The following is a 461,373-nucleotide window of genomic DNA, read 5'->3' on the forward strand; positions in this document are numbered from 1 at the left end:
CTTATGGTGATTATGACAAATGGGAAGGGGTTGTAACGGAAAAAGGCGATGACTTACTTTCTTATATATATTCTCAAAAAGCAAGAGCCTTAAGTAAATTAGAAAAATTTAATGAGGCGCTAAATTATTATGAAAAAACAATTCACCTTGTGGGAGAAAGTACTATTTATTTAAATTCAATGGCTGAAATACAATATAATCTTAAGAAATATAATGAAAGTATAAGCCTTAGTGAAAGAAGCTTAGAAATTAATGATTATCAAACAGAGGGGTATATAAATAGGGCAAAGGCGTACATGAAAATTAGGTTTGACAGAGAAGCCCTAGATGATACTTATAAGGCACTATCTGTTTATCCTTATATTATTGAGCCATATATAATGCAATTAGAGTTATACATTAAATATGAGGATTACGACTCAGCTTTTGACGTAATTAAAAAGGTAGAGAGTATAGGATTTAATGATGATAGGATTTCTATATATAAAATAAAAGCTTTAATTGGTGCAAATAAATATGATGAAGCTAAATTGAATTGTATGAATGAATTAGAAAGAGCAAGTAAGGGTGAAATTTTAGATAAAGAAATAATTGCTGAGATAAATTATCAGATGGCTATTGCTTATAGTGATACTGGGGACTACCTTAATGGGATAAATTATATTGAAGAGGCTATAAAGTTTAATGATGAGATATATGATTATTTCTATTTTAAAGCATATGTATATCAAAATATGAATGAGTTTAATAAGGCTTTGAAGATATATGATGACATGGCTTTAATAGATGAGGATTCAATATATTCTTTAAGGTGTAAGGGGAAATTACTAACAAAATTAAAGAAATATGATGAGGCTATTGAAACTTTCCAAGAGATAAAAAGAATTGATCCTCAAAGTGATTTTGCTAATGGTTCTATTTATGGAATCTATAGGGAACAAGATAATATTACCCAAGGACTTAAATATTTAGATATGCAGCTTGAGGTAGCACCTAGTTCTTATTACTACATTGAAAAGGGAATTATACTTGCAGATAAGGATGACTTTGAAGAAGCAAAATTAAGTTATGAGAAGGCATTAGAGATTGAACCAGATAATAAGTATGCTTTAAATAATATTGCAGTATTATATCAGAACAGACATGAGTATGAAGAAGCAATTAGGTATTATGAACAAGCTATTGATTATGATTCAGAAAATGAATTTAGCGATTGTGTTGAAAATATTGTTAGATGCTATGAAAGATTAGATAATAGGGAGAGAGCAGTAGAAGTTATTGAGAAAAATCTTAAGGATTATAATGAAGCTAGTCTATATTCTAGCCTTGGAAAACTATTTTATAAAGAAAAGAGATATGAAGAAGCTATAAGGACCTATAATAAAATAATTTATTCAGAAGATTTTATTATAAATGATGAAGAGAAAGCAAATCACCTTGTAGAGATGGGCGAATGCTTTGAGCTACTTGATATGTATGAGAAATCTATTGAGGCATATTCTAAAGCTATTAAATTCCATGAAAGCCATAAGTCTGCATATGAAAGATTAGCTGATGTATATGCTTACCTTGGAGATTCAAAAAAGGCTATTTTCTATATGGAAAAACAAATTAAGGTATCGCCTGAGGATACTACATGCTTAATGAAGATGGGGGAGATATTAAAACTTCTTGGTAAGTCATGGAGAGCTAAGAAGTATTTTAGAAGAGCTTTAGATGTATATAAAAAGTCTGGAGAAGATGATGCATGTACAAATAATTATATTGGTCGTTGTTTATGTGGTTTAGGTAATGTTGATAATGGAAATAAGTATTTAAATAGGGCTATAACTTTAGGTAAGGATTGTGAGGATTGCCCTCATGAAGAGTGTTTTGAAGCCTATTGGACATTGGGAAATAATTTGGTGTTAGAAGGTGACTACATAGAAGCACTAAAGACCTTTGAATCCGCAAATACCTTTAAGGGTGAAGAGGATATAGATGTAGTGAGAGCCATTAGAATGCTAAAGAAAAAGATGAAATAAAACTAGGGGGAAAGGGTATGATTATAGGAATAGACCTGGGTACAACTAATAGTTTAGTGGCATATTTTACGGAAGATGGAGCTAAAATTATTCCAAATAGATTAGGAGAAAACTTAACACCATCAGCTATAAGTATTGATGAAGATGGACATGTTTATGTAGGTAAGATTGCAAAGGAGAGAATGATAACCCACCCTGAATCTTCTGCAAATCTATTTAAAAGAAGTATGGGAAGCAAGAAAACCTATATGCTTTCAGGTAAAGAGTACAAACCTGAGGATTTATCATCTATGATAATAGCTTCTTTAAAGGAAGATGCAGAGAAGTTTTTAGGAGAAGAAATAACTGAAGCTGTAGTTAGTGTTCCAGCTTATTTTAATGATTATCAAAGAAAGGCAACAAAGATTGCAGGACAGCTTGCAGGTCTTAATATTGAGAGGATTGTAAGTGAACCAACTGCAGCGGCAATAGCCTATGGACTTAATCTTAAAAAGTTAAATACTAAGTTTATAGTTTTTGACTTGGGAGGTGGAACCTTTGATGTATCTATTTTAGAACTTTATAGAAACATAATGGAAGTTAGGGCTGTTGGTGGTGATAATTTTCTAGGTGGAGAAGATTTTACAGAAATAATATGTAGTTTATTTTTAAGAGAGAAAAATCTAGATATAAATGATCTAGATATTAAAACAATAGCACATTTAAAAAAGCAAGCAGAACTTTGTAAGATGGGATTTACAAATAGCAATATATCTAAAATGACTTGTAAGATAAATGATGAGATTATAGAATATGAACTTACTTTAGATGAGTATGAAAGAGGATGTCAACTTTTACTTGAAAAATTAAGAAGACCAATAGAAGGAGCCCTTAGAGATGCTAAGATTAAAATCAGAGAAATTGATGAAATAATTTTAGTTGGAGGGGGAACAAAACTTAAGATTGTAAGAAACTTTGTTGCAAAACTATTTGGAAGACTGCCGAGTATAAGTATAAATCCAGATGAGGTTGTTGCTTTAGGAGCCTCTATTCAAGGAGCTATGAAGGAGAGGAATGAATTTATAAAAGAAACTATATTAACAGATGTTTGTCCCTATACATTAGGAACAGATGTAGTTAGAGATTCTTTTAATGGAAGGAAAGAAGGAGGACACTTCTGTCCAATTATTGAAAGAAATACTGTCATTCCTGCAAGTAGAACTGAAAGACTTGTAACAGCACATAACAACCAAACATCTATAAAGGTAGAAATACTTCAAGGGGAAAGTAGATTTTCAAGAAATAATATATATTTAGGTGAAATAGAGGTTCCAGTTCCAAAGGGAAAAGCTGGAGATGAAGGAATTGATGTAACCTATACTTATGATATTAATTCAATGTTAGAGGTTCAAGTTAAAGTTATATCAACAGGATTCCAAAAAAAGCTTGTAATTAAGAAGAATGATTGTGTAATGACAGAAGAGGAAGTAGAGGAGAGATTTAAAGAATTACAAGAACTAAAGATTCCGCCTAGGGATAAGGAAGAGAATAAATTACTTCTTGCAAGGGGAGAAAGACTATATGAAGAAAGCCTTGGAGATATAAGAAGAGAAATTGCAGAAAAGATTAATATATTTGAGGGGATTTTAGAGAAACAAGATAGACTTGAAATAGAAATGGCTGCAAAAGAACTTAGAAAGTTTTTTGAGGATATTGAGGAACTTTAATATTAGTATATATGATAATATCTACCCAATGTACACGAAGTTATTGATGGGTTTTAAACCATAAAGAGTCATATAGAAATGTAGAATAAATAGGAAAATGGTGTAGAAAATACAATGATATTATGGTATTATATGGATAAATAAGTATTATATGGTTTAACTTAAAATCAAATCCTTTATATGTTAATAAAATTGAATTTATTAAACTAGTTTAGATAATAAAAGAGGTGAGGACGATGAATGAAATTCATACAATTAGAGTAGAGTGTGTTGGATTTATTAATTATGTAAATATAATAGTAGATTTAGCAACAAAGGAAGCTGCTATAATTGATCCAGCCTGGAATTTAAGTGAAATAATTCAGAAAATAAATGAAATAGGCTGTGAAATAACTACGATACTGCTTACTCATTCTCATATAGATCATGTTAATTTAGTTAATGAATTGATTTTAAGAACTAATGCAAAGGTATATATGTCGGAGAAGGAAATAGAAGTATATAATTTTAGTTCACATAATTTAAATAAGCTTTTGGATAAAGAGATTATTGAAGTTGGTAAAACTAAAATTATTGCTTTATTGACACCAGGTCATACAGAAGGAAGTATGTGTTATTTAACAAGTAAAGCTTTATTTACAGGAGACACTGTTTTTATCGAAGGATGTGGTATTTGTAACAGTATTAAAGCCGCTTCAGATATGTATAACAGTCTTAATAAAATAAGAACCTATGTAGATGAAAATATACTAGTATATCCAGGTCATTGTTATTACGAATCTTATGGATATCCGTTGAAAAAGATAAATAAAGATAATATATACTTTCTAATCGATAATGAACAGGAATTTATAAAATTTAGAATGCGTAAAAATCAAAAAAAATTATTAGATTTTATATAAATAAAAAGGTCGTAAATAGGCAGGATGAAATTAGGTATAGATGCATGTAGACCCTTACTGGAAGAAGTTAATTTAAAATTATTTATAAAAATATAACTAAAATAAATAGAGAAATAGAAGAGTAGATAGGTTTTTTCACATTAACCTATCTACTTTTTTGCACTAGTTAATGAAAAAGACATTAATTACAAATAACATTTATTTCTTTATAAGAATTAAAAGGATCTTTTTTGTTATAGATTTGTTTTCTTTTGAATCTGTAAAATTTTTATTAACGATTAAGTCATAACTCCAAGGAAAATTAGTTTCTAAATTATATCAAGATTTAATAAAATAATCAAATTTGATGAATAATCAATTATAATTGCAAATAAACAGATATTTAAAATTCAGATATAAAAGCAATAGTTTAATAAATGGAAAAGTATAAAAAATATACAAAGGCATATAATATATGAAGTAATTGGTATTAAATATCAATTGATAGAGATTATAATTTTCAAACTGGGGGTAAAAAAATGTTATTAATTATTCAATGTATTATTTTATGTATAGTATTTACTTTAGGGGTTGTTCCAAAACTATATAAGAATCCATTAAATTGTATAATGTCATATCCTAAAGAAATTAGAGAAAGGGTAGAAAACTTACCTGAATATAAAAATAAAATTAAAAAATATAAAACTAAACATATGAAGTCAAAGTTAATATCAATATTAGTTTTAATTATAATTATGTCGATAATAGCTTGGATATCTGGAGCAAAGACATTTACTGAAGCATTTGTTCACGTATTTATATTATTTATGGCTATTAACCTTTATGATTTACTTATATTAGATATTTTAGTATTTTGTCACAGTAAAAAGGTGATCATTTTAGGAACTGAAGATATGGTAAAACAATATAGATCTCCAAATCATCATATAAAAAGTTCAATAATTGGTACCATAATAGGATTAATAATTGCTTTATCAGCTGGTGGCCTTATTATATTATTTAATTTTTATTTATAGAGGAACAAAAAATTAATTTTAATATTGATTTTTATAAATTTATTAATTTAATAAAAAATGAAATCTTATCTAGGTATATTTTGATGAATTGCAATTACAAGCAAAGTCATAAGAACTGTAGGAATAGTTTAAGATAAAAAGCTAGATAGAGGATTTGTAGATAAGATAATAGAAGGATAAAGATCAACTAAGAACAAGAAAAGGGGTCCACTAGTACAGCAAATATATCATTAATTGCTGTAACTTGTGGACTCAGACTTTTATATAGTGGATTATTTTTATTAGGAGATATTAATGAAAAAAAGAGAAAAATAAATATTTTTTTAGGTTGTAAGTAAGTATATGGTAAGATAATTTCAGAGATGCATTTACATAATGTGATATATATGTTAAAATAATACAGAAATTTAAATATATGTTTATAGATTTAAATGATAAGAATCTGTTAAATTGTTATGAAAAAATAACTTAATAAATTATAAATTTTCACGTCCTTTGAAAATTATATAAGATTTGATACTTTTTTGTATGGGAAATAGGCCTACGTATTCCTACCAAACTTATATAATTCACTCGAATGGCAGCGGGGACATTTTATATTTGTTTTGTCCATTGTTATACTTTTCTTGCCTAATAGGGTAAGTTAGTTGTAGTAAACTTATTGTATTTCCTTAGGTTGAGAAGAGAAATGTTCATATAAGTTAACAGATTGAATAATAATATTAGGAGGAAATATGAATAGAATTTTGGTTACCGGTGCTAATGGTTTTGTGGGAAGTAATGTGTGTATAGAATTGCTTAAAGACGAAAGTAATATTATTTATGCTATTGCAAGATCAAAGGGAAAGAATAGCGCAAGAAATAGAGTTATACAAGAGATATCTAAGGGATTACATGAATATAGTGAAGATAATTGGAAAGATAGAATAGTAGTATTAGAAGGTGACATAAAGGGAATTAATTTAGGATTAAATGAGGAGAATTATAATTATATATGTGAAAATATAACATCAATATATCATTGTGCAGCTTCTATAAAGTTTTCATTAACATATGAAGAGGCAAAACAAATTAATTGTGGTGGCACAATTATCATGCTTAAGTTACTTGAGGATATTAAAAACAAGAATTTTGATAGGCTAAATTATATTAGTACAGCATATATTTCAGGTAGTTGTGTTGAGGGTTTTAAAGAAATAGATTTAAATAAGAATCAAAGTTTTTCTAATACATATGAAGAAACTAAATTTGAATGTGAAAAACTATTAGATAGTTATATTAGTAAAGGATGGCCAATTACTATTTATAGACCATCTATTGTGAACAGTAGTAGTGAAGATGGATCAACTCATGAAAATAATATTATCTATAAATTTATAAAATTTTTTAATAGAAAGAGAATTAAGGAATTTTATTGTAATGAATCATCATCTGTAAATATAGTTCCAGTAGATTATTTTGTAAAAGCAATGTTAGAACTATCATTAAGGGGTGAGTCAACAATAGGTAAGACCTATAATCTGGTAAATAAGATAAATACACCGGTTAAAAAGTTAGTAACTAATATTTGTAGCATATTAGATGTAGATGAACCCCAATTTATAGAAATAGAGGATAGTAATATGGGAATAATGATGAAAAATTCGTTAGGCCATTTTTTTAATTATGTATATATGTCTCATCATTTTGATGATGAGTGGACAAGGAGTCAATTGGAAAATACAAATATAGTGTGCTCAGAAATAACAAAAGAATATATAAGAAAAAATATTGAGTATTGCAATAGTATAGGAATACTATAGAGCATAATGGAATAATAAGGAATATACAATAAATATAAAAGATGATAAAGCTGTTAGATCTATAATTGAAAGTACTAAAGAAATTTCAGTTCTAGTTAGCTTAAAGGCTAAATAAAAAATTGGATGAAATACTAAAAGAATGAATAAAGGGATAAAGTGTGAAATTGATTAATTAAACTATTAAAAGAGTATATACTATTTTATGAATATGAGAAATCATAATCTGAGTCTGTCAAGAGAGTTGTCAATATAAATTTTTGGGAAAATTTATATTGATGACTCTTTTTAAGTTTATATATTTTATAAACAAAGTGGAAGGTAATATTGATATGAATTTAAGTTAGTATACACAATTTTATATGTTTAACCATTATAACTACTATTAGGTGGCATAGTCTTCATTCAAAACCTCCCAAGAACTATCTTTCTACTAAGATATTAATAATGATATAGAATTTGTAATAAATTTCTCGGGTATATTTATTTAAGCAAGTAATATACAAAGTACAAACTTGCTTTGAATCATCCTTCCATTCACTTTTAATTTACTACAATTCTTAGTTGAATACTAAGAAGAAATATTAAATACTTTGAAAGACTAATTTCTATTAAAAGTTAAAAATTAAACTTACTTTTCTAATTTACGACAAGAACTTGACAAAAAAAAAGAGAATGATAAAATTATACTTAAATGACAAAAAAAGTATACTATTCATAATTTAACCAATGCAGAATATATAAATAAATTGAGTTAATATTTTGGCAGGCTACATAATAAAGAGAAATATGTATCAAATAAGGTTATTATTTTAAATTTGGAGATGAGTATTTTATTAATAAATAAGTATATTAACTGTGAGAAAAAAGGGGGGGGCTTTTTGAAAACATTTATAGAGATTTCTAAAAAAGCAAAAGAGAAAGTAAAGCATGATAATGAATTCAAATTGGCAATTTTAGGAGATTGTTCTACTCAGCACTTAGCTAAGGCAATTAAGGGACAGGGTAATATTGAAGATATTGGTATAAGTGTATTAGATACAGATTATAATCAAATAAATGTTCAGATTATGTCTCAGAATTCGGAAATGTACTGTTTTAATCCAGATGGAATATTAATAGTTATGTGTACAGAAAAATTATATGATGAATATTGTAATACAGGACTAAGTGAGAGGAATCAGTTTGCTACGAAAGTATATACTAGGATATCTAATTATTGGGATTTGATAAACAAAAGGCTTAAAACTAATATAATACAATTTACATTTGCTGAAATGGACGATAGGGTAGTGGGTAATTGTGGATTAAGAATTAAGACCTCTTTTGCGTATCAACTAAGAAGGTTAAATTATCTTCTTATGGAAGCTTGCACAGAATATAAAAATATTTTTTTATTAGATATAAATCATAGTTTTTTCTTAGCTGGTGGAGATCAAGCTTGTGATTTTAGATTGTATTATCTTGCAAGGATGGCGTTTTCTGAAAAGGTATTACCTATAATTGCAAAAAATGTTACTGATATCATAAAGGCAACTTTAGGAAAAATTAAGAAGTGTATTGTTATAGATTTAGATAATACATTATGGGGAGGCATAATAGGTGAAGATGGAATAGAAAAGATACAGATTGGTGAACTAGGAATAGGACGTGTATTTTCAGATTTCCAAATGTGGCTTAAAGAATTACAAAAGCGCGGAATATTACTTGCAGTTTGTAGCAAGAATGATGAAGATAAAGCAAAAGATCCTTTTATTAATCATCCAGATATGATATTAAGGCTAGAGGATATATCTTTATTTGTAGCAAATTGGGAGAATAAAGTTGAGAATATTTTGTATATTCAAAAAACACTAAATATTGGTATGGATAGTATTGTTTATATTGATGATAGTCAATTTGAAAGAAATCTTGTAAGAAATATGATACCGGATATTGAGGTGCCAGAGTTACCAGAGGACCCAGCGTTGTATTTATCTTTTCTTAAGAAAAACAACTACTTTGAAACAATTTCATTTTCTGAAACAGATAAAGAGAGGACAAAACAATATAAGACAGAGATGCTAAGAAAGTCAAAAGAAAAAATGTTTGAGTCTTATGATGAATATCTTAAAGAATTATTTATGAAAGGAGAATGTACTCATTTCAAACCATTTAATTATGCACGTATTGCACAGTTAATTCAAAGATCTAATCAATTTAATTTGAGGACAATAAGGTATTCAGAAGAAGAAATTAGCAGAATAGCCGGGGATAAAAATTATATAACTTTAAGTTTTACATTGAAAGACTGTTATGGTGAATATGGTCTTGTGAGTGCAGTAATACTGAGAAGGAAAGATAATGAAAGTTTATTTATTGATTCTTGGGTAATGAGTTGTAGAGTATTAAAAAGAGGTATGGAGGAATTTGTGATAAATGAAATTTTTAAAGTGGCTCAAAAGAATGGCTATAGATTTGTAATTGGAGAATATATAATCACTCCAAAGAATTCTATGGTAAAAGATATATATATGAAGATGGGATTTAGAGATAATCTAAACGGAACATTTATTGCTGATGTAGAAAAATATAAAATTAAGGAAACTTTTATTAATTAATATGAAAAAGGAAAATGTTATTTATGTATGATAAAGAAGATATAAATGAGTATCGATTTAGTGAGATAAGTATTGGAATGAAAGAAAAATTTAATGTGATTATTACAAAAGAAAAAATGGAGCAGTTTAGAAAAATTACAGGTGACAATAACCCTATGCATACTGATGAAGATTTTGCTACCAATAGAGGATTTGATAATGTATTAGTTTATGGGATGCTAACAGCATCATTTTTTTCAACATTAGTAGGGATGTATTTACCAGGAAAATATTGTTTATTCCAAAGTGTGGATAATATATATTTTCATAGACCGGTTTATATTGGAGATAATTTGACTGTCCAGGGGACAGTAATAGAAATAGATGATAGGTTCTTTAGGATTGGAATTAAAGGAGAAATTTTTAATTCTCAAAGAAAAAAGGTATGTACAGGTATTTTATATTTAAAGGTTATGGAGGAATAAATATGGATATTTTTCTTATTACTGGTGCTGCTTCAGACATAGCAAGTAATGTAATACATTTATTAGGTGCTGGAGATACAAGAAAAGTTGTAATTGCGTTAGATAAAGATCCAATAGATGTTTCGCAATACAAAAAGTATTCTAATATGGAAGTCATTTATTGTGAATGTGATTTAGCAAATAGAGAAAGTATAATTAATACCATTAATTATATGAAGGAAGAGGATTTTCACCCTAATTATATTATTCATTTTGCAGCTATGAAGTATAGATTTGATAGTATACGAAAATTTGATTATTACAGAACAAATAAGGATATGCAAATACAAGTTTTATCAATATCAGAAATATGTAAAGTATGTTTACCAGATATGATAAAAAAACGAAATGGTAAAGTATTGTTTATGATTTCTTCTGTAACAGATGGTGAGCCACCAAATAGATTATGCCAATATACTATGGTTAAGTATGCCTTGCTTGGATTAATGAAATCAATAGCTGTAGAGTGTAAAGGGAAAAATGTTTCAGTATGTGGATTATCACCGGAAATGGTTAATACGAAATTCCTCAGTGAAATAGATGAGCGTATCCTTGAATTAAATGCAATGAAGAGTATAAATGGAAAACTATTAGAAGCAGAAGACATAGCAAAAGCGTTAATTGATTTATTGAGTCATGAAGCAGAAGAGTTAAATGGAAATAATTATCTATTTTCTTCTAATTCAAATTGTTAAGTGACTAACGGAGATGGACAATAACCATAGCAAAGGAGATTAAGGTGACCTTTATTACCTTCTTATCGTAGAAACATTCATGAGGAACACCACACTTAGAGTATTTTATTTTTTATGAAAAAACTTGTGAAACCTTGATATATAAAGATTTAAATAGAAAAGTACTGTAAAGAAAATTTACACTAACATGTTTAATGTGGGGGGATTAGTATGAAGCGATGTGACATTATAAAAAAAGTAAATGAGATTTTTGTGGAAGTGTTTGATGATAATGATATAAAAATCAATGAGAGTACATGTGCGGATGATATCGATGATTGGGATTCTCTTATGCATATTACACTTATAAGTGTAATTGAAAAAAAATTTAATATTAAATTTAGTATGCAAGATGTTTTAGGGATGCAATCAGTAGGCGAAATGCTAGATATTATTGAAAATATCAATAAATATAAGGATATATCAATATTATATGGAAAAAGCAGTTCAAATGAAAAAAAAAATATAATTGAACTATTTGAATGTGTAGCTAAGCAGAATAGTGAAAAAATAGCTGTGAGAAGTATTGGAGTATCATTATCATATATAGATATGCTTAATGCTGTGAATTGTCTATCAAATAAACTTATTAGAGCTAATATAAAAGATAATGATCGTATTGGGGTATTGACCAAAAATAATGTTGAAACTATAATTTCTATTTTTGCAATACTAAGAGTAGGAGCAGTATATGTACCGCTAGATGCAAATTTACCACAGGAAAAAATGGATTACATTCTTCAAGATAGTAAAGCTAGATTATTGTTAATTACGGATAATAAGAGTAAGAATAATAGTAAAATTGAAAGTTTAGGAGTAGATTATTTAGAGTTATCAAAATTTAAGGAAAAAGTAGACAAGCCATATCCAGCAAGTGATGTGAATTCATATGTAATTTATACATCTGGAACTACAGGTTATCCTAAAGGTGTAGAAATAAAGAATGATTGGATAATAAATTTATGCAATTGGAACAAAGCTGAAGCTCATATAAGTGAAAATTCTAAAGTAATGATGCTATTTTCATTTGCTTTTGATGCATCAATAAAAAACATATTTACACCTTTAACAACAGGAGCAGAACTTATTTTAGGACCAGATTTTTTATTCGATATTAATGAGATTTTAATAATTATTGAAGAAAATAAAGTAACGCATTGTAATACTAGTCCAGGATTATTTTACTCATTATTAGAGTATTCTGAGAAAAAAGAATTCTTAGCTTTAGGTAGCCTGAGATATGTTATGCTTGGCGGAGAAACTTTAGAAAAAAAACCATTAAAAAAATGGGCAGATTCTAAATTAGAGTTTATTATAATAAATTCCTATGGCCCAACAGAAGCTACAAGTATTACAACTTCATATATAGTAAAAAAGGAAGATATAAAAGAAGAGAAAAGCATTCCAATTGGAGTTCCAATTAATAATAAAGTTATATTGATTATTAATGAGAAAGGTGAAATTTGTGCTAATGGAGAAATTGGAGAAATCTATATAGGTGGATTAGGTGTTATTAATAAATATATAAGCAAATCAGAAGCATTAAGCAATGCGTTTATCGATAATGTAAATGGGATAGAAGGTAATTTCTATAAGACTGGAGATATGGGAAGAATAAATGAAAATTTACAATTAGAATTCTGTGGTAGACGTGATAATCAAATAAAAATAAGAGGGCATAGAGTAGAATTAAAGGAAATAGAAGAAGTTTTAAATAGAAGTGATTATGTTTATCGAAGTGTTTGCATTTATTTAAATAAAGATAATAAAGAAGAAATTGTTGCTTTTTTACACTTGAAAAATGCACTTTTATGGGATGAAAAAGCATTAAGAGTATATTTAGAAAATAAAATTTCAGATTTTATGGTGCCACAAAAATATATTATTTGCGAAGAGTTCCCCAAAAACATAAATGGAAAAATAGATAAAAAAGAATTAATTAAATTTTATTATTCAAAAATAAATGATGAAAAATTGAATAGAGAATCTAAAAGTTTAGATGAAATAATAAATAGAAATGATGTAGAAAAAAAACTGACCCAGGTATGGAAAGATATTCTTGGAATTGATTGTATAGGTCTAGAGGAAAACTTTTTTGATGTAGGTGGATATTCGTTGTTATTGACTAAACTTTCAAGAAAAATAGAGGGGAATTTAGATTGTAAAATTACTATTTTAGATCTGATGACCTATACAAATATAAAAAGTTGTGCTGAATTTATTTGTAATGGTAAAAACAATATTGAGATGAATGAGAGTAATATTACAAAAAATGGTAAATCTGTTGAAAAGCTTAAAAAAAGACTAGAAATGATAAATAAAAGAAAACAAAGAAGAGTGGAAAGTAGGTCAAGAATCAGTAATGAGCAATAAATGGATATTAAAATCAAAAACAAATGTAGAAGGAAACTATAGGTTGTTTTGCATTCCATATGCAGGTGGAGGAGCAAGTATTTATAGAAGTTGGCAGAAAAATTTTAGTCATGATATTGAGATATGTCCAATACAATTACCAGGTCGTGAAAATCGTATAGAGGAATTTTTGATTAATGATGCTAGATTGTTAGCACGTAGGATATATGGAGGAATAAAACAATATTTAGATAAACCCTTTTCTATTTTAGGCTATAGTGCTGGTGGCGTTTTAGCATATGAGTTAACAAGCATAATTTATAGAGAACTAGGAAAAATGCCTGATTTTCTTTTTATGGGAGCAACAACATTAGATTTTAGCTTTAAAACTAAAAAGGTGCATGGTTTAGATGAGAAGGAGTTTATTGAGTATATTGAAAGTTCTGGAGGAACAGAAAAAGTTATATTAAAAGATCGAGAATTTAGAAATGTATTTTTCCCAATAATAAGAAATGATTACAAAATGATTGAAAATTATTGCTGTAATAAGGATTTAGTTCCATGTCCAATTATAGCAATTGCATCTAAAGAGGATGAAGAAGTTCCATTTACAGAAACGTTAAAATTAGAGTCATATACTGATAATTTTAATATTAAATATTTTGATGGAAATCATTTTTTCTTAAAAAAGCATGAAAAGGAAATATGTCAATTTATAAATAAAGAAATATTAATTAATAAAAAATAGCGGTGTGGGAGAATTAAGTTATGAGAGATGAAAATTATAGTATGAATATTGCAATAGTTGGAATGGCAGGTAAATTTCCTAAGGCAGATGATGTTAATGAATTCTGGAATAACCTACTTAATGGTAGGGATTGTATTTCGCGTATTAATGTTGAAAAAGAAAATGAGGATATTTTGTATGCATATGGTGCAATAAATAGGCCTTTTCACTTTGATTATAGTTTTTTTGGAATCTCTAAAGGAAGGGCTAAAGAGATAGCTCCTCAAGAAAGGGTATTGTTAGAAGTATCTTATCAGGCATTGGAAGATGCTGGATGTGTAGCTGATAATTATAAAGGCAAAATAGGTATTGTCTGTGGAGCGCCTGAAAATGAGTATCGTACTAAACTTGCAGTAGCGGCTGGATTACGTAGGGGGTTAAGTGATAAGGAATATACTGGTTCATCTTTGGCTAGTAGAGTTTCTTATAGATTAAATCTTACTGGTCCAAGCTTAATGGTTGTAGCTGCATGTGCAACATCAATGGTATCAGTACATGAAGCTTGTCATATGCTATTAAATTATGAAGCAGATGTTATGCTAGCTGGGGGCTCAAATATATATACAGATCAGGAGAAATATGTATCAGTTGAGAATTTAGTATCAAAGGATGGATTTGGTAGAGCATTTGATAAAAATTCTACAGGATTAATACCAGGTAATGGAGTAGCTATGGTAGTACTAAAAAGATTAGAAGATGCTATTCAAGATTCTGATCATATTTATGCGGTAATAAGAAGTAGTGCCACTGGAAATGATGGAAATAGGAAAGTTGGATTTACAGCACCTAGTATTCAGGGGGAAAAGGAAGTAATTCAAGAAGCAATGATGTATGGAGGAATTACTAGTAATGATTTCTCTTTTATAGAAACACATGGAACAGGGACTAATCTTGGTGATGCAATAGAATTAAGGGCATTAAATGAAGTACTTTCTTATGATAGGACTTTAACTCATAAAATACCAATTGGTGCATTAAAAAATAATTACGGACATTTAAATATGACTGCAGGAATAGCAGGAATCATGAAAACAGCACTAGTATTAAAGACTCATTTAATACCGCCTATCATTAATGTAACTGATCCTAATGAAGAATTAAATGAAGATAGTTTAGTATACATTAATCAGGAAGTTAGTGAAATACCATTGACAGAAAATACAGTTATTGGTGGGGTAAGTTCATTTGGATTTGGTGGCATTAATGCACATATGATTTTAGAGGAGTATAGGGAAGAAAACAAGGAAGTTAAAGAAGATGAAGAAATGTATTTATTACCAATATCAGCAAAGAGTAAATACTCATTAAAGAGAATGGTAGAAAGGTATAAAGAATGGGTGCCTAATAATAAGGCGATATTATCTAGAGCTTCTAATATGTTATTCAAATATAGGAATAATTTTGATAATAGAGGCTATTTAGTTGTATGTAAAGGTGAAATTTTACATTCTTCTGAATTAGTGGAAAATTATTCAGAGTGTAATTTAAGGAATAAAGGTGTGGTATTTGATTTTGATAAGATTAAGTCTATCAAAGTTGAAGAATTTAGAAAGTTTTATACTTATTGCAAGACTTTTCGTTTTTACTTTGACGAATGTATGAGTATCATAAAAGCAGCGTCAGAAAAAAATTATGATGTAGAAGATGTAGTGATGCTAAGTATTGTTTCACAGTATTCATTAGCTAAAACTTTTGAATCATTAGGTATAATACCCGAAAAATTATATTATGAAAAAGATAGTATAATTCCTATGGCTTTGTTTAACAAAACTATTGATATAGAAACAGCTGTAGAATATTTAAAAACTAATAATGTGGCGGAATTAGAAAGGTTTATTCTAAATGAGACAAGTAATAAAGGTAAGTATATTTATTGTCTAGCTTCAGATGTTGACACAGAGAATGTAAGTTATAAGATATCTCTAAATATCTTTAAAAATGATATTATACTTAATTTCTTAAAACAATTAGGCGAATTGTGGGTTCGTAAAAATGACTTTTCAACAGATTTTATGTTTTCAGATGAAGAGCTTAAAAAGGTTAGTTTGCCGACATATTGTTTTGATGGTGAATATTTGAATATATTAGATGAATATTATCCACAAACTGTAGCATTTGATATAGATAAAAATGATTTTGAATATTTTAAGCATATTGAAAAAGAAGCAGATGCTGAATTAAATATTAAATCCCTTAGAGATTATAATGGATTAACTGAAGCCTTTGATGAAATATGTAGAGCGACAGCATTAGCGTACTTCAATGAAAACAGGATTAAATTAAATACTAAGTATTCTTTAGTAGAGTTAGAAGAATTGTGTGGTGTTACTAATTACTATAAACCATATGTCAAGTTCCTTTTGGGAATATTATGCAGAAGTAATGATGCTGTATATTCAAATAATAAATATATAATTAATAATAAGTATTCTTATAAAGAACTAATAGGAACATTTGAAAGTAATAAAGTAAAATTTTGCGATTTCAACCAATATATAGATATTGTTCAAAAGTGTGTGATGCAAATGGACTCAGTTCTTACGGGAAAAGTTTTTGGAAACTCAATAATATATCCTGAAGGTAATTTTGATATGTTATCAGAAATACATGATAATACACCAGAAGTAAGTTTGAGAGATTCTTATATTAAAAGTATGACTAAGGTATTAAAGAAGATTGTAGACAAATCCAACAAACGATTAAGAATTTTAGAGGTAGGATCAGGAACTGGGGCATTAACATGGGAGGTTTTAGAAGCACTAAAAGATGCAGATATAGAATATTTTATTACAGATATAGGACGTAGCTTTGTTACCATTGCTGAAAAAACTGCAAAAGAAAAGGGATATAAAAATGTATACTTTAATGTCTTTGACATTGAAAAAGATTTTAAAGAAGCAGGCTTTAGAGAAAATACCTTTGATATAGTTTTAAGCTTAGATGTATTGCAAGCAACTTCTAATATTACAAATGCATTAAGTAATATAAATAAATTATTAAAACCATGTGGTTGGATGATATCAGTTCAGACTTTATTGTTGCAAGATTTTACTCAATTAATATTTGGTTATGCACCAGGCTGGTGGAACTATGGTAACGATCCCTTGAGAAAAGATAAATCAATATATGTAGATTTTAATGTTTGGAAGAAAGCATATGAAGATGCTGAATTTGAGAATGTATCTTGTATAACAGGTGGTTATAATGACAGGAGGAAAGAAGTATCATTAATTTTCGCTAAAAAACCATACGCTTTAGTAGAAGACGATATTCCTTTTAGCATGGCTAAAAACCACACTAGAGAAGCGGTTAATGTAGTAGTTGCTAAGACTGGTGAAAAGCATACAGGAATGATAGGTGATTTAGTAAATATAATAAAAGAGGTAATTGGAGTTGAAGAAATTAACTTAGATGATGATATTTATTCTGCGGGAATAGATTCACTATCATTACTAATAATACGTTCAAAAATAAAAGAAAAATTTAATGTTAATTTTAGCATTAATGAATTTGATCAATGCGAATCAGTTAGGGAAGCTATAAATAAGATAATCAATTTAAGAATAGATAATAAAAATGAGAATACCAATAACTTAGTTAAAGAATCAACAGAAAAAAACGATATAAGTAAGTTATTTGAATTAATTCAATATAAATAATGAGGTGAGAGAAATGGATTTTAAAAATCTACGTTTAGATATTGATCATGTATTATCTAAGGAGAATAGAGCTTTTGAACTGATTTCAGATAAAGATTTTAAATTTTTTTGCGAATTAAATGATACAGGAAAGGATATATATTATTCCTCCTTTTCTAAAATGCTTGATAGCAGCAGCAAGAAAAATCCAACTAAAACAGCAATAATTACAACAGAGAAGAAATACACATATCTTGAATATTATAGTTTAATAAAAAGATATTGCAGTTCATTAAAAATGTTAAATAATGAATTTCCATCAAAGATAGCTATTATGCTTGAAAAAGGTATCTCACAAGCTGTTGCTGTTATAGGTACAGTTTATGCTGGTTCGTCATATATTCCTCTTGAATATGATTTGCCTATTTCAATGATAGAGTATTCTTTCCAAGCCGCAGAGGCGGATATTCTAGTTACTGATTTAGAAATGAAAGAAAAATTACTTAATAGTAATTTAGAATTTAAAGATCGAATATTTTCTTATGAAGAGATAATAAAGAATGAAGTAGATTCTAATTTTGAACCAGTAGAAACTTCTTCTAAAGATATATTTTCAGTAATTTTTACTTCAGGGTCATCTGGAAAAGCAAAAGGGGTTAAGATTAGTAATGCAGGTATGTATAATTGCTTACAATACTTTATTGAATATCATTCAATAACAGATAATGATACCATGCTAAGTGTATCAAATATTTGTCATGATATGAGCATTTTTGAAATATTTGTCCCATTACTTGTTGGTGGGAGTGTAATTATGCCAGATAAGGACAAGAGCAATGATGCAATGCATTGGTGTGATTTAGCTATTAATCACAATGTAACAATTTGGACCTCAGTTCCAACAATATTTAGCATGTTATTATACGCATTTGAATCAAATTATAGAAAGCAATTCTTTAATTCATTGAAAACTGTAATGCTTGCAGGAGAAGTGATTCCAACAGTTTTATATAAAAGATTAAATGAGATAGCACCACTAGCAAAGCTTTTTGCTTCAGGGGGGCCAACTGAGACTACACTACTAAACATTATACATCCAGTTAGTGAAGATGATGTTGAGAATGGAATAATTCCGTATGGTGTGCCTATATGGAACACACAATATTTAATATTAAATGAGGAATTAAAGGTTTTACCAATAGGTGAAGTTGGAACAATTTACAATTGTGGAACATGTCTAGCAGAGGGCTATTTAGATGAAAGTCTAACTAAAGAAACGTTTATTGTTCATCCAGATTTGCATATTCGTATGTATAATACTGGTGATTTAGGAAAGTACAATGAGCAGGGATTTATAGATATATTAGGTAGAGCAGATAATCAAGTAAAGATAAATGGTAAGAGAATTGAATTAGAGGAAATTGAAAAATCAATTGAACAAAACAAGAATGTAATGAAATCGATAGTTTCTGTTTATGAGGATCAAGAATTAGGTAAAAAATTAGTAGCTCAAGTAATGTTGAATGATAATTTTAATGATTCTAGTAACAATATAGAGCATTGGAAAACTGTATTTGATGAAACATATAGTGAAGAACGAAATAAAAATGAAAGTGAATCTGACTATAGTGGATGGCATAGTACCTATACAGGAAAGCAGATTCCAATTCCAGAAATGCAAGAATGGACGAAAAATACAGTTTCTAACATTGCAGATATATGTGGTGATAATGTATTAGAGATTGGTTGTGGAACCGGATTATTAATGTATAGACTAGCTAAAAAAACTAAAAGCTATGTTGGATTAGATATTTCTGATGAAGCAATTAATACATTACGTCATGATCTTAAGAACAAAAGAGTGGAATTTGATAATGTAGAAGTTTTTCAATCATCGGCAGATGATTTAAGTTGTGTTGCAGGAAGAAAATTTAACACAATAATTATTAACTCAGTAATAATGTTCTTCCCATCAGCTGATTATTTAATAGATGTAATAAAAAATTGTATGGAATTACTTGATGATGGTGGAACTTTATTTCTAGGTGATATTCAGGACTTTGATTTAATGAAAGTGTTTCGTTCATCAGTATTCTTATTTAGAAGTAAAGATGGAGAAATTGGAGAATTAAAAAATGTAATAAATGAAGATTGTAATAAGTTAAAAGATTTATATGTTTCTCAAAGATTTTTTGAAAATTTGCATAATATTATTCCGGAAGTTGCTAGAACAACAATTATGCAAAAGAACATGACTTGCGTTAATGAAATTTCTAAATTCCGATATGATGTGGTACTTTCTAAAAACAATATAGTTTCTAAAAACATAATAAATGAATATAAATTTACAAGTCTTGAGGCGTTAGATAAAGATATAGATAGTTATGATCTTAATAATGGAAATGTAATTGTAATTAAAGATATAATAAATGAAATGATTTATGAGGATTATTATATAAGTAATGAATTAGTAAAGTGTGATGAATCAGAATCCATACAAGAATTTAAGAAAAGATTAATGAATGAATTTAAGAGGGGTTTTTATCCACATGAGTTTTATAGTCTAGCTAAAAGGCATCAACTAAGGTGTGTTGTAAAAAACACTAAATTAGGTATGTTTAATGTATATTTTAGTAAGGGAGATATTAATAATATTTCTAATGAGTTTGAAGAGAATTGTGGAAAGTTTACAAATGAAATAGTGAATGAAGATGTTTCAGAAGGAATAATTGAAGGCTTAAAAGAAAGTTTGTATAAATTATTACCAAAGTACATGATTCCAGATATATGGAAAGTAGTTAGGGATATTCCAAAGTTAAACAATGGTAAGATTGATCGTAAAAAAGCAATAATTAATGTGAATAGTATAATAAACAAAGAAGATTTTGAAGTTACAAATATAGATGGAAGTTTATCATTAATTGATGAAATAAAAAATATTTGGCAGAGAGTTTTAAAAGTTAAAGAAATACAAGAAAGTAATTCATTTTTTAAGATTGGTGGACATTCACTGCTAGCTATGAGGTTGTTAAGTCAAATAAATAAAAAATATCATACTCTAATTAGGTTTTCTGAGTTCTATAAAAATCCAACATTACTTGATATGAAAAGAATGGTGGAAGAAGAAAGAGAAGAGAATATTAATGATGAAGTTGAAATAACTATATCCAAAGAAGAAGATCGATATTTAAAATTCCCAACTGCAGGGTTACAAAGGTCCTATTTAATGGGGAGGCAGTCAAATGTTCCATTAGGAAATTGCGCAACTCATTTATATTTAGAATTAGAAATAAAGAATCCAGATATAAAAAGAATTAACGATGTAATTACATTTATGATTAAAAAACATGATGCTTTTAGAACTGTATTTACAGATGAATATGATCAGTATATTTTGAATGAGGTAGAGGAAATAAATATAGAAATAGACGATTTTTCGAAGTATTCAGATGAAGATAGAGAACTATATTTAATTAGTAAGAGGAATAAAATTTCAGAAGCACTTCTTGATTATAAAAAAGCACCTTTAGCTGTATTTTCATTATCTAGGATAGATAATACTTCTTATATATTTCATATATATTTAGATGGATTAATTATTGATGGTTGGTCATGTCATATGTTCCTAGCTGAATTTGATGACTTATATACATCTGATAAGGAATTGATAGATTTAAATATGGGTAATCAAAGATCAGAAATATCTTTTAGAGATTATGTTTTATATCTTGAGAAATTAAGAGATACAAAAAAATATTTAAGAGCAAAAGATTTTTGGATGAGTAAAATTCCAAGTCTATCTGGAAACCCTGAGCTTCCTATGATTATGAATCCAGATGAAGTTATATCAATATCAAATATAAAGATAAGCAGGAATTGTTCAAAAGAACGATTAGAATTATTAAAAAATAATGCTAATAAAGTTGGTGTATCTGTTTTTGATGTAATGCTTACAGCCTTTGCACATACAGTAGCATTATATAGTAAAACACAAAATTTCTTAATAAATATTCCTTATACTTATCGTCCCGATATTGCCAAAAATATTGAATATATGCTTGGAGAATGTGCTAATTTCTTTTTGTATGACTTCAATAGAAATAAAGATGAGTCCATTAAGGATACATTAAAAAGAGTGCATAATGAAATAATTGATTTACAAGATAATATTAGTTTTCCAGGTGAAGAAATTGTTCGTGAAAGAATAAAACGTTCTAAAAGTTATGAGGGACAAATATCGACTGTAGTATTTACAAGTTTGTTAGATATACCTTACAAGAAATTAGAATCATTTAGACAAAAATATATTGATACTCATACAAGTCAAATCTGGATAGATGCAGTTGTATTTCGTGGAGATAATGATGATTGTATTTTTAGTTGGGATTGTGTTAAGGGATTATTTGATGAAAAATTACTTAATAATATGTTTGATACATTTATGTGCTTAATAAATGGATTTATTGATTCTATAGACAGTTGGAATGTGTTAAAAAGACCTAATTTATTAGAGTCTGATTTAGCGATTATTGATAATATAAAACCGGATATTGATGTTAATGTTGATGAATTAGTAACAGTAAGTGATATGATAATAAATCAATTTGAAAAAAGAAAAAATGATTTAGCAATTATTACTATGGATAATGACTATACCTATAATGATCTTAAAAGACGAACAATTAGTATAGCTACAGAACTAAGTAAATATATAAACATTGAAAATAATAGGGTAGCTATTCTTTTAGGTAAAAGCTTTAATCAAATAGCTTCAATATTAAGTGTTACATTAAATAGCGGATGTTATGTTCCAGTTGAACATAGTTATCCCCTAAAAAAAGTTATAGAAATATTAAAGATATGTAATGTTAAAGCTATATTAACGGATAATGAAAATTATAATTCGGCATTACAAGTAGCTACAGGTATAGGAAATATTGAAGTAATAAATGTTGATTCAATTAAAGATATATCAAATATAGATTTTAAATTCAATAGTAAGATAAAAGAAGATTCAGATATTTGTATTATACACTCTTCAGGGACCACAGGAACTCCTAAAGGAATGGTAGTTAAGCAAATAGGATTATCAAATGTTCTTATGTATACAAAAATAAAATGGAAAATAGATGAAAATGATTCAGTGGTAGGAAATACTAATTATTGTCATGATATATCTTTGTTCCAAATTTTTGTACCATTAATTTGTGGTGGGAAGATAGCATTACCATTAGAAAAATATTGGATGGACCCTAATTATATTGCAAAACTAATGTATAAAGCTAGTGCGACAATTTGGTTTACAGTTCCAGTAATGATGGAAATGTTAATTGATTCAAGAGGAGATATTCTTAGCAAGGCAATGAAAAAATTACGTTTAGTAATGCTTGGTGGAGAATGCATGAATATGTCTACGCCAAATAAAATTTGGAAATTCTCAAAAGATATAGAAGTTTATAATGTTGGTGGTCCATCAGAAGCGACAAATCTTAATATTGTACACAAGGTAGTACAAAATGATATAGAAAAAGGAATTATTCCTTATGGAAAACCAATAGCAAATTCAGAGTATATGATATTAAATGAATGGCATGAGCAATGCCCTATTGGCGTAGAGGGAAGGTTGTTTATTGGTGGTATTGGTTTAGTAGATGGGTATATAGGGTTGCCAGATCTTACAGAAAAGAAATTTATTAAAAATATTTGTGGGAGAGAAGTATTATATGACACAGGAGACTTAGGAAAATATGATAGGAATGGAGAAATTATTTTCCTTGGTAGAAATAATAATCAAATAAAGTTAAATGGTAAGAGAATAGAATTAGATGGAATAGAATCTGTAATTACAGCATACGAGGGCATAGATTCAGTAATTGTGAAGTTAGGAAAAAATAAACAATTAATGGCTTACTATGTATCTGAAAATGAAATAGATCAGAGCTTATTAATAGAGCATTTAGAAGAAAATTTACCTAAATATCAAATTCCATATTTATATAAAAGGATTGATAGTATACCAGTAACTCAAAATGGTAAAAAGGACAGAAAGGTATTAGAAGATATTGAATTTGAAGGTAAATATGATAATCAACCAATAGTTAATGATGAAATAAGTGAAGAAATAAAAGCTATTTGTTGTAAGATTTTAAAGTTAGATAACATTGAACTAGATAGTAACTATATATATATAGGTGGAAATTCAGTACATGCTATTCAGGTTTTATCAGAAATAAGGTCACGATTTGGAGTAATGTTGGAATTATATGATTTATTCAACAATCCAGTTATTTCTGTATGGTGTGATTTAGTTAGAAAAGCTATTAAAGCAAAGGATCAAAATAATAGTTCAATAGTTTTAGCGGATGTTTCAGAGAAAAAAGAAAACTACCTTTTATCGTATTCACAAGAGGGAATATTATTCCGCATATTAATGGACAATGATACTGAAAAATTTATAGTAGGTGTATCAGAAATTAAAGGTGAAATTAATATCGAAGCTATTAAATATGCATTTAAGAATATTTTAATAAATAATAATATTCTTCGTAGTAGAATAACTGAAACAAAAGATGGAGAGTTTATCCAATCTAATGTAGCAATAGATGAAGAAGTAATAGAAATAATACCATTTGATAATATTACTGATGAAGTAGTCAAGGAATATTCTTCTATAATAGGTGAGAAAAAGTTAATGAATCTTGATGAAAAATATTATAAATTCCAATTGCTTTATAGCAAATCAAAAAGTTTCTTAATTTTAGGGATTCACCATATTATTTCTGATGACGAAACATTTGGCATATTAATGGATGAACTTGTAATGTACTATGATGATTATTGTAACGGAGTAGTAAATTCTATTGGAAAAGATTTACAATATGAAGATTACGTAAATTGGCAACGAGGAGTTTATGAAGAAAAATTAAAAAAATCAGATATTTATTATTGGATTAATAAATTACAATCTTTAAAAGAGGGAACTCCAAATGAAAGTATTGCAAAATGTACTGATATAGGTGTAGCAGGAAAATATTACGACATAAATTTGAGTAGGGAAGATATTGAAAAAGTAAAAGTTATTTGCGGTACTAATAATATATCTATTTATTCTTGTTACACTATTATTTATGCAATTTCAGTAATGACTATTATTGAGGAAAAAGAAATATGGATGGGTATGCCAATTTCTAATAGAAGAAATATGGCGAATTCTAATGTATGTGGATTATTTGTAAATATAGTTCCAATAATGATAAATATAAGGAATGGAGAAAGCTTTTTAACTGCAATGAAAAGAATATTTAAAGAGGTTTTGGAAGTAACAAAACATTCTACGCTACCATTTGAATATATAGTTAGAAAATTAGGTTTACCAAATGAATATTCACAGTTGCCATTTAATATATTAATTAATTATTTAGGAGCAACAGGCAAAAGTAGAAAAATAGATGATATTACTTTTGGAGATACTGATTTTGTAAAAAATGAAGTTTTTCATAATTTAGGATTATTAATAGATGAAAAAGATGATGGTAATTATAAAATTTCAGTTTCTGCAAATGAAAATTTATTTTCAGAAGAGATAATGGATGTTTTTTGTGATACTTATAGTTATTTAGTAAAGGAATTTGTATCTAATCCTGAATATATAATAGATGGTTATTTATTTGATTAACAAATAGGAATACAGGAGTTTTATCACATATTATTATCAGTAGCTATTAATACAAAATATGGGGGCGGTGCAATAAAGGAGTGGTTTTACAACTAATAGATGAAATGGATGTAGTTTGATTTTCGGTAAATTCATTTAATTGGGGTGTATATAAAAAATTAATTGAAATTATTAAGAATAAGTAATAACCCACTATTTGTTATTTGTGGTGGAGTTTAGTTTAGATAAGGGGAAGAGTAATTATGAATGAGTATATAACAGACGATTTGGGTAGATTTGAGTTTCCAATAGAGGGTTTTACATCAGTGGTATTGGACCATTTTGACAATGATGATTTAGAAGATTGTACATTCAATTTAACATTTGAAATTGAATTACATGGTAAGTTAGATTTAAAAAGATTTGAAAGAGCTATGAATAAGGTAATAGCAGCCAATGATAGCATGAGAAGTAGTTTTAGAAGAGATGAAGATCAATACTTTATTAGAGTACGTAAAAAATACGAGCTAACTTTAAATGAAGTAGAAATACAGGGGACTACAGTGGAAGAACGAAAAGAAGAGGCATATGTGCAATCCAAAATAGTATCTCAAAGAGTTTTAGATATTTATAACAATGTTGGATATAGGGTAAATATTTTTAAAATTGATGATGATGAGCATTTAGCGGTTTTTGCTTTTCATCATGCTTTAGCAGATGGTGCAACACTAGCAATGTTTATAGGAACACTTTTAGCTTGTTATGAACACGAAGAAATAGAATTAAATCAAACTGGGGGGACATTCTTAGAATATTTAAGGGAAGAGTATGAATATTTGAATTCTGATAATTCTAAACAAGAAGTCGAATACTGGCAAGATAAATTTGAATCTTATGAATGTCCAGTATATGAAATTAACGAAAATGAAGAACTTCTTGAATCATGTGATGTATCGCCTATTATCTTAGATAAAAATGCATTATTAAAGGTTGCTAAAGAAAATAAAACTAGTTTATTTAATGTGGTAGCACTTATATATGAAATGGCAATAGCTAAAATTGAGAAAAGAAATGATGTGGCACTTAGTTTTTTACTTTCTGCACGTAACGATCCTAAGTATAAAGATACATTTGGATTTATTACTAGAGCTACAAATATTAGATATAAGTTTAATAACGATGAAGCTATTTGCGATATTCATAAGAAAATTAGAAAACAAGTTGCAACCGCTGCATTAAACTATAAGCAAGCATATCCTTATGTAAGAGAGAATTATATTTTAGCATATCAAAATCAAAGTACTGGTATGGCTATACCTACTTTTGAAGGAAAAGAAATTGATGTAAATTTTGTAAAGCTTAAAAGAAAACCATATTGGATGCTTATACGAATTAATGAGGATTTAGATAAAGTAATTACAGCTAACGAGTGTGATACAAGAAAATACACTAAAGAATATCTTGAGCAATTAAGAGTGGCAAGTATAGAGGCTCAAGAAATGATTCTTTTTAATCCAAGTGGCACTTTTAAAGAATATCTGCAAATGGGAAAAGAAAGTAACTATGAGAATATTATTACTTTTTAATAATTTTCTTCATAAAGCTATGTAAATTAGCAAAGGGGTATAAAATTATGAATGATTTTATAGATAATCTAATGAAGTTAAATGAGGAAGAAAAGATAAAAATGCTATCTATTATTCGTGAGAGGGGGGATGAGTTTAATATTTATCCACTTTCAGCAGAGCAAAGTAGACTTTGGTTTTTATATAAATTAAATAAAGATGATAGTAGTTATAACGTTACTTATAATATTTATATTGAAGGTAGACTAGAAAAAGAAATTTTAGAGAAAGCATTAACTGAGCTTGTAGAAAGGCAAAAGGTTTTTACAACTACTATCTTTTCATTAAATAGTGAACATTTTCAGCTTGTGAATAAAATTGAAAATATTAAACTTGATGAAATTGATATTAGCAAAGAGATTGATAAAGAAAAAGAATTTAATAAACATGTTCAAAAAATGTATAATAGTTCTTTTTCTTTGGAAAATGAATTTCCATTTAGAATGAAGTTGATTAAAACAAATATAGAAGAAAATAATTTAATAGTAGTTTTACATCATATATTTTGTGATGGTTATTCTATGGGGATATTTTATAAAATGTTGAAAGAACTTTATAAAAAATATTCTGGTGAAAAATACGATGATAGTATTTTAGAAAATATTAATCAATATCACATGTATATAAAAGATAAACAAAATTATGATTACTCTAAGAGTAAGAAATATTGGGGAAATAAAATGAGGGGAGCTAATTTGAAAACAACACTTCCCAATTCTTATCCTTCAACAATTTGGAATGAAGAAAAAGCGATAATAAAAAAGAGAGAGTTAAACAAACGTGAGGAAATAATGTTTTATTGTAAAAAGCAAAAAATATCTTTGTTTAGCTTTATGCTTGGAGTCTATGGATTATTATTAAAGCAGTTCAGCAATGAAACAAATATTACTGTTGGTACTCCAACATTAAATAGAGATGATGATAAGTGGAGAAATACAATTGGTTTTTTTGCAAATACTATGGCAGTTAATTTTAAAATAGATGAGAACTTAGATATTAGCCATTATTTAAAAAATATAAATAAGATAGTACTAGACAGTTTAGATCATTCTGACCTTCAATTTGATGATTTAGTAGACAGCCTATCAGTAAGAAGAAATCAAAAAAGTAACCCCGTGTTTAGCTCTATGTTTGCATTACAAAATAATATTCTATTTGGTAAAAATGATACTAGTTCTGTGGGCAATATAAAAATGAATATGAAATCACCAGAACATGAATATACTATGCAGTTTGATCTAATGGTTACTGTTATTGAAACAAATGAAAAAATAGTATTAGATATTGCAGCTAAAAAAAGCATTTTCTCAGATAGAAGAGTAAATGAAATGCTTGAAATGTTTGAAATTATTATAGAAAAATTATGTAATCAAGAATTAAATTTTATTAGGGAAATAAAGTTAGAAATACCATTAGAGGATATGGAAGAGTCCAATATCAAAAATATAAAAGAAAAGTGTATGGTTGAAATAATAAATAGTTGTTCCGATGCCCCAATAGATAAAATTGAATTCTATAGGGATGTGACATATATTTATTGCAAAGATGATAATGAAAAAGTATTACATGAAGTAAATAGTGTAATGAGAAAAATAACCAATACAGCTGTTGTATTTGTTAAAAAGATTGAAAAAATAGGTGAGCTATCAGGGATAGAGAAGTGTGAATTATATAGAGATATTTACAATAAAATAAAATCATTATTAATGAAATGTGAAAATGATAGTTCATTAGATGAATTCTATTTTATTTATAATAATGAAGATATAGAATTATACGTATTAGGTGAGTCAATTAATGAAAATTATTATGATTATGGTGATGAAATAAAAGTTCACATGTCAATTAGTTGTGAAACAAATGATAATTATAATGAAGATGAGTATAGTGAAAGCGAAGAAAGAATGCTTGTAATTTGGAAAAGCATATTGGGAATTAAAAAAATGACTAAGTATGATGATTTCTTTGCGCTAGGTGGAAAATCCATAAAAATGATTGAATTATTTGATAAAGTTAATCAAATATATCCAGGAAAAATAACAATAAATGATCTCTTTTCTTATTCAACAGTGTATAAATTAATTCAATTTATTGAAGGTAATGAAGTAAGCGACACTGATGAAGAATTTATAATGATATAGGGGTGAACTTATGAAATACAGTAGAATAGCAATAATAGGTACTAGTCTAAAATTTTCTGATGCAAATGATATCTATGAATTCAGAAATATTTTAAAGAACAAAATAGATTGCATAGGAAATATACCAGAAAGTAGGAGGAAATTATTAGGTCTTGAGTCAGACAAAGAATATATGCAGTTAGGATATATTGATGATATTGAATATTTTGACCATGAATTTTTTGGAATATCATCATTTGAAGCAGATATGATGAGTCCAGAACAAAGAATTAGCTTACAATTAGCTACTAAGGCTATTAATAATGCAGGCTATTCACTAAAAGAATTTAAAGGCAAGAGATGTGGAGTTTTTATGTCGTGGTCAGAGAATGAATATGACAGTAAAATTACTAAGTCTAATAGTATATCAAGTATAGGAAGTTTACCTTCTATGTCAGCAGGTAATATCTCTTATTATCTAGATTTACATTCAGCATCTGCCATGTATGACTCATCATGTTCTTCAGCACTATATGCTATACATGAGGCTTGTATGAAATTAACAGTTGGTGAAATTGATTGTGCACTTGTAGGTGGAGTGAAGCTTTATTTATCTGCTGTTGAAGTAAGTAATAAAAATTATGATGCAATGGGCCTATTATCTAAAGACTTTAGAAGTAAGCCATTTGATGATAGTGCTAATGGTGTTGGTTTAGGCGAAGGTGGAGGTTTTGTTTTATTAAAGCCTTTGGAGGAAGCAGAAAAAGATAATGATTATATATATGGAGTAATTGAATGTGGTGCAGTAGCAGGTGATGGAGGAAGAAGTAGTTCTCCAACTTTTCCAAGTGTACAAGGTCAAAGTGAAGCATTTAATTTTGCTTGGAAAGATATTAATGTATCTGAAATTACTGAAATTGAAGCACATGGAATAGGAACTGTTATCGGTGATAGTGTTGAAATTAATAGTATAAAAAATAGCTTAAAAGAATCTGGAGAATCAAATAATAATATAAAAATTGGTTCAGTAAAATCTAATATTGGACATCTATCTTATGCTGCTGGAATCTCTGGAATTATTAAAGTATTAACAGGTTTTTACTTTAATGAATCCTATGGAATTGTACATTTAAAAAGTAATAACAAGTTAATAGATATAAATAATACCAATATAGAGCTATTAAAAGATACTTATCATTGGGAAAAGGATAAAAAAAGAGTTTCAGGAGTTGATTCATTTGGACTAAATGGAACAAATATACATCTTGTTGTAAGCAATTATATTGAAGAACAAAAGAAGGATAAGGAAATAAAGCCAACTATTTTAAAGATATCTGCTAAAACTAGAACAGCATTTGAGGAGTACAAATATAAATTATTAGAGTATCTTAAAAATTCAGATGATAACTTAGAGGACGTTATTTATACATTAAATAGAGGAAGAGATGATTTTGAATACAGAAGGATGTTTAGAGTAAATGATTATGAAGATTTGTTAGAAAAACTAGATATGGTTTCACCTGCCAAATCTGATGAGGATAGTAAGATTTTCTTTACGATGGTATATGATGATGAAAAATTGTATGACAAAGCAGTACTAGATAAATTTTTTGAGTATTATCCAAGTAGCAAGAAGTATTATAAAGATAATATTGTAAGTGAAGATGGTAATTTTAAAAATTTTAGCTATTCGTATTGTAAGGCTTTGGGGATTAATGCTAATGCAATTTTAGCTGATGTTCAAAGTAAATCAATAGTGGAATATGCAAATGGTAATATAGCAATTGAAAATTTGCATGATAAATTGTCAGAAGAGGGAAATCGTAGCTACAACAAATTAATTGATTATTTAAACAAGACAGTAACTGTAACAAAGGCAATAGTAGTTAACTTTGGAGATACGGATATTCTAAAAAATGAGATAAATAATAAAAATATTACAATTTATAATATTACAGATGTAAAAGATTTTACTAATTTTTTAATTACTTATTATAACATGGGAAATGAAATTGATTGGAATATATTCTATGATAATAGCAATTTAAATCGTGTTGCATTACCGACTTATGTATTTGATAAGATATTACACTGGGCTGAAATGAAGAAAAATAGAGTATTAGATTCAGAAGAGATTAACAAAGGTAATCCAAAAATTTTAGAAGGTGTTAGTAGTACTAAAAAAGAATATAAATCTGATAACGAGCAGGAAAAAAATAAAAGGATAATAGAAATAGAAAACACTATAGAAAATATTTTGAGATATGGATTAGAGTATGATGAGGAAATTGAGCATGATGAAGATATTTTTGACTTAGGTATAACTTCTATATTAATTCAAAAAATGTCTGGTCAATTTAAAGAGGAATTAAATACTACTGTTGACTTATATGAAATATATGAATATGAAACCATAGAAAAATTAGCAGAAAGAGTTTACGAATTACAATAGTTTTTATTTTCATTAATAATGAGAATTTTATCTTATTAAATGAGAGGAGATTTCCAAAATGTCATTAATTGATACAATGGTATTGAACAAAAAGAAGTACGCAACAAAGACAGCTATTGCTACAAAAAGTAATAAATATACTTATGAGGAATTATATTATTTAGTTGAAAAAGCTGCTACTTATTTATATAAGAATGGTATTAATAAAGGGGATAGAGTTGTTATTACATCTTTATCCCAAATAGAGTATGTTGTTATTTTTTTAGCACTACATTTATTGCATGCAGTTACTATACCCGTAGAGAGAGGCATATTAGTAGATTCTTTGGAGTATATTATTGATGTTACCAAATCAAACTACTATATTACATCTGGAAAAAAGAAGTCAGAAAATGTAAAAACTTTTAGATACAATGAAATACTTCAATCTGAAGAAAAATTAAATTTATTTGATAACTATAAACAACTTCCAAATGAATTATCTGAAATAATTTTTACAACTGGAACAACAGGAAAACCAAAAGGAACAATGCATAATGAGAAGGCAATTGAAGCGAATACAAATAACACTATTAATGGGATTAGTATGCTTTCGGATGATGTGATATTACTATCGCTACCACTTCAGCATTCATTTGGACTTCGTGTGCTTCGTTCAGCATTAACTAAAGGTGCAACCATAGTATTACAAAGTAGTGCGATTTTTGCAAATGAAACTGAAAAAAATATTATCCAATATAAATGTACCGGATTTGTTTGTGTTTCCACTGTAATGGAGAAGATGCTTCAAGAAATGGGTGAGGAGAAAGTAAAGAAGGTATTTCAAAATTTACGTTACATTGAATTTAGTGCAGGTGCTGTTTCAGAAGAGCTTCGTAGACGGATTACTAATTTATTATCGAATGTAGATATATATAATACATGGGGGTCTAGTGAAACAGGTGGATGTTTATTTATTAATATTAGCAAAAGAAAAGAAAAAATAAATTCTCTGGGAAAGCCTTGCGAAAGTTGCGAGGCAGTATTATTTTATCAAGATGAAAACAGAATTATTGAGAATCCAGATCATGATAAAATAGGTAGATTAGCTATTAAAGGTGATATGTTAATGAGTGGATATATTGGGAGAGAAGAATTAACCAAAAGGACATTAATAAATGGTTGGTTTCTAACCAATGATTTAGTAAAAAAGGACAATGATGGATATTTTTATATGATTGGTCGTTCAGATGATATGATTAATTCTGGTGGTAAGAAAATTTCTATTTTAGAAATTGAGCAAATAGCTAATATGTATGATGGAGTAATTGAAACAGCATGTATCGGTATAGATGATAATGAAAATCATTTAGGTAAAGTGCCAGTGTTGTTTCTTGTTTCTAAAGAGACATCAATTAATTTAGAAGATGGAATGAAAAAATATCTGTTAAAGAAACTAATGAAATATAAAATGCCAGTTGAATATATTATTATTGATAAAATACCTAGAAATACAATTGGTAAAATCAATAGGATTGAATTAAAAAGGGTTTATCAAGAAAAAAAGAATAAGCAATAAAGTATATAATTTATTATATACACTATAAAAAGGTAGATAGAATTATATGAAGTTCAAAAAAATTTGAATTTATGTGGTATTATTAATAATAGATTCAATATTATGTAATAAATTCAAATAATTTATATATAAATAAATTATTTGAGGATTTATCAAGTAAAAGTAATTAATATTTAAAAAAAGTACTATTTAGTATTAGTAATATAAAATCAGTTTATAGGATATACAATTTTTTAATATTATATATTTCAGACTAATTATATAGTTTTGGAAGTGGTCTTTATTGTAAATATAATTTATTGATAAAAATAGTGACTAGTACTAATAAAAAGAAAATAATAATAAAGCTAATAAGAAGGAGAGAAAGAAGTATGTTAATAGAAGTAAAAGGAGCTATAAAGAAATATGGTAAGGGAAGCGCAACAGTATATGCACTTAATGATGTTAGCTTTTCATTAAATCAAGGCGAAATATGCGTAATTTTAGGACCTTCGGGATCAGGAAAAAGTACATTATTAAATATGTTAGGCGGACTTGATAATCTTGATTCTGGTGAAATAAACATTGCGGGGTGTAGAGTAGATAATCTTGATAAATCAAAATTGACTGATTACCGTAGAGAGAACTTAGGTTTTATTTTTCAATACTATAATTTGATTCCAGATTTGACCGTTAGAGAAAATGTGGAAGTAGTTACAGATATATGTAAAGATTCGTTAGAGATTGACGAAGTGTTGTCAGCTCTTGAAATTATTGATTTTAAAAATAGATTTCCTAAAGAGTTATCGGGAGGTCAACAACAACGTGTTGCAATTGCTAGAGCTATGGTTAAAAAACCAAAATTGCTTTTATGTGATGAATTAACAGGTGCATTGGATTCCAAATCATCACTAGAGGTATTGAAATTTGTGATAAAAATGAATGAAAAATACGGAACAACAACTATAATTATTACACATAATGAAGCTATCCAAGACATTGCTGACAGAATTATTAAAATTAAAGATGGTAAGATAATGAAAAATGAATTAAATAAGAATAAGAAACCTGTCGAGGAGGTTGAATTATAGTGCAGTTAAATAAAAGATTAAAAAGAAACATTAAGAAAAACTTATCATTTTATTTTGTATCGAGTCTTCTTACAATTTTAACATGTATATTAATAATTGCTTCAATGTCAACAGGTACAACAATGACAACAGTATTTAATGATTTCTTTGATAAAAATAATGTTGAAGATGCCCAAATTTATACTGCATTACCGATACCAAGAAATGAGATAAATGAATTGGAAGAGACTTATAATGTTAAAATGGAGGAAGTAAGATACCATGATGAAGAGTATGATGATTATACTCTTAGATTATTTAGTAATAATGAATCAATAAATATATATGAAGTTACAAAAGGAAATGATATTAGAAATAATAATGAAATTTTAATTTCTCAAAGGTTTGCGGAAGCAAATAATTTAGATATTAATGATAATATAAAAGTTGGTAAAGATACATATAATATTGTAGGTTTTATGGTAAAACCAGATTATATGCATATGTTAAAGTCTTTATCTGATGCATATTTTGATTATAATTCTTTCGGAATAGGGGTAATGTCTAATGATGAATTAGATAAATTTAATGATTATGTAGGATACTATTCTACTTTATATGAAGATGATAATATTTATGATTTTAGAAATGCAATAAATGATAAATATAAGGTACGTTCCTATGTAGCAGCTTCTTCTAATAATAGAATTAAGACTGCTGCAGACCAAGGTGAAAAAGTATCAGAAATGGCATTTAATTTTGCACCAGTGTTATTTATTATTGTTATGGCAGTTATAGCATTAGTACTTTCTAGAAAGATAAAAGATGAACAAAAAGAAATTGGTACACTATCAGCACTAGGTTATAGAAAAAAAGATTTATTAAAGCACTATCTTACTTACTCATCAGTACCAGCAGTTTTAGGTTCAGTATTTGGTATTATATTTGGATTAGCTTTAACTAAGCCATTTAGTAATTTCTACTTTGGTGATTATGAAACACTACCGCATACAATAAATATAAATGTACCATCACTATTAGTTTGTATAGTTGCACCTATTATATTATTCTCATTTGTAACAATTATTGTTGTTATTTCATTATTAAGACATAATACAATAGATTTGCTTAGTAGAGTTGTGGGAAAGAAAAATAAAAAAGTTAAAAGATTATTAGTTAATAGCAAACTTAATTTTAAAACAAAATTTAAAATAAGATCTATTATTGGAAATCCCTTTAGGTCTATTGTAGTAGCGTTTGGTATTGTTTGTGCATCAATTTGTATGATTCTTGGATTTGGATTGTTAGATGCTTTAGACACTGCTATGGAGCAGGTTAATAAGGAAATTAAATATGAAAATTCATATAGTCTAAATACTTTTATAAATAAAATACCTAGTAATGCAGATGGAGTTATTTCTAATAGTTGTGAAGTAAAAGGTAATTCAAAACTATTTGAAGTTTGGGGTATTGATAAGGAAAATGACTTTATAGATTTAGAAACAATATCAGGAGCTAAAATAGAGTATGGGGAGTATTATTTAACAGCAGTTGGAGCTGAAGCTTATGGGGTTAACGCAGGCGATGAACTAGAATTTTATGATGTTTTAACTACTAAGAAATATAGTATTAAAATTAAAGATATAATAGATGAAAAAACAAAAGCTATTCTTTATACTAGCAAGGAAAATGCAGCTGAATTATTTGGTTGTAAACCTGATGAGAGTAACTTCGTTATAAGTGATGAAAACTTGGATTTTGAAAATAATTCGGTAATGATAAAATACTCCAAAACACAAATGTTGAAAGCTGCTGAAGAATTAGTTGATATTTTTAAAGCTATGTGTTATGTAATCATTGCAATAGGGGTTTTATTAAGTATTAACATTATATACTTAATTTCCAATATGTTAATAAATGAAAATTTATCAAATATTAATATGCTAGGAGTATTAGGATATAAGGGAAAAGAGATCAATAATATGATACTTACTACTAATCATGTATTGGTTGTATTAGGTTTTATTATTGCCTGTCCACTAACATTATCCATTTGTAAAGTAGCGTTTGCTGATTCAATAACCACTATGGGAGTATATATACCAGCAGTTCTTTCAATTAAAAGTATCATTTTAAGCTTTGGAATTACTTTAGTATCATATTTTATTACTTTGTTTAGCTTAAGGAAAAAGGTAGACAATCAGAATATTGTTGAGAGTCTTAGCGATAATAGAGAGTAAGAGTAATATTTCAAGGAGTGGTAGCAATGAAAAGAGTACTGTACTATTTTCCACATGCTGGAGCAGCAGCAGCAAATTTTAAACATTGGAATAATTCTTTATCTAAAGATTTAATATTTATTCCTATTGATTATTCTGGAAGAGGGACAAGACATAAATATAAATATTATAGTTCAATAAATGAAGCTGTTGAAGATATTTATTCAAGGATAAAGCAGCATGCTTCTAATACTGAAGGATATTATTTCTGCGGACAATGTTTAGGGAGTATTATTGCATATGAATTATATTATAAAATTTTAGCTGAAAAAGAAATATCACTACCTAATGGATTAATATTTATTGGACAGGGGGCACCAGATTTAATTAAGTGTGAAAAATATAGTTCTATGAAAAATAAGGATATTTTACAACTTCTAAATGAACAAGGTAATATAGATAAAGGTATGTTAAATGATAATCTTGCAGACTTAGTTGAAGCTTTGGTAATAAACCCTTTAAAAGCAGATTCTTTAATTTATGAAAACTATTATCATTCATGTAAAAAAGAAAAAATATCCGTGCGAACTCATATATTATATGGTGAAGAAGATAATCATTACAGCAAAGAAGATATAGAAAGATGGGACCAATTTATAAAATTAGAGCCATATTATTATTGTTATGAAGGTGCGCACAATATTTGCATAAACCATTTGGATATTATTCTTAAAGATATAAAAGAAATAGTACTTAAAGGTTAGAGTTATTATCAATGAAGAGACTGTCTCGTAAGTGATTTATAAACGTACTTACGTAGACGGCTCTTTTTTATTTAAGGAAAAAATATGAATATAGAAAGTATAAATATATAGTGAAGATTTTGGTAGAGCTTTTATTAAAATCTTTATTTACCACTAGAAACATTAACTGCATCAGATAGTGAATTAAGCTTATTTGTCTGCACTTTTGGATTAGTATAAGATAGTATTTCTTCATTTGAAGATTGATCAGCAATTTTAATATTATCTAAATCTTTAGTAAGAGCAGATATCATATCTTTACCACTAGATTCAGCTACATGGGTTTTTACTAAATGTGCTAGTACACCTACATCTTTGCTATTTTCATCTTTCATTTAAATTACCTCCTTACCTTAAATTTATTATCTGCATTAATAAACATTTAATCCATGGTAAATATAGTGGAAAGTTATTATGTTGTTAATAGCAAATAGGTAAGTCATTAGTTTGACAAAAATAGAATGCAAGATATATAATGTTAGCAAGCTAACAATATTGAATGAGGTGAGTTTTTGAAGATGCCTAGATCTATTGGATTTGAAGTTAAGTCCATTAGTAATTTAATCAAAAGAAATCTAGCAGAAGAATTTACTAAAAGAGGCATGCATGATTTAACAGGTATGCAGGGATGGATATTAAAGTTCATAAACACAAAGAGTAGTAAAGATATTTTTCAAAAGGATGTAGAAAAAGAATTTAGAATAAGACGTTCAACTGCTACAGGAATGCTTAAACTTTTAGAGAAAAACGGCTATATTAAAAGGGAAGCAGTAGAATCTGATGCAAGACTAAAAAGACTTATTTTGACACCAAAAGCTACTATAGCTTTAGAGAAGTTAGATAATATTATAATGGAATTTGATAAACATCTTCATGAAGGAATCAGCGAAGAAGAAAAGGAAATATTTTTTACCATCGTGGATAAGGTGAAAAAGAATTTAGATTAATAGATAGATTCCTAGGTATTGTAGTAATTTACAATTCAATATTTATAAAGTGATTCTTAGCTTCAGGTGGAGTTTTCTTAATAGGATGCCTACTCCACCTGAAGCTTAGAAGAACTAATCCAGGCGCGTAGCAGTGCTTAACGACTACTTGTAGAAGATGGGATTATTAGCAATGGTAGCGATCGGATAACTGAATAGTTAGGAAACTTACATAAGAAGAAATTTTAACAGGAGGTATATATGTTAAAGACTTTAATAGGAGAAATTAGGGAATATAAAAGAGATAGTTTATTAGCACCTATTTTCATGGTTTTAGAAGTAGTTATGGAAATAATAATTCCACTAATGATGGCAGCAATTATCGATAATGGGGTGGAAAAGGAAAATTTAAAATATGTATTTATATTAGGTGGCTTAATGATATTAACTGCAATGTTATCACTAACATTTGGTACTTTGTCCGGTAAGTATGCAGCTAGTGCAAGTGCTGGTTATGCAAAGAATTTAAGAAAAGCTATGTTTGAAAATATTCAAACTTTTTCATTCTCAAATTTGGACAAGTACTCTACAGCAGGACTTGTAACAAGACTTACTACAGATGTTAGTAATGTACAAAATTCATATCAGATGATAATACGTTTATGTGTTAGAGCACCAATTATGCTTATAGGTGCCATGATAATGGCTTTTAGTATAAGTTCAAAATTATCAACCATATTCTTAGGAGCAATTGTTTTCTTAGGATTAGTTTTATTTTTTATGATTAAAAAAGCTTTCCCTGTTTTTGAAGAAGTATTTAAAAAGTATGATAATTTAAATTCAAGTGTTCAAGAAAACATTAATGCAATTAGAGTAGTTAAGGCATATGTGAGAGAAGATCATGAAATTAAGAAGTTTGAAAAGGCAAGTAAGAATATTCATAATATGTTTGTAAAAGCAGAAAAGATAGTAATTATGAGTACTCCAGCAATGCAATTTGCAATGTATGCATGTGTTCTTTTAATTTCATGGTTTGGAGCAAAGATGATAGTAGGTGGCACTCTTACAACAGGAGAGCTAATGAGCCTATTCACATATGTAATTAATATTTTAATGAGTTTAATGATGATATCAATGATGTTTGTAATGATAACAATGTCTAGTGCATCAGCTGAACGTATTGTAGAAGTTATTAATGAAGAAACTGACATAAAAAATGGAGAAAATCCTATAAGGAATATAAAGGATGGATCTATTGAATTTAATAATGTTAATTTTGCTTATAAAAAAGATAGCAAGAATTATGTTTTAAGTGATATAAACTTCTCTATTAAATCAGGAGAAACTATTGGAATAATAGGGGGAACAGGTAGCTCAAAATCTTCTCTAGTTCAACTTATTCCAAGACTTTATGATGTTAGTACAGGTGAAGTAAAGGTTGGAGGAATAGATGTAAGAAACTATGACTTAGAATCTTTAAGAGATGAAGTATCTATGGTACTTCAAAAGAATGTATTATTTTCAGGAACAATTAAAGAGAACCTAAGATGGGGAGATGAAAATGCAAGTGATGAAGAAATCGAAAGAGTATGTAAATTAGCTCAAGCTGATGAATTCATTCAAAAATTCCCTGGGAAATATGATACATATATAGAACAAGGTGGTTCAAATGTATCAGGTGGACAAAAGCAAAGATTATGTATTGCTAGAGCTTTATTAAAGAAACCAAAGATATTAATTTTAGATGATTCAACAAGTGCAGTAGATACAAAAACAGATTCTTTAATTAGAAAAGCATTTAAGGAAGAAATTCCTGATACAACAAAGATTATAATAGCCCAAAGAATATCTTCTATAGAAGATGCTGATAGAATTATAGTTTTAAACGAAGGTGCTATAGAATCAATGGGTACACATGATGAGCTTCTTATTAATAGTGAAATATATAGAGATGTATATGAATCACAGGTAAAGGGGGTTAATAAGAATGAAGAATAAAATGGCAGGTAAGCCTAAGGTTAAAAATCCAATGCTAATTTTTAAGCGTTTATTAAAATATATGGGTAAGGAATATGCAATTCATTGTATAGCTGTGTTTGCTTTAATTATAGTAAGTTCAATTACAAGTGTTATTGGAACTTTCTTTATGAAAAGCTTAATTGATGTATATATTATTCCATTTTTAAATACACAAAATGTTGACTTTGGTCCATTATTTATTGTTTTATGTAAAATGGCAGCAATGTACTGTATTGGTGTTGCAGCAACTTGGGGATATAGTAGAATTATGATAAATGTATCTCAAGGTACTATGAAGAAAATAAGAGATGACTTATTTAAGCATATGGAAACTCTTCCAATAAAGTATTTTGATACTCATGCTCATGGTGATATTATGAGTATTTATACAAATGATATTGATACTTTAAGACAAATGATGAGTCAAAGTATTCCACAGCTTATTGCTTCAGTAGTTACTATTGTAAGTGTATTTTTCTCAATGATAGTACTAAATATACCACTTACAATTTTAACCCTAGTAATGGTTGCCCTTATGTTTTTTGTTACTAAAAAGATTGCAGGAAAGAGTGGTAAGTACTTTGGAGAGCAACAAAGAAATATTGGTAAAGTTAATGGCTATATAGAAGAAATGATTGAAGGTCAAAAGGTTGTTAAAGTTTTCTGTCATGAAGAGAAGAATATAGAGGACTTTAATAAGATTAATGAAGAGTTAAATCATAGTGCTAATAATGCAAATAAGTTTGCTAATATTTTAATGCCTATTATAGGTAATATGGGACATATGAGTTATGTTATTACTGCAATAATAGGATCAGCTTTAGCAATTGCTAAGATTGGAGGCTTTACTTTAGGTGGACTTGCTTCCTTCCTTCAATTTAATAAAAGCTTCAATCAACCTATTGCTCAGATTTCTCAACAATTAAACTCAGTAATTATGGCCCTTGCAGGTGCTGAAAGAGTATTTACTCTTTTTGATGAAAAATCTGAAGATGATGAGGGGTATGTTACTTTAGTAAATGCTAAAATAAATGAGGATGGCTCTATAACTGAGGTTAAAGAAAGAACTGGAGTGTGGGCTTGGAAGCATTATCATAAGGAAGATGATACAACAACTTATTCTAAATTAGAGGGTGATGTTGTATTTGATCATGTTGACTTTGGATATAATGATGAAAAGATTATTCTAAAGGATATTGAAATTTATGCAAAGCCTGGAGAAAAAATAGCCTTTGTTGGGGCAACAGGAGCTGGAAAAACAACAATAACTAACCTTATTAATAGATTTTATGATATTCAAGATGGAAAAATTAGATATGATGGAATTAATATTAATAAGATAAAGAAAGATGATTTAAGACGTTCTCTTGGTATTGTTCTTCAAGATACACATCTATTTACTGGAACAGTTATGGAGAATATTAGATTTGGTAAGTTAGATGCAACTGATGAAGAGGTAATTGCAGCGGCTAAATTAGCTAATGCTGATTATTTTATAGATCACTTACCAGATGGATATAATACTATACTTACAGGAGATGGAAGTAACCTTTCTCAAGGGCAAAGGCAATTACTTGCTATTGCAAGAGCAGCTGTTGCTAATCCACCTGTATTAATTCTTGACGAAGCTACTTCTAGTATTGATACTAGAACTGAAAAGATTGTTCAAGAGGGAATGGATAAGCTTATGGAAGGAAGAACAGTTTTTGTTATTGCCCATAGATTATCTACAATTAAAAACTCTGATGTTATTATGGTTCTTGATAGTGGAAGAATTATTGAAAGAGGAAGTCATGATAAACTAATTGATAGAAAAGGAGTTTACTATCAACTTTATACTGGAATGATAGAACAAGAATAGTATATGTGATGTAAACTAACTATAGATGTGATGTAAACCAAAAACATCTTGAATGAATTGATTCCGCCTGGACTAGTTTGATTTCGGGAAGTATCTCTATCTTTTATAAAATTATCTGCGCTAAGGGTTCGCAACTCACGTTCGTTCAGACAGCTTACCCTTTTTATGCTCCGAAAATTTTATAAAAGATGAAATACTAGTCCCTTATCAAAATGCCAGGCTCTATTCAATTAATACAAGATGTTTTTTTGTTATCTCACAATAGTTACTTAACCTTTTTTTATGTCTTTAATATTTGAAAAATAATAAATTATTAATAGAATCATTTATAGCTAAAGATATGAACAAGGAATTCCAATAGGATTTAGAATAATAGAATAGTTAATTATTGGATATTTAACCGGTTAAAGTAATTATAATTTAATTAAATATTAATGAAGAGGAATAATATGGGGAGATAAAAAAATACCTAATTGGGTAAATAATATATTACAAAAGTAGCTAGTAAAAAATAAAAGTTTTACTAGCTATTTTTTTATCTTAAAGTAACATATCATAAGTAAGGTTATATTTACAAATTATGTTATAATAAATTTTAAGTGAAAGGCAAAATAGGAGTTTGTGAGGTGAATAGTTATGGAAATTAGACGAATGATTATTGATGATTATAATGAAGTATATAGACTTTGGCTATCATGTGTAGGTATGGGATTAAATGATATAGATGATTCAAAGGATGGCATTGAAAGATTCTTAAAAAGAAACCCTAATACTTGTTTAGTAGCAGAAGAAAATGAAAAAATAGTAGGCTTAATTATGGTTGGTAATGATGGGAGAAGAGGATATATATATCATACAGCTGTAAGTCCAGTTAAACGTAGTAAATGGGTAGGAACTGAACTTGTTAATAGGGCATTAAGGGAATTAAAAGAGTTAGGAATTATTAAGGTGGCATTAGTAGTCTTCAAGAAAAATGAAATGGGAAATAGTTTTTGGGAAAAGAGAGGATTTGTAAAACGAGAAGATTTGGCATATAGGAATAAGACAATTATTGAAATGGTAAGGATAGATACATAAATTCCAATTGGCAGGAGTGTTAGATATAAAAAAATATTTATGTTTATTTTTTTTGATATCTTATCTAAAAATATAAATATAGAGATAAATTACAAATTGGAAAGAGATGGATAAAATGAAGTTACCAACTAAGATAGGAACAGATGAAAAGGTTATATAATGAAGTTTACATCTAAAGATAATATTAAACCTGACTATATAGTATTAATAGAACAATTAAAAGTAGATTTTGATATTGGGGTAATATGTGATGTGTTAAATCCAGAAAACTTATTTTGTTGGGGGTTTTGGATAAAGCATATATGTGATTGTTTATATGGAGAAGATTTATCAGTAAAATTCCCTAGAATGAAACCAAATAAAAAAATGTGAATCGTTAAATAAGGATATTATAGAAACACTTTTAGATTATAGAAAGAAAATAGTAAAAGATAATTTAGATGAGGTTATTTTAAAATCTATATTAAAAAGAATTATAAGAGGAGCATATTGTTTAGTATCAGCAGAGGATAAAAGTTGGGCAATTAATACTAAAGATATATTAGATATACTTAAGTTTTATTTTCCTAATGAAGAAAAGTTTAAAGAAATAGAATCAATACTAAGGGAGCAAGAAGAAGTTTCGTTTACCAAAGTTCTTGTTATTGTTGATTATTTTATAGTTTGGTTTAAAAATAATATAGTTCAATGATTAATTTATCTATAATTATAATTGGAATGTAACAGTTCTAATAAAAATAATTCACTAGTAAATAGTAATATTAAAACGTCATTACTCATTAAGTATTACCTGCATTTATAAAATAGGTAAGTGATAGCAGTAGCCCACTTTTAGATATAAAATTGTACTTTAGAATTATATCATATTTATGTAGAATATATACACAAGATTAAAAAGGAAAAACCTCACTTGCAGATGTTACGGAGAAGCTTATCATAAGTAATGTTATATTTACAAATCATGTTATAATAAATAAGTAATAAACTTAAAGTGAAAGGTAAATAGGAATTTGAAAGGAACAGAATATTATGATAGATATTCAAAATTATAATTATTGTCCAGACATAGATGAAATAAGAGAATATATTAGAAATCCACTATTTGATGATTTCTTCTCAGAAATAATTAAAGAATATAATGCAAAATATAAAGTTGACTTTAGTAAATGCTCATGGGAACCAGGATGGAATATTAAGTTTAAAAAATCTGGAAAAACCTTGTGTACAGTATATCCAAAAGAAAATTATTTTACTGTGTTAGTGGTAGTTGGAACGAAAGAGAAAGAAATTATAGAGGAATTGTTATTTAATTTATCACCAGTAATTCAGAGGATATATAATGAAACAAAAGAGGGCATGGGGCAACGTTGGTTAATGATAGATTTAGAAGATAAGGATAAAATATTTACTGATGTACTAAAACTTATTGATATTCGTGCAAAAGCTAGATAAGCAGATAGCTAGTATTTACTATCTGCTTTTGTTATATTAAAGAACTTCTTTAGATTAGTAATAATAGAGAGGTATGATAAATATTATTTATCAATCTTCTTTTATGTCTTTAATATTTGGGAAATAGTATAATTGTGTAAAAGGGGGGAGGTATATGTGTAAAGATGAAAGATCCAGAGAAGGAGATAGTGGATGGATATTTTATGAAGGTACAGAGTCAGAAGAATATTTAAAGGATACAAATAATATGGGAGTATATTCTCTTAATACAATTGCTAATTATGATCCTGATATTATACTCCTATTAAACTCACCAGAAGATAAAAGCTTCTATAGAGATAGGAATGGAAGGTTTTATGAGGATAATTAGTTCTATAGAAACAGCACTTAGTATTGGTTGAATGGAGTGCTGTTTTAATATTTGGGGGAGGATACATGCAATGTGGCATATAGTGTTTATATAAAGAAATTACTAACAAATATCAATGCTCTGAAATGTGCTCAATTTTTTGTGAAAATGAGTACAATATGAAGCAAGAGAAAAAGTCGTCATAACTGTAACGGGAAGGGCGACCTTTCAATTAAAATAAATCTTAGCTAGAAGACTATAGGATATATTTAAACTTATTCTGATACAACAGAAATTCTTTCCTGAATATGGCTACCTTTAGTAGCTTCATCTACCATAGCTATAGCATAGTCAGCATAGCTGATTACACTTTCACCTTTGGAATTTAAAATTAACTCTTCTCCACCTAAAATATATTTGCCTGTTCTTGTACCATCAGCTTGAAAATCGCAAGCAGGGCTTAAAAATGTCCATTTTACATCATTTCTTAAACGAAGTTCTTCCAGTGCCTTTCCTTGTGCAGCAGCTAATGGTTTGAACATTTCAGGGAAATCAGATCCATCTATAACCTGTTCTGTGTGTTCAGGGTTTACATATAGACTTCCAGCACCACCAACAACAAGAAGCCTTATATTTTTACCACTTAATAGGTCACATAAATGCTTTAAAGAAGTGCTATGCTCAGGCAATGTTTCAGGTGTCCATGCACCAAATGCATCAATTACAATATCAAAGCCTTCTAAATCAGCGGTAGTCAATTTAAAAAGATCTTTTTGAATTACTTTTTTAGCCATAGTCATATTATCTCCACGTACCACAGCAGTAACATCTAAGCCTCTCTCTATTGATTCCTTTACAATAAGTTTTCCTTGTTTTCCATTTGCACAAATAACTGCAATTTTCATAATGATTACCTCCATTACTTTATGTTTTTACAGGATTGTTTTTTCCTGAATCTAAGAATATAATATAGCTGTAAAGTAATAATGTAAAGTAAGCACTTTTTTGTGCTATAGTTACCTTAAAGATACTATTGGGAGGAGTATGAGTATGAAAAAAGATTTACCATCATGCCCTGTAGAAACAACATTGATGATGATTAGTGATCGTTGGAAGGTTTTAATTTTAAGAGATTTATTAGATGGAACTAAACGTTTCGGTGAATTAAAAAAATCCATTGGGAGTATATCACAAAAGGTATTAACTTCAAATTTACGTTCTATGGAAGAAAGTGGACTTTTAGTACGTAAGGTATATGCAGAGGTACCACCAAAAGTAGAATATACTTTAACAGAGGATGGGTATAGTTTAAAACCAGTTTTAGATGCCATGAAAGAATGGGGTAAAGAATATCAAAAAAATCATGGTTAAACTATGAGAAATATAAGTACTTATATATTATAAAAAATAGTAGGCAGAGTTGTTTTTATATAAACAACTCTACCTACTTTTCTGTAATAATCTCAAGTATAAACAATATTTTAAGATTTTCTTCCACTTTACAGTTTCTTGAGTGAAATATTTAATGAGTTTAGCTATTGACCTGGAGTTAACTCCAAGTACTATACTTATTATAAAAGTACTTAAACAAGTAAATGGACAACTTATAGTACAACATGGAGGGAAGAGGATAGAATGAAAAAAACACTTTATTTAATGAGACATGGACAAACATTATTTAATTTAAGAAGAAAAATTCTATAGAATTTGATCATGCATATTCATCAACTCAAGAAAGAGCATGTGATACCTTAGAAATAGTTACAGATTTAGATTATGTTAGACTTAAAGGATTAAAAGAATGGAACTTTGGAACCTTTGAAGGGGAAAGTGAAGATTTAAATCCAAAAGTAAATAAAAAAGGTGGTACATATGGAGATTTCTTTGTTCAGTTTAATGGTGAGGAAGATATAGAAGTTCAGGAGAGAATGAATAAAACTCTTTCAGAAATTATGAATAAAGATGATCACCAAACAGTACTAGCTGTAAGTCATGGAGGGGCTTGTTTCATATTCCTTAGAAAGTGGGAGGATATTACTAATAGAAGTGATATACATTTTTCTAATTGTTGTATCTTAAAGTTTGAGTTTAAAGATGATAAGTTTATTGAGATAATTGATCCACTATCTAATTACTAAATGAAATAGATTAATCAAAAGATAATGATAAAATAGAATAATGTATAGGATATTAACACCGGAAACTAATATTTCTGGTGTTTTATTTTTAGCAAATGGGGTGTCTTGCCAGGGTTACTACTATTACGCCTAAAAGTGATGAAGAATTAAGGGATTTATATGAGCTAGGTTATGAAAGAATTACCATTGGAATGAAGATGGTGATGAGGAAAACATTGAGTTTATGAGAAAAGTTATAAGCTAGAAAAGTTATACCTACTTAGAAATAGCAAAGTAAATCTAGGTTTACAAAATATGTAAAATGTGATATGATTCCATTAAAAGGAATATAAGTTATTATATGTAATATTGTTGAGTATAAAAGTAAGTCAAAAACATTTTACTTATAATATATAGCTAGAAAAACAAAAAAATATTTTCTAAATTAAAAGAAGGTAGGTAATAGTTATGTTAGAAAAGTTAAAAACAATTTTATCAGAAGAGCTAAATTTAGAAAAGGAGAGTATTAAAGTTGAGACATTAATTTATGATGAATTAGGAGTAGATTCTCTTAGTTTATTTAGTATTATGGAAACAGTTGAAAAAGAATTTAAGATAACAATACCAGATGATATAGAAATAGTTACTGTTGGGGATATGATTGATGTTATAAAAGAATTAAAAAATTAATATTGTAAGGAGGTTAGTATGAAGAGAGTTGTAATTACAGGTGTAGGAGTGATTACGCCTGTAGGAAATGATGTATGTAGTTTTTGGGAATCTATAACAAAATCAAAATCAGGTATAGACTATATTAAATCATATGATACAACAGATACTCCAATAAAGGTAGCGGCAGAGGTGAAAAATTACGATTGGAAAGACTATTTTAAGCCAATTGATATAAAGAGGCTTGACAGATTTACGCAATTTGCTTTGATTTCATCACAAGAAGCATATAATGATTCAAGGCTAAATGAAAGTATAATTGATCATGAGCGATTGGGTGTTGTGTACTCTTCAGGGATAGGCGGAAGTTCTATAGGAACTGAATACAATAGAATGATTGAAAAAGGATTTAAATATGTTTCAGCATTAACTATCCCTTTTAATTTAGTTAATATGGCAGCTGGAAATATAGCAATAAAATTTAAAGCATATGGATCATGCTCATCATTAGTTTCAGCATGTGCAACCGGAACAGATTGTATAGGACAAGCATACAGACAAATACAGAGAGGGGAACAAGATGTAATAATTGCTGGGTCATCAGAATCTGGTATTAATCCACTGCTTATAGCAGCTTTTTCATCTTTAAAGGCATTATCAAGAAGTGATAATCCTGAAAGGGCATCAATTCCATTTGATAAGGAACGTAATGGGTTCGTAATGGGAGAGGGAGCAGGAACTCTTATACTTGAGGAATTAGATCATGCTATAAAAAGAAATGCTAAAATATATGCTGAAGTAGTAGGATATGGTTCTACTTGTGATGCATATAACATAGTATCACCTGCACCAGATTTGAAGCAAGGAATAAGAGCAATAAAAATGGCACTTTCGGATGCAAACATAGAATACAAGGATATTTCATATATAAACGCTCATGGAACAAGCACTATATATAATGACAAATTTGAGTCGAAAATAATTGAAGAGGTTTTTTATAAAGATGGAAACTTAGTTCCAGTAAGTTCAACAAAATCAATGACTGGACATTTATTAGGTGCAGCAGGTTCGGTAGAAGCAGTAATTTGTGCAAAGTCATTAGAGGATAATTTTATTCCAGCAACAATAGGCTATAAAGTTAAAGATGAAGAATTCAACTTGAATTATATAACTAATGAAGGAAAAAGAGAAAAATTAAATTATGTTTTATCAAATTCTTTAGGTTTTGGGGGACATAACTCCGCCTTGATCTTTAAGAATAAGGATTTAATTTAAATATTTAATGTGATAAGTTAATAAATAATAATGGGGGCTAGATAAGAAATATGAATAAAATAAAGTTATTTGCTGTCCCATATGCTGGAGGATCAGCTTTAGCATACGAAAAATGGAGGAAAAATCTAAATAAAGATATTAAATTAATTTCAATAGAACTACCAGGTAGAGGTTATAGGAGTAAAGAGAAGCTTTGTGAGACTATGAAGGATTTAATAGCAGATGTAATATTAACTATTAGTGGAAATTTAGATACAGAAGATGAATATGCTTTATATGGTCATAGTATGGGAGCTTTGATTATTTATGAAGTTTATTTTAATCTTAAGAAATTAGGGTATAAGTTACCGAAGCATATGTTTTTTTCAGGGAATAATCCACCAAATAGACAAATATCGCAAAATATAGATTATAAAAATTTATCACTTAAGGAATTTAAAGAAGAGGTTTTTCAATATGAATCAACTCCTAAAGAGATTTTTGAAAAAAAAGAATTAAGAGATTATTTCATCCCAATTTTAAGAAGTGATTATATGGTTATAGAGAATTTTTCATATAAAGAAGAAAATACTAAATTGGAGTGTGACATAACTGTAATTAATGGAAAGGATGATAATCATATTAAATTGGATCAATTAGGAGGTTGGTTAGATTTAACCAAAGGGATATGTCAAACATATTTTATGGAGGGTAAACACTTCTTTTTATTTGATAATGAAGAGGAGATAAATGAAATTATAAATAAAACTTTAATTGCTCGCAATATATTAAATGCATAGAAATGTTAGGGATTGTATTTGAAGGGGGCTATATTATGAAGTATAAAACGTTAGTTGAATCATTAAAAGAGAACATAAAATTAGAGGGTATAGGGATAAATATCATAAAAACTGAAGATATAGAAAAAAAAATAACCTATCAACAATTATATAACAGAGCTTTGAAGATGCTGGGGGGATTGCAGGCACAGGGAATTAAAGCAGGGGACGAACTTGTTTTTCAAATTGATAGTATAGAAGACTTTATAAACGTTTTTTGGGCATGTATATTAGGAAAGATAATACCAGTTCCTGTTGCAGTAGGAAATAATTACGAATCTAATTCAAGAATGTTTAAAATTTTTTTCACATTAAATAATCCTTATGTTTTAACAAGTAATAAAAATTCATTTCGATTAAAATCATTTGCAGAAAAAGAACATCTTATTGAGGAATTTCAAAAAATAAATGAAAAGACAATATTAATAGAAAGGTTTAATGAGAATAGTATATTTGGTAAAGAAGAGATAGTAAACAGTAATGATATTGCATTTATACAATTTTCATCTGGATCCACTGAGGAACCGAAAGGTATAATGCTAACTCATGAAAATATAATGACTAATATTAAAGCAATAATAAAGAATTCTCAAATAACAAGGGAGGACTCTTTTTTTAGTTGGATGCCGTTGTTCCATGATATGGGGCTAATTGGATTTCACTTAGTTCCTAGTGTAGTAGGAATTAATCAAAATATAATGCCTACTAAACTGTTTATCAGAAAACCAATGGTATGGCTGAATAAAATTAATGAATATAGAAATACAATAACATCATCGCCTAATTTTGGATGTAAATACTTTATATCTAATTTTGATGAGAAGGATGCAAGGGAATGGGATCTATCATGTATTAGACTAATATTTAATGGGGCGGAACCTATTTCAAGTGAAATTGCTAGTGAGTTTACAAGTCTATTAAAGGATTATAAATTAAAGGAAGAATGTATGTATCCAGTATATGGGATGGCAGAAGCAACATTAGCAATTACCTTTCCACCAGTTTTAGAAAAGATAAAAAGCGTTAATATTAAGCGAAATAGTTTAATTATAGGCAAAAAGATTGAAGTTATAGATATTAAAGAAGATGATAGCTGTATAAATTTTGTTGATGTTGGATATGCAGTAGATAATTGTAAACTAAGAATAGTTGGAGATAAAGGTCAAGAACTAGGGGAAAATTATATTGGTCACATTGAGATTATAGGTAAGAATGTAACACGTGGATATTACAATAATTCTAAAAGAACTAAGGAATTAATAAAAGAAGATGGGTGGTTATCTACCGGAGATTTAGGCTTTTTAAGAAATAGTAGATTAATAATAACAGGAAGACATAAAGATATAATTATAGTTAATGGGATTAATTATTATCCACAAGATATTGAGGCTATTGTTGAAAGAATGGATGAGGTTACCAATAAAGGGGTTGTTGCCTGTGGCGTTTATAACGAGAATTTGAATAATGATGATATTGTCTTATTTATAAAATTAAATAAGACAATATCTGAAGTTGCAGAATTAGCGTTAAAAATAAAAGAAAGAGTAAATTCATGTACAGGCATTGAAGTCAAATCAATAATCCCAGTAAGGTTAATTCCCAAAACCACTAGTGGCAAAGTACAAAGATTTAAATTAGCACAAAGATATATTAATTGTGAATTTAAAGAAATAGAAGAAGAAATTAATTGGATTTTAAAGAGTATTAAGAAAAATGATAGAAATATAGAAGAGAAAAATATGGATCCAAATTCAATACAAGTAAAATTACTAAATATAGCACGTGAAATATTAAGAAAGGATGACTTAAATATAAGTGATAATTTTATTGAGGCAGGCGCCAATTCAATAATAATTACAAGATTTCAACAAATATTAGAGGCGAATTTTAATATAAAAGTATCTGTTGCACAGATATTTGCAAATCCAACTATAATTTCATTAAGTAAATATATCGAAAATCAAGAGGAGATTATAGAAGAAGAAAGGCATATATCAAATATAGATGAGAGTATGGAAAGTTATTTTGATGATTTAGAAAATAAAATCAAATGCATTGATTATGAAAAAACTGCAGTTTTAGCAGATGATATAAGAGGTGGTTTGATATGAGAGAAGCTTTAAACTATATATTAGAAGGTGCAAAAAAAGGAAATATACCAAAAGAGGATGCATTAGAAGTTGTAAGTAGATTGAAAAATAGTTATAAAGACGAAAATGATGATATTGCTATAATCGGAATTTCCGTAAGAATGCCGAATTCTAAAAATGTAAATAAATTTTGGGATAACATAATAAACGGAGTTGAAAGTATAGAAGAATTTCCTGAATCTAGGAAAAGAGATATTAATAGATATTTGAATTTTAAAAATACAGATACATCTAAAGTAGCTTTTTCTAGAGGCGGGTATTTAGATGAGATAGATAAATTTGACTATGATTTCTTTAAGATAACACCAATTGAAAGTTCACTAATGGATCCTAATCAAAGAATTTTCTTAGAAACAGCCTACGAAGCAATAGAAGATTCAGGATATGGAGGGGAAAAAATATTAGGAAGTAATACAGGATTGTATTTGGGATATTCAAGAGATTTACTATTTAATTATAGTTCTATTATAGCAGATATGAATCCGGAATCTTTATCATTAGCAGCGGCTGGAAATATTCCATCAATTATTGCTAGTAGGTTATCATATGTTTTGGATTTAAAAGGTCCGGGAGTTATTATTGATACAGCTTGTTCATCATCATTAGTAGCAACACACATAGCATGTAATGCATTAAGGAATGGGGAGTGTGATATGGCTATAGCTGGGGGAATAAAGCTCAATCTACTTCCTTTAGTAAATTCAACTGGAATCGGAATTGAATCCCCAGAATTTAGAACAAAAGCATTTGATAATGATGCGGATGGAACAGCTTTAGGAGAAGGATCAGTTGCAATTATTTTAAAACCTTTATCTAAAGCATTAAGAGATAAAGATAATATTTATTCTGTAATTAAAGGAAGTGCGATAAATCAAGATGGAACTACGGTAGGTATTACAGCACCAAATGTTAATGCACAAAGAGATGTAATCCTAGAAGCATGGAAAAATGCTAAAATTAATCCGGAAGAGATATCATTTATTGAAGTTCATGGTACAGGTACTAGGTTAGGTGATCCTATTGAGATTGAAGGAATAAGTAATGCATTTAAAAGATATACAGATAAAAAGCAATTTTGTTCTATTAGTTCAGTAAAAACTAATGTTGGACATTTATTTGAAACATCAGGAGCAATTAGTTTAGTAAAGGCTATATTAGAATTGCGGCATAGAAAATTAGTACCATCAATAAATTTTAATTTTCCTAATAGTAATATAGAATTTGAATCATCTCCTGTATATTTAAATGATAGAGTAATTGATTTAAAACAAGAACCAAAGCCATTAATATGTGGAGTTAGCTCCTTTGGAATAAGTGGTGTTAACTGCCACATGATTTTAGAAGAATTTATTCAAAAAGAAAGTTCTTATAATGTGGTGAATAATAATAAAGTCTTAACAATTTCTGCAAAAAGTAAAAAAGCATTTGAAGAGCTAATTAAAGAATATAAGGAATTTGTATCTAGCGTCAATGAAGATAAATTAGATGATAGTGCGACACGTTGCAATATGAAAAGTATTGCCTAATAGAATTAACTATTAAGAACTGATAGTTTGAAAAATTAAATGATAGGGTAACGCCTTGAAGAATTTTCTCTAATACTCCGAATAGCAAATTTCTTTATAAGGAGAAATTGGTTATAAGCTCGGTAAAGTCGGCTGAGGTTATCTCCTAACAGGAAAGCTGAGGAAATGCGAATAAGAAATTATCGAGGATAATATAGGTCGGGAGTCCATAAAATATCTATGATAAGAATGTTATTGTAACTGACGAAATTCCGAATGAAAGGGTCTATAAAGTTATGAAATAGAAATGTTTTACTTATTAAATAATAAGGTGTGTGAGGGGGAGTAAATTTATCATTATGAAAGCCCTTATACTATTACAGGTAGTATTTTGCACACAGGCTCAAAGGAATTATCTAAGGATATATGTGAAGGATAAAACTATTGGAACGTGGTAAGCTGATAACACGGAAGTCTTATAGCTAGTGAAGTGGTAGTAAGGAAAGCAATGTATAACTTACTTTTATATCAGTGAAAGTAGTGGCGTAGTACCTTTGAAGTTTAGTAAAGTAAATGGAGGGATGGCCACGAGTTAATAAATTATATATTTAGCTATATCTTCTGATATTAAATATATAATTTATTAATGGAACGCCGTATGCGGTGAAAGTTGCATGTACGGTGTGGAGGAGGGGAAAAGATGGAGATTGCATCAAAATTTTACCTATTCCTATTGTGTTATACAGCTAGTACGGGAAGAGGTCACTATTCTTATAGATTAGCTATAATCTTTAAGAATAAAAGTGATCTAATTGATAAATTATGTCATGCATCTAATGTGCATAAGGAAGAATTGGAAGAAAATAATATCTTTTTACAAAAGCATAAAATAATTGTTGATAAAAAGAAAGCGGAGAAGTATGAAATTAGCGAGTTAGAAAAAAGAAAGCTTAATAGTGAAATACAACTAAAGGTTAATGAAGCTAATAAAAATCAACATAATGATATAAGTATAATAAAAACAATTTGTAGGTTGTATGTTAAAGGTGCGGATTTAAATTGGCAGAATTATTATACTAATAATAATAGTAAAATAAGTATTCCTGTTTATCAATTTGATAAAGAAAGATGTTGGATTTGTGATGAAACAAAGAAGAATATAAATGTTATTACGGATAAAAAATTAAATGAAAAAGAAGAGCAATTATGTATTATATGCGCTGAAGTAATTGGATTATACGAAATAAATATTGAAAAAAGTTTCTATGAATTAGGAGTAGACTCGATAATTGCAGCTAAAATTGTGAATATTATTAATAAGGAATTATCTATTAATATCAAATTAAGAGATATTTTAAGTGCAAGAAATATTATGGAGTTTGTTAATTCTGTTTCATCAATATATTTAAATAATAATTCAATTGCTACAGTGGAGTACAAAAAAATTAATGTTTTACAAAATAAAGAATATTATGTATCATCTTCAGCTCAAAAAAGAATGTATGTAATGCAAAAGAGTAATGAAGATAGTCTTATGTATAATATTACTGGCGTACTTGAGATAAATGGAAAACTTGATGAAAGAAGGCTTGAAGAATCTTTCCAAAAATTAATAGCTAGACATGAATCATTGCGTACATCATTTAAATTAATAGATGGGGACATATATCAGAAGATAAATAAAGAATTAGACGTGAGCATTATTAAATTAGAAGTTTCAGAAGAAATGTTAACTGATAAAATAAAGGAACTAATAAGAAAATTTGATTTAGAGCTTGCTCCACTATATAGGATATATTTAACTAATATATCAGAGAATAGGAATATATTGATATTTGATATTCATCATATAATATCTGATGGAATGTCTAATAGAATTATTATTAATGAACTATTAGAGTTATATAACGGAAATACATTATCTGAAATAACAGTACAATATAAAGATTATGCAGAATGGCAGAATAAGTATTTGATGTCAAGTGAAATTATTGAGCAAGAAAAATATTGGGTAGATAGATTCTCAAATGAAATACCTCTCTTAGATTTACCCCTTGATTACAAAAGAGGTAGGTTTAGGACTTATGAAGGGAAGGTAATTAATTATATCGTTAATGAAGAGTTAACTAAATTAATAAAGGAGCTAGCTATAAGCTGTAATACAACATTATATAATGTATTGTTATCAGCCTTTTATATCTTATTATATAAATATACTGGCCAGGAAGATATTATAGTAGGCTCTCCTGTTTCAGGCAGAAGTACTTATGAACAAGATATGATTGTAGGCATGTTTATAAATACATTAGCAATGAGAAATTATCCATCAGGAAATAAAAATTTCTTGAGCTTTTTAAAGGAAGTTAGTGACAATACAATAAGTGCTAATAGTAATAGCGAGTATCAATTCCAGATGTTAATTAACAAGATAAATTTAAGGCGAGATACCAGTAGAAACCCATTATTCGATGTAATGTTTATTCTACAAAATATAGATATTAAAAGTATAAAAGTAGGAAACTTAGAATTTAGACCAAGAAGTTTTAAAAATGATACTAGCCTCTATGATATAACATTAGAAGCTATAGAAGAAGATAATAAAATAAATTTCTCTATGGAGTATTGTGTAGATTTATTTAATGAAAGTACAATAAAAAGATTTTGTAATAGCTATATTAACATTTTAAATGAAATAAGCCAAAATCCTAACAAGCTAATAAATAATGTAGATATACTATCAGATAATGAAAAGGATAAAATATTAAATCAATTTAATAATACAGAAGTGAAATATGAAGATGATAAGACGATACATGAACTTTTTGAAAGAACAGTAGAAAGAATACCTAATAAAATAGCAATAAAATTTAAGAATATCAGCCTGACATATTCTGAATTAAACAAGAGAGCAAATCAATTAGCAAAATTATTGAGAATAGAAGGGATACAAAGAAATGATATTGTTGCATTGATGGTTGAAAGATCAGTTGAGATGATAGTAGGGATTTTAGCAATACTAAAGTCTGGGGCAGCATATTTACCAATAGACCCAGAGTATCCGATAAGTAGAATTCAGTATATGTTGGTAAATAGTGAAGCTAAATTATTACTTACTAGTAAAGCATGTATAAACAAAATTAACTTTCAAGGCAAGTATATTCAATTGGACGATGAAGAAATTTATACTGGAGCTAATGTTAATTTACAAAATGTAAATACATCAGATGATTTAATTTATGTGATTTATACGTCAGGTTCCACGGGAAATCCAAAAGGAGTAATGCTATCACATAAAGGTGTAAATAATTTTGCGATAGCTATGTCTGAAATAATAGATTTTCATGAATCAAAAGTAATATTAAATCTAACTACAATTTCATTTGATATATTTGTTCTTGAAACTTTAGTTCCATTAATTACAGGTGTACAGATTGTAATAGCTGCTGAAGAGGATCAAATAGACCCAAAAAGAATAAGTAATTTGATTGAGAAAGAGAAAATAAATATGTTGCAACTAACTCCTTCAAGGATGCAGTTATTATTGAAAGGTGTATCTGATAAAAGTACATTTTTAGGTATAAGTGAAATTATGATAGGTGGAGAAAGCCTATCAAGTACTTTATTAAATTCCATAAAAAAGGTTACAAAAGCAAGAATTTATAATATGTATGGGCCAACAGAAACAACAGTATGGTCGACGGTAAAAGATTTAACGGATAGTGATAAAATAACTATTGGAAAAGGAGTAGCAAATACTAAAATTTTCATAGTTGATAGATATAACCGAATTGCGCCAATAGGGGTATCAGGAGAATTATGTATAGCGGGTGATGGACTAGCATTAGGATACTTAAAAAATAAGGAGCTAACAGATACTAAGTTTATTGAAAATCCTTTTGAAAGGTCAGGCAAAATGTATAGGACTGGGGATTTGGCTAAATGGTTACCTAATGGAGAAATTGAATTCTTACAGAGAATAGATCATCAAGTAAAGATTAGAGGATATAGAATAGAACTAGGTGAAATAGAAAAAACTTTAGAAAGTATTCCCAAAATAAAAAATTCCGTAGTAGTTCCAGTTGAGGAAGAAGATGGGAATAAGTATTTGGTAGCATATTATGTTCTAAATGAAAAGAAAATTTCAAAAGAAGAAATTAAGAACTATTTATATAGTAAATTACCTGATTATATGGTTCCATCATTTTATGTTCAGTTGATTAAATTGCCACTTACTCCAAATGGAAAAGTAGACCGTAAATTATTACCCGATGTAAAAATAGAAGTAGCTGAAAGTGAGGAGAAAAGTAAATTAAAACTACCTAAAAATAAAATTGAAAGAAATATTTTGGGAATTTGGAGAGAGGTGTTAAAGCATAATAGTATAGGAATTGATGATAATTTTTTTGATGTAGGTGGAAATTCCTTGTTATTAGTACAAATGCACTCAAAGATAAACACACTTTATCCAGAGGTGATTGAAGTTGCAGATATATTTGCTTATCCAACAATTCATAAATTATCAGAGTTGATTATTAGTAGAAGTTGCGAGAATAAGATTAAAGGTATAAATTTACCGAAGGAGTATTTAAATCTTGAGGATAATGAAAATTTAGAATCGTTTGTTGAATTTAAAATAGATGGACAAAGCTCAGAAAAACTAAAGAATTTAGGGATTAAATATGAGGTAAGCGTAGATAGTATAATGAAGGGTATTTTTATATATTTAATTCATGAGATAAGTAATATGAATGAAATAAGTATACAGGTCCAGTGTGATGATAAGGAAGAATTGTTTAAATTAGATGTGGAATTTAATAATATAAATACAATTGAAAATTTATTTAGTATTGTTGAAAATAAAACAAAAAATCTAGATGGGATATTTATAAGCAGAAGCGAGATAAGTAATAGTACAAAAGATATAATATTCATATTTGTCCCAGATGGGAAAAAAAGCAGTAATTTACTTGAATTTGGGGATATAGTTTTAAAAGTTAATTGCTTTAAAGAATATATAGGTTGTTCGCTGGAATATAACGGATCTAAACTTAATAAATCAAAAATGGAACAACTAGTATATTCGTATCTAAAACTTATCCAAGTAATAATTAAAAGAAGCTAATTGCAGAAATCTGATTATGGGGGTGGGGGTTTGGAAAATTTAAAAAAATATATTTATGAGCAAGTAGCTAAGAAAATGCTATCTAAAGAAGATGCTAAGAGATTGCTTTTAGAAATAAAAGATAAAAATAGTGGTATTAAAGAGGAAATTGCTATTATCGGAGTATCATGTAAATTACCAGGGGCAAAAAACCCACAAGAGTATTGGGAAAATATAGAATCTGGCAAGGTGTGTATTGGGGAGTTGTCTAAACAAAGGAAGAAGGATAATGAAATATTATTCGAAGATTCTGTGATACAGTTTTTGGCAGGTAGGACAATACAAAAGGAAGAAAGAGATAAAGAATTTATTATAGCTGGTTTTCTTGAAGAAATTGATAAGTTTGATGCCGGCTTTTTTAAAATAGGCCCAAAGGAAGCTACGTATATGGATCCATATCAAAGGCTACTTTTAGAAAATGTATGGGAAACAATAGAAGATGCGGGGTATTGTAAAGAAGATATTTATGGAAGTAAAACAGGAGTTTTTATTGGTAAAGATTATACACCGATGTCTTTATATAAATTTATAACAAAAACAGATGCTATGCACCTAACAGGGTCATGGACTGGAATTTTAGCAAGTCGAATATCTTATATTTTTAATTTGCGTGGACCAAGTATGGTTATTGATACAGCATGTTCTTCTGGTTTAGTCTCTATACACAAAGCATGTGAGGCGTTAAGAACCAGTGAATGTGATATGGCTATAGCTGGAGGAATAAATTTAAATTTTACTCCAATAAAAACTATATCCACTTCATATGATATGGTAATGGTAGAGTCAGATGGAGGATCTGTTAGGCCATTTGATAGCAAAGCAAGTGGAACTGTGTGGGGAGAGGGTGTTTGTACAGTTCTTTTAAAGCCTTTAAAAAAGGCGCTAAAAGATGGTGATAATATATATGCAGTAATTAAAGGCAGTGGCATAAATAATGATGGAAAGTCAAATGGATTAACAGCTCCAAGCGTAGAAGCACAGGAGGAAGTAATAACTAGAGTATGGAGAGAGTCTAAGATTAATCCAGAAACTATATCTTATACGGAAGCACATGGTACTGGTACTTTGTTGGGAGATCCTGTAGAGATTAAGGGGTTGACCAATTCATTTAGAAGATTTACAGATAGAAAACAATTTTGTTCTATTGGTACTGTAAAACCAAGTATAGGTCATACAGTGGCTGCTTCAGGGATCGCAGGTCTTATTAAGGTAATACTTGCGATGAAAAACAAAAAGATTCCAGCAAGTTTAAATTTTGATGAACCAAATCCGTATATAAATTTTACGGAGTCTCCAGTATATGTTAATGACAAAACGAGGGAATGGGAAACTGGTGATATACCAAGGCGTGCAGGGGTTAGTTCCTTTGGATTTAGCGGGACAAATTGTTATATTTTACTTGAAGAACCAAGGGTTAGTCAAAGTGATAAAAAGTACGAGAGTTCAGTATCGAATCATATAATTACACTTTCCGGTAAAAGTAAGAGAGTGATGCGAGAACTTATAGAAAATTATCAAAAATATCTAAGTAGAGATATTAAAATTGATATAAGTGATATATGCTATACTGCAAATACTGGACGAGGACACTATAATTATAGAATAGCATTAATAGTAAAGGATATTGATGATCTTAGAAAAAAGATTGAGCTATTACTGGAAAGGGAAAGTTTTGAAGAGTATGATGATATTTTTGTAGGTAGCTTTAGTATAGTTTCAGTTAACAAAAAAAATAGAGACAATAATGAATTTACTGATATAGAAATAATGGAAAAAAGTAAAATTTTTAATAATAGCTTAAGCAAATATAATAATGAAGAAATTCTTAATGTTATAGGTGAGAATTACGTTAATGGAATTGATATTGATTGGAAGTTACTGTATAAAGATAAGAAACTAAAAAAAGTCAGTATTCCGGTATACCCATTTGAGAGAAAAAGATATTGGGCTGAGATAAAGTCTTTTAATAATATTAATAAACAAGAAAAAAGTACAGGTGTCTTAATTAACAAAAAAATGGTTGATAAACATATTATTGATACCAAAGATGAGAGAATATATACTACAGAATTAAATCCAGATAAGCATTGGGCTTTGAAAGAACACAAAATTGAGGATATATATTTACTACCAGGTACTGCATTGTTGGAAATGGTTATAGAAGCATATTATGATTTTACTGGATCCTATAATGTGAAAATAGAGAGTATGAATTTCTTAAATGCAATAGTTGTTAAGAATGATAGTGATAAGGAAGTACACATTATTTTAAAAAGAGAGGGAGACTCAGTAAGGTTTGAGGTTATAAGTAATAGTTCAGAAAGTTCTAGAGAACTTATTGGAATAGAAGTAGTACAAAATTGGGTTACACATACAGAAGGTTGTTTAGTACCAAATCAGTCCAATGAGAGTAGCATAATTAATGTTAATGAGTTAAGAAATAACTGTAATATAAATGAGATATTAGTAACACCGGAATTTTTTAATGGCACTTTAAATATGGGCAAAAGATGGATGAATGCAAAAAAAATATACCAAGGTGAAAATGAATTATTTGTTGAATTGGAAGTGCAAGATGAATTTGAGAAAGATGTAAGTGAATTTATTTTATATCCTTCAATAATGGATAATGCTTTAAATATAGTTAGTCAAGGAATTGATGAGGGAACATACTTACCATGGACATACAAAAATATGAAAATATACTCAAGGATACCAAAGAAGTGTTATAGTCATATAAAAATGCTAGATTCAACGGATATAAATTTAGGGATAATAGAATTTCAAGCAGTTATGATGGATCAGGATGGAAATAAATTGGTTGAAATTGAAAATTATAAACTAAAAAAAGTAAAAATAGAAGATTTAAAACAAAAAAACTCAAATCAAAATAATATATATCATTCAATAAAATGGGTTGGAAGTGAGATTACATCACAAGAAAAAGATTTTAATAGTGGAGATATTTTAATCATTAAGAACAAAAATAAGCCTATAATAGATGAGTTAATTGCAAAATTAAAAGGTGAAGGTAAGAATATTATAGAAGTAGAAATCTCTGAGAAATATAATAGGATATCAGATAAAGAATATACTGTGAACAACTTCGTGGATCATTTTACTTGTTTATTCAATGATTTAGAGAAATATAATATTTCTGAAATTATTCATTGTATATCAATAGATGAGATATACAATCCATATAATGTTAATGATATCGAAGCATTAATTAATAATGGAGCAATAAATTTATTTAATATAGTAAAATCTATTAATAGTTTAAAGTTTAAAAGTAAAATATCAATAACTATTATTACAAGTTATGCAAATAAGGTATTAAATGATGAACTGAATATTAATCCAATAAATGCTGCGTTATGTAGTATGGGGAATGTTATAAATAACGAATTTGATAACATTAAATGTAGAAGTATAGATATTGATAAGTATACTGAGGCTGAGGATATCTTATTAGAGTTATATAATAAAGATGAATTAAAAACAATCTCATATAGAAATAGGAAAAGATATGTAGAAGAGTTTGGTGATATTGATGTAGATAAATTATGTGAGAATAAAGTTGAATATACAGATGATGATATATTTATTGTTACAGGTGGATTAGGTGGAATTGGGTTAAAAATTAGTATGTATCTATCCTCTAAATGCAAAGCAAATATTGTATTGATAAGTAGAACAACAATGCCAGCAAAAGAGGAATGGGACAATATTTTATTAGAAAACACAAATGAAAGACTATGTGAAAAAATAAAAGTAATACGAGATATAGAAGAGAGTGGTTCTAATGTGTATTGTTATAGTGCAGATGTAACCAATATGGATCAAATTAAAAGGGTATTAGAGAATGTTAGAGGAAATATTGGTAGAAATATTAGTGGAGTAATTAATGGAGCTGGTATATCAATTGGAAATTTAATTGTAAATAAAGAAATTAATGAGTTTAAAAGTGTAGTAAATCCAAAGATAATAGGTACTTATATTATGGACAAGCTTACAGAGGATGATGATTTAAAGTTCTTTATCATGTTCTCTTCTTTAGCATCATTCTTAAGAGGTGGAGGACTGAGTGATTATGTATTTGGAAATACATTCTTAGACTTATATGCTGACTATAGAAATGCAAAGGGAAAGAAAAGTTTAACTATAAATTGGCCTGCTTGGAAAGATGTTGGAATGGCTGTTGATCAAAAAACAAATGTTGATATTGGAATATTTAAAAGTATAAACTCGTCTAAAGCAATAGAGGCATTTGACTTTATTATGAAAAAAGATGTTCCAAGAGTAATAATTTCTGAATTAGATTTTTCTAAAAAGTCTAATATAGAGGTTGACCAATTATATTTTAAGCTAAATGAAAAAATAATAAATAAACTAAATGTTGATAGAAATTATTCTAAAACCAATAAAGTAATGTTAAAAGGAAAGGATGATGGAAACTATACAGAAACAGAAAAAAGACTTGCTGAAATATGGTTAGAGATTTTAGGGGTAACTGAAGTAAGTATTTATGATAACTTTTACGATGTTGGTGGGGATTCTATACAAGCAATAAAAATAACCAATAGCATTAATATGAGTATGTCAAAAAAAATTGATATGAGTGATATTTTTAAATATATAACAATAGATGAATTAGGAAGATTTTTAGATAGTGAGTCAATAAGCGAAAATGTTTCAGTGAATAGTAGAATTAGTGAAGTTATAGACATAAATGATAGTAAAGTTAATGGAAATAGAAAAGAGTACGAGTTATCGAATGCTCAGAAAAGAATATGGTTTTTGCAAAAGCTTGATCCAAAATTATTTGCATACAACTTAGTCACTAGAATAGAATTTAATGAAAATATAAATATCGATATACTAAATAGGGCTGCAAACACCATAATTTCAAGATATGATTCATTGAGGACAATATTTATTGAGGAAAATGGAGTTCCTAAACAAAGGGTTTTAGACAGTATAGAATTCACTGTAAATGTTGTTGATATTTCGAGTAGAAACGATAAGTATACCAGGTTAGAGGAGATGATAGATGAGTATACCAAAACTAGTTTTGATTTATCTAGACCTGTTATAAAAATGTATGTATTTAAATTAGGTGAAGAGGAGAATATATTCTTTGCCAATATTCACCATATTGTTATTGATGGGTGGAGTTTTGGAATGATAATGAATGAATTAATTTACATTTATAGATCATATCAAAAGAACCTCATACCAGATTTAAAACCAATAGAAAAAACTTATTTTGATGTAGTTAATAAGGAGAATACATGGAAGAATACAGATCAGTTTAAGAAGGCAGAAGAATATTGGTTAATGAAGCTGGCTAAGCCACTACCAGAATTAAATTTACCTATAGATTATAAACGGACTGAAAAACAAACTTATAATGGTAACTTTATTAAATATAAAATGAATCTAGAAGATTCAAAAAAAGTTAAAAGATTAGCGGCTAAGTTTAATGTAACACCACATATATTATTACTTTCAATATACTTTTTTGTATTAAATAGTATTACGTTAGATAATGACATTATTGTAGGAGTACCAATATCTAATAGAGATGATAAGGAGTCAGAAAAAATTGTTGGATTGTTAACGAACTCTATTGGAATAAGAATTAACTTTTCAAATTTAACTACTTTTGAGGAGTTGGTTGATTCTGTAAAAATAAATAGCTTAGAAGGATATAAAAATAGTAAGTATCCATTTGATTTATTGGTTGAGAAAATAAATCCAGAAAGATTATTAAATAGAAGCCCAATATATTCAACTATGTTCCAGTATTTTGAGAATATACCTCAAGAGAGTAAGGGGATTAGCCAATATGAATTAAGTTTATTATGTAGAGATATTGAAAATTGCATTGAATTAAGATTAGAGTACAATACAGATTTATTTAAAATAGAGACTGCTAAAAATATCTTATCCTATATCCAAAATGCAATTATTAATATAGAACTAGAAAGTGATGTAAGGTTAGAAGAAATAAAAATTCTTTCGCAAGAAGAAAGAAGAAGTATTATTGAAGATTTTAATTCGACAAAAATCGAATATGATCACGATAAGAGTATTGGAAAAATATTCGAACAACAAGTGGAGAGAACACCAGAAAATGTTGCAGTTATTTATAAAGATTGCAGTATTAAATACAAAGAAATAAATAAAAAAGCCAATCAATTAATATCTTCATTTGAAAAGTATGGATTAAAACAAGGAGATATTATAGGGATTTTAATGGATAGAAAACCAGAAATGATAATTGCAATATTAGCTGCTTTAAAATATGGTGTTGCATATGTACCAATAGACCCAACCTATCCAATTGACAGAATAAGATACATGCTAGATGATAGCAATAGTAAATTATTATTAAGCAGCAAGGAGATTATAGATAGACTTGACATAAATAGTGATTATATAGATATACTTGATAGCACACAGTATTTTGGAAATGGTAAAAATATAAATCATGAGTTTTCCTCAGATAATTTGGCATATGTTATTTATACATCTGGATCTACAGGGAAACCTAAGGGCGTAATGATTCATCATAAGGCAGTAAATAATTTTATAAATGGTGTTTCAAAGGTAATAGATTTTTCAGAGGGAAAAAGGATATTAAATTTAACAACTATTTCATTTGATATTTTTGTATTAGAAACTTTATTACCACTTACAAAAGGAATGGGGATAGTTCTAGCAGATGAAGTAGATCAGATAGACCCAAATAGAATTTGCAATTTAATAATAAACAATAATGTTAATATGATGCAGATTACTCCTTCAAGAATGCAATTAATAATTAGTGGAAAAGGAAATTTAGAATGCTTTAAGAATATTGAGGAATTTATGGTAGGGGGAGAACCTGTTTCTGAGGAGTTACTAAAAAATTTAAAATCATTAACATTCGGGAAAATATATAATATGTATGGGCCTACTGAGACAACTGTATGGTCTACTATAAAAGATCTTACAAATTCAGAAAAAGTCACAATAGGAAATCCAATAGCTAATACTCAAATTTATATACTAGATAAAAATAATAATATTCAACCTATTGGTGTAGTTGGAGAGCTTTGTATAGGTGGACATGGATTAGCAAAGGGCTATTTAAATAATGAAATACTAACAGATGAAAAATTTGTTAATAATCCATTTATAGAAGGTGGAAAAATTTACAAAACGGGAGATTTAGCAAGGATTTTACCAGATTATGAGATAGAGTGCCTAGGAAGAATAGATTATCAAGTGAAATTAAGAGGATACAGAATAGAGTTAGGTGAGATAGAGAACCAATTAAAGAATATTGATTTAATCGAAAATTGTGTTGTAATTTTAGGAGGAAATTCTGAAGAAAGTTGTTTAGTAGCATATTATGTTTCAAATCAAGAGCAAGAAGCAATGTATTTAAGAAATAAATTGAAGAAAAGCTTACCTAATTATATGATTCCAGATGGTTTTGTTAGAGTTAAGGAATTACCATTAACACCAAATGGAAAAATTGATAAAAAAAAGCTACCACAATATAACAATAGTAAGATGATTAGTAATAATTCATATATTAAGCCAAGGTCTGCAATGGAAATTTTTTTAGCTAATATATGGAATAAAATTCTAAAAAATAAACAAATTGGAATTGATGATAATTTCTTCGATATAGGTGGAAACTCATTATTATTAGTACAAATGTTTAATAAAGTTGATAGCATATATCCAAATAAAATAGAAATTTCAGATATATTTGCTTATCCAACAATTAGAGAAATGACTAAGTTATTAGATTCTAAAGATAAAAATCAAGTTGAACAAATAGAACTAAGAAGTGTATCTTTTCCAAGTAGCTTTATCACAGATATAGAAGAAGAAAGTTCAGATGCTATTCTAGCATTTAAATTAGATGAGGATATACTTTATAATTTACAATCGATATCTAAAAAGTATTATATAAAAACTCAGTCATTAATGTTGGGTGCGTATATATACTTAATCTCAGAAGTTATAGGTGAGAATAAGATTTATATACAAACAATATTAGGAGAAAGCTCAGAAATATCATTATTGAGTATTGACATAAAATCTGCGGATACATTCTTAGAGTATTTCAGGTATATAGAAGAATATATGGAAGATAAAGAGTTAGATAAATATCCTCTGGAAGATGTTAGGAGAGGTAGTGATGATACAAAAACAAGTATTAGATTACTATTTACAAATAACAATGAGTTGGATTATGAGAAGTTTGATATCTTCGATTTAATTATATTGCTTAGAGATAAGAATGATATGAGTGAGGCAGAATTTTATTATAATTCCCAGAAAATCAAAAAAGATAAAGTAGAAGTATTAATTTATGCGTATATAAAAGTAATAAAAAGAATTATAGAGAGGATGATATAAAATGAAAAAAGTTTCGTTAGTATTTCCAGGTCAAGGATCACAATATATAGGAATGGGAAAGGATATATGCTTAAATAGTTCAAAAGCAAAAGAAGTATTCAGAGAAGCAAATGAGGTATTGGGATTTAATATGGAACAACTTTGCTTTGAAGGAGATATAAATAAATTAACGTTGACTGAAAATACACAGCCAGCAATATTAACAGTAAGTGTAGCAATGTATAAAGATTTAGAGGAGAGGATTGGAATAAAACCAAGTTTCCTAGCAGGTCATAGTTTAGGAGAAATAACTGCATTATGCATTTCAGGAGCAATAAAATTTAAAGATGCGGTACAGATAGCTAGAAATAGGGGGAAGTTTATGCAAGAAGCTGCAACTATGGGAGTAGGGGGCATGTGTGCAATAACAGGGGTATCTAAGGAAGTGATAGAAGAAATATGTATAAAAGTATCGTCAATAGATAATGTTGTTGTTATATCTAATTACAATTCACCCAAACAAATAGTTATATCAGGTCATAAAGAAGCTGTTGAGAGAGCGCGTGAAAAGCTAAATAATATAGGGGCAACGGTGGTACCATTAAAAGTAAGTGCTCCATTTCATAGCCCATTAATGAAGGATGCAGCTATAGCATTAAGGGAAGAGTTAAGTAAATATAAATTTAATGATTTCTCAATACCGGTATTATCAAATGTTGATGCTAGACCATATGAAGATAAAAATAGTATTATTGATAATTTAACAAAACAATTAGTTAGTCCAGTACAGTGGGTAAAGACTTTTGAGTTTTTAGATAGAGAGAATATGGATTACATTATAGAAGTTGGTCCTAATAAGGTACTCAGAAATTTAACAAAAGATAATAGCTCCCAAATTACAGCTTATTCTTATGATAATGAAGTTGATAGAGTAGAATTAGAGAAAGTTTTAGGCGTGGGAAAGAAGATGGATAACGAAATAAAAAAGGTTAGAGGAACAGTTGTTACAAGGTGTATGGCAGTTGCTGTATGCACAAAAAATAGTAATTGGGATAATGAAGAATATAGAAGAGGGGTAATTATGCCCTATAAGAAAATTCAAGAAATGCAAATGGCTATTGAGGGTGGTGGAAATAAGCCAACACTAGAGCAGATGTATGAGGCTCTTAATATGTTGAAGTCCGTATTTAACACAAAAGGAACACCAATTAGCGAACAGATTGAAAGATTTAATCAAATATTTGACGAGACAGAAACTAGAGAATTGTTATCAGATTTTAAAATACCAAGTATGTAGTTTATGTATAAATCTTGATACGGGGGTGTAATATGATAGAAAAATTAGTTGATTTTGGTGACTTATTTACGGATGACACAGCTATAAAAGAAAAGTTTGATATAAAAACAACTTCAAAAAAGGATATTGCTATTATTGGGGCAAATGGTAGATTCGCAGATGCAAATAACTTGGAGGAGTATTGGGAAATATTAAGTTCAGGGAAATGTTGTATAACAACTTTCCCTGAAAATAGGGCAAATGAAATAAGAAACTATATGGATGAGTTTAAAAAAATGGGTCTTTCTAAAGATGAAATTGATTTTATTGAGGGTGGTTTTCTTACTGATATAGATAAATTTGATTGTGATTTTTTTAATATTTCACAAAGAGAAGCAGATTTAATGGATCCAAATCAAAGACTATTTTTGCAATCAACATGGAATACAATTTATGATGCGGGATATAGTACTAGTTCTTTAAAGGGAACTAAAACAGGAGTATATGTAGGATTTAGTAATGATTTTTTTGAAGATTATAAAAAGTATGTGCAAAAAGTAGATCCAGATAGTTTAGGAATTGCAACTGCTGGAAATATTAAGTCTATAATAGCTAGTAGAATTTCATATTTACTTAATTTTAAAGGACCAAGTGTTATGGTTGATACAGCATGCTCATCATCATTAGTTGCAATTCACCTAGCATGTCAAGCTATAAGAAATGGTGAATGTGAAATGGCAATCGCTGGTGGGGTAAAGGTTATATTAACTCCTGTAAAAGGAAGTGAGAATTGGGGTATTGGAATACAATCAAGTGACTATAGGGCAAAAACATTTGACAGTGAATCCGACGGAACTGGCTTAGGGGAAGGAGTTGGGACAATATTATTAAAACCATTATATAAAGCAATAAATGATGGGGATAATATTTATGCAGTAATAAAAGGAACGGCTGTAAACCAAGATGGAAATTCAGCAGGACTAACAACTCCGAATCCAAGAGCTCAGGAAGAAGTAATAGTACAAGCTTGGAAAGATGCTAAGATTGATTTAGGCACAGTATCATATATTGAAGCACATGGTACTGGAACTAAGCTTGGAGATCCTATAGAAATAAATGGAATACAAAGGGCCTTGAGAAGATATACGAATAAAAAACAATTTTGTGCAGTAGGAGCAGTTAAAACAAATATTGGACATTTAGATAGTGCGGCAGGTATCGCTGGAGTTATTAAAATAATACTGTCAATTAAGAAAAAGAAGATACCAGCATCACTACATTTCCAGTATCCAAATTTGAAGATTAATTTTGAAGATAGTCCAGTGTATGTAAATGATAAATTAAGTGATTGGAAGAGAGAAGAATCTCCTTTGAGATGTGGAATTAGTTCATTTGGATTGAGTGGGACAAATTGTCATATTGTTATTGAAGAACCAGAAGAGATAACACATAAAATAAATAAGGATATAATCAACAATCTAAATATATTAACAATTTCAGCTAAGAGTAAGGGTTCATTAATAGAACTATCTAATAATTACTATACCTACATTACAGAATTGGAAAATGAGGAGCAGTTTACTGATATATTATTTACTATTAATGTTGGTAGGGATCATTTTAATCATAGAATAGCAATTCTATTTAATTCTAAAGAAGAATTATTAGAGAAATTAGAAGTAATAAATAATTCTAATTTTATAGACTCAATAAATGATAATAAAGATATGTACTATGGAAAATTTAAAATAATAGGACATGGAAGCAAAGATATTAATAATGGAGAGATAGATCAATCAGATAAGAATTTGTTAGATAATGAATGTAGTAAATTAGTAGATGAACTTACGAATAGTAAATTTAAGTCAGAGGATCTTTGGAAGAAAATATGTAGCCTATATATAAAAGGTGCTGATGTAGAATGGAAGAGTATATATAAGGAAAAGGATAATATTAGGATTTCTATACCTACCTATTCTTTTGTTAAAAATAGATGTTGGGTAGATAAAAATATTACTGAGAAAAATAAGAATTATTTTCATCCACTATTAGAAGAAAAATTAGTTAAATCTAATAAAATTGAAATTTATAATACAAAATATAATGCTAAGGATTTTTGGGTTTTAAGTGAACATGAAGTAAATGGAAAATATGTTATTCCAGGTGCAACATATTTAGAAATTGCTAGAGCGGCATGCTCAAATTATTTCAATGAACCAATATTAGAATTAGAGGACTTTATATTTTTATCTCCATTCATGATGGATTATGAAGATGAAAAGAGTATTCATACAATAATTAAGGAAAATAATAATGAATGTGAAGTATCATTTGTGAGTAAATCTGATGATGATAATTGGATAACTCATGCAGAAGGAAGAGTAAGAGGTATTACAGATGATAATAAGAATAATGATAAATATGAAATTAATCTTCTAAAAAATAAATTTAATGAAGAAAAAGAAATAGACTATTACAATCTGCCTCCATCTTATATAAAAACTGGAGAAAGGTGGAACAACCTAAAAAAGGTTTATATAGGTGAAAATGAGGTGTTAGGGGAATTTAAAATCTCTGATCAATTAGAAAAAGATCTAAATGAGTATCCATTGCACCCAGCATTAATAGACGTGGCTATGAATGTATTAATTAGGAATGTAGGAGAGGGATTATACCTTCCATGGTCATATAAGAAGTTGAGGATTTTTAATAAATTTCCTAGGGAATATTATAGTTATATAAAAGTTAAAAATAGCAATGAAATAACTAATGAAACAGCAACTTTCGATATAGATTTAATTGATAGGGATGGAAATATATTTGTACAAGTTAAAGACTATACAGTAAAAAAAGTTCATAAAGTAAGCAATAAATTTAATAGTTCTGAAGACTTTTATAAAACATCTTGGGTAGAAAAAAATATAGAATATGTTAATAATAATGCCTTTGATAAGGAAGAAAGTATTATTATTTTAAAGTCTGAGAATGATATTAGTAATGAAATTACTAAAGAAATAGTGAAATATTCATCGAATATTATACAGGTCTCATTAGGAACTAAGTATGATAAATTATCTAATAACGAATATATAGTTACTTCTAGTGAAGAAGATTTTATACGCTTATTTAATGATGTTAAAGAAAGAAATGTTAATAAAATATTTAATTTAATGAGTCTAAAAGATAATAGAGCTATGAAAAATATAAATGAATTAGAGAAAGCATTAGATAGAGGAATTTATAGCTTATTTAATATAGCTAAAGCTTTACTTAAAAGTAAAGTTAATAATTTAGAATTAATAATAGTGGCAAATAATGGTATTTCAGTAACGGGAGAAGAGAAAATTATTAATCCGCATAATGCTAGTTTATACGGATTAGCTAAAGTAATTTCAAATGAGTACTCTAATATTAAGTGTAAAAGTGTGGATATAGATGAACTAAGTGATAATAGAAATATTATTTTTGAAGTAATAGATGATAATAAGGAACAAATAGTATCATACAGAAATAATAAAAGGTTTGTTGAAGAGTTTGATATATTTAACATTAAAGAAGTAAGTCAAAATAAGATTGATTACAAAGATAATGGAGTTTATATTATTACAGGCGGAACAGGTGGACTTGGTATAGAGATTGCAAAGAGAATATCTTTAGATAAAAAAGTAAATTTAGCCCTTATAACAAGGGGTGAATTCCCAGATAGAAAAGAGTGGCAATCAATACTAAACCAAGAGAATGATAATAAATTATATAGAAAAATAAAAGAAGTACAACTAATTGAGAAAAATGGAACAACTGTAGAGTTTTATAGTTGTGATATATCATGTTATGAAGATATGAAAGATACAATTTCCAAAATTAAAGATAATTATAGCAAGATAAATGGAGTAATACATGCAGCAGGAGTTGCAGGAGATGGATTTATTATAACAAAAGATAAAGAAAGATTTGATAAAGTAATACGCCCTAAAATACAGGGAACTTGGATAATTGATAATTTAACTCAAGATCAGGAGTTAGACTTTTTTATAGGATTTTCATCAATAAATACATTATTTGGTGTTCCTGGACAAGGTGATTATACAGCAGCAAACTCATATTTAGATTCCTATTCAGAAATGAATGCTAAAAATCGAATGAAAGTAATTAATTGGTCTGCGTGGAAGGAAACAGGAATGGCAGTTGATTATGAAATAAACAATAATGATTCAATATTTAAACCACTATCTACAAGTAACGCTATAAGATTATTTGATGAAGTAGTTGAGAGGGATATCAAGAGAGTTATAGCTGGAAATTTAAATTACGATTATATTACAACTAATATAAGTGATGCTCAAATCAATTTAAGTAATGAGATTAAAACTGAAATACAAAAAAGATTAAATATTTCAAGTAGTAAAAGTAGAGAGCGTAATACTAATAATGTAAATCACAAAATTGTTCAAATTACTGGTAAAGCTGAGGATGAGATAAATGAAATAGATAAAAAGTTAGCTGATATTTGGGGCAATGTACTTGGGAGAGATACAATTGGGGTTAATGATAGCTTTAATGAACTAGGTGGTGATTCTATTTTAGCAACTTATTTGTTACGTGCATTAGAATCTGAATTTGAAGGATATATAGATATTTCAGATATATTTACCTATTCCTCATTAGCTGCAATGTCAAAATACCTAGATGATAAAATAAACAAAAAAAACGCTATAGTAGTAGAAGAATCAGAAGAGGAAGTAATCGATGATGAAGATTTGGATTATATATTAGAACAGCTAGCAAAAGGTGAATTAGATCCTAGCCAAGTAAACAAAATCATTAGTTTAGAGGGTGATGAATAGTGGAATTTACAACAATGTATATTTATGAACAGGTTGCACAAAAGAAGTTGAGTCAGGAAAATGCTAAGAAGATGCTTAAGGAATTGAAAAAAGTAAAAAAAGTTCAAAATGATGATGTTGCTATTATTGGTATGGCGTGTAAACTACCAGGTGCAGATAATATTAATGAATTTTGGAGCAATATAGAGAATTCAATAAATTGTATTGATACTGTTCCAATAGGAAGAAGAGAGGATCAGAAATCATTACAGAAGGATTCAGTTATGAAATTCCTTACAGGAAAAACAATTCAAGAAGAAGCAGAAGGTGATGATATTTTTATTAGGGGAGGATTTTTAAAGGAGATAGATAAATTTGATGCAGATTTCTTTAATATCCCACCCAAAGAAGCAACTTTTATGGATCCATATCAAAGATTATTTTTAGAAACGGCTTGGGAATCTATTGAAGATGCTGGCTATAATAATAAAACAATTCATGGGACAAGAACCGGTGTGTTTGTAGGGAGAGATTATTCACCAACATCTCTTTATAAGTTCATTACAGAAGAAGACCAGATGCATTTAACAGGATCATGGACAGGAATTTTGGCAAGTAGAATTTCCTATTTATTTAATTTGAATGGACCAAGTATGGTAGTTGATACAGCATGTTCATCAGGATTGGTATCTGTACATTTAGCCTGTAAATCAATGAAAAATAATGAATGTGAAATGGCAATAGCCGGTGGAATAAATTTAAGTTATCAATTATTAAAAGCACTATCAGAAACTATGGATATGAGTATGGTTGAGGCAGAGGATAGTTTAGTAAAAACATTTGATAAAGATGCAAAGGGAACGGTTTGGGGGGAAGGGGTTTGTTCCTTATTGCTTAAGCCGCTAAATAAAGCAATATCAGATGGAGATAATATACATGCAGTTATTAAAGGAAGTTCAATAAATAATGATGGAACATCAAATGGAATTACTGCACCTAATGGAGAGGCGCAGGAGGATGTGATTTTAAGAACTTGGAAAGATGCCAATATTAATCCAGAAACTATAGCCTATACAGAAGCACATGGAACAGGAACTGTATTAGGTGATCCAATAGAGGTAAAAGCGTTAAAAAATTCATTTGAGAAATTTACAAATAAGAAACAGTTCTGCGCAATAGGAACGACAAAAACAAATATAGGTCATACTGTGGCAGCATCAGGTGTGGCAGGATTGATTAAGGTAGTATTATCAATGAAAAATGAAAAAATTCCTGCTATTTTGAATTTTAATGAGCCTAATCCATATATAAGTTTTTGTGATTCACCTGTATATGTAAGTGATAAAACTAAGTATTGGGAAAAGAAGGATTATCCAAGAAGAGCTGGTATAAGTTCATTTGGTTTTAGTGGAACTAACTGTTATATGGTCATAGAGGAAGCTCCAGAAAAAATAGTTCATGATGATATAAGTGGTAAAAATTATATTATAACCATATCTGCTAAGAAGAAAGAAATTTTAAAGGAATTTTTAGAGAAATATTTAAGATTTTTGGATGATGCAAAGGGGAGTATTGCAGATATATGTTATACAGCTAACGTAGGAAGAGGAGATTACAATTATAGAATGGCATTTATAGTTAATGGAATTGATGATTTTAGAACAAAGCTTCAAAAGGTGCTGCATGGTAATTTAAAAACATTAAAAGAAGATGGAATATATTATGGATATCATAAAATAATAGCCAATAATAAAAATGCTGTAGATGGGTGTGAAATTACAGAATCAGAAATAAGTAAAGAAAGTAAATTATTTAACAAAAGGATAGAAAGAGATATTCAAGATAAAGACTTTCTTGAAAGTGTTTGTGAAAGTTATGTTAAAGGCTTAAATATTGATTGGGAGTTATTTTATATAGGAAAATCTTTGAAGAAGGTTAGTGTTCCTGTATATCCTTTAGAAAGAAAAAGATTCTGGGCTAATCCAAAAGTAATGGATGATACAAAAAACAATTATTACAAAGAGATAGATCATCCTTTACTAGATAGAGTTTTATCAGATTCTATGGATAGTACTGTGTATGTAACGAATTACAGTGTTAAAAGGCAATGGATGTTAGATGAGCACAAGTTAGAAAATAATTCAGTAGCTCCTGGTGTATCATATATAGAATTAATTAGAGAAGCATGTACACAGTATTTGGGTACAGATAAATTTGAAATTGTAGATATGATGCTATTAGCTCCTTTAGTAGTTTTAAAGGATGAAATAAAAGAGGTGCAAACGGTAATAAATAGAAGTGGTGAGAAGATTTCATTTAAAGTTATAAGTAGGAATGGAGATAATACTGGTATAAAGTCCCAATGGATAATACATGCTAAAGGAGAAATAATTAAGGTTCCTTCCTTTGAAACTTCTTATTATGATATAAATGAACTATTTGAAAAATGTAATGATATCATAGAAGGTAGTGAATCTATATTTTCAGATGAAACTATATCCGGGCCATTTAGATTTGGACCAAGATATAATAATATTATTAAAATTAGAACTAACCAAGAAAAAAATAATGTATTAACTCATCTTAAATTACCAGAGAAATTTGACGAGGACTATGAAAAATATAATGTTCATCCTTCGTTATTAGACAATGCAATCAACATTCAAGTCTCTATGAATGATTTGGGCAGTATATTTTTACCATTTATATTTAAAAAAATAAAAATATATGGAAAGATGCCAAAAGAATTTTATAGTTATTCAATTATGGTTAATAGTAGTAATGAAACAATGACATACAATATATACTTGATAGATAAAGATGGCAAGATATTTATGGAACTAGAAAACTATTCTACTAAGGTTCTAAATGATAAAGAAAGATTATTAATAAAAAATAGTAGTAAAGATTCATATTCTTTATATAAAGCTAATTGGATTAATGAAGAAGTATCTAAAATAAGTTTAGAAGAAATAACTCAAAAAATCTCAGAATCTTCAATATTAATATTTAATAATAAATCACTTATTACCAAGAATATTATCAATGAATTAAAAGATCAATGTATGGAATTGATAGAAGTAGAATTTGGGAATGAGTTTAGGAAGATAGATGATTTAAGATTTGTTATAGGAAATAAAGATGAAGATTACTTAGCTCTTGCTAAGGAAATAGAAAAAAGAGAAATAAAAAGAATAATATATACGGATAATGGTTTAGATAGCTTTAAAGATATAGATTTATTTAGGGAATCGCAAGAAAGAGGTCTTATATCATTATTTATGCTAAATAAAGTATTATTTAAGAAAAAAATGACAAATAGTATCGATATATCAATAATTGGAAGAAATATTAGTGAAGTAACCGGAAAAGAAACATATGTCAATAGTGAGAACTCTACAATGCTTGGATTAGGAAAAGTAATAAATGAAGAAAATACTAATTTAAAGTGTAGAGTAATAGATATTGACGAACTTATTGATGTAAAAAAAATACTGAATAGTATATATAGTGAAAATGAACCTTATTATGTTGCGTATAGAGGTGAAAAAAGATACGTAGAGGAATACTCTAGTGTGGTAATTAGAGAAGATAATTATGAGAAGATTAAAATACAAGAAAATTCAACTTATATAATTACTGGAGGATTAGGAAGTCTAGGACTAGTTTTTGCAAGATACTTATCATCAAAAGCAAAAGTTAATATATCGTTAATTAATCGTTCAGAATTTATAGATAGAAAGAATTGGGACAAAATATTACAAGAAGGAAAAGATATTAAAAATATAAATAAAATAAAGCAAATACGAGATATAGAAAGGAATGGAAGTAAGGTATCTTGTTATTCTGCTGATATTTCAGATCAAAGAAGTATGAAAAAGGTACTTGAAAAAATAAGAAGTATCTATGGAGAAATTAATGGTGTAATACATGCAGCAGGTGTTGCAAGTGACAGCTTATTAGTATTAAAAGACACAGAAGAATTTAGGAATGTACTATCTGGAAAGGTAGAAGGAGCATTTGTTTTAGATAAGTTAACAGAAAATGATAACCTAGAATTCTTTATAAACTTCTCATCAGTTGTAACTATTTTAGGAATGCAGGGGCAAGGGGACTATACTGCCGCAAATTCATTTTTAAATTCATTTAGTAGTTATCAAAGAAAGAATGGAAAAAATTCTATAACTATAATATGGCCAGCATGGAAAGAAGTTGGGATGGCTGTAGATTATGAACTAAGTAAAGAAGGTACTCTTTTTGAGATGATAAAGACTGAAGAAGCTTTAGAAGCTTTTGAAGAAATCTTAGATAATATGTTAACGAACATTATACCAGCAAAGTTTAATTACAGCTACCTATCGCAGGTTGATAGTACTGTGAGGCCATTTAAATTATCTAAAGAGTTAGAAGTTGAAATAAACAAAAAAAGTAAAAGTATGAATGCTTTTGTTACTAATAAAAATAAAAAATCAATTGAAGAGATTAGTGTAATTGGTAAGCCAGAAGAATTGTTAAGTAATATAGAGAAAAGTTTGATTGTAATTTGGGCCTATGTGCTGGGTGTAGATGAAATAGATATCTTTGAAAGTTTTAATAATATGGGTGGAAATTCAATATTAGCAATTCAAATGATGAAGGAATTGGAAGTAGAATACCCAGGTGTTATAGATATATCAGATATATTTGTATATTCTACAATTATTGATATGGCAAATTATATTAATGAAAATATAAGTGAAAATATAAGTGAATATGAAGAAGAAACTAAAGAATCTTATGAAGATGAACTATTAGGGTTATTAGATAGCTTAGAAACAGGTGATACATCTTTAGATGAAGCTTTAGAGGTAATTAAAGATAGGAGGGAGTAGGGATGAATGTTGATGAGTTAAATAGGTATATCCTTAGTTTAGTTAAATCAGGAAGCATAGATAAAGATAAGGCAATTCATTTAATCAAGAGATTGAACACAAGAGTTAATGAAAAACAAGATGATATTGCCATTATTGGAATGTCATGCAAATATCCTGGGAGTGATAATTTAGAAGAGTTTTGGGAGAATCTGAGAAAGGGACAAGTTTCTATTAAAGAATGCTCAGATCAGAGAGTAGAAGATATACTAGAAGCTTTTCCTCACTTACTAGAATCAAGAAAAGAGAAAAAGAAATTTGGTTTATTGGAGGAAATCGATAAATTCGATGAATCAATATTTAGACTCTCTCATAAGGAAGCATGTCTTATGGATCCATATCAAAGACTAATGCTTCAGAGTGCATATGAAGCATTGGAAGATGCAGGTTATAGTGGTAAATCAATTGCGAATACAAAGACTGGTGTATTTATAGGCCGTGATAATTCAACAAAATCTTTATATTCTATGGAGTTACAAGATGAAGATTTTTTAGCAGTTACAGGAGCATATCCAGGAATATTATCGAGCCGTATTTCCTATTTATTGAACCTTCATGGACCAAGTATAGTAGTTGATACAGCATGCTCATCATCGTTAGTAGCATTGCACATGGCCTCTAATGAAATAAAAAATAAAGGCTGTAATATGGCTATTGTTGGAGGTATCAATCTATTTGTTAACTCATTTCCTATCGATGGAAATGGGTCTAACATGGATAGTATAGAATCAAATACTGGGGAGCTAAGGGCCTTTGATAAATATGCTAATGGGACTGTATGGGCTGAGGGTGTTGGTACAATTATTATAAAGTCATTAAAAGATGCAATTAATGATAAAGATAATATATATGGAGTAATTAAAGGAAGTGCAATAAATAATAATGGAACATCAAATGGAATCACGGCACCAAGTGCAGATGCTCATGAAGAGGTTATTTTGGAAGCTTGGAAATCAGCAGAAGTTAATCCAGAAACTATAGATTATATTGAAGCACATGCCACAGGTACAAAATTAGGAGATCCAATTGAAATTAAGGGATTAACTAGAGCTTTTAAAAAATATACAAAGAAAAAACAGTTTTGTGCAATAGGATCACTAAAATCAAATATTGGACATTCTATGAGTGCATCAGGAGTCGCTGGTATTATAAAAATATTATTATCGATGAAGAATGAGATTATCCCTCCAAACATAAACTTTGAAGAACCTAATCCATTCATAGATTTTTGTAATTCACCAATATATGTTAATGATAAGGAGATTAAGTGGCAAAAGGGAGAAAAAATAAGAAGAGCTGCCGTAAGTAACTTTGGATTAAGTGGAACAAACTGTCATATTATTATTGACGAATATAAAAAAAGTAGTGTTGAACAAAGTGAGGACAATATTAATAAAAGTTATTTTATTACAATGTCAGCAGCAAGTAAGGATAGTTTAAGTGAATTGATAAATAATTATATTAGATATATTGAAAGAAATAATAATATAAATTTAAGTGATTTATGTTATACAGCTAATATAGGAAGAGGACAATATAAGTATAGAATGGCTGTTATATTCAAAGATTTAGAAGATTTAAAAGAGAAACTTCTATGCATATCAGCTTCTGAGTATACTGAACTTAAGAATATAGATATTATGTATGGAAATTATAGAGTTGTAAGCTCCAAAAGTACGGAATTAGATAGTGAAACAATAACTGAATATGAAAAAAGTACTATTACGAAACAAATAAATTCATATGTTAAAGAATATTGTGAAAGTAATAAAAAGAATTTTCATTTAGTATACAAAATATGTGAGTTGTATGTTAAAGGAGCTGATGCAGATTGGACTGAATTATATAAAGATAAGAGTAATTTTAGGATAAGCATACCTGTATATCCTTTTGAAAGAAGAAGATGTTGGGTAAGTAATAATCAGAAAAATGGTAATAGAAATGAAAGAAAAGATTCAATTAAGGCAGAAAGACAATTGGAATTGAGAGGCAAAAAAAGTAGAGATTATACTAAGATGGAAGAGTATGTAGCAGAGATTATTGCAGAAGAAGTAGGTATAAATGAAATAAATATATATGATTCCTTATATGATCTAGGAATAGACTCTATCCACTCAATGCAAATTGTTAATAAATTAGGTGTTAATTTGTCTATTTCAATAAAAATAGAAGAAATGGAAAAGATTGAATCAATTGCTGAACTTGCAGAGTATTTAGCTATTAAAGAGACAAAACAAAATGATGATGTTTTATCTGTTATGGAAAATAGGGAAGAGAAAAGAAGTAATAAAAAGCAAGAGTTCATTAAAAAGAAACTTGAAGGGTATAAAGAGCCTAGAGTGGTGATAATTGACGAGAATGGAAAGTATATTGAAGAAACTATAAAGCAAGATAAAGTTTCTTCAAATTGTTACATTTTAATAAAATCAGGCAAGGGTATTATTGTGGATCCAAGTATAGACAGAGAAGACTTATTAAGAATTATAAGTAAGATTGATATAAAAGTAGAGTATGTTTTATTAACACATGCACATGAAGATCACATTAACTCAATTGAGTATGTTGTAAATGATTTGGGAGCTAAGGTTGTACTTCATGAGAAAGGAATAGTAACTCTTGAGAAATTAGGCAGTATTTCTAGAGAGGATATGATAAAGTACCCTGAATTAAAAAAGGAATTTGACCTAAGTGGAATTTCATTTAAAGTAGTAGATTTTAAAGGACATACAGAAGATAGTGTTTGTATAATAAGTGATAAAAACATATTTACTGGTGATTCATTATTTAAGAATTCTATAGGTAATCCTGATACAAGTATAGGGTTCAGTTATGATGATATTATAAATAACATTAGGGACGGACTATTTCATTTAGATGATAACTATATTATATATCCTGGACATGGTGAACTTACTACAATTGGAGATGAAAAAAGAAACAATCCATTTTTGAAAAAATAGGAGATGATAATAAAAATGAATATTAATACAGGAAAAAATCTTGCAAGTGGAAATATATTCAACAATCTTATATATACAGCAGTTCCAATTTGTATTGCTTTAGTTCTAAATATGGGATATGGAATAATAGATAGAATGTGGATAGGAAATATGTTAGGAGAAAATCATCTTGCAGCGGCTACAATGATAACGCCAATTATAAACTTAATGATATCAATTATTTCAGGTGGTACATTAGGGATATCCATAATTATATCTCAAAGTTTTGGTGGAGGTAAATTAGATTATTTAAAGAAAGTAACAGGTACATCTATTATGTTTTATTCTTTACTAAGCATAGTAGTTATTGTTATTGCATTTATTTTTAGCAAGAATATTTTAATAGGACTTGATACACCAGATAGTATTTTTAATATTACATTGGAGTATCTAAGAATATCATTAATAGGGATGATAGCTGTTTATCTATTTTACATTATAAATTCTATCCTAAATGGCGTAGGTGATGTAAAGACACCAATTAAAATTCTTTTAATAGCAATTGTTATAAATGCTATTCTTGATCCTATATTGATTAATATATTTGAATTAAAGGGAGCAGCTATAGCAACTTTAACTGCTCAAGTAATAGCTTTTATTTATGGTGTAGTTTATCTTTGGAGGAAGAAAATAATTGACTTAACTACAATAAGTATCAAGATATTTGATTATGACATAGTAAAACAACTACTTAGAATAGGAGGTCCAGCAATAATACAGCAATGCTTATTACCAATCAGTAACATAGTAGTAACTTCATTGGTGGCCAATAAAGGAACCTATGCAATTGCAGCATTTGGAATATGTGGTTTAATTGATTTTCTTGCTATTATTCCCACAATGGCAGTAGGAAATGCAACATCATTAATAACAGGACAAAATATTGGTGCTAGAAAGGATGAGAGAATAGATGAAATATATAAGTCTGGAATATGTGTAAATTTAGTAATTAACATTATATTAGCAATAATAATATTTTCAATTCCACAAGTCATACTAGGAATGTTTACAGATAAGAAAGAGGTTATAGAAATTGGGGTAAATTATCTAAGAATAATGGTTGTAGGATATATATTTTTTGCACTATCATTCGTATCAAATGGTGTGATAAATGGTTCAGGTAAAACTGTAGTTACAGCAATAATATCATTTTTTTCACTGTGTATCGTAAGAGTACCAATAGCTATGATTTTAATAAAAACAAGTTTGGGTTTAACTGGTATATGGGTTGCTATACTATTAAGTTATATAGTTACAATGATTATTAGCTTCATATATTATAAATCAAAGAAATGGGTTAAAGAAGATGATTTAGAAGTAATTGAATCGATTAATTAAAAAATTCATGGTCACTAGATTTAGAATAGGTTGTAAATCAGAAAATTTAGATTTAATAGTGACAAAAGGAGGGGAATATGAATAGTATAAAACTTGTTTTGAAAAATATTATGAAAGATAAGAGGTTTAACTCATTTCTTATAGTTTTTTCTATAATGATGTCTAGCGCACTTTTTTTCGCAACTAGTTCGATAAATGCTATTATGAAAAAAAACTACGTTGATCAAATAAGGAAAGATGTTGGCTCAACAGAAATACAAATTAAGGAAAGAAATACTACAGAGGGAGGAATACTAAATAGTGAAAATTTATTATTTAGTATAGATTTACCATTAGATTATGATAAATATATAGATTATAAGGTTGGGGTAGTTAAAAAAGCAGCTTTTTATAAAGAATCAGAGGAAGGCAATTTAACAGCAATGAATTTGAAAGGGATCGACTATACAGAACTGGAAAAGTTCACATCACTTTCATTTACTGAAGAGAAAGATGTTACTCCATTCGAGGATAATAAGATAATTATTAGTGATTTAGCTCGAGAAAAATATGGACTAGAAGTTGGAGATAAGATTAAAGTAAATATTGATGGTAGTGAACATGAGTTTAGTATAGCGGCGGTGAATAGAAATACTGGTATATTTATGGGAGAAGGAGATAGTATTACTGCTGTAGTACCGGCAAAAATGCTAAATAAAATACTTGGAAAAGAAGGGGAAATAAGCACCCTTTATATTAAGTTGAATGATTCAGGAGATAAAGAATATATAATAGATAAACTAAGGGGAGAGTTTCCGGATAAAAAAGTTGGAGAGACTATTACAGAGGGTGAATTAGACGTTCAAACTAAGACAATGTCTACATTATTTTCATTAACATCTATTATTGTATTTTTTATTAGTATATTTTTAATATATACATCTTTTGCAGTTATTATTGCGGAGAGATTACCCGTATTAGGAACATTAAGAAGTATAGGCGCAACAAAGATAAAAATAAATACAATATTAATTATTGAAACTGTAATATATGGGGTAATAGGTAGTGCGTTAGGAGCTCTATTAGGAATTATCATATTAAAGTTAATGGTATATGGAATTACTCCAAGTAATGCGAGAAGTAATTTGCCAGCAGTTGAAATTAATAAAATATATCTATTAGCATCATTTGCTATGGGTGTGATCTTATCTTTAGTCAGTTCTATAGTACCAATATTAAAAGTAATTAAAATTTCAATAAAAGATATCGTATTGAATAATATGGAAACTAACGAAAGTAAAATAAGTGCATGGAAATATATATTGGGGATATTATTTATTATCGTATCAATTTTTTTACCCTCAAAAGTAGAAGGAAAGATAAGCTTACCAATAATTATTATATGTATATTTATAACAATAATAGGTATCGCGTTAGTTGTGCCTATGATAAAAGGTTTATTTATTAAGATATTTGAAAAAATAAACTTACTGATATTGGGGAATGAGGGGTATATAGCAGCAAGTAACTTGAGAGATAATAAGAGCATACAAAATATTATTATTTTATTAAGTATAGGTATCGCGTGTATATTTATGATTAATGTTTCAACTACAAGTACTGTAAAAGGAATTGTAAACTCATTTACAGATAATATTCTTTTTCAAGGAACATTATCTTTGACAGATATTAATAAAGAACACGAAGATAGATTGAAAGAGATAACTGGAGTAAAAGAAATAACGAAGGTATATTCAGCAACTAATGTAGAGGTTGAGGGTTCAGAAACAGCAATATCTCAGGTTCAAGGTATAAATAATGATTCATTTAGCAAGTTTTATAATGTTGATATTGTTGGTGATGATAATGAGGTGTTGGACAAGTTGAAAGAGGGGGATAATATCATATTAAGCAATATACTTAAAAATAGATATAATGTTGAAAAAGATGATTTTATTAGTATTTATTGCGGAAATAAGAAGGTGAAATTTAAAGTTGTAGGTTTTATGAATACATTGATTTGGCGTGGTGATTATGCATTAATATCCAGTGAGAATTTTATAAAATATTATGGTAGTCAAAATCATACAGTGCTAGATATAAAAATAGATGATGACAATATAGAGAACACAATAGAATTAATCAAAGATGAATTTGAAGATGAGAATGCAATTGTGATATCAATGGAGGCATATGCAGATAGTATAACATCAGATAATTTACAATTATACTCAATATTAGATGGATTCTCGATATTAACTGCAGTAGCAGGTATATTTGGGTTAATAAATAATTTAATACTTAATCATATAAAAAGAAAGCATTCTTTAGCTGTATTAAAATCAATTGGTATGAGTAAGAAGCAGGTAATAAAAATGCTAATTATAGAAGCTTTAACAACGGGGGTTGTAGGAAGTATAATTGGAATTATAGGAGGACTATTACTATTAAGGATTATTCCATATTTCATTATTGCTATTGATTCTCCCCCTATAACAATACTATACGAAAGCAATTATATTATTGGAATATTCTTGGCAGGTATTATTATAACGTTAGTAGCATCAGTACTACCAGCTTTAAAGGCATCTAAATTGAATATTGTTGAAAGTATAAAATACGAGTAGTTGGGGAGGAAACAATAATGAATAATGTAATAGAAGTAGTTGATTTATGTAAATCATATATACTTGATGGAAATAATGAAACAAAGGTTTTAAAAAAAATAAATTTAACTGTTAAGGAAGGGGATTTTTTATCAATAATGGGACCATCAGGCTCTGGAAAAAGTACTTTATTATATTTATTAGGTGGATTAGATAAACCATCAAGCGGAAAGATAAATATTGATGGTAAGGATATTGCAATAATGAATGATAAGGAAGAAAGTATAATGAGGAGAAGAGAAATTGGATTTATATTCCAATTTTACAACCTTGTACCTAACTTAACAGTAGAAGAGAATATTATCTTGCCTTTAATGTTAGATGGAAAGTCAATTAGTAGTTGTAAAAATAGTTTAGAGGAAATATTAGAAATTGTAGGACTTATAGAAAGAAGAAAGCATAAACCAAGGCAGTTATCAGGTGGACAGCAGCAAAGAGTAGCTATTGCAAGAGCTTTAATATCTAATCCTAAAGTTATTTTGGCAGACGAGCCTATAGGAAATCTAGATTCAAAAATGGGAGAGGAAATAATGATTTTACTAAGAAAAATAAACGAAGAACAGGGTAGAACAATTGTACAAGTAACACATTCTACTAAGTCATCGGAATATGGAAATAGAGTTGTTAGTATGCAAGATGGAGTAATATCTGAAATGAAAATATAAAATTATTATTTTGAATTAATAGTAGCTTCAAATTTGGAGCTACTATTTTATAGTTTTCAAATAATATAGTAATAATTAGAAGTTAGAGGAATTAAATATACATTTTTTAAATTTATAGGAGAGAATAAATGAGAGTTGAAGTTATAAAAATATCAGATTTACTTAAGGTGTACTATAAAGTACAGGGGATAATAGGAGTTACATAATGCTAATCAATCATATTGTCTTATGAATGTAACAAGGTAATTATTTCAGACAAGGGATTTAACAATCAAAAGAATTTTTAAATGGTATTTAAGGAAGTAGATAAAAAAAATATATAAAGCAGAAGTTCTGTTATTAAATATAACCATAAAGAAATGTAGGTTTTAAGAGGAAATAACAATATTCTCAGAAATAATAAGTGTACTGGTATTTTTAGTAAATATAATACAAATCCGGGAGAGTAGCAACGGCAAGTATAGGAGGGATGTTATGATAACAATTAGAAAAATGAAAGCTGAGGAAGGGCAAGGAGTAAAGAAGATTGGGTAAAAAGCTTTTGTTGGGGCAGAAAGACTTTTCGTAAGTAACCCCAAAGAGGAAATGGTTAAGGATGAAAATGACTTAGGTTGCCCTATAAAAGTTAGGGATGGAAGACGATGGCTAGATAATATGTTTAGAGATAAGGAAGTTAAAATTGATTATATAGAAGAAAAGAATGAAAGAGTTAATGAGGTAGCTAAACTATTAGACCTTGATAAGCTTTTAGATATGCATCCATATGATTTAAGTGGTTGGTAGCAGCAAAAAGCAGCATTAGGAAAAATTCTTCTATTAAATCCTAAGATTATATTTCTTGATGAGCCAACAAAGGGAATAGACAGTCATTTTAAAATTAAATTAGGAAATGTTTTAAAAAAACTAAATAATACTGGAGTCACTATAATCATGGTTACTCATGATATCGAATTTGCTGCTATGTTTTCAAGTAGATGTGGTATGTTCTTTAATGGAAATATAGTGGTAAGCGGATCACCGAGAGATTTTTTCGGAGAAAATAATTTCTATACAACATCAGCTAATAGAATGAGTAGACATTTGTTTAAAAACGCTATTACTTATGAAGATGTGATTAAGTTATGCAAGATGAATACATAGATAAAAAGTTATCTAAAAGAACTATTACATCGGCTATAATTATTTATACTATGATTCCATTTTTTATGATTTTTGAAGAGAGAAAACCTAAAGCAAGAGAATTAATTATTATATCTATGCTTTCTTCAATAGCAGTAGTTGGTAGGGTAGCTTTTTTATACTTCCACAATTTAAGCCAGTTGTAGCTATTGTAATCATTACAGGGGTATGTTTTGGTGGAGAAGCTGGATTTTTAACAGGTGCTATATCGGGATTTGTATCCAATTTTTTCTTCTGACAAGGACCTTGGCCCCCTTGGCAGATGTTTTCATTTGGAATTATAGTTTTTTTGGCAGGAGTTCTATTTAAGAAGGCAAATAAAAAAATTAAATTATGCATATTTGGTGGAATAAGTAGATTCTTCATATATGGATTCTTAATGAATACAAGTTCTATGTATATGTTTGGTTAAGATATTTCTTTAAAGGCTTTAATTTCATTAATTATATCTGGTGTTCCTTTTAAGAAGAAAGATTCAAGGAGCATGTGATTCACCTTTAACATCAGAAGGAATGAAACAAGCAAAATTAGCTAGGGAGTATTTCGAGAAAAATTCTATAGAATTTGATCATGCATATTCATCAACTCAGGAAAGAGCATGTGATACCTTAGAAATAGTTACAGATTTAGATTATGTTAGACTTAAAGGATTAAAGGAATGGAATTTTGGAACCTTTGAAGGAGAAAGTGAAGATTTAAATCCAAAAGCTAAGAAAAAAGGTGGAACCTATGGAGATTTCTTTGTTCAATTTAATGGTGAGGAAGATGTAGAAGTTCAGGAGAGAATGAATAAAACTCTTTCAGAGATTATGAATAAGGGTGATCACCAAACAGTACTAGCTGTAAGTCATGGTGGAGCTTGTTTCATGTTCTTAAGAAAATGGGAGGATATTACTAATAGAAATGATATACATTTTTCTAATTGTTGTATCTTAAAATTTGAATTTGAAGATGATAGGTTTAAATTTATTGAGATAATTGATCCACTATCTAAGGAGATTTAATAAACAAGGACTTCCTGTGTAGGAAGTCCTTATTTTTAACAGCATAACAACATTCTGAACTAGTATCTATCTTGCTAAGCTTGTTAAATATTCAACTGTTTCTTGATCATAATGTGAGAAGAATAAACTTTCTTCTTTGTCTAAGGTAGCAATCAAGTTCATATCCTCTGCTGTTAATTCAAAATTAAACACATCAAAATTCTCCTGCATTCTTTCCTTACTAACTGTTTTTGGAAGAACTGATACTCCTCTTTGAATAAGATATCTTAAAGCAACTTGAGCAATTGATTTATTATATTTATCTCCAACAGCTTTTAATGTTTTATTAGTAAATAAGTTATTTTTACCTTCAGCAAAAGGTGCCCAAGCTTGAGTATGAACTCCATATTTCTTCATTATTTCTTGTGCCTTTACTTGTTGATTAAATACATGTGTTTCAACTTGATTTACTGATGGAACAATTTTATTGAATTTTATAAGATCGATTAATCTGTCTGGATAGAAGTTACTTACACCGATTGCTTTAATTTTACCTTCTTTATATAGTTCCTCCATTGCACGGTAAGTTCCATAATAATCGTTAAATGGTTGATGGATTAATAGTAGGTCTAAGTAATCCAATTGAAGTTTTCTCAATGATTCCTCCATAGATTTCTTTGCATTTTCATATCCAGCATTGGAAATCCATACTTTTGTAGTAATAAATAATTCTTCTCTTGGAACACCACATTTTTTTATAGCATTTCCAACTGCTTCTTCATTTCCATAGGCTTGAGCAGTATCGATTAAGCGATAACCTACACCTATTGCATCTAGTACACATCTTTCACATTCCTCCTGATCTGCAATTTGAAATACTCCATACCCTAAAATTGGCATTTTAATACCGTTGTTTAATTCTACATACTTCATAATAATTTCTCCTTTATTATAATTTTTTCTCTGCTGTTTGTTATCTCATTGAGCAGGGTTACATTTACACAACTGAATTTATTGTGATATGATTAGTCTAAAGTGTTCGAGTAACTCGAAGTCAAGGATGTAATAAAAAAGATTTAATATTTAAGGATGAAAGGGCGGGAAATATGTATACAGTAAAAGAGATTGCAAAATGCCTTAATATGACTGAACATACAGTTAGATATTATACAGATATGGGATTAGTACCTACTTTAAAGCGAAATAAGAATGGAAACAGACTCTTTGATGAGAATTCTAAGAATTGGCTCATTGGCATAAAAAATCTTAGAGGATCTGGTATGTCCATACAAGCAATTAAGGACTATGTTGATCTGTGCTTAGAAGGAGAGTCTACTTTAGAAAAAAGGTATGAAATTATTTTAGAGCAAAAGAAAAAAGTAGAGGAGCAATTAAGGGAGATTAATGAAAGATATAAATATATTGAGTATAAGGAAAAGTGGTATCTTGATATTATGAATAATCGTATACCAGATAACAGTAATCCTGGAACATGGAGCACTTCTGGTTCTGAATCAGAAGGTAGGAACTGTGAATCTTTGGTTTCAGCTCAGGATTAAGATTTATAAGGAAGATATCCAGTTATATTCAATGTTTTGCGGTAGATCATTTGTATATGTTCTACCGCTTTTCATAATCTTAAAATTAGAATTTGCTATTTAGAATGCTTTAGAAATATATATTATGAAAAACCTTTTTAAAGTCATGCCTGCAATATACCCCTTAAAATATCCAATCTTTCAAATAATTATCTGTTAGTAATATTTTACAATAAGTGTATTTTAAATTAATTCATTTTATACTTTGGAAATATACCAATTAGTACTTAGTTATGTTAACGTTGTTTCTCAAATCATATATACTGTAGATAGAAAATAAATTGATAAATTTTACATAATTAAGCCTTTTATGATAGAAGTGAATTTAAGTTACGTATATATTTAGTGAAGAGCTCTTCAAAGGGGGAAGTAAAATGACTATAAATCCAGATAATTTCATCAAGGAGCTAAAAAAGAAAAATGAAAAAGCTCTAGATTATGTCTACAAAAGTTATAGTGGACTTGCTTATAAAATGGCATTTGATGTGCTAAAAGAAGTTGGTACAAAAGAAGATGTTGAGGAATGTGTAAGTGATATATTTGTTGGGGTTTGGAATAACATAGCCAAATATGATAATAATATCACCACTTTTAAGCAGTGGTTCATAGCAGTAAGTAAATACAAGGCTATAGATTACAAAAGGAAGCTTTTAAATAAGAATACCAATGTTGAGTTAGATGAAGAAAAGCTTACTGAACCTTGTACTACAGAGGAAAGAATAATAATGGCAGAAGATATGGATACATTAAGGAATATTATTAATGAAATGAAAGATGTTGATAAGCAGATATTTATAAAACGTTATATCTTAGATGAAAGCATATCTGATATATCAGAGGCCTTAGGTCTTTCAAGGGGAGCTCTAGATAACAGATTATCTAGGGGGAGGAAGACTATAAAGAATAAATGGATAGAAATTATGGGGAGGTAATACTATGAATAAAAGTAATAATGATGATTATATATATGAATTATTAAACTATTATAATATAGAAGATGAAGTAGAGGCTGATCCTTTAGATGACTTAACTGCTAAAAGGATAGAAGGAAAAATAAAGACAAAAATTAAAAAGAAGAAAATTATACCAAATAAGGTTAAGGTGGCAGTAGCTGGGGTATTTATTGCTACAAATATGATTTTAGTATTCACAAATGGACAAGAGGTTTATGCTAATATTGGAAAGTCTATCATAAAGACATTTAAAGAAATAGTAGGAGATCATGCAGATTATGAAAAATATTCAACTAGTGTTAATTTATCTACTTATGATAAAGGAGTTAAGGTTGAAGTTAATGAAGTAGTGACAGATGGAAGTGAAATCAATATTGCATATTCCTTAATTTCAGATGGGAAGTTAAAAGACATAGTGGGAAATCCTAATATTTTTATGGCTCAGTTTACTGTAGGTGGTAAAGATATTGGGGGCTATGGTAGTTCTGGGGAAATGGTAAATGATAATAGGTATGATGGATATTTAAGTATAAGAAATAGTAGTGGAATTACGCTTCAAGATACTTTTACTTTAGATATGAAAGCTAATTTTATAGGCACCCTAGAGGGAAATTGGGAGCTCAAGATAAATGTAGACAAGAATAATATTAAAGATAAAATAAAAGAGTATAACGTAGGTAAAGCCATTGATTTAGGCGATGGAGATAGGCTTAAAATAAATAAGATAAGTACCAGTCCATTATCAATATCAATGGAAATATCCGGTGATATGTGGAAGTATAGTTACTTTTTGTTTGATGACAAAGGAAATGAAATCATCGCAAAAGGTGGGGGTTCACAAAATGATAAAGGAAGTATAAACTTTAGAAGCTTAATAAATGATGATACTAAGAGTTTAACATTTATACCATATAAAATTAGTGATGATTACAAGGTTGATCCTCGTATATATGATATAAACACTCTTCCACTAGAGCTATCACAAGGAAGTATTGGAAAGCTTATAGTTAATGAATTAGAGTGGATAGGTGATGATACTCTTAAAGTGCACTATAATGCAGAAGGGATGATACCAGTTACTCAATCTCATAGCATAATATTGATTGATGAAGATAATAATATGATAATTTCAGAAGATAAATATAATACTCAAAGGAATATCTTTGACCAAAAGAATTTTGAAATGGTATTTAAGGGAGTAGATAAAAATAAGAAATATAAAATAGCTGGTGCTAAAATAGATGAATTTTATGAAATAAGGGAAGATTTAAAGTTTACAATAGATTTAAAATAAATGTCAAAGTTTTAGATTTAGAGGTATAAAAGGTTGGTAGCATTAAGGCAATCAACCTTTTATTTTCTTTATGTGAAATACTAGGGCTTAGGATTAATAGAATTGGTATAGGAATGCTATGCAAGCAATAAGAATATATAAAGCAGAAATTCTGTTAATTAAATATAACCATAAAGAAATATAGGATTTAAGAGGAAATAACAATATTCTCTAGAAATAATAAGTATACTGGTATTTTTAGTAAATATAATAAAAATCCAGGAGAGTAGCAATGGCAAGTATAGGGGGGATGTTATGATAACAATTAGAAAAATGAAAGCTGAGGAAGGGCAGGCAGTAAAGAAGACTGGGGCAAAAGCTTTTCTTGGGGCAGAAAGACTTTTCGTAAGTAAACCTAAAGAGGCAATGGTAGCTATTATTGATGAAAAAATTGTTGGTGGCATGGTTTTTAAATACACAATAGCTAAGGATAAAAAGATTGCATATATAGATTTTGCTTATGTAGATCCAGATTATCATAATCAAAGTGTTGGAAGGCAGTTATATAAAGAAAGCTTTGAATATTTATGGAGTGAAGGTTGTACGGCTATAATAACAATGGTTAAGGATGATAATGTTGCTTCATGGAAGTCTCTTCTAAATAATGGTTTCTCACAAGTTAGTTTGCTAGAAGCTACAAAAGAGCTAGGAGTAGAGCTAATGCTAAAGGAATATTTTGCTACTACAGCTTTTATGTCTAATGGGATGGAATTTTACTTAATGGTTAAAGGAAAGGAAGTTAAACCTAAAAAGGTTGAAACAATAACTCAAATTGGATTTTATCTTTTAGCAAATTTTTTATTATTGATATTAGGCTTTTTACTTAACAATAGAAGTAACTGGGGAATGTATATCCTTGCATATATTGGGTTACTAGCAAGTGGTGTATTTATTAGTTACTTAGGAAGCTTACTTTCTAAAAGAAAGTGGAAATTTAGGGTTAATAGCTGTGGAGCAGTAGTGGTTGCCTTTATAAATATAGGAGCAGCTTATCCTCTAATAGGGAATTGGTATCCTGAAAGCTATGAAAATACAAAGGAATTTAAAAGAGATATGGGAATTCCAGCTTTATTAGAATGGATATTTCTTTTAGTTATACTAGTAGGCTCAAAAATAATTATGCCACAACATATATTAGTTAAATATCTAAGCCAGATTGCAAGTACATTTATAATGTATCGTATTTTAGCAATATATCCATTTGAATCCTTTGGTGGTGGTAGAGTATATAGATGGAATAAGCTTTTGTATTTGATGATGAGCATAATTTCAGTTATTTTAATTATGATATAATTTATGTCTTAAAAAACAAGATAGGACTTTAATCCTATCTTGTTTTTGTGTAAACAGATAATTAAGTTTAAAGATATTTAAAATAATTGTACTAATAACAGTAATGATACAGAAAACATTAAAGAATCAAATATAACATGTATTACCCAAGGTACAATAATTGAATTAGATTTCACACCAGCACTATTGAAAACTAAACGTGATACACCTTGTAGTGCAAGCACATGAAGAAGAGTTATAATAATATTTCCATCCCAGTATGTTGGAACATGAAGTAGTGCAAATACTATAGCGCTGCCAAAGCTTGCGATAAGTAATTGTTTATTATTATTTTTAAATAAACTTGCAATAATAGCAAAAACAAAGAAGCTTATTAATTCTTCACCTAAAAGCATAAAAGGAAGGCTCAACCAAGGAACATTACCTACAGCTGGATTTCCAGTTAAATCTAATTTTAAAACATACATTAGGAAGAAACTAGTCAACATAGAAACAACTACTGCAAGTAAGAAAAAGGTAAAAAATGTTTTTATAGTTTTTTGAGGTTTACTAAATAACATTTTGATTGATTCAAGCCCGAAGGTTACTGCAAATGCAGCAAGTCCAGTTATTGCTAAAGAGAATGGTGCTAGAATTGGAATCCAGTCATATGATAGGTTAAGAAATCCAAGTGCTAAAATAATAATGCCGATAATAGTATTAATAGTTTTGATAGGTTTATTAAATATTTTGTCCATTTTATGGCCCCCTTAAAATAATTATTTATCCATATCTACGACAGAAGTATTTATTATTTAAATAGGCCTTTCGTATAATATATTTCATCATTATAGTACCAACAAAAGCCATTGTCAAATAAATCTATTTAATGTAATAATATGTCATATTAGATATTTTAGCTAAATAAAGTTATACTAATCTTAATAAACCTTAATAAATTTTAGGCGGATTTTTTAATATCTAATTTCTATAATTGTGCTATTAATCTAATTATGGAGGGGTTTATTGTGAGTAATAGATTTTTAAGACAATATATTTTATTTTCAAAACCATTCTCTCCTTTAATTATAATAAGGGTATTGTACCGGAGAGAGTCTAAGATTCTATAAGAAAAGTTATTAAGATTTATTAAGAAAATTAAGTTTATAAAAATGAAAACCTCCACAATATAATTTACTGTATTGTGGAGGTTTATTTTTTATTAAATAAGACTTTACTTTTAAATTAGCAGAGTTCTATTACCTGAACTTTATAAACTACAGTAATAATTTGACCTGGCGTCATTGTATTTAAGGCAAATCCCGCCGAAGGATTAAAGTCAGGATAGGATATACCATTTATATTTACAGATCCAATTACAAAGGTTGAATTGTGAGGAGTAGGATCTAGAAATACTACATTATTAGCATCAATATTGCCTATATTTACAATAGTAATTGTATAGGTTATTTCTTCCCCAATAGTAGCAAAATCCTTATTAGTAGCCTTAGTAACAGTTAAGTTTCCATAAGCTATATTAGTTGTTACAGTATTTGAGTAGGTTGTGTCATTGTATGGTGGTTGTTTTGGATCTACTACAAATTTAAAATTAACAACAGCTTGGTTTACTACAGTGTTAGTAGGGGGAACTGATACTACTGTTGCTACAAATATAATGGTTATAACATTACCTACACCTATATCCCTCAGGTTAAAACCAACTATTGGATCAAAGGTTGGTTGATTTACATTATTAACAATTACACTATGAGCTTTAAAGGCTAGGCCTGAAGGGAGAATATCCTGGAAGAAAAGACCACTATTAACTACAGTACCAACATTGGTTAATGTTAGCGAATAAGTTAATTCATCTCCAATAGTAGCAATTGATTTATCAACATTTTTTAATACAGTTAATTTTCCTAAAACCACATTAGTTGTTACAGTGTTACTTGATTGAATATTAGTATTTACAGGGCCTGTTGGGTCTAACTTATAACTAAAATTAACATTTGAAGTATTTGTTACTGATGCATGAGTTGGTAATGAGTTTATCTTAGTGCTAAAACCTACAGTTACATTTTGTCCCGGAGCTAAATTAGATAAATTGAATCCTATTATTGGGTTTAATGAAGGATATACTACACCATTTATGGTTACAGTTCCAGATACAAAGGTTAAAGCAGACTGTAATATATCTGTAAAGAATAAATTAGTTACATTTACGTTACCTGTATTAGTAATTATTGAAGTGTAGTTTAGGGTATCATCAACTTTAGCATACATCTTATCTACTGATTTAGTATTAGATAAGCTACCAAGATTTATATTAGTTGATACAATATTTGAGGTTGCAGTTATTGGGTAAGATGGTCCCTGAGGATCAACATAATATATACCATTTGATACAGCATAGTTTGTAATTTGTGGTGGTTCAGGAAGTGTAGTTACAGTGCTTTGGAACTCTACTAAAGCAGTATTACCTGCAATAAGATCTGACAAATTAAATCCAGTAATTGGATTGTAGGTTGGGAAGTTTGTTCCATTAACCTTTACTGTTCCTGACTGAAAGATAGCCCCATTTGATAAGTTATCAGCAAAAAATATTTGAGAAATAGTTGTATTACCTTCATTTTTAACTAATACACTATAGTTTAAATTATCTTGAAGTGTAGCATAGCTCTTATTAACTGTTTTAGTGGCACTTAAAGCTGGTTTAATAATTATAGTTGAAACGATATTAGAGAGACTAGATTTACTATAATATTGACCATTTGGATCTATTTTGTATGAGAAGGTTCCTATACCATGGTTTAGGATAGAAGAATTAATTGGATTTTGAATAACTGTTGCTGTAAATACTATAGTTATATTATTAAGAGTTTCAATATTACCTAATGAAAAACCTTGATTAGGATCATAATCAGGATGGGTTGTTCCATTTACTTTTACTGATCCTTGGTTAAAGTTTATATCACTTTGAAGATTATCTGTAAATATTACATTCTCAGCTGTAATATTACCATTATTTGAAACTATAATTGTATAGGTTATAACATCACCTATAGTTACATAACCTTTATTTACAGTTTTAGCTAAATTCAATGATCCTGAATTAACTTGAGTTGTAACTGTATTAGAATTAAGGGTAACTGGTATATCTTCACCACTTGGATTAACCTTATAAAAGAAGGTGATATTTGCTGTATTACTTACTAGTGATGGATTTGGTAAACTAATTATTTTAGCCTGAAAAGTAACTACTACAGTATCTCCTGATATAATATTTCCTAAGGTAAAACTATCAAAAGGATTAGCATTTGGATAGGATATTCCATTTATTTGTACTGAACCTGTTATAAAACTTATACCTATTGGCAAAACATCTCTAAAGTTTATATTCTTAGCAATTGTATTTCCTGCATTAAATATATTAACAGTATAAGTTAATATATCATCAATAGTGGCATAGGATTTACTTACTGTCTTTGTAGGAATTATTTTACCAACATTAATTATAGTTTGTACTGTATTACTTTGTTTTTCATCCACTATAGGAGGATTAGTAGGATCTACATAATATTTATAGCTACTTGTAGCAAAGTTATAGATAGTATAATCCTGTGGTAAGCTTTGAACTGTTGCTGAAAAAGTTACAACTGAGACTCCAAAACCAGGGATATCACTTAAAATAAATCCTGTATTTGGATTGTAATTTGAATAAGTTACACCATTAATTTTCACAGATCCAGTTACAAAACTAGCATTGGACTGAAGAATATCTCTAAATAATACATCAAAACAATTGGAATTTCCTGTGTTATTAACTGTAATTGTATAATTTAGAGTATCCCCAATAGTAGCATAAGTCTTATCAACTTCTTTTGTTGATACTAATACGCCAATTTTAATTAAAGTTGTAACAGTATTTGAATGGGTAGTTGTAGTTACTGGAGGATCTATTTCAGTTAATTTATAAGTGAAAGTAAGATCAGCAGTATTATCAACTTTACCACTTTGAGGTAATGAACCCACATGAATATTAAAGCTTATTGTATGAAAAGCATTAGGAGCCAAATCGGACAAGGTAAATCCAGTATTAGGATTTAAAGTTGGCCTAGGAGTACTATCTACTACTACAGTTCCTATATTAAAGGAAGTTGCAATTGGAATTAAATCTTTGAAAATTAAGTTTGTTGCATTTACTGAGCCGGTATTTTTAATTATAACTGTATAGTATAAGTTATCATCTACAGTAGCATAAGAATTTGTTACAGATTTAGTAACAGTTACTTCTCCTACAGCAATATAGGTTTCAGTAGTATTCGTGTTAATAGTAGCATATTGTATATCTGAACCTACAAGATAGTCATAATTAATATTGGCAAAGTTAGTTATTATATTGTTAATTGGTCTGCTATTAACTTTAGCTGAAAAACTAACAGTTGTAGTTGTATTTATGCCTATATTACTAAGGTTAAATCCAACATTAGGATCATAGCCAGGGTTCTGAACTCCATTTATATATACAGAGTCTGTAATGAAAGATATATTAGTATCTAATAAATCTTTGAAGATAACATGTTGAGCTGGAACATTACCCTCATTTTTTAGAGTAATTACAAAGTTCAAGGTTTCTCCAAGTTTTGTTACTGCTTTATCTACAGTTTTATTTGCAGAAATTATAGTATCGTAGACATAAACTGTAGTTGTATTTGAGGTTTTAGTTTTAGTGGTGATAGAACCATTAGGATCTACATAGTAACTGTAGCTTATATTAGCGGTATTTAGTAATTCATTATTGTTAGGAATTGAATTAGCAGTTACTTGGAAAGTAATAGTAACATTTTCTCCAATGGCAAGATTATTTAAATTTAAACCTGTATTTGGATTATAGTTAGGATGGTTTACTCCATTTACATAAACTGTGCCTAAGTTAAAGGAGGATTCTAATTGTACTATATCTTTAAATAGTAGATTTTGAAGTAAAGTATTACCTGTATTAGATATAACAAAGCTGTAGGTTATTATATTAGTTAATCTTACAATATTTCTGTCAGAAGCTTTAGTTACTGTTAAATTTCCTAAATTAATATAAGTGGTAACATTATTACTTGTTACATTAGATCTAATATAAGGGGCATTAGGATCTATTTTATATTCGTAATTTAAATTTGATGAGTTAGTTATAATACCATTTGGAGGCAAGGTTTTAACTGTTACATCAAAGGTAACTGTGACATTAGAATTTGGATTTATTGTCCCTAGAGTAAATCCAATATTAGGATCATAGTTAGAGTAAGATACTCCATTAATTTTTATAGATCCAGGAACAAAGTTTATATTATTATCAAGGTTATCAATAAAACTTGTATTATTTAAAGATACATTACCAGTATTAGATATCACAGAAGTATAAGTTAAAGTATCATTTATTGTTGCATATGCAGTGCTTACACTCTTAGTATTGCTAACTGACATCTTTCTAATATTAGTGGTGACTGTATTACTAGTTAAGCTACCATCAAGGCTTGGAGAGGTTGGAGTTAATTGATATTTGAAGTTTATATTAGCTGTATTGTTAATTTGTGGAGTAGTTGGAATTGAAGTTATAGCTGCTTTAAACATTACAACTACATTTCCACCAGGAAGTACATTACTTATTTGAAAACCTAAGTTAGGATTAAAAGTTGGTTTGCTTACACCATCTATAATTACAGATTCATCAACAAAGGTAGCTCCAGGAGGAATTAAATCCTTTAAAGTAACATTTGTTAATGTTACTGTTCCTGTATTGGTAGTTGTAATTGTATAGGAAAGAATATCTCCAATAGTAGCATAAGTCTTGTCAACAGCTTTACTTAAGGTAGCAGAATAAGAATTAATAATTGTAGTTACTATATTTGAAGTAGAGGTTTGTGTTACAGGCTGCTCAGCTGGATCTACATAATAGCTGTAAGAAGCAGTAGCATTATTTTTAATGGTATTAGGATTTGGAACAGAATTAACAGTAGCTTTAAATTCAATAGTAACAACTTTTCCTGTAGCCATTGAACCTAATGGGAATCCTATATTTGGATTGTAATTAGCTTTATTAACCCCATTTATTAAGACAGAGCCTGGAAGAAAGCTAACCTCTTCTTGAAGAATATCTGTAAAAAAAGTATTTATAGCATTGCTATTGCCACTATTAGTTGCAGTAAATGAATAAGTTAAAGTATCACCTAAATTTGAATATAATTTATCTACAGTTTTAACTAAATCAACTTTAGCAATTGGTATATAGGTTTTAACAATATTTGAATATACTGTTTTAGTTATTATAGGACTATTAGGATTTTGTTTATAAGTGAGTGTAACCTCTGACATATTTTGAACATAACCAATTGGAGGGTAACCAATTATTTTTACACCAAATACTATAGTAGCTGTATTTCCTGGATTCATATCTGGAATTGGAAATTGTTCATTAGGATCATAGCTTGGGTAGTGAATACCATTAATATAAACTGTTCCTTCAACGAATTCTAAGAATATATCTGTAAAATCTGCAAACTTAATATTAGTTAGAGGTACTGTACCTGTATTTTGAATAGTAGTTGTATAAACTAAATAGTCATTTAGATGGGCATATATATTATCTACGGTCTTTGTAATAGAATATTTTGCTTCATTAATTATTGTTTCTACAGTATTAGTAAATACATTGTTAGTTAGTATACCTCCATTTGGATCTGGTTGATAGTTATAAACTACACTTCCATTGTTGTATATTACATTTGGTATAGGACGACTATTTACATTAGCTTGGAAAGTAACTTCTACAGTCTCATCAGGACAGATAGTTCCAAGGGTGAATCCAATTGTTGGATTATATGATGGATAAGGTATTCCATTAATAGCAACTGAACCAGATATAAATGAAAGGTTAGATTGTAAACTATCTAAAAATACAGTATTTGTTGCATTGATATTACCACTATTTGAAGTTTGAACTTTGTAATACAAGGTATCTCCAATTTCAGAATAAGCTGTATTTACACTTTTAATTGAATTAATACATACATAGTTAGTTACTGTATTAACTGTATTTGAGTTCTTCTGAGAGTTTATAGTAGTTCCACCAGGTACTATTTGATATTTAAAAGGAATATTAGCAGTATTTTGAATTAGGCTTTCAGGGTTTAGACTGTTTATTAATACTTTATACTCTACTTTACTAGTTTGTAGTGGTTGTATGGGAGTATTTAAACTAAAGCCTTCAAATGGATTTAAGCTTGGCTGGCTTGTAGAATTAATTTTCACACTTCCATTTACAAAGGTAGCACCAGGTATTATTGGTTCTAATACTTCAACAGCTATTGCAGGGATATTCCCCATATTTGTTAAGCTTAGAGTATAAGTTACTGTATCATTAACCTTAGGATAGTTATTATTATTGCATCTTTCATCAATAATACTTACATGTTGTACTGTTATATTAGTGGAATTACTAACAACTGTCTTTTTTCTTAAATATACATACTGATCAAAAAGATATCCAAAGGTAACGAAGCATAGATTACTTATTTTACTTGATATAGGTAAAGAGTTAACTTTTACTTGGAAAACTATTTGATTAGTGTAACCTACAGACATATCAGGTAAAACAAAGCCAGTAAATGGATTATATTCAGTGTAAGGTACTCCGTTAATAATCACTGTTTCAGGAATAAAAGAAGAATTCACATCCATTTTATCTTGAAATAATATTTCCTTTGCTACTTCTGTACCTATATTTTGAATAGTAATGGTATAGGTTACAGTATCATTTATGAATAATGAGGATTTAGAAGCTACTTTTGTAACAGTTAGATTTCCTTCTTGTACAATTAGACTTATTGTGTTTGTTACTCCAGAATTAGTTATAATATCTAATCCAGAAATAAATTGATAACTATAATTTACATTTTGATATAAAAGCCCGCCAGATGGGAGTGAATCAACTCTAACTGTAAATAAAATAGTTACAATACCTCTAGCATCAATAGTTCCTATATTAATACCATTAATAATATTTGCTGTAGGATTATTTATTCCATTTATAATAACAGAGCCTGGTATAAAGGAAGTTGATGAGTTTAGTATTGATGAAATAATCATATTGTTAGCATCTACATCACCATCGTTTTTTATTTTAATTACATATACCTGAGTTTCTCCAACTTCAACATTATATTCAAGGTCACCATCAATATCGTAAGCCTCTAAAGTAGTTATTATATTTGGTGCTTTAGAATATACCTGAGTTCCTATAGATACTAATTGAATACCATCTCCAGAGGCACCTGTTGTTATCTGCCCACAAATTAATGTTTGATTTGTAACTAAGGTATTAGATATATCTACATTAGTAATATCCCATTTATTTCTTGCACCAATTAGTTGTGTTGGCACAAATCCATCATTATTACTTATTCCCTTTGTTCCATTTATATTTAATAAACCATTACTTTGATTTAGTGGATCTGCTACATTTATTGTTCCTGAAAAGAAACTATTTCCAGGATTATTTGGGGTGGTTCCAGGATTGGGGTTAGGACTTAAAGTGCTATTACCAATATTAATTAAATTTGCAAAAGATGTACCTGCCATTGCATATTCATTTCCGTTTAAAGGCTCTCCATTAGCGCAGATCATAGTGATACTACCATTTAGGAAGTTAGGATCCGAACTGGTAGAAAAACCTGTAAGGGTTGTTTGGAATGGGATACTTGGAGTGGCTACAGATATACCTGAATTATAAAGGATTTTTTGTGGTTTAAATGAATCATTTCTATAAATAACTGATAATGACCAACCACCTCTTGAATTACTTAAACCTGTACTAGGCAGACTTATTGGAACCTTTGATACTGAATAATTTCCTGATAAAGCTGCTTGTACATAACTTGTTACATCTGTGGCTCTATATCTATCAACGGTTCCAGATATTCCTGTATAACTATCTGTATATTGTGGTGAGATTTGATAACTACCTTTAGGTGTAGTAAATGTTATCTGATTATCTCCTATGCTTCTAAGATCTAAAGAACCAGATACATTACTAAATACTGTAGAATACCATATAAGCTCTGCATAGAGTACAGTACTGTCTGCTAAAATATTTAAGATAGCTTCACTCCCACATTGACTCCAATTCCTGGTGGTTGTTCCGTCTATCTTTATTAAATCAGAGGTATTTACATCTGGTTCAGTAGAGCTTCCACATACCATAAAACTATTCCCAGTAGATACTAGGATAGCTTTATCTATTGCAGAAAACCTTTGAGTTATTGCCATGTTATTATCTCCTTTTTAAATGGTTTTTTGGGTTCCTATTAAGGAATATTTAATACATAATATATACTATTAAGGTAAATAATATCAGTTACTAACTTTTATTTTAGGCTGGAAAATAAATATTTATAGAGCAACATAATAGAAATAATGAATATATTATATTATGAGATTTCTAAGGAGTGATATAATTGTGACTTCTAATATATTAATAGCAAGTATTGATAAAACAGATAATGTACCTATTATAGTAGGGAGTACATCTTCATTTGATATAAATATTAAAAATATAAGCTCTAGTCAAAGATTATATAATTTAAATATATCCTTAACAGTTCCAGATGGTATGGCTCTTTCAACAGCTACATTATCTCAGACCTCTAGTGTAACTAATGCTGATAATAGTATTAGTTATTTTTGGGTAAATATTAAGGACCTTGCCCCTATGGAAATAAACTTTAAATTTAGTATTACCGTAAAATGTAACACTAAGTTTAAAAATGGAATAACTATACCTTTTGGATATAATTTTTCTGGAATAAGTCTCTCTTGTCAATGTGATACTATGCCTAGAGGTAATTATGACATAGGTAATGAAGTAATTACTCAAAAGATATCTATGACTTATTTAACTGTGAGATTTACAAGCAATATATTAACAGCAGGAAAGGTTCTTAAGGGTGCTGGAACATCTATAGCTTTAAATGATTATACTCAAGTAAATGTAGCAACTTGTAAATTTATTAATAACTCTATTTCTACATCTTTAGCAAATATAACTATATTATTAGAGGATGGTATAAGATATATTGGAAATATTACTACTTCAGGTACAGATTCCTCTAAATTCTTAACCCCTACTATTAGTACAGTAATGATTAACAATAAGCTTTACACACAGCTTTATTACGGTAATATTAACCTTTCAATTAATAGCAATACTACAGTGACTTTTAGTTATGCAGTATGGAATAAATATAATAGTAATCAAGGTAACTTTATCCTTCATGGAAGTAAAATAAATATGTTGATAAATATGAGCTCAGCTGATCCACTTATTATTTCAACTTCAGATAGTAGTACTAGCTTTGCTGCAATGGACTTAATAATAACAACCTCTGAAAGTAAAACAATAGTAGATGTTCAAACAAATATAACATATACCTATGTATATAAAGTGGGACAATACTATAATATTCAAGATATAGTTGTTCATTATTTTTTGCCAGATGGAATTTTCTATATTTCAAGTTCATCTACGCCAACTTCAGTTGTAAATAACCCTACAATGGAAGGCTATTATCTAACTTATAATTTTCAGTTAGCAACTCAAAACTCTAGCAAAACAGTAACTATTACTGCAAAAATAGATAGTTATTATAGGTATAAGAAAGATAGTGGATCTTTGAATTTACCAGTAGTTGCAGCAGATACATTCTTAGCTACTACAGATATTTTGGGTACCCTTATAGGGCCTTTAATTCAGGTTTCAGATAATGCTAATATTAGCTCAAGTATAGCTGTAGGGAGTATAACAAAGGAGTTTATTAAAGGTTATTATAAGGATGGGACAGCTAAGACAATAAATTCACTAGCCCCTGGGGATCTAGCAGAATATATCTTAACTTATAATGCCTCGACGTTAAAAGCTATACAGAAGCAGGTATATATTGATGACTTTTTTCCATTATCTGCTGAACCTATAGATAATTTAAGCTATATATAATGGGATATTTCCAATTACCTCTCCCAAATTAATTAGTCCTCATGGGGTTGATTTTTATTATGGAGATATTCCTGGTTTATCCTCTGGTACAATTAGATTTAAGATTCCTATTGCTTTACTTGGCTCTTCAACTCAAAATGCTAATTTAATGAAATTAAAAGGAATAAATACCTATGGAAATGCATACAGTAATCGAAGTCAAGTAAATATAAATATAGGCTCTCCAAACTTAACTTTAACTAAAACTTTATCAGGGCCAAATAAAAATGCAATAAAGTCAAATGAGATATACGACTATACTGTTACAATAAGTAATTCTAATAATCTAGGTACTGAAACAGATGCTTTTGATTTTACTATTAATGATACTTTATCTGATAATTGGTTTACAATTGACCAAAGTAGTGTAAAGATTACTGGTACAGGTAGTTATAATAATCCAATAATTCAAGGAAATAATATAGCTGTTTATATAAATAAATTATCACCAGGTAACTCATTAACCTTAAATTATAAAGTAACTATAAGCTCTTTTCTAGCACCTGGTATTACAATAACTACCACTGCTACAAATACTAATCCTTATTCTCAAGTATATGATGGAAGTTCATCTAATTTTCAATATAGCAATTTAAATAAAAGTGCATCTGTAAGTATGAATTCCTTGGCTATAGCTCTTACAAAAAGTAATTTTGCAGGCATATTTAAAGTTGGAGATTCAATAACTTATATGATAACAGTTACTATACCACAAGGAACAATTGCTTATAGTTTATATGTAAAAGATACTCTACCTAGTGGAGGACAAGTCTATTTAGGACCTTCCTTTAGAAATGGAGTAAATATAACTCCAATAGTTTCATCAAATATAGTTACTTTTCCTACAGAGGGAACTATAGATGGGAGGGTATCATCTCAAAGCATAACCTATATAATAACAGCTAAAATAAGTAATGCTAATAAAGTGGTTAATGCTACAACATCAACACAAACTGATACTGCCCAAGCCTTATATGAGCAAAGGCAAGGAAGTGGATATACTACAATTAGTAGAAGCTTAATATGTACAATAAATCATCCTAATATTCTAATGAGTCTAAGTGCTACAGACAAAAACAATTCTATAAGTTATCCACAAAGTGCTAATATAAATATCAATTCTATTATGCAATTTAAATTAATTTTCCAAAATAATAGTGCTATAAACTTAGTTAATGGAACCATAGAAATTCCTATAGATAATAACTTCTTATTTTCTTCAATAGATGTAAAATTCTTATGTAATGCCACATATAATATTTCATCTAAGAAAATTATTATAACTGTACCTCAGCTAGGCCCCTCAGTATCAGGATATATTACATTTACTTTAATACCTTTATCAACTTTAAGGGCTGGAGCTTCTATAAATACTCAAGCTACTGCTATTTCTTATTACAATGATATTTCTCCTAGTAAGGTATATAGTGGTGAAAAGAGCAATGTATTAACTTGTGTACTACCACCAGGGGTTTCACTAGTTCCAAACCCTTTGTACAAGATAAATGAATCAACAGCATTTATAGTAACACCACCTGGTAATACAGCAATTATAATTGACTACTTTAAAAATACTGGTGGGGGATATGATGATTTTAATTTAAGAATAGAAAAAGTTTTAATTCAATATTCTTTATATATTGATAATATTAAAGTAGCTGATGTACCAGCAAATAAGCTTTATGAGGCTGACTTAGTAGAAATGAGAAATTTACAGCCTAATACTACTAAGATTATAAAAATAACTACAGTAATTCCTTTAAATGAACCTTTAGGGACTAGATATGACTTTATAGTTAGGGTAAAATCTAAAACAAGTCCTTATCCTGAAAGTACAGTATTAAATATAGATCCAAATCCATTTTAAAAAAAGCAGAATATTCATATAAGAACCCTATAGAATAGACCATTAGTTGTTGTCTACTCTATAGGGTTCATTTTATCTCTAAAATCAGATGTGAACTTATATATAATTTAGATTTGTAAATTATATTAAAATAAATATTTTCTACATTAATATTTATATCAAATTCATCTGTATAACTAATACCAATTGGAACTGGGATATTAGTTGAAAAAAACTCTACATGATTATATTGAAAGTAGTCAGGAATATTTCTATTTTTTAATTGATAGATTATTTCATATTTCATACAGCCACTTACTACTAGAGTGCAGAGGCTATTTTCTAGATCTTCTATGTTGTTGATTTCTGGAGGTTGGACTAGTGTACAATTTATAATATTAGCCTTAGCTTTTATGTTAATAATTTTATAAACTCTTTTACAATAAGGCATATCAACAATGCTTTCTAGATTAAAACATTTAAATAAATTATTATTTATTTTAGTTATTACTGTATTTGTAAATTCCTTTAACTGCATAGGAGGTTCTTCCACATTATAAAGATAATCAAAATATATTGTTGAAGAATTTTCTGCTAAACAGGATGTATCAGTTTTTATAACTAAAGATTTAAATGAAATTAGGGTTGTATTATTTGGAGGAATATCAGCTAATTTAATATAATCATTTGGATTAAGACAGATTAATCTTTTATCATTAATAATAAGAGTATTACTTATGAATTTTAAATTAGTAGGAAGGATATCTTGAAAATATATATTAGTAACTTTAGAATTGCTAATGTTTGTTATGGTTATTGTATAAGTTAAAGTTTCAAATAGAGTAGCTCTAACTTTATCTGTATATTTTCTTGATTGTAACATACCCGGAATAATACTTGTTTTAACTTTATTACTTAGTATTGTCTTTTGAATAGTTGGTGACTTTTGTGATAATTTATATTCAAAATCCGTTCTAGCTTGATTTACTATTTGCATAAAACATCACCTTTAAATTATATTATTTTAATGATATTTACTTTAAATATAGGTCATAGTATTTAAATGAACTCATAATTACTTCATTTTGCTCTTTTTATAATTAATATATGCATTTAATTAGAAGTAGATAATTAAATTGTTTTACAAAAATAGACCTAAAAGAAGACATGAAGAGGAAATAATTCTCCTTCATGTCTTAAATATAAGTTTAAACTGAATATTTTTAGTGGAAATTATAATCTACTTTTCCTTTTCTTCTTTTTGATAAATTCTATCGTATTCATTTTGTTCTTCGTTCATATTAGTTACAATTTCCTTTGATTTTTCTGCTCTACATTTTTTACTAAGTGCACATGCTATTCCGTCCATTTATAACACCTCTTTCACTGTTATTTCTTAATACTATTATACTATATAACAAGAAATTAATCTATACTAAATATTAATTAATAGTAATTATTATTTAGTATACCCATATTTCAATAAAATATACCTGACATTTATTCAAATAACCATAGATATATTTAATATATAGTAAATATATGTAATAATCATAATTTAAGAGTTATAGAGGAAGAAATAGGAACTTATCTTCAAGTGTATTATAATAGTATATATTAAGATAAGTTCTATTTATAAATTCCAGATTTATATTGGAGGTATATCAGTGTTTAAAATTGGTGAGTTTTCAAAATTGACTCAAGTTTCTATTAGAATGTTAAGATATTATGATGAGATTGGAATATTAAAACCTGCAAAGGTTGATTTATTTACAGGATATAGAATGTATTCTGCAGATCAAATAACAACACTTCAAAAGGTTGTTTTATTAAGAGATACTAAATTCACTACATTAGAAATAAAAGATATAATACAAAGATGTAATGAAGTAGAGATATTAGAGGAATTAGAGAAAAAGAAAATACAGATTAATAAAGAAATAGCAATAGAAAAACAGCGAATAGAGAAAATCGATAGTGCAATAAAAGAGATTGAAGTGAAAAATTTTAAAATCCATTGCAATATAAACTTCAAAAAAGTAGATAAGATGTTAATTGTATCTTTAAGAGATAAAGTGCCCTCATATTTTCATGAAGGAATTTTATGGGACAGGTTATGCAAATTTATTAAGAATGAAAGTATTTCTTCAAAGCAGGATATGTACAATAATATTGCTATTTATCATGATATAGAACATAAGGAGGAAAATGTAGATATTGAAATTGGAATGGTTGTACATAAGATTGGAGAAAACAAGGAAGGATTTATATATAGAGAAGTAGAGTCTGTTGAAAAAATGGCCTATGCAATGGTATATGGACCATATATTAATTTAGCAAAAGCATATGAAGAGCTTGCCTATTGGATTGAAAATCATAATGAGCATATGGCAGATAAACCTTCTAGGCAGATATGCCATATAGGTGTTGAGGATGTAGATAATCCAGAAGAATATCTTACTGAAATACAAATTCCATTAAAATAATTATATTGACTCTCACATTATGTGAGGGTCTATTATTTATTTATAAGATAAATAGGAGGTATTAATTATGGAATTAAAAGAAATTGGTAAGATTAAAGTGGAAAAAGAAACTATGTTTCTTCAAATTAATAAGGAGTATATAAAGGGATTACAGGGATTAGAAGGTTTTAGTCATATTGATGTATTGTGGTGGTTTGATAAATGTGACAATAGCAAGAGTAGAAAGGTTGTAGAAACAAAGAAACCTTATAAAAAGGCACCTGAAAAGCTGGGGATTTTCTCAACTAGATCACCGGAAAGACCTAATCCAATAGCCTTGTCTGTTACTCAAATAACACATATAGATTATGAAAAAGGGATAGTATATATTACCTACATTGATGGGATGAATGATAGTAGTATTTTAGATTTGAAACCTTATACTCCAAGTATAGATAGGGTAGAAAAGCCTAGTGTTCCAGAATGGTGTAGTCATTGGCCAGTATGTTGTGAAGAGTCTGGAGATTTTAATTGGGAAAATGAGTTTTTATTTTAATAAAGAAAGAAGCGCTAATTTTTGAAAGATTGGTGCTTCTTTTATTATTTCAAATTGATGAGGAAGATAAAGTTATAGAAGTATTATTAAATTAAATACTAATAGGGCTAATTATTAAAATACAAGTGATGTAATAATAATCTTACTTTTTTTTAGTTAGTATGATAGAATTTAAGCAGGCGGTGATGGAATATGGAAAAATATCATATGTGTCCCAAATTTGAAAATGCTTTTGAATTATTAGGAAAAAGATGGACTGGGTTAATTATAAGAACACTACTTAATGGACAAAAGCGTTTTTCTGATATAGCAGATGCAATTCCTAATATGAGCTCTCGTATGCTTACGGAAAGATTTAAAGAGTTAGAAGCTGAAGGAATTGTTAATAGGAAAGTTTATCCGGAAACCCCTGTGCGTATAGAATATGAACTTACAGAAAAAGGACGTGAACTTGAAGTTGCTATGGAGGAAATTCAAAAATGGGCAGAAAAGTGGAATTAATTATAACAATACATAATAGTTAGTAGAAAAAAATATGTAAATATATGGTTATTTATAAGCTGTACTTTGTAATTAAAGCAAAGTGCAGCTTTTTTATATATTAAAAAGCTATTGACTATTTATAAATAGTATGTGATAATGATTTTAAAGTTAGTTACTTAAAATAACTAAGTAACTTTTATTCAGGAAGATAAATAAAAGAAATCGAAATATTTAAAAATAAATTAATTGATTGGAGATAGAGAAATGTTAAGAAAAATAGAGAGCAAAAAAATGGGGAATAGTAACCTTGGATGGCTGAAAAGTAAATTTCACTTTTCATTTGCAGAGTACTATAACCCTAATAATATAAATTTTGGAGTTTTAAGAGTTATAAACGATGATTTAGTTCAAGCTGGTACAGGATTTGATATTCACCCTCATAGAGATATGGAAATAATATCTTACGTTGTTGATGGGGAGCTTACACATGGAGATAGCATGAGTAATAAAAATACTATATCACGTGGACATGTTCAATATATGAGTGCAGGAACAGGAGTTTATCATAGTGAGCATAATCTTGGAAAAGATACATCGAGATTTTTACAGATATGGATTTTCCCAGATAGAGAGGGATATAACCCTAATTATGGAGACTACAGATTTGATTGGGATCATAGGCAAAACAAGTGGCTTCATATGGTATCAAGCAAAGAAGGCGATGCACCAATAAAAATAAATCAGGATGTAAATATCTATTCTTTAGAGCTTGAAGAAGGGAAAGAAATTAGCTTCCAGGTGAAGGAAGGAAGACAAGCTTATTTAGTTCAAATAGAAGGAAGTTCTGAAGTTAATAAAATTGAATTAAATGAAAGAGATGGTATGGAAATAGTTGAGGAAGATCTTTTAATTAAATCAAGAGAAACTTCTCATATTTTAGTTATAGAAATGAAAAAAGAAAACTAGTATTAAAATATATTAAAGAAATAAGGATTATACTAGTATTAAAATATATAAAAAAAGAATTATATTGGAGGTAAAATATATGTCAAAAGAATTTTTAACTGCAGTTGCAGAGAGAAGATCATATTATGGAATAAGTAAGGAGTCGGTAATTTCTGATGATAAGATAAAAGAAATAATAGAACATGCTGTGAAATATACACCATCAGCATTTAATTCCCAAAGTGCGAGAGTAGTTTTATTATTAGGAAAAAGTCATGATAAACTATGGGATATTACAAAAGAAGCATTGAGAAAGGTCGTACCAGCAGATAGCTTTAGTTCAACTGAAGATAAAATAAATTCATTTAAAAGTGGATATGGTACAGTGTTATTCTTTGAAGATAATAGTGTAATTGAATCCCTTCAAGAACAATTTGCTCTTTACAAAGATAATTTCCCAGTATGGGCTCAACAGTCAAGTGGAATGCATCAATTTGTTATTTGGACTGCATTAGAAAATGAGGGATTTGGAGCATCACTTCAACATTATAATGAACTTATTGAAGAGGAAGTAAAGAAGGAATGGAATATACCAAATAATTGGAAGATAATTGCACAAATGCCATTTGGAAAACCAACAGTAAAACCAGATGAAAAGCAGTTTCAAGAATTAGAAAATCGTATTAAAATATTTATGTAAATTTTATTTAATAAAATTATAGAGTAGTTATAGGTTAGATATGATAATGTTATATCTAACCTATTCTTTTTGGAGTAGATATTTTTAAGTAGGTGGAGGAAAATATGTATTTAGTATCTTTATATTTTGATGATAAAACAGCAAGAAAAATACAGGGGTTAATAAATAAAGTATCAGTGGTAAGTGGTAATGATTTTATGACTAATAATAATGTGCCACCACATATTACTATTGCAGCATTTCAAAGTGATGAAGAAGATAAAGTTATAGAATTATTAGATAAAAGAATTAAAGATATTGATAGAGGAGAAATAATCTGGGCATCAATTGGAGTATTTAAATCATCTGTTATATTTTTAGCACCAGTTTTAAATGAATACTTGCATAATCTATCAGTTAATATATATGAAGGTATATCTTCAGTAGAGAATATATCTATTAGTAAATTTTATTTACCCTTTAATTGGATGCCACATACAACTATTGGAAAGAAATTGACTAAGGAAGAGTTGATGTTAGCATTTCAAGAGTTAGAAAAAAATTTCACAACATTAAGTGGTTTGGTAACTAAAATTGCACTATCTAAGACGAATCCCTATGAAGATATTATTGTATGGCACTTAGATAAGAGGTAGTTCATTATTAGGAAAAGCCGAATAATCTAAGGCCCTTTTCGTCTATGATTTTTACTTTTTTATATCCAAGGGATACTAAACCATCTTCTTGAAACTTATTTAAAAACTTAGTTACAGTTACTCTACAGCTACCAATAAGTTGAGCAATTTCTTCATGGGAATAATCAATAATATATGTAGGATCATTCTTATCTATTTTGAAATATACTCCTAAGCGTATTAATAGTTGAGCAAGTTTTTTATCAGAAGGTAAAAATGCCATACTATTAACTTGAATGGATAAGTTTTGTATGGATAATGACATAAGATGAAACATCTGAATCATTAACTCAGGGTATTTTGTGAGATAAGGATATAGATTATTTAAGTTTACAGAGATTAATTCTACATCTGTTGCAGCACTAACAGATGTTAATCTAGAACCATAACTAAAATATGAGGATTCACCAAATAGTTTTCCCTGTCTTAATATTTCAATTGTAAGCTCAGTTCCTTTATTTGATATTAAAAAAATTCTAACACGGCCAGACCTTATTAAGTAGAAGTTATCAGCTTTATCATCTTGAAAATATATAATCTCATCTTTTTTATATTTTTGTATTCTACCAGCATCTTCAAAGATTTTATAAAATTCAGATGTAATATCTATTGTAGAGCCAGGTAAAAATTTAAATTTATCACTCATTCTGATCACCATCAATATAAAAATTTATTTAATAGATTGTAGTATAAACTACAATCTATTTTTAATTATATCATTAAAATAAATAATGTAAAAAAAATAGAATGGAGAGAGAGCAGTGGAAACTAAGGAAAAGTTATGGACGAGAGACTTTATATTAGCTTTAGTTATTACAATAGGTGTGAACCTTGCATGTAATTTGTTATTATCTACAATTTCAATTTATGCAAAGGAAATTACGAAGGTTGATACATATGCAGGAATTATGACTGGAGCATTTACTTTAGCGGCATTATTTATAAGATTAGTAGCAGGTAAGATGCTAGATAAAATTGGAAGAAGGAAGGTATTAGTTTTAGGTGTTGGAATTACGGTATTATCAACTATTGCATATTTACTTACAAATAATATTTATATAATTATTGTATTAAGGGTGATGCAAGGGTTAGGTTTTGGTATATCATCAACAGCAATTGCTACAATTGTAACAGATGTTACTCCAGAGTCTAGAATGCTTGAAGGAATCGGTTATTCAGGGGTTGGTATAACTATTACAACGGCTATAGGACCATCAATTGCTTTAGCTTTAGTTGGTAAGGAATATGATAATTTTAATTTATTATTTATAGTAACAGCAGCTGTGGCACTATTAACTATTTTACTTTCATCTAGATTATCCTATAAGGAAAATGTGGTTGTTAAAAAAGAGGTAGCTAGTGATAGTGAAGGGATTAGTATTAGAAAAATCATTATTCCAGCAACAGTATTATTTATAGCTGCAATTGCTGAAAGTACAATTTTAGCCTTTGCAGCATTATATGGAATTGAGCTTGGCTTTAGCAATATTGGTTTATTTTTCACTATAAATGCTATAGGTATACTTGCATCAAGATTATTTATTAATCAAATAGTCAATAAATTAGGAACTAACATTGTAGTATCAAGTGGAGTTCTTATATTTGCAGCTTCTATATTTGGAATGGCTGTAGCAAAAACTTATGGAATGTTAATACTTATGGGATTCTTATGTGGAGTTATGGTTGGATCATTATTACCAATAGTTAATCTTTTGATTTTAGATTCTGTAAGCAAAAGCAATAGGGGGATGGCAAACGCTATATATTATGCATTAATAGATGGAGGATATGGTGTAGGCTCAATAATGTGGGGACAAGTTATTGTAGCTTCTGGATATAGATCAATTTATGGATATTCAGCTATTGCTTTGATTGGGGCATTCTTAATATTTATGATAGGTATATTTAAGAGTAAAATAAAAAATAATGAAGCGTTAGATTATTGATAAAACTTTGACAATATTAGCAGTTTAAGATAGAATGTTTAATGAACTTCAAATTATTACAAAAAAGATGCCAAAATGATAAAGTAAAAGGGCGAAAATTAGTGAAATACAAAGCAAGGGTGGAAATATTGAATAAAGCAATTAATTTAACCAAAAGACTAGTAATATTTTTTATAGGAATGAGTATTATTCAGCTAGGAGTAGCATTATTTCTAAAAACCAATATTGGTTCAGATCCATTTACAGTTTTTACTCAAGGATTAGCAACCTTTCTAAATAAGACAAGTTTAAAGAAATTTTCATTAGTACAATTAATAGCAGGTAAGGCAGAAGTAACCCCTGGAGTAGCTAATATGATAATATTAATAGTACTATTTACTATTATAATTTTAGTAGACAAAAAACGAATACAGATAGGTACTTTAATATGTGTTATTGGGGTTGGTCCAATAATAGATCTCGGAGTAAAGATAGTTTCTTACTTTCCAGTGGAATCATATAATTACTTAGTAAGGGCTTTATTAGTATTGTTAGGATGTTTTATTATTGCCGTAGGATTTTCAATAATGTCTGAAAGTAAATTAGGAGTAGCACCTAATGATATTGTTCCATTTATTATTCAAGATAAAATTAAAGTAGAATATAGATGGATAAGAATTGCTGTTGATGGAGCATTCTTACTATTAGGGTTTATTTCAGGTGGAAAAGTCGGAGTTGGAACTATAATTGCAATGCTAAGTACAGGACCTTTTATACAATTCTGCTTACCTTATGGAAGAAAAGTAGTTAGTTTTATAGTTAATACTGATGAAAATATAAGTGAGGAAACTATTATTACTGCTTAAGATATTATTTTATAAAAAGTTTTATTTATATAAGATTCCAAGGTGAGGAACTTTGAGAGCAACTTAAGTCCACTACAGAAATGTAGTGGATTTTTTTATATTAGTATAGTAGGTTGAAAAGGAAATAGTAGGTTGAAAAGGAAAGTTATAGTAGATTAATAGTTTTCTCTATCACTAATATAGCCTATAATTTATAAGGGGGGTGTTTAGATGTATACAGTGGGGCAGGTAGCAAAAATTTTAGGAATATCAAGGGATACTTTAAAGTTTTACGAAGAGAAGAACCTAATAAATCCTAAACAAGATGAGGAGAATGGTTATAGGCAATATACAATTACTGATATTAATGAGATAGCAACAGTTAATTTTTATAGGGATATAGATATAGAAATAAAGAAAATACAAGAAATTCAAAAAAGTGATGGTATAGATACAATAGAATCTATATTGGAGGAAAAACAAAAAAATATTGAAGAAGAAATAGAATATAAAAAGTTACTTTTAAAACGGATTGAAGATATTAAAGAGGCTTGTAAATCAATAAAAGAAAGTTTAAATAAATTTACTATTAAAGAAATGAAGCCAGTAGTAGTAAGAAATGAAATAAATATGAAAGATAGTATTACTAAAGCCTTTAGTGAAATATTAGAAAAGTATGATTACTCTACAAGATTAAAAAAAGCTGTAAACTTGTCAGGATTATCAAGAATAGTATATTTTAATAATGAAGTTATAGAAAGTGAAAGATATATTCTATTTGAAAAGTTAGAAGAGGACAAGGATGAAAGAGGAGAAGTAATATACTATCCAAAGTGTTTATATATAGTAATAGCAGTTGGTATTGATGATGAAGAGCAAGATAACATAGATGAGAATATGGCTACTGCTATATTAAAAAATGCAAAGGAATTAGGCTATGAAACTATGGGGGTAGCTTATGTAAATTTACTACTTAATGGATATAAAAATGAGAATAATTTTGAATATTTAGAGATATATACACCAGTAAAATAGAAGTGGATTTATTCCACTTCTATTTTTTAAAAAAACTATTGACCTAGGAGTTACACCTACCTTTAAACTAAGTCTATAGATACAAAATATTCCAGGAATTATAAGGAGAGATTTTAGCAATGAATATATTAGAGGTTAGTGGTTTAAAGAAAAAATATACTGATAACTATGTAGTAAATGGAATTTCCTTTGAAGTAAATAAGGGTGAAATATTAGGCTTTTTAGGGCCAAATGGAGCAGGAAAAAGCACAACAATAAATATTCTTTCAACAGCTCTAAGATCCACTGAGGGGAAAATACAATTTATGGGTAAGGATATTTCAGAAAGTAAATTAGAGTATAAATCCTCTTTAGGAATAGTTCCACAGAGCTTGGCTATATTTGAAAATATACCCGCCATAGAAAATATAAAATATTTTGCAAGTTTTTATGGATTAAGAGGAGAAGAACTAAAAAGAAAGTCGGAAGAGGCACTAGATATGGTAGGACTTTTAGATAGGGGAAAGGATTTACCAAAGACTTATTCTGGTGGTATGAAAAGAAGATTAAATATAGCTTGTGCATTGGCACATAGTCCAAAGATTCTAATATTAGATGAACCTACTGTTGGAATTGACCCACAATCTAGAAATCATATTTTAGAATCTATTAAGAAACTAAGAGAAAGAGGCACAACTATCATATATACAACCCACTATATGGAGGAGGTTGAAGCAATATGTGATAGGGTTCTAATTATAGATAAAGGGGTAATTATAGCAGAGGGAACCTTAGAAGAATTAAAAAAGAGCATGGAAGAAAGTACAGTTTATAATATTTCAGGAGAAGGAATTGAAAATATAGAAAAGACTATATTTGAGTCAATTGAAGGAGTAAATAAGGTAGAAGTAGGAGAATCATTAAAAGTTAGTACAATAAAGGATGCAAACAACTTAGATAAGATAATATTAAAGCTTATAAATGCTAAAGTAAAAATCAAAAATATGGTTACTGAAGAGCAAAACTTAGAAACTACCTTCTTAAATCTAACAGGAAGAAATTTAAGGGATTAGGTGATAAATATGAATATGGTAAATATGATAAAGTTTCAACTTAAATTAATATGGAAAGCCAAAGAAATGTTTATGATGTTTTTTATTTATCCAATAGTACTAACAGGAATTATAGGCTATTTAACACAAAGCACCTTTAGTGGAGGCCTGTCTTCTTATGAATATTACTCAGTAGGGATGATGATTTTTATATTTACAAGTTCAGGGCTTATTAGTTCATTTAACTTTCTTGATAATCATAAAAAGTCAGGAAATTTAAGAACTATGTACACACCAATTAGAAATTTAGGAATATATCTTTCTCAAATAATAAGTGGAACAATTTATTCTTCTGTTGCTATTGCATTTGCAATGATAACTTTTAGCCTTCTATTTGGAGTTAACTATAATGGGAATGGAATTCTAATCTATATATCTTTTTTAATACTTTCCTTTATGTCAAACGCTTTAGGAATGTTTTTATGTACAGTAATAAAGAATATCGGGGTTATAAATATAGTATTTAATATAGTGGAGTCAGTTCTATGTGTACTTGGAGGGGCCTTCTTTTCATTAGAAGCATTAGGGGGAGTGCCTGCAATGTTATCAAAAATATCACCAGTAAAATGGTTAATGGATGGACTTTTAAATAGTATGTATGATGATAACAACACTATTCTTTTTGTAACCATAGGAATTACTATTATTATTTCAATAGTACTTCTTGGATTAACTTCTAAGACATTTAAAATTGAGAAGTATTTATAGAGGGGGAAGCTATGAGAAATATATTATTAGTAATGAAAAATAATTTATATAGAATTACAAAAGAGAAGGGTATGCTAGCAATGATAATTGTAGTTATGCCAATAATAATTTGCTTGGGGGTATATTTTAATGGAAGTGATGGTATAAAGGGTAAAATAGCAGTTGTAGGTGCAAAGGGAGAAGAAAAAGGGATAGTTGAAAACTCTATGGTAAGTAATGAAAAAATTAAAGTGGAATTTCTGGAGGAATCTCCAAGTAAAACTGAACTTATAAAAGGAGTTTATTTAGCAGAAATAAACTTAAATGGTGCTGAGGCTACTGTTATTTCCTATAGAGGTGAGGAAATAAAAAAAGCTCTAGAAGCAAGCTTAAAAGGGGAGGTTTGTGAGGGGGAAAATGAGAATACTACAGTCCAAGGAAAAGTAATTGGATTTTTAATAATGTTCCTCTTTATGGGGGCAACTACAATGGTTATGGACTTTTTCTTAGCTGATAGGGAAAATGGAACTTATACTAGGGTACTAAGTGGACGAATTTCATATTTCCAATATATTCTAGGACAAATGTTATATTCTATGATCATTTTAAGTATACCAAGTACAATATGGTCAGTTGCAATTTTAAAGATTTTAAATGTTAATTTAGATATAAGTTATTCACTATTAACCTTCTTATTATTTTTAGTAGGGATATTAAGTAGTAGCTTTGGAATGTTTATTGCAACAATTTTTAAAGATAGGGAATCAGAATCAATGGCAGGTTCAATAATTGCCATGATTACTAGTCTTTTAGGTGGATGCTTAATAAGCTTTACGGATACCAATAAGGTTATTGGATTTATCAGAAATATTATACCACAAAAAAGATTAATAGATTTATCTAATTGTTTTAATTATGGAGATTTAATATTTGTAATATGTACTATTTTAATTTTTCTTTTGGCCAGTGTAATTATAGGAAAAAGGCAATATGAAAATGGTGATTTTATTTAGTGAAATTAGTAATAAGCTCAAATAAGTTGTATAAAATTAGGGTCTCTGAAAGAGGGGTTGTCGAAAGACAACCTCTTATTTTTTGTAAACATTTTATATTATGTTAGGTATTTAAGAAAAAATACTAATAATGAGTGAATATATTATCATATTGAAGAATATAAATATGGAAGGACATAGTATCTATGGTGAGGTTTCAAGCAAGTTAAGGGATGGGGTAATTTAATGATTAGTAGAAAACACAGAAAAAAGAGGAGGTTTTACTAATGAATAAAGGTAGGGACAGAAAGTTAAGAAGACTTAATAAAAAGCAAATAAGGAAGCCAAACTCATTTTTTATTACTTTAATACTTTCTTTAACCTTTATGCTAGCAACTTCACTATTTTCTGGTAGCTCAGTTGAAGCGATAAATAGTAATCTGTTTACACCTGAAACAGATAATACAGAGACTAAAGTAAAGTTATCAGATACTTTTGATAAAGATAGCCCAGTGGAGGCTTATGATAAGGATGAAAAAGGTAAGGAGGATGATAGGAAGCAAGATAATAAGGAAGATATAATATCATCAGAACAAGAAGAATCTACTTTAGTAAGGGCAATAGGTTCTAGAATTCCAACTAATGATACATTTACTTCTCTTGGTGGTTCTTACACCATTAAGCATATATTAAAGAATTATAATATATTTGCTTTTGATGATATTGAAGGAACACATGTAGTTGGTCCAATAGTTACTAAAAATAAAGCATATAGAACAAGTGGCTATGGAATAGGTGTAAATTCTACTTTTATTGCTTCAGATTATTCTAAAGGTGTGCCTTCATATGTAGGAATATTGGAACCAATTATTAATAGTGATAAAGCTACAGTTAATTTTAATTATGGCTTTGATTTTAAGAAGAATCCTAGTTTTAAAGAGCCTAATTTATATATAAGCTCATTTAATGATTTAGAAAAAAATCAAAACTCAGGAAAGCATACTGTTTACTCAAAGGATGGCAAAGCCTTTACTGGACCAAGTAATTCAGGGTATGGACCAATTTTTCAAAATGATAATTTTATTAATTTTGAAGATGCAAGAAGTAAGATATTAAATGAATCAAGTAATTTAGCAAGTAGACCAGATTCTATTGAAGTATCTCCTGAAGCTGATACTGGATATTTAAAAATTGATGCAGGAAAAAGCTATCTTATAAAAGATGCAAGTAAACTTAGATTAGTTGATATTCAATATCCAGCAGGATATGACCCAGTAAAAAATCATTATCCATATCCAACAATTATAAACATTGTAGATGATACATTAGCTATGAGTGGAATAACTTTTAAGGAAAAAAATATTATTGCACCTGATGGAACTAGTTTTTATGTGGGAAAACAAACTCTTAATAAAATAGAGGGAAAAGATCATCAATTTTTCCCAGCCCTATGTGTTAATGGAAAACTATTTAATGGAGGACAAGGAGCTGGAGAAGGATTTGAGTATGGTGATGATAATGGAGTAATCTGGAATATGCCTAATATCAAAACTAAAAATGGTGGATATAGAGTTGTTACAGATGGAAATTACGATATTTTAGGACATATAATAGCTCCAAATGCTGAGATTTGGAATTACAGTGAAAAATCACCTGGGCAAGTTACCTGGAGTGGGGGAAATATGAATGGATGTGCTATTGTTGATGCTTGGCATGGTGGTACAAGAGAAAGTCATATGTGGCCACTTGCGCTAACAGATATTGATCCACCAATTAAAAAGGATTTGTTATTAGTAGGTAAAAAGAATTTTTCAGGTGGAAATTTAAAAGATTATAATTTTAAATTTACTTTAGGTTTATTAGATGGAGGTAGCATCCCAGATGGGGTAGTGAATAAAGATATTCCACAGACAGTTTCATCAAAAGAAGATGGAAGTATAGAGTTTTTACCAATTACTTTTAATAAGGAAGGAAGTTACACATTTAATATAAAGGAAGTTATAGATGAAAAAATAGATAAAGAAATAATATATGACAAAAGTGAGTATAAGGTTGATGTTACAGTAAAGAAAAATGCTGAAACAAATACATTTGATATTACCTATATAATTACAAAAATTAAAGACTCAAATGGAGAGCTGTTGTACAAACCAGAAACTGTAGATATATTAATATTCAACAACAGCAAACCAGGATATATGCTCCCAGCAACAGGGGGGATAGGAAATATGGTTTTTATAATTATTGGTACAGCAATGATTTTAATTTCTATATCAGTATTAATTAAAAGTCGATATAAATTTAATCAATAAGAATTAAATTGGTTCTTTTTGGTAAATTAATATAATTAAAATAATAGGGGGATTTAAACAATGAAAAAAATAACTAAAATATTTGTGTCACTATTATTAGCTTTAGTAATGGTGTCACCAGCACTAGTAAATGCAGCAACAGGAAATGGAAGTATTACAATTAAGAATGATCCAGCTATTACTGGAGTTTCAATGAAAGATCATAAATATAGTGCATATAAGGTTTTTGATGTAATTACAGGTGGAACAGGTAATTATAATTATACATTAGATTCTGATTTTAAAGATTTCTTTAAGGGGAAAGCTAAACCTTCAGATGATATAAGTACAGATGTAAAATTAAATAAATTTGCATATGATTATGTTAATGGTTCAGATATAAACGCTTTAGCAACTGAATTAAAGAATTATATTCTTACAAAGGGTGTTACCTTTGAAGCTAAAAGTGGTGCAGTTAATGTTGCAGTAGACAAAACAGAAGATGTTAAAATAAGCAATTTGCCATTAGGGTACTATATAGTTCTTGATGATGGAGATGGAAGTATAGCTCCATCATTTATAGCAGCAGCAGCACTAGGAACAACAGATTCTAACTTAGTTATTAATTTAAAAGCATCAGCGCCAACAATAGATAAGCAAATCAAACACAATGAATCAGGGCAATGGGGCATTGTTGGAGATAACCAAATTGGTGATAAGGTTGAATATAAATTAATATCTAAAGTGCCAAGCAATTTAACTGGTTATAAAACTTACACTTATAATATTCATGATAGTTTATCAGCTGGTTTAACTTTTAATAATGATATTGAAATATATGTCGGGGATAAAGGAACAGGAACAAAGCTTGATTCATCTTATTACACAGTAAATAACAATACTAATGCAAATAAATTTGATATTTCTGTAGATATTTTAACTGCTATTAGTGCAAATAAATTTAAAGCAGGAGATATATTAAATATATATTATTCAGCAACATTAAATGAAAATGCAGTAGTTGCAAGTAATCATAATGATAATACAGCATATTTAGAATATAGTAACAATCCATATGAAGACTCTAAAGAAGAAACTATAAAAGTAACTGTTAAGGATTATACCTTTAAATTAAATGGATTAAAAACTAAAGAGGATAAGATAACTGCACTTCCAGGAGCAAAGTTTGAAATAAGTAGAGAAGGAAAAGCAATTTACTTTAAAAAAGATGCGTTAGCAAACAAGTATACTGTTTGTGCAGAAAAGCATGAGCATGGAACAGGTTGTACTACAGAAATAGTATCTGGAGAAAATGGCAGATTTGAAATAGTTGGATTAGATGATGCAGTAGAATATACATTAAAAGAAACAGAAGCACCAACAGGATATAATGCAATAGATCCAATTAAATTTACAATTACTGCTACTTATGATGTAGATGGCAATATTATAGATATTACAACAAGTGCTAATGGAATTACTAAGGAAAATAGTACTTTTGAATTAGCAACTACTATTGTAAATACAACTGCCAGCAAGTTACCTGAAACAGGTGGTATAGGTAGAACAATATTTACTGTTATTGGTGGATTATTAATGATTTCTGCAGCAGGTTTATTAATAGTAAAGTTCAATAAAAAGACTGTATAAAATATAAAAGTTAGATAGAGGGTAGCCATGAAAAAAAAGTTTTCTACAATTATACTGTGTGTTATTTTTCTAATTGGGCTCACAATTCTTATATATCCAACAGTTAGCAGTTATTATAATGAAAAGATAAGTTCTTACGCAATAGCAGAATATAGTGAAAAAATAACGGACTTAAATGTGGATGAAACAGAAGCAATCTTAAAAAGAGCTGAGGAATATAATAAAGAGTTATTAAATAAATCAGTTCATTTTATAAATGGTGAGCCTAGTAGCCCCGATTATTTATCTGAGCTTAATGTGGATGATAATAATATGATTGGAGTAATAGAAATTAAAAAAATAAATGTTTATTTACCAATATATCATGGAACTGCTGAACCTGTTTTACAAAAAGCAATAGGTCATTTAGAAGGTTCATCATTACCAATTGGTGGAATTGGAAATCACAGCGTATTAAGTGGACATAGGGGATTACCCTCTGCTAAATTATTTACTAATCTTGATAAGCTTGAAGTAGGAGATATGATATCAATAAAAGTTTATAAAAAAACTATTTATTATAAGGTTAAAGAAATAAGTGTTGTAGAGCCTCAAGAAATAGAACTTTTGAAGCCAGAAAGTAATAAGGACCTATTAACACTAGTTACATGTACCCCTTATGGTGTAAATTCTCATAGACTTCTACTAACAGCAGAAAGAAGTGAGGATATTGAAGAGGAGAGTATAGATGTAATTAGTAATAAAAATGAATGGAAATCAGCTCTAATTATTTTAATAAGTATAATATCAATTATTTTAATAGCCTTAAAGATTAGAAAAATAAATAAAAATAGAACTTGAGGGGGATAAAATGTGGAAGCTAAAGGCAAAGCAAATAATTTGTATAGTTTTTATAATCCTTTCTTTAAGTAGTGGTTATGTGACTAATGCAAAAGAAAGCCTAGATATAGGTAAAAAAGCCTCTTTAGAAATATATCATTCATATATGGATAGACCTTTGAAAAATGTTGAGTTTAATATATATAAAGTTGCAAGTATAAAGTCATCATCAGAATTTGAAATAACAGAGGCCTTCAAAAACTATCAAATAGACTTTAGCTCTTTAAAGGATGAGTCTGATTGGTATCTTTTATTTGATACATTGGCTACCTATGTTAAGGTAGATGGAATAAGATCAGATAGAAAATTAGAAACAAATACAGAAGGAAAAGTTAAATTTTCAAATTTAGATGTTGGAATTTATTTAGTACTAGGAGAAACAAGTTCATTTAATAATAATAAATATGAAATGAAACCATTTTTAGTTTCAGTGCCAATAATAGATGAAATTACAGATGACTATAACTATGATGTAAAAGTAACTACGAAATGTGAAGAGATTCAAAATAATAAAACAAGCTTTATAGTACAAAAAAAATGGAGCAATGATAAATTTGAGGAAAGACCAACATCAATAAATATAAATTTATATAGAAATAATTCTGTATACAAAACTGTAACTTTAAGTGAAGATAATAATTGGAAATATCAATGGAATGATTTAGACAACAATGTAGATTGGACAGTTAAAGAAGAGAATGTTCCATTAGATTATACTGTAACTTATGAAAAGTATAATAATACAGTAATTATAGTTAATACCTATAAGAAAGATCCTAATATTCCAAGTGAAATTAATACTTCAAAAACTGGTGATCAGAGGCAAATGATCCCTCTTATTAATGTATTATTAATATCAATGGCAATTTGTATAATTATCTTAGCTAAAAGAAAAAAGGCATAATTTAAATAGTGAAGTTTGGACTCCATTAAAGAAGAAATAGGAATAGATGATGGTACTGAAAAAATCAGAGTTTTCAGTATCATCTTTTTATTTGTGATAAGGTAACGCCTATTATGAGTAATTATAAATTGACAAATTATGTTATTATAAAAGGGGAAAATAATTTTCAATATAGAAATGACACATTATTTACGTAAGTATAAATTTAAGGGGGAGAGAATGAATAATTTTTGGGATAGACTTAATAATTACAAAGGAATATTAATGGAAGGAGCATTAGCAGAAAGATTAAAAAGAGAATATAACATACCAATAGATGAGGATGTTGCATTAGCATCAATAATATATAACAAAGAATATTCAAAAGCTTTGAAAGATATATTTATGGAATATATAGATATAGCAAATAGATATAACCTACCTATTATGATAACAACACCAACTCGTAGAGCCAATAAAGAGAGAATTTCAAAGTCAAAATATAATAAGGAAATTATAAAAGATAATGTGTTATTTTTAAAAGAAATAAGAAAAACCTTTAATAATGATGTATTTATTGGTGGGCTAATGGGCTGTTATGGAGATGCGTATAGTGCTAATGATGGATTAGGTATAGAAGAGTCAATTGAATTTCATTCATGGCAAGCTAAATTATTCAAAGAGGCAGAAGTTGATTTTTTATTTGCTGGTATTATGCCAACACTTAATGAAGGAATTGGAATGGCAAAAGCAATGGAGAGTACAGGATTACAATATATAATTAGCTTTATGATAAGAAAAGATGGTAAGTTGATAGATGGAACAACTATTAATGATGCTATAAGAATTATAGATGAATCAGTTGATAGAATCCCCCTATGCTATATGACTAATTGTGTTCATCCAGATATAGTGTATGAGGCATTATATAAAGATTTTAATCAAACAGATATTGTTAAAAATAGATTTATAGGTATTCAAGCTAATGCAGCTTGCTTATCACCAGAGGAGTTAGATAATTCTCATGACTTAGTTTCATCAGATCCAATTAGTTTAGCTAATAGTATAATGAAATTACGTAATGACTTTAATTTGAAAATATTAGGTGGTTGTTGTGGAACAGATGATAAATATATTGAAGAGATAGCAAAGATATTAATATAAAAGTCTATCCTATTTTTCACAAGAAACCTAATTAAAACTTCGATATAAGAAATAAATTCTAAAATATGGAATTTATGGTATAATAATTGGAATGATTTTGGTTGATAAGATTAATTGAAATACATATTATTTATAATTTTGGGGGGTAGTTTTGAACATAGATAAGTTTTGGAAAAAATTTTTAGAGGTTAATAATAAGGATAGCTCAACAGAGTACATAGAAAGTTTTCATTTTGAGATGACAGAAAAGTTAGCAAATGAATTATTAGAATTAGTATTGTGCGGTAAAAAGCAAGCAACGGCAAGCAGCTTGTATGCTTATGAAATTGAAGGTAGTAGAATTCCACAGGTAGGAGATTATAGCATTGTAACTGATTGGGAAGGAAATCCTCGCTGTGTAATTGAAACAATTGCTGTGACAATAGTACCATTTAATCAAATAACCTTTGATATTTGTAAGCGTGAAGGTGAAGATGATACACTAGAATCTTGGCAAAAAGGACATAGAAACTTTTTTTGTGCAGATGGAAAGGAACTTGGATATGAGTTCACAGAAGATATGCCAGTAGTTTTTGAAGACTTTAAAGTTATATTCTCAAAATAAGACTTAGATAAATATATTAAAAGAATCCAATGATATGAAGGTATCATTGGATTTTTTTATATTTATTTTAGTAGTAATTTCAGGAGGATATTAGATTATTATTGAGAGAAATCAATGTGAAGAATCCTAATAAGGAGGAATTTTAATAGAAAAGATAATTTTTTAAGTATTATAAAAGGATACCAAAAAATACATATTTTGAGGTATTGACAGTGAAAAAAAGCGATAATAAAATAAAAATAAAAAAACTGAGGTGTGTTAAGGAATATGAAGAAAAAACCAGTAAAAGTTGCTATGTTTTTGATGATGATTTTAGCAATTGGACTAATTTCAATAGGTAAGACAGTATCATTTTTCACATCTCAAGATCAAGTGAAAAATCAATTCAAAACAGGAAATATAAATATAGAAATAGTTGAAAAAGAAGAAGATGGCAGTACAGATTGGATAGATAAGGATAATGTAACCTTAGACTCAGAAAACTATAAAAAAGTTTCTGTAGAAAATAAAGGTACAGTTAACTCCTATATAAGAGTAGCCTTGGAACCTAGATGGGTTGATGAAGGTGGGACGACCTTCTTAGGTGATACAAAGGACATTACTTTTATACTTAATGAGGGTTCTACAAAATGGACAGGCTTACAAGAAGATAATTATTACTATTACACAGAAACCTTAGGACCAGCTCAGGTTACAGAGGAATTATTAGAAAGTGTAACTATTAGTGTTGAGGAAAAACTAAAGGAAAAATACAAAGGGAAGAGGCTTATAGTTGATGTAATTGCTGAGTCAATAGTATCAGGACAATATGCAAGCTATATAGATGCTTGGAAGAATGCTAAATCAAGTAGTTAGGAGATATAAATGAGTAAAGGTACACAGAAGAAAAAAGGCATAGTCAAAATAATCGGAAATCTATTATTTTATCTAATATTAATATTCTTATTAGCTCTTTCTTTTTCAGTTTTAAAAGCAAAGAAAGAGGGTAAACAACCAGAATTCTTTGGGTATAAGTTCTTTGTTATTTTAACAGGAAGTATGAGTCCTACTATTGAACCAGGAGATTTAATTGTAGTTAAGGATCTGCCTAAGGATGAGATTAAGGTTGATGACATAATAACTTTTGGGAAAACTACGGATAGTATTACTACCCATAGGGTTAAGGAAGTAAGAGCAGAAGACAGAATAAAATTTATAACTCAAGGTGATGCAAATAATATTCAAGACCCAGCCCCAGTATTTGAAGAAAATGTACAAGGGTCAGTTGTTAAGATAATACCTAGAGTTGGAGGAACAGTTAAGTATATTCAAGAGAATATTTTAATGATTATGATTATTATTCTTATCTTAATTTTAGCAGGTATAGCAATAAAAGAGATAATTAAAAACAAGTAAAAAGTTTAATTTTTTTCAATATATTAAATAGAATTTTTGGAGGATTTTATAATGAATAAAAAGAAAATTATAGCTTTATTAATTGTTGGAGGCTTAACTATAGGAGCAGTAGGAGGATCATTTGCTTGGTTTACCTCTAGTGATTCTGTAATGAACAAATTCTCTACTGTTGGAGTAAAAGATCCACTAGATTTGAATGAAGATGCTGGAGTCAAGGTAGATGAAATATTTACTGAAGCTTTCAATGTATTACCAGGTGAAGCAGTAAATAAGGATGTAAGAGTTGAAAGTACAGCAGGATATAACCAATATGTTAGAGTTAAGTTTGAAAAAAGCTTTAATACTGAGGAATTAAATACTGATGATAATCTAAAACTAATAGAATTGAACTTTAAAGAGGATGCATTTACTACTGGAAATTGGTTTGATGGTGGAGATGGATATTACTACTATAAAATCATAGTAGAGGCTGAAAATGAAGTTGAGAATGAAGATAATAAAGAGGATGTGGATGTTACTAAATATCTTTTAGACTCTGTTACTTTAAGTTCAAAAGCAGGAAATGATATGAAGAATGTAAGATTCACTGTAAATGCAATTGCAGAAGGTATCCAAGCAACTAAAGAAGCAGTAGAGGAAGTATGGGGAGTAACTGTTGATGGTAATGGACAGTTAGCACCAAAGTAATAAGAAAATTGAAGGCGGCTTCTTAGGAGGCTGCCTTCAATAATATAGGAGAGATTAGATGAAGAATTACCAAAAAATATTAACCAGCACACTAATATTTATATTTATAACTGTAACTGGTGTAAATCCTTCAGCTGTGAGTAACACCCCTCCTAATGTTAAGTTAGATGGAAATGCTTCTGGAATTGTATATATTCCAGAAGATGAACCCTTCCTAATGAAAAATAATATGCTACCAGGGGATAGAATTACAAGAACTTTAGAAATAGAAAATAATTATAATGTGCCATATAAACTTTATCTTAGAGCTGAAAGAGTTAGTCCTGAAGATGATCAAAACTTATTAGATAATCTTAATCTTGTAATTACTTATAATGAAGAAGTTATTTATGATGGTAATGCAACAGGCCAGGATGGGTTATCTAGTGATATTGATTTAGGGGTCTATAAACCAGGTGAAAGAGGGAAGCTTGTTGCTAATGTTGTTTTAGATGGTCCATCAACTGGCAATGAATATAAAAATAAACATCTTTATGTTAATTGGGTTTTCACGGCTATTAATACTCAGAAGGATGAGGATAAGAATTGGAACTTAGATAAAAATGAAGATAATGATGGATTAGTGCAAGGTAAACCGGAAAGAACTAGTGATAGTTATAATGTAAAGTTATATACTTTAGTCTTTATTGTAAGTGGATTATTACTATTTATAATTTACATAATTGCAAATAAAAGAGGGAAGAAGTGGTGACATGAGAGAAATAATATTGGGAATATTAAAAAAAGTTAAACTTCTTTCAATCTTCTTTGTACTGGGCGGATTACTTATATTTATTGATGCTATACTATCAGAGGGTACTCCAGATATTCTTGTTAATAATATAACTGGAGATATTACTGAATATATTACTGGTAATAAATCGGCAGAAGTAGTTGAAGGAAGAAATGTAAAGATAACTTTTAATGTAGAGCAAACAAAGGAAATCATAAAAACTAAAGGTGCAGATGTAATACTAGCATATAACAAGACTGGTGAAGCAGAGGATGGTACTGGGGATATTCAACGATTTACAAAGGGATTTATTAATGAAGTGTTGGATGGTACAAATGATAATAGGGTTGCATTGATACCATACTGTGCAGATTACGGAAGTGATCAAGATGCAACAGATATTGTGCCTGGGATTTCAAGATTAACATCTGAAAAGGATATTTTACTTGAAAAGGTAGATAAGTTATTTGGTGGCGGATCAAATAATACTGAAGCAGCTATGCATGTTATTGCTAACGAGATAAAATTCTCAAAGGAGACAAATCCTGAAGGTCAAAGAATAGTCTTTCTGTTTAATGATGGATTACCAACACGTTCAAATGGAAATGAACATAGTACTCATCCATATTTAGATGAGAATATAAAAAAGGCTCAAAAAGCATATAACGAAATAACAGGTAATCTACAAGGGGTTGGTGGTATTGCCTTAGATATTGACAATAATTATAACAGAACAGAAGGTAAATATGAATTACTATCAGAGGATATTATACCGCTAGATGAAGATACATTATGCTTTTCGGTTGGGTTTTTTAGTAAGAGTTATGATTTTACATGGTTAGATCCATCCACAGAAGAACCGGAAATAGGTGAAGAAAAGTGTATAGAATATTTAAGTACAATGCAAAATGCTATCAATATGCATGATGAAAGAAAGCCTGAAAATTTAGATGAAAGAATTGATCAAGCAGCACATGAAGAGGCTTTGAAAGAGTATAAAGAAAGATATTATGCAAGTAATAAATATGAGTTATCAGCAAAGTTCCAAAATGTTTATGAGGATATAATTAAAGCAATAAATAAACCAGTTTACCTAGAAACAACTATTACTGATAGATTATCAAAAGATTTTAAATTCCCTGTAAATGCTGATGGAACTGTGGATTATACAAAATTATCAATTGAAGTAAATGGTAGGTTAGTTTCTAAAAAGGAGATTTCAAAATATATAAAATCAATAAATGTAGAAACTAAGGAAATAGAGCTAAACTTAGGTAAGATAGAGGAAAGAACAAGAGTATCCTTCATAGTTGAGCCAGAAGATGAATACTTTTATGGAAGTGATATCCCAACTAATGCTGAAGCAAAAATAATTGCAAGTAGTAGTGCTCTATCAGAATCACCTATTAATGGAGGTTTCCAGAGTCCTATAATAAATTTAGATCCAGTAATAGGGAAGTTAAGTATTTCTAAAAAAATAGAAGAGGGAACTATTTTAGATGAGAATCAAATATTTAATATCCAAATATCAGGAGCTAATGGTAACTTTAGATTTGGATTAAAAGCAGGTGAGGAATTAGAATTTGACTTTATTATGAAGGAAAAGGATACTAATTTAGAATTTGCAAACTTAAGTGATAATCGAATGTTTATAAATGTAGGGGAGGATTATACTGCAAGGGAAGTAGTTCCTTTAGAATATATTCAAATTGATATCAGGGCAAATTATAAGGGGAATATAAATGACCTAGATTGGATAAATTACACTGATAAAATTATAGTAGATAAAGATCATCAAGCTATTAATATTGAAGTAATAAATAAGTCTAATCCAGTAAATACATGGTATGATTATGAAAAGGTAGAAAATAAGTTAAATATGATAAAATGATTTTATTAATTAAGGGATTGCCAATGCAATCCCTTAATTTTGTTGTATGAAATTTTTATAGTAATGAATGTGTAGAAAAGTAATAGCCTTTTTTATTTAAAGAAGAAGTGGTAGAGGCTAATATCTTTAATTATGAAATAATAGTAAATTATATGATAGAATGTGGAGGAGAGAGAATAGGATGAAATATAAAAATTCGGATAATAAGAATACAGGTTATAAATAAAAAAAATATATTTAATAAGTCTTATAGTATAGAATGAGGAGGTGAAATTCAGTGGCTAAAATTGATAGTATGATGGCAATTATTTGGATGTTGAAATCTGGAGAGAAAATTACTGCAAAAGAAATATCTGAAAAGTTAGAGATTAATATAAGGACTGTTTATCGTTATATTGATACACTTTCAGCTAGTGGAGTGCCCATTATATCGGATACAGGTCATAATGGAGGATATACTTTATTGAATAATTTTATTGAAGCTCCTTTATTTTTTGATGTTGAAGAGCAAACAGCACTACTTCACGCTGCTATTTTTGCAAAAGAAGCAACATATTTTTATGATGAAGCATTAGAAAGAGCAACATGGAAGCTGAAAATGCATTCAAATCAAGAGCAAGAAAGAATTCTTAAGAAGTATTTAGAAGGAGTTGAAGTAATAAGTTCAATTGGAAAACCCCATATAGAACCAGTGTTGAGTAAGCTTGAAGATAGTATAGTAAATGAGTTACCCATAGAAATTGAATATCATACAAGTAAAGAAGAACAATCAAAGTGTAGAACTATTGATCCATATGGACTAGTTTACTGGAGCAATAAGTGGTATGTAGTAGGTTTTTGTCATATGCGAAATGAAATCCGTAGTTTTAGAGTAGATCGGATTTATAATATTACCCAAAGAAAGATTAACTTTAATAGACCAGAAGATTTTTCAGCAAGTAAATTTTTTATGGAAAAACTATTGGCTTCAGTAGAAGATAAGAAAAAGTTTATTTATTTAGTAATTGGGGGTAAGGCAAGTTCATTAGATAATTTATGTCAACATTGGTTTTTGGGACATTATTTTAAAGAGCGAACTTCAAATCAAGCTACATTTCTACTTGAAGAGGAAATGATTTATACCTATGTACCAAATTTACTTTTACCATATGGTCAATCTATTCAAATAATTGAACCATTAAGTCTAAAAGAAAAAATTATTGAAAATTTACTAGAATTAATTAAATACTATAAAGTTTAAGAACTTCACTGACCATAACTGTCAGTGAAGTTCTTTTATAATAAGTTAAGTAAAGAGCAAAGTTATTTTAAATAAGATATAAAAGGAGCATATATTATGAATACAAAAAAAGTTTATCTTTATGTTTTTGATACTATGTCAGACTGGGAAATAGGTTATTTAACTGCAGAATTAAATTCAGGAAGATATTTTAAAAAAGGAGTACAACCTATACAAGTAATTACTGTAGGAAATAATAAAAGTCCTATTACCACAATGGGGGGGCTAAAGGTATTACCAGAAATCTCTATTGATGAATGTAATCTTAAAACTACAGATGTTTTAGTTCTACCAGGTGGGTTTACATGGACAGAATCAATCCATGATACTGTATTAGAAAAAACCGAGAAAGCCTTAATGGAAGGTACTATAGTTGCAGCCATTTGCGGAGCAACAATAGGACTTGCAAAGAGAGGATTATTAAATTCTAGAAGCCATACAAGTAATGATTTAGAATATCTTAAAATGGTAGTTCCTAATTATATTGGCGAAAAATATTATAAGTTTGAATCAGCAGTTACAGATGAAAACTTAATTACTTCATCTGGAATAGCACCATTAGAATTTACTATGGAAGTATTGAAAGTGTTGGATGTATTTAAATCAGAAACATTACAGCCTTGGTTTAATCTTTATAAAACTCAAGATCCAAAATATTTCTTTGAGTTAATGAATTCAATGAAATAAATAAGGAATAAATAGAAGATATTTAGTGAAAAGTAAGTATATAATGATTACTAATAAAATGTATTGACAAATAATGGTCAAGGATATAGAATTAAGAGGTAAAATTTAATAGATCTTCAGGGCAGGGTGAAATTCCCTACCGGCGGTAAAGCCCGCGAGCCTTATGGCATGATTCGGTGAAATTCCGAGGCCGACAGTAAAGTCTGGATGAAAGAAGATAAAGTTATGTAAATCTAAAGACAAGTGTACTAGATTGTTTGTTATGCTCTGAAATATTATATATTTCAGAGCTTTTTAGATTTAGTAAACATAATTTGTATACCTATATTTATTGCTATTCTGTAAATTATGGAAGCTATAGGTTTATTTACAATATTATGAAAAGCATAAGCCCTGAGTTTTAACTCAGGGCTTTATTTTATTCAAAATTGAGATTTATTAAATTTAAATTTTAAGATTGAGAGATGATGATATTGAATGAAGAGTACATGAAATTAGCCATAGAAATGGCTAAAAAAGGTGTTGGATTTGTTAATCCCAATCCAATGGTTGGTGCAGTTATTGTTAAAGATAGGAGAGTTATAGGACAAGGGTATCATAAATGTTATGGAGATAATCATGCAGAAGTAAATGCTTTTGAAAATGTATGTGAAAATCCAGAAGGAGGAACTATTTATGTGACTTTAGAGCCATGTTCACATTATGGAAAAACACCACCTTGTGTAGAAAAAATAATTAAAAATAGGATAGCTAAGGTTGTTATTGGAACATTGGATCCAAATCCAATAGTTGGAGGATCAGGAATTAAAGCACTTGAAGCAGCTGGAATAGAGGTTATAACAGGTGTTTTAGAGGAAGAGTGTAAAAAACTTAATGAAGTATTTATGAAATATATTGTTTCCAAAAAGCCTTTTGTACTTTTAAAAACAGCTATGACTTTAGATGGGAAAATAGCTACAGCAGAAGGAGAATCTAAGTGGATTACAAGTGAGAAATCAAGGCAAGAGGTTCATAAATTAAGAAATAAATTAGCCTCTATTATGGTAGGTGTTGATACAGTCATTAAAGATAATCCCGAATTAACTTGTAGATTAGATGGTGGTAGAAATCCCATAAGAATAATTGTAGATAGTAAGCTTAGAATTCCTATGGAGGCTAAGGTAGTTGTAGATAATTTAGCACAGACAATTATTGCTACAACAGATTTTGCTCATGAGGAGAAGATATTATCTTTAGAAGAATTAGGGGTAAAAGTGCTGAGAATTAAATCTAAAAATCAAAGAGTAGATTTACAAAGTTTAATGATTAAACTAGGAGAATTAAATATAGATAGTATTTTTTTAGAGGGAGGCTCAACATTAAGCTTTTCAGCATTAGAAGAAAATATAGTAGATAAAATACAAGTTTATATAGCACCTAAGATTATAGGTGGAGAAAAGTCTAAAACACCAGTAGGTGGAAAAGGAGTAAAAAAATTAAGTGATGCAATAATGTTGGATAATATGACAGTAAGAGATATTGAAACAGACTTACTAATAGAAGCTTATCTGAGAGGAGATGGGAAATAGGGTGTTTACAGGAATTATTGAAGAAATTGGAGTGATTCAAGGGATTAAAAATGGCAAAAAATCTTCAAAGCTTGTAATAAAGGCTAATAAGGTCTTAGATAAAACAATATTAGGAGACAGTATATGTACAAATGGAGTTTGTCTTACTGTAACAAATATAAGGGGAAATATATTTGAAGTTGATGTTATGTCAGAAACCCTTGAAAGAAGTAATATTGGACAGCTTTCAATAGGTAGTAAGGTGAATTTAGAAAGGGCTTTAACCTTGGAGACTAGACTTGGAGGTCATATAGTAAGTGGTCATATTGATGGAATAGGCGAAATCATTTCTTTAGTTAAGGATGATAATTCAACAGAGGTAAGTATAAAAGCATCATCGGATATTTTAAAGTATGTAGTTGAAAAAGGATCTATTGCAATAGATGGAATAAGCTTAACAGTTGCTTATATTGATAATGAAATATTTAAGGTGTTTATAATACCTCATACAAGCCAAGAGACTATTTTATTAAATAAAAAGCCTGGGGAAACAGTAAATCTTGAGTGTGATGTTATAGGTAAATATGTTGAAAAATTTTTAGACTTAGAAAGTAAAAATAGGGTAGTGAAAAAAGAATCTATAGGAGAAGCTTTTCTTAGAGAAAATGGATTTTTATAAAATTGGAGGAGAAAAAATGTTTAGATTTAATACAATTCAAGAAGCTATAGAAGATATAAGAGAAGGTAAAATGATAGTTGTAATCGATGATCCTGATAGAGAAAATGAAGGGGATTTATTGATGGCAGCAGATATGGTTACTGGAGAGGCTATAAACTTTATGGCAAAGTACGGTAGAGGTCTTATATGCATGCCTATAGAAGAAAAAAGAATGAAAGAATTAAATATTAATCCAATGGTTACCAATAACACTGACAATCATGAGACCGCCTTTACAGTGTCTATTGATTATATTGATACAAAAACAGGGATATCAGCATTTGAAAGAGCTTTAACTATTAAGAAGGTTTTAGAAGATAGTAAAGCAAAAGATTTTAGAAGACCAGGACATATATTTCCATTAATAGCTAAGAAAAGAGGGGTATTAGAGAGAATTGGTCATACTGAAGCTGCAGTAGATTTGGCTAAACTTGCAGGATTAAAGCCGGCAGGCGTTATATGTGAGATTATGAGTGAAGATGGAACTATGGAAAGAACACCAGAACTTATGGAATTTGCTAAAGTTCATAATTTAAAAATTATTACTATAGCAGATTTAGTTGAATATAGAAAAAAAGAAGAAGCAAAGAAAAATTTAGTTGAAAGAGTTGTTGAAATAAAAATGCCAACAAGATATGGGGATTTCAAGATGTTTGGATTTATAAATAAATTAAATGGAGAACATCATGTTGTACTAGTTAAGGGAGAAATAAATGAAGAAACACCAATCCTAACAAGGGTTCATTCCGAATGTTTAACTGGAGATGCATTAGGCTCAAAAAGATGTGATTGTGGAGAACAATATGATGGGGCTATGAAGAGAATTTCTGAAGAAAAGTCAGGAATACTACTTTATATGAGACAAGAAGGTAGAGGAATAGGACTTATAAATAAAATGAAAGCTTATGCGCTTCAAGACCAAGGTTATGATACAGTACAAGCAAATGTTATGCTTGGATTTCCACCAGATCTTAGAAGATATGATGTTGCAGCAGCAATTTTGAAAGATTTAGGTGCTAAAAGACTGAAGCTTATGACAAATAACCCCCAAAAAATAAATGGTTTATCAGAGTATGGAATAGAAGTAGTAGAGAGAGTTCCAATTAATATGAATCATAATGATAAAAATGAATTTTATTTAAAAACTAAAAAAGAAAAATTAGGCCATATGTTAAATTAGTAAAATTAAAATAAATAATAAAATATTAGGAGGAAAGTAAATGAAAATTATAGAAGGAAATTTAGTAGCAGAAGGTCTAAAAGTAGGCATAGTGGTAGGAAGATTTAATGAATTTATTGTTTCAAGGTTATTAGGTGGAGCCTTAGATGGATTAAAGAGACATGGAGTAGAGGAAGACAATATAGAAGTAGCATGGGTACCGGGAGCATTTGAGATTCCTTTAATAGCTAAGAAGATGGCTCAAAATGAAAAGTATGACGCTATAATATGTTTAGGAGCAGTGATAAAGGGATCAACTCCTCATTTTGATTATGTATGTGCTGAAGCATCAAAGGGAATTGCCACAGTTTCATTACAAACTGAAAAACCAGTAATATTTGGAGTATTAACAACTGATACAATTGAGCAGGCAATTGAAAGAGCAGGAACTAAGGCAGGAAATAAAGGCTATGATGCAGCGGTAACAGCAATAGAGATGTCAAATCTTTTAAAGAACTTATAATACTATTGGTGGAATAAAATAATAATAGGTATTTGTTGATATAAAATTAATATCAAGCCAATAATAAAACATAGTAGAATTCGATTATCATATAAAATACTAATCCTAAATATGAATTATGTTTTTTATAAATCTTAAACTCATTGAAGTTTGGGATTTATTTTTTTGCCAAAAATGAAGTTGTACACTAATTACTTAGTCTGATACCCCCTAATAACTAAATATATATAAAATTTTGCTGAGAATGTCTTGCTAAAAGCATACAAGTAATATAAAAACTGGATTATTATTGATAATCCCTAACTGACTAAATTTACCAATTTTTCTTGTGATTAACAAAGCTATATTTATTATATAATGTAATATTTAGGTTAATTTAAAAAAACATTGCAAAATAACCCTAAATATGACATAATAATTGCGTATATTAACCATATTAGGATCGAATTTCATAGAATTTAGGAGGTGAGATCTTAAGCATATGCTTTTTATAATTAATAATGATAAAAGCTTTTCTTATATGGTTTATAGATTACTAACAACTATTAGATAAAGGAAGTGACGGATAATGAAAAAAAATAAATTTATGGTTGCAATTATAGTTATATGTGTTTTTGTTATTAGTGGAGGTATATATCTATTAAACAAAGAAAAAGCTAGTGAAAAGTTTACTCAGGTAATTGCATTTGGAGACAGTTATTCTGACAATGGACAAGCAAAAGAAATCTCAGCACAAATTATGAAAAGCGCTAATAGACCTGAGGATGCATATTTAAAACCTTCTGATGAATTATATTGGCAAGGTAGATATTCAAATGGACCTACAGCTGTTGAAGGTTTAGCAAAAAGTTTAGATGTACCATTAGTTAACTATGCTACAGGTGGTGCAACTACTGGAGAAAAAAACTATTCTGAGTGGATGGATCACTTAGGGAATACAGGGGTTCTTGGACAAATTAAAAAATTCGAAAATACTTTAAAGGATGGTAAGGCTGATCCTGATGCATTGTATTTTATTTTCGCTTCTGCTAATGATTATTTTACATTCATGGATTATTCATTACCAGGTAAGGTTGAAGAGGTGGCAGATAAAGCTGTTGATAATATAAATGATGGAATTAAAAGGTTAGCTACACTTGGAGCAAAAAAGTTTTTTGTAGTAAATAGCAGTGACTTAACACTTGTACCTTATGAAATTACTAACAATAGAACAGAATCGGCTGAAGCTTTTGTAAAACAGATGAATAAAAAACTTCCTGAATCCATAAAAGAATTACAAAAAAACTCGGAAATAAAAATAATGATGTTTGATCTACCTAAAGTTAGTGACAATATAGTGAAAAATCCAAGCAAATATGGATTAGTTGAACTAGAGAAAGAGGCTCAAAGTACTTATCCAGAAGTTAAACCAGCAAGTGATAATCCAGAAGAATATTATTTTTGGGATGAATGGCATTATACTGAGACTGTACATAAAATCTTGGGAGAAGAAATGTATGATAAGGTGAAAATGTTTAAATAAACAAACATAATGAAGGGAGGTAATTACTCTGCTTAAGAAATTTAAAAGTATTAAAACTCAATTTTTAGTTATTACTATATTTATTATAATATTAGCATTAGCAATTGTTGGTATTAGTATTAGCTATCAAGCAAATACACAAGCTAGAAAGGATTATCTTAATAATTCTCAAGAACAGATGAAATTGGCTGAGCATTCTATCCAGACTTTTTATGATCAAATTGATAAAAATATAGATATGCTAGCCACTAATCCGTTAGTAGTTCAAGCAAACGAAAGTAATATTACCAGTTATGTAAATACTACGGAAGATACTAAAATGACACCATCAAAGAATGGACCAATAGAACGTGAGATTTATAATATATTTGATCAATATGCAAATTCACATCCAGGTACCCTGTATGTTTATTTAGCTACTAAAGATGGTGGTTATCTAAATTGGCCAGAAACTAATATATCAAAAAATTATGATCCAACTTCTAGAGAATGGTATCAAAAAGCCATAGAAGGAAATGGGAAAATAATAAGAACGGCTCCATACAAAGCCGATGTTGGTACAATGGTTATAAGTAATGCCCGTTCATTAACTGATTCCAATGGAAATATATTAGGTACAATAGGAATTGATGTTGAACAATCTGTTATTAGTGATATGCTAAGTAACATGAAAATAGGTAATACAGGTTTTTATATGCTTGTACATAATACAGGAATGATTATGGCAGATGGAAATAATGCTGATAATAATTTTAAAAATATAGATGAAATTAATATACCAGGAGTAGAAAAAATATTGTCAAAAGATTTAAAGTCTTTCGATATAAATATTAATGAAGAAAAATATGTTGGTAATACATATGAAATAAAGGGTACTGACTGGGTTTTAGCATCTTTTATGTCAGAAAATGAATTAATAGCAAGTGCTAAAAAAACATCTTTTATAGTCTTAGTTATTTCAATATTAATGTTAATTCCAACATTTATTTTAATTAATATTAGCACAAGGAGAATTACTAATCCCATAATTAAATCCTCTGAATATTTAAAAATACTTGCAAATGGTGATTTTTCTCAAGAGCTTGATTATGAATTATTATCAAGAAAAGATGAAATAGGGTCCATTACCAATGGTATTAATAATATGAAAAGTTCATTAGTGAAGTTAGTGGATAGTATTAAGTTAGAGTCCTCTGCTATGGAAGAGAAAGTTAATAATATTGTAGATGATGTTCAGATATTAAATAGTGACTTACAAGAAATATCTGCAACTACAGAAGAATTAGCTGCAAGTATGGAAGAAACCTCAGCAGCATCTGAACAAATGGCAGCAACTTCACAAGAAATGGAAATAGAGATTAATTCCATATCGCAAAGATCAGAAAAAGGTGCTATTGCTGCTAATGAAATTAGTAAAAGAGCAACTTCTATTAAAGAAAATGCCACTATTTCTCAAAAGAAAGCTGCTGACTTACTTCTTCATACAAAAATGCAACTTGAGCAAGCAATAGCAGATTCAAAGGTAGTTGGCGAGATTGATATCTTATCTAAAGCTATCATGGATATAAGCGAAAAAACTAATTTACTTGCATTAAATGCTGCTATTGAGGCTGCAAGAGCTGGTGAATCAGGAAAAGGGTTCTCTGTTGTTGCTGAAGAAATAAGAAAGCTTGCAGAACAATCAAAAGAGACAGTGCTAAAAATACAAGCTGTAACAACAAACGTTATATCTTCAGTAAATAATCTTTCTAATAATTCTAATAACTTATTAACCTTTGTATCTACAGATGTTTCTAATGATTATCAGGTGATGTTAGATGTTTCAGAAAAATATAACGAAGATGCTAAGTTTATAGACGAACTTGTAACAGAAATTAGTGCTACTTCGGAGGAACTTTTTGCTTCTGTTAAAGAAGTTTTAGGAGCTATAAATAACGTGGCTTTGGCCGCTAATGATGGAGCTTGTGGAACTACAAATATAGCAGAGAGGGTTGCCAAAGCAAATGATAAATCAACTAATGTTATGCAGGAAGTTTTAAGATCAAAAGAAAGTACTGATAAATTAGAAAAAGAAGTAAATAGATTTAAAATATAATCTATTTTAGAGGGTGTAAATTTCTTACTAGATTAAATATAATAAAAGATTTGAGAGGAAACTGAAAGGTTTCCTTTTTCTTTTGAAAATAATTGTAATTTAAGATATGGGGTAATTATGAGTAGAGGATTAGAGGCTGTTTATAGGTTATTAGCAATTATAACTGTAAGTAATATTTTAAGAAAATATAGAGAAACATGTGAAACACCAAAAGGAGTTTTTGTTAAAAGATATACCTGTTGATATAATTGCAGAAAGAACTAAATTTACAAGAGTCCTTCCTAGGAATTACCTAGGAAGGACTCTTTTTGCATTTGAATATGATTTAAAATACGGAATAAAATAATAATTTATAATTAAGCTTTATTCCAAAGTGCAGGTACTACATCAGGTGTCCAAACTGATAAGGAAGTGTGACCTTGTAAGCAGATATAGGTAACATTTTTATAGATTACTTTATCACCTGTCTTATATAAAACATTCTCTTTCCAAGTGTCAGTTGATGGTATAGATTGTTTTACAGTTACTTTTATTGTAGATGACTTAGTTGTTATTCCATCTGAAACCTCAACTCTATAATCATAGGTGCCTTCAGGTTTATTAGTGAAGGCCTTTGTTAAAGTTATCGGATTTTGTAATACATTTACTGATTGAGTTAATATAGGAGTTGTTGAAAGGTTTTCAAAAAGACTTACTTTTGTGGCAGAATTATTACTAGGTAATTTTATGGTAAGGGTATAGTTTCCACTATTAGTAGCATTATCAGCTGAAACCTCTGCAGGTTGCAATATTGGATTTTGAGTAGTGCTAACTGTTATTTTAATCTGCGAAGTTAAAGTATTTGTGCCATCACTAACTTCAGCAACATAGTTATAGATTCCTTCTGATTTATTTGAGAATGCTTTATTGATAACTATATCATTTGCTGAAGCATCAATAGCTTGAGATAGAATTACAGTTGAGTTGTTCTCAGTTAATTTTATTGTTTTGGCAGTATTATTTTTAGGAATTGTTAAAGTTAAGTTATAGTTTCCTGTATTATTAGGATTGTCTGATGAAAGCTGTGCAGCTTTTAATGACTGAGTTTCACTAGGGTTTTGCCCAGGGTTTCCTCCAACTCCAACATCGTAGAACCCCTTACTAACATTCCATTTTTCATTTGCACCGTATAGATCATTAGCTGCTTTTTCAACAGCTGACCTAGCATCTGCGAAATTTGAAGAAGAAAATAAATAAGTTGTTAAAGCCCTATAATAAATTTTAGTAGCTTTTTCGGTTCCCATAGAAGTTGCTATGTTATAGAAGGCCTTATTAGGGATACCAGAATTAGTATGAACTCCACCAGAATCTGCAGTTGTATATACATATTGAGCCATATTGTCAGGTTGACCGTATAATCTAGGGTTAGAGAGGCTTCTAGCTAATTGTAAAGGTTGGCCTGGAATCCCTAAGTCTTCTCCCATAGTCCAAAGATCGTTAGTTTTATTTTCTATAATAACACCAAAAACATCAGAAAAAGATTCATTTAATGCTCCACTTTGATCTCTATAAGTTAATCTAGCTGAGTTTGTAGTTACTCCATGAGTAAATTCATGAGCGGCAACGTCAAAAGCTTTCGCAAAGTTTCCAGCTACTCGACCATCTCCATCGCCAAAGACAAGTTGATTATATCCATCAAAATATGCATTTACACAGTTTACGTCAAAATGAACTGCTACATTTAATGCGCCACCTCTTCCATCAAAGCCTTGCCTACCAAAATTATTTCTAAAGAACTCTGCAGATTTGCTAACATAGTAATGAGCATCTACAGCAGCACGTCCTCTATCTGTATTAAAATTAGTAGTAGAGGATTGAACTACTGTGCCGGGAACTGCCGTTCTGTTATTTGCATCAGTAGTTACAATTTTTCCTGGATTGGAGATATTTTCTAGAATGTAGCCATTAGTTGTACTATTTATATCTAAAGTTTTTGTATCCCCACGTAGGCCTATGCCAGTACCAGTAGCTGCAGCATGAGCTAAATTATTATATTTATCTATTGTTTTACCAGTAGCTCCATCAATAAAGACCATCCAGTTAAAACCTAGACCACTTAGATTAACTTGATATGCAGAAGACCAAGTTTTATTATTTTCATATATAACCGAACTAACATCTTTTCTAGTTATTGCATCCTTTTTCAAACCTGTTTCTGCAATTGAATTATCTATAGCTTCATCTTTAGATATTTTAAAATTTTGAGAATATTTTAGGATAGGAACAGATGGTTCTGTTTGACCATTAATTGCATCGATAACGCCATCTTTATTAACGTGAACTATAACTTCAGAACCGTAAACAGAAATACCGTCTACTTCAAATTGATATTTGTAGTGCGTAAAGCCAAGGTTGTCTTTTTCTGTGTTTATTAGTTTAAATTCTCCACCCTTTAGATTAAATGCATCTAAATTTTCCTGTAAATATTTTTGAGCCCTATCACTTGAAGTCACAGGAGATTGACTTAATTTCCCGGAAATGAATCGTGGTACTTCTTGAGATTCATCCCATTGAATGAACAACTTGTTATCCCCTGTATAGGATTTTGCTTCAATTAATGATTTTAGATACCCTTTCTTTTCTTGAGCACTTGCACTAATTGGTGTAATCATTGTTGTGGCAAAAAATAATGCCACTAGAAAAATGGCTTTTCTTTTCATGGCTAGTCCCCCTTTTTTATATTATTAATTTATTTAAAAACCTTAAAATTATAAGATTTTAAATACATATTTTTACCATAAATGATTTGAAGTTATAGCTTTTATTGTATTATTACTGAGTCGTGGTTAATATTTAATTTAAGCAAGGAATCTTTGAGATGTAATACTGGGATTAATTAGTGAAAATAAGTTGAGAAGTTTAGATAATTTATTTAAGTTATAGAAAAGAATATTAATATAATATTTAATGGGAATTATTATAATTTACATATAATTTCTTCATTCACACTAGAAATATATGTAAATTAAAAGGGTTTAAGAACAACTAAAGTCAACATTATAATTATTATTAATAAATTTTTTTGTTAAATCTATTATATCTGGAGTTTAGTCTTTAGCTTCAGTAAAGTGAAGAAGTTTTTTAGGATAAAATAAAGCTAAGGTAAGAATTAAAAGGGTATAACTAATGATCAAATCAAGGCAGTAGTAGATTTTTGTATTTTTAATGAGAGGGTTGCAAGTTCAGAAACCAGATTATCCACTAAGTGATTCTGCTGTACAGTAGATAGTGAGTGATTATCAAGACATAATAAATTTGTGTAAATAAAAATAAAGTTGCCATTTGTTATATTAGCTAAGAAGAAGGTTGTATGTTAGATGCTTTATGGAAATATTAAAATAAAATTTCAATAAAATAATAAAAATACTAAAATTATATTGCAAAACCTTTAAAGATAAATTATACTATGGATAGAGTAGATGGGATTATTATGAAAGTATTCCTTGTTTGGTCACAAGAGATATATAATTACATTGCTGTAAAGGGTTTAAAAGGGAAGCTGAAAAAATAAAGTTTAAATGAAGGTATTAGATAAAGTAAAGAGTAAATAAATAAGTTGAGTTTTTTCTCTTATTAAATTAAGGGGGAAAATTTTAACTTGAATTTAAATACAAATCAGGTCAATCATGATAACGTTTAAAATATTTTTTAGCATAAGGAGGATTTATTAAAATGAAGAGGAAAAAAATAGTATCACTTTTAGTAGTGGCGGTTTTAGGAATTCAGTCTATGTCAACTATAGGTGCAAAAGCAGTAGGAGGGGAAGCACCATTATTTGCATTTAGGAGTTATGATTTTGACACAAAGGAGGCAACCTATGATGAAACTAATCCTGTTTTAATACACAAGGATGGCCCTCAAGTAACAATACCAGAAACTTTTAGTAGTCCAAAGGAACAATTTAGGACAGCCTGGGTATCTACAGTTTTTAATATTGATTTTCCTTCAACAGATGCACTAGCTGATAAAAAGATAACAGAAGAGGAATTTAAAAGAGATTATAACAAGGTGTTAGATAGATATGATGAATATAACATGAATGCAGTAACCTTCCAAGTAAGTCCTATGCTAGATGCTTGGTATAAATCTGAAATAGCACCATGGTCCCAATATCTTCACGATGGTGCTTATACATCCCAAGGGAAGACACCAGCTTTTGGTGAAAACTTTGATCCTATGGCTTGGATGATAGAAGAAACACATAAGAGAGGAATGGAATTCCATGCTTGGTTTAATCCTTATAGGGTAACTAATAATGTAGATACTAGATCAAAAGAGGAAAAACTTGCTGAGTTAGCAGATAATAATTTTGCTAGATTAAATCCAAATCTAGTTTATGAATTTCAAAATAAATTATTTTTAGATCCAGGTAGACCAGAGGTAGTTCAATATGTAGTGGATAGAGTAGAAGAAGTAATCAATAAATATGATGTAGATGCAATACATTTTGACGATTATTTCTATCCATATAAGTACACAAAGACATTAGAAAATGGAAGTACAGTGGATGTTGTATTTAAAAATGAGAATATAGATATAGATACTTTTAACAATTATAGTAGGGGTATAACAGATATTAATAAATGGAGAGAAGATAATATTAATGTATTAATAAAAGCTGTAAGTGAAAAAATTGATGGTCATAATAAAGCTAATAAAACTTCAATACAGTATGGTGTCTCACCCTTTGGAATTTGGGGACATGAAGAGGATATGGCAGGTGGATCAAAGACTCCTATTGGGTCAACATCTAGCTTAAGAGATCAATTTGCTGATACTAAAAAGTGGGCTGAAAAGGGATGGATAGACTACTTAACACCACAAGTTTACTGGGCATTTGGAACAGCTGCTGCTCCATATGGAGAACTAGTAAAATGGTGGGATGAGCAATTTGAAAATATCAATGAATCACATTTATATATTGGACATCCAAACTATAAGTACATAGATGCATCATGGGATAGCAACTTTAAAAATCCTGAAGAATTAGGAAACCAACTAAGATACAATCAAAAATTCTCTAATGTAAAGGGAAGTGGATTCTTCTCATTAAACAAGTTTGATGAACAAAAGGTTGTATCAAAAGGGGACAAGTTTGATATTTTAAATAACACAAATATGATACTTAAGAATGATTATTTAAATGAAAAGTCAAATGTACCAGCAAAACCATGGTTAGATAAAGTAGATACAAAACCTGTAGCATTTTCAAGTATTACAAAGGAAAATAATCAAATTAAGATAGCATGGAATGATGATAACACAGATAGTAAATTCTATGCTGTTTACAGAGAAGAAGGAGATTTGACTGAAGTTAATACTAATGATCCTAAAAATATGATTGCTCGTTTTGGTATAAAAAATGGTAAGGAATTTATAGATACAACAGCCGAAGAAGGAAAAGTTTATACTTACGCTGTTACAATAATTGATAATGCTGGAGTGGAAAACAAAGCAACAGTATTTAATTTAACAGAAGAAAAAAAAATAAGTAAGGTGATAGATGTAATAAATAATCTTCCAGAAGCAAAGGATATTAACTTAGAACATGAAGCTATGATAGTAAATGCTAGAAAATTAGTTGGTGAATTAAAGGATTCTAGCAGAGTAACAAATTTAAACAAGCTTCTAGAAGCAGAAGATGCATTAGCTAAATTAAAAGAAGATAATAATAAGCCAGAAGAAAATAACCAAGGAGAAGATAGTAATACAGAAACAGATAATGGAAATAAGGAAGGAACAAAAACAAAGTCAGCAGCAACTGGAGACGTAACCTCAATTGGAGCATTAGGAATGGTAGCCTTAGCATCAGGAGCAGGTGCTGTAGCTTTTAAAAAGAGAAAGAAATAATTAAAGACTTTAGCTAAGGAAATGTTTCAGGAAGCTTATTCATAGGCTAACCAAGAATATATAAACTATGCTTGTAGAAAGTCAGGTTGATTTGCTTTCTGACAGAGAGGTAAGATACCTCTCTCCTCCACCATAAAACCCCGGGCAATACATAAAAGTGTTGTTTGGGGTAATTTATTTTAGTAATAATGGTTTTAAAAACAAAGCACGAGAATAATAATTATTCTCGTTTACTTTATATAGTGACAACTAGGATTAAGTATTAAAATACATGATGTTAATTTTAAATAGAAAGGCTATTAAGTATTTAGAAAAATATTTAATTTGTTAAATTGAGAAAATATATCTAATAGCTCTACTCATACTAGTTATTACTACAGAACCATGGTTTTCTTCTGGTGCGATATAAAGATTACAGTTATTATTAAAGCTTGTAATTTTGTTATATATTTTTTGAGCTCCATCAACCATATAGCCTTCTTTTTCCCCAACACCTATAAATATATTCTTTTCACCATTTTCTAAATTAGGAAAATCTAAGATTTCGTAGTTATTCCACCATACTGAAGGGCTAAAGGAAATTATATTTTTATAGATGTTTGATCCTTTTAATAAATTCCATAATACATAATATCCACTTAAAGAATGGCCTATTATAGTCATATTATTTTTATCGAAGTTTAGATTAGTTTCGATTATTGGTAGAAGTTCTTTTTCTATAAAAGAATTAAAATCTTCGCTACCACCAAGCTTATCAGGTATCATAAATTTCCTTTTTTCATCCTCAAAGTATTTTTCAGAGGGAGCTGTAAAGTCCAAAAATCTTTTATCTTTTTTTTCGTATTCTTGATGAGATATTCCAACAACTATTGAAGGCTTGACCCCTGTTTTAATATATAGTTGACCTTGTTGTTTTATACAAGATTTAACTACTTCAAAATAATTACCACCATCTAGGACTATTATTAACGGCAAATTATCTGTTTTTGATTCTTCAGGAATATAGAAATTAATATCATAAAAACTATTAGTATGATTTGATTTTATTTTAAAGTCATTCATAAATTTACTCCTTTATGCTAAGATTTAGTAACAAGTATAAAATAATAAAAGGAAAAGGTCAACGACTATGAAACAAAACATTAATTGGCTAATTGAATATTTTTCTCAAAGTTCTATGGAGTTTGTTGATATTTTTAAGAGTAGCTTATTACCTAAAGAAATAGATATTAATAGAAAAACTGCAAAAAATTTATGTGGAATAGTAATACCTATTCGCGGGGAATGCTCATTTTCTGTAGGTGGGAAAAAATATAGGTTAAATCAAAACACAGTATTACATTGTGGGTCAAGTATGAATATAAAAGTAGAAACAGATAATGTAGGTATAGAATACTATGTAGTACATTACAAAAATATTTTGACTACAGAAAAATTTAAAAACATAGAAAAAGAATCTTTTTATTTAGAAATTGAAGATAGGGTATCTTTATTAAAGTATTGTGAAACTATTCGTGATAAATCATTAAGTCCAGATAATTTCTTCAAATTTTCTTGTAAAGTTGAATTTATAAATTTAATTAATTCCTTAGTTGAAAATGTAAGAGCAGTACAATACAATGACAAATTGAAATTAGTTAATAAAGGAATTGAATATATAAATAAAAATTTTGCTGAGCCAATGTTAGTAAGTGAAATATCTGAAATGTTAGATACGGATAGAAGAAGGTTTAGTGATGTTTTCCAAGAGGTAACAGGATTATCACCAATAAAATATCTAACAGAGTATAGACTAAAGGAAGCTAAGAGGTTATTAAAGTTTTCTAGTTATACAATTTCTGAAATAGCAGATATGACAGGACATAATGATTGTTTCTATTTTAGTAAAACTTTTAAAAGAAATGTGGGGATGTGCCCTAGAAAATATAGAGAAATTAATACTGATAAAGTAACAAGTTTAGTACTGAAAAAGTAGATTCGGCAAAAGTACAAAAATTTCTCCAGAAAGTCTATTTTACCTTCCAAAAGATTCTGATAAAATAATCATGAATTGAAAATGATTATCAATAGCGATGGAGGGACAAATATGAAAAGATACTTAAATTTATTTTTATCAGTAGTTTTATCAGTGGTTTTATTTGCAGGCTTAGTGGGCTGTAGCAAGAGTGATGCTTCAGAAAAGAGTGTTGCAGAGAATAATGACAAGCCATTTACAATAAATTATTTAGGAAAAGAGTATTCCTTTGATAAGAAGGCTAAAAATGTAGTACTTGCAAGTTTAGAAGGAATGGAGGATGCAGCAGCTCTAGGAGTTGAAGCAGTAGGAGTGTTAGATGTTGCTGGTAAAGTACCTAAATATTTAGAAAAGGACTTTAAGAATGCAACTTTAGTAGGAGACAAGATGAATCCTAACTCAGAAGTTATATTAGGCTTAAATCCTGATGTTATTATAGGGAGTTCAAAACTTGGAGAAGAGGCAACGAGTAAATTAAATAAGATTGCAGTAACATTACCCTATTCACATATATCAGCTAACTGGAAAGATAATCTGTTAGCTCTAGGAGAGATAACAGGTAAGACGGATGTAGCTAATAAATTAATTTCAGATTATGAAGAGAAAGTTTCAAAGACTAAAAAAGAACTTTCAAGTGAATATAAAGATAAAAATGTTTTAGTTATTAGAATTAGACGTGGAACAATGTATGTATATCCGGCAGATGTATATTTAAATCCAGTTTTATATAATGATTTAGGAATAAAGGTTCCTGAAATAGTTACAAATTCAAAAGCACAAGCAGAACTTACTATAGAAACTTTATCAGAAATAAATCCAGATGCAGTCTTCTTACAATTTGATAATTTTGAGAATACAGATGCACCTGAGGCTTTAAATCAGCTATTGGAAAATCCTATATTCAAGAGTATAGAAGCTTCTAAAAATAACAAAGTATTTGTTAATACTGTTGATCCTTTAGCTCAAGGTGGAACAGCTTGGTCAAAGGTTAGATTCTTAGATTCAGTTGTGGATAACTTATTAAAATAGAAAGAGTGAGCTGTCTTTGTGACAGCTCAATTTTTTAAGGGGATAAAGATGAAGGGTTTAAATAAAAAAAATTTGATAATATTTGCAATATGTATAGTAGGAATAATTACTGTAACTATTTTATCGGTTACTTTAGGAACTAAAACTATACCAAAAGAAGTTGTTTATGATGCTGTATTTAAATTTGATGTAAATAATGTAGATCATTTAATAATTATGAATAATAGATTACCTAGAGCAATAGCCGTATTAGTTGTTGGAGGATTTTTAGCTGTAGCTGGTGCAATTATGCAAGGTATAACAAGAAATTATTTGGCTTCGCCTTCATTAATGGGTGTAAATGATGGATCGGCTTTTTTTATTACTATAGCTATGGTTTTCTATCCTGGACTTTCAAATGGAAGTTTAATTTTAGTTTCTATAGTTGGATCTGTAGTTGGAGCATTATTAGTTTTAGGCATAGGCTCATCTATAAAAAATGGATTGTCACCAGTTAGACTTGCTATTATAGGAACAATAGTAGGAAGCTTTCTAAGTAGCTTGGGATCAGCAATTGCAATGTACTTTCAAGTATCTCAAACTATTTCAGCTTGGTATAATACAAAAGTCAATACTATAAATAGTGATTTATTAAAAATGATTATACCCATAGGAATTGTTGGAGTTGTAATAGCAATTATGATAGCTAAGGATATAACAATAAGCTCATTAGGAGAAGATATGGCAATTAGTTTAGGGCAAAGAACAGATATAGTGAAGTTTTTATCCATGGGTGCAGTAGTTTTACTTACAGCTACTTCAGTTGCATTAGTTGGAAAGATTGCTTTTGTTGGACTAGTAATACCTAATATAATTAGAATTTTAGTTGGACATGATTATAAATACATAATTCCTTATTCTTTAATTGGAGGAGCCTTCTTCTTAAGTTTATGTGATCTAATAAGTAGATACATAGAATATCCTTTTGAAACACCAATTGGAACAGTAACTGCTATTATTGGAGTACCTTTCTTTTTATATATGATAAAAACTAAAGGAGGGTCAAAAAATGCATAAAAGAGAACTTAAATATTCTTTTATAGTAATAGCATTATTATTACTAGTTGTAGTAGCATTTTATTTACATTTAATTAATGGGATGTTTGATATTAGTATTGGAGAAGTATTTCAAACATTATTTAATTTAAACGATAATGAAAAGTTTAGATTAGTAGTATTTGAATTTAGACTTCCAAGAATAATAATAGCTATTTTAGTTGGAGTAGGCTTATCAATAGCAGGGCTTTTTCTACAAGGAATTACTAAAAATGAATTAGCTGATCCAGGGATACTAGGAATAAATTCTGGAGCGGGGGCTGCTATTATTATATACATGTTTTTTGTTCAGTTTAATTCATCAGTATCAGATGGAAGCAATTTTTTAAGTATATTTGCTATGCCTATCTTTGGTTTTATAGGTGGTATGGCGGCAACAATATTAATATTATTATTCTCAAAAAATAATAACAAGATGGATATGCAAAGGCTTATCTTAACTGGGATAGCTATAAACAGTGGCTTTTCAGCTATTTCTATGCTTTTTTCGATGAAAATGAATGCTTCTGATTTTGAATTTGCTGCTATTTGGCAGGCAGGATCTATATATAATGCAAACTGGACTTTTATTTATATGATGCTTCCTTGGATAATATTTTTAGGATTATATCTTTATAGAAAAGTTCATTTACTAGATTATTTTCAATTAGAAGAAGGTAGCATAGTTAGCCTGGGTATAAACTTAGAAAAAGAAAAAAGAAAATTACTATTTGCTTGTGTTGGGTTAATTAGTTCTTGTGTATGTGTTGCTGGGAATATTGGTTTCATTGGATTAATGGCACCTCATATAGCAAGGCAACTAGTAGGAATAAAACATAGAAAACTTATGCCTGTAACAGCTTTAATTGGAGCCTTTCTTTTAGTAATATCAGACTTTATTGCTAAAACTGTCTTTGCTCCTTCAGAGTTAGCTGTAGGAATAGTAGTATCTATTATTGGTATTCCTTATTTTGTATATTTATTATTTAGATCATAAAGAGGTAAGATATGAAGAATGCTATTAATATAAAAGATTTAAAAATAGGATATGATAAAAAGATAATAATAGAAGAGTTAGATTTAAGCATTGAAGCGGGAAAAGTAACAAGTATCATTGGCCCAAATGGATGTGGTAAATCAACCTTATTAAAAAGCATAGGAAGAATACTTAAGAAGGAAAAAGGGCAAGTATTTCTTCTAGATAAAGATATGGATAATATGAAGAGTAGGGAAATAGCAGAAAAGCTTGCTATACTATCACAAAATCCTACAGCTCCTTCAGAATTAAAGGTAGAAGAGTTAGTTTCTTATGGAAGATATCCTCATAGATCTAATATAAATAAACTATCCAGTAAGGATAAGGAAAAGATTGAATGGGCCTTAAAGGTAACTAATACTATTGACTTTAGAGAAAGAGACTTATCAGATTTATCTGGAGGACAAAGACAAAGAGTTTGGCTAGCAATGGCATTAGCACAAGAAACAGGCATATTATTATTAGATGAGCCAACTACTTTTTTAGATATGTCTCACCAGCTTGAGGTACTTAATATTGTAAGAAATCTAAATGGAAGACATAAGTGTACCATAGTTATGGTTTTACATGATATTAATCATGCAGCAAAGTATTCTGATTTCATTATTGCAATGAAAGATGGGAAGATACTTTATAAGGATAAACCAAATTTAATAATGAATAAGAAAGTATTAAAAAATATTTATAATATAGATGCAGAACTTATAATAAATGAAAATTATAATGTTCCTTTATGCTTGAATTATGAATTATTGTAAGTGAGGGAATGGGAGTGGAGTTTCATTCTGAATTATGGAAATTAGATTATAACTTAATAAATTATTTAAGTAATGAAGAAGGCGTATATAAGAAGTGTACTCCTTCTTCATTTATGTTAAGAAATGTTGGAGTAAATATGCTAAATTTAGATAGTTATATATAAGCTGAAATGGTATTATTATGTCATAAGAATGATTTAAATATTTATTATTATAAAAACAGATATTCATAACAATAAAAATAGAGTTAGATATAATATGAATGAATTTGTAATAAGTGTAGGTATATATGTATAAGAGTTAAATGAAATAGCTTTGGAAGTTGCTGAAGATATAGGTAATGTTAAAATTTCATTAAGTTCTAATTTATGTGGGTAAGTATATTAAAAGATGTATAGGTAATATGGAGGGTTTATGAGAGAATATATAGTAGATGATAAGAATAACAAGATAAGGTATCATGATTTACCAGGAAAAGATACTCCAATATTATTTATTCATGGGTTAGGTTGTGCTGGATCCTTTGATTATCCTGAAGTAGCTGCACAAACTGAGTTGATTGAACACAGACGAATATTAATAGATTTGCTAGGCAGTGGCTTTAGTGATAAACCAGATGATTATTTATATACAGTTAAAGAACATGCAAATTATTTATATAATTTTGTACAAGACTTAAAGATTAATAAGTTTATTATTTTCGCACATAGTTTAGGGGGCCCTATTGCACTTGAACTTGCAGAAAAATGTAGAGATAGCATTGAAACAATTATTCTTAGTGAGGCTAATTTAGATAAAAGTAATAAGGGATCATCAAGCTATGACTTTGGAACTTGTAAGGAAGAGGATTTTATAAATAGTGTATTTGATGAAACTATTAATGAAAACACCATTGGAAATTCTATGTGGTCAGCTGCATTATCAGTTTGTTCCCCTAGAGCAATTAGTAGAATTTCTAAATCAGCAGTTGCTGGAGGAGATCCATCATGGCGCGGAATATTATATTCATTACAATGTAAAAGGACTTTTATTTTTGGTGAAAAATCTTTACCGGATAATGATGAAATCCAGTTAGAAAGAGAATTGATAAATATTGAAATTGTTAAATCAGCGGGACATTCTATGGCTTGGGAAAATCCAAAGGGATTAGCAGAAGCAATTAAAAAGGGGATTATTTATGCAAGAGAACCATAGCCATAAGAGAATCTTTCATGTAACTATACTTAACACTAAAATATAGATTTAATAGGAAGCTATATGGATAAGAACTTATAACAATGATGGAACCTAAAAAGATGATTCCTAAACAAAATAGGAATCATCTTTTTATATACTCTATCTACATCTTAATTATACCATATACAAGAAGACAATTACAGACTGGTAATTTCAGGTGTATATGATAAGATATCAATACTAATTTAAAATCCTAATGCTCATTACAAGGAGGAGATATCTTGTCAATAAATAAATCAGAATTGTTAGTAGAAAAGTTATGGTTAGAGACTGTACTTAGGGAAGTAAAAAGGCAATTAGAAGAAAAGAAAAATTTCAAAGATAATTTTAAAAAAGAGGCTATTGAGACACAAAGAGAGTTGTGGGACAATGTTGGGGCAGTTTCAGTAGAAAATGGATTGCAACATGTTGTAGATTTCATGCAATTTATTAATACTATGAAAATTCAAAAGAGAAGCCATGAGTTTGAAAGAAAATTAGTTGATAAATATGAGAATATGATTTCATCTCCTTACTTTGCAAGAATGGATTTCAAGGAAGAGGGACAAGAAAAATTTGAAAAGTGTTATATTGGAATTTCTAACTTAATTAATGAAGATTATGATTTTCTTATATATGATTGGAGGGCTCCAGTTTCTAGTATGTTTTATGATTATGAAATTGGAAATGCTTATTATAAATGTCCTGAAGGGATTATAAATGGAAGAATATCAATGAAAAGACAATATAAGATTAGTGATGGCAAAATTGATTATATCTTTGACAGTAATATAAAAATAGATGATGAAGTCTTGCAAGATATATTAAGCAAAAGTAGTGATAATAAAATGAAGGCTATTATAACTACAATTCAAAAAGAGCAAAACAAGGCAATTCGTAATGAAAAATATAAGAACTTAATTGTTCAGGGGCCTGCTGGAAGTGGGAAAACTTCTGTGGCTCTTCACAGGATTGCCTATTTATTATATAAGCATCGTGATATTATAACAGCTAATAATATAGTTATATTTTCCCCAAATAATATTTTTAATGATTACATTTCAAATGTTCTACCACAGCTTGGTGAAGATAATATGCTACAAACTACCTTTAAAGAATATATGCATAAGGTCTTAGAGGGGGTAGAAGGTAAAGAAGATTATTGTGAAATGATGGAGAATATTTTTGGTGATAAAAGTGAAGTATCTTTTGATTCTAGAATAGAAAGCTTAAAGTTTAAGTCTTCTGCTGACTTTGTTAATTTATTAAAAGTATATATAGAGTACCTAGAAAAAACCAGCTTGGATTTTCAGGATATTAAATTAAGAGGGGATATTATAATTTCAGCATCAGAAATACAGGAATTGTTTTATAAGGACTATGAGAGCCTACCCCTTAAGAGAAAACTAGAAAAGCTAAAACAAAGAATTTTATATCTTATAGAACCCTATGAAAAAAGACTAGTTGATAAAACAGTGAAAGAAGTAGAAGAAGAAGGTGGATATTTAGAAGGGGATGAAATAATTAAGGTAAGTAAAGCCTTAGTAGCTGGAGAAATTAAAGCTATAGTTAATGAGATAGGTGAGAAAACTAAATTTGACCTAATGGACTGCTATAAAAGCTTTTATGAAGATTTAGAAGGCTTCTTAGAAATGGCAGATATTAAATATGATAGAAAAATTATTAGAGAAATAAAAAGATATACCCTGGAAAATTTAAGGGCTAAAAAGATAAATTATGAGGATCAAATAGCTCTACTATTTATAATAGGAGCTGTAGGTGGTATTCCTAAAACAGAAGAAGTAAAGTATGTAATTATTGATGAGGCACAAGATTATTCGCCATTACAGTATGAAATTTTCAATCAATTATTTAATACAGCAAATAAAACAATCCTTGGTGATATATCTCAATCCATTAATCCTTATATGAATGTTGGAAGCTATAATAATGTCATAAAGATACTTAAACCAGAGGATACTTCAATAATAAATTTAACTAAAAGTTATAGATCAACAATGGAAATAACTAAGTTTTCACGAAAAATATTAAGTGAAGAAATTAGTGATGAATATGTGGAAAGAAATGGGGACTTGCCTAAATTAGCTGGTTTCTTAGATGAAGAAGATATAATTGAAAGAATAGTGGAAGGGGTAAAAGTCCATAAGGCTGATGGACATAAATCCATAGGAATAATAACAAAAAATATTCATGAGGCTAAGAGGGTTTATAATTATTTAAAGGATAGGATTAATGCTAAAATCATTGTAAGTGAGGATGATGAGTATATTAATGATATTTTAGTTATCCCTGCATATCTAGCTAAGGGCCTAGAATTTGATGTGGTTATGATATATAATGCCAGTGATTTAAGATATAAGGATGAAGAGGACAGGTTGCTACTTTATACAGCTTGCACAAGAGCCTTACATCGCTTGGAGATATTTTATTTAGGGAATTTATCACCATTATTAATGTAATTAAATGTAGTGAAGGAGTTACTTGGACTTCTTCACTATTTTTACTTTCAACTGACTTTTTAAATGTAGTAGTAATAATGGTCCCATTATAGGAAGCTTTTAGGGCTAACTAGAATAATAAAGAGGTAATTTGAGGATAATAAGATGACAACAAAGATTATTGGAGTTGATTATATGGGATATAGGTTAGAAGTTAACCAGTTTAATGATTTACTAAAAGCTCTAGAAAAAAAATACGAGATATGGGGTCCTAAAAGGTTTGTTGGAAAAGGGAATTTTGCTGATACAGATTATATTAGATATGAAAAAGTTCATAATTATGCAGAAATTGAGTTTAAAGAAAAGTCTAACTCATCAGCTAAGGAAGTTGTATTTCCAATAACACAAACAATACTATATTTTAATGAGGATGAATTTAGGGTTCCTAAAGATAAATTAAGAGAAAAGCTTGTTATAGCTAGAGCCTGCGATATTACAGGAATACATAGACTTGATACCTTGTACTATAGGAATGGAGAGCCAGATTTTTATTACAACAGATTAAGAGAAAAAGTAAATTTCATTATTTTAGAATGTCCACATTCTTATAGAAATTGTTTTTGTGTTTCTATGGGAGGAAACAAAACAGATGATCATGTAATGGGTATGAAAGTAGATGAAAAAGATATATATATGGAAGTAGATGAAGAAAAATTTAATAAGTTTTTTACTGATTTAGGGCTAGAGGATGTGGAGTATAATTTTCACTATGTAGATCAAAATGAAATAAAGCTTGATGTTCCACATGTTGTAGAAATTCCCATAGAGGTAACAACGGATGAAAGAATATGGGGAGATTATAAAAGATGCATTAGATGTGGTAGGTGCAATCTAAATTGCCCAACATGCACCTGCTTTACAACTTCAGATTTATTTTATTCAGAAAATAGTAATGTGGGTGAGAAAAGGAGAGTATGGACCAGTTGTCATTTTGATAGCTTTTCACTTATGGCTGGTGGTCATACCTTTAGGAAAAGTGATATGGAAAAAGGTAGATATCATGTATTACATAAAGTATATGACTATAAGAAACTCTTTGGAGAAGGAAATATGTGTGTAGGTTGTGGTAGATGTGAAGATACTTGTCCACAATATATTTCATATATAGCAACAGTTAATAAACTAACTAAAGTACTAGAAGAGGAGCATCCAGAAGTGGTAAAGGAGGTTTGTAATAATGAATAATAATGTACTTCCACAATATTATGAACTAATTGAAATAATAGAGCAAACTCCAATAGAGTATATATTTCAGATAAGATATGATAAGATTGATGAAATAAATTATGGTCAGTTTTTACAAGTATCTGTTCCTAAGGTTGGAGAGGCTCCTATATCTGTAAGTGATTTTAATAAAGAAGAGGGGTATATAGAGCTTCTAATAAGAAAAGTTGGTAAGGTTACAGATGCTATATTTGCTCTAACTCCAGGAGATAAAATAGGATTAAGAGGCCCATATGGTAATGGATTTCCTTTTGATAAGTATAAAGGAAAAGATCTAATTATTATTGCAGGGGGTTCAGGTGTAGCACCTGTTAGGTCAATGATACAAGAGGTTTATAAAAATATGTCTTCAGTAAAAAATATAGAGTTATTATTAGGATTTAAGGATAGAGAGTCAATATTATTTGAAGATGATATAAAAAAGTGGAAAAAACAAATGAATGTAGTTGTCACTTTAGATAAAGGTGAAGAGACAGACTGTAACTATATTGGTTTAGTAACTCAACATTTAGATAAATTAACAACTTTACATAATAGATCCCAAAAAGATAATTTGAATATTGTAATAGTTGGACCACCAGCAATGATGAAATTTACTGCTTTAGAGGTTAAAAAGTATGAGATTCAAGATGAGAATATATGGTTAAGTTTTGAAAGAAATATGAGTTGTGCAGTTGGTAAGTGTGGTCATTGCAGAATAAATGAAACTTATGTATGTCTTAAAGGACCAATTTTTAATTATGAAAAGGCGAAGAGTCTAATTGACTAAGAGGTGAAGTATTATGATAGGAAATTTAGATTTAAAATCATTAAGGAATAATGAGTATAGGGAATCTAAAGTTAGAGGAAAGTTTATGGTTAGCATAAGGGTTCCAGGTAGTATTTTCCCAGCTAAATTATTACCAATAGTTCAAGAGATAGCAGAGAAATATGGTAGTGGCAAGATACATATGCAAACAAGACAAAAGCTATCAATTCCAGATATACTATATAAAGATGTGAATGCAGTAAATAAATTACTTGCACCTATAATTGAGGAGTTAGAAGTAAATATATGTGGCATTGAATTACCAACAGTTGATGAGGGCTATGCAACTATTGGAGCAAGAAATATTATGAACTGTATAGGTTCATATCATTGTACATTTGCTAATGTAGATACAATATCGCTTGCAAGAAAATTAGAAAAGGATATATACCCTAACGATTATCACATAAAAATTGCAGTTTCAGGATGTCCTAATGATTGCTCAAAGGCTAATTTTTCTGATTTTGGAATAATGGGAATATCAAAAATAGATTATAACTACGATAGGTGTATTGGTTGTGGAGCTTGTGTTAGAGAATGTAAGCAACATGTTACATCCGCTCTTTATGGTGAAAATGGAAAGGCTGCAAAACAAGTAGATAAGTGCATAGGATGTGGTGGTTGTGTGAAAGTATGCCCTACTATGGCTTGGTCAAGAAATAATAAAAAATATTACTGGGTAAAAATTGGAGGTAGAACAGGAAAACAAACACCAAGGGCTGGTAAAACAATGTTTATGTGGATTACCGAAGAGCCTTTACGTCAAATAGTAAGAAATATATTTATGTTTCAAGATTATGTTCTTGATGGAAAACCAATATATCGCCATTTTGGTCACCTTATTGATGAATCCTCATACAAGGTTTTTAGAGATTTCATAATGGGAAATAGTAAAAAGGCAGAAGAATTACAAGTACCTAAGGTGATTTTAAATGATGAGGCTTTGGTAGCAGATAGGATTTACTGGGATGAGGATGAAAGTGTTGCAAGAATTCATCTGAAAAATTATTAATAAAAAGTAATTTTATGAAAAAAGTACAATTACTTATGATAAAGTAGTTGTGTTTTATTGTATTTAGAATGCTAGAGCTTATGCGGATGGTTCGGGCAATTAACAAAGTATTATAGAAGGAGTTTGATAAAAATATATAATTAAAAGTTGAAAAGGAGGTTATAGAGTCAAATATAGAAAGCTTAAAATAAATATAAATTGCAAGTTTAAAAATAGATGGATTTTAAATGTTAAGATGAAACCCTCTACTAATTTCATTAGTGGAGGGTTTTCTTTATATATAAGTTAAGAATATTATTTTAGATTTGATTAATTTATGAAAAGGTATACGAAAGAGCTTGAAATGGATTTATTAATATGCTAGTATACTAGTATAGAAGAAAATAAAAAATAGAAGTAGGTGGGTATATGAATAGTGTTTTAGATAAATTTACCTTGAAGAAGCCCTTTCTAATTTGTATAGACTCTGATGGATGTGCAATAGACACTATGGATGTAAAGCATATAAAATGCTTTGGACCAATTATGGTAGAAGAGTGGGATTTACATAAGTGGAAGGAAGATATATTAACTAGTTGGAATGAGGTTAATTTATATACTTTAACAAGAGGTATTAATAGATTTAAAGGGTTAGCAATTGCTCTTACAGAAATAAATGAAAAGTACATAAATATAGAAGGTCTTGAAGAATACTTAAGTTGGGTAAAAGAAACTAAGGAGCTGTCAAATGAATCCTTAGAAAGAGAAATTAAAAAAGCTACTGGAAATGTTACTTGCATAAGAAAAGCCTTAGAATGGTCAAATTCAGTTAATAATTCTATTAAAGCTTTAAATTCAGAGGAAAAGAAGTCTTTTGAAGGAGTAAAGGAAGGAATAATTAAGGCTAGGGAAGTAGCAGATATTGCAATAGTATCTTCAGCAAATGAAATAGCAGTATTAGAAGAATGGCTTGAAAGTGAACTTCTTGAATATGTTGATATCGTTCTTGCTCAAAATGTTGGAACAAAGGCATTTTGTATAAGTAAACTTTTAGAAAAAGGATATAAAAAAGATAATGTCTTAATGGTTGGAGATGCTATTGGAGATTATGAATCAGCTAAAGTTAATGATGTTTTATATTATCCCGTACAAGTTAAAAAAGAAAAGGAATCTTGGTCAAGATTTGTTGATGAAGCATTAGTTAAACTTATAGATGGAAGTTATAAATCTGAATATGAAGAAAAGATTGTAGCAGAATTTAAAAGTAATTTATGTAAAGATAATAAAGAAATATAAAGGAGAGAGAGCTTTGGATAAATTAGAGTTTAAAAGTAAAAAGGTCTTAGGCTTTGGAGAAATAATGCTAAGACTTACTCCTCCTAACAACCAAAAGATAATGCAAGCTACTTCCTTTGAGGCAGTTTACTCAGGGGGGGAGGCAAATGTTATTGCAAGCCTTGCTATCTTTGGCAATGATACTAAGTTTGTAACTAAACTACCTAATAATTATTTAGGACAAAAAGTAATAAATAAGTTTAGAGGGTATAATGTTAATGTAAACGATATACTGATTGGAGATGGAAGGCTAGGTGTATATTACTCTGAAATAGGACATGGAGTAAGGAGTACAGAAGTTATTTATGATAGGAAATATTCAGCTATTTCCATGGCTAAAAAAGAAGAATTTGATTTAGATAAAATCCTTGATTCAGTAGGACTAATACATTTATCTGGAATTACACCAGCTTTAAGTCAGGAATTATATGACTTTACTATAGAGGTAATAAAGAAGTGTAAAGAAAAAGGAATTATAGTATCCTATGATTCTAATTTTAGAGAGAAACTTTGGACTATTGATAAAGCAAGGATTTTTTTAGAAGAAATATTACCTTATGTAGATATAGCCTTTTTAGGTACTTTGGATATGGTAAATATTCTAAAATATGAAAATCCTAATAATAGCTTTGAAGAGGATCTTGAAACCTTGTATAAAAGATTATTTAAGAAGTATCCTAACTTAAAATATGCAGCATGTACCAAGAGACAAGTAAATTCAATAAATAATAACTCATTAAAAGGATATTTATTTAATGGAGAAAAATTATTGAAATCTAATGAATACACCTTTGATATTTTAGATAGAGTTGGCGGAGGAGATGCATTTACAGCAGGTGTACTTCATGGAATTTTAAAAGATATGGATGAGGAAAGAATTATTGAGTTTGGAATATGTGCAAGCTCCTTAAAACATTCAATTCAAGGAGATATAAATTTAGTAGATGAGGAAACTGTCAATACATTAATAGACAGTGGACTTTGTAATATAAAAAGGTAAATTATTAAATATAAAAGGAGAGGATTATATGAAGAAGGTAGATTTAAAGGCAAAACCATTTTATTTATCAGAAGAAGATGTGAATTGGGTAGAAGAAACAATAAAAGGAATGACAATTGAAGAAAAAATCGGACAATTATTTGTAATAATGGACAAGTCTCCAGATGGAGGAAGAACAGCATCAGAACTTATAAAGAAATATAAGCCCGGCGGAGCAAGATATATGGGAGGAAATGCTTCACAAGTATATGATCAAATAAAATTATATAAAGAAGCTTCAAAGCTACCACTACTAGTTGCTTGTAACTGTGAAGCAGGTGGAGATGGTGCAGCTCAAGGGGGAACCTACATAGCAGCTCAAGCCGCAGCAGGAGCGGTAAGTGATGATAAGGTTGCATATAATCTTGGATATGTTTCTGGAAGAGAATCAGCAGCTATAGGATGTAACTGGGCTTTTGGACCTGTTTCAGATATTTTCCTAAATTGGAGAAATACAATAATAAATTCTAGATCTTATGGAGATGATCCAGATAAAGTGCTAGAATATTCAAAGGCCTATATTAGAGGACTTGAAGAAAGTAAAATGTCAGCATGTACAAAACATTTCCCAGGAGATGGTGTTGAGGAAAGAGATCAACACTTACTTATGGGAGTAAATGATCAAAGTATTGAAGAATGGGACAAGACCTTTGGAAAGGTATATAGAGGACTTATTGAAGAGGGAATAAAGAGTATGATGGTTGGACATATTGCATTACCAGCATATTCAAGAAAGTTTAAACCTAATATAACTGATGCAGAAATTATGCCTGCAACTCTAGCTCCAGAAATACTTCAAAATCTATTAAGAGAAGAATTAAACTTTAATGGATTATTAGTAACGGATGCATCTCATATGCTAGGTATGACAAGTGCAATGCCAAGAAATAAACAAGTACCAACAGCTATTGCAGCAGGATGCGATATGTTCTTATTCTTCCATCATGCTGAAGAAGACTTTAAATACATGATGGATGGTTATAAGGAAGGAATAATAACTGAAGAAAGATTAGAAGATGCATTAAGGAGAATATTAGGCTTAAAGGCATCAATGAATTTACATAAGGATTTATTAGAAGGAAATTTAATGCCAGATAAAGAAGGCTTAAGGATTTTAGGTTGCGAAGAGCATAAGAAAATGGCTGAAGATGCAGCAAAGAGAAGCATAACTTTAGTTAAGGACACAGAAAACAATTTACCAATAACACCAGAAACTCATAAGAGACTAAAGGTGTATTATGTAACAAATCCGCAACCTATGGATATGATATTTGGAAATAATGGGACAAAGGCTGCAATTAAAGAAGAACTTGAAGCAGCAGGATTTGAAGTTGATATGCATGAAAATTATCATGATTTATCTGCAAAGGAAGGTCATACATATCAAAGTATGATGAAATCAACCTTTAGTGACAGTGTAGAAAAGTTAAAGGAAAACTATGATGCTGTATTAATGTTTGTAGAGATGAAAGGATACTGTCAAGAAAATGTTGTTAGAGTTCAATGGTCTATAGGACATGGAAGTGAAATTCCTTGGTATGTAAGAGAACTCCCAACTATCTGTATATCATTAAGTCAAACAACTAATTTATTTGACTTACCAATGATGAAGACCTATATTAATGCCTATGGCTCAACAAGAACAGTTATAAGAGAAACTGTTAAGAGAATAAAGGGTGAGGAAGAATTCCAAGGAAAACATAATGAAACTGTATTTTGTGAAAGATGGGAAACAAGATTATAAAAAAATTTAAAATATTTAAAATATATGGAGGTTTAAAATATGTTATATCCAATAATTACTGAAACAAGAAGTGTAATAGATCTAAGTGGGATTTGGGATTTTAAATTAGATAAGGGAACAGGTTTTTCAGAAAAGTGGTATGAAGGAAAATTAAAGGATACATTAAATATACCAGTACCAGCTTCATATAATGATTTAGTAGAAACAGAAGAAGTAAGAGATCATTTAGGGTGGGTATGGTATCAAAGAACTTTTGAAATAAATAAATCCTTATTAAATGAAAGAATTGTATTAAGATTTAGTTCAGCTACACATGAAGCTAAGGTGTACTTAAATGGAAAGTTCTTAATGGAACACAAGGGAGGCTTCACACCATTTGAAAGTGAAATTAATGAGTATTTAGTAAAGGGAGAAAATATATTAACTGTTGCAGTTAATAATATCATTGATGAGACTACACTTCCAGTTGGATTAGTAAAGAAAGATGAAAATGGAAAGATAGTAAAGAACATAGTTAATTTTGATTTCTTCAACTATGCTGGAATACATAGACCAGTTAAGATTTATACAACTCCAAAAAATTATGTAAATGATGTAGAAATAGTAACTGATTTTAATGGGAATGAAGGATATGTAGATTATAAAGTATCTATTGCTGGAGAAGGGGATGCTAAGGTAAGGATTATTAATGAAGATGATTCTGTAGTAGCAGAGTCTACTGGATTAAAAGGTAGAATCATAATTAATGATGTTAAGCTTTGGGAACCAATGAATGCATATCTTTATAAGTTAAAAATTGATTTAGTTGAAAATGAAGAATTAATAGATACATATACAGAAAATTTTGGTGTAAGAACTGTTACTGTAGAAGATGGAAAGTTCTTAATAAATAAAAAGCCATTTTACTTTAAGGGATTTGGTAAACATGAAGATTCTTATGTAAATGGAAGAGGAATAAATGAAGCTGTAAATGTAAAAGACTTTAATTTAATTAAGTGGATAGGGGCAAACTCTTTTAGAACAGCACATTATCCATACTCAGAAGAAATAATGAGACTTGCTGATAGAGAAGGAATAGTAGTTATTGATGAAACTCCAGCAGTTGGATTGCACTTAAACTTTATGGCTACAGGATTATTTGGAGAAGGTGCAAAAAGAGATACATGGAAAGAAATCGGAACTAAGGAAGCTCATGAAAGAATATTAAGAGAGTTAGTTGAAAGGGATAAAAATCACCCTTGTGTAGTTATGTGGTCTGTAGCTAATGAACCAGATTCAGATTCAGAAGGTGCAAAGGAATATTTTGAACCATTAATAAAATTAACAAAAGAACTAGATCCTCAAAAAAGACCTGTTACAGTTGTAACATATCTTATGTCAACTCCAGATAGATGTAAAGTTGGAGAAATCGTAGATGTACTATGCTTAAATAGATATTATGGATGGTATGTTGCAGGTGGAGATTTAGAAGAAGCTAAGAATATGCTAAGAGCTGAATTAAATGGTTGGAATAAGAGATGTCCTGGAAAGCCAATAATGTTCACAGAATATGGAGCAGATACTGTTGCAGGAATGCATGATACTGTACCTGTAATGTTTACTGAAGAATATCAAGTAGAATATTACAAAGCTAACCATGAGGTAGTAGATGAGTTTGAGAACTTTGTTGGAGAACAAGTTTGGAATTTTGCAGACTTTGCTACAAGCCAAGGGATAATTAGAGTTCAAGGAAATAAAAAGGGTATATTTACAAGAGAAAGAAAGCCTAAGATGATTGCCCATTCTTTACGTGAAAGATGGACTAATATACCTGACTTTAATTATAAAAAATAATTATTAAAGACAAAAGCTGCCTATAGGTAGCTTTTGCTCTTTATATAAAAAATATAAAAATTAAAATACAAGTATACTAATATTCTTTATATTTGTGATATAATATATTATGTAAAAATACTTACAAAAGTGTTAGGAGGATATATAAGTGATTCTTTATGATAAGTTAGAGAAAGAAACCAGTAAGGAGTATACATATAGGGTTCTAAAGGATAATATAATGGCTTTAGAATTAAAACCAGGAATGTTATTAAGTGAATCAGATCTGGCCCAAAAGCTTAATGTTTCAAGAACACCTATAAGGGAAGTATTAATTAGATTAAAGAGTGAAAAACTTATTGAAGTTAAACCTCAATCAGGTACTTTTGTATCTTTAATTGATTGGAATTTAATTGATCAGGCTATTTTTATGAGATATAACCTAGAAAAAATGGTATTAGAAGAAGCTTGTGATAACTTTCCAGAAGATGATTTAATGGAAATGGAAAAATGTTTGTTTGCTCAAAAATTAATAATAGATAAAAGTGATAATTTGATAGAGTTCCATAATTTAGATAAACAATTTCATAGGCTTCTATTTAAAGGTACTGATAAAAACGATATTTGGGAAGCTATAAGCAACATAAGTACTCATTATAACAGAATGAGGTTATTATCTGAGATTAACTCTGAAAAGGGATGTATTATTGATCAGCATATAACATACTTAGATATTATAAAAGAAAAAAAGAAGAATATTATAGAAGAGGTAGTTTCTAACCACATTAAGAAACCTATGGATGGATGGGTGAAATTAATAGAGAACAATCCAGAAATTGCATCTTATATTAAAAATAATAATTAGTAAAAATCTTTTAAAAGATTATTCCAAAATAGTCTTTTAAGGGATTTTTTTATTTTATAGGTAAAAGAGAAGAATATAAGAAAAATCAATATGAAAATGTATACAAAAACTGTTGCAATTCATATTCTAATATGCTAGTATACAAGTATAGCAATTATACAGGAGGGATAGTAAATGAAATTACCATTTAATATTGAGCTAAAAGATAAGGTTTGTGTAGTTACAGGTGGAACAGGAGTATTATGTGGAGCAATGGCAGATGCATTAGCAGAATGTGGAGCCAAGGTAGCCATTTTAGCATTAGGACAGGAGGCATGTGATAATAAAGCAAAATCCATAAATGATAAGGGTGGTATTGCAATAGGAATTGAAGCAAATGTTCTAGATAAAGAAAGCTTAAGAAAGGCACATGAAGTAATACTAAAAGAATTTGGGAAAGTAGATATTCTAATAAATGGAGCTGGTGGTAACCATCCTAAAGGAACAACTACTAAAGAATATTTAGATCCAGAAGACCTAGAAAATGAAGATTTAATAACATTCTTTGATTTAGATCCAAAGGGAGTTGAGTTTGTTTTTAATTTAAACTTTTTAGGAACATTACTTCCTTCACAAGAATTTAGTAAAGATATGATAAATAGAGAAGGTGCAACTATTATCAATATATCTTCAATGAATGCATTTACACCACTAACTAAAATTCCTGCTTATTCAGGTGCAAAGGCATCAGTTAGTAATTTCACTCAATGGCTTGCGGTACATATGTCTAATGTAGGGATAAGGGTAAATGCAATAGCACCAGGATTCTTTGTTACAGATCAAAATAGAAAATTACTATTTAATGAAGATGGAACAGCAACTCCAAGAACTGAAAAGATATTAAATAGTACACCAATGGGAAGATTTGGAGAAGCAGATGAGTTAATAGGGACATTATTATATTTAGTTTCCAATGAAGCTTCTGGCTTTGTTAATGGAGTAGTTATTCCTGTTGATGGAGCATTTTCAGCATACTCAGGTGTATAAAGGAGAGTATAAAATGGTTTTAGAAGAATTAAAAGAAAATGGTATTGTTGCTGTAGTAAGAGGTAAGAATCATGAGGAGGCAATTTCTTATATAGAAGCTTGCTTAAGTGGTGGTATTAAAGCAATTGAGCTTACTTATACAATACCAAATGTAAATGAGTTAATAGAAAAGTATAGAGATAATGAGAATATTTTAGTGGGAGCTGGAAGTGTACTAGATGGTAAGATGGCAGTTCAAGCTATTAAATCAGGTGCAAAGTATATAGTAAGTCCAGGATATAATGAGGAAGTAGATATAGTTTGTAAGTCTTATGAAGTTCTTTATTTACCAGGATGCATGACTGTAAGTGAAATGATGAAGGCAATGGAGCAAGGTAATAAAATGATTAAGCTTTTCCCAGGGGATCTATTTGGACCTAAGTTTGTAAAAGCTGTAAAGGCACCAATACCTGGAGTTGAAATAATGCCTACAGGTGGAGTTACCCTAGAAAATATGGAAGAATGGTTTAAAAATGGAGTTTCATGTGTTGGAGTAGGAAGTTCACTTTTAACAGGTAAGATAAGTGAAATTGAAGAAAGAGCAAAAAAATTCGTGGATAAATTTGAAGAAATTAAAGATAGGAGGTAACTATTATGAAGATGACATTCAGATGGTATGGTAAAGAAGACCCAGTTAAAATTGAATACATAAGGCAAATACCAGGAATGAAGGGTATAGTAACAGCTATATATGATATTCCAGTTGGAGAAGTATGGCCATTAGAAAAGATTTTAGAGTTAAAAAATGAAATAGAAAGTCATGGATTGGAACTTTCAGTAATAGAAAGTGTACCAGTTCATGAAGATATTAAGCTAGGTTTACCAACTAGGGATAAATATATAGATAACTATATTGAAACAATTAGAAACTTAGCAAAGGCAGGAATTGAAACAATTTGTTACAACTTTATGCCGGTATTTGATTGGACAAGGTCTGATTTAAGTTATGAATTAGAAGATGGCTCAACATGTTTAATTTATGATGAAGAGCAAGTTAAGAAAATGGATCCAGCTTTGGGGGAGTTAGAATTACCAGGATGGGATACTTCTTATGGAGAAGGGGGATTAAAAGGATTACTAGAAAAATATAAGGATATAGATGAAGAAGCTTTATGGAATAATCTTAGTTATTTCATTAAAAGAATAATGAAAGTTGCAGATGAAGTTAGAATGAAAATGGCAATACATCCAGATGATCCACCATGGGGAATATTTGGACTTCCAAGAATAATTACGAACTTTGATAACTTAAAAAGGTTTATAGATTTATATGATAGTCCATATCATGGAATAACATTATGTACAGGCTCTCTAGGATGCACTAAGACAAACGATATGGTAAAGATGATTAACTATTTTGGTAAAGAAAGAAATAGAATTCATTTTGCACATCTTAGAAATGTTAGGATAACTGGAGAACATAGCTTTATGGAAGTTGCACATCTATCAGAAGCAGGGTCCCTTGATTTCTATGAAATAGTAAAAGCTTATTGTGATTATGATTTTGATGGACCTTATAGACCAGATCATGGAAGAATGATTTGGGGAGAAACAGGAAGACCAGGATACGGATTATATGATAGGGCCTTAGGGGCAGTTTATATAAACGGATTAACTGAAGCGGTAAAAAAGAGTAAAAGGGAAGAATAGGAGAATTATTATATGAAGAAGTTTATGGGCAATGACTTTTTATTAGAAACAGAAGTAGCTAAAGTATTGTATCATAATTATGCTTCAAAGGTGCCAGTATTTGATTATCACTGTCACCTAGTTCCCCTTGAAATAGCTACAGATCATAAATTTAAAAATATAACAGAAATGTGGCTATATCATGATCATTATAAGTGGAGAGCTATGAGAAGCTATGGTATTGATGAAAAGTATATAACTGGGGATGCAACGGATTATGAAAAGTTCTATGAATTTGCTAAGATGATGCCATATTTAATTGGTAACCCTATTTATCATTGGTCTCATTTAGAACTTAAGAGATTCTTTGGAGTTGAAGAAGTTTTAAGTGAAAAAACCGCTAAATCTGTTTGGGAAAAGTGTAATAATGCCATAGAAGAAAATAATTTAACTGCTAGAAAACTTATAGAAATGGCAAATGTTGAGTACATAGGAACAACAGATGATCCAATTGATGATTTAAGATATCATAAGAAAATAAATGAAGATGAAAATTTTAAATGTGAAGTAAGACCTTCTTTTAGACCAGAAAATGCTATGAAGATTGAAAATCCAATGTTTATAGATTATATTAATCAATTATCCATAGCAAGTAATATAGCAATCGAAAATTTTGAAGGTTTAAAGAAAGCCTTAGAAGTAAGATTAGATTATTTCTATGAAAACGGTTGTTTAATAACTGATCACAGTTTGGAAAGAGTTAAATTTTTAGATTATAGCTATGAAGAAGTAAATGAAATATTAAGAAAAGCACTAAATGGTGAGAAAATTACAATGGATGAAGCTGCTAAATATTCAACAGCAATATTAATAGCATTAGGTGAAATGTATCATGAAAGAAATATGGTGATGCAACTTCACATAGGAGCATTAAGAAATAATAACACTAGGATGTTCAATAGAGTTGGAGCTGACGCTGGATTCGATAGTATGGATGATGGTGAAATTGCATATTCCCTATCAAGAATACTAGATGAACTAGATAAAAATGAAAAATTACCTAAAACAATATTATATTGTTTAAATCCTAAAGATAATGAAGTTATAGGTACTATGATTGGAAACTTTCAAGATGGTACTATTGCAGGAAAAATCCAATTTGGTTCAGGATGGTGGTTTAATGACCAAAAGGACGGAATGGAGAGACAAATGACTGCATTATCCCAATTAGGTCTTCTTAGCCAATTTGTTGGGATGGTAACTGATTCTAGAAGCTTTTTATCTTATACAAGACATGAATATTTTAGAAGAATACTATGTAACTATGTTGGTAAGTTAGTAGAAAGTGGACAATACCCATACAATGAAGAAATACTCGGAGAAATAATTGAAAATATTTGTTATAAAAACTCTAAAAATTACTTTACTAAATAATAAAAAATAAAATGTGAGGGGAGCAAAAGATAGTGAGTTTTTTAAATTTATTCGAGAAAAAGGAAGATCAAGTTAAAGGTTTTAATATGGGAGACAAAATAGGATATGCATTAGGAGATGTAGGTTGTGGGATGATTTTTCAGCTTATAACAACTTATTTAATGTTATTTTATACTGATATACTTGGTATAAGTCCTGCAGCAGTTGGAACATTGTTTGTAGTAGCTAGAATTTGGGATGCAATAAATGATCCAATTATGGGGTTAATAGTTGATAGAAATAATCATACTAAGTTTGGTAAATTTAGACCTTATTTAATTTTATTTGGAATACCAATGACAATAGCAGGAATTTTATGCTTTACATTTATTCCATCAATACCAGAATCAATGAAAATACCTTATGCATATGTAACATACATAGCTTTTGGAATGCTTTATACAGCAGTTAACATTCCATATGGATCATTATCATCAGTAATGACAAGCGATCCTGTGGAAAGAACTTCACTTTCTACATTTAGAAATATAGGTTCTTTAATTAGTGGAGTAGCAGTTATGGTATTAGTTCCAAATATAATATTCACAGATGGAGTAGTAACTGCAAGAGGATTCTTAATATGCTCAATAATATTTGCAATAATTTGTTCAATAAGTTTTATTTTTACTTTTAGACTTACAAGAGAAAGAATACACTTTAAGAAATCCACTGAAGAAAAAGTTACATTAACTCAAACAGTAAAGACACTGCTTAAAAATAGAGCATTTATAGGAGTAACATTAGCTTCCTTTGCTTTATCGGCAGCCATGTTTACTGGAATGTCATTAAATACATATTTATTTAAAGAGTATTTCCATAAACCAGAGCTTATAACTTTAGCTGGTATGGCAGGTATGATACCTATGCTTTTCGTTATGCCATTGATTGGAAGTTTGGTAAAGAAGTTTGGTAAAAAGGAAGTTTCAATAGTAGGTACTGTTTTAGCAACAGTAGTATACGGAATCCTATGGATGTTACCAATAACGAATCCATATATTTTTATAACTTTAACTATGATAGGTGGAATTGGAACAGGAATAGTTAGTGTACTTACTTGGGCATTAGTAGCAGATGCTATAGATTATCAAGAATACATAAGTGGAGAAAGAAGTGAAGGTTTAGTTTACTCTTCATACTCTTTATTTAGAAAATTAGCCCAAGCTATTGCTGGAGGAGTAGGTGGATTTGCCCTAGGGATATTAGGATATGAAGCTGGTGTTACAGAACAAGCAGTAGAAGTTGGAATTGGGATAAAAAATATAATGTGTGGATCTTACTTTATTGGACTAGCATTATCATTAGTAGCCTTACTATTCATATTTAATCTATCCAAGAAAAAGCTAGCAGAAGTAAATGAAAGCTTAAAGACAATGAGAGAAAATAGATAATTATATGGCTTGTGAAAACGTTTCCTAAAAACTAGTGAGTTTTGAAAGTCACGATTCCCATACTCTATATAACCCTGGATAATACAGTTTGTGTTGTTCAGGGTTATTTATTTTTAAGAATTTTTTTCCTATGTAAATGAGGTAGTTCAATAAATCCTACTTTTAGGTAAGCCGTCTAACTTAAAAGTGCGTACTTGTTAATTGAAATAGCTATTCATATAATAAGGACATAGGTGGGGAAACAAATAATGAATTTAAGGAGATATATTTATGAAGGTAGTTGCTTTTAATGGAAGTCCTAAAAAGAATGGGAATACTTATAAATCAATAGAGAGTGTAGCAAAAGAATTAGAGAAAGAAAACATTGAGGTGGAGATTATTCACGTGGGGAATAAGGTAATACGTGGATGTTTAGCTTGTGGGGGATGTAGTAGAAATAAAAATGAAAAATGCGTAATTGATAATGATGAAGTTAATGAATGGATTGGAAAGATGAAGGAAGCTGATGGAATAATATTAGGATCACCAGTTCACTATTCGGCTATTGCAGGAACTATGAAATCATTCTTAGACCGTGCTTTTCTTGTAACATCAGTAAATGATGGTATGCTTAGACATAAAGTTGGAGCAAGTGTTGTTGCTGTTAGAAGATCAGGTGGAGTTCCGGTATTCGATCAATTGAATAATTATATTAATTATTCAGAAATGTTAATGCCTACATCAAATTATTGGAATGTTGCTTATGGTAGAACTGGTCATGAGGTTCTTCAAGATAGTGAAGGAATGCAAATAATGAGAGTGCTAGGTAAGAATATGGCTTGGTTAATGAAACTTGTTGAATTTGGACAAGATAAGATTAAGGCACCAGAAAGAGAAAATAAGAATTTTATGAGTTTCATAAGATAAAAATGATAAAGATTTTAAGGAGAAGAATTAATATGACAGATAATAAAAATAGTAGAATTACTTTAAATAATGGAGTTGAGATGCCAAGATTAGGACTTGGAGTTTTCAGAGTAGAAGATAGTGAAGAATTAGTAAATGCAGTAAAGATTGCAATAAAAAATGGATATAGAAGTATAGATGGTGCAGCTATATATGGTAATGAAGAAGCTATGGGAGAGGGAATAAGAGAAGGTATAAAAGAGGCAGGAATTTCAAGAGAAGACTTATTTATAACTTCTAAGGTTTGGAATGCTGATTTAGGATACGAATCAACTATAGCGGCTTATGAAGAAAGCTTAAAGAGATTAGGTGTGGATTATTTAGACCTATACCTTATCCATTGGCCAGTAGAAGGAAAGTACAAAGAAGCTTGGAAAGCATTAGAGTATTTATATAAAGAAGGTTCTGTTAAAGCTATAGGAGTAAGTAACTTCCAAGTTCACCATCTTCAAGATTTATTAGCTGATGCTGAAATAAAGCCTGTTATAAATCAAGTAGAATTACATCCATACTTAAGCCAAGAAAAGGTTAGAGAATTCTGTAAAGAAAATGATATTCAAGTTGAAGCATGGTCACCTTTAATGGCTGGTAATGGATTATTAGAAAATGAAGTATTAAAGGAAATAGCTAACAAGCACAATAAAACAGTAGCTCAAGTAGTTTTACGTTGGGATTTACAAAGTGATGTAGTAACTATTCCTAAGTCAACAAATGAAGGAAGATTAATTCAAAATATAGATATATTTGATTTTAACTTAAGCAATGATGATATGGCTAAGATAGATAGCTTAAACAAAGATTTAAGAGTAGGACCAGATCCAGATAATTTTGATTTTTAATCTATATAAAAGGGCCTTCCAATTGTAATAATGCAATTGGAAGGTCCTTTAAAATATTATAGATCTTCAACCAGAATTTCTATTTTTACACAATACTGCTTATCATCTATAGTAGAAAGTTCATTTAGAGGATATTCCTCATAGGCATCACCACAAAGCCTTAATTTATTTTCTTCTATAAATGTAATGAGCTTTTTATAGAGATCATCTGATTCCCCATAAGCACATCTTCCATAGAGAATTACATATTTACCTTCTGGCTTATATGAATTGTTATCATTTTCAACCTTAAAATAATATCGTGCAGCTAATAATTCATCTCCAGATTTAAGATTCTCTTCAGATATAATAGCCCCAAGTGGATAACCAAGATCAAAGCCATTTTCAGCAGCAAAATCGTAAAAAGAGATAACAGAATCATATACATCATCACTAGGAATTAATGGGCCTATAAAAATAGGTTCTTTTTCTTTATATTCTATACGAATTATATTCTCATCATACTTCAGAGCATCCTCTGCCATACCCACATATAAGTCCATGATTTCAAGAGTACGTCTAAGTCTTTTCATTTCCTTTAATATATTTTTTTTCTGTGAGCTAAATAAAGAAAACATCTCCTCAGGACTACGTCTATCTACATATTTTTTAATTTCTTCTATACCAATACCAAGTTCTCTGAGAGAAAGTATTAGATATGCACTGGTAAGTTGTCTTTGAGTATAATATCTATAACCATTTTCACCACGGTATTCTGGAGATAACAACCCAATTTGATCATAATATCTTAAGTTTTCACGTTTTATACCAGTAAGACGTGAAAATTCCTTGATTTGCATATAAGAATTAGTGTTCATAGCGACCTCCGAATAAAAAAAGTATTGACATTAAAGTCACTTTAACCTTTATACTAACACTTGAGAAAAATTTCTGCAAACTTATTGACATAATGGAGGTAAAATATGAAATATTTAAAAATCTTCCTAAAAGAAAGAAAAGAAAAAGTAGCAATAACATTGCTTATGCTTTTAGGTCAAGCGGTAGGAACATTACTAATTCCATTTCTAATTGCTGGTATTGTAGACAATGGAATTTTAAAAGGTGATATGGATGCAATTCTTAATATAGGATGGAAAATGTTAATAGTTGTACTAGCAACAACTGTTGCAGCAGTTCTTGGAAGCTATTATTCAGCTGATTTAGCAGCAGTTTTTGGTTATGACATGAGAGATAAGGTTTTCCGTAAGAGTCAGGAATTATCTATTCGTGAATTTGATACTATTGGTGTTTCATCAATGATAACACGTACAACTGCAGATATTTCTAATCTTCAACAGACACTTGGATTGATCTTTCAATTAATAGTACCAACGCCACTAATTATTGGGGCATCTATTGTTATGACATCATATACTAGTGTGCCACTATCATTAATACTCATTTTAAGTGTGGTTATTTTTATTTTCTTTGCTGGAGTGGTACTTAAGAAATCAAATTATATTTCTCAAAGAGTTCAGGCAAGATTAGACCGTATTAATCAAGTAGTTAGAGAGGCGATAACTGGTATACGTGTTATACGTGCTTTTGGGAATGAAAAGTATGAGGAAGGTAGATCTAGTAAAGCTTTTGAGAAGTATGCTGGAGATATGATAAAGCTTAATAAGCTATTTGCTGTTTTAAATCCTAGCATATGGTTGATAATTGGATTATCTATGGCATCTATGATTTGGTTAGGTGGAGTACTATCTATGAAAGGTACTATGGAAATAGGACAAATTACAGCAGTTACAGAGTATTCTATTATTACATTAAGTTATCTAATACTAGCTACAACAACTAGTGTTACCCTTCCAAAAATGAAATCATGTTTGGATCGTATTAAAGAAGTATTAGATATGAATTCTGAAATACAAGATTCAAAGGCAAAACAAGGAGAAGTAAAAGTTAATGCACCAGTTGTAGAATTTAAAAAGGTATCATTCTTCTATCATGGAGCAGAGGAACCAGTTATAAAGAATCTATCATTTTCTTGTAATGAAGGTCAAACAATAGCTATTATTGGAAGTACTGGTTCTGGTAAGAGTACTATAGCGAATCTTCTTCTTAGATTGCATGATATAGATGAGGGGGAGATTAATTTATGTGGTGTAGATATACGAAGCTTACCACAAGAAGAATTAAGAAATAGAATTGGTTATATTCCTCAGAAGGCATTCTTGTTTAGTGGAACAATTGAGGACAACCTTAGAATGGGTGATAAAGAAGCAACTATAGAAGATATGAAGAGAGCATTAATGATATCTCAATCAGAATCATTTGTAGATAAATTACCTATGGGTCTAGAAGCACCAGTTTCGCAAGGTGGATCTAACTTCTCAGGTGGACAGAAACAACGTTTGGCTATTGCAAGAGCACTTATAAAGAAAGTACCAGTGTATATTTTTGATGATAGTTTTTCTGCTTTAGACTCAAAAACTGATTCTGAACTTCGTAAAGCATTAAAAGAAAATATGAAAGAAGCAGTTAAGATAATAATTGCTCAGAAAGTAAGCACAATTATGGATGCAGATCAAATCCTTGTAATGGATGAAGGAAAACTTGTGGGTATTGGAAATCATGAGACACTAATGAAAAATTGTTCTGTATATCAGGCTATTGCAAACAGTCAGATGAAGGTAAAGGAGGTTTAAATCTATGAAGAAAAATGATGAGAAAGATAAGGATATATTATCCAGTGAAGATATTCCTCAAAATACAAGAAAGACAATTAAGGGATTAGCAAAGAGATTAGGTAGCCAGTATAAAAAGCTACTAGTTGTAGGTATATCAGTAATACTTAGCAGTGCAGCTTATGCAGCCATACCACTTATGATTGGAAAAGCTATTGATAACCTAGTAAATGCAATACGTGTTTTTGATGGATCTATGAGCATTTTATCAACTGTGACTAATGCATTAGCTATGCCAATTTTAATATTAGTAGGACTTTCTATATTTAATACCTTACTAACATATATGCAACAGTATATAATTGCTAGCGTTGGTGAAAATTTAACACTATCTCTACGTAGGGAGATAAGTGAAAAAATAAATAAACTTCCACTTAGTTATTTTGATACTCACAAAACAGGAGAAGTTATGAGTAAGGTTACAAATGACCTTGAAAAAGTATCATTAGTTATGCAAGTAGGATTCATGCAGTTTATAACTTCTGCTTTAACAATTACATTTACTATTATTGCTATGTTTTTATTAAATCCCAAATTAACTATTTTAGTTCTTATATTCTTAGCAATCAGTACTATTGCAACAAACTTTGTATCTAAACTTAGTCAACGCTATTATGCAGAGAACTTTGCGGCAATGGATACATTAAGTGGTAAAGTTGAAGAAGTTTATTCAGGTAATTCTGTTATTAAGGTGTTTAATCAACAGAATGATACTATTGAAGAAGTTTCTAAGCTTAATAAAAATCAGTTTGAAGCAAATAGAAAAGCACAGTTTGTTGATTTTGCAATATATCCAACTATAAGACTTTTAAATCAATTAGGTTTTGTTACAACAGCAATTGTAGGGGGGATTATGACAATTAATGGTCATATTTCCTTAGGTGGTATTCAAGCATTTTTACAATATGTAAACCAAGTTTCTGAACCTATTACTGTAGCAGCTTATGTTATTATGTCACTACAATCTGCTATAGCTGGAGCTGAGAGAGTTTTTGAATTCCTAGATGAAGAGGAAGAAGTTAAAGATAAGGAATCTAGTAACCTTACAATATCTCATGGAAGAGTGAAGTTTGAGAATGTAAAATTCGGATATACACCAGAGAGAACTTTAATTAAGGATTTGAATTTAGAAGTAAAACCTAATGAAATGGTAGCTATTGTTGGACCAACTGGTGGAGGTAAGAGTACATTAATTAATTTAATTATGCGTTTTTATGAGTTAAATGGTGGAGCAATCTCAATTGATGGTGTTAACATTACTGATATTCCTCGTAGTGAATTACGTAGACAAATTGGTATGGTACTTCAAGATACTTGGTTATTTAAAGGAACAATAGCTGAAAATATTTCTTATGGTAAGATGGATGCTACAAGAGAGGAAATTGTAGAAGCAGCTAAAGCAGCTTGCTGTGATCATTTTATTCGTACACTTCCAGATGGGTATGACACTGTAATTTCTAGTGAGACATCTACTATATCTCAAGGACAGATGCAACTATTAACTATTGCTCGTGCAATGCTGACAAGTCCTGCAATTATGATATTAGATGAAGCTACCTCTAGTGTAGATACAAGAACAGAGGTGGAAATTCAAAAGGCTTTAACAAGACTTATGAAGGATAAGACAAGCTTTGTTATAGCTCATAGATTATCAACTATCCAAAATGCAGATATGATTTTAGTTGTAAGAGATGGGGATATAGTGGAGAGAGGAAATCATGAAAGTCTTCTAGCCCAAGATGGATTCTATGCTTCTCTTTATTACAGTCAGTTTGAAGTAAGTAAAGATGTAATATAAAATAGGACTCTTATATTTCTTTGAAGGCTAAAGCTCCCAGAGGGAGTAGGCTTAAAAAGAGATATAAGAGTCTTTGTTTTAGGTTACATTAGATATACTTATTTTTTATTTTTTGATCTAAAAGTTAAAAGTGTTGAATTATCTTCTACTTCAATTAGTTTACTTTTACTAATTCCAATTTTCTGTGAAAGATATATGCCAGTATGGGCAGAAAACATATAGCTAACGGCACAAGTAATAAATACAAAAATAAGTCCTTTAGAACCAAACATTTCTAAACTTAATACAAAGGAAGCCATTGGAGTATTGGTTGCTCCAGCAAAAACTCCTATTAGTCCTAGTGCTGCCAAAAATGAAGGAGACATATGGAGTAAATTTGATAAAGAATTTCCAAGAGTTGAGCCAATTACAAACAATGGGGTAACTTCTCCTCCTTGAAAACCAGTTCCTAAAGTGATAGAAGTAAATAAAAGTTTTCCTAAGAATGTAAGAGGAGGAACATGGCCAGTAAATGACTCAGAAATAAGTGGTGTACTTAATCCAAGAAAGTCTCTTGTTCCAATTAAATATACTAAACCTATAAGGAGTATACCTCCAATAAAGCTCTTTATTACTGGATTCTTGAATCTTTCTGAAAATAATTCTTTTAGTTTGTGGGTTAATTCACTAAATAGCTTACTAGTTAAGCCAAATAAAATTGCTGCAAAGATCACTTTAATTATTGTAGTTAATGTTAATTCTGGAATTCCTACAACATTATAGTGAGTATGATGCACACCTAAGAAAGACACCATGAAATCTCCAACAATACTTGCAGTAAGAGCTGGAATTAAAGCTTCATAACTCATAAGACCAAGTGCAGCAACTTCAAGTCCGAAAATTGTACCTGCAAGGGGTGTACCAAATACAGAAGCAAAACCGCTACTTATTCCTGCCATAAGTATAATTCTATTATCTACCTTGTCTAACTTTAATAATTTACCTATAGCTTCAGCTATACTAGCACCTATTTGAACACCTGTACCTTCTCTTCCAGCAGAACCTCCAAATAAATGAGTGATAACAGTTCCAAAGAAAACTAAAGGTGCCATAGAAAAAGGGACGTTACCAATACCATCATTTATTTTTTCAATAATTAAATTATTACCCTTCGAAGAGCTTTTGCCGTATTTTACATATAGATGACTAACAAGAGCACCTCCAAGTGGAAGAAAGAATAGGAGCCATGTATATTTCATACGCAAATCTGTAGCTAGCTCTAGGCTTTTTAAAAAGAGAGCTGCAGTAGATCCAGTAAAAATACCAACTATTGTGCCAACAACAATCCATTTTATAAATGATAGACTTAAAATTGCACTAGCACTCAACTTATTTAATATTTCTTTTTTATTACTTTTCATATTATAAATTCCTTTCATTTATCCTAAGAGACTTGATTAATAAATATATTTTGTATAAGTAAACAACAAAAAACTCCTACAAAATAACAATTATAATAATTGCTATTTTGTAGGAGTCATCAGCTTTACGCATTTAATGGCGAACTCCATCGCCTCCAGTTTTATTTAATAATATTAACACGGATTCTGAGATTTGTATATAGGTTTATAATATATGAAGGGAAAACTTATTTTTTTTAAATCTGTTTCCTGTATTGGAGTATACTAGTAGAAATATTATCGAAGCAATAAACAGAGTAATTCCAATATTAAATAATATTTTCATCATTAGAATATCACTTAACAGGAATAATGATATGCAAAAAGCAATCATAAACATAAATTTACCCATAAATTTACACAAGGATAAGGTGTCATAATTTTCTTTTTCTTCTTCACTCATTGTATTAAATCCTGCTATTAAAAAGGACCATTTACCAAATGAGAACATGGTACCAATGAGGATAAATAAACTAATCATTAATATTACACCAATCATAAAATCACCTCAAATTAAGTTATATAAACTATGGTTTTATATAACTTATTATAGCTTGTATCATATTCTACTTAAATTATTTTGCAAGGAATTAGTGGACACCTATTTAAATAGCAATTGATCAATATATATTCCAATATTTGTATACAAGATTTATAATATATGGAGGCTATATGTTTGTAAACAATCTTCATATAATCTTTAAATTAAATTGATATAATGTACTTTTAATAAGTAGATTTAAGTAATTTTATAATAGTTGAAATTAATTGTGAGGTGAAATGGGATGGATAGGGTTTTAATAATTGAAGATGAAGAAAGAGTAGCAGAGGTATTAAAAGCATACTTAGAGAAAGAAGGATATGAAGTATACTGTGCTACAAAAGGGTTAAAAGGTATAGAAATTTTCAAGTCAATGGAAATAAAATTAATAATACTTGATTTAATGCTTCCTGACATAAGAGGGGAAGAAATATGCAAAGTTATAAGAGAAACTTCAGATACCCATATTTTTATGCTAACAGCAAAAGGGTCATTAGAAGATAGAATAGATGGATTTAATATAGGTGCAGATGAATATTTAGTTAAGCCTTTTAGTCCTAGAGAACTGACAGCTAGGGTTAATGCACTCTTTAGGAGATTAGATACAAGCAATAATACTTTAAATAATACCTCGGATTTGTTATTTAATGATAGAAGATTGAGTGTTGATTATGATAAAAGAACTGTAAAGATTAATGATAAAGAAGTATCTTTCACACCAAATGAATTTGATATATTATATCAACTTATATTAAATAAGGGAAAAGTTTTATCAAGAGAACAGCTTATAAGTAAAGTATTTGGAATGGATTTTGAGGGATACGATAGAACCGTTGATGTACATATAAAAAATATTCGCAAGAAGATAGAAGAGGATAGGAAGAATCCTAAATATATTATTACAGTTATGAAAGTAGGCTACAAGTTTGGTGGTGAGAATTAAATGAGGACATTAAGAGGAAGGTTAGGTATTTTGTTTGTAGTTTGCTCTATAGCTGCAATATTACTAATTGCCCTATTTGTAAATATAACAATAAACAGTAAATTTAATGAATACATATCAAATATTCAAGAGAAAAGATATGAAAGAATAGTTGCTTCTTTTGAAGAAGTATATAAGAGTCAAGGGACTTGGGATGAGCGTTCTGGCAGTGAGTTAATACATGAGGCACATATGGGAAATTATTGTTTATCCCTAATGGATAATAATAAAAAACTTATATGGGGCATGGATCCTAATACTTTAAAAGCTAATAATACCCTAAACACAATGGTGGTGAAAGATAAGGGGGTATATAATACTAAAACTTTCGAAATTAAATCTGAAGGAGAGGTAGTAGGATATGTAGAAATTGGACATTATTCATCCATACTTCTATCTGAGGAGGATATAAACTTTAAGATATCAATAAATAAAAGCATTATTGCTAGTGGTATTCTAACACTTCTAATTATTATAGTAATAAGTCTTTATTTTTCAAAGCAGTTTTCAAGACCAATTAAGGAGGTAGCAAATATGTCAGTGAACTTATCACAAGGCAATTTTGATACTAAGTCAAATATTGAAAGTAATATTGAAGAATTAGAAAGTTTACGAGGGAGTTTTAACATACTAGCTGATAAATTAAAATATCAAGATACCCTTAGAAAAAGATTAGTTTCTGATATATCCCATGAGATTAGAACTCCATTAAATATATTGCAAAACAATCTTGAAGCTATGATAGATGGTGTCTTTCCTGTTACTAATGAAAGATTAAATTACCTTAATGATGAGGTAATAAGGTTTGGAGAACTTCTAAACAATTTGAATATTTTAAAAGAATTTGAATCTGAAAGTATAAAGTTTAATTTTCAGTCAATAAATTTAGAGGAAATCCTTATAGATATATGCAAGGATTTTGAAGGAATATCAGAAAATAAAGGAATTAAATTGATATGTAGAATTGCAGAGAATGAGGATTACAGAATAACCGGAGATAGAAATAAATTAAAACAAGTATTTATTAACTTATTATCTAATGCAATTAAATTTACTAATAAAGATGGGGAAGTTTTTGTTAGCTTATATATTAAAGGCAAAAATATTATAGTAGAAGTAAAAGATAATGGAGTGGGGATTAAAAAAGAAGATTTACCTTTTGTATTTGAAAGACTTTATAGAGGGGATAAAAGCAGAAGTCAAATAGAAGGAAGTGGAATTGGTTTAACTATAGCAAAAAGTATATTACAGGTTCATCATGCAAAGATTACTGTTAAAAGTGAAGAGGGGAAAGGTGCTGCTTTTAAAATTTACTTTAGTAAAATATAAAGTGATTAAGTTTTCTTCATATGTTCTTCATATAAATTATATACAATTCAGTTAGAGTAAATTATTTATCATTTAAAAATAATTGAAGGATAATAATTAACAATTGTTATGTGATATTAAAAGAATATAGGAGGTATGTATGAATTGTCATGGAGATAAGAAAGGAAATCAGAAGCATAGTTCATTGAAACATATGTTACATATGGTTCTATGCTGTGGACTACCTATACTTATAGTAGGACTTTTACCTTTAGTATCAAAAGTTAGTACTAACGCAGGTAGAGTATTATCGATAATAGCACCATTTATATGTCCAATCATGATGGTTTTCATGATCTTAATGATGATTAGAGGAAATAAAGAGTCAAGATGTTGCGATAATTCAAAGCAGGATACTAATAATAGAGATGTATAAAAATTAAATAATCCGGTAGGATGATATTAAATTTAACATACAGAAGAAGCTTTAAGAAGGAGAAATAATCTAAGATAAGAGTATTTCTCCTTTATTTTTAGAGGATAGTAATTCTATTAAAGGGGGGCAAAGTGAGTACTAAAAGGGAAAAAATAAAAGTTTATGACATGACATGCACTTCCTGTGAGGGGAAGGTAGAAAGATCATTAATAAAATTTGAAGGTGTGGTTAGTGTAAAAGCAAATCATAGGGCTCAAGAGGTAATAGTTGAGTATGATAGTGAGCTTTGCCAAAGAAGTTGGATTAAAGAAAGGATAAAGTTAATAGGTTACAGTGTTGAGAAATCCATTGATTATAAGATTATAGGAATATTTATTGTGGCAGCTTCTATAATACTTTTGGGAAGTTCAACAAATGGTTTTGATATGAATGCTAAACTTAATGGAGCATCATATTTTATACTCTTTGTAGTAGGTATGCTAACCTCAATTCATTGTGTAGGGATGTGCGGAGGAATTATGCTCTCACAAAGCATATCAAAGGTAAGAACAAATAGATTTCACTCTATAGGCCCTGCATTAATGTATAATGTTGGCAGGATTGTGGCCTATACCTTAATAGGAGGAATTGTAGGGGCTGTAGGTTCAGTAGTGTCTATTTCACTAGCTGCAAAGGCAACCATGCAAATATTTGCTGCAATATTTATGATTATTATGGGCCTTAATATGGCTGGATTTAGAATATTTTCCAAGTTTAATATTAAACTTAAATTACCTAGGCTTTCAGTGAAAAATAGGACTAAAATGCCCTTCTTAATTGGAATGTTAAACGGATTAATGCCTTGTGGGCCACTTCAAACTATGCAGTTATATGCTTTAGGTACTGGAAGTGCAGTAAAAGGTGCACTATCAATGCTTTTATTTGGCTTAGGAACAGTTCCATTAATGTTAACTTTTGGAGCATTATCTGGACTTTTAAGCAAGGGTTATACAAAAAAGATACTAAAGATGAGTGGATTTTTAGTAATTATCCTAGGTCTGATCATGGGAAATAGAGCTCTTGCTCTTTCAGGAATAGGTGGAATAGATATTGTACAGTTAGGAAAAAAAATTATATTCAAATCTTCAACTCAGTCTGATATTAGCAAAGCTATTCTTAAAGATGATATTCAAGAGTTAACTATGATAGTAGATGGAAGTGGCTTTACTCCCAATATCCTTTATGTTAAGAAAAATGTACCAGTAAAATGGATTGTAAAAGGAGATGCTATAAATCCATGCAACAATGCAATTGTTATTCCATCATTAAATAAGCAGTATAATGTTAAACCAGGGGAAAATGTAATAGAATTTACACCTGGTGATAAGGATATAAATTTCAGCTGTTGGATGGGGATGATTAAAGGAACAATCAAAGTAACAGATAACTTAGATACCATTGATACATCTGAATCCATTTCTTCGGCAGAAGATGAGAAAGTACCTAGTATTTTTGGAGATGATTTAACCTTAGTACCTACTGAGAGAATAGTTAAGAAGGCTAATTTAGAGGATAATATCCAAAGAATTAAAATAAAAGGAATTGGCTATGAGTTTGAACCATTGATAATAATTGCAAATAAGGATAAGAATATGAAGATTTCACTTGACTTAAGGGCTTTTGATAATCCAGAAGAAAAATTCAATATAATTGACAGTAATACTAAAGAAACAGTAGCTTCTATAGAGGGAAAGAAGGATATAGTAGTGCAGGATGTACTATTTGAAAGGGAGGGGGCTTTTGTAATAACAAGTGAAAGAAATGTTTTAACTGTTATCCTTGTAGTGAATGAAATAAATACTGTAGACTTGGAGGCTGTTAGAGAAGAGTATTTAAATACAAAATAAATGGATTTAATATTCATAGAATTAACATAAGTATATTTAAAATGATTATATAGGGAGGGATTTATATGGGAACAAATAAAGAAAATAATAAAGGATCAAAGAAACAGAAAGGTGTAACTAAGGAAGAAAGAAACATAAAAAATGGATATGAAAAGCCAATAATACTAGGGATATTAGGAGTAGTATTAGTAATAGCATTAGTAATAGCAGGTAATTTTCTTTTTGGAGAAAAAAATAATAATGATAGCAAAGTAAGTGGTACCAACAGTAACAAGGATGAAAGTCCTAAGACAAGCTCAGCAAATATAGAAGCAGGAATAGAGATTAAAAAAGAAGAAGTAACAGAGAAAGCAAAATTTTATTCCTATGAAAAAGATGGTATTACAATGGAGGTTCTAGCTGTAAAAGCAAAGGATGGAACAGTAAGAACTGCCCTTAATACATGTCAAGTTTGTTATTCTTCGGGAAAAGGGTATTATATTCAGAAAGGTAATGAACTAGAATGTCAAAACTGTGGTAATAGATTTATGCCAAATAATGTAGGAATAGCAAAAGGTGGGTGTAATCCAGTACCTATTCCAAATGGAAGTAAGACTGATGATAACACAACTATAAAAATAGATAAAAGCTATTTAAATAAAAACAAAGCATACTTTAGTAATTGGAAAGCTTAATATCTGATATACAATACTCTCCTTTTGCTTACTAGTTAAGAAAAGAATGCCTACTTCTTTATTAGCTGAAATAATTATATAATAAGTATATAAATAGTAAAAATATTTAGAGAAGGAGAGTAATTCTATGAAGAAAGAAATAGAGGTATTTGATTATGCCAGTGAAATTATGAAAGCTGTAAAATCAGGTGCATTGGTAACGACAAAGGTAGGGGATAAAGTTAATTCCATGACTGTTTCCTGGGGAACTCTTGGTATTGAATGGGGAAAGGCTATTTTCACAATTTTTGTAAGAGAACATCGTTTTACAAAAGAGCAACTTGATAAAAATCCTGAATTCACTGTAAACATACCAGTTGGCGACTTTAATAAAAAAATATTAGGTCTATGTGGAACAAAATCAGGCCGTGATATTGATAAGATTAGTGAACTTAATTTATCCCTTGAAGAATCTAAAAGCATTTCAGTTCCAGGGATAAAAGAACTTCCATTAACACTTGAATGTAAGGTTATATATAAACAAAAACAAGACAAGAATCAGATTACGGAAGAAAATTTAAAAGCATGCTATCCACAAGATGTAGATAGTTCATTCCATGGAGCAAATAAAGATTTCCATATAGCTTACTATGGTGAAATAGTTAATGCCTATATAATTGAATAGTTTTCTAAATTTAAATATAGAAATGAAAAAAGTAGCCCTATAATAGGGCTACTTTTTTACTTTATAATAAATATCTTTGCAGAGAGATTTATAAATTACCACTATTTACTGCCGATTAAAGTGATTAACTTATTTGAATTATTTAATTCTGTAATATTTTCAAAACCAGCTAGATCCAGATCACTTAATATACTTTCTTTTGATACAAAGTGGTGGTGCATACCTTCTCGCCAATCACAAATTAAGATCTTACCATTATCCTTTAATAGCCTTTTTACATCTTTTAATAGCTTTATAGGATCTTTAAGTTCATGATGAACTGTAACCATGAATACTAAGTCAGCAGTATTTTCGGATAAAGGTATCTCATTTTCAGTCATTACTGCTACAGATAGTCTACCATTTAAATGATCCTTTCTATTTTCATTAACCCAGTTAATCATTTCTTCTGAAATATCAAATCCAAATCCTTTGGACTCAGGTAGTTTATTCAAAAAAACTTCAGAGAATAAGCCTGTACCTACACCAATATCTACGATTGTACTGTTACTAGGTAATTTTAATTCTTCTATAATTTCATCTATATTAATTAGGTTTAATCTTTCAGGGTTATTTAATTTATCTAACTTTTTAATATCAAATTTATGGTTATTCATACTTCCATAATCTCCTTTATATATACTATATTTCTTTCATATAAATTATAATAACTTGATTTCACTTAGATTTCAGTGACTAAGTTACATAAAGAATTAAAAAAGTTAATGTTCAGTTAATGTAGCATGTGTATATTTTAAATATTCTTAAGAGGAGGGAAATTATGCTTACATTAAAAAACGTTAAAAAAAGTTATATAACAGGAGATTTTACACAAGTAGCGTTAGATGGCGTATCTTTGAAATTTAGAGAAAATGAATTTGTAGCTATATTAGGGCCAAGTGGATCAGGAAAAACAACATGCCTAAATGTTATTGGTGGCCTTGATAAATATGACTCAGGTGATTTAATTATTAATGGTAAATCAACAAAGGAATTTGCAGATTCTGAATGGGATTCATATAGAAATAATAGTATAGGATTTATATTCCAAAGTTACAACCTAATAGGACATTTAGATATAGTATCAAATGTTGAGATGGGAATGACTTTAAGTGGAGTAGATAATAAAACTAAAAGGGAAAAGGCCCTTGAAGTTCTTGAAAGAGTAGGCTTAAAAGACCATATACACAAAAAGCCTAATCAACTATCAGGAGGTCAGATGCAAAGAGTTGCAATTGCAAGAGCTTTAGCAAATGATCCAGATATAATTCTTGCAGATGAGCCTACGGGTGCACTAGATACAAAAACAAGTGTACAAATAATGGAACTAATAAAGGAGATATCAAAAGAAAAATTAGTTATAATGGTTACTCATAATCCAGAATTAGCTGAGGATTATGCAGATAGAATTGTAGAGTTTAGGGATGGAAATATAATATCAGATTCCAATCCCCTAGATACTGAAAGTAAAAAGGAAGAATATTCATTAAAGAAAACAAGCATGAACTTTTTCACAGCTTTAAAATTATCAGGGATGAATATAAGAACTAAAAAGGGAAGAACATTTTTAACAGCCCTTGCTTCAAGTATTGGTATTATAGGAATAGCTATTATACTTAGTTTATCAAATGGATTTGATGCAAAAATATCAGAGATGCAAGAAGATGCATTATCAGAATATCCAATTACTATTTCTAGACAAGCCCAAGAAATTAGTAAAGAAGCTATGGAATCTAGAAGAGAAGAAATGAAAGAAAAAGCTACAGGTGCTACTGAATATGTAGACTCAGATGAAGTTTACTTGTATGATTCAAGTGAAAATACAATAACACATACAAATAAAATTTCAGAAGAATATATAGAGTATATCAAAGAAATAGATCCAGAAGTTGTTGATACTATAGGATATACAAGAATAGCATCTATGAATCTTTTGAGAAAATTTGATGATAAAATAGAGCCTATAACATTTAGCGCTAGTGATAAAAGTAAAGGCAATTCACCACAAATGGGATCAAGCTTATCTTCTTATCCAAGTTCTATAAAAGAAGATAATAATATATCTTTTATAGAAAAAAACTATGACTTATTAGAAGGGGAATACCCTAAGTCAAAAACTGATTTAGTACTTATAGTTGATTCTAAAAACAGAGTAGATTTAAATGCCATGAAAAACCTTGGAATAGATACAACTGATTTAGAAAGTATTAAATTCAAGGATTTAGTAGGTATGGAATTCAAGTTAATATCAAATAATGATTTTTATGAAAAGACACAAATGAATACTTACATGCCATCAAAAGATTATGAAAAAATGTACAACTCAAATGACTCAGTTAAATTAACTTTAAGTGGTATAGTACGTGTTAAAGAAGATTCAGGTATTTCTATGATAGGTGAAGGAATAGCTTATAGTGATGATTTAACTGAATTAGTTATAGAAAAAGCTAAAGAATCTGATATAGTAAAGGCACAAAAAGAGGCAGATTATAATGTAATATCAAGAGAAGTTATTGATGAAGAAACTAAGAAAAACTTAGTAGCACATTTTGGCGGAGATGAGACTCCATATGCAATTATGTTATATCCAAATAGCTTTGAAAAGAAAGATCAAGTTATATCATATTTAGATAATTACAATGAAGACAAGTCATCTGAGGATAAAATAGTATATACTGATTTATCAAAGGTATTATCAGATATGACTGGTGGAATTATGGATGGAATAACTATAGTTTTAGTTGCATTTGCTGCTACATCATTAGTTGTATCTTTAATAATGGTAGGTATTATAACATATATATCAGTACTAGAAAGAACTAAAGAAATAGGTGTATTAAGAGCTTTAGGAGCTAGAAAGAAAGACATTACTAGAGTATTTAATGCTGAAACCTTTATAATAGGAACTGGTTCAGGATTATTAGGTATATCAATTGCATGGTTACTTACAATACCAATAAATAATATTTTATATAAAATGACAGACTTAGAATCAGTAGCGAAGCTAAATCCTGTACATGCATTATCTTTATTAATAATAAGTGTTACCCTTACTATGTTAGGTGGATGGATACCATCAAAAATGGCAGCTAGAAAAAACCCGGTAGAAGCGCTTAGAAGTGAATAGAAAATAATTATAAAGGCTATCTTAAATTATTACTTAAGATAGCCTCTTAATATTGAGTATTAAATGTAGTAAAATTCTATTGTATATTAATTTAGGAGGGGTATTGTGGTTAAAATATTAATAGTTGAAGATAATAATAAACTAAGAAAATTAATTGATGTATATCTAAGTCACAATGGATATAAAACTTATAATGCAACAGATGGATTAGAGGCATTAGAGATAATAAATAACAACATGATAGATCTAGTAATATGTGATATCATGATGCCCAATATGGATGGCTTTGAGCTTGTAGAAGAATTAAGAACAATATATACTAATTTGCCAATACTTATAGTTACAGCAAAAGAAGCTAAAGAAGATAAAATACTAGGATTTAAACTAGGAATCGATGACTATATGGTAAAGCCAATAGATTTAGAAGAGCTATTAATGAGAGTTAAAGCATTACTTAGAAGAGCTAATATAAATAATGAACATAAATTAACCATAGGTGATCTTGTACTTGATTATGACAAGCTAACAGTTACAAAAGGTGATGATGTTACGGAACTTCCGCAAAAAGAATTTTATCTATTATATAAACTTCTTAGTTATCCTAACCAAATATTCACGCGTATTCAATTGATGGATGATATATGGGGAATGGATGCAAAAAGTGATGAGCAAACAGTAAATGTACATATAAGAAGATTAAGAGAAAAGTTTTCACATTACAGTGAATTTGAAATAGTAACAGTAAGAGGTCTTGGTTATAAGGCGGTAAGAGAAAATGACTAATTGTGTCAGAAAATTAAGAAACACTATAAAATTTAAATTTATAATAGCTTTTATTATTTCTATTATAATAGGAAATATACTATCATTTTTAATAGTTTCGCCGTATATAAATAGCAAAATAGAAAAAGTAATATACAACAGATATGAAAAAATAATTTCTGATTTAAGAAGTTCTGAAAACTATGAAGAAAAATTAGATGACATAATAAATACCTATGATGACCTAGGATATGCCTTAAGTATAAATAAAGATATAGAAGAATTAAATCTAACAAAACTTCAAAAAAAGGAGCTTCTTGAAGGAAATAAATCAATATATTTAGTAGTTCGTAAACCTAATGCTAAGGTAGTAGGAAAAATAGATGATGGTTATGTTACTTTAGAGTTGAGTCATTATTCAGACATAGTATATATTATAGCTACTCTAAATAAAGTGGTATTATTTATTAATATATTTATTTGTTCAATTATAATTAGCATTGTAATAAGAAAGCTTACAAGGCCAATTGAAAAATTAGCAGATGCTACAAATGAAATATCTTCAGGTAACTTTGATATAAAGATTGATATAAAAAGTAAAGATGAAGTAGGTATGCTCATAGATAAATTTAATTCTATGGCGAAGGATCTAAAGAATATAGAGTATATGCAAACAGATTTTATTAACAATGTATCTCATGAGTTTAAAACACCAATAGCAGCTATAGAAGGATTTGCAACTATACTAAAAAATACCAGCATATCAGAAGAGGAAAGGATAGAGTATTTAAATATTATAATTGATGAAGCTAGTAGGCTATCAGAATTATCATCTAATATACTAACCCTTTCAAAACTTGATAATATAGATAATTTTAAGGATAATAAAAAATTCTCTTTAGATGAGCAAATTAGAAAAACCGTTATATTACTTGAGAAAGAATGGTCTAATAAAAATATATCCTTTAATTTAAATCTATCAAAGATGTTTTATTACGGAAAAGAAGACTACTTAATGCAGGTATGGATAAACATTATTAATAATGCAATAAAGTTTTCAAGTGAAAATAGTGAAATTGATATAGATTGCTACAAAAACCCAGAGTATGCCTTTGTTAAAATAAAGGATTATGGTTGTGGAATGGATGAAGATACTATAAAGAGAGTATTCCATAAGTTTTATCAAGGAGATAGTTCTAGAAAAAGTGAGGGATATGGCTTGGGATTATCTATCTGTAAAAGAATAGTTGATTTATCTAAAGGAGAGATAAAGATAGATAGTAAGTTAGGTGAATATACTGAGATTTTAATAAGTCTACCTTATTAATAATATTTATAGGCACATTGGAGTAGAACTAGTTATGTGGGATTCTGACATAAGGAAATGATACTAATAGTCTTAGACATTTATAAAATTTGTCTAGGACTATTTTTTATGATTTTAATATCATATCTAATGAATAAAAAGCTATCAGAGTAAGTATGGTAAAATAATAATGTTAATGATTCACATATAAAGTATATGGTGGAAGATAAGGGGGATACATAATAATGAAAAAAGGAAGACTATACATATGGTTATTTGGAGTAAATTTATTTATTAGTACATTTACCTTTGGTGGCGGATATGTTGTAGTTCCAATGGTTAAAAAATATTTTGTTAATAAAGAACAGTTATTCAGTGAAGAAGAGCTTATGGATATGGCAGCAATTGCACAATCTACTCCAGGAGCAATTGCAATTAATCTATCATCACTAGCTGGCTATAGGGTTGCAGGGGTAATGGGTGTAGCAATAAGTAGCATTGCAGCTGTTATTCCACCACTTGTTATTTTAACTATAGTTTCTAAATGGTATGTAGCTTTTGCAGCTAATACTTTAATTGCAGCTGTTTTAAAAGGAATGCAAGCAGGTGTTGCAGCTTTAATTGTTGACCTTGTAATTGATATGACAAATATGATTACAAAGGAAGGTTCTATTCTTCTTACATTAATGATACCAGTATCATTTTTGGCTAGTTTTATATTTAATTTTAATGTAGCTATCATCCTTTTAGTATCTAGTTTACTCTGCATTATAAGGGTATGGTTAAAGGAAAAAAGGAGGGGGCAATAATGGGAATACTTTGGACACTATTAATTACTTTCATGAAAATTGGCTTATTTAGTATTGGTGGTGGATATGCAATTATTCCTCTAATTCAGGAGCAAGTAGTTGAACAATATGCTTGGGTTTCACAACAGGTTTTTACAGATATTATAACTATTTCTCAGATGACTCCAGGGCCATTAGCTGTAAATACATCAACCTTTGTTGGATTACAGATAGCAGGAATACCAGGAGCAATTATTGCAACCTTTGGATGTGTAATTGCTGGTATAAGTATTTCAGTGATATTATATAAATTTTTTCAGAAACATAAAGAATCTACATATGTATTTGAAGTATTAAATGGACTTAAATCAGCGTCTCTTGGTCTAATTATTTCTGCTAGTGCAACAATTTTACTATTAACATTTACTGGAGCATCAGAGATAAGCATGGATGTTAATATTGAGTGGGTTGCTGTTATTGTATTTGTAGGTTCATTATTAGTTTTAAGAAAGTATAAAATAAATCCAATAGTTCTTATGATTGTTACTGGGGTTATTGGTGGGATTTTTTATTACTAGTATAGATAATGAAGAAGGCTTAGTTTTTGTTAACTTCTTCATTAGTTTTAATAAGAAGTACTAAATTATAATTTAAATGAGGAGTATCTTATGAATAAGTTGAATTTTTTAGGAAGAGGTTCAGGAAGTATTTAGTATGTATCCATTTAAGGAGTATATCTTAAATGGAGGTGTTAAAAATGAAAATAAAAACTTTAGCAATTGATATTGGTCATAACCTAGATTGTGATTATGGAGCCATAGGTATAAGAAGAGAAGATGATCTTAATAGGGAAGTTGGTAATGGATTAATAGAAATATGTAGAGCTGTAGGGATTAATGTTATTAACTGCACACCTAGTAGTGCAAGTAGTCTTAGGGATTCATTGAGTCAAAGGTGTCTTGCTGCTAATAAGGCAGAAGCAGATTTCTTTATTTCTATTCATCATAATGCGTGTCCAGGAGGATATGGTGCAGAGGTGTTATGTTTAAAAGGAGGAGTAGCAGAAGAGGTAGGTAATGTTATTCTTAGTGAAATAAGTAAACTTGGATTAAGGAATAGAGGAGTTAAAGATAGAAGAGATCTTTATGTAATTAATAATACTAATATGAAAGCTATACTTATTGAATGTGCTTTTTGTGATAGTAAGACTGATATGACTGGATATAGCACGGAGAAAATGGCTGAGGCTATTTTTAACGGGATATGCAGGACTTTTGACATAAGTACTGTTTCTAGTGGGGATGGTGGGACAGGTTCTAAAATTTATCATACTGTTGTTAGTGGAGATACTTTGTGGGGAATTAGTAGGAGCTATGGAGTTAGTGTAGATAGATTGATTGAGATTAATGGGATTAGGGATAGGAATTTAATTAGTGTAGGTCAGAAAATTAGGATTAATTAGTTATAACTTAAAATCCCGGTAGCGGAGCTAATGCTTACTACCGGGATATTTATATCAATATAAATAATAAGTTTATTTTTACTATTACAATATTTTTAGTAATTCATTTTTGCTAATGACATAGAGTATTTTATATTCAATAATTAGGTAATTTCGTATTTCTCTAATACAGAAGATCTTAATTTTTTTCTTGCTCTTAATATTCTTAAGCTTACAGCGTTTGGTGTTAAATTTAATTGATTTGATATAGTAGTTATATCCTTCATTAGAAAGAAACGAAGTAAAAAGATTTCTTTATCAATCTTTTCAAAAGAATTTATATTTTGAATTATATCAATTAATTCATTCTTTGCAATATAATTCTTTTCAATATCATCAAAATTTGAATTAAGTTTCTTATTTAGAGAGGTATCCTTATAATGCTTCTTTTCTTTTTTTAAAATATCAATTGCTGTATACTTAGTTATTGAAGAAATCCAAGTTAAAAAATTACTTTTTTCAGGATCATATTGCTCTATTGAAATCCATATTTTTAATAGAACCTCATTAATACATTCCTTAGATAATTCTGAAGAGTTTAGATATTGGTAAGAAATTTTAAACAATAAATTTCCATAGCAATCTATTATAAAATTTAAGGCATCTTCATTTCTCATTCTAAGCTCATAAACAAGGTTTTTATCGTTTATCATTATATATCTCCATTTAATATTTATAGATTTAATAATTAACAACTGAAAGAATACCGAATATAATAACAAAAAGCATAAATATATAAGTGATAATTGCAACAGCAGATAATTTATTTGGTATGAAGTTACGTACACCATTAGAAACCAACAAATTATTGAATTTTAATAATTCATCATTAGTAGAATTTTTTTCGGGTATAAAATAATATACAGAGGACTGTGCATTTGTATCTGCTTTTACTTTCATTATTAAATTTTCTTGTGTTAATTTTAATCCATCAATATCTTTATTAGATATACCAACAAAATCTAATTGTGATATTGATATTCTTTTAGATGATATTACACGATAGAAGTTATCTAAAGAATAAATAATTATTTCATTTTTTGAAACATAAAGCTTATAGTAATAGGTACCACCGGCACTCCAATAAAAAGAAGAGTAGTTAGCAGCCATATCCTTACCAGCAAGGAAAATAGTATCATAAATAATATCATCTTTATTAAGAGGGCAGTCCTTATCAAGCTCATCTAACACTAATTTTCTGATTACTTCAGAATCTTTCATTTCATTTTCAAACTTAATTTCTGTGTCATCATCAATAGATAATTGAATAGATGAAGGAAGTTTATTATACTCCTTTAAGGTTTTACTTAAATTACTCTTTAGAATTTCTTTATCTTTCTTTGATAATTGTTCTTTGCCCATAAAAAACGCTCCTTTATAATTTCTTTATTTTGTAATATATTCGCATGAAATAGTAAAATCTTTCATGCCAAAATAAAAAAATATTTATATGAGATTGTAACTCCTTTCAGAAGAAATAATTCAAGTAAAGTAAATAGTAAATATAATATCATATCAAAAGAAAGAATACAACTTCCTTTTGATAAATGGATATGTTTTGAATTATATGGAAATTATAAAAGAAGAGAGGAAGTAGTATCTTTTGAACTAAATAAATTAATTTGTGCTTTAAAAGAGAAAAATATAATTACTAAAGCATTCCCTATAAGATATAAGGATACTTAAATACATATACTGCTAGAATGCTAAAAAATCATGGCCTAAAAAGGTTATATTAAATGAATAATAAAAGCGTGGCTTAGACCACGCTTTTATGTATTTTTTAAAGATATGCTGGAGTATCACTTAGTACAATACTATCCTGATATTCTCCTTCAGTTTCAAAAATAACTATTTTATTTTCGCCTTCTTTTAATAAAGTTGAAGGAATGTATAAGTAATTAGTAGGACCAATGTTCCAGAAACGACCTATATTAAATCCATTAACAAAGGCACAGCCCTTTCCAAAGTTCTTTGTGTGTAAGAAGGTGTCAGCTTTTTCATCCACATTAAAGGTATACTCATAAAAGGCCGGAACTTTTTCTTCATATCCAAGAGAAAAATCAACATTGCTTATATCTTCCATATCTAAGGAGTAATGATCCCAACCAGCATGGAAGTGAATATCTAGCATTACTCCGCCTTTTATACCCTTACGTTGTTTAGGGCTTACTAGGCTTGCACCATAGTTTATTCTACCTAAGTTTTCTACTAATACATCCATGATGTTATCAGTTTCTTTATCTAAAGTAAGAGGAATATTTTCTCCCATATTCTCTTTGTATTGAGTTACAATATGCTTTTGATTAATAAATACTTGAGCTCTATCATCACAATCAGCAAGTTTTGCCTTTTCAAAGCTACGTTTATTACCAATATTAGATCTATATAATATGTAACCAAAGTTTTGATCAAGCTTTTCCATATTTAAAGTTACATCATTATGAATAGGAGAAGCTATTTTATCTAAGGTATTAAATAAAGATACCTTGTTAGATAGATTAACTTTTCCATAGTTTTTAAACTTTATATTAGTAGATAGCTCTACATTTGGTATTGTAGTATATTTTGATATGACTTCCTTAAATTTATGATACTTTTCAGCAGGCGCACCCCATTCAGTTAAAGGAGCATCATAATCATAAGTAGTAGTTTGTGGATCTTGTCCATAATGGTAGCTACATCCATTATAGAAGCCAAAGTTAGTTCCACCATGGAACATATAAATATTCACATGACCTTCTTCAAGAATAGCATCTAATTCATTAGCAGCATCCTTAGCATCTCTTCTTTTAAACTCTCCACCCCAGTTATTAAACCATCCAATCCAGAATTCCATACACATTAGAGGGCCCTCAATATTATTATCCTCCATAAACTTTTTAAGATCGCCAATTTGTTCTTTAGATCTTGAACCAAAGTTTGCTGTTGGTAATATATCCTTGATAGTTCCAGCATCAAGGGCTTCTCTCCAAGCTCCATCAGAAGTAAATAATGGTACAGTAGTTCCATGTTTAATCATTAAATCCTTAATTGCATTAAGATATTTTTTATCATTTCCGAAAGAACCATATTCATTTTCAACCTGCATCATTAGTATAGGGCCACCATTAGTTATTTGAAGAGGAGCTATATGTTTAAATAACTCTGCAAAATAAGCATCCACAGCATTTAAGAATCCAGGATATGTGCTTCTAACTCTCATAGAATCATCTTTTAAAAGCCATGCAGGTAAGCCACCAAATTCCCATTCGGCACAGATATATGGAGTAGGTCTTAGAATTACATATAAACCTAATTCTTCAGCAGTTTTTATAAATTTAACAAAGTCCCTATCTCCAGAGAAATTAAATTCACCCTGCCGAGCTTCATGAAAGTTCCAAGGAATATAGGTTTCAACGCAGTTACAACCAAGAGATTTAAGCTTCTCTAATCTATCTCTCCAGTATTCAGGAACAATTCTAAAGTAGTGGAGAGCACCAGATATAATTTTTATTTTCTCATCATTTAAATAGAAATCCTCTTTTATTTCAAATTTACTCATAATATAAATCCTCCTAAATCTAATATCCTAAAATCTCTGGAACAACTAGTATTGTATATCTATCTTCAAATTTTCTTCCGTTATGTATGATAGATGTAAAGTTACAAATCCTATCTTTTACTTCGCAGTCACTACAATTACCAGTAATAGTACATGGAGTTTTGTGATTAATTCGCTTAGCATTTAGGATTGCAACCTCTTTAATTCTCCAATAACCTTCTTCTAAATCTGCAACTATTTTATTTACACCTACTACTATAATTACTTTACGTGGTCCAAATATCATTGCAGCAGCCCTATTTCCAGTAGAGTCTGTTACCATAAGCTCACCATCTTTTGTTATAGCATTTACAGTTGTAACAAGGTAATCTGCAAGGAGTGATTGTCTCATTATCTCTACAGTTTCAGTAAAAGGAACATCCTTATATCTATCAAATAGATTATAATTTTCACTTCTAAATGTATCTATAATATCTAATTGATTTAAGGTTACAGAACCACCTAAAGCAATAGAAGATCCTTCAGGAATCAATTCTAAAATCTTTTCCTTTGCACTATTCATATCTGGACAATATAATGCATTATAATATTTATCTTTTAAAATTTTTACAATGTTATTAGCTTCTAAGTCATATTTCCACCTTTGAACTTTATCCATAAAATCAACTCCTATAAATTTAATAATCTTCCTATTATTTATATAGCAATTACTGTGCCAATGTAGTGTCATAATTATAAAAATGACACTACATGATTAATAAGGAAATATTGTTTTTATATATAACACTATACAAAAAATAGAAACATGCTATAATAAAAAAAGTTATATGAGAATGTTTACAAAAGAGGGGAGCTTATTATGAAGATAAAAGAAAGAGTACATATGAACCTTGAAGAACTTAGTGAAAAAGCAATTGCAAATGGAGAAAAAGGGGTAACAGCTCAGGAGATTTCAGACATATTAAAGGTTCAAAGAAATGTAGTAAGTCAATATCTAAACGAGTTATGTAGAGAAGGACAAGCTATAAAGATTAATACGAGACCAGTTTATTTTATACATAGTAACTCAATGGTTAATAACAGGGAAATAGAAGAAAACAAGGATGCAAAGGATCCATTTATAAAACTAATAGGATACAATGGCAGCCTTAGGGAACAGGTTGAGCAGTGTAAAGCGGCAGCTGTATATCCTAATAAAGGGTTACCTATTACACTAACAGGAAATAGTGGTGTAGGTAAAAGTTATATAGCTAGTTTAATTTATGAATATGCATTATATAAGAAGGTAATAGATGAGTCTGCACCTTTTGTAACATTTAACTGTGCAGATTATGCTAATAACCCTGAGCTATTGTCAGCAAATCTTTTTGGATATAAAAAAGGAGCCTTTACTGGAGCAGAGAAGGATACAACAGGGCTAATAGAAGCTGCAGATGGTGGATATCTATTTTTAGATGAAGTTCATAGATTATCCCCGGAAGGACAGGAAAAGTTATTCTTATTCTTAGACCAAAGTAAATTTAGAAGAATAGGTGAAACAAATAAATGGAGATCAGCAAAGGTAAGATTTATTTTTGCAACAACAGAAGATTTAGATGAGGTTTTACTTGATACCTTTAGAAGAAGAATTCCAATTTTTGTGGAGATTCCTAGTCTTGATAAAAGAAATGTTTCTGAAAAATTAAGCATGATTTATAGTTTTTATTTAAATGAAGCAAAAGCAATTGATAGAGATCTAATTATAAATAGAAATGTTATAAATTCACTTATTTCTATTAAAGGTAATGGGAATATAGGTTTACTTAAAAATATTATAATTAGTAGTTGTGCAAATGCTTATAGAGATAGTAATGATGAAAAAGTAATAGAAATAAATATTAATAATTTACCAGGTGAATTTAAAAATACAACTAAATTAAAAAATATTTTATGTTATGAGAATATGAAAATATCTAGGGATGAGAATGATTTAAATGCTGTTCAGTATTTAAATAATAATGAAAATTCACTAATTAAAGATGAGATTCAAGTAATATTAAAGCATATTAAAAACTTAAATATATCAGTTATTAATAGAGAGAAGTTTAGAAAGTTAGCTAGTGGTAGCTTAAACAAAATCTTTAATGAAATGATATTTAATAATGACCATATAGAAAAGGACATACTTACTTATAAATTAATTTCTAATGTAGTGGATAATGCATTACTGTCATTACAACAAAGTTATGGAGTTAAGGTATATGGTAATAGTTCAAAGTTAATAACTTATGCACTAATAGTATTTAGAAACTTAAGTAATGAAGATAAGGTATTAGATTCTGATTATAAACAATATCTAAAAGTACTTAAGAAGAAGCTATCGAAAAACTATTTAATTACGAATAAGATGGTAGAGATAATTGAAGGAACACTAGATTATGAATGTAGTGATGTTTTAAAGATTTTCCTTACTTTATACTTTAATAAATTAGTGTCAGTAGATAAATGTAGGTGCAATGGTATCATAGTAGCTCATGGATATTCTACAGCTAGTAGTATAGCTTCTGTAGCCAATACATATTTTGAAGAATTTATATTTGAACCCTTTGATATGCCAATAGAAGTAACAACTATGACAGTAGCAAAAAGAATAAAAGAGTATTTAGCTAATGTTAATACAGATTGTGGAACTATAGTGTTAGTAGATATGGGATCCTTAAATGAAATATACAATGAGTTAAAGAATGTTGTTAATGGACATGTTGGTGTAATAAATAATATATCAACTAGATTAGCATTAGATGTAGCAAATAAGATTATAAACAATGAAGATATAGAAGAGATAGTAAAGAAATGCTCTGATAATAATAAAACAGAATATAGATTCTATAAAGCACCAATAAAGAAAAAGGCTATAGTAGTTACATGTATATCTGGAATTGGAACTGCAGAAAAGCTTAGGGGTATTTTAACTAAGTGCATAGGTGAAGCTGATATAGAAATAATAGCTAAAGATTACAATAGTGTAGTAAATATTAATAAGGGAGATTTTGAGAATGTAGGCTATGATGTAAAGCTTATAATATCTACTACACCCTTAGAGATTGAAGGAATTCAGGTGATGGAGCTACAAAATCTTATAAGTTCAGGTTCAGAAAGTGTAATAGAGGAAGTATTAGAGGGAGTAGTTAAAAAGAAGAACATAGATGAAATCAAAAATGATATGATAAAATTCTTCTCATTGCAAAATATATTAAATCAGTTAACTATATTAAATCCTGACAAAATAGTAGATGAGGTAGATAAGATAGTTAATAACTATCAAATGAGTTTAAATAAAAACTTTGAGGGGGATTTAAAATTAGCCTTATTTATTCATATAAGTATGCTAATTGAGAGGTTAGTTTTAAGAGAAAGTATAACGTCACATCCAGATGAAGATAAATTTAAACAGTGTCATAGTGACTTTATAGATTTGTCAGAAGAAATTTTTAGAGATGTACTAAAAGAGTATAGGGTGTCATTACCTATAGGGGAAATTGTCATTATACACGACATAATTAACTTTAGAATAGCTAGGACAAGAAATTTAGAAAATGAGGATTAAATAGTTTGAAATGGCTTGAATAGGTGGTTTGTGAAAAAAGTATGATTAAATTTCATACTTTTTTCATTTGTTATTTAAAAGTTGGCACGGAAGTTGCTATAAGTATAAGCAAGGAGGTGAAAGAGATGTATGAGATTTTAGTAATAAGTCACAGCACCTTATGTAAAGGATTTAACGAAGCAGTAGGAATGATACTAGGACCAGAAACATCAGTAGAGTGTTTAGCACTAGATGAGGAAGGGATAGAAATATTTCATGAAAAGCTTAAGAAAAAGATAGAGAAATTAAAGAGTCAAAATAAAGAGGTCTTAATACTTGCAGATTTATTTGGAGGGTCACCTTTTAACAGAGCCTTTTGTGAAGCAGGAAAAGACGAAAAAATAAAAGTTATAGCAGGGGTAAATTTATCTATGATAATTGAGGCTATTATGAACAAAACATCAAATTTAGATGAAGTAGTTCTTAATATAGTAGAATCTGCTAAGGGTTCGATAACACAAGGTATTATATTAAACAATAATAATTTAGATGATGAATAGGGAGGAATTTTAAAATGGATGTACAAGTATGGCAAATTATCGCAGTAACAGTATTTATAGTTATTGCACAATATGATGGGTTAAATACATGTTTTGGTTTAGCTAAGCCAACAGTTGCTGGTGGAATAGCTGGTTTACTACTAGGAGATATGCAAACAGGATTGTTTGTAGGTGGTACCCTTAACTTAATGTCTTTAGGGGTTGGTAACTTTGGTGGAGCGGTAATACCTGACTACACTAGTGGAGCAGTTTTAGGAGCAGCATTTGCAATAATGTCTGGTCAAGATGCAGAACTTGGAATTTCATTAGGTATCCCAGTTGCATTATTACTTACTCAATTAGATATATTAGCAAGATTCTCAAATACATTTATTCATCAAAAAGCAACTAAAGCTGCTAAAGAAGGTAATTATAAGTTAATGGAAAAGATGAACTTATTAGGATTACTTCCTTGGGCTTTATCTAGAGCAGTACCAGTAGCTCTTGGATTATCATTAGGAACAGCATTCGTTCAAGGGATAGTAGATAACATGCCATTATGGTTAATGGGTGGATTAAAAACTGCTGGATCAATAGTACCAGCATTAGGAGTTGCTATATTACTTAAGTATTTATCAATCAAGAAGTATGTTGCATATTTATTAATAGGCTTCGCTTTAGCAGCATATTTAGGAGTACCAATGCTTGGAATATCATTCATAGGTTTAGCTTTAGCATTAATGACATATGAAAGAAGACAAGAAGGAGCAGTTTCAATAGTTGGTGGAGGAGATGACGAAGATGAGTAAAAAAGTATCTAAAAAAACAATGGACAGAGTCTTTAAGAGATGGTTATTTGGAGTTCATACATGTTGGAACTATGAAACAATGCAAGGTCTAGGATATGGATACGCAATGTTACCAGCATTAGAAGAAATATATGGTGATGATAAAGAAGGATTACAAGAAGCGGTAGAAAATAATACTCAATTCTTTAATACTAATGCTACAACAGGATCATTAATTGTAGGTGCTGCATTAGCTTTAGAAGAAGAAGGAAAGGATGCAAGAGAAGCAGTAACAGCTATAAAGACTGGATTAATGGGACCTTTAGCAGGTGTAGGAGATACTTTATTCACAGTTTTACCTAATACAGTAATTGGATCAATTGCAGCATACATGGCACTAGAAGGAAATCCAATCGGTATATTCTTATGGATAGCATTTAATATCTTAAGATTATTCTGTATGAAGAAGTTTATGAAAATTGGTTATGAGCAAGGAAGTAAACTTGTTGGTTCAATTGGTGGTATGTTAAAGAATATTACTGAAGCGGCTAATATTTTAGGTATCACAGTAGTTGGAGCATTAGTACCAAGTGTTATAAATGTAAAGTTTAAATTTGAGTGGCAAAATGGTGAGGTATTATTTAAACTACAAGATATTGCAGATAAGATAATGCCAGGCTTAGCACCAGTTGCTGTAGTAGGATTTACTTACTGGTTACTTGGAAGAAAAGGAATGACTTCAACTAAAGTAATATTCATATTGATGGCATTAGGAATTGTATTACATAACTTAAAGGTATTCGTATAAAAATAGAAAATAAATTAATGACAATAAATTAATGACTTTGGAGGGATGAACAATGAAAGGGATAGTTCACATTAGAATAGATGATAGATTAATACATGGACAAGTTGCTACTAGGTGGTCAACAGGTTTAGGTGTAGGAAGAATAATGGTAGCAAATGATGCTGTTGCAGCAGATGATATGCAAAAAGGAATATTAAGGATGGTGGCTCCTCCAGGAATAGCTACATCAATAATATCTAAGGAAAAAGCAGCTACTAATATTTTAGCTGGAAAGTATGCAGCACAAAAAGTATTAATGGTTCTAAAAAATCCAATGGATGCATTAGATTTAATGGATAAAGGATTAGAAATAAAAGAAATAAATGTTGGTAACATGGCTAAGAGAGAAGGAACAGTACAAATTAAGAAATCTGTAAGTGTTACTGAAGAAGAGTATAAAGCTTTCAAGGAATTATTAGATAGAGGTGTTAAGCTAACAGCTAGAATGGTACCTGATGAGGCAGATATACTATTAGATGAATTCTTAAGCAAAGCAAGCTTTTAAAAATTAGGGGGAGCCATTAGGGTTCCCCCTTTTTAACTATAAATGAATTGGAGTGGTGAAGAATATGTTTAGAAATTTAGTAATAGAAGAATTAAAAAATAAAGAAACTTTTGAGAAGTATGAATTATTAAGTCCTGAAGAAATAAAAAAGGGACTAGATATAGTAATTAAAAATATAGATGAAAATTTAGATAGATATATAAATAAGTTTCCAAGTGCATGTACCACAAATTTAAAATATAGGGTTAAAGATAATGATGACTGGACTAATGGTTTTTGGACAGGAATCTTATGGTTAGCTTATGAATATACAGGAGATGAAAAATATAAGAAGGTAGCACAAATTCATACTGATAACTTCGAAGAGAGATATAAGAATGATTTCGTTTTAAACCATCATGATATTGGATTTTTATATTCTCTTTCAGTAGTAGCTGATTATAAGATAACAGGAAGTGAAAGAGCTAGAGAATTAGGTATAAAAGCAGCAACAAAATTAAAGGGAAGATATCAAGAAAAGGGTGAGTTTATTCAAGCTTGGGGAAATCTAGGTGAAGAAAGTGAATACAGATTAATAATAGATTGTTTTTTAAACTTACCAATATTATATTGGGCATATGAAGAAACTAAAGATGATTCATTCTTAGAAATTGCAAATAAGCATTTTAATACTGCTATACATAATGTTATTAGAGAAGATTCTTCAACATATCATACATATTACTTTGATAAAGAAACAGGTAAGCCTACAAAGGGTGCAACTCATCAAGGATATAAAAATGATTCATGTTGGGCAAGGGGACAAGCTTGGGCAATATTAGGTATGCCTATAAATTACAGATACAATAAGAATGAAATTTCCAAGGAAATATTTGAGGCAGTAACAAATTACTACTTAAATAGATTACCAGAAGATTTGATTCCTTATTGGGATCTAACATTTACAGCTGAAGATAATGAACCAAGAGATTCATCATCAGCAGTTATAACTGCTTGTGGAATATTTGAGAGAAATAAGTTTGATGAAAACTATAATAATAAAGATGTTTATACAAGATCAGCTCATGAGATGCTTAGAAACTTAATAAATAACTACACAACTGTTAATGAAGATTCAGATGGAGTTCTAATGCATGGAGTATATTCATGGCAACACAATAAAGGGGTAGATGAATGTAATTTATGGGGAGATTATTTCTTTATGGAAGCTCTAATGAGATTACATAAGAGGGACTGGAGGTTATATTGGTAAAATGAGAATTTTCGATGTACTGGATTTAGAATTTAAAGGACTAGAAAAGGTTAAAGCTTCATATGAAGCAGGAGATTTTATCAAAGGAAAAGAGGAATTAAAAAAGTACTTTTGTAGTAGAAATTCAGTAAAAGCATTTATAGATAATGAAAAAGCTATAGTGGATTATGCTAAGGAAAATCACAGTGATGATATAAATAGAACTATTAATATAGCAGAGGAAGTTCTAAGAAAAGAATTTAGATTTACGCTACCTTGGGAAATGGAAAGATGCTATGACACTGTTAAGTTTGGTGAAGAAATTAATTGGTCATTAAATCCGTATAAGGATAACGAGTGGACCTTTATGTTAAGTAGACATAGATTTTTCACTTCCTTAACAGAAGGGTATTTATATACAGGTGATAGAAAGTATATTGGAGCTATGACTTATCTAATGAATGACTGGATAGATAATAATAAGGATATAGATGCCTTAAAAAATACCACATGGAGAACTATCGAAGCTGGAATAAGAATTAAGAATTGGGTTAAATCCTTAGAGGTTCTATTTAATAATAGTGAAATAGGTGAGGATTTGCTATGTAAGGTTTTAGTATCCATTAATGATCATTTAGTTTATTTACATGAAAATAATAAGCCTGAAAGAATTTTAAGTAATTGGATTATATTAGAACAACAAGGAGCTTTCATTGCACAAAGATTTTTCCCAGAGTTAAAGGTATCTAAATTATACAACAAGGAATCTATTAAGACCCTAGAAGATGCCATCAATATTCAAGTAGTTGAAGATGGCCTACATTGGGAGCAATCCTTCCAATATCATAATGAAATGCTTAAGTGTTTCTTAGAGATTCTAGCAATAGCAGAAAAAAATAATATTGAGATTTCAAATTCAATAAAGAAAAAAGTAAAGGATATGCTATATGCAACTTTATATATAATGAAACCAAATCACTGTCAAAGTAATTATGGAGATAGTGATGAAGAGGATTTAAGGGATTTAATGAATTTTGGAGCAATTATCTTTAAAGATTCTATATTAAAGAGATATGGAAATAAAAAAATAGATTTAAATACATTATTAACTTATGGTTCTAAGGGAATAGAAAAATTTGATTCCTTAGAAAAGCTTGAATTAGATGAAGTGTCAAAAGCTTTTGAAGATACGGGGCTATATTTCATGAGAACTGGCTTTGGTGAAGAAGATTCTTACAGCATGTTTAAGTGTGGATTTTTAGGAAGTGGTCATGGTCATAGTGATACACTACATCTTGAAATTAACTGCAAAGGTGAAGATATCTTAATTGATTCAGGAAGATTTACTTATTCTCCAGATAAAGAAGAAAGAATTGAGCTTAAAAGACCTAAGAGCCATAATACAAATATTATAAATGATAGTGATTTTACAGTATGTACAAGCTCCTGGAGTAATAGTGCAGTAGCAACTCCCCTAAAGGGTTTACATAAATTTAAAGAAAATTATGATTTTGTTGAAGGTGGACATTTAGGATATATAAATAGTAGTAAGCCTACAGTGGTTAATAGAAAAGTATTATTTATAAAACCTGATATCTGGGTAGTTAGTGATGAGTTCTTTACTAATGAAGAGAATAAGTATACTCAGTTCTATAACTTTAATAAGGAAGAGGTTGAGGTAATTTCTAAGAATAAGCTTAAATACTCAGGTGATAAAATTAATTTCTATATTGAAAATATTAGTAATGAAGGCGAATTCTTAATAGAAGATAACTTTGTTTCAAAGAATTATAATGAAGGATATAAAAGTACCAGAGGAATTTTCAATTTTAATAGTAAAGGTAATTCCTTTATTAACACTGTAATGTATGGTGTTAATAAAGATGAATGCCATAAAGCTAATATTGAAGCAGTTGATATATTTGATTGGCAAGGAAAGAAGATGCCGAAAGATATAGTAGAAGGAATTTCAATAGATATTAATAATAAGAAATACACCCTATTGTTAGTTCATAGAGAAGATCCGAAAGGAAGGAAATTATACATTATAAATGGGCATAGAGTTTATGGTAGAGTAGCTGTTATAAAAGAAGATGACAATAAAATAGAAACAGAGATATTGGCATACTAAAAAAAATATACTGTGACAGTGTCATAGTAGAATAAAATAGTGTCATTAAAAAATAAAAATACCCCCTACAAAGCAAGTTATATAGCCAAAGTTATTGTAATGATAAACTTGGCATGTAACTTGCTTTAATTATATTACAGAATAAATAATAGGGAGGAATTTATAATGGATATAAGATATTCAGTAGGTCCAGATGAATTAAAAACTTTAAATACAGAGGAATTAAGAAAGAAATATTTAATAGAAGAAATTTTCCAAGATAATGCATTAACAGTTACTTACTGCAATGACGATAGAATAATGGTATTAGGGGCAAAGCCTTTAGATGCTAAAGTTGAGATAAATATTTCTGAAGAAATAGGAAGTGACTATTTCCTACAAAATAGAGAAATGGCTGTAATTAATATTGGTGGAGAAGGAACTATCATTTTAGATGGCGTTGAACATGAAATGGTTCAATATGATGGTATGTACATAGGAAAAGGAACTAAGGAAATTGCTTTCTTAAGTAAGGATGCTAAAAATCCAGCTAAGTTCTATATGAATAGCGCATCAGCTCATAAAGAATACCCAACAGTAAAGGTTGCATTTAAGGATGCTAATCCAACTAAAATGGGATCAGAAAAAGAAATGAATAAGAGAACAATATATAAATACGTAGACCCAAGTGTTTGCGAAAGTTGTCAACTTCTAATGGGAATGACTGTCTTAGAAGAAGGTAGTGGTTGGAATACAATGCCTGTACATTTACATCCAAGAAGAATGGAAGTTTATTTCTACTTCAACATGGAAGAAAACACAAGAGTATTCCACCTAGTTGGTAAGCCAGATGAAACTAGACACATAGTAATGTCTAATGAACAAGCAACAATTTCACCAAATTGGTCAATACATTCAGGAACTGGAACAAGCAATTATACATTCATATGGGGAATGTGTGGAGAAAATAAAAACTACGGTGACTTACAACCAGTTGATAGTAAGTTATTAAAGTAATTGGAGGAAAATAATATGTCAAATATGTTAGATAATTTCACAATGGATTTCTTTAGATTAGATGGAAAGGTTGCAATTGTAACTGGTGGAAATACTGGTTTAGGTCAAGCTTATGCAGTTGCTTTAGCTAAGGCTGGTGCAGATTTAGTTATACCAACATTCAATAATGATTGGGATGAAACTAGAGAGTTAATAGAAAAAGAAGGTAAGAAGGTAGTATTTGTACAAGGAGACTTAACTAAGAAGGAAGATAGAGCAAAGGTTATTGATGCAGCTATGAAGGAATTCGGAAAAATAGATGTATTAATTAATAATGCAGGAACTATTAGAAGAGCTCCACTTCTTGAGTACAAGGAAGAAGATTGGAATTCAGTAATGGATATAAACCTAAATGCAGTTTATTTCTTAAGCCAAGAAGTAGCTAGAATAATGGTAGAGCAAGGTAGCGGTAAGATAGTTAACGTAGCTTCAATGCTTTCATTCCAAGGTGGAAAGTTTGTACCTCCATATACAGCAAGTAAGCATGGAGTAGCTGGTATTACTAAAGCATTTGCAAATGAACTAGCATGCAAAAACATTCAAATCAATGCTATAGCACCAGGATATATTAAGACTGCAAACACAGCTCCAATTAGAGCAGATGAGAAGAGAAATGCAGAAATACAAGGAAGAATTCCAGCTGATAGATGGGCAGATCCATTTGATTTAATGGGAGCAATAGTATTCCTATCAAGTAGAGCATCAGATTATGTTAATGGACATATATTAGCAGTTGATGGTGGATGGCTTGTAAGATAGTTTAGATTTATAAAGGGATCACTTAAGAAGAGAGGTGTTAAAGTGTTAGATGTAATTACTATAGGAGATGGAATGATAGCAATGTGCCCAGAAAAAAAAGGACCCATAATATTTTCAAATACTTTTGAAAGAAAAATGGGTGGGGCAGAGTTAAATGTAGCAATTGGTTGCGCAAGGCTTGGGCTAAATATAGGATGGATTAGTAGACTTGGAAATGATGACTTTGGAAAATATATATTAAAAACAGCTAAGGGTGAAGGTATAGATGTATCCCAAGTAGAGCAGGTAGATGGATATAATACATCAGTATATTTCAAAGAAGTTCTAGCAGATGGTGCAAGTAGATCCTTCTATTATAGAGCAAACTCACCAACAGAAACATTAAATATAAAAGATATTGATGAAGAGTATTTTAAAGAATGTAAGGTACTACATATTACTGGGGTGCTACCATCAATAAATGAACATAATAGAGAGCTTATTTTAGAAGCTATAGAAATTGCAAAGAAATATAATTTAACCATCTCTTTTGATCCTAATATTAGATTGAAGATGTGGACTAAGGAAGAAGCAAGCAGCTTTATTCATAAAATTTTACCTAATGTAGATATACTATTGGTTGGAGATGAAGAAATAGAGGTATTACTTGGTCATAATGATATAAGCAAAGGAATTAAAGAATTCCATGACTTTGGTATAGAAACTGTTGTAGTCAAAAGAGGGGCTAAGGGTGCAGTAGCATCAGATGGAAATAATATTTATGAAGTAGATGGAATTAAGCCTAGAGCTTTAGTAGATACAGTTGGTGCAGGAGATGGCTTTGCAGCAGGATTTTTAAGGTCAATAATAAAGGGAGAGACCTTAGAAGAGGCAGTAAAGTTTGCAAATGCTGTTGGATCAATTGTAGTTGGAGTAGAAGGGGATAATGAAGGTCTACCATATTATGAAGATGTATTAGTCTATATGGGTCTATCCAAAAAGGTTGAGAGGTAATAGATATGTGTAAAAATATATATGAATCATTAATTAAGAGTAAGGCAGTAGCAGTTATAAGAACTAATACATATGAAGAAGCAAAAGAAATTAGTTTAGCAGCTATTGAAGGCGGAATAAATGTTATAGAAGTTACAATGACTGTTCCAAGTGGAGCTAAGTTAATAAAAGAATTAAAAGAGAGCCATGAAGATGTAATAGTTGGTGCAGGAACAGTTTTAAAGGAAGAGCAATTAAAGGAATGTGCTGAAAATAAAGCAGACTTTATTGTTTCCCCTTGTTTAGATGAAGAGATAGTAAAAGGTGGAGCTTATTTAAATCTGCCTGTTATACCTGGAGTTATGACTATGTCAGAGCTTAACAAAGCATATTCTATGGGAGTAAAGTTTGTTAAGGTATTCCCAGGGAATGTAGTTGGTAAAGGCTTTATAAAAGCTGCAAAGTCAATTTACTCAGATATAAATATAATGCCAACTGGCGGTGTAAGTGATTCTAATTTTTCTGAGTGGTTAGAAGCTGGAGCAGATTGTTTTGGAATAGGTAGCGATTTAAATAAAATCTTTAAAACAGAAGGTAGTAATGGAATTATTAATTACTGCAAGAACATAAAAGCAAGGATATAGTGAACATTTAGTAAGTGTTATATAGTTTATGGTAGTTAGTCATAGATTTAATTAGAATATAACAATACTGTCATTGAAAAGAGTACAACAAAGTAGTTTTGTTGTACTCTTTTTTATAAGTGTAACAAAATTCTTATAAAAAAAAGCTTCAAATGAATATATAATATTTATCTAAATGAGAGTGAGACAAGCTTAAAGATAAATTTACTCCTTTGGCATATAAATTGCTCCTAATAAAAGTATCAAGATTGTTAGGAGTGGATGTAATGAATAGGAAGAAAATAAAAATGTTAATAGTAAGAGGTCTTGCCATAGCATGTATAACTAATGTAGTTATAGGTGGAGGAAGCAATATTATTACAGCTAAAGCTTTTGCAGAACAAAGAATAGAAAGTGAAATACTAAGAGGCGAAGATAGATCTAGTACTGCTTTATTAAATGAAGATTTTAGCATAACCAAAAATGAAACCGATAACACTTGGAAGACTTGGTGGGAAAATTCCGTAAGACCAAGTGAATGGCAATTGAGAAAATGGGGAGGAGCATCAGCAACTGGAAGCAATACTCCTTATGGAAAGGTTATAGAAGATTCATCTAAAGACGGTGGGAAATATGTTGAAGTAACTGCTAATAATACAGTAGGATTCTTTCAACCAGATTCATTTATAAAGATATCCCCAGAAGTAGGGTATAAGTTAAAGTTAAAAATAAAGACTGATGGAATTGGGGTAAGTGAACCTTTATCAGTAAGAGTAGAATATTATGATGAAAAAGGAACTGTATTAGAGAGAAAAGATGTTAAGAAGTTAAGTGGAACAACTGATTGGACTGAATATGAAGTAGAAATAGGAACAAAAACTAAAGCCACGAAAATGAAGGTTATATTTGTATTTGGCAATGTTGTAGCTAGTAGCAAAGGAGCTACAGGAAGTTTTGCAATAGATAGTTTAAGTGTAAATACAGATACAGCAAACCTTGAAAAAATAGACTTTGAAAGTCCTTTGGTTAATCTTGGTTTAGGTTCTTTATATAGACCAAAGGGAACTTTATATCCATCACACTCAAAAGAAAAATATACCTTAGTATCTAGTAATGAAGCTATTGCAAAGATAAAAGATGGTTTGGTTTATGCAGAAGGAATTGGAAGTACTACAATTAAAGCTATAAGTGAAAGTGGCAAGGACTTAGGAGCATTCACTATTAAAGTTGGTGAGGACAAGACTATAGAATATAATAAAGCATTAGATGGCATATTTGAGACTATGGTTCCAAACTCAATAATAGATTTAAATGATGAGCAGACAGTTAATACTATAAAGACTCAAGTAGATAATGGTAGAAAGTATTGGAACTCAATGAATAAATCTCAAGATAAAAAAGGTCTTTGGGATGATGCTACTAGTACAACAAATTCAGCACATGTAACTACACAATATAATAGACTTTATGATATGGCAGTTGCATATACAATTAATGGATCTGATTTAAAAGGAAATAGGGATTTATTAAAGGATATCAAGGATGGATTACAGTGGCTTAAAGAGAATAGATATGATGGAAAGAAGTTCTATAACAATTGGTGGGATTGGGAAGTAGGAACACCTCAAAAATTAAATAGCATATTAATTATCTTAAAAAGTGAGTTTACTGATTTAGAAATTCTAGAATATACAGATGTTGTAGATATATATGTAAAAGATCCTACAATGCATACTCAAGGAAGATATCCAGCAGTAGGTGCAAATAGAGCTGATATGTGTAAAGTTGTTATATATAATGGGCTACTTTCAAAAAATGAAGATAGAATTAATCTTGGAGTTAGTAAGCTAGATCCTCTATTCAAATATGTAGAAGAGATAATTGAAGAAGAGGGGCAAAAGATAGACGGATATTATAAGGATGGTTCATGGATAGAACATGGAAATATACCTTATGCAGGGTCCTATGGAGCAGTTTTAATAGGCGGAGTTGGAGAGATGGCTCACGTATTAAATAATACCCCATGGGCAATTGATGAGGATAAGCTAAATACAATATATGAAGTAATATTAGATTCCTTTGAACCACTTATGTATAAAGGTGTAATGATGAATATGGTTAGTGGAAGAGCTATATCTAGAGCTAATGAAAGAGACTATGGACATGGCTTTGGAATTATGAGAAGAATACTAGCCTTCTATACAGAGTCAGCTCCAGAAGAATATAAAGATAGATATAAAGCTATGATAAAGGAATGGATAGAATCAAATGATAAGAGAGATATTATAGGAACCTCAACTAATCTTCAATTTACTGTTCAAGCTAAGGCATTAATGAAGGATGATACTGTTAGTGCAAGAGGGGAATTAATAGGTAATTACAACTTCCCTAATATGGATAGAGTAGTTCATAGAAGACCAGGCTATGTTTTTGGATTAAGTATGTACTCAAGTAGAGTAGCTAACTATGAGTCCCTAAATGGTGAAAACCTAAAAGGCTATCACACTTCAGATGGTATGACATACCTTTATAATGGTGATATTGGACAATATTCAAATGATTTCTGGCCAACAGTAGATTCAAAGAGATTGCCAGGAACAACAGTAGATACAAAGAATATATTTGGAAATGTTGCAGGCACTAGCTATGGTCCAGGTGAAACAGCAACCTCTATGCAAGACTGGGTTGGAGGAGCAAACCTTGGAGATTACGGTGTTAGTGGAATGTACTTAGATAATAAGAGAAGTAATCCTAAGAAGGATTTAGGCATGGATTTAGAAGCTAAAAAGTCTTACTTCATGTTTGATAATGAAATAGTTGCCTTAGGAGCAGGTGTTACAAGTACAAAGGATAATGGTATTGAAACAATATTTGAAAATAGATTAATCAATAAGGATAATGATAAGATATATATTAATGGGCAAGAATTAACAGAGAATATTGATAATGAAACTAAGATTGATGATGCAAAGTGGGCTTACCTAGAGGGTGAAGATACAAACTCAAGTATAGGATACTATTTCCCTAAATCATCATCTATCAATGTAAAGAGAGATACAAGAACAGGAAGCTGGAAGGAAATTAATAATGGACAATCAGCAACGCCTATAACAAATACTTTCTTTACAATGTGGGAAGATCATGGAACTAACCCTACTAATGACAGTTATGAATATGTATTATTACCTAACATAAGTAAGGATGATACTGCAAGTTATGCTGAAGGATCACAAATAGAAGTAGTGGAGAATAATGAAGATGTTCAAGCTGTAAAAGAAAATAATAAAGGAATTTTTGCGGCAAACTTCTGGAATGATAAAGAGATAGAAGTAGAAGGTTTAAAGGTAAATGGAAAGGCTTCTGTTATAATGCAAAAAGAAAATGGTATTTTAGATATATCTGTATCTGACCCAACTATGAAAAACAATGGAGTTATAACTGTTCAGCTTAATGAAAAGGCAGAAAAGCTTATATCCAATGATGAAAATGTAGAAGTTATATCAAATGGTGATAGCATAATTCTAAAAATTAATGTAGATAAGAGTGCTGGTCAAAGCTTAAATGCTAAGATAAAGTTAGTATCTGAGTCAGATAATGGACAAGAGGATACTGGAAATAAACCAGGTGATAATGATAACAAGCCAGGGGATAATAACAATTCAGGAGAGATAGATAAGGATAAGGTAGATAAAGAAGAGCCTACAACTAATCCTGTAAAGACTAGTGACACTGGAGCATTAGGTATACTAGGTTCATTATTTGCTTTAGGGGCTGGAGGCTTAGCTATATCTAGAAAGAAAAAGTAGACACCTCAAATAAAAAGTAGGTGGTATAGATAGAAAAAGGGGGATGTATCAAAATTATAAAAATTTGAAATATCCCCTTTAATTTTCGATTACAAAACCTACTTGCATATAATTTGATTCATTTAATAGTGTAATAAAGAGAGTACCAATGAAAATCATTTGTATTTCCTTTAGAAAAATACTAATATAGTCCTTTTAAATTAAGGGAAGAGGAAAGAAGTAAATATAGTACGTAAAAAGATGAAATGGTTAAGGAATACTTGCAGAAAAAATGGAGGTTTGTAAAATGCTAAGTGAAAAATATTATGATGAGATACTTCAGTTATTAGGTAAAATAAGAGTAAAGCAAAAGGAAAATGTAATGAGGGCTGCTGAATTAATTGCGGAGTCAATTACGAATGGAGGTATATTACAAGCATATGGATCAGGACATTCCTATGGAACAGCCTTAGAAATATGCGGAAGAGCAGGAGGATTAATTCCTTCAAAACAAATAATAGAACCATCTGGTGGGATATATGAAAGGATAGAAGGTGTTGGGGAAGCCTTTATCAAGATGACAGATTTGAGAAAAGAGGATATTTTGATAATAATATCAAATTCAGGAAGAAATCCATTGGGAATAGAGATTGCTAAAGGGGCAAAAGAAAAAGGGATTAAAGTCATTATTGTTACATGTTATGAAGTTTCTAAAAAGCTAACCTCAAGGCATTCTAGTGGTAAGATGTTATTTGATTATGCAGATGTTATTTTGGATAATATGGGGGTGGAAGGTGACTCTTGTTTGGAGGTACCAGGATTACCAGTTAAAATCGCAGGAACATCTTCCATAGCAGGAGCAATGTTGCTAAATTCAGCAGTTATTGAAGCAATTGAAATAATGGTTAATAAAGGATTTATACCTCCTGTATTTATGAGTGCCAATGTAGATGGTGGTAAAGAATTCAATGAAAAATTATTATCTAAATATAAGGATAGATTAACTCGAAGATAGTTTGGTTTATACAATATTTTCAGCCAAAAGGAGGGAACTAGAAAACTAAAAGTTTTTAGTGCTCTCTATTTTTTCATAAAATAAAACAATTTACTATATTATTAAAAATATAAAGAAGTATTATTAAAGTGGAAATGTGAAGACATCATCTAGGGGGAACTATTTTATTCTATTACACAATTTAAATTGATTTGATTAAATGCATATATTTGATAATACTTTTTGGGAATAGGCGAAAATAACGAGCTTAATATGTGTAATTAAAACCCTATTAACTACTAAAGAGAAATGTTGAAAATGTAAATTTTTTAACATTTCTCTTTAGTAGAACAATAGGATTTAAACAATATACTAGTTAGTCATTATTGATTAGAAAGCATAGCAACAGTGTCTCTTTTTACTAATGTATTATTAAGTATAATATTTTTACTATACTCATTATTAATATTAATCTTTTCAAGGAGTAGAGATGCTGCATTCTCACCTAATAAAGACATGTTCTGATCTATAGTTGTTAAGTTAGGCTCTATAAATTTACACAATTCTATATTATCAAAACCTATTATAGACATGTCCTTAGGAACATTAATATTTAATCTCTTACAGGCATTTATTGCACCTACTCCCATAAGGTCATTGCAAGCAAATATAGCAGTAGCAGTAGTAGATTCTAAAATATCTAAAAGTATAGAAGTAGTATTACCAACAGTTTCACTACTATTACCAGAACCTATATTAATGATATTTTCCTCTTTGAAATTGTCTATATCCATCATGAATTCTCTATAGCACTCTTCTTTAACATCGTAGGAATAACTATTAGTACCTCTAATAAATAATATATCCTTATGATTATTTTCAAAAAGATAGTCTAAAGCAATCCTTGCACCTTTAGCTTCATCATTGCAGACTGTTGAAATATTTGGTGAGGTTGAAGAACCATTAACAAATACAATTGGAATTTGCTTAGCTATATCATTATAAAATTTAGATTTCATATTTTTTATATCAGGGCTAATAACTATAATACCTGATACATTTCTTGAGATTAATTCATTTACATATTTCATCTCTTCATTTTTATCACCATTAGTACAGCAAAGGATGAAAGATAGTGAATTAGATTTAAGAGAACTATCAATACCATCAATTACTGCTGGGAAGAACATATTGTTTATACTTGGAACTACTACACCTATAATAGAAGATCTTTGCTGAGTTAATTCTCTAGCTTGCATATTTGGTATATATTTAAGTTCTTTTATTGCCTTAAGAACATTTTCCTTTGTTTCAGCTTTTACAGGGTAATTTCCGTTCATTACCCTTGATACTGTAGCAACGGAAACATTAGCTCTTTCTGCTACTTCTGCTATAGTTACCTTCATATTAATAATCCACCTTATAATGTATTTACAAATTTATCAAATGCAGCAAGACCTATATCATCTCTTTTAAATACTCCAGCATGATGTAGTACTTCTAAGAATTTATATCCAATCTCATTTTCTAAAATAGAATCTACATTTGAAATATTGATATCATTGTATTTTTCAGTAATGTAATTATACCAGTCAGAATGTATATTTACAATTTCATAAGTAGATATTGTAGGAGTCTTAGATAATAAATATTCCTTAATTATAGCAATCTCATCCTTTAATCTTGCAGGAAGAACAGCTAGTCCCATTACCTCTATAAGTCCTATATTTTCCTTCTTTATATGATGTACTTCAGCATGAGGATGGAATATACCAAGTGGATGCTCCTCATTTGTTCTATTATTTCTTAATACAAGATCTAATTCATATTTACCATCACGCTTTCTTGCAATAGGAGTAATAGTATTATGTGGAGTATCATTAGTATGGCTCAATATTTCAACTGACTCATCAGAATAATTAATCCAATCTATTAATATCTTTTCACCTAATGAGATTAAGGAATCTTTGTTATTTGAAGATAATCTTAATACAGACATAGGCCACTTAACACGTCCAACAGATACATCTTCATAGTTTTTGATACTATAAATTTTCTCAATAGGTGCTTCTTCCATTGCAAAGGTATAACGTCCACCTTGATAATGGTCATGGGATAATATTGAGCCACCTACTATAGGTAAATCAGCATTAGAACCAGCAAAATAATGAGGAACTTTATCAATGAACCCTATTAAATTTTCAAAGGTAGTTCTTGAAATCTTCATTGGTATATGTTCACTATTTAGGATAATACAGTGTTCGTTATAATAAGTGTAAGGAGAATACTGTAAAAACCATTCATTGTTATTAAAGGACATTGGTATAATTCTATGGGTTTGTCTAGCAGGATGATTTAAGTTTCCATAAAAGCCTTCATTCTCCCTGCAAAGCAAACACTTAGGATAAGATGAAGATTTAATAAGCTTTGCTCTTGCAATATCTTTAGGATCTTTTTCGGGTTTAGATAAATTTATTGTAAGATCTAAATCACCATAGTTTGTGGTTGTTTTCCATAAAATATTTTTATCTGTTCTTGATTTTCTAATATAGTTAGAAGCAATACTTAGGTTGAAGTAGTAGTTAGTAGCCTTAACAGGTGATTCTGAATAAAGACTATTAAAAGTATTTATTACTTCAGAAGGTCTAGGCATAATACAATTCATAACCTTAGTATCAAATAAATCTCTTTCAGTAACTGTATCATTAATAATATCTATAGATACAGCGTAGTCTAGGATATTTTCTAATATATCAGTAGGAGTTTCTAGAGTCTCATCAATTTTCATAGGTGTAAACTCATTTAATTCCAATAATCCAAGGAGCATGTTTGTAGAATATATTACATCTAAATCTGTAATTAAGTTATTCTGTAGTGCAAAGTTTATTAGTCTATTTATTTCAACATTAATCATGAGAACCTCCTTAATCTTCAAAACCATTAGGGTTATTTTGATGCCATGTCCAAGCTGAATTTATAATATCTTTAATATCAGTATATTTTGGAGTCCAATTTAAGATTTTATTTGCCTTTTTACTTGAAGCAATAAGAATAGCAGGGTCACCAGCTCTTCTTTCTCCCATTACAACTTTAATATCTTCCTTTGTAACTAGCTTAGTTGCATCTATCATTTCTTTAACAGAGAATCCAGTTCCATTACCTAAGTTAAAAATATTGCTCTCATTACCAGCACGTAAATAATTAACTGCTCTAATATGTGCATTAGCAAGGTCAAGTACATGAATGTAATCACGAATACAAGTACCATCTTCAGTAGGATAGTCATCACCAAATACTGTGATAAATTCACGTTTCTTTAGGGGAACTTGAAGTATTAAAGGTATTAAGTGAGTTTCAGGGGTATGGTCCTCACCAATACTACCATCATCTAAAGCACCAGCTACGTTAAAGTATCTTAAAGATACATAATTAATGCCATTTGCAGAACTAACCCATTTCATCATTTTTTCCATTGTTAACTTTGTTTCACCGTATGGATTAGTTGGATTCGTTTCTGAATCTTCAAGTATAGGAACAGACTTTGGCTCACCATATACTGCAGCAGTAGAAGAAAATACAATATTCTTAACACTGTGCTTAACCATTGTTTCTAGTAAAACTTGCATTCCATATACATTATTATTAAAGTAAAGCAAAGGGTTTGTCATACTTTCTCCAACTAGAGAATTAGCAGCAAAGTGAATTACAGAATCAATAGAATTAGACTTAAATACATTATCTAAAAAATCCCTATCCCTAATATCACCTTCATAAAATTTTGCCTTCTTATTTATAGCTCCTCTATGACCACTTTGAAGGTTGTCTACTATAATAACATCTTCATTTTGATTTATAAGTTGGTGTACTGTATGAGAACCAATGTATCCAGCACCACCACAAACTAATATTGCCATTTAAAAATCCTCCTTATATTAACTTTCTTGGACCATCAGAAATATCTGCTATGTAAAAGTCAGGTTTATAACCAATTTGCTTTTCATATTCTCGTGTAGTAAATTGAATAAAATCTTCAATAGAATCAGATTTAACTAAATTCACAGTGCATCCACCAAAGCCAGCACCAGTCATTCTTGCACCTAAAACAATATTTTCTTGACTCCAGGCTAAAGAAACAAGGGTATCAAGCTCAGTTCCAGTAACTTCGTAATCATCTCTTAAAGAAATATGAGATTCATTTAAAAGCTTACCAAATTCCTCAAGGTTATTTTCTTCAAGTGCTTGTACAGCCTTTAAAGTTCTTTGATTTTCATAAACAGCATGCTTAGCTCTTCTTCTCCTAGTAGAGTCTCCTATTGAATCCTTATATTTTTCAAATTCATCTATAGTTAAGTCCCCTAATGATCCTATATTTACGACAGTTTGTAATTCCTTTAATGCAGTTTCACATTCAGTACGTCTTTCGTTATACTTTGAATCTGCAAGACCACGTTTTTTATTAGTATTACCTATTACGAGCTTGTAGCCATCCATCTTGATAGGGCTATATTTATACTTTAAAGTATTACAATCAAGAAGAAGTGCAGAATCTTTTAATCCCATACAGATAGAGAATTGATCCATTATCCCACAGTTAACACCTATAAATTTATTTTCAGCTTCTTGAGTTATTTTAGCTATATCAACATTACTTATATTTAATTTAAAGTAGTGATTTAAGATAACAGCCATTAAAACTTCTATAGATGCAGAAGAAGATAGGCCTGAACCATTAGGAATATCACCATAAACAAGTATGTTAAAGCCAGTTGGTATATTATAACCATGATCAATAATTGTCTTTATTACACCTTTAGGGTAATTAGCCCAATCATGTTCCTTATTATAAACAAGGTCATTTAAATCAAATTCAATAGTTCCAAGTTCCTTAAAATTAAGAGAGTGAAGTAAAATCTTTTGGTCATTTCTTTTTGAAACTACAGCATAAGTTCCAAAAGAAATAGCACAAGGGAATACATTACCACCGTTATAATCTGTATGCTCACCAATTAAATTAACTCTTCCAGGGGAAAAGAATATATCCTCACATTCTATATTAAAAGTATTGTAAAAATCATTTTTCAAAATTGTTAAATCAGTCATTCGATTACCTCCTTATATTATAGTTTTATAGTAAGCGATTACTATAGAAAAGTAAAGGGTTTTCTTGGAGAAAATTATCAGTATATGGTTATAAATAGGTTTACAGTGAGATGAATTGGATTTATAATATTATTAAATAGAAAAATATATAGTAAGCGGTTTCTGAATAAAGATATGGAGAAGAAGTATGAGAATAGATAAAAAAGAGATAGCTCTAAAGGATAATAAAAAAATATTACAATATTCACTTAGTAATGATAATGGAATAGAAATAAAGATATTAACACTGGGAGGAATTATAACAGATATTATAGTGCCAGATTCAAAGGGGATTAAAGAAAATATAGTTATAGGTTGGAAAGACTTAAATGATTATATAGATGATACATCCTATGCAGGAGCAATTGTAGGAAGAAATAGCGGAAGAATTGCCGATGGTAAGATAAAAATAGGAGAGAAGTTGTATGAAACAACTAAGAATCAAGGATCTAACACTCATCACGGGGGAGTTGAAGGATTTAATAAAAAGCTTTGGAAGGACTCTGTAGAGGTTAATGATGAAGAAGTAAGCTTAATACTAGAGGCTTCTAGTAAGGATGGTGAAGAAGGTTTTCCAGGTAACCTTAAGCTGAGAGTAGTATATTCTCTAAACAATGAAAATGAATTTTCAATAAAGAATCAGGGAATAAGCGATAAAGATACCATATTAAACATGACTAATCATAGTTATTTTAATTTATCAGGAAATATTAAGAGAAATGTATTAGATGAAAGATTAACTGTAAAAGCTGATAAGATTGCGACTATAAGAGAAGACTCAGCATTAACTGGTGATTTAATTGAGGTTAAGGGAACACCCTTTGATTTTAATACTAGTAAAAAAGTTGGAGAAGATATAGGGAAAGTACATAGGCAACTAGAATTAGGTAATGGTTACGATCATCCATGGATACTAAGAAATACTGAGGGATATAATATTAAGCTTGAAGATGATATATCAGGAAGGGTAATGGAAGTTTATACAGATAGAAAGGCAGTAGTAATATATTCTACTAATTTTCCTATGGATAAGGAATTATATAATGGAACTATAGAGGGTAAGTATGATGGAATTTGCTTTGAGACTCAGAACTTACCTATAGGTGAAGGGTGTAAGTTTATTGAGGATTCGCTGCTAAGAGAAGGGGAGGAGTATAGGGCTAGTACCGTCTTTAGGTTTTATTGTAGGTAGGAGGGGAGTATAAATAACAATTTAGTTATTTATGATTTGGGATAATGAAAAGTTAACCGTATCATAAGTAAATGCGGTTTCGTATTAATTATTTTAAGTGGTATTATTATAATAGATTAATGCAATAAGTATAGTATATAATGACTAATAAACTGATGGATTATATTGTTTAATAAATAAGAAGTTTATTAGTCATATTTCAGCAGTGTAGTTAGAATAGTATTATAGTTAATTATTATTCACATAATATCTTAGATATTTATATATTCATTTGATATACCAATGAAGCTCTTAAGTGAATCATTAAATTTTCCATGTTCATTTATTACAAATTTAACTTTCAATGCCTTAAAATCATCTCTTAAATCATAAACATGAAAGTTATGTTTTTTAGGTAAAATATTTTTGGGTAAAAGGGATACCCCTAGCCCAGCAGTTACTCCATTAAGAATAGATTCTAAAGTGTCAAATTCAATGATAGTAGTGGGGTTAGAGTTGTTAATAGCAAACCATTTTTTTAGAAGCTGACCATAGGGACATTGATTATCTTTATTTACTATTATTGGTGTAGTTATATTACTAGTATCATTAATATTTGTAGAAGATATTAGTGCAATTTCTTCTATGAAGCTAAAAATTTCTTTAACCTTTATAGAGGTATAGTTATCATATATAAAGGCACCATCTAGCTCATCTTTTATAAGCTTATCAAAAAGAACTTCTTGTTTTTCAGTCTTTAAAACTAAAGATACTGTAGGATTTTTTTCATGAAACAAAGTAAATAATTTAGGTAGTCGAGATGCAGAAATAGTTTGAGTAGCGCCAATCGTAAGTTTAGAATTAATCTTAGGAATAATGAATTCTTCAGTAGCTTCATCTACTAACTTAATAATTTTATCTGCATATTGAAGTAGTTTTTCTCCATGTGCGGTAATAGTAGTACCTTTATTATTCCTTATAAATAAAGTAGTGTTCAATTCATTTTCAAGTACTTTAATTCTCATAGTAATATTCGATTGTGCATATCCAAGGTTTAAAGCAGCTTTTGATATAGACTTCTCATATGCAACTATTTGAAATATTCTTAAATCGTTAATTTCCATATTGTTAAGACCTTTCAAAATTATTAATTTATATTGTGATATCACTAAAAGTGATATCAGCTATTATTTATAAGTATTATACAATTTTTATTTAGGGAGTTAAACTATAAATGTCAAAACTAATAGAGTAATTATTATAAGTTATGAAGAATACAAGGAGGATATAATTAAAATGATAGCAACACAATATAAGATTATACTACCAAGTAATTATGATATGAATATAATAAAGGATAGAGTGAAAAATAATGGATATAAAACCGATGGATTTGAGGATTTAAAGTTTAAGTTTTATCTTATAACAGAAAAAGGAGAAAACAATAATTTACAAAATAGTTATTGTCCTTTATATATTTGGAAAGATAGCAATGGATTAAATAAATTTTTATTTGATGGATTTTATGATAATATAATAACTTCCTTTGGATGGCAGCAAGTAAATGTAGAAATACCATTAGTTGATACAACAACAGGCAATTTTAAGGATACGAAATATATATTTGAATTAACAAAAGAGATAAACCCTCAAGAAAGTTTAAAAAATGTAAAATATAAAATAGAAAAAGATATGCCTAAATTTGATAATACAGAGTATATCGTTATTTATAATCCTGACAAATGGAAATATAGTATATTTTATTTTATAGATGATTTAAGTAAAGTAAGATCAGAAAAAGGAGTAGTTTATAATATACTTCATATATCACAATAAAAATAGGAATAGAAACCTCACTTAGTAGCGATACGGAGAAGCGTACCATAAGTAAATGAGGTTTTTACTAAATTTGGATAAAGGTATAGTGGTAAGGTAAACCCCGTCTTCGCCATGAAAACATCAAATTATTTTTTTCCTTATGCATGAATTTAGAATTATTTATAATACTGTTTATATAGACATAAAAAATAGGACTTACTGTAATAAAGTAAGTCCTTGACACATCTTTTAAGAAATTTATGAATTCAATATGGGAGTTAAAATATTTATATGGCGTTTTCCTATTTTAAAATGTTCTAATCTTTTATACTTATCATGTTTAATTGATATTTTTTCCTTTGATATAATTGCTACTACTGAATTAATTGCAAGTTTAGGCAATAAATGCTCTAACAATAGAATTGTTGCTTCATTTTCATCCTGCATATTACTCCAATGAACTATATCTCCATAAGGCAAATCTGTAATAACTATATTTATATTATTTAACCCATCTAATTTATCCATATTTTTAGTAGAGTCAGATATAAAGCATTTAGTTCCTATAATATTACTTTTACTCTCTAAAATGCTTAGCAATCTAAATGCACTTTCAAGTGCTTCAAAATGAGAATACTTACCATAATCTGCAGTCATTTTATTTATTTGTTCTATACGGTCTTTTATGCCTAATATTGACAATAAAGATAGATTTCTTTCAGCAAGTTTTATTGCACTTTCATCAATATCGGAGGCAAATATTTTGCTTATATGTTCTCCATGTAAGTAGCCTATTGTTGTTAACAAATATCCTCCTCCACAGCAAGGGTCATATATTTTATAAGGGCTATTTATTCCTTTTTTATTTATAATATGTCTGCACCTTTGAAATATTTCACTTGCCAATCTTACTGGAAATGAGGTTGTTCCACGCTGATTAAAAAGAACCCTTCCACTGGCATAATCTTGATAATTTATGTTTTCTACTGCAAATTTATAACTCATAATTAAATTCCCTTCGTTGATGTAATTTACTAGTATAAAATGTCATGTATTACTAAAAACAATAATAATGTTTATTTTTGCAAAGTTATTAAATTATCTTGTTTTTCACTATGCTAAATAATCACCAAAATTCGTCATAGCCTTCTCTTCTTAGAGCCTCTAATCGTTGATTACCGTCTCTAATACTTAATTCACCATTTATATTTTGAACTATTAATGGGGGCATATCCCATCAATATTTAACTAGTTTTTGGGATTATTGTATATGTTTTTCCCGATTTTCAACCCAATCAACAAATTCCATATATTGTTCAGGACTCATACACCTTTTTAAGCTGTCAAGTTTAATCAATATTGGATCTACCCAATATCGTTTTTCAAGTTTTAATCCGTCAGATAAGGCTTGATTCCCTCCAACTGTAGTCAGAAATGAATGAACCCATTCTTCAATAGCTCCTTTATTTGAAAACTCAATAGCCTCTTTAACTGTAAATGCTAAATTACCCATTATTCCACTATTATCTCATATTTTTACATAATTCATAATTAATGTAAGAAATTAATTATAACATAAGTTTACTATTGTTTTCCAATATTATCTGAATTGATAATAAATTAGTATATAACAGTATTAGTAAATAAAATTTCAGCATTAAATGCTATTTTGAAATATATATTATTATGCTGATAGATCTTATCTCAAAAGGTGGTAAGAACATTTTGATTTATAAGGGAGGTAATAGCGATGATAGAGGTTAGTCATTTGAGTGAAAAAGAAAGACTTAAAGTTCTGCCACAGAAGGTACAAGAAACCATCCAAGGCATATTGCAGATACTAGATACAGAATACGGAGCAGATAGAAACAAATACGAAGATAATGGAGGATAAATAATAGTTGTAGAGAATAAAGAGGACCACCAAGAAATAAAGAAAAAACCTACGTTGATTGTGATGATGTTATAGTTGAATTTGTGGACAAGATACTATGCAGTAATAGTGAAATTTTCATGAATAGCTTGATACTATGCAATAATGACTATGCCATATCATTAATGATTCCAATGGAATTAACACCACAAAATCTAATAAATTATATTGCAGAATGAAAGCCTTAATTACCAATAGAATGGTGATTAAGGCTTTTATATTTTGCAAAAAACATAGGAGGTTTTATATGACGAGGAAGGTAATAAAAGATACTAAATACTGTCAGATATTGAATCAAGGAAAAGTAACTGATGAGGAATATACCTATTGTATTGAAAAAATATTTATTTGTATTTACAGATAGGGAAGCACCTTATGATACTATTATGGACAACATAATAAAATCAGTAGTTGAGGCGAAAATACGTTCATATACAATAAGAAAAAAGGTATAGACCTTTACCTATATAATAAAGCTCATAATATTATGTATTCATATTGTGGGCTTTTACTTTAATAATATAATTAACCTCACTTAATACCGATACGGAGAAACCTATCATAAGTAAATGAGGTTTTTAATAAAACTGGAAAATTAATATCAAAAAAAAATAGTAACTTTAATAAGCTACTATTTTTTCTACAAAACTACTCTTTGTCTAACACATAGATATCTATCATGGCAGTTCTTTAGTAGTGTCCTTATTTACACTATAAACTTAACTTACAAGCAGTCGTGTAAATTTATTTTTATATAAGAGAATACTTAATACTATGGAAAGGACAATGGTAATTGTAATATAAATTAATATATCTAACAGTACTATCCCAGTTATAGACAGATTAGTAATGTTAAACATCAAGAGATTGAGAATTCCAAGATGAATTGCGTAAATTCCCAAGTTGTATTTTGATAAAGAAGCAAGTTTTGAATTCTTTACTGAAGAATTTGATGCATAGAGGTATAAAGATATGGCACCAATAATAGTAACTGGATTTACACTCATATGAAACCAGATATACAGTGTACGGTATCCATTGTTAGCAAAAATGAGGGCAATAATACCACCTAAAACACCAATTCCAATATAGCCTAATAATAAATATTTTTTGTTAAACTTTACTTTATAATCTTTTAAAGAATACCCAGCTAAATAATACCCAATAAACTCCACAGGATAATATATAGGAATATTTATAAATCCAGTCAATGTTCGTATAAATTCAGCCAGTGAACCTAATGATATTAAACTTATAGTTAATATCATTAATTTTTTAGGTGTAAGATTTTTAATAAATTTATTTATTAATGGAGTTAAGATATATAACATAAGGATTAAATAGAGATACCAAAGGTGTGAATAGGAACCGAATTTTACGGTCTCTATTAAGCCTTGCTTTAAGGTGAAATTTTGTTCTGTTCCTAATCTAAAAATCAAGTATATTATATTCCAAGCGACTAAAGGTATTAAAATTCTAGGTAATTTTGTTTTGTAAAATTCCTTTGCGGTTCTATTATTCAAATTAGATAAAAGATAACGACCACTAACCAGTACAAATAGAGGAACGCAAACTCTCGTTAATACTGAGATTATGGTAGTAAAAATAAAGGTTGAGTTAAAAGCGTCGTAGTTAAAAAACCAATATACAGAATCACAATGTAAAGTTATAACAAGTAGTGCAGCAAAAATTTTAAGTAAACTGATACTATCCTCTTTTACAATCATTTCAAAACCCCTTTTATAATTTAATAATAGGAAAATTATAACATTAAATATAGTGTCGTGAGATAATATAACGACATTGTGATATTTGTATTTAGGATATAAGTATTCAGTATGTTATTATTTAAATCAATACATCATATGAATCTATTTATTATAATGAAAATATGGAAGAAAAAAGAATGAATACTGATGAAATAGTTTTACCTAGATAATCAATTATATTTTTCATTATATGCAGTTTCAAGAGAAATAATATAAAATTTAAATATATTTTTATGTTATCAATAAATTGGTTAGATATTATATAATAAAACTACAAAGTATAAATTTAAATAATTATAAACTATCTGATAAATAAAATTATATAGGTACATAATGGGAGAAATATTTATGAAGCATCATGCTAAAATAGAAATAATTAATTCCTTTAAGGACTTATTAAATAATAAGTCTATGGACAAAGTTACAGTAAAAGAAATTTGTAATCAATGCGGAGTTAACAGACAAACTTTTTACTATTACTTTAAAGATATTATGGACATCCTTAACTTTATAACTTTTGAAGAGTTAGCTACAGAAATTGCACAAAATAAGACTTTTGAAACTTGGGATGATGGCTTTTTAGCTACAATGCATTATCTTAAGAAAAATTCAAAAATGATTTTACATATTTATAAATCATCTTATTGGAATGAAGCAAAGGTGTATTTTGTTGAGTTTTCAAATCAACTACTTAATTATGTAGTTGATGAATGTGAAAATAACTTAGATGTAAAATTACAGGATAAAGATCAACTGTTTATTGTTAATTTTTATAGACATGTCTTTAATGGACTCATGATGGATTGGGTAAGTGAAGGGATGAAAGAAGAACCAGAGGTTATTTTAAGAAAGCTTCGACTAATGATAAATGGAAGCATCCCTCGCTCCGTTGATGCTTTTATAAAAAATAAAGAAACAGAGTAAATTACACATCTTCAAACCAGACACTTTAGGCTAAATGTCTATTGTAAGAGCACTGCTGAAAATTGTACACTTTAATTGAAAATAATATAAATATATTTGATTAAGGGGGATAATGTATGTTTGTTTTTAATTATGCTGAAGGGGCAACAACCTTAAGTGTTTGGGGAGTGTGGATACTAGTTTTTGTAATACTATTTGCATTAAATGAAATAACTCGCAGATGGAAATATGCTGGGTTATTCTGTTTTGCTATTTTACCAATAATACTTTCAGCAATATGGTTTACAGTATTAAAAGATACTACTTATACAGATTGGTTTCATCTAGCAAAGGTTTATTCTGCCACTGCAGGATGTATAGGATTTTGGTGTATTAGACATCTTAAGGGGAAAAACAAATCCACAGGTAAGGAGTGGAGATTGTCTGATAAGAAGTGGGCACTATGTTTCCCACCTATAATTCTTGCAATTAACATACTAGAAGCAGTAGCCCGTGATTTTCAGGTTGGGATACAATATAAAGGTGGTGGAATCTTAGTTGATGATGCTATGTATGTAGTTGGTGGCCCATGGAATTTCATGAATGGTATTGCTGGTATTTTAAATATCATAGCTATCACTGGTTGGTTAGGAATATGTATACGAAAGAAAACTTCAAAAGATGGAAGCAAAGATATGCTTTGGCCGGATATGTTGTGGTTTTGGATTATAGCTTACGACCTTTGGAATTTTGCTTACACTTATAACTGTCTTCCAGGTCATGCTTGGTACTGCGGATTTGCATTACTTTTAGCGCCAACCCTTTGTGCTTTTACAATAGGAAAAGGAGCATGGCTACAGCATCGTGCACAAACCTTAGCATTATGGTGTATGTTTGCTCAGACATTCCCAGCCTTTATTGATAAAGGGACTTTTGCAGTTTCGTCAACCTATAATACTACTGCACTTTTCGGATTTAGTCTGGTTGCTTTACTTTCAAATATAGGTGTATTTGCTTATATGATTTATAAAGTAGTGAAAACAAAGAGAAATCCTTATACAAGTGAACTTTATACAGATCTTCAAAAATATAAGGAAGTTAAAGCTCTTACATATGGATCAAATATAAATGTTAATTATAGTAATACAAAAAATCTTTAAGGTAATGAAGATGGATCTGCATTAATGAACCTTTATATTGCATTAGGGTTTTATTAAAAAAGAAGCATGGACATTATTGCTATTTAGAATTGTGATTTCTGAACGTACCATAATTAAATGAGGTTTATAGTCTTAGTCAGTTAATATAAATGACTAAGGCTATTTTTATAAGTAAGAATACTGTATCATAAGCTAAATCATGTGTTTGAAATTAACACAGATAGAGTAAATATAATACAGTTAGATGAAGAAAATTTTAAATTACTTATTAATGATAGCAGTAAAATGGAAAGGAATTAACTTATGGATTATTTTATATTTGACAAAAAGATGAAATAAGAATAATATAACAATAAATCAATTGAGCTAAATTAAATTTAAAAAAATCAAAAGAGGTTTGTAATGGATAAATATGAGAAAATAAAACTAGATAATCAATTATGTTTTTCATTATATGCAGTTTCAAGAGAAATAATAAAAACTTATAAACCAATGCTAGATAAATATGAACTTACATATACTCAATATATTGCTATGTTAGTAGTATGGGAGCATGAAAAGATAACAGTAAAGGAAATGGGACAAAAACTACATTTAGATTCAGGAACTCTTACTCCTGTATTAAAAAAGCTACTTTCAATGGATTTAATAGATAAATATAGAGATAAAAATGATGATAGGGTAGTGGTTGTGGAGCTTACTGAAAAAGGAAGAAAGATGAAGGATGAAATTACTGAAGTTCCAGAAAAAATGTACTGTAAGTTTCATGGAAAGCTTGAAGATGCTGCTGAACTAAAAAGGTTATTAGATAATTTATTAGCAACATTCAAATAAGAATTTGTTAAGCTATACTTTTAATTAGAATTGATTTTAGAATTAAAGGTGCATATAGCAAATTCTATAATTTTAAAATAATTAATTGAGTTAAATTAAATTTAGTTAAACTAAATGCAAAGAAATTAAAGAAAGGAAATAAAAACTATGAAATTCTATGATTATTCAGCAATAAAAATGAATGGACAAGAAGTTAAGATGAACACTTTTAAAGGAAAAGTTATATTAATAGTTAATACAGCAAGTAAATGCGGCTTAACACCACAATTTGCTGAATTAGAAGAATTAAATAAGAGATACAAAGAAGAAGGTTTAGAAATTTTAGGTTTTCCTTGTAATCAATTTGCAAGCCAAGATAAAGGAAGTAATGAAGAAATACAAGAATTCTGCTCTTTAAATTATGGAGTTACATTTAGCATGTTCCAAAAGATTGATGTTAATGGAGAAAATGCACATCCATTATATAAGTTCTTAAAAAATGAGAAAAAAGGTTTGCTAAGTCAAGAAGTTAAATGGAACTTTACAAAATTCCTTATTGATTCAGAAGGAAATGTAGTTAAAAGGTATGGACCTACAGTAAAGCCATTAAAAATTCAAGAGGATATTGAAAAGTTATTAAAGTAAAATTAAGAAGGATTTTATAAGAAGGAGAAAATAAATTATGACAAATGATTTTAAAGAAATTTTAAGAGGACGCCGTTCAATTCGTAACTATGATACAGGTGTAAAAATAAGCAAGGAAGAGATGGCAGAAATTCTTGAAGAAGCAACACTTGCTCCTTCTTCAGTTAATATGCAACCATGGCGTTTTCTTGTAATTGAAAGTAATGAAGGAAAAGAAAAACTCGGGCCACTTGCAAGTTTTAATAAGCTTCAAGTTGAAACATCTTCAGCAGTAATAGCTTTATTTGGAGATCTTAACAATTTTGAGTATAGTGAAGAAATTTACAGTAAAGCAGTAGAACTTGGATATATGCCTTTAGAGGTTAAAGAAAAACAAATGTCCTTCATTTCATCCATTGCATCAAAATTAGATCCACAGGTAAATAGAGAGACAGTATTAATTGATGGTGGTCTTGTAGCTATGCAATTAATGCTTGTAGCACGTTCACATGGATATGATACATGTCCAATAGGTGGTTTTGATAAGGAGAATATTGCAGAAGCATTTGATTTAGATAAGAATCGATATGTACCAGTTATGCTTATTTCTATTGGAAAAGCAGGTGACAATGGTTATAAATCTGTACGTCTTCCAATTGACAAAGTTGCACAATGGAAGTAGTTTTCTTAACCATAGAAGGAGAAGTTAAATTATGAAATTAAGTGTTTTAGATCAAGGAATAATATCAAAAGGTAATTCAGCTATTGATACTTTGAATAATTCAATAGAACTAGCTAAGTTTGCAGATGAATTGGGATACCATAGAATATGGTACTCTGAGCATCATTCTAGCGAAGGATTAGCCTGTACAGCTCCAGAAATATTAGTAGCACATATAGCATCTGTAACAAAAAATATTCGTGTTGGAACAGGAGGAGTTATGTTAATGCATTATTCTCCATATAAGGTTGCAGAAGTATTTAATATGCTTAGTACCTTGAATCCAAACAGAATAGACATAGGGATTGGTCGTGCACCTGGTGGTGATTATGCGTCTATGGTTGCATTAGCTCAAGGGAAAAATCCTGAAATGCATAATTTATATAGTAAGATATCAGAAACATTAATGTATATGAGTAATACCCACTCAAATAAAAATACTTTTGCAGGGCCTATAGGTTCACCTCTTCCTGAGGCTTGGATGTTAGGTTCAAGTGGGAACAGTGCTGTCCAAGCAGGTAAACTTGGTCTTGGATATTCTTATGCTCACTTTATTGGTTCTACATTAGAAGAAGCTGTTTTTGATGATTATAGAAGAAGCTTTATTCCATCAGAATTTGTGCAAAAACCACAAATAAATATTGGGTATTCTGTTGTAGCAGCAGAGACAAAGGATGAAGCAGAATTTGAAGCAGCAAGCCTTGATCTAATGTTTTTAAATATAGGAAAAGGTATTTCAGGTTCCCTTGTATCCCCAGAAGAAGCATTAAGTTATTCTTATAGTGAAATAGATAAGATGAGAATTCAAGCTAATCGTAATCGTATGTTAGTAGGATCTTCAAAAGAAATTGCTGATATATTAAGAAGCAACGAAGAAAAGTATGGCATTGATGAAGCTATGATTGTTGGAGTAAATTATTCAATGGAAGCAAAACTTAGAACATATAAATTACTAGCTAAAGAATTATTATAGTAAATTTAAAACATCAGTAAATAAGGTAATAATCTACAAAAAAGAGACAGTAGAAAGTTTGTTTTACACAAATATCTACTGTCCTTTAATTTTATTTAAATAAAGTTCTACAAGTCTTTATTTTCCCAAAGTATTGATTCTGGCATTTCTTCAAGTACTGAATTTAGTGTATTTATAATAGTATCTTTTTTTATTGCTGATGAAGATAGTAATTGCCTATAAATCTTACTACCTCTTTGACCTTGAAATAAGCTTTGAAGAGGAGCAATTAAAGTATGGACACTAGTATCCTTTTCCAACTCATCAATAACATAAGGGATATAAGCTTTAATTAATTCACCTCTTGAGATAATATTATCATGGAAAGCCTCATTAATAAGATTATCTAAGTGAGCTAGAAGATAGCAATTTTCATAAGCAACTCTTCCAAGCATTACAGCATCTACTTTTGTAAGTGCATCCTTAATTGAATCTAATGTTTTAAAACCACCGTTAATTTCTATATTTAAATAGTTAAAATCTTTTTTTAGTCTATAAACCATATCATAATTAAGGGGTGGTATTTCTCTATTATCCTTTGGACTTAATCCTTTCAATATAGCAGAACGGGCATGAATAGTATATCTGTCGGCTTTAGCTTTAGATACTGTATCTAAAAATTCTAATAAGTCTTCATAACCTTCCATAATTATTTTGCTATTCTTATCTTCCACTACACCAGTTCCATCAATACCAATTCTATGCTTAATAGTTACAGGTTTATTTGTAGCTTCCTTCATTGCAGATAGTATTTCATATACTAATTCTTTAGAAGACATTAAAGCTGCTCCCATTAAGTTCCCTGAAACCCTATCAGATGGACATCCACAGTTTAAATTAACTTCCTTATAATTATAATCTTCAGCTAGTTTAACTGCTTTGTAAGCATCCTCTGGAGTAGAGGCTGCAATTTGAAGTGCAACATCACCTTCTTCTTTATTAAAGTATAATATTTTATCTCTATCACCATTAATTATAGCTTGGGCTGTAACCATTTCTGTGTAAAGGAGAGCACCTTTAGTCATAAGTCTAGTAAAATATCTAAAATGCCTGTTGGTTTTATCAACCATTGGGGCAATACTTATTTTAGGGGTATCTATATTTGAAATGTATTTTTCCATAATTATATCCTTTCATTTATTGTAACTTTGATAGTTATATATTTTTAATTATTATAGCATAGGAAGGAAAGATGATAGTATTGAAATTGATATTATTAAATTAAAAGTCAGGATGATATAATCGAAGTTGAATTTAAATAATTTAAGGAATATGTATAGTATTTTACATAGGATAAAGAAATAAATTAATTAGAATTAGTAGGGAAAAGGAGGAGCACATATGGCGATTTATGGACTTGATGAAAGAATTATATTTCCAAATCCAGAGCTTGGTGAAGAAGATGGATTACTTGCTGTTGGAGGAGATCTTTCAATAGAAAGATTAATTTTAGCTTATAGTAATGGAATATTTCCTTGGTATAATCCAGGAGAAGAAATACTTTGGTGGTGTCCTAAGGAAAGGTATATTATAAGGCCTGAAAATATACATGTATCTAAAAGTATGAAAAGGCTTTTAAATAAAGGGGATTTTGAAATCAAATATAATGAGAATTTCCATGGAGTAATATCAAATTGTAAAGAACTTCGTGAGAGTGCTGAAGGAACTTGGATAACAGATGAAATTAGGGAAGCTTATATTAATTTACATAAGAGAGGCTTTGCAGATTCTGTTGAGGTCTATAGAGATAATGAATTAGTTGGTGGAATTTATGGAGTAAGGCTTGGTAAATGTTTCTTTGGTGAGAGTATGTTTTCTAAGATACCTAGTGGTTCTAAAATAGCTTTGATTTATTTATGCAAAAAGCTTGAAAGAGAAGGATTTAAGTTTTTAGATTGTCAATTCCATACAGAGCATCTTGAAAGTATGGGAGGGGAATACATTTCGTGGAAGGAATTTAAAGAGTTATTGGAAGAGGGAATAAAGAGGGGAAATTTGAGAGTTTTTTAATAATATATTATTTAGAATAGTACATAGAAAATTGAATATATAAGTAATATATCCAGCAATAGTATCAAGGAATCAACCTATTTCTGCCTCCATACTCAAGATGTTATATTATATACAAAAGTATAATATAAATAGTACTGAGTAAAATTAAGGGGAAGATCATGGCAAAGGGTAGCAAATGCAATGAGAACTATTATAGTGAGAATTCACCAAATTATTTGATAGAGTACAGAGGAAACTTTAAAGAGGAAATAGATAAATTAGATTATGCCTGTGGGGATATATTAACAGAAAGGCTAGGGGTAGTTTCTGTTTCTAGTGAGAATATAAGTAGGCTTATAAATGATATGACAAGTATAGTTTTTTTTGAGCCTAGAAGTCAGTATGTATTACAGGAGGTATCACCAACAAATATAGATGAAATCTATAAAATGAAGGAAAACCCCTACTTGAATCTCACAGGGAGGGGGGTACTTGTTGGTATTGTGGATACAGGAATAGACTATTTAAATAAAGAATTCATGAGGGAAGATGGAACAACAAGAATTCAAAGTATATGGGATCAATCAATTTCTACTGGAAAAAGTGAGTCAGTATATATTGGTGAAATCTATACAAGTGAAGATATTAATAAAGCTATAAATATAGCTAAGAGGAGTGGAGATCCATATGTGGCAGTGCCTTCAAAGGATGAGGTAGGTCATGGAACAAAAATGGCAAGTATTATTGGAGCAAGAGGATTTAATAAAGATCTTCTAGGTATAGCGCCAGATTGTGAATTTGTAGTGGTAAAGGCGCTGGAGTCCCTTAATTACAAAAAACTTATGAGAGAAAATGGAGTGGCAGAAAAACCAGCATACAATGCATCAGAAATATTAGCAGGTATAGAATATTTGAAGAACTATTCATTAAAGGTAGGAAAACCAATAGTAATCTGTTTAGGAGTTGGAACTACTGAAGGTAGCCATGATGGAAATAATTTAATATCTAGATACATAACTGATATAGGAAATTTAAGAGGAGTTATAACAGTTGCTGGCACAGGTAATCAAGGTACTGCAGCAGGTCATGCATCTGGCTATATTAGAAACACAGGAGATATTAGAACAATTGAATTAAATATAACAAAAAAGATGTATGAGCTTTCATTTACAGTTTGGGTACGTAGACCTAATAAGATGGCTATAAATATAATATCCCCAACAGGCGAGTCCTCTGAATTTATTCCACCTAAAATAAGGAATATTGAAGAAAGAAAATTTGTTTTTACAAATACAGTTTTAAAAATATATCATTTTATACCTGAACATTTTACAGGTAATCAAGCAATAATTGTAGATTTAGCAAATTTAAGTATTGGAATATGGAAAATACAATTAAGAGGGGATTATATAGTTAATGGAAGGTACGACATATGGTTACCACCTAAAGAAGTTTTACCAGAAGGAACAGCATTTTTAGAACCAGATCCATATATTACATTAACAATACCTTCTACAGCTAGAAAAGTAATAACTGTATCTTATTATAATAATGAGAAAAGTACAGGAATACTTGAATCAGGTAGAGGATTTAATTCCAATAATTTAATAAATCCTGACATAACAACATCTGGAATAAATATATTAACAACAAAAGCCCTGGGAGGGGTTACAACCTTTTCCGGAAGTTCAGCAGCTACAGCAGTAGTTGGTGGTGTATGCTGCTTATTATTACAATGGGGTATAACTGATAAGAATGATTTAACTATGTATTCTACAACTATAAGGTCATATCTTATGTATGGGGCTAAAAGGCGTAAGGAGTTTACTTATCCAAATAGAGAAGTTGGCTATGGAGTATTAGATTTAGTTGGGATTTTTAAATTTATTGGTGGTTTATATGAGGATATAAGTAGAAGTAGCAATGAGGAAGAGGATGGATATTATATTGGGGATTTATTTATAAGAATGCCTGAGAATAAGGAGGCTAACCAATATGGCGAATAATGCTGTGCCAGAATTTGTTTTTATGGATGAAGTATATAAACATTACATGGTTCAATATCAAGGGGATATTGAAGGGGATATATTAAGATATCCTGAATACTATGTAACAATAGTGGATGAAAAATATGCAATAATATCAACGAAATCGGATATAGATTTAGAAGATAATTATGGAATATTTCCATCTATTATATTTGTTGCTTTTTCAGCATATTATACTTTGCAAGATATAGATTTAGTTTCAAGTGAAAAGCCGAAAGCAGTAATCTTTGATTCTCCACTTAAGTTAACAGGAGAGGGAACTATTGTTGCCCTCATTGGAACAGGAATTGATTATATATCTGAAACATTCATGGATGAAAATGGTATGACAAGAATTGAAGGTATTTGGGATCAAACAATATTATCAAAGGAAGATAATAGACACCCGAATACTGCATATGGTAGTTATTATACAAGGGATAAAATAAATGAAGCTATTAGAGTTCATAGAAATGGAGGAGATCCATATAGTATAGTCCCAAGCAAAGATGATACTGGATATGGAACAAGCATGGCTTCTGTAATAGGTGGAGATAATAAAAAGTTAAATTTTAAGGGAATGTCACCAAAATGTAGCTTTATAGTTGTAAAGCTAATAGAGGCACAGAACCTAAAAAAAAGATATGGAATAGAAATTCCAATATATAACTTAACCTCTATTATTATATCCTTGAAGTTTTTATATGAATATGGCATCGAAAGAAGAAAGCCATTATCAATATATTTTCCTTTGGAAACTAACTCAGGAAATCATAAAGGTAGTGGATTACTTGAAGAATATATAGAGTCAATTGCAATGAGTATGGGAATAGTAGTTATTTCAGGAACAGGAAATGAAGGTGCTAACGGAGGTCATACATTTGGAGTTATAAATGCAGAGGGGGAAATGAAAACCATACAGCTAGATGTGGATAAACCGCAAAAATATCTTGAAACAGAAATATGGATAGATGTTCCTAATATAATGACATTAGAAGTAATTTCTCCATCTGGAGAAAGTACAGGTAGAAGTCCAACTCTATTAAAAACCTCAGGAAGTTATAATTATATATTTGAAGATACTAGAGTTACAATAAAATATTTCATGCCGGAATTAACATCTGGAGATGAATTAATACGGATAATTTTTGAGAATATAGTTCCTGGTATATGGCAGTTTAGACTAACAGGAAGATTAATTTCAGATGGAATCTTTAATGCTTGGTTACCTCAAAAAGGAATTACACTTGGAGAAACAAGGTTTAGACCATTTGACCCATATGGTACCAGCACTAATCCATCGAATTCAAGATATCTAGTATCAGCAGCAGCTTATAATCAGATGAATAATAATATAGTTAACTTTTCAGGGGTAGCAAGTTTAGATGATTATATAGATAGGATTGATGTAGCAGCACCAGGAGTTAAGGTTTTAACAGTAACAAAAAATAATAAATTGACGTCGGTAAGTGGTACAGCAGTATCAGCAGCAGTAGTTACAGGAGTATGTGCCTTGTTATTTGAGTGGGGAGTAGTCAATGGGAATAATAGATATCTTTTTGCACAAACTCTTAAGGCATATATTGATAGAGGAACATATCAAAGAAAAGGAGATATATACCCAAATCCTCAGTGGGGTTATGGAATCTTAGATGTATTTGAGATATTTAGAAATATGACATAATGGAGAAGGGTAATAAGGTCGAAATAAAAATATATAAAAGAATACTTTAACAAGTATTAAAAAGTGTGGTATAATATGTAATAATTACTATTAAGTAATAAAGGAGGAATCATAAGATGATAGAAGTAAAAGATATAAAGGTTGAAAGTTTACAATGTTCTGTGACTTTGGTATATGAGGATCAACAAATAGATAATAAGGTTTTAGAGAAATTAAAGTCAAAAAAGGTATTTGAGGGAAAAAGTGAACAAGTATTTTATAGAACTACTAATGACTTTAATTATGAAATATATGTGGGCTTAGGAAAGTATGAAGAGTTAGAAAGAGAAGACTTTGTAAATGCAGTTGCTAAGGCTATAAAACAAGCAGAAAAATTAAAGGTAGATAACCTTGGTATAAACTTTATAAAAGTTAAAGATTTATGTACAGGAGGTACTACAAAAGCTATAGTAGAAGGGGTTAAACTGGCAGGCTATAAATTCAGTAAGTATAATAAAGGCAAAGAAAGCTATAATCCAGATGTAACTATATTGGGTGCACCAAAGGAAAAGGCAGAAAAGATGAGAGCAAAAATAGCTGAAGCTAGTAATGTTATGGATGGTGTGATTCTAGCTCGTGACCTTGTAAATGAACCTGCTAACATATTGTATCCAGAAATATTAGCAGAACGTGCAGTTTTAGCTGGAAAAGAAAGTGGATTTGAAGTAGAAATATTTGATGAAAATGAAATAGAAGAATTAGGAATGAAGGCATTCTTAGAGGTTGCAAAGGGATCTATTCATAAACCAAAATTAATTGTCATGAGATATATTGGTAATCCTAAGAGTAATGAAAAAATCGGACTTGTAGGTAAGGGTCTTACTTTTGATACAGGTGGATATTCTCTTAAACCATCAGGATCTATGGACACTATGAAAAGTGACATGGGTGGAGCAGCTGCTGTTATTGGAACAATGCAAGCCTTAGCAAAGAATAAAGCAGAAAAGAATGTAATAGCAGTAGTAGCATCTTGTGAAAATGCTATTTCAGGTGGAAGCTATAAGCCAGGAGATATTATTGGGTCTATGGCAGGAAAGACTATAGAAGTATTAAATACAGATGCAGAAGGTAGATTAACATTAGCTGACGCTATTACTTATATTATTGAAAAAGAAAAGGTAGAAAAAGTAGTAGATGTAGCAACTCTTACAGGAGCAGTGCTAGTAGCACTAGGTACTGAAATAACAGGAGTAGTAGGTAACAATGATGCTTTTTATGATGAGCTACTTGTAGCAGCAAAGAGAAGCGGAGAAAAATTCTGGAGACTTCCAAATGATAAGTGCTTTAAAAAGTTATATAAAGGTACTGTTGGAGAACTTAAAAATGTTGGTGGACGTAATGCTGGAACAATTACAGCAGGTATGTTTATAGAAGAGTTCGTACAAGATAAGCCATGGTTACATCTTGATATTGCAGGAACTGCATGGACAGATGAAGGAAATGATTGTACACCTAAGGGTGGAACAGGAGTACCTGTTAAAACATTATATGAACTTGTTGTAAAACATGTATGTAAGCATTCTAAATAAAAAGTACGCATAGTATCTATTCTAAAAACATATATTGTTATCAAGATATTTATAGCATTGGAGAGATTATGTATGTGTACGGTTATTACATTAGAATCTATGCAAGGAGAAAACTTTTTTGGAAGAACGATGGATTTTTCCTATCCAATTGAAGCAGGACTTTATGTAATACCTAGAAAAAATCAGTGGTATAGCACTGTAACAATGAAAAAGTACATTGATAGCTATAGTTTTATTTGTATTGGTCAAGAAAGCGATGATATATTAGGTGTTTTCGATGGGGTAAATGAAAGAGGATTTGCTGCAGCAGTTTTATATTTTAATGGTTATGCTTATTACGATTTACCTACTAAGGATAAAAAGCCAATTGGTTCTTTAGATTTTCTACATTATATTTTAGGGTCTTGCAGTTCAGTAGATGATTTAAAGGGATTATTAAAAAATATAAGTATAATAGGTCAAGAAGATCCTGTTACTAAAATAGCAGCTCCATTACATTGGATTGCTACTGATAGAAGTGGTAAGTCTGTTGTTATTGAACAGACTAAAACAGGTCTTAATATGATTAATAATCCAATAGGAGTTATGTCTAATAGTCCTGATTTTAGCTGGCATATGACTAATTTAAGAAATTATATGGATTTATCAATTGAGCAGAGAAAGGAAGCTTATTGGAAAGATGTATCCTTAAAACCTTTCGGGCAGGGTACAGGAAGCAGACTTCTTCCAGGAGGATTTACCTCTCCTGAGCGTTTTGTTCGGACAGCATTTTTAAAAACCCATGTACAAGTTCCCAGAGATAGATCAGAAACAATTATCTCATGTTTTCATATAATGAATAGTGTTTCTATTCCAAAGGGAATTGTTATAACGGATAGAGGAACATATGATTATACGAAATATATTGCTTTTATGAGCACTAATACCTGTGAATATTACTTTAAAACCCATGAGAATGATCAAATCATAACGGTAAGTCTTTGGGATCATTGTATGCATACTACGGGAGTAGCATCTCTTGGAAGTATTATACGAGATCCTATATCATTTCAACATTTTTAATCGAAAAGGAGCAGTATCAATAGTTATTTTGATGCTGCTCCTTTTGCTGTGTCCAGGATGGGCAACGAAAATATAACAAATTTTATAAAAGCAAACGAAAACTTAAATTTAATTCTAGTAATAGTGCAGAATTAAATAATACACTAAAAAATCAATTCTTTACTGACTTAGGATTGAAAATCCTAACGGGTCAATATATCAAAATCAAGCCAATGATATAAATAGTATCATTGGCTTGTGTTATAATTATTTTAGTAAGTTTTTGGAAAATGCAGAAACATAAGAAGGGTTTTATTGAATAGAAGGTATTTAGTAGATAATACAAAGGTTATGAATAGAAGTTGATATTTAAGGAGGGGTACAGGGGGGAAGAATATAATTCAGAGTTTTGCAACGTAAAGTATATAACGGAAGATAATATTGTTTTACTTACTTGGAAGGGGGCTGCATATTTAGATAACTATAGAAAGCCAACTATTTTTGCATCTGATTTATTGGCTAAGAATAAAGGAAGTAATTTTATTGTAGATGCTAGAAATGGTTTTGAAGATGACGAAAGAGATGTAAGGTGGGGATTTTCAACATTACTTCCATTAATGGCTAAAACAGACTGTAAGATAATTTGCTTTATTATGAATAGTGTTAATATATTTACATAGAGATTATATTGTCCACTTTTTTGTATAATGATTATAGGACAAAAGAAAACTTAAAAAGTCGGGATGTCAAACTTTCATGGTGATAAGATTAGATTAAGGAATTGGAAGAGAGGTAAAAAGTATGGAATGGATTGAAAGTATTAGAGAAGCTATTGTTTATATTGAAGAAAATATTACCGAGGATTTATCCATGAATGAAATTGCAGATAGGGTTAATATTTCTCCTTTTTATTTTCAAAAAGGATTTGGAATATTATGCGGCTATTCTTTAAATGAGTACATTAAGAGAAGAAGACTTGCACTTGCCGGCAGTGAGGTTTTATCTACTAATGGAAAAATAATAGATATTGCAATAAAGTATGGATATGATTCTCCAGATAGTTTTACTAAAGCTTTTACAAGATTTCATGGAGTTACACCATCTTCAGTTCGTAAAGAGGGTGCAATGATAAAGTCCTTTGTTCCCCTTAAAATCAAATTTTCATTGGAAGGTGGATATATTATGGATTATAAAATAGTTGAGAAAGATGCATTTAAGGTTATAGGAGCTTATGGGAAATTTAAATATGATTCTGCATTTATGGAGGTACCTTCATTCTGGAATGAGCATATTTCTAAAGGAAAGCAAAAGGAGATATGCGGAATGTATGGTATTAACATTGATGAAGAAATGAGTGGAAATGAATTTGAGTACCTTATTGCAGATGATTATTCAAAAGAGAAAGAAGGTATGGAAGGTTATATAGTTAAAACAATACCTAAGTTTACCTGGGCTGTTTTCCCTTGCAATGGACCAAGTCCATCAGCAATTCAAGATACCAATAAGAAAATATTTTCAGAGTGGTTACCAAACTGTAGAGATTACGAGATTGCTGCAGGGTATAATATAGAGATGTATGGTGATCCAAGTGAGTATGAAAAAGGAATTTTAGATGAAAATTATTATAGCGAAGTTTGGATTCCAGTAAAGAAGAAATAGGGATTAATTAAGATATTAGTATATGTAAGTTTTTTAGTCTTAGCCATTTAATTTAATTGGCTAAGACTATTTTATTGCAGAAGTATATCTATAATCTTCAAATCTATTTCATCAAACATAAAGTAAAAATCCTTTAATTCTAAAATAGAAACTGACGAATTAATTTCACATTTCAACATTAAATTGATATATAATGAGTATAACAACTTTAAGAAAATAAGTAAATTTTTAGATGTGAGAGGGAAGATAAGTATATGAATAAAAGTGTTTTGTTAATTGTGGATGTTCAAAAGGCATTAGTTAAAAAAGGTCCCTATAATGAAGACAAGGTAATAGATAATATTAAAAAACTTATTTCTGCTGCAAGAAGTAATGAAAAGGAAGTTATATATATTTGTCATGATGATGGGAAGGGCGAAGAATTAGAGAAGGGTACTGATGGATGGCAAGTTTATGATGATGTAGCACCTAATAAGAATGAGAGAGTTTTTGATAAGGAGTATAATAGTGCTTTTCATAAAACTGATTTAAAGGAATACTTAGATAGTAAGGGGATAAATACAATAATATTAGTTGGACTTCAAACAGAATATTGTATTGATGCTACTTGCAAAAGTGCCTTTGATAATGGATACAAAATAATCATCCCAGAAGGAACAAATACAACTTTTAGTAATGAGTATCTACCTGGTGAGAAACTTTATGAGTTTTATAATTATAATATATGGAACAAGCGCTTTGCAAATGTAATACCTCTTGATGAAGTAATTAGTAATTTAGAAGATAATTAATTTACTTTTACAATAGAAGGAATTAAAAAGTTAAGAATCTAGAATATTATATTGTTAAGAAATTATAATATCATGGATTCTTTTATTTTTTCATTTAAAAACCTCAATTTTTTTTAATATCATCTTAAATATTGAAATTTAATACAATTAAGTATATACTTATACTTCAATATAATACAAAATATGTAAAAATTGGGGGTAAAAATGAAAATTAAAAGAGTAGTAAAGTGCTTATTATCGTTAATATTAATTATAACGTTAATAAATGTAGTACCTGTCAAGGCTAAGATATTAGGCGCAGATACAAATGTATTAAATGATTTTGAAGCTAATAATTATTCTAATGAGGTAAAGCAGATTAGCGAACTACCTGTATCTAGAGGAAAATATATTTATTTGTCAATGTTGACTATAGACAAATATAATTATCCAAGTAAATATATTCCTTATGGGAAGACATTCTCTATAAAAGGTAATGTTGTGTCTGGAGTTACTATTAAATCCGTAGGGGTAAGAGTTTTGGATAAGAATAAAAAAGTATGTACAGGTGGATTTGCTAAAACAAATACTAATTCATTTTCCTTAGCTAACCTTGATGCATATGTTGAATTCGATAATCTTGAGGTTGGTAAATATACTTATGAAGTTTATGCCACAGACTCATATTATAACAAAGAACGTATTGTACTTAGGGAAGAATTTGAGGTGAAGAAGGGTGCTTCAAGTATAAAATTGAGTAATTACAATGCACCACCAAAGGTACTGAATAAAGGGCAAGCACATTCAATTTACGGAACAGTTTCTTCAACCTCTAATATAATGGTGGTAGAAGTACAAATAAGAGATCTTGTGACGGATGAGGTGTGGGCTGCTAAGAAGAGTGGAATAATTAATGCCAAAACTTATTCATTAGCAAAATTAGATAATGAGGTTTACTTTAACAAGCTAGAGCATAGTGCATATCTATATGATATTTATGTGGTAGATGCTAGCGGTAATACTGCAAGATTTGTGAATTCAGCTTTCATAGTAGATTAAAGGATTAGTATATAAGAGGCTAATAGTTTAAAAATACAAACTATGTGATAGATAAGATAAAGTTAAGAATCTAGGATATTATATTTTTAAGGAATTATAATATCTTTGATTCTTTTAATTTTTTATTTAAAACCTCTATTTTTATTTAATATCATATAAATATTGAAATTTAATGCAATTAGGTATATATAGTGATGGATATTCATCAAAATATTATGATAATGTAAGTGTTAGGATAAATAATATTGTAAGTATAATTAGTAAATTGGTATTTGATAAGGTTACTACTAAAATGATTATATCTTAGGAACTAAGCAATATAAAGGCAGATATGTTGGATGATAAGTTACAAGTTCATAATTAGGAGAAAGGAGCAAGGAGATATATGAAAATATGGAATATGAGATGCGATTGTGATAAATATACTGGGTATTTTATTAAAGATGAAAATATTAAAGAAAGTATAGATGAATCCATTAATAGAGGGATAGCTATAGATGACTGGGAACCTATAAAAATTAGAAAAGAAAAGGAGATAAATCATACAGGGAATATATCTCATTTATGGTCTATAGTAGGTTGCTTTATTGCTGATGAGAAAGCAAAAGTATCATTAGAAAAGTATTTTCCGGGAAAGATACAATTTTTGAAGGTGATTAATGATGAAGATGGAGAAGAGTTATATTTATCGAATATACTTGAGTGTATTGAAGGAATAGATTATGAAAAATCAGTTCTTAGGGTATATTTAAATAAGTTTATTGCTGGAGTAGATAAGTATGTTTTTACAGATGATGTTTTAAATAACCCTATATTTAAATTAAAATTAAATAATATAATAATGCCAGGAGGCACATATGTAAATGATGATTTTAAGAATAGGATTAATGATTTAAATTTAACAGGATTAACATTTGAGGAACTATATGATAGGGATGAATTACATAAGACTAACTCATAGTTGATGTATATTTTAATGAGAATAGAAAGAAAAAATAATTATAAGACTTTTAACACATAAGTTATATAAATATAGAAAAACATAAAATACAATTAGTGAAAAAATAAAAAAACCTCTGAAATTCAGAGGTTTTTTTACTTATAAAGTTTCACAAATTGTAGTTAAAATTGTTTGGTGCCGCTGGTGGGACTCGAACCCACATGGTCTCCCGCATGATTTTGAGTCATGTGCGTCTGCCATTCCGCCACAGCGGCATATTATTTTGTAAAACCATATTACCATAAGTAGAAAAATAATTCAATAGAGAAATTTTTCTACTTAAAAATCCATTTTTTTATTAATATTAGGTTGTAGGAAAGGTCTTCATTTGCTAGAATAGATGTTAGGATGAAATTACCCCTAGTGGGACAATTTTTGACCTAGTATATAATATAGTTTGCGAAAAAGCTATAATAATTAGGGAGGAGAAAACAATATGATGTATTCAAGAGAAGTTGAAGAAATGTGTGTAATTGCTAAAGGCCCAAATCATGGACCAGCACCAATACCTGAAGAAGGTAAGTGGGTATTAGCTAAAGAAGTAAAGGATATTTCAGGTTTAACTCACGGAGTTGGTTGGTGTGCACCACAACAAGGAGCTTGTAAATTAACTCTTAACGTTAAAGATGGGATCATTGAAGAAGCATTAGTTGAAACAATAGGATGTTCAGGAATGACTCACTCTGCAGCTATGGCTTCAGAAATCTTACCTGGAAAGACTATTTTAGAAGCATTAAACACAGACTTAGTTTGTGATGCTATAAACACAGCTATGAGAGAATTATTCTTACAAATTGTATACGGAAGAACTCAAACAGCTTTCTCAGAAGGTGGACTACCTATCGGAGCAGGTCTTGAGGACTTAGGAAAGGGTCTTAGATCACAAGTTGGTACTATGTACGGAACAGTTGCTAAGGGACCTAGATACTTAGAAATGGCTGAAGGATATGTAACAAAGCTTGCATTAGATGAAGATAATGAAATTACAGGATATAAGTTCGTTCACTTAGGTAAAATGATGGAAATGATCGGTAAGGGAATGGACGCAACTGAAGCTTTAGAAAAAGCATCAGGACAATACGGTAGAGTTGACGATGCAGTTAAGCTAGTTGACCCAAGACACGAATAATTAATTGATAAGGAGGAATAATCATGCCATTATTTGAAAGTTATGAAAGAAGAATAGGACAAATCACTCCGGTACTAGAAAAGTACGGAATGAAGACTATGGAAGATGCTAAAGCAGTTTGTGAATCAATAGGGATTGATCCATATACAATAACTAAGGAAACTCAACCAATCGCATTTGAAAATGCTGGATGGGCTTACACTTTAGGTGCTGCTATAGCTATAAAGAAGGGTTGCAAGAAGGCTGCTGATGCTGCTGAAGCAATCGGAGAAGGTTTACAAGCTTTCTGTATTCCAGGATCTGTTGCAGACGATAGATTAGTTGGAATAGGACACGGAAACTTAGGAGCTATGCTTTTAAGAGAAGAAACTAAGTGTTTCGCATTCTTAGCAGGTCACGAATCATTCGCTGCTGCTGAAGGTGCTATAAAGATAGCTGAAAAAGCTAACAAAGTAAGAAAAGAACCATTAAGAGTTATCTTAAACGGTCTTGGAAAAGATGCTGCTATGATAATTTCAAGAATCAATGGTTTCACATATGTTGAAACAAGCTTCGACTTCTACACTGGTGAAGTTAAGGTTGTTAGAGAAAAGGCTTACTCAAACGGAGACAGAGCTAAGGTTAGATGCTACGGTTCAAACGACGTTAGAGAAGGTGTTGCAATAATGCATTTAGAAGGTGTTGACGTATCAATCACTGGTAACTCAACTAACCCAACTAGATTCCAACATCCAGTAGCTGGAACATACAAGAAAGAATGTATGCAAGAAGGCAAGAAGTACTTCTCAGTAGCATCAGGTGGTGGTACTGGTAGAACTCTTCACCCAGATAACATGGCTGCAGGTCCAGCTTCATACGGTATGACTGATACTATGGGAAGAATGCACTCAGATGCACAATTCGCTGGTTCATCATCAGTTCCTGCTCACGTAGAAATGATGGGTCTAATCGGAATGGGTAACAATCCAATGGTTGGAGCTACTGTTGCTGTTGCAGTTGCTATAGAAGAAGGAATGAACAAGTAATTTAAACTTTTGTTTAGATTAATTCATAAAGCTCAATGTAGGTTTAAAACTTACATTGAGCTTTTTTTATATGTTAAGCTAAATAAGTTATAATTATTTTAAGACAATGTAACAATTTCTATTTTTTATTACTCTAATCTAGTATAAGGGGGTGAAGGTAATGCATATACAAGATGAAATAGAAACAATTTACTATACCTACTCTGATGATGTTTATCATTATTTACTTTCTATGAGTCGTAATCCAGATATAGCTGAAGATATACTGCAGAATACTTTTATGAAAGTTATGAATGGAATTGCTACTTTTAAAGGTAACTCATCTCTAAAAACATGGATATTTACAATTGCACGGCATGAATATTTTCACTACCTGAAAAAGAGTAAATCAACAGTTCCATTAGATGAGGGTCTGCAAATTAAAGATAATATATACGATAATTACGAAAATAAAGAGAAGGTAGAAGAGATTTTAAATTATATTGATAAATTAGAAGAACCCTATCGTTCACTAATGGTATTACGCCTTGTAAATGATATTACTTTTAGAGAAATTGCAATTATACTCAACAAAACAGAGAGTTGGGCAAGGGTAACCTTCATGAGGTATAAGTGCAAATTAGTACAAGATTTAAAGGAGGAATTGTAATGAAGGAATTAAATTGTTTTGTTGTACAGGACTTGCTTCCAAATTATTCAGAAGGACTTACTATGGAAGAGACAAATAAATTAATAGAAGAGCATTTTGAATCTTGTGATGAATGTAGAAGGTTATATGAAAGTTGTAAGACAGAAATAGAAATTTCAATAGATAAGCCAGATAAAAAAGATAATAAGATTATTAATGCTATGAGATTTAAGTTTCTATGGTACATGTTCTGGCCTACATTATATGGAGTCTTATTACAGATTGGAAAGGATCCATTAGGGTTAATGATAACAATACTTGGAGTTTTAGGATTTGTATTTTTAGGTTCTAATGTATATGAATATGATTTCGAATTAGATGATAGTAAGAAGGAATTTTATAAGAGAGAAAATGAGAATATAAATAGTGGAAAGGGATCATTCTTAATACAAGGAATCTTCTGGATGTTACCAATAATAGTTCCAGTTATTTTAATGATAATACCTATTGTTATATCTATGATGTAATAGGTATGCGTGAAAAATTAAAGAGCTAAATGTATGTTTAATCATACATTTAGCTCTTTAATTTTAATCAAATATAGATAGTACATATGTAATCAGAAACAATCAGCTCTTATTTTAAGCATGGATATATCACATATGATTAAAGAATTGGCTAGATTTACAATTAAACAAGTTAATGCTAATATTAACAATATAAGGAAAATGGAGAAGTGAAAGATGGGTGTATAATGTCAAAGTTTATTATAGAAGAAGAAGCAACTAAATCAAAAGCAAATACAGCCTCCACTGCAATAGAAAATATAAGAAATACCTTGATTAATGCGGAAAGATTTATAAATAGTGCTATTGAGCTAATTAATGAGGATGAGGAATTAGGGAATTTATATTTTCCATCTCAAAGAGGTTTTTATGATGGACTTGCCGATAAAATACTTGATTTAAGAAGATTTGGAGATAGAGCTGGTACAATAAAAGTTAGGCCTATAAAATAATAAGGAGAATATGAATATGGAGAAAGAAACAATATCAATCACAATATATGGAAAAAATATTGATAATAATTTTAAATGGGAAGAGTGGTATGAAGAAGCTAAAAAAATAATTGAATCATTAGGATATGATTATAATTATGTAGGAATAAGAACTCAAAAGCTTAATTCTGGAAAAGTAATGAAATTGAGTAGAAATGAAAAAAAGGTTCTTAATGAAATTAAAAGTGGTCAAGAAATTAAGTACATTTCAATGTTTTCATTACCAGAAGATTTTCAAAGTGCTTCTTTTGATTATGATGTAATGATAGTAAGGAATTCTCAGTTTATAACATTAACAGTTAATAAAGGTGATTTTAATAAAATAGATGAACAAAAATTATTACAGCTGTTAAGCAAATATGTTAATAATGAGCATGTAGAAATATATGAAATGGATAGATATGAATCGCCATTAATTTATGCATCAAAGGCTAATCCGATATCATTCTTTAAAACACTAAAGATAATCAAAGAGATAAGTTAAGTGTATAATTTTAAAAATGCATTGAAAGAAGTTAAAAAGGTTAATTTATGTTTTAGGAGATGGAAAAAGCATCAACTATTAGGAAATCAGATGATGTAATTGCAGCTGGACAATTGAAATATCTTCTACGTCAGTAAATTAGTCCATTTGTTCACAATGATTATAGTATTATAGAGTTAAAAGATATATATAATAAGTTTAATAGTAGTGTAAAAGATTCTGGATGGTGACTATACTATTGATTTGTGGGAAAGGTGGTTTAACAAATAATGTCTAGAATTAATCATGATTTAATTGAAGAAAGTTTAAAGGAATTAGAAAATATAAGTTTATTTACAGAGAAAAAGAATAACCTATCAGGAATAATTGTATAAAAGTCAGAGCTATAATGGGGAAAAAGAATAATTTTTTTGAGAAAATATTCGAAGCATATTTATCAGGGGGATGGCCATGTGGTTGGAGTGGAGATTATCAAAAAGGAAAGCTAAAAGTGTTCTTTAGAAAAATATAAGAGTAGATGATTTTGAATTAAGATAAACTATAATCTTCAAATCACAATAATTATAAAAAGAAGTGCAGAATATGGTGAAAAGTATGAATTTATTTGATTATATTATAAACATTCTAATTTAAGAATATTTTTACAAGAAAACGTTGACATATTTCGACTTGTATGTATAATTAGAATTGTAATGATAATTAAATATATAAATTAAATTGCGTGTTACTTCAAAAGAAGGCATTAGCTAATACAATTATATTCCCAGAATAAATGGGGATATAGACATTGTATTAGCTTTTTTTAATTTTGCGGAGGTGTATTAACAAATGAAAAGAAAGTTTATTCAAACACTAGGGCTTTTATTAGCAACAACAGTAGCTCTAGATATCGCCCCTATAACAGTATCAGCAACAGAAGGAGTTTTAAAAGAATTAGGTAAAGCAGGAGTAAGTCAAAATCTAAAATTCACTCAAATGCCAAAGGAAGTTAAATTAGGTGAAGGGAAAATTGATTTTGATAATAGCGTAAACTTAATAGGAGTAGATCAAGCAGATACAGAAGCAGTTAATTTACTAAAGACTATTCTTAAGAACCTTGGTATAAATGTAAACGATGTGGAAGTGCCAGGAGTTACAACTATATATATTGGAGAAAGTGATGATAACATTCCTGAACTAAATGATGCTTTAGCATCTATGTCTTTAGAAGGCAGTGAATCTCTAACAGATGAAGGATATGTATTAGCAACTAAAGATAAGGAAGATGGAGATCAAGTTGTAATATCAGGTAAGGATGAAAGAGGTACATACTATGGAGTTCAAACCTTAAAGCAAATTCTTACTAAAGAAAATGAAAAGACAACTGCTGATGAAGTAATTATCAGAGATGAACCATCTATGAAGATTAGAGCAGTAGTAGAAGGATTCTATGGTACACCATGGTCTCATCAAGATAGATTAGATCAATTCAAATTATATGGAGAAAATAAATTAAATGCTTATATTTATGCTCCAAAGGATGATCCATATCACAGAGATAAGTGGAGAGAACCATATCCACAAGAGGATTTAGCAAGAATGAAAGAACTTATAGATACAGCTAAAGAAAATAAGGTAGACTTTGTTTTTGCAATATCCCCAGGTCTAGATATCAAACTTGAAGAAGGAACAGATGGAACAGCAGAGGAAATAGAAGAAGATTTCCAAGCTTTAATAAATAAATCAGAAGCTTTATATAATATGGGTGTTAGAAGTTTCTCAATTCTTTGGGATGATATCCAAAATCAAAATGGTACAAAGCAAGCAGAAGTTTTAAATAGATTTAATAGAGAATTTATTCAAAAGAAAAATGCAGAGAATAAGGATAATCCAGATGGGCAAGTTACTCCATTAATTACTGTTCCAGTTCAATACTGGGGTACTTCAATGTACGATGGAGATAATGCTAAGGAATATACAAAAAACTTCGCCAGCACATTAGATAAAGAAATAGAAGTAATGTGGACAGGTCAAGACGTTGTACCTAAAGGAGTTACAAATGCGGATGCTCAAAAGGTTAAGAACACTTTTGGAAGAGACATGATGTTATGGTGGAACTATCCTGTTAACGACTACATGACTGATAAGATGGGTCTTGGACCAATGTATGGCTTAGATAAGAACTTAGATGATCATGTATCAGGTTTTATAATTAACCCTATGGAATTTGCTGAAGCATCAAAAATTAGTACAATAACTGGTGCAGATTATGGATGGAATACAAAGGGGTATGATTATAACAGATCTTGGGATGTAGCTTTAGAGACTATAACTAAAGAAGCTAAGGATGCATTTAAAGTATTTGCAGACCATTCAACAAGACTTGATACAGGAAGAGCAGATTCTCCAGAATTAAATAATGAAATTAACTCATTATGGACTAAGTGGGATAATGGTGAAAATGTAGATGCTGAGCTTAATAAGTTAATGAGTGACTTTGAAAATATCAAGAAGACACCAGCTTTAATAAGATCAACATTAAAGAATGAAAAACTACTAAAGGAAGTAGATAAGCACTTAAATAAGTTTGAAAAGTATGGAGATGCAGGAATAGAAGCTATTAATATTTTAAAAGCAATAAAGGTTAATGATGTTAATAAATTCTGGACAAGCAAATATAAGTGTACAGTACTTTTAAGAGAACTTGAAGGTATGGAAGGAAAGGTAGCTAATCTTGTAGTTGAACCATTTATCAAGAAAGCTCATGAAGTAGGAAATAAATACTTTGATGGTAATACAACTGACTTAAAGGATAAAACTTATGTTTATGAGGAATTAGAAGGGAATATGCCATTCCATAAGTTTACTAGCTGGTACTTAGGAGATGACTTCCATTCATCTAAGTATATGTTTGATGATAAGATGGATACTGGATTCTGGTCACAAGAAACAGTTAAGGCTGGAGATTTTGTAGGATTTGAACTTGAGAATGTTGAAAAGATTAAAAATGTATCATTAAAGATGGGTAAAAATGTTTATAGTGATGAAATAATTAAGAGTGGTGTAATAGAGTATTCTGTTGACGGAACTACTTGGAAGGAATTAAAAACTCTTGATGGATCAGCTGAAATAGTTGCAGAAAGTGATGTAGAAGCTAAGTACATTAGAGTTAGAGCAACAGAAGATACAGAAAATAAAGTATTTATTAAAGACTTTAAGGTGAATACAGATAGAAGTGGATTAACTTCTGTAGGATCAGTAGACTTATCAGGAGTAACTGTTTCAAAATCAGTAGAAGATATTGAAGAAGTAGCAACTCTTAAGAAGGGTGGAGACATTAAGCTTAAGAAAGGTGAAACTGTAGGAATAGCTCTTGAAGAAGTCAAGAATATAGTTGCTGTTGAAGCAGGACTTAAAGGAAAGAATGATAATGTAGTTATTGAAAGTTCCTTTGATAATGTTGAATGGACAAAGGTAGCAGAAGGTTCTTCATTTAGACAATTAAGACCTGTTGTAGGTAAGTATTTCAGAGTAAAAGCTTTAGATGATGTAACATTAAATGAATTTAAGGTTTATTCAGAAGGTAGAATTGCCTCTAAGATTGATACAAATATCCGTATTAGTACGAACCAAGAAATAAAACCTGAGTACATGATTGATGATGATTACGGTACAGCCTTTGTATGCTCAGATCAAATTGAAGAAGGTAAGTATGTAACATTAGACTTTGGTAAAACTATTAATATTAGAGATGTAAAATTAGTTCAAGGACCAGGTGGAGACTTTATTAACAAAGGTAAAATCTCATACTCAAATGATGGTACAACTTGGACTGATATAACTGAAGAATTCGGTGAAACTGAAATAGTAGTTAAGGATTTAAATATTAATGCTAGATACTTAAAGATGGAAGCTACAGGTAGAAGAGACCGTTGGTTAAGAATTAGAGAATTCTCAGTAAATAACCTTGTTGAAGAGTATGTAACAGTGTCATCAGCAAAAGGAACTTATGTTGATAGAGCAGAAAATGTAAGAGATAATGATTTATATACTGGATATATTCCTGAAAGAGATATAGTAGCTGGAGATTACTTATTATACAGAATATTTGATAATAAGCTAGTATCAAAGGTAACTATCCCTCAAGGTGAAAATAATATATCTAATGCAAAGGTTATAGCTCAAACTATAGATGGTGAGTTATTAGAACTTGGAAAGCTAGATAAAGGATATAATGAGTTCAATCTAGATACAGCAAGACAACTAGTTTCAATTAAATTACAATGGGAAGCTAATGCTGGTAGACCAGAAATATATGAAGTTAAGCCAACCTTTGTTTCAGTAGAATCACAAAAGGAAGCGATTAAAAATGTCATTACTGATGCAGAGAACTTATTAAATGAATTTAAGGATAAGGATAATGCAGAAAGAAAAGACTTAGAGGCAGCTATGGCTCGTCTAAGAGGATTATTAGCAGATCCAAATGCTTCAGATGAAGAAATATTACGAGCATATTCAGACTTATTTGCTAAGATGGATGCCTTTAGAAACTCTGTAGGTGATTCAGGTGATGGAGAAGATACTAACAAGCCTGGAGATGGAGAAGATACAGATAAACCTGGAGATGGAGAAGGTACTGACAAGCCAGGTAATGGGGATGAGGCTAATAAACCAGAAGATGGTGGAGCAAGTAAGCCAGAAGGAAGCACAAGTAAGCCAAGTAAAACTGGAGATACAGCAGGAATACTAGGATTATTTGGAACAGCAGTAGCATCCTTAGGTGGAGTAATAGCTCTTAAAAAGAGAAAGAAAAAGTAATAGATTATATTAAAGGGTGTTGCATTGTGCGGCACCCTTTTTAATTATGTTCTAAATCATTAATGATTAGATCCCCACCCCTTTTATAATCATAAGAGAAATCCCCTTCTAAGGATTTTTTATAACTCCAAAGAGCATTCCATATCTTAACTACAAAAAGATAATCATTAAGCTTATTATAATCTTCAGATCTAAATTCCCCAAAGTAAGCTTCTAATAATTGAATTCTTCCTTCCTTAGTTAAGAGCCAAGAAAAGGTAGCTAGATCATAGAAGATATCTCCCATAGCAGAGAACTCAAAATCTATCAAATATGCCTTATTATCTCTGGATAAAACATTAGATGGATTAAGGTCATTATGACATAAACCTAAGTCAACATTAGATAATAGGATCTTTTCTAAAGACTTAAGTTTATTAATTAGTATATTTATTTTCCGGGAAATATTAAATTTATTAGCATAAAGATAGGATAAATTTTCTTCTATATCTTTAAAGGGATTAAAATAAAAGTCACAGGATAAACTATGAAAGCTTCTTAAGCTTTTAGAAAAATTATTTATAAAGGAAGTAGTATTTTGAGTTTCTTCAGTTAGCACTCCTTTATCTAAATATTCACTTATAAGAAATCCATTATTTTGATTAAAGTAAAGAAGTTCAGGGGTAATACCCTTGCCTTGTAGTAATTTTAAAATTGAATATTCTTTAGTAAAGTCCTTTGAAGGACTTATCTTAGGCTCTCTATAGAAATACTTATCCTCATTAATACTAAGTTTATAATTAGAGTTATTTAAACCTCCAAGGTGAGTTAATTTATAATTGTACTTTTTAATATCCATATGGCACCCTATCCATTATAATTATTTCATAGAGTATTATAACAAAAAGTAAGCACATAGGATATGGTATAGGGGAGGTAGAATTATGAATGAGTTATTTGGAAAATCAACAATTAAGAATGTAGAACTTAAGAATAGTATTATAAGGTCTGCTGTATGTGAAAAATTAGCGGATGATAAGGGACATCTTCTTGAAAATTATAAAAAGTTATACGAGGAATTAGCTAAAGGTGGAGTAGGTCTTATAATAACAGGATATACAACTATTTTTCCTTATGATAAGCCTTCTAATAATATGTCAGGTATTTATGATGATTCCTTTATTGATGAACATAAAGAAGTAGTAGATATAATTCATAAGGAGGGTGCTAAGGTAATTTCTCAGATTGTTTTAGGAAAAGAGTATATAAATGAAAAGGATGGATTTAAAAGCTATGACTTCACTGATGAATTTAAAGATGAATATATAGAAGATATAATACAAGCTTTTGCTAATGCTGCTATAAGGGTTAAAAAAGCAGGCTTTGATGGAGTTCAGCTACACTGTGCCCATGGATATTTCTTAAGTAGAACTTTAAGTCCTATCTATAATAAAAGAAGTGATGAATATGGGAGAGAAAAATATAAGCTTATAACTGAAGTTTATAAGGGCGTGAGAGAAGTAGTAGGTGAAGATTATCTAATTTCTATTAAGATTAATACTAGGGACAAGGAGCCAGAAGGAGCAAATTTTGATATATGTTATAAAACATGTATTGAGCTTGATAAGGTTGGAATAGACTTAATAGAAATAAGTGGAGGAGATTTTTATGATTCAAAATATATAAATAGAGAGGGCATATATAAAATTGAAGCTGACAAAGTTGCAAGAGAAGTTAAATGTAAGGTTGCTGTAGTTGGTTTGAATAGATCCCTAAATAGTATTGAAGAGATATTAAGAATAACCAATATAGGGTATATATCAATGGCTAGACCTTTTATTTGTCAGCCAGATATAGTTAATAAATTTTTATTTGGTGAAGAAGATAAGGCTAAGTGTATAAGTTGTGGTAAATGTTATACTGATGAATATGGTAATCAATGTGCTATTAACAAGTAAAGAAAAAGATGTTGTGGTCGATAAATAAATATATAAGTATTTATTTAAACAAAGGTAGATTAGAAAATAAATAAGTTACTTATAATATAACTAAGGAAGGTGATTTCATGAATATAATCAAAAAGGATGGAAGAATTCAAGAGTTTGACAAGGGGAAAATATTCACTAGCATTGATAATGCTTCAAGAGATGTGGATGGAATAGTCTTAAATGAATCGGATATTAAAATATTAGTTGAAGATATAGTTAAGACTATAGAAAGTTTAAGGAAAGATGGAAGTCCTAGTTCAAGTTATGAAATAATAGGTGTAACGGTAGAAATATTAAAAAGAGATGGTTTTAACGCTATATCTAAATCCTTTGTAGAATATAAGTAGTTGTTGTAAATGGTGCTGCGGAATTGGAATAGTGATATACCTTAAACACAGTATCTTGAATAAATAAGGTTAGCTAGTATGTTACTTAAAATAAGGATTATACTAAAGAGAAATATTGAAAATATAGATTTTCAATATTTCTCTTTAATGCTTTATAAGATATTAATTACAAATACATTTAAAATGTTAATGTTCAGGATTTACTTGATTATAAGCATCTTTAACTATTTCACAAATATAATATATCTCATTTGTAGGTATAGTAATATTTAAGCTATCACTTAATTTCTCAAGGGCCTTATTTGTTACAGATATAAATTTTTCGTTATTAATCATGTAACTAGACATTTCTTCTTGGGGAGTTAGAATAAAATCTTTAAGAAATATTCTTTCTATAGCACAAGATAAATGAATAAATATTTTGGTTATGCTAGAATTAGTCATATTTATATCTAAATTTTCTTCAATAGTATTGATAAAGTTAAAAATTAGAGGTTTTATTTTATCAGCTGAAAAAATAGTTAGATATTTATCAACAGTATCACAAGTTATGTTAATTGTGATATCTTTAGTAAGAGTTGCAGCCATTCTATTGTCAGTATGTATATTATTTACTCCAATTAGGGAGAGTAGTTTATTAACTCCATTATGTAATACAATATCCTCTAGGGATATAAAGGGAATATCTGTAGTATTTGGATTAATACTACCTACAACAGCTATGGTTTTTTTATCTACAGATGTTTGGTGTATTATATCGCGAAGTTGAGTTATGCTTCCTAAGTTTAAAGGAATTATTTCAATATCATAAATATTATTCTCCTTTAATATATCCATTAGATTTTTGTGTAAGTAATGAGCTACACCTTCACCAGAGTTACATACAGTATATATTAATCTCTTTTTATTGATGGAAAGATAATTCTCAATCTTTCTGTTAAAATCATAGGAAAGTCTATTATTCATCTCTATTAAATCGTGAAGTATATCATCCATATGACTCTTTAGGAATATAGATTTCCTAACAGCTTCAATAACTAATAAAATATTTGTAGAGTTAACTGTTACAATATCTATTCCGGTTTTTTCCTTAATAATCTTATCAAGATTAACTAGGGAACCCATATCAGCAAATAATATTAGACCTCTTTTAAAGGTTCCTGGTTTTAACTTTTCTAAGAATAAAGGAAGTACATTAGCAGCATTTTCAGTAAGTGGCATATCAACAGCTAAAGCAAAGTTAATACTAAGTAGTTCATTAGCTACAGCTGAAATATTACTAGCTAATGAGTCACCATGAGCTGCTACCATAATACCAACACAATCAGATATTTCCTTTGATTTTAGTGAGTCTATAATAACCATAAGGTTGTTAAGTTCTTTTGGTGGACAGTATATGTTAAATTTCACTTCAAGAATTTTTACAAGCTTTTTGCAAACAGATTGAATTTCTAAAGGAATATCCAATAACTCTGTAGACTTAAATATTTTACCATCATCCATATTATAGTCTTTCAAATTTTTAAGATATAGGGCAAGGGCTGTATATGTACTTCTATCAATTATAAGGTTTAATTCATCATATAGAATATCTGATAGAGTAGATACTATTCCAGAGATTTCATCATCTAAAAAATCTGGATAGATTTTTTGTAATGTAAGCTTTTTAGCAATTAACTGTGTATAATCTGAAAAAACTTTCTTAATATCTATATTATCCTCACCCAATAATATTAACTGGTTATTATAGAACTTAACAAAATCATAGGATGGTGTAGGTGGCATTTTAAAGGTTTTGCTTTTGGGTAAAAACTTGTATTCATCTTTATCTAAAAGTAATTCAACCTTCTGTCTAGTTGATATATCTATGTTAGATGATGGATTACTTGTATAAATGGGCAATGACTCTCTTGTTATATGAGCTTTATTTAAATTGTTAAGTCTACTGTCTAAATAGGATCTAGCAACTGATAGTTGAATATCACTAGCTAGTTGTCCTATATTTCCATGAGGATTATATAACATCAAATCTGATAAACAGTCTTTGTTAACATAAATAGGCATATTAATCTTTTTAGATTCAGAGCTATATAAATTGGTTATTAGCATTAATTTTTCGCTTAAACTTCTATCTTTTAAGCTAGGAATCCTTATTGTTGATGGGATTCTTCTTAAAAAGGTGGTAAGTAGCATTGAATTTGGATTTTCTGTAGTGGCAGCTATTATTAGGACTTTTGCTGTTCTTTCAGATGAAGTTTCCCCAAGTCTTCTAAATTTCTTTTTATCTATATAAAGGAATAGCATTTCTTGACCTTCAGGAGGAAGTCTATGAATCTCATCGAGGAATAGGACTCCACCATCAGCTTCTTCAATTAAGCCTTTCTTATCACTATCTGCCCCTGTATAAGATCCTTTTACTGAACCAAATAACTGAGCAACTAATAAGTTTGGGTTATTTGCATAATCAGCACAGTTAAATACAATAAAGGATGAATCTTTACTGAATATGTTATTTTGCACTCCATATTCATACATTATCTCTGAAAAAAGACTTTTACCTACACCAGATTCACCTAAGAGAATAGTATGAAGTCCATTTGGATAGAGTATAGATGATTTTGCAAGCTTTATTATTCCAGATAGGCTCTGATTGGATCCTATTAATTTATTAAAAGGGTCTGAATCAATAGTATCAATAATTTCATTTTCAGCTAACTTATCTAAATCTGGAGCTAAATCATCTAATGAGGAACATTCAACAAATTCATCTTCTAAGAATAAGTTAAATAATTCTTCGAAGTGATCTCTATTGAAATACTTCGTTGGTTTTCCTTTAATCTTTATAAGCAAACCCTCTTTATGAAGTTTATTTAAATCAGAGGAAGCATTGTTTCTTAGTATATTAAGGCTTTCAACAATATCAAGAGAAGAGACACCAATTGTTGGGTTTTCTCTTATATCATTTATTGATATATCACTGCAAAAGTCCTTAATAAATTTATGGACAAGTTCAATTCTTAACAATTTTATCTACCTCCTATAAGAAGAATTTTGTATAGTAAGTGCTAGGTTCTTAAATTTATCAAAAGAATATGAGTAAAAGTTGTAGTAGGATTCACAGAAATAATTTAAGCTATCTTTTTGATTTTCTCTATGACGTCTACATCCACCTCTACATATCGATAAATACTTACAAGAGTTACATTTAGGATTATTATTAATAGATCTGTGCAAGAAATTAATAGTATCTTTATTCTTATGCATATCATCAAAAGAATCCTTAAGAATATTACCAATACTGTAGCTTTCATATGTATAGAAATCGCATGGATATACGGAACCATCACTTTCAATAATATGTTGGCAAGAACATACTCCTTTCATATCGCAGGCTTCATACTCTTGGTTTAGAAATAGGCCTAAGATATTATCAAATAATCTTATACTTACATAATCATTATTTAGTGCATCTTTATACCAAAGGTCAAAAAGTTTTATAAGAAATTTTCCGTATTCTTCTGGAGTAAGAGAATATTTATCCAATGTCATAGTTGTATTTTCTAATGGTTCAAGACAAGGATTAAATTGAAGATATTTATAGAAATTTTTCTTATAAAAATTGTATACTCCTTCAATTTTATTACATAGTGCAGAGGTTACAACAGTAAGTATGTTAAAGGATACCTCATGCTTTTTTAAAATATTAATACCTTTAACTACTCTGTTAAAAGTATCTGCATTTTTGTAATCAACTCTATTTAAATTATGTATATCTTTATTTCCATCAAGAGATATGCCTACAAGAAAATTATTTTCATGTAAGAATTTTCCCCAGTCATCATTAAGTAAGGTACCGTTTGTTTGAATGGCAAAGGAGAAGCTTGTACCATTTTTAACTTCTTTTGTATATTCTATCATTTCTTTATAAAAGTTTAATCCCACAATAGTAGACTCGCCTCCCTGAAATCCAATAGAACAAACCCCACCATCACAGTATTCATCAACATTTTTTATGATTTCTTTAAGGGTAGAAAGAGGCATTAGACCATGGTCTTCTACATCCCTTGCATCAGCGATTGAATGATAAAAACAGTATTTACAATTAAGGTTACATTTACTTGATGATGGTTTTATCATTATGCTTAAATTTCTTTTCATTACAAAATTACCTCCTTCTGTTTATATAAAAATTGAAATTACATTATAAGAATTCAATAAAATTAATGATATTACTACCATATTAAATACTTTTAGAATGTATTTTTCAGAAACTAGTTTATTAAAGTTAGAGCCAATTAAACCTCCAAGTATTCCACCTACAATCATGAATGGTAGAATCCTTAGGTCAAATGAGCTAAATCCTGTGCTTGTAGCAATAGTGAGTAATTTAGAGCCTTGGGAAAATAGAATAGTTACTATTGAATTAACAGCTGCTTCTTTTGTATTCATAGAAAAGAATATTGTAAGAATACAAACATTTATTGGGCCTCCACCTATACTAAGAAAAGAGGCTATGGCACCTAATAGCAAGCCTATAGATATGCAACCGAAAAAGTTCTCTACATGATAACTTTTAAATTTATTTTTATTATTCATATATATGTATATAAGAATTAAATGTAGGGCTAGTACAAGATTTTGAATCATGGTAACTATGACTGGATCAATTAAAGCCATAATAAAATTAATTAAATTTTCACCTATAAGTCCACCTAAAATTGATCCAATACCAATAAGAATAGTTTTCCGTAATTCAATTTTAAATTTATATCTTATTTGTTTAAAAATAGAAACAATAGCCATTGAAAAAACTGTAAAAGATGATAAGACACTTATTGTTGATAAGCTGTAATCACCTAAGAAATCTAGAATTGGCTTGATTATTACCCCACCACCAAGACCTGCCATTGATCCTAAGGTAGTAGCCATTAGGGCAATTAGTAAATAAGTAAAATTCATTTGTATCCCTCCAGCTTTAGTTTAAGTAAAAAGACTTCTAGTACTATATTAGATTTTATTAGCTGTTTTGACAAGATGTTTCATTTAAACAATTACAAATATCAATTTAATATTATAATGGCACTATTAGTATTAAATTAATATAAAAAAGAGTATTGGAAATATATAATGAGTATTAATGAGTATTATCAATCCTTGAAAGGCTTTAGATAAGAGGGAATACTCATTTTGGCATGACAATTGCTTGTTAATATAGTTATAAGGAGGGATGAGCAAATGGAAGAGGTAGGAATTATATTAATAAGTCATGGATATTTTGCAAAATATTCAATGAAAAGTGCTGAAATGATTGTAGGAGAACAAAAGGATTACGAAATAATTTCAGTTACTGATGATAAGGATTTAGAAAATGTATTAGAAGAGCTTAGAGGAGCATATGAAAGATTAAATAATGGGAGAGAAGTAATAATTTTAGCAGATATCTTTGGAGGTACTCCATGTAATGCAAGTACAAGAATGATATTAGATGGGTGTAATGTTGTTGTATATACAGGATTTAATCTTCAAGTACTATTGGAGCTACTCCTATGTAGGGAACTACCAATAGAAGAAATCAAATCAAATCTAGAAAATGTTTATAAAGAGTCATTTATAGATGTAAATAATAGATTATTAAATAAAAAAGTAGAAGAGGTATTCGCTTTATAAAATTAAGGGAGGAATAAGTAATGGGTGTTAAATTAGTAAGGATTGATGATAGGTTAATACATGGACAAGTATGTTCTACTTGGATAGGGGATTATGGTATTGAGCAAGTACTAATTATTAATGACAAGATAAGCAAAGATCCTATACAAAAATCAGTAGTAGGCCTTGCAGCACCATCAGGGGTTAGGGTTTTAGTATTTGGAGTAGATCAATTTATAGAAGTTATGAAGAAGAATCCAATAAAGAAAGATACATTATTACTTTTTACCACATCTACAGATGTATTAAAGGTTGTAAATGGTGGTCTGAATATTGACAGAGTAAATGCAGGAGGAATGAGGTATAACGAAACTAGAAAGAAGCTAACAAAGTCAATCTCAGTTACACCTGAAGAAGAAAGTGCATTTAAAGAACTTTTAGATAAGAATATTGAAGTATTTATTCAAATGGTTCCAAAAGATGATGTTTTATATATTAAAGATATGATTTAAATAATTTATATAAAAGGAGAGATTACTATGTTAATAAAAGCATTATTAGTAGCTGCTTGGGCTGGTATATGTGCATGGGATCAGTATGGACCACACCTAGGTTTTAGAAAACCATTACTTGCAGGTGCAGTTACAGGACTAATCTTAGGGGATTTAAGACAAGGTCTTATAATAGGAGCAACATTAGAATTAATGTGGCTTGGAGTAAATAATGTAGGTTCATATGTTCCGCCAGATGTTATATCAGGTTCCGTAGTTGGTGTAGCAATTGGTATATTGTCAGGTGGTGGTGAAGCAGCTGGTATAGCTGTTGCAATTCCAGTTTCATTGTTGGTACAACAGCTTGATATGCTATGTAAGACAATAAGTATTTCTTTAGTACATAAAGCAGATAAGATTGCCGAAACAGGGGAGTTTGATAAGATAGATAAGCTTCAATATATGGGAGGTGCTTTAATATTTTTAAGTAGAGCCTTTCCAACATTCATAGCGGTATTCTTAGGAGCTACTGCAATAGACTCTATTATGGAAGCAATACCTGTAAGTGTAATGACTGGATTAACTGTTGCATCAAAAGCAATTCCAGCAGTAGGTATAGCAATGTTATTAACTATGATGCTTAAGAAAAATATGTGGATGTTCTTAGTTTTAGGATTTACATTAACAACTTATTTAAATCTACCTACATTAGCTTTAGCTTTAATAGGGGCTTGTTTTGCAGGGATTTACGATTTAATTATGGCTAACAAAGAAAAAGTATCATCATCTAATAATAGTTCAACTACCAGTGTTGAAGTTGACGATAGTGTAGAAGGAGGTTGGGATTTATAATGGCTAACTTAGTAGATAAAAAAGATTTAAGAAAAGTTTTTTGGAGATCACAATTATGCCAATTTTCTCACAACTATGAAAGAATGCAAAGTCTAAGTACGGTTTATATACTAAAACCAATATTTAAGAAGCTTTATAAGGATAAGTCAAAAGAAGAAAAATCTGCTGCTATGAAGAGACACTTAGAGTATTTTAATACTCACCCAATAGCAATGCCATTCATAATGGGAATAACTTCAGCTATGGAGGAAACAACAGATGAGGATCAAAAGGAATCAGTAATTGCAATGAAAACTAGCTTAATGGGTCCTTTAGCTGGTATTGGTGACAGTATGATTAATTTTACTTGGATGCCAATAGCAGGATCAATAGGTGCAGCCTTTGCTTTAGATGGAAACATATTAGGAGCAATACTAATGTTCTTAATGATTAACGCTGTATACTTCCCGCTAAAATACTATGGTTTAACAAAGGGTTATTCTAAAGGTATGGAAGTTTTCACTGGTGGAGATAACGGTAAAGGTGTATTTGATAGATTAGCAAATATGGCAAATGTATTAGGGGTAATAGTTGTTGGTGGATTAATTGCAACAACTGTAAAGGTAAAATTAGGAGTTGAAATAGCAGCTGGTGAAAATCCTTTAATGCTACAAGAAATGATTGATAAAATAATGCCAAATTTAATTCCCCTTGCATTAACATTCCTTTGCTATTACTTATTAAAGAAATCTAACGGGAAAAATGCTGTATGGATAATATTTGGAGTGTTAATTATAGCAGTACTATTATCAATGGCTGGAGTTATAGTATAGAAAAAGATTTAAAAATATAAACTAATATCTTAATTTTAAAGTAGACAAGCTAATAATTATATTTATTATTTGTTTACTTTAATATTAAGTAAAGGTTATTTAAAATCTTTAGAAATTGAATAAATTGGAGGAGATTTTATATGAGAACAGTGGTAGTTTTAATGGATACGCTAAAGAGGAATATGATGGAGGTCTATAACAATGAAACTTGGGTAAAGACCCCAAATATAACTAAATTCTCTAAGGATGCAGTTACCTTTGATAATCATTGGGTTGGATCTGCTCCATGTATGCCTGCAAGAAGAGATATACTTACTGGACGTTTAAACTTTTTAGAAAGGTCTTGGGGACCTATAGAACCCTTTGATATAACCCTTCCCAAGCTGTTATCAAAAAAGAAGGTATTTAGTCATATAGTAACAGATCACCCTCATTATTTTAGAGTGGGAGGGGAAGGATATGTTCAACAATTCTCTAGTTGGGATTTCCATAGAGGCCAAGAAGGAGACCCTTGGATATCTAAAATTGATGATCCATCATTTATGCCAGATAACTATTATGGAAAGTTAAGAAAACAATATCAATGGAATAGAACAAAATGGGATAGAAAAGAAGAAGAGTATCCAACTCCAAAGACATTTAATGCAGCTTGCGAGTGGTTAGAAGATAATAAGAATCATGATGATTTCTTCTTAATGGTAGAGACCTTTGATCCACATGAACCTTTTGATGTTCCAGAAGAATATATGGATATGTATGATTGTAAATATGATGGTCCATATTTTGAAACCCCAAATTATAGCGAAGTTGATGTACCAGAGGATGCTTTAGATTACATAAATAAAAGATACGCTGCATTACTAACAATGACAGATAAGCATTTTGGGAAGTTAATAGAGAAATTAAAGGAACTTAATATATATGAAGATACTTTGGTTATAGTTACAACAGACCATGGGTATTTCTTAGGTGAAAGAAATTACTTTGGTAAGAACTATATGCATATGTACAATGAATTGGCTCATATTCCATTACTAGTACATTTCCCAGGAGGAAAGATGGCTGGAGAAAGAGTTAATCCATTAACTCAAAATATTGATATTATGCCAACAGTTCTAGAGTATTCAGGAATAGAGATTCCAGAAGAGGTTCAAGGAGTTTCATGGAAGCCAATACCTGAAGGTGGAGAGTATAAGAGAGATTATGCTTTATATGGTTATCATGGAATAGCGATGAATATTACAGATGGTGAACATACATATTTTAGAGCACCAAATAAAGAAAATAAGCCATGTTATGAATATACATCTATACCAACAACAATTAGAAAATATTTAGGTACAGGAATAGAAAAGGAAATTGAAATGGGTAGGTTCTTAGAAAGAACTGATTATCCTGTATACAAAATTCCAATAAAAAATCCATCAATAATTGATAATGTTGAAAATGCCTTAAACTACACAGCAGAAACAAAGTTATTTAATATACTTGAGGACTATGCTCAAGTTAACTCAATAAAGGATGAAGTTTTAGAAAACAAATATATTGAACTATTAAAAAGAGGCTTAGAAGAAATGGAAGCTCCAAAAGAACAGTTTGAGAGATTAGATTTAATATAGATAGGAGGAATTTTTAATGAAGGTAATAATTGCATCTGATAAGAAAAGTACAGAGTTTAAGAATTCTATAAAGGAAGATTTAATAAATAAGGGCCATGAAGTTATAGATAAAACAGAAGGAATAGAAGTAGATTTTTATGATGCTGGGAATTTGGTATCAGAATCAATACTTTGCAAAGAAGGAGTTAGAGGAATTGTAATAGATGAATATGGGACAGGTTCCTTTAATGTATGTGCAAAGCATAAAAATATAGTTTGTGCTCAAGTAGCAGATGAACATTCAGCTAAAATGACTAGGGATCATAATAATACTTCAATTATAACAATAGGCTCTAAGGTTACAGCCTTAGAAATTGGAAAAAGGATTGCAGAAAAATTTGTTGAGTCTGAATATTCAGGTGGAAGACATCAAATAAGAGTAGATATGTTAAATAAGATGGCATAGGAGGAAGAAAAAATGATTATATCAGTTGGATGTGACCATATAGTTACAGGCATTAAAAATAACGTAGTAGAGTATTTAAAGTCAAAGGGACATGAGGTTATTGATAATGGGACATATGATGATGTAAGAACTCATTATCCTATATATGGAAAGGCTACTGCTGAAAAAGTAGTAAATGGAGAAGCTGATTTAGGGATAGTAATATGTGGTACAGGTGTTGGGATAACAAATTCAGCAGCAAAAATTAAAGGGGCTAGGGTAGCTCTTGTAAGAGATATTGAAACTGCCAGATACTCTAAAGAAGAATTAAATATAAATATATTAGGTATTGGTGGAAGAATTACTGGACTTGGATTAATTGAGAATATCATTGATGTATTCCTAGAAACAGAGTATAAGGCTACAGAAGAAAATAAAAAGTTAATTGAAAAGATGGATAATATTATAGAAAAAGATTATGCAAATGGTGATGAACATTTCTTTGATGAATTCAATGAAAAGTGGGATAGAGGAGAATATCAAGATTAAAATTTAGGAGGAATAAAAATGAGTATATTATCAACTAGACAAATGCTTTTAAATGCACAAAGGGATGGATATGCTGTTCCAGCATTTAATATACATAATTTAGAAACATTACAAGTTGTAGTAGATACAGCTGTTCAGATGGGATCACCAGTAATTATAGCAGGAACACCATCTACAATAGAATATGCTGGTGCTGAGTATATTAACGCAATGGCAGAGGTAGCTGCAAAGAAGTATAATATTCCAATAGCTATTCACCTAGATCATTTTGAGGATATAGAAGCAATAAAGAAAAATATAGAGATTGGATTTAAATCATGCATGATTGATGCATCAAAGTTTGAATTTGAAAAGAATATTGCCAAGGTTAAAGAAGTAGTGGACTATGCTCATAATCTTGATGTAACAGTTGAGGCAGAGCTTGGGAAATTGGGTGGTCAAGAAGATGACTTAGTGGTAGATGCAAAGGATGCTATGTATACAAATCCTAAAGATGCAGAAGAGTTTGTAAAAAGAACAGGAATTGACTCCTTAGCAGTAGCTATAGGAACTGCTCATGGACTATATAAGGGTGCAGCAAATCTTGATTTTGAAAGATTAAAGGAAATAAGAGAAAAGGTAGATATTCCACTAGTTTTACATGGAGCCTCAGATGTTCCTGATGAATTAGTAATGAAGGCTATTTCACTTGGAATATGTAAAGTTAATGTAGCAACTGATTTGAAGATTCCTTTCTCAGGAGCTTTAAAAGAGTACTTTAATGAACATCCAGATGCCAATGATCCAAGAAAGTATATGACACCAGGTAAGGAAGCTATGAAAGTAATAGTAGAGCATAAAATTAGAGTCTGCGGTAGCGCAAATAGATATTAGTAAAGTAGGTAATTAAGTATGATATTAGTAGTAAATCTTAATGCTTCTGTAGATAAAAGATATGAAATGAAGGAACTTAATAAGGGAAGTGTTATGAGAGCTCTTAAAGTTGAGAATACACCAGGAGGTAAGGGAATACATGTTGCTAATGTTGTTACTATTTTAGGAGAAGAATGTGTTGCAACAGGATTCTTGGGTGGCAAAACTGGTGAGTTTATAGAAGGAAAATTAAAAGAGTATAAAATAAACCAAGATTTTATTAAGATTAATGGTGACACTAGAGAATGCTTAGCTATTATTACAGAAGATTTAACTCAAACAGAAATATTAGAGCCTGGCCCTAAGGTTTCAATAGAAGAGCAGGATGAGTTTTTAAAGAAGTACAAAGACTTGATAAAAGATAGTGAGGTAGTTGTAGCATCTGGAAGTGTTCCACAAAATGTTTCAAAAGATTTCTATGGGAAATTAATAGGGATTGCAAAGGAAAATAGGAAAAAATTTTTACTAGATACTAGTGGAGAGCTTTTAAGTGAAGGAATAAAGGGAAAGCCTTTCTTTATAAAACCTAATAAGGATGAAATCCAAGGATTAACTGGAAGAAGAATAGAAGATGATAAAGATGTTATTGAAGAAATTAAAAAATTTCAAGAAAGTGGCATAGAACTGGTAGTTATTTCACTTGGTAGCAAAGGATCTATAGCTGGATATGGAGGTAAGTTCTACAAAGTTAATATTCCTAAAGTTCAAGCTGTTAATCCAGTTGGTTCAGGAGATTCTTATGTTGGTGGAGTAGCTGTTGCATTACAAAGAGGCTATGAAATAGAGGAATTATTAAGATATGCATCTGCTTGTGGAACAGCTAATGCTGTAGAAGAAGAGACAGGATTCCTTAGGAAAGATGTAGTAGAAGATTTATATAATAAAATTAATGTAACTTTAATTAAATAGTGATAAGAGTAATCCAATAAAAGTATGGCTTTAGATAGCCATACTTTTTCTTTTGTTCTGCCAGAATAGAATGGGACTATATTTAAGCTTTGTTTAAGCTATGGATGTTACTATAATTTTAGGATAAACATTATAGTGAAATTATGTTGTTTCACTAGAGGATTAGGAGGAAATGTTTATGAAAAGGAAACTAATATTAATGATAACCATGGTTGCTTTAACCTTTAATTTAGTAGCATGTACAAGTAAGAAGGATGATACAGGAACAGCATCTATAACTGATGCTAAGACTATTCAAATGAAGTCTATAGAGGATGAAGTACTGGGAGAAGTTGATACATTTATAGAGCTTGGAGATAATATCTTTGTTAATGGATCAGGAGCTACTGCAAGTGGCAATAAGGTTAAAATATCAAAAGGTGGTACCTATAGTCTTAGTGGAACACTAAATAATGGGCAAGTAATAGTTGATTCTGATGAAAAAGTATATTTAGTTTTAAATGGAGTTAACATAACCTGTTCAAATAGTTCAGCAATAAATGTAGTAAATGCAAAAAAGACAATTATTGCTTTAGCTGAGAGTACAGAGAATACACTTTCAGATGGTGAAAATTATGTCTTTGAAGATTCATCTACAGATGAGCCTAATGCAGCTTTATTTAGCAAGGATGATCTTACAATCATAGGAACAGGTTCTTTAACTGTTAATGGTAATTATAAGAATGGTATTACTAGTAAGGATGATTTGGTGGTTCAAAGTGGTAATATTTCAGTAAAGGCTGTAGAAGATGGTCTTCGAGGAAGAGATTCTATTACTGTAAAAAATGGTGATATAACTATTAATGCAGGAGGAGATGGAGTAAAATCTAATAATGATGAGAATCTAGAAAAGGGATATATATGGATTCTAGATGGCAAGCTTAATATAACCTCAGGAGAGGATGGTATCCAAGCTGAAACTCAAGCATTGATTAGTAATGGAGATATTACAATTACAACTGCTGGTGGTAGTAAAAATAGTAGTGATACTAGGAATGAGACTTTAGGAAATTGGGGTCCTCCAGATAAAGATATGGGTTCTATGGGAGAAAAGCCAGATAAAAATATGAATGATTTGAAGGAACCTCCAGATAGAAATATAGATGCCGTCATGGAAAATCCAGAGGCTAATAATGCAGAAACTACTACAGATGAAGTTAGCGCTAAAGGTTTAAAAGCAAGTACAAAAATAATTATAGATAATGGAAATATAAATATAGATTCTTTAGATGACTCAATACACTCAAATGATGAATTGTATATTAACAATGGCAAATTAAATCTAGCTTCTGGGGATGATGGAATACATTCAGATAAAACTCTTGAAATTAATGGAGGAGACATAGATATTACTAAGTCCTATGAAGGAATTGAAAGTGAGACCATAACAATAAATGCTGGAAACATAAAAGTTCTAGCTAGTGATGATGGTATAAATGCAGCAGGTGGTAATGATGGTTCATCTGTTAATGGTAGACCAGGTCAAAATAATTTTGCCTCTTCAGGAAATGGATCTATAAATATTAGTGGAGGATATATAGTAGTTGATGCAAGTGGAGATGGTATTGATTCAAATGGAAATATTAATATGAAAGATGGAGTTCTGCTAGTAAATGGACCAACTAATGGTGGGAATGGAGCCTTAGATTATGATGGAACCTTTGAAATTACAGGTGGAACATTAGTTGCAGCAGGTAGTATAGGAATGGCACAAACTCCTAGTGATAGTTCTACTATTAACTCTGTTGGAATAACATTAACATCTCAAAGTGCTGGAACATTAATTCATATTGAAGAAGAAGATGGTGAAGAGGTTATAACCTTTGCTCCAACAAAAGTATATCAATCAGTTGTAGTTGCATCATCTAAGCTAAAGAAAGACTCAAACTATAATGTATTTGTAGGTGGGAAGGCAACAGGAACAGTTAAGGATGGATTATATTCAGATGGTAGTTATAGTGAAGGAGAAAAAGCTATTACTTTCTCAGTTTCAGGAACTGTTACTAATGCAAGTGTGTCAGGTGTAAGTAATGGAGGCAATAATGGAATGGGGCCAGGAGGAGATAGGGGCCCTAAAGGAAATGGTGAAATACCAAGTGATAGTTTTAGGTAAACCTTGAATTTAAAATGATACAATAAAGGATATAATATTTGTTATTAATTCATAAAAATACCCCATAAAGTGTGCTATATACAGTGTTTCTACTGTGGCAACTTTATGGGGTACTAAATTATATTAACTATTATATTATTCTTGTAGAAGTAAGAAATGAAAATACAGAAGTACGTTCAACAGTATTACCCCATACACGATCATAAATTTTACTTATCTGGTTTCCAATCAAGGGTGCAATCTTAAAGAGTCCAGGTACACATTTGTAGGATGCTACAACATAAAATATATTTGGTGAATCATTATTTTGATAAAGTTGTAAACCTGCATAATATTTACTGTATTTTGATAATAAATATTCATTAAGGTCTTTACTGAAGTCTATATAAGAGCACTCTAATCCTGGTTCAACCATAATTGTATTTACATTATATAATATATTTTTATTTTGCATGATAAAACACCTCTTAGAGAGTTTTGTATTATAATGTATAATATGTAGAATACAAATCCATTGTTCACAAAATAGTAGAAACTATACGCTTATTTACTTACGGTGCGGAGAATCGTATCATAAGTAAATAAGGCTTTAGTCTTAACCATTGAGATTACTTGGTTAAGGCTATTTTTTCTATCTAAAAATATCGTATCATAAGGAAGGTTATATTTATAAATTATGTTATAATAAATTTAAGCAATAGATAAATGGAAATTTAAGGGGCAACTGTATGGATAGTTATAAACGATTATTAAGCAAAGTAGAAGATTATATTGAAAATAATTTAGATAGACGAATTTCATTAAAAGAGCTGAGCGACCATGTATGCTTATCTGAATTTCATTTTCATAGAATATTTAAAGAGATGACATCAGAGACATTAAGCCAGTTTATTACTCGAATAAAAATGGAGAGGTCAGCTATATTTCTAAAAGTAAATTCTAATATAACTATTACAGAGATAGCTTATAGATATGACTATTGTGATACAAGTTCATATTGTCGTGCATTTAAAAAGCATTTTAAATGTACACCTAAGGAATTTAGAAACAGCAAGAAAATACAATCATGGAGTAAGTTAACCATGATAGACTAAATTCAAGGAGTGTGAAGAATATGAATGAACCTAATATAACAATTAAAGATATAGAAATGAAGATTATTTATATAAGATTTAGAGGGAGTTACATAGAGTTTAGACGAAATAGTCGTCGAATGTTTAATCAGCTATTTGCTTTTGCGACAAAGAATAATTTGATTAACCCAGAATTCACAAAAGTACTAACTATGTATAATGATAATCCTTTAATAACAGATGAAAAAAACTTAAGAACAAGTATCGCAATGACAGTGCCTAATGATATAGACATAATTGAAGAAGGTGAAATATGTGTATCAAAAATAACTGGTAGATTTGGGATAGGAAGCTTTAATATTTCACGTAATGAGTATGGAAAAGCATGGGGGGAAATGTATCAAGGATGGCTATTTAAAGGTGAGTACCAAGCGCGTGATGCTGTACCATTTGAACTTTATGTAACAGAACCACCTATGAACTCTAAGGATAAGAGTTTTACTGATATTTATATTCCAATTGAGTAAATCCATTTAGATTCATTAAAATAGGAAAGAATATAACAATAAAGTAGTAAATAGCAATATTAAAACGTCATTACTCATTAAGTATCACTTGCCTTCATAAAAGAGGTAAGTGATACTAGTAGCCCACTTTTAGCTATTAAATTGTACTTTGGAATTACACTATAATTATGTAGAATATATAGAAGAATAAAATGGAAAAACCTCATTTGGAATGATTACGGAGAAGGATATCATAAGTAAAAGGAGTTTGGAATTAAGATTATAAATGGTTTGAGGATAAATATTAAGTCAAAATAATTTAAATAAAAAAGTAGTATTAGGCAAGTTAGATAAAAGCCTACTACTACTTTTTACATTAATTCTAAAGTAAATAATGATTTAACTACTGATCATTTATTTTAACAGATCTAATATTTCCTCTTCTGGAAGTGAGGAGTCACATCGAACTTCTATTTCTCTATTTTTATTAACAATAAATCCAGGTACAGTTGCAATATTATACTTTTTTCTAAATGAGTTAAGTCCAGTATCTGAAAAGTTTTCACTATCTACATAGTAAATAGTTTGATTTATTTTAGCAGCTACTCCACTTAGTTTTTTAACAAACTTACGACAGTATGGACATGTTGCACGACCAATATAAATAACAGCTAATTCTTCATTAGCTAATAACTCATCTGCTTTTGTAGAAAGTACTTTTTCAAATGCAGTTATATTTTCTTCGTATATATCTATTTCAAACATATTTTCCTCCTAGTCTTTTGGAGTATTATACCAAAAAGGAAGTAAAACATCAAACCTGAATAAAGTTAAAAATAATCATTTGTTAAATTATAATAAAGTAAATTCTATCATTCTCTAAAAGAGTAGCTATGGTATTTAAAAATTGTAATAATAGTAAGTTTATGATATCGTATAATAAATTTAATTTCACATGGAAATGTTATAATTAAAAATATAGAAATTATATATTAAGAATATATATTATATATAGTAATAAAAGAGGAGCAAAATAGATGAATATAAATGAAATAATGGATGTTTTAAATTTTAGACATTCATGTAAAGAGTTTGATGTTAATAGGAAAATAAGTGAGGATGATTTTGAAGCAATACTTGAAGGGGGAAGACTTTCACCTAGTTCGATGGGAATAGAACCTTGGAAATTTATAGTTATAGAAAATCAAGAATTAAAAGATGAATTAGGAGCAGTGTGCTGGGGTGGAAAGGTACAAATGCCTACCTGCAGTCATTTAGTAATACTTTTAAGTAGAGCACCAAAAGAATTAAGATATGATTCAGACTATGTGGATTATTTATTAAGGGATATTAAGAATCTTCCAGAAGATAGTGCTGCTAAATTTAAAGATATGATGAAATCCTTAGAGGAAGTTCGCTTTAAAGAGGAGAAAGATATTGTTGCATATTCTTCAAATCAAGTATATATTGCTTTAGGCAATATGCTAACTGTTGCAGCTATCCTTGGAATAGATTCATGTGCTATTGGAGGTATTGATGGGGAAGCTGTGGAAAAAATATTAGTTCATCGAGGATTATTAAATAAGGAAAAGTTTAATATAACTGTATGTGCTGCCTTTGGATATAGGGTTAATGAATCAAGTGAAAAACAAAGACAGGTAATGGATGAAATAGTTACTTGGGTAAAATAATAAGTGAATAACTTCAAAGTAACTTATGTATTATATCTATTATTACAAGGGGATGAATTTATGGGAGAAAACTTACATCTTAATGCAGAAAGATTTAAAGGATTTGCTGATGTTTATGATAGTGCACGGCCTAAATGTCCAGAAAAGGTTCAATGGATAATTCTTAAATACTTAGAAAAAACACCATCACTTGTTGTAGATTTAGGCTGTGGCACAGGTCTTTCTACAAGAGTTTGGAGTGAGGTAGCTAATAAAGTCATAGGGATTGAGCCAAGTGCTGATATGATTAAAATAGCAAGAGAAAAGTCATTGAATTTAGATAATGTAGAATTTCTATCTGGATTTTCTGATAATACTGGATTAGAAGATAATTCAGCAGATATTATAACATGTTCTCAATCATTTCACTGGATGAATCCCGAAACCACTTTGAATGAAGTATCAAGAATATTAAAGAAAGGCGGTATCTTTGCAGTTTATGATTGTGACTGGCCACCTGTATGTAATTGGGAGGCAGAACTTGAATATAAGAAGCTTTTTAAAAAAGTAAATGAAATTGAGTCCACATATCCAGAGCTTAAAGAGAAATATTTTAGGTGGGATAAAAATAACCATCTTTCAAATATAAAAAATATGGGCAATTTCAGATATGTAAGAGAAATAATTTTTTCAAATACTGAAAGTTGTAATGCAGAAAGATTTATTAGAATTTCTTTAAGTCAAGGGGGGTTACAGGCTATTCTTAAAGCCAATATAGAAGAATTCAAACCTTTCTTTAATTCTTATAAAGAGAGGGTTATTGATATATTTGGGGATGATGAATTTGAAATAGACTTCTGTTATCGTATGCGCATTGGAGTTAAGTAGCTTAATAAAATAAGAAGCTATATCATGGTTAAGGTCATGATATAGCTTCTTATTTTATTAAGCATATGTTCTTTCATCAAAGCCCTTAAGGGTGAGAACTATGTTTAAGTTTCCATTCTTGCATCTTAAATCATCAATGAATTTCTTTTGATTTACATTTTCCTTTAGATTAATTATATAGCTTATTTCAAATAAAGCCCCAAAGTCCCTAGTTTTAACCTTTTCAATATACCAAGAATTTGTATAGTTGTTTAATAGATCTTCAAAGGCACCTTCATAGTTTAAATCCTCAGGAACTGTAATCTTAAGATGCATATTTTTAGTTTTAGGCATTGCAAATTTTGTTAGGTAAAGTACTATCATTACAGAACAAAGAATTAAAGTAAATATAACTGCATAACCAATGTATCCCATACCACAAGTTAAACCTACTGCTAAAGTAAAAAACACATAAGCAATATCCTTAGGATCTCCAGGCGCACTTCTGAAACGTATAAGAGAAAAGGCTCCAGCTAAGCTAAAGGCTCTTGCTACATTATTTCCTACAAGGAGAATAATAATAGAAATAATAACAGGCAACATTATAAGAGTTATTGGAAAGCTTGGACTATATCCTTCCTTTTTATGAGTATAGATATAGGCTAAACTAATAATTAAACCTAAAATAGTTGCTGCTCCTATGACTAATAGTGCATTTGTTAGGGTAAATGATTCCCCAGTTGTTGTTGATATTATTGTCTCTAACATATAATCTCTCTCCTTTTTACATCATTAGTATTTTGTTTATTTAGACAATACTCCATAAATTCATTACCATACTTAGAAAAATGGGTATTGTATATTGACAAATCAGAAAGGATTTTTGTAAACCATAGGGGAATAGAACCTAGAAACTTAACTTCCATTAAGTATCTATCTTCACCTAAGATATCTTTGCCAAAGAATCCTGATTCTAATGAAAGAAAACTTCGTCTTGTAATAATATTAGTATCAAAGGTTAATCTAAAATCTCTATCATCCTTACCAAAGTACGCACTTCTTGTATAACCAATGTACACCTTTGGAACCACATTATTTTGTTTTAAATAGTAAGCTATTTCATTAATAACCTGTTTATTTATAAAGTCATTAAAAACAGGAACATTACCAGATTCTAAAAAGTTATACGCATCCCTTAAGGAAAGTACAACTCTTCGTTTATTAACTATTCCATTAATTTTTTTCTTTAATTCTAAAAATACTTTATCATCTAAAGATTTTGGAATGTTATAGCTTCGGAGTCTTAGCTTTTCCTTATAGTAAGGCTTATTAATTGAATGTCTGATAACATCATTATTACAGGTATCATAATAAATATTATATATATTGTAAGTTTCACCATTCCTGCAATGTTCATCAGGCTCCATATATTCAAGCAATTTTGGAATAAGTGTTTTATATTGTTCTTCGCTTAATATGAATTTTTTTTCATATCTTTGAAAGGCTTTGATTGCCATTAAACTTCCTCCTTTACTTATATAACTTATACTTCATGTGGTAAGTATACAAAACGAAGCTTAAACAAAACTTAACTTAGATTTAACTAAGTGTTTTAGGGATAAGTTGACAATATAGAATACTATGTTAAAGGAATGCAAGGAGCTATTTCGCTAAAAAATAAGAGTGCAAGAACAGCTTGCTTGAGAAAAAGTAATGTTATGATTATGATAAAATTGTAAGTGACAGGAGGTAATAAATAATGGATTTTGGAAAACAAATAAAGCAACTTCGATTAGAAAGGAATCTAACACAAGAGCAAATGGCTAAGAAATTAAATATTTCAAGGCAAGCTATTTCAAATTGGGAAAATAATAAAAACTTACCTGATTTAGAAATGATAATAACAATTTCTAAGGTATTTTCTCTGTCACTTGATAAGTTGATTTTAGGAGGAGATAGTATGACTAATATGAGCGAAAAACTTATTAGAGATGGAAGCGAAACAAGGAGAGCAAAAATTAATTTAATTTCTTTAGGAATAGGAGCAATACTGTTGTGTATTGGGGTGGCTTGCATATTTCTTAAATCTGTATCTGTGGAGTATATAGATGCTGAAGGATTTTTACACGAAAACTTTTTCTTGCTACCAATAGGATTTTCATTTATATTTAGTAGTCTTGTTACTTTTTCTGTTGTGGGAATAAAAAGTATTATAGATAGAATAAAAAATAAATAAATAATCAAACAAAACAATAAAGGATGATTTCTATATTATTTAGGAGTCATCTTTTTAGATTCTACTGATATCTATGATTATTAAACTTTTATTTAACTAAGTATTTTGTGGACAAGTTGACAATGAAGAGAATAAAGCATATAATAGTATTATAAATAAATATGCCTCGGTAGGTGAGGTTACTACAAGGATACGGGTCGCTGCCGTAAAAAGATGGAAACATTTTTAACTGGTTAGCAGGTTTTACCGAACAAAGAAGGTTTAACTTAATGCGATTTCATTGCCTTGCAGAGCCAAAACTTGAACGAGAAAGTTTAATTAGTTAATTATGCCTTCGTCGAGTTTAAGTTTGACGAAGGCTTTTTATATTTATTAATTATTATGTATATAAACAAATCAGGAGGTGAAAAATAATGGAATCTGGAAGTGAAAGTACAGACAGTGGAAGAAGTTTGAGTAAAGAAGATGGGGATGTAGTTAAGCGGAGGAGGTCATTCTTTTTCACTTTAACATATCAAAAACAAATCTATTTTTGCATCTAATATTTCTTTCACTCTCAAAGTTACTAAATTTTCAAATTCAAAGCTTAATTTAGTTGGTTAAAAATAGAAGATTTTTAGCCTTAGTTTCCTATTATCTTTTTTAAGAAAATAGGAAATAAAAAACTATTTAGTAATGGAGGCGTAGATATGTTGAAAGAAAAATCACTAACAAAAAATCTAATTAATTATGGAAAAATGAATATTGAGGAGTTATATAAAGAATTTTTAACTAATATAGAAGGTATCTCTAATAATGAGGCAAAGGAAAGAATAGAGAAGTATGGCTACAATGAGGTAGTTCATGAAAAAGCAAAACCTTGGTATGTTAAGTTAATAATGTCTTTTATTAATCCTTTTAATTTGGTATTAATTACTTTAGCTATAGTTTCAACTTTTACAGATGTAATTTTAGCATCCAAAGAAGATAGGAGTTTCATGACAGTAGCTATTATCTTGATTATGGTAACTATAAGTGCAGTATTACAGTTTATACAAGAACGTAAATCAGAGGAAGCAACTAGTAAATTAAAGGCTATGGTAAAAACAACAGTAGCTGTAAAAAGAGAAAATGAAGATGTAGAAGAAATTGATATGATTGAGGTAGTACCAGGGGATATAGTACATCTATCAGCAGGTGATATGATTCCAGCTGATATGAGAGTGATATCTTGTAAGGATCTTTTTGTGAGTCAATCAAGTTTAACAGGAGAGTCTGAACCAGTTGAAAAGTTCCCTACTTTAAATGATAGAGACAGGGGAATATCCATATCAGATTTAGATAATATTTTATTACTAGGTACAACTATTATTAGTGGAAGTGCTATAGGTGTAGTTTTATCAACAGGAAATGAAACTTATTTTGGTAATATTGCAACTGAAATTGTTAATAAGAAGGAAGTGACAAGCTTTGAAAAGGGTGTATCAAAGGTAAGTATGCTTCTTATAAGATTTATGATGGTAATGGTTCCAATAGTATTTGTAATTAACGGCATAACTAAGGGTAATTGGCTTCAAGCATTTTTATTTGCAATTTCTATAGCAGTCGGACTTACACCTGAAATGTTGCCAATGATAGTAACTACAAACTTGGCAAAGGGTGCAGTAGCTATGGCAAAGAAAAAAACAGTAGTTAAGAAGTTAGATGCAATTCAAAATTTTGGAGCAATGGATATACTATGTACTGATAAAACTGGTACATTGACATTAGATAAAATAGTTGTTGAAAGACACCTAAATATTAATGGAGAAGAGGATTTAAGAGTTCTAAGACATGCTTATTTAAATAGTTATTATCAAACAGGTTTGAAAAATTTAATGGATATAGCAATTCTAGACTTTGGAAAAAATCTGGGTTGTGATAAGGATATAAAGTTATATGAGAAGGTTGATGAGATTCCTTTCGATTTCTCAAGAAGAAGAATGTCTGTAGTTTTGAGAAATGTAGATGGGAAGAGACAACTAGTTACTAAGGGGGCAGTAGAGGAAATGATTCATGTTTGTTCCTATGCCGAGGTTAATAATGAGGTAGTTGAGCTTACAGAGGAACTAAAGAAAAAAGTACTAGAAATGGTAACAAAGCTAAATACCGAAGGTATGAGAGTTATAGGGGTAGCACAAAAAAATGAAATACCTGATGAGTATTCCTTTGGAGTTAATGATGAAATAAATATGGTATTAATGGGATATGTTGCTTTCTTAGATCCACCAAAGGAATCTGCAAAAGAAGCTCTTAGAGCATTAAAGGAAAGTGGAGTAGAAGTAAAGATATTAACAGGAGATAATGATGCTGTAACAAAGAAGGTATGTAGTGAAGTGGGTATAGAAGTAAGAGATATCCTACTTGGTGGAAATGTTGATACTATGACTGATGAGGAATTATCTTTAGTTGTTGAAGAGGTAAATGTTTTTGCAAAGCTATCACCACTACAAAAGTCTAGAATTATAAAGATACTTCAAGAAAAAGGGCATGTTGTAGGTTTTATGGGAGATGGAATAAATGATGCAGCAGCATTAAAACAATCTGATGTTGGAATTTCTGTTGATACAGCTGTTGATATAGCAAAGGAATCAGCTGATATTATATTACTCGAAAAAAGTTTAATGGTCTTAGAAGAGGGAGTTCTTGAGGGAAGAAGAGTATTTGGTAATATTATTAAATATATAAAGATGACAGCAAGTTCAAACTTTGGAAATGTATTTTCAGTATTGATAGCAAGTGCTTTTTTACCATTTATGCCAATGGTTCCAATACAACTTTTAGTACAAAATTTACTATATGATTTTTCGCAATTAGCAATTCCATGGGATTCAATGGATAAGGAATATTTAAATAAGCCAAGAAAATGGGATGCAAGTGATATAGGTAGATTTATGGTATGTTTAGGTCCTATAAGTTCTATATTTGATATTATGACCTTTGGAGTAATGTGGTTTATATTTGGAGCTAATTCAATAGAATCACAAGGTTTGTTCCAAACTGGATGGTTCGTAATGGGATTGTTATCACAAACTTTAGTAGTTCATATGATTAGAACAGAGAAGGTTCCATTTTTACAAAGTAGAGCTACTAGACCTGTAATAATATTAACCAGCCTAATTATGATAATAGGTTTAGCTATGCCATTTACTACCTTTGGAAGATATCTTGGTTTTGAGGCTTTACCAGCAATGTATTTCTTAATACTAGCAGGATTATTACTAGGATATTGTGTATCAATTCAGGTAGTTAAGGGAATATATATTAAGAAGTTCAAATCCTGGTTATAAGAACGAACTATATTATACCAAATGAGGATAAGAATCGGGAATTATTTAATAAAAACGAAATTAATTTAAAAAAGACAAAAAAATATTCGTAAAACTATTGTAAAATGTCGAAAATTCGTTTATTATAGCTGTGGGGCAAATTTAATTAACGAAAGAGTGATTTTATGAAGAACTTATTTAAGCAAGATGGTTTATTAGATAACTATTTTGAATTATCAAAGAAGAATACAAATCCTAAGAGGGAAATGGTGGCAGGTCTTACTACTTTTATGACTATGGCCTATATACTGATAGTTAACCCATCAATATTATCAGCAGCAGGGATGGATCAAGGAGCTGTATTTACAGCAACAGCATTATCAGCTGTAGTTGCTACATTAGTAATGGGTCTATATGCTAAGTTACCATTTGCACAAGCTCCTGGAATGGGATTAAATGCCTTCTTCGCATTTACTGTAGTTCTTGGAATGGGCTACTCATATCAATTTGCTTTAACAGCAGTACTTTTAGAAGGTATTATATTTATATTACTAACATTATTTAATATACGTGAAGCTATTGTTGATTCAATACCAACAAATATTAAAAAGGCTATATCAGTTGGTATAGGATTATTTATTGCTTTAATAGGACTTGAAGGAGCAGGAGTAATTGTTCATCCAGAAGGTGGCGGAACTATTGTTGCTCTTGGAAATATAACAGAAGGTACAGCATTACTAGCTGTAATAGGTATTTTAGTTACTGGAATATTATTAGCTAGAAAAGTTAAAGGTGCTTTATTTATAGGTATGCTTATAACAGCTGTTATTGGAATTCCTATGGGAGTTACTCCAATACCAACTAGCATAGTTAGTGCACCACCATCAATTAGTTCAGTATTTTTACAATTTGAATGGACAAATATATTCACATTAGATATGGTAATAGTTCTATTTACACTACTATTTATGGACATGTTTGATACTATAGGAACTCTTGTAGGAGTTGCTACTAAGGCTAAGATGTTAGATGAAAACGGAAGAGTTCCAAATATTAAGAAAGCATTATTTGCAGATGCTGTTGGTACTACTTTTGGTGCTTGTGTTGGTACAAGTACAGTAAGTACTTTTGTAGAAAGTGCTTCAGGAGTTGCAGAGGGTGGTAGAACAGGTTTAACAGCTGTATCTACAGCAGTAATGTTTGCATTATCATTATTCTTTGCACCTATATTTGCATCAATTACACCAGCAGTTACTTGTTCAGCATTAGTACTTGTAGGGTTATTTATGATTGAGCCTATTAAGGAAATAGAACTAAATGATTTTACAGAAGCTATACCAGCATTCTTAACAATAATAATGATGCCACTAGCTTACAGTATATCTGACGGTATTGTATTTGGGGTTATTTCATATATAGTATTAAAACTAATATCAGGAAGACGAAAGGAAATAAGTATAACTACAGTTATTGTAGGACTTGTATTCTTGTTAAAGTTTCTAATTTAAAACAAAATATGCCAGTTTGAAAAAAATCCATCTACACATAATAATGTAGATGGATTTTTTATTTCTAATTATTTACTTTTAAAAGAAAAAAATCTATGTTAAACTAAAAAAAGCTAATTTTGTACTATGTAGTACAAAATTCCAAAGATAAAATAGGGAGGGTTAAGATGTTAGAACAAGAGAAAAAATTAAGATGGCATGACCTTGCATTAATGGCCTTTGTATCAGTTTGGGGCTTTGGTAATGTTGTAAATAATTTTGCAAACCAAGGACTAAAGGTTATCATATCCTGGATATTAATTATAGGACTTTATTTTGTGCCATATGCATTAATGGTTGGAGAATTAGGTTCTGTCTTTAAGGAAGGAAAGGCTGGAGTAAGTTCCTGGATTAGAGAAACAATGGGAGTACATTTAGCATACTTTGCTGGATGGACATATTGGGTAGTACATATACCTTATCTTGCTCAAAAGCCACAAGCAGTGCTTATTGCTTTAGGTTGGGCAATAAAAGGAGAAGGTACATTTATAAGTGAAATGAGTCCATTTCTAGCTCAAGGAATAACTTTATTAGTATTTTTAGTATTCCTATGGGTTGCATCTAGAGGTATAACATCTCTTAAAACTATAGGGAATATAGCAGGAACATCAATTTTTATTATGTCTATGCTTTATATTTTATTAGTTATTGCAGCACCAGCTATAAGAGGAACAGAAATTGCTACAACTAACATAAGTTTTGAAACAGTAGTTCCAAAATTTGATTTTACATACTTTACCACTATTTCAATGCTAGTATTTGCAGTAGGTGGAGCTGAAAAGATATCACCTTATGTAAATAATACAAAGAATCCAAGTAAAGAGTTTCCTAAGGGAATGATAGCACTCGCTATAATGGTTGCAATTTCAGCAATACTTGGATCAGTAGCTATGGGAATGATGTTTGATGCTAATAATATACCAAAAGATCTTATGATGAATGGGCAATATTATGCATTTAAAATGTTAGGTGAGTATTATGGATTAGGTAATATATTATTAATTATATATGCATTAGCTAATATGACTGCTCAAATATCAGCACTTGTATTTTCAATAGATGCGCCACTAAAGGTATTACTTGCAGATACAGATGATAACTTTGTACCAAAGTCATTAACTAAGACTAATAAGCATGGAGCACCTGTTAATGGATATATTATGACAGCAATTCTAGTTGGAATACTTATAATAGTACCAGCTTTAGGTATAGGTAATATGAATGATCTGTATAACTGGTTATTAAAGCTAAATTCTGTTGTTATGCCAATGAGATACTTATGGGTATTCCTAGCATTTATAGCTTTAAAGAAGGCTGGGGATAAATATCATTCAGATTATAAATTCCTAAAGAATGATAAGTTTGCTTATGGAGTTGGTGTGTGGTGCTTTGCATTTACAGCTATTGCCTGCATTATGGGTATGTTCCCTTCTGGTATAGAAACTTATTCAGCAGAATGGTGGTTCCAAGTTTCTTTAAATATAGCAACACCATTTATCCTTTTAGGTTTAGGGTTAATCTTACCTAGACTTGCAAAGAAAAATAAATTAAAATCTTAATAAGAAAAGATTAGTAGCTTATAGTTACTAATCTTTTTAAAATTGTGATTAAATTAATATAATCTTAAGGTTTGAGTCTTTATTCATTTAAAGGTTAATTGTATAATAGTAGTAACAAATGAAAAACTAAAATGTAAACAGAGGTATTGATTATGAATAAAAGTACATTAAAAACAATTCTGTATGTTGTAGCAGGATTAATAATATTCTCAGCTGTAGTATCATTATTTCTAAGTTTATTACCTTTCTTAATAGGTGGAGGAATAATTATCTATTTAGGAATGAAAGTATATGGTTACTTTAGTAGTAAAAAATCAGCTAAAGAAAGTAGTTATGGAACAAGTACATATAGCTACACAAGTGAAGAAATTTATAGAAATGATACTGTAGATACTAGTGAAGTTATAGATGTAGACTATAAAGAAGTAGATTAATAACAGGACTGTGGAAAACCACAGTTCTTTTTTATAGGGGGATACTAAATTATGAATATAAGAAAGCTTAAAATTTTTTATGCTACTGCAACAAGTTTAAATATGACTAAGGTTGCTAAGGAACTATATATAAGTCAACCATCAGTAAGTCAAGCAATACATGAAATAGAAGAAGAGGTAGGGGCAACATTATTTGATAGAATAGGTAAAAGAATATACTTAACAAATGAGGGAGAAGTATACTTAAACTATGTGAGAAGAGTTTTGAACTTATATGAAGAAGCAACAGAGAAGGTTAAGGAAATAGCAAATAAAGAGGTTGGGAAGATAAGAATAGGGGCTAGTACAACTATAGGTATATATATATTGCCAGATATAATTAGGGATTTTGTTGAAGAATACAAGGGGATAGAGATATCTTTAATTATAGAAAATACTGCTAATATAGAAAAGCTAATACTAGAGAATAAAGTTGACTTTGCCTTTGTTGAGGGAAGAATTCATTCAGAAGAAATAAAGACTGAAATTATATGGAAGGATGAAATAGTATTTATCAGTAGTGATAATCATCCCTGGAGTGGAAAAGAGACAATTACACCTAAGGACTTAGAAAAGCAGAAGCTTATAATGAGGGAAGAGGGTAGTGGTACTAGAGAAATAGTAGAAGGATATTTAAGAGACAAAGGTGTTAACTTTAAGATATTTATGGAGTTAGGTAATACAGAGGCTATTAAAAAAAGTGTTGAGGCTAAACTTGGTGTTGGATGTTTATCTATAAGATGTGTACAGGATAGAATAGAAAAGGGAAAGTTACATGCAGTACGATTGAATAAAGGGAAAATACAAAGAGATTTACTACTAATTATTCATAAAGATAAATTTATAAATAATAACATGAAAGAATTTATAAATTTCACTAATAGGTAAATACCTATTTAAATAATACAAATTAAGTATTTTACCTTTAAGAAGTATGGATTTATAATTATCTCGAATACTAAAGAGGTTGAGGTGATTATATGAAAAAAATAAAAGATATTATACCTGGATTTGTGATATGTCTATTAATAGCTTTGGTAGGTAAATGGTTAGCTTTAATATTTCCAAGTTTAGGAGCAGCAACTTTTGCAATTATACTAGGTATTATAGCTGGTAATACAATATTTAATAAAGAAGTGTATGATAAGGGGAGTAAGTTTTCAGAAAGCGAACTTTTAGCATATTCAATTGTTTTAATGGGGGCAACCTTAAATTTAAGTGATGTTGGATCAGTAGGAGTAAAAGGTGTATTATTTATAGTGTTACAAATGTCATTAACAATAATTGCTACATATATAATAGGAAGAAAACTGAAATTTAATAAAAAGTTTAGCCTATTAATGTGTGCAGGGAATTCTGTATGTGGATCATCAGCAGTAGGGGCAGTAGCACCAGTAGTTCATGCTGATTCAAAGGATAAGGGTATTTCAATTACTATGGTAAATGTAACAGGAACCTTTTTAATGTTTATTCTACCATTAATAGCAGGTCTTATTTATAACCATGAAACAACAAAGACTTCAGCCCTTATGGGAGGAATATTACAATCTGTAGGGCAAGTTATAGCATCAGCTAAATTTGTTAACGATAGCGTAGTAGAGATGGCTACTATATTTAAGATAATAAGAATTATATTTATTGTTGGAGTAGTTCTTATATTTTCAAAGCTGAATTGCAAAGAAAATGAAGGGTTATTTAAAAAAGATAAAAATGTAGCTAATAACAAGGTAAAAGTAAGAGTCCCTTGGTATATAATAGGATTCTTTATATTTAGTATTATTAATAGTTTTGGTCTAATACCTGAGAGTTTATCTGATCTGGCACATTTTATTAGTGGTCAGTTTGAAATAATTGCTTTGGCAGCTATAGGAATGAGGGTCAAATTTAGAGACTTGATGGATGAAGGACCAAAGGCTATGTTATATGGAACTCTAGTTGGTATAAGCCAAATAATCTTTGCATTAATTTTAATAAAGACTTTAATAGCATAAATGGAATATAAATTGGCTCCCTTATAGTAAGGGAGCTTTTTATTTTTTTATTAGAGGAGTTATAGAAAATTTTAAGGGATGGTCATTATGAAGCTTGTCATACAATATATTACATAATATGTATTAAATGTAGTATAATGCATTTATATTACTTAAGATAAGCGGGGGTAAGTAAATGGTTAATGGGTTAAGAGGTAAAGTAAATCAATTAAAAGAAAAAGTGAACATAAAGAATACTCTTAAGGTAAGTAGAGAAGAATTGGAGAAGGAAAGAATTAGATTATTTCAAATACGCTATGATTTACGCGAGGAAGTTAAAGATAAAGAAAAGGGTATTAATGAATTAAAGGAGATATCACTAAATACCTTGCTTTTAACAATAAAAGGTGAGAAGGTTAAAAGAATAGAAAAGGAAGAAGAGGATTACTTTAATGTTAAAGCTAAGTGCGATGAAATTGAGAAGGAATATAATGAAGTAAAGGATAAAGTTGAGGCTTTAGATATTAAAATAGAGGAATTAAAAGAGGTAGCAGAAGAGTATGAAGAAGCTTATGAGGAAATAAAATCACTATATTTAAATTCACCATCTTTTGAAGGGTATGATCAGTTAGTAGAATTAAATTCTAAAGAGGAAAAGTTAGTTATAGAGCTAAATAATTTAGATAAAACTGTAGTAGCTGTAGAAGATTTATTAAGTGATGTTAACAAAGCCTTATCTGCCATTGGTGATGCAAGGGGATGGGGTGTTTTAGATATGATGAATAGAGGCAATATACTAGCATATGCAGCAAAATATGGAAGTATATATGATGCTCAAGTTCTAGTAAATAAAATTAAGAAAAGTATCAAAAACTTTGAGGATAATTTTAAGGATATGGAATTGCCAAATATTAAAGGGGATAATGCAACTTTTCTATGGGATGTGTTAACCGATGTTTTTATAAATGATCTAGCTGTTCAAGTAGACATATGTAACTTTCAGACCAAGCTTAGATATGTCCGAAAAGAAATAAGAGAGTATTTTAAAGATATAAATGAAGTTAGAGATAAGGAAATTGTAGAGATTGAGAGTATTAATAATAAAATTAAAGATATAATAGGTGTTATGTAAGGAATGAAAATACAACTTAGAAGGGGAAATGAAGGATTTGGATTGTATAAATTCATATTAATTGCATAAGTGGTGGATATAATGTATAATATTCCTATAAAATGAAAGGTCTAATATAAAAAGGGGGCAAAAATTAATGGCAAAGATAAAGATGACAACTCCATTAGTTGAAATGGATGGAGATGAAATGACTAGAGTACTATGGAGCATGATAAAGGATGAATTATTAACTCCATTTATAGAACTAAACACAGAGTATTATGATTTAGGATTAGAATACAGAAATAAGACAAATGACCAAGTTACAGTTGATTCAGCAGAGGCAATTAAGAAGTATGGTGTTGGGGTTAAATGTGCTACAATTACGCCTAATGCAGCTAGAATGGAAGAGTATGATTTAAAAGAAATGTGGAAGAGTCCTAATGGTACTATAAGAGCAATCTTAGACGGTACAGTATTTAGAGCTCCAATAACAGTTGATCCAGTTAAACCATTGGTTGGTAACTGGAAGAAACCAATAACAATAGCTAGGCATGCTTACGGTGATGTATATCGTGATGTAGAGATGAAGATTGAAGGTAAGGGTAAATGTGAGCTTGTTTTCACTTCAGAAACTGGTGAAGAGAAGAGAGAATTAATACATAACTTTACAGGTGATGGAGTAGTTCTTGGGATGCACAATTTAAATAAGTCAATTGAAAGCTTTGCTAGAAGTTGCTTTAACTTTGCCTTAGATATAAAGCAAGACTTATGGTTTGCTACTAAGGATACAATATCAAAGAAGTATGACCATACATTTAAGGATATATTCCAAGATATCTTTGATGCAGAATATAAAGAAAAATTCGACGAAGCTGGAATAGAATATTTCTATACATTAATTGATGATGCAGTTGCTAGAGTTATGAAGTCAGAAGGTGGAATGATTTGGGCTTGTAAGAATTATGATGGAGATGTTATGAGTGATATGGTAGCTACTGCTTTTGGGTCATTAGCGATGATGACATCAGTATTAGTGTCACCAGAAGGAAATTATGAATATGAAGCAGCTCATGGAACTGTTCAAAGACATTACTATAAGCACTTAAAGGGTGAAGAAACATCAACAAATTCTATTGCTACTATATTTGCTTGGAGTGGAGCTCTTAGAAAAAGAGGGGAACTTGATGGAAATAATGAATTGGTAGAATTTGCAAATAACCTTGAAAAAGCATCTATTCAAACTCTTGAAGAGGGTGTAATGACTAAGGATTTAGCTTTAATAGCTGATTTAGAAAATATTAAGGTTGCTAATAGTTTTGAGTTTATTAAGGAAATTAGAGCAAGACTGGAAAAGTTAGTTTAATAATAAAAAGGCATGGTGAAATATTGAATTATTTCATCATGCCTTTCTTTAGGTATTATTTACCCTTTATAGTAAGAGCAACTATCTCAGGTTGATTAAATAACCTAAAGGGAAAAAGACTATTTCCAAGGCCTCTACTAACTATTAAGGTAGAGTTATTCAAAGTATGAGTTCCTTCGGTAAGTTTAGGGAAAAGTCCTTGACCAGGAGCTATTAAACCTTGATTAGTAAAGGGAATTCTAAATTGGCCACCATGAGCATGGCCAGAAAAAATAAAATCAAAATTAAATTTCGAATAGGTATCAAATAATTCTGGTCTATGAGACAGAAGAATATTTAAATTATTATTATCCATATCTTTAGTGATTTCTCTTAATTTATCTTCAAGAAAAATCTTATTAAGTTTACCATCATCTAATCCATAAATGTTAATAATAGTATCTTTAATAGAAAGTGTGGTATGTTCATCGTTCAAAACTGATACCCCAATATCTATAAGCTTGCTTTTAATTTCATATGCATTATTAGAATAGTACTCATGATTGCCAGTAACATAGTATACTGGATGATATTTAGTCAGCCCTTTCATTAGTTTATAGGAATGCTTATAGTTTTTTGAGGAACTGCGACCATCTATTAAATCACCAGTAAAAACTACAAGATCAGGATTAAAACCCTCTATCTTAGATAGGATGTAATTTTGATCCCTTCCAAAAGCTTTACAGTGAAGGTCAGATAAGTGTATAACTTTTATTTTTTGTGAAGTATGCAGTTTTTTGTTGGATAATTCAATATTTGTTATATCAACCTTTATATTTAGATAATTAAAAAAAAGTCTGCTGTTTTTATTCTTTTTAATTGAAAAAGTCATAAAATTAGCTCCTATTCAAAAAAATATTTATTTTAGTATTATATGGTAACAGCCTATATATCAAGGATAGAACAAAATTATACAAAAATAAATACAAAAAACAAAAATCCTTGAAATAAAAATGTTTACATTTAGATTAAAATCGTATACAATAAGTTTGTAGTAAGATTCAAGTATTTCTTTTGAGAAAGTTTTTTTAAATAAAATTTGTAAAAAAACTGTACAAAAAAGAAAAAAGATGCTACAATGTAAATGATAACAAGGATAAATTAGAAAAAACAAAATTAATCCAAGTAATAGGAATATTTTAAAAGAAAACTAATATTGTTATTATATAAATAATAATTAATTTGTAGATTAGTAATAGGAGGATATATTGAACATGAATAATGTATTAGTAATTTGTAAAGGTACAGGACAAGCTAAATCTTTCGAAAGAGTGATGGATGAGTATACAAAGAAAAATAATCTTCCAATCGAATGGATATATACAGATGATAAGGCTTATCTTGACATAATAGCTGAAAAAGAAGTTAAGATAGTTGTTATAACACCAGAAGTTATCTTAAGCGAAGCAAAGATAAAGGCAGAATTAGAAGGGAAGAATATTCCTTATATGGTATTAAAGCCAGCTGACTTTGGTCTTAAGAGAACAGAAAAATATATGCCAGAAATAGAGAAATATATTGATTAAGAATTAGGTGAGTAAAATGGGGGACATTATCTTCACTAGAGAAGAACAAGAATTATACAATTTTGCAGACTACAAGGTTTATGTAGATGGAAAAGAAGTAAATTCCCTAGTTAATGGCTCTAGAAAAGTAATTAGTTTAGAACCTGGAAAGCATGATGTTTTTGTTAAGGTAATGGGAGCAAAAAGTCCTACTAGACAGGTTAATATAAAGCCAAAAGAAACATTGAGATTGAGCTGCGGCTCAAAATTAACTGGATTTAAATATGCCTTTTCCTGGTTGTTTTTATTCAGTAAAAATAATATTTATTTAGAAGAAACTAGATAATAGTTCTAAATAAATAGTTGTAGTAATAAATATTACTATAATTGAAAAAACAAAGGGTTAGTTGTAAGCAAAGCTTACAAGGTTTACATTTAAGGATGTAAATGATTAATAAGTTATGTGTGATCTATGTGGAGAGCAAGGTGAGAAAAGGCACTTTTTAATCTTGAAGGAAGCGTGGACATTCATATAAATTAATATCATTATTAGGGGGGAACTAAAAATGAAGTTTATGGACAAACTTTCAGCAGCATTAGAAAAATATCTAATGCCAGTCGCATCATTTATTGGTGGACAAAAACATTTAATAGCCCTAAGAGACGGATTTATCGCATCTCTTACAGTATCAATGGCTGGTGCATTTGCATCAATGTTTAATAACGTTATTTTCAAGGCTGATTCACTTATTGGTAGAGAATTAGTTAAAATTGATTCATATAAAGAATCAGTTATGCCAGTCTTAGACAAATACGTTATACCATGTATGAACCAAGTTTGGTGGGGTACATTAGCAATTATATCATTATTCTTATTAATTACAGTTGCTTACTCATTAGCAAAATCATATGAAGTAGATGGATTAGCAGCAGCTTTAATATCTTTCGCTTCTTACTTTGTATTAATGAGAGATACAGCAGCAGGAGTATTCGGATTAAACCCAGACACTGGTGCTTATGAAGCAGGTGGATGGGGACTAATTAGCTGGGGTGTTACAAACTCAAACGCAATGTTTGCTTGTATCATAGTAGCTTTAGTTTCAACTCAATTATTCGTTACTTTCACTAAAAAGGGCTGGACTATTAAAATGCCAGAACAAGTGCCACCAGCAGTATCAAAGGCTTTCGCAGCAGTACTTCCTGGTTGTGTAACATTATTCATCATGGGTGTTGTTTCAATCATCTTCATGAAGGGATTAGATTTATCATTCCCAGAAGCAGTTCAAAAATGGGTACAAGATCCATTAATGAAATTTGGACAATCTCCAGCAACATATATCGGATTAATATTCCTTGCTCAATTATTATGGTTCTTCGGTCTTCACGGATCAAACATGATAGACCCTGCAATGAACACATTATACAAACCAGCTCTATATGATAATATAGACAAGGTTAACCAAGGTTTAGAACCTCAATTTGCATTAACAAGAAACTTCTTAGACGTATATGCAATGCCAGGTGGATCAGGTGGTACATTAGCATTACTAATCGCTATATTCATATTCTCAAAGAGACAAGAATCAAGAGAACTTGCTAAATTAGCTATAGCTCCTGGTATCTTCCAAATTAACGAACCAGTTATCTTTGGATTACCAATAGTATTAAATGTATCTTACTTTATACCATTCGTATTAATTCCACCAATAATGACATTTATAGCGTGGATATTTACAGCAGTAATTCCATTCGCAGACTACCTATGTGTAGAAGCTCCTTGGGTTACTCCTCCAGTATTATCAGCATTCTTAGGAACAGCTGGAGACTGGAAAGCAACAGTACTTGCAGCAGCATTACTTGTTCTTGCAATAGTACTTTGGGCTCCATTCGTAATCGCAGCAAACAAAATGGGCGATGCACAAGACGCTTAATAAATAAGTATAATAGTTTAAATTTTGAATGCATAAGCCCTTGGCTTATGCATTCTTTATAAGTTATAATAAATACAAAAAGTATTTAGACATGAATGGAGGTAGTATTTTGGCCTTTTTAAATTCAGTGGTATTAGATTACCCAGTAGAAGAAGTCTTTAGAATATTTATAAGAACAGCAAAAAGGGATTTCCCTAAATTTAATGAAAATAATCCAGTAGGTTGTAAGGTTTCTAAGAAGGTTGGAGCTTATTCAGCACAATCAGCAACATTAGAAGTTGAGATAACAGGATTTAAGAAAAATGAATTATATCAAATTACTAGCACAAGTAGTAGTGCTATATATATTTCAACATATGATTTTGAAGTAGTAGATGATAATTCAACTAGAATTACATTAACTGAGGAAGACAAGAAACCAGGATTTTTCCCAGGATTTAATACATTAATTCAAAACATAGCTTTTAAAGGCAGAGTAAAAAGAAGATTTGCTTACTTTGTAGATAGCCTTGAAAAGGAAATAGAAACATATAGATCTAAGGTAGAGAAGAATTCTAAGACTAAATCAGACGAGGAAAGTAAGGTAAAGGCTAAAGCAGAGGCTAAGGCAGCAAAAGAAGCAGCAAAAAGAGCTGAAGAAGAAGCAAAGGCAGCAAAGCTTGCAGCAGCTAAGGCAATTTCTGAAGCAAGAGTAGCAGCGGAGCAAGCAGAGAAGGCAGCTAAGGAAGCAGAAGCGAAAGCTAAAAGCTTCGAAGACGAATTAGAGGATGAGGCAGTTAGTGAAGCGGTAGCGGAAATAACAACAGATGCTATTGTTAACGAAGAAAAAGAAAATAATTAAAGATGATTATATCAAGGCAACGTTTTTACGTTGCTTTTTTTACTTTGTAGTAAATTATAATACTTATTTAAATTGTGATAACTTTTGGTAATGCTTATGTTATTAAAGCTAATCTATGGAAGTAAAAATTTAAAATATCTTGTAAGGTAAAAGAGTAAGATATATAATGGATTTTTAGAAACATAAGAAAAAGAGGTGTTAATGTGTACAAATTACTAGAGACACTTGTAGAAAAAAACAGGGTACATGGACAGAAAGGTAAACTAGCATCTTATATTCCTGGATTACTTAAGGCAGATCCAAATGATTTGGGTATAGCAATAGTTGATTTACAGGGCCGTAAGTATTGTGCTGGAGAATGTGAAAAGAATTTTACAATACAAAGTATATCAAAGGTTGTAAGTTTAATACTTGCTCTTGGGGATAATGGTAGAGCCAATGTGTTTAAAAAGGTTAATGTTGAGCCAGCAGGTGAAGGTTTTAATAGCATAGTAGATCTAGAAATAAAGGATGAGGCAAGACCATATAATCCAATGATAAATGCTGGAGCTATAGCAACCACAGCATTAATATATGGGGAATCTGAAGAAGATAAATTTAATAGAATCCTTGAATTTATGAGGAAAGCTACAAATAATGATAATATTAAGATTAGTGAAGAAGTTTATATTTCAGAAAAACTAACAGGAGATAGAAATAGGGCATTAGCATACTTTATGAAAAGTAATGGGATGTTAGAAGGTAATGTAGAAGAGATTCTTGATTTATATTTTAGACAATGTTCTATAGAGGCAAATGCAGTTGATCTTGCAATGTTTGGATCAGTGTTATCAAATGATGGAGTAACTCCTTGGAGTAATGAGAGATTAATGTCTAGGGAAACCTGTAGAATAGTAAAAACTATTATGGTTACTTGTGGGATGTATGATGCATCAGGTGAATTTGCGGTACATATTGGAATACCAGCTAAAAGCGGAGTTGGTGGTGGGATACTAGCAACTGTTCCAAGAAAAATGGGTATAGGAGTATATGGACCAGCCCTTGATGCGAAAGGGAATAGTTTAGCTGGATTGCAATTACTACAAGATTTATCAGAGGAGTTAGATTTAAGTATATTCTAAAATACTGTATTATTTATTAAATATTGGGTAGCTTTATAAATGAATGTTATAAATATCTACATAAAGGTATTTTTAATTAAAACATATATATAATGATTTTACCTATAAAAAATAGTATAATTAATATACACAGACTATGTAGCTTGCCTCAGGGCAAGCTATTATTGAAATAGGAGGAATTATGGAAAGATTACTGATTTTGGATTCAAACTCTCTTATGAATAGAGCATTTTATGCCCTACCTCCACTTACAAATAGTGAGGGAATTCATACGAATGCAGTATATGGATTTACAAACATGCTATTAAAAATGAAAGAAGAGATTAAGCCAGATTACATAGTAGCAACTTTTGATAAGAAGGCACCTACTTTTAGACATAAAGAATTTGAGGATTATAAAGCTGGTAGAAAGAAGATGCCACCAGAGCTTGGTGAGCAATTTCCAATAATAAAAGAATTATTAGGATTATTAGGAATAAGTATATATGAAATAGAAGGTTTTGAAGCAGATGATATTATAGGAACATTAGCTAAACTCTCTGAGAAAAATAATATCGAAGTATTTATAGTTACAGGAGATAAGGATGCTCTGCAATTAGCATCAGAAAAAACTAATGTTGTAATTACTAAAAAAGGTGTTACAGAAACTGCAGTCTATAATGAAAAGGCTTTCCAAGAAGAATTTGGAGTTACACCAGTACAATTTATTGATGTAAAAGGGTTAATGGGAGACAAGTCTGATAATATACCAGGGGTACCAGGTATAGGTGAGAAGACAGCCTTTAAATTAATCCAAACTTATGGATCTATAGAAGAAGTTCTAAATAATATAGATAAAGTAAGTGGTAAAAAGTTAAAGGAGAATCTTGAGGAATATAAAGAGCAGGCAATATTCTCTAAGAAGTTAGCCACTATTATGACAGAGGTTCCAATAGATATAGATTTAGAAGAAATAAAGAATAGTGATAGCTATGACAAGGAAAAGGTAAAGAAATTATTATTTAAACTTCAAATGAAATCACTAATAGATAAATTTAGTGATGGAGATGAAGAAGTAGAAGATAATATATCAGTAGAAAGAGTTACAACTATTGAAGGAATGAGAAAGGCTTTTGCAGATGAAAAAGAAAAGTCTTATATAATCTATACAACTTTAAATTCTTCAGTATATTCTAAGATAGAATTAGATAAACTAATTTTAGGGGAAGAAAATAATGGAAAAGAGATATGTGTTAAAGAAATACTGGAAGAAGATAGAGAAGAAGGAATAAAAATATTAAAGACCTTCATGGAAGATGAAAGTATTAAGAAAATAATACATGATTGTAAGGAACTAATAACAGTTTTAAATAAGTTTGATATTCAAATAAAATCATTAGACTTTGATACTGCAATTGCTGCTTACATAATTGATTCTTCTAAGGGTAAGTATCCATTAAAGACTTTAGTTAATGAATATTTAGGGGAAGATCCTACTGGAGAAGCAGAGGACGCATCAATTAAATTAGCTTCTTATATGAAACCACTTTATGAAGAACTTAAAAGTAGAATAGAAAAAGATGGTATGGATGAGCTATTCTACAATATAGAGCTTCCTTTAGTATATGTATTATCTTCTATGGAAAGAGAAGGCTTCAATATTGATCAAGAAGTACTTGAAGAGCTTTCAAAGAAGTTTAAGGAAGAAATAGAGAAAACACAAAAGGAAATATACGAAATTTCAGAAGAAGAATTTAATATTAGCTCTCCTAAGCAATTAGGTAAGATACTATTTGAAAAATTAGATTTACCAGTAATAAAGAAAACTAAAACTGGCTATTCAACAAATGCAGAAGTATTAGAAAAGTTAGAGGATAAGCATTCTATAATACCTAAAATAACTTACTATAGACAAATTACAAAGCTTAATTCAACCTATGTTGAAGGGCTAAAGAATGTTATAGATAAGGATGGGCGCATTCACTCAAGCTTTAATCAAACAGTTACAACTACTGGGAGATTATCAAGTACAGAGCCTAACCTTCAAAATATACCTATAAAATATGAAATGGGTAGAGAGATAAGAAAGGTATTTGTGCCAAATGAAAAGGGGGATATTCTATTATCCTGTGACTACTCTCAAATTGAACTTAGAGTACTTGCACATATGGCAGGTGATGAGAATATGATAGATGCCTTTAAGCACCATAGTGATATTCATAGAAAGACAGCATCAGAAGTATTTAATGTACCACTTGATGAAGTAACATCAGTTATGAGAAGTAGAGCTAAGGCAGTAAACTTTGGTATAGTATATGGAATAAGTGATTTTTCGCTATCTCAAGACTTAAAAATTACTAAAAAAGAAGCTGGAGAATACATGGCCATATACTTCGAAAGATATCCAAAGATCAAGACCTATTTAGAGGATGTAGTGAATAAAGCTAAAGAAGATGGATATGTATTGACTATTCTTAATAGAAGAAGATTTATACCAGAGATTAAATCTTCTAATAAGATAGTAAAAGCCTTAGGAGATAGATTAGCTATGAATGCACCTATTCAAGGTAGTGCAGCAGATATAATAAAGATTGCTATGGTTAAGGTATTTAATAGATTAAAGGCTGAAAAGCTTAAAAGTAGTTTGATTCTTCAGGTTCACGATGAATTGATTTTAAATGTTAAACCAGAAGAAGAAGAAATAGTAAGAAATCTTGTTAAAGAAGAAATGGAAAATGCAGTGAGTTTACATGTGCCTATGGAAGTGGATGTAAACGAAGGATCTACTTGGTACGAAGCTAAGTAAGGAGGCTGAAAATCTATGATTAAAATTGGATTGACTGGGGGAATTGGTACTGGGAAAAGCACAGTATCAAAGATGCTAATGGCGGCGGGATTTAAGGTTCTAGATGCAGATTTAGTAGCTAGGGATGTTTTAAATAGATACCCTGAAATTTTGGAAAAAGTTAGGGTTGAATTCGGGGAAGGTTTTTTCGATTGGCGTGGTGAGTTTAGAAGAAAGGAATTTGGTAATCACATATTCAGATTCACTAAGCAAAGAATCAAGTATGAGAAGATAATAATGCCCTATATAATCAAGGAAATTAATCTTGCCCTTGAGAGATATGAGAAAAATGGGGCATCCATGGTAATTCTTGATGCGCCAACCCTAATAGAAAATGAACTCCATAAGGATATGGATTATGTTATATTGGTATGGGCTGATAATAACACACAAATACAAAGAATTAAAATTAGAGATAAGATTAGTAATGGAGATGCAATAAGTAGGGTGAATTCTCAGATGTCTTTAGAAGAGAAAAAAGAGTATAGTAATATACTAATAGATAATAATGGGGATTTAACAAAAACTAAGAATCAGGTTGATGATCTTACTAAGTTTTTAAAAATCATTTAGGAAAAGGAGAAAGGGATGAAGCTTAAGAAACTTATCATCGGGGTAATCATTATAATAATAGCTTTCTTTGGCGCTAACCTATTACTTAAAAATTATTTATTTCCCTTTAAACATAAGGATGCCATAAAGGAGTATTCAGAGGAATATAATCTGGACCCATATCTAGTTTTATCAGTAATTAAGGCTGAGAGCAAGTTTAAGTCAGATGCAGAGTCTCATAAAGGAGCTATGGGACTTATGCAAATTACAGGTGATACTGCAGAATGGATAGCAGAACAAATGGGGTTAACTGATTATAATCAAGAAAAATTGTATGAAGAAGACTACAATATAAGAATGGGATGTTGGTATCTAAATAACTTAAGGGAAGAATTTGGAGATATGGACCTTTTTGTTGCAGCGTATAATGCGGGACGTGGAAAGGTTGCTAGTTGGCTAAAGAATTCAGACTACTCAAAGGATGGTAAAAAGTTAGATTATATACCCTATAAGGAAACTAAAAAGTATGTTGATAGGGTAAATACTTATTATAAAATTTATAAAGCTATATACGAATAAGAGATAAAAAGGGGGAGCTATGAATAAGAAAAGAAAGATAATTCTTTCGGTATTTATTCTAGTTATAATATCAATAAGTGCCATATATTTTCTATTGCCATATATTAAACCTATTAAAAGTGGCGTGGTATGGCAAAATAATCAAGTTAGTGAAAGAGAAAGAATACTGTTAGAATTTATAGATAATAACTTAAAGAATGATGAGTGGGGAATAAAAACTAATTATAATGATGAAATTTCAGATGGAGATATAACTAAGGGGCATTCAGTTTTATCAGAATCTCAGGGAATGATGCTTCTATATTATTTAGATAGGGATAGAAAAGGTGAATTCGATAATACATTAGTATATGTTGAAAAAAATATGTTTCTTCCAAATGGTGTATTAAGTTGGAGAGTGGAAGAGGGAGAATCATCAGAAACTTCTGCAACTATTGATGATTTAAGAGTGATTAAAGCACTTCTTTTAGGGGAGGAGAGATGGGGAGATAAGAAATATAGAAAAGTAGCTTTAAATATTTCAAGGGGAATAAAAAAAGAACTTTTAGATGAGGGAATGTTATCAGATTTCAATGATGGAACTAATAAAAGTGATAAAACAACCCTATGTTATTTAGATTTGCCAACAATTAAACTAATATCAAAACTAGATAAGGACTATAATGATATATACAAGAATTCCTTAGAAATTATGAATGGTGGTTATATTAGTGATGAAATACCACTATATAAAAAGGAATATGATAGGAAAAGTAACTTATATGATGATGGAGATATAGACACTTTATTATCTTCAATAATACTACTAAATAGAGTAGAAGTTGGAGAAGATATATCTAAGTCCATAGAGTGGATTAAAAGTAAGTATAAGGAAGATGGGGGAATCTTCATATCTTACAGTAAAGATACTGGTAAAGCCATAAGTAGTATAGAATCAACATCTATATATTCAAATCTTTTACAAGTGGCTAGTTTATTAGAAGATACTGAACTATATAATATTTGTATTAAAAAGTTGGAAGAATATCAAATTTTAGATGTTAATAACCCTATATATGGAGCCTATGGTAATGGGAACACAAAGGAAGTATATTCATTCGATAATTTAAATGCATTATTAGCATGGAGAAGGGTTAAGAATAGCTAGAAGATAAAATGATGGCTAGATCAATATGTATTAATCAAGAAAAATATAAAATGAGAAAAAAAGTTGTATAGACAACAGATTAAATTTTTCGATTATACTGATATAATGTAGTTAAAGATGAAGAATAAAAGAAGTGTTCCCCCAAAAAACATTTCCATAAAACTCCTTCATCCGGATAGCACTATATTAATAATAATTAATATAGTGCTATTTATTATATAAATATATTGAATAAATTTCCAAAGAGGAATAAAATATATTTATTAAGTAAATTAATTTGCAGGCGTGCTGGAATCGGCAGACAGGCATGTTTAAGGGGCATGTGTACTAGTTGCGTACGGGTTCAAGTCCCGTCGCCTGCACCAAAAGATGAGTATATAAAAATTATAGCCATTGTAAAGAACTTTAAATAAAAAAAGAATACTATATTGGTGTGGTTACACACTAATATAGTATTCTTTTTTAGTTTTATTATTTGTTTTTCTCCCATAAGTATAATTTTCAAGTTAAATAGTACCATGGTATAGCTCTAAAAGCTATCTATCCTCTTTTTGGTGTATTTAAAAATAATAATAGAGAAAAATAAAAATAACAAAAAAATTAATTTTTAAAATAAAAATGACTTTTAGTCATAAAGTGTGTTATAATTTTGTACATAAAATTTTACTAACAAAAGAGGTATTAATATGAAGAACATTTTTAAAATTTACAAAAGGGACATAAAGAATATTTTCACTAATTGGGTTGCCTTTGTAGTAACATTGGCATTGGTAATATTACCTTCATTATATGGATGGTTTAATATTAAATCATCTTGGGATCCATATGGTAATACTAAAGGTATTAAGGTTGCAATAGTGAACAAGGATAAGGGAGGCTCCTTTAAGGAAAAGGAATATAAAATTGGAGATGAGATAGAAAGTAATTTAAAAGAAAATGATCAAATTGGCTGGGAATTTGTTAGTGAAGAGGAAGCAGAAGATGGGGTTAGAAATGGCAAATATTATGCCAGTATAAAAATACCTGAGAATTTCTCTAGTAACCTATTATCAATTACAACAGATAATATAGTTGAACCTTCACTTGAATATACAGTAAACGAAAAGACAAATGCTATAGCCCCAAAGATTACGGATAAGGGTGTTAGCTCTGTTAAAGATCAAGTAAGTAGCCAAGTAGTTAAGACAGTAGACGGAATAATATTTAAGATTTTAAATGAGATTGGAATTGAGGCAGCAAATGCAAGGCCACAATTAAGAAAATTAGTAGACCTAGTATATAAACTAGATGAAAGTATGCCTGAAATTCAAGATTTAGTTAATAAGGCTCAAGAAGGAACTATTACTATTGATGAATTAGTTACAAAAGCAAATGAGCTTATGCCAACTGTTGAGGATACAATTAATACTACAGAAAATGTTTTAAATAAAAGTAGTGATTATTTAAAGAAAGCTCAAGGTGGAGTTGAAAAACTAGGACCAGTTATAAAAGAAGATTTAGTAGTTGCTGGTAATGTTGTGGGTGGAGTTAATGATTTATTAAATTCTATTGACCCTAATACATCTATTGAGATTACTAAGGAAATTTTAACAAAAATAGAAGGGAAAGTTAGTAGTTTAGATAGCTCCTTAGAATCATTAATTAATTTATTAGAATCAATTAATAAATTAATTCATAATAAGAATTTAACTGAAGCAATAACAAATCTTAATAATATAAGAGCTGAAGTTAATAAAGGATTAGAGATAGTAAATAAGCTTTTAGAAGGTATAAATAATGGAGGAACTCTAGATACAAGCAAGTTTGAAGAGCTTAAATCAGTAGTAGGTAGAATAAACAATACATTAACTGCAATAGTAAATGATTATGATAGTAAAATAATGCCAGCTTTAAATGCAGGAATAGAGGAATTAAGTAAGATTTCTAATAACGGAATCTATCTACTAGGAGAAGCTGAAAAAAGTTTACCAGATTTAAAAGGTGTATTATCTTTAGCTGATAAAGGAGCTAAGTTTGGTACAGAAGAATTAAGACTATTAAATGAAAAGCTTCCTGGTATAAAGGAAAAGCTAGATGGATATGTTGAAAAGTTAAAAGGATTAGATGATGAGGCTAAAATAGATGAAATATTAGATTTAATTACTAATGATTGGCAAAGGGAAAGTTCATTTTTATCAAGTCCTATACAAATAAATGAGAATAAGTTATTCCAAATACCTAATTACGGTTCAGCTATGTCACCATTCTTTACAACTTTATCTTTATGGGTTGGAGCATTATTATTAGTATCATTATTCACAACTCATGCAAAGCCATTGGAAGAAGGAGTAGAGTTAAGGCCACTTGAATTATATTTTGGTAAATACTTAACCTTTATATCTATAGCTATAGCACAAGGATTAGTGGCAACAGTAGGAGATATATTTATACTTAAAACTTATGTACTTCACCCAGTACTATTTGTGGTATATGGAATATTTGTAAGTGTTGTATTTATGACAATGATATATACCTTAGTATCTGTCTTTGGTAATGTAGGAAAGGCTATAGGGGTAATATTCTTAGTATTACAAATATCAGCCTCAGGAGGAACTTTCCCAGTAGAGGTAATGCCTCAGTTCTTCCAAAGAATACATCCATTATTACCATTTAAATATGCTATAGGTGGTATGAGGGAAGCAGTAGCAGGTATAGTACCAGAGTTACTAAGGTATGATACTATTTTATTATTACTATATTTCGTGATATCCTTAGTTATAGGAATAACTTTAAAAGCCTTTATTAATAAGCACTCTAAAAAGCTTGTTGATAAACTTGGAGAAAGTGGAATAGTTGGTCATTAGAAATAGAATTGGTGGTGAAGAAAATGGAAAAGTTTAAGTTTACAGATACAGAAGGAAAAGAAATAGTAGCATTTAAGTGGACTCCAAAGGGGGAAAATATTAAAGCAGTTATACAAATTGCTCATGGGATGACTGAAAGGTCTTTAAGGTATGATTATTTTGCTAGAAAGATGAATGAAGAGGGGTATATTGTATATGCAAATGACCATAGAGGACATGGAGAGACTGCAGGATCAAAAGAGGAATTAGGCTACATTGCAGATGAAGATGGCTTTAATTGGATGGTTAAGGATTTAAAAGAGCTAACAGATATTATAAAAGTAGAAAATCCATCAATACCTGTTGTATTACTAGGACATAGTATGGGATCTTTTTTAAGTCAAAGATATGCAGAGCTTTATGGGGATGAAATAGACTATCTTATACTTTCAGGAACAAATGGCAAGCCTAAAAAAATAACTAAGCTTGGTGCAGTAATTGCTAATAGAGAAATAAAAAAGTATGGAAGAAGACATATTAGTAAAAGAATGGATAAACTATCCTTTGGGGACTTTAATAAAGAATTTGCTCCAGCTAGAACAAACTTTGATTGGTTATGCTCTGTTGAAGAAGAAGTTAATAAGTATATGAATGATGAATTATGCGGGTTTGTCTGTAGCTCATCTTTTTACTATGATTTAATAAATGGGTTATGGGCAATACATAAAAAAGAAAATTTGGCTAGAATACCAAAGAAATTACCAATGTATATTTTTGCAGGAGATAGGGATCCAGTGGGTTATTCAGGTAAGGGTATAGTTAATTTATATGATTGCTATAGAGAATTGCAAATAGAAGATGTTTCATTTAAGCTTTATAAGGATGGAAGACATGAAATGTTAAATGAGCATAATAAGGATGAAGTAATTAAGGATATCTTACTTTGGTTAGAGGATAGGATAGGGAAAACCGAGAAATTTGTCGAATGATAAAATAATAATAAATTTCATTATAAATAAAAAAGTAGTAATGTTATTAGACCAGTGATATAATCTAATAACAATTAATTAAGAGGATTCTCATAGGGATTGAAGTTCTATATTTCAATGATAGTATGACTTCAATGAGTATATGAGAGTCCTTTTATTTTAAGAATAATTGATGAAGAGAAGGAATGTAAATAAAAAGAAAAGCTCCTTTAAAGTATACAAAAGAGTGAATTTTTATAAAAATTACCAAAATTCTTCACATTAGGCTAAAATTAATGTAAAATATTAGTTAGGGGTGAGGAAGATGCATGGGGAAAAGGATAGTGAATTTTTATATGTTAACAAGCGGAGATATTTAACAACCTCTCTTATTTTTATATCTATATATATTTTGACAATAATAATATTACATGATTTTCCGGAAATAATTTATTCTATAGTTACAGTTATATATTTAATTGGTTCATTTTGTGTACTACTTCTAATTAAGTCAACTTGTGAGGTACATAAAGATAAGGTATTAAGGATAGTATGTATACAGTATATTTTTATTGCCATAGATAATGTTATTCAGTTATTACCCTTGGATTATGAAACATTATATGAGGAGGGTATTCCTGTATTTAGTATGCAAAGTAGCATGAGTTTTTTTATAACCATGTTAGGAGCTTTGTTAATAATAATATATGTTAATAAGAAAGAAACAAATAAAATTAAGGTGATGACTATAGCAGGTAGTATCTTCGTAATACTTAATATTATATCCTTTATAGTCCCTTCTTTTATATTTTCAATAATAGTAAATTTAATGGTAATAAGTATATTTTTAAATGCAAGAACAATTCTGAAAGAATATGGAACAGGGGACCATGAGAAGGTAAATTATATTTATATGGCAATGTGCATTACTTTAGTATTATCAATAGGATTTACAATTATAGATTATATAGGAATTAGAAATTTTTATTTGCAATTTTCTATGATAGGAATTGGTTTTATCGTATTCACAACACAATGTATGTATATTATTGAAAAACTCTTAAATAACCCATACAAACTTTTATTTGGTGATTTATTTAATAAAAATAATGAGATGAATGAATTAAATAAAAAAATAGTAGCAAAAAATAGGGAGCTAGAACTATCTCAAATGGTAGTTAGAAAGAAGGAAAAAATGTTAAGAACATTTTTCAGGAATGTTCCTATACCTTTAGTTATTATTAATAAAGAGAATGAAAGGGTTTCTTTTGCTAATACAAATTTTATGGAGTTAATTGGAGAAGGAATGTTAAAGAAGGTAATTAATAGAAAGTTATTTTCTATTATTCAACTAGAAAGTAATAGCGATTTCCAAGAAAGCTATAGTAGCCTACTAAGAGGAACTACAGAGATAAATGGAGATTTAAAATACTTTGATTTAGAATTTGTTGATGTATCAGAGAATAATGATGAGGTTATTGTTATATTTAATGATGTTACATCTAAGGTGAAGATAGATAGTATGAAGGAATCCATACAGAATAAGTTATTTGAGGAAAGACTAAAAAATGATTTCTTATCAAACATTTCACATGATTTAAAAACACCTATAAATGTAATATATTCAGCTACTCAGTTAATTGAATTTTATATTAGTGACCGTAATAGTAAGAGCCTTGAAAGATATAATTTAATATCAAAATTGAATTGTATCACCTTAATTAGATTAACTAACAATTTAATTGATAGTAGTAGAATTTATTCAGACTTCTTATCTGCAAACTTAGAAGTTAAAAATATTGTTGAGATTATTGAGGAAATGACAATATCTTTAGTTGACTATGCAAAAAATAAGAATATAGATTTGGTTTTTGATACAAACGAAGAAGAAATTTTTGTGGAAGTAGACGTTGATTTCATGCAAAGAATTATTATAAATTTAATATCAAATGCAATAAAGTTTAGCTATAATCACGGAAGAATTGGGGTAATAGTTAAGGATATTGGTGATGAAGTAATTGTTTCAGTAAAGGATAATGGTATGGGTATGGAGAAGGAATTTATAAAAGAGGCCTTTGGTAGATATTCTATGGGAAATAATAATAGGCAAGCAATTGAAAAGGGGACAGGCATAGGACTATTTGTTGTTAAGAAGTTAGTTGAAAAACAAAATGGGAAGATAAGTGTAGAAAGTGAAATTGATATTGGTAGTAATTTTGAATTGCTATTTAAGAAGGTGATATAACTATGTTGAAGGACTTATCAAGAAATTATAATGATAATATTGAAGATAGGGCTAAGAATCTTTCAAAGCATTCACTAGGAATATCAATACCAATATTAATAATTGTTATGATTTCATATTATATGAATGAAGATTTAAGTGTATATAAATCCTTAATAGAAATATTCTGTGCTTCTTTGGGGGCGGCCTTATCAATTATTTCAATTATAAGGGATGATGTTAAGGAAGGAGATATATATAAGTATATTGGAGTAGGATTTCTTTTTATAAGTTTACTATCCTTCACAAATGTTATTTTACCAAATAAAATTAATATTAGTTGGAATAATGGAATAAATCATATTATCACTGTTACAACCTTCTATTTAGAGTACATTATTGTAATGGTTGCATTGATCTTAAAGATTAAAAAGAAATCTGTAATTCAGTCAGTTGTTATTTATTTAGGAGTATTTATTACAGTTTTTATATTTAATACTATTATGTATTCTGCCTATTATAAAGGAGGAAGTAGCGAGGAGTTTTACACTTTTCAAGGGTTTATAGTAGGAATTCTTGCAGTGTCATTAATATTATTTATACTTTTTGATAAAAAAATATTTTATAAAGAGGATAAACAGTTTCTTTATTTATTTATTATGTTTATTATAATATATCAATCCTTATTGTTTTCTAATAATATATGGAATTATGATTGTATATTTGAAGCAGGAATATTCAAGTATATGGCTTATTATATGCTATACGAAGTAATGGCAAGTTTCTTGTTATCTAGGGCTTATGATAATATGAAGAAAAACTTGGTAGATGCACAAAAGATGCAAAAGGATTTGAACAATATATTAAGTACAAGAAATAAAACCCTTATTGAGTTCAAAAGCATAATTGAAAAAAGTGAAAAAAGATATAGCAATCTAATTGAGGCTATTAAAGATGGAATAATAATATTTTATTTTGATAGGTTATCCTATATAAATGGTGCAGCAATCAAAATGTTAGGTAATAAATCTGAAGATGATGTAATGGGACGAGAGTTTATGAGCATTATTAGGGATATAGTACCTGAAAGTATTATAGAAGAGAATTTAGAGGATGATTCATATTTCTTAAACAATATTGAAAAAAAGTTATATAAGACTGATACTATTAAAAGAAATGGTATGGAGTTTGAGGTATTCTTTTTAAAGATAGATAGCTTAAATAGGTTAGTATATATAAATGATATAACAGAAATAAATAAAAATCATGAGATAAGACGAGAATATGAAGAGTATTTAAAGGAGGAAAAGCTTAAGAATGAATTCTATAGTAATATATCCCATGAGCTTAGAACCCCTATTAATTTAATATATTCAGCTCTTCAATTAAATGAAGTATATTTAAAAGAAGGAAATATAGAAAGTATAGATAAAAAGAATGATACTATTAAGCAAAATTGTCTAAGACTAATAAGAACTATAAATAATTTTATAGATACTAACAAGGTTTCAGAAGGATATTTAAAGCCTAATATGAGGGTATACAACATTGTATCTGTAACTGAAAACATATCTCTAGCCTGTAATAGATATATTGAAAAAATAGAAAACACATTGGTTTTTGATTCTGTTGAGGAAGAAATTTATGTGGAATGTGATAAGGATATGATTGAAAGAATATTATTAAATCTTTTATCAAATAGTGTTAAGTATGGTAAAAGAGGGGGTACAATTTTAGTAGATATAGATGTAGATGATGAAACCGTATTTATTCATGTTAAGAATAATGGATATATTATAGATAAGGAAATACAACCATATATATTTGATAAGTTTACAAAGATTAACAAATCCTTAAGTAGGGAGAGAGAAGGAAGTGGCCTTGGGTTATTCTTATCTAAAAGGCTTATAGAATTACAGGGTGGATCTATAGAATTTAGGTCTAATGATGAGATTGGTACTGAGTTTATATTAAAGCTTAAAAGGTGTTATGACATTGATCAGGCAGAAGAGGAAGAAATATTTGAGATGAATCCTGTAGATGATAAAGTTGATACAGAGTTTTCTGATATATATCTTTAGTTATATTCTATACCTTAGCATAAAAATATCACTTTAACATAGTATTATAATGATAACTATGTTAAAGAGGTGTTTAATGATTAATATATTTAAAGTAAATGGAAAAGTTAAAATATTAACCTTAATAGGGTTAACTCTCTTACCACTATTAGGTGGACTAGCTATTGGATATTTAACAAGAAATGCAGCAGCAGTTTATATGCAACTTGAAAAACCAATATTTGCACCGCCATCATGGGTATATATAATTGTATGGCCAATTATATATATTTTAATGGGTTTAGCCTCCTATAGAATTTATATGATTAGAGATGAGGGGAAAGATGTAGGAACAGCATTGTTTTTTTACTTAATTCAATTACTCTTAAATTTTTTATGGCCAATTATATTCTTTTCCTTTAGACTTTATGGACTTGCATTTATTGAACTTATAATTTTATTTATTTTTATTATAATTACCTTTGTAAAATTTATTAAGTTGGATAAAATAGCAGGATTTTTATTAATTCCATATATTATTTGGACTATATTTGCTGGAGTTTTGAATTTTTTCCTTTGGATGAAAAATGAAATGTAGTATAATAGAATATAGTGATTTATTAAATGGTAAATAGGCATATTAACTTTAGGTTAGAATGCCTATTTTTTTGAGTTGTAGACATTAAAGAAAATAGAATAAAATGGGGTTAATTGTTTTCTTGAAAATACCTTATGACAAGAGAGGATTTTGATATGAGCAAAGTAATTATTGCAGAAAAACCTTCAGTTGCTAAAAATATAGCAGAAGCATTAAATATTAAAAAAAGAAATGATGGATATTTTGAAGGGGAAGGCTACTACATTACTTGGGCCTTTGGACATTTGCTTCAGCTTTTTGATGCCAAGGATTATGATGAGAGCATGAAGGGCTGGAGATTTGAAAAGTTCCCATTTATACCAGAAGAATTCAAGTATAAAGTTAAGTGTGATAGTATAAATAGAAGTGTCGAAGATAAAGGTGCTGCAAAGCAAATAGGAATAATTAGATCTCTTATAGAAAAGCCAGAAGTTGATGGAGTAATATCTGCAACAGACTTTGATAGAGAAGGACAGGTAATTGCAGATGAGTTATTTGGATATCTAAATGTAGAGAAACCTATTTATAGACTATTATTAAACGAATGGACTCCTGATGAAGTAAAGAAAGGGATGGCAAGCCTTAAGGATAATAAAGAGATGAGACCATTACAAGATGCTGGTATAGGTAGACAGTGGTCTGATTGGGTTATAGGAATTAATCTTACTTCTGTAAGTACTCTTAAATATAACTTTGAAAAGAATAAAACTATTAATATAGGGAGAGTACTACTTCCAACCTTAAAGATTATTTATGATAGAGATAAAGAAATAGAAAACTTTCAGGCCTCTACATATTACAAGTTAAATACAAACTTTAAAACAGCAAGAAATGAAGAGTTTGAAGCTCTTTACTATGAAAATGAAACAGAAAAGTTTGATGATAAAAAGGTTCTAGATGATCTTCTTCCTCTACTTGATGGAAGTACTGCAAAGGTAACAGAAAAGCAAACTGAAAAGAAAAGAGATTACCCTCCTTACCTTTTTAACTTATCTAATTTACAAGGGCATATAACAAGTAAGTATAAGGGATGGACCTCAGATAAAGTACTTAAAGTAGCTCAATCGTTATATGAAAAGAAGTTTACAACCTATCCTAGGACAGCCAGTGTTGTATTAGAGGAAAGTTTAGAGGACAGAGCTAGGAAGGTGTTAAATACCTTAAAAGTAGGCTTACCTTATGAGAAGGATATTAAATTTGTAAAAAGCAAAAGAGTATTTGATAATTCAAAGGTAGAGAGCCATAGTGCCATAACACCAACGTATATTAAGCCTACAGGCCTTAGTAAGGATGAAGAGATAGTATATAATGCTATAAAAAATAGATTTATAATGCAATTTATGCCAGTAGCTGAATTTGAAGAAACTAAAATTACATTAAAGTCTGACAACCCACAGGTAAAAGGAGAATTTATCGCTAGGGGGAAGGTACAACTTGTAGAAGGTTGGAAGGTAGTAGAAAAAATTGATAGTAAAGATACTATTTTACCAATGGTAGTAGTTGATGAGACTGTTGATGTTATAGGTAATAAAATAAATAAGGTTACTAAAAAACCACCTAAGTTGCATACAGAGAAAACCTTACTTAGATTAATGGAAACCTGCGGTAAGAATTTTAAAGATGACAAAGGTGATAAGGAAGAGAAAGAAGATGAAGAGGCTACTTCAGATGAAATGATGCAGTCTATATTAAGTGGTTTTAGTATTGGTACCCCTGCAACAAGGGCTGAAACTATAAAAAAGCTTAAGGATATAGGATATATTAAAGCAAAAGGCAAGAGCTTAACAACTACAGATTTAGGTAGAACAATTGTTGAAGTATTCCCAGCTAAAGAACTTTTAGACCTTGATTATACTGGTAGACTAGAAAAAACTTTATCAGATATTGAAAAAGGAAAGTTTAAGAAGTCTGATTTCATGAAGTTAATATGTGACTTTACAACAGAAGCAGTTGAAAAGATTAAAAATGACACAGGAGCCTTAGCTAAATTCAAGGTAGAGTTGCCACCAGAAGCGGAAAGCTTAGGACCATGTCCAACTTGTGGTAATCCTATAATAGAAGGAGAAAAGGGCTTTGGATGTAGCAATTGGAAGAATGGATGTAAGTATACTATTTGGAAAGATGATAAATATATAGCTTCCTTTGGGAAACAGGTATCTAAAGAGATGGTTCAGCTGTTACTTAAGAATGGTAAGGTTGGCTTTAGAAACTTAAAAAGTAAAAAGGGAAATACCTTTTCTGCTTATTTTAAATATGTAATGAATCAGGAAACTGGTAGATATAATTGGCAGATAGAATTTATTTAGCTAAGTAAAATTAATATGTAGCTACAACCTTAAATTAACATAAAATTCCTAACTAGTGTATTGCAAATATGTTGGATATAAATTACAATTTATCATATTAGCAAATATAAGGAGGAATATAATATGTATGATGAAAGACCTGAGGGGTTAGGTGGAGGAATTATAACAATATCAGTTTTACATTTAATAGGTGTGGTAATAAGTCTTTTTGGAGCGGTAGTTGGAATACTTAATAAAGATCTTATTAATAAGGAAGCAGTAAAAAAAGGTTTGGAGGAAACAAGTACTGGTCAATATATTGCAGTAGCTGTAATAGCACTAGCATTATTAGTAGCAGTTATACTTATTTTATTAAAAAAAGCAGTTGGGTTATATATTTATGCAGGCTATCTTGTGGTAAATATTATATATACAATTATTGCTAGTGGATTTAGTATTTTAAGTATAGTACTTGGGTTAGTGCTTCCAGTAATAATGGCATTCCTTGTTATGAAGAGAAAGTATGTTTTTGGATTAGGAGCAGATGAATATTAAGGATTTTTTTAGAGAAAATATAGGGTTTCTAGGAGTTCTACTTGGATCAATAGCTATTATTAGATCCACTAAAAAAAAGAAATTATAAAAGTAAAAGGAGCTGTAGTACAGCTCCTTTTACTTTCTACTTTTTCCTTTATAATCAATAAAAAAGCTTTTAATATTTCTACTAGCAGAGATAATAAAAAGAAAAGACAGAAATGAAAAAAGTAATAGCATTCTATAGTTATTAGTAACTCCGCTTTTTATGTAACCTAAAACTAAACCTAAAGATGAAAATCCTAGGAATGATTCAAAACACATTAAGTGGGTCATAGGAGTAAGTAGTAGATATTTATAGTAGGATTTAATAACTTCCTTTAAATTAATTTCCTTACGAGTAAATTCATTGACTTTAAGTATAAATTCATCATATAGAAAAGGGATATACATGTAGTTAACTAGAAAAATTATAGAAAAATTATTATTACGTGATAGTATAAGAGTAAGTATATTTAAAGCTAACCATATCATAATTTTTTTTATAATAATCACCCCTTTATAGTGAATAAGATACAATTACATTATAAGGAAAGTATAGCATTAATTTGTTGAAATGTGAACATTATTGTAATAAGAAAGATATATTAAAAAATAAAGACCCTCATATTTGTTGTAAGCCTAGTTCTCACTGAGATATTAGACCTTAACCAATATATGAGAGTCCTTATTCTATTTTAATGTATATGAGAGTATAGACTTTACCTATATACTAACTATTCATTATTATCTATATGTTACTTTATAAAACTATAAACATAAGTAGCAAGATGATAAGATAGTGGAGCGATAAATACAGTCATTATTCCAGCAATCCCTATAGATAGTCCACTCATAGCACCTTCAGTTTCACCAAGCTCTAAAGCTTTAGTAGTACCAACGGCATGAGCAGCAGTACCAATTGATATACCTACGGCAACACTATCATTTATTCTAAAGATCTTACAAATAGTAGGTCCGATAACAGCTCCAGTTATACCAGAAATTATTATTGCAAGAACTGTTATAGGTACAATACCACCTAATTGACTTGATAACTCTATTCCAATTGGTGTTGTAACAGACTTAGGAAGTAATGATTTAATAAGAGAACTATCTAATCCTAAAATATAAGAGAGTCCAATTACTGAAAAGATTCCTATAATAGATCCAAGTAAAACGCCTATAAAAATTGATGTGGCATGTTTTTTTAATAGTTCTAATTGCTTATATAATGGTACTGCAAGTATTACTGTAGCAGGTCCGAGGAACATATTTATAAACTTGGCCCCTTCATTATAAACTTCAAAGTCTATATTAAAGGCTAATAAAAATGCTATTACAATACCTATTGAAATAAGCAAAGGATTAAATACAGGGATCTTTGTTTTCTTATATATGTATAATCCAATCTCAAAGGCTAGTAGTGATAGTACTATACCAAAAAGTATGTTATTTGTTACTATGCTCAATTGATTCACTTCCTTTATTCTTACTAATCTTCCTAGATACAAATTGTACTATAAGTCCTGTACTAGCAATTATTACAATTGTAGTAATTATACAAACAATTATTAATTTAGCCCATGTATCTTTAATTATACCAACAGATGTCATAAGTCCAACTCCAGCTGGAATAAAGAAGAATGCTAAATGGTCTAAAAGAAAGTTAGATACAGTTTCTATTTGTTCTACTTTTATAATTTTAGTACATAATAATATCAATAAAATCAACATTCCTAAAATATTACCTGGGATAGGTAGATTTAATAGTCCTGAAATTAGTTCCCCCATTAAGTAAGTTCCAAATATAATTATTGCTTCTCTAAAAAGTTTCATCTTATGCCTCCTTTTTACTCATCTATTATAATGTATCACTTATGAAAATTTATGTAAACAATGAAAAAAGAATGAGTATAGTAAAAATAAGAGGGATAGGTTTAATATCCCCCATATCCTTATTAATCCTTTTATTTATCCTATTCTAGTTTAAATTTCTTTTCCGCCATAGCAACTAGTTTATACATAACAAAGGCAATGATAGAAAGTATAACAATGCTCATCATGACCATATCTAATTGAGATATTTGTCCGCCATAAACAATTAAGAAACCAAGGCCTTCTCTTGCTACTAGAAATTCACCCATTATTACACCAACCCAAGATAAGCCTACGTTGATTTTTAAAGCTGAAATTAGAACAGGAATGCAATAAGGGATAATTAAATATCTTAATATTTGAATTTTATTAGCTTGGAGGGTTTTCATCAAAAGAATTTTTTCTTTGTCTACCTCTTTAAAACCTGTAAATACACTTATTATTGTAGTTACAATTGAAATTAATAGGGCGATAACAATAATTGCAGCAGTACCATTACCCACCCAAAAGATGATTATTGGAGCTAAAGCAACCTTTGGCAGAGCATTTAATACTACTAAATAAGGATCTAAAACCTTAGCTGTAAATGGGCAGTACCAGAGAAATATAGCTATTATACTACCAAGTATAGTACCTAGTGAAAAACCTAATATTGTCTCGTAGCAAGTAACGCCAATGTGTTTAAATAAGGTTCCATCTTCATAGAAGGTCAAGAAGGATTTAACCATTCTACTTGGGCTTGAGCTTAGGAATGGATCTATCCATTTCATATCTGCAGCAACTTCCCAGAGTGAAATGAAGGCTAGAAGTATAAATAATCTAAAGAAGGTAACTTTCCATCTATCATGTTTTATCTTTTTAATATATAATTCATGTTCATTACTCATTATGAATCCAACTCCTTCCATAGATTATCAAAGTAGCCCTTAAATTCTGCTTCTTTTCTTCTTTGAAAAGGTGTTGCATCATTATTATTGAATACAATTGGAATATCAACTTTTATTAAAGCAGGTCTTTTTGTAAGGACTAAAATTCTATTAGACATAGAAATTGCTTCACTTATATCATGTGTTACCATTATGGCTGTCTTATTTTCCTTCTTTATTATCTCATGTACATCATCACAAACATTAAGTCGTGTTTGATAATCGAGGGCTGAAAAAGGCTCATCTAAAAATAATACTTCAGGATTTAGAGCAAGAGTTCTAATTAGTGCAACCCTCTGTCTCATACCTCCTGAAAGCTCTCTTGGATAATGATTTTTAAATTTTAAAAGCCCATAATCATCTAGTAATTGTTCAACTCTAGACATATTTTCAGTAGTCATTATTTTTTTCACCTTTAATCCCAAGGTTACATTATCAAGTACAGTATCCCATTCAAATAAATGATCCTTTTGAAACATATAGCCGATTTTATTTAAGTTCTTATGAATATCTTCATCCTTAAAAATTATACTTCCACTTGATGGTTCTAAGATTCCACATAAAATATTTAATAGTGTGGATTTACCACAGCCTGAAGGTCCTAAAATACTAAGGAATTCACCAGTTGCAACCTTGAAACTAATATCTTTTAAAGCAGTAGTTTCATCTTTAAGGGAATGATAGTTCTTACATATATTTTTAATATCAAGTAAATTCAATTTATATCACCACCTTATATAATATGTACTAGGTGGAACTGTAACTGTGATGGTGGGAAACTCAGAAAGCGAGTTTCCATCATCCACACTGTTCGTTCTGTTTTAAATTAATTCTCTTTGATAATCTTTTCAGCAAAGGAGTTGTTTACTATATTATCAAAAGAAGGTCTTGAAGGGATAAGTGATGAGTCGTAGGATTGAATTACGTCCATCAATTTGTTTAATTCATCTTTATCAAGGCTAGGATCAGATGCTAAAGCATCTATTTCCTTATAATTGTCAATAACTTTTACAATGATGTCCTTATCAGTTCCAGGGAAGAATGACTCAATTGAGGTAGCTACTTCTTCACTTCTGTGAGATTGAACCCATTTTTGTCCTTTATAGATTGCTCTAGTGAACTTCTCTATAGTTTCAGGGTTATCCTCCATATAAGATTTAGTAGAGAAGAAGCAAGTATAAGCAAGGTTACCTGAATCTTTTCCAATAGAAGCAACTATTTTGCCTCCACCTTCCTTTTCAAGCATAGAAGCTGTTGGTTCAAATAAAGAAACATAGTCAGCAGAGCCAGCCTTAAAAGCACCAGCAGTTGCTGTGAAGTCAATATTTGTAACCATTTCAACATCTTTATTTGGAGTTATTCCATGGTTTTTCATTACATATTCTAGGGCCATTTCTGGTACTCCACCAGGTCTTCCCCCTATTACTTTCTTGCCTTTTAATGATTCCCATTTAAAGTTAGTATCATCTGCTTTACCAACTAAGAAAGAACCATCTCTTTGAGTAAGTTGAGCAAATAGAACAGGATAATCATCTCTGCCTTGATTGTAGATGTATATTACTTGTTCAGGTCCACAGAATCCAACGTCGGCGTTTTTGCTTAAAACATTTTGCATAACCTTATCAGCACCTTGTGCTGACGTAACTCACTTGCGATTTTTTATCGGGAAGGATTGATAGTAGGGTTTTTAGTCTTTTTTTTTAAGCCCTTCACTACCAATAAAGATTATTTCTAGATCTGATGTCTCTCCATTCCAGGTAATCTTTTCAGTAATACCTCTAATAAGTTCTTTCTTTTCATCGAAAGATAACTTATCAATAATGGAACATCTACTAAGAAGGTATTCAATGAAGGAAATGTTAAATTCATCTTCATCTAAATTTTGAACTGAGTTTTTTTGATTTGCTTTATCATTTTTGAGTTGTTTTAATTCTTCTTTTAGAGTTTTTATTTTACTAAATATAATATCAGACAAATCAGGATCCAATGACATCTTGTTAAGTAGATTATCAATTTGGGTTTCCTTTTGAGTTATTAAATTATCTATATTACTTGTATTAATATTATTATTGACGTCTTTCCTGGATTCCTTATATTTTTTCATTAGATTCTCCAATACGGATTGTTTATTAAGTGCAAATTCCTTTATTGCATTTACTACTATAATATCTATATCATTAGCTTTACCATTCAAATTATCACACCTTACGCCTTTGGACTCTTTTTTTAGGTTACAGGCATAATAGAAAAACTTTTTACCACTTATAGGACTTACTGGACCATGCAATATTCTCATTCTTGATCCACACTTATCACACTTTATTATGCTAGTTAGTAGAGCATTGTGGGTCCTAGCTGATAGAATAAATCTATTTTTATTTGATTCTATTAACTTTTGTACTTTAATCCAATCTTCATCAGAAACAATACCATCATGATTACTTACTGCAGCTATCCATTCACTAGTATCCCTTAAGGATCTAGATCGACTACCATTTTTTGAGTATGATTGCTTTAATTTATTGTAAGTAAGTAATCCATGTATACCATCGGCTTCACCACATATCATCATTCCTTTATCTTGAAGATAGGAGAGCACCTTATCACTAGATTTAACATAAACAGAGTTTGTTAATATTCTACTTAGAGTATTCTTAGAAAAATTAGCTCCGCTTTTGGATTTATAATAGTTCTGGAGTAAGTAAGTTTCAAGTGATGCTAGGGAACCTAATTCAATATATTTCTCAAAGATAAGTTTAACAAGATCTAACTCTTTCACGTTTTTTGTAAGTTTTGTCATAGAGCGTTCTTTCATATTTTCATCAAAGAATTTAATAGACTTTGAATTATAACCTAAAGGGGGAACCCCACCAAGCCATCTTCCAGTTTTAGCAAGTTCTAGCATATTGTCACGGACTCTCTCTGCTATAGTTTCTCTTTCTAATTGAGCAAAGACAGAAGATATGTAAATCATTGCCCTTCCCATAGGAGTGGTAGTATCAAATTGTTCTTTTATGCTTACAAAATCAATATTATGTGATTGAAGTATTTCTAAAGTAGAAGAGAAATCTGCTACATTTCTTGAAATACGGTCTAATCTATAGCATATTAATATATCAAATTTTTTATTTTTAACATCTTCCATTAATTCTTGAAATTTTGGTCTATTAGTATTTCCACCTGAGTAGCCTTCATCTTCATATTCATAGAATTCTGTTATTCCTTTATCTCTAAGGTTTAGACCAGCATACTCTTTGCACATTTGAATTTGGTTTTCTATACTTTCCCCCTTAGCAGAAAATTTAGACTTTCTACTATATATTGCGGCTTTCATTTTATCACCTCATTTGATTAATTTTATCAGTATTAGTATATGTTATTTGTAATAAAAAATGTAAGTATATGAGCTGTATTGTGTAGGGGATATACTTAGGAGCTGAAACCTAAGTAAATATTAAATAATAGGTTTATAGGAAAGAAGCAATGAAGAGAAAAGATCTGCTTCAAGCTCTTTGGTATTACTCTTTCTTAATGAGTGAATTTTAAGAAAAGTACAGTCATATTTATTGTGTAAAACTGCATGTCCCAGTTCATGCCCACACGTAGATAGCTGCTCAGCTTTTGGTAAATTAATATTTATATAGATAAAAGTATGATTATTTATGTGTTGCAGTATGCCATTAAGCTCATGATGAAGGTCTACCAAATAGCACTTAATCCCGATTAGTTCACATAGTTTAAAAGGATCGTTAGTATCATATTTTTCTATAAGTCTATCGACATTCTGTTTGATGTACTTCAAGTACCTACACCCCCAATTAATACATATTTTTTAATAATTATCGCGCATAGTTTCAATAAAAAGTAATTTAATACAATATTTTACATATGATAGATAAAATATAGTCCATAACCCTTTTACGCGGATTATGGATATTAAATTACTAATTATTATTTATCTTTTATATCTAACTTATCTAGTATTGCAGCTTGGCGGATACCAAAGCTAAGAGCATCGGCTAAACTTTGTCTGGCATCAGCGGAAAGTTTTTGTCCTGAGCCTATAACCTTTTCAGGTGAGTATAGTAGGAGGTCTCTTAATTCCTTAATTTCAGATAAAACATCTATCTCTTCTATTGATAGAGATCCATCAAAGTTATATCCAGAGGCTTTCATCAGATCCTCATAGGTGACATCATTTTTAGCATGGAGTGCAATTTTGTTTAAAGTCTTTGGTGTTGGAGCTTGGCTAAATTTATTATTTATTATTTTAGATAAATTGCCAGCACTAACCCCGCATTCTTTAGCAAAAGAACTCAAAGATCTATCCCCTTGAGCCTCTCTAGTTAAGTTAGCTAGTAAGGTTGGGTCAAACATATTGTTCAGCTCCTTTTTATATCTATAGTGACATTGTACAGGTTAAATTGCATTAACGCAAGAAATAAATAGAATAAAATTCCAAATAATCATTGCGTATAAGAAACGGATGTGAGTATAATAGTGGCAGAAAGAGGAAAAAAGTAATGAAAGGGTGAGTGTAATTGAGAAATAAATCAGAAAAAATGCAGAAGTTTATTGATGAACAATTTGAGGGGAACAGAAAGGCATGCGCTAGAAAGCTAGATATATCAGAGAGTACGATATGTAGAATTATTAAGGGAGACAATAAAGCTGGAGGTAAATTAATTACTAAGATTATTAAGTACTGTGATGAGAATGAGGTTGATTATAAAGAATATTTATACTTATAAGTTTTCGTACGCGAAAAATAAACATTTCGTACACGAAATATTTATAAAGAAAATAACTAAATTGAGATACAAGCATAGTATTTATTAAGAGAAATCAGTGAAGGGGGTGGGAGCTTGAAGATTAATGTGAATATTGTATATCCAGAGGACAAAACTATTCTATATGAGAAAGCAGCAGATATATTATCAGATATTCTCATTAAAAGGCTCCAACCTAAGGAAGTGAAAAGAGTAATTGAAATACTTGAGGATGAAAATTATGAAATAACTTGGTAGAAGATAAGGCTAATCAGTAAATTACTGATGTAATAGTAGAACACTGTAAATTATCATTATGGTTATGAGATTAGAAATTAATAAACTAATGCTAAATTATGATTTGTATATATGAATATTAATATAGGGACGTAAGGTGAAAATATAAAGGGTTACTCGGGGTTATATAAGAGGGAAATATGGATTTTAAGATTTTTAAGGAATATGTGGAGCTGTGTGAAAAGTTAGAAAGAGTTCCTAATTGGAAAGGTTTAATAGAATTTAATAGAAGATTTATTATAAGTAGGAGGAAAGTTTAGTGGATGGAATGATGTGGATAAAATCAATGACAAATATGTATGAAAGTGAAGCTATGAAATTAATAGATGTAATGCCAGAAAGGGATACTATCCACTTTATTTATAGCAGACTTAAGATTCAAGCGGGAAGAACTAATGATGGAGGATATATTTACTATAAAGAGGAGATTCCATATTCAGAAGAAATGCTAGCTACTATTTTTAATAGACCACTTAACTCTATAAGGCTAGCTTTAAAGACATTGGAAAGTCTAGATCTAATTGAAGTTACAGCAGATAATTATATTAGGATAATTGATTGGGAAGTAGAACAGAATGTACAAGCTATGGATAAAGTAAAGGAGAAAAATAGGAAGAGGATGGCTGCTTATAGGGAAAAAGTAAGGAAGTCTAATAAAAAAGAAAATAGTGATACAGATGATAATAAGGGTGGTGATGATAAACAAGAAAAAGAGCGTGAAGATACTGTAATAGTGGTTAAGGAAGAAAGTGTTCAAGCACGTAATGTGGGTGTAACAAATACTGAAACAGATAGTGTAACAACATGTAATGGTAATGTAACAAAACATGATGATGTTACAGTAACGCCATGTAACACTGATGTAACGATACAGAAGGAGAGAGAGAAAGGAGAGGTAGATAAAGAAGTAGATATAGAAGAGAGAGAAAGGGAGTACCAAGATGAGAAGAGTCAGGAGCAATTGCAGATTGAATTAGATATAGATAGAAAGAAGGCTGCTACCATCAATGAAATTGGCTATAAAATTTTAACCTACTACGAGAGAATAACAGGTAGGATTGGAATTTTTAATTTATCTGCACTAAATGTTGCAATAGGCATTCATGGGGAGATAAATGTTAGATTGGCAATTGATAAAGCACTAGAGCTTAACAAGCCTAATATGACATATATAAATGGCATACTAAAAAATTGGTTAGTAGAAGGTTATCCAAAGGGGGAAGAGATAAATGGGTATAGAGGCAATGGAAAGGATAAGCAACCAGATAAAAACAAATTCTCTGGATTTAAAGCAAATGAGCCAGAAGGAATTACAGAATCAGCAAGAAGAGCAGCAGAGAAAAAGCTTATATAAGTGTGATAAGTGTAGTGATACAGGATGGATTCTAATACCACAGAAGCGCAATCAACCACTTGCAGTTAAGTGTGAATGTATGAAGGTTAAGAAGATAAAAGGTGAGTGGAAAGATTCAGGTATAAGAACCGATATGTGTAATTATACATTTAGGAATTACGAGGTGTGGAATAAAAGTTCTAAGTTAGCTAAGGACACAACTATAGCATATTTTAGTAATTATGAAGAGCTATTTGATAAGAGACATAACAGTATTATGTTATGTGGCCAAGTAGGTTCAGGAAAGACACATCTTGCAGTAGCTTTAGCAATAAATCTGCTTGAAACAAGGAGTAAGGTTATATATATGCCATATAGAGATGTGATCACTCAGATTAAGCAGAACATGTTAGATAATGAGTACTATAGCAAGGTAATAGCAAAGTATAAGACGTGTGAAGTATTACTTATTGATGACCTTTTTAAGGGGAAGGTAAATGAGAGTGATATAAACATAATGTTTGAGATTATTAACTATAGATATTTAAACTGCTTACCTATAATAGTGTCCAGTGAATTTACTATAGAGAAGCTTTTGAGTTTTGATGAAGCTGTTGGATCTAGGATTTATGAAATGTGTAAGAAGTATATAGTAGAAATAGAAAAGGATATTAATAATAATTATAGGCTTAAATAATGGAGGGGTAGTAATGGAGAGAGAGGTTATTATGTTTAGAAAGAAGATTAAGATGATGGAGAGGAGATTGGATAGGATAGTATTAGAGAATCAGGATTTGCTTAGGGATAATACAGCACTTATCTGTGAAAATATGAAACTTAGAAGTACAGTAAGGTGCCTGGAGAATAATATTGCGAATAGAACAGTAGAAGTTAAGACAGATTTAACTACAGCAGTAATAATACTTAGTGGTAAGAGTAGTCAGAATAAATAATATGGGAGGTGAGTAATTTATGAATAATAGTAGTGTATTGGATAAAGATTTAAGTTTATATCTAAAGGATCTTAGGATAAGAGTGCTAGAAGAGGAGCATAAGGTTTTAATTACTGAAAATATGAGAATATCCTGTGAGAATACTTTGCTCAAGAAAAGGTTAGAAGATACGGAGTATGTAAAATAAAAAAGCTTACCAAAGTGGTGCAACACTTGATAAGCAGTAATTAAGTTAATATTGCTAATAGGTTGTAACTGCAATATTAAAATAAGTTATAAGTTGAATATATCATTAAAGCTTTTTATAAGCAATAATCATTAAGTATAGAAATTGATAAAAGAGAAAATGAGGCTTATCTACATAATGTAGATAAGCCTCATTTTTTCACTACTTAACGTTAAGCTTAGTAGTTTGTCTTTGAGTAAGGTTAGCTGAGTATTTCTCAACCAAAGAACCATTCTTTGTGATGAATATGTTCTTTTCAATTATGGTATCCATAAGAGCTCTTACTTCAACATTAGATAATGTTGAAGTAACACCATCAACAGTGATACTAGTTCTATCACCAGAGGCACAGATGAATGACATTGTTAAAATATATTCCATTGGTTAATCCTCCTTTCATAAAGTATGGGTATGGGCTAAGCTTGAGATTCTATCTTAGATGATTCGTTTAAGAAGAAGTCCCTCGTATCATTTTGCAATACTTTAGTTATTGCATCAGCTACAGCATAGACGTCTTCAATTGCAGCATTAGTTTTAACACCACTAAATATTTTCTTTTTATAGGTTGCTTTACCATCCTTGTCTTGACCTGTTTCTATCTCCATTACTAGAGAAGATGAACTTATAACTTTATTAACAGCCATGTGTATTACCTCCTTTTTAGTTTTCATAGAGGATATATGCTTTAAGGGTGAAATTAATAAAAAAGATCTTTGAAAATTGCATGATGCAGTATTTGTCATATATGGTATAATTTATTTAAATGGAGAAAATAAGAGGGGTAGGAGGAAGAAGATATGGCATCAGTTACACAGAGGATAAAACAAATCAAACAACCAAGAGGGGGATATATAAAACCAAAAGAATTTAATGTGACAGTTTTAGAGGATGATATTGAATTAAATCAAACAGAAAATATTCACAGTAGTTTAGTTGGTTTGGCAGTAGATTATATGACCCGTTATTCTAGTGGAACTTCTTTGAAAGAAGCGTTCAGAATTTCAATTATGGGAGCTGCTATTATTAGAGAAGATAAATCTGCACAAAAGTTACTTAACGGAATTCAAGGATTAGATGATAATTCTATATCTAATGCTTGTAAATTAGTTGGATATGATGTTTGTTTTAGAGTTGGAGTTAGTGGATATAGACAAGTAGAAACTATTAACCCTGATAACGATACAATAGCTAATATTCGTTATATGGTACATAGAAGTTTAAAATTTATCGATTTATATGGACCAATAACTAAAGATGGATTTACCTTTGAAGGAGGATATACTGAATTAGTATCGACAGGGGATGGAGATTTTTTAACTAAATCAACTTTATGGGATTTTAAAGTATCGGTTAAAGCACCAACAAATGCACATACACTACAATTGTTAATCTATTACTTAATGGGAATGCATTCAAAACATAAAAAAGATTTTCAGAGTATTGAAAGTTTAGGAATTTTTAATCCTCGCCTTAATAGTGTTTACTTGCTTGAAATTAGTAAAATATCTTCGGAAATTATAGAAGAAGTTTCTGAAAAAGTTATTGGATATTAAAGATAATTAATAGGAATTTTAGTATAAGTTTATTACTGTTTATAAATAATAACATATTAAAATGCATAGTATTCAAAAGTGAATATTCGGTATTTTTAAGCTCACAATTCTAATTACTAATGAAAAAAGTCAGTAAACAAATTGATAGATGTTTACTGACTTTTAATTATGCAACTTTATCATCATTATCTATAACAACTCCAAGTTTTGTAGATATTATTGTATTAAGTTTATTTATTGATGATGTTAATCCTACTATTTGTTTTTCTAATCGTATAAGAAGGTAGGCACTAATTGCAACTGGAAAGCCTACATTGCCAATAAGACCTACTAATTCATTAATCTCCATATAAAGATCACCCCCTCTTCATATAGGATATATGCCTAGGGAGTAACAATTACATTTAGATACTATAAATAATTATAGAGTAAAGGTAATAGAGCTATCCATACAACGTGAGAAATATTAATAACCAGATATACACATGTGGCTATATTAAATATAATGTTTCCTTTACGTAGCTGCGTTTCAGTTGCATCTTGCATTCTATAATATAGAGCTATTAATAGGATACCAGGTATAATTATCTTAATTAATAGAGCCGTAAATTCATTAGTAATAATTCCTGCCATAAAGCCATTGGCCTCTTCAAAAAGACCTGTCCTATATAGGATTAAAGTTAATACTATATCAGATACATTTAAGGCATAAAGTAATATAAATTTCTTTTTAATATTTTCTAAAGTATAGTTTTTAATAAATGGTTTCATATCATCACCTCTGTTAGAGTATGGACAAAGGTAAGTAGATTTAAACATACTACCGATTGAACTCTCTTTCTTTTATACAGTTGTAGTAGTGTTCTATGGCCACATCAACAATAGTACTAACACAGGTAGTTGGATCAGAATGAATAGCTTTAAGTTGATTTAGTTTTTTTATAGTAGTTGGGCGTAATAAATAGGTCCTTTTCAAATTAGGAATTTCTCCATTAATTGATGGAGCAGCTCCATTAGCTATAGGAGTTGTTCTATTATCAAAAATATCTATATCATGTGCTAGTGTAGATCCTACAGTATCAGAATATTTAGGGGGAGGGGGTGTAGACCTACCATTATAAGTTTCTTTGATAGGGATAGTACTTTCATCAGTAAATGAGAATGTAGCAATAGATTCTCCAGTAGGTGGAACATAATCAATAAAAGCTGCTTCATCTAATTCCTCTTCATATGCTAAATCACTTTTACTCATTTTAAAATCTCTCTTTCTGCCCATTACAATTCTCCTTAAAATTTCTTTTATATTAAGGATATATGCTTGTTAGTACCATATTCTAATATCCCTTTATTCTAAAGAACATATATTGTTTAGAATAAATATTCTCAAGAATATATATTGTGAAGAATAAAAGAATATATATTCTGAAGAATATGCTTGTAAAATGCGGGTTACAGAGAGTTATCAAGTGAAAAATAGTTTGTTATTTTAGAGTATATTATTTTAAGGCATATAACTTTTATGGCGGGAGAATTTTTATGCTGCAAAATAAAATGAAGAGGTGTTTTAAATGATTAAGGATCAAATAAAAATGGAATCAGATGAGAGGGAAGTATTTGATAAGAAGCAGATTGCTTTGGCAATTAGGAATTCAACTTTTGAGGATGATTTGAATTGCTCATTACTTGATGACCAGGTGATAAAGAATTGTGATGGATGTTCTTTGAAGAATATTTGTAAGGGGATAGATAGGGTGGCGGATGAATATATTGATAGTACTACTGAAGTTGTGAGTTCGTTTAATTTTGCATAGTTTTTTAGTGTAGGCATTGGAGATAATCCAGTGTCTATTTATTTTACTAGTAATAATAAATTATAGTGAGGATTTAAGATGATAGAATTATTTGTATTTTAAAGGAATATAAGTAAGGATGTAGAATATATCGAATAATAGAGTGTACTTAGCAATATAGAAATATAATGGGGTGATAAGGATGAAAATTACGATGGAAATGAGTAAGGGTGCTTATGAGATTGCAAAGATGGTGTATTCAGGTCAAGTCACACGTAAAGATGCAAAGAGTATGATAAATAAGGAAACAGGTATGAGTGAGGGATCCGCACATGCTTTTATAACAATTTTTTTGGCTATGATGGATGGAGAAGAATATAAAAGAGCTTTTAATAATCAGACAAATAAGTTCCTATTAGAAAGCATTAGAAAAGATTATGGTGATGATATATTAAAAAATGCTTTAGATGCAGTTCAAAAGCATATTAAGTATTATTCTACCTTGGGGAAAGGAAATTTGGTTGGGTTACAAGATATTATAAATCAAATGAGGTAGTTTCGGTTAAGGTGAAAATATCGTGATTTGTAAATAGATAAAAAATAAGTACTTATGGAGAGCGATTAAAGATAATCTGGTACCTTTTTAAATTTTCGCTACGAATTATATCTATAATATGTAGCCCCAATAATAAAAGTTTATATATTTGAAAAATATATAAACTTTGCTCTTATGCAAGTAAATATATGCTTGGAAAAGCATTAAAATAAATATCAATGGTCTATACAGTATGCTTATCAATTGGATAGTGGAAGGAATATTAAGGCGTGAACTATAAATGTAGGAGGGATTTTTGTGTATTTTATATTTGGGGAAAGAGATAATAAAATTATTCATATTGATGAAATTACCCCTAATGAAAATGGACTTAAATGTAATTGTATATGTCCATCTTGTGGAGAAAAATTAAAGGCAAGCACACTTGGTACACATAATAAAAAATATTTCTCACATAAAGGTAATTCAAATTGTATTAATAATCTTGAAACGGCTATGCATAAATTTGCAAAAGAAGTAATTGAAAAAGAGAAGAAAATTAAAATACCCCAAATAATGTATAGTAAAAACTGCAAAGAATTTGAAATAGTGAAAGAACAAGTAATAGATTTTGACAAAATAGAATTAGAAAAATATTTATCAGATTTTGATTTTAAGCCGGATGTAATAATTTATAAAAATGACATACCATTAGTAATAGAGGTTGCAGTAACACACAAAGTAGATGAGGAAAAAAAGAATAAAATAATTAAAAGTAATATTTCTACAATTGAAATATTTTTTGATAAAAATGAAATATTTCAGTTAAGTAAAGAGGAACTTGAGAATAAGATTATTAATGATACTGAAAATAAGATATGGATATTTAATAGGGTGGAAGATAGTAAAAAAAAGAATATTGATGATATGCTTTTAGCTAAAAAAATGCAAAAAAGACCTGAAACACGATCTTTTGAAGAGTTGGATCTTGAAAGGTTGAAGGATAAATATAAGGTAGATATAAACAATTTTCCGCATGTACTTAAAAGTTCCAAAAATGATTTATTCATATTTAGATATTACACAATAAAAACATATTGGAGACTAATAGTGTGGGATAAATTCATTAATAAAAAATATAAAAAAGCAATAACTGTTGATGATGTAGAGCATTGGTTTCATAATACATATACCTCTAAACAGGATCTAAGTAATCTAAAAAATCATATGAAAAATTATATGAATGTGTCAAATGCAATCGTAAAGTTTTTTGAAGAATTAGCAGCAAAGAATATATTAATAAATCCAGTTCCACATAAGTATCAATATAAAAATATTAATAAAGTTATATCTCAATATAAGTATCAAATAAATCCCCAAAATCTTGATGTTTTCAGGGGCATATTAAAGAAGATAGAATGGACAAAATTTAGCGGGACTTGGAGTGGGATAGTTTATAAATGTCCAAGGTCTCAACTGGAAGATCATGATTTAAGAATTGAAGATATAAAAACTTGTGAGAAGTGCAAATATTTTAATGATTATGTTTACGAAGAAGGAAGAAAGATATCAATAAAATGTAGAGGTGTGGTGAGATGATAAATACTTATTAGGATAATGGGTTTTAGAAAATTAAATGGTTGTTTAGTATCAGCAATACTAAACAACCATTTTTTATAGAATACTTCCCATCATAGGATAATCAGCTTCACCAATACCACCGAATAAAGGATTTATATAAGAATGTAAAAAAAGTTGATATTGTAAAAGAAGTACTACCATATTTATTACCCAAAGTATCGATGGATATCTGTAGGGAGCTTTGCATCTATATCCTATTACTCTCAAAAGAGAGGAATGGAAATAAAAAATCCTTAGGAGCAAAATTCCTAAGGATTTTAGTTGAAAAATATCTTTGGCATATAGAAATCTTCAATAGATCTATTGAGTTTTTTTAGCAATGTAGCCTTCTTATAAATAGCTGTTTGGTAGTGCATATTTTTTATAAGAGAATATTCTTTTACCGTATTATCTTTTATTATTATGAAGTCAAGTAGTTCCTTTTCCTCAGAATTCAACTTTCTTAATGCATTCTTTAAGGCTTGTGATTCACATATCTTACATAGATTTTCATCTATTTCATTTATTTCAGATAGATTAAGTTCTTCTAAATCACCACCAAGAGTTAAAGCATTAATACCATCTGTAGCAGATCTGCGTTTAGATTTTCTTATAAGCAAGTAGATAGAGTTTCTAATTGAGGTAGTAGCATAAGCTACAAAGCGATGTCTTTTAATATCATAACAATGAATAGTATTTAATAGTACTTTATAGCATTCATTTTGTATGTCAGTAATATCATATCCATCTATAAAACTTTTACTTGATAGATTAAATATAAATGGTTGAAATTCCTTAATTAGCTTTTCAGTAGATTTATTATCTCCAGTTCTTGCTTTCAGGACCAATTTCTCTATTTCGTTATAATCCATAAATAAAATCACCCCTCTCATTTAGTATATATGCTTTGCATGAGTATATCTTAAATGGAGGTGTTAAAAGATGAAAATAAAAACTTTAGCAATTGATATTGGCCATAATGTAAATGGTGATTTTGGAGCAATAGGCATTAGGAGAGAGGATGACCTTAATAGAGAAGTTGGTAATTTATTAATTAGTAAGTGTAGAGCTATAGAAATTAATGTTATTAACTGTACTCCTAGTAGTGCAACAGGACTTAGGGATTCTTTGAGTAAAAGATGTGTTGCTGCTAATAATGCCGCTGCAGATTTCTTTATATCAATTCATCATAATGCTTGTCCTGGAGGATATGGGACAGAGGTATTGTGTTTAACAGGTGGATTAGCAGAACAAGTTGGTAATGTAATACTTAGTGAGATAAGTCAACTTGGATTAAGGAATAGAGGGGTTAAGGATAGAAGAGATCTTTATGTAATTAATAATACTAATATGAAGGCTATCATTATTGAATGTGCTTTCTGTGATAGTAAGACTGATATGACTAGATATAGTTCAGAGAGAATGGCTGAGGCTATATTCAAGGGGATATGTAAGGCTTTTAATATTAACATTTCTTCAGGGAACAATAATGACAGTGGAGCAGTTTACCATGCTGTTGTTAGTGGAGATACTTTGTGGGGAATAAGCAGAAAATATGGGGTTAGTGTTGATAGGCTAGTTGAGAATAATGGAATTAAGGATAGGAATATGATTTGTGTGGGGCAGAAGATTAAAGTTAATTAAAAATAGTGATGTGGTAATCTAATAAAGTTAAGGGTGTATAAATTAGAAAATACAATAATTAAGAATTGTAAGGAAATCCACTATATCGATACTGCATTAATAAATATTGATATAGTAGGATTTTTTGCCTAAAATAAAAAATAAGAATAGAGTACAAGTATAAAAAATCATTTAAATTATATGGTGAATTTACAAAACTTTAATTATGAAACAAAAATAGATAGCGATACCAGTTAGTTTTTGGAAAAAATTATCAAAAAATTAAAATTAATTGATACTAAGTTTTAGTGTTACATTTAAATGCAAAAAATACAGTTGAGTGGTGGATTTTGATGAGATTAGTATTTTAGAGGGAATCAACTATAATAATAGTGGTGATAGTATTTTAGATAAATTTTGCCATGGATATGTAAAGGAATAGGAATTATATATGTTTATATTGGCTTTTATGAAAAGATAATATATAATTACTATATTTTAGAGTAGGATTTTAATATAATTAAAAAATAAGTATATATGAATCAAATCAATAAGTTTATTGTTAGAAGTTGCAAGACTATTGAATAAGAAAATTATGTTATAATGAAGAAAACTAATATTAGATTGAATGGAGATAAAAAATATTATGGATTTTAAATTTGCAGATTTATTTTGTGGCGGTGGAGGAATGTCTTTAGGATTTATTGAAGCTGGTTTTAAAGAAGTTGTGGCTGCTGATTATTGGGAAATGGCTAAAGTAAATTATACATCGTATCATAAATTTAGTGAAACCGAATTTATGCAATTAAATTTGTCTGAAGAAAGTGATAGAAAAAAAATAATTCAAAAATTAAAAACTGAGAAAATAGATTTACTTGCTGGAGGACCGCCATGCCAGGGGTTTAGTACTTTAGGAAAAAGACAAGATGAGGATTTGCGTAATATGCTAGTAGATGCATATTTAGAAATTGCAATTGAAGTAAGACCAAACTTTGTTGTTATGGAAAATGTTACAGCTATGCAAAGTATGAAGCATTCGTCAGGGAAAAAGTATCCTGAATTTGCAAAGGATTTATTAAGAGAAAATGGATACTTTGCTGAGACAACTATTTTGAGTGGAGATCAAGTAGGATTAGCTCAAACCAGAAAAAGAATGTTTCTCATTGCTGCAAAGAAAAGTATCTTAAAGGAAAATGTTGATTTTGCAAATGAATTAGAAAAAATATTAAAATATCATACCAAAGGAAATACATTTAAAACAGTGAAAGATGTTATATTTGATTTACCAAGATTTGAGAGTGGTCAAGGCGAAGATGAATTGGAGATAGATGGAAAAGTTATTTATAACCATAATGTATTCAAATATAGAACAGATAATTTAAATAGGATTAGTACTGTTCCATATGGTGGAGGATTACAGGATATTCCAGATAACCTTCTTTCAAACCATCTTAAAAAGATGAAAAGTGGGGGATACGGAAGTGGCGGTTTTGTAAAAAATTTGTATGGAAGATTGGAATGGGAAAAACCATCAGGCACTATAGTAGCAGGTATTAAGAAAATAACCTGTGGGAGATTTTTTCACCCTGAATGTGATAGGTTATTAACTGTAAGAGAAGCTGCGAGATTACAATCTTTTCCAGATGATTATTTTTTCAAAGGAAGCATGATTGATCAATATACAGTCGTTGGTAATGCTGTACCACCAAAGTTTTCAGAGTTGTTAGGTAAAGTTATTAAAGATTTGTATAAAAAGCATATGAGGTGATGTTATGAAAATAAAATATATAGCATGGAAAAAGGTTATATGTAGTGAAGTGAAACGCTTGATTTATGGAATTCAAGGTCCAGGTATTTCTAATAAGGGGGATCAAGCAATACAAAATTTTAATATTATTAACGAAAATCCAGGCCTGTGGCGTGGATTTACTAACGGACAAATTATTCCTAGAAAAAAAGAAATCGAGAGACAGAATAGACAAAATGGAACTTCATTAAAAACAACATTCGATATACCATTAGCAAACTCAGTGAATCCACTTAGACTTTGGGAAGATAAAAATGATGCTAGAAAAAATCCGGTAAAAATTAATCATGAAATATGGGATAGAAATCAAAATCATGAAAAAGCAATAATTGAAATCTGGTATCTGGGGTACATGCGTATTCTGGATAAATTGTTATCAAAGTACATTGAAATCAATGGTGAAGAGTATGAAGCTACGGCATTAAAGGAATTCATTTCAGAAAGATTAGAAAGTGAATCATTAACAAGAGAGAATTTACTAAAATGGATTTATGATACTCAGGATGGCTTCAATTCTTTAACAATTGATACTACTTTTCTAGCTGACAGCAATATAAAAAATATAAAAACATTAGTTGAGAGTAACTTTTATTTAGTAGTTAAATGTGTAGATGATGATGGAAATGAAAGTAATTATGCTTTAATGGCTAATGTACATGCTCATAATCTACACCCATTAATAAAAAGTTACCTAACCTCTAATGAAAAAGGAGGGGAGTATGTAGATATCGACATTCAAATGAATTTGCCGGATATAGGTAATAAACAAGTGTCGGAATCTTTAGCTAAAAATAATAATATTATTTTATATGGACCACCAGGAACGGGGAAAACTAGATTATTGATGGATATTGTTAATACTTTTAAAATGAATACGATTTTTGATGATTTTAATACCCAAGAACCGTTTTTATCAATGGGAAATAGTAATAAAAGTGCAATGAAGTGGTGTACTTTTCATGCTAATTATGCCTATGAGAATTTTGTGGTGGGCTTAGAGCCTGTTGTGAAAAATAGAAGATTGGGATATACCAACCATATAGGTCCATTTTTAGAGCTTGCTGATAAATCAGAACAAGGATATAAAACTTTGCTTGTCATTGATGAAATAAATCGAGCGAAAACAGATGATGTTTTTGGAAATACTATTGCATTATTAGATAAGAAAGTAAAAGCTAAAGAATCAATTATGCTTCCTTATGATGTTGAAATGGAAAATGGAAGGGTAATAAGATCTGTTTCAGTAGGAGAAGATTTCTATATTATTGGAACTATGAATTCTCTAGATAAAAGTACAAGCCCTTTATCCACTGAATTTAAAAGAAGGTTTAAAGTAATAGAAATATTACCTGATGTAGAGGTTTTGAGAGAATATTTATCTAGCAATATTTACATTGATAAAGAGTTTTGTGATTTTTGTTGCCAATTAATGCAATACTTAAATAGATTTATTCAAAATTGGTGTGGCAAGGAATATATGTTTGGCCAGGGCTATTTCTGGGAATTAACAAGAGCAAGTAGCAATATTGAAGAGGTTTTTAAAGATATTATTACTAATAAACTAATTCCGCATATAAAAGAGGTTGTTCCTTCAGAAGCCTATGCTGATTTATTTGGTAATAAAAATTTAGAAATCGTCTATTCTGCAAATGAATATGGATATATTATTAAGGATTTAACATCATTAAATAGTACTGCTATTATTAATGCTATGGCAAATGCATGTAAACACCATTATAGAATGGAAGAAATAGAAGAAGAGAATGAAGTGACAACCTTTGAAGAATATGAAAAGAAAAAGGTAGCTGGAATTTTGGGTAGGTTGCATAATTATAAAAATGTAATATTAACAGGTTGTTCCGGCGTTGGAAAAAGTACTATTACTAAAATTATAGCTAATGATCCTAGTTTCTCTGAAACAAGCAAAATGCATTGGCATGAATCTACCTCTTATGATGAGGTTATTGAAGGAATTGCAACTGATATTGTAGGAGATGAAATAAACTATTCTATAAAAGATGGAATGGTTAAAGCTTTAGCAAAGAAAAATATTGATAAAAATAGTAGTAGACTTATGATTCTAGAAAACATAAACAGAAGTAATGCAGCAGAAAATTTTGGGGAACTAATTACGCTACTTGAACAAGATAAAAGAGATGCAGTTAAGATTCAGGGATATGAAGAAGATATAATTATTCCATCTGATATGTGTTTCTTATGTACGATGACACCATCTATATATTCAAATAATAGGCTTGATAGTGCATTAAAAAGAAGATTTTTAATAATAGAATTAACTCCTGATTATAAGATGCTAGAACTCTGGTTAGAGGTTGGAAATATGTCTATTGACTTGAATGAAGTTGATGATATTATCTCTTTAAGTATTCCACAGAGAAATTTGTTAGCCATAGATATTTTAAAATCTGTTAATGAAAGAATTCAAGAAAACGTAGATGAAAATTGTCAAATTGGGCATGGTGCATTATGGGGATTAAAGCAACATAATAGCTTTAGGGAGTTTATAAATATTATAGAAAATGAATTATTGGTACAAGTTGAAGATTTGTGTATAGATACCGAAGTAGCTGAAAAGATATTAGGTATTAATTCTCCTTTGATCCAAAGATTTTATCATGGAATCGAAGTCAGGTCATTATCTTCTCTTACTGAAGAAGAAATAGAATTAGCCATTAGGGAGTTGATAAAAGTTGGATAAGCTTATTTTAGAGGAGAATAAAAAATATATTTTTGCGGATAATGAAAAAGATGTTATACCCCTATTATTGGAGTTAAATGCAGAAATTAAGAAGGAATTAGGCTTAAGAAAGTTACCTTTTCAATTTTTAAATGATAGAACTATCTATGTAAGTGGTATTATTGGAAATTTAACATTTGGCAATTTAAATATTTTAGTGTATCCAAAATTCTGTTCAAATGAAAATTCTACTTATGAGGACCAAAGAACAAGACTACAGAGATTGTATTTAAGGACATTAAAATGTGCAAAGGAGAATATAAAGTCTGTAGTTTATTTTAGTAAGTATAGTATTAATGGTGAGCTGTTTTCTTTTGCTGATGCCATAGCTGAACATTATATACAATGCTTATCAAGAGCTTTAGGTCAATGTAAAATTTCACAATATGAACAGAAGGAAGAAAGACTATCTGCTATTAGGGGGAAAATTCTAATTCAGAAGCAAATATCTTCGCCTATAGTTGACGCTAAAACTTGGTGTAGATATAAACAAATAAGTGAAAATAATGAGTTTAATCAATTATTAGCCTGGACTTGTACGTTTTTAGCTGGACTAACTTCTGATGTAAGAAAAAAAAAAAAATTACATAGACTAAGAAGTGAAATAGATACAAGTCCAAATAATTTAACTGTTCAAGTTGTAAAAAAATTAAATTTACCTAAACAATTTAGTGCTTATACTGAAAGCTTTCAGTTGGCAAAGAACTTATTTATAGGGAATTCATGTAAAGCGGAAAGAAAAATAGGCGGGAATACTATTAATGGATATATTATTAATATGGAGCGGTCATTTGAAAATATTATTAGTTATTATATTAAAAAAGCATCATCAAGTTTAAAGATGTTACACAAAGCACAAGCTAAGCAGCTATTGGCTATAAATAATAACACAAATAGTTTGGATTATTATGTTAAACCAGATGATTTGTTGAATTATAAAGGAAATGATTTAGTATTAGATGCAAAATATAAAGTTTTAAGTGATAAGTCAAATATTAATAATAAACCAAGTAGAGAAGACCTATATCAAATTGTTTGTAGTTGTATTGCATATGAAGCAAACGAAGCAATATTGTTTTATCCAATTAATACCGATAGATATAAGCAGAATTGGACAATAAGTAAGCAAATTAATAATAGAACCATTTGCATAAGTGCAATTGGTATAGATATTTTTTTAGATGATAACATGTTAATAAGTAACATTTGCGAAGTAGTAAAGAATACTAGTTTTTATAGAGGAGTTATTAATGAACAATAAATATTTATTTCCTAGCAATAAAATTGGAGATTTATTGCTACCAGAAACTATTACATCAGTTATTGAACTATTAAGGATTGATGATAATGAAAAAATTGGATTAGATGAAGCTAATATTGCTATATTAGAGAAGAAAGTTAAATATACATTTTCTAAGATTAATAATAGAACTAACACCAAAGAGTTTTGTAGTAATAGAGATATTAAAAATAATGGATTAAATATAATAGATTTATTTTGTGGTGCTGGTGGAAGTAGTTCAGGGTTTAGACTAGCTGGTTGCAATATAGTGGGAGCGATGGATATTAACCCTGCAGCGGTTGCTACACATGATCTTAATTTTAGAAATTGTAAAACAGTATTGGGTGATATAGCATTAGTAACACCGGAACAGTTTGCAGAGAAAATAAATTATCAAACAATTGATATATTAATAGGGAGTCCGCCATGTCAAACTTTTTCATCATTAAGCCAAGGAAAGATTCGTTCATTGGGAAAAGACATTTCAAAAGATATAAGAAATTATTACTATAAGAATTATCTTGATTATTTATCATATTTTAAGCCTAAAGCATTTTTAATGGAAAATGTACCTGGATTTATGACTAAATATAAAGGGGAACTTTTTAAAGATTTATTAAAATATTTAAAGGATAATCATCCAGAATATGAAGTGAAATATGAAGTATTGGATGCAAGTGATTTTAGCGTTCCACAAAGTAGAAAAAGATTATTTATTTGTGGGTATTTAAAGAAATTAGATTTTTCATTTCCGATTGCTAATAACGAGTTTGTTGAAAATAACCTTAATAAGGTAACAGTTGAAAATGCAATTAGTGATTTACCTCATATTTCGGATGATTGGAGGTTAGACAGAATGCCATACAAAGAGTTTGATAATTTAACCAAGTATCAAAAATTTATGAGAGTTAATCAAGAGCTTGTATGCAATAATATATGTAGAGTTTCTAATTCAATGGCAAAAAAGATGTTTGATAAGTTAAAGCCAGGACAAAGATATATTCAATTAACCGATGAGGAAAAAAGTGAAATTGAATTATTTGATTCATTTGCATCATCTGTTATTAAAGGGCGTTGTAGAAAGTTACCAACAGATGATATTGCATGGACAGTTATAGCACATATTGGAATGGATGGTTATGAATATATTCATCCTACAGAATGTAGAACTTTGTCTGTTAGAGAAGCTGCAAGATTACAATCTTTTACAGATGATTTTGTTTTTGTTGGAAATATGAGGGAACAGTATGTACAAATAGGTAATGCAGTGCCACCATTATTAAGTTATGCAATAGCAAAAGAGCTGTGTAAATGTGTATTAAACAATAAGAATGAAAAAGCTAGACATAGTTTATAATATAGATTAGTTACTTTAAGCTATTGAAAATAAATCTTTAATCTAGTCACTTTTGAGATCCTATAGGGGGCAATGTGATAAAATTGTAGAATTATTTTTTATAACGATATATGTTATATGAGCAAACATTATAAGGTTAAGATTAATGATTTGTATATATCTAATAAAAATGGTCATTAACTTTAGAACTATACATATGAATAGATCTGAAATTATAGATAAGTTGGCAGATGCTCAACTTATCTATAATTTATCCGATAAAAGGAATATTTGGACAATCTCAAAAAGATAGACTATATAAGTAGTGATATTATAGATTTCATTATATCTAGAAGAGAATCTTACTATAGATATTCAGCTATCACAATGGGTCTATTCCCATACCCTTGATAAAATTATAGAAGGGTAGGGAATAGATTTTTTTCTTTAATTGTAGGTTTTATTGTAACTAGCTCCGCATGCAAGAGGAAGGTGGACAGGTGTTACACTAGTGCCACTTCCTCTTCCAGCTCCGCCCTGTCCACCTATTCAGTGGACAGAAATGAAGCTTTGGACTAACTTCAAGAAATAGATTATAGAAGTTATGTTATTAATTATTGGTTTTACTTTAGTTGTTATTTATCCTAGAGATGTTCCTCTATTACATGAAACTAGTCCAAAGCAAAAAAAAATAAATAAGGAGCAGCCAAAAGCTGCCCCTAGGGTGGTACTATTAAGTGATTATTAGAATTATATTTTAATTATTGACTACAATATTACTTCTAATACATCCTAACATTATTAATTATAGGTACTTAGTATTTAGAGTATTATCTCCTATAGTTACTATTACCTGTGTACCATATAAAGAGACTTTGGGCACCTGGTACCTACACCCTAAAAAGTACAGGCTATTACCCTACATTTCTAAGCTCCTTGTAGTCTCTCAATACTTCGAGCCTCCAATTAGCTAAGAACTGTTTGGGATTAAGCTAGTCCTTTTTTGGGTACCCGTAGGGGTGCAGTGTACTTAAACTGTTTATTATCTTTTATAACTATAGAAGTTGTATAGGTAAGGATAATATAGCTAAGATTAATGTTCTGTCTATATGTCCACCTCCATCGTAACTAAAGTGTTAGCTGCATATGGAGGTGTTATTGTTATGTGAGCTTTTAATTTTTGAGTGGGTGAGGAGATGGACACAACCCACCCACCCTCCTTTTTCTAAAACTATAGATGTTATTCGCAAGGCTACAAACTGAATGTTTCGATATATCCTGAGGCACAGCATTTAACGAAACATTAAGTTAGCAGCCTATTATTTTATTTAGGGTAAAGATGAGTTACGTAGTTCTTCTGTCCACCTTCTACAAACGATATAGCTCGATATATCTTGAGCACAACATCTAACGACCAATATCCATTGTAGAAAGGTGGACGTATCCCACCCCCCACCCTCTGTTATTGGAATAGGTGATTAGTTACTAGATCTAAAGAATTAATAAGAGTTATAGGGTTATGTAGATAATGCAGTTTTAACTATAGTAGCGGTTGAAACTAAAAATTATTATTGACATATATAGTCCCATATGAAGAAAGGTTACTATGATCCACCAGATGGAGGAGTGGCTGACGGAGCCTTGTCCATATTTTGAATTGATGATATTTAATATAGTTAATATCGGTGGATAAGGGGAGAATTATATCATATGGGGTGTACAAGCTAATGGTTGTACATTACACATTTCATGATCACTGAGGTTATTTAAATATGTAAATAATATTTTTTTATCTTCACTTAAATTGTATATAAAGTAGTAAAAATGGAAATAATATTAGTATAAAGTAATACTTTATAAAGCAATAAGTGGAGGTAATGAAGATGGAATTTGTAACTGATAACGGAATTAGATTTACTCAAAATAAGGAAGGATATTCAATAGAGGATTTCATAGCTAAAGGACCTAGTTCAACTACAGTAATATTACCTAATGACATATTTGTTGAATTTGAAGGAGAAAAATACATAGACAGCTATGAGCTGCCGTTTTAATTGAATAAAAGGGGATGGGATATTTATTATATGATGGGGAATGAAAAGTTGAGGCAATATTGTCTGGAGCATAACATTAATGCTTATAAACTATCTAAAATTACTGGTGTGAGCATGACATATTGTTATAGGCTGCTTAAAGATGAAATGGACAATCCTAGTATTAGTACACTAAATAGAATTGCCATAGCTCTTGGAGTGGAGATAAAAGAATTAATTTAAAGTGAGAGAGGTGTTTAATTACATCTCTATTTTAATATAACAATTAAAAATTTTATTTACATATTGATAATAACTAAATGGAATATAATGTGCAGTTGATAAAAGTAGGACAAGCACCCCGATGTGATACAATTTCTAATTAAACCACCATAGTAAGACTATAGTACCTTGGTTCGTGAAAAGAGGGAAGAATTCTATAGGATATATAGCAGGGGGTGGTTCATAGTGACTAGAATCCACATCGGGTATATATGTCAATAAAATATTTAATCGTTAGTACCATATTTATAGTATCAGTGGCATGAAGAGAAAATATTAATATACGCCCTTGCCTTTTAATGGCATGAACAATTAAGTTTAAATAAAATTTATAGTTTAACAAAATAAAGAATCTAAGATATGATACTGTAAAGCTCGTATTATATCTTGGATTCTTTTTGATTGTAGTATATTTATAGATTAGGATACTATGGAATATAACTCATTCTGGAGTGTTTTGTGAGTTGTGGGAATTTTTAAGTGCTGTTAATACAAGGTCTGTAGTCATTGATATTCCATAAGCATAGCGAATAATCTTTTTGCTATACAAACCCATAACAGAAGCTAAGTAAGTCCATCCATCCTTTAATGTATGAATATATGTAATATCGCTAATCCATTTCTTATTAGGATGTTATTTATATTTTTTTACAATTACTGAATGCAAGTTCATTTTTTTCATTAACCTTTCAACTATTTTTCATGTACCTTTAAATTATATATTTCTATTAGTTGTGTATGGATTTTGGGTGAGGCATATCTGCCTTAGCTTTCGTAATATATATTTTTAATATATTCTTTCAACAACCTAGTTTCTTTAGATCTTGGTAACTTTTCTTTATTTAAAGCCTCGTAATAACTAGCTCGTGCTATAGCTAGAACCTAACAGATTGTAGCTATACCATAATCTTTTTGTAAAGTATTGTTTTTTACAATTATATTTTACTATAAATCTCAATTTCATCGGAGTTTGGAATTTATTTTTTATTTAAAAAGAGCTGTGCACTAATTATTTAGTGCGACAACACCATTTTTTTAATCACTAATTAACTAGATGCTATTTATTTTTAATTAATGTTACATATATATAATAATTTGATAAAAATTATAATATGATGTAAAATTATGGTGAAATATTAAAAAAATGCTATAAATACAAAAAATATATTGAATAAGGAGGTCGAAATGAAAAAAAGGGGCAGAAAAATATCTATTGCTATTGCTTTAAGTATAAGTGTATTAATTTCAGTAACAATGATTTCTAAAGCAGTAATTAGTAATGAAACATATAGTGAAGGGATAACTGCAAATACGGGGAAGCAGGTAGTTACAAACTTTTATAATTGGTCATATTATCCTGAGAGCAAAGTGGATGGATTTAGTACTAAAGATATAGCTTGGAATAAGATAACTCAAGTTAATCATGGTTTCTGGGAAATTGGTAGTGACTATAAAGTTAAACCAACTGATGAGTGGGCAGATTTAAAGGAAACAAAATTTGGTCATGGAGGTGGAGAAAACTTAGCAGGACATTTTGGTGAATATAAATACTACAAGAAAAAGTATCCTAATGTGAAAATATTAATATCTGTTGGAGGGTGGACAAGAAGTAATATGTTCCATGAAACAGCAGGTAGTGAAGATGGAAGAAAGATATTTGCACAAAGTCTTGTAGATACCTTAGTAAAGTATCCATTTATAGATGGATTTGATATAGACTGGCAGTACCCTTGTGTTCCACGAGAACCTGTGCTAATGGATAGTATGAAAGACTTTGGAAATGTTGCAGGGAATGAAGATAAAGAAAATTTCACATTATTATTAAAGGAATGTAGAGAAACCTTAAATAATAAGGATTTGAAAAATAAGATGTTAACAGTAGTTGTATCTGGAGATGAAGGTAAACTTCAATGCACAGAACCGGATAAGTTTCAGCAGTATGTTGACTATATTTCAGTAATGTCAACTGACTTTTTAGGAGACTCTAGTGAAACTACTAAAGCATCAGAAGGAATAAAGAGAAATCCTTTGGATAAAAGGAACTTTAAATTAGATTTAGATGGAATAATTAGTTCATTAAAAGATACATACAAAGTACCAGCGGAAAAACTATTATTAACTTCTTCTTTAGATTCAAGTGGATTAAGTTCTGTTGAAGATGGAAAAAATGGTGATGGTATATTTAAAGCTGGTAAGAAGATATTTAAAGATAGCAAAGAAAATGGGGTATTATCTGAATATGGCAACAAGTATCTATGGTGGTACATAAAAAATAATTTAGAGCTAGAAAATAGCGGATGGAAAAAATATAGAGATAATTTTAGTAAAACTCCATATATGTATAATTACTACGAAAAAGAGTTTATTACATACGAAGATGAGTATTCATTAAAAGCGAAATGTAATTATGTTAGTGATGAAGATCTTGGAGGAATTGCAATATTGAATTCAGGTGGAGATGATTTTAAGAATTCTAATCCAATGCATACGATAATGGCCGATGCCTTTATAAAAGGAAATTACTATAATGATGTTTCCTACAAGGTAAGTAATGAGGAGATGGAAGTATACGAGCTAGCAGACATAAACAGAGATAAAGAGATTGATTTGCTTGATTTATCATTAGTAGCTTATAGATATAATATTTCTGAGGGAAACTACAACTTTGATAAAAATTGTGACTTAAATGTAGATGGAATAATAGATATATACGATATTGTTTTAGTAGCGAGAAAGATTGACGGAGGGCAGCAAGAAGATAAAGTTTACACCCTATATGATGATTCTAAACGTTATAAAAAAGGCGATTTAGTAACTTATAATGGTGAACCATGGATATGTCTTTGGGAAAATGTAGGAAATATTCCTGGAGAAAGCGATTGGGTACCATGGGAGAGGGTAAATAAAAACTGAGATAGTAATATGGGGGGAAAGTATGAAAAAAAATAATAAAAGGGTAGCAATAATTCTATTTCTTTGTTTAGCATTTAGTCTTATTGAACCGTTAAATATATTTTCAAAAAATGTTAAGGCAGTAGAAGAAAAGCTTGTAATAAATAATGATAATGCAACAATTGAAGATTCACCTCAAATAATTACGATTAAAAAAGAAAATGATCAAATAAACATAACATGGTTACAAATAGGTTCGGAAAATAAATATGAAATAAAAATAGATAATCATATTTTTAAAACAAGTACTAATTCTTTTACTTATCCGATTTTGAAAAGATTAAATGATACTACAGTGGCAGTAAGAGAATATGTTGATAATGGTTTTAGCAAATGGAGTGAAGAGAAAAAAATAAATTTAGAGGATGATAATAAAAATGTCTCTAAAAATGTGTCAAATAATATTATGTTAAGAGATAGAGCATTATCTTCAGAAGTAGGAATTACAGATACATTTCCTCAATATAAAGTTGAAGTATATAGAAATGTTGGGGATAAAAATGATTGGGAAGAAATGTATGGAGGGGATTGGCAACAACTCAATTCTAAAGAAACTCCAATACAAAAAATTAAAGTAACTAATATATCTAAAAAAGATAAATCATTACTTAAATATCAAGTATATGTTTATGATACGGTTAAGAAGGAAGGAAGCTGGCAAAATACAAAAATAGAAGGAGAGGAAGCAGGTGAAGATAATAAAGTTATTACCTCCCTTAGATTTTGGATTGAAGGTAGTAATTATGATGTAAGTTATAACGTTTGTAGTAATCTTAATGATAAAAGTCCATTAATATCATCTTTTGTATCTAGGGGAGAAATTCCTGTAGATCCTACAACAAATACAAAACCTATAGCATCTTTTACATTTAACGTTGTACAAGCATTACCTAAAATTAATACTCAAATATTTGTAAATGGGAAATGGATTAATACAAGTGATAAGGATTTTACTGGAGTAAGTGGTACTCCTCTTAATATGATAAAGTTATCTATGGATAAGAAGCCTACAAATAGTAAGTTAAAGTATCAAGTTTTTATTAAAGAAAATGATGCTTGGCAAGATTGGAAAGAAGAAGGTCAAGCAGCAGGAGAAGAAGGAAAAACTATAACAAATCTTAGAGCAATATTAGATGGAAATAAAGATTATGATCTAAGATATAACTTTAGAACAATCACAGATTCTAATGAGAAATATATTTCTAGTTTTGGAAGTAATGGAAAAGAGGGAGAAGGGACTAATAAGAACACTAAAGAAATAGATGGAGTATATTTTGAATTTTGTAAAGGTAGTCCTAAATTAAATATAATGACATACGGTGATTGTGGAGGTACCTCTAAGGAATGGAGCTATGGTTCTGACGAAAATGGTTATGGTCCAGGAGTTAAAGGAATAAATAAATTTATTATTAATTTATCTAATAAGCCTAAGGGTACAACTATTATGTATCAGGTTTATTCAAAACTAAAGAAGCAATGGCAGGATTGGAAATATGAAGGGCAAGAAGCTGGGATTGACAATGATGAAATAACAAATATTAGAATTAAGTTTGTAGGTGAAACATACGGAAATGGAGTGAAATATATGTTTACATCTAGTTATAATGACAATCCAATGTATGTTTCTAAATATGGATATGATGGAAAAGAGCCAGAAGGGTCTCTAGCTAATAATAAATCTATATGCTCTATATATGTTTTTTTATATGAATCAACACCAATTAGCGAGTTAGATACTAGTGGAAGTGAGATTGTTATAGATCATAGGTATGAAATACCTGAAGGTACAAAACTAGTAATACCAGCAGGTAAAAAAGTTACTTTTAATTCCTCTAAGATGGATAATCCTGGTTTTATTGTAAAAGGAGAATTAGATTTTGTAGGAAATCAGAATAGTAAAATTGATATTACGGATAATTCATATGGAGGATATATTTCTGTTGAGAAAAATGGAAAACTAAATTTTGATTATACTAATTATATTCAAAAAAATAAAGTTAATGATGTAACAGAGAATTTTATATTAAGTAATGGATATGTAAATATAAAAAATAGTTCATTTCTTGGAAATGAGAAAAGTAGATATTTTTTATGGACATATGGCGATAAAGACTGTGTAATTGATAATACTACAATTTCAAAATGGGTAGTTGGAGTTGATATAGGTGAGCAATTTACAGGTAACAGCAGTATTACTAATAGTGTAATAAATGAAAATGAAACAGGTATATATGTACGTGATAGTGAAGGGTATGCAGTAAATAAGAAAATAGATATATTAAATAATAAAGGGATAAATCAAAATGATACAGGAATTATTGTTGGAAGAAGTGGTCTTCAAACTCTTCACAAACCCCTAAATATAATAAATAATACTATATATTTGAATAATAAGAATGGTGTTGAATTTAATTGCAGCAATTTATCAAACATTAACTTTTATAAAAATATAATAAAAGATACAGTCGCTACTAAAGACGTATATGGGGACACATCAATATTGAAGGGTGCTCCAATATTTATTAATATTTCATCTATAACTGATACAGGTGATGGAAGTATAAAATTCATAAATGATATAAATACAAATGATGCAACAAAAGCTAATACTATAGAAAATAACAATATAGATGGAATATTTTTACGTGGTACGACTTTAAGGGTTAACTTAAGTTTAGGGCAAGGAAAATATAAGTATATATTGGGAAATTTAATTATAGGTGAAGGTACAGTGTTGCAATTAGATGAGGGATGTGAGGTTTCTGCAATAGGCTATATAAGAATAAAAGGAGAGTTAAATTCTAATGGAAGTGAAGGGAAGGAGGTAATTATATCTTCATTTCAAAATTCTAAATCACCAATACCACATAAGGATATTGGAATACCTAGTGATTACGGATATCAAATTGGTATAGCTGATGGTGGAAAGTATAAAGCAATAAGTACAAAGCATTTTGGTGGCGGATTATATCAGACATCAGGAAGTAGTAAAATATATAGTGCTACTATATATAATCTTGGAGAAACTTATCTTAGTAAGTGTGAAATAGATAACTTGACTAATACTAAAAATGATGGGTTTGCTTCAGATAATGATAAAGTCTCTATTACACAATGCACAATTAGTTCTTGCGCAATAGGCTTAAATTTAAGAGAAAAAGTTACAGTATTAAACTCTACAATAACTAATAATGATACTGGTATTTTCGCAAGAAAAGGAGTAACTATTAGTAATAGTATTATCAAAAATTCGAGATACGGTGTATCTTCTAATAGTCCTACATCTATATATGATAGCGATATTATTGGAAACACATATGGAATTAATATATCTTATGATAAAGAAAAAGCTGAAATTGGGAAAAATAATGAAAGTGCAATTTTGAATTGTAACATAAAAAATAATTCAGTAGGGATTAATTATTTTGCCACTAATGGGGACCCCTTATGTTCAATTAATTATAACAATATTTCTGGTAATAAATATTATGGGGTATCTACAAATGATGAAAAAATAACTTATATTGATGCAAAATATAATTATTGGGGAGATAAAAATGGTCCAACAGCATATTACATGCGTAATGATTATTCAGGTTCACATTATGTATTCGAGTATCATGGAGATTCAGCGGGAAATGGAAAGGGAGGTTTCTTTATACCATATTGTAATGAAGAGATAGAAGGAAACAAGGTTATTATAGATGATACTAAAGTAAGTGAAGAGACCTATAAACTATTAAATGATTATGGATACAATTTAAAGAAGGCTATGTATAATGATGAATTTAATCCAGGAAGTGGTGCCTTAAATAAAAAATATGATGATTTAGTAGTTAAGAGCCTTGGTATGGATCTTAATCTTTCAAGGATGTATAGCTCTAGAAATACTGATAAGGGTATACTTGGAGAAGGATGGAACTTTTATTACAATTCATCAATAGTAAACATAAAGGATAAATATCCGGATATTGATACAAATGCTAAAATCGTTACCTTACCTGGAGGGGAAGTATGTGTCTTTGAGGAAGGAACAGATGGAAAGTATAAAGCTGGAGATACTAGAAATACATTAGAGTTTGTAAATAATCAGTATAAAGTAAAGACGCTAAATGGATTAACATATATATTCTCATCAGATGGAAAATTAATTGAAATCCATAGTAAAGAGGATAATACATTAAAGTTTTCGTATGATACGAACGTAATAAGTAAAATAGTAGACCAAGCTGGTAGAGAATATGTATTTACCTATTCAAATAAACTATTAACTAATATTCAGGAAAAAATAAACGGTGCTAATAAAAGAACTATTAAGTATAACTATACAAATGGAATGTTATTATCTGTTACTGATGTAAATGGAAATATACAAGAAACTTATAAGTATGATGAGAATAATAAACTGCATCAAATACTAAGGGATAATAAAGCCATAGAAACTATAGACTATGTTAAGGTTGATGAAAATGATAAGGAGAAAGAGAAAGGTAAAGGAAAAATTTCATCATTAAAAGATGCAAATGATAATGTATATAGCTATACCTATGATAATCTAAATAATAAGGTAACTGTAAAAGATAGTCATGGAAAAATAATTGATATGATTTATGACTCTAATTTACTTCTAACTTCTACAGTAGATAATGAAGGTAATAGTAGTAGAACCGAATATAAGTTAGACAAAGATAAAAATAATATTTTAGGAGAACCAACATTCTATTTTGATGAAAAGAAGAATTGCACTACATTTGTTAGAGATGATAAAGGTAATATAACTAGTGAAATAAGACCAGGTAATTCAAAAAAACAATATGAGTATGACGACAATAATAATTTAATAAAAGAAATAGATGAGGTAGGAAATAAAACCTTCTATGTTTATGATAGTAAGGGTCAACTATTACTTGAGAAGATTCAGCCTTTAAATGGAGTAGATGAGTATATTAATACTTCAGATAAAACAAAGTTTGCCATAACAAAATATGAATACTATCCTATATCAGATACAATTAAGATTAATGGGTTAGTAAAAAATGAAATACAGCCAAGCGGATCTAAGAAATCTTATACTTATGATAAGTATGGTAATGTGATAACAGAAACTAATGAACTAGGTAAGGCTAGTAAGTATAGTTATGATGATTATAGTAATAGGATTACAGAAGAAAATCAAGAAGCAAAGACTACTAAATATAAATACAATAACAAGGGCAAGCTTATTGAAAAAGAAGATGGAGAGAATAATATCACAAGATATAGTTATGATAAGTTTGATAAAGTTGAAACAGAAATATCTCCCAAAGATATAGGAACTAATGTTACTAAAACTTATAGTTATTACAATACAGGCCTTGTTAAAAGCATAAAGGACTGTTATGGAAATACTACTGAGTATACCTATGATGTTTATGGAAACAAAGCATCAGAAAAAAACTCTCTTGGAGGTATACACTATTTCTCTTATGATGCATTAAGACATGTATTAAAGGAACAGTATAGGGAAAGCGAAGGTAGTGAATTAGTTACATTAAGGGAGAACGAATACTCTTACGAAGGGAATGCAAGTAATGAGTACGTGATAATCCAAAAAACAAAAGAGTATATTGATAAATCAGCTTTTAAAGAAGTAATAACCAAATATGATTCAAGGGATAATGTCCTTAGTAAAAAAACAGATAATGTAAGTAACGTTATTAATACTTATAATCCTAACGGAACCTTAGCCAATAGCATAGATGAAAATAATGCTCCAACATATTATTCTTATGATATTTATGGGAATGTAATAAAAGTCTATACTCCTGTAAAGTCTGAAAATGATAATATAAAATACAAATGCCAAATAAATGAGTATAACGTAGATGGAGTTAAGGTAAAAGAGCAGGTTGGATTAGAACTAGTTAATAGAGATGAAATACCTAAAAACTTTTATACTAAGACCTATGCTTTAGATGAAGCAGGACAAGTAAAGAGCATGACAGATAGCGAAGGAAGGAAAATAGGGTATTCCTATTATAACGATGGAAATGTTAAAGAAGTTTATCAATATAAGAATAGTATTGAATATATTAAAAATCAATATACCTATAATGCTAATGGGCAAGTAAAGAAGGAAAGTAAACTTACCCAAAAGGGTGATATAGCAGGAAACACTATAACTGATACTGGAGAAATCTCTTTAGATACATTATATGAATATGATAAGAATGGTAATTTAACATTAACATCATTAAGTGATGGAAGTAAAAGCGAAAAGCAATATGATAGCTTAAATAGGCTAAAACAGGAAAAGAAAACAACTAAAAATTCAAGTGGTGAAATTAAGAGCTATACTGAAAGCTATGATTACTTAGGAGATACGAAAAATATAAAAACCTATACAGATAGTGAAAAAAATTACTATAAGGGTGAATATTCTAATGATGGGTTACTAAAAAGAAAGATCTATAATGATGGAAGTTCAATTGAATATAGTTATGATTTACTAAAGAGAGAAGTAAGTAACATAAAGAAAGATAATTATTATCCAGAGGGGAGAAAGACTTTAAGCCTATATGATAATGTTACTGATAAGGTTATAGTTCAAGCAGTATCAAATGAAGCTAACGGAATAAAAGGATATAAGTATGATACAAAAGGGAACCTAATCAAGGAAGTTGATGGAGAACAGTTAAATAGTGCAGCAGGAGGGAACTATAAAGAAAAAATAAACAATGCTATTGGAAAAGAGTATAACTATAGTTTAGATGGAAACCTGACTTCTATATTAAATCCAGACAGTAAGACAAAAGGCAAAGAGTATACAAAAAAATATGAGTATGATGTATTCAATAATAAAACAGTTGAGGTAGATTCTAGTGGTAATAAAATTCAGTACAAGCTAAATTCATATGGAAGTACTTTGGAAGGAATATATACATCATCAAAAGGTGAAAGAATTGTATTACAGAGAAATACCTATGATTTAGTAAATAATCTATTAACATCAGTTGATGGAAATGGAAATAAAACTGAATACACAATAAATTCTCTTGGAAAAGTTAAGACACAAAAACTGCCAGGTGATGAATCTATTGGTGAAGAAAATTATACTTATCAGTATGATAGTAATGAAAATCTTGCTTTAAAAGAATCATCTTCAGGAAGAAAAGAGAGTTATAAATATAATGGTGAGGGAAAGATACTTTCAAAGTCAATTACGCACCCTAATGAAAAAGAAAATATAGAGGAGTTTTATGATTACAATTCATATGGAGATGTAATTAGCCTTAAGGATGGAAGTAGCAATATTACAGAGAATACTTATGATTTAAGAGGAAATAAAATAAAGGAAAACTTAAATGGTAAGCTACAAGGAAGGTGGGAATATGATTCCCTTAATAACTTGATTTTTGAATGGGATAAGTTTGGAAATAAAACTAGTAAAAATTATGATGAATATGGAAGGGTACGCTCAGTAGTAAATTCCTTTGGATTAACGACAGAGAAAAATGAATATAACAGAAGTGGATATTTAATATCAAAAGCTGATGGCTTAAATAATATAACAAAATATGATTATGACGATAATAATAGAGTAAGACTTCTAACTGATGCAGAAGGGCATACAACAGAAAAATGTTACGATGAACTAGGAAATATTATAGAAAGTATTGATGGAAATAAAAACTCCACTAAGTATGAATATGACGGCTTAGGAAGATTAAAATCTGTTCTAAACATCCTATCTGAAAGGACAATTTATTCCTATGATAACAATGGAAATAGGACAGGTATCACAGATGGAAAAGGAAATATCACAAATTATGTTTACAATGTGGCAAATAATCTATCTGAAATAATTGCTCCTAATGAAGGTATTCTTATTGGCAAGGTTCAAAGCTATACTTATAATGCTGATGGTTCAATAAAAAATATTAAAGATAGAAACGAAAATGTTAAAAGCTATGAGTATGATGGCTTTGGTAGAAAGATAAAAGAGAAAAATGGAGATGATACTACAAGTTATACCTACGACTTGGTAGGTAATATAACCAGTGTTTCAGACCCGGTAAATAAAACAAGCTATCAATATGATTCTCAAAATAGGGTAACTAAAAAGACAGTAGATAATAATGGAACATTAAAATATGAATATGATATACAAATTGAACCTAAAGCTGGACCAGGAATGGCAAGGCAATATTATCATCAAGAAAAGATTACAGATCCAAGTAATAAAACAATAACTAAAACCTATGACGGAACGAACAAACTAGTTTCAGTTGAAGATGGAAAAGACAAAATTAAATATAACTATAATGCAAATGGAACCTTAAAAGAAACGGTATTCCCTGACCAATCCATTGAAGGTTACTCATACAATAAGGATATGACAATAAAAAATATGGGACATAAAGACTCTAGTGGAAAAGTTGAATGGTCATGTAGTTATGAGTATGATAATAATAAAAATGTAACGTTCTTTGGTAGTACTGAAGGAAGTAAAAGTTATGGGTATGATAAGGTGAACAGATTAAAATACCAATTTGAGTCTGATGGAGCTAGAACAGAGTATACTTATGATAAAGCTGGTAATAGAGAGACAGAAACAATAACTAAAGATAGCAAAAGCAACACAAATAACTATGAGTATGATAAAGAAAATAGATTAATTAAAAAGATTGATAGAAGTACAGATAAGACTTTGGAAACGTCCTTTATCTATGATAGTAACGGTAATTTAATTTATCAAGATACTTCTGCCCAAAATACTAATGAAGTTTATAATAAACGAAATTTAGTGTATGATAATTATAATAGGTTAGTACAAGTTAAGGAAAATGATATACTTCTTGAAACTAATAAATATAACTATGAAGGTTTAAGAGTTCAAAAAGAAACAGAAGGCAAAACTACAAAGTATCTGTATGATGGTACTGATGTACTTATGGAGCTAGACTCAAATAGTAATGTAAATGCTAGAAATGTATACGGCAAAAAACTTATAAGTAGGGAAGTAGGGGATGAAAAAGGTTATTATAGATATAATGGACATGGAGATGTTATAGGAGTTAAGGACAATAATAACGAAGAACTTGCAAGCTATAACTATGATGACTTTGGTAATTTAACTGAGGAAAGTGGTAGTTTTGATAATCCATATAGATATGCCGGTTATGTTTATGATAAGGAAGTAAATTACTATTATCTTCAATCAAGAATGTATGACCCAGTAGAAGGAAGATTTGTTCAGGAGGACAGCTATAGGGGAGATACTAATAATCCACTTAGCTTAAATCTATATACCTATTGTGAAAATAACCCTCTAATTTATAATGATCCAAATGGACATTGGCCACAATGGATAACTAATGGGGTAAATTGGGTTAAGGAAAAGACAAATGCTGCAGTTAGTTGGGTTAAGGATAAATATAGTAGTATAAAGAATTGGGGTAGTAGTACAGTTAATACTATTAAAAATAAAGTAAGTAATATAGCAGACAATGTAGTAAACTATGTAAAGAAAATAGATATACCAAAGCTTGTAACTGGGATAACATCAACAGTTGTTGGAGTATCATCTTTAGTGTCAGGAATAGCAGCTCTGGCGATGCCTGTGCCAGGAGCAAGACTTGTTGGTGCGGGAATGATAGCAGGTGGTATAGGGAGCCTATCATATGGATTAAGTGAAAGTATGGATTCTCTGGTTGGTGTAAATCCACTAAAGGGGTTTGTGGTTAATACTTTAGGATTTAGTGAGGGGACATACCATTTATTTGGATTAGCGTCAGGAATGGCGAGTATGGTAGGTATGGAAGCAGCAGGACCATGGTCAAATAGTGGAACAAGGACTAAAACACCACAAAAATCTAACAATGGTAGTCCTAAGACTAATCCTAAGATAGAGAGAGAACCACTAGAGAGACCTGTTGCTGGTGATAACAGTGGCAATTTGTTAAAAGGATTGCCAGGTGAGAGTGTAAGTAACCCTAGAAAAACTTTCGTTGATATGATGGAGCCAGCAGAAGCAGCTAGATATGGATCATATTGGAAACAAGGTGCGGGTTCAATTGAAAAAGTAAAAGAAAATGGAAAACTTGTATATAAAGTGATGGATGGAAAAAACATAAACACAAGGCAACGATTATATACAGTACCAGGAGAAAGAAGTATTAAAGATGTTAAGATTAATAGTAAGACTGGAGAAACGTATATAAGAGAAACTATATTTGATAGATATGGAAGAAGAATAGGTAATAATGATTATACTGACCATGGTAGATCTGATATTCCATCACATACAAATCCTCATTATCATCCGAATCCTTATAACAATCCAGCACAACATGGTGAAGGAATTCCAGGATTACATCCTGATACACCATAAGAGGGGTGAGTAAATGACAATAGCAAATTATATATATATAGCAGTAATGAGCGGTTATTATTCAAAGTCAGATTGGCAAAAATGGGCTGATGAAGAAATACTAAATAATGATAATGTCGAAGAATGGATATATAATGTTTCATTAGCTAAAGACACAGAGGAATTATATGAAGCTATCTATGAGAAAAGAATAGAAGAATCGTATTATCAAAGTAATGAATTTCTACAAGAAGATGTTGTAGTTGGATATTACTATATGTTATATAGTGAAAAAAGAATAAGTTTATATGAGTTAATTAGTAGACTAAGTGATGAAGATGATGTAAGTGCTAGTTCATCTATACATGAAAATCAAAACTTTTATACAATATTTAAAGATATAAATGAAAATTATGATTTGATAGAAGATTATGAATTAATCACAAAGATTGAAAAATTATTGCAACCATTTAAAAAATTGGCTGAGGAGCAAAAAATAAAATTGGAGAAACAGTAAATTACAGAAGTTACTAAATACAAAATTATATAGTAACTCAATTCATAATAATTAAAGTTAATATGGTATAGCAATAACAATAAAATATAAAGATTAAGTTGCTGCATAATCTAAATAATGAAGTTTAATAAATGCAGAGAAACTAGCTGAAAAATAAAGTAGGCTAGTTTCTAGTCTTTTCTATGAGAAATATTGGAACGATAGCTTAAAGCAGTAAGACCTAATAAGACAGACTCTACCCAAAGAAAGCTATGAGCTTTCGTTCTAATTGAATTAAAGGGGAAGGGGTATTTAATATATGGTTGGGAATGAAAAGTTAAAATAATATTGTTTGGAGCATAATATTAATGCTTATAGATTATCAAAGATTTCAGGGGTAAGTATGACCTATTGTTATAGTCTGCTTAAAGATGAAATGGACAATCCTAGTTTTAGTACACTAAATAGAATTGCTTTAGCTCTTGGAGTAGATATGAAAGAATTACTTTAAAGTGGACAGAGGTGTTTAATAGCATCTGTATTTTAATATAATAATTAAAAATTTTATTTACATATTCGGAAGAATAAAATGGAATCTCATGTGTAGTTGATAAAAGTAAGACAAGCACCCCGATGTGATAAAATTTCTAATTAAACCACCATGGTAAGGCTAAAATACCTTGGGTCGTGAAAAGAGAGAAGACTTTTATAGGATATATAGCAGGAGGTGGTTCATAGTGACAAGGATTCACATCGGGTATATATGTCAATAAAATATTTAATCGTTAGTACCATTTCTTTAGTTTCATAAGCAAGTAAGTTCAAATAATATTTATTGTTAAATAAAATAAAGAATCTAAGATATGATACTGCGAAGCTCGTATTATATCTTGGATTCTTTTTGATTGTAGTATATTTACTGGTTAAGATTCTATAAAACATAAGACACGTCCTTGAGACAAGCGATTGCTTCTACAAGGTGGACACCCCTGGGGCTGTCCAAGTGGAGAGTGAATAATATAATTCCCTAACTTTGGACAATAGATTGTCAAAAGTGGACCACTCCTGGAGTAGTCCAAAGGGAAGATAGTATCTACGTACGTAAAGTTGCTATAGCATCATCATTTAGTTAAAGGAACATTAGCTTGTGTTATTAATGAAACAGCCTTATATGGCTAGTTCATTAATAATGCAAGCTTTATTTGTATATGATGTTAGAGCAAAGCTAGTCTAAGTGATGGAACTGCCTTAATGGCAAGTCTATCACTTGGAACAGCACCTCTTCAGCGTAATAGCATGCACCCCCACGGGTACCCAAATATAGGATTAGCCTAATGCTATCAGATACTTATTGGATTTAGGGTTGGAGCTTGTCGGAAAACCTAAAGACTATTAGTAGCTGAAGCTAATGGCCTGTACTATTTTGGGTGTGGGAATAGGTGCCCAAGGAATTATAGATATATGGTATATCGGGTATAGGAGTAAGAGTATTAATAGGATCAAAATATAATTATAGAAGAAGTTAATTAAATAGTAGGTGACGGTTATTTGAATTATAGATAATGAGGATTAAAGATTAAGTATTAAAATAATAATAAGAAGTGGCGGTAGCCACAATAGGCGCAGCCTATAATATAAAATTGCTTGGACTAGCTTTAAGTTAGGTGAGAATTTAGAAGCTTCAGGAGTGAGTAGGATTAATTGAGCTATACAACATCTTAAGTACTAATAGGAAGAACCTATCTTAATGCTTGTCCAAGCTTCCTATATGTCCACTGAATAGGTGGACAGAGCGGAGCAAGGGGAAATAAGTGGACTAGTGGAACACCTGTCCACTTATTTTTGCTTGCGGAGCTATAGGAGATATAAAGCATATAAAATTATAATCTTATATATAAATAATGAATAAAGGTGATAAAAAGAATAGAATTTGTGATATTATGGAAGAAGTGTAGCATATATTAAATAATAGGGGGAGAAATGAATAAAATATTGAGACGGATAATTCAAAAAAATACAAATATATTGAAAAATATAATGCGAAAAATTATTAATATATTTGAAAAAGCTTTAAAAAATCTAAGTAGGCAAATTAATAAGTTACATATCAAATTAAATGACTACTCACTAAATAAGGAAAGCCAATTGTTTGAAGATTTAACACCAGTAGAGAATTATGAAGAAAATAAATATTATTGTGAAAGAATTGAATGGGCACTTAGAAATAAGAATATAAATAATATTGCATTAACTGGAATATACGGTGCAGGAAAGAGTAGTATATTAAAATCATTTAAGAAGAACCATTGCGAATATAGATACTTAGATATATCCATGGCAACATTTAGTGGCAATGGTGGTGATGATTCAAAATTGGAAAAGGGCATATTGCAACAAATGTTCTATAAAGAAAAATATAGTACAATTCCATATTCTAGATTTAAAAAGATAAATAAAATAAAAATAATACCATTAGTCTTAAGATTATTTGCTATAGCTCTTACTGTAATAGGTGGGTTGCTAATTTTCAAGCCTATTACCATTGAGAATTATATAACTTTAATGAGAGGTTATATAGATAAATATAATATTAGTCATAAGGTTGGAACTTCATTAGTAATTACATTTGTACTTTTACTAATATATACTACAAGCTATTTAACAAAAAGATTTTCAAGTAGGCTAAAGATAAAAGGAATTTCATTAAATGGGGATAATGCTAAAGCAGAAATTGGAGAAGAGTCAGAAAGTTCAATATTTAATAAATATATAGATGAAATTATTTATTTTTTTGAAGAGACGAAATATGATGTTGTAATATTTGAGGATATTGATAGATTTGATAACATAGATATATTTACAAGTTTAAGGCAACTTAATTCGTTACTTAATAACTCAAAGCAAATCAGTCATAGGGTAGTATTTATATACGCTGTCAAAGATGATATGTTTCTTAATAATAAAATACAATCAGGAGAATTAACAGAGAGTAAGGCTAGAACAAAGTTTTTTGATTTTATAATTCCGACTATCCCTAAGGTAAATTCTAATAATGCTTCTGAACTAATTATAAAAAAGCTAAAAGGTACAAATTATTGGGGAGATCTTAATGAACAGTATATTAGTGAAATTACTTTTTTAGTAAATGATATGAGGCTATTAATCAATATTTGTAATGAATATATGATTTATTATGATAGATTATGTGAAAAGTCCAATACAATAAAAAATACAAAGTTATTTGCTATGATTGTATATAAGAACACTTATCCTAAAGATTTTGCTGAGTTACAAATTGACAAGGGGTTAGTTCATAAGGCTTTTACTAGAGAATTTAAGGAGAGTTGTATTGAAGGGCGATTAAGCGAGATAGATAGTGAAATTGAGCAGCTTAAAAAAAGTATAGAAAGCGCTGAGAGAGAAACTGCGAGCAATATAAATCAATTAAGAAGTATATATCTATTTGAATTAATTAAGCATTCTTCTTCATATAGAATAGAAGTAAATAGCTATAATTATGAACCATATACATTACTTGGAGATGAAGGATTTAATAAATTAATAACTGCGGGAAATGTAAGATATTACAATGGTCAGGGAGGAAGGGCTAGTGTAAATGGGGAGCATATTAATTCAAAGCTTATTGAAGGGCCTACATATAAGGAACGAGAACAAGCACTTAGTTATAAAGAGGAAAATATTATAGTACCACTTGTGAATCATCTAAAAGATAAGTTGGATAATTTGAAAAGAGAAAGATCAGAATTAAGATCTACTGATTTAAGAAAAGTTACAAATACGAATATATTAAAAGAGGAACTAGTGAGTAAACAAATAGATAATAGATTAATAGTATTTTTAATTGCAAATGGGTATATAGACGAAACATATCCAAATTATATATCGTATTTCTATGAGGGTACATTAACTAAGTCGGATCAAACGTTTATAATAACTAACCTTTATGAAGAGAGCTTACCATTTGACTATGGATTAGTAAAGGTAAAAGAAGTGCTAAAAAAAATGAAAGATATTCAATTTGATAATATAGGCTGCTTAAATTATATGCTAATAGATTATTTAATTGAAAATTGTAATGGGAATATTAAATATGGAGATTATTATGATAGAGTGGTAAAGCAGCTATCTAATGAAAGTGATATAAGTTTTAAATTTTTGGAGGAATATATTGATAGAGGTAAAAATATTGAAAGATTTATTACTGACTTATCAAATAAATGGACAGGATTTGCAGCGTATATTATACAGCAGTCTAAATTCTCACAGGATAAAATAGATAAATATTTAAAAAATATAATGATAAATGCAGATATTAAAGATATAAAGATAATGGATATTAATAACGTAATTTCAGAGCAGTTAGGAAAAATGAGTAATTTCTTGGGGATTTTTAGTGAAGAAAAGAATATTAAAAAAGTAATTAATATAATTAAGGAATTGGAAGTGAAATTTAGTGAATTAAAGGTGGAAGAGTATAGTAGTGATCTATTACATTTTATATTTGAGGAATGTATGTATGCTATTAATGAAAATATGATAAAAGTTATATTAATTAATTATGGAGACGCCAATTTATGTACATTTAATAGTAGGTGTTACACTACTATTCTAAATTCGAACTGTGATGAATTAATTAATTACATAAATAAGAATCTTGATATATTTGTAGAAGATGTATTTTTAATTTTAGATGAAAATAATAATGAAGATGAAACTAGTATAGTTAAATTACTTAATAGTGATATAGAGTTAAAGAATAAACTAGATATAATTTCAAAAGAAGTGACAGTAATATCAAATATTAGTCAAATACCAAATGAGTTAAAGAGTAAAATATTTATAGAGCAAAAAGTAAAAGCGAGATGGGAAAATATTTTAAATTATTATAGGGATGTGAATATGATTGATAGTGTATTAGTATCATATCTAAATAATAAAGAAATTAGTATAGAGCTGTCTAGTGAAAAGTTATATAGTAGCGAAGAGTTAGATGATAGTTTGTATGAACAGTTTAATAGGGAGTTATTAGTTAATATGAATATAAAACAATATAATTTCGACTATTTATTAAAAAGTATGGGGGCGTGTTTTAAAGAACTTGATATGTCAAATGTATCTGAAGCACGAATTAAGAGTATAGCATTAAGTGGAAGTTTAGAACTAAACAATAGCAATATAGGATTTCTAAAGGATATAGGTGAAAAGGTTCATATCATTTTAATAAAAGAAAATATTGAGGAGTTTATATCTAAGATTGAAAATATTACATTAGATGAGAAAGATTATTTGTTATTACTTAAAAGTAGAGATATAGATGACTTCTATAAGTTGAAAATTATTGAATATGTTAATGCTAACAACTTGATTAATGAAGTTAAAATGGCAGAAGAAATATCAAAAGTGATTCTAGATTCAAATATGGAAATAAGTAAAGTACTTGCAAAGAATATTATAAAAGAAAATATATCAAGTTGGAATAAAATTAAGTTATTTAGTAGAATTAAGGATGAGCTTTTGGATAAGGATATAACAGAGATGTTAGGTTATCTAAGTGATCCATATGAAAGGATATCTCAATTAGCGAGAAGGATACCGTTAAGCCAATCTAGTGAAAATGTTAAATTCCTAAATAAGATAAAGGGATATTCGAATATTTCTTCGAGATATGAAAAAGATGGAGTAATTTATATTAACACTAGAAGAAAATAGACAAGGTTATTTAAAGAGATAGATATTCAATGATTGTACTAATTGCTTATAGAGTAATAATTAAAAACAGTATGATAAATCAGTTAAATAATATATAAATGCAGATTTAATTTTAAAATCTATGTATTTTGAAATTGAATCTGCATTTTAACTTAATAGATTAAAACTAGCTATTACTTTAGAAAATGCCTAGTTCTTTTAACTGTAAATAAAGATCAAAGGATAGTTTATATGTTCCATTTTCAAAAGTATACAGAGTAGATGAAACAGCTTTAATCATTTTACTTACTTGAACATTATTATAATTATGATCTATTCGCCATTTCCTAAATGCCTCTTCAGGTTTATTATAATAAACAGCGTAATAATAATGGAAATACTCCAAAGGAATATTATATGTATCCGATATTTTCTTAATAGAGGAGGCCTCAGGTATAATACCTTTTTTCTCCCATATGTAAACAGTCTTTATTTCAGCTCCAATAGATTTAGCAAACTCTATCCTATCTATATTGAGTTTTAACCTAGCTTTTTCAATCCTTTCACCTATGGTATTCTCCGGTAAGCCTTTATACATCTCATTATAGAGGTTCGCTTTTACACTAGTGAAAACCCTTCTCAACATCGCAAGTGAGTTACTGCACCTTGTCCAGTACTTAAATCTAAGTCTATGCCTTCTTCTTCGAAGAAGCCTTGGTTTATAGCAACATACATTGGAGAATAAAAAACAGAACGAACTACTTCATTAAGACGAACTTTTTGTAGCTCAGAATTATCATCTTTTTTGCCACAGCTTATAAAGAATACACTAGAGGTAATTAGTGCTATTAAAAAAAGAGCTATTTTTGATTTTCTTTTCATCAGTACGTCCTTTCATGGTATTGCTTAGTATCTAAAAAGATACCCTATGGTGTATATATATGAGTGATAATGTCAGAATGTTAAAAGATATTAAGATTATAGGCGAAACTTAATATATAATTCTGATTATTTGGGAAAGTTATTTAAAATATCTTTTGAGATTTAAAGTTTGAGATTTTGTGCATAGAATCTTTAGAAGAATTCCTTATAAAAAAATATGGATACTTTATATAGGAGGATGTAAACAGTAATCCACTATTGGATTATCCATATTTACTGGAGACAAGAAAGGTGATTATTGAGTTTGAGGAACTTGGAATAATATAATAGGGGGTTATAATGTCAAAGTTTATTATTGAAGAAGAAGCAACTAAAGCAAAAGCAAATACGGCTTCCACTGCAATGGAAAACATAAGAAATACCTTGATTAATGCAGAAAGATTTATAAATAGTGCTATTGAGCTAATTAATGAGGATGAGGAATTAGGGAATTTATATTTTCCATCTCAAAGAGGCTTTTATGATGGACTTGCCGATAAAATACTTGATTTAAGAAGATTTGGAGATATATGCTATTTCTATGATAGGGAAGTAGACGGCCCTTTTACTAAGAACTACGAACAGGTAGTAGATATGGTAAGCAATATAAAATCAGATGAGATAACTATTCCTAATAATATTGGTGCAACAAAAACTGAATATTATAGATAAATGGGACCAGGAGGTACCATGAATAGCGGTTCAAGGGAGGTTTTAAAAGAAGGAATATCCTTTGATGATGTATTAGGCTACGGAGATATTGGTGAACTAATGAAATCAAACTACGAAGCCTTTTCAAAGGCTAATCCGGATATAAAAGCTGAATATCCAACCTTTGAAAAGTACTTAGATGGACTTATTCATCAAGGAGAGTTTGACTACGAAATAATTCCTGAATGGAAGGAGTACACATCACTTGTTATTGACTGTATACCAATAATTGGTGATGCTAAAGGCGTAATCGAGGCTCTTGTTGGACAAGACCTAGTAACAGGTAGAGATTTAAGCTTATTAGAAAGAGGCCTTTGCTTAGTTTCCTTAATTCCATTAGTAGGGGACGGTGCTAAGATTGGCGGTAAGCTTGTAAAAGAAGGAATACAAACAGCAGCAAGATCCTTGGGAAAAGAGTTAGTTAAGAATGCCACTATGATGGTAGGTACAAATGCTCTTGCCTCTATGGGAATAAATCCAATTGCATGCATGGTTTTGTATGCTGGTGGTAAGGGAATTAAGGGCGGTATTAATCTACTAGAGGCTAGTGGATTAGGAAAAAACTTTGACTTGGCTAAGTCAGAGTTTAAAAATGTTATGAAAAGTAAAGGTGATGGAATAAAATCTGTTATTAGTAATATATCAGAGCAGAATGGTGAAATAAAGATAACTCTAAAAGATGGAATTGGTGATGTTAAGAAAATTATCTTTAGAAGTGAAGAGCTAACTCCTTATCAGAGATATGTTTGCTTTAATGGATGCTTTACTGCCGATACGTTAGTCGTAACAGAGAATGGATATAAGGAAATATCCTCTATAGTTGATGGGGAATTAGTGCTAGCAAGAGATGAAATGACGGAGAAGATTGGTTATAAGAAAGCTAAATTGATACAGAAGTTAGCTGAAGAATTAGTAGTAGTAACAGTAAATAATGAAATTATACAAGCTACAAAAGATCATTTATTTATGACTGATAAAGGATGGATTAGAGCAGGTGAACTAAAAGAAGGAGACAAGTTACTTACATCAGAAGAAATCTATAAGACCATAGAAAGTGTAGAAAAAACAGGATATAATAAGTGTAAAGTTTATAATTTAGAAGTCGAAGATTATCATACCTTCTACGTAAGTAAGTTAGGTCTCTTAGTCCACAATGATTATAGTATTACTGAGTTAAAAGATATATACAAGAAGTTTAATAGTAGTATAAAGGATGTAGGGTTAAAAGCAGAGTTTAAAACTATGTTAGATAAACTTGAAAATTTACCAGAGGGTAAAATCAAAGATAACTTTCTAAAGGATTTCCATGGTAAGTTTGAAGGAATAACAGGTGCGGATGATGCTGGAATTAAGAAGATTATTGAGGATGTTAATGGAAAAATTACTGAAGGGGTAAGTAAAGCTGCTGATATTAAAAGTATTAAGACTATGCTAACAACTGGAAATCTAGACGATGTATATAAATATATTAATAATAGTTCATTAAAAAGTGTTAATAATGATTCAATAGATATAATATTTAAAAGTATAGATAAAGGAACAAGTAATACAGCTGAAAATATAAGTTTAAAAAAGGCAATAGTTGAGAAGGCATTAAAAGATGGTTCTAAAATAGATACATTAGTTCCAGCTAGTATAGATTTTTTAGATGAAACGAGTGGATGGATAAAATGGCCAGCTAATGATGGATTTATTTTAGAGTTAGAAAAAGGAAATAGGCCGATAAAATCTTTAGGTGTAGGAGAGATAATAGATAGATTTGGAAGAGAGACAGGCAACTATGTATCACCAAAGTATCCAGCAGTAACGTATGAACAAAGAGCACTACCTTATTTGAAAAATCCTAATGCATATCATCAATATGAAATACTAAAACCAATTCCAGGTGTTGAGTATGGAGAAATTGCTGCAGCTTTTGGTCAAAGTGGAGGTGGAGTACAATATGTTCTACCAGAATCATTAAAGTATTATCTTGATAATGGATTTATTAGAGAAGTATTTAAATAAGGAGAATAAGTATATGAATATTAATGAATTAGATGAAGTATTAGAAAAAGAAGGAATACCATATTCGTGGTATTATTTGTATGGTCCTCAATATACAAAGGACCAAAAAACTTGCATAGAAAAACGAGAAGATAAATGGTATGTATTTTATTTTGAAAGAAGTAATGAATCAGATGTTAAGATATTTAATGATGAAAGTGATGCATGTGAAGAATTATATAATAGAATGAAAGCTGATAAGATTGTATTTGATAGATTAAAGAATAATGGGATAGTAAAGTAATAAGTTAATATTAAACTAAAAAAAGACAAAGTTTCTAAAATAAGAAGCATTGTCTTTTTATGTTAAGATATAAATATTGAAGATAGTGAAAAACTTAGGTTATAGTGATATAAGATATCATGTATTACCTTTTGCAGTTGCATCAGGAGCAGCTGATGACTTTTTAAAAGGAATTGGAATAGGAAGTGTAATGGGAGCACTAATTACAGGAGTCAGTAAATTAGTAATAGGAGGTTTAGGACTTACTTCATTAGCATCAGCAGGAAATAGAATTAATGCAAAAATTAATACTGCACTAGTTCCCGAATGGAAAAATTCAAGACAATATGAAGCTGTTATAAAAGTACCTAAAGGTACAACAATAAATATTGGTAGAGTTGAGAAACAATACACTAAAACTGGAGCATTGATTCAAGGCGATGGGGACCAAATTTTATTACCACAAGGGTGCTCATCAGAATTGATAAAAGAAATAAGAGAAGTACCAAGTAGATAGGGGGAAAATGAAATGGATATAAAAAGAGAGTTATTAGAACAAATAGAAATTGTGATAAAGAAGCTTGAAATGGAATATACTGATGAAATTAAAAGTGGTGTAATGAAACTGATATATATATAAGATATATGAATGCATTAGATATTCTAAAAAATAATAAAGATATAAATCAAATTAATATAATTGGTGGAGTAAGAGCATATATGGATAGTTATAATGATTATAATAATCCATTACTAGGAGAGTTGTATAAAGCAGAAAAATTAAATAAGCAACTAATATAAAACTAGATGCAAAATTAAATAGTAACTCAATTCATAATAGGTAAAAAGATATTAATGTAGTAATACAAATAAAATAGATAAAGCAAGTTACAGCATAATTATTATAATGAAGTGAGAGAAGTTAAGAAGGTTAATGTTTCAGTAATTGGAGCATTAATCTTTTTTTATAAGTAGTAATGTAGATAAAAAGTGTTATGAATGATAAAATAAAGTTAACAGATTAAGGAAAATTAGGAGTAAAAAAGTAACTACATAACACTAAAAACGGTAAGTGATTAGAAGTACTAAAAAACAGTGTAAGATATTGAAAATACTAGATTTATAGAAAAGACAGACTCTGCCCCAAGGGGGTAAGTAAAGCTGGTAAAAATATAACTGATATAATTAATAAGAATGGATTGACAGTTGATAAGTTCAATGAACTAAGAGTTAAAGATGTAGCATTATTAACTGATTCTGAAAAGTTAGCTATGAAATCAATTAGAGATAGTTTATCAATACCCGATAATATGACTACAATGCAAAAAGTAATTCCAAACAATGATATTAGTAAATATTTAGATGCTAGTTATACACAAGTTGGTGGGGATGTTACTAAGTATGATGATGTTTCAAATTTAACTAAATACAACGATATCTATGAAAGTTTAAGATTAGATTATCCAGGAACTGCATATAAAATTGATTCAGATAGTTCATTAGGGGTAATTCGTTTTAAAACACCTAATTCAGAAAAATTTGAAATTCCATATGGAGTTGATTTAGGTGGGACAATAACAGATGCTCCACCATTTACAGGAAATGGATTTGCTAAAGCCATGAATGATAATATAATTCCAGAATACAAATGCAACTCATTTCTAGATGTTTATGATGGTGCAGAGTTATACAAAATTGATAAAAATGGAATTGAAACACTAATAGCAGTATTTAATGAAATTGATGGCAGATTTGTGCCAATTAAATAGGAGGAAGAATGAAAAGTAATATTTTTGCAATCTATAAAGGGAAAGAATACCAAGCTGGTATTCGTGCTGATGGCAGTGTTATTCTACGTTCAGATGACGAAAGTGATATAATTAATGGATTTATAAAGAATAATGGAGCTAATAAAGGCGTAAAATGCTATAAGTATGTGTTAAAATCAGAGATTGATGAAATATATAGAAAAATTACTAAGGCTAAATATTGTGGATATGAATTTTCAGTTACTGATGAATGTGATAATATATTATTAATATGTGCAATGACTGGTAATTATCAAGACTGGTTACAATTAGGTATGGAAATTGTTGATAAAGGAATATACCAAAAGTGGGTACAAAAAAAAGACTTAATAATTAAAATAAACAAAGAAGCTATATAATATTTTACTAATTTCATATGAAGGACAATACAAAAAGTGTTAGAAAATAACTGCATAAAAAAATATAAATGGTAGAATATAGTTAAATAAATAATGGTAATAAGAATTAATACCGCATAATCTAAATTGGGAGAAAAATAGGTATTTAAGTATTGTTAAATATCGAAAAGGAACCTTTGACATTATTGAAGATGGATTCGAATACTTTTTGGATGATATAATGGACGCTGAATATGTAAGAGATTTTCTTGAAAATTTACAATATCAAGAAGCTAGAATTAATAATGGTAAACTTAATTTTGACGAATGCTTTGGATATGTACCTCTATTAGGTTTAGGTGGGAGTGAAAAAGTAGAAAATTTACAAAAAGTAAAAATAAAAGAGCATATAGAATTAATTACGCAAATTGTAGGTAAAATTGAATAATATGCCAAGAATTACTTACTACAAAACTATAAAAATTTAAATGGATAAAATATATCTTATAAGATTTTTTTAAAAATATAATAAGTTGATAAATTTATTCACATACAATTAAAAAGACCATAGATAGATTTGTATAAAAACAAATGTATCTATAGTCTCTAATTTTATTTATTGCTTAGGAAAGTCTGATAAATTACAATAATAGTTATTGTTATCATCTAAACATATCTCAGCCTTTAAGCTTATATTTTTTCCAAGTATTTTATTATCAAGTATAGTAATTTTTTCTTTTTTACCATTTGTAGTTGTAAATTCTAAAGTAACTGTGGTTTCTTTTTTTGTTAAGTACTCTGTGAAGAATATTAGTTTGTCCTTACCTGGCTTTAATTGATTTACATTTCTACCCCAATTTGCAGCTTCTGAATAACAATAAAGATCATTTAAAGCAGTATTAGTTTGATTATAAAGGTAAATTAGTGGATTAGGCAAAGCTAATTCTACCATGATTAATCATCTCCTATATATCTAATTAACTATAAGTATAACACTTGTACCAACAGTATACAAATAATTACAAAGATATAAAAATATAACTTAACATAAGGGAGATACGAAGAACTAAGATAGTGGATGTTGTAAAAATAAAAGAATATAAAAATAAATCTAACATTTTAGTATTAATGTTAGATTTATAAATGCTACATAAAGAATAACAGACAAATGATGATTAATGATTACATTACGTCAGTAGTCTGTCCATGTTTCCTTTTCTCTTTAATATGGCCCTTAATTCTAATATAAGAAATTGTTACCAATATAGTTACAAATAAAACTATTCCTTCTGATATAAATACCCTTATAGGAGATGAATATTCAATCAGCCTCCACTTGAAAAGAATCTTAGTTATACCAGAATGAGTAATATACATTATAAGTGAGTTAGCACCTAAAGTATGTAGAATAGTTTTCTTTTTAGGAACCAAAGATAATATTAAAGCACCTACTGTAAATGCACCTAAATAGTGGAATACCCTTACAAAGAATGGGAATCCAGGTGTGTCAAAGTAGAAAGTATATTTTGTATATTCAAAAAATAATTCAACAGGAATATAATCTGATAAATAATAAAGAACTACCAGGATTATAGTTGAAGCTCCAATTAAAACTTTCTTATGTTCTTTAAGTTTCATTATATTTTCCTTATTAAGGGCCATACCTGCAACGAAGAATGGTAAGAAGAAAAATGTTCTAGAGATACTAGCATAACTTCCGACACCATTATCAAATCCTATATATAATGATAATAATAATGAGAATATAAACCACTTCTTTTTATCTTTAATGAAGTCTGCAAGTATGTACCAAAATATTATTGATAAAAGGTACCATAGAGTCCATTGTGGTGAAAAGAATTCAAGTCTAGAGGTATAGTTCTTAAAGAAGAACTTATCAAGTAGATGATAGAATATCTGAGCACCAACATATATTTTAAATATATCAATAACCTTAGATTGAGTACTTCTAGTACTTTTCTTACAAAAATAACCTGAAACAAAAGTAAATAATGGCATATGGAATATGTATAAAATTAGTATAAAATAGTGTGGATTAATAGACGTAGGGTTAGCATATTCTAATGAGTTTCCTATTATAACAGATATTATAAGGAAAGCTTTTAAATTGTCAAAATAATAATCACGCTCTTTCATTGTAGTCCCCCTTAAAATAATAATATATCCATTAAATTTATTGCACACTTAGACAATTATAGTATGTTAAAAAACTAAATGCAAATGATAATAGGAATAGAATATATGGAAATGATGTAACATTAATATTGTAAATAGTTTATTTTATTGTGCAAAAAATAGTTTTCCTTGTTATAATGAATTTATATAAAATATAGAAAGAGGTAGGAAATTTTGATTAAAGCAGTTTTATTTGACTTAGATGGAACATTACTTGATACTAATATATTAATTTATAAGTCTTTTTGCCATACTTTTAAGGAAGTATTAAATATGGAGCTTCCAAAGGCTGAAATAACAAGACTTTATGGAAAGCCACTTAACTATTCTTTTGCAAATTATACTGATAAAGAAGAAGTAATAGAGAAAATGATAGATACATATAGATCTTATAATGCTGAGTACCATGATAATATGTGCAAGCCTTTTGAAGGAGTAGTGGAATTATTACAAACTTTAATAAATAAGGGTATTAAAATGGGAATAGTTACTTCAAAAAGAAAGACAGTAGCAGTAAGAGGAATGGAGATTGGTGGAATAATAGAATTTATGGATGTTATAATATCTCCAGAGTTAACAGAGAAGCATAAACCAGAGGCAGAGCCGGCGTTAAAGGCTTGTGAGTTACTTGGGATAAAGCCTGAAGAAGCAATAATGGTAGGAGATAGTCCTTATGATCTATTATGTGGTAAGAGTGCAGGTTGTATTACTTGTGGAGTAGAGTATACTGCCTTAGAAATAGAAGAGTTATTAAAGGTTGAGCCAAATCATATGCTAAAAAGTCCACTAGATATTTTAGAGCTTCTATAGGAGGAAATATGAATATACAGATTTTTGGCACTAAAAAATGTTTTGATACAAAAAAGGCAGAAAGATTTTTTAAAGAGAGAAGAATTAAGTATCAATTAATTGATATGAAGGAAAAAGGCATGAGTAAGGGAGAATTATCTTCAGTAAAAACTTCTGTAGGTATTAATGAACTTATAAATGTTAAGTCTAAGAATTACAAAAATTCAAATCTAGGAAATATAAGAAGTGCCGAGGTTAAGGAAGAGATTTTGCTTAAAGATCAAAGCTTACTAAATACACCTATAGTTAGAAATGGCAGAAATGCCACTGTAGGGTATAAGGCTGAAATTTGGGAAGAATGGATTAAGGAAAGTTAGTATGAATTTAAGTAAAAAGGGAAGCAAGTTATACTTGCTTCCCTTTAGTTTTACTTTTTAAAAGTTTTTTTATTAGATTTCTTTGAACCTTTAGTTGTAGATTTAGACTTTGATTTTAACTTCTTACTTGTTATTTTCTTTTTGGAGGGTTTATTCTCACTAGTCTTTTTTTCAGCAGCTTTATTATCAGTAACTACATTCTTTCTAACAGAATATCCAAATGAACCTATACTTTTATTAGTCATTGGGTAGTATTCACCATGACAATAATTAATTAAGTTTGCATTTTCAAAGTGAAGCTTACCTTTTTCATCTAATAATTTCTCATCAATATGAGAACAAAGAACATCAGCAATGATTAAATCATGAGTACCTAAAGAAATAATCTGATTTACCTTACACTCAATTGCAACTGGGCATTCATCAATGTAAGAAGCATCTATTTGCTCACAAGCCTTCATAGTAAAATTCATTTCTTTGATCTTATCATTTCTTCTTCCAGTTCTAACCCCACAATAATCAAGAGCCTTTACCATACCTGAGTGAGGCAAGTTAACCACAAAGGACATAGACTCTTTAATATATTCATAGGATAGTCTTTCTGGTCTAACTGATATAGAAAGCATTGGCGGTTTGGTACAAACTGTACCTGTCCAAGCAACAGTGAATACATTTTCCTTGCCTTCCTTATTTTTTGTAGTTATTAAAACAGCAGGAACTGGATTTAAAACTACACTTCCTTTAAAATCTATTTTACTCATATAATAAACACCTCATAATATTTTAATTCATTTGTTACGGCAAAATTATAGCATTATTTATTATTTTTAGCTATTACAATTTGCCCAACAGATATACCTCCATCATTTGTAGTGATATTAATTCTATTAATTTTAGAAAGGATAGGAGAATTGTCATAAACCTTAGTTACAAATTTAGCTATATTTATTTGAAGACCTTCTAGGTGAATTGATATACCTTACTATTATTAAATAACTCTAAAGAATAATGACATAAATAAAGTTAAATGAAAATTTATAAATTTCTATTTTCAATATCAAGTATTGGCGAAAATAGTCGAAACATAATACTATAGACCAATAAAAGAGGAGTGATAGATATGAGTAGGGTAACTAGTGAGAAACATATTTTGAATAGTAAAAAAGTTAAAACAATTAGAAGTAAGATAATTAAAGTTATGATTGTTATAGCAACAATACCAATTATATTACTTGGTGTATCATCTGAGGCTGAGTTTTCAAAAGCTAGCAAAAGAGAGTTTAATAGTAGTGCTAAAAGCTTAACTATGGCAGTTGAAGATAATGTAAATAGTAAATTTACAATAGTAGAAAATTTACTTGATTATATTGCTTTATCAAACAAATTAGATGGTAGTGAAGAAAGTGAAAGTAGTATAGTAAAGGAATTAACTATGATTACAGAAGGAAATAGCGGTGTCAGATCAACCTTTTACTTTACACCGAATGATAACAAAACTAGGATATATCCAAATGTAGAAATACCTGCAGATATTGATTCTAAAACAAGAGAATGGTACATAAAAGCCATAGAAAATAATGGTGACCTAGCAGTTACTGATATGTACAAGGATGCAGTTACTGGAGAAAATATGGTAACAATTTCAAAGGCCTTATTAGATGGTGGAAATGTCAAAGGAGTGATAGGTGCTGATATTGAGTTAGGTAATATTGTTGATATAGTATCAAATGCAAGGTTTGGAGATAATGGAGTTGTAAGTATAGTAGATGCAAAAGGCACAACTATAGTACATAAGAACCAAGATTTCATAGGCACTAGTTATATATCTAAAAGCGATGAATGGGACACAATATTAAAGGAAGATAGTGCTATAACAGAAACTAAATTTGATGGCGTAAAGTATAAAATAGCATCAGAAACATCTGATGTTACTGGCTGGAAGGTAATATTGCAAGTGCCAACAAGGGAGATAGAGGAAAGTGCAAGAAGATTTAGATATATATTAGGTGGAATCATTATTGTAGTTTTAGCTGCTATAGTGGTTATTGGGAAAAGGTTCTCTGATGAAATTGGAAATAGCATAAAAATAATAAAAGAAGGCAGTATTAAGGCAGCTAACGGTGATCTTAGTGAAGATATACTTCTTTCTACTGGAGATGAACTAGAAGAATTAGCATTAAGCTTTAATGAAATGCAAAGCAAGATAGCTAGCCTTGTTAGTAGTGTAAATGATTCTATACAGGATGTTAATACTACTTCAATAAACTTAGCAAGTATGAGCGAAGAAGTGGCGGCTTCAGTAGGAGAAGTAGCAACAACTGTTGGAGAGATATCAAAGGGAACAATGGAATCTGCTAATAACCTTGAAATATTATCATCTGATTTAGATGATGTATCTAATGAATTAAATTTAATAGATAGTGCTACTAGAAATATTAATGAAATGGCAAAGAAAACTAATGATTTAAGTAAAGAAGGAATTAATATGATTAATGATGTTAAAGTTAAATCATTAGATACAAAGGCTAGTAGCCAAGAAGTAAATACAGTAGTATCAATGGTTTCGGAAAGTGTAAATAGTATTGGTGTTATGAATGAAACTATTTCAAAAATAACTGAACAAACTAACTTATTAGCATTAAATGCAGCAATAGAAGCTGCAAGAGCTGGTGAAGCTGGAAGAGGATTTGCAGTAGTAGCAGATGAAATTAGAAAACTAGCAGAACAAACTTCTGAATCAGCTAAGGAAATAGATGATGTTATTAAGGCTATTGGTACAAAAGTACAGGAGGCTGTATGTAAAGTTAAAGAAACTAGCGAAACTGTTGAGAGTCAGGAAAAGTCTGTAGTAACTGCTGAAAAGATATTTGTTAATATAATAAAGTCAGTTGAAGATTTAACAGAAAAACTTGAGGAAATAACAGTAGGGATTAATGAAGTAAATAATAAAAAGAATAATGTTGTAAATCAAACACAAAATCTATCTGCTATAGGAGAAGAGACGGCAGCAGGATCTGAAGAAGTAGCGGCATCTTGCGAGGAAGTAGCAGCATCGACTGATGAATTTGCAGGGTATGCAAATAAGCTAAAGAATTTATCTAATACATTAGATAAAGAAATACGTAAATTTAAACTTAAATAAAAAATAAGCTAGCCTAGGCTAGCTTATTTTAATATCTTCTTCTTCTTCTAGTTCTTTTTCTACCCATATTGCCCATCATTTTAATAATGAATACTATTAACACTATTATTATTATCACAACAGCAACAACAGCTAAGTAAACTAAAAGATTAGCATTTATAAGTTGCATTGTAGTTACATCTACAGTTCCTTTAACTTCAGTTGTAAAGTCTCTTGCTGTAACTGTTAAAGGAGTAGTATTTTCAGAAGCAACCTTCCATGCATCATTATTGTCAGAGTTTAACTTTATCTCTGTTTCTTTATCATTAATTGAGTTTGAGTATAGTTTTACATCTTCAGCTAATTTTACAGGAGCTGTTATAGTTTTAGTAGGACCAAAGAATCTAAATAGTTTATATTCAAGTTCTACTGAATCAATTTCTTCTCCAGACTTTTTATAAACTTCTTTATCTGCTGCATAACTATAAGTCATCATACTATCTAAATCTTCAAATTTTTTAAGATCTAGCACATCACTACCACCAACACATTTTAAAACAGTACCAATTAACTTACGACCATTTCTTTCATATACTCCAGTGAAACAACCACCAGCTTGGTTTGTTATTCCGGTTTTTCCACCGATATTACCGTTCTTACCAAGTTCTTTATTTCTAGTCTCTAAAGTTACAATAGTGTTTCCAGGTAGTGTAACTTTTGGATCAACAAGTTGCATTGTTTCTCTGATCCATTCATTTTCATAGACTATTTTTGTAAGTCTTGCTAATTCATAAGCAGTTGAGAAATTCACGTCTCCATTAGGGCCAGGAACTCCATTTGGATTACCAAAGACAGTATTATTAAGTCCTAATTCTTTTGCTTTAGCATTCATCATAGCAACAAACTTATCAGCATCTCCAGCTACATGATCTGCTATCATATAAGCAAAGTCATTTCCTGAATAAACAAGTAGGCCCTTCATGACTGTATCAGCATCTACTGTATCACCTATCTTGAATTCTTTGCCGTAAGGTCTCATTTTTTCACTATCTATAGTGTATGGTGGTTGAGCCTTAGCTGATTCGGTATATGTAATTTGATCTGTCTTTTTTGCATTTTCTGCAAAAAGTAATGCAGTCATTATTTTTGTGGTACTAGCTAATGCCATTCTTTCAGTACCATTCTTGTCATAGATTACTTCGCCTGTTTCGTAATCCATAACAATTCCTGCTTTTGAAATAATATCAGGCTGAGACTCTTTGGCATGAACCTTACTAGCAAATGGTGCTAATAAAGATATGGAAAGAGTTAATGCCAGGGTTTTTAGTAAATTTTTCTTAGTCACGATTTATCTCCCCATCTCTTTGAATTTAGTTTGTGAAAACATTTTTAGTATAACATTTATAAATTTTAATAACAATATGAAAAATTACATTATTATTAAATTCCTTATAATAACTCTTATAATAATACATGCTATTGTAAAGAATAAAGACAAGATAAAAAAGTGAGGTGATAGTAGTGAAAAAAGTTAAAGTAATTATTCTATCTGTGGTATTTATTATGATTTACCTAATGAACCCTATTTATGCAAATTCTACTGTTGAAGGTACGAAATTTGTATATTTAACCTTCGATGATGGACCCTCTGAATCAAATACTTTAAAAATTTTAGATGTATTAAATGCAAGTGGGGTAAAGGCAAGTTTCTTTGTTGTAGGTGGAAATGTTAAGAAGTTTCCAGAAATTGTGAAAAAAGTGGACAGGGATAAAATGGCCATATTCCCTCATTGTAACAATCATGCTTATGAGGAATTATACAGTACGAAAGAATATTACTTTAATGATTTGGTTACCTGTAATAATACAATAAATAATATTATAGGTAGAGAGAAAAAATTAAATTTTGTAAGGATGCCTGGTGGATCAGATAATTTAGTAGGATCGGCTCAGGTATTATCATCAATTAGAAGTGAGCTATCTAATAGAGGGATAAATTATATTGATTGGAATATTGATTCTGGGGATGCATCTGCAGTAAGAGTATCTACAGCCAATATTAAAACTAATATAAATAAGTTCGCAGGCTCTTATAAAATAGAAGTGCTTTTAATGCACGATTTGGAAAATAAAGATACAACTACTCAAGCTCTTAAGGAAGTAATAGAAGAATATAAAGCAATGGGATATACCTTCAAGACTCTAGATGAGATTCAACCTTGGGAGTTAGAGTATTTAAAGAAAATAAAAGTTATAAATAGATAAGTAGATTGTGAAATTCTTATATTCTAATATTGTTTAGAATATAAGAATTTCTTTTAATTAAATTCTTTTGACTTTTATAAGTACAAGCCTAAAAAGTTAAAAAAGCTATTGACTCTAACCTTACGTCATAGCTTACTATTAGATTGTAAGGTAGTAAAAGAAAGGGAGATGAGATTATGTCATATAAGGTAAAAGAGGTTGCAGGAATTTGTGGAGTAAGCGTACGAACACTTCATCACTATGATCAAATAGGATTATTAAAACCTAAGCAGATTACTTCAGCTGGGTATAGAATTTATACAGATAGTGATCTTGAAAGGTTGCAACAAATTTTATTCTTTAAGGAGCTTGATTTTAACCTGCAGGAGATCAAGAATATTTTAGATGATCCATCCTTTGATAGAAAGCTAGCTTTAAAAACTCATAGGGAATTACTGATAGAAAAAAGAGAAAGAATTGAAAGAATAATAAAGTCAGTAGATAACACTATAGAATCAATAGAAGGAGAAAAAAAGATGAGCAAGAAAGATATGTTTGATGGTTTTGATATGAGTAAAATAGAAGAGCATAAAGCAAAGTATGCTGAGGAAACTAAAGAAAAGTATGGAGAGAGCGATGCTTATAAGGAAAGTGAAAAAAAGACTGGTAAATATTCAAAAGAAGACTGGTCAAGAGTCATGGGAGAAGCAAATGAAATTTATAATAAGATAGCTAATCTTATGGAGAGAGGACCTGAAGATGAAGAGGTGCAAAAGCTAGTAGAGGAGTGGAGAAATCATATAACTAAGAATTTCTATAATTGTACTCCAGAAATCTTCGCTGGACTTGGGCAAATGTATGTTTATGATGAGCGTTTTACTAAAAATATAGATAAAGTAAAGCCAGGTTTAGCACAGTTCTTAAGTAATGCTATGGAGATATATTGTAAAAATTTAGGATTGTAAACTCTTAAATAATATTAAAGAGGAAATTAAAAAGACTCTATCCAATGAAATCATTTCTATCAAGTAGATAGTTAAGGTGATGCATTGTGATAGAGGCTTTTTACGTTTGTACAAGTATTTTAATAGTTTGATTCAGACTATATTTATTTCTATCTAGGATTATGTTATCGAAAAATGTTGGTATAGGTATGAGTACTTGCGGCAAGAATCTCTATAGAGGTGAATACTATGGAAATTTTTGATATAAATAATGAAAAGATAGAAACTTTATTTGAAGAAAAACTATGTAAACCTGGAGATCTTAAAGAATGCCCACATTGTGATGGGAAATTAGTGATAAAGTACGGAAATTATAAAAATGGTCAGAGGTATTTATGTAAGGAGTGTTTCAAAACTTTTTCTAAAAGGACTAATACACCAATTTATTACTCCAAAAAGAAACTAAGTTTATGGGTTGATTTCATTGATCTTATGTTTAAGAAAGAAACATTAAGAAATTCATCAAATGAACTAAAAATAGGCTTAACAACTTCATTTTATTGGAGGCATAAGGTAATGCATGCATTAATGCCCTTAAATCAGGCAAAAAAATTAGAGAGTACTGTTGAGATAACAAAGATACTTGTAAAGGAAAACTTCAAAGGAAGTAAAAATCCACCAGTTGGAGAAAGAGATGTATTATGGGTAATTACTGCAGCAGATTGTAGTAAAAGAATTTTAGCATGTCCAATTAGCAAAAATATATGGGATAGAAAGAGGTTTGAAAAGGTAGTTTATTCATGTATAGACAAAGATTCATATTTAAGCACTTATGGTGATAGGTACTTAGGAATAGTTGCAGGAGAACACAATAAGGATAAAGATGAAGAAAATCAAAAAAATGTTAGTTATATACTTAGAGAAGGAATTTTACGAAAATATCTTAAAGATGTAGTTTCAGCTTTGATTAAATATCATGGTGTTGCTACAAAGTATATAACATATTATTTGTCATGGATAAAAATATTTTGTATCTCCCAAAATACTAGTGCCCTAGATATGTTATGTAAATTAAGTAGATATGGCGATTACATACGTAGAAAAGATCTAAAATTCATCAAAGCAATTTAGTACTTTAAAATTAGTTGTTTATCAAAAGGTAGTTTATTTCATATATAGGTATATTACTTTACCAACATTTATAGATAACATAAGATAGGTTTTTGATGTATAGAATATAGTGCACAGTTACAGGTCTTTGACGAACTGACCATTGAGTGCAGTATATTTGCAAAAATCAGATAGCTAGTCATGAGAAGTAAAAAAGGAAAGCCCCACAAATAATCCAGTATAAAATAAAGACTTAAAGGAGTTATTTGTAGGACTTTCATTAGTGTATATTCAATTAAAGAAAAATTTATTTATTATCCTTAAATCTATTAAGGATATGTTCTTTAGCCTTTAATTCAAAAGTATCATCAAGGGGTTCTATCTCAACATTACCATACTTTTTATCTAAAGCAAGTTTTAACATTCTATCTGCTAGTTCAGGATTTTTTGCAAGCAATGAACCATGGAAATATGTACAGAAGGTATTCTTATAAATACAGCCTTCATGTCCATCATCACCATTATTACCATATCCATGAACACATTTACCAAGAGGCTTTAGGTCGTTGATAAAAGTTCTACCAGAGTGGTTTTCAAACCCAACATAGGTTTCATTAAAATCCTCATTGTAAATCACAGTATTACCAATAAGTCTTTTATCACCAGCTTCTGTGTAAATATCTAATATACCAAGACCTTCTAGCTTTTCTCCATTTGGAGCTCTATAGTGTTTACCAAGAAGTTGATATCCACCGCAGATTGCTAGAAAAACTTTTTCATCCTCAATATATTTAGTTATTGAAATTCTCTTAGTGGTTTTTAAGTCATCTGCTACTATTGATTGTTCATAGTCTTGACCACCACCAAAGAATACGATATCCATATCATCACCATTGAATTCATCATTAAGAGAAACATCAATTAAATTTACTTTTATTCCACGACTTTCAGCTCTATTTTTTAATATAAGTATATTACCAACGTCACCATAAACATTTAATAGATCAGGGTAAAGATGACAAATATTTAATTCCATAACTTACAACTCCTCTCTACCAAAGTTTTTCTATATAGCCTTTTCCATGTAGATACTTTCTATAATTAATCATGGCTGTATAAGTTGCTAAAATATATATTCTATCCGTACTACTATTCTTTATTTTTTCAGTTAAAGCTTCATAGTTCTCTTCTAAAATGAATTTACTTGAATCAAGGCCAGCAGTTTTTAATCTTACTGCCATATCATACATTCTGATACCTGATACAAAAACATCTTTAATAGGTAATGAAGGAAGTCTTTCGAAATCTACATCCCATATCCAAGACACATCAGTTCCATCAGCATAGTTATCATTTAACATAAATAAAGTAGAAAAATCTTCTTTATTTAAACAAAGAGTATCTATAGCTTGATTATATCCCGCAGGATTTTTAACTAAGATTATTTTAGCCTTCTTATTTTCAATTATTATTTCTTCCTGTCTACCAAAGCTTGAATCTTGCTTTCCTAAAGATTTTCCAATGATATCACTTTCTATTCCCATTTCCTTACCGATTGAGAATGCACATAAACCATTATAAATGTTATAAATACCTGATTGACTTACAGTTAATTCAGTATCATTAATAACAACAGTTGAAGAGTTAGGACTTAATTCAACTATTTCATTAACAGCATAATTAAGTTCAGCTCTCTTATATCCACATTCTTCGCAATAGAAATCTCCTAAATGGTTATAAGTAATAAAGTTATATTGGTAAGGAGATTTGCAAAACTTACAGAATTTAGCATCTGCATTTACGTCTATTTTACTATCTTCCTTAACAGCCTTATTGAATCCATAGAAAACAGATGGATTAGGTACTTGTAACTTACCAAATAAAGAATCATCTCCATTTAAGACAAGTTTTGAAGTTGGAACTTTCTCAACACCTTCTAATATTTTAGTAAGGGTTGTATATACTTCACCGTATCTATCAAGCTGATCTCTAAATAGATTAGTTATTGTTATAATTTCTGGTGTTATATATTCGGTAACGAATTTTACATTAGCTTCATCTACCTCAATAATTGCATAACTTCCTTCATTATTTTTAAAGAAACTATAGTTATCAATAAAACAAGCAACTATACCCCTAAAAAGATTGGCACCAGTATTATTTGTAATAACTCTAAGGCCTTTTTCCTTGAAAATGTTGGTAATCATACTAGTTGTAGTAGTCTTACCATTTGTACCTGTAACTAAAATTACTTTATATCCTTTTGAAACCTTCTTTAAGATTTGTTTATCAAACTTTAAGGCAACAGTTCCAGGGAAGGTACTACCCCCCTTAAGGATGTGTTTGGAAAGAAATAATGTGACTTTAGCAGCTAATATGCCTAAAATAGATTTAATACTAATCTTACTCACCACCTTAAACGCTCTTATATATAGTATGTCCTTAAAATTAAAGTTATAAACTTCGACATTAAGTATAGCATAAACTTCTTTTGGAACCAATTTATTTTTAGTGGATTTTTTGAAGTAGGAATGATAGAATGTTAAATATGTAAACGTATGGAGTTGTGAAAATAGGAGGGGAACTATGGATAAGTTCACAAATGGATTAAAAGGTGGCATTAGGGATTTAGGGATGAGGTATAAAAAACTTACAGATAAAAACCCTAAAATTGACACAGTAGTAACATTAGTGGGAGTTATGTTATTTGCATTTTTAGTAATGTTTATATGCCAAAAAGCAATGGGATCAAGTGCTGAAAATATAGCGACAAATAATGCAGAAGCAGGTTTTTATGAAAGGGATTATGACACTGCAATATCAGAATATGAAAAGCTTCAAGAAGGAGATGAATGGCCTTTATATACTGCTAAATTAGCTGAGGTTTATTCAGTAAAAGGGGATTATGTAAAGTCAAATAAACTTTTAGAAGAAGCTTATGAGAAGAGAAATAATCTTATAGATAAAAATGGTAAGAAAAAATATAATAATGTTGATGGAGACTTAGGTAATTATTTAGCATTTACAGCATTAATGAATGGTGATAATAAAAGAGCTTTAGAGTATGGAGAAATATTCATGGAGCAAAATAAGGCTAATAAGGGTCTTGAAAGAACCATGTTTACTATTTATATGGTTAATGGTGAAATAGATAAAGCTAAGGCATTAATAGAAGAATATCCTGTAGATAAGGAATCAGCTTATGATTTAGCGATATTTGCAAGAATGAATATCTTAGTTGATGACTGGGATAAAGGGTTAGACACATTAAAAGAAGCTTGGTATAAAAATAAAGATGAAATAAAAGTATTCGATGTTATAGCTCAGATAGCAGCTTATAATAAGGATGATATTATTAAAAGACTATCAGAATTATCTGAGAAAAATCCAGATGAAATTGCATATAAGGTCTGGTTGATTAAGTGTTACTCAATGCTTGAGGCCACAACAGATGAGGCAAATAGGTTATTAGAAGAAGTGAAGGGGGAAGATTTAGGTAATGTTGTATTTAATACAGTAATAGCAAAAATCTACCAACACTCAGATAGAAAAGAAGAAGCAGAAGAAATATTAAATAATATTATAAAGAGCGAGAAAGATTCATTCATTGGCTATCACACAGCAGCATGGTACTATTTAGATATGGGAGATCCAGATAAGGCCTTTGAATTATGCAAAAAGAGTATATTAGAAAATAAGGATTACCCAGATAATTATGGATTCCTAATACCTGAAATAATGATGAAGAAAAAGCAAAGTGAGATAGCAGAACCTTACTTTAGAACAGCATTATTAAAAGAACCTTTCAATTATAATATAATGCTTAAGATTGCAGATTATTATTGGTATACTGCAGAAAATGGAGAGAAGGCATATGAATACTTTAACCTTGCTTCATTAGTAAAGCCAAATGATCCTGAAATTTATTACAATATGGCTATGATTAAATTAAAAGGTGATAAAGAAGATGAAGCAATAGAACTATTAAAGAAATGTATTAGTATTGATGAAACTTCAACAAAATATCATAGGACATTAGGAACAGTTTATCTTAATCAAGAAAAAAATGCGGAAGCTATAAAAGAGATAAGAGCAGCATATGCGGTAGATAAAAGTGATATAAGTACGTTAAACAATGCAGGGTGTTTCTATATTTCAATTGAGGGAGATATAGAAAGAGGAATGACAAATTTAAAGGCAGCTTATGATGGATTATTAGATTCTACGGACATAGAAACTAGAAATACTATTACAGAAAACTATCAAAAAGCAAAAGAATTATATGATGCGTACAATAAGAATGACGGTTCTAAGTTAACAGTTCCAGAATTCAATTTATTCTATTAATAAATGTGATATAAGTAAGGGCTATCCCATCCTATAAAGAACTCTAAAATTTTAGAGTTCTTTATAGGATGTAGGGGGTCCTTACTTCTATTTTAATAAGTTTTATAATAATTTTAAAAAAGTGAGTTTTTTCTTTTGCCTATTGTCAGGAAAAAACGTATAATAGTAATGATAAATTACAAAAGAAAGGTCTAGGGGGTAGAATATGTATCCAATAAAATTTGAAAACCTATACTATGAGAGAATTTGGGGAGGCAGAGACTTAGAAGCATTTAGAGACAACCTTCCAGAAGGCGTTATTGGCGAAAGTTGGGATATAGCTTGTCATAGAAATGGAACAGGAATTATAGAAAATGGTGAACTTAAGGGAATGTCCTTTAAGGAGTTAATAGAAAAATACGGTGAAGAGGTAGTTGGAAAGAAGATTGATAAGGAAAACTTCCCACTATTAATTAAGTTAATAAATGCAAAGGATAAGCTTTCAGTTCAAGTTCATCCAGATGATGAGTATGCAAAAAGAGTTGAAAATGACTTAGGAAAGACAGAAGCATGGTATGTAGTAGATGCAGAAGAAGGCGCATCACTAATAGTAGGAACAAAAAATTGCGACAAAGAGGTCTTTAGAAAGGCTATTGAAGATGGAAATCTAGAACCTTATTTAAACAAGATACCAGTAAAAAAAGGTGATATGTTCTATGTACAAAGTGGACTAGTTCATGCTATATGTGAAGGTGTGACTATTGCTGAAATACAACAAAGTAGTGATACTACATATAGAGTATATGATTTTAATCGTGGTAGAGAAATACATGTAGAGAAAGCATTAGATGTTATTGATTTTTCGCTAAAGGGTGAAAATACAAAGGGAATAACAATACATGAAGAAGGTTTTGATAGGACAATTCTTTGTGTAAGTGAATTCTTTGCTATAGAAAAGTATGATGTGAAAAGTAAAGTAGAGGAAAGTAGTGATGAAGATAGATTCTTCCTATTTACTTGTGTTGAAGGAAAAGGAAAGATTAGGTCTAATGGATATGAGCTAGAAATTAAACTTGGAGACAGTGTATTAATACCTGCAACCCTAGGAGCATATACACTAGAAGGAGAATTTGTATTACTAAAGAGTTATGTACCTGATCTAAAGGAAGAAAAAGATAAAATTTTAAATAAAGTATTTAAATAGGAAATAGTAGAGAGTGAATAGATAATAGTGAAGAGTTAATTGGGGTAGGTGATTATTTACAGAAAATAATTAGATCTCCCAGGGTCAGTCTTTTTGTATCTATTCACTCTTAGTTATTAACTGTATAAATAGTGGCAAAGCCAAATTTTCACTAGATAGGGGGATAAAATGAGTAAAAGAAAGATAAAGCCAATAAGAGTAATTATATTAGTTTGTATTATTGGAATATGTATTACTTTGTATATTAAGAACTTTGCTAATGAAAAAGGTTTAAGAGTAACAGCTTGGGATAATATATACAATGAAAATAATATTACTCTATTTTACGAGGAAGGAAAGGATAATAATAAGAGTCTCCAAAGCATGAACAGTACATATAAGATAAATGAAATTTTATCAAAAGAAAATAAGGAGATTGAGAAAGTTTTACAAAGTGTAGACATATTACATAGTATAGTTAGTTATGATGATGTAGCAGATTCATTATCTAGTGATGGATATGGAATCTTAAAGGAAAAGGGAGAGAGCACAAAGGTATCAGGGAGAGATATGGCAATAATAGAGAGGGATATTTTATTATCTGCTGGGATCACAAGCCGTGTTGGTGAGTTCAGAAAAGAAGAACCCCAATTTCAATCAAATGCAAGTTATTATGTAGTTGAGTATTGGAGTGATAATTATAATAAATGGGTTATGATTGACTTTAAAGATAGAGGCTATCTAGATAAAGATGGAGTACCACTATCAGCTATTGAAATAATAGGAGAAGATCTTAAAAATTTAACTTACATAGGAAAAAGTGCTCAAAATACATATAGAAAAGAGATAAAGAAATACTTATATTCATATACAATTCCAATAGATAATAGCTTAAGTATGAAGAGAAGTAATAGTTACATTACATATGCTTCCACTGAAAAATCAATTGACCTTATTAATGAAGGTAGGTTCATACCAGCTACTATTTATACTACAAGTAAGGATCTTTTCTTAAAGTCTCCAAAGGCAGAGGCAACAGGTAATGACTCAAAAGCATATTTACTCCTAATGAAAAAGCCAATGGAAAGCAATCAAGATTACACATATATTGTGGGTGGCTTTAAAGACGGAAAAGTAATGAGAGATTATTATCTAAGAGTAAATGATGGTGAGATGGAGAAGGTAGATATGTATCATGACTTAGAGCTTAAAATTGGTGATACAAAGATAGAACTATCCCTAGATGGTAGCAATGTAGTAAGCAAAGTTGAACTAGTAAGAGATAAGTAACTTCTTAAGATTTTATTAATTAAATGGACAACAATACTATTAATAAGTATAATAGTACCGTAGTTTTAATAAAGAAAGTGAGTGATATGAGTGGGGTTAGATCTAATATTTATACTTAAATCTATATTAATAGCCATAGTAGAAGGATTAACAGAGTTTATACCAGTATCATCTACAGGACATATGATATTAGTAGGAAGTGCAATAGGGTTCCATGGAGAGTTTGCTGAAATGTTTGAGGTTGTTATTCAACTTGGAGCAATAATGGCTGTAGTAGTATTGTACTGGAAAAAGATAAAGGATAGTGTAGTAGAATTCTTTAAATATATATTTACAGGTGGTAAAGAAGGTAAAACAGGTTTTAGATTTGGAATAAATGTTCTTATAGCTTCAATTCCAGCAGGGATTATGGGTATATTATTCTATAGTAAAATTAAGTCTTTATTTAGACCAGAGGCTGTAATAGTTGGATTTATTGTTGGTGGTTTATTACTAATAGTAATTGAAAACATATTTAGAAAGAAGAAACATGCAGTTAAGGATATAGATAAGATAACACCAATTCAAGCGATTAAGGTTGGATTATTCCAAGTTCTTTCAATGTGGCCTGGAATGTCAAGAAGTGCTTCCACTATAATGGGTGGTTGGGTTGCAGGTATATCAACACCAATTGCAGCTGAATTTTCATTCTTCCTAGCAATACCAGCTATGATAGGATCTTCAGCAAAGGATTTATTTGAATATGATTATTCAATAATGACACCAACATTATGGATTGCATTAATAGTTGGATTTATAGTAGCATTTATTGTATCAATAGTAGTTATGGATAAGTTCGTAGCTTACTTAAAGAAAAAGCCAATGAGAGTATTTGCAATTTATAGAGTAGCAGCAGGTGTATTGCTAGCAATCTTAGTGTTTACTAAGGTAATTACTTTAGTTTAGGATATGACAGTAACTTATGAGAGCCTTTGGCTCTCTTTTTTAGTTTGACCGCAAGGTAAAATGGGTAAGAAATAGTAAGTATAATAGAAATCTTTGATATATTTGTAAAGGATATTTTAAAAGAATATTAAATATTGAAAAAAATATTCAATTTGGATAAAATAGGGTTTAATATTTCTGAATATTGTGATATTATAATAAAAGCAATGGACATTTTTACTCTTGAGTACTTTGTGAAGGGAAGTTGAAAATGTCTCAAAAAAGTAGTTTATATATTTTTTTATTCTAAATTGTTGGAATATACTGAAAATATAAACAACTAAGCTTAATGTATACGGATTGAGGGGGAATTGAGAAATGGAACAACATATTAAGAAGATTGCCTTACTAACAGGTGGTGGAGATTGTCCAGGGTTGAATGCTGTAATAAGGGCAGTAACAAGAACAGCAATATTAAATTATGGTATTGAAGTTATTGGTTATAGGTTTGGTTATAGAGGTCTATACAATAACGACTATATGCCTCTAACACTTGAGTCTGTATCAGGAATATTAAATAAGGGAGGAACAATCCTTTATAGTTCCAATAAGGACAACCTATTTGATTATCAAGTAGAAGAAGATGGAAAACAAGTTAAAAGAGACGTTTCAGATGTAGCTGTAGAAAATATGAAAAAAGAAGGTATTGATGTATTAGTAGTTATTGGTGGTGACGGAACATTAACTTCAGCAAGAGATTTTGCTAGAAAAGGAGTTAACGTAATAGGTGTACCGAAGACTATAGACAATGATTTAGCATCAACTGATGTAACCTTTGGCTTTAATACAGCAATAGATGTTGCAACTGAAGCTTTAGATAGGCTTCATACAACAGCAGAATCACATCATAGAATAATGATTTGTGAAGTTATGGGTAGAAATGCAGGATGGATAGCGTTAGAATCAGGAATTGCAGGCTCAGCTGATGTAATATTACTTCCTGAAATTCCATATGATATTAAAAAGATAGAGAAAAAGGTAGAAGAGAGAAAAAGAGAAGGTAAACTATTTACTATAATAGTAGTAGCGGAAGGTGCTAAGCCTAAAGATGGTGAAGTTGTAGTTTCGAAAATAGTTAAAGATAGTCCAGATCCAATTAGACTTGGAGGTATTGGAAACAAATTAGCTGATGATTTAGAACAATTGATTAAGAATCATGAAGTTAGATGTACAGTTCTTGGTCATATTCAAAGAGGTGGAACTACTTCTACTTTTGATAGAATTCTTTCAACTAGATATGGGGTAGCTGCTGTAGAGTTAATGAATGAAGGTAAATTTGGTGAAATGGTCTGTTTAAAGGGTGACACTATTTCATCTGATAGCTTAGAAAATGTTATTGGCCAAAAGACAAAGCATGTAAGCGAAGATGGAGAGCTAGTAAGGGTAGCTAAAAAGATAGGGATTTCTTTCGGAGATTAATTATTAGAGCGCTAGTTCAAAAGAATTAGTGCTCTTTTCAAGAAATAAATTAATACTTCAAAATATTCTGAAAATATGCTATACTTTTCCTAAGGACAGATAATCTTTAGAAGCTGGAGGGTATTATGAAAGAGATAAAGAGATATTTAGAATCAAGAATAGGGACTTATGGATTCTTTTTTGAGGATTTATCAAGTGGGTTTATTTACGGGTATAATGAAAACGTTCAAATGGTAGCAGCAGGATGTATGAAGCTTCCAATCGCAGTTTCATTAATTAAAGCTGTAGAGGGCGGTAAGGTAGACTTTATGGATAAGATACCAATAGGTGGCAAGGATATGGTATATGGCACAGGTATTATTCATGAGTTTAATGAGAGAGATTACACAGTATTTGAATTACTAGTAGCTATGCTTATTCAAAGTGATAATACAGCTGCAAATAAGATTATAGATATAGTGGGTATGGATCAAATTAATTCAGATATAAAAGAGATGGGCCTTATAAATACGGAGCTTAATAGAAAGACAATAGATGAGAGAGATGTAAAAAAGGGTATTGATAATATAACAAGTGCATATGATTTATCAAAGATATGGAAGCATCTTCATAATGCTACTTACTTAAGTGAAGAAAATAGCACTATGCTTATAGATATATTGAGAAGACAGCAAATAAAGAATAAACTTGCCTTATATATTCCAGATGATCTAAAGTTTGAAATATCAAGTAAGACAGGAGACAAGAAAGGTGTTGAAAATGATACAGCATTAATTCAATTGCCAAAGGGTAACTTTGTATTTACTGTTCTATCTACTAGTATACCTAATAGTGTTTATGGAACTGTGACGTTGGCTAAGTGTGGCAAAATGATGTGGGATAATGTAATGAATAATTGGCATTAATAAAGAATATGAGATAACTCCTAGGTTTCTAGGGGTTATTTTTTTATTAAAAATATTATAAGCCATATGATATAGCTTTTTTTATATTTAAATTATGGTGAAAAATAATATTTTGGTTATGAACCTAATTAAACTATTATATAATATACCAAATGTATAGAAATTCCTATAGAATAATTAAAAATGTGGAATGTAGGATATAATTATAAAAAACAAGTTTGAAATAGTGTGACAAAATCCGACTTTAATTAATGTAATAATTTAAAGAATTTATAAAATAATAACAAAAGATATTGATTAATTATTTTAAATTTGTCCAAATGACTAAATGAGTAATTGGAGTGTAAATCCATAAATTAATCATTTTGTAATAAGTAGAAAAACCATAACAATTTAAATGTTTAGAACGCTATTATGTGGGAAAATAATAGGGACTTTAGTCACAATTTGCCAAAATAACATTAAATATCATATATTATACAACTCAAAAGATTGAAAAAAAAAGATTGTTGATGTAGAATTAAGACAGTTAATTATATTAAATTAGATATAGGGGGTACTATGGCTCAAGCATTTAGATGTATTATTAAGTCGGAAAAATCATCTTATTATATTGGGAAAGACTATAATGGAAATAAATATACTATAGCTAAAAATGAAAATATTAGATGTAGGGTAGGAGACGACTTTTATTTTTATGCTAGAAGAGAAAAAGGATTAATTAGAGATAAATTAATTCCTGTTTCAGATGAAGAGGCTGGAGTAGTACATAAAATAAAAAAATAAACTTATATGATAGGCTGATTATACAGCCTATTTTTTTTATTTTATGGTAATAATCTAAAGAGTAAGATTATTCTAGGAGTGATATAGTTATGAAAAGATTCGTAAAGTTTTTATTAGTATTTTATATATTAATAGGGTTAATTAATTACGAGAGCAGCTATAGTATAGATATATTATCAATGGAAGCTAATTTGTTAAAAGAACAATTAAAGTTAATAGGGATAGAGGATAAGTATAGCAAAAATATAGTAAATTATTTAAGGAATTTAAAGCTAAGTAAGGAGGAATTAAATAAAGTTATTGAGTCAGGGGAAGAACTTAGAACTTTAGTAGGTGATAAAAACTCTATTACTGATTTTAAAGCTGATGAAATTTATAATGTATATAAGAAAGCATCAACTATAGCAAATCAAATGAATTTAAATTTATCTTATAATCTTTTTGAAAAGAGTTTAAGCATAAAAGATAAAAGCAATAATAAGTTGATAATGGAAGCTGATAATAATGAAATAGAAAGCTACATTGTTAATGCAAAGTCATCTGTATCCCAAGAAAATATTGATAAAATTACTAATATAATTAAAGGTGATAGATCAGGAGAAGAAGGAAAGCAATATTTTCTTAATAGTATAGAGGTAGAGTATAAAGATAATGAGAACTCAAAAGAGAGTAGTGCCTCCGATGAAACTATAAAGCAAGCTAGCCAAAATGATGTAAAAACTAGTGGTAAAACTAGTGGTAAAACTAGTAATGAATCAAAAAAAGTAGATGAAATAAAAGGTAAAGATAGTACAGTAAATATTGAGGATGAAGGGAAATCAAATGAAGAAAATGTATTAGCTGGTATTATTATATTATCTATGGCGGCTGCTATAGCAACCTTTATACTAATAATATATAAATCTAGATAGTTATTAAATTTCTTGTAATTTATAAATTACTAATATATAATAAAAATAATCAAATAATGGAAGTTTTAGGTGCTTAGATAGTTTATCTAAAGATTAAAAGGGAAAGTGGTTAGATTCCACTACAGCCCCCGCTACTGTAAAAGCCGACAAATCTCTAATAAATCCACTGACAGTTTAAGTCGGGAAGGAAGAGAGGCGGATGAAGCTTAAGTCAGGAGACCTGCCTAAAATTTTATGCTATCCTTCGGAGGGAAGTCACATAGCAAGAGCAAGTTAATATTATACCTAATTAAGTGTAAGGTTATAGTAGGTTTATTTATTATGGAAAAAGTTAATTTGTTTTTGTTTTATATGGGTACTCTTTGAAAGAGTACCTTTTTATTTGAAAAAAAGGGTAAGTAAAGATTAGGAGGAGACATTTAGTGAAAAGAGCTATATTAGTCATAAGTTTTGGTAGCAGTTACTTAGAGGCATTAGAGAAATCAATTTGTAGTATAGAAAATAAGATAAAGGAAGAATACAGTGATTTTGATGTTTATAGATCCTTTACTTCACATTTTATTATAAGAAAATTAAAAGAAAACCATGGGATAGAAATTAAAATGCCTGAAGAGGCGTTACTGAATTTATATGAAGAAAAATATGAAGAAGTAATAATACAACCTCTTCATATCATAGCAGGGGAAGAGTTTAATTACATAAAGAAAGTTAGTGATGCATATTCTGATAAATTTAAGTCAATTAAACTGGGAAGACCTATATTTTATTATCAAGGAGTAGAGGGATTACCTCAGGACTATTCATTGTTTATTGAGGGTATGAGTGAGGTATTTAATAAAAATGAAGGAACAGTTTTAGTAGGTCACGGTACAGCACATCCTGCGAATGCAGCTTATGGAGCTTTGCAATCCGTTCTAGAAGATGAGGGGTATGATAATGTTTTTATTGGTACCATTGAAGGATATCCTACTTTTGGAAATGTTATAAATAGAGTAAAAAAGAAGAACATTAAAGAAGTAACATTAATGCCATTATTATTAGTTGCTGGAGATCATGTAAAAAATGATATAGCTTCTGATGAGGAATATTCTTGGAAATCTATGTTTGAAAGAGAAGGGATTAAAGTAAAGGTAATAATGATGGGGCTTGGTGAATTTGATAAATTCAATCAGTTATACATAAATAGAATTAATGACTTAATAGAAAATAGATATGAAGGTGTTGGAGAGACAAAAAAAGGACATAAAAAGAGAGGTCACAAATAAACATGAGAACATTAATGATATCCTCTAACTGTAGTGGTGGAGGAAAAACAACATTTACTTTAGGGTTAATGAAAGCATTAAAAAATAGAAATTACGATGTTCAAGGTTTTAAAGTAGGACCTGATTATATTGACTCAGCTTTCCATAGTGAAATAACTGGTAAGTCATCAAGAAATTTAGATCTTCATTTAATGGGAGAAGAAGGTGTTAAAATAAGTTTTTCTAGGGGAAAAGGTGATTTAGCAGTAGTTGAAGGTGTAATGGGACTTTATGATGGTAAAGGAATTACAGAAGATGGATCAACTTATAGTGTGTCTAAATTATTAAATAATGCACCTTTAGTATTAGTATTAACTCCAAAAGCACAAAGTGTAACTATTTGTGCAGAGATAAATGGACTTAAAGATTTTAAGGATGCAAATATTATTGGGGTAGTTTTAAATTGTATTAGTGAAAGCTATTATAAATTATTAAAAGCAGTAATTGAAAAAAATTGTGATATTAAGGTATTTGGATATATTCCTAAGTGCGATGAAATTAAGTTATCTAGTAGACATTTAGGGTTAGTACAAAGTGTAGAGACAAATAATTTAATAGAAAAAATAGAGGTTTGTGCAGAATTAATTGAGAAATTTGTGGACTTAGATGAAATTATTACAGAATTTAAGGAAATAGATACAGTAGTTGAGAACTATCATCTTGAGAATAGAAATTTAAAGATAGCAGTAGCCTATGATGAGGCTTTTAGATTTTATTATAAAGAAAACTTAGAATTATTAGAGGAATTTGGAGAAGTAATTTATTTTAGCCCATTAAGGGATGAAAAACTACCTAAAGGGATAGACTTCCTATATATAGGAGGGGGATATCCAGAGGTCTTCAAAGAGAGGTTAAGTAGTAATAAATCTATGCTTAATAGTATAAGGAGAGAGTTGGAATCAGGTCTTAATTGCTATGCAGAGTGTGGTGGACTAATGTATTTAACCAAGGAAATAGATGGCACTGAAATGGTAGGATTTTTTGATGGTGTTTGTGAAATGACAAACAGATTAAATAGATTTGGTTATGCAAAACTGAAGATAGATGGAATAGAAGTAAATTGTCATGAATTCCATAAATCTCAAGTAATATCTACTGAGAAAACTATATATGATATAGAAAAGTTAGGATACCATGGGGAATTAAAGAGATGGACATGCGGCTATAGTAAGGGTAATACAATAGCAGGTTATCCACATATTCATTTCTTTGGTAATATAGAATTTTTAAAATATATATTAAAGGAAGTGTAGGGATGAATTACATAAGGGTACCTATGGATATTGAGAATAGGAGTTTTGAAATTATCGAAGAGGAAATGGGAGAACATAAATTTACTGAAGAGGAGTTAAAAATAGTAAAGAGAATAATCCATACTACAGCAGATTTTCAATATAAGGATTTAATTGAAATAAGTAATGGTGCAATAAGTCTGGCAAAAAAAATTCTTAAGAACAAGCCAGTAATCTATACAGATACAAATATGGTCTTATCAGGTATAAATAAAAAGGCCTTAGAGAAGCTAGAAGGAAAAGCAGTATGTTATGTGAACGTAGAAGAGGTTCATAAAGAAGCTAAGGAAAAAGAAATAACGAGATCAATGGCAGCAGTTGAAAAAGCATGTAAAGATAATGTTGATATTTTTGTGTTTGGAAATGCGCCTACTGCATTATTTAAATTAAAAGAATTAATAGATGAAGGTAAGGCTAATCCAAAGCTTATTATAGCAGTACCAGTAGGCTTTGTTGGGGCAGCTGAAAGTAAGGAGCATATGGATGAACTTAATATTCCGTACATTAGGGTTAAGGGAAGAAAAGGTGGTAGCACAGTGGCAGCATCTATAATAAATGCCCTAATGTACATGGTGGTTGAAAGGTAGTGAATTAATGCTTGACTTATATGTAGAAAGTGGTGGAAAGAAACTAAGATGTGGCTATACAACAGGTTCTTGCGCAACTGCAGCAGCAAAAGCAGCTACATATATGCTTTATAATGATGAAACTTTAGAGTCCATAGAAATTAGTACTCCTAAGGGAATAAAATTGACTATAGATATTAATTCAATAAGCAAAGGTAAGGATTATGTCCAAGTGTCTGTTATAAAGGATGCTGGGGATGATAGTGATATTACCAATGGAATAGAAGTATTTGCAATAGCTAAGATGGATTCAGATAGGTATTCTCTAAAAGCAGGTGAAGGTGTTGGAATTGTTACCAAGGATGGACTTTTCGTGAAGAAAGGTGAATTTGCGATTAATCCTGTTCCAAAATCAATGATAAAGGAAGCTGTTCATGAAGTTTTACCTATAGATAAAGGGGTAGAGATAACTATAAGTATACCTGAAGGTAGGGAAATAGCTAGAAAGACCTTTAATCCTAGGCTTGGAATTGAAGGTGGAATATCTATATTGGGAACTACTGGGATAGTTTATCCAATGTCTGAGGATGCACTAAAGGAATCAATAAAAGTTGAAATAAATCAAAAGTCTATAGATAGAAAAAGATTAATTTTTACCTTTGGAAACATAGGTGAAAAATGTGCATTAGAAAGAGGCTTTAAAGCAGAAGATATTGTAATTATATCTAACTTTGTTGGATTTGCCTTGGAGTGTGCAGCTATGAGAAATATCAAGGAAGTTGTCTTGGTTGGGCATATAGGAAAGATCAGTAAAGTAGCATATGGATGCTTTAATACTCATAGTAGAATAGCAGATGTAAGACTTGAGATAATTGCTTTAGAACTAGCTTTAATGGGTAAGGATAAAGAGTTTATTCAAAAAGTCCTTGAGGAAAAGACAAGTGAGGGAGCAGTTAAGCTCTTAGGTGATGGATATGGAACCTTGTATGAAAATATAGGTAATAAGATAAGAAAAAGAATGGAGATTTATACTTATGGTGCAATGAAATGTGAGGCCATAATGTACTATGGTTTTTCAGAATACAATATTTTATATAATTCTCTGGAGGAAAAATAAGAATGGTATATATAGTGGGACTTGGACCTGGAAGTAAAGAATATATCTTACCTAAAGCCTTAGATACTTTAAGTAAAAGCAATATAGTTATCGGATTTTCTAGAGCCTTAGACTCTTTAGATTTTATAGATAGTAAGTTGGAAGTGAAAAGTTTAAAAGAAATCCTAGAATTCATAGAAGAAAAAGGTGAGGAAAAAGAAGTTTCAATTGTAGCTTCAGGGGATCCTACCTTTTATGGGATAGGAGAATATATAAAGACTAACTATAAGGGAAAGATAGAGATTATTCCTGGAATAAGTTCAATTCAATATTTAACTTGTAAGCTTGGAAAGTCTTGGGGGAATGCTTATGTCGGAAGTTTGCATGGTAGGGAAGAGGATTTTATAGGGAAGGTTAAGGGAAACAAGTTATCTATTTGGCTTACAGATAATAAAAATAATCCCTCAGCATTATGCAGGAAACTTAAAGAAAACAATATATATTGTAATGTTATATCAGGAGAGAACCTATCTTATAGGAATGAGAGAATATTAGAGGGTACACCAGAGGAATTAGAAAAAGAGGAGTATAGTGAATTATCAATAGTTGTAGTAGAAAGAAGGGCGTAGAGACATGATTTTAATTAAAGATAGTGAATTTATAAGAGGAAATTGTCCTATGACAAAAGAGGATATCAGAGCTCTTGCCATATGGAAGATGAATTTGAATGATAACTCACAGGTTTTAGATGTAGGATCAGGTAGTGGAAGCATAACTGTACAAGCAGCTAAATTAGTTCCAGATGGAAGAGTTTACGCAATTGAAAGAGATGATGAAGCCTATAGTGTAAGTGGAAAAAATATAGAAAAGTTTAATTGCAATAACACTACCTTAATAAAGGGTGAAGCTATTACTATTTTAGATAAATGTATTCAAAAGGAAATGAAATTTAATTCTATATTTATAGGTGGATCTGGTGGGGATATAAGGAAGATAATAGAGCAATGCGATAGATTGCTAGAGGAAGATGGAACTTTAGTTATGAATTTTATAACTTTAGATAATTCTTATAAAGCAATAGAAGCTATTAAAGAATTTAATTATAAAGCTGATATTTCCATGCTTAATATAAGTAAAAATAAAGGGGATAGCTATATGATGATAGCTAATAATCCGATTTATATAATTCAATGTGTTAGGAGATAATTTTAATGGTAACTTTATACGGGATAGGGGTAGGACCTGGAGATAGTGAATTACTAACAGTAAAAGCTGTTAGAGCAATAGAAAATTGTGATTTAGTAGTAGCACCTAGTGCAATAGATGGTGGGGACAGTATAGCTTTAGATACAGCTAGAGAGTACATAAGAGAAGGAACAGAAGTTGTAATAAAGCATTTTCCAATGGGAACAAAAGATAGAATAGAAAAGGTGAAGGAGGCCTATGATTATATAGAAGAAAAATTAAGAGAAGGAAAGAATGTAGCTTTTTTAACTATAGGTGATCCTTATGTTTACAGTACTTATATTCATTTGTTAAAGCATATGGAGGAAATGGGATTCCATGTTGAAACAATACCTGGAATAACATCATTCTGTGCAGCAGCAAGTATAGTTAATAGAACTTTAGTTGTTGGAAATGAACCAATGTTAGTTCTACCAGCATCGAGAGTTAAGGATATCAGAGATGAAAAATACCTAGTAATAATGAAGGTTTATAAACATGAAGAAATGGTTATAAATACTTTAGAAGAAAAAGGCTTTGACTATGTATATGTAAGTAGAGCAGGAAGAGAAGGACAGTTAATACTAGATAATAAAGAAGATATATTAAAAGCTAGAGACTATATGTCGTTAATTCTAGCTAATAGGGAGTAGAGAGTATGGTATATTTTATTGGAGCAGGCCCAGGAGATGTTGATTTAATTACTGTTAAAGGGAGAGATGTTTTAAGTAAGGCAGACATAGTAATATATGCAGGGTCTTTAGTGGCTAGGAAGCATCTTAATTTCTGTAAAAAAGGTTTTGTTAGTTATAATTCTGCATCAATGACTTTAGATGAAGTTATTGAAATTATTAAAGAGAATCAAGAGAAATTAATAGTTAGACTTCATACTGGTGATCCAGCAATTTATGGAGCTATAAAAGAGCAAATGGATGAGCTTAATAAATTAGATATAGATTATAGTGTTATTCCTGGGGTTAGCTCATTTACAGCAGCAGCTTCAGTAATAAAAAAGGAATTTACATTACCTTCTGTGACTCAAACAGTTATTTTAACAAGAGTTGCGGGAAGGACTCCAGTACCAGAAACAGAAGATTTAGAAAGATTAGCTTCTGTAGGAGCATCTATGGCTATATTCCTATCTATATCAATGATAGATAAGGTAGTTGCAAAGCTTAGAGCAGGATATGGAAGAAATGTTCCAATAGCTGTAGTAGAGAGAGCCACATGGGAAGATGAAAGAGCTATTATAGGAACATTAGATGATATAGCAGATAGAATTAAAGAAGCAGGGATAACTAAGTGTGCTCAAATTTTAGTTGGAGATTTTATAGATTGTGATTATGATAAGAGTTTTCTATACGATAAAGGATTCTCACACATGTTTAGAGAGGCTAAGAAATAATTATGATAGGGATCGTTAGTATTACTGAAAAAGGAGATAAGTTAGCTGATAAAATTCAAAGTAAATTAGGTGGAGTAGTGATTAAGAAGTCAGAGTCTAAAGATTTTAATTTAGATAATTCCACGGCTTTTTGTTTTGAAAAGTTTAAGCTTATAGTATTCGTAAGCTCTACAGGCATTGCAGTAAGAGGAATTGCTAAGTATTTAAAAGGTAAGGCAGAAGATCCAGGAATAGTTGTTGTAGATGTATGTAATAACTTTACTATAAGCCTTATTTCAGGACATTTAGGTGGAGCAAATAGGCTAACTAATGAAATATCAAAGATTCTAGAAAATACTCCAGTTATAACAACGGCAACAGATAATTTGGACATGGAAGCCCCAGATATGGTAGCACTTAATAATAATCTTATTATAGAAGATTTAAAAAAGGCAAAGGACATAGCTAGTCGTCTTGTTAATAATGAAGAAGTCTATTTTATAGATGATAGAAAAATAATAGAGTGTCCAAGAGGATATATTGAAAGTGAACGTTTAAGGGATAATACTCTGTGGATTACAAATAAGGATGAGAGAAGAGACAGAGTATTAAAGCTTATAAGAAAAGATATTGTTTTGGGAATAGGATGTAGAAGGGATACAGAAAGTGAAAAATTATATAAGTTTATAGAGGAAGCTCTAAAGGAAAATAATATTAGCTTAGCTTCTGTAAAAATTATTTCATCTATAGATATAAAGATTGATGAAAAGGCTATTTTAGATTTAGCAGAAAATTTAAAGGCTAATCTTAAGCTCTTTAGTAAAGAGGAGATTAGTAGAATTGAAGATAAATATGAAGGTAGTACTTTTGTAAAGAAAACTGTAGGGGTTAAGGCAGTAAGTGAGCCAGTAGTAGAGCTTACAGGTGCTAAACTTATTGTTAATAAAATTAAGAAAGATGGAATGACTTTAAGTATAGGCTGTCTTATCTAAAGGAGAGTTGTAATGGGGAAATTATATGTTATAGGTATTGGGCCAGGGGGATTGGATCATATAACAATGAAGGCTATTAAGGCTATAGAAGAGAGTAATATTATAGTTGGTTATACAAAGTATGTTGCAATGATTAAATCCCTAATATGTGGAAAGGAAGTATTCCAAACAGGAATGCGTGGAGAAGAAGAAAGGTGCAGAGAAGCATTAAGGTTGGCTAAAGATAATACTGTAGCACTTATAAGTACAGGAGATTCAGGTATTTATGGAATGGCAGGTTTAATATTAGAATTAAAAACTGATGAAGAGGTTGAAGTAATTCCTGGGATAACAGCTTCAAGTGCAGCTGGTTCAGTAGTTGGAGCACCCTTAATGCATGACAATTGCAATATAAGTTTAAGTGATTTAATGACACCCTATGAAGATATTAAAAGACGTGTCAAGTTAGCGGCTGAAGGAGATTTCATAATATCTTTATATAATCCTAAAAGTAAAGGTAGACCGCATTATTTAAAAGAATGTATTGAAATTATAAAAGAATACAGAAATGGAACAACGCCAATAGCTGTAGTCAGACATGCATTAAGAGAAGGACAAGAATCAACCGTAACAACAATCGAAAACTTCGATGATTCAATTGTTGATATGATGTCTATTGTTATTATTGGAAATACAAAAAGCTATATTAAGGATGGAGAGTTCATTACACCAAGGGGATATTCTATATGATAGGTTTCATATTAGGTACATCAGAAGGTAAAGAGATTCTTTCATTAATGAATAAGGTTACTGATGATATAGTAGTTTCAACTGCTACAAAATATGGTGGGGATTTACTAAAGACTTATAAAACTAAGTATATTAATAGTGAGCCTCTAGATAAAGATCAGTTTAAAGAATTAGTAAAAAAATATGGACTTAAAGTTTTAGTGGATGCATCACATCCTTATGCTCAAGAAGTAAGCAAAACTGCAATTTCAGTTTGCGAAGATATGGGTATATACTATGTTAGATATGAAAGGAAAAGCTTTTTTGAAGACATAAAAAGTAATAAAGGCATAATTAAAATTCAATCTTATGATGAGTTAAATGAAGTTTTAAAAAATATAGATGGTAATGTTTTAAATACTACAGGTAGTAATAATATTGCTACCATAAAGAATTTGAATTTAAAAAACAGGGTAATTCATAGAATACTTCCATCAGTAAAAGTATTAGAGAAGATTATTAAGTTGGGAGTATCTATTGAAGATATAATAGCTATAAAAGGTCCATTTGGATATGAATTAAATAAAGGAATTATTCTAGAATACAACATAAGAGCTCTTATAACAAAAGATAGCGGACTTGAAGGTGGGACAAAAGAAAAAATAGAGGCAGCTTTAGATAATGAAGTACAAGTTATCTTGCTGGAAAAACCAAAAGTCTGTTATGGAAAAATATTTAACGATATTCATAGTTTAGTGGAATTTTTAATAGAAAATATAAATAACTTTGGGGGATGAAAATGAAGAAAATAGGTTTTGTAATCTTTGCTTTAGCATTAGCCTTAACTATTCCAGTTAATGCGTATGCTATGCATATAGCAGAAGGATACTTGGCTTTAAATTGGTGTGTTTTCTACTTTGTATTAGCTACGCCATTTGTAATATTAAGTGTAAGAGAGCTTAGAAAAGTAATAAAGAAGAATAGTGAAATTAAAATGTTATTAGCTGTTATGGCTGCTTATGTATTTATGATGTCGGCATTAAAGTTACCATCAGTTACAGGTAGTTCATCACATCCAACAGGAACTGGTCTTGGAGCAATAGTTTTTGGACCAATAGTAATGGCCATAATATCTGTTGTGGTACTATTGTTCCAAGCTTTATTATTAGCTCATGGAGGATTAACAACTCTTGGTGCTAACGTTGTATCAATGGGCATTGTAGGACCATTAGTTGCTTACGGAGTATACAGATTATTTAGAAAGAAAAATCAATCAGTTGCAATATTCCTAGGATGTGCCTTAGGTAATTTATTTACTTATATAGTTACATCAATACAATTAGCTTTAGCTTTCCCGTCACCAGATGGAGGAGTAATAACATCAGCACTACAATTCTTAAGTGTATTTGCAGTAACTCAAGTACCTTTAGCAATAGTAGAAGGTATAATATCAGTTATTATCTTTGACTTTATGAAGAAATATGCTTCAAAGGAATTAAATGAAGTTGGGGAGGGGCTACTATAATGAAGAAAAAGAATTTAACTTTAATAGTATTATGTGTTGCGTTAATAGTAGTACCATTCATTGTAAGTAGTAATGGTGAGTTTGAAGGGGCAGATGCACAGGCAGAAGGAATAATTACAGAAATAAATGCAGAGTATGAGCCATGGGCAGAAAGCCTTTGGGAGCCACCTTCAGGAGAGGTTGAAAGTTTCTTATTCTCTATGCAAGCAGCTGTTGGTGCAGGGATTATAGGATACTTTATAGGTAAAAAAAGATATGATAAGGGAAATAAGCCTGTACAGTCTTAATAGTAAATATTCATATATACATCCTGTGGAAAAGATAGGATTGGTATTAGTATCATTAATTAGCTGTAGTTATACAGAAAATATCTATATTATCTTAGGTAACATAGTTTTCTTTATAATATTAAACATAAAGGCTAAGAATCCATTTAATATGATTAAAAAATTTATATGTATAACAGGTGCATTTTTTATATTCACTGCAGTTACCTTGCTTTGGCAAGGTAACTCAGTAGAATATATAGTGCTTTTAGTTTTGAGGATTTTAAATGGATCATTAACCATTGCATTTTTGTCATTAACAACTCCTATAAATCATCTTGTTTATTTAATGAGCAAGTTTGAGTATTTAAGAGATGTTGGTGATATTATAAAAGTAATGGAAAGATTTATTTCAGTTATAGAAGATGATTTTGTAACAACATTTAAGGCAATGAAATCTAGGGCTGGCTTTTGTGGGTTAAAAAATAGTATTATAGATTTTGGAAAGGTCTGTGGAATTACATTTAAAAATTTAATATTTAGATGGAGAGAAATAAACCTATCCTTAAAAAACAGATGCTATGTAGGAAAACATAATTACAATTATAGTTTTAAGCTATCTAAAGTAAGGGTAACTTTTGTTATTTTTTATTTATTTACAGTTATTTTAATGAATTATATTATGATATAGTAAAGGCTAGGAGGGACTTAAAGGTTTATCTCTTAGCCTATTATATTCTTATTAGGTTATTTTTAAATTATATAAAGTGATAATGATATAATAGAATTTAGAAAAAGGAGGTATCCTATGTTACATAATATTATAAAAGGAATAGAACCAAAGTATTTAACAAGTATTGAAGAGGCAAGAATAAGAGTAGACTCCTTGGCAAAGCCATTAGGCAGCCTTGGAAGATTAGAAGATATAGTTGTTAAGTTAGCTGGTATAACAGGAAAAGTATATAATAAGATTGAAAATAAATGTGTAATAATAATGAGTTCAGATAATGGAGTTGTAGAAGAAGGAGTAGCTTCTGCACCTCAATATGTAACACTAGCACAAACTAAGAATTTTATTAAAGGCAAAACAGGAGTTGCTGCATTATCTAAAACTAATAATACAAAGTTAATGGTTGTAGATATTGGAATAAACTCAGATGAGAAAATAAAGGGAGTAATAAATAGGAAAATATCTAAGGGGACTAAGAACATATTTAAAGAAGATGCTATGACTTATATCCAAGCAGAAGAAGGAATTTCTATAGGAATAGAAATGGTTAAGAAAGCAAAAGAAGAGGGTTACCATATTATAGGTGTGGGAGAAATGGGAATAGGAAACACTACTACATCTGCAGCAGTATTATCAGCTCTTATAAACTGTGAAATAGAAGAAGTAGTTGGTAAAGGTGGAGGAGTTACTGAAGAAGCTTTTAATAAGAAAAAACATGTAGTAAGAACTGCAATAGAAAGTAAGGATATAGATAGAAATGATCCAATTGATATTATAGCAAAGGTTGGTGGATATGATATTGCTGGAATGACAGGAGTATTCCTTGGAGCAGCCTATTATAGAATGCCTGTGGTTATAGATGGATTTATATCAGTAGTTGCAGCCTTATGTGCTACAAGATTAAATGAAAATGTTAAAGATTTCTGTATCCCTTCCCATAAATCAGAGGAAATAGGATATAATTTAGCAATGAAGGAATTAGGACTTTCCCCTATTCTTAATCTAGGTATGAGGTTAGGGGAAGGAAGTGGTTGTCCAATTGCCTTTTCAGTAATTGAGTTTGCTATTTCTATGATGGAAAATATGGCAACCTTTGAAGAGGGAGAAATAGATGATAGCTACCTTGAAGAAGTTCGTGGTGAAGAAAACTATATAGTAAAATAAGAGGAATTTAATATATGATAATTTTTATTGTTGGTGGAGCTAAAAGCAAGAAATCATACTTTGGAGAGTATTATGCAGAAAGGCTAAAGAATGATAATGGAAAGCTATACTATTTAGCTACAATGAAGCCTTATGATAAGGAGGATTTAGAGAGAATAGCAGAGCATGTTAAAGTGAGAGATGGTCATGGATTCATTACTATAGAAAAGCAAAAAGATATACAGGAGATTTCAGTTAAGCTAAAGCATAATGATACTATCTTATTGGATAGTATTACATCACTAGCAACAAATGAAATGTTTAGTAATAAAGAGATAAATGAAAAGATTAGTAATAAAATATCAAATGATATTATTGAGGTATCTAGTAAAGTAAAGAATTTAGTAATAGTATCAGATTACGTTTTTAGTGATGGAATTAAATATGATAATTATACTGAGGTTTTTAAAAGAGAGCTTGGAAGAATAAATTGCAATGTAGCAAAGGCTGCAGATGTGGTTATAGAATCTTCCTTTGGGAATGCAATTGTTCACAAAGGAAAGGAGAAGATTGATAATGAAAGATTTAGGTAATGCCTTAAATATGGCAATTAGTATGTTTACAGTAATCCCATTACCTAAGTATATATGGGAAGAAAGATCAGCAAAGCACATAATGAAGATTTATCCCCTTATAGGTCTTGTTATAGGGGGACTTTGGTATGGAGCATATTATTTATTAAAACTAATAGGCTGCCAAGCTATCTTATCCTCAGCTATATTGCTTGCAGTACCATATTTGTTAACGGGATTTTTGCATTTAGATGGATTTATGGATGTAAGTGACGCATTATTATCTAGAAGACCTAAGGAAGAAAAAATAAGAATACTTAAGGACTCAACAGTAGGTGCCTTTGCAGTAATATCTTTAGCATTAGTACTTATTATTGAGTTTGCAGCAATATATACAGTTCTTGTAAATGGAAAAAATCCATTATACTTTCTAATTATACCTATTGTATCTAGAAGTATGGTGGGATACTTTATGATAACTAAAGATTCTATTGGTGAAAGTTATTTTGGGAAGCTATTTAAAGATGGAACTGGGATTGTAGATAAAGTTATCTTAATTGGAATTTATTTAATAATGATTTTATTAAGCTATAGAATAAGTGTAAATCATTTGATTATGGTAATTCTAATGGGAATAGTAGGATTTCTTTTAGTTAACAATTGTGAAAAGGAACTAGGTGGAATTAATGGAGACGTGGCAGGATATATTCTTGTAATAAGTGAGTTATTTGGTATTTTAACATTAGGTATTATGTAGGAGTGGTAATTTTGGAACTTTATTTTGGTGGAGCCTATAATGGCAAGTTACGATATATTAAGGAAAATTTAAATATAAATGATGAGGATATATTTTATTGTTCTTCAGGGGAAATTGATTTTTCTAAAAAGGTTATAAGTGGAATAGATAAGCTAATTTATAATAATACATTAGAAGGAAAAAGCTCTCTTATATATTTTAAAGAGAATTTACATAATTTAAGAGGGAAGATTTTGATTTGTGATGATATTTCCTCGGGAATAGTTCCAATTGAAAAGGAGGATAGAAAGTGGAGGGAAGAAACAGGAAGGGTATTACAGCTATTAACTAAGGAAAGTAATAAAGTTTGTAGGATTTTTTGTGGACTTCCAATGGTGTTGAAAGATGAATAAGATTATTTTATATGTTATAAGACATGGTAAAACAATATGTAATGAAAAAAGATTATACTGTGGTAAAAGTGATGTTTCTTTAAGTGAATTAGGTATCAAAGAGATTAAGAGATCAATAGGGGAAAGGAATTATCCAAATTGTAAACTTAACTATACAAGTGGAGCTAAGAGAGCAAATGAGACTTTTAAGCTGATATTTAAGGACAAAGACTATGAGGAGAGAAGGGATTTCTTTGAATATGATTTTGGGGATTTTGAGATGAAATCCTATGAAATGTTAAAGGAAGATGAAAGATATATTTCTTGGATAACTGATAAAACTGGTACTGTAAAATGCCCAAATGGAGAGAGTAAAAAGGAATTTTATATTAGATTGACCAAAGCCCTAAATGAATTAATAGATGAAATTATAGCCAATGATGAAAATGAAGGAATATTAGTATGTCATGGAGGGACTATAGGAACCTTATTGGAACTATTTTTCCGTGGAGATAGGGATTTTTACAGCTATCAACCTAGTTGTGGTTCTGGTTACAAGATAGAAATAATAAGAGATAGTGATATAAGAATTGAAGTTTTAGAGGAGTTATAGTATATGTTAGCATTAACTATTGGATTCATATTGGATTTAATTATTGGAGATCCGCATAATCCGTTTCATCCAGTTAGAATTATAGGAAGTTTAGGAATGAAATTAGAAGCTTTGTTTAGAAGGCTTTTACATAATAAATTAAAGATGGCTGGGTTATTTACTTGGCTAATTCTTGTATGGATAACCTTTGGTGTAACCTTCTTGGTTGTAAAAGGAGTTTATTTGATTAATCCTATGTTAGGAATAATCATTGAGGGGATTTTAATTTACTTTTGTCTTTCATCAAAGGGATTAAAGGTTGAAGGTCTAAAGGTAATAAATATTTTAAGAAGTGGAGATATTGATGGAGCTAGAAAACAGCTTTCATACATAGTAGGTAGAGATACAAAATCTCTTGATGAGAAGGGAATTACAAGAGCAGTAATAGAAACTGTTGCAGAAAATATGTCTGATGGAATAATAGCACCCTTATGTTTTGCAGCTATAGGGGGAGCACCTCTAGCTATGGCATATAAGGCAGTGAATACTTGTGACTCTATGTTTGGATATAAGAATGATAAGTACATAGACTTTGGTTTTGTTTCAGCAAAGCTAGATGATTTATTTAATTATATACCTGCAAGAATTACAGGATATTTAGTAGTAGTTTCAGCCTTTATATTATCTTTGGATTACAAGGGAAGCTATAGAGTTTATAAAAGAGATAGATACAATCATACTAGCCCTAATAGTGCTCATCCAGAAGCAGCAGTTGCTGGAGCACTTGGAATAAGATTAGGTGGAGCAAACTATTATTTTGGAAAGCTTGTTGAAAAACCTATAATTGGTGATAATTTAAAGGATATTGAGATTTCAGATTTAGATAAAACAAATAATATTTTATTTGTAGTTACTTCTTTAGGCTTTGCTCTAGCAATTTTAGTTACTTATCTTGGAGGATTAATTATATGAATTTAGGACATGGTGGAAATGTTGAAGAAATATCAAGAAAATATAATATTGAAGAGGAAAGTATAATTGATTTTTCAGCTAATATTAACCCTTTAGGTCTTTCTAAAAAGGTTAAAGAAGAGATGATAAAAGCTTTAGAGAAGATAGAAAGATATCCAGATATAACTTACCATGAACTTAAAGCTGGAATTTCAAAATATGAAGGAGTTAAGGAAGAAAATATACTTTTGGGAAATGGTGCAGCAGAAGTTATATTTAATATTGTCAGAGGATTAAAACCAAAGAAGGTTCTATTACCAGCGCCAACCTTTTCAGAATATGCTGAGGCAGTAGAGTCTATAAATAGTGAAGTTATAAATTATAAGTTAGGTGATAACTTTACTTTAGATGAAGAATTTATAGATTTAGTCAATGAAGATATAGATATGATATTTATATGTAATCCTAATAATCCAACTGGAGTATTAACAAAAAAGGAATATCTTGAAAAGCTTATTAAGAAAAGTAGAAAAAGTAATACTACAGTAGTAATTGACGAGTCCTTCTTAGATTTCATAGAGAATAATAAGGAATATTCCGCTATTGATATTTGTAGTGAATATAATAATCTAATTGTAGTTAAATCCCTTACTAAATTCTTTGCCTTCCCAGGAATAAGAATAGGTTATGGGATTACTAAAAATGTTGAGTATCTTGAAGCCATAAATAAGGTTTCAATTTCATGGTCAATAAATACTGTTGCAGCAGCAGGGGCAAAGGTTGCAATGGAGCAAAGAGATTATATAAAAGAAACAATAGAATTTGTTAAGTTAGAAAAGAGATTTCTATTTAACTCTATTAGTGAATTTAGAGAGCTTATGGTATATGAAGGTGCTGTTAACTTTATATTCTTCAAGGTGAATTTAGATATTGATTTAAGGGAATTATTATTAAGAGAAGGTATTCTTGTAAGAAGTTGTAATAACTATGTAGGGTTAGATAGAAACTTCTATAGAATTGCAGTAAGAACTAGGGAAGAAAATAGTAGATTAATAGAAGCCTTAAGAAAGGTATTTAAGAAATGAAGGAAATCTTAATTATATTAGATGGATTGATGGAAGAAAAACTAGAAGGATACTCCTTTAAAGAATTACTTCTAGGGAATTTGGACATAAAATTCAAGGAAGAAATGAAGGATTTTTCTGTTAAAGGGAAAGATATAGATAGTTTAAATTGTATTATGAATATATTAGGATATCCTGCTGATAAGGTCCATATAGGAGAAAGAGCTTTTTATGAAGGACTTAATAGGGGTATTATTATAAAAGAAAATCAGTCTATCCTAAGATGTAATATAGTTAAAATTAACAAGGGAATTTTAGAGGACTTTACTGGTGGTAACTTGGTAGAAAATATAAGGGATGTACTTAAAGATTTTAATATAGAGGATGGAAGGCTATATCCTTGCTATAAATATAAGAACTTATTAGTATTAAATACTATGTTAGATGTGGAGTTGTATCCACCGCATTTTCACATAGGAGAAGAGGTTAAAGGGCTGATTCCTAAGGATAAGTTAATTAATAAAATAATAATGGATTCTTATAAATTCTTTAAAGAAAGAGATATGGAAGGCTGTATGTTTTGGCCTTGGGGAATTTCTAAAGAAATTCTACTTGAGCCATATAGTAGAAAAGCAGGAGTAATAACAGGTATTGATTTAGTAGCAGGTATAGGAAAAGCATTGGGAATGAAAGTTATTCAGCCAAAGGGAGCTACAGGAGACTATAATACTAATTTAAAGGGTAAACTTATAGGAGTCTTTCAACTTATGAATGAGGCTGAGCAACTTATAGTACATATAAATGCTCTTGATGAATTAGCTCATCGGAAGGACTTTAAAGGTAAATTAGATTATATAAAGATTATAAGAAAAGAATTATTAGTCCCCCTATTAAGTAAGGTAAAAGATGAGAAGGATTGGGAAGTAAAGATTACCTGTGATCATCGAACAGACTCCTTTACTGGAAGACATGAAGAAGGAAAAGTTCCATTTATGAATATATTTAATTGACAATAACTTTCATCGCTACTATAATTATTTAAGAATTGACTCATATTGGGTGTTTTACTTAATAGGGAATGAAGTGAGATTCTTCAGCTACCCCAGTAACCGTGAAATTGACGAAATCTAGTGATACCACTGCACTAAAAAGTGTGGGAAGGTTAGATGTAGGATGAGATTAAGTCGGGATACCTGCCTCATATGATAGTGCTATTATTCCCTGAGGGTGGAATTATAGGATGCGTATTGTCATTTTACTTATTATGTTTTAAATTAGTAAAATGTTAGTTTGCATGCCTATTAGGTGTGCTTTTTTTATTTTTTAATACACGTATCAATTCAAACCCCATATTTATAAAAATGGAGGTACATTATGAAAATTACTAAAAAACTTACAGGCTTAATTCTAGCAACTATGATGATGGCAATTTTATTAGTTGGTTGTGGTGAAAAAGCAGTAACAATGAAGGACAGGGAAGGTAATGAATTTACAAGCCCTAAAAAAATAGAAAGGATAATTTCTACAGCACCATCCAATACAGAAGTATTAGTTGCATTAGGACTAGCAGATAAATTAGTAGCAGTAGACAAGTATTCGGAAGATGTTGAGGGTATTAGAAGTGATATACCTAAGATAGATTTTAGAAATCCTGATGCGGAAGCTATTATAGGATATGATCCAGATATAATAATTGCATCTGGTCATAATAGAGCTGGAGATGAAGATCCATTTGCAGTAGTTAAGGAAGCAGGGATTCCAGTAGTATATTTACCAAGTAGCGTAAGTATTGAAGGAATTTATGGAGATATAGAATTCTTAGCAGAACTAACAAATAAGAAATCAGAAGGTAATAAGATAATAGAAGAAATGAAAAAGGATGTTGCTGAAGTAAAAGCAATAGGAGATACAATTACTGATAAGAAGAAGGTTTATTTTGAAATTGGCTCAGGGTCAAAATTAAGCAGCTTTGGTAATGAAACTTTCCTAAATGAATTAATTGAAACTATAGGAGCAAAGAATATTTTTGCTGATGAAAAGAGCTGGATATCACCAAGCGAAGAGTCAGTAATTTCGAAGAATCCAGATGTTATATTAACTAATCAAGCTTTCTTAGATGAACCAATTAAAACAATTGCTACAAGACCAGGTTGGGAAGGTATAAATGCTGTGAAGAATAACAATATATACCTTTTAGATAAGAATACAACATCACGTCCAAGCCAAAACGTGATTAAAGCCTTAAAGGAAATGGCTAAGGCGGTTTACCCAGATAAGTATGAGTAATAAGAAAAGAAAAGTACTATTAGCATTATCAATTCCAATAGTATTTTTAACAATTTGTATTGGAACTTCCATAGGAAGTTCCAATATTAATATATTTAGTATTGTTTCTATTATAGGGAATAAACTATTTAATCTCCCACTAATGGAAGGGATACAAAGTCAAGATGTAGCAATTATATGGGTAATTAGACTACCAAGGGTTCTATTAGCATTTATGGTAGGTGCAGCACTATCAGTAAGTGGAGCTGTTATGCAGTCTATTTTAAAAAATCCATTAGCATCACCTTATACCTTAGGTGTTTCATCAGGTGCATCATTAGGTGTAGGTGTATATATAATTTTAGGGATTTCTATTCCTTTTATAGGTAACCTAGCTCTTCCTTTTATAGGATTTATAGCAGGACTAGTAACAGTATTTACAGTTATAATATTTGCAAACAAAGTTGATAAAGGCTTGTCTAATAACACAATCATTTTGTCGGGTATGGTATTTTCATTATTTGCTAATGCTATGCTTACTACAATTTCAGCATTAAATTCTAATAAGATTGAAGCAATAACTATGTGGCAAATGGGGTCATTTTCAATGAGAGGTTGGTCACATTTAATGGTGGGATTACCATTTTTCATTATAGGAGTACTATTAGTTTTAAGACATTGTAGGGAAATGGATGTTTTAAGTTTTGGTGAAGATCAAGCAAAAACAGTAGGGGTAGAAACAGAAAAAGTAAAGAAAAGTTTATTTGTATCTACAGCTATATTAACAGGAACTGCAGTAGCTTTAAGTGGAACCATAGGATTTATAGACTTGATTATTCCACACTTAGTAAGAAAGATATTTGGATCAAGTCACAAGCTTGTAATTCCTATGTGCATTACTTTTGGAGGATCACTTATGGTTATTACAGATTTAGTTGCTAGAACTATAATAACTCCATCAGAGCTTCCAGTAGGGGCAATTACAGCTCTTATAGGTGCACCATTCTTTGGGTATTTATATTTTAGCAAGAGAAGTAGGTGATTAGATGCTAGAGATTAAGAATTTATATTGCGGATACAATGGAATAGATATAATAAAGGACGTAAGTGTAAAAGTTGAAAGAGGTCAGAACATTTCTATCGTAGGTCCTAATGGTTGTGGTAAGACAACACTTCTTAAATCTATTGCAAGGCTAATTGATTATAAAGGAAGCATTACAATAGATGGGGAAGAGATAAAAGGAATTAAAAGAAAAAATCTAGCAAAGAAGATTGCTTTAATGACTCAAAGTGCAGAAATTTATTTTCCATATACAGTCTTTGAAACAGTGGCATTAGGAAGATATGCACATTTGGATGGAGTATTTTCAAGTCTTTCTAAAGAAGACGAAGAGATGGTTATTAATTGCATTAAAGATGTAGGCTTACTAGATTATAAGGATAAACTCATTAATGAATTATCTGGTGGACAACTTCAGAGAGTATATTTGGCAAGAGCCTTTGCACAGGATCCAGATATAATTTTATTAGATGAACCAACTAATCATTTGGATTTAAAATGTCAGATAGAGATTTTAGAACATATAAATAAATGGACTAAGGAGAATAATAAAACAGTTATTGGCGTTTTACATGATTTGAATTTAGTACAAATCTTTAGTGAAGAAATAATAATGATAAAAGATGGAGAAGTTGTTGCTACAGGAAAAACTAAAGAGGTTTTAGAGGAAGAGTCTTTAAAGGATGTTTATGGAATTAATATTAAAAGATTCATGGTAGATGCTCTAGAAAAATGGGTGTAGGAGGATAGATATGGGTAAAAAATTTATAATGTCATATAGTTGTGGTAAAGATAGTACTTTAGCACTATATAGAATGATAAAAGAAGGTAATGATCCAGTTGGTCTATTAGTTACAGTTAATAAAAAGCAAAATAGAAGTTGGTTTCATGGAGTACCAGGGGCCTTATTGGAAGAAGTATCCTCATCCTTAGGAATAGATTTGCTTTTAGTTAAATGTCAAGAAGGAGAATATTTGGAAGCTTATGAAAAGACTTTAAGGGAAGCTAAAGAAAAGGGAGCAGAAGCTTGTGTATTTGGAGATATAGATATAGAAGCTCATAGGGAATGGTGTACAGAAAGATGTAATGCAGTTGGAATGGAAGCTATATTTCCACTATGGCAAGAAGGTAGAGAGGATCTTACTTATGAATTTATAGATAGTGGATTTAAGTCAGTAATTAAGAATGTAAAACTAGAATGTCTGGGTGAAGAGTTTTTAGGTGAAATACTTACAAAGGAGGTTGTACAGGGAATTAAAGAGACAGGTTCTGACCCTTGTGGTGAAAATGGTGAATATCATACTTTTGTTTTTGATGGACCATTATTTAAGAAGTCTATTGATTTTAAAGTACAAGGTAATGTTTTAACTGATACTCATGGATTTCTAGACATTAATTAGGAGAAAATATATGGATACTAAAAAGATTATGTTTTTAGGAACTGCATCATCTGTAGGAAAAAGTACATTAGCAGCAGCTTTTTGTAGATATTATAAAAGGCAAGGATATAAGGTAGCTCCATTTAAAGCTTTGAATATTTCTTTAAATTCTTTTGTTACTAAGGATGGAGATGAAATAGGTAGAGCACAAGTAGTTCAAGCAGAGGCTTGTGAAGTAGAACCTAAGGAGTACATGAACCCAATTCTTATGAAACCTAGTGCAAATAGTAAAACACAGGTTATTGTCAGAGGACAGGTTTATTGTACAATGGATTCTTATAAATACAAGGATTTAAATAAGTATTTAAAGGGAGTAGCAAAGGAAGCTTTTGATGATATATCAAAGGAGTATGAGTTTATAGTTCTTGAAGGATCAGGAAGTTGTGCAGAAATTAATTTAAGGGAAACAGATATTGCAAATATGCAGATGGCTGAAGCAGTAGATGCACCTGTTATTTTAGTTGCAGATATAGATAGGGGTGGAGTTTTCGCTTCTATTGTTGGAACTATAATGCTTTTAACAGAGGATGAAAGAAAAAGAGTTAAGGGTGTTATTATAAATAAATTTAGAGGGAAAAAGGAATTCTTTGAGCCTGCTATGAAGCAAATAGAAGAGTTAATAAATATACCTGTACTTGGTGTAATGCCCTATTTTAAATTAGATATTGAAGATGAAGATGCAGTTACTGATAAAATAAGAAATGTAAAAGAACAAGGAGTAGATATTGCAGTAGTAAGATTGCCCCATATGTCTAACTTTACAGATTTCACTGCTCTAGATAGTATGTCGGATGTTAATATAAGATATGTTGAAAATCCTAAAGATTTAGTTGGAGCAAATGTTATTATTATTCCAGGAAGTAAAAATACTATTGATGATTTACTTTATATTAAGAATAGTGGTTTCAAAGAAGTAATAGATCAGGAAAACAAAAAAGGTACATTAATTATTGGAATCTGTGGTGGCTACCAAATTCTTGGGAAAGTGGTTGAAGATCCATTAGGGGTAGAAGGTGAACCAAGAACAGAAGAGGCTCTAGGTTTATTAGATATAGTAACTACATTTAATATGATGAAAAGGACTAGACAAGTTACAGGAAGAGATAATTTTGGTACAATAGTAAGTGGATATGAAATTCATAATGGGGAGAGTTTTGTAATCAATAAGGATAATATTTGGATAACTAGTGATAATGGAGAGGTTCTTGGGATAAAGAATCTAGAAGGAAATGTTTATGGAACCTATCTTCATGGTATATTTGATGAAGGGGAGTTTGCTTCAAAATTAATTAGTGATATTAAGAAGAAGCTTAAAATAGAGGTTAAGGATGAAATTAACTATAGTGAATATAAAATGACTCAGTATGATAAGTTATGTGACTTATTAGAAGAGAATATTAATATGGAGCTCGTTAAGGAAATCTTAGGGACCCAACCTTTATACTAGTATAATTTTAAAGCTAGAGGAGCGGATATATTATGCAAAAAGATTTACTAATAAAGATATTAGGGAAAGAAGATGCAGTTAAATTAGAGGATCAGGTGTATAATCTTAGAGATATAACAGATGAGATGAGATTAAATATTGCTTCTAATATGGTAGTCTTTGAAGATGAAAAGTTTATTCAAGGGATACAGCATGAGCTTGAAGTAATAGCTGATAGGGTAAAATCAATAAAAGATAAGATGGACCTTCCAGAAAATACTGTAGGATATACAAATAGTAGGGAGTATATCAAGAAGTATCTTTCTAATATGAATACTAATATTGAGGGGTTAATTAAAAATCTTAATCCTTTGGATATTAAGCAGGTAATTTATCATAATAATATGGTGGCAGATTTAGTTTTGATATATTAGGGATATAATGAAATAAAAGGCTTTACTAGAACATGGACTTTAATATTTTTAGGGTATAACTTTTTAAAGTGATATCTTAAAAAATAGTCCATGTTATTTTTTATATCATAATATTAAGTGTAGGTATTATAAAGTGAAATAGGTATTATTTTAATTGGAGGATGAAATGAAATATATAGATTTATCATACAAAATAGAAGAAGGCATGCCTGTATATCCAGGGGATATGGAAGTTCTTCTTACAGAAGAGAAAAACTACAAAAGAGATAAGTATACTAGTTACATCTTAAAGACAGGCTTGCATATAGGCACACACATAGATTGTCCTATGCATTTAACTGAGGATAAAAGATATATTAGTGAATTTCCTGTAGATAGGTTTATTGGAGAAGCAGCAGTTTTAGATGTAAGAGGTAAAAAAGAAATAAAAATAGAAGAGGGATATAAAGAACTACTAGAAAATAAAGAGATAGTAATTTTATATACTGGATTTGAAGAAAAGTATGGGATTCGCGAATACTATGATAATCATCCTACAGTATCAGAAGAATTAGCAAAATACTTTGTTGATAATAAAGTGAAAATGGTTGGTTTTGATATGCCATCACCAGATAGATATCCATTTGAAATTCATAAGATACTTTTAGCAAATAATATATTTATACTAGAGAATTTATGTAATTTGGAAAGTCTTTTGGATGTTGAGACTTTTAAAATAATAGCATTACCTCTTAAGATAGAAGGGGAAGGAAGTTTAGTTAGAGCTGTAGCAATAGCAGAGGATATGTAGATTTAATATTAAATAAGAAAGCAGGTATATTTATAGATAGTTTGAAGGACTTGTTATGTAAGAAGGGAGAGGATTAATGAGGAAGATAAGAGGTAGAACGAAAGTACTTATATTTGTTATAGCATATATATGTATAGCTGGATACTTAATTTATCCAACTAGGTTAGATGAAAAGGTACAGTTATCTAGTGAGGATATTGCAATAAAAGTAGTTCACGATAATTGGGATTCAGGTCTTGTTTATAGAGTTGAAGAGGGGGAAGATTTATTAAAAGAATCAATAAGAGATAAATATATCAATATAAGTACAAAATATGTAGAATTGAAAGGTGTTAATACATATAAGATTAATGCTGATCCATCTGGAATAGGTTATTTTATGACTTATGGTAAAGTTATTGGGACTACTACTTATGAAGGAAAAAGAGTACCTGTTTTTGAGGCAAAGTATACAGATTTAACTAGTAGTAGAATTTTAAGAGAAGATTTCAAACCGAAAATTTTACTTGTATTCTTTCTTTTCATATCTCCATTAGTATTAATTATAATGATAATTCTGATTATTTTATATTTAAAAGACTTTATAAATATAATAAGAAATAAGAAGCTTAAGAAAGAATAGAATGGATTATTTCATTGACAATAGAGTTAAATGGTGGTATTCTTAACGAAAAGAAAAAACCTTTAATTTGGTCCAGAGAGATCAATAAGGAAGTATTAATTAATACCATTTTACATTAGGATTATTATGCCTTCCTTTACATTAAGGAAGGCTTTTATTTTACCTTTAAGTTTAACTCAGGGAAGTTAAGAAGGAGTGATTGACATGACAAAGAAACATTTAATAGACCCAATGGATTTTTCAACTGAAGAATTAGATGAGGTATTCGAATTAGCACATCAAATTATTCAAGATCCTAAGAAATTCTCCAATGTATGTGAAGGGAAGATCTTAGCAACACTTTTCTACGAGCCTAGTACAAGAACAAGATTCAGCTTTGAGGCTGCAATGATGAAACTAGGAGGCAAAATTTTAGGCTTTTCTGAACCAAATTCAAGCTCAGCATCTAAGGGGGAAACTCTTGCAGATACTATAAAGATGGTATCAATTTATACTGATATTATAGCTATGAGACATCCAAAGGAAGGATCAGCTAGAGTAGCCAGCAAATTCTCAAGTGTACCAGTAATAAATGCAGGTGATGGTGGACATCAACATCCAACACAAACTCTTACAGATTTACTTACTATACAGCTTATGAAAGAGGGATTAAGAGGACATACAGTAGGAATATGTGGAGATCTTAAGTTTGGAAGAACAGTACATTCATTAATAAAAGCAATGTCAAGATATGAAGAAACAAAGTTTGTTCTTATATCTCCAAAGGAATTAAAGGTACCAGATTACATAAAAGAAGAGTTTATTGAAAAGAGAAATATAGAATTTAAAGAAGTCGAAAGACTTGAAGATGTTATAAGTGAGTTAGATATTCTTTATATGACAAGAATTCAAAAAGAGAGATTCTTTAATGAAGATGAATATATTAGACTTAAAGACAGTTACATATTAGATAAAGAAAAGATGGAAGATGCGAAGAAGGATATGATAGTAATGCATCCATTACCAAGAGTAAATGAAATAGCCATGGAAGTAGATGAAGATTCTAGAGCAGCTTACTTCAAACAAGCTGAGTATGGAATGTATGTAAGAATGGCATTAATGTGTAAGCTTTTGGAGGTGATTTAAATGTTAGAAATAACAAGTATTAAAAACGGATTAGTAATAGATCATATAGAAGCAGGAATGGGTATAAAGATTTTTAATTATTTAAATCTAGATAAAACTAATTATAGAGTTGCATTAATTATAAATGCAGAGAGCAAACAATTAGGTAAAAAGGATATAATTAAAATAGAGAAGGATGACTGTAATGATATTGACTATACAGTACTTGGACTTTTATCACCAAAGATAACTATAGATGAAGTTAAGGATGAAAAAATAGTAGCTAAGATCAGACCTGAGCTACCAGAAAAAGTAGAAAATATTCTTATGTGCAAGAATCCAAGATGTATAACTGGAGTTGAGAAGTACGTTCCTCATTCCTTTGTTTTAATGAATAGAGAAAAGGGAACTTATAGATGTGAATACTGTGACGAAGTAACTAAATTATCAGAAGTTTAGTTTAAATAGTATGGAAAAAGAGGGGTGTCATAGATGAATTTATTAATAAAAAAAGCTAATATAGTAGATTGTAGTCAGGATTTCATTGGAGATGTATACATTGAAAATGGACTGATTAAGGAGATAGCTACAGAAATAAGTAAGAAGGATGTAGAGATTATAAATGCTGAGGGATTAACATTAATGCCATCATTTATAGATACTCATGCTCACTTTAGAGAACCAGGTTTAACTTGGAAAGAAGATATAGAAACTGGTTCAAAGGCAGCTGTTAAGGGAGGATATACTGGAGTTTGTTTAATGGCAAACACTAATCCAATATGTTCAACTAAAGAGGTACTTGAAGAAGTAAGAAATAGAGGTGCAGAAGTTGGCCTTGCAGATCTACATCAATGTTTATCTATAACTAAAAATTTTGATGGAAAGACTTTAACTCACTTAGATGAGCTTAAGGATGATAAAAAAATAAAGGCTATATCAGATGATGGAGTAGGTGTAGGAAACGGACAAGTAATGCATGATGCTCTATTAAAAGCTAAGGAGTATGGCTGGATAGTTATGTCTCATGCAGAAACATCAGAGTTTTCTGCAATGGATATGAGAGTTGCTGAGAATATGATGACTTGGAGAGATGTTGAGTTATGTAAGCTTACTGGGGGGAGACTTCATATGTGTCATGTCTCAACTATAGAGTCAATGAAATATATAATAGATGCAAAGATTTTAGGTGCTAAGGTTACATGTGAAGTAACGCCACATCATATCTTATTAACAAGGGATGTTAATGACTACAGGGTAAATCCTCCTATAAGAGAACAAGAGGATGTTGATTATTTAATAAATGCAATTAAGACTGGAATGGTTGATTGTATAGGAACTGATCATGCACCCCATACTGAAGAAGAAAAGAAAAAGGGTTCACCAGGAATGGTTGGATTAGAAACGGCTTTTCCTATTTGTTATACTACATTAGTAAAAAATAGTGGACTTTCTATAAATAAGTTAAGTGAAATAATGTCAAAGAATCCAGGAGAGATACTTGGAATGAACAAAGGCAAAATAAGTGTTGGAGTTGAAGGTGACTTAGTTTTACTTGACTTAAATAAGAAGATAAAAGTAGATAGAAATACCTTTGTATCAAAGGGACATAACACACCATTTGAAGGTATGGAATTCTATGGTGAAGTACAAATGACTTTTAAAAGTGGAAAAGTTGTATATAATAAATAGATAATATTTAGGAGGATTTAAGTTATGAATATAATGGATAAGTTATATAAGAGAGTAGAGGAAAGAGGAGTAGTTTGTGTAGGTATTGATACAGCATTAGAATATATTCCAAATTGCATAAGAGACGGAAGATCACTAGAGGATTCAATAGTTGATTTTAATAAAGCTATTATTGATGAAACTTATGATATTGCAGCTTGTTTTAAGGTTCAAATAGCTTATTATGAAGCATTAGGTTTAACAGGTATTAGAGCTTATAGAAGAACTTTAGAATACTTAAGAGAAAAAGATGCAATAATCATTGCTGATATAAAGAGAGGAGATATTGCTGCAACTGCAAGTCAATATGCTAAGGGACATTTTGAAGGAGACTTTGAAGCTGATTTTGTAACTTTAAGTCCTTACATGGGAATGGATAGTATTGAACCATATATGCCTTATGTAGCAACTGGTAAGAAGGGAATATTCTGCCTAGTTAGAACTTCAAATCCAGGGGCAGCAGATATAGAATGCTTAGATACAACATCAGGAGATAAGGTATTCAATGTTGTAGGTGATAGATTAATGGAAATTGGTAAAGATCACATAGCAGATTGTGGATATCATCCATTAGGTGGAGTAATAGGTTGTACTCATACAGAAGAGGGAAAAGAAATTAGAAAAAGATTTAACAATATGTTCTTCTTAATACCTGGTTATGGTGCGCAAGGTGGTACAGCTAAAGATGTAGCAATGTACTTAAATAATGGAAATGGTGGAGTAGTTAACTCTTCAAGGGGAATATTACTTGCATATAAGAAGTCAAATAGACCAGAAGATGAATTTGCAGTAGCTGCAAGAGAAGAAGCTATTAGGATGAGAGATGAAATAAGAGCAGCAGTTAATAATCTATAATATTAATCTAGGGGGATAAAAGATGAGCATAACATATAAAAAGGCCAAAGTACTTTCAAATGAAAAGATTGTTGATGGAATATTTAAGCTTGTATGCGAAGATGAGAATGACATAAAGCCAGGACAATTCTACATGCTTAAGCTAGATGGACAAACTTTATTACCGAGACCAATTAGTATATGTGAAAAGGAAGGGAATAAAATAACTTTTCTTTATGCAGTAGTTGGGACAGGAACAGAGGAATTTGCAAAGCTTAGAGTTGGTGAAAACATAAATCTTACAGGTCCATTAGGAAATGGATTTAATTTAGAAGAGGACCTAGGGAAGGTTGCTATAGTAGCTGGAGGGATAGGAACAGCACCAATGGTAGAAGTAGCTAAGAACCTTAGAGAGAAGAATAAAAGCGGTCTTATAGATGTTTATGCAGGTTTTAGAGATGATATATACTTAATAGATGAGCTTGGTAAATATGCAAACAAGGTAGAAGTTACAACTAATACTGGAAAGCATGGACACAAGGGATTTGTTACAGAAATCCTAAAGGTTGAAGAGTATGATACAGTATTATGCTGTGGACCAGAAGTAATGATGAAGGCTGTAGTTGATATGTGCAAAGCTAAGAATGTTAAGGTATATGTTTCAATGGAAAAACATATGGCTTGTGGAGTAGGGGCATGTCTAGTGTGTACTTGTAAGACTAAGGATGGTCATAAGAGAACTTGTAAAGATGGTCCAGTATTTGATGGATACTATGTAGAGTTATAGGAAGCCAAGGGAGGTTTGACGGATGTTAAAGGTAAATATAAACGGTGTAGATTTTAAAAATCCAGTTATAGCAGCTTCAGGAACTTTTGGTTTTGGCGCAGAGTATAACAACTTTTATGATGTAGGAATCTTAGGGGGAATATCATCTAAGGGACTAACTATTAATCCTAAGGATGGTAATACTGGAGTTAGAGTATGTGAAACACCATCAGGAATGATGAATTCAGTAGGATTACAAAACCCTGGTATTGATGGATTTATAGAAAATGAATTACCTAATATGCAGACTTTAGGAACTAATATAATAGCTAATGTTGGTGGAGGATGCTTTGAAGATTATGCAGCTGCTATAGAAAAATTAAATGATACAGCAGTTCAAATGATAGAGCTTAATATTTCTTGTCCTAATGTAAAATGCGGTGGAATGGCTTATGGAATCAAGTCAGATGTTGCTCATGATTTTGTTAAGGAAATAAAGAAATTATGTAAGAAGCCACTTATGGTTAAACTGTCACCAAATGCTGAGAATATAGTAGATATGGCGCTAAAGTGTCAAGAAGCTGGAGCAGACTCATTAAGCTTAATAAACACTCTTAAAGGATTAGCTGTAGATATATATAGAAGAAAGCCGGTATTTGATAATGTATATGCTGGAGTTTCAGGACCAGCAGTAAAGCCTGTAGCCCTTAGAATGGTACACGAGGTATCAAAGGTTGTAGATATTCCTGTAATAGGTCTTGGTGGCATAGCAAGTGGAAGAGATGCTATTGAATTTATGATGGCAGGTGCTAGTGCAATTCAAATAGGAACAGTTAACTTTGCTAATCCAATGGCAGGTAAAGAGATAATAGAAGAGATGGAAGGATTCCTAAAATCTCAAGGAATAAAAGATATTAACGAAATAGTAGGAATTATTTAGGAGGAAGAGAAAATGCAAGGATACAAAAAAGAATTTATAGAATTTATGATAGAGTGTGGAGTTTTAACTTTTGGAGACTTCGTAACTAAGAGCGGTAGAAAGACACCTTTCTTTGTAAACACAGGAAACTACAAAACAGGGAGCCAACTTAAAAGATTAGGTGAGTATTATGCAGCTGCAATAAAGGAAAACTTTGGAGATGACTATAATATAGTTTTTGGACCTGCATATAAGGGAATTCCATTAAGTGTAACAGTAACTATGGCATTAAGTGATATGTACGGAATTGATGTTAGCTATTGCTGTAACAGAAAAGAAGTTAAGGATCATGGGGATACAGGAATACTACTAGGTGGAAAGCTAAGTGATGGAGATAAGGTTTTAATAGTAGAAGATGTTACTACATCAGGAAAGTCAATTTATGAAACAATGCCAATCCTTAAGGAACAAGCAGATGTTAATGCAGTAGGATTAATGATATCTGTTAACAGAATGGAAAAGGGGCAAGGTGAAAAGTCAGCTTTAGTTGAATTAGAAGAGAAATATGGCTTTAAAGCTTGTGCTATAGTTACGATGGCTGAAGTCATTGATTATCTATATAACAAAGAAATTAATGGTAAGGTAATTATAGATGATGAAATAAAGGGAAGAATAGAAGAGTACTATAAGGTATACGGAGCTAAGTAGTATTTGGTTATTATAAAAAGGTCAACTCCATTGCATATGTAATGGAGTTGACCTTTTTCTTTTATTTCTTTTTAAGTTCATCTACATGTATAGTTACATAGTTATTTTCCTCCATTACCTTTATTATGTTCTTTAATGGTGAATTATCCTTAAAGGTAACATTGAGTCTATTGTTATCAGTATTATAGTCCATATAATCTACTTCTATGGAAGGGTGATAGAAAAAGCTTTGTAGTATCTTTGGATCTTTCTTTATAAGAGAATTTGTTATATTTGAGTAATTATTATTTTCTACATAACCTAAGGCGGTAGGAATATATAGATTATTATTAGTTTTATAGATGTTCTTCTTAGTGTAATCATAGGGCTCATAAATAAGTTGGAAATAGTCTTCAATTATTTTTTGTTGATCAGTTGTATCTGTATAGTGTGGGGTTTCAAAATAGGTTGTAGGTATATTTAGTCCGCTAGCTGTATCTATTGCGTTTTCAATTACTTTTCTTGTTTTCTCTTCAGTATTATTTACATCCTTTGAAAGCTCAACACCCACAGCACTTCTTGAGTCACCATATTGATGAGTGTAACCATGTAGTCCAATTTTACCACCTTTATTAATAAGATAATCTAGTAGATTAACAAAGCCTACATTCTGTATATTATTATTACTAAGTAAATCATTATCAATATTATCAGTAGGAGCTTTAAATCTAGGAATCCATGATACATGGAATTTTAATCCTTTTGAATATAAAAGGTCTGCCATAGCTTTTACCTTCACTTGATTTTTATCAACTAACATAGAATCACCAGCAGTGAAATCTTCAAATCTCATTAAAGCGATATTTTTACCATCTTCAAGAGAAGGAGGAGTTGTTTCTGTAACATTTGAAGGAATAAGAGTTATGCTATTTTTACTAAAGTCAAAGATTGAAATCATTCCAAAAATCTCTTCTATATCAGAAATTGAAATATAATTTTCATTAAACTTCTTAATTAAATTTCCACGTAAACTACCTGAATGGGAATCTAGGGTATAGTTACTTTGGGTTAATTCTATATTATGAATAGAATTATTTAAACTAATATTATCTTTTGACTCATCAAGAGTATACCCTAAAGTATTTGATATGTATTTTAGTGGAATATAGTACCTTTGAGCTTTTAATAGGATAGGTACATCTTTGATATTATTCTTTTCAAGAATATTTAAAGTAACATTATTAACTGTGCTAATTGACATATCATCAAAAGTAATTTTAGGACTATATACACTTTTGAAGTTATTATCAACTAATAAACTTGAGGTAATAGAGTTATTTTCAATCCTTACTTTAGACTTATTAGTTTTATAGTAATTAAGAGCTATATAGATTCCTAGTAGGATTAGTGATAGTACTATTACTATAGTTAACCATTTTAATATTATTTTTTTCATTATGCCCTCCTTTTAAGAAAATATATATTTATTATATTTTAGAACTAATTATACTATTCAGGATCTATAGTATTTAGTTATTTCACAAAAATTTAAAAAAATTAATATAAAATGTATATTTATAATAATATGAAATTAGACCAAGAAATTCTTAGAAAAGTGGATAATATTTATTAAAAACAACCTAAAATCAGAAAAAATAATGAAAATATGAAGAATTTGAAAAATAATCCTTTCAAAATTTGAATTTATGCTTTAGAATGATATTGAGAAAGATTTAACAAACTCTTTCCAAAAAATATTATATAGAATGGGGAGGCAACTATGTTTCAACAATGGGAAGGTTTTAAAGGCGGAAGCTGGCAAGACAAAATAGATGTGAGAAGCTTTATTCAAAAGAACTATAAGCTTTATGAAGGGGATTCAAGCTTCTTGGTAGGGACTACAGAAAAGACAGATAAGGTTTGGGCAAAGTGCCATAATCTTATAGTTGAAGAAGTTAAGAAGGGTATCATTGATGTTGCAACAGATAGAGTATCAGGAATAGATAATTACGAACCTGGATACATAGATAAGGATAATGAAGTTATAGTAGGACTTCAGACTGATGCACCACTTAAGAGAATAGTTAATCCTTTTGGTGGATTTAGAATGGTACATCAATCATTAAAGGAATATGGATATGAACTAGACGAGACTATAAATGATCAATTCCCTAAGTATAGAAAAACTCATAATGAAGGAGTTTTTGATGCCTATACATCTGAAATAAGATCAGCAAGATCTGCAGGTCTTTTAACAGGTCTTCCAGATGCTTATGGTAGAGGAAGAATTATAGGTGACTACAGAAGAATAGCTCTTTATGGTGTTGACTATTTAATAGAAGATAAAAAGAAAGATTTAGAAGAACTTAAAGGTGATATGCTTGATGAGCTAGTAAGAAAAAGAGAAGAAGTAAATGAGCAAATAAGAGCACTTCAAGCAATTAAATCAATGGCATCTAAATATGGTTGTGATATATCAAAGCCAGCTTCTAATGCAAGAGAAGCTGTTCAATGGACATATCTTGGATACCTTGCTGGTATTAAGGAAAATAATGGAGCTGCAACTTCTTTAGGAAGAACTTCTAACTTCTTAGATGTGTATATAGAAAGAGATTTAGAAGCTGGAGTTATTACTGAAGTAGAAGCTCAAGAAATGATAGATCAATTTATTATTAAATTAAGATTAGTTAGACATTTAAGAACTCCTGAATATAATGAATTATTTGGTGGAGATCCAACATGGGTAACAGAATCAATTGGTGGTATGGGTATCAATGGTAAGGCTCTTGTAACAAAGAACTCATATAGATATTTACACACATTAATTAACTTAGGTGCAGCACCAGAACCTAACCTTACAGTTTTATGGTCACCAAGTTTACCAGAAAACTTTAAGAAGTTCTGTGCAGATATATCAATAAAGACAGATGCTATCCAATATGAAAATGATGAAGTTATGAGACCAATATATGGTGATGACTACGCTATTGCTTGTTGTGTATCAGCTATGAAGGTTGGTAAGCAAATGCAATTCTTTGGAGCTAGAGCAAATATTGCTAAATCATTATTATATGCTATAAATGGTGGAAGAGATGAAAAGAAGGGAACTTTAGTAGTACCTGGAATAGAAGAATTAGAAGGGGACGTTTTAGATTTCAATAAGGTAAAAGCTAACTACGATAAGGTTTTAGAGTATGTTGCAAAAATCTACGTTGATACAATGAATATAATTCATCATATGCATGACAAATATGCTTATGAAGCAGGACAAATGGCATTACATGATACAAATGTAGAAAGATTAATGGCATTTGGTATTGCTGGTCTTTCAGTTGCTATAGATTCATTATCAGCAATTAAGTATGCAAAGGTTAAGCCAATAAGAAATGAACAAGGTATAGCTGTTGATTTCGAAACAGTTGGAGATTTCCCTAAGTACGGTAATGATGATGATAGAGCAGATGACTTAGGTGTAGAATTAGTTACTAAGTTCTCATCAGAACTTAAGAAACACCCATTATATAGAGATGCTATCCACACATTATCAGCTTTAACAATTACATCAAATGTAATGTATGGTAAGAAAACTGGTACTACTCCAGATGGAAGAAAAGCAGGAGAAGCATTAGCACCAGGAGCTAACCCAATGCATGGAAGAGATGAAAATGGAGCATTAGCATCACTTAACTCAGTAGCAAAGATTCCTTACAATGGAATATGTCAAGATGGTGTATCTAATACATTCTCAATAGTTCCGGAAGCATTAGGAAAAGATGAAGAGCAAAGAATTAATAACTTAGCATCAATCTTAGATGGATACTTTGTACAAGGAGCTCATCACATAAATGTTAATGTATTAAACAGAGAAACTTTAATGGACGCTATGGAAAATCCAGAAAAGTATCCAACATTAACAATAAGAGTTTCAGGTTATGCAGTTAACTTCAACAGACTTACTAGAGAACAACAATTAGAAGTTATAAGCAGAACATTCCACGAAAGTTTATAATATAGTTTATAGGGGTATAGGGAGAAAGTCTTCCTTATACCTCTTTTATATTTAGAGGATATGTACTATAGTATAGATATAGGTAATTAGAAATAATAGAAATATACATAGATTTTATTTAAGCGGGGGATAAGATGGTTAAAGGTAATATACATTCAATTGAATCAATGGGGCTTGTAGATGGACCAGGAATAAGAGTAGTAGTATTCTTTCAAGGATGTGCACTAAGGTGTAAATTCTGCCATAATCCAGATACATGGACGCCTAATGGAGGAGAAGAATATACTCCAGAGGAGCTTGTAAATAAAATAGCTAGATTTAGAAGCTATTTTGAAAGAAGTGGAGGGGGAGTAACATTTTCAGGGGGAGACCCTTTGAGACAGCCGGAATTCCTTTTAGAGACACTTAAATTATGCAGGGACAAAGGGATTAGAACTTGCCTAGATACATCTGGTTATGGTTTTGGTGACTATGATGAAATTCTTAAGTATACAGATTTAGTTTTATTCGATATAAAACACATTACAAGAGAGGGATACAAAGATATTACTCTTATGGAAATAGATGAATCTTTAAACTTCTTAGAAGCAATGAAAAGGAACAATACAAAGATGTGGATAAGGCACGTAGTAGTACCAGGTATAACTGATGGAGAAGAACATATTAAAAAGTTTAATGAATACATAAAGGATATTCCAAATGTAGAAAAGGTAGAGCTTTTGCCATATCACCTTCTAGGTATTAACAAGTATGAAAGCTTAGGCATTAAGTATCCATTAGATGGAGTTCCAGCAATGGATAAAAAGATTTGTGAAGGATATAAAGATCTTATTAAATAAGAAAAGGATGCTTAGTTAGCATCCTTTTTATTTTCATCAATATTAAAGCCTTCAACATTGTTTAGATCTAAATTATTAAGGTCATCATCACTGATTTCCTTTGGATTTACATCCTTAGTAATAGCAGCTTCTTGTTGTTCAGCCTTCTTTTTAGCTTTTTCAATTTTACTAGGTGTAAAGAACATAGTAATTGTAAGGAATACACTAATTATTAGTGCTAACCAAAGCTTCATAAAGAAGAAATAAAAACCTGTAGTTAATAAAATTAATGTTATAAGTGCGTTTCTTGCGTTTTTAGTTTTATAATTCATAATAAGTCCTCCCGTATATCCTACATCTATTATACATAAAAAAATCAAAAGTTACAATTATCTCAATAAATTAAGTTAAATGTTTACAAGGAAATTTTTGATATATTTTTAAGAGAGATAAAATATACTAATAAGGGATGGAGGAGATTAGATGAAAAAGTTTCTTTTAAGAGGTTTATTAGCATTTGCACTTATATTTATATTTTTATTTTCCATAACAATGTTTTTGGAATATAAGAATAAGGAGGCATTACAAAGTGAAATTAATGTAGAGATTAAGGTAGAAGAGGGAAAGATAGAGATACCAGAAATACCAGCAAAGGTTGAGGCTAATTATCAATTTTCTAGAGTGTATTTTTTTAGTGGATTGACTATTGGACTAATTATACCATTACTATTCTTTTGCTATGATGGGGTAGGGATAATAAAACGAAGGAATTTCAAATATAAGATAATAGAAGGTGGAGCTATATGTCTTTTATACTCCTTATTTACAGAAGTATTAATCTTTCCAAAGATATTATTTAGTGCTTTTTATAGAGCTAGGTTAGTTGGTTTAAGTAATGCAACATTTTTAGAGTTCTTTAAGGGATATTTTATAGATAGCCTTTTAGATTTAACAATAGCATTACCCGTAGTAATGGTGGTATATATATTATATATTAAATCTAAAAGATGGTATTATTATGTGGCAACAGTATTAATAGCATGCTCATTAATATCCAATTACCTATATCCATATATAGATGAAATGAAAAATGATTTAATAGCTATGGAGGATGGGGAATTAAAAGAAAAGATATTAGTCTTATCTAAGGAAGCTGGTATTGACAATCTAGAAGTAATGGTAATACCCAAAAGTGGAGAAACAAATTCTATGAATGCATATATGACAGGAATTAATAATAGTAGAAGAATAGTCTTTTGGGACACAACTCTTAAGGGATTAAGTGAGGATGAAATACTCTCAGTAGCAGCACATGAGATGGGACACTATAAGTTGAATCATATTCCAATGTCCATTCTTATATCTTCATTGACAACCATGTTAACCCTATTAGTACTTCATAATATTATGAGAAAGTATAAAGGAAAAGATTATAGGGTAATAGATAATATTCCACTGATTATATTTGCATTAAATCTTATAGGATTATTGCTAACGCCATTAAATAGTTCCTATTCAAGGAAAATAGAGGTAGAAGCAGATGTGTTTGCTATGGAACTTACTAATGATAAATATACAAATGGTGCCTTAGAAATTAAGTTTATAAAATCAAATTTGATTCCTGTAGATGTAGATAATTTATATAAATGGTTAGCCTATGATCATCCAACTGTTAAAGAAAGAATTGAACTTAGTAATAAATATAATATAAAGTAAAAGTTAAAGGTTGTACATAAAAAATAAATGTACAACCTTTAACTTAAAGTTTATTTTAATTTTTCAGTAAAGTATCCTCTTGGAATATATCCTTTTTTCAATCCTTCAATAATTAGAAGGTAAGTAGCGGTTGTATCAAATCTAGCATCATGATAGTCACCACTTCCTTGGAATAACTCATCAGCCTTCTTAGTGATTTGTTCCTTAGTAATATTAAGGAAATTAATAACCTCTTCTAATTTAGGATTTTTAATTTCACCATTTGCTTTTGGTATTCTGCAAATATCTCTATAATATTGCATTGTACAGAAAACATTCTTTGGTTCATAATCAATGCACATTCCTTCTAATTCTATTTTAAGGAAACGTATATCAAAATTAACATTATGTCCTATAATAAAATCAGCAGCTTCAAAATCTGAAATAAAGTCTTCTAAAGAGTCCTCGATATATTTTCCATTTGAAAGATCATATAACTTTTCTAATGAAAATCCATGTATAGCCTCAGCAGCAGGATCCATTTCATCAACAGTAAAGAAAAGATTCTTTCCTTTAGTAACTTGTGGTTTTGCAGATGCATCAATTGTAATATAACTTAACTGACATATATGTCCAGGTTTTAAACTTGTTGTTTCTGTATCAAATATTAATAACTTCATTAGAATTCCTCCAGTCAAAATAAAAACAATAATGCAATTATAACATATTTCAAGTCTTAATAACTATAGAGAATCACTAATCTCCTCTAATAGTGAAATACAATTATTTAATGTTTTATCTGTATCATCTAAATTAGGATTAAATTCTACAAAGTCAATTGACTTTATTTTATTAGTACCTAGGAGGTTCCTAATAACCTCTTTACCACCATCTAATGATAATCCGTCATCTACAGGTGTACCTGTCCCAGGAACGAAATAAGGGTCGATAGAGTCGATATCAAAACTTAAATGAATATTGTTTATATTTTTTTCATTAACTTTTGCTTTTAGTTCATCTAGACAATTAATAAGACCTATTTCCTTTATATCATTCATTGTCCAAACGTGTAAGTTTTTTTCTTTAATTAGATTAACCTCTCCTTCGTCAAGGTCTCTAGCACCTAAAATAAATACATTTTCTGAATTAACCTTTATATCCTTAGAGAATAATTCAGTTAACATACTATTTCCGATTCCCATTGATGCAGCAAGAGGCATACCATGAACATTACCGGAAGGGGAAGTAGAATCAGTATTTATATCACCATGTGCATCAACCCAAATAACACCAAAATCTTGTCCAAAATATTTGCCTGATCCAGCAACACTTCCAAGAGCTAATGCATGGTCTCCACCCACTACAAGTGGTAGCTTATTGTGATCTAATGATGTGTATACAGATTCAGCTAAATTTTCATTTATTCTTAGTATTTCTTTTATGTACTTCATATTTATATTATTAGAGAATTTATCCTCAGAGGATATATCTTGTACCGAAATATTACCTAAATCAGTAACCGTATGTTCCTTCCTGAATAAATCAACTAGTCCATTCTTTCTAAGGGTGTCTGGCCCCTCTTCAACTCCAGGTCTATCACAACCATAGAACATAGGAACACCTATAATATTTATATCCATCTTTCTCCTCCAATTTCAGATTAAAATAATCATAATAATTATATTAAACTTTTAATAGTTTGATGTAAATATAAAAATTTAATAATATTATTATATTTTTAGTTTGTGTATAAATAGAGGAAAAGATAAAAATTTGTTAAAAGAAAAAATAAATAAAAAGCATATGAATTAAGAGATTACCAGAAAATAGTTGATAATAATTATTATTTAGAATATAATGTTAATATAAAGTATGGATAAAATATAGTACAAATGGAAAAATAGAAATGTAACTGTATTATTTTGAGGAGGTCTATTATGATTCATGAAGGAAAAAGAAAAATATCAATAGTCGGAGCAGGGTTTGTAGGTGCTACAACAGCCTATGCATTAATGAATAGTGGGATAGCAACAGAAATATGTATTTATGATATAAATATGGATAAAGCATTAGGGGAAGTTATGGACCTTGTTCATGGTACATCCTTTGTAAAACCAGTTAATATATATGCAGGTGGTCTTAGTGAAACTAAAGACTCAGATATAATAATTATTACAGCAGGAGCAGGGCAAAAAGAGGGAGAAACAAGATTAGATCTTATAGATAAAAACTATAAAATATTCCAAGGTTTCGTTCCAGAACTAGCTAAGCTAAGCCCTGAGTCAATTTTGTTAGTAGTTTCAAATCCAGTTGATGTACTAACTTATATAACTTATAAATTATCAGGGTTCCCTAAGGAAAGAGTTATAGGTTCAGGTACAGTTTTAGATACTTCAAGATTAAAATATGTACTAGGAAAGTACTTCAATGTTAACAATAATAATATTCACGGATATGTTATTGGAGAACATGGAGATAGTGAAGTAGTTACATGGAGTAAGGCAAGAATAGGGGTAGATGAGTTTGAAGACTATGTATCTAAATCTGAATTTGAATGGGATGATGATATTAAGAGAGTAATTGAAGAAGACGTTAAGAACGCAGCTTATGAAATTATTAAGAGGAAGAAGGCCACTTACTTTGCTGTTGGTCTTGCAATAAATAGAATTGTAGAAGCTATCTTTAGAGATGAAAACAGTATTCTTACTGTATCTAGTCTTTTTGAAGGACAATATGGAATAAATGATATTTACTTAGCTATACCAAGTGTAGTAAATTCAAAAGGTGCTACTAAGGTTATAGAAATTCCATTAAGCAAGGATGAGGAAGAAAAGCTAAAGAAGTCTGCTGATATATTAAAAGGACATCTTGAACAATGTAAAATTTAAATTAATTTTAAAGCCTTTATTAGAAAATAACTAATAAAGGCTTTGTTTTTTTCTAGAATTTGATATAATTATTTCTATAAAGTTATTCTTAGTATCAAATGGAATTTTTCTTAAAAGAAATATCTACTACATCTGAAACATAGAAGAACCAATCCAGGCGCTTATCACCGGATATAAAAAGCGAGAGTCTTAGAAATGATAGCAATTGGATAGAGTCTAAGGGGGAGAAAAAATGGAAATAGAAGGGCTAATAATCCCAAAAGGATATAAAAGCGAAAAAACACTAATAGAGACAGAAATTCACATAAAAAAGATTAAAGACTTTTTTGAAAAAACCTTAGCAGAGAACCTTAATTTAATTAGAGTATCTGCACCATTATTTGTAGGAGCAGAAACAGGATTAAATGATAACTTAAGTGGGGCTGAAAGACCAGTTAGTTTTGACTTAAAGGCTACTAATGAGTATGTAGAAATAGTACATTCACTAGCTAAGTGGAAAAGACTAAGCTTATATAGATATGGATTCCCTATAGGAAAAGGATTATATACTGATATGAATGCTATAAGAAGGGATGAGGATTTAGATAACCTTCATTCAGTATATGTAGACCAGTGGGATTGGGAAAAGATTATATCAAAAGAAGATAGAACAGAGGCTACCTTAAAGGATATAGTTAAAACAATATATAAAGTTTTTAAGGAGACTGAAACCTATGTATGTGATAATTTAATACCTATTAATAAGGAATTACCGGAGGAAATTTATTTTATAACAACTCAAGAGTTAGAGGATAGATACCCTGATCTTACACCAAAGGAAAGAGAAGATGCTATATGTAAGGCAGAAGGTGCTGTATTCATAATGAAAATAGGTGATTTACTAAATTCAGGAGAAAAGCATGATGGAAGAGCTCCAGACTACGATGATTGGAAGTTAAATGGAGACATCCTATTCTGGTATCCAGTTTTAGATAAAGCTGTTGAATTATCATCAATGGGGATAAGAGTTGATGAAAAAGCTTTAGATGAACAATTAGCTAAGACAGGCTGTGATGACAGAAGGGAATTAGAATTCCATAAGCTACTTTTAGAAGGAAAGCTTCCTTATACTGTAGGAGGAGGAATTGGACAATCAAGAATATGTATGTACTTCTTAAGAAAAGCACATATTGGAGAAGTTCAATCTTCTGTATGGGATGAGAAGAACCATAGATTATGTGAAGAAAATGGAATAAGATTATTATAGTGCATGATTTCAACTAAGGATGTATGAAATTATGAATGTGATGTAAACTTAGGATATGGTGAAATTTAAATATATATAAAATAAGAACAAGGACTCTCATATTTCTTGGAAGGCTACCTCTAGAAGAGCTAGTAGACCTGAAAAGAGAAATGAGAGTCCTTGTTCTAGATTACATTACATCTATAGTTTAGTAGAACATTTAGAGAAATTATTTTCTGAAAGTAATCTCTCCACTTATAACGCTTTTCTCAATACCATTACTATCTCTAATAGTAAGCTCACCTTCATCATTAATACCAAGACAAGTAACAGCTTCCGTTCCTCTAGAGGTTACATGATAAGCCTCTTTTTTCAATAACATCGAGTGCTTTCTGCATGTATATAATACTTTAGATAAGTCGTTATCATTTACAAAAGCCATGTACAGGTCTTCAAATTCTTTTAAGAATAAGGTTAAAAGTTCAACTCTATTATAGTATTTACTTCCTTCGATTTTTAAGGAAGTAGCAATGCCTTTGATTTCATCATTTAAATCAGATTCATCTAGATTAACATTTATACCTACACCAACAATTAAATAATTAATTCTATCCATATCGCATTTCATTTCAGTTAATATACCTGAGACTTTCTTAGAATTTATGTAGATATCATTTGGCCATTTAATTAATGCATTAATATCCATTGACCTTAAAACATTAACTAAAGCAGCAGCAGCTATCTGCGTAACTTTAGATGCATGGATAGGTTCAATATTAGGTTTAAGAATTATTGATAACCAGATACCACCTTTGGGAGAAGACCAATTTCTACCTAGTCGACCTTTTCCGCCTTTTTGCTCTTCTGCAATTATTATAGTTCCATCTTTAAAACCATCAACAGCAAGATTCTTAGCAGTTTCATTTGTTGATTGTACTTCAGAAAAATATTCAATATTATGGCCTATAAAATAAGTAGACAATTTATCAGAAATCTCAGTGCTTAATAATAAATCTGGTGATGATATTAGTTTGTATCCTTTTCTTGAAATACCTTCGATATTATATCCTTGCTCTTTTAAAGCTTTAATATGTTTCCACACAGAGGAGCGTGTTATACCAAATGATTTGCTTATCTCTTCACCAGAAATATAATCACCAGATTCTTTTAACATTTTAATTAAATCTATATCCATTTTAATCTCCTTAGTTATGTATGATTATTAGATAATTATACCATAACTTAACTGGATTATTTTAAGCGTCTATTACCACGAGATATTATTGCGAAATATTAGATATAGTAATATTATGGTTTTACAAGTAGAAAAAATAGAAGTATAATAGAAAAAGGTGTCTATTCCTCACAAAAGTGAGAATAAATTGGGAAAAGTTTAAAATAATGTTACTTTTATTGAATTTATACTTGATAAATTATATAATTAGTCAGACTAATTAATAAATTGATTACTTTATAGGTTTGGTATGGAGAGGGATAAAATGAAAAAGATAGAAAAGAAAAGTGTAAATAAAAATAATAAAAAAAGGCGAAAATTTAGTTGGAAAATGTTTTTGGGATTTTTAGTATTTATGATAGTTTTTACAGCAGCAACAGCTCCTTTTGTTCTTTTATATGGACCATTTGAACAAGCAAAAAGAACTTATGTAGGGTCAGCTATGGGAACAATGAGTCATCAGTGGTTAGCAACAATGTTCTTATCTGATGAGAAAATTGCAGAAATTATAGGAAGTAATGAATCACAGGGGGAGTTAGGACAACAAGATTTAAATCTTATAAATATTCCTACAAGAAGAGATGATACAATTATTGAACAAACTTTAGATGGAAAAAATGGAGCTAAATTTATAGGTCATGTACTTATAGTTAAAGATCCAAAGAGAGTAAAGGTTGGAGTGAGTTCAAAAATTGGGACGATGGGTGAATCTACATCAAGGATAGCTGAAAATTATGATGCTATAGCTGCAATTAATGGAGGAGCCTTTACAGATGAGCAGGGAGCAGAAGAATGGACATCAAATGGAGGTATTCCATCAGGTATACTGATATCAGAAGGTAAAGATATGAATAATAGTGCAACTAAAGGAAAGCAACCAGTAGCAGCAATAAATAAAGATGGAAAATTAATCGTAGGAGATTTTACTTATGATGAATTATTAAAAGAAGGGGTTACAGATGCTTTAAGCTTTGGATTGCCTAATGGAGGCAGTTCAGTATTAATTTATAATGGTAGAATGAGACCAATTTCAGGAGATGGTGGTTTAGGGACCTCACCTAAGACAATGATAGGTCAACGTGCAGATGGTTCAATAATATTGGTTGCTTTAGATTCAAAGATACCTGCAACAAGAATAGCAGCTACTGTAAAGGAAGCTCAAGAAGTAATGTATGAATTACAATGTGTTACTGCAATGCTTCTTGATGGAGGAAGATCCACAACAATGTATTATGATGGTGAGGTTATAAATGAACCATCAAATACAAGTGGTGAAAGACCAATAGCATCAGCATTTATAGTAAAGTAGAAAGTGAGGTAGTAAAATGAACATGTTTAAGAAGGTTATTACCTGGGCTATGCTATCAATAATGATGCAACTGGCAGGTTTATTATTTCTAGATAAAGTAGTGTTTCAACATTCATCTGATTTTAAGGTGAAGGAGGTTGAGGCAGTAAAGAAGGAAGCAGTAAGTATAAATGTTCCAACAAGTGCCACAGAAGTAAGTTCTGCTTATAGTGGAAGATATGTATCCTACAAAGAAGGAGATAAGCTTATGTTAGTTAATACTAAGACTTCAGAAACAAAAGAAGTTTTAGTAGATAAGGGAGCAGAGATTATTTATAGCTCATGGTTGCCCAAAGATAACTATTTAATTATAGGGGAAAAAGTAAAGGGTGATTCAGGGTCAAATATTATTAGGGTAGTCACATATAATCCAAGAACAGGAACAATTAATCCAGTTATTAACGAACTATGTACTTATCAGAAGGGGATGCAAATTGATAGTATAGTATCTTCAGGTAGTGGTACAAAGTATGTTAGTGTAAGTAGAGGTGGATTTAATTCCACAATATATAGAATTGATATAAATGATAAGAAGAGAGAACTTCCATCTAAAGTTGCTAATTTTGGTGGTATGAAAGTATTCCAGCACAAAGATGAATTAGTTTATGAAAATGCTTTAGATAAAACATTCTACAGATATACAAATATGAAGCTTAATAAATTAAAATTTAATAATTCTAAAAACCTAACTCTTTTAAGCGTAGATGATAATGATAACATCTATATGGGAGAAATGGTAGAGGATAAAATAAGTAAGATAATATACGGTAAAGCAGATGTGAATACTTCATCATGGACTACTGTGACTTTAGAGAAATCGAAGAATCCAGAAGATATACATGTAAATTCAAAGAGTGAGATTATGATAAATGATAACCTTGAAGGTAAGATAACTAATTTAACTACTGGTGATACAATTTCCTATGAGGGAATGTTTATTCAATTAACAGATAAGATAATATGTAGTTCAAGTAATGGTAAGTTATTCATAAAAAGTTTATCTGATGTAGATAAGAAGGAAGAAGTGAAAGATAAAAAATAGATATTAAAGCCTTGAGGCTATATGCCTTAGGGCTTATTTTATGGTATAATACCACTCACATAATAAAAGTTAGAATGGAGAGATAATATGGACTATATATTAGACAAACTATATATAATACCTGCAATAGTATTAGCATTCACCTTTCATGAGTATGCTCATGCAAAGATGGCAGATAGATTAGGTGATAAAACTCCAAGATTCCAAGGTAGACTTACATTAAATCCAATAAAGCATATTGACCCATTAGGGGCTCTTCTTATATTATTAGTTGGATTTGGGTGGGCAAAACCGGTACAAACTAATCCTTCAGCTTATAAGAACTATTATAAAGATGATTTAAAGGTGACACTAGCTGGACCTTTAGCAAATTTAGTATTAGGTTTTTTAGGATGCTTAATATACGGATTATTGGTAGTAATGCAAGCAAATACTGAAATATTGCCGATAGGTGTATTTAGGGTTTTAGTAGAGGTATTGTGGGCAGTATTTTCTATAAATATTAGTTTATTTATATTCAATTTATTACCGGTACCAGGCTTGGATGGCTTTGCTATATTAAGAGATATAAAACCAAATCTATTTTATAATATACAAGAGAGTTTGTATAGATATCAAAATATTATTTTACTAGGTATACTATTAGTTGGATCAAATGTTATAATGGTTCCAGTAAAATTTATAATGAAAACTATAATGGCTATTGTTAGTAGCCTTTTAGGATTAATTTTCTAACTTAGGAGGATGTAAATATGAGATTAAGAAAGAATTGGGGAGCTAGACCAGAATTAGAGGATAGCAAACTTTTTATAAAAAAACCTACAGCTTTAAAAGGAAAGTGGAAAGAAGAGTTTGGTAATAATAATCCTATTCACTTAGAATTAGGTTGTGGAAGAGGTGGATTCCTTACTCAAAATTGTCTTAGATATCCTAATATTAACCATGTGGCAGTAGATCTTAAAGATGAAGTATTAGTATGTGCCTTAAGAAACGTACAGGAGGCAGAGGTGGCTAATGCAAGATTAGTAGCTTTAAATATTAGCTTTATTGCAGATTTATTCGAAAAGGATGAAATAGAAAAGTTATATATAAACTTCTGTAATCCATGGCCAAAAGATAGACATAATAAGAGAAGATTAACTCATACAAGATTCTTAACTGAGTATAAGAAGTTCCTAAAGCCAGGTTCAGAAGTATGGTTTAAAACCGATGATACAGATTTATTTAATGATTCACAGGAATACTTTAAAGAATGTGGTTTTAGAATAGATTTCATTACATACGACCTACATAATTCTGATTTTGAAAATAATATAATGACTGAATATGAAACTAAATTTACAGGCTTAGGCATGAAGACTATGTGCTTAACAGCAACTTTATTATAATAGAGTATCTAGAGGGTTATAACTTAATCAATAAGTAAAAGCGTGGCATATCCACGCTTTTATTTTAAAATTCAACTTTTTCTACAATTAAATTTTTATTATATACTTCTTTGAATTTACAAGAACAACGTAAAGCTTGTCTTATTTCTAAATCCAAATCTAGCTGAGAGGAAACTTGTATAGTTACATCCTCATCATTTATAATAACATTTACTTTTTTAACAGCACCTTCTAAGCTTCTGTCTAAGCTTTCTGCAATCCTAACTATTACGCCCAACTCAGCTATTATCTTTAAATCTAATTTATTTATTATTGAACAGAATTGAGGCAATGGTAAATGGTAACTATTATTTCTATGGGATGCAGCAACAGCAGCACTTAACAATAGTTCTTTTTGAGTTAATCCGTTAAAATAAGAATTTAGTATAATATAGAAAGTATGTTTATGGTGGTTATAGTAGTCAATATTAATACCACAATCATGAAGCATAGCAGCAGTCTTTAATATATGATCATATTCATTACTAAGATGATGTAGGGGTTTAAAGGCTTCAAATAGCTCTGTACTTAGCCAATAAACATTTTTAGCATGATACTTATTTATATTAAGACTCTCCAATATTCCATTTATACTATAATCTAAAATATCAGTTATAGGATTAGTATGAGTATTTATATATTCATACATAATACCCTCACGTAAGCCTCTGCCAGAAATAATGATACTTTGGTTATGAACAACATCAATAATTTGGCTAAATATAGCCAAACCACCTACAATAATATCTGAACGTTCATAGGATAGACCTTCAACTTTTCTTCTAAGCTTTAGGTCTTTACACTTAACTAAATTATATACATCATGGACGTCTAAATCTGACATTATATAATTATGACTAATATCAAAAGGATACCTAGTTCTTAGTCTATTAATTTTTCCAAGAGAACGTAGAGTTCCACCAACTCCAATAACAGAATCAAATTTACCCTCCTTTAGCCAATCTAAAGAATTAAGCTGATCCTGTACATGTGTTATAGCATCTTCTAAATCTTCTTTAAGAATTCTATCCTGAAGATTATATTTATATGTAAGATTTACAGTACCAATAGGCAAAGTTACGCTTTCTTTTATATCTCCATCAATAATCCAAGCTAGGTGAGTAGAGCTACCACCAATATCAACTAGTAATGAATTATTAAAATATATACTGTTAATAACACCTAAATAGTTATAATATACTTCTTCTTCTGCAGATAGAACTACTACATCTATACCTAGTTCTTCTTTGATCCTCTGTATAAAGGTATCTTTATTCCTTGCAAATCTAAAAGCATCAGTTGCAACTGCAATTATTTCATTTGCACCTGAAACTGAACATAATGATTTAAATGTTTTTAATGTGGATATAGTTTCATTTATTTTTTTATCTGAAATTTCATCCCCATCAAGTAAATCATAACAAAGCCTAAGGGAAGAGGTTAACTCATCTATTATTCGAAAATAGCCATCCTCCTCTACTTCTGTTAGCATAAATTTTACTGAATTAGCACCAATGTCTATTACTCCTACCCTGTTCATAATTAACTCCTTAAGTCATTTATAAATTTAAATTGTTGTTACTATTATACTACAGTAAATTAAGTATTTGTTATGAAAATTGCATATTGACATAAAAACTTATTATTATGTATAATGTATAGAAGAATAATATAGAAATTTCGATGAAGAGGAAAGTATATTTAGCTAATTTGTAAGCGAGTGGGGGATGGTGTAAGCCCTGTGAATAGGTTAAGTAGAAGAGAGCCTTGGAGAAGCAGCCTGAAATGAGTAGGGTATGCCGCAAGAGATTGCGTTATTAGTTTGAGTGGCATTTATTGCAATTAGAGTGGTACCGCGGATTACTCCGTCTCTTTTTATAGAGGCGGTTTTTTTATTTTCAAAATTAGAGGAGGATCATTATGGATTACAAAAAGAAAGTTGCTAAATTAATTAAAGAACAGGTTGATTTAGAGATTGAAAAAATAGAGCAATTAATAGAAATTCCACCAAGACCAGAAATGGGAGACTTTGCATTTCCATGTTTCCAATTAGCAAAGGTTATGAGAAAAGCACCTAATATGATAGCTCAAGAATTAAGTGAAAAGTTAGATAAAGAAGGTTTTGAAAGAATTGAAAATTTAGGACCTTATGTTAACTTCTTTGCTGATAAAGGTGATTTTACTAAGAATACTATAGAAAAGGTATTATCAGAAGGAGACAACTATGGTGCTTCAACTGTAGGAGAAGGAAAGAATGTATGTGTTGAATATTCCTCACCAAATATAGCTAAGCCTTTCCACGTTGGACATTTATTCTCAACTGCAATTGGGAATGCACTATATAAGATGTTCAAAAAAGAAGGGTATAATACAGTTGGAATAAACCATTTAGGTGACTGGGGTACTCAATTTGGTAAGTTAATATCTGCTTATCATAGATGGGTTGATGAAGAAGCATTAGAAAAGAATGCTATTGATGAGCTATTAAGAATATATGTTAAGTTCCATGATGAAGCTGAAAAGGACCCATCATTAGAAGATGAAGGAAGAGCTTACTTTAAGGCCCTTGAAAATGGAGATCCAGAGGCACAAGCTTTATGGACTAGATTTAGAGATTTAAGCTTAAAGGAATTTGAAAGAGTATATGGAATCTTAGGTGTAGATTTTGATTCATTTGCTGGAGAAGCCTTCTACAATGATAAGATGGATGTAGTAGTTCAAGAATTAAAGGATAAGAATTTATTAGTTGAAAGTAATGGAGCACAAGTTGTAATGCTAGAAGATTACAATATGCCACCATGTATCGTATTAAAGGGGGATGGAGCTTCTATATATGCTACAAGAGATCTAGCAGCTGCTATGTATAGAAAGAAGACTTATGACTTCTATAAGAGTGTATATGTAGTTGGTTCACCACAAGCATTACACTTTAAGCAAGTATTTAAGGTATTAGAGCTTTCAGGACATGAATGGGCTAAGGATTGTACACACGTAGGATTTGGATTGGTTAAGTTTGCTGATAGAAAGCTTTCAACAAGAAAGGGTGAGGTTGTATTATTAGATGACCTAATAAGAGAATCAGTAGATAAGACTTTAGAAGTTATAAATGAAAAGAATCCAGATTTAGAAAATAAAGAAGAAGTAGCGAAGAAGATCGGTGTTGGAGCCGTTATCTTTACTTACTTAAAGAATTCAAGAGAGAAGGATATAGTTTTTGATTGGAAGGAAATACTTTCATTTGAAGGTGAAACAGGTCCTTATGTTCAATATTCATATGCAAGAGCTAAGAGTATATTAAGAAGGGCAGAAGGAGTTACAGGAGAAGTTGATTATAGTAAGTTAAATTCAAAGGAAGAATTTGAATTAGTTAAGACTCTAGAAAACTTTAATAAACAAATACTTCTAGCTATAGATAAGTTAGAGCCTTCAATATTAACAAGATATGTTATAGAAGTTGCTAAGAGCTTTAATAAGTTCTATAATGCTCATTCAGTATTAAACTTAGAAGATGAATCATTAAAAGCTACAAGATTAAAGTTAGTTGAGGCTACTTGTCAAGTTATAAAGAATGGATTAGATTTAATTGGTTTAGATGTAGTTGAGAAGATGTAACTTAAATATAAAAGAGATTCTGCTTAGGTAGAATCTCTTTTGTTAATATACTCCAATCCGTAGGATCTTATTATAATCATTAAAGGTAAATTAAAGTACCTATATTGTAACTATAGTTCTATGATTAAAGATGCTAGTACATAGCCAATAAATAATATGGTAAATTTTAAAATAAGATAAGCTATTGGAGTATTATGTTGAAGTTATGATATAATAATTAATAAATTAATTTGGAGGTGTTGTCTAACATTGTTTTTAGGAAAAAATTTTAAATATAAAGATATTTTAATATGTTTATTAATAGGTGTTATAGGATATAAACTAATAGATAATTACAGTGTTTTTTTTGACCTAATAAAGAAATTACTATCTATTGTATCGCCATTTATATATGCATTAATCTTTGCTTATATATTGAATCCTGTTATGAATCTCTTTGAAAAGAAGCTGAAAATGAAGAGGGGACTTGCTATACTTTTAACCTATGTGATAATTACAGGGTTAATAGGAATTGCCTTTGTATATGTAGTTCCTAGTATCGTGGATAGTATTATTTCCATAACAGCGGATGTCCCTAAATACATGGAAGTAGTTCAGGGGTGGATTAATAATTCCTTGAAAAATGAAAATGTATATGAACTAATAAAAGATTCTGGTTTACTAGATTATGTGTCCGTAATATCAAGCAAGGTTGGAACAATTATGGTGGGAATGCTTGAAGGATCAATAACATCCATTGTTTCTATAACTACTAATTTAGTTAAGGTTGGTTTTGGGTTCTTAATAGCAATTTATGTGTTACTAGATAAAGAAAGTTTCATAAAAGAAAGTAAGACTTTTATTTATATGATTTTTAAAGAACATAGAGGAAGTAAAATTATAGAGTGGATTAGAACCTACAACAAGATGATAGGATTATATATTGGAACTAAAGCTATAGACTCAGCTATTATTGGATTTATGGCACTAATAGGACTATTAATAATTAAAGCACCTTATGCTATATTAATAGCTTTAATTGTTGGGATAACAAATATGATACCTTATTTTGGACCACTTGTAGGTGAATTAGTAGGGGCAGTTATAGGCATATTTGTATCACCGATGATGGCGATAATGATATTCTTGTTTTTATTAGCGCTGCAGCAGTTTGATGCTTGGTACTTAGATCCTAAGTTAATTGGAGAAAAAGTTGGAGTTAAGCCTTTTTATATTATTCTAGCAGTAATGATAGGAGGAGGTTATTTTGGAGCTATAGGAATGTTACTTGCATCTCCAACGATGGCTACAATTAATATTTTCTATGAAAGAAAGGTTAGTTATTTTAAGGAGAAAAATAAAGTTTTAATAAAACGAATTGAAGAAGAGGATAAAATAGATAAGGTAGAAGAAGATGAAAAAGGAGAAGCTTAAAAGCTTCTCCTTTTTTTACTTTAATATTACTTAACTAAATCTATTTTATCTACCTCAGCTTTTCTAGATGGACAGCTCTTAGAGCATGTACCACAATTGCAATTGCCTTTTGATGAGGTCTTTATGTTTTTATAAATTATGAAGCCAGCAAGGGCAACAATTCCTATAGTTATTATAATTTCCATAAGGTTTCACCTTCTTTAATTAAAATATTAGATTACCTATGTTAAAGACTAAGAAGGAAACTATCCAAGCTAAACCAAGTTGATAGAATACTGAGAATAAAGTTAATTTACCACCATACTCTTTTTTCATAGCTCCAATTACTGATACACAAGGTGTGTAAAGTAATATGAATACTAAGAATGAATAAGCAGATAATGCATTAAAGTGTGATGTAAGAGTAACTGCTAAATCACCAGCAAATATAACTTCCATTGAAGCAATTATTGTTTCTTTTGCTAACAGTCCTGATAGTAAGGAAACTGCTGATTGCCAATTACCAAATCCTAACGGGCTAAATATTGGGGCAATTACAGAACCTATACCAGCTAAAATACTATTATTAACATCATCAACCATTCCAGTAAAGCTAAAGTTTGATAGGAACCAAATAACTACAGTCATAGCAAATATTATAGTTCCAGCTTTCTTTAAGAATCCTTTAGCTTTATCAAAAGTTTGCTTTAACACAGACTTAAGTTCAGGTTTCTTGTACTCAGGTAATTCGATTATAAAAGGCTCTTCATCTTTCTTAAATATTGTATTCTTAAATAGTATTCCAATTAGAAATGCTAGTAAAACACCTAAAAAGTAAAGTGAAGCAACTATTAAGCCTTGATGTTCAGAGAAAAATACAGCTGCAAATACTGTGTAAACAGGAAGTCTTGCATTACAAGACATTAAAGGAACTAGTAAAGCAGTAAGCTTTCTATCCTTTTCACTTTCAAGGGTTCTTGCACTCATAATAGCAGGAACTGTACATCCGAATCCTACAATCATTGGAATGAAAGCTTTACCTGAAAGGCCCATTTTTCTCATGAGTTTATCCATTATAAAAGCTACTCTAGCCATATATCCACTATCTTCTAAAATAGTTATACATACGAATAAGGCAAGTATTACTGGAAGTAATACAAGAATTCCACCAACTCCGCCCACGATTCCATCAACAATTAATGACTGGAACCAAGGAGAGGAGCTTGAAAGCATATCACTTAACCATGGCATAAATGAATCATTTAAAAGTCCATCTAACATATCTGATAGAGGTTGTCCAACCCAAGCAAAAGTAACTTGGAACATTAAAATCATCATTAATATAAATATAGGGTAAGCTAAAAATGGATTAAGTAGTACTTTGTCTAACTTATCTGAAAAAGTCGTCTTATTATCTTTAGTAAACTTATTACATTTTAGTAAAGCATCTTCTATATAAGCGTAAGCTTCTTTTTCAGAAGGAAAGTTAAATTTTTCACTATCATTTGTATAAGAAATATTATTTGAAGATAGTTCAGACTTAAGTTCATCTAATCCAGTTCCTTTTGAAGCAGATATTGGAATAACCTTTATATTAAATAAGGTTTCAAGTTTTTTATAATCAATAATAATTCCTTTATTTTCTGCAATATCAACCATGTTAACAGCTAATATTATAGGTTTGTTAAATTGTTTTAATTGAGTTGTTAAGTAGAGATTTCTATCTAAATTCGAAGCATCTACGATGTTTAGAATTAAATCTACTTCATCACCTTCAATAAATTTCTTTGCTACCTTTTCTTCATTTGAAAAAGTATCCATAGCATATATCCCTGGAAGGTCTACTATTTTTATTTCCCCGAAGTATCCTTCTTTTTTATCTACAGTAACACCAGGCCAGTTTCCAACATATTGTTTTGAGCCAGTTAAGGCATTAAATAGTGTTGTTTTACCCACATTTGGATTACCAAGAAGAGCAATTGTAGTCATATAATATCCCCTTTACTTTTGCAAAATTATATTTTTGGCATCATTTTTTCTAATAGCTAAATCAAATCCCCTTAGATTTACTATAATTGGGTCACCTAAAGGTGCGATTCTTTTCATTTGAATTTCTGTCCCTTCGATGCATCCAAGAGCTGACAATCTTTTGGCAAGTTTTTCATTTCCTTTTACGATATTAACTGTGCCAAATTCACCAAGTTTTAAATCACATAGACACACACACATCACCTCCACTGAAAATCATTATCATCTTACCATAATAATATCATTTATGGGCTACAATGTCAATGAAATTCTTTATCAATTAGGAAAAATTTACAGTGATTTGCATAAGGAAAAAATATTAGTATAATATTAGATAATTATATAATGTATAGACTAGTATAAAGGAGGAGATACAAATGAAAAAGGTAGCTGCATTTTTTGATATTGATGGAACTGTCTACAGAGAAGGGTTAATAACAGAGGTTTTTAAGAAATTAGTAAAATATGAAATTATTCAAGGAGAAAAATGGTATAATGAAGTAAGACCAGAATTTATTAAATGGGACAAGAGACAGGGAGATTATGATATGTATCTATTAAAGATGGTAGATATATATATGGATGCAATAAAGGGGCTTAAAAGAGATCAAATAGACTTTATTGCAAAGAGAGTTGTAGAACAAAAGGGCGATAGAGTTTATACATTTACTAGGGATAGAATAAAGTGGCATAAGGAACAAGGGCATATTGTAATAACTGTTTCTGGATCTCCATACGAGTTAGTAAGAGAAATGGCAAATAAATATGGATTTGATGACTTTAGAGGTTCAATTTATGTACAGGACGAACATAATATGTATACTGGGGAAGTAATTCCGATGTGGGATAGTGTAAGTAAAGAGAAAGCAATAAAAGAGTTAGAAGAATTATATAATATAGATTTAAGTAAAAGTTACGCATATGGTGATACAGGTGGGGATTATACTATGCTAAAGATGGTTAATAACCCATATTGTATGAACCCAACTAAAGAACTACTAACTAAGGTTGTAGGTGATGAAGAATTAAAAGAAAAGGTAAATGTTATTGTTGAAAGAAAAGATGTTACCTATAACTTAGATATAGGTAATTTACAATTTGTGTAGAAAAGAGTGGTACTGTGATAATTAGAGAGAACACCCTAAAATTAGAGGATGTTTCTGAGGAATTAATGATTCGGCACGATAAGATGGAATATTTGCCTGAAGATATTATATTTTTTGACTTAGAGCATTATGTTTATAAAAAGCCTAAATGTATTGGGGTCTTTGGCGCTAGTATATATGACAAAGATTCAAAAACCATTCAGGTAACTCAATATATGATAGAAAATAGATATGAGGCGATTGATATTCTTCACTTAGCTAAAAATTACTTCATTAAAATGAAGGAAGCTGGGAAGAAAGCAATTGTTACTTTCTCAGGAAATAATGACTTCACTGTTATTAATTATTTATTTGAAAAGTATGGTATAGGCTATGATTTTAAAGAGGAATTTGACTCTGTAGATATACAAAAGGAATATGAAAGAGAGAAAGGTACCTCTATAGGTCTGAAAAAGTTGGAAAAGCAATTTGGCATAATAAGAGAAAGCGAACTTATTAGCGGATCAAATTTAGCGAAAACCTTTCATAAGGTAATGAAAGATAGAGAGTATATTAAAAGAATGCCTAAAGAAAAGGTTGAAAAAATTCTATTGTATAATGAACAGGATGTTGTGAATCTTTATCATATTTATGTGAATTGGAAACAGTTTATATATGTTGAAGAAGATATTATTGAAGAAAGTGATATAAATGATATAAAGTCAATTGAAGATATTGAAGGAATAGAAGATGAAGTTATTAGAGAAGTTGAAATTGATGTTATTGATGAGGTAGCAAAATCCATTGAAGAGCTAGATGAGTACCAAAATAAAATAGAAGAAAAACACTCTAGTTAATAACTAAACTAGAGTGTTTTTTATTACAAGTTATTTCTTTTTAATTGTAGTACCATCTGAAACTAGAACTATGTCTCCGTCCTTATCAGTTCTATAAACAGTTAAGTTATTGTCCTTAATAGTTTTAAGGGTTTCTTTATGTGGATGCCCGTATGAATTATCAGCAGCTAGTGATATTACACCTATTGAAGGATTTACAGCTTTGAAGAACTCCTCTGAAGTTGAAGTTGATGAGCCATGATGTCCAAACTTTAAAACATCAGCTTTAACATCGGACTTATTTGCGAGTACCTCAGATTCTACTTCTTTTTCAGCATCACCAGTAAATAGGAATGAGTTTGATCCAAATTCTATTTTCATTATAGGGGAATAATTATTAAAATCAGGCTTGCTACCTTCTTTGTATTCATCCTTTACTGGAGAGAATATAGATACTCTTGTTCCCTGACCTAAATCAATAGAATCGGTACCAGCTTTAATAGTATTAATCTTAAGATTCTTTTTCTGTAAAGCCTCTATCATATTTTCAAAAGTTTTAGTAGTATGTTCAACCTTGGGAGCATAAAAAGCACCTATTTCATATTTCCTTACTACATCACCCATATTTCCAATGTGGTCCTCATGAGGATGTGTAGCTATAACATAATCTAACTTTTTAATATTTAGTTCGTTAAGATAGTTAAATAATTCATCCTTACCACTTCTAGGACCACAGTCAATTAGCATATTTTTATCATTTACTTGTACTAACATAGAGTCACCTTGACCTACGTTAATATAATGTACTTTCATTTCTCCTTTAGTATCACCAACAGGGGGAGTAGTATTAGTACAACCTGTTAGAAAAACAGTGAAAAAGCACACTATTAGAGCTAATATTGAAATTTTCTTTTTCACAATAAAATCCTCCTTTTCATTTGTATAATCACCAATATTTTAACATGATAAACAGTTATATTCAAAGCAATAAGAATTTATTGCTAAAAAAAAGCTAAAAGGATATAATTATTTTAATTTATTAGTGAAAAGGGGATAGTATATGAAATATTTGAAATTTATATGTTATGGAATATATATGATTTGGGTAAGAATTAAAGGTATAAAGCGAGATTATCTTCATAAATTTAAGGGTGAGGATATAGCCTGGAGATATGGACAAGAAGTTTTTATAAAATGGAGCTTATTTACAATAAAAATAATAGGGATGGATATTAGGATTGAAGGAAAAGAGAATATTCCCGATGACACCTGTGTATTTATGGGGAACCATCAAAGTATACTAGATATTCCTTTATTAAGATATTCTATAGGAAGACCTGTAGATTTTGTGGCAAAACATGAACTTGTAAAAATACCTATAATGGGATACTGGATTACACATTTAAAAAGTGTAGCTCTAAATAGGGAAAATGTTAGAGAAGGTATGAAAGCAATTAATACCGCAATAGCAAATATTAAAGCAGGATATACATTTGCAGTATTTCCAGAAGGAACAAGAAGCAAAGATGGCAATATTAAAGAGTTTAAGAAGGGAAGTATAAAACTTGCAACTAAAGCAAAAGTACCAATAGTTCCCTTTGCCTTAAATGGAACTTCAGCTTGCTTTGAGGATACAAGAAACTTTATTCCAGGAAAAATAACAATAATTTTTGGAGAGCCACTGGAGGTTAATAATCTTTCGAGAGAAGAAGAAAAATTTTTAACAGAAGAGGTCCAAGGAAAGGTTAGTGAATTATATAATAAAATATTAAAATTATAATAGAATTTATATGTAAATAAGAGGTTTTTATCAATATAATATGTACAAATATGTAAAAGTAGCTGTCTATTTGTATAATTATATTGGTAAGAACTTTTTTTTGACATTTTTTAAATCTTGCAAATTAATTAGAAGACTTTCAATGGCAACCTTTACAATGACAAATATGAAGAAAAAACACTGAAAAATGAAAAATTGAATATTTGAAAATTGCAATTATTGTGGTATAATTTTATCAATACGGTGATTTGATGATGAAAATGCAATTTTATCAAGTTCTAAATTTCATAAGGGGGCAAAAAAATGAGAAAAGAATTTTCAATGAGTAATGACAAAATAATAATAAATTTTACTGCTAAATACTGTAAGACTTTTGAAGCTTTATTAGAGAGTGAAGGTTTCAGAAGAATTATCGATGTATATTTAAAGAAGGCACAAAAGAAAAATACTTTATCTTTTAGATTGTTAGAAAAATCACTAGAAACAGATGACATATCAATTTTAAGAAAAGATTTAGCAAAAATATTTAAATATCTGACAGTTATGAGTGCAAGAGAGATAATTGAAAGTAACCCTAGATATGAATCTATATTATCAGATAAAGATGAATTTATAGCGTTAGTAGAAGATTTATACTTATTCTGGAGAAGATTAGAAAGATATACTTTAATTCATAGTGGAACAGTAGAACAAGGATTGGCTGCAATGAGCTTTACAGAAGCTAATGCTGAATTCTCTAAATTAGTATTAAAGTTATATAGAAAGATAGAAAAAAATGTTATGGGAGTTGCACCAAAGGTATTTAGACAAATACCAGCAGGTGGAAATTCATGCATTATGATTAATAAGCTTATATGGCCTATTCCAAAGGGATATGAAATACTAGAAGATATTCCATTTATTGATTCTATTCTCTTAGAAACACCATTTATAACTTATCCTAAAAGAAGTACAAGGGATGGGATATTCTCAGAGGTTAAGGAAAATCCATTAAAGTTCGCTAATATTAATAAGGATCACTGGTTCTGTTATCCAGCTAAGATAGGTGAATCTTTAGCATATATTTACTTCCATAGAGATTATATGGAACATGGTATTACTTTGTGTAACTTGTTTGAAATGGCAAGAAAAGAAGAGTGTAGAGGTAGAAAACCAGATATTGTATATGTATTCGGAGCTACTGATGAAGGTGAAGATTTACAAACAGTATTCTATGATGATGAAAAGAATGGTATTATGCTAGGATATGTAAATCACTCAGATAAGATTGATTATTTTGGCTATATGAAGAAGATGTCATTAACTCTTCACAATTTAATTACTATAAAGAAAGGATATTTACCAATACATGGCGCAATGGTAAATATTGTCCTTAAAAACGGAAATACAGCTAATGTTGTAATTATGGGAGATAGTGGAGCCGGTAAATCAGAAAGTATAGAAGCTTTTAGATCTTTAAGTGAAGACTATATTTCAAATATGACAATTCTATTTGATGATATGGGAACATTTAAGATAGTAGACGGAAAGATAATAGGTATCGGTACCGAAATAGGTGCATTTGTAAGACTTGATGATTTAGATCAAGGTTATGCATTTAAGGAAATGGATAGAAGTATATTTATGAATCCAGATAAGACTAATGCAAGACTTGTTATGCCAATAACACCTTACAAAGAGGTAGTTAAGGGATATAATGTAGATTTATTCTTATATGCAAACAACTATACTAAGGTTGAAGAAGGTGGATGTTCATTAGAATACTTCAATACTCCAGAAGAGGCAATTAAGGTATTTAGAGCAGGAGCTAGAATGGCAAAGGGTACAACTACAGAAAAGGGGCTAGTTGAGTCATATTTTGCTAATCCATTTGGACCAGCACAAAAGGAAGCTGAAACGGATGTATTAATAGAAAAGTACTTTGATGTAATGTTTAATGAAGCTGGTGTTAAGGTTGGTCAAATTAAGACATGTCTAGGTGTTAGCGGTCAAGAAAAGAACGGACCTAGAAATGCTGCATTAGAACTATTTGATGAAATTAAGAAGCTTAGTGAATAAAATAGTAGGAAAAAAGGATTAAATCTATAGTTGTAGATTTAATCCTTTTTCTATTAATAATATTCTATATTTTATTTCGCCAATTGATAAGTTTTTCTTTTAATTCTAGTAGTTTATCTTCAATATTCTTAGAAAGATGTCTATCTTTTGATGATTGAAGTAAGTTACTATATTTATTACTAAGAATCCCTGCATCTAACTGGATATTGAAAGTAAGCTTCTTAAAATCAATAAGAGAAGCTATTGTTGAAGATAAATCTAATATAATAGAGATAATTAATATATAAAATATAAATAAGCCTAACCTTGGGGGTAATAAATCTACTAAATACACTATTATAGGATGAATGATTCTAACAACAGCAACAGATACTAATCCCCACATTAATGAAAAATGTAAACATATTCTACCATGAATATTAAAAGGATCCTCACTATAATCCCAATATTTTCTTTTGAACAATTTTTCTAGTAAGAAACCTGTAAAATATTCAATAAATGATGTTAAAATAGTAGCAAATAATAATAATACCATAAGGTTATTTCTAAAATAATCTAAAGTAATAACGATAGATAAAATACAAGTTCCATAAATAGGGCAAAGCGGGCCATGTAAAAAACCTCTGTTTACAAACTTTTTTTGATTTTTGTATGCATATGCAACTTCAACACACCAACCAAGAAAAGAATACATAATAAAATATAATACTAAGTTATAGAAACTAAAATTAATAATACTAAGATTATGCATATTATCCTCCTTTCTTCATTACGTACTTATATTATAGAATGTTAATCTTAAAATTATATTAAATAGAAGCTTAAAAGTTTCTTAAATTTACTTAAACTTTATTAAAAGAAGGTAAAACAATTAAGCCCAGCAAAGGAATTGCTGGACTAGGTTAATTATTCTACACTTTTGTACTGGCTTTTGGCAAAGAAAGAAATCGCATATAATCCTGCTACTCCAACAAGACCGTACACTATTCTGCTAAAGGCTGTCATCTCGCCAAAAAGAGCAGCAACTAAATCAAATTCAAAAAAACCAATAAGACCCCAGTTAACTGCTCCAATAACTACTAAAACAAGAGCAATAGTATCTAGTATTTTCATAAAAACACACTCCTTTTTTGTTACGATTTATATTCTTTCCTAAAAGTGTTTTTTTATACTAAGATAATAAAATTTAACTAAAGGTCTATACAAGATTTAGATTATAACGAGATATTTCTATCTATTGGTTGAGATAATGAGATAAATGTATCTGTTCTTTGTATTCCAGATATATTATTAATTTTATGAAGTAGGATATTTTGTAAGTCTGCAATATTTTTAGAAATAACCTTAGCAAACATTGAATAATTCCCAGTAGTTAAGTGAAGTTCAACAACCTCATTAATTGTCTTCATTTCTTCGATTACAGAGTTGAATGAAGAGGTTTTATCTACATAAACACCAACAAAGCAGCATACATCATAACCAAGCTTCGAAAGATCTAAAAGTATTCTGGATCCTTGTATAATTCCTAAGTCCTCCATCTTTTTCATACGAACATGAATAGTTCCACCACTTACGTGACATATTCTTGCTATTTCTAAATAAGGAGTTCTACAATCTTTAATAAGTAAATCTAATATTTGAAGGTCTAACTCATCTAATTGAAGAGTTGGATTAACTGCCATTTTACCACCCCGTTAAAATTCTTTTATTTCCTTTTATATTCTATCAAAAATACAAGCAATTTCAAAGCAGAAAATAAAGAAATGTAAATATTATTGATTATTTTTGATACTTTATCAAAATAATATCCAATTTAAAGAAAAATAGGGAATAATGATAATTTTAGATATGTTATATAATTTTACTTGAAAAAGTATTCATTTTAATCTAATATTATAGTTATAGTCAGTTGTTAGGAGGATAAGACATTATGTTAGTTAAAATTTTAAGTATGGTATTATATTTTGCTATCATGTTTGGAGTACTAATTGGAGGGATTTTACTTTTAAAGAAGTATGTTTTTACAAAAGTTCGTATAAATAAGTACATACCATTAGCAGTGGCAGTTATTCTATTCATAATACAGTTTGTTTTAAAAGAAAATCTACCTTTCTGGGGTGGAACTGCAATTACAATAGGTGCAGTACTTTCGTTCTTTTGGTTTTGGGATATACAACAAACTGGTGGTCCTAAGGCTACTAATGAAAAGAAAATTGTTATTAAGCCTAAGGCAAAGCCAAATAGAGTTAAGAATGATAAATAAGCTTTAAATAAAACAGCACTAGATAATCTAGTGCTGTTTTACTTTATATTATAAAAATAGGAGAACTGATAGAAATTCTATTTCCATCTTGATATATTCTAATTAAAAACCAATTCTCATTCTCATTTCTTTCATGCTCATATAGATATTTAATGGAGTTAAGATTTATATCGGATATTTTCTTAACTACAACTCCTTTATTTGTAACAATTTCTATATGATTTATCCTAATTTTAATATCTTCTGCATAAACCATAAAACGTAGCTTGTTATCCTCAGTAGAAATTTCTTGTCCCATGAATTTATCGTTTATAGTAAAGTACATTCTAAGGGTCCTAGATTCTGTTGAATAAGTACGTCTTTCCCTAAATGCCTCAATTAAATTTTCTTTATCTAGGTTGTAACCTAAAAATGCAGTTAGATTTTCACTATCACCAAAGTTCATTCTATGATTATCCTGGCTATTAATTGCTCCAAGCTTCCATCCCATATCAAGTAGGGAATAGTAGTATTTATCATGCCTTATATATTTATGAGGAAAAGATCCATTACCAACTTCAACAGAGGTGATTACTTTATTTAAAACTGGATTATACTTAAGATCAAGTACATTTTTGTGTGGATGATTTAATGTAACTATTGCATCAGGGTTATTTAACATCCATAAAATAAGAAGATTTAATTCTTTAAGGACTCCAGTAAAGAAAGTATTAGAATTAATTATATTAAAGTCCCCATATGGAGATGTTCTTGTTTCAAACCCTATAATAGGAAGAAAATTATCATTTTTCTTTTTAAACTTATCTATAAAGTAGTGTATTGCACTCCATCTAGTAATTTGTTTATTATTTACATATATTTCTTTTGATAAGAATGAATTGTGATCTGTTATAGCTAAGAAGTCCAAGCCATTATTTTTACTATATTCAAAAGCGTCATAAGGAGTACCACGCCCAGTGGAAAAGGCTGTATGGGCATGTGGAATTCCGTAATAGTAAGCTAGTTCTTTTGTTTTCTTTCCCAATTTATTACCTCGAAAATATTGTTCACTATATATATATATGTTTTAATTGGATTTCTACCTCAATAATTATTGATAATGTAATTCATATAGAGTTAAAGTAATGACAAGATTCAATAGTAATGATAAAATAAATAGGAACATAAGAAGAAAAATTTAGGATACAAGTAATTGAAAAAGGCAGGAGATTAGTGAATGATATTTATTGGTGAATACAATGATTTAAAAGTAGATAGAGCTGTGGAATTTGGTTTTTATTTAACAGATGGAGAAGGGAATGATATACTGCTACCAAAAGCTTTACTTAATGGTAAGGAAGTTAAGGTAGGAGATGAAATTGAAGTTTTTGCATATAGAGATTCAAAGGATAGACCTATAGCAACCTTACATAAACCCTTAATAACAGTTGGAGAGGTAGCTTACTTAGAAGTTGTTGGTCAAAGTTCTTTTGGAGCTTTTGCTAACATGGGGCTTGATAGAGATATCTTTATACCTATAAAAGAGCAAAAGTTTAAGCTATTAACAGGTAAGAGTTATTTACTATATGCTTATGTGGATAAGACAGGTAGAATAGCAGCTACAACATATGTTGATAACTATATCCAGATTGGAGAAGGATATAAGGTAGAAGACGAAGTTGAAGTTATTACTTATGGTAAAGGTGGGGAAAAGACTATAAGAGTTGCTATAGATGGGAAGTATCAAGCAATTATTTTAGGGAACGAACACTTTAAAGATATTTATCCAGGTGATAAATTTACAGCTAGAGTTAAAAAGATATATGAAGATGGTGTAATAGGTGTAACTAACAGAAAGAAGAGACTAGATGAAAGAGAAATATTAAAGGAACAAATCCTTGAGTATTTAGAGAAGAATGGAGGAGTTATGTCACTTAATGATAAAACTGCTCCAGAAGTTATAAAAGAAACTTTCCATACATCAAAGAACTACTTTAAAATGGCCCTTGGTGGATTAATGAAAGAAGGAAAGATTGAACAAAATAGTGAAGGTACAAAATTAAAGAAGTAATATATTTTCTGATAAAAAGGTATCAGTAGACTTATTAATTAAGTTTATTGGTGCCTTTTATTTTTTTATAATAATTATTGACAAAAATTAGAATAAAATATATAGTATTCCTATAAAGGAATACTATATAAGAAGGTGAATAAAGTGGATTTGGTAGAAATGCTAATTAACTTTGGATTGACAAGACAAGAAGCAAATATATATATGCTTTTATTTGCAGAAGGAGAGTTAAATGGATATGAGGTTTCTAAAAGGACAGGGATATCTAGATCAAATACATATAATGCTTTAGCAGGGCTAGTTGAAAAAGGTGCAGCCTATGTAATAGAAGGTAATGCAGTTATGTATACCCCTGTTAGTATAGAAGAATTCTGTGATAATAAAATTAGATTTATGGAGAAAATCAAGTCGGACTTAATAAGCAGCATACCAAAAAGAAGAGTAGAAAGTGATGCTTATATAACAATAAAAAGTGAAAAACATATTATAGACAAGGTTAAAAATATGCTAATTGAAGCTAGGGAAAGAGTATATATTTCTTTAGCAAGGGAAAGAGTAGAAGAACTTTTACCAGAGTTAGAGGTACTTAGGGAAAGGGAAATTAAAATTGTTATTATAACAAATCCTACTTTTAATTTTAAAGGAGCTAAGATATATCACTCAGATAAGTCTCCAGAGCAAGTAAGATTAATTGTAGACTCTAAGAAGGTTTTAACAGGAGAAATACAGGACAAGCAGAATTCTACTTGTTTATATTCTACAAATAATAATTTAGTAAAAGTATTTAAAGAAGCTCTTAGGAACGAAATAAAAATAATTGAAATAGAGAAAGGATGATGAGAATGAAAAAAACATTTGTAACAAAGGACCAATTAGATCAAATAATAAAGGAATATCCTACACCATTTCATATTTACGATGAAAAGGGAATAAGAGAAAATGCACGTAAATTAAATCAAGCATTTTCTTGGAATAAAGGATTTAAAGAATACTTTGCTGTAAAGGCAACACCTAATCCACATATACTTAAAATTCTTAAGGAAGAAGGATGTGGTATGGATTGTTCTTCTTTGACTGAGTTAATGATGAGTGAAAGATGTGGATTTGAAGGAGATGAGATAATGTTTTCATCTAATGATACTCCAGCAAATGAGTTTAAATATGCTAGAAAGATTAATGCAACAATTAATCTTGATGATATAAGCCATATTGATTTTCTTGAGGAAGTAGCAGGTATCCCTGAAATTATATCTTGTAGATATAATCCAGGAGGAACATTCTCTTTAGGAACAACAATTATGGACAATCCAGGTGATGCTAAATATGGACTTACAAGACCTCAAATGACTGAAGCTTTCCTAAAGCTTAAGGCCCTTGGTGTTAAGGAGTTTGGAATACATTCATTTTTAGCTAGTAACACTGTAACAAATGAATATTATCCAGAACTTGCAAAAATACTTTTTAAATTAGCAGTAGAATTAAAGGAGGAAACAGGGGTACATATAGGATTTATAAATCTTTCTGGTGGAGTTGGAATACCATATACCCCTGACAAGGAACCTAATGATATATTAGAAATAGGTGAAGGGGTAAGAAAAGCTTATGAAGAAATATTAGTACCAGCGGGAATGGGGGATGTAGCCTTGTATACAGAGCTTGGTCGTTATATGCTTGGGCCTTATGGACATTTAGTTAGTACAGTATTACATGAAAAGAATACCCACAAGAATTATATAGGATTAGATGCCTCAGCTGTTAACCTTATGAGACCAGCTATGTATGGAGCATACCATCATATAACTGTTATGGGAAAGGAAAATGAGCCTTGTGATTATATGTACGATGTAACTGGTTCATTATGTGAAAATAATGATAAATTTGCAATAGATCGTAAATTACCTAAGATTTCTATTGGGGATGTTGTAGTAATTCATGATACTGGAGCTCATGGATTTGCTATGGGTTATAATTATAATGGTAAATTAAAATCTGCTGAGCTTTTATTAGAAGAGGATGGAGCTGTAAGACAAATAAGAAGGGCAGAAACACCGGAAGATTACTTTGCAACATTAGAATTTTAAGTATGTAATTTAGGTTGTATAGAGGTGAATAAATGCTTAATAATATTGGTACTAGAACTATCGAGACAGATAGATTGATTTTAAGGAATTTTGATTATAAAGATGTAGATGATATGTTAAAGTATTGGGCAAATTGCATTTTTCCTTGTAGATAACCAAAATCACTTTGCAGAAATAGAGTTTTGTATAGGTAGGGATTTTCAGAGAAGATAATTTTTCTTCTAAGAGGGTAATTAAAAATGCAATTTTATATATTAAGGAACTTATAGAGATTACTTTTATTTGGATGGAAAATATATTAGTAGAGTATACTATTCCCTATTAAAAGATGAATATAAATCCTAATAGATATCTATAAGCATATTAAAATTCAAAATAGAATAATATATAAATTAAAAGTAAGGACTATCATATTAATTGTAAGACTACCTATATGAAAGTAAGTAGACCCCCAATATATGGGGGTCTTTTTTATATGTAATATTAGGTCTATACATAGTATTTATTTTGTATATAGTTTCTTTTATATTATGTAAATTGGTGTATAATATTGGTAGATAGAAAGAGATGGAGGATTAGTAAATGGAAGAAATAGATTACAAGCTTATAGTGACAGATATGGATGGTACACTATTAAATAATGATAAGAAGATTTCAGAAAGGAATATTGAAGCAATAAGAAAAGTTAGAGAAAAGGGAATAAGATTTGCTTTTGTTTCAGGGCGAGAATATGTTTTTTTAGAGAAAATTGCTAGAGAATATGAAATTGATGTTGATGCAATAGGTCTTAATGGTACAGAGATAAGAAATGATAAGGGAGAAATAATCTGGAAGAGGCTTTTAGATAGAAATGCAGTTAAAGAAATCCTTAAAGTACTAGAAGATGAGGACATGCTATTTAAGATTTATTGTGAAAATGAGATATTAGGAACTGTGCCAAAAAGAATTGATGAAATCATTACTAAACTTCTTATGCTTAAAATTAAAAAGGATGATATAACGGAAGAGTTAAAGAATGAAGAATATCAAAGATTATTTGGCAGAGGCTTAACAGTTACAGATATTTCTAACTATATTGATGAATATGATTATAATGTAGAGAAGATTGAAGTGTTAGATGCAGATAGAGATCTTCTAAATAAAATAAGTGAAAAGATAAGTAATATTACAGATGTATTTATAACATCATCCTACGAACGAAATATTGAAATTTTACATAAGGAAGTTAATAAGGGTAGTGCTATTAAAAAGTTTGGAGAGTACTTGGGTATAGATTCTTCACAAATTATGGCATTTGGAGATAATACTAATGATATAGAGATGATTGAGGTAGCAGGTCTTGGTATTGCAATGGAAAATGCATTAGATCATGTTAAGAAAAAGGCAGATTATATTACATTAAGCAATGAAAATGATGGTGTGGCATATGCTATTAATAAGTTTATAAAGTAGTTATTCTAAATAAGAGATAGTAAAATATAATAGGATATTTAGGAGATGTATTATGAGTAATAATTATAGTGCGGATAATAATTCTAAATTCAAAATAAAATACAGTAAGAAAGAAAGGATTTCTATTTTTATAGCTACTTTAGGAATAGTATTTATGATAGTATATATCCTTTATACATGGAATAAGATACCGGATAGAATACCAACACATTTTGGAGGTAGTGGAAATCCAGATTCATGGGGAGGAAAGATTTCACTAGTAGTATTTCCCATAATATCTTTCCTTTCATACTCTTTGCTAGTGGGATTAAGTTTTATTCCGGAAGCATATAATTACTCAGTTAAAATAACAAAAGATAATATGGAGTATCAATATCACAATGCAAGGGAATTGATACTATATCTAAATGTAGAAATAGTATTATGTTTTGGGTATATTAATTGGAGAATGATAAAAGTTGCTTTAGGTGAAGCAACAGGATTAGGAATAATTTTTCTCCCTATATTCCTAGTACTATTATTTGGGACAACAGGTTATAAGATTTGGAAAAGTATGAAGAAATAAGGTAATATTAATTGACAAAGTATAGCATTAGAGTTATTATTTAATTAATTGAATAACAATCAGGGTAGAGGCGCTGGATATAAAGAGTATCTTATTGGAGTGGGCACATGAAGATGATAAGTGAAAGGTATACTAGCCGAAGGATATAAATCTGCAAGGTTTTATCCTGGGTATGTAAAGAATATTTGCATAACTGTCACGAAAGTGGAGGGCTACAAGGATTTATAAAATTTCTGTATGTATATAGCTTTTTAAGTGAAATCTACCCATCATAGTCTATCTATGGTGGGTATTATTATGCAATAAAAAGCTAAGCCCTTACCTAAAAAATGGAGGTAAGATAAAAATGAGTATTAAAGGTTTATGGGTGCCATTAGTGACACCATTCAAGGATGAAGAATTGGATATGATTTCCTACAAGAGATTAGTTGACCACTATATAGGTGAAGGAGTTCATGGATTAATGCCCCTTGGAACTACAGGGGAAACACCAACACTAACTGACTTAGAGTATGAAGAAGTCATAGCAAAGTCTATGGAATTTGTTAATGGAAGAGTACCTGTCATAATAGGTCTTGGAGGCAATAATACTAAGGCTGTACAAGAAAAATTAAAACTTGCTGAAAAGTATAAGGTTCAAGGTATTTTATCTGTAAGTCCTTATTATAATAGACCAGATCAAAGAGGGATTTATGAGCATTTCAATAGAATTTCTGATAGCACTGATTTAGATATTCTATTATATAACATTCCTTATAGAACAGGAAGAAATATGGATAATGACACTATTCTAAGATTAGCAGAAAAGAAGAATATAATTGGTATCAAGGATGCATGTGGAGATTTTGATCAGACTATTGAATTATTATTAAATAAGCCTGAGAACTTTAGTGTTATGTCAGGTGAGGATACTCTGCTTTATAGTTCATTATTATTAGGTGGAGATGGGGGTGTAACTGCATCTTCTCATATAAGAACTAAGGATTTCTTAAAGGTTTATAATGATATTCAAAATAACGATGCTAAGTCTGCACTAGAAACATGGAAGGAATTAAGCAGGATTATTCCATTAATGTTTAAGGAGCCAAATCCAACTCCTATTAAGTATATGTTAGAGAAGATTGGTCTAATTGATTCTCAGGAGGTTAGATTACCTTTATTGAATATAACTGATGAATTAAAGAAAGAGTTAGATTCTAAAATAGCCTTATAGTAAAGAAAAAAGATGTGTAATGTAAAGTACACATCTTTTTTATTAGATAAGATTAAACTAAATATAATATTAGGATATAAACTTTCTAATAGGCTTTATTTTATACAGGAAAATCATAATCACCAGTGGAACCAGAAAAGCGACAACTGTACCTATAAAGATATTGAGAATAATTATACCTGTATCAATAATCTTAACAACTGTAACTATTATAAGTGGATGGTATAAATATATTCCTAGAGTATATTTTGAAATACGTGATAATATACTGTTTTTTCCTTCAAAAGAATTAGCAAATAGATATATCATTATTGTTGTTATTTGTGCATTTGGTACTAGACCTAAATGAAAGAAAAACCATAAGTCATTTCCTATATTAAGTAAGTAAATACTCCATATAGTTGATACTAATTCAACTATTAAAGCTATAGCAAAAAATAGCCATCTTTTATTTTTTATTTTAAAATCTTTCAATACATATCCAAGAGTAAATAGTCCAGAAAATTCAATCCACCAGAATATCCAAATATTAATTCCTGTAATATTCTTAATTATTTCCATAATCAAGCCTAGTACACAGAGTCCTATTGAGATAGTTAGAGATTTTTTTAGGGACTTTCCTTGAAGTAGTTTATAAAATAGTGGTGACAATAAATATAGTATTAGTAGCATGTAGATATACCATAAATGAATGCACAAAGGATTAGATTTAAATCCGGTAAAGATATCTTTTATATAATTAAGAAATGTGGCCTCTTCAATTCCTATCATATAGAATGGAAAATATATTATTACAGCAGCTAATAGTGGCAATATTAGCCTAGGTACTCTTTTTTTATAAAATTCTTTTAAGCTGTAATCCTTAACTGAGGCTAATAGATATCGCCCACTTAACATTACAAAAATAGGAACTCCTATGCGAGTAATTATTGATATAAAAGTTACAATTTCTGATGAGTTGATTAGGTCAGTTCCAGTTAAGAGCTTCATTACATTATTTGCATTAACATGAAGTAAAACCACAAGGAATATTGCAAAAGTTCTTAGAGAATTCATCTCATGATTAATTTTTCCTTTCATTATTATAACCTCCCTTTATTTTCTTATATACTTTACATACGAAGATATAGAGTATTATCTGTCACTTATTAAAATTAATATTTCTGAAATTTATTTATCTTTACAATAGTATATAATAATTATAGGAATGGGGAGGGATTAAGATATGTGGAAGAAAGTCGGAGTAATAATACTATTATTATTTGCTATGGGATTTATATTTTATAATTCAAGTAAAACTGGATATGATTCAAATAAGGTTAGTTCAGGAATTTTGAATAAAGCAGAGAGTAAAGTACCAATAAAGAAAGAAGTAAAAAGTGGAATTAAAGATAAATTGAATATAACTATTAGTGAAGAGGTTATTATAAGAAAACTAGCACATATGTTTGAATTTTTTCTCTTAGCAATTTTAGTAGCCTTAACTCTTATTGCTTTTGGAATGAATGGAAAAAGTGCAATTATATATGTACTTTTTATAGTCCTAATGTATGCAGTACTTGATGAATTTCATCAAATTTACGTACCTGGAAGAACATCAAGTGTAAGAGATGTACTAATAGATTTTACAGGTGGTTTTTTGGGTACTATATGCTTTTATTGTATATATCTTATTTTACCAAGACTTAGGCGGAGTACTAATAATAAATCTTGTTAGGGGTGGTTAGTATAAGATTACAAAATATCACTTTAGTAAATTACTTTTATAATAAATTAAAATATTAAAAATTGTGCATTAATTCAAGATGCACAATTTTTTTTTATTTAAAAACAAATTAGAAAAAAATGTTGACAAAGTAAAATAAAGGGAATAGTATATAAAACATACTAAACATATAGAATAAGTATGTTTTTAAATTAAAGACAGGGGGAGATTTATTATGAGAAAACTTTTCACTTCAGAATCCGTAACAGAAGGGCATCCGGATAAAGTCTGCGATCAAATTTCCGATGCTATATTAGATGAAATCTTAAAACAAGATACAGAGGGAAGAGTTGCCTGCGAAACTATAGCTACAACAGGTCAAATTCTTGTCTTTGGGGAGATATCAACTAAAGGATATATTGATATACAAAAGGTTGTAAGAGATACATTAAAAGACATTGGATATACAAGTGGTGAGGATGGATTTGATTATAAGACATGCTCAGTTTTAAGTGCAATAGATGAACAATCAAGTGATATAGCATTAGGGGTAGATAAATCAAAAGAGGTAAGAAATGGTGAGAAGGATGGACTTTCAATTATAGGTGCTGGTGACCAGGGAATGATGTTTGGATTTGCAACTAATGAAACTGAAGAGTTTTTACCACTTCCTATCTCTCTTGCTCAGAGGTTGGCTAAAAGATTAGCAGAAGTAAGAAAAGGAAATATAATACCATATTTAAGACCTGATGGTAAGACACAGGTTACTATAGAATATGAAGATGGTAAGCCAGTTCACGTTGATACAGTTGTAATATCATCACAGCATAGCCCAGAAATAGATTTAGAAGAAATTCAGAATGATTTAGTAGAAAATGTTGTGAAGTTTGTGATACCAAGTAATTTATTAGATGAAAGAACTAGGTATTTTATAAATCCAACTGGACGTTTTGTAATCGGTGGTCCACAAGGAGATTCGGGGTTAACAGGACGAAAAATAATTGTAGATACCTATGGGGGATATGCAAGACATGGTGGTGGAGCCTTTTCAGGTAAAGATGCAACAAAAGTTGATAGATCAGGAGCCTATATAGCAAGATGGATTGCTAAGAATCTTGTTGCAGCAGGAGTTTCAGATAAGTTAGAGATACAGATTTCATATGCAATAGGAGTTGCCAAGCCTGTTTCAATTACAGTTGATAGCTTTGGAACAGGTAAGATTAGTGATGAGAAAATAGTAGAAATTATAACAAAGGAATTTGATTTAAGGCCAGCTGCAATCATAGAAACATTAGATTTAAAAAAGCCTATTTATAAGCAAACTGCGGCTTATGGTCATTTTGGAAGAAATGATCTTGATTTACCTTGGGAAAGGTTAAATAGAATTGAGGATATAAAGAAGTATTTATAATAGTAAAAATATAAAGAGGTGAGGTTATGGTAGGGATAGAAAAGGATTGGAGAGAAAAAGAAGCCAGCTTGAAGGAAGTTATAAAAAAGTATAGTGATGTATCATCATTTGTAATAATTAAGGCAGATGTCCAAAGAAGAGGGGTTATTTATACAAAGAAAGCACTAGATAAAGTGGATACTTCAAAACATCAAGTTGTATATAGAGGATTTGCAACTGAAAAAGATGATAATACTACACCAATGTCACTATTATTAAGAGATGGAACTTCAATTTTAAGTGGACCATTAATAGGAAAGAGAGATCCATATACTGTAGATGTGGTTGATGGAAAAATAGTATTAGTTGATGATGGCGAAGTAATTGAAGAAGTTGAGTATTGGGAGAAGCCTGATTACTATGACAAACTTACAAGTAGTGGTAAACCAATGTGGCAAATAGTTGCTGCAAGACCTCAAAGGTTAGATATTAATCCTAATCAATATTGTCATTTTTGGGATAAGCCAGGGCATGGGTGTAAGTTTTGTGCTATACAAGCAACTTATAGTAAGAATAAGAATGATAAACCGAAGAGGTTAGATATAAATGACATAGCTGAAACAGTAAAGGAAGCATTAAAAGAGAAAGGAAGATATACAAGTATTTTCTTAACTGGTGGTTCAATATTGAGTGGTAATGAATTACTTGATGATGAAGTAGATTTATATATTTCAATATTAAAGGAGATAGGAAAGAATTTTAAGGTTGATAAATTTCCAAGTCAGTTAATAGGAACAGCTTTTAATGAAAAACAAATAAAAAGATTATACGATAATACAGGACTTACTTCCTATACAGCGGATATAGAAGTATTAGATGAAAATATATTTAATTGGGTTTGCCCAGGTAAAGCTGAAATGATAGGTTATAAGGAATGGAAAGAAAGACTGTATAAAGCTGTAGAAATATTTGGAGTTGGTAATGTTAATACAGGGATAGTATCAGGGATTGAACTAGCTAAACCTTATGGATATAAATCTGAGGAGGAGGCTTTAGAAGCAATGCTAAAGGAAGCAGAGGATTTAGCTAAACATAGTGTTAGTGTCGTTAGTTGTGTTTGGAATGTAATACCAGGATCAATATTCTTTGATCAAAAATCACCTTCCTTGGAGTATTATATAAAGCTTTCAGTAGGACTAGATAAATTACGTAGAAAATATGGACTAAATATTGATATGGACAATTACAGAAGATGTGGAAATCATCCAGATACAGATTTATCTAGGATATAAAGGAGGACTAATTATGGCAGTTAATTTAGAAAAAGATATTATAGATTTATTAAATGATAGGAATACTATCAAGGCCATAGCAAGCACTGATAGAAATGGAAATCCAAATTTAGTTTTTAGAGAATTTTTTACTGTTAATGAAGAAGGGAGAATTGTATATTTTGAGTTAATAGAAGGCTCTAGAACAAACAGAAATTTAGTGGCAAGCATATGGTTTGAAAAAGAAGTAGCTATTAATGTTAAAGGGAAAGGGAATACAAGCTATCAGATAAAAGGAATACCTGTAAGGGCCATAATAGCTGGTAAAGAATTTCAAGAAAAATATATAGAATTTCAAAAAATATCAAAAGACTATGACTTATCAACTATATGGATTATAAGACCAGAAGAGGTAATAGAGGAAAGTTTTCATAAAAGAAGGGATGAGGAAGAGAAGTCACATCCCTTATTAAGGCACTTAGATAGGCTTACAGTTTAGAAGACATGGAGGGGGATTTATGAATAAGAAAACAATATTAGTAGTTTTGGGGATAAGTATTTTAGGTGGCTTAATATCAGGGTGTGCAGAAAAAAATGTTAAAAAAGCTGATAATTATGATAAGAATAAAGCAACTGTAATTAGAATTGGATATCAGCCAGGACATGGTCAACCTATTGTTTCAGATGAGTTAGGGTTCTTTAAGGATGAATTTGAGAAGGATGATGTAAAAGTTGAACTTAAGCAATTTGCAGCAGGTCCAGCTATCATAGAAGCATTTGCAGCAGGTGAGTTAGATTTTGGCTTTGTCGGAGATCAACCAGCAGTTCAAGGAAGAGCAAATAATATTGATTTAAAAGCAGTTGCATCTTACAGTGCATCTGAATCTGGAAATGGATTGATTGCAACAAATGAATCTGGGATAAAATCTATTGAAGATTTGAAGGGGAAAAAAATTGGCTATACAGTTGGAAGTGTTGGTCATCAATTATTATTCAAATATTTAGAGAAAGCTGGAATTAGCAAGGAGGAGGTAGAATTATTAAACCTTTCACCAGCAGATATTTATTCATCAATAATATCTAAGAAAATTGATGGAGCTGTAACCTGGGAACCATATTTAGGCATGGTACAAAAAGAAGGTACAGCTAAATTAATAGCTGCTGGAACCGGATATAAATATAACGTTAATGTCATTGTGGGAAAAGAAGAATTTTTAAAGAATAATCCTGAATTATCATCACGCTTATTAAAAGTATTTAATAAGGCAGTTAAATGGTCTAGTGATAATAGGGAAGAAACCCTTAATTTAATAGAAAAGAGGTCAGGTATAAAAAAGGAGGTTATGAGAGCTGGTTTTGAGAAATTTGATCAAAGTTTAATATTAGATAAGAAAAAAATTGATTCAATATCAGACACTATAGAATACTTAAAGAAAAACAATACAATTAGAGAAGAAGTTAAAATTGAAGATTTAATAGATACTAGTTATTTAAAGGAGGCAGGTATTCAGTAGGGGGAGGTCAAATATGTTAAAGAAAAGTAGAAGGCTTAATGTTAATAATGTAAAAAGTGTAAGTCATAATTTAATACTAGTATCCTTTATTCCAATAATATTAGTTATAATTTGGGAAGTACTGGGTTCTAAAGGTATAATTAATAGGTCTATTATGCCAGCGCCATCAAGAATTTACAAAACATTTGAGGAAATGATATTCAATGGTGAGCTTAAAAGGCACCTACTTATAAGTACAATAAGAGTGGTTGAAGGCTTTGGAATAGGTTCAATAGCAGGTATTCTAATTGGAGTTTTAATGGGGCTATTTAATAATATAGATAAGTCATTAACTTTTTTAGTAGGAGTATTAAGACCCATTCCAATAATAGCATGGATACCAATTTTTATTTTATGGATGGGTATTGATAATGGATCAAAGATTGCAGTTATTGCACTAGGAAGTTTTTGGCCAGTACTGATTAATACTATACATGGTATAAAAAGTGCTGATAATAAGCTTCTAGAAGTAGCTACTATATTAGAGAAAAGTAAGTTTCAAATATTAGCAAAGGTCATCTTCCCTTGTGCATTACCATCAATTTTCACAGGAATAAGACTTGGTATAGGATCTGCTTGGATGAGTGTTGTAGCTGCAGAAATGATTGCAGCTGCAACAGGAATTGGATACTTGATAATGTATGCTAGAGAATTATCACAACCTGATGTAATGCTTGTTGGAGTTGTTTCAATTGGGATTATAGGATTATTAATAGATTATTTAATAAGAAAATTACAAAATAAAGTTTTGAAATGGAATTTAGCAAAAAAACTCTAGGAGGTTATATCATGATTAATCCTAAGAATGCTTTAAGAATAAGCAAGCTAAGTAAAAAATTTAGTATTCAAAATGAGGAAATAAATGTATTGTCTGATATTAACCTAGAAGTTAAAGAAGGCGAATTTATTAGTATAGTGGGGGCTAGTGGTTGTGGTAAAAGTACATTATTAAAGATAATTATTGGATTGGAAGAAGCTACCTTGGGAGATGTTATTATTGGGGAGAAGGTTGTTAAAAAGCCAACTATAGAGTGCGGTATGATTTTTCAGGAGTCTAGGCTGTTTCCATGGCTAACCATAGAGGATAATATAAGATTTGGGATATCTAAAAAAATAAATGAAGAAGGAAAGAAAAGGTTGATAGAAGATCATATTGACTTAGTAGGCTTAAAAAAATTTGAGAAAGCACTACCTAATCAATTATCTGGAGGAATGCAACAACGTGTAAGTATTGCAAGAGCTTTAGTAAATAGACCTAAAATATTATTGTTAGATGAACCCTTCGGGGCTTTAGATGCATTAACACGTATTAACATGCAGAATGAAATTTTAAGAATATGGAAAGCTGAAAAGTCTACAATGATTTTAGTTACTCACGACATAGATGAAGCAATATACTTAGGTGATAGGGTTATTGTAATGACAGATAGACCAGGTAAAATTAAAAAGATAATTAATGTAGATCTACCAAGATCAAGGGATAGAACAAGCGACGAATTTTCTAAAATACGTAAAGAAATATATTATGAATTCTTTGAGAATAGTGAGATACCCCTTGAGTACAATATTTAATTGAAGTTTGGAATATATCTATTATATATAAGAACAATCATAAGTATAAAATAAGTTGTAAATAATAAAAATAAATGTAAAAAATAAGCAATAGCTAGTAAAAGGACAATATATAAAGATATTTAAATATAATTGCTTTAAATAACAATATAATGAATTAGCCAATAATGTTAGATATGAATATAATAACATCATAGCTAAAGTCTTTGATAAGAGAGAGTAAATAATAGAGTT

General features: G+C 29.7%; 393 protein-coding genes, 2 tRNA genes, 1 pseudogene, 6 riboswitches and 2 other annotated features (2 of these 404 cut by a window edge). Of the genes and pseudogenes, 320 read left to right on the plus strand and 76 right to left on the minus strand.

Annotation, left to right across the window (positions count from 1 at the left end; translation table 11 throughout):
• From ACSYT2_RS01995 to ACSYT2_RS02010, 4 genes are all read left to right on the plus strand, one after another.
• Positions 1–2,024 carry the 3' portion of a tetratricopeptide repeat protein gene (locus ACSYT2_RS01995; RefSeq protein WP_438383071.1) on the plus strand. 1,189 nt of this gene lie to the left of the window's left edge, so only the last 2,024 of its 3,213 coding nucleotides appear in the window; its start codon lies beyond the left edge, outside the window; it ends in the stop codon at positions 2,022–2,024.
• A gap of 17 nt (positions 2,025–2,041) precedes the next feature.
• Entirely contained in the window at positions 2,042–3,730 is a 1,689-nt protein-coding gene (locus ACSYT2_RS02000; RefSeq protein WP_438383073.1) for an Hsp70 family protein, read from the plus strand.
• A 236-nt stretch (positions 3,731–3,966) separates the two neighbouring features.
• Entirely contained in the window at positions 3,967–4,632 is a 666-nt protein-coding gene (locus ACSYT2_RS02005; protein ID WP_438383075.1) for an MBL fold metallo-hydrolase, read from the plus strand.
• 518 nt (positions 4,633–5,150) lie between these two features.
• Complete coding sequence (locus ACSYT2_RS02010) at positions 5,151–5,648, plus strand: hypothetical protein (protein WP_438383078.1); 498 nt, start codon at positions 5,151–5,153, stop codon at positions 5,646–5,648.
• A gap of 541 nt (positions 5,649–6,189) precedes the next feature.
• Here the strand turns inward: ACSYT2_RS02010 and ACSYT2_RS02015 are convergent.
• Complete coding sequence (locus tag ACSYT2_RS02015) at positions 6,190–6,261, minus strand: IS1 family transposase (protein WP_438384987.1); 72 nt, start codon at positions 6,259–6,261, stop codon at positions 6,190–6,192.
• 121 nt (positions 6,262–6,382) lie between these two features.
• Here ACSYT2_RS02015 and ACSYT2_RS02020 point away from each other — a divergent pair, with 121 nt between their 5' ends.
• The 15 genes from ACSYT2_RS02020 to ACSYT2_RS02090 all read left to right on the plus strand — a co-directional run bounded on the left by ACSYT2_RS02020 (position 6,383) and on the right by ACSYT2_RS02090 (position 37,502).
• On the plus strand, positions 6,383–7,450 hold the full coding sequence (locus tag ACSYT2_RS02020) for an SDR family oxidoreductase (RefSeq protein WP_438383081.1): 1,068 nt from the start codon (positions 6,383–6,385) through the stop codon (positions 7,448–7,450).
• A gap of 878 nt (positions 7,451–8,328) precedes the next feature.
• A complete protein-coding gene (locus ACSYT2_RS02025) occupies positions 8,329–10,047 on the plus strand; it encodes an HAD-IIIC family phosphatase (RefSeq protein ID WP_438383083.1) in 1,719 nt (572 codons plus the stop codon).
• Positions 10,048–10,070: 23 nt separating this feature from the next.
• Complete coding sequence (locus tag ACSYT2_RS02030; protein ID WP_438383086.1) at positions 10,071–10,511, plus strand: MaoC family dehydratase; 441 nt, start codon at positions 10,071–10,073, stop codon at positions 10,509–10,511.
• A 2-nt stretch (positions 10,512–10,513) separates the two neighbouring features.
• Positions 10,514–11,245: an SDR family oxidoreductase gene (locus ACSYT2_RS02035; RefSeq protein ID WP_438383088.1), complete on the plus strand. Its 732-nt coding sequence runs from the start codon at positions 10,514–10,516 to the stop codon at positions 11,243–11,245.
• 210 nt (positions 11,246–11,455) lie between these two features.
• The gene (locus tag ACSYT2_RS02040) at positions 11,456–13,657 is read left to right on the plus strand and encodes an amino acid adenylation domain-containing protein (RefSeq protein ID WP_438383091.1); all 2,202 of its coding nucleotides are present in this window, start codon (positions 11,456–11,458) and stop codon (positions 13,655–13,657) included.
• Positions 13,647–14,384 carry a thioesterase II family protein gene (locus ACSYT2_RS02045; protein ID WP_438383092.1) on the plus strand — a complete coding sequence of 246 codons (738 nt, stop codon included), beginning with the start codon at positions 13,647–13,649 and terminating at the stop codon, positions 14,382–14,384. Before ACSYT2_RS02040 ends, ACSYT2_RS02045 begins: the two co-directional genes overlap by 11 nt.
• A 20-nt stretch (positions 14,385–14,404) precedes the next feature.
• Positions 14,405–18,082, plus strand: coding sequence for a beta-ketoacyl synthase N-terminal-like domain-containing protein (locus ACSYT2_RS02050; protein WP_438383094.1), 3,678 nt, complete (start codon positions 14,405–14,407; stop codon positions 18,080–18,082).
• Between the two features lie 13 nt (positions 18,083–18,095).
• A complete protein-coding gene (locus ACSYT2_RS02055) occupies positions 18,096–25,736 on the plus strand; it encodes an AMP-binding protein (protein ID WP_438383096.1) in 7,641 nt (2,546 codons plus the stop codon).
• Positions 25,737–25,978: 242 nt separating this feature from the next.
• On the plus strand, positions 25,979–27,301 hold the full coding sequence (locus tag ACSYT2_RS02060) for a condensation domain-containing protein (protein WP_438383098.1): 1,323 nt from the start codon (positions 25,979–25,981) through the stop codon (positions 27,299–27,301).
• A 47-nt stretch (positions 27,302–27,348) separates the two neighbouring features.
• Positions 27,349–29,481, plus strand: a complete 2,133-nt coding sequence (locus tag ACSYT2_RS02065) for a condensation domain-containing protein (protein WP_438383100.1) — start codon at positions 27,349–27,351, stop codon at positions 29,479–29,481.
• Between the two features lie 10 nt (positions 29,482–29,491).
• Positions 29,492–31,912 carry an acyl carrier protein gene (locus ACSYT2_RS02070; protein WP_438383101.1) on the plus strand — a complete coding sequence of 807 codons (2,421 nt, stop codon included), beginning with the start codon at positions 29,492–29,494 and terminating at the stop codon, positions 31,910–31,912.
• Between the two features lie 58 nt (positions 31,913–31,970).
• Positions 31,971–33,470: a class I adenylate-forming enzyme family protein gene (locus ACSYT2_RS02075; RefSeq protein WP_438383102.1), complete on the plus strand. Its 1,500-nt coding sequence runs from the start codon at positions 31,971–31,973 to the stop codon at positions 33,468–33,470.
• Positions 33,471–33,841: 371 nt separating this feature from the next.
• Positions 33,842–34,540, plus strand: a complete 699-nt coding sequence (locus ACSYT2_RS02080) for an ABC transporter ATP-binding protein (protein ID WP_438384988.1) — start codon at positions 33,842–33,844, stop codon at positions 34,538–34,540.
• On the plus strand, positions 34,540–36,759 hold the full coding sequence (locus ACSYT2_RS02085) for an ABC transporter permease (protein WP_438383104.1): 2,220 nt from the start codon (positions 34,540–34,542) through the stop codon (positions 36,757–36,759). Before ACSYT2_RS02080 ends, ACSYT2_RS02085 begins: the two co-directional genes overlap by 1 nt.
• Positions 36,760–36,785: 26 nt before the next feature.
• Positions 36,786–37,502 (plus strand): thioesterase II family protein, encoded by a 717-nt coding sequence (locus ACSYT2_RS02090; RefSeq protein ID WP_438383106.1) that lies wholly within the window; start codon positions 36,786–36,788, stop codon positions 37,500–37,502.
• A gap of 143 nt (positions 37,503–37,645) precedes the next feature.
• On the opposite strand, the gene ACSYT2_RS02095 is transcribed toward ACSYT2_RS02090, so the two are convergent.
• Positions 37,646–37,876 carry a hypothetical protein gene (locus ACSYT2_RS02095; RefSeq protein WP_438383108.1) on the minus strand — a complete coding sequence of 77 codons (231 nt, stop codon included), beginning with the start codon at positions 37,874–37,876 and terminating at the stop codon, positions 37,646–37,648.
• Between the two features lie 183 nt (positions 37,877–38,059).
• Here ACSYT2_RS02095 and ACSYT2_RS02100 point away from each other — a divergent pair, with 183 nt between their 5' ends.
• The 7 genes from ACSYT2_RS02100 to ACSYT2_RS02130 all read left to right on the plus strand — a co-directional run bounded on the left by ACSYT2_RS02100 (position 38,060) and on the right by ACSYT2_RS02130 (position 45,246).
• Positions 38,060–38,488: a MarR family winged helix-turn-helix transcriptional regulator gene (locus tag ACSYT2_RS02100; protein WP_438384989.1), complete on the plus strand. Its 429-nt coding sequence runs from the start codon at positions 38,060–38,062 to the stop codon at positions 38,486–38,488.
• 240 nt (positions 38,489–38,728) lie between these two features.
• Positions 38,729–40,465, plus strand: coding sequence for an ABC transporter ATP-binding protein (locus ACSYT2_RS02105; RefSeq protein ID WP_438383111.1), 1,737 nt, complete (start codon positions 38,729–38,731; stop codon positions 40,463–40,465).
• A complete protein-coding gene (locus tag ACSYT2_RS02110; protein WP_438383113.1) occupies positions 40,455–42,347 on the plus strand; it encodes an ABC transporter ATP-binding protein in 1,893 nt (630 codons plus the stop codon). The genes ACSYT2_RS02105 and ACSYT2_RS02110 overlap by 11 nt, the downstream gene beginning before the upstream one ends.
• A 636-nt stretch (positions 42,348–42,983) precedes the next feature.
• Positions 42,984–43,424 (plus strand): GNAT family N-acetyltransferase, encoded by a 441-nt coding sequence (locus ACSYT2_RS02115; protein WP_438383115.1) that lies wholly within the window; start codon positions 42,984–42,986, stop codon positions 43,422–43,424.
• A gap of 159 nt (positions 43,425–43,583) precedes the next feature.
• On the plus strand, positions 43,584–43,796 hold the full coding sequence (locus ACSYT2_RS02120) for a hypothetical protein (RefSeq protein WP_438383117.1): 213 nt from the start codon (positions 43,584–43,586) through the stop codon (positions 43,794–43,796).
• A 657-nt stretch (positions 43,797–44,453) separates the two neighbouring features.
• The gene (locus tag ACSYT2_RS02125; RefSeq protein WP_438383119.1) at positions 44,454–44,876 is read left to right on the plus strand and encodes a DUF3788 domain-containing protein; all 423 of its coding nucleotides are present in this window, start codon (positions 44,454–44,456) and stop codon (positions 44,874–44,876) included.
• A gap of 154 nt (positions 44,877–45,030) precedes the next feature.
• Entirely contained in the window at positions 45,031–45,246 is a 216-nt protein-coding gene (locus tag ACSYT2_RS02130) for an immunity protein Imm33 domain-containing protein (RefSeq protein WP_438383120.1), read from the plus strand.
• Between the two features lie 254 nt (positions 45,247–45,500).
• Here the strand turns inward: ACSYT2_RS02130 and ACSYT2_RS02135 are convergent, their stop codons facing one another.
• Positions 45,501–46,130 (minus strand): NAD(P)-dependent oxidoreductase, encoded by a 630-nt coding sequence (locus tag ACSYT2_RS02135; RefSeq protein ID WP_438383121.1) that lies wholly within the window; start codon positions 46,128–46,130, stop codon positions 45,501–45,503.
• 145 nt (positions 46,131–46,275) lie between these two features.
• Here ACSYT2_RS02135 and ACSYT2_RS02140 point away from each other — a divergent pair, with 145 nt between their 5' ends.
• The 22 genes from ACSYT2_RS02140 (at position 46,276) to ACSYT2_RS02245 (ending at position 88,162) form a co-directional block, all read left to right on the plus strand.
• Positions 46,276–46,596, plus strand: coding sequence for a winged helix-turn-helix transcriptional regulator (locus ACSYT2_RS02140; protein ID WP_438383122.1), 321 nt, complete (start codon positions 46,276–46,278; stop codon positions 46,594–46,596).
• Between the two features lie 386 nt (positions 46,597–46,982).
• Positions 46,983–47,363 (plus strand): histidine phosphatase family protein, encoded by a 381-nt coding sequence (locus ACSYT2_RS02145; RefSeq protein WP_438384990.1) that lies wholly within the window; start codon positions 46,983–46,985, stop codon positions 47,361–47,363.
• A 95-nt stretch (positions 47,364–47,458) separates the two neighbouring features.
• Positions 47,459–47,590, plus strand: a complete 132-nt coding sequence (locus ACSYT2_RS02150) for a hypothetical protein (RefSeq protein ID WP_438383124.1) — start codon at positions 47,459–47,461, stop codon at positions 47,588–47,590.
• Positions 47,591–47,810: 220 nt separating this feature from the next.
• The gene (locus tag ACSYT2_RS02155; protein ID WP_438383126.1) at positions 47,811–48,032 is read left to right on the plus strand and encodes an acyl carrier protein; all 222 of its coding nucleotides are present in this window, start codon (positions 47,811–47,813) and stop codon (positions 48,030–48,032) included.
• An 18-nt stretch (positions 48,033–48,050) separates the two neighbouring features.
• Entirely contained in the window at positions 48,051–49,286 is a 1,236-nt protein-coding gene (gene fabF, locus ACSYT2_RS02160; RefSeq protein ID WP_438383127.1) for a beta-ketoacyl-ACP synthase II, read from the plus strand.
• 50 nt (positions 49,287–49,336) lie between these two features.
• On the plus strand, positions 49,337–50,065 hold the full coding sequence (locus ACSYT2_RS02165; RefSeq protein WP_438383128.1) for a thioesterase II family protein: 729 nt from the start codon (positions 49,337–49,339) through the stop codon (positions 50,063–50,065).
• A gap of 35 nt (positions 50,066–50,100) precedes the next feature.
• On the plus strand, positions 50,101–52,215 hold the full coding sequence (locus tag ACSYT2_RS02170; RefSeq protein ID WP_438383131.1) for a non-ribosomal peptide synthetase: 2,115 nt from the start codon (positions 50,101–50,103) through the stop codon (positions 52,213–52,215).
• A complete protein-coding gene (locus ACSYT2_RS02175; protein WP_438383133.1) occupies positions 52,212–53,780 on the plus strand; it encodes a beta-ketoacyl synthase N-terminal-like domain-containing protein in 1,569 nt (522 codons plus the stop codon). The genes ACSYT2_RS02170 and ACSYT2_RS02175 overlap by 4 nt, the downstream gene beginning before the upstream one ends.
• A gap of 679 nt (positions 53,781–54,459) precedes the next feature.
• Complete coding sequence (locus tag ACSYT2_RS02180) at positions 54,460–58,881, plus strand: non-ribosomal peptide synthetase (RefSeq protein WP_438383134.1); 4,422 nt, start codon at positions 54,460–54,462, stop codon at positions 58,879–58,881.
• Between the two features lie 30 nt (positions 58,882–58,911).
• Positions 58,912–67,344, plus strand: coding sequence for a non-ribosomal peptide synthetase (locus ACSYT2_RS02185; RefSeq protein WP_438383136.1), 8,433 nt, complete (start codon positions 58,912–58,914; stop codon positions 67,342–67,344).
• A gap of 1 nt (position 67,345) precedes the next feature.
• The gene (fabD, locus tag ACSYT2_RS02190; protein WP_438383137.1) at positions 67,346–68,620 is read left to right on the plus strand and encodes an ACP S-malonyltransferase; all 1,275 of its coding nucleotides are present in this window, start codon (positions 67,346–67,348) and stop codon (positions 68,618–68,620) included.
• A gap of 32 nt (positions 68,621–68,652) precedes the next feature.
• Complete coding sequence (locus tag ACSYT2_RS02195) at positions 68,653–73,443, plus strand: SDR family NAD(P)-dependent oxidoreductase (protein WP_438383139.1); 4,791 nt, start codon at positions 68,653–68,655, stop codon at positions 73,441–73,443.
• On the plus strand, positions 73,443–78,293 hold the full coding sequence (locus ACSYT2_RS02200) for a type I polyketide synthase (protein WP_438383140.1): 4,851 nt from the start codon (positions 73,443–73,445) through the stop codon (positions 78,291–78,293). The genes ACSYT2_RS02195 and ACSYT2_RS02200 overlap by 1 nt, the downstream gene beginning before the upstream one ends.
• A 2-nt stretch (positions 78,294–78,295) precedes the next feature.
• Positions 78,296–81,292 (plus strand): beta-ketoacyl synthase N-terminal-like domain-containing protein, encoded by a 2,997-nt coding sequence (locus ACSYT2_RS02205; protein WP_438383142.1) that lies wholly within the window; start codon positions 78,296–78,298, stop codon positions 81,290–81,292.
• 15 nt (positions 81,293–81,307) lie between these two features.
• Positions 81,308–82,669: an MATE family efflux transporter gene (locus ACSYT2_RS02210; protein ID WP_438383144.1), complete on the plus strand. Its 1,362-nt coding sequence runs from the start codon at positions 81,308–81,310 to the stop codon at positions 82,667–82,669.
• A gap of 77 nt (positions 82,670–82,746) precedes the next feature.
• Positions 82,747–85,275 carry an ABC transporter permease gene (locus ACSYT2_RS02215; protein ID WP_438383146.1) on the plus strand — a complete coding sequence of 843 codons (2,529 nt, stop codon included), beginning with the start codon at positions 82,747–82,749 and terminating at the stop codon, positions 85,273–85,275.
• A gap of 17 nt (positions 85,276–85,292) precedes the next feature.
• Positions 85,293–85,979: an ABC transporter ATP-binding protein gene (locus ACSYT2_RS02220; RefSeq protein ID WP_438383149.1), complete on the plus strand. Its 687-nt coding sequence runs from the start codon at positions 85,293–85,295 to the stop codon at positions 85,977–85,979.
• Positions 85,980–86,564: 585 nt separating this feature from the next.
• Positions 86,565–86,762 (plus strand): hypothetical protein, encoded by a 198-nt coding sequence (locus ACSYT2_RS02225; RefSeq protein WP_438383151.1) that lies wholly within the window; start codon positions 86,565–86,567, stop codon positions 86,760–86,762.
• Positions 86,763–86,909: 147 nt separating this feature from the next.
• Positions 86,910–87,119, plus strand: coding sequence for a hypothetical protein (locus ACSYT2_RS02230; protein ID WP_438383152.1), 210 nt, complete (start codon positions 86,910–86,912; stop codon positions 87,117–87,119).
• Positions 87,101–87,304, plus strand: a complete 204-nt coding sequence (locus ACSYT2_RS02235) for a hypothetical protein (RefSeq protein WP_438383153.1) — start codon at positions 87,101–87,103, stop codon at positions 87,302–87,304. The genes ACSYT2_RS02230 and ACSYT2_RS02235 overlap by 19 nt, the downstream gene beginning before the upstream one ends.
• Before the next feature lie 116 nt (positions 87,305–87,420).
• Positions 87,421–87,570, plus strand: a complete 150-nt coding sequence (locus ACSYT2_RS02240; RefSeq protein ID WP_438383155.1) for a hypothetical protein — start codon at positions 87,421–87,423, stop codon at positions 87,568–87,570.
• A 40-nt stretch (positions 87,571–87,610) separates the two neighbouring features.
• Complete coding sequence (locus ACSYT2_RS02245) at positions 87,611–88,162, plus strand: histidine phosphatase family protein (protein WP_438383157.1); 552 nt, start codon at positions 87,611–87,613, stop codon at positions 88,160–88,162.
• Between the two features lie 66 nt (positions 88,163–88,228).
• On the opposite strand, the gene ACSYT2_RS02250 is transcribed toward ACSYT2_RS02245, so the two are convergent.
• Positions 88,229–89,074: an aldo/keto reductase gene (locus tag ACSYT2_RS02250; protein WP_430857154.1), complete on the minus strand. Its 846-nt coding sequence runs from the start codon at positions 89,072–89,074 to the stop codon at positions 88,229–88,231.
• A gap of 173 nt (positions 89,075–89,247) precedes the next feature.
• Between ACSYT2_RS02250 and ACSYT2_RS02255 the strand changes: the two genes are divergently transcribed.
• From ACSYT2_RS02255 to ACSYT2_RS02270, 4 genes are all read left to right on the plus strand, one after another.
• Entirely contained in the window at positions 89,248–89,700 is a 453-nt protein-coding gene (locus ACSYT2_RS02255; protein WP_438383159.1) for a MerR family transcriptional regulator, read from the plus strand.
• Between the two features lie 413 nt (positions 89,701–90,113).
• Positions 90,114–90,671 (plus strand): sigma-70 family RNA polymerase sigma factor, encoded by a 558-nt coding sequence (locus ACSYT2_RS02260; protein ID WP_438383161.1) that lies wholly within the window; start codon positions 90,114–90,116, stop codon positions 90,669–90,671.
• A 4-nt stretch (positions 90,672–90,675) separates the two neighbouring features.
• A complete protein-coding gene (locus tag ACSYT2_RS02265; RefSeq protein WP_438383163.1) occupies positions 90,676–91,986 on the plus strand; it encodes a DUF4179 domain-containing protein in 1,311 nt (436 codons plus the stop codon).
• Between the two features lie 294 nt (positions 91,987–92,280).
• Positions 92,281–93,318 carry a GNAT family N-acetyltransferase gene (locus tag ACSYT2_RS02270; protein ID WP_438383165.1) on the plus strand — a complete coding sequence of 346 codons (1,038 nt, stop codon included), beginning with the start codon at positions 92,281–92,283 and terminating at the stop codon, positions 93,316–93,318.
• Between the two features lie 77 nt (positions 93,319–93,395).
• On the opposite strand, the gene ACSYT2_RS02275 is transcribed toward ACSYT2_RS02270, so the two are convergent.
• Both ACSYT2_RS02275 and ACSYT2_RS02280 read right to left on the minus strand, forming a co-directional pair.
• Positions 93,396–94,055 (minus strand): CPBP family glutamic-type intramembrane protease, encoded by a 660-nt coding sequence (locus ACSYT2_RS02275; RefSeq protein ID WP_438383167.1) that lies wholly within the window; start codon positions 94,053–94,055, stop codon positions 93,396–93,398.
• Between the two features lie 487 nt (positions 94,056–94,542).
• Complete coding sequence (locus tag ACSYT2_RS02280) at positions 94,543–102,618, minus strand: hypothetical protein (protein ID WP_438383169.1); 8,076 nt, start codon at positions 102,616–102,618, stop codon at positions 94,543–94,545.
• Positions 102,619–102,808: 190 nt separating this feature from the next.
• Between ACSYT2_RS02280 and ACSYT2_RS02285 the strand changes: the two genes are divergently transcribed.
• A complete protein-coding gene (locus ACSYT2_RS02285; protein WP_438383170.1) occupies positions 102,809–104,341 on the plus strand; it encodes a hypothetical protein in 1,533 nt (510 codons plus the stop codon).
• A gap of 148 nt (positions 104,342–104,489) precedes the next feature.
• Positions 104,490–106,247: an isopeptide-forming domain-containing fimbrial protein gene (locus ACSYT2_RS02290; protein WP_438383172.1), complete on the plus strand. Its 1,758-nt coding sequence runs from the start codon at positions 104,490–104,492 to the stop codon at positions 106,245–106,247.
• Between the two features lie 67 nt (positions 106,248–106,314).
• On the opposite strand, the gene ACSYT2_RS02295 is transcribed toward ACSYT2_RS02290, so the two are convergent.
• Both ACSYT2_RS02295 and ACSYT2_RS02300 read right to left on the minus strand, forming a co-directional pair.
• On the minus strand, positions 106,315–107,223 hold the full coding sequence (locus ACSYT2_RS02295; protein ID WP_430857168.1) for a DUF11 domain-containing protein: 909 nt from the start codon (positions 107,221–107,223) through the stop codon (positions 106,315–106,317).
• A gap of 243 nt (positions 107,224–107,466) precedes the next feature.
• A complete protein-coding gene (locus ACSYT2_RS02300; RefSeq protein WP_430857169.1) occupies positions 107,467–107,595 on the minus strand; it encodes a hypothetical protein in 129 nt (42 codons plus the stop codon).
• A 298-nt stretch (positions 107,596–107,893) separates the two neighbouring features.
• Here ACSYT2_RS02300 and ACSYT2_RS02305 point away from each other — a divergent pair, with 298 nt between their 5' ends.
• The 6 genes from ACSYT2_RS02305 to ACSYT2_RS02330 all read left to right on the plus strand — a co-directional run bounded on the left by ACSYT2_RS02305 (position 107,894) and on the right by ACSYT2_RS02330 (position 112,010).
• Positions 107,894–108,712 carry a MerR family transcriptional regulator gene (locus ACSYT2_RS02305; protein WP_430857170.1) on the plus strand — a complete coding sequence of 273 codons (819 nt, stop codon included), beginning with the start codon at positions 107,894–107,896 and terminating at the stop codon, positions 108,710–108,712.
• 67 nt (positions 108,713–108,779) lie between these two features.
• On the plus strand, positions 108,780–109,247 hold the full coding sequence (locus tag ACSYT2_RS02310) for an SAM-dependent methyltransferase (RefSeq protein ID WP_438383176.1): 468 nt from the start codon (positions 108,780–108,782) through the stop codon (positions 109,245–109,247).
• Positions 109,248–109,439: 192 nt separating this feature from the next.
• On the plus strand, positions 109,440–109,748 hold the full coding sequence (locus tag ACSYT2_RS02315; RefSeq protein WP_438383178.1) for a winged helix-turn-helix transcriptional regulator: 309 nt from the start codon (positions 109,440–109,442) through the stop codon (positions 109,746–109,748).
• Between the two features lie 246 nt (positions 109,749–109,994).
• Positions 109,995–110,696: a pirin family protein gene (locus ACSYT2_RS02320; protein WP_438383181.1), complete on the plus strand. Its 702-nt coding sequence runs from the start codon at positions 109,995–109,997 to the stop codon at positions 110,694–110,696.
• A 79-nt stretch (positions 110,697–110,775) separates the two neighbouring features.
• Complete coding sequence (locus ACSYT2_RS02325; RefSeq protein ID WP_438383183.1) at positions 110,776–111,375, plus strand: nitroreductase family protein; 600 nt, start codon at positions 110,776–110,778, stop codon at positions 111,373–111,375.
• Between the two features lie 104 nt (positions 111,376–111,479).
• Positions 111,480–112,010, plus strand: a complete 531-nt coding sequence (locus ACSYT2_RS02330; RefSeq protein ID WP_438383185.1) for a 2'-5' RNA ligase family protein — start codon at positions 111,480–111,482, stop codon at positions 112,008–112,010.
• A 7-nt stretch (positions 112,011–112,017) separates the two neighbouring features.
• Here ACSYT2_RS02330 and ACSYT2_RS02335 read toward each other — a convergent pair whose 3' ends face one another.
• Entirely contained in the window at positions 112,018–112,695 is a 678-nt protein-coding gene (locus tag ACSYT2_RS02335) for a Crp/Fnr family transcriptional regulator (RefSeq protein ID WP_438383186.1), read from the minus strand.
• Between the two features lie 115 nt (positions 112,696–112,810).
• On the opposite strand from ACSYT2_RS02335, the gene ACSYT2_RS02340 reads away from it, so the two are divergent.
• The 26 genes from ACSYT2_RS02340 (at position 112,811) to ACSYT2_RS02465 (ending at position 140,613) form a co-directional block, all read left to right on the plus strand.
• Complete coding sequence (locus ACSYT2_RS02340) at positions 112,811–113,995, plus strand: MFS transporter (protein WP_438383189.1); 1,185 nt, start codon at positions 112,811–112,813, stop codon at positions 113,993–113,995.
• Between the two features lie 128 nt (positions 113,996–114,123).
• On the plus strand, positions 114,124–114,840 hold the full coding sequence (locus ACSYT2_RS02345; protein WP_438383192.1) for a YczE/YyaS/YitT family protein: 717 nt from the start codon (positions 114,124–114,126) through the stop codon (positions 114,838–114,840).
• Between the two features lie 210 nt (positions 114,841–115,050).
• Positions 115,051–115,854: a MerR family transcriptional regulator gene (locus ACSYT2_RS02350; RefSeq protein ID WP_430857179.1), complete on the plus strand. Its 804-nt coding sequence runs from the start codon at positions 115,051–115,053 to the stop codon at positions 115,852–115,854.
• 119 nt (positions 115,855–115,973) lie between these two features.
• A complete protein-coding gene (locus ACSYT2_RS02355) occupies positions 115,974–116,906 on the plus strand; it encodes an ABC transporter ATP-binding protein (RefSeq protein WP_438383195.1) in 933 nt (310 codons plus the stop codon).
• A gap of 9 nt (positions 116,907–116,915) precedes the next feature.
• Positions 116,916–117,653 (plus strand): ABC transporter permease, encoded by a 738-nt coding sequence (locus tag ACSYT2_RS02360; RefSeq protein ID WP_438383197.1) that lies wholly within the window; start codon positions 116,916–116,918, stop codon positions 117,651–117,653.
• Between the two features lie 11 nt (positions 117,654–117,664).
• Positions 117,665–118,645: an ABC transporter permease gene (locus tag ACSYT2_RS02365; protein WP_438383200.1), complete on the plus strand. Its 981-nt coding sequence runs from the start codon at positions 117,665–117,667 to the stop codon at positions 118,643–118,645.
• A gap of 266 nt (positions 118,646–118,911) precedes the next feature.
• Positions 118,912–120,936: a collagen-binding domain-containing protein gene (locus tag ACSYT2_RS02370; RefSeq protein ID WP_438383201.1), complete on the plus strand. Its 2,025-nt coding sequence runs from the start codon at positions 118,912–118,914 to the stop codon at positions 120,934–120,936.
• A gap of 60 nt (positions 120,937–120,996) precedes the next feature.
• Complete coding sequence (locus tag ACSYT2_RS02375; RefSeq protein WP_438383203.1) at positions 120,997–122,565, plus strand: SpaH/EbpB family LPXTG-anchored major pilin; 1,569 nt, start codon at positions 120,997–120,999, stop codon at positions 122,563–122,565.
• 27 nt (positions 122,566–122,592) lie between these two features.
• Entirely contained in the window at positions 122,593–123,405 is an 813-nt protein-coding gene (locus ACSYT2_RS02380) for a class C sortase (protein WP_438383204.1), read from the plus strand.
• A 10-nt stretch (positions 123,406–123,415) separates the two neighbouring features.
• Positions 123,416–124,348: a Cna B-type domain-containing protein gene (locus ACSYT2_RS02385; protein ID WP_438383206.1), complete on the plus strand. Its 933-nt coding sequence runs from the start codon at positions 123,416–123,418 to the stop codon at positions 124,346–124,348.
• Between the two features lie 219 nt (positions 124,349–124,567).
• Positions 124,568–125,491 carry a homocysteine S-methyltransferase family protein gene (locus ACSYT2_RS02390; RefSeq protein WP_438383208.1) on the plus strand — a complete coding sequence of 308 codons (924 nt, stop codon included), beginning with the start codon at positions 124,568–124,570 and terminating at the stop codon, positions 125,489–125,491.
• Between the two features lie 151 nt (positions 125,492–125,642).
• A complete protein-coding gene (locus ACSYT2_RS02395) occupies positions 125,643–126,095 on the plus strand; it encodes an ASCH domain-containing protein (RefSeq protein WP_438383210.1) in 453 nt (150 codons plus the stop codon).
• Between the two features lie 267 nt (positions 126,096–126,362).
• Positions 126,363–126,950: a hypothetical protein gene (locus ACSYT2_RS02400; RefSeq protein WP_438383212.1), complete on the plus strand. Its 588-nt coding sequence runs from the start codon at positions 126,363–126,365 to the stop codon at positions 126,948–126,950.
• A gap of 9 nt (positions 126,951–126,959) precedes the next feature.
• Complete coding sequence (locus ACSYT2_RS02405) at positions 126,960–127,490, plus strand: signal peptidase I (RefSeq protein ID WP_438383214.1); 531 nt, start codon at positions 126,960–126,962, stop codon at positions 127,488–127,490.
• Positions 127,491–127,541: 51 nt separating this feature from the next.
• Entirely contained in the window at positions 127,542–128,177 is a 636-nt protein-coding gene (locus tag ACSYT2_RS02410; protein ID WP_430857191.1) for a SipW-dependent biofilm matrix protein BsaA, read from the plus strand.
• A 58-nt stretch (positions 128,178–128,235) separates the two neighbouring features.
• Positions 128,236–128,928, plus strand: coding sequence for a hypothetical protein (locus tag ACSYT2_RS02415; protein ID WP_438383215.1), 693 nt, complete (start codon positions 128,236–128,238; stop codon positions 128,926–128,928).
• Positions 128,900–130,840, plus strand: coding sequence for a vWA domain-containing protein (locus ACSYT2_RS02420; RefSeq protein ID WP_438383216.1), 1,941 nt, complete (start codon positions 128,900–128,902; stop codon positions 130,838–130,840). Before ACSYT2_RS02415 ends, ACSYT2_RS02420 begins: the two co-directional genes overlap by 29 nt.
• 277 nt (positions 130,841–131,117) lie before the next feature.
• Positions 131,118–132,080: a helix-turn-helix transcriptional regulator gene (locus ACSYT2_RS02425; RefSeq protein ID WP_438383218.1), complete on the plus strand. Its 963-nt coding sequence runs from the start codon at positions 131,118–131,120 to the stop codon at positions 132,078–132,080.
• A gap of 96 nt (positions 132,081–132,176) precedes the next feature.
• Positions 132,177–132,806 carry a type 1 glutamine amidotransferase family protein gene (locus ACSYT2_RS02430; RefSeq protein ID WP_438383219.1) on the plus strand — a complete coding sequence of 210 codons (630 nt, stop codon included), beginning with the start codon at positions 132,177–132,179 and terminating at the stop codon, positions 132,804–132,806.
• A gap of 108 nt (positions 132,807–132,914) precedes the next feature.
• Positions 132,915–133,029, plus strand: a riboswitch (FMN riboswitch).
• A 250-nt stretch (positions 133,030–133,279) separates the two neighbouring features.
• On the plus strand, positions 133,280–134,374 hold the full coding sequence (gene ribD, locus ACSYT2_RS02435; protein WP_438383221.1) for a bifunctional diaminohydroxyphosphoribosylaminopyrimidine deaminase/5-amino-6-(5-phosphoribosylamino)uracil reductase RibD: 1,095 nt from the start codon (positions 133,280–133,282) through the stop codon (positions 134,372–134,374).
• Position 134,375: 1 nt separating this feature from the next.
• Entirely contained in the window at positions 134,376–135,032 is a 657-nt protein-coding gene (locus ACSYT2_RS02440) for a riboflavin synthase (RefSeq protein ID WP_430857198.1), read from the plus strand.
• Positions 135,033–135,048: 16 nt separating this feature from the next.
• Entirely contained in the window at positions 135,049–136,251 is a 1,203-nt protein-coding gene (locus ACSYT2_RS02445; protein ID WP_438383223.1) for a bifunctional 3,4-dihydroxy-2-butanone-4-phosphate synthase/GTP cyclohydrolase II, read from the plus strand.
• Positions 136,252–136,291: 40 nt separating this feature from the next.
• Positions 136,292–136,753 (plus strand): 6,7-dimethyl-8-ribityllumazine synthase, encoded by a 462-nt coding sequence (ribH, locus tag ACSYT2_RS02450; protein ID WP_430857200.1) that lies wholly within the window; start codon positions 136,292–136,294, stop codon positions 136,751–136,753.
• 568 nt (positions 136,754–137,321) lie between these two features.
• Positions 137,322–138,275 carry an SGNH/GDSL hydrolase family protein gene (locus ACSYT2_RS02455; RefSeq protein WP_438383225.1) on the plus strand — a complete coding sequence of 318 codons (954 nt, stop codon included), beginning with the start codon at positions 137,322–137,324 and terminating at the stop codon, positions 138,273–138,275.
• 178 nt (positions 138,276–138,453) lie between these two features.
• Positions 138,454–140,370 carry a methyl-accepting chemotaxis protein gene (locus ACSYT2_RS02460; protein WP_497527226.1) on the plus strand — a complete coding sequence of 639 codons (1,917 nt, stop codon included), beginning with the start codon at positions 138,454–138,456 and terminating at the stop codon, positions 140,368–140,370.
• Between the two features lie 117 nt (positions 140,371–140,487).
• Positions 140,488–140,613, plus strand: a complete 126-nt coding sequence (locus ACSYT2_RS02465; RefSeq protein WP_438383227.1) for a hypothetical protein — start codon at positions 140,488–140,490, stop codon at positions 140,611–140,613.
• Between the two features lie 113 nt (positions 140,614–140,726).
• On the opposite strand, the gene ACSYT2_RS02470 is transcribed toward ACSYT2_RS02465, so the two are convergent.
• The gene (locus ACSYT2_RS02470) at positions 140,727–143,069 is read right to left on the minus strand and encodes a M4 family metallopeptidase (protein ID WP_438383229.1); all 2,343 of its coding nucleotides are present in this window, start codon (positions 143,067–143,069) and stop codon (positions 140,727–140,729) included.
• A gap of 1,012 nt (positions 143,070–144,081) precedes the next feature.
• Between ACSYT2_RS02470 and ACSYT2_RS02475 the strand changes: the two genes are divergently transcribed.
• Complete coding sequence (locus ACSYT2_RS02475) at positions 144,082–146,259, plus strand: glycoside hydrolase family 10-like protein (protein ID WP_438383231.1); 2,178 nt, start codon at positions 144,082–144,084, stop codon at positions 146,257–146,259.
• Positions 146,260–146,586: 327 nt separating this feature from the next.
• On the opposite strand, the gene ACSYT2_RS02480 is transcribed toward ACSYT2_RS02475, so the two are convergent.
• Positions 146,587–147,321 (minus strand): alpha/beta hydrolase, encoded by a 735-nt coding sequence (locus ACSYT2_RS02480; protein WP_438383232.1) that lies wholly within the window; start codon positions 147,319–147,321, stop codon positions 146,587–146,589.
• Positions 147,322–147,388: 67 nt separating this feature from the next.
• Here ACSYT2_RS02480 and ACSYT2_RS02485 point away from each other — a divergent pair, with 67 nt between their 5' ends.
• The 23 genes from ACSYT2_RS02485 to ACSYT2_RS02595 all read left to right on the plus strand — a co-directional run bounded on the left by ACSYT2_RS02485 (position 147,389) and on the right by ACSYT2_RS02595 (position 173,061).
• Positions 147,389–148,234, plus strand: coding sequence for a helix-turn-helix domain-containing protein (locus ACSYT2_RS02485; RefSeq protein WP_430857206.1), 846 nt, complete (start codon positions 147,389–147,391; stop codon positions 148,232–148,234).
• A gap of 111 nt (positions 148,235–148,345) precedes the next feature.
• Positions 148,346–149,302 carry an ABC transporter substrate-binding protein gene (locus ACSYT2_RS02490; RefSeq protein WP_430857207.1) on the plus strand — a complete coding sequence of 319 codons (957 nt, stop codon included), beginning with the start codon at positions 148,346–148,348 and terminating at the stop codon, positions 149,300–149,302.
• 48 nt (positions 149,303–149,350) lie between these two features.
• Complete coding sequence (locus ACSYT2_RS02495; RefSeq protein ID WP_430857208.1) at positions 149,351–150,358, plus strand: FecCD family ABC transporter permease; 1,008 nt, start codon at positions 149,351–149,353, stop codon at positions 150,356–150,358.
• Entirely contained in the window at positions 150,351–151,373 is a 1,023-nt protein-coding gene (locus ACSYT2_RS02500) for a FecCD family ABC transporter permease (protein WP_438383234.1), read from the plus strand. The genes ACSYT2_RS02495 and ACSYT2_RS02500 overlap by 8 nt, the downstream gene beginning before the upstream one ends.
• Positions 151,374–151,384: 11 nt before the next feature.
• Positions 151,385–152,170 (plus strand): ABC transporter ATP-binding protein, encoded by a 786-nt coding sequence (locus ACSYT2_RS02505; protein ID WP_430857210.1) that lies wholly within the window; start codon positions 151,385–151,387, stop codon positions 152,168–152,170.
• A 14-nt stretch (positions 152,171–152,184) separates the two neighbouring features.
• A complete protein-coding gene (locus ACSYT2_RS02510; RefSeq protein WP_430857374.1) occupies positions 152,185–152,334 on the plus strand; it encodes a hypothetical protein in 150 nt (49 codons plus the stop codon).
• 250 nt (positions 152,335–152,584) lie between these two features.
• On the plus strand, positions 152,585–153,364 hold the full coding sequence (locus ACSYT2_RS02515; RefSeq protein ID WP_438383236.1) for an alpha/beta fold hydrolase: 780 nt from the start codon (positions 152,585–152,587) through the stop codon (positions 153,362–153,364).
• Between the two features lie 263 nt (positions 153,365–153,627).
• Positions 153,628–155,865 (plus strand): HelD family protein, encoded by a 2,238-nt coding sequence (locus ACSYT2_RS02520; protein WP_438383237.1) that lies wholly within the window; start codon positions 153,628–153,630, stop codon positions 155,863–155,865.
• Positions 155,866–156,009: 144 nt separating this feature from the next.
• Positions 156,010–157,089 carry an anaerobic sulfite reductase subunit AsrA gene (gene asrA / locus ACSYT2_RS02525; protein ID WP_438383239.1) on the plus strand — a complete coding sequence of 360 codons (1,080 nt, stop codon included), beginning with the start codon at positions 156,010–156,012 and terminating at the stop codon, positions 157,087–157,089.
• Positions 157,082–157,897, plus strand: coding sequence for an anaerobic sulfite reductase subunit AsrB (gene asrB / locus ACSYT2_RS02530; protein ID WP_438383241.1), 816 nt, complete (start codon positions 157,082–157,084; stop codon positions 157,895–157,897). The genes asrA and asrB overlap by 8 nt, the downstream gene beginning before the upstream one ends.
• Positions 157,898–157,910: 13 nt before the next feature.
• Positions 157,911–158,948, plus strand: a complete 1,038-nt coding sequence (gene asrC / locus ACSYT2_RS02535; RefSeq protein ID WP_430857215.1) for a sulfite reductase subunit C — start codon at positions 157,911–157,913, stop codon at positions 158,946–158,948.
• A gap of 408 nt (positions 158,949–159,356) precedes the next feature.
• Positions 159,357–160,223 (plus strand): HAD hydrolase-like protein, encoded by an 867-nt coding sequence (locus ACSYT2_RS02540; RefSeq protein ID WP_438383244.1) that lies wholly within the window; start codon positions 159,357–159,359, stop codon positions 160,221–160,223.
• 13 nt (positions 160,224–160,236) lie between these two features.
• On the plus strand, positions 160,237–161,262 hold the full coding sequence (locus tag ACSYT2_RS02545; RefSeq protein ID WP_430857222.1) for a sugar kinase: 1,026 nt from the start codon (positions 160,237–160,239) through the stop codon (positions 161,260–161,262).
• Between the two features lie 28 nt (positions 161,263–161,290).
• Entirely contained in the window at positions 161,291–163,045 is a 1,755-nt protein-coding gene (locus ACSYT2_RS02550; RefSeq protein ID WP_438383246.1) for a glycoside hydrolase family 3 protein, read from the plus strand.
• A gap of 39 nt (positions 163,046–163,084) precedes the next feature.
• Positions 163,085–164,878: a beta-glucuronidase gene (gene uidA, locus ACSYT2_RS02555; RefSeq protein WP_438383248.1), complete on the plus strand. Its 1,794-nt coding sequence runs from the start codon at positions 163,085–163,087 to the stop codon at positions 164,876–164,878.
• 148 nt (positions 164,879–165,026) lie between these two features.
• On the plus strand, positions 165,027–165,722 hold the full coding sequence (locus ACSYT2_RS02560; RefSeq protein ID WP_438383250.1) for a GntR family transcriptional regulator: 696 nt from the start codon (positions 165,027–165,029) through the stop codon (positions 165,720–165,722).
• Positions 165,723–165,896: 174 nt separating this feature from the next.
• Positions 165,897–166,748 carry an SDR family oxidoreductase gene (locus tag ACSYT2_RS02565; protein WP_438383252.1) on the plus strand — a complete coding sequence of 284 codons (852 nt, stop codon included), beginning with the start codon at positions 165,897–165,899 and terminating at the stop codon, positions 166,746–166,748.
• A gap of 13 nt (positions 166,749–166,761) precedes the next feature.
• Positions 166,762–167,376: a bifunctional 2-keto-4-hydroxyglutarate aldolase/2-keto-3-deoxy-6-phosphogluconate aldolase gene (locus tag ACSYT2_RS02570; protein WP_438383254.1), complete on the plus strand. Its 615-nt coding sequence runs from the start codon at positions 166,762–166,764 to the stop codon at positions 167,374–167,376.
• A gap of 5 nt (positions 167,377–167,381) precedes the next feature.
• A complete protein-coding gene (gene uxuA / locus ACSYT2_RS02575) occupies positions 167,382–168,437 on the plus strand; it encodes a mannonate dehydratase (RefSeq protein WP_438383256.1) in 1,056 nt (351 codons plus the stop codon).
• Positions 168,438–168,449: 12 nt separating this feature from the next.
• Positions 168,450–169,850: a glucuronate isomerase gene (gene uxaC / locus ACSYT2_RS02580; RefSeq protein ID WP_438383258.1), complete on the plus strand. Its 1,401-nt coding sequence runs from the start codon at positions 168,450–168,452 to the stop codon at positions 169,848–169,850.
• Between the two features lie 32 nt (positions 169,851–169,882).
• On the plus strand, positions 169,883–171,277 hold the full coding sequence (locus ACSYT2_RS02585) for an MFS transporter (protein ID WP_438383260.1): 1,395 nt from the start codon (positions 169,883–169,885) through the stop codon (positions 171,275–171,277).
• Between the two features lie 270 nt (positions 171,278–171,547).
• The gene (locus ACSYT2_RS02590) at positions 171,548–172,183 is read left to right on the plus strand and encodes a flavodoxin family protein (RefSeq protein WP_438383263.1); all 636 of its coding nucleotides are present in this window, start codon (positions 171,548–171,550) and stop codon (positions 172,181–172,183) included.
• Between the two features lie 32 nt (positions 172,184–172,215).
• A complete protein-coding gene (locus ACSYT2_RS02595) occupies positions 172,216–173,061 on the plus strand; it encodes an aldo/keto reductase (RefSeq protein WP_438383264.1) in 846 nt (281 codons plus the stop codon).
• A 56-nt stretch (positions 173,062–173,117) separates the two neighbouring features.
• On the opposite strand, the gene ACSYT2_RS02600 is transcribed toward ACSYT2_RS02595, so the two are convergent.
• Positions 173,118–173,918 carry a MerR family transcriptional regulator gene (locus ACSYT2_RS02600; RefSeq protein ID WP_438383265.1) on the minus strand — a complete coding sequence of 267 codons (801 nt, stop codon included), beginning with the start codon at positions 173,916–173,918 and terminating at the stop codon, positions 173,118–173,120.
• A 105-nt stretch (positions 173,919–174,023) separates the two neighbouring features.
• Between ACSYT2_RS02600 and ACSYT2_RS02605 the strand changes: the two genes are divergently transcribed.
• Entirely contained in the window at positions 174,024–175,751 is a 1,728-nt protein-coding gene (locus ACSYT2_RS02605; protein WP_438383267.1) for an ABC transporter ATP-binding protein, read from the plus strand.
• A gap of 4 nt (positions 175,752–175,755) precedes the next feature.
• The gene (locus ACSYT2_RS02610; protein ID WP_438383269.1) at positions 175,756–177,588 is read left to right on the plus strand and encodes an ABC transporter ATP-binding protein; all 1,833 of its coding nucleotides are present in this window, start codon (positions 175,756–175,758) and stop codon (positions 177,586–177,588) included.
• A gap of 98 nt (positions 177,589–177,686) precedes the next feature.
• Here ACSYT2_RS02610 and ACSYT2_RS02615 read toward each other — a convergent pair whose 3' ends face one another.
• Together ACSYT2_RS02615 and ACSYT2_RS02620 are read right to left on the minus strand one after the other, a co-directional pair.
• A complete protein-coding gene (locus ACSYT2_RS02615; RefSeq protein WP_438383271.1) occupies positions 177,687–178,988 on the minus strand; it encodes a voltage-gated chloride channel family protein in 1,302 nt (433 codons plus the stop codon).
• Between the two features lie 103 nt (positions 178,989–179,091).
• Positions 179,092–179,151, minus strand: a riboswitch (Fluoride riboswitch).
• A 42-nt stretch (positions 179,152–179,193) separates the two neighbouring features.
• Positions 179,194–179,526, minus strand: a complete 333-nt coding sequence (locus tag ACSYT2_RS02620; protein WP_438383273.1) for a DUF3784 domain-containing protein — start codon at positions 179,524–179,526, stop codon at positions 179,194–179,196.
• 286 nt (positions 179,527–179,812) lie between these two features.
• Between ACSYT2_RS02620 and ACSYT2_RS02625 the strand changes: the two genes are divergently transcribed.
• The 6 genes from ACSYT2_RS02625 (at position 179,813) to ACSYT2_RS02650 (ending at position 185,518) form a co-directional block, all read left to right on the plus strand.
• Positions 179,813–180,511, plus strand: coding sequence for a response regulator transcription factor (locus tag ACSYT2_RS02625; RefSeq protein ID WP_438383275.1), 699 nt, complete (start codon positions 179,813–179,815; stop codon positions 180,509–180,511).
• Positions 180,512–181,879, plus strand: a complete 1,368-nt coding sequence (locus ACSYT2_RS02630; RefSeq protein WP_438383277.1) for a sensor histidine kinase — start codon at positions 180,512–180,514, stop codon at positions 181,877–181,879.
• A 139-nt stretch (positions 181,880–182,018) separates the two neighbouring features.
• The gene (locus ACSYT2_RS02635) at positions 182,019–182,294 is read left to right on the plus strand and encodes a hypothetical protein (protein ID WP_438383279.1); all 276 of its coding nucleotides are present in this window, start codon (positions 182,019–182,021) and stop codon (positions 182,292–182,294) included.
• A gap of 131 nt (positions 182,295–182,425) precedes the next feature.
• On the plus strand, positions 182,426–184,180 hold the full coding sequence (locus tag ACSYT2_RS02640; RefSeq protein ID WP_438383280.1) for an urease accessory protein UreH domain-containing protein: 1,755 nt from the start codon (positions 182,426–182,428) through the stop codon (positions 184,178–184,180).
• Between the two features lie 65 nt (positions 184,181–184,245).
• Positions 184,246–184,854: a DUF2318 domain-containing protein gene (locus tag ACSYT2_RS02645; protein WP_438383282.1), complete on the plus strand. Its 609-nt coding sequence runs from the start codon at positions 184,246–184,248 to the stop codon at positions 184,852–184,854.
• Positions 184,855–184,981: 127 nt separating this feature from the next.
• A complete protein-coding gene (locus ACSYT2_RS02650; protein WP_438383283.1) occupies positions 184,982–185,518 on the plus strand; it encodes a flavin reductase family protein in 537 nt (178 codons plus the stop codon).
• A gap of 101 nt (positions 185,519–185,619) precedes the next feature.
• On the opposite strand, the gene ACSYT2_RS02655 is transcribed toward ACSYT2_RS02650, so the two are convergent.
• Positions 185,620–186,174: a class I SAM-dependent methyltransferase gene (locus ACSYT2_RS02655; RefSeq protein ID WP_438383284.1), complete on the minus strand. Its 555-nt coding sequence runs from the start codon at positions 186,172–186,174 to the stop codon at positions 185,620–185,622.
• A 164-nt stretch (positions 186,175–186,338) separates the two neighbouring features.
• On the opposite strand from ACSYT2_RS02655, the gene ACSYT2_RS02660 reads away from it, so the two are divergent.
• The 6 genes from ACSYT2_RS02660 (at position 186,339) to ACSYT2_RS02685 (ending at position 193,002) form a co-directional block, all read left to right on the plus strand.
• Entirely contained in the window at positions 186,339–188,684 is a 2,346-nt protein-coding gene (locus ACSYT2_RS02660; RefSeq protein WP_438383286.1) for an ABC transporter ATP-binding protein/permease, read from the plus strand.
• A 105-nt stretch (positions 188,685–188,789) separates the two neighbouring features.
• Complete coding sequence (locus ACSYT2_RS02665; RefSeq protein WP_430857251.1) at positions 188,790–189,467, plus strand: response regulator transcription factor; 678 nt, start codon at positions 188,790–188,792, stop codon at positions 189,465–189,467.
• Positions 189,460–190,773, plus strand: a complete 1,314-nt coding sequence (locus tag ACSYT2_RS02670; RefSeq protein WP_438383288.1) for a HAMP domain-containing sensor histidine kinase — start codon at positions 189,460–189,462, stop codon at positions 190,771–190,773. The genes ACSYT2_RS02665 and ACSYT2_RS02670 overlap by 8 nt, the downstream gene beginning before the upstream one ends.
• 224 nt (positions 190,774–190,997) lie before the next feature.
• On the plus strand, positions 190,998–191,561 hold the full coding sequence (locus tag ACSYT2_RS02675) for a chromate transporter (RefSeq protein ID WP_430857253.1): 564 nt from the start codon (positions 190,998–191,000) through the stop codon (positions 191,559–191,561).
• A complete protein-coding gene (locus ACSYT2_RS02680) occupies positions 191,561–192,118 on the plus strand; it encodes a chromate transporter (protein ID WP_430857254.1) in 558 nt (185 codons plus the stop codon). The genes ACSYT2_RS02675 and ACSYT2_RS02680 overlap by 1 nt, the downstream gene beginning before the upstream one ends.
• A gap of 179 nt (positions 192,119–192,297) precedes the next feature.
• Positions 192,298–193,002 (plus strand): N-acetylmuramoyl-L-alanine amidase, encoded by a 705-nt coding sequence (locus ACSYT2_RS02685; RefSeq protein ID WP_438383291.1) that lies wholly within the window; start codon positions 192,298–192,300, stop codon positions 193,000–193,002.
• A gap of 143 nt (positions 193,003–193,145) precedes the next feature.
• Here ACSYT2_RS02685 and ACSYT2_RS02690 read toward each other — a convergent pair whose 3' ends face one another.
• From ACSYT2_RS02690 to ACSYT2_RS02705, 4 genes are all read right to left on the minus strand, one after another.
• Positions 193,146–193,694 (minus strand): sigma-70 family RNA polymerase sigma factor, encoded by a 549-nt coding sequence (locus ACSYT2_RS02690; RefSeq protein ID WP_438383293.1) that lies wholly within the window; start codon positions 193,692–193,694, stop codon positions 193,146–193,148.
• Between the two features lie 28 nt (positions 193,695–193,722).
• The gene (locus tag ACSYT2_RS02695; protein WP_438383295.1) at positions 193,723–194,403 is read right to left on the minus strand and encodes a hypothetical protein; all 681 of its coding nucleotides are present in this window, start codon (positions 194,401–194,403) and stop codon (positions 193,723–193,725) included.
• A gap of 421 nt (positions 194,404–194,824) precedes the next feature.
• Positions 194,825–196,585, minus strand: a complete 1,761-nt coding sequence (locus ACSYT2_RS02700) for a glycoside hydrolase family 35 protein (protein ID WP_438383296.1) — start codon at positions 196,583–196,585, stop codon at positions 194,825–194,827.
• A gap of 19 nt (positions 196,586–196,604) precedes the next feature.
• Entirely contained in the window at positions 196,605–197,243 is a 639-nt protein-coding gene (locus ACSYT2_RS02705; RefSeq protein WP_438383298.1) for a lactate utilization protein, read from the minus strand.
• A gap of 201 nt (positions 197,244–197,444) precedes the next feature.
• Between ACSYT2_RS02705 and ACSYT2_RS02710 the strand changes: the two genes are divergently transcribed.
• The 13 genes from ACSYT2_RS02710 (at position 197,445) to ACSYT2_RS02770 (ending at position 214,380) form a co-directional block, all read left to right on the plus strand.
• A complete protein-coding gene (locus ACSYT2_RS02710) occupies positions 197,445–200,171 on the plus strand; it encodes a sigma-54-dependent transcriptional regulator (RefSeq protein WP_438383299.1) in 2,727 nt (908 codons plus the stop codon).
• 125 nt (positions 200,172–200,296) lie between these two features.
• A complete protein-coding gene (locus ACSYT2_RS02715) occupies positions 200,297–200,710 on the plus strand; it encodes a PTS sugar transporter subunit IIA (RefSeq protein ID WP_438383300.1) in 414 nt (137 codons plus the stop codon).
• Between the two features lie 14 nt (positions 200,711–200,724).
• Positions 200,725–201,498, plus strand: a complete 774-nt coding sequence (locus ACSYT2_RS02720; RefSeq protein WP_438383302.1) for a PTS mannose/fructose/sorbose/N-acetylgalactosamine transporter subunit IIC — start codon at positions 200,725–200,727, stop codon at positions 201,496–201,498.
• A complete protein-coding gene (locus ACSYT2_RS02725; protein ID WP_438383304.1) occupies positions 201,491–202,285 on the plus strand; it encodes a PTS system mannose/fructose/sorbose family transporter subunit IID in 795 nt (264 codons plus the stop codon). Before ACSYT2_RS02720 ends, ACSYT2_RS02725 begins: the two co-directional genes overlap by 8 nt.
• Before the next feature lie 52 nt (positions 202,286–202,337).
• Complete coding sequence (locus ACSYT2_RS02730; protein WP_438383306.1) at positions 202,338–202,829, plus strand: PTS sugar transporter subunit IIB; 492 nt, start codon at positions 202,338–202,340, stop codon at positions 202,827–202,829.
• A 64-nt stretch (positions 202,830–202,893) separates the two neighbouring features.
• Positions 202,894–204,081, plus strand: a complete 1,188-nt coding sequence (locus ACSYT2_RS02735) for a glycoside hydrolase family 88 protein (RefSeq protein WP_438383308.1) — start codon at positions 202,894–202,896, stop codon at positions 204,079–204,081.
• A 1-nt stretch (position 204,082) separates the two neighbouring features.
• Positions 204,083–206,191, plus strand: coding sequence for an alginate lyase family protein (locus ACSYT2_RS02740; protein ID WP_438383310.1), 2,109 nt, complete (start codon positions 204,083–204,085; stop codon positions 206,189–206,191).
• A gap of 165 nt (positions 206,192–206,356) precedes the next feature.
• On the plus strand, positions 206,357–207,187 hold the full coding sequence (kduI, locus tag ACSYT2_RS02745; RefSeq protein WP_430857274.1) for a 5-dehydro-4-deoxy-D-glucuronate isomerase: 831 nt from the start codon (positions 206,357–206,359) through the stop codon (positions 207,185–207,187).
• A 15-nt stretch (positions 207,188–207,202) separates the two neighbouring features.
• Positions 207,203–207,985, plus strand: a complete 783-nt coding sequence (gene kduD, locus ACSYT2_RS02750) for a 2-dehydro-3-deoxy-D-gluconate 5-dehydrogenase KduD (RefSeq protein ID WP_438383312.1) — start codon at positions 207,203–207,205, stop codon at positions 207,983–207,985.
• Between the two features lie 42 nt (positions 207,986–208,027).
• Positions 208,028–208,978, plus strand: a complete 951-nt coding sequence (locus tag ACSYT2_RS02755; RefSeq protein ID WP_497527231.1) for a sugar kinase — start codon at positions 208,028–208,030, stop codon at positions 208,976–208,978.
• Between the two features lie 5 nt (positions 208,979–208,983).
• On the plus strand, positions 208,984–209,601 hold the full coding sequence (locus ACSYT2_RS02760) for a bifunctional 4-hydroxy-2-oxoglutarate aldolase/2-dehydro-3-deoxy-phosphogluconate aldolase (protein ID WP_438383313.1): 618 nt from the start codon (positions 208,984–208,986) through the stop codon (positions 209,599–209,601).
• Positions 209,602–209,867: 266 nt separating this feature from the next.
• Entirely contained in the window at positions 209,868–213,386 is a 3,519-nt protein-coding gene (locus tag ACSYT2_RS02765; RefSeq protein ID WP_438383315.1) for a polysaccharide lyase 8 family protein, read from the plus strand.
• A 286-nt stretch (positions 213,387–213,672) separates the two neighbouring features.
• Positions 213,673–214,380 (plus strand): SIS domain-containing protein, encoded by a 708-nt coding sequence (locus ACSYT2_RS02770; RefSeq protein ID WP_438383317.1) that lies wholly within the window; start codon positions 213,673–213,675, stop codon positions 214,378–214,380.
• A gap of 362 nt (positions 214,381–214,742) precedes the next feature.
• On the opposite strand, the gene ACSYT2_RS02775 is transcribed toward ACSYT2_RS02770, so the two are convergent.
• From ACSYT2_RS02775 to ACSYT2_RS02790, 4 genes are read right to left on the minus strand one after another with little or no spacing between them, the layout of a single operon-like run.
• The gene (locus ACSYT2_RS02775) at positions 214,743–215,765 is read right to left on the minus strand and encodes a LacI family DNA-binding transcriptional regulator (protein ID WP_438383319.1); all 1,023 of its coding nucleotides are present in this window, start codon (positions 215,763–215,765) and stop codon (positions 214,743–214,745) included.
• Between the two features lie 14 nt (positions 215,766–215,779).
• The gene (gene galT / locus ACSYT2_RS02780) at positions 215,780–217,273 is read right to left on the minus strand and encodes a UDP-glucose--hexose-1-phosphate uridylyltransferase (RefSeq protein ID WP_438383321.1); all 1,494 of its coding nucleotides are present in this window, start codon (positions 217,271–217,273) and stop codon (positions 215,780–215,782) included.
• A 10-nt stretch (positions 217,274–217,283) separates the two neighbouring features.
• Entirely contained in the window at positions 217,284–218,273 is a 990-nt protein-coding gene (galE, locus tag ACSYT2_RS02785) for a UDP-glucose 4-epimerase GalE (protein ID WP_438383323.1), read from the minus strand.
• 13 nt (positions 218,274–218,286) lie between these two features.
• Positions 218,287–219,459 carry a galactokinase gene (locus ACSYT2_RS02790; RefSeq protein WP_438383325.1) on the minus strand — a complete coding sequence of 391 codons (1,173 nt, stop codon included), beginning with the start codon at positions 219,457–219,459 and terminating at the stop codon, positions 218,287–218,289.
• A gap of 187 nt (positions 219,460–219,646) precedes the next feature.
• Between ACSYT2_RS02790 and ACSYT2_RS02795 the strand changes: the two genes are divergently transcribed.
• Positions 219,647–220,690, plus strand: coding sequence for an aldose epimerase family protein (locus tag ACSYT2_RS02795; RefSeq protein ID WP_438383327.1), 1,044 nt, complete (start codon positions 219,647–219,649; stop codon positions 220,688–220,690).
• Between the two features lie 251 nt (positions 220,691–220,941).
• Here ACSYT2_RS02795 and ACSYT2_RS02800 read toward each other — a convergent pair whose 3' ends face one another.
• Positions 220,942–221,793, minus strand: a complete 852-nt coding sequence (locus ACSYT2_RS02800) for a LysR family transcriptional regulator (protein ID WP_438383329.1) — start codon at positions 221,791–221,793, stop codon at positions 220,942–220,944.
• Between the two features lie 172 nt (positions 221,794–221,965).
• On the opposite strand from ACSYT2_RS02800, the gene ACSYT2_RS02805 reads away from it, so the two are divergent.
• Positions 221,966–222,505 (plus strand): DUF4865 family protein, encoded by a 540-nt coding sequence (locus tag ACSYT2_RS02805; protein WP_438383331.1) that lies wholly within the window; start codon positions 221,966–221,968, stop codon positions 222,503–222,505.
• A 240-nt stretch (positions 222,506–222,745) separates the two neighbouring features.
• Here ACSYT2_RS02805 and ACSYT2_RS02810 read toward each other — a convergent pair whose 3' ends face one another.
• Both ACSYT2_RS02810 and ACSYT2_RS02815 read right to left on the minus strand, forming a co-directional pair.
• On the minus strand, positions 222,746–223,492 hold the full coding sequence (locus ACSYT2_RS02810) for a hypothetical protein (protein WP_438383332.1): 747 nt from the start codon (positions 223,490–223,492) through the stop codon (positions 222,746–222,748).
• A 256-nt stretch (positions 223,493–223,748) separates the two neighbouring features.
• Positions 223,749–224,000: a hypothetical protein gene (locus ACSYT2_RS02815; RefSeq protein ID WP_438383334.1), complete on the minus strand. Its 252-nt coding sequence runs from the start codon at positions 223,998–224,000 to the stop codon at positions 223,749–223,751.
• A 237-nt stretch (positions 224,001–224,237) separates the two neighbouring features.
• Here ACSYT2_RS02815 and ACSYT2_RS02820 point away from each other — a divergent pair, with 237 nt between their 5' ends.
• The 3 genes from ACSYT2_RS02820 to ACSYT2_RS02830 all read left to right on the plus strand — a co-directional run bounded on the left by ACSYT2_RS02820 (position 224,238) and on the right by ACSYT2_RS02830 (position 224,875).
• Positions 224,238–224,381, plus strand: coding sequence for a hypothetical protein (locus tag ACSYT2_RS02820; protein WP_438383335.1), 144 nt, complete (start codon positions 224,238–224,240; stop codon positions 224,379–224,381).
• Between the two features lie 83 nt (positions 224,382–224,464).
• Complete coding sequence (locus ACSYT2_RS02825; RefSeq protein WP_438383337.1) at positions 224,465–224,599, plus strand: hypothetical protein; 135 nt, start codon at positions 224,465–224,467, stop codon at positions 224,597–224,599.
• Between the two features lie 153 nt (positions 224,600–224,752).
• Positions 224,753–224,875, plus strand: a complete 123-nt coding sequence (locus ACSYT2_RS02830) for a hypothetical protein (RefSeq protein WP_438383338.1) — start codon at positions 224,753–224,755, stop codon at positions 224,873–224,875.
• Between the two features lie 264 nt (positions 224,876–225,139).
• On the opposite strand, the gene ACSYT2_RS02835 is transcribed toward ACSYT2_RS02830, so the two are convergent.
• Positions 225,140–226,147 (minus strand): acyltransferase, encoded by a 1,008-nt coding sequence (locus ACSYT2_RS02835; RefSeq protein WP_438383339.1) that lies wholly within the window; start codon positions 226,145–226,147, stop codon positions 225,140–225,142.
• Between the two features lie 390 nt (positions 226,148–226,537).
• Between ACSYT2_RS02835 and ACSYT2_RS02840 the strand changes: the two genes are divergently transcribed.
• The 6 genes from ACSYT2_RS02840 (at position 226,538) to ACSYT2_RS02865 (ending at position 231,383) form a co-directional block, all read left to right on the plus strand.
• Positions 226,538–227,113, plus strand: a complete 576-nt coding sequence (locus tag ACSYT2_RS02840) for a TetR/AcrR family transcriptional regulator C-terminal domain-containing protein (protein WP_430857298.1) — start codon at positions 226,538–226,540, stop codon at positions 227,111–227,113.
• Between the two features lie 116 nt (positions 227,114–227,229).
• A complete protein-coding gene (locus ACSYT2_RS02845; RefSeq protein ID WP_438383342.1) occupies positions 227,230–228,252 on the plus strand; it encodes a DUF5692 family protein in 1,023 nt (340 codons plus the stop codon).
• A gap of 402 nt (positions 228,253–228,654) precedes the next feature.
• A complete protein-coding gene (locus ACSYT2_RS02850; RefSeq protein WP_438383345.1) occupies positions 228,655–229,086 on the plus strand; it encodes a MarR family winged helix-turn-helix transcriptional regulator in 432 nt (143 codons plus the stop codon).
• 147 nt (positions 229,087–229,233) lie between these two features.
• Positions 229,234–229,710: a glutathione peroxidase gene (locus ACSYT2_RS02855; protein ID WP_438383347.1), complete on the plus strand. Its 477-nt coding sequence runs from the start codon at positions 229,234–229,236 to the stop codon at positions 229,708–229,710.
• Between the two features lie 37 nt (positions 229,711–229,747).
• Positions 229,748–230,371, plus strand: coding sequence for a nitroreductase family protein (locus ACSYT2_RS02860; protein ID WP_438383349.1), 624 nt, complete (start codon positions 229,748–229,750; stop codon positions 230,369–230,371).
• A 31-nt stretch (positions 230,372–230,402) separates the two neighbouring features.
• Positions 230,403–231,383 carry an LLM class flavin-dependent oxidoreductase gene (locus tag ACSYT2_RS02865; protein ID WP_438383350.1) on the plus strand — a complete coding sequence of 327 codons (981 nt, stop codon included), beginning with the start codon at positions 230,403–230,405 and terminating at the stop codon, positions 231,381–231,383.
• Positions 231,384–231,490: 107 nt separating this feature from the next.
• Here the strand turns inward: ACSYT2_RS02865 and dusA are convergent, their stop codons facing one another.
• Complete coding sequence (gene dusA / locus ACSYT2_RS02870; protein WP_438383352.1) at positions 231,491–232,543, minus strand: tRNA dihydrouridine(20/20a) synthase DusA; 1,053 nt, start codon at positions 232,541–232,543, stop codon at positions 231,491–231,493.
• A 220-nt stretch (positions 232,544–232,763) separates the two neighbouring features.
• On the opposite strand from dusA, the gene aat reads away from it, so the two are divergent.
• From aat to ACSYT2_RS02920, 10 genes are all read left to right on the plus strand, one after another.
• On the plus strand, positions 232,764–233,432 hold the full coding sequence (gene aat, locus ACSYT2_RS02875) for a leucyl/phenylalanyl-tRNA--protein transferase (protein WP_438383353.1): 669 nt from the start codon (positions 232,764–232,766) through the stop codon (positions 233,430–233,432).
• A 161-nt stretch (positions 233,433–233,593) separates the two neighbouring features.
• Positions 233,594–235,420 (plus strand): S8 family peptidase, encoded by a 1,827-nt coding sequence (locus ACSYT2_RS02880; RefSeq protein WP_438383355.1) that lies wholly within the window; start codon positions 233,594–233,596, stop codon positions 235,418–235,420.
• On the plus strand, positions 235,410–237,125 hold the full coding sequence (locus ACSYT2_RS02885; RefSeq protein WP_438383357.1) for a S8 family peptidase: 1,716 nt from the start codon (positions 235,410–235,412) through the stop codon (positions 237,123–237,125). The genes ACSYT2_RS02880 and ACSYT2_RS02885 overlap by 11 nt, the downstream gene beginning before the upstream one ends.
• A 116-nt stretch (positions 237,126–237,241) precedes the next feature.
• Entirely contained in the window at positions 237,242–238,693 is a 1,452-nt protein-coding gene (locus tag ACSYT2_RS02890; RefSeq protein WP_438383359.1) for a leucyl aminopeptidase, read from the plus strand.
• Positions 238,694–238,765: 72 nt separating this feature from the next.
• Positions 238,766–239,755: a choloylglycine hydrolase family protein gene (locus ACSYT2_RS02895; RefSeq protein ID WP_438383361.1), complete on the plus strand. Its 990-nt coding sequence runs from the start codon at positions 238,766–238,768 to the stop codon at positions 239,753–239,755.
• A gap of 341 nt (positions 239,756–240,096) precedes the next feature.
• On the plus strand, positions 240,097–240,414 hold the full coding sequence (locus ACSYT2_RS02900; RefSeq protein WP_438383363.1) for a hypothetical protein: 318 nt from the start codon (positions 240,097–240,099) through the stop codon (positions 240,412–240,414).
• A gap of 121 nt (positions 240,415–240,535) precedes the next feature.
• A complete protein-coding gene (locus ACSYT2_RS02905) occupies positions 240,536–241,393 on the plus strand; it encodes an AraC family transcriptional regulator (protein WP_438383366.1) in 858 nt (285 codons plus the stop codon).
• A 254-nt stretch (positions 241,394–241,647) separates the two neighbouring features.
• Positions 241,648–242,184 (plus strand): cysteine hydrolase family protein, encoded by a 537-nt coding sequence (locus ACSYT2_RS02910; protein ID WP_438383367.1) that lies wholly within the window; start codon positions 241,648–241,650, stop codon positions 242,182–242,184.
• 204 nt (positions 242,185–242,388) lie between these two features.
• Positions 242,389–243,222, plus strand: a complete 834-nt coding sequence (locus ACSYT2_RS02915; protein ID WP_430857313.1) for a hypothetical protein — start codon at positions 242,389–242,391, stop codon at positions 243,220–243,222.
• Positions 243,223–243,607: 385 nt separating this feature from the next.
• Positions 243,608–244,183 (plus strand): imm11 family protein, encoded by a 576-nt coding sequence (locus tag ACSYT2_RS02920; protein ID WP_430857314.1) that lies wholly within the window; start codon positions 243,608–243,610, stop codon positions 244,181–244,183.
• A gap of 172 nt (positions 244,184–244,355) precedes the next feature.
• Here the strand turns inward: ACSYT2_RS02920 and ACSYT2_RS02925 are convergent.
• A tRNA-Leu gene (locus tag ACSYT2_RS02925) sits at positions 244,356–244,437 on the minus strand.
• A 221-nt stretch (positions 244,438–244,658) separates the two neighbouring features.
• Between ACSYT2_RS02925 and ACSYT2_RS02930 the strand changes: the two genes are divergently transcribed.
• The 8 genes from ACSYT2_RS02930 to ACSYT2_RS02965 all read left to right on the plus strand — a co-directional run bounded on the left by ACSYT2_RS02930 (position 244,659) and on the right by ACSYT2_RS02965 (position 253,342).
• Positions 244,659–245,351: an iron-sulfur cluster assembly scaffold protein gene (locus ACSYT2_RS02930; protein ID WP_430857315.1), complete on the plus strand. Its 693-nt coding sequence runs from the start codon at positions 244,659–244,661 to the stop codon at positions 245,349–245,351.
• A gap of 23 nt (positions 245,352–245,374) precedes the next feature.
• Positions 245,375–246,376 carry a GGGtGRT protein gene (locus ACSYT2_RS02935; RefSeq protein ID WP_430857316.1) on the plus strand — a complete coding sequence of 334 codons (1,002 nt, stop codon included), beginning with the start codon at positions 245,375–245,377 and terminating at the stop codon, positions 246,374–246,376.
• 160 nt (positions 246,377–246,536) lie between these two features.
• The gene (locus tag ACSYT2_RS02940; RefSeq protein ID WP_438383369.1) at positions 246,537–247,025 is read left to right on the plus strand and encodes an RNA polymerase sigma factor; all 489 of its coding nucleotides are present in this window, start codon (positions 246,537–246,539) and stop codon (positions 247,023–247,025) included.
• The gene (locus ACSYT2_RS02945) at positions 247,025–247,531 is read left to right on the plus strand and encodes a zf-HC2 domain-containing protein (protein WP_430857318.1); all 507 of its coding nucleotides are present in this window, start codon (positions 247,025–247,027) and stop codon (positions 247,529–247,531) included. The genes ACSYT2_RS02940 and ACSYT2_RS02945 overlap by 1 nt, the downstream gene beginning before the upstream one ends.
• 227 nt (positions 247,532–247,758) lie before the next feature.
• On the plus strand, positions 247,759–248,022 hold the full coding sequence (locus ACSYT2_RS02950; RefSeq protein WP_430857319.1) for a hypothetical protein: 264 nt from the start codon (positions 247,759–247,761) through the stop codon (positions 248,020–248,022).
• A 16-nt stretch (positions 248,023–248,038) separates the two neighbouring features.
• Complete coding sequence (locus tag ACSYT2_RS02955; protein ID WP_430857320.1) at positions 248,039–248,545, plus strand: hypothetical protein; 507 nt, start codon at positions 248,039–248,041, stop codon at positions 248,543–248,545.
• 388 nt (positions 248,546–248,933) lie between these two features.
• Positions 248,934–249,056: a hypothetical protein gene (locus ACSYT2_RS02960; protein WP_430857321.1), complete on the plus strand. Its 123-nt coding sequence runs from the start codon at positions 248,934–248,936 to the stop codon at positions 249,054–249,056.
• 317 nt (positions 249,057–249,373) lie between these two features.
• Positions 249,374–253,342 carry a glycoside hydrolase family 84 protein gene (locus ACSYT2_RS02965; protein ID WP_438383372.1) on the plus strand — a complete coding sequence of 1,323 codons (3,969 nt, stop codon included), beginning with the start codon at positions 249,374–249,376 and terminating at the stop codon, positions 253,340–253,342.
• A 40-nt stretch (positions 253,343–253,382) separates the two neighbouring features.
• Here the strand turns inward: ACSYT2_RS02965 and ACSYT2_RS02970 are convergent, their stop codons facing one another.
• Positions 253,383–254,180, minus strand: coding sequence for a phosphotransferase (locus ACSYT2_RS02970; protein WP_438383374.1), 798 nt, complete (start codon positions 254,178–254,180; stop codon positions 253,383–253,385).
• Between the two features lie 85 nt (positions 254,181–254,265).
• Here ACSYT2_RS02970 and ACSYT2_RS02975 point away from each other — a divergent pair, with 85 nt between their 5' ends.
• Both ACSYT2_RS02975 and ACSYT2_RS02980 read left to right on the plus strand, forming a co-directional pair.
• Positions 254,266–255,279, plus strand: coding sequence for an NADH:flavin oxidoreductase (locus ACSYT2_RS02975; protein WP_438383376.1), 1,014 nt, complete (start codon positions 254,266–254,268; stop codon positions 255,277–255,279).
• Between the two features lie 107 nt (positions 255,280–255,386).
• The gene (locus ACSYT2_RS02980) at positions 255,387–255,656 is read left to right on the plus strand and encodes an ATP cone domain-containing protein (protein ID WP_438383378.1); all 270 of its coding nucleotides are present in this window, start codon (positions 255,387–255,389) and stop codon (positions 255,654–255,656) included.
• A gap of 186 nt (positions 255,657–255,842) precedes the next feature.
• On the opposite strand, the gene ACSYT2_RS02985 is transcribed toward ACSYT2_RS02980, so the two are convergent.
• The 3 genes from ACSYT2_RS02985 to ACSYT2_RS02995 are packed head-to-tail and all read right to left on the minus strand — an operon-like array spanning position 255,843 to position 260,615.
• Positions 255,843–258,680 carry a sigma 54-interacting transcriptional regulator gene (locus tag ACSYT2_RS02985; RefSeq protein ID WP_438383379.1) on the minus strand — a complete coding sequence of 946 codons (2,838 nt, stop codon included), beginning with the start codon at positions 258,678–258,680 and terminating at the stop codon, positions 255,843–255,845.
• A 6-nt stretch (positions 258,681–258,686) separates the two neighbouring features.
• Complete coding sequence (locus ACSYT2_RS02990; protein ID WP_438383381.1) at positions 258,687–259,814, minus strand: anaerobic sulfatase maturase; 1,128 nt, start codon at positions 259,812–259,814, stop codon at positions 258,687–258,689.
• A 21-nt stretch (positions 259,815–259,835) separates the two neighbouring features.
• Positions 259,836–260,615, minus strand: a complete 780-nt coding sequence (locus ACSYT2_RS02995) for a sulfite exporter TauE/SafE family protein (RefSeq protein ID WP_438383382.1) — start codon at positions 260,613–260,615, stop codon at positions 259,836–259,838.
• A gap of 276 nt (positions 260,616–260,891) precedes the next feature.
• Here ACSYT2_RS02995 and ACSYT2_RS03000 point away from each other — a divergent pair, with 276 nt between their 5' ends.
• From ACSYT2_RS03000 to ACSYT2_RS03045, 10 genes are all read left to right on the plus strand, one after another.
• Positions 260,892–261,323 carry a PTS sugar transporter subunit IIA gene (locus ACSYT2_RS03000; protein WP_438383383.1) on the plus strand — a complete coding sequence of 144 codons (432 nt, stop codon included), beginning with the start codon at positions 260,892–260,894 and terminating at the stop codon, positions 261,321–261,323.
• Positions 261,324–261,343: 20 nt separating this feature from the next.
• Positions 261,344–261,814 carry a PTS sugar transporter subunit IIB gene (locus ACSYT2_RS03005; protein ID WP_438383385.1) on the plus strand — a complete coding sequence of 157 codons (471 nt, stop codon included), beginning with the start codon at positions 261,344–261,346 and terminating at the stop codon, positions 261,812–261,814.
• Between the two features lie 27 nt (positions 261,815–261,841).
• On the plus strand, positions 261,842–262,645 hold the full coding sequence (locus tag ACSYT2_RS03010) for a PTS mannose/fructose/sorbose/N-acetylgalactosamine transporter subunit IIC (protein ID WP_438383387.1): 804 nt from the start codon (positions 261,842–261,844) through the stop codon (positions 262,643–262,645).
• Positions 262,645–263,457, plus strand: a complete 813-nt coding sequence (locus ACSYT2_RS03015; protein WP_438383389.1) for a PTS system mannose/fructose/sorbose family transporter subunit IID — start codon at positions 262,645–262,647, stop codon at positions 263,455–263,457. Before ACSYT2_RS03010 ends, ACSYT2_RS03015 begins: the two co-directional genes overlap by 1 nt.
• Positions 263,458–263,597: 140 nt before the next feature.
• Positions 263,598–265,076, plus strand: coding sequence for a sulfatase (locus ACSYT2_RS03020; protein ID WP_438383391.1), 1,479 nt, complete (start codon positions 263,598–263,600; stop codon positions 265,074–265,076).
• A gap of 16 nt (positions 265,077–265,092) precedes the next feature.
• A complete protein-coding gene (lacA, locus tag ACSYT2_RS03025; RefSeq protein ID WP_438383393.1) occupies positions 265,093–265,521 on the plus strand; it encodes a galactose-6-phosphate isomerase subunit LacA in 429 nt (142 codons plus the stop codon).
• Between the two features lie 12 nt (positions 265,522–265,533).
• Positions 265,534–266,049: a galactose-6-phosphate isomerase subunit LacB gene (lacB, locus tag ACSYT2_RS03030; RefSeq protein ID WP_438383394.1), complete on the plus strand. Its 516-nt coding sequence runs from the start codon at positions 265,534–265,536 to the stop codon at positions 266,047–266,049.
• An 18-nt stretch (positions 266,050–266,067) separates the two neighbouring features.
• Positions 266,068–266,922 carry a tagatose bisphosphate family class II aldolase gene (locus ACSYT2_RS03035; protein WP_438383396.1) on the plus strand — a complete coding sequence of 285 codons (855 nt, stop codon included), beginning with the start codon at positions 266,068–266,070 and terminating at the stop codon, positions 266,920–266,922.
• An 18-nt stretch (positions 266,923–266,940) separates the two neighbouring features.
• Positions 266,941–267,870, plus strand: coding sequence for a 1-phosphofructokinase (gene pfkB / locus ACSYT2_RS03040; RefSeq protein ID WP_438383397.1), 930 nt, complete (start codon positions 266,941–266,943; stop codon positions 267,868–267,870).
• Positions 267,871–268,048: 178 nt separating this feature from the next.
• Positions 268,049–270,022 (plus strand): carbohydrate-binding domain-containing protein, encoded by a 1,974-nt coding sequence (locus ACSYT2_RS03045; RefSeq protein ID WP_438383399.1) that lies wholly within the window; start codon positions 268,049–268,051, stop codon positions 270,020–270,022.
• 130 nt (positions 270,023–270,152) lie between these two features.
• Here the strand turns inward: ACSYT2_RS03045 and ACSYT2_RS03050 are convergent, their stop codons facing one another.
• Positions 270,153–270,476, minus strand: a complete 324-nt coding sequence (locus ACSYT2_RS03050) for a hypothetical protein (RefSeq protein ID WP_430857327.1) — start codon at positions 270,474–270,476, stop codon at positions 270,153–270,155.
• Between the two features lie 274 nt (positions 270,477–270,750).
• Between ACSYT2_RS03050 and ACSYT2_RS03055 the strand changes: the two genes are divergently transcribed.
• Both ACSYT2_RS03055 and ACSYT2_RS03060 read left to right on the plus strand, forming a co-directional pair.
• Positions 270,751–271,116, plus strand: a complete 366-nt coding sequence (locus ACSYT2_RS03055; RefSeq protein WP_438383401.1) for a helix-turn-helix transcriptional regulator — start codon at positions 270,751–270,753, stop codon at positions 271,114–271,116.
• A 20-nt stretch (positions 271,117–271,136) separates the two neighbouring features.
• Complete coding sequence (locus ACSYT2_RS03060; RefSeq protein WP_438383403.1) at positions 271,137–271,622, plus strand: AraC family transcriptional regulator; 486 nt, start codon at positions 271,137–271,139, stop codon at positions 271,620–271,622.
• Positions 271,623–272,015: 393 nt separating this feature from the next.
• Here the strand turns inward: ACSYT2_RS03060 and ACSYT2_RS03065 are convergent, their stop codons facing one another.
• Entirely contained in the window at positions 272,016–272,366 is a 351-nt protein-coding gene (locus tag ACSYT2_RS03065) for a DUF6568 family protein (RefSeq protein ID WP_438383405.1), read from the minus strand.
• Positions 272,367–272,638: 272 nt separating this feature from the next.
• Here ACSYT2_RS03065 and ACSYT2_RS03070 point away from each other — a divergent pair, with 272 nt between their 5' ends.
• Both ACSYT2_RS03070 and ACSYT2_RS03075 read left to right on the plus strand, forming a co-directional pair.
• Complete coding sequence (locus ACSYT2_RS03070; protein WP_438383407.1) at positions 272,639–273,292, plus strand: NAD(P)H-dependent oxidoreductase; 654 nt, start codon at positions 272,639–272,641, stop codon at positions 273,290–273,292.
• Positions 273,293–273,352: 60 nt separating this feature from the next.
• Positions 273,353–274,159, plus strand: a complete 807-nt coding sequence (locus ACSYT2_RS03075; RefSeq protein WP_438383408.1) for a class I SAM-dependent methyltransferase — start codon at positions 273,353–273,355, stop codon at positions 274,157–274,159.
• Between the two features lie 57 nt (positions 274,160–274,216).
• Here the strand turns inward: ACSYT2_RS03075 and ACSYT2_RS03080 are convergent, their stop codons facing one another.
• Positions 274,217–274,906 (minus strand): DUF4956 domain-containing protein, encoded by a 690-nt coding sequence (locus ACSYT2_RS03080; protein WP_438383410.1) that lies wholly within the window; start codon positions 274,904–274,906, stop codon positions 274,217–274,219.
• Positions 274,900–275,655 carry a polyphosphate polymerase domain-containing protein gene (locus ACSYT2_RS03085; RefSeq protein ID WP_438383411.1) on the minus strand — a complete coding sequence of 252 codons (756 nt, stop codon included), beginning with the start codon at positions 275,653–275,655 and terminating at the stop codon, positions 274,900–274,902. Before ACSYT2_RS03085 ends, ACSYT2_RS03080 begins: the two co-directional genes overlap by 7 nt.
• A gap of 242 nt (positions 275,656–275,897) precedes the next feature.
• Between ACSYT2_RS03085 and ACSYT2_RS03090 the strand changes: the two genes are divergently transcribed.
• The 9 genes from ACSYT2_RS03090 (at position 275,898) to ACSYT2_RS03130 (ending at position 287,687) form a co-directional block, all read left to right on the plus strand.
• The gene (locus ACSYT2_RS03090; protein ID WP_430857335.1) at positions 275,898–276,374 is read left to right on the plus strand and encodes a helix-turn-helix domain-containing protein; all 477 of its coding nucleotides are present in this window, start codon (positions 275,898–275,900) and stop codon (positions 276,372–276,374) included.
• Positions 276,375–276,532: 158 nt separating this feature from the next.
• Positions 276,533–276,694: riboswitch (M-box (ykoK) riboswitch) on the plus strand.
• 369 nt (positions 276,695–277,063) lie between these two features.
• Positions 277,064–279,682: a magnesium-translocating P-type ATPase gene (gene mgtA, locus ACSYT2_RS03095; RefSeq protein ID WP_438383413.1), complete on the plus strand. Its 2,619-nt coding sequence runs from the start codon at positions 277,064–277,066 to the stop codon at positions 279,680–279,682.
• Between the two features lie 164 nt (positions 279,683–279,846).
• Positions 279,847–281,169, plus strand: a complete 1,323-nt coding sequence (locus tag ACSYT2_RS03100) for an NCS2 family permease (RefSeq protein ID WP_438383415.1) — start codon at positions 279,847–279,849, stop codon at positions 281,167–281,169.
• A gap of 167 nt (positions 281,170–281,336) precedes the next feature.
• Positions 281,337–282,767: an amino acid permease gene (locus ACSYT2_RS03105; RefSeq protein ID WP_430857339.1), complete on the plus strand. Its 1,431-nt coding sequence runs from the start codon at positions 281,337–281,339 to the stop codon at positions 282,765–282,767.
• Between the two features lie 152 nt (positions 282,768–282,919).
• Complete coding sequence (locus ACSYT2_RS03110; protein ID WP_438383416.1) at positions 282,920–283,201, plus strand: hypothetical protein; 282 nt, start codon at positions 282,920–282,922, stop codon at positions 283,199–283,201.
• A gap of 51 nt (positions 283,202–283,252) precedes the next feature.
• Positions 283,253–284,128: a LysR family transcriptional regulator gene (locus ACSYT2_RS03115; protein ID WP_430857341.1), complete on the plus strand. Its 876-nt coding sequence runs from the start codon at positions 283,253–283,255 to the stop codon at positions 284,126–284,128.
• 92 nt (positions 284,129–284,220) lie between these two features.
• The gene (locus ACSYT2_RS03120; protein ID WP_438383419.1) at positions 284,221–285,231 is read left to right on the plus strand and encodes a YeiH family protein; all 1,011 of its coding nucleotides are present in this window, start codon (positions 284,221–284,223) and stop codon (positions 285,229–285,231) included.
• A 175-nt stretch (positions 285,232–285,406) separates the two neighbouring features.
• Positions 285,407–286,342 carry a hypothetical protein gene (locus ACSYT2_RS03125; protein WP_438383420.1) on the plus strand — a complete coding sequence of 312 codons (936 nt, stop codon included), beginning with the start codon at positions 285,407–285,409 and terminating at the stop codon, positions 286,340–286,342.
• A gap of 136 nt (positions 286,343–286,478) precedes the next feature.
• Positions 286,479–287,687: an NADP-dependent isocitrate dehydrogenase gene (locus ACSYT2_RS03130; protein ID WP_430857344.1), complete on the plus strand. Its 1,209-nt coding sequence runs from the start codon at positions 286,479–286,481 to the stop codon at positions 287,685–287,687.
• Positions 287,688–287,742: 55 nt separating this feature from the next.
• Here the strand turns inward: ACSYT2_RS03130 and ACSYT2_RS03135 are convergent, their stop codons facing one another.
• The gene (locus tag ACSYT2_RS03135; protein ID WP_438383422.1) at positions 287,743–288,558 is read right to left on the minus strand and encodes a metallophosphoesterase; all 816 of its coding nucleotides are present in this window, start codon (positions 288,556–288,558) and stop codon (positions 287,743–287,745) included.
• Positions 288,559–288,940: 382 nt separating this feature from the next.
• On the opposite strand from ACSYT2_RS03135, the gene ACSYT2_RS03140 reads away from it, so the two are divergent.
• The 17 genes from ACSYT2_RS03140 to ACSYT2_RS03220 all read left to right on the plus strand — a co-directional run bounded on the left by ACSYT2_RS03140 (position 288,941) and on the right by ACSYT2_RS03220 (position 309,777).
• Entirely contained in the window at positions 288,941–289,252 is a 312-nt protein-coding gene (locus tag ACSYT2_RS03140) for a hypothetical protein (RefSeq protein ID WP_430857346.1), read from the plus strand.
• Positions 289,253–289,268: 16 nt separating this feature from the next.
• Positions 289,269–289,577, plus strand: coding sequence for a hypothetical protein (locus ACSYT2_RS03145; RefSeq protein WP_438383424.1), 309 nt, complete (start codon positions 289,269–289,271; stop codon positions 289,575–289,577).
• A 220-nt stretch (positions 289,578–289,797) separates the two neighbouring features.
• The gene (locus tag ACSYT2_RS03150) at positions 289,798–291,162 is read left to right on the plus strand and encodes a PTS sugar transporter subunit IIC (RefSeq protein WP_430857348.1); all 1,365 of its coding nucleotides are present in this window, start codon (positions 289,798–289,800) and stop codon (positions 291,160–291,162) included.
• 109 nt (positions 291,163–291,271) lie between these two features.
• Entirely contained in the window at positions 291,272–292,003 is a 732-nt protein-coding gene (locus tag ACSYT2_RS03155) for a DUF3284 domain-containing protein (protein WP_430857349.1), read from the plus strand.
• A 203-nt stretch (positions 292,004–292,206) separates the two neighbouring features.
• Positions 292,207–293,124, plus strand: a complete 918-nt coding sequence (glsA, locus tag ACSYT2_RS03160; protein WP_430857350.1) for a glutaminase A — start codon at positions 292,207–292,209, stop codon at positions 293,122–293,124.
• A gap of 181 nt (positions 293,125–293,305) precedes the next feature.
• Positions 293,306–295,909: a DNA polymerase I gene (polA, locus tag ACSYT2_RS03165; RefSeq protein ID WP_438383425.1), complete on the plus strand. Its 2,604-nt coding sequence runs from the start codon at positions 293,306–293,308 to the stop codon at positions 295,907–295,909.
• Positions 295,910–295,924: 15 nt separating this feature from the next.
• Positions 295,925–296,521: a dephospho-CoA kinase gene (gene coaE / locus ACSYT2_RS03170; RefSeq protein WP_430857352.1), complete on the plus strand. Its 597-nt coding sequence runs from the start codon at positions 295,925–295,927 to the stop codon at positions 296,519–296,521.
• Between the two features lie 15 nt (positions 296,522–296,536).
• Positions 296,537–297,079: a lytic transglycosylase domain-containing protein gene (locus ACSYT2_RS03175; protein WP_430857353.1), complete on the plus strand. Its 543-nt coding sequence runs from the start codon at positions 296,537–296,539 to the stop codon at positions 297,077–297,079.
• Positions 297,080–297,098: 19 nt separating this feature from the next.
• Entirely contained in the window at positions 297,099–298,226 is a 1,128-nt protein-coding gene (locus tag ACSYT2_RS03180; RefSeq protein ID WP_430857354.1) for a glycosyl hydrolase family 8, read from the plus strand.
• Between the two features lie 279 nt (positions 298,227–298,505).
• Positions 298,506–298,591, plus strand: a tRNA-Leu gene (locus ACSYT2_RS03185).
• Between the two features lie 321 nt (positions 298,592–298,912).
• Positions 298,913–301,069: a YhgE/Pip domain-containing protein gene (locus tag ACSYT2_RS03190; RefSeq protein WP_438383428.1), complete on the plus strand. Its 2,157-nt coding sequence runs from the start codon at positions 298,913–298,915 to the stop codon at positions 301,067–301,069.
• 23 nt (positions 301,070–301,092) lie between these two features.
• Positions 301,093–302,037 (plus strand): alpha/beta hydrolase, encoded by a 945-nt coding sequence (locus ACSYT2_RS03195; protein WP_430857356.1) that lies wholly within the window; start codon positions 301,093–301,095, stop codon positions 302,035–302,037.
• A 304-nt stretch (positions 302,038–302,341) separates the two neighbouring features.
• Complete coding sequence (locus ACSYT2_RS03200; RefSeq protein ID WP_438383430.1) at positions 302,342–304,261, plus strand: sensor histidine kinase; 1,920 nt, start codon at positions 302,342–302,344, stop codon at positions 304,259–304,261.
• A gap of 2 nt (positions 304,262–304,263) precedes the next feature.
• Complete coding sequence (locus tag ACSYT2_RS03205; protein WP_430857358.1) at positions 304,264–306,321, plus strand: ATP-binding protein; 2,058 nt, start codon at positions 304,264–304,266, stop codon at positions 306,319–306,321.
• Between the two features lie 79 nt (positions 306,322–306,400).
• Complete coding sequence (locus ACSYT2_RS03210; RefSeq protein WP_438384993.1) at positions 306,401–306,898, plus strand: TspO/MBR family protein; 498 nt, start codon at positions 306,401–306,403, stop codon at positions 306,896–306,898.
• A gap of 155 nt (positions 306,899–307,053) precedes the next feature.
• Complete coding sequence (locus tag ACSYT2_RS03215; protein WP_438383433.1) at positions 307,054–309,243, plus strand: type IA DNA topoisomerase; 2,190 nt, start codon at positions 307,054–307,056, stop codon at positions 309,241–309,243.
• Between the two features lie 123 nt (positions 309,244–309,366).
• Entirely contained in the window at positions 309,367–309,777 is a 411-nt protein-coding gene (locus tag ACSYT2_RS03220) for a hypothetical protein (RefSeq protein ID WP_438383435.1), read from the plus strand.
• 776 nt (positions 309,778–310,553) lie between these two features.
• Here the strand turns inward: ACSYT2_RS03220 and ACSYT2_RS03225 are convergent.
• From ACSYT2_RS03225 to ACSYT2_RS03260, 8 genes are all read right to left on the minus strand, one after another.
• Positions 310,554–311,267, minus strand: a complete 714-nt coding sequence (locus tag ACSYT2_RS03225; RefSeq protein WP_430857361.1) for an LrgB family protein — start codon at positions 311,265–311,267, stop codon at positions 310,554–310,556.
• The gene (locus ACSYT2_RS03230) at positions 311,248–311,634 is read right to left on the minus strand and encodes a CidA/LrgA family protein (RefSeq protein ID WP_430857362.1); all 387 of its coding nucleotides are present in this window, start codon (positions 311,632–311,634) and stop codon (positions 311,248–311,250) included. The genes ACSYT2_RS03225 and ACSYT2_RS03230 overlap by 20 nt, the downstream gene beginning before the upstream one ends.
• A gap of 140 nt (positions 311,635–311,774) precedes the next feature.
• Positions 311,775–312,560 carry an ABC transporter permease gene (locus ACSYT2_RS03235; RefSeq protein ID WP_438383436.1) on the minus strand — a complete coding sequence of 262 codons (786 nt, stop codon included), beginning with the start codon at positions 312,558–312,560 and terminating at the stop codon, positions 311,775–311,777.
• Entirely contained in the window at positions 312,560–313,318 is a 759-nt protein-coding gene (locus tag ACSYT2_RS03240; protein ID WP_438383438.1) for an ABC transporter ATP-binding protein, read from the minus strand. Before ACSYT2_RS03240 ends, ACSYT2_RS03235 begins: the two co-directional genes overlap by 1 nt.
• Positions 313,319–313,425: 107 nt before the next feature.
• Complete coding sequence (locus tag ACSYT2_RS03245) at positions 313,426–314,214, minus strand: ABC transporter substrate-binding protein (protein WP_438383439.1); 789 nt, start codon at positions 314,212–314,214, stop codon at positions 313,426–313,428.
• 72 nt (positions 314,215–314,286) lie between these two features.
• Complete coding sequence (locus ACSYT2_RS03250; RefSeq protein WP_438383441.1) at positions 314,287–315,933, minus strand: recombinase family protein; 1,647 nt, start codon at positions 315,931–315,933, stop codon at positions 314,287–314,289.
• A gap of 120 nt (positions 315,934–316,053) precedes the next feature.
• Positions 316,054–316,401 carry an ImmA/IrrE family metallo-endopeptidase gene (locus ACSYT2_RS03255; protein ID WP_438383443.1) on the minus strand — a complete coding sequence of 116 codons (348 nt, stop codon included), beginning with the start codon at positions 316,399–316,401 and terminating at the stop codon, positions 316,054–316,056.
• A 149-nt stretch (positions 316,402–316,550) separates the two neighbouring features.
• On the minus strand, positions 316,551–316,976 hold the full coding sequence (locus ACSYT2_RS03260) for a helix-turn-helix domain-containing protein (RefSeq protein ID WP_438383445.1): 426 nt from the start codon (positions 316,974–316,976) through the stop codon (positions 316,551–316,553).
• A 164-nt stretch (positions 316,977–317,140) separates the two neighbouring features.
• On the opposite strand from ACSYT2_RS03260, the gene ACSYT2_RS03265 reads away from it, so the two are divergent.
• From ACSYT2_RS03265 to ACSYT2_RS03290, 6 genes are all read left to right on the plus strand, one after another.
• On the plus strand, positions 317,141–317,350 hold the full coding sequence (locus ACSYT2_RS03265; protein ID WP_438383447.1) for a hypothetical protein: 210 nt from the start codon (positions 317,141–317,143) through the stop codon (positions 317,348–317,350).
• A 114-nt stretch (positions 317,351–317,464) separates the two neighbouring features.
• Positions 317,465–317,626: a hypothetical protein gene (locus tag ACSYT2_RS03270; protein ID WP_438383449.1), complete on the plus strand. Its 162-nt coding sequence runs from the start codon at positions 317,465–317,467 to the stop codon at positions 317,624–317,626.
• Between the two features lie 307 nt (positions 317,627–317,933).
• The gene (locus tag ACSYT2_RS03275) at positions 317,934–319,019 is read left to right on the plus strand and encodes a phage replisome organizer N-terminal domain-containing protein (protein ID WP_438384994.1); all 1,086 of its coding nucleotides are present in this window, start codon (positions 317,934–317,936) and stop codon (positions 319,017–319,019) included.
• A complete protein-coding gene (locus ACSYT2_RS03280; RefSeq protein ID WP_438383451.1) occupies positions 318,961–319,695 on the plus strand; it encodes an ATP-binding protein in 735 nt (244 codons plus the stop codon). Before ACSYT2_RS03275 ends, ACSYT2_RS03280 begins: the two co-directional genes overlap by 59 nt.
• A gap of 13 nt (positions 319,696–319,708) precedes the next feature.
• A complete protein-coding gene (locus ACSYT2_RS03285; RefSeq protein ID WP_438383453.1) occupies positions 319,709–319,951 on the plus strand; it encodes a hypothetical protein in 243 nt (80 codons plus the stop codon).
• A 19-nt stretch (positions 319,952–319,970) separates the two neighbouring features.
• Positions 319,971–320,138 (plus strand): hypothetical protein, encoded by a 168-nt coding sequence (locus tag ACSYT2_RS03290; RefSeq protein WP_438383454.1) that lies wholly within the window; start codon positions 319,971–319,973, stop codon positions 320,136–320,138.
• Between the two features lie 201 nt (positions 320,139–320,339).
• On the opposite strand, the gene ACSYT2_RS03295 is transcribed toward ACSYT2_RS03290, so the two are convergent.
• Together ACSYT2_RS03295 and ACSYT2_RS03300 are read right to left on the minus strand one after the other, a co-directional pair.
• Positions 320,340–320,558 carry a DUF2922 domain-containing protein gene (locus ACSYT2_RS03295; RefSeq protein ID WP_438383455.1) on the minus strand — a complete coding sequence of 73 codons (219 nt, stop codon included), beginning with the start codon at positions 320,556–320,558 and terminating at the stop codon, positions 320,340–320,342.
• A gap of 35 nt (positions 320,559–320,593) precedes the next feature.
• Positions 320,594–320,821, minus strand: coding sequence for a DUF1659 domain-containing protein (locus ACSYT2_RS03300; protein ID WP_438383457.1), 228 nt, complete (start codon positions 320,819–320,821; stop codon positions 320,594–320,596).
• 153 nt (positions 320,822–320,974) lie between these two features.
• On the opposite strand from ACSYT2_RS03300, the gene ACSYT2_RS03305 reads away from it, so the two are divergent.
• Positions 320,975–321,730, plus strand: a complete 756-nt coding sequence (locus ACSYT2_RS03305) for a hypothetical protein (protein WP_438383458.1) — start codon at positions 320,975–320,977, stop codon at positions 321,728–321,730.
• Positions 321,731–321,896: 166 nt separating this feature from the next.
• On the opposite strand, the gene ACSYT2_RS03310 is transcribed toward ACSYT2_RS03305, so the two are convergent.
• From ACSYT2_RS03310 to ACSYT2_RS03320, 3 genes are all read right to left on the minus strand, one after another.
• On the minus strand, positions 321,897–322,079 hold the full coding sequence (locus tag ACSYT2_RS03310; RefSeq protein WP_438383459.1) for a YvrJ family protein: 183 nt from the start codon (positions 322,077–322,079) through the stop codon (positions 321,897–321,899).
• Between the two features lie 62 nt (positions 322,080–322,141).
• Entirely contained in the window at positions 322,142–322,501 is a 360-nt protein-coding gene (locus ACSYT2_RS03315) for a DUF5658 family protein (RefSeq protein WP_438383462.1), read from the minus strand.
• Between the two features lie 49 nt (positions 322,502–322,550).
• Positions 322,551–323,006, minus strand: a complete 456-nt coding sequence (locus ACSYT2_RS03320) for a hypothetical protein (protein WP_438383464.1) — start codon at positions 323,004–323,006, stop codon at positions 322,551–322,553.
• A gap of 292 nt (positions 323,007–323,298) precedes the next feature.
• Here ACSYT2_RS03320 and ACSYT2_RS03325 point away from each other — a divergent pair, with 292 nt between their 5' ends.
• From ACSYT2_RS03325 to ACSYT2_RS03335, 3 genes are all read left to right on the plus strand, one after another.
• Complete coding sequence (locus ACSYT2_RS03325) at positions 323,299–323,541, plus strand: hypothetical protein (RefSeq protein WP_438383466.1); 243 nt, start codon at positions 323,299–323,301, stop codon at positions 323,539–323,541.
• 181 nt (positions 323,542–323,722) lie between these two features.
• Positions 323,723–324,076 carry a tetraspanin family protein gene (locus ACSYT2_RS03330; protein WP_438383468.1) on the plus strand — a complete coding sequence of 118 codons (354 nt, stop codon included), beginning with the start codon at positions 323,723–323,725 and terminating at the stop codon, positions 324,074–324,076.
• A 297-nt stretch (positions 324,077–324,373) separates the two neighbouring features.
• Entirely contained in the window at positions 324,374–325,654 is a 1,281-nt protein-coding gene (locus ACSYT2_RS03335) for a competence protein CoiA family protein (protein WP_438383469.1), read from the plus strand.
• A gap of 299 nt (positions 325,655–325,953) precedes the next feature.
• Here ACSYT2_RS03335 and ACSYT2_RS03340 read toward each other — a convergent pair whose 3' ends face one another.
• Positions 325,954–326,547: a sigma-70 family RNA polymerase sigma factor gene (locus tag ACSYT2_RS03340; protein ID WP_438383470.1), complete on the minus strand. Its 594-nt coding sequence runs from the start codon at positions 326,545–326,547 to the stop codon at positions 325,954–325,956.
• Positions 326,548–326,617: 70 nt separating this feature from the next.
• Between ACSYT2_RS03340 and ACSYT2_RS03345 the strand changes: the two genes are divergently transcribed.
• The 8 genes from ACSYT2_RS03345 to ACSYT2_RS03380 all read left to right on the plus strand — a co-directional run bounded on the left by ACSYT2_RS03345 (position 326,618) and on the right by ACSYT2_RS03380 (position 336,757).
• On the plus strand, positions 326,618–327,319 hold the full coding sequence (locus ACSYT2_RS03345; RefSeq protein ID WP_438383472.1) for an N-acetylmuramoyl-L-alanine amidase: 702 nt from the start codon (positions 326,618–326,620) through the stop codon (positions 327,317–327,319).
• 625 nt (positions 327,320–327,944) lie between these two features.
• A complete protein-coding gene (locus tag ACSYT2_RS03350; protein WP_438383473.1) occupies positions 327,945–329,066 on the plus strand; it encodes a DNA cytosine methyltransferase in 1,122 nt (373 codons plus the stop codon).
• Between the two features lie 4 nt (positions 329,067–329,070).
• Positions 329,071–331,824, plus strand: a complete 2,754-nt coding sequence (locus tag ACSYT2_RS03355) for an AAA family ATPase (RefSeq protein ID WP_438383475.1) — start codon at positions 329,071–329,073, stop codon at positions 331,822–331,824.
• A complete protein-coding gene (locus tag ACSYT2_RS03360; RefSeq protein WP_438383476.1) occupies positions 331,817–333,124 on the plus strand; it encodes an McrC family protein in 1,308 nt (435 codons plus the stop codon). Before ACSYT2_RS03355 ends, ACSYT2_RS03360 begins: the two co-directional genes overlap by 8 nt.
• Positions 333,114–334,502 carry a DNA cytosine methyltransferase gene (locus ACSYT2_RS03365; protein WP_438383478.1) on the plus strand — a complete coding sequence of 463 codons (1,389 nt, stop codon included), beginning with the start codon at positions 333,114–333,116 and terminating at the stop codon, positions 334,500–334,502. Before ACSYT2_RS03360 ends, ACSYT2_RS03365 begins: the two co-directional genes overlap by 11 nt.
• A 583-nt stretch (positions 334,503–335,085) precedes the next feature.
• A complete protein-coding gene (locus ACSYT2_RS03370) occupies positions 335,086–335,229 on the plus strand; it encodes a hypothetical protein (RefSeq protein ID WP_438383480.1) in 144 nt (47 codons plus the stop codon).
• A gap of 1,135 nt (positions 335,230–336,364) precedes the next feature.
• Positions 336,365–336,535 (plus strand): hypothetical protein, encoded by a 171-nt coding sequence (locus tag ACSYT2_RS03375; RefSeq protein ID WP_438383481.1) that lies wholly within the window; start codon positions 336,365–336,367, stop codon positions 336,533–336,535.
• Positions 336,536–336,565: 30 nt separating this feature from the next.
• Positions 336,566–336,757: a helix-turn-helix domain-containing protein gene (locus ACSYT2_RS03380; RefSeq protein ID WP_438383483.1), complete on the plus strand. Its 192-nt coding sequence runs from the start codon at positions 336,566–336,568 to the stop codon at positions 336,755–336,757.
• A gap of 481 nt (positions 336,758–337,238) precedes the next feature.
• On the opposite strand, the pseudogene ACSYT2_RS03385 reads toward ACSYT2_RS03380, so the two are convergent.
• Positions 337,239–337,418 (minus strand): annotated as a pseudogene (locus ACSYT2_RS03385) (IS3-like element ISBce13 family transposase); the annotation flags it as partial.
• Positions 337,419–337,981: 563 nt separating this feature from the next.
• Between ACSYT2_RS03385 and ACSYT2_RS03390 the strand changes: the two are divergent.
• The 5 genes from ACSYT2_RS03390 to ACSYT2_RS03410 all read left to right on the plus strand — a co-directional run bounded on the left by ACSYT2_RS03390 (position 337,982) and on the right by ACSYT2_RS03410 (position 356,325).
• Positions 337,982–339,709, plus strand: coding sequence for a glycosyl hydrolase family 18 protein (locus tag ACSYT2_RS03390; protein WP_438383486.1), 1,728 nt, complete (start codon positions 337,982–337,984; stop codon positions 339,707–339,709).
• A 22-nt stretch (positions 339,710–339,731) separates the two neighbouring features.
• Entirely contained in the window at positions 339,732–350,120 is a 10,389-nt protein-coding gene (locus ACSYT2_RS03395; protein ID WP_438383488.1) for an RHS repeat-associated core domain-containing protein, read from the plus strand.
• Positions 350,121–350,133: 13 nt separating this feature from the next.
• Entirely contained in the window at positions 350,134–350,616 is a 483-nt protein-coding gene (locus ACSYT2_RS03400) for a hypothetical protein (RefSeq protein WP_438383491.1), read from the plus strand.
• 331 nt (positions 350,617–350,947) lie between these two features.
• Positions 350,948–351,106, plus strand: a complete 159-nt coding sequence (locus ACSYT2_RS03405) for a helix-turn-helix domain-containing protein (RefSeq protein ID WP_438383494.1) — start codon at positions 350,948–350,950, stop codon at positions 351,104–351,106.
• A gap of 1,469 nt (positions 351,107–352,575) precedes the next feature.
• On the plus strand, positions 352,576–356,325 hold the full coding sequence (locus tag ACSYT2_RS03410) for a YobI family P-loop NTPase (RefSeq protein WP_438383495.1): 3,750 nt from the start codon (positions 352,576–352,578) through the stop codon (positions 356,323–356,325).
• A gap of 178 nt (positions 356,326–356,503) precedes the next feature.
• On the opposite strand, the gene ACSYT2_RS03415 is transcribed toward ACSYT2_RS03410, so the two are convergent.
• Positions 356,504–356,902: a helix-turn-helix domain-containing protein gene (locus ACSYT2_RS03415; RefSeq protein ID WP_438383498.1), complete on the minus strand. Its 399-nt coding sequence runs from the start codon at positions 356,900–356,902 to the stop codon at positions 356,504–356,506.
• Between the two features lie 41 nt (positions 356,903–356,943).
• On the minus strand, positions 356,944–357,186 hold the full coding sequence (locus ACSYT2_RS03420; protein ID WP_438383501.1) for an ABC transporter substrate-binding protein: 243 nt from the start codon (positions 357,184–357,186) through the stop codon (positions 356,944–356,946).
• Positions 357,187–357,525: 339 nt separating this feature from the next.
• On the opposite strand from ACSYT2_RS03420, the gene ACSYT2_RS03425 reads away from it, so the two are divergent.
• From ACSYT2_RS03425 to ACSYT2_RS03460, 8 genes are all read left to right on the plus strand, one after another.
• On the plus strand, positions 357,526–357,897 hold the full coding sequence (locus ACSYT2_RS03425) for a hypothetical protein (protein WP_438383503.1): 372 nt from the start codon (positions 357,526–357,528) through the stop codon (positions 357,895–357,897).
• Positions 357,898–357,915: 18 nt separating this feature from the next.
• Positions 357,916–359,943 carry a glycohydrolase toxin TNT-related protein gene (locus ACSYT2_RS03430; protein ID WP_438383506.1) on the plus strand — a complete coding sequence of 676 codons (2,028 nt, stop codon included), beginning with the start codon at positions 357,916–357,918 and terminating at the stop codon, positions 359,941–359,943.
• 13 nt (positions 359,944–359,956) lie between these two features.
• Positions 359,957–360,226: a hypothetical protein gene (locus ACSYT2_RS03435; protein ID WP_438383508.1), complete on the plus strand. Its 270-nt coding sequence runs from the start codon at positions 359,957–359,959 to the stop codon at positions 360,224–360,226.
• Between the two features lie 76 nt (positions 360,227–360,302).
• Positions 360,303–360,722, plus strand: coding sequence for a hypothetical protein (locus ACSYT2_RS03440; protein WP_430855774.1), 420 nt, complete (start codon positions 360,303–360,305; stop codon positions 360,720–360,722).
• A gap of 128 nt (positions 360,723–360,850) precedes the next feature.
• Positions 360,851–361,006 (plus strand): hypothetical protein, encoded by a 156-nt coding sequence (locus ACSYT2_RS03445; protein WP_430855775.1) that lies wholly within the window; start codon positions 360,851–360,853, stop codon positions 361,004–361,006.
• A gap of 398 nt (positions 361,007–361,404) precedes the next feature.
• Complete coding sequence (locus tag ACSYT2_RS03450; RefSeq protein ID WP_438383512.1) at positions 361,405–361,974, plus strand: hypothetical protein; 570 nt, start codon at positions 361,405–361,407, stop codon at positions 361,972–361,974.
• Positions 361,975–361,982: 8 nt separating this feature from the next.
• Entirely contained in the window at positions 361,983–362,372 is a 390-nt protein-coding gene (locus ACSYT2_RS03455) for a UCP033725 family protein (protein WP_438383514.1), read from the plus strand.
• Positions 362,373–362,556: 184 nt separating this feature from the next.
• Entirely contained in the window at positions 362,557–362,799 is a 243-nt protein-coding gene (locus ACSYT2_RS03460; protein WP_430856677.1) for a T6SS immunity protein Tdi1 domain-containing protein, read from the plus strand.
• 168 nt (positions 362,800–362,967) lie between these two features.
• Here ACSYT2_RS03460 and ACSYT2_RS03465 read toward each other — a convergent pair whose 3' ends face one another.
• Both ACSYT2_RS03465 and ACSYT2_RS03470 read right to left on the minus strand, forming a co-directional pair.
• The gene (locus tag ACSYT2_RS03465; protein ID WP_438383516.1) at positions 362,968–363,303 is read right to left on the minus strand and encodes a hypothetical protein; all 336 of its coding nucleotides are present in this window, start codon (positions 363,301–363,303) and stop codon (positions 362,968–362,970) included.
• A 230-nt stretch (positions 363,304–363,533) separates the two neighbouring features.
• Positions 363,534–364,508, minus strand: a complete 975-nt coding sequence (locus tag ACSYT2_RS03470; RefSeq protein WP_430855779.1) for an acyltransferase family protein — start codon at positions 364,506–364,508, stop codon at positions 363,534–363,536.
• Positions 364,509–364,721: 213 nt separating this feature from the next.
• Between ACSYT2_RS03470 and ppaX the strand changes: the two genes are divergently transcribed.
• Together ppaX and ACSYT2_RS03480 are read left to right on the plus strand one after the other, a co-directional pair.
• On the plus strand, positions 364,722–365,357 hold the full coding sequence (gene ppaX, locus ACSYT2_RS03475) for a pyrophosphatase PpaX (protein ID WP_438383519.1): 636 nt from the start codon (positions 364,722–364,724) through the stop codon (positions 365,355–365,357).
• 8 nt (positions 365,358–365,365) lie between these two features.
• Complete coding sequence (locus tag ACSYT2_RS03480; RefSeq protein WP_430855781.1) at positions 365,366–365,713, plus strand: arsenate reductase family protein; 348 nt, start codon at positions 365,366–365,368, stop codon at positions 365,711–365,713.
• A gap of 50 nt (positions 365,714–365,763) precedes the next feature.
• Here ACSYT2_RS03480 and ACSYT2_RS03485 read toward each other — a convergent pair whose 3' ends face one another.
• On the minus strand, positions 365,764–366,474 hold the full coding sequence (locus ACSYT2_RS03485; protein WP_430855782.1) for a flavin reductase family protein: 711 nt from the start codon (positions 366,472–366,474) through the stop codon (positions 365,764–365,766).
• A 359-nt stretch (positions 366,475–366,833) separates the two neighbouring features.
• On the opposite strand from ACSYT2_RS03485, the gene ACSYT2_RS03490 reads away from it, so the two are divergent.
• Positions 366,834–368,855 carry a methyl-accepting chemotaxis protein gene (locus ACSYT2_RS03490; RefSeq protein WP_438383522.1) on the plus strand — a complete coding sequence of 674 codons (2,022 nt, stop codon included), beginning with the start codon at positions 366,834–366,836 and terminating at the stop codon, positions 368,853–368,855.
• A 28-nt stretch (positions 368,856–368,883) separates the two neighbouring features.
• On the opposite strand, the gene ACSYT2_RS03495 is transcribed toward ACSYT2_RS03490, so the two are convergent.
• The gene (locus ACSYT2_RS03495) at positions 368,884–370,179 is read right to left on the minus strand and encodes a D-alanyl-D-alanine carboxypeptidase family protein (protein WP_430855784.1); all 1,296 of its coding nucleotides are present in this window, start codon (positions 370,177–370,179) and stop codon (positions 368,884–368,886) included.
• 176 nt (positions 370,180–370,355) lie between these two features.
• Here ACSYT2_RS03495 and ACSYT2_RS03500 point away from each other — a divergent pair, with 176 nt between their 5' ends.
• The 3 genes from ACSYT2_RS03500 (at position 370,356) to ACSYT2_RS03510 (ending at position 373,153) form a co-directional block, all read left to right on the plus strand.
• Positions 370,356–371,099: a polysaccharide deacetylase family protein gene (locus ACSYT2_RS03500; protein ID WP_430855785.1), complete on the plus strand. Its 744-nt coding sequence runs from the start codon at positions 370,356–370,358 to the stop codon at positions 371,097–371,099.
• A 176-nt stretch (positions 371,100–371,275) separates the two neighbouring features.
• A complete protein-coding gene (locus ACSYT2_RS03505; protein WP_438383526.1) occupies positions 371,276–372,043 on the plus strand; it encodes a MerR family transcriptional regulator in 768 nt (255 codons plus the stop codon).
• A gap of 228 nt (positions 372,044–372,271) precedes the next feature.
• On the plus strand, positions 372,272–373,153 hold the full coding sequence (locus ACSYT2_RS03510) for a transposase-like zinc-binding domain-containing protein (RefSeq protein ID WP_430855787.1): 882 nt from the start codon (positions 372,272–372,274) through the stop codon (positions 373,151–373,153).
• Positions 373,154–373,439: 286 nt separating this feature from the next.
• Here the strand turns inward: ACSYT2_RS03510 and ACSYT2_RS03515 are convergent, their stop codons facing one another.
• Positions 373,440–374,168, minus strand: coding sequence for a type 1 glutamine amidotransferase (locus tag ACSYT2_RS03515; RefSeq protein ID WP_438383529.1), 729 nt, complete (start codon positions 374,166–374,168; stop codon positions 373,440–373,442).
• 16 nt (positions 374,169–374,184) lie between these two features.
• The gene (locus ACSYT2_RS03520) at positions 374,185–375,543 is read right to left on the minus strand and encodes a MurT ligase domain-containing protein (RefSeq protein ID WP_438383530.1); all 1,359 of its coding nucleotides are present in this window, start codon (positions 375,541–375,543) and stop codon (positions 374,185–374,187) included.
• A gap of 175 nt (positions 375,544–375,718) precedes the next feature.
• Between ACSYT2_RS03520 and ACSYT2_RS03525 the strand changes: the two genes are divergently transcribed.
• From ACSYT2_RS03525 to pyrE, 45 genes are all read left to right on the plus strand, one after another.
• Positions 375,719–377,479, plus strand: coding sequence for a tetratricopeptide repeat protein (locus ACSYT2_RS03525; RefSeq protein WP_430855790.1), 1,761 nt, complete (start codon positions 375,719–375,721; stop codon positions 377,477–377,479).
• A 205-nt stretch (positions 377,480–377,684) separates the two neighbouring features.
• Positions 377,685–378,662 (plus strand): type I phosphomannose isomerase catalytic subunit, encoded by a 978-nt coding sequence (locus ACSYT2_RS03530; RefSeq protein ID WP_438383532.1) that lies wholly within the window; start codon positions 377,685–377,687, stop codon positions 378,660–378,662.
• 168 nt (positions 378,663–378,830) lie between these two features.
• Positions 378,831–379,931, plus strand: a complete 1,101-nt coding sequence (locus ACSYT2_RS03535; protein WP_438383535.1) for a hypothetical protein — start codon at positions 378,831–378,833, stop codon at positions 379,929–379,931.
• Positions 379,932–380,021: 90 nt separating this feature from the next.
• A complete protein-coding gene (locus tag ACSYT2_RS03540; protein ID WP_430855793.1) occupies positions 380,022–380,876 on the plus strand; it encodes an undecaprenyl-diphosphate phosphatase in 855 nt (284 codons plus the stop codon).
• A 357-nt stretch (positions 380,877–381,233) separates the two neighbouring features.
• Positions 381,234–382,334, plus strand: a complete 1,101-nt coding sequence (locus ACSYT2_RS03545) for a 6-phosphofructokinase (protein WP_430855794.1) — start codon at positions 381,234–381,236, stop codon at positions 382,332–382,334.
• A 125-nt stretch (positions 382,335–382,459) separates the two neighbouring features.
• Positions 382,460–383,239, plus strand: a complete 780-nt coding sequence (locus ACSYT2_RS03550; RefSeq protein WP_430855795.1) for a serine hydrolase — start codon at positions 382,460–382,462, stop codon at positions 383,237–383,239.
• Between the two features lie 561 nt (positions 383,240–383,800).
• Entirely contained in the window at positions 383,801–384,025 is a 225-nt protein-coding gene (locus ACSYT2_RS03555) for a hypothetical protein (RefSeq protein WP_430855796.1), read from the plus strand.
• 89 nt (positions 384,026–384,114) lie between these two features.
• Complete coding sequence (locus tag ACSYT2_RS03560) at positions 384,115–384,936, plus strand: hypothetical protein (RefSeq protein ID WP_438383538.1); 822 nt, start codon at positions 384,115–384,117, stop codon at positions 384,934–384,936.
• Positions 384,937–384,986: 50 nt separating this feature from the next.
• Positions 384,987–385,178: riboswitch (cobalamin riboswitch) on the plus strand.
• A 180-nt stretch (positions 385,179–385,358) separates the two neighbouring features.
• Positions 385,359–386,201: a sirohydrochlorin cobaltochelatase gene (locus ACSYT2_RS03565; protein WP_438383540.1), complete on the plus strand. Its 843-nt coding sequence runs from the start codon at positions 385,359–385,361 to the stop codon at positions 386,199–386,201.
• A 2-nt stretch (positions 386,202–386,203) separates the two neighbouring features.
• A complete protein-coding gene (locus ACSYT2_RS03570) occupies positions 386,204–387,493 on the plus strand; it encodes a cobyrinic acid a,c-diamide synthase CobB (RefSeq protein ID WP_430855799.1) in 1,290 nt (429 codons plus the stop codon).
• A 2-nt stretch (positions 387,494–387,495) separates the two neighbouring features.
• Positions 387,496–388,119: a precorrin-8X methylmutase gene (locus ACSYT2_RS03575; protein WP_438383542.1), complete on the plus strand. Its 624-nt coding sequence runs from the start codon at positions 387,496–387,498 to the stop codon at positions 388,117–388,119.
• A 7-nt stretch (positions 388,120–388,126) separates the two neighbouring features.
• The gene (gene cbiD / locus ACSYT2_RS03580; protein WP_438383543.1) at positions 388,127–389,215 is read left to right on the plus strand and encodes a cobalt-precorrin-5B (C(1))-methyltransferase CbiD; all 1,089 of its coding nucleotides are present in this window, start codon (positions 388,127–388,129) and stop codon (positions 389,213–389,215) included.
• 2 nt (positions 389,216–389,217) lie between these two features.
• Entirely contained in the window at positions 389,218–389,823 is a 606-nt protein-coding gene (gene cbiE / locus ACSYT2_RS03585; RefSeq protein WP_438383544.1) for a precorrin-6y C5,15-methyltransferase (decarboxylating) subunit CbiE, read from the plus strand.
• A 4-nt stretch (positions 389,824–389,827) separates the two neighbouring features.
• On the plus strand, positions 389,828–390,400 hold the full coding sequence (gene cbiT, locus ACSYT2_RS03590) for a precorrin-6Y C5,15-methyltransferase (decarboxylating) subunit CbiT (protein WP_430855803.1): 573 nt from the start codon (positions 389,828–389,830) through the stop codon (positions 390,398–390,400).
• 5 nt (positions 390,401–390,405) lie between these two features.
• Positions 390,406–391,071, plus strand: coding sequence for a cobalt-factor II C(20)-methyltransferase (locus ACSYT2_RS03595; RefSeq protein ID WP_430855805.1), 666 nt, complete (start codon positions 390,406–390,408; stop codon positions 391,069–391,071).
• Positions 391,072–391,076: 5 nt separating this feature from the next.
• Complete coding sequence (cobM, locus tag ACSYT2_RS03600) at positions 391,077–391,823, plus strand: precorrin-4 C(11)-methyltransferase (protein WP_430855806.1); 747 nt, start codon at positions 391,077–391,079, stop codon at positions 391,821–391,823.
• A gap of 2 nt (positions 391,824–391,825) precedes the next feature.
• On the plus strand, positions 391,826–392,794 hold the full coding sequence (cbiG, locus tag ACSYT2_RS03605) for a cobalt-precorrin 5A hydrolase (RefSeq protein WP_438383546.1): 969 nt from the start codon (positions 391,826–391,828) through the stop codon (positions 392,792–392,794).
• 12 nt (positions 392,795–392,806) lie between these two features.
• Positions 392,807–393,523: a precorrin-3B C(17)-methyltransferase gene (cobJ, locus tag ACSYT2_RS03610; RefSeq protein ID WP_438383547.1), complete on the plus strand. Its 717-nt coding sequence runs from the start codon at positions 392,807–392,809 to the stop codon at positions 393,521–393,523.
• Positions 393,520–394,299, plus strand: coding sequence for a cobalt-precorrin-6A reductase (locus ACSYT2_RS03615; protein ID WP_430855809.1), 780 nt, complete (start codon positions 393,520–393,522; stop codon positions 394,297–394,299). Before cobJ ends, ACSYT2_RS03615 begins: the two co-directional genes overlap by 4 nt.
• A gap of 2 nt (positions 394,300–394,301) precedes the next feature.
• Positions 394,302–395,027, plus strand: a complete 726-nt coding sequence (locus ACSYT2_RS03620) for an energy-coupling factor ABC transporter permease (protein ID WP_430855810.1) — start codon at positions 394,302–394,304, stop codon at positions 395,025–395,027.
• Complete coding sequence (locus tag ACSYT2_RS03625) at positions 395,027–395,314, plus strand: energy-coupling factor ABC transporter substrate-binding protein (protein WP_438383550.1); 288 nt, start codon at positions 395,027–395,029, stop codon at positions 395,312–395,314. The genes ACSYT2_RS03620 and ACSYT2_RS03625 overlap by 1 nt, the downstream gene beginning before the upstream one ends.
• A 25-nt stretch (positions 395,315–395,339) precedes the next feature.
• Positions 395,340–395,984, plus strand: coding sequence for a CbiQ family ECF transporter T component (locus tag ACSYT2_RS03630; RefSeq protein WP_438383552.1), 645 nt, complete (start codon positions 395,340–395,342; stop codon positions 395,982–395,984).
• Between the two features lie 117 nt (positions 395,985–396,101).
• On the plus strand, positions 396,102–397,187 hold the full coding sequence (gene cobT / locus ACSYT2_RS03635) for a nicotinate-nucleotide--dimethylbenzimidazole phosphoribosyltransferase (RefSeq protein ID WP_438383554.1): 1,086 nt from the start codon (positions 396,102–396,104) through the stop codon (positions 397,185–397,187).
• 14 nt (positions 397,188–397,201) lie between these two features.
• Positions 397,202–397,759 carry a bifunctional adenosylcobinamide kinase/adenosylcobinamide-phosphate guanylyltransferase gene (locus ACSYT2_RS03640; protein WP_438383557.1) on the plus strand — a complete coding sequence of 186 codons (558 nt, stop codon included), beginning with the start codon at positions 397,202–397,204 and terminating at the stop codon, positions 397,757–397,759.
• Positions 397,743–398,495, plus strand: coding sequence for an adenosylcobinamide-GDP ribazoletransferase (locus ACSYT2_RS03645; protein WP_438383559.1), 753 nt, complete (start codon positions 397,743–397,745; stop codon positions 398,493–398,495). Before ACSYT2_RS03640 ends, ACSYT2_RS03645 begins: the two co-directional genes overlap by 17 nt.
• Before the next feature lie 11 nt (positions 398,496–398,506).
• The gene (locus tag ACSYT2_RS03650; RefSeq protein ID WP_438383561.1) at positions 398,507–398,887 is read left to right on the plus strand and encodes a bifunctional adenosylcobinamide kinase/adenosylcobinamide-phosphate guanylyltransferase; all 381 of its coding nucleotides are present in this window, start codon (positions 398,507–398,509) and stop codon (positions 398,885–398,887) included.
• Complete coding sequence (locus ACSYT2_RS03655; protein WP_438383562.1) at positions 398,880–399,479, plus strand: histidine phosphatase family protein; 600 nt, start codon at positions 398,880–398,882, stop codon at positions 399,477–399,479. Before ACSYT2_RS03650 ends, ACSYT2_RS03655 begins: the two co-directional genes overlap by 8 nt.
• A 3-nt stretch (positions 399,480–399,482) precedes the next feature.
• Positions 399,483–400,430 (plus strand): adenosylcobinamide-phosphate synthase CbiB, encoded by a 948-nt coding sequence (gene cbiB / locus ACSYT2_RS03660; RefSeq protein ID WP_438383563.1) that lies wholly within the window; start codon positions 399,483–399,485, stop codon positions 400,428–400,430.
• On the plus strand, positions 400,427–401,494 hold the full coding sequence (gene cobD / locus ACSYT2_RS03665) for a threonine-phosphate decarboxylase CobD (protein ID WP_430855819.1): 1,068 nt from the start codon (positions 400,427–400,429) through the stop codon (positions 401,492–401,494). The genes cbiB and cobD overlap by 4 nt, the downstream gene beginning before the upstream one ends.
• Complete coding sequence (locus ACSYT2_RS03670; protein WP_438383566.1) at positions 401,491–402,483, plus strand: hypothetical protein; 993 nt, start codon at positions 401,491–401,493, stop codon at positions 402,481–402,483. The genes cobD and ACSYT2_RS03670 overlap by 4 nt, the downstream gene beginning before the upstream one ends.
• 30 nt (positions 402,484–402,513) lie before the next feature.
• Positions 402,514–402,688: riboswitch (cobalamin riboswitch) on the plus strand.
• A 159-nt stretch (positions 402,689–402,847) separates the two neighbouring features.
• Positions 402,848–403,759: an ABC transporter substrate-binding protein gene (locus ACSYT2_RS03675; protein WP_430855821.1), complete on the plus strand. Its 912-nt coding sequence runs from the start codon at positions 402,848–402,850 to the stop codon at positions 403,757–403,759.
• Complete coding sequence (locus ACSYT2_RS03680) at positions 403,752–404,780, plus strand: FecCD family ABC transporter permease (protein WP_430855822.1); 1,029 nt, start codon at positions 403,752–403,754, stop codon at positions 404,778–404,780. Before ACSYT2_RS03675 ends, ACSYT2_RS03680 begins: the two co-directional genes overlap by 8 nt.
• A 4-nt stretch (positions 404,781–404,784) precedes the next feature.
• Positions 404,785–405,540, plus strand: a complete 756-nt coding sequence (locus ACSYT2_RS03685) for an ABC transporter ATP-binding protein (RefSeq protein ID WP_430855823.1) — start codon at positions 404,785–404,787, stop codon at positions 405,538–405,540.
• Positions 405,541–405,550: 10 nt separating this feature from the next.
• Positions 405,551–406,198, plus strand: a complete 648-nt coding sequence (locus ACSYT2_RS03690) for a Dph6-related ATP pyrophosphatase (RefSeq protein ID WP_438383569.1) — start codon at positions 405,551–405,553, stop codon at positions 406,196–406,198.
• Between the two features lie 10 nt (positions 406,199–406,208).
• Positions 406,209–407,684: a cobyric acid synthase gene (locus ACSYT2_RS03695; protein ID WP_430855826.1), complete on the plus strand. Its 1,476-nt coding sequence runs from the start codon at positions 406,209–406,211 to the stop codon at positions 407,682–407,684.
• Positions 407,685–407,716: 32 nt separating this feature from the next.
• Positions 407,717–408,097, plus strand: a complete 381-nt coding sequence (locus ACSYT2_RS03700; RefSeq protein ID WP_438383571.1) for a hypothetical protein — start codon at positions 407,717–407,719, stop codon at positions 408,095–408,097.
• A gap of 166 nt (positions 408,098–408,263) precedes the next feature.
• Positions 408,264–408,887, plus strand: coding sequence for a cyclase family protein (locus ACSYT2_RS03705; RefSeq protein WP_438383573.1), 624 nt, complete (start codon positions 408,264–408,266; stop codon positions 408,885–408,887).
• 76 nt (positions 408,888–408,963) lie between these two features.
• Entirely contained in the window at positions 408,964–409,509 is a 546-nt protein-coding gene (locus ACSYT2_RS03710) for a hypothetical protein (RefSeq protein ID WP_438383574.1), read from the plus strand.
• A gap of 204 nt (positions 409,510–409,713) precedes the next feature.
• On the plus strand, positions 409,714–410,634 hold the full coding sequence (gene pyrB / locus ACSYT2_RS03715) for an aspartate carbamoyltransferase (RefSeq protein ID WP_438383576.1): 921 nt from the start codon (positions 409,714–409,716) through the stop codon (positions 410,632–410,634).
• Entirely contained in the window at positions 410,635–411,072 is a 438-nt protein-coding gene (locus tag ACSYT2_RS03720) for an aspartate carbamoyltransferase regulatory subunit (protein WP_430855831.1), read from the plus strand. It begins immediately after the preceding gene.
• Positions 411,073–411,105: 33 nt separating this feature from the next.
• Positions 411,106–412,302, plus strand: coding sequence for a dihydroorotase (locus ACSYT2_RS03725; RefSeq protein ID WP_438383577.1), 1,197 nt, complete (start codon positions 411,106–411,108; stop codon positions 412,300–412,302).
• Positions 412,303–412,326: 24 nt separating this feature from the next.
• The gene (gene pyrF, locus ACSYT2_RS03730) at positions 412,327–413,196 is read left to right on the plus strand and encodes an orotidine-5'-phosphate decarboxylase (RefSeq protein WP_438383579.1); all 870 of its coding nucleotides are present in this window, start codon (positions 412,327–412,329) and stop codon (positions 413,194–413,196) included.
• A gap of 22 nt (positions 413,197–413,218) precedes the next feature.
• A complete protein-coding gene (locus tag ACSYT2_RS03735; protein ID WP_438383581.1) occupies positions 413,219–413,962 on the plus strand; it encodes a dihydroorotate dehydrogenase electron transfer subunit in 744 nt (247 codons plus the stop codon).
• Between the two features lie 22 nt (positions 413,963–413,984).
• Positions 413,985–414,881 carry a dihydroorotate dehydrogenase gene (locus tag ACSYT2_RS03740; RefSeq protein ID WP_438383583.1) on the plus strand — a complete coding sequence of 299 codons (897 nt, stop codon included), beginning with the start codon at positions 413,985–413,987 and terminating at the stop codon, positions 414,879–414,881.
• Between the two features lie 12 nt (positions 414,882–414,893).
• Complete coding sequence (gene pyrE / locus ACSYT2_RS03745) at positions 414,894–415,568, plus strand: orotate phosphoribosyltransferase (protein WP_430855837.1); 675 nt, start codon at positions 414,894–414,896, stop codon at positions 415,566–415,568.
• A 61-nt stretch (positions 415,569–415,629) separates the two neighbouring features.
• On the opposite strand, the gene ACSYT2_RS03750 is transcribed toward pyrE, so the two are convergent.
• Positions 415,630–417,003 carry a DUF2334 domain-containing protein gene (locus tag ACSYT2_RS03750; protein WP_438383585.1) on the minus strand — a complete coding sequence of 458 codons (1,374 nt, stop codon included), beginning with the start codon at positions 417,001–417,003 and terminating at the stop codon, positions 415,630–415,632.
• A 324-nt stretch (positions 417,004–417,327) separates the two neighbouring features.
• On the opposite strand from ACSYT2_RS03750, the gene pflB reads away from it, so the two are divergent.
• Together pflB and pflA are read left to right on the plus strand one after the other, a co-directional pair.
• Entirely contained in the window at positions 417,328–419,556 is a 2,229-nt protein-coding gene (gene pflB / locus ACSYT2_RS03755) for a formate C-acetyltransferase (protein WP_430855839.1), read from the plus strand.
• Between the two features lie 134 nt (positions 419,557–419,690).
• Positions 419,691–420,395, plus strand: a complete 705-nt coding sequence (pflA, locus tag ACSYT2_RS03760; RefSeq protein WP_430855840.1) for a pyruvate formate-lyase-activating protein — start codon at positions 419,691–419,693, stop codon at positions 420,393–420,395.
• Positions 420,396–420,406: 11 nt separating this feature from the next.
• Here pflA and ACSYT2_RS03765 read toward each other — a convergent pair whose 3' ends face one another.
• Positions 420,407–420,706, minus strand: a complete 300-nt coding sequence (locus ACSYT2_RS03765) for a hypothetical protein (RefSeq protein WP_430855841.1) — start codon at positions 420,704–420,706, stop codon at positions 420,407–420,409.
• 151 nt (positions 420,707–420,857) lie between these two features.
• On the opposite strand from ACSYT2_RS03765, the gene ACSYT2_RS03770 reads away from it, so the two are divergent.
• Positions 420,858–422,090, plus strand: a complete 1,233-nt coding sequence (locus tag ACSYT2_RS03770) for a M48 family metalloprotease (RefSeq protein WP_438383588.1) — start codon at positions 420,858–420,860, stop codon at positions 422,088–422,090.
• A gap of 50 nt (positions 422,091–422,140) precedes the next feature.
• Here ACSYT2_RS03770 and ACSYT2_RS03775 read toward each other — a convergent pair whose 3' ends face one another.
• Positions 422,141–422,749: a 3'-5' exonuclease gene (locus ACSYT2_RS03775; RefSeq protein WP_430855843.1), complete on the minus strand. Its 609-nt coding sequence runs from the start codon at positions 422,747–422,749 to the stop codon at positions 422,141–422,143.
• Between the two features lie 63 nt (positions 422,750–422,812).
• Positions 422,813–423,709, minus strand: coding sequence for an arginase (rocF, locus tag ACSYT2_RS03780; RefSeq protein WP_438383590.1), 897 nt, complete (start codon positions 423,707–423,709; stop codon positions 422,813–422,815).
• Positions 423,710–424,006: 297 nt separating this feature from the next.
• On the opposite strand from rocF, the gene ACSYT2_RS03785 reads away from it, so the two are divergent.
• Positions 424,007–424,957: an L-lactate dehydrogenase gene (locus tag ACSYT2_RS03785; protein ID WP_430855845.1), complete on the plus strand. Its 951-nt coding sequence runs from the start codon at positions 424,007–424,009 to the stop codon at positions 424,955–424,957.
• Between the two features lie 232 nt (positions 424,958–425,189).
• Complete coding sequence (gene asnA, locus ACSYT2_RS03790) at positions 425,190–426,203, plus strand: aspartate--ammonia ligase (RefSeq protein WP_430855846.1); 1,014 nt, start codon at positions 425,190–425,192, stop codon at positions 426,201–426,203.
• A 208-nt stretch (positions 426,204–426,411) separates the two neighbouring features.
• Here asnA and ACSYT2_RS03795 read toward each other — a convergent pair whose 3' ends face one another.
• Entirely contained in the window at positions 426,412–427,377 is a 966-nt protein-coding gene (locus ACSYT2_RS03795; protein WP_438383591.1) for a biotin--[acetyl-CoA-carboxylase] ligase, read from the minus strand.
• A gap of 304 nt (positions 427,378–427,681) precedes the next feature.
• Here ACSYT2_RS03795 and ACSYT2_RS03800 point away from each other — a divergent pair, with 304 nt between their 5' ends.
• The 4 genes from ACSYT2_RS03800 (at position 427,682) to trmB (ending at position 431,194) form a co-directional block, all read left to right on the plus strand.
• Positions 427,682–428,725, plus strand: coding sequence for a phosphodiester glycosidase family protein (locus tag ACSYT2_RS03800; RefSeq protein ID WP_430855848.1), 1,044 nt, complete (start codon positions 427,682–427,684; stop codon positions 428,723–428,725).
• 16 nt (positions 428,726–428,741) lie between these two features.
• Positions 428,742–429,806 (plus strand): dipeptidyl-peptidase IV, encoded by a 1,065-nt coding sequence (locus ACSYT2_RS03805; RefSeq protein WP_430855849.1) that lies wholly within the window; start codon positions 428,742–428,744, stop codon positions 429,804–429,806.
• 87 nt (positions 429,807–429,893) lie between these two features.
• Complete coding sequence (locus ACSYT2_RS03810) at positions 429,894–430,541, plus strand: site-2 protease family protein (protein ID WP_430855850.1); 648 nt, start codon at positions 429,894–429,896, stop codon at positions 430,539–430,541.
• 17 nt (positions 430,542–430,558) lie between these two features.
• The gene (trmB, locus tag ACSYT2_RS03815) at positions 430,559–431,194 is read left to right on the plus strand and encodes a tRNA (guanosine(46)-N7)-methyltransferase TrmB (RefSeq protein ID WP_438383595.1); all 636 of its coding nucleotides are present in this window, start codon (positions 430,559–430,561) and stop codon (positions 431,192–431,194) included.
• A gap of 64 nt (positions 431,195–431,258) precedes the next feature.
• Here trmB and ACSYT2_RS03820 read toward each other — a convergent pair whose 3' ends face one another.
• The gene (locus ACSYT2_RS03820) at positions 431,259–432,773 is read right to left on the minus strand and encodes a Ppx/GppA phosphatase family protein (RefSeq protein ID WP_438383597.1); all 1,515 of its coding nucleotides are present in this window, start codon (positions 432,771–432,773) and stop codon (positions 431,259–431,261) included.
• Between the two features lie 134 nt (positions 432,774–432,907).
• Positions 432,908–433,109 (plus strand) — a binding site (T-box leader).
• A 44-nt stretch (positions 433,110–433,153) separates the two neighbouring features.
• On the opposite strand from ACSYT2_RS03820, the gene argS reads away from it, so the two are divergent.
• Positions 433,154–434,845: an arginine--tRNA ligase gene (gene argS, locus ACSYT2_RS03825; RefSeq protein WP_438383599.1), complete on the plus strand. Its 1,692-nt coding sequence runs from the start codon at positions 433,154–433,156 to the stop codon at positions 434,843–434,845.
• Positions 434,846–435,094: 249 nt separating this feature from the next.
• The gene (locus tag ACSYT2_RS03830) at positions 435,095–436,258 is read left to right on the plus strand and encodes an AI-2E family transporter (protein WP_430855854.1); all 1,164 of its coding nucleotides are present in this window, start codon (positions 435,095–435,097) and stop codon (positions 436,256–436,258) included.
• A gap of 26 nt (positions 436,259–436,284) precedes the next feature.
• Here ACSYT2_RS03830 and ACSYT2_RS03835 read toward each other — a convergent pair whose 3' ends face one another.
• From ACSYT2_RS03835 to ACSYT2_RS03845, 3 genes are read right to left on the minus strand one after another with little or no spacing between them, the layout of a single operon-like run.
• A complete protein-coding gene (locus tag ACSYT2_RS03835; protein WP_430855855.1) occupies positions 436,285–436,443 on the minus strand; it encodes a FeoB-associated Cys-rich membrane protein in 159 nt (52 codons plus the stop codon).
• A 19-nt stretch (positions 436,444–436,462) separates the two neighbouring features.
• Positions 436,463–438,226, minus strand: coding sequence for a ferrous iron transport protein B (feoB, locus tag ACSYT2_RS03840; RefSeq protein ID WP_430855856.1), 1,764 nt, complete (start codon positions 438,224–438,226; stop codon positions 436,463–436,465).
• Between the two features lie 12 nt (positions 438,227–438,238).
• Positions 438,239–438,460: a FeoA family protein gene (locus tag ACSYT2_RS03845; protein WP_430855857.1), complete on the minus strand. Its 222-nt coding sequence runs from the start codon at positions 438,458–438,460 to the stop codon at positions 438,239–438,241.
• A gap of 182 nt (positions 438,461–438,642) precedes the next feature.
• Between ACSYT2_RS03845 and ACSYT2_RS03850 the strand changes: the two genes are divergently transcribed.
• Entirely contained in the window at positions 438,643–439,371 is a 729-nt protein-coding gene (locus ACSYT2_RS03850; RefSeq protein WP_430855858.1) for an HAD-IB family hydrolase, read from the plus strand.
• A gap of 14 nt (positions 439,372–439,385) precedes the next feature.
• Positions 439,386–440,207: a ribonuclease H-like domain-containing protein gene (locus ACSYT2_RS03855; protein WP_438383603.1), complete on the plus strand. Its 822-nt coding sequence runs from the start codon at positions 439,386–439,388 to the stop codon at positions 440,205–440,207.
• Positions 440,208–440,237: 30 nt separating this feature from the next.
• On the opposite strand, the gene ACSYT2_RS03860 is transcribed toward ACSYT2_RS03855, so the two are convergent.
• Positions 440,238–441,104 (minus strand): ComEC/Rec2 family competence protein, encoded by an 867-nt coding sequence (locus tag ACSYT2_RS03860; protein WP_430855860.1) that lies wholly within the window; start codon positions 441,102–441,104, stop codon positions 440,238–440,240.
• Between the two features lie 142 nt (positions 441,105–441,246).
• On the opposite strand from ACSYT2_RS03860, the gene ACSYT2_RS03865 reads away from it, so the two are divergent.
• Positions 441,247–441,966 (plus strand): lysophospholipid acyltransferase family protein, encoded by a 720-nt coding sequence (locus ACSYT2_RS03865; protein ID WP_430855861.1) that lies wholly within the window; start codon positions 441,247–441,249, stop codon positions 441,964–441,966.
• 303 nt (positions 441,967–442,269) lie between these two features.
• Positions 442,270–444,024, plus strand: a complete 1,755-nt coding sequence (locus tag ACSYT2_RS03870) for a phosphoenolpyruvate carboxykinase (RefSeq protein ID WP_430855862.1) — start codon at positions 442,270–442,272, stop codon at positions 444,022–444,024.
• A 64-nt stretch (positions 444,025–444,088) separates the two neighbouring features.
• Here the strand turns inward: ACSYT2_RS03870 and ACSYT2_RS03875 are convergent, their stop codons facing one another.
• The 3 genes from ACSYT2_RS03875 to ACSYT2_RS03885 form a co-directional block, all read right to left on the minus strand.
• Positions 444,089–444,775 (minus strand): putative ABC transporter permease, encoded by a 687-nt coding sequence (locus ACSYT2_RS03875; protein WP_430855863.1) that lies wholly within the window; start codon positions 444,773–444,775, stop codon positions 444,089–444,091.
• 155 nt (positions 444,776–444,930) lie between these two features.
• Complete coding sequence (locus tag ACSYT2_RS03880) at positions 444,931–445,137, minus strand: DUF378 domain-containing protein (protein WP_430855864.1); 207 nt, start codon at positions 445,135–445,137, stop codon at positions 444,931–444,933.
• A gap of 101 nt (positions 445,138–445,238) precedes the next feature.
• On the minus strand, positions 445,239–445,706 hold the full coding sequence (locus tag ACSYT2_RS03885; protein ID WP_430855865.1) for an Lrp/AsnC ligand binding domain-containing protein: 468 nt from the start codon (positions 445,704–445,706) through the stop codon (positions 445,239–445,241).
• A gap of 248 nt (positions 445,707–445,954) precedes the next feature.
• Between ACSYT2_RS03885 and ACSYT2_RS03890 the strand changes: the two genes are divergently transcribed.
• Positions 445,955–446,287, plus strand: coding sequence for a hypothetical protein (locus tag ACSYT2_RS03890; RefSeq protein WP_430855866.1), 333 nt, complete (start codon positions 445,955–445,957; stop codon positions 446,285–446,287).
• 43 nt (positions 446,288–446,330) lie between these two features.
• Here ACSYT2_RS03890 and ACSYT2_RS03895 read toward each other — a convergent pair whose 3' ends face one another.
• Complete coding sequence (locus ACSYT2_RS03895; RefSeq protein WP_438383606.1) at positions 446,331–447,311, minus strand: CehA/McbA family metallohydrolase; 981 nt, start codon at positions 447,309–447,311, stop codon at positions 446,331–446,333.
• A gap of 192 nt (positions 447,312–447,503) precedes the next feature.
• Between ACSYT2_RS03895 and ACSYT2_RS03900 the strand changes: the two genes are divergently transcribed.
• From ACSYT2_RS03900 to dapA, 7 genes are all read left to right on the plus strand, one after another.
• Positions 447,504–448,337: a CvfB family protein gene (locus ACSYT2_RS03900; protein WP_430855868.1), complete on the plus strand. Its 834-nt coding sequence runs from the start codon at positions 447,504–447,506 to the stop codon at positions 448,335–448,337.
• Between the two features lie 144 nt (positions 448,338–448,481).
• Complete coding sequence (locus tag ACSYT2_RS03905) at positions 448,482–449,174, plus strand: TrmB family transcriptional regulator (protein ID WP_430855869.1); 693 nt, start codon at positions 448,482–448,484, stop codon at positions 449,172–449,174.
• Between the two features lie 5 nt (positions 449,175–449,179).
• Complete coding sequence (locus ACSYT2_RS03910) at positions 449,180–450,418, plus strand: diaminopimelate decarboxylase (protein ID WP_438383609.1); 1,239 nt, start codon at positions 449,180–449,182, stop codon at positions 450,416–450,418.
• Positions 450,419–450,450: 32 nt separating this feature from the next.
• Entirely contained in the window at positions 450,451–450,573 is a 123-nt protein-coding gene (locus ACSYT2_RS03915; RefSeq protein WP_438383611.1) for a hypothetical protein, read from the plus strand.
• Positions 450,574–451,000: 427 nt separating this feature from the next.
• Positions 451,001–451,870 carry a Cof-type HAD-IIB family hydrolase gene (locus ACSYT2_RS03920; RefSeq protein ID WP_438383613.1) on the plus strand — a complete coding sequence of 290 codons (870 nt, stop codon included), beginning with the start codon at positions 451,001–451,003 and terminating at the stop codon, positions 451,868–451,870.
• Between the two features lie 52 nt (positions 451,871–451,922).
• The gene (locus ACSYT2_RS03925) at positions 451,923–452,435 is read left to right on the plus strand and encodes a DUF1648 domain-containing protein (protein ID WP_430855873.1); all 513 of its coding nucleotides are present in this window, start codon (positions 451,923–451,925) and stop codon (positions 452,433–452,435) included.
• 57 nt (positions 452,436–452,492) lie between these two features.
• Positions 452,493–452,658: riboswitch (Lysine riboswitch) on the plus strand.
• Positions 452,659–452,781: 123 nt separating this feature from the next.
• Positions 452,782–453,648: a 4-hydroxy-tetrahydrodipicolinate synthase gene (gene dapA, locus ACSYT2_RS03930; protein ID WP_430855874.1), complete on the plus strand. Its 867-nt coding sequence runs from the start codon at positions 452,782–452,784 to the stop codon at positions 453,646–453,648.
• Between the two features lie 69 nt (positions 453,649–453,717).
• Here dapA and ACSYT2_RS03935 read toward each other — a convergent pair whose 3' ends face one another.
• A complete protein-coding gene (locus ACSYT2_RS03935) occupies positions 453,718–454,728 on the minus strand; it encodes an acyltransferase (protein WP_438383614.1) in 1,011 nt (336 codons plus the stop codon).
• A gap of 145 nt (positions 454,729–454,873) precedes the next feature.
• Between ACSYT2_RS03935 and ACSYT2_RS03940 the strand changes: the two genes are divergently transcribed.
• From ACSYT2_RS03940 to ACSYT2_RS03970, 7 genes are all read left to right on the plus strand, one after another.
• The gene (locus ACSYT2_RS03940) at positions 454,874–455,365 is read left to right on the plus strand and encodes a VanZ family protein (RefSeq protein WP_430855876.1); all 492 of its coding nucleotides are present in this window, start codon (positions 454,874–454,876) and stop codon (positions 455,363–455,365) included.
• A 223-nt stretch (positions 455,366–455,588) separates the two neighbouring features.
• On the plus strand, positions 455,589–456,764 hold the full coding sequence (gene metK, locus ACSYT2_RS03945; protein ID WP_430855877.1) for a methionine adenosyltransferase: 1,176 nt from the start codon (positions 455,589–455,591) through the stop codon (positions 456,762–456,764).
• A gap of 26 nt (positions 456,765–456,790) precedes the next feature.
• Positions 456,791–458,035 (plus strand): radical SAM protein, encoded by a 1,245-nt coding sequence (locus ACSYT2_RS03950; protein WP_438383617.1) that lies wholly within the window; start codon positions 456,791–456,793, stop codon positions 458,033–458,035.
• Between the two features lie 13 nt (positions 458,036–458,048).
• Complete coding sequence (locus ACSYT2_RS03955; protein ID WP_438383618.1) at positions 458,049–458,513, plus strand: hypothetical protein; 465 nt, start codon at positions 458,049–458,051, stop codon at positions 458,511–458,513.
• Positions 458,514–458,532: 19 nt separating this feature from the next.
• Positions 458,533–459,528 (plus strand): ABC transporter substrate-binding protein, encoded by a 996-nt coding sequence (locus ACSYT2_RS03960; protein ID WP_438383620.1) that lies wholly within the window; start codon positions 458,533–458,535, stop codon positions 459,526–459,528.
• Between the two features lie 13 nt (positions 459,529–459,541).
• On the plus strand, positions 459,542–460,345 hold the full coding sequence (locus ACSYT2_RS03965; protein ID WP_438383622.1) for an ABC transporter permease: 804 nt from the start codon (positions 459,542–459,544) through the stop codon (positions 460,343–460,345).
• 11 nt (positions 460,346–460,356) lie between these two features.
• Positions 460,357–461,139 carry an ABC transporter ATP-binding protein gene (locus ACSYT2_RS03970; protein ID WP_430855882.1) on the plus strand — a complete coding sequence of 261 codons (783 nt, stop codon included), beginning with the start codon at positions 460,357–460,359 and terminating at the stop codon, positions 461,137–461,139.
• Between the two features lie 197 nt (positions 461,140–461,336).
• Positions 461,337–461,373: a binding site (T-box leader), on the plus strand (it continues 199 nt past the right edge of the window).

Origin of the sequence: Clostridium zhoujianii (assembly GCF_051590805.1) — a bacterium.
Classification (GTDB): domain Bacteria; phylum Bacillota; class Clostridia; order Clostridiales; family Clostridiaceae; genus Clostridium.

What these genes read in the sequence shown, in the direction of transcription:
- ACSYT2_RS02000 (WP_438383073.1), top strand. Translation starts at nt 2,042, where the DNA reads ATGATTATAGGAATAGACCTGGGTACAACTAATAGTTTAGTGGCATAT.
- ACSYT2_RS02005 (WP_438383075.1), top strand. Translation starts at nt 3,967, where the DNA reads ATGAATGAAATTCATACAATTAGAGTAGAGTGTGTTGGATTTATTAAT.
- ACSYT2_RS02010 (WP_438383078.1), top strand. Translation starts at nt 5,151, where the DNA reads ATGTTATTAATTATTCAATGTATTATTTTATGTATAGTATTTACTTTA.
- ACSYT2_RS02020 (WP_438383081.1), top strand. Translation starts at nt 6,383, where the DNA reads ATGAATAGAATTTTGGTTACCGGTGCTAATGGTTTTGTGGGAAGTAAT.
- ACSYT2_RS02030 (WP_438383086.1), top strand. Translation starts at nt 10,071, where the DNA reads ATGTATGATAAAGAAGATATAAATGAGTATCGATTTAGTGAGATAAGT.
- ACSYT2_RS02035 (WP_438383088.1), top strand. Translation starts at nt 10,514, where the DNA reads ATGGATATTTTTCTTATTACTGGTGCTGCTTCAGACATAGCAAGTAAT.
- ACSYT2_RS02040 (WP_438383091.1), top strand. Translation starts at nt 11,456, where the DNA reads ATGAAGCGATGTGACATTATAAAAAAAGTAAATGAGATTTTTGTGGAA.
- ACSYT2_RS02045 (WP_438383092.1), top strand. Translation starts at nt 13,647, where the DNA reads ATGAGCAATAAATGGATATTAAAATCAAAAACAAATGTAGAAGGAAAC.
- ACSYT2_RS02050 (WP_438383094.1), top strand. Translation starts at nt 14,405, where the DNA reads ATGAGAGATGAAAATTATAGTATGAATATTGCAATAGTTGGAATGGCA.
- ACSYT2_RS02055 (WP_438383096.1), top strand. Translation starts at nt 18,096, where the DNA reads ATGGATTTTAAAAATCTACGTTTAGATATTGATCATGTATTATCTAAG.
- ACSYT2_RS02060 (WP_438383098.1), top strand. Translation starts at nt 25,979, where the DNA reads ATGAATGAGTATATAACAGACGATTTGGGTAGATTTGAGTTTCCAATA.
- ACSYT2_RS02065 (WP_438383100.1), top strand. Translation starts at nt 27,349, where the DNA reads ATGAATGATTTTATAGATAATCTAATGAAGTTAAATGAGGAAGAAAAG.
- ACSYT2_RS02070 (WP_438383101.1), top strand. Translation starts at nt 29,492, where the DNA reads ATGAAATACAGTAGAATAGCAATAATAGGTACTAGTCTAAAATTTTCT.
- ACSYT2_RS02075 (WP_438383102.1), top strand. Translation starts at nt 31,971, where the DNA reads ATGTCATTAATTGATACAATGGTATTGAACAAAAAGAAGTACGCAACA.
- ACSYT2_RS02080 (WP_438384988.1), top strand. Translation starts at nt 33,842, where the DNA reads ATGTTAATAGAAGTAAAAGGAGCTATAAAGAAATATGGTAAGGGAAGC.
- ACSYT2_RS02090 (WP_438383106.1), top strand. Translation starts at nt 36,786, where the DNA reads ATGAAAAGAGTACTGTACTATTTTCCACATGCTGGAGCAGCAGCAGCA.
- ACSYT2_RS02095 (WP_438383108.1), bottom strand. Translation starts at nt 37,876, where the DNA reads ATGAAAGATGAAAATAGCAAAGATGTAGGTGTACTAGCACATTTAGTA.
- ACSYT2_RS02100 (WP_438384989.1), top strand. Translation starts at nt 38,060, where the DNA reads ATGCCTAGATCTATTGGATTTGAAGTTAAGTCCATTAGTAATTTAATC.
- ACSYT2_RS02105 (WP_438383111.1), top strand. Translation starts at nt 38,729, where the DNA reads ATGTTAAAGACTTTAATAGGAGAAATTAGGGAATATAAAAGAGATAGT.
- ACSYT2_RS02110 (WP_438383113.1), top strand. Translation starts at nt 40,455, where the DNA reads ATGAAGAATAAAATGGCAGGTAAGCCTAAGGTTAAAAATCCAATGCTA.
- ACSYT2_RS02115 (WP_438383115.1), top strand. Translation starts at nt 42,984, where the DNA reads ATGGAAATTAGACGAATGATTATTGATGATTATAATGAAGTATATAGA.
- ACSYT2_RS02120 (WP_438383117.1), top strand. Translation starts at nt 43,584, where the DNA reads ATGAAGTTTACATCTAAAGATAATATTAAACCTGACTATATAGTATTA.
- ACSYT2_RS02125 (WP_438383119.1), top strand. Translation starts at nt 44,454, where the DNA reads ATGATAGATATTCAAAATTATAATTATTGTCCAGACATAGATGAAATA.
- ACSYT2_RS02130 (WP_438383120.1), top strand. Translation starts at nt 45,031, where the DNA reads ATGTGTAAAGATGAAAGATCCAGAGAAGGAGATAGTGGATGGATATTT.
- ACSYT2_RS02135 (WP_438383121.1), bottom strand. Translation starts at nt 46,130, where the DNA reads ATGAAAATTGCAGTTATTTGTGCAAATGGAAAACAAGGAAAACTTATT.
- ACSYT2_RS02140 (WP_438383122.1), top strand. Translation starts at nt 46,276, where the DNA reads ATGAAAAAAGATTTACCATCATGCCCTGTAGAAACAACATTGATGATG.
- ACSYT2_RS02150 (WP_438383124.1), top strand. Translation starts at nt 47,459, where the DNA reads ATGGGGTGTCTTGCCAGGGTTACTACTATTACGCCTAAAAGTGATGAA.
- ACSYT2_RS02155 (WP_438383126.1), top strand. Translation starts at nt 47,811, where the DNA reads ATGTTAGAAAAGTTAAAAACAATTTTATCAGAAGAGCTAAATTTAGAA.
- fabF (WP_438383127.1), top strand. Translation starts at nt 48,051, where the DNA reads ATGAAGAGAGTTGTAATTACAGGTGTAGGAGTGATTACGCCTGTAGGA.
- ACSYT2_RS02165 (WP_438383128.1), top strand. Translation starts at nt 49,337, where the DNA reads ATGAATAAAATAAAGTTATTTGCTGTCCCATATGCTGGAGGATCAGCT.
- ACSYT2_RS02170 (WP_438383131.1), top strand. Translation starts at nt 50,101, where the DNA reads ATGAAGTATAAAACGTTAGTTGAATCATTAAAAGAGAACATAAAATTA.
- ACSYT2_RS02175 (WP_438383133.1), top strand. Translation starts at nt 52,212, where the DNA reads ATGAGAGAAGCTTTAAACTATATATTAGAAGGTGCAAAAAAAGGAAAT.
- ACSYT2_RS02180 (WP_438383134.1), top strand. Translation starts at nt 54,460, where the DNA reads ATGGAGATTGCATCAAAATTTTACCTATTCCTATTGTGTTATACAGCT.
- fabD (WP_438383137.1), top strand. Translation starts at nt 67,346, where the DNA reads ATGAAAAAAGTTTCGTTAGTATTTCCAGGTCAAGGATCACAATATATA.
- ACSYT2_RS02195 (WP_438383139.1), top strand. Translation starts at nt 68,653, where the DNA reads ATGATAGAAAAATTAGTTGATTTTGGTGACTTATTTACGGATGACACA.
- ACSYT2_RS02205 (WP_438383142.1), top strand. Translation starts at nt 78,296, where the DNA reads ATGAATGTTGATGAGTTAAATAGGTATATCCTTAGTTTAGTTAAATCA.
- ACSYT2_RS02210 (WP_438383144.1), top strand. Translation starts at nt 81,308, where the DNA reads ATGAATATTAATACAGGAAAAAATCTTGCAAGTGGAAATATATTCAAC.
- ACSYT2_RS02215 (WP_438383146.1), top strand. Translation starts at nt 82,747, where the DNA reads ATGAATAGTATAAAACTTGTTTTGAAAAATATTATGAAAGATAAGAGG.
- ACSYT2_RS02220 (WP_438383149.1), top strand. Translation starts at nt 85,293, where the DNA reads ATGAATAATGTAATAGAAGTAGTTGATTTATGTAAATCATATATACTT.
- ACSYT2_RS02225 (WP_438383151.1), top strand. Translation starts at nt 86,565, where the DNA reads ATGGTTAAGGATGAAAATGACTTAGGTTGCCCTATAAAAGTTAGGGAT.
- ACSYT2_RS02230 (WP_438383152.1), top strand. Translation starts at nt 86,910, where the DNA reads ATGGTTACTCATGATATCGAATTTGCTGCTATGTTTTCAAGTAGATGT.
- ACSYT2_RS02235 (WP_438383153.1), top strand. Translation starts at nt 87,101, where the DNA reads ATGCAAGATGAATACATAGATAAAAAGTTATCTAAAAGAACTATTACA.
- ACSYT2_RS02240 (WP_438383155.1), top strand. Translation starts at nt 87,421, where the DNA reads ATGTTTTCATTTGGAATTATAGTTTTTTTGGCAGGAGTTCTATTTAAG.
- ACSYT2_RS02250 (WP_430857154.1), bottom strand. Translation starts at nt 89,074, where the DNA reads ATGAAGTATGTAGAATTAAACAACGGTATTAAAATGCCAATTTTAGGG.
- ACSYT2_RS02255 (WP_438383159.1), top strand. Translation starts at nt 89,248, where the DNA reads ATGTATACAGTAAAAGAGATTGCAAAATGCCTTAATATGACTGAACAT.
- ACSYT2_RS02260 (WP_438383161.1), top strand. Translation starts at nt 90,114, where the DNA reads ATGACTATAAATCCAGATAATTTCATCAAGGAGCTAAAAAAGAAAAAT.
- ACSYT2_RS02265 (WP_438383163.1), top strand. Translation starts at nt 90,676, where the DNA reads ATGAATAAAAGTAATAATGATGATTATATATATGAATTATTAAACTAT.
- ACSYT2_RS02270 (WP_438383165.1), top strand. Translation starts at nt 92,281, where the DNA reads ATGATAACAATTAGAAAAATGAAAGCTGAGGAAGGGCAGGCAGTAAAG.
- ACSYT2_RS02275 (WP_438383167.1), bottom strand. Translation starts at nt 94,055, where the DNA reads ATGGACAAAATATTTAATAAACCTATCAAAACTATTAATACTATTATC.
- ACSYT2_RS02280 (WP_438383169.1), bottom strand. Translation starts at nt 102,618, where the DNA reads ATGGCAATAACTCAAAGGTTTTCTGCAATAGATAAAGCTATCCTAGTA.
- ACSYT2_RS02290 (WP_438383172.1), top strand. Translation starts at nt 104,490, where the DNA reads ATGAAATTAAAAGGAATAAATACCTATGGAAATGCATACAGTAATCGA.
- ACSYT2_RS02295 (WP_430857168.1), bottom strand. Translation starts at nt 107,223, where the DNA reads ATGCAAATAGTAAATCAAGCTAGAACGGATTTTGAATATAAATTATCA.
- ACSYT2_RS02300 (WP_430857169.1), bottom strand. Translation starts at nt 107,595, where the DNA reads ATGGACGGAATAGCATGTGCACTTAGTAAAAAATGTAGAGCAGAAAAA.
- ACSYT2_RS02310 (WP_438383176.1), top strand. Translation starts at nt 108,780, where the DNA reads ATGGAATTAAAAGAAATTGGTAAGATTAAAGTGGAAAAAGAAACTATG.
- ACSYT2_RS02315 (WP_438383178.1), top strand. Translation starts at nt 109,440, where the DNA reads ATGGAAAAATATCATATGTGTCCCAAATTTGAAAATGCTTTTGAATTA.
- ACSYT2_RS02320 (WP_438383181.1), top strand. Translation starts at nt 109,995, where the DNA reads ATGTTAAGAAAAATAGAGAGCAAAAAAATGGGGAATAGTAACCTTGGA.
- ACSYT2_RS02325 (WP_438383183.1), top strand. Translation starts at nt 110,776, where the DNA reads ATGTCAAAAGAATTTTTAACTGCAGTTGCAGAGAGAAGATCATATTAT.
- ACSYT2_RS02330 (WP_438383185.1), top strand. Translation starts at nt 111,480, where the DNA reads ATGTATTTAGTATCTTTATATTTTGATGATAAAACAGCAAGAAAAATA.
- ACSYT2_RS02335 (WP_438383186.1), bottom strand. Translation starts at nt 112,695, where the DNA reads ATGAGTGATAAATTTAAATTTTTACCTGGCTCTACAATAGATATTACA.
- ACSYT2_RS02350 (WP_430857179.1), top strand. Translation starts at nt 115,051, where the DNA reads ATGTATACAGTGGGGCAGGTAGCAAAAATTTTAGGAATATCAAGGGAT.
- ACSYT2_RS02355 (WP_438383195.1), top strand. Translation starts at nt 115,974, where the DNA reads ATGAATATATTAGAGGTTAGTGGTTTAAAGAAAAAATATACTGATAAC.
- ACSYT2_RS02360 (WP_438383197.1), top strand. Translation starts at nt 116,916, where the DNA reads ATGAATATGGTAAATATGATAAAGTTTCAACTTAAATTAATATGGAAA.
- ACSYT2_RS02365 (WP_438383200.1), top strand. Translation starts at nt 117,665, where the DNA reads ATGAGAAATATATTATTAGTAATGAAAAATAATTTATATAGAATTACA.
- ACSYT2_RS02370 (WP_438383201.1), top strand. Translation starts at nt 118,912, where the DNA reads ATGAATAAAGGTAGGGACAGAAAGTTAAGAAGACTTAATAAAAAGCAA.
- ACSYT2_RS02375 (WP_438383203.1), top strand. Translation starts at nt 120,997, where the DNA reads ATGAAAAAAATAACTAAAATATTTGTGTCACTATTATTAGCTTTAGTA.
- ACSYT2_RS02380 (WP_438383204.1), top strand. Translation starts at nt 122,593, where the DNA reads ATGAAAAAAAAGTTTTCTACAATTATACTGTGTGTTATTTTTCTAATT.
- ACSYT2_RS02385 (WP_438383206.1), top strand. Translation starts at nt 123,416, where the DNA reads ATGTGGAAGCTAAAGGCAAAGCAAATAATTTGTATAGTTTTTATAATC.
- ACSYT2_RS02390 (WP_438383208.1), top strand. Translation starts at nt 124,568, where the DNA reads ATGAATAATTTTTGGGATAGACTTAATAATTACAAAGGAATATTAATG.
- ACSYT2_RS02400 (WP_438383212.1), top strand. Translation starts at nt 126,363, where the DNA reads ATGAAGAAAAAACCAGTAAAAGTTGCTATGTTTTTGATGATGATTTTA.
- ACSYT2_RS02405 (WP_438383214.1), top strand. Translation starts at nt 126,960, where the DNA reads ATGAGTAAAGGTACACAGAAGAAAAAAGGCATAGTCAAAATAATCGGA.
- ACSYT2_RS02410 (WP_430857191.1), top strand. Translation starts at nt 127,542, where the DNA reads ATGAATAAAAAGAAAATTATAGCTTTATTAATTGTTGGAGGCTTAACT.
- ACSYT2_RS02415 (WP_438383215.1), top strand. Translation starts at nt 128,236, where the DNA reads ATGAAGAATTACCAAAAAATATTAACCAGCACACTAATATTTATATTT.
- ACSYT2_RS02430 (WP_438383219.1), top strand. Translation starts at nt 132,177, where the DNA reads ATGAATACAAAAAAAGTTTATCTTTATGTTTTTGATACTATGTCAGAC.
- ACSYT2_RS02445 (WP_438383223.1), top strand. Translation starts at nt 135,049, where the DNA reads ATGTTTAGATTTAATACAATTCAAGAAGCTATAGAAGATATAAGAGAA.
- ribH (WP_430857200.1), top strand. Translation starts at nt 136,292, where the DNA reads ATGAAAATTATAGAAGGAAATTTAGTAGCAGAAGGTCTAAAAGTAGGC.
- ACSYT2_RS02455 (WP_438383225.1), top strand. Translation starts at nt 137,322, where the DNA reads ATGAAAAAAAATAAATTTATGGTTGCAATTATAGTTATATGTGTTTTT.
- ACSYT2_RS02460 (WP_497527226.1), top strand. Translation starts at nt 138,454, where the DNA reads ATGAAATTGGCTGAGCATTCTATCCAGACTTTTTATGATCAAATTGAT.
- ACSYT2_RS02465 (WP_438383227.1), top strand. Translation starts at nt 140,488, where the DNA reads ATGAGTAGAGGATTAGAGGCTGTTTATAGGTTATTAGCAATTATAACT.
- ACSYT2_RS02470 (WP_438383229.1), bottom strand. Translation starts at nt 143,069, where the DNA reads ATGAAAAGAAAAGCCATTTTTCTAGTGGCATTATTTTTTGCCACAACA.
- ACSYT2_RS02475 (WP_438383231.1), top strand. Translation starts at nt 144,082, where the DNA reads ATGAAGAGGAAAAAAATAGTATCACTTTTAGTAGTGGCGGTTTTAGGA.
- ACSYT2_RS02480 (WP_438383232.1), bottom strand. Translation starts at nt 147,321, where the DNA reads ATGAATGACTTTAAAATAAAATCAAATCATACTAATAGTTTTTATGAT.
- ACSYT2_RS02485 (WP_430857206.1), top strand. Translation starts at nt 147,389, where the DNA reads ATGAAACAAAACATTAATTGGCTAATTGAATATTTTTCTCAAAGTTCT.
- ACSYT2_RS02490 (WP_430857207.1), top strand. Translation starts at nt 148,346, where the DNA reads ATGAAAAGATACTTAAATTTATTTTTATCAGTAGTTTTATCAGTGGTT.
- ACSYT2_RS02495 (WP_430857208.1), top strand. Translation starts at nt 149,351, where the DNA reads ATGAAGGGTTTAAATAAAAAAAATTTGATAATATTTGCAATATGTATA.
- ACSYT2_RS02500 (WP_438383234.1), top strand. Translation starts at nt 150,351, where the DNA reads ATGCATAAAAGAGAACTTAAATATTCTTTTATAGTAATAGCATTATTA.
- ACSYT2_RS02505 (WP_430857210.1), top strand. Translation starts at nt 151,385, where the DNA reads ATGAAGAATGCTATTAATATAAAAGATTTAAAAATAGGATATGATAAA.
- ACSYT2_RS02515 (WP_438383236.1), top strand. Translation starts at nt 152,585, where the DNA reads ATGAGAGAATATATAGTAGATGATAAGAATAACAAGATAAGGTATCAT.
- asrA (WP_438383239.1), top strand. Translation starts at nt 156,010, where the DNA reads ATGACAACAAAGATTATTGGAGTTGATTATATGGGATATAGGTTAGAA.
- asrB (WP_438383241.1), top strand. Translation starts at nt 157,082, where the DNA reads ATGAATAATAATGTACTTCCACAATATTATGAACTAATTGAAATAATA.
- asrC (WP_430857215.1), top strand. Translation starts at nt 157,911, where the DNA reads ATGATAGGAAATTTAGATTTAAAATCATTAAGGAATAATGAGTATAGG.
- ACSYT2_RS02540 (WP_438383244.1), top strand. Translation starts at nt 159,357, where the DNA reads ATGAATAGTGTTTTAGATAAATTTACCTTGAAGAAGCCCTTTCTAATT.
- ACSYT2_RS02550 (WP_438383246.1), top strand. Translation starts at nt 161,291, where the DNA reads ATGAAGAAGGTAGATTTAAAGGCAAAACCATTTTATTTATCAGAAGAA.
- uidA (WP_438383248.1), top strand. Translation starts at nt 163,085, where the DNA reads ATGTTATATCCAATAATTACTGAAACAAGAAGTGTAATAGATCTAAGT.
- ACSYT2_RS02565 (WP_438383252.1), top strand. Translation starts at nt 165,897, where the DNA reads ATGAAATTACCATTTAATATTGAGCTAAAAGATAAGGTTTGTGTAGTT.
- ACSYT2_RS02570 (WP_438383254.1), top strand. Translation starts at nt 166,762, where the DNA reads ATGGTTTTAGAAGAATTAAAAGAAAATGGTATTGTTGCTGTAGTAAGA.
- uxuA (WP_438383256.1), top strand. Translation starts at nt 167,382, where the DNA reads ATGAAGATGACATTCAGATGGTATGGTAAAGAAGACCCAGTTAAAATT.
- uxaC (WP_438383258.1), top strand. Translation starts at nt 168,450, where the DNA reads ATGAAGAAGTTTATGGGCAATGACTTTTTATTAGAAACAGAAGTAGCT.
- ACSYT2_RS02590 (WP_438383263.1), top strand. Translation starts at nt 171,548, where the DNA reads ATGAAGGTAGTTGCTTTTAATGGAAGTCCTAAAAAGAATGGGAATACT.
- ACSYT2_RS02595 (WP_438383264.1), top strand. Translation starts at nt 172,216, where the DNA reads ATGACAGATAATAAAAATAGTAGAATTACTTTAAATAATGGAGTTGAG.
- ACSYT2_RS02600 (WP_438383265.1), bottom strand. Translation starts at nt 173,918, where the DNA reads ATGAACACTAATTCTTATATGCAAATCAAGGAATTTTCACGTCTTACT.
- ACSYT2_RS02605 (WP_438383267.1), top strand. Translation starts at nt 174,024, where the DNA reads ATGAAATATTTAAAAATCTTCCTAAAAGAAAGAAAAGAAAAAGTAGCA.
- ACSYT2_RS02610 (WP_438383269.1), top strand. Translation starts at nt 175,756, where the DNA reads ATGAAGAAAAATGATGAGAAAGATAAGGATATATTATCCAGTGAAGAT.
- ACSYT2_RS02615 (WP_438383271.1), bottom strand. Translation starts at nt 178,988, where the DNA reads ATGAAAAGTAATAAAAAAGAAATATTAAATAAGTTGAGTGCTAGTGCA.
- ACSYT2_RS02620 (WP_438383273.1), bottom strand. Translation starts at nt 179,526, where the DNA reads ATGATTGGTGTAATATTAATGATTAGTTTATTTATCCTCATTGGTACC.
- ACSYT2_RS02625 (WP_438383275.1), top strand. Translation starts at nt 179,813, where the DNA reads ATGGATAGGGTTTTAATAATTGAAGATGAAGAAAGAGTAGCAGAGGTA.
- ACSYT2_RS02630 (WP_438383277.1), top strand. Translation starts at nt 180,512, where the DNA reads ATGAGGACATTAAGAGGAAGGTTAGGTATTTTGTTTGTAGTTTGCTCT.
- ACSYT2_RS02635 (WP_438383279.1), top strand. Translation starts at nt 182,019, where the DNA reads ATGAATTGTCATGGAGATAAGAAAGGAAATCAGAAGCATAGTTCATTG.
- ACSYT2_RS02645 (WP_438383282.1), top strand. Translation starts at nt 184,246, where the DNA reads ATGGGAACAAATAAAGAAAATAATAAAGGATCAAAGAAACAGAAAGGT.
- ACSYT2_RS02650 (WP_438383283.1), top strand. Translation starts at nt 184,982, where the DNA reads ATGAAGAAAGAAATAGAGGTATTTGATTATGCCAGTGAAATTATGAAA.
- ACSYT2_RS02655 (WP_438383284.1), bottom strand. Translation starts at nt 186,174, where the DNA reads ATGAATAACCATAAATTTGATATTAAAAAGTTAGATAAATTAAATAAC.
- ACSYT2_RS02660 (WP_438383286.1), top strand. Translation starts at nt 186,339, where the DNA reads ATGCTTACATTAAAAAACGTTAAAAAAAGTTATATAACAGGAGATTTT.
- ACSYT2_RS02670 (WP_438383288.1), top strand. Translation starts at nt 189,460, where the DNA reads ATGACTAATTGTGTCAGAAAATTAAGAAACACTATAAAATTTAAATTT.
- ACSYT2_RS02675 (WP_430857253.1), top strand. Translation starts at nt 190,998, where the DNA reads ATGAAAAAAGGAAGACTATACATATGGTTATTTGGAGTAAATTTATTT.
- ACSYT2_RS02680 (WP_430857254.1), top strand. Translation starts at nt 191,561, where the DNA reads ATGGGAATACTTTGGACACTATTAATTACTTTCATGAAAATTGGCTTA.
- ACSYT2_RS02685 (WP_438383291.1), top strand. Translation starts at nt 192,298, where the DNA reads ATGAAAATAAAAACTTTAGCAATTGATATTGGTCATAACCTAGATTGT.
- ACSYT2_RS02690 (WP_438383293.1), bottom strand. Translation starts at nt 193,694, where the DNA reads ATGATAAACGATAAAAACCTTGTTTATGAGCTTAGAATGAGAAATGAA.
- ACSYT2_RS02695 (WP_438383295.1), bottom strand. Translation starts at nt 194,403, where the DNA reads ATGGGCAAAGAACAATTATCAAAGAAAGATAAAGAAATTCTAAAGAGT.
- ACSYT2_RS02700 (WP_438383296.1), bottom strand. Translation starts at nt 196,585, where the DNA reads ATGAGTAAATTTGAAATAAAAGAGGATTTCTATTTAAATGATGAGAAA.
- ACSYT2_RS02705 (WP_438383298.1), bottom strand. Translation starts at nt 197,243, where the DNA reads ATGGATAAAGTTCAAAGGTGGAAATATGACTTAGAAGCTAATAACATT.
- ACSYT2_RS02710 (WP_438383299.1), top strand. Translation starts at nt 197,445, where the DNA reads ATGAAGATAAAAGAAAGAGTACATATGAACCTTGAAGAACTTAGTGAA.
- ACSYT2_RS02715 (WP_438383300.1), top strand. Translation starts at nt 200,297, where the DNA reads ATGTATGAGATTTTAGTAATAAGTCACAGCACCTTATGTAAAGGATTT.
- ACSYT2_RS02720 (WP_438383302.1), top strand. Translation starts at nt 200,725, where the DNA reads ATGGATGTACAAGTATGGCAAATTATCGCAGTAACAGTATTTATAGTT.
- ACSYT2_RS02725 (WP_438383304.1), top strand. Translation starts at nt 201,491, where the DNA reads ATGAGTAAAAAAGTATCTAAAAAAACAATGGACAGAGTCTTTAAGAGA.
- ACSYT2_RS02730 (WP_438383306.1), top strand. Translation starts at nt 202,338, where the DNA reads ATGAAAGGGATAGTTCACATTAGAATAGATGATAGATTAATACATGGA.
- ACSYT2_RS02735 (WP_438383308.1), top strand. Translation starts at nt 202,894, where the DNA reads ATGTTTAGAAATTTAGTAATAGAAGAATTAAAAAATAAAGAAACTTTT.
- ACSYT2_RS02740 (WP_438383310.1), top strand. Translation starts at nt 204,083, where the DNA reads ATGAGAATTTTCGATGTACTGGATTTAGAATTTAAAGGACTAGAAAAG.
- kduI (WP_430857274.1), top strand. Translation starts at nt 206,357, where the DNA reads ATGGATATAAGATATTCAGTAGGTCCAGATGAATTAAAAACTTTAAAT.
- kduD (WP_438383312.1), top strand. Translation starts at nt 207,203, where the DNA reads ATGTCAAATATGTTAGATAATTTCACAATGGATTTCTTTAGATTAGAT.
- ACSYT2_RS02760 (WP_438383313.1), top strand. Translation starts at nt 208,984, where the DNA reads ATGTGTAAAAATATATATGAATCATTAATTAAGAGTAAGGCAGTAGCA.
- ACSYT2_RS02765 (WP_438383315.1), top strand. Translation starts at nt 209,868, where the DNA reads ATGAATAGGAAGAAAATAAAAATGTTAATAGTAAGAGGTCTTGCCATA.
- ACSYT2_RS02770 (WP_438383317.1), top strand. Translation starts at nt 213,673, where the DNA reads ATGCTAAGTGAAAAATATTATGATGAGATACTTCAGTTATTAGGTAAA.
- ACSYT2_RS02775 (WP_438383319.1), bottom strand. Translation starts at nt 215,765, where the DNA reads ATGAAGGTAACTATAGCAGAAGTAGCAGAAAGAGCTAATGTTTCCGTT.
- galT (WP_438383321.1), bottom strand. Translation starts at nt 217,273, where the DNA reads ATGATTAATGTTGAAATAAATAGACTAATAAACTTTGCACTACAGAAT.
- galE (WP_438383323.1), bottom strand. Translation starts at nt 218,273, where the DNA reads ATGGCAATATTAGTTTGTGGTGGTGCTGGATACATTGGTTCTCATACA.
- ACSYT2_RS02790 (WP_438383325.1), bottom strand. Translation starts at nt 219,459, where the DNA reads ATGACTGATTTAACAATTTTGAAAAATGATTTTTACAATACTTTTAAT.
- ACSYT2_RS02795 (WP_438383327.1), top strand. Translation starts at nt 219,647, where the DNA reads ATGAGAATAGATAAAAAAGAGATAGCTCTAAAGGATAATAAAAAAATA.
- ACSYT2_RS02800 (WP_438383329.1), bottom strand. Translation starts at nt 221,793, where the DNA reads ATGGAAATTAACGATTTAAGAATATTTCAAATAGTTGCATATGAGAAG.
- ACSYT2_RS02805 (WP_438383331.1), top strand. Translation starts at nt 221,966, where the DNA reads ATGATAGCAACACAATATAAGATTATACTACCAAGTAATTATGATATG.
- ACSYT2_RS02810 (WP_438383332.1), bottom strand. Translation starts at nt 223,492, where the DNA reads ATGAGTTATAAATTTGCAGTAGAAAACATAAATTATCAAGATTATGCC.
- ACSYT2_RS02815 (WP_438383334.1), bottom strand. Translation starts at nt 224,000, where the DNA reads ATGGGTAATTTAGCATTTACAGTTAAAGAGGCTATTGAGTTTTCAAAT.
- ACSYT2_RS02820 (WP_438383335.1), top strand. Translation starts at nt 224,238, where the DNA reads ATGATAGAGGTTAGTCATTTGAGTGAAAAAGAAAGACTTAAAGTTCTG.
- ACSYT2_RS02835 (WP_438383339.1), bottom strand. Translation starts at nt 226,147, where the DNA reads ATGATTGTAAAAGAGGATAGTATCAGTTTACTTAAAATTTTTGCTGCA.
- ACSYT2_RS02840 (WP_430857298.1), top strand. Translation starts at nt 226,538, where the DNA reads ATGAAGCATCATGCTAAAATAGAAATAATTAATTCCTTTAAGGACTTA.
- ACSYT2_RS02845 (WP_438383342.1), top strand. Translation starts at nt 227,230, where the DNA reads ATGTTTGTTTTTAATTATGCTGAAGGGGCAACAACCTTAAGTGTTTGG.
- ACSYT2_RS02850 (WP_438383345.1), top strand. Translation starts at nt 228,655, where the DNA reads ATGGATAAATATGAGAAAATAAAACTAGATAATCAATTATGTTTTTCA.
- ACSYT2_RS02855 (WP_438383347.1), top strand. Translation starts at nt 229,234, where the DNA reads ATGAAATTCTATGATTATTCAGCAATAAAAATGAATGGACAAGAAGTT.
- ACSYT2_RS02860 (WP_438383349.1), top strand. Translation starts at nt 229,748, where the DNA reads ATGACAAATGATTTTAAAGAAATTTTAAGAGGACGCCGTTCAATTCGT.
- ACSYT2_RS02865 (WP_438383350.1), top strand. Translation starts at nt 230,403, where the DNA reads ATGAAATTAAGTGTTTTAGATCAAGGAATAATATCAAAAGGTAATTCA.
- dusA (WP_438383352.1), bottom strand. Translation starts at nt 232,543, where the DNA reads ATGGAAAAATACATTTCAAATATAGATACCCCTAAAATAAGTATTGCC.
- aat (WP_438383353.1), top strand. Translation starts at nt 232,764, where the DNA reads ATGGCGATTTATGGACTTGATGAAAGAATTATATTTCCAAATCCAGAG.
- ACSYT2_RS02880 (WP_438383355.1), top strand. Translation starts at nt 233,594, where the DNA reads ATGGCAAAGGGTAGCAAATGCAATGAGAACTATTATAGTGAGAATTCA.
- ACSYT2_RS02885 (WP_438383357.1), top strand. Translation starts at nt 235,410, where the DNA reads ATGGCGAATAATGCTGTGCCAGAATTTGTTTTTATGGATGAAGTATAT.
- ACSYT2_RS02890 (WP_438383359.1), top strand. Translation starts at nt 237,242, where the DNA reads ATGATAGAAGTAAAAGATATAAAGGTTGAAAGTTTACAATGTTCTGTG.
- ACSYT2_RS02895 (WP_438383361.1), top strand. Translation starts at nt 238,766, where the DNA reads ATGTGTACGGTTATTACATTAGAATCTATGCAAGGAGAAAACTTTTTT.
- ACSYT2_RS02905 (WP_438383366.1), top strand. Translation starts at nt 240,536, where the DNA reads ATGGAATGGATTGAAAGTATTAGAGAAGCTATTGTTTATATTGAAGAA.
- ACSYT2_RS02910 (WP_438383367.1), top strand. Translation starts at nt 241,648, where the DNA reads ATGAATAAAAGTGTTTTGTTAATTGTGGATGTTCAAAAGGCATTAGTT.
- ACSYT2_RS02915 (WP_430857313.1), top strand. Translation starts at nt 242,389, where the DNA reads ATGAAAATTAAAAGAGTAGTAAAGTGCTTATTATCGTTAATATTAATT.
- ACSYT2_RS02920 (WP_430857314.1), top strand. Translation starts at nt 243,608, where the DNA reads ATGAAAATATGGAATATGAGATGCGATTGTGATAAATATACTGGGTAT.
- ACSYT2_RS02930 (WP_430857315.1), top strand. Translation starts at nt 244,659, where the DNA reads ATGATGTATTCAAGAGAAGTTGAAGAAATGTGTGTAATTGCTAAAGGC.
- ACSYT2_RS02935 (WP_430857316.1), top strand. Translation starts at nt 245,375, where the DNA reads ATGCCATTATTTGAAAGTTATGAAAGAAGAATAGGACAAATCACTCCG.
- ACSYT2_RS02940 (WP_438383369.1), top strand. Translation starts at nt 246,537, where the DNA reads ATGCATATACAAGATGAAATAGAAACAATTTACTATACCTACTCTGAT.
- ACSYT2_RS02945 (WP_430857318.1), top strand. Translation starts at nt 247,025, where the DNA reads ATGAAGGAATTAAATTGTTTTGTTGTACAGGACTTGCTTCCAAATTAT.
- ACSYT2_RS02950 (WP_430857319.1), top strand. Translation starts at nt 247,759, where the DNA reads ATGTCAAAGTTTATTATAGAAGAAGAAGCAACTAAATCAAAAGCAAAT.
- ACSYT2_RS02955 (WP_430857320.1), top strand. Translation starts at nt 248,039, where the DNA reads ATGGAGAAAGAAACAATATCAATCACAATATATGGAAAAAATATTGAT.
- ACSYT2_RS02960 (WP_430857321.1), top strand. Translation starts at nt 248,934, where the DNA reads ATGGGGAAAAAGAATAATTTTTTTGAGAAAATATTCGAAGCATATTTA.
- ACSYT2_RS02965 (WP_438383372.1), top strand. Translation starts at nt 249,374, where the DNA reads ATGAAAAGAAAGTTTATTCAAACACTAGGGCTTTTATTAGCAACAACA.
- ACSYT2_RS02970 (WP_438383374.1), bottom strand. Translation starts at nt 254,180, where the DNA reads ATGGATATTAAAAAGTACAATTATAAATTAACTCACCTTGGAGGTTTA.
- ACSYT2_RS02975 (WP_438383376.1), top strand. Translation starts at nt 254,266, where the DNA reads ATGAATGAGTTATTTGGAAAATCAACAATTAAGAATGTAGAACTTAAG.
- ACSYT2_RS02980 (WP_438383378.1), top strand. Translation starts at nt 255,387, where the DNA reads ATGAATATAATCAAAAAGGATGGAAGAATTCAAGAGTTTGACAAGGGG.
- ACSYT2_RS02990 (WP_438383381.1), bottom strand. Translation starts at nt 259,814, where the DNA reads ATGAAAAGAAATTTAAGCATAATGATAAAACCATCATCAAGTAAATGT.
- ACSYT2_RS02995 (WP_438383382.1), bottom strand. Translation starts at nt 260,615, where the DNA reads ATGAATTTTACTTATTTACTAATTGCCCTAATGGCTACTACCTTAGGA.
- ACSYT2_RS03000 (WP_438383383.1), top strand. Translation starts at nt 260,892, where the DNA reads ATGGAAGAGGTAGGAATTATATTAATAAGTCATGGATATTTTGCAAAA.
- ACSYT2_RS03005 (WP_438383385.1), top strand. Translation starts at nt 261,344, where the DNA reads ATGGGTGTTAAATTAGTAAGGATTGATGATAGGTTAATACATGGACAA.
- ACSYT2_RS03010 (WP_438383387.1), top strand. Translation starts at nt 261,842, where the DNA reads ATGTTAATAAAAGCATTATTAGTAGCTGCTTGGGCTGGTATATGTGCA.
- ACSYT2_RS03015 (WP_438383389.1), top strand. Translation starts at nt 262,645, where the DNA reads ATGGCTAACTTAGTAGATAAAAAAGATTTAAGAAAAGTTTTTTGGAGA.
- ACSYT2_RS03020 (WP_438383391.1), top strand. Translation starts at nt 263,598, where the DNA reads ATGAGAACAGTGGTAGTTTTAATGGATACGCTAAAGAGGAATATGATG.
- lacA (WP_438383393.1), top strand. Translation starts at nt 265,093, where the DNA reads ATGAAGGTAATAATTGCATCTGATAAGAAAAGTACAGAGTTTAAGAAT.
- lacB (WP_438383394.1), top strand. Translation starts at nt 265,534, where the DNA reads ATGATTATATCAGTTGGATGTGACCATATAGTTACAGGCATTAAAAAT.
- ACSYT2_RS03035 (WP_438383396.1), top strand. Translation starts at nt 266,068, where the DNA reads ATGAGTATATTATCAACTAGACAAATGCTTTTAAATGCACAAAGGGAT.
- pfkB (WP_438383397.1), top strand. Translation starts at nt 266,941, where the DNA reads ATGATATTAGTAGTAAATCTTAATGCTTCTGTAGATAAAAGATATGAA.
- ACSYT2_RS03045 (WP_438383399.1), top strand. Translation starts at nt 268,049, where the DNA reads ATGAAAAGGAAACTAATATTAATGATAACCATGGTTGCTTTAACCTTT.
- ACSYT2_RS03050 (WP_430857327.1), bottom strand. Translation starts at nt 270,476, where the DNA reads ATGCAAAATAAAAATATATTATATAATGTAAATACAATTATGGTTGAA.
- ACSYT2_RS03055 (WP_438383401.1), top strand. Translation starts at nt 270,751, where the DNA reads ATGGATAGTTATAAACGATTATTAAGCAAAGTAGAAGATTATATTGAA.
- ACSYT2_RS03060 (WP_438383403.1), top strand. Translation starts at nt 271,137, where the DNA reads ATGAATGAACCTAATATAACAATTAAAGATATAGAAATGAAGATTATT.
- ACSYT2_RS03065 (WP_438383405.1), bottom strand. Translation starts at nt 272,366, where the DNA reads ATGTTTGAAATAGATATATACGAAGAAAATATAACTGCATTTGAAAAA.
- ACSYT2_RS03070 (WP_438383407.1), top strand. Translation starts at nt 272,639, where the DNA reads ATGAATATAAATGAAATAATGGATGTTTTAAATTTTAGACATTCATGT.
- ACSYT2_RS03075 (WP_438383408.1), top strand. Translation starts at nt 273,353, where the DNA reads ATGGGAGAAAACTTACATCTTAATGCAGAAAGATTTAAAGGATTTGCT.
- ACSYT2_RS03080 (WP_438383410.1), bottom strand. Translation starts at nt 274,906, where the DNA reads ATGTTAGAGACAATAATATCAACAACAACTGGGGAATCATTTACCCTA.
- ACSYT2_RS03085 (WP_438383411.1), bottom strand. Translation starts at nt 275,655, where the DNA reads ATGGCAATCAAAGCCTTTCAAAGATATGAAAAAAAATTCATATTAAGC.
- ACSYT2_RS03090 (WP_430857335.1), top strand. Translation starts at nt 275,898, where the DNA reads ATGGATTTTGGAAAACAAATAAAGCAACTTCGATTAGAAAGGAATCTA.
- mgtA (WP_438383413.1), top strand. Translation starts at nt 277,064, where the DNA reads ATGTTGAAAGAAAAATCACTAACAAAAAATCTAATTAATTATGGAAAA.
- ACSYT2_RS03100 (WP_438383415.1), top strand. Translation starts at nt 279,847, where the DNA reads ATGAAGAACTTATTTAAGCAAGATGGTTTATTAGATAACTATTTTGAA.
- ACSYT2_RS03105 (WP_430857339.1), top strand. Translation starts at nt 281,337, where the DNA reads ATGTTAGAACAAGAGAAAAAATTAAGATGGCATGACCTTGCATTAATG.
- ACSYT2_RS03110 (WP_438383416.1), top strand. Translation starts at nt 282,920, where the DNA reads ATGAATAAAAGTACATTAAAAACAATTCTGTATGTTGTAGCAGGATTA.
- ACSYT2_RS03115 (WP_430857341.1), top strand. Translation starts at nt 283,253, where the DNA reads ATGAATATAAGAAAGCTTAAAATTTTTTATGCTACTGCAACAAGTTTA.
- ACSYT2_RS03120 (WP_438383419.1), top strand. Translation starts at nt 284,221, where the DNA reads ATGAAAAAAATAAAAGATATTATACCTGGATTTGTGATATGTCTATTA.
- ACSYT2_RS03125 (WP_438383420.1), top strand. Translation starts at nt 285,407, where the DNA reads ATGGTTAATGGGTTAAGAGGTAAAGTAAATCAATTAAAAGAAAAAGTG.
- ACSYT2_RS03130 (WP_430857344.1), top strand. Translation starts at nt 286,479, where the DNA reads ATGGCAAAGATAAAGATGACAACTCCATTAGTTGAAATGGATGGAGAT.
- ACSYT2_RS03135 (WP_438383422.1), bottom strand. Translation starts at nt 288,558, where the DNA reads ATGACTTTTTCAATTAAAAAGAATAAAAACAGCAGACTTTTTTTTAAT.
- ACSYT2_RS03140 (WP_430857346.1), top strand. Translation starts at nt 288,941, where the DNA reads ATGAATAATGTATTAGTAATTTGTAAAGGTACAGGACAAGCTAAATCT.
- ACSYT2_RS03145 (WP_438383424.1), top strand. Translation starts at nt 289,269, where the DNA reads ATGGGGGACATTATCTTCACTAGAGAAGAACAAGAATTATACAATTTT.
- ACSYT2_RS03150 (WP_430857348.1), top strand. Translation starts at nt 289,798, where the DNA reads ATGAAGTTTATGGACAAACTTTCAGCAGCATTAGAAAAATATCTAATG.
- polA (WP_438383425.1), top strand. Translation starts at nt 293,306, where the DNA reads ATGGAAAGATTACTGATTTTGGATTCAAACTCTCTTATGAATAGAGCA.
- coaE (WP_430857352.1), top strand. Translation starts at nt 295,925, where the DNA reads ATGATTAAAATTGGATTGACTGGGGGAATTGGTACTGGGAAAAGCACA.
- ACSYT2_RS03175 (WP_430857353.1), top strand. Translation starts at nt 296,537, where the DNA reads ATGAAGCTTAAGAAACTTATCATCGGGGTAATCATTATAATAATAGCT.
- ACSYT2_RS03180 (WP_430857354.1), top strand. Translation starts at nt 297,099, where the DNA reads ATGAATAAGAAAAGAAAGATAATTCTTTCGGTATTTATTCTAGTTATA.
- ACSYT2_RS03190 (WP_438383428.1), top strand. Translation starts at nt 298,913, where the DNA reads ATGAAGAACATTTTTAAAATTTACAAAAGGGACATAAAGAATATTTTC.
- ACSYT2_RS03195 (WP_430857356.1), top strand. Translation starts at nt 301,093, where the DNA reads ATGGAAAAGTTTAAGTTTACAGATACAGAAGGAAAAGAAATAGTAGCA.
- ACSYT2_RS03200 (WP_438383430.1), top strand. Translation starts at nt 302,342, where the DNA reads ATGCATGGGGAAAAGGATAGTGAATTTTTATATGTTAACAAGCGGAGA.
- ACSYT2_RS03205 (WP_430857358.1), top strand. Translation starts at nt 304,264, where the DNA reads ATGTTGAAGGACTTATCAAGAAATTATAATGATAATATTGAAGATAGG.
- ACSYT2_RS03215 (WP_438383433.1), top strand. Translation starts at nt 307,054, where the DNA reads ATGAGCAAAGTAATTATTGCAGAAAAACCTTCAGTTGCTAAAAATATA.
- ACSYT2_RS03220 (WP_438383435.1), top strand. Translation starts at nt 309,367, where the DNA reads ATGTATGATGAAAGACCTGAGGGGTTAGGTGGAGGAATTATAACAATA.
- ACSYT2_RS03230 (WP_430857362.1), bottom strand. Translation starts at nt 311,634, where the DNA reads ATGAAACTTTTTAGAGAAGCAATAATTATATTTGGAACTTACTTAATG.
- ACSYT2_RS03235 (WP_438383436.1), bottom strand. Translation starts at nt 312,560, where the DNA reads ATGAGTAATGAACATGAATTATATATTAAAAAGATAAAACATGATAGA.
- ACSYT2_RS03245 (WP_438383439.1), bottom strand. Translation starts at nt 314,214, where the DNA reads ATGCAAAATGTTTTAAGCAAAAACGCCGACGTTGGATTCTGTGGACCT.
- ACSYT2_RS03250 (WP_438383441.1), bottom strand. Translation starts at nt 315,933, where the DNA reads ATGAAAGCCGCAATATATAGTAGAAAGTCTAAATTTTCTGCTAAGGGG.
- ACSYT2_RS03260 (WP_438383445.1), bottom strand. Translation starts at nt 316,976, where the DNA reads ATGTTTGACCCAACCTTACTAGCTAACTTAACTAGAGAGGCTCAAGGG.
- ACSYT2_RS03275 (WP_438384994.1), top strand. Translation starts at nt 317,934, where the DNA reads ATGATGTGGATAAAATCAATGACAAATATGTATGAAAGTGAAGCTATG.
- ACSYT2_RS03280 (WP_438383451.1), top strand. Translation starts at nt 318,961, where the DNA reads ATGAGCCAGAAGGAATTACAGAATCAGCAAGAAGAGCAGCAGAGAAAA.
- ACSYT2_RS03285 (WP_438383453.1), top strand. Translation starts at nt 319,709, where the DNA reads ATGGAGAGAGAGGTTATTATGTTTAGAAAGAAGATTAAGATGATGGAG.
- ACSYT2_RS03290 (WP_438383454.1), top strand. Translation starts at nt 319,971, where the DNA reads ATGAATAATAGTAGTGTATTGGATAAAGATTTAAGTTTATATCTAAAG.
- ACSYT2_RS03295 (WP_438383455.1), bottom strand. Translation starts at nt 320,558, where the DNA reads ATGGAATATATTTTAACAATGTCATTCATCTGTGCCTCTGGTGATAGA.
- ACSYT2_RS03300 (WP_438383457.1), bottom strand. Translation starts at nt 320,821, where the DNA reads ATGGCTGTTAATAAAGTTATAAGTTCATCTTCTCTAGTAATGGAGATA.
- ACSYT2_RS03305 (WP_438383458.1), top strand. Translation starts at nt 320,975, where the DNA reads ATGGCATCAGTTACACAGAGGATAAAACAAATCAAACAACCAAGAGGG.
- ACSYT2_RS03310 (WP_438383459.1), bottom strand. Translation starts at nt 322,079, where the DNA reads ATGGAGATTAATGAATTAGTAGGTCTTATTGGCAATGTAGGCTTTCCA.
- ACSYT2_RS03315 (WP_438383462.1), bottom strand. Translation starts at nt 322,501, where the DNA reads ATGAAACCATTTATTAAAAACTATACTTTAGAAAATATTAAAAAGAAA.
- ACSYT2_RS03320 (WP_438383464.1), bottom strand. Translation starts at nt 323,006, where the DNA reads ATGGGCAGAAAGAGAGATTTTAAAATGAGTAAAAGTGATTTAGCATAT.
- ACSYT2_RS03325 (WP_438383466.1), top strand. Translation starts at nt 323,299, where the DNA reads ATGATTAAGGATCAAATAAAAATGGAATCAGATGAGAGGGAAGTATTT.
- ACSYT2_RS03330 (WP_438383468.1), top strand. Translation starts at nt 323,723, where the DNA reads ATGAAAATTACGATGGAAATGAGTAAGGGTGCTTATGAGATTGCAAAG.
- ACSYT2_RS03340 (WP_438383470.1), bottom strand. Translation starts at nt 326,547, where the DNA reads ATGGATTATAACGAAATAGAGAAATTGGTCCTGAAAGCAAGAACTGGA.
- ACSYT2_RS03345 (WP_438383472.1), top strand. Translation starts at nt 326,618, where the DNA reads ATGAAAATAAAAACTTTAGCAATTGATATTGGCCATAATGTAAATGGT.
- ACSYT2_RS03350 (WP_438383473.1), top strand. Translation starts at nt 327,945, where the DNA reads ATGGATTTTAAATTTGCAGATTTATTTTGTGGCGGTGGAGGAATGTCT.
- ACSYT2_RS03355 (WP_438383475.1), top strand. Translation starts at nt 329,071, where the DNA reads ATGAAAATAAAATATATAGCATGGAAAAAGGTTATATGTAGTGAAGTG.
- ACSYT2_RS03365 (WP_438383478.1), top strand. Translation starts at nt 333,114, where the DNA reads ATGAACAATAAATATTTATTTCCTAGCAATAAAATTGGAGATTTATTG.
- ACSYT2_RS03370 (WP_438383480.1), top strand. Translation starts at nt 335,086, where the DNA reads ATGTTATTAATTATTGGTTTTACTTTAGTTGTTATTTATCCTAGAGAT.
- ACSYT2_RS03375 (WP_438383481.1), top strand. Translation starts at nt 336,365, where the DNA reads ATGGAATTTGTAACTGATAACGGAATTAGATTTACTCAAAATAAGGAA.
- ACSYT2_RS03380 (WP_438383483.1), top strand. Translation starts at nt 336,566, where the DNA reads ATGATGGGGAATGAAAAGTTGAGGCAATATTGTCTGGAGCATAACATT.
- ACSYT2_RS03390 (WP_438383486.1), top strand. Translation starts at nt 337,982, where the DNA reads ATGAAAAAAAGGGGCAGAAAAATATCTATTGCTATTGCTTTAAGTATA.
- ACSYT2_RS03395 (WP_438383488.1), top strand. Translation starts at nt 339,732, where the DNA reads ATGAAAAAAAATAATAAAAGGGTAGCAATAATTCTATTTCTTTGTTTA.
- ACSYT2_RS03400 (WP_438383491.1), top strand. Translation starts at nt 350,134, where the DNA reads ATGACAATAGCAAATTATATATATATAGCAGTAATGAGCGGTTATTAT.
- ACSYT2_RS03410 (WP_438383495.1), top strand. Translation starts at nt 352,576, where the DNA reads ATGAATAAAATATTGAGACGGATAATTCAAAAAAATACAAATATATTG.
- ACSYT2_RS03415 (WP_438383498.1), bottom strand. Translation starts at nt 356,902, where the DNA reads ATGTATAAAGGCTTACCGGAGAATACCATAGGTGAAAGGATTGAAAAA.
- ACSYT2_RS03420 (WP_438383501.1), bottom strand. Translation starts at nt 357,186, where the DNA reads ATGAAAAGAAAATCAAAAATAGCTCTTTTTTTAATAGCACTAATTACC.
- ACSYT2_RS03425 (WP_438383503.1), top strand. Translation starts at nt 357,526, where the DNA reads ATGTCAAAGTTTATTATTGAAGAAGAAGCAACTAAAGCAAAAGCAAAT.
- ACSYT2_RS03430 (WP_438383506.1), top strand. Translation starts at nt 357,916, where the DNA reads ATGAATAGCGGTTCAAGGGAGGTTTTAAAAGAAGGAATATCCTTTGAT.
- ACSYT2_RS03435 (WP_438383508.1), top strand. Translation starts at nt 359,957, where the DNA reads ATGAATATTAATGAATTAGATGAAGTATTAGAAAAAGAAGGAATACCA.
- ACSYT2_RS03445 (WP_430855775.1), top strand. Translation starts at nt 360,851, where the DNA reads ATGAATGCATTAGATATTCTAAAAAATAATAAAGATATAAATCAAATT.
- ACSYT2_RS03455 (WP_438383514.1), top strand. Translation starts at nt 361,983, where the DNA reads ATGAAAAGTAATATTTTTGCAATCTATAAAGGGAAAGAATACCAAGCT.
- ACSYT2_RS03465 (WP_438383516.1), bottom strand. Translation starts at nt 363,303, where the DNA reads ATGGTAGAATTAGCTTTGCCTAATCCACTAATTTACCTTTATAATCAA.
- ACSYT2_RS03470 (WP_430855779.1), bottom strand. Translation starts at nt 364,508, where the DNA reads ATGAAAGAGCGTGATTATTATTTTGACAATTTAAAAGCTTTCCTTATA.
- ACSYT2_RS03480 (WP_430855781.1), top strand. Translation starts at nt 365,366, where the DNA reads ATGAATATACAGATTTTTGGCACTAAAAAATGTTTTGATACAAAAAAG.
- ACSYT2_RS03485 (WP_430855782.1), bottom strand. Translation starts at nt 366,474, where the DNA reads ATGAGTAAAATAGATTTTAAAGGAAGTGTAGTTTTAAATCCAGTTCCT.
- ACSYT2_RS03490 (WP_438383522.1), top strand. Translation starts at nt 366,834, where the DNA reads ATGAGTAGGGTAACTAGTGAGAAACATATTTTGAATAGTAAAAAAGTT.
- ACSYT2_RS03505 (WP_438383526.1), top strand. Translation starts at nt 371,276, where the DNA reads ATGTCATATAAGGTAAAAGAGGTTGCAGGAATTTGTGGAGTAAGCGTA.
- ACSYT2_RS03510 (WP_430855787.1), top strand. Translation starts at nt 372,272, where the DNA reads ATGGAAATTTTTGATATAAATAATGAAAAGATAGAAACTTTATTTGAA.
- ACSYT2_RS03515 (WP_438383529.1), bottom strand. Translation starts at nt 374,168, where the DNA reads ATGGAATTAAATATTTGTCATCTTTACCCTGATCTATTAAATGTTTAT.
- ACSYT2_RS03525 (WP_430855790.1), top strand. Translation starts at nt 375,719, where the DNA reads ATGGATAAGTTCACAAATGGATTAAAAGGTGGCATTAGGGATTTAGGG.
- ACSYT2_RS03530 (WP_438383532.1), top strand. Translation starts at nt 377,685, where the DNA reads ATGTATCCAATAAAATTTGAAAACCTATACTATGAGAGAATTTGGGGA.
- ACSYT2_RS03535 (WP_438383535.1), top strand. Translation starts at nt 378,831, where the DNA reads ATGAGTAAAAGAAAGATAAAGCCAATAAGAGTAATTATATTAGTTTGT.
- ACSYT2_RS03545 (WP_430855794.1), top strand. Translation starts at nt 381,234, where the DNA reads ATGGAACAACATATTAAGAAGATTGCCTTACTAACAGGTGGTGGAGAT.
- ACSYT2_RS03550 (WP_430855795.1), top strand. Translation starts at nt 382,460, where the DNA reads ATGAAAGAGATAAAGAGATATTTAGAATCAAGAATAGGGACTTATGGA.
- ACSYT2_RS03555 (WP_430855796.1), top strand. Translation starts at nt 383,801, where the DNA reads ATGGCTCAAGCATTTAGATGTATTATTAAGTCGGAAAAATCATCTTAT.
- ACSYT2_RS03560 (WP_438383538.1), top strand. Translation starts at nt 384,115, where the DNA reads ATGAAAAGATTCGTAAAGTTTTTATTAGTATTTTATATATTAATAGGG.
- ACSYT2_RS03570 (WP_430855799.1), top strand. Translation starts at nt 386,204, where the DNA reads ATGAGAACATTAATGATATCCTCTAACTGTAGTGGTGGAGGAAAAACA.
- ACSYT2_RS03575 (WP_438383542.1), top strand. Translation starts at nt 387,496, where the DNA reads ATGAATTACATAAGGGTACCTATGGATATTGAGAATAGGAGTTTTGAA.
- cbiD (WP_438383543.1), top strand. Translation starts at nt 388,127, where the DNA reads ATGCTTGACTTATATGTAGAAAGTGGTGGAAAGAAACTAAGATGTGGC.
- cbiE (WP_438383544.1), top strand. Translation starts at nt 389,218, where the DNA reads ATGGTATATATAGTGGGACTTGGACCTGGAAGTAAAGAATATATCTTA.
- cbiT (WP_430855803.1), top strand. Translation starts at nt 389,828, where the DNA reads ATGATTTTAATTAAAGATAGTGAATTTATAAGAGGAAATTGTCCTATG.
- ACSYT2_RS03595 (WP_430855805.1), top strand. Translation starts at nt 390,406, where the DNA reads ATGGTAACTTTATACGGGATAGGGGTAGGACCTGGAGATAGTGAATTA.
- cobM (WP_430855806.1), top strand. Translation starts at nt 391,077, where the DNA reads ATGGTATATTTTATTGGAGCAGGCCCAGGAGATGTTGATTTAATTACT.
- cbiG (WP_438383546.1), top strand. Translation starts at nt 391,826, where the DNA reads ATGATAGGGATCGTTAGTATTACTGAAAAAGGAGATAAGTTAGCTGAT.
- cobJ (WP_438383547.1), top strand. Translation starts at nt 392,807, where the DNA reads ATGGGGAAATTATATGTTATAGGTATTGGGCCAGGGGGATTGGATCAT.
- ACSYT2_RS03615 (WP_430855809.1), top strand. Translation starts at nt 393,520, where the DNA reads ATGATAGGTTTCATATTAGGTACATCAGAAGGTAAAGAGATTCTTTCA.
- ACSYT2_RS03620 (WP_430855810.1), top strand. Translation starts at nt 394,302, where the DNA reads ATGAAGAAAATAGGTTTTGTAATCTTTGCTTTAGCATTAGCCTTAACT.
- ACSYT2_RS03625 (WP_438383550.1), top strand. Translation starts at nt 395,027, where the DNA reads ATGAAGAAAAAGAATTTAACTTTAATAGTATTATGTGTTGCGTTAATA.
- cobT (WP_438383554.1), top strand. Translation starts at nt 396,102, where the DNA reads ATGTTACATAATATTATAAAAGGAATAGAACCAAAGTATTTAACAAGT.
- ACSYT2_RS03640 (WP_438383557.1), top strand. Translation starts at nt 397,202, where the DNA reads ATGATAATTTTTATTGTTGGTGGAGCTAAAAGCAAGAAATCATACTTT.
- ACSYT2_RS03645 (WP_438383559.1), top strand. Translation starts at nt 397,743, where the DNA reads ATGAAAGATTTAGGTAATGCCTTAAATATGGCAATTAGTATGTTTACA.
- ACSYT2_RS03655 (WP_438383562.1), top strand. Translation starts at nt 398,880, where the DNA reads ATGAATAAGATTATTTTATATGTTATAAGACATGGTAAAACAATATGT.
- cbiB (WP_438383563.1), top strand. Translation starts at nt 399,483, where the DNA reads ATGTTAGCATTAACTATTGGATTCATATTGGATTTAATTATTGGAGAT.
- cobD (WP_430855819.1), top strand. Translation starts at nt 400,427, where the DNA reads ATGAATTTAGGACATGGTGGAAATGTTGAAGAAATATCAAGAAAATAT.
- ACSYT2_RS03670 (WP_438383566.1), top strand. Translation starts at nt 401,491, where the DNA reads ATGAAGGAAATCTTAATTATATTAGATGGATTGATGGAAGAAAAACTA.
- ACSYT2_RS03675 (WP_430855821.1), top strand. Translation starts at nt 402,848, where the DNA reads ATGAAAATTACTAAAAAACTTACAGGCTTAATTCTAGCAACTATGATG.
- ACSYT2_RS03680 (WP_430855822.1), top strand. Translation starts at nt 403,752, where the DNA reads ATGAGTAATAAGAAAAGAAAAGTACTATTAGCATTATCAATTCCAATA.
- ACSYT2_RS03685 (WP_430855823.1), top strand. Translation starts at nt 404,785, where the DNA reads ATGCTAGAGATTAAGAATTTATATTGCGGATACAATGGAATAGATATA.
- ACSYT2_RS03690 (WP_438383569.1), top strand. Translation starts at nt 405,551, where the DNA reads ATGGGTAAAAAATTTATAATGTCATATAGTTGTGGTAAAGATAGTACT.
- ACSYT2_RS03695 (WP_430855826.1), top strand. Translation starts at nt 406,209, where the DNA reads ATGGATACTAAAAAGATTATGTTTTTAGGAACTGCATCATCTGTAGGA.
- ACSYT2_RS03700 (WP_438383571.1), top strand. Translation starts at nt 407,717, where the DNA reads ATGCAAAAAGATTTACTAATAAAGATATTAGGGAAAGAAGATGCAGTT.
- ACSYT2_RS03705 (WP_438383573.1), top strand. Translation starts at nt 408,264, where the DNA reads ATGAAATATATAGATTTATCATACAAAATAGAAGAAGGCATGCCTGTA.
- ACSYT2_RS03710 (WP_438383574.1), top strand. Translation starts at nt 408,964, where the DNA reads ATGAGGAAGATAAGAGGTAGAACGAAAGTACTTATATTTGTTATAGCA.
- pyrB (WP_438383576.1), top strand. Translation starts at nt 409,714, where the DNA reads ATGACAAAGAAACATTTAATAGACCCAATGGATTTTTCAACTGAAGAA.
- ACSYT2_RS03720 (WP_430855831.1), top strand. Translation starts at nt 410,635, where the DNA reads ATGTTAGAAATAACAAGTATTAAAAACGGATTAGTAATAGATCATATA.
- ACSYT2_RS03725 (WP_438383577.1), top strand. Translation starts at nt 411,106, where the DNA reads ATGAATTTATTAATAAAAAAAGCTAATATAGTAGATTGTAGTCAGGAT.
- pyrF (WP_438383579.1), top strand. Translation starts at nt 412,327, where the DNA reads ATGAATATAATGGATAAGTTATATAAGAGAGTAGAGGAAAGAGGAGTA.
- ACSYT2_RS03735 (WP_438383581.1), top strand. Translation starts at nt 413,219, where the DNA reads ATGAGCATAACATATAAAAAGGCCAAAGTACTTTCAAATGAAAAGATT.
- ACSYT2_RS03740 (WP_438383583.1), top strand. Translation starts at nt 413,985, where the DNA reads ATGTTAAAGGTAAATATAAACGGTGTAGATTTTAAAAATCCAGTTATA.
- pyrE (WP_430855837.1), top strand. Translation starts at nt 414,894, where the DNA reads ATGCAAGGATACAAAAAAGAATTTATAGAATTTATGATAGAGTGTGGA.
- ACSYT2_RS03750 (WP_438383585.1), bottom strand. Translation starts at nt 417,003, where the DNA reads ATGAAAAAAATAATATTAAAATGGTTAACTATAGTAATAGTACTATCA.
- pflB (WP_430855839.1), top strand. Translation starts at nt 417,328, where the DNA reads ATGTTTCAACAATGGGAAGGTTTTAAAGGCGGAAGCTGGCAAGACAAA.
- pflA (WP_430855840.1), top strand. Translation starts at nt 419,691, where the DNA reads ATGGTTAAAGGTAATATACATTCAATTGAATCAATGGGGCTTGTAGAT.
- ACSYT2_RS03765 (WP_430855841.1), bottom strand. Translation starts at nt 420,706, where the DNA reads ATGAATTATAAAACTAAAAACGCAAGAAACGCACTTATAACATTAATT.
- ACSYT2_RS03770 (WP_438383588.1), top strand. Translation starts at nt 420,858, where the DNA reads ATGAAAAAGTTTCTTTTAAGAGGTTTATTAGCATTTGCACTTATATTT.
- ACSYT2_RS03775 (WP_430855843.1), bottom strand. Translation starts at nt 422,749, where the DNA reads ATGAAGTTATTAATATTTGATACAGAAACAACAAGTTTAAAACCTGGA.
- rocF (WP_438383590.1), bottom strand. Translation starts at nt 423,709, where the DNA reads ATGGATATAAATATTATAGGTGTTCCTATGTTCTATGGTTGTGATAGA.
- ACSYT2_RS03785 (WP_430855845.1), top strand. Translation starts at nt 424,007, where the DNA reads ATGATTCATGAAGGAAAAAGAAAAATATCAATAGTCGGAGCAGGGTTT.
- asnA (WP_430855846.1), top strand. Translation starts at nt 425,190, where the DNA reads ATGGAAATAGAAGGGCTAATAATCCCAAAAGGATATAAAAGCGAAAAA.
- ACSYT2_RS03795 (WP_438383591.1), bottom strand. Translation starts at nt 427,377, where the DNA reads ATGGATATAGATTTAATTAAAATGTTAAAAGAATCTGGTGATTATATT.
- ACSYT2_RS03800 (WP_430855848.1), top strand. Translation starts at nt 427,682, where the DNA reads ATGAAAAAGATAGAAAAGAAAAGTGTAAATAAAAATAATAAAAAAAGG.
- ACSYT2_RS03805 (WP_430855849.1), top strand. Translation starts at nt 428,742, where the DNA reads ATGAACATGTTTAAGAAGGTTATTACCTGGGCTATGCTATCAATAATG.
- ACSYT2_RS03810 (WP_430855850.1), top strand. Translation starts at nt 429,894, where the DNA reads ATGGACTATATATTAGACAAACTATATATAATACCTGCAATAGTATTA.
- trmB (WP_438383595.1), top strand. Translation starts at nt 430,559, where the DNA reads ATGAGATTAAGAAAGAATTGGGGAGCTAGACCAGAATTAGAGGATAGC.
- ACSYT2_RS03820 (WP_438383597.1), bottom strand. Translation starts at nt 432,773, where the DNA reads ATGAACAGGGTAGGAGTAATAGACATTGGTGCTAATTCAGTAAAATTT.
- argS (WP_438383599.1), top strand. Translation starts at nt 433,154, where the DNA reads ATGGATTACAAAAAGAAAGTTGCTAAATTAATTAAAGAACAGGTTGAT.
- ACSYT2_RS03835 (WP_430855855.1), bottom strand. Translation starts at nt 436,443, where the DNA reads ATGGAAATTATAATAACTATAGGAATTGTTGCCCTTGCTGGCTTCATA.
- feoB (WP_430855856.1), bottom strand. Translation starts at nt 438,226, where the DNA reads ATGACTACAATTGCTCTTCTTGGTAATCCAAATGTGGGTAAAACAACA.
- ACSYT2_RS03850 (WP_430855858.1), top strand. Translation starts at nt 438,643, where the DNA reads ATGAAAAAGGTAGCTGCATTTTTTGATATTGATGGAACTGTCTACAGA.
- ACSYT2_RS03865 (WP_430855861.1), top strand. Translation starts at nt 441,247, where the DNA reads ATGAAATATTTGAAATTTATATGTTATGGAATATATATGATTTGGGTA.
- ACSYT2_RS03870 (WP_430855862.1), top strand. Translation starts at nt 442,270, where the DNA reads ATGAGAAAAGAATTTTCAATGAGTAATGACAAAATAATAATAAATTTT.
- ACSYT2_RS03875 (WP_430855863.1), bottom strand. Translation starts at nt 444,775, where the DNA reads ATGCATAATCTTAGTATTATTAATTTTAGTTTCTATAACTTAGTATTA.
- ACSYT2_RS03880 (WP_430855864.1), bottom strand. Translation starts at nt 445,137, where the DNA reads ATGAAAATACTAGATACTATTGCTCTTGTTTTAGTAGTTATTGGAGCA.
- ACSYT2_RS03885 (WP_430855865.1), bottom strand. Translation starts at nt 445,706, where the DNA reads ATGGCAGTTAATCCAACTCTTCAATTAGATGAGTTAGACCTTCAAATA.
- ACSYT2_RS03890 (WP_430855866.1), top strand. Translation starts at nt 445,955, where the DNA reads ATGTTAGTTAAAATTTTAAGTATGGTATTATATTTTGCTATCATGTTT.
- ACSYT2_RS03900 (WP_430855868.1), top strand. Translation starts at nt 447,504, where the DNA reads ATGATATTTATTGGTGAATACAATGATTTAAAAGTAGATAGAGCTGTG.
- ACSYT2_RS03910 (WP_438383609.1), top strand. Translation starts at nt 449,180, where the DNA reads ATGAAAAAAACATTTGTAACAAAGGACCAATTAGATCAAATAATAAAG.
- ACSYT2_RS03915 (WP_438383611.1), top strand. Translation starts at nt 450,451, where the DNA reads ATGCTTAATAATATTGGTACTAGAACTATCGAGACAGATAGATTGATT.
- ACSYT2_RS03920 (WP_438383613.1), top strand. Translation starts at nt 451,001, where the DNA reads ATGGAAGAAATAGATTACAAGCTTATAGTGACAGATATGGATGGTACA.
- ACSYT2_RS03925 (WP_430855873.1), top strand. Translation starts at nt 451,923, where the DNA reads ATGAGTAATAATTATAGTGCGGATAATAATTCTAAATTCAAAATAAAA.
- dapA (WP_430855874.1), top strand. Translation starts at nt 452,782, where the DNA reads ATGAGTATTAAAGGTTTATGGGTGCCATTAGTGACACCATTCAAGGAT.
- ACSYT2_RS03935 (WP_438383614.1), bottom strand. Translation starts at nt 454,728, where the DNA reads ATGAAAGGAAAAATTAATCATGAGATGAATTCTCTAAGAACTTTTGCA.
- ACSYT2_RS03940 (WP_430855876.1), top strand. Translation starts at nt 454,874, where the DNA reads ATGTGGAAGAAAGTCGGAGTAATAATACTATTATTATTTGCTATGGGA.
- metK (WP_430855877.1), top strand. Translation starts at nt 455,589, where the DNA reads ATGAGAAAACTTTTCACTTCAGAATCCGTAACAGAAGGGCATCCGGAT.
- ACSYT2_RS03950 (WP_438383617.1), top strand. Translation starts at nt 456,791, where the DNA reads ATGGTAGGGATAGAAAAGGATTGGAGAGAAAAAGAAGCCAGCTTGAAG.
- ACSYT2_RS03955 (WP_438383618.1), top strand. Translation starts at nt 458,049, where the DNA reads ATGGCAGTTAATTTAGAAAAAGATATTATAGATTTATTAAATGATAGG.
- ACSYT2_RS03960 (WP_438383620.1), top strand. Translation starts at nt 458,533, where the DNA reads ATGAATAAGAAAACAATATTAGTAGTTTTGGGGATAAGTATTTTAGGT.
- ACSYT2_RS03965 (WP_438383622.1), top strand. Translation starts at nt 459,542, where the DNA reads ATGTTAAAGAAAAGTAGAAGGCTTAATGTTAATAATGTAAAAAGTGTA.
- ACSYT2_RS03970 (WP_430855882.1), top strand. Translation starts at nt 460,357, where the DNA reads ATGATTAATCCTAAGAATGCTTTAAGAATAAGCAAGCTAAGTAAAAAA.